The organism is Neptuniibacter halophilus (assembly GCF_030295765.1).
Taxonomy (GTDB): domain Bacteria; phylum Pseudomonadota; class Gammaproteobacteria; order Pseudomonadales; family Balneatricaceae; genus Neptuniibacter; species Neptuniibacter halophilus.
Genome location: NZ_AP027292.1, coordinates 1,038,089 through 1,499,461 on the forward strand (window position 1 = coordinate 1,038,089; position 461,373 = coordinate 1,499,461).

At 53.8% G+C, this 461,373-nt stretch carries 399 protein-coding genes, 17 tRNA genes, 6 rRNA genes and 1 other RNA gene (1 of these 423 running past the window's edge); 160 read left to right on the forward strand and 263 right to left on the reverse strand.

Features of this window, described 5'->3' with window-relative positions; genetic code table 11:
* The 11 genes from QUD59_RS04870 to QUD59_RS04920 form a co-directional block, all read right to left on the reverse strand.
* Positions 1 to 1,458 carry the 5' portion of a flagellar hook-length control protein FliK gene (locus tag QUD59_RS04870; RefSeq protein WP_286239962.1) on the reverse strand. The gene continues 342 nt to the left of window position 1, outside the view, so the window shows 1,458 of its 1,800 coding nt (coding positions 1–1,458); the start codon lies at positions 1,456 to 1,458; its stop codon lies beyond the left edge, outside the window.
* Positions 1,459 to 1,509: 51 nt separating this feature from the next.
* Positions 1,510 to 1,953 carry a flagellar export protein FliJ gene (gene fliJ / locus QUD59_RS04875; RefSeq protein ID WP_286239964.1) on the reverse strand — a complete coding sequence of 148 codons (444 nt, stop codon included), beginning with the start codon at positions 1,951 to 1,953 and terminating at the stop codon, positions 1,510 to 1,512.
* The gene (gene fliI, locus QUD59_RS04880; protein ID WP_286239965.1) at positions 1,950 to 3,347 is read right to left on the reverse strand and encodes a flagellar protein export ATPase FliI; all 1,398 of its coding nucleotides are present in this window, start codon (positions 3,345 to 3,347) and stop codon (positions 1,950 to 1,952) included. The genes fliJ and fliI overlap by 4 nt, the downstream gene beginning before the upstream one ends.
* A complete protein-coding gene (locus tag QUD59_RS04885) occupies positions 3,340 to 4,104 on the reverse strand; it encodes a FliH/SctL family protein (protein ID WP_286239966.1) in 765 nt (254 codons plus the stop codon). The genes fliI and QUD59_RS04885 overlap by 8 nt, the downstream gene beginning before the upstream one ends.
* A gap of 11 nt (positions 4,105 to 4,115) precedes the next feature.
* On the reverse strand, positions 4,116 to 5,129 hold the full coding sequence (gene fliG / locus QUD59_RS04890; RefSeq protein WP_286239967.1) for a flagellar motor switch protein FliG: 1,014 nt from the start codon (positions 5,127 to 5,129) through the stop codon (positions 4,116 to 4,118).
* Positions 5,126 to 6,793, reverse strand: coding sequence for a flagellar basal-body MS-ring/collar protein FliF (gene fliF / locus QUD59_RS04895; protein WP_434025542.1), 1,668 nt, complete (start codon positions 6,791 to 6,793; stop codon positions 5,126 to 5,128). The genes fliG and fliF overlap by 4 nt, the downstream gene beginning before the upstream one ends.
* A gap of 21 nt (positions 6,794 to 6,814) precedes the next feature.
* Positions 6,815 to 7,168, reverse strand: a complete 354-nt coding sequence (gene fliE, locus QUD59_RS04900) for a flagellar hook-basal body complex protein FliE (RefSeq protein ID WP_286239969.1) — start codon at positions 7,166 to 7,168, stop codon at positions 6,815 to 6,817.
* 175 nt (positions 7,169 to 7,343) lie between these two features.
* Positions 7,344 to 7,973 (reverse strand): 3'-5' exonuclease, encoded by a 630-nt coding sequence (locus tag QUD59_RS04905; RefSeq protein ID WP_286239970.1) that lies wholly within the window; start codon positions 7,971 to 7,973, stop codon positions 7,344 to 7,346.
* 5 nt (positions 7,974 to 7,978) lie between these two features.
* Positions 7,979 to 9,808: a putative nucleotidyltransferase substrate binding domain-containing protein gene (locus QUD59_RS04910; protein ID WP_286239971.1), complete on the reverse strand. Its 1,830-nt coding sequence runs from the start codon at positions 9,806 to 9,808 to the stop codon at positions 7,979 to 7,981.
* Positions 9,809 to 9,887: 79 nt separating this feature from the next.
* Positions 9,888 to 11,693 carry a sodium:solute symporter family protein gene (locus QUD59_RS04915; protein WP_286239972.1) on the reverse strand — a complete coding sequence of 602 codons (1,806 nt, stop codon included), beginning with the start codon at positions 11,691 to 11,693 and terminating at the stop codon, positions 9,888 to 9,890.
* Between the two features lie 31 nt (positions 11,694 to 11,724).
* Positions 11,725 to 11,985 carry a DUF4212 domain-containing protein gene (locus tag QUD59_RS04920; RefSeq protein WP_286239974.1) on the reverse strand — a complete coding sequence of 87 codons (261 nt, stop codon included), beginning with the start codon at positions 11,983 to 11,985 and terminating at the stop codon, positions 11,725 to 11,727.
* 320 nt (positions 11,986 to 12,305) lie between these two features.
* Here QUD59_RS04920 and QUD59_RS04925 point away from each other — a divergent pair, with 320 nt between their 5' ends.
* Positions 12,306 to 16,259 (forward strand): hybrid sensor histidine kinase/response regulator, encoded by a 3,954-nt coding sequence (locus QUD59_RS04925; RefSeq protein WP_434025543.1) that lies wholly within the window; start codon positions 12,306 to 12,308, stop codon positions 16,257 to 16,259.
* A 178-nt stretch (positions 16,260 to 16,437) separates the two neighbouring features.
* Here the strand turns inward: QUD59_RS04925 and QUD59_RS04930 are convergent, their stop codons facing one another.
* The 5 genes from QUD59_RS04930 to QUD59_RS04950 form a co-directional block, all read right to left on the reverse strand.
* Positions 16,438 to 17,103, reverse strand: a complete 666-nt coding sequence (locus QUD59_RS04930; protein ID WP_286239975.1) for a response regulator transcription factor — start codon at positions 17,101 to 17,103, stop codon at positions 16,438 to 16,440.
* A 163-nt stretch (positions 17,104 to 17,266) separates the two neighbouring features.
* A complete protein-coding gene (gene acs, locus QUD59_RS04935; RefSeq protein ID WP_286239976.1) occupies positions 17,267 to 19,216 on the reverse strand; it encodes an acetate--CoA ligase in 1,950 nt (649 codons plus the stop codon).
* 216 nt (positions 19,217 to 19,432) lie between these two features.
* Positions 19,433 to 20,800, reverse strand: coding sequence for a sigma-54-dependent transcriptional regulator (locus tag QUD59_RS04940; RefSeq protein ID WP_286239977.1), 1,368 nt, complete (start codon positions 20,798 to 20,800; stop codon positions 19,433 to 19,435).
* 12 nt (positions 20,801 to 20,812) lie between these two features.
* A complete protein-coding gene (locus QUD59_RS04945) occupies positions 20,813 to 21,904 on the reverse strand; it encodes a sensor histidine kinase (RefSeq protein WP_286239978.1) in 1,092 nt (363 codons plus the stop codon).
* Complete coding sequence (locus tag QUD59_RS04950; protein ID WP_286239980.1) at positions 21,905 to 23,323, reverse strand: sigma-54 dependent transcriptional regulator; 1,419 nt, start codon at positions 23,321 to 23,323, stop codon at positions 21,905 to 21,907.
* Positions 23,324 to 23,573: 250 nt separating this feature from the next.
* On the opposite strand from QUD59_RS04950, the gene rfbF reads away from it, so the two are divergent.
* The 12 genes from rfbF (at position 23,574) to QUD59_RS05010 (ending at position 37,417) form a co-directional block, all read left to right on the forward strand.
* Complete coding sequence (gene rfbF / locus QUD59_RS04955; RefSeq protein ID WP_286239982.1) at positions 23,574 to 24,344, forward strand: glucose-1-phosphate cytidylyltransferase; 771 nt, start codon at positions 23,574 to 23,576, stop codon at positions 24,342 to 24,344.
* On the forward strand, positions 24,341 to 25,399 hold the full coding sequence (gene rfbG / locus QUD59_RS04960) for a CDP-glucose 4,6-dehydratase (protein ID WP_286239983.1): 1,059 nt from the start codon (positions 24,341 to 24,343) through the stop codon (positions 25,397 to 25,399). Before rfbF ends, rfbG begins: the two co-directional genes overlap by 4 nt.
* Positions 25,400 to 26,734 (forward strand): lipopolysaccharide biosynthesis protein RfbH, encoded by a 1,335-nt coding sequence (gene rfbH / locus QUD59_RS04965; protein ID WP_286239984.1) that lies wholly within the window; start codon positions 25,400 to 25,402, stop codon positions 26,732 to 26,734.
* A gap of 76 nt (positions 26,735 to 26,810) precedes the next feature.
* Complete coding sequence (locus tag QUD59_RS04970) at positions 26,811 to 27,923, forward strand: radical SAM/SPASM domain-containing protein (RefSeq protein ID WP_286239985.1); 1,113 nt, start codon at positions 26,811 to 26,813, stop codon at positions 27,921 to 27,923.
* Between the two features lie 31 nt (positions 27,924 to 27,954).
* Positions 27,955 to 28,722, forward strand: coding sequence for a hypothetical protein (locus QUD59_RS04975; RefSeq protein WP_286239986.1), 768 nt, complete (start codon positions 27,955 to 27,957; stop codon positions 28,720 to 28,722).
* Positions 28,723 to 28,748: 26 nt separating this feature from the next.
* A complete protein-coding gene (locus tag QUD59_RS04980) occupies positions 28,749 to 30,263 on the forward strand; it encodes an N-acetylneuraminate synthase family protein (RefSeq protein WP_286239988.1) in 1,515 nt (504 codons plus the stop codon).
* A 42-nt stretch (positions 30,264 to 30,305) separates the two neighbouring features.
* Positions 30,306 to 32,141: a thiamine pyrophosphate-binding protein gene (locus tag QUD59_RS04985; RefSeq protein WP_286239989.1), complete on the forward strand. Its 1,836-nt coding sequence runs from the start codon at positions 30,306 to 30,308 to the stop codon at positions 32,139 to 32,141.
* Positions 32,138 to 33,517 (forward strand): NAD-dependent epimerase/dehydratase family protein, encoded by a 1,380-nt coding sequence (locus tag QUD59_RS04990; RefSeq protein WP_286239990.1) that lies wholly within the window; start codon positions 32,138 to 32,140, stop codon positions 33,515 to 33,517. Before QUD59_RS04985 ends, QUD59_RS04990 begins: the two co-directional genes overlap by 4 nt.
* Before the next feature lie 90 nt (positions 33,518 to 33,607).
* Complete coding sequence (locus tag QUD59_RS04995; RefSeq protein ID WP_286239991.1) at positions 33,608 to 34,651, forward strand: class I SAM-dependent methyltransferase; 1,044 nt, start codon at positions 33,608 to 33,610, stop codon at positions 34,649 to 34,651.
* A complete protein-coding gene (locus QUD59_RS05000) occupies positions 34,651 to 35,157 on the forward strand; it encodes an NUDIX domain-containing protein (RefSeq protein ID WP_286239992.1) in 507 nt (168 codons plus the stop codon). The genes QUD59_RS04995 and QUD59_RS05000 overlap by 1 nt, the downstream gene beginning before the upstream one ends.
* A gap of 3 nt (positions 35,158 to 35,160) precedes the next feature.
* Positions 35,161 to 36,204 carry a glycosyltransferase family 2 protein gene (locus QUD59_RS05005; RefSeq protein ID WP_286239993.1) on the forward strand — a complete coding sequence of 348 codons (1,044 nt, stop codon included), beginning with the start codon at positions 35,161 to 35,163 and terminating at the stop codon, positions 36,202 to 36,204.
* A 13-nt stretch (positions 36,205 to 36,217) separates the two neighbouring features.
* Positions 36,218 to 37,417 carry a radical SAM protein gene (locus QUD59_RS05010; protein ID WP_286239994.1) on the forward strand — a complete coding sequence of 400 codons (1,200 nt, stop codon included), beginning with the start codon at positions 36,218 to 36,220 and terminating at the stop codon, positions 37,415 to 37,417.
* A 165-nt stretch (positions 37,418 to 37,582) separates the two neighbouring features.
* On the opposite strand, the gene QUD59_RS05015 is transcribed toward QUD59_RS05010, so the two are convergent.
* The 5 genes from QUD59_RS05015 to QUD59_RS05035 form a co-directional block, all read right to left on the reverse strand.
* Positions 37,583 to 39,382: a tetratricopeptide repeat protein gene (locus tag QUD59_RS05015; protein ID WP_286239995.1), complete on the reverse strand. Its 1,800-nt coding sequence runs from the start codon at positions 39,380 to 39,382 to the stop codon at positions 37,583 to 37,585.
* Entirely contained in the window at positions 39,382 to 39,792 is a 411-nt protein-coding gene (gene fliS, locus QUD59_RS05020) for a flagellar export chaperone FliS (protein WP_286239996.1), read from the reverse strand. The genes QUD59_RS05015 and fliS overlap by 1 nt, the downstream gene beginning before the upstream one ends.
* 54 nt (positions 39,793 to 39,846) lie before the next feature.
* Positions 39,847 to 41,964 (reverse strand): flagellar filament capping protein FliD, encoded by a 2,118-nt coding sequence (gene fliD, locus QUD59_RS05025; protein ID WP_286239998.1) that lies wholly within the window; start codon positions 41,962 to 41,964, stop codon positions 39,847 to 39,849.
* A gap of 46 nt (positions 41,965 to 42,010) precedes the next feature.
* The gene (locus QUD59_RS05030) at positions 42,011 to 42,388 is read right to left on the reverse strand and encodes a flagellar protein FlaG (protein WP_286239999.1); all 378 of its coding nucleotides are present in this window, start codon (positions 42,386 to 42,388) and stop codon (positions 42,011 to 42,013) included.
* A 92-nt stretch (positions 42,389 to 42,480) separates the two neighbouring features.
* Positions 42,481 to 44,244 carry a flagellin N-terminal helical domain-containing protein gene (locus QUD59_RS05035; RefSeq protein WP_286240000.1) on the reverse strand — a complete coding sequence of 588 codons (1,764 nt, stop codon included), beginning with the start codon at positions 44,242 to 44,244 and terminating at the stop codon, positions 42,481 to 42,483.
* Between the two features lie 243 nt (positions 44,245 to 44,487).
* On the opposite strand from QUD59_RS05035, the gene fliT reads away from it, so the two are divergent.
* Complete coding sequence (fliT, locus tag QUD59_RS05040) at positions 44,488 to 44,799, forward strand: flagellar protein FliT (RefSeq protein ID WP_286240002.1); 312 nt, start codon at positions 44,488 to 44,490, stop codon at positions 44,797 to 44,799.
* A gap of 211 nt (positions 44,800 to 45,010) precedes the next feature.
* On the opposite strand, the gene QUD59_RS05045 is transcribed toward fliT, so the two are convergent.
* Together QUD59_RS05045 and QUD59_RS05050 are read right to left on the reverse strand one after the other, a co-directional pair.
* On the reverse strand, positions 45,011 to 47,371 hold the full coding sequence (locus QUD59_RS05045) for an efflux RND transporter permease subunit (RefSeq protein WP_286240003.1): 2,361 nt from the start codon (positions 47,369 to 47,371) through the stop codon (positions 45,011 to 45,013).
* Positions 47,364 to 48,446, reverse strand: a complete 1,083-nt coding sequence (locus tag QUD59_RS05050; protein ID WP_286240005.1) for a YCF48-related protein — start codon at positions 48,444 to 48,446, stop codon at positions 47,364 to 47,366. Before QUD59_RS05050 ends, QUD59_RS05045 begins: the two co-directional genes overlap by 8 nt.
* A 400-nt stretch (positions 48,447 to 48,846) precedes the next feature.
* Here QUD59_RS05050 and QUD59_RS05055 point away from each other — a divergent pair, with 400 nt between their 5' ends.
* The 6 genes from QUD59_RS05055 to QUD59_RS05080 all read left to right on the forward strand — a co-directional run bounded on the left by QUD59_RS05055 (position 48,847) and on the right by QUD59_RS05080 (position 55,977).
* Positions 48,847 to 50,406: a methyl-accepting chemotaxis protein gene (locus QUD59_RS05055; RefSeq protein WP_286240006.1), complete on the forward strand. Its 1,560-nt coding sequence runs from the start codon at positions 48,847 to 48,849 to the stop codon at positions 50,404 to 50,406.
* Positions 50,407 to 50,604: 198 nt separating this feature from the next.
* Positions 50,605 to 50,814 (forward strand): hypothetical protein, encoded by a 210-nt coding sequence (locus QUD59_RS05060; protein ID WP_286240008.1) that lies wholly within the window; start codon positions 50,605 to 50,607, stop codon positions 50,812 to 50,814.
* Between the two features lie 85 nt (positions 50,815 to 50,899).
* The gene (locus tag QUD59_RS05065; protein ID WP_286240009.1) at positions 50,900 to 52,261 is read left to right on the forward strand and encodes a sigma-54 interaction domain-containing protein; all 1,362 of its coding nucleotides are present in this window, start codon (positions 50,900 to 50,902) and stop codon (positions 52,259 to 52,261) included.
* A gap of 176 nt (positions 52,262 to 52,437) precedes the next feature.
* Positions 52,438 to 54,108 carry an acyl CoA:acetate/3-ketoacid CoA transferase gene (locus QUD59_RS05070; RefSeq protein ID WP_286240010.1) on the forward strand — a complete coding sequence of 557 codons (1,671 nt, stop codon included), beginning with the start codon at positions 52,438 to 52,440 and terminating at the stop codon, positions 54,106 to 54,108.
* 357 nt (positions 54,109 to 54,465) lie between these two features.
* Positions 54,466 to 54,969: a SixA phosphatase family protein gene (locus QUD59_RS05075; RefSeq protein WP_286240011.1), complete on the forward strand. Its 504-nt coding sequence runs from the start codon at positions 54,466 to 54,468 to the stop codon at positions 54,967 to 54,969.
* 51 nt (positions 54,970 to 55,020) lie between these two features.
* Complete coding sequence (locus QUD59_RS05080; protein WP_286240012.1) at positions 55,021 to 55,977, forward strand: AEC family transporter; 957 nt, start codon at positions 55,021 to 55,023, stop codon at positions 55,975 to 55,977.
* Here the strand turns inward: QUD59_RS05080 and QUD59_RS05085 are convergent.
* A complete protein-coding gene (locus tag QUD59_RS05085) occupies positions 55,974 to 56,672 on the reverse strand; it encodes a helix-turn-helix transcriptional regulator (protein ID WP_286240013.1) in 699 nt (232 codons plus the stop codon). The genes QUD59_RS05080 and QUD59_RS05085 overlap by 4 nt on opposite strands.
* Before the next feature lie 9 nt (positions 56,673 to 56,681).
* Entirely contained in the window at positions 56,682 to 57,011 is a 330-nt protein-coding gene (locus QUD59_RS05090; protein ID WP_286240014.1) for an antibiotic biosynthesis monooxygenase family protein, read from the reverse strand.
* Between the two features lie 117 nt (positions 57,012 to 57,128).
* On the opposite strand from QUD59_RS05090, the gene QUD59_RS05095 reads away from it, so the two are divergent.
* Positions 57,129 to 57,722: a hypothetical protein gene (locus QUD59_RS05095; RefSeq protein ID WP_286240015.1), complete on the forward strand. Its 594-nt coding sequence runs from the start codon at positions 57,129 to 57,131 to the stop codon at positions 57,720 to 57,722.
* On the opposite strand, the gene QUD59_RS05100 is transcribed toward QUD59_RS05095, so the two are convergent.
* The 5 genes from QUD59_RS05100 to hemA are packed head-to-tail and all read right to left on the reverse strand — an operon-like array spanning position 57,723 to position 62,192.
* Positions 57,723 to 58,169, reverse strand: a complete 447-nt coding sequence (locus QUD59_RS05100) for a CoA-binding protein (RefSeq protein WP_350227794.1) — start codon at positions 58,167 to 58,169, stop codon at positions 57,723 to 57,725.
* Entirely contained in the window at positions 58,162 to 58,935 is a 774-nt protein-coding gene (locus QUD59_RS05105; protein ID WP_286240993.1) for a molybdopterin-synthase adenylyltransferase MoeB, read from the reverse strand. The genes QUD59_RS05100 and QUD59_RS05105 overlap by 8 nt, the downstream gene beginning before the upstream one ends.
* A 10-nt stretch (positions 58,936 to 58,945) precedes the next feature.
* The gene (gene prmC, locus QUD59_RS05110) at positions 58,946 to 59,788 is read right to left on the reverse strand and encodes a peptide chain release factor N(5)-glutamine methyltransferase (protein WP_286240016.1); all 843 of its coding nucleotides are present in this window, start codon (positions 59,786 to 59,788) and stop codon (positions 58,946 to 58,948) included.
* Between the two features lie 44 nt (positions 59,789 to 59,832).
* Positions 59,833 to 60,921: a peptide chain release factor 1 gene (gene prfA / locus QUD59_RS05115; RefSeq protein ID WP_286240017.1), complete on the reverse strand. Its 1,089-nt coding sequence runs from the start codon at positions 60,919 to 60,921 to the stop codon at positions 59,833 to 59,835.
* Positions 60,921 to 62,192, reverse strand: a complete 1,272-nt coding sequence (gene hemA, locus QUD59_RS05120; protein WP_286240018.1) for a glutamyl-tRNA reductase — start codon at positions 62,190 to 62,192, stop codon at positions 60,921 to 60,923. The genes prfA and hemA overlap by 1 nt, the downstream gene beginning before the upstream one ends.
* Before the next feature lie 255 nt (positions 62,193 to 62,447).
* Between hemA and QUD59_RS05125 the strand changes: the two genes are divergently transcribed.
* The 12 genes from QUD59_RS05125 to QUD59_RS05180 all read left to right on the forward strand — a co-directional run bounded on the left by QUD59_RS05125 (position 62,448) and on the right by QUD59_RS05180 (position 71,487).
* Positions 62,448 to 64,139 (forward strand): tetratricopeptide repeat protein, encoded by a 1,692-nt coding sequence (locus QUD59_RS05125; protein ID WP_286240019.1) that lies wholly within the window; start codon positions 62,448 to 62,450, stop codon positions 64,137 to 64,139.
* 3 nt (positions 64,140 to 64,142) lie between these two features.
* Positions 64,143 to 64,733: a lipoprotein insertase outer membrane protein LolB gene (lolB, locus tag QUD59_RS05130; RefSeq protein WP_286240020.1), complete on the forward strand. Its 591-nt coding sequence runs from the start codon at positions 64,143 to 64,145 to the stop codon at positions 64,731 to 64,733.
* 101 nt (positions 64,734 to 64,834) lie between these two features.
* A tRNA-Gln gene (locus QUD59_RS05135) sits at positions 64,835 to 64,909 on the forward strand.
* 64 nt (positions 64,910 to 64,973) lie between these two features.
* Positions 64,974 to 65,915 carry a ribose-phosphate pyrophosphokinase gene (locus QUD59_RS05140; RefSeq protein ID WP_286240021.1) on the forward strand — a complete coding sequence of 314 codons (942 nt, stop codon included), beginning with the start codon at positions 64,974 to 64,976 and terminating at the stop codon, positions 65,913 to 65,915.
* Between the two features lie 123 nt (positions 65,916 to 66,038).
* Complete coding sequence (locus QUD59_RS05145) at positions 66,039 to 66,635, forward strand: 50S ribosomal protein L25/general stress protein Ctc (RefSeq protein WP_286240022.1); 597 nt, start codon at positions 66,039 to 66,041, stop codon at positions 66,633 to 66,635.
* Between the two features lie 16 nt (positions 66,636 to 66,651).
* Complete coding sequence (gene pth, locus QUD59_RS05150) at positions 66,652 to 67,242, forward strand: aminoacyl-tRNA hydrolase (protein WP_286240023.1); 591 nt, start codon at positions 66,652 to 66,654, stop codon at positions 67,240 to 67,242.
* Positions 67,243 to 67,264: 22 nt separating this feature from the next.
* The gene (ychF, locus tag QUD59_RS05155; RefSeq protein ID WP_286240024.1) at positions 67,265 to 68,356 is read left to right on the forward strand and encodes a redox-regulated ATPase YchF; all 1,092 of its coding nucleotides are present in this window, start codon (positions 67,265 to 67,267) and stop codon (positions 68,354 to 68,356) included.
* Positions 68,357 to 68,486: 130 nt separating this feature from the next.
* Positions 68,487 to 68,563: transfer RNA gene (locus QUD59_RS05160), tRNA-Met, on the forward strand.
* A gap of 15 nt (positions 68,564 to 68,578) precedes the next feature.
* A tRNA-Gln gene (locus tag QUD59_RS05165) sits at positions 68,579 to 68,653 on the forward strand.
* A 34-nt stretch (positions 68,654 to 68,687) separates the two neighbouring features.
* Positions 68,688 to 68,764 (forward strand) — tRNA-Met (locus QUD59_RS05170).
* Between the two features lie 22 nt (positions 68,765 to 68,786).
* Positions 68,787 to 68,861, forward strand: a tRNA-Gln gene (locus QUD59_RS05175).
* A 490-nt stretch (positions 68,862 to 69,351) separates the two neighbouring features.
* Positions 69,352 to 71,487 (forward strand): EAL domain-containing protein, encoded by a 2,136-nt coding sequence (locus QUD59_RS05180; protein WP_286240025.1) that lies wholly within the window; start codon positions 69,352 to 69,354, stop codon positions 71,485 to 71,487.
* 141 nt (positions 71,488 to 71,628) lie between these two features.
* Here the strand turns inward: QUD59_RS05180 and serB are convergent, their stop codons facing one another.
* On the reverse strand, positions 71,629 to 72,846 hold the full coding sequence (serB, locus tag QUD59_RS05185) for a phosphoserine phosphatase SerB (RefSeq protein WP_286240026.1): 1,218 nt from the start codon (positions 72,844 to 72,846) through the stop codon (positions 71,629 to 71,631).
* A 148-nt stretch (positions 72,847 to 72,994) separates the two neighbouring features.
* Here serB and QUD59_RS05190 point away from each other — a divergent pair, with 148 nt between their 5' ends.
* A complete protein-coding gene (locus QUD59_RS05190) occupies positions 72,995 to 74,305 on the forward strand; it encodes a bifunctional DedA family/phosphatase PAP2 family protein (protein WP_286240027.1) in 1,311 nt (436 codons plus the stop codon).
* Here QUD59_RS05190 and rnr read toward each other — a convergent pair.
* The 6 genes from rnr to queA form a co-directional block, all read right to left on the reverse strand.
* Positions 74,286 to 76,934, reverse strand: coding sequence for a ribonuclease R (gene rnr / locus QUD59_RS05195; RefSeq protein ID WP_286240028.1), 2,649 nt, complete (start codon positions 76,932 to 76,934; stop codon positions 74,286 to 74,288). The genes QUD59_RS05190 and rnr overlap by 20 nt on opposite strands.
* 109 nt (positions 76,935 to 77,043) lie before the next feature.
* Complete coding sequence (gene secF / locus QUD59_RS05200) at positions 77,044 to 77,964, reverse strand: protein translocase subunit SecF (RefSeq protein ID WP_286240030.1); 921 nt, start codon at positions 77,962 to 77,964, stop codon at positions 77,044 to 77,046.
* 10 nt (positions 77,965 to 77,974) lie between these two features.
* Positions 77,975 to 79,828 carry a protein translocase subunit SecD gene (gene secD / locus QUD59_RS05205; protein ID WP_286240032.1) on the reverse strand — a complete coding sequence of 618 codons (1,854 nt, stop codon included), beginning with the start codon at positions 79,826 to 79,828 and terminating at the stop codon, positions 77,975 to 77,977.
* Positions 79,829 to 79,888: 60 nt separating this feature from the next.
* Positions 79,889 to 80,224, reverse strand: a complete 336-nt coding sequence (gene yajC, locus QUD59_RS05210; protein ID WP_286240033.1) for a preprotein translocase subunit YajC — start codon at positions 80,222 to 80,224, stop codon at positions 79,889 to 79,891.
* Between the two features lie 40 nt (positions 80,225 to 80,264).
* A complete protein-coding gene (gene tgt, locus QUD59_RS05215; protein ID WP_434025553.1) occupies positions 80,265 to 81,386 on the reverse strand; it encodes a tRNA guanosine(34) transglycosylase Tgt in 1,122 nt (373 codons plus the stop codon).
* Positions 81,387 to 81,414: 28 nt separating this feature from the next.
* Positions 81,415 to 82,467: a tRNA preQ1(34) S-adenosylmethionine ribosyltransferase-isomerase QueA gene (queA, locus tag QUD59_RS05220; RefSeq protein ID WP_286240036.1), complete on the reverse strand. Its 1,053-nt coding sequence runs from the start codon at positions 82,465 to 82,467 to the stop codon at positions 81,415 to 81,417.
* Between the two features lie 136 nt (positions 82,468 to 82,603).
* On the opposite strand from queA, the gene QUD59_RS05225 reads away from it, so the two are divergent.
* Together QUD59_RS05225 and trhO are read left to right on the forward strand one after the other, a co-directional pair.
* A tRNA-Leu gene (locus QUD59_RS05225) sits at positions 82,604 to 82,690 on the forward strand.
* Between the two features lie 850 nt (positions 82,691 to 83,540).
* Positions 83,541 to 84,521: an oxygen-dependent tRNA uridine(34) hydroxylase TrhO gene (gene trhO, locus QUD59_RS05230; protein ID WP_286240037.1), complete on the forward strand. Its 981-nt coding sequence runs from the start codon at positions 83,541 to 83,543 to the stop codon at positions 84,519 to 84,521.
* 303 nt (positions 84,522 to 84,824) lie between these two features.
* Here the strand turns inward: trhO and QUD59_RS05235 are convergent, their stop codons facing one another.
* Positions 84,825 to 86,147 (reverse strand): mechanosensitive ion channel family protein, encoded by a 1,323-nt coding sequence (locus QUD59_RS05235; RefSeq protein WP_286240038.1) that lies wholly within the window; start codon positions 86,145 to 86,147, stop codon positions 84,825 to 84,827.
* 280 nt (positions 86,148 to 86,427) lie between these two features.
* Between QUD59_RS05235 and QUD59_RS05240 the strand changes: the two genes are divergently transcribed.
* Together QUD59_RS05240 and QUD59_RS05245 are read left to right on the forward strand one after the other, a co-directional pair.
* On the forward strand, positions 86,428 to 86,877 hold the full coding sequence (locus QUD59_RS05240) for a phosphate-starvation-inducible PsiE family protein (RefSeq protein ID WP_286240039.1): 450 nt from the start codon (positions 86,428 to 86,430) through the stop codon (positions 86,875 to 86,877).
* Positions 86,870 to 87,478, forward strand: a complete 609-nt coding sequence (locus QUD59_RS05245; RefSeq protein ID WP_286240040.1) for a MarC family protein — start codon at positions 86,870 to 86,872, stop codon at positions 87,476 to 87,478. Before QUD59_RS05240 ends, QUD59_RS05245 begins: the two co-directional genes overlap by 8 nt.
* Here the strand turns inward: QUD59_RS05245 and QUD59_RS05250 are convergent.
* The gene (locus QUD59_RS05250; protein WP_286240041.1) at positions 87,473 to 88,699 is read right to left on the reverse strand and encodes a benzoate/H(+) symporter BenE family transporter; all 1,227 of its coding nucleotides are present in this window, start codon (positions 88,697 to 88,699) and stop codon (positions 87,473 to 87,475) included. The two genes, QUD59_RS05245 and QUD59_RS05250, sit on opposite strands and share 6 nt — an antisense overlap.
* Positions 88,700 to 88,816: 117 nt before the next feature.
* Between QUD59_RS05250 and QUD59_RS05255 the strand changes: the two genes are divergently transcribed.
* From QUD59_RS05255 to QUD59_RS05300, 10 genes are all read left to right on the forward strand, one after another.
* Positions 88,817 to 89,389, forward strand: a complete 573-nt coding sequence (locus QUD59_RS05255) for a helix-turn-helix domain-containing protein (RefSeq protein ID WP_286240042.1) — start codon at positions 88,817 to 88,819, stop codon at positions 89,387 to 89,389.
* Positions 89,390 to 89,588: 199 nt separating this feature from the next.
* Positions 89,589 to 90,194 (forward strand): histidine phosphatase family protein, encoded by a 606-nt coding sequence (locus QUD59_RS05260; protein ID WP_286240044.1) that lies wholly within the window; start codon positions 89,589 to 89,591, stop codon positions 90,192 to 90,194.
* Positions 90,195 to 90,325: 131 nt separating this feature from the next.
* Positions 90,326 to 91,624 (forward strand): ABC transporter substrate-binding protein, encoded by a 1,299-nt coding sequence (locus QUD59_RS05265; RefSeq protein ID WP_286240045.1) that lies wholly within the window; start codon positions 90,326 to 90,328, stop codon positions 91,622 to 91,624.
* Complete coding sequence (locus tag QUD59_RS05270) at positions 91,611 to 93,998, forward strand: ATP-binding protein (RefSeq protein ID WP_286240046.1); 2,388 nt, start codon at positions 91,611 to 91,613, stop codon at positions 93,996 to 93,998. Before QUD59_RS05265 ends, QUD59_RS05270 begins: the two co-directional genes overlap by 14 nt.
* Positions 93,988 to 95,343 (forward strand): sigma-54-dependent transcriptional regulator, encoded by a 1,356-nt coding sequence (locus QUD59_RS05275; protein WP_286240047.1) that lies wholly within the window; start codon positions 93,988 to 93,990, stop codon positions 95,341 to 95,343. The genes QUD59_RS05270 and QUD59_RS05275 overlap by 11 nt, the downstream gene beginning before the upstream one ends.
* Before the next feature lie 199 nt (positions 95,344 to 95,542).
* Positions 95,543 to 96,886 (forward strand): ABC transporter substrate-binding protein, encoded by a 1,344-nt coding sequence (locus QUD59_RS05280; protein WP_286240048.1) that lies wholly within the window; start codon positions 95,543 to 95,545, stop codon positions 96,884 to 96,886.
* 114 nt (positions 96,887 to 97,000) lie between these two features.
* On the forward strand, positions 97,001 to 98,728 hold the full coding sequence (locus QUD59_RS05285; protein ID WP_286240049.1) for an ABC transporter permease: 1,728 nt from the start codon (positions 97,001 to 97,003) through the stop codon (positions 98,726 to 98,728).
* A 19-nt stretch (positions 98,729 to 98,747) separates the two neighbouring features.
* The gene (locus QUD59_RS05290) at positions 98,748 to 99,827 is read left to right on the forward strand and encodes an ABC transporter ATP-binding protein (RefSeq protein WP_286240050.1); all 1,080 of its coding nucleotides are present in this window, start codon (positions 98,748 to 98,750) and stop codon (positions 99,825 to 99,827) included.
* Positions 99,828 to 99,868: 41 nt separating this feature from the next.
* Positions 99,869 to 101,320 carry a pyruvate kinase gene (pyk, locus tag QUD59_RS05295; RefSeq protein WP_286240051.1) on the forward strand — a complete coding sequence of 484 codons (1,452 nt, stop codon included), beginning with the start codon at positions 99,869 to 99,871 and terminating at the stop codon, positions 101,318 to 101,320.
* A 167-nt stretch (positions 101,321 to 101,487) separates the two neighbouring features.
* The gene (locus QUD59_RS05300) at positions 101,488 to 103,401 is read left to right on the forward strand and encodes a response regulator (protein WP_286240052.1); all 1,914 of its coding nucleotides are present in this window, start codon (positions 101,488 to 101,490) and stop codon (positions 103,399 to 103,401) included.
* A 12-nt stretch (positions 103,402 to 103,413) separates the two neighbouring features.
* Here QUD59_RS05300 and QUD59_RS05305 read toward each other — a convergent pair whose 3' ends face one another.
* Both QUD59_RS05305 and QUD59_RS05310 read right to left on the reverse strand, forming a co-directional pair.
* Positions 103,414 to 106,257 carry a bifunctional diguanylate cyclase/phosphodiesterase gene (locus QUD59_RS05305; RefSeq protein WP_286240054.1) on the reverse strand — a complete coding sequence of 948 codons (2,844 nt, stop codon included), beginning with the start codon at positions 106,255 to 106,257 and terminating at the stop codon, positions 103,414 to 103,416.
* Complete coding sequence (locus QUD59_RS05310; protein ID WP_286240056.1) at positions 106,257 to 107,144, reverse strand: substrate-binding domain-containing protein; 888 nt, start codon at positions 107,142 to 107,144, stop codon at positions 106,257 to 106,259. Before QUD59_RS05310 ends, QUD59_RS05305 begins: the two co-directional genes overlap by 1 nt.
* A 588-nt stretch (positions 107,145 to 107,732) precedes the next feature.
* Here QUD59_RS05310 and QUD59_RS05315 point away from each other — a divergent pair.
* Positions 107,733 to 107,942 (forward strand): cold-shock protein, encoded by a 210-nt coding sequence (locus tag QUD59_RS05315; protein WP_286240059.1) that lies wholly within the window; start codon positions 107,733 to 107,735, stop codon positions 107,940 to 107,942.
* A gap of 577 nt (positions 107,943 to 108,519) precedes the next feature.
* Here QUD59_RS05315 and QUD59_RS05320 read toward each other — a convergent pair.
* The 7 genes from QUD59_RS05320 to gshB form a co-directional block, all read right to left on the reverse strand.
* Positions 108,520 to 111,627 carry an efflux RND transporter permease subunit gene (locus QUD59_RS05320; protein ID WP_286240060.1) on the reverse strand — a complete coding sequence of 1,036 codons (3,108 nt, stop codon included), beginning with the start codon at positions 111,625 to 111,627 and terminating at the stop codon, positions 108,520 to 108,522.
* Positions 111,624 to 113,102 (reverse strand): efflux RND transporter periplasmic adaptor subunit, encoded by a 1,479-nt coding sequence (locus QUD59_RS05325; RefSeq protein WP_286240061.1) that lies wholly within the window; start codon positions 113,100 to 113,102, stop codon positions 111,624 to 111,626. The genes QUD59_RS05320 and QUD59_RS05325 overlap by 4 nt, the downstream gene beginning before the upstream one ends.
* Positions 113,103 to 114,386, reverse strand: a complete 1,284-nt coding sequence (locus tag QUD59_RS05330) for a TolC family protein (protein WP_286240062.1) — start codon at positions 114,384 to 114,386, stop codon at positions 113,103 to 113,105.
* Between the two features lie 63 nt (positions 114,387 to 114,449).
* On the reverse strand, positions 114,450 to 114,812 hold the full coding sequence (locus QUD59_RS05335; protein WP_286240063.1) for a hypothetical protein: 363 nt from the start codon (positions 114,810 to 114,812) through the stop codon (positions 114,450 to 114,452).
* Positions 114,813 to 115,002: 190 nt separating this feature from the next.
* On the reverse strand, positions 115,003 to 115,236 hold the full coding sequence (locus tag QUD59_RS05340) for a hypothetical protein (protein WP_286240064.1): 234 nt from the start codon (positions 115,234 to 115,236) through the stop codon (positions 115,003 to 115,005).
* Between the two features lie 60 nt (positions 115,237 to 115,296).
* Entirely contained in the window at positions 115,297 to 117,342 is a 2,046-nt protein-coding gene (locus tag QUD59_RS05345; RefSeq protein ID WP_286240065.1) for a flavohemoglobin expression-modulating QEGLA motif protein, read from the reverse strand.
* Positions 117,326 to 118,345: a glutathione synthase gene (gene gshB, locus QUD59_RS05350; RefSeq protein WP_286240066.1), complete on the reverse strand. Its 1,020-nt coding sequence runs from the start codon at positions 118,343 to 118,345 to the stop codon at positions 117,326 to 117,328. The genes QUD59_RS05345 and gshB overlap by 17 nt, the downstream gene beginning before the upstream one ends.
* A 541-nt stretch (positions 118,346 to 118,886) precedes the next feature.
* Between gshB and QUD59_RS05355 the strand changes: the two genes are divergently transcribed.
* The 3 genes from QUD59_RS05355 to QUD59_RS05365 are packed head-to-tail and all read left to right on the forward strand — an operon-like array spanning position 118,887 to position 126,076.
* Complete coding sequence (locus QUD59_RS05355) at positions 118,887 to 121,085, forward strand: two-component system response regulator (protein ID WP_286240068.1); 2,199 nt, start codon at positions 118,887 to 118,889, stop codon at positions 121,083 to 121,085.
* Between the two features lie 46 nt (positions 121,086 to 121,131).
* Positions 121,132 to 125,169 (forward strand): PAS domain-containing protein, encoded by a 4,038-nt coding sequence (locus QUD59_RS05360; protein ID WP_286240069.1) that lies wholly within the window; start codon positions 121,132 to 121,134, stop codon positions 125,167 to 125,169.
* Positions 125,162 to 126,076: a diguanylate cyclase gene (locus QUD59_RS05365; protein WP_286240070.1), complete on the forward strand. Its 915-nt coding sequence runs from the start codon at positions 125,162 to 125,164 to the stop codon at positions 126,074 to 126,076. Before QUD59_RS05360 ends, QUD59_RS05365 begins: the two co-directional genes overlap by 8 nt.
* 8 nt (positions 126,077 to 126,084) lie before the next feature.
* Here the strand turns inward: QUD59_RS05365 and QUD59_RS05370 are convergent, their stop codons facing one another.
* The 3 genes from QUD59_RS05370 to QUD59_RS05380 all read right to left on the reverse strand — a co-directional run bounded on the left by QUD59_RS05370 (position 126,085) and on the right by QUD59_RS05380 (position 130,369).
* Positions 126,085 to 127,554 (reverse strand): mannose-1-phosphate guanylyltransferase/mannose-6-phosphate isomerase, encoded by a 1,470-nt coding sequence (locus QUD59_RS05370; RefSeq protein ID WP_286240071.1) that lies wholly within the window; start codon positions 127,552 to 127,554, stop codon positions 126,085 to 126,087.
* 233 nt (positions 127,555 to 127,787) lie between these two features.
* Entirely contained in the window at positions 127,788 to 128,909 is a 1,122-nt protein-coding gene (locus QUD59_RS05375) for an extracellular solute-binding protein (RefSeq protein WP_286240072.1), read from the reverse strand.
* Positions 128,910 to 128,992: 83 nt separating this feature from the next.
* Positions 128,993 to 130,369, reverse strand: coding sequence for a glutamine synthetase family protein (locus QUD59_RS05380; protein ID WP_286240074.1), 1,377 nt, complete (start codon positions 130,367 to 130,369; stop codon positions 128,993 to 128,995).
* Positions 130,370 to 130,643: 274 nt separating this feature from the next.
* Here QUD59_RS05380 and QUD59_RS05385 point away from each other — a divergent pair, with 274 nt between their 5' ends.
* Both QUD59_RS05385 and QUD59_RS05390 read left to right on the forward strand, forming a co-directional pair.
* Complete coding sequence (locus tag QUD59_RS05385) at positions 130,644 to 131,936, forward strand: NAD(P)/FAD-dependent oxidoreductase (RefSeq protein WP_286240075.1); 1,293 nt, start codon at positions 130,644 to 130,646, stop codon at positions 131,934 to 131,936.
* An 80-nt stretch (positions 131,937 to 132,016) separates the two neighbouring features.
* A complete protein-coding gene (locus QUD59_RS05390) occupies positions 132,017 to 132,559 on the forward strand; it encodes a cupin domain-containing protein (RefSeq protein ID WP_286240076.1) in 543 nt (180 codons plus the stop codon).
* A gap of 11 nt (positions 132,560 to 132,570) precedes the next feature.
* Here QUD59_RS05390 and QUD59_RS05395 read toward each other — a convergent pair whose 3' ends face one another.
* From QUD59_RS05395 to QUD59_RS05405, 3 genes are all read right to left on the reverse strand, one after another.
* Positions 132,571 to 132,801 (reverse strand): hypothetical protein, encoded by a 231-nt coding sequence (locus QUD59_RS05395; RefSeq protein WP_286240078.1) that lies wholly within the window; start codon positions 132,799 to 132,801, stop codon positions 132,571 to 132,573.
* Positions 132,802 to 132,903: 102 nt separating this feature from the next.
* Positions 132,904 to 135,450 carry an EAL domain-containing protein gene (locus tag QUD59_RS05400; RefSeq protein WP_286240080.1) on the reverse strand — a complete coding sequence of 849 codons (2,547 nt, stop codon included), beginning with the start codon at positions 135,448 to 135,450 and terminating at the stop codon, positions 132,904 to 132,906.
* 66 nt (positions 135,451 to 135,516) lie between these two features.
* Positions 135,517 to 136,995, reverse strand: coding sequence for an ABC transporter substrate-binding protein (locus tag QUD59_RS05405; RefSeq protein WP_286240082.1), 1,479 nt, complete (start codon positions 136,993 to 136,995; stop codon positions 135,517 to 135,519).
* 386 nt (positions 136,996 to 137,381) lie between these two features.
* Here QUD59_RS05405 and QUD59_RS05410 point away from each other — a divergent pair, with 386 nt between their 5' ends.
* Genes QUD59_RS05410 through QUD59_RS05420 form a run of 3 tightly spaced genes read left to right on the forward strand, consistent with a single transcriptional unit; the run spans position 137,382 to position 143,044 of the window.
* Positions 137,382 to 139,433, forward strand: coding sequence for a TonB-dependent receptor plug domain-containing protein (locus tag QUD59_RS05410; RefSeq protein ID WP_286240083.1), 2,052 nt, complete (start codon positions 137,382 to 137,384; stop codon positions 139,431 to 139,433).
* Between the two features lie 30 nt (positions 139,434 to 139,463).
* Positions 139,464 to 140,417, forward strand: a complete 954-nt coding sequence (locus tag QUD59_RS05415; protein WP_286240084.1) for an ABC transporter substrate-binding protein — start codon at positions 139,464 to 139,466, stop codon at positions 140,415 to 140,417.
* On the forward strand, positions 140,414 to 143,044 hold the full coding sequence (locus QUD59_RS05420; protein ID WP_286240085.1) for an ATP-binding protein: 2,631 nt from the start codon (positions 140,414 to 140,416) through the stop codon (positions 143,042 to 143,044). The genes QUD59_RS05415 and QUD59_RS05420 overlap by 4 nt, the downstream gene beginning before the upstream one ends.
* A 1-nt stretch (position 143,045) precedes the next feature.
* Here the strand turns inward: QUD59_RS05420 and QUD59_RS05425 are convergent, their stop codons facing one another.
* From QUD59_RS05425 to tyrS, 8 genes are all read right to left on the reverse strand, one after another.
* The gene (locus tag QUD59_RS05425) at positions 143,046 to 143,420 is read right to left on the reverse strand and encodes a hypothetical protein (protein ID WP_286240086.1); all 375 of its coding nucleotides are present in this window, start codon (positions 143,418 to 143,420) and stop codon (positions 143,046 to 143,048) included.
* 4 nt (positions 143,421 to 143,424) lie between these two features.
* Positions 143,425 to 143,910 carry a DUF2489 domain-containing protein gene (locus tag QUD59_RS05430; RefSeq protein ID WP_286240087.1) on the reverse strand — a complete coding sequence of 162 codons (486 nt, stop codon included), beginning with the start codon at positions 143,908 to 143,910 and terminating at the stop codon, positions 143,425 to 143,427.
* A gap of 616 nt (positions 143,911 to 144,526) precedes the next feature.
* Positions 144,527 to 144,642, reverse strand: a 5S ribosomal RNA gene (gene rrf / locus QUD59_RS05435).
* Between the two features lie 141 nt (positions 144,643 to 144,783).
* Positions 144,784 to 147,668: ribosomal RNA gene (locus QUD59_RS05440) — 23S ribosomal RNA — on the reverse strand.
* 196 nt (positions 147,669 to 147,864) lie between these two features.
* Positions 147,865 to 147,940: transfer RNA gene (locus tag QUD59_RS05445), tRNA-Ala, on the reverse strand.
* An 89-nt stretch (positions 147,941 to 148,029) separates the two neighbouring features.
* Positions 148,030 to 148,106: transfer RNA gene (locus QUD59_RS05450), tRNA-Ile, on the reverse strand.
* Positions 148,107 to 148,326: 220 nt separating this feature from the next.
* Positions 148,327 to 149,867, reverse strand: a 16S ribosomal RNA gene (locus QUD59_RS05455).
* Together the 16S, 23S and 5S rRNA genes with 2 tRNA genes alongside form the textbook arrangement of a ribosomal RNA operon.
* A 669-nt stretch (positions 149,868 to 150,536) precedes the next feature.
* Positions 150,537 to 151,832 carry a tyrosine--tRNA ligase gene (gene tyrS / locus QUD59_RS05460; RefSeq protein ID WP_286240088.1) on the reverse strand — a complete coding sequence of 432 codons (1,296 nt, stop codon included), beginning with the start codon at positions 151,830 to 151,832 and terminating at the stop codon, positions 150,537 to 150,539.
* A gap of 287 nt (positions 151,833 to 152,119) precedes the next feature.
* Between tyrS and QUD59_RS05465 the strand changes: the two genes are divergently transcribed.
* On the forward strand, positions 152,120 to 153,484 hold the full coding sequence (locus QUD59_RS05465) for a peptidoglycan DD-metalloendopeptidase family protein (protein WP_286240089.1): 1,365 nt from the start codon (positions 152,120 to 152,122) through the stop codon (positions 153,482 to 153,484).
* Positions 153,481 to 154,587, forward strand: a complete 1,107-nt coding sequence (locus tag QUD59_RS05470; protein ID WP_286240090.1) for an anhydro-N-acetylmuramic acid kinase — start codon at positions 153,481 to 153,483, stop codon at positions 154,585 to 154,587. The genes QUD59_RS05465 and QUD59_RS05470 overlap by 4 nt, the downstream gene beginning before the upstream one ends.
* A gap of 8 nt (positions 154,588 to 154,595) precedes the next feature.
* On the opposite strand, the gene QUD59_RS05475 is transcribed toward QUD59_RS05470, so the two are convergent.
* The 3 genes from QUD59_RS05475 to argC form a co-directional block, all read right to left on the reverse strand.
* On the reverse strand, positions 154,596 to 155,045 hold the full coding sequence (locus QUD59_RS05475) for a DsrE family protein (protein WP_286240091.1): 450 nt from the start codon (positions 155,043 to 155,045) through the stop codon (positions 154,596 to 154,598).
* A 96-nt stretch (positions 155,046 to 155,141) separates the two neighbouring features.
* The gene (gene erpA / locus QUD59_RS05480; protein WP_350227795.1) at positions 155,142 to 155,498 is read right to left on the reverse strand and encodes an iron-sulfur cluster insertion protein ErpA; all 357 of its coding nucleotides are present in this window, start codon (positions 155,496 to 155,498) and stop codon (positions 155,142 to 155,144) included.
* Between the two features lie 61 nt (positions 155,499 to 155,559).
* Positions 155,560 to 156,594 carry an N-acetyl-gamma-glutamyl-phosphate reductase gene (argC, locus tag QUD59_RS05485; RefSeq protein WP_286240092.1) on the reverse strand — a complete coding sequence of 345 codons (1,035 nt, stop codon included), beginning with the start codon at positions 156,592 to 156,594 and terminating at the stop codon, positions 155,560 to 155,562.
* A gap of 88 nt (positions 156,595 to 156,682) precedes the next feature.
* Here argC and QUD59_RS05490 point away from each other — a divergent pair, with 88 nt between their 5' ends.
* The 4 genes from QUD59_RS05490 to QUD59_RS05505 are packed head-to-tail and all read left to right on the forward strand — an operon-like array spanning position 156,683 to position 160,939.
* On the forward strand, positions 156,683 to 158,407 hold the full coding sequence (locus QUD59_RS05490) for a chloride channel protein (protein WP_286240093.1): 1,725 nt from the start codon (positions 156,683 to 156,685) through the stop codon (positions 158,405 to 158,407).
* Between the two features lie 3 nt (positions 158,408 to 158,410).
* Positions 158,411 to 159,040 carry a thiamine phosphate synthase gene (gene thiE, locus QUD59_RS05495; protein ID WP_286240094.1) on the forward strand — a complete coding sequence of 210 codons (630 nt, stop codon included), beginning with the start codon at positions 158,411 to 158,413 and terminating at the stop codon, positions 159,038 to 159,040.
* A gap of 19 nt (positions 159,041 to 159,059) precedes the next feature.
* Positions 159,060 to 160,343, forward strand: a complete 1,284-nt coding sequence (gene hemL, locus QUD59_RS05500; protein ID WP_286240095.1) for a glutamate-1-semialdehyde 2,1-aminomutase — start codon at positions 159,060 to 159,062, stop codon at positions 160,341 to 160,343.
* On the forward strand, positions 160,340 to 160,939 hold the full coding sequence (locus QUD59_RS05505) for a hypothetical protein (protein ID WP_286240096.1): 600 nt from the start codon (positions 160,340 to 160,342) through the stop codon (positions 160,937 to 160,939). Before hemL ends, QUD59_RS05505 begins: the two co-directional genes overlap by 4 nt.
* 171 nt (positions 160,940 to 161,110) lie before the next feature.
* Here the strand turns inward: QUD59_RS05505 and QUD59_RS05510 are convergent, their stop codons facing one another.
* Entirely contained in the window at positions 161,111 to 161,677 is a 567-nt protein-coding gene (locus QUD59_RS05510; RefSeq protein ID WP_286240097.1) for a hypothetical protein, read from the reverse strand.
* Positions 161,665 to 163,995 carry a penicillin-binding protein 1B gene (gene mrcB / locus QUD59_RS05515; RefSeq protein ID WP_286240099.1) on the reverse strand — a complete coding sequence of 777 codons (2,331 nt, stop codon included), beginning with the start codon at positions 163,993 to 163,995 and terminating at the stop codon, positions 161,665 to 161,667. The genes QUD59_RS05510 and mrcB overlap by 13 nt, the downstream gene beginning before the upstream one ends.
* Before the next feature lie 45 nt (positions 163,996 to 164,040).
* On the opposite strand from mrcB, the gene QUD59_RS05520 reads away from it, so the two are divergent.
* Together QUD59_RS05520 and QUD59_RS05525 are read left to right on the forward strand one after the other, a co-directional pair.
* Entirely contained in the window at positions 164,041 to 165,573 is a 1,533-nt protein-coding gene (locus QUD59_RS05520; protein ID WP_286240100.1) for a bifunctional aminoglycoside phosphotransferase/ATP-binding protein, read from the forward strand.
* Positions 165,573 to 165,884 carry a Rieske (2Fe-2S) protein gene (locus QUD59_RS05525; RefSeq protein ID WP_286240101.1) on the forward strand — a complete coding sequence of 104 codons (312 nt, stop codon included), beginning with the start codon at positions 165,573 to 165,575 and terminating at the stop codon, positions 165,882 to 165,884. The genes QUD59_RS05520 and QUD59_RS05525 overlap by 1 nt, the downstream gene beginning before the upstream one ends.
* On the opposite strand, the gene sfsA is transcribed toward QUD59_RS05525, so the two are convergent.
* Positions 165,885 to 166,586, reverse strand: a complete 702-nt coding sequence (gene sfsA, locus QUD59_RS05530) for a DNA/RNA nuclease SfsA (RefSeq protein WP_286240102.1) — start codon at positions 166,584 to 166,586, stop codon at positions 165,885 to 165,887.
* Positions 166,586 to 167,749: a pyridoxal phosphate-dependent aminotransferase gene (locus QUD59_RS05535; protein ID WP_286240104.1), complete on the reverse strand. Its 1,164-nt coding sequence runs from the start codon at positions 167,747 to 167,749 to the stop codon at positions 166,586 to 166,588. Before QUD59_RS05535 ends, sfsA begins: the two co-directional genes overlap by 1 nt.
* Before the next feature lie 280 nt (positions 167,750 to 168,029).
* Here QUD59_RS05535 and dksA point away from each other — a divergent pair, with 280 nt between their 5' ends.
* The 10 genes from dksA to QUD59_RS05585 all read left to right on the forward strand — a co-directional run bounded on the left by dksA (position 168,030) and on the right by QUD59_RS05585 (position 179,593).
* Complete coding sequence (dksA, locus tag QUD59_RS05540) at positions 168,030 to 168,458, forward strand: RNA polymerase-binding protein DksA (protein ID WP_286240105.1); 429 nt, start codon at positions 168,030 to 168,032, stop codon at positions 168,456 to 168,458.
* Between the two features lie 50 nt (positions 168,459 to 168,508).
* A complete protein-coding gene (gene gluQRS / locus QUD59_RS05545) occupies positions 168,509 to 169,390 on the forward strand; it encodes a tRNA glutamyl-Q(34) synthetase GluQRS (protein WP_286240107.1) in 882 nt (293 codons plus the stop codon).
* Between the two features lie 4 nt (positions 169,391 to 169,394).
* Positions 169,395 to 169,565: a hypothetical protein gene (locus QUD59_RS05550; RefSeq protein ID WP_286240108.1), complete on the forward strand. Its 171-nt coding sequence runs from the start codon at positions 169,395 to 169,397 to the stop codon at positions 169,563 to 169,565.
* The gene (locus QUD59_RS05555; RefSeq protein WP_286240109.1) at positions 169,558 to 172,482 is read left to right on the forward strand and encodes a sensor histidine kinase; all 2,925 of its coding nucleotides are present in this window, start codon (positions 169,558 to 169,560) and stop codon (positions 172,480 to 172,482) included. The genes QUD59_RS05550 and QUD59_RS05555 overlap by 8 nt, the downstream gene beginning before the upstream one ends.
* Positions 172,483 to 172,500: 18 nt before the next feature.
* Positions 172,501 to 173,895 (forward strand): sigma-54-dependent transcriptional regulator, encoded by a 1,395-nt coding sequence (locus QUD59_RS05560; protein WP_286240110.1) that lies wholly within the window; start codon positions 172,501 to 172,503, stop codon positions 173,893 to 173,895.
* A gap of 563 nt (positions 173,896 to 174,458) precedes the next feature.
* Positions 174,459 to 175,868: a polynucleotide adenylyltransferase PcnB gene (gene pcnB, locus QUD59_RS05565; protein ID WP_286240112.1), complete on the forward strand. Its 1,410-nt coding sequence runs from the start codon at positions 174,459 to 174,461 to the stop codon at positions 175,866 to 175,868.
* On the forward strand, positions 175,865 to 176,350 hold the full coding sequence (gene folK, locus QUD59_RS05570) for a 2-amino-4-hydroxy-6-hydroxymethyldihydropteridine diphosphokinase (protein WP_286240113.1): 486 nt from the start codon (positions 175,865 to 175,867) through the stop codon (positions 176,348 to 176,350). The genes pcnB and folK overlap by 4 nt, the downstream gene beginning before the upstream one ends.
* A 40-nt stretch (positions 176,351 to 176,390) precedes the next feature.
* Entirely contained in the window at positions 176,391 to 177,185 is a 795-nt protein-coding gene (gene panB, locus QUD59_RS05575) for a 3-methyl-2-oxobutanoate hydroxymethyltransferase (RefSeq protein WP_286240114.1), read from the forward strand.
* A 2-nt stretch (positions 177,186 to 177,187) separates the two neighbouring features.
* The gene (panC, locus tag QUD59_RS05580; protein ID WP_286240115.1) at positions 177,188 to 178,036 is read left to right on the forward strand and encodes a pantoate--beta-alanine ligase; all 849 of its coding nucleotides are present in this window, start codon (positions 177,188 to 177,190) and stop codon (positions 178,034 to 178,036) included.
* A 375-nt stretch (positions 178,037 to 178,411) separates the two neighbouring features.
* Positions 178,412 to 179,593, forward strand: coding sequence for an acetyl-CoA C-acetyltransferase (locus tag QUD59_RS05585; protein ID WP_286240116.1), 1,182 nt, complete (start codon positions 178,412 to 178,414; stop codon positions 179,591 to 179,593).
* A gap of 94 nt (positions 179,594 to 179,687) precedes the next feature.
* On the opposite strand, the gene QUD59_RS05590 is transcribed toward QUD59_RS05585, so the two are convergent.
* The gene (locus tag QUD59_RS05590; protein ID WP_286240117.1) at positions 179,688 to 180,524 is read right to left on the reverse strand and encodes a 6-carboxytetrahydropterin synthase; all 837 of its coding nucleotides are present in this window, start codon (positions 180,522 to 180,524) and stop codon (positions 179,688 to 179,690) included.
* A 128-nt stretch (positions 180,525 to 180,652) separates the two neighbouring features.
* Here QUD59_RS05590 and QUD59_RS05595 point away from each other — a divergent pair, with 128 nt between their 5' ends.
* Both QUD59_RS05595 and QUD59_RS05600 read left to right on the forward strand, forming a co-directional pair.
* Positions 180,653 to 181,342 (forward strand): pseudouridine synthase, encoded by a 690-nt coding sequence (locus tag QUD59_RS05595; protein WP_286240118.1) that lies wholly within the window; start codon positions 180,653 to 180,655, stop codon positions 181,340 to 181,342.
* The gene (locus tag QUD59_RS05600) at positions 181,342 to 182,382 is read left to right on the forward strand and encodes a class I SAM-dependent methyltransferase (protein ID WP_286240119.1); all 1,041 of its coding nucleotides are present in this window, start codon (positions 181,342 to 181,344) and stop codon (positions 182,380 to 182,382) included. The genes QUD59_RS05595 and QUD59_RS05600 overlap by 1 nt, the downstream gene beginning before the upstream one ends.
* Before the next feature lie 10 nt (positions 182,383 to 182,392).
* Here the strand turns inward: QUD59_RS05600 and QUD59_RS05605 are convergent, their stop codons facing one another.
* Positions 182,393 to 183,277, reverse strand: coding sequence for a DMT family transporter (locus QUD59_RS05605; RefSeq protein ID WP_286240121.1), 885 nt, complete (start codon positions 183,275 to 183,277; stop codon positions 182,393 to 182,395).
* A gap of 485 nt (positions 183,278 to 183,762) precedes the next feature.
* Between QUD59_RS05605 and QUD59_RS05610 the strand changes: the two genes are divergently transcribed.
* On the forward strand, positions 183,763 to 185,442 hold the full coding sequence (locus QUD59_RS05610) for a flagellar assembly protein A (protein ID WP_286240122.1): 1,680 nt from the start codon (positions 183,763 to 183,765) through the stop codon (positions 185,440 to 185,442).
* 66 nt (positions 185,443 to 185,508) lie between these two features.
* Here the strand turns inward: QUD59_RS05610 and pnp are convergent, their stop codons facing one another.
* The 15 genes from pnp to rlmE all read right to left on the reverse strand — a co-directional run bounded on the left by pnp (position 185,509) and on the right by rlmE (position 200,765).
* Complete coding sequence (gene pnp, locus QUD59_RS05615) at positions 185,509 to 187,614, reverse strand: polyribonucleotide nucleotidyltransferase (RefSeq protein ID WP_286240123.1); 2,106 nt, start codon at positions 187,612 to 187,614, stop codon at positions 185,509 to 185,511.
* A gap of 193 nt (positions 187,615 to 187,807) precedes the next feature.
* On the reverse strand, positions 187,808 to 188,077 hold the full coding sequence (gene rpsO / locus QUD59_RS05620) for a 30S ribosomal protein S15 (RefSeq protein ID WP_286240125.1): 270 nt from the start codon (positions 188,075 to 188,077) through the stop codon (positions 187,808 to 187,810).
* Between the two features lie 125 nt (positions 188,078 to 188,202).
* Positions 188,203 to 189,168 carry a tRNA pseudouridine(55) synthase TruB gene (truB, locus tag QUD59_RS05625; protein ID WP_286240126.1) on the reverse strand — a complete coding sequence of 322 codons (966 nt, stop codon included), beginning with the start codon at positions 189,166 to 189,168 and terminating at the stop codon, positions 188,203 to 188,205.
* Between the two features lie 2 nt (positions 189,169 to 189,170).
* Positions 189,171 to 189,572 carry a 30S ribosome-binding factor RbfA gene (rbfA, locus tag QUD59_RS05630; RefSeq protein ID WP_286240127.1) on the reverse strand — a complete coding sequence of 134 codons (402 nt, stop codon included), beginning with the start codon at positions 189,570 to 189,572 and terminating at the stop codon, positions 189,171 to 189,173.
* Positions 189,573 to 189,589: 17 nt separating this feature from the next.
* Positions 189,590 to 192,130, reverse strand: a complete 2,541-nt coding sequence (gene infB, locus QUD59_RS05635; RefSeq protein ID WP_286240128.1) for a translation initiation factor IF-2 — start codon at positions 192,128 to 192,130, stop codon at positions 189,590 to 189,592.
* Positions 192,131 to 192,157: 27 nt separating this feature from the next.
* Positions 192,158 to 193,645 carry a transcription termination factor NusA gene (gene nusA, locus QUD59_RS05640; RefSeq protein ID WP_286240130.1) on the reverse strand — a complete coding sequence of 496 codons (1,488 nt, stop codon included), beginning with the start codon at positions 193,643 to 193,645 and terminating at the stop codon, positions 192,158 to 192,160.
* Positions 193,646 to 193,677: 32 nt separating this feature from the next.
* Complete coding sequence (gene rimP / locus QUD59_RS05645) at positions 193,678 to 194,133, reverse strand: ribosome maturation factor RimP (protein WP_286240132.1); 456 nt, start codon at positions 194,131 to 194,133, stop codon at positions 193,678 to 193,680.
* Positions 194,134 to 194,353: 220 nt separating this feature from the next.
* Positions 194,354 to 194,430: transfer RNA gene (locus tag QUD59_RS05650), tRNA-Met, on the reverse strand.
* Between the two features lie 52 nt (positions 194,431 to 194,482).
* Positions 194,483 to 194,569, reverse strand: a tRNA-Leu gene (locus QUD59_RS05655).
* A gap of 17 nt (positions 194,570 to 194,586) precedes the next feature.
* Positions 194,587 to 194,973, reverse strand: a complete 387-nt coding sequence (gene secG, locus QUD59_RS05660) for a preprotein translocase subunit SecG (RefSeq protein WP_286240133.1) — start codon at positions 194,971 to 194,973, stop codon at positions 194,587 to 194,589.
* Positions 194,974 to 194,988: 15 nt separating this feature from the next.
* Positions 194,989 to 195,744 (reverse strand): triose-phosphate isomerase, encoded by a 756-nt coding sequence (tpiA, locus tag QUD59_RS05665; RefSeq protein WP_286240134.1) that lies wholly within the window; start codon positions 195,742 to 195,744, stop codon positions 194,989 to 194,991.
* A gap of 29 nt (positions 195,745 to 195,773) precedes the next feature.
* Entirely contained in the window at positions 195,774 to 197,135 is a 1,362-nt protein-coding gene (gene glmM / locus QUD59_RS05670) for a phosphoglucosamine mutase (RefSeq protein ID WP_286240135.1), read from the reverse strand.
* On the reverse strand, positions 197,132 to 198,004 hold the full coding sequence (gene folP, locus QUD59_RS05675) for a dihydropteroate synthase (RefSeq protein WP_286240136.1): 873 nt from the start codon (positions 198,002 to 198,004) through the stop codon (positions 197,132 to 197,134). The genes glmM and folP overlap by 4 nt, the downstream gene beginning before the upstream one ends.
* Positions 198,005 to 198,083: 79 nt before the next feature.
* Positions 198,084 to 200,042 (reverse strand): ATP-dependent zinc metalloprotease FtsH, encoded by a 1,959-nt coding sequence (ftsH, locus tag QUD59_RS05680; RefSeq protein WP_286240137.1) that lies wholly within the window; start codon positions 200,040 to 200,042, stop codon positions 198,084 to 198,086.
* Positions 200,043 to 200,144: 102 nt separating this feature from the next.
* Entirely contained in the window at positions 200,145 to 200,765 is a 621-nt protein-coding gene (gene rlmE, locus QUD59_RS05685; protein ID WP_286240139.1) for a 23S rRNA (uridine(2552)-2'-O)-methyltransferase RlmE, read from the reverse strand.
* 135 nt (positions 200,766 to 200,900) lie between these two features.
* On the opposite strand from rlmE, the gene QUD59_RS05690 reads away from it, so the two are divergent.
* Positions 200,901 to 201,203, forward strand: a complete 303-nt coding sequence (locus QUD59_RS05690; RefSeq protein ID WP_286240140.1) for a YhbY family RNA-binding protein — start codon at positions 200,901 to 200,903, stop codon at positions 201,201 to 201,203.
* Between the two features lie 63 nt (positions 201,204 to 201,266).
* Here QUD59_RS05690 and greA read toward each other — a convergent pair whose 3' ends face one another.
* The 3 genes from greA to carA form a co-directional block, all read right to left on the reverse strand.
* Complete coding sequence (gene greA / locus QUD59_RS05695) at positions 201,267 to 201,743, reverse strand: transcription elongation factor GreA (protein ID WP_286240995.1); 477 nt, start codon at positions 201,741 to 201,743, stop codon at positions 201,267 to 201,269.
* A 2-nt stretch (positions 201,744 to 201,745) separates the two neighbouring features.
* Complete coding sequence (gene carB, locus QUD59_RS05700; protein WP_286240141.1) at positions 201,746 to 204,955, reverse strand: carbamoyl-phosphate synthase large subunit; 3,210 nt, start codon at positions 204,953 to 204,955, stop codon at positions 201,746 to 201,748.
* Between the two features lie 96 nt (positions 204,956 to 205,051).
* Positions 205,052 to 206,185 (reverse strand): glutamine-hydrolyzing carbamoyl-phosphate synthase small subunit, encoded by a 1,134-nt coding sequence (carA, locus tag QUD59_RS05705; protein WP_286240142.1) that lies wholly within the window; start codon positions 206,183 to 206,185, stop codon positions 205,052 to 205,054.
* 313 nt (positions 206,186 to 206,498) lie between these two features.
* On the opposite strand from carA, the gene QUD59_RS05710 reads away from it, so the two are divergent.
* The gene (locus tag QUD59_RS05710) at positions 206,499 to 208,472 is read left to right on the forward strand and encodes a methyl-accepting chemotaxis protein (RefSeq protein WP_286240143.1); all 1,974 of its coding nucleotides are present in this window, start codon (positions 206,499 to 206,501) and stop codon (positions 208,470 to 208,472) included.
* 67 nt (positions 208,473 to 208,539) lie between these two features.
* Here QUD59_RS05710 and QUD59_RS05715 read toward each other — a convergent pair whose 3' ends face one another.
* The 11 genes from QUD59_RS05715 to QUD59_RS05765 all read right to left on the reverse strand — a co-directional run bounded on the left by QUD59_RS05715 (position 208,540) and on the right by QUD59_RS05765 (position 219,552).
* A complete protein-coding gene (locus tag QUD59_RS05715) occupies positions 208,540 to 209,349 on the reverse strand; it encodes a substrate-binding periplasmic protein (protein WP_286240144.1) in 810 nt (269 codons plus the stop codon).
* 436 nt (positions 209,350 to 209,785) lie between these two features.
* Positions 209,786 to 209,901, reverse strand: a 5S ribosomal RNA gene (gene rrf / locus QUD59_RS05720).
* Positions 209,902 to 210,042: 141 nt separating this feature from the next.
* Positions 210,043 to 212,927 (reverse strand): 23S ribosomal RNA (locus tag QUD59_RS05725).
* Between the two features lie 196 nt (positions 212,928 to 213,123).
* A tRNA-Ala gene (locus tag QUD59_RS05730) sits at positions 213,124 to 213,199 on the reverse strand.
* Positions 213,200 to 213,288: 89 nt separating this feature from the next.
* A tRNA-Ile gene (locus tag QUD59_RS05735) sits at positions 213,289 to 213,365 on the reverse strand.
* A gap of 220 nt (positions 213,366 to 213,585) precedes the next feature.
* Positions 213,586 to 215,126 (reverse strand): 16S ribosomal RNA (locus QUD59_RS05740).
* 602 nt (positions 215,127 to 215,728) lie between these two features.
* Positions 215,729 to 216,334 (reverse strand): Yip1 family protein, encoded by a 606-nt coding sequence (locus tag QUD59_RS05745; protein WP_286240146.1) that lies wholly within the window; start codon positions 216,332 to 216,334, stop codon positions 215,729 to 215,731.
* A 134-nt stretch (positions 216,335 to 216,468) separates the two neighbouring features.
* Positions 216,469 to 217,377: a heme o synthase gene (gene cyoE / locus QUD59_RS05750; protein ID WP_286240149.1), complete on the reverse strand. Its 909-nt coding sequence runs from the start codon at positions 217,375 to 217,377 to the stop codon at positions 216,469 to 216,471.
* Positions 217,370 to 218,374 (reverse strand): COX15/CtaA family protein, encoded by a 1,005-nt coding sequence (locus QUD59_RS05755; RefSeq protein WP_286240150.1) that lies wholly within the window; start codon positions 218,372 to 218,374, stop codon positions 217,370 to 217,372. Before QUD59_RS05755 ends, cyoE begins: the two co-directional genes overlap by 8 nt.
* Positions 218,375 to 218,384: 10 nt before the next feature.
* Positions 218,385 to 218,843 (reverse strand): redox-active disulfide-containing membrane protein, encoded by a 459-nt coding sequence (locus QUD59_RS05760; RefSeq protein ID WP_286240151.1) that lies wholly within the window; start codon positions 218,841 to 218,843, stop codon positions 218,385 to 218,387.
* Positions 218,830 to 219,552: an SURF1 family protein gene (locus tag QUD59_RS05765; RefSeq protein ID WP_286240153.1), complete on the reverse strand. Its 723-nt coding sequence runs from the start codon at positions 219,550 to 219,552 to the stop codon at positions 218,830 to 218,832. Before QUD59_RS05765 ends, QUD59_RS05760 begins: the two co-directional genes overlap by 14 nt.
* A gap of 30 nt (positions 219,553 to 219,582) precedes the next feature.
* Between QUD59_RS05765 and QUD59_RS05770 the strand changes: the two genes are divergently transcribed.
* Positions 219,583 to 219,786 (forward strand): twin transmembrane helix small protein, encoded by a 204-nt coding sequence (locus QUD59_RS05770; RefSeq protein ID WP_286240155.1) that lies wholly within the window; start codon positions 219,583 to 219,585, stop codon positions 219,784 to 219,786.
* A 3-nt stretch (positions 219,787 to 219,789) separates the two neighbouring features.
* Here QUD59_RS05770 and QUD59_RS05775 read toward each other — a convergent pair whose 3' ends face one another.
* From QUD59_RS05775 to QUD59_RS05810, 8 genes are all read right to left on the reverse strand, one after another.
* Positions 219,790 to 220,674 carry a cytochrome c oxidase subunit 3 gene (locus QUD59_RS05775; protein WP_286240156.1) on the reverse strand — a complete coding sequence of 295 codons (885 nt, stop codon included), beginning with the start codon at positions 220,672 to 220,674 and terminating at the stop codon, positions 219,790 to 219,792.
* Positions 220,675 to 220,676: 2 nt separating this feature from the next.
* Entirely contained in the window at positions 220,677 to 221,234 is a 558-nt protein-coding gene (locus tag QUD59_RS05780; RefSeq protein WP_286240157.1) for a cytochrome c oxidase assembly protein, read from the reverse strand.
* A gap of 18 nt (positions 221,235 to 221,252) precedes the next feature.
* Entirely contained in the window at positions 221,253 to 222,827 is a 1,575-nt protein-coding gene (ctaD, locus tag QUD59_RS05785) for a cytochrome c oxidase subunit I (RefSeq protein ID WP_286240158.1), read from the reverse strand.
* An 8-nt stretch (positions 222,828 to 222,835) separates the two neighbouring features.
* Complete coding sequence (coxB, locus tag QUD59_RS05790) at positions 222,836 to 223,945, reverse strand: cytochrome c oxidase subunit II (RefSeq protein WP_286240159.1); 1,110 nt, start codon at positions 223,943 to 223,945, stop codon at positions 222,836 to 222,838.
* Between the two features lie 306 nt (positions 223,946 to 224,251).
* Entirely contained in the window at positions 224,252 to 224,479 is a 228-nt protein-coding gene (locus tag QUD59_RS05795; protein WP_350227796.1) for a DUF2970 domain-containing protein, read from the reverse strand.
* Positions 224,480 to 224,690: 211 nt separating this feature from the next.
* Positions 224,691 to 225,446 (reverse strand): CDP-diacylglycerol--serine O-phosphatidyltransferase, encoded by a 756-nt coding sequence (gene pssA, locus QUD59_RS05800; RefSeq protein WP_286240161.1) that lies wholly within the window; start codon positions 225,444 to 225,446, stop codon positions 224,691 to 224,693.
* A gap of 91 nt (positions 225,447 to 225,537) precedes the next feature.
* On the reverse strand, positions 225,538 to 226,272 hold the full coding sequence (locus tag QUD59_RS05805) for a type 1 glutamine amidotransferase (protein ID WP_286240162.1): 735 nt from the start codon (positions 226,270 to 226,272) through the stop codon (positions 225,538 to 225,540).
* Between the two features lie 35 nt (positions 226,273 to 226,307).
* A complete protein-coding gene (locus QUD59_RS05810; RefSeq protein WP_286240164.1) occupies positions 226,308 to 227,306 on the reverse strand; it encodes a patatin-like phospholipase family protein in 999 nt (332 codons plus the stop codon).
* 157 nt (positions 227,307 to 227,463) lie between these two features.
* On the opposite strand from QUD59_RS05810, the gene ilvY reads away from it, so the two are divergent.
* Positions 227,464 to 228,342, forward strand: coding sequence for an HTH-type transcriptional activator IlvY (gene ilvY / locus QUD59_RS05815; protein ID WP_286240166.1), 879 nt, complete (start codon positions 227,464 to 227,466; stop codon positions 228,340 to 228,342).
* Positions 228,343 to 228,403: 61 nt separating this feature from the next.
* On the opposite strand, the gene QUD59_RS05820 is transcribed toward ilvY, so the two are convergent.
* Both QUD59_RS05820 and QUD59_RS05825 read right to left on the reverse strand, forming a co-directional pair.
* Entirely contained in the window at positions 228,404 to 229,210 is an 807-nt protein-coding gene (locus QUD59_RS05820; protein ID WP_286240167.1) for a sterol desaturase family protein, read from the reverse strand.
* A 4-nt stretch (positions 229,211 to 229,214) separates the two neighbouring features.
* Entirely contained in the window at positions 229,215 to 229,610 is a 396-nt protein-coding gene (locus QUD59_RS05825) for an acyl-CoA thioesterase (RefSeq protein WP_286240169.1), read from the reverse strand.
* A 269-nt stretch (positions 229,611 to 229,879) separates the two neighbouring features.
* On the opposite strand from QUD59_RS05825, the gene QUD59_RS05830 reads away from it, so the two are divergent.
* Positions 229,880 to 231,439: a methyl-accepting chemotaxis protein gene (locus QUD59_RS05830; RefSeq protein WP_286240171.1), complete on the forward strand. Its 1,560-nt coding sequence runs from the start codon at positions 229,880 to 229,882 to the stop codon at positions 231,437 to 231,439.
* A gap of 13 nt (positions 231,440 to 231,452) precedes the next feature.
* Positions 231,453 to 231,896 carry a GFA family protein gene (locus QUD59_RS05835; RefSeq protein ID WP_286240172.1) on the forward strand — a complete coding sequence of 148 codons (444 nt, stop codon included), beginning with the start codon at positions 231,453 to 231,455 and terminating at the stop codon, positions 231,894 to 231,896.
* Positions 231,897 to 231,994: 98 nt separating this feature from the next.
* Here the strand turns inward: QUD59_RS05835 and QUD59_RS05840 are convergent, their stop codons facing one another.
* Positions 231,995 to 232,666: a Bax inhibitor-1/YccA family protein gene (locus QUD59_RS05840; protein ID WP_350227797.1), complete on the reverse strand. Its 672-nt coding sequence runs from the start codon at positions 232,664 to 232,666 to the stop codon at positions 231,995 to 231,997.
* Positions 232,667 to 232,800: 134 nt separating this feature from the next.
* Between QUD59_RS05840 and nhaR the strand changes: the two genes are divergently transcribed.
* From nhaR to ilvD, 18 genes are all read left to right on the forward strand, one after another.
* Positions 232,801 to 233,700, forward strand: coding sequence for a transcriptional activator NhaR (gene nhaR, locus QUD59_RS05845; RefSeq protein WP_286240173.1), 900 nt, complete (start codon positions 232,801 to 232,803; stop codon positions 233,698 to 233,700).
* A gap of 459 nt (positions 233,701 to 234,159) precedes the next feature.
* Complete coding sequence (locus tag QUD59_RS05850) at positions 234,160 to 235,773, forward strand: DUF1302 domain-containing protein (protein WP_286240174.1); 1,614 nt, start codon at positions 234,160 to 234,162, stop codon at positions 235,771 to 235,773.
* A 47-nt stretch (positions 235,774 to 235,820) separates the two neighbouring features.
* A complete protein-coding gene (locus QUD59_RS05855) occupies positions 235,821 to 237,182 on the forward strand; it encodes a DUF1329 domain-containing protein (protein ID WP_286240176.1) in 1,362 nt (453 codons plus the stop codon).
* 156 nt (positions 237,183 to 237,338) lie between these two features.
* Positions 237,339 to 238,493 (forward strand): WD40/YVTN/BNR-like repeat-containing protein, encoded by a 1,155-nt coding sequence (locus tag QUD59_RS05860; protein WP_286240177.1) that lies wholly within the window; start codon positions 237,339 to 237,341, stop codon positions 238,491 to 238,493.
* Positions 238,493 to 240,931: an efflux RND transporter permease subunit gene (locus tag QUD59_RS05865; protein WP_286240178.1), complete on the forward strand. Its 2,439-nt coding sequence runs from the start codon at positions 238,493 to 238,495 to the stop codon at positions 240,929 to 240,931. The genes QUD59_RS05860 and QUD59_RS05865 overlap by 1 nt, the downstream gene beginning before the upstream one ends.
* A gap of 145 nt (positions 240,932 to 241,076) precedes the next feature.
* Entirely contained in the window at positions 241,077 to 244,586 is a 3,510-nt protein-coding gene (locus tag QUD59_RS05870; protein ID WP_286240180.1) for an indolepyruvate ferredoxin oxidoreductase family protein, read from the forward strand.
* A 156-nt stretch (positions 244,587 to 244,742) separates the two neighbouring features.
* Entirely contained in the window at positions 244,743 to 246,548 is a 1,806-nt protein-coding gene (locus tag QUD59_RS05875; RefSeq protein WP_286240181.1) for a DUF3604 domain-containing protein, read from the forward strand.
* Positions 246,549 to 246,574: 26 nt separating this feature from the next.
* Positions 246,575 to 248,449 carry a DUF3604 domain-containing protein gene (locus QUD59_RS05880; protein WP_286240182.1) on the forward strand — a complete coding sequence of 625 codons (1,875 nt, stop codon included), beginning with the start codon at positions 246,575 to 246,577 and terminating at the stop codon, positions 248,447 to 248,449.
* Complete coding sequence (locus tag QUD59_RS05885) at positions 248,449 to 249,306, forward strand: peptidyl-prolyl cis-trans isomerase (protein WP_286240183.1); 858 nt, start codon at positions 248,449 to 248,451, stop codon at positions 249,304 to 249,306. Before QUD59_RS05880 ends, QUD59_RS05885 begins: the two co-directional genes overlap by 1 nt.
* Positions 249,287 to 250,255 (forward strand): HupE/UreJ family protein, encoded by a 969-nt coding sequence (locus tag QUD59_RS05890; RefSeq protein WP_286240184.1) that lies wholly within the window; start codon positions 249,287 to 249,289, stop codon positions 250,253 to 250,255. The genes QUD59_RS05885 and QUD59_RS05890 overlap by 20 nt, the downstream gene beginning before the upstream one ends.
* Positions 250,256 to 250,308: 53 nt before the next feature.
* A complete protein-coding gene (locus QUD59_RS05895; RefSeq protein ID WP_286240186.1) occupies positions 250,309 to 250,704 on the forward strand; it encodes a VOC family protein in 396 nt (131 codons plus the stop codon).
* 34 nt (positions 250,705 to 250,738) lie between these two features.
* Positions 250,739 to 251,761, forward strand: a complete 1,023-nt coding sequence (locus QUD59_RS05900) for an AraC family transcriptional regulator (RefSeq protein ID WP_286240188.1) — start codon at positions 250,739 to 250,741, stop codon at positions 251,759 to 251,761.
* 196 nt (positions 251,762 to 251,957) lie between these two features.
* Positions 251,958 to 252,980 carry an AraC family transcriptional regulator gene (locus QUD59_RS05905; RefSeq protein WP_286240189.1) on the forward strand — a complete coding sequence of 341 codons (1,023 nt, stop codon included), beginning with the start codon at positions 251,958 to 251,960 and terminating at the stop codon, positions 252,978 to 252,980.
* Positions 252,981 to 253,138: 158 nt separating this feature from the next.
* Positions 253,139 to 254,515, forward strand: a complete 1,377-nt coding sequence (locus QUD59_RS05910; protein WP_286240191.1) for an FAD-binding oxidoreductase — start codon at positions 253,139 to 253,141, stop codon at positions 254,513 to 254,515.
* A 231-nt stretch (positions 254,516 to 254,746) separates the two neighbouring features.
* On the forward strand, positions 254,747 to 255,319 hold the full coding sequence (locus QUD59_RS05915) for a gluconate 2-dehydrogenase subunit 3 family protein (RefSeq protein WP_286240192.1): 573 nt from the start codon (positions 254,747 to 254,749) through the stop codon (positions 255,317 to 255,319).
* Position 255,320: 1 nt separating this feature from the next.
* On the forward strand, positions 255,321 to 256,862 hold the full coding sequence (locus QUD59_RS05920; protein WP_286240193.1) for a GMC family oxidoreductase N-terminal domain-containing protein: 1,542 nt from the start codon (positions 255,321 to 255,323) through the stop codon (positions 256,860 to 256,862).
* A gap of 65 nt (positions 256,863 to 256,927) precedes the next feature.
* Complete coding sequence (locus QUD59_RS05925) at positions 256,928 to 257,725, forward strand: 2-keto-4-pentenoate hydratase (RefSeq protein WP_286240194.1); 798 nt, start codon at positions 256,928 to 256,930, stop codon at positions 257,723 to 257,725.
* Positions 257,726 to 257,727: 2 nt separating this feature from the next.
* Positions 257,728 to 259,578 (forward strand): dihydroxy-acid dehydratase, encoded by a 1,851-nt coding sequence (gene ilvD / locus QUD59_RS05930; protein ID WP_286240195.1) that lies wholly within the window; start codon positions 257,728 to 257,730, stop codon positions 259,576 to 259,578.
* Positions 259,579 to 259,794: 216 nt separating this feature from the next.
* Here the strand turns inward: ilvD and QUD59_RS05935 are convergent, their stop codons facing one another.
* The 4 genes from QUD59_RS05935 to QUD59_RS05950 all read right to left on the reverse strand — a co-directional run bounded on the left by QUD59_RS05935 (position 259,795) and on the right by QUD59_RS05950 (position 263,650).
* Entirely contained in the window at positions 259,795 to 260,574 is a 780-nt protein-coding gene (locus QUD59_RS05935) for an SDR family oxidoreductase (RefSeq protein ID WP_286240197.1), read from the reverse strand.
* The gene (locus QUD59_RS05940; RefSeq protein WP_286240198.1) at positions 260,571 to 260,879 is read right to left on the reverse strand and encodes a DUF1330 domain-containing protein; all 309 of its coding nucleotides are present in this window, start codon (positions 260,877 to 260,879) and stop codon (positions 260,571 to 260,573) included. Before QUD59_RS05940 ends, QUD59_RS05935 begins: the two co-directional genes overlap by 4 nt.
* Before the next feature lie 27 nt (positions 260,880 to 260,906).
* Positions 260,907 to 262,088, reverse strand: coding sequence for a glycerol dehydrogenase (locus QUD59_RS05945; RefSeq protein WP_286240199.1), 1,182 nt, complete (start codon positions 262,086 to 262,088; stop codon positions 260,907 to 260,909).
* Between the two features lie 131 nt (positions 262,089 to 262,219).
* A complete protein-coding gene (locus QUD59_RS05950; RefSeq protein ID WP_286240201.1) occupies positions 262,220 to 263,650 on the reverse strand; it encodes a coniferyl aldehyde dehydrogenase in 1,431 nt (476 codons plus the stop codon).
* A gap of 398 nt (positions 263,651 to 264,048) precedes the next feature.
* On the opposite strand from QUD59_RS05950, the gene QUD59_RS05955 reads away from it, so the two are divergent.
* From QUD59_RS05955 to QUD59_RS06000, 10 genes are all read left to right on the forward strand, one after another.
* Complete coding sequence (locus QUD59_RS05955) at positions 264,049 to 264,840, forward strand: acetoacetate decarboxylase family protein (RefSeq protein ID WP_286240202.1); 792 nt, start codon at positions 264,049 to 264,051, stop codon at positions 264,838 to 264,840.
* A 94-nt stretch (positions 264,841 to 264,934) separates the two neighbouring features.
* Positions 264,935 to 266,572, forward strand: a complete 1,638-nt coding sequence (locus tag QUD59_RS05960) for a fatty acid--CoA ligase (RefSeq protein ID WP_286240203.1) — start codon at positions 264,935 to 264,937, stop codon at positions 266,570 to 266,572.
* 72 nt (positions 266,573 to 266,644) lie between these two features.
* Positions 266,645 to 268,015 (forward strand): GntP family permease, encoded by a 1,371-nt coding sequence (locus QUD59_RS05965; protein ID WP_286240205.1) that lies wholly within the window; start codon positions 266,645 to 266,647, stop codon positions 268,013 to 268,015.
* Between the two features lie 16 nt (positions 268,016 to 268,031).
* Complete coding sequence (locus QUD59_RS05970) at positions 268,032 to 268,964, forward strand: 2-hydroxyacid dehydrogenase (protein WP_286240206.1); 933 nt, start codon at positions 268,032 to 268,034, stop codon at positions 268,962 to 268,964.
* A 16-nt stretch (positions 268,965 to 268,980) separates the two neighbouring features.
* Positions 268,981 to 270,141, forward strand: coding sequence for an L-lactate dehydrogenase (locus QUD59_RS05975; RefSeq protein WP_286240207.1), 1,161 nt, complete (start codon positions 268,981 to 268,983; stop codon positions 270,139 to 270,141).
* A gap of 111 nt (positions 270,142 to 270,252) precedes the next feature.
* A complete protein-coding gene (locus tag QUD59_RS05980; protein WP_286240209.1) occupies positions 270,253 to 271,914 on the forward strand; it encodes a PAS domain-containing sensor histidine kinase in 1,662 nt (553 codons plus the stop codon).
* A gap of 55 nt (positions 271,915 to 271,969) precedes the next feature.
* Positions 271,970 to 272,254, forward strand: coding sequence for a hypothetical protein (locus QUD59_RS05985; protein ID WP_286240210.1), 285 nt, complete (start codon positions 271,970 to 271,972; stop codon positions 272,252 to 272,254).
* Between the two features lie 57 nt (positions 272,255 to 272,311).
* Positions 272,312 to 273,145, forward strand: a complete 834-nt coding sequence (locus QUD59_RS05990) for a polyphosphate kinase 2 family protein (protein ID WP_286240211.1) — start codon at positions 272,312 to 272,314, stop codon at positions 273,143 to 273,145.
* Between the two features lie 71 nt (positions 273,146 to 273,216).
* Complete coding sequence (locus tag QUD59_RS05995) at positions 273,217 to 273,408, forward strand: hypothetical protein (protein ID WP_286240212.1); 192 nt, start codon at positions 273,217 to 273,219, stop codon at positions 273,406 to 273,408.
* Positions 273,409 to 273,593: 185 nt separating this feature from the next.
* Positions 273,594 to 273,887 (forward strand): c-type cytochrome, encoded by a 294-nt coding sequence (locus QUD59_RS06000; protein WP_286240213.1) that lies wholly within the window; start codon positions 273,594 to 273,596, stop codon positions 273,885 to 273,887.
* 62 nt (positions 273,888 to 273,949) lie between these two features.
* On the opposite strand, the gene QUD59_RS06005 is transcribed toward QUD59_RS06000, so the two are convergent.
* The gene (locus tag QUD59_RS06005; protein ID WP_286240215.1) at positions 273,950 to 274,891 is read right to left on the reverse strand and encodes a flagellar motor protein MotB; all 942 of its coding nucleotides are present in this window, start codon (positions 274,889 to 274,891) and stop codon (positions 273,950 to 273,952) included.
* Positions 274,892 to 274,910: 19 nt separating this feature from the next.
* Positions 274,911 to 275,669 (reverse strand): flagellar motor protein PomA, encoded by a 759-nt coding sequence (gene pomA, locus QUD59_RS06010; protein WP_286240217.1) that lies wholly within the window; start codon positions 275,667 to 275,669, stop codon positions 274,911 to 274,913.
* A 176-nt stretch (positions 275,670 to 275,845) separates the two neighbouring features.
* On the opposite strand from pomA, the gene QUD59_RS06015 reads away from it, so the two are divergent.
* Genes QUD59_RS06015 through dxs form a run of 3 tightly spaced genes read left to right on the forward strand, consistent with a single transcriptional unit; the run spans position 275,846 to position 278,760 of the window.
* Entirely contained in the window at positions 275,846 to 276,088 is a 243-nt protein-coding gene (locus QUD59_RS06015) for an exodeoxyribonuclease VII small subunit (protein ID WP_286240218.1), read from the forward strand.
* Between the two features lie 2 nt (positions 276,089 to 276,090).
* Positions 276,091 to 276,972 (forward strand): (2E,6E)-farnesyl diphosphate synthase, encoded by an 882-nt coding sequence (gene ispA, locus QUD59_RS06020; RefSeq protein WP_286240220.1) that lies wholly within the window; start codon positions 276,091 to 276,093, stop codon positions 276,970 to 276,972.
* 9 nt (positions 276,973 to 276,981) lie between these two features.
* Positions 276,982 to 278,760: a 1-deoxy-D-xylulose-5-phosphate synthase gene (dxs, locus tag QUD59_RS06025; RefSeq protein WP_286240222.1), complete on the forward strand. Its 1,779-nt coding sequence runs from the start codon at positions 276,982 to 276,984 to the stop codon at positions 278,758 to 278,760.
* Here dxs and QUD59_RS06030 read toward each other — a convergent pair.
* The 9 genes from QUD59_RS06030 to glyA all read right to left on the reverse strand — a co-directional run bounded on the left by QUD59_RS06030 (position 278,752) and on the right by glyA (position 286,003).
* Complete coding sequence (locus QUD59_RS06030; RefSeq protein WP_286240224.1) at positions 278,752 to 279,228, reverse strand: phosphatidylglycerophosphatase A family protein; 477 nt, start codon at positions 279,226 to 279,228, stop codon at positions 278,752 to 278,754. The genes dxs and QUD59_RS06030 overlap by 9 nt on opposite strands.
* Positions 279,225 to 280,196 (reverse strand): thiamine-phosphate kinase, encoded by a 972-nt coding sequence (thiL, locus tag QUD59_RS06035; RefSeq protein WP_286240225.1) that lies wholly within the window; start codon positions 280,194 to 280,196, stop codon positions 279,225 to 279,227. Before thiL ends, QUD59_RS06030 begins: the two co-directional genes overlap by 4 nt.
* 2 nt (positions 280,197 to 280,198) lie before the next feature.
* Positions 280,199 to 280,684, reverse strand: a complete 486-nt coding sequence (nusB, locus tag QUD59_RS06040) for a transcription antitermination factor NusB (protein ID WP_286240226.1) — start codon at positions 280,682 to 280,684, stop codon at positions 280,199 to 280,201.
* A gap of 6 nt (positions 280,685 to 280,690) precedes the next feature.
* Positions 280,691 to 281,164 (reverse strand): 6,7-dimethyl-8-ribityllumazine synthase, encoded by a 474-nt coding sequence (ribH, locus tag QUD59_RS06045; RefSeq protein WP_286240227.1) that lies wholly within the window; start codon positions 281,162 to 281,164, stop codon positions 280,691 to 280,693.
* Between the two features lie 18 nt (positions 281,165 to 281,182).
* On the reverse strand, positions 281,183 to 282,301 hold the full coding sequence (gene ribBA / locus QUD59_RS06050; RefSeq protein ID WP_286240228.1) for a bifunctional 3,4-dihydroxy-2-butanone-4-phosphate synthase/GTP cyclohydrolase II: 1,119 nt from the start codon (positions 282,299 to 282,301) through the stop codon (positions 281,183 to 281,185).
* 16 nt (positions 282,302 to 282,317) lie between these two features.
* Positions 282,318 to 282,986 carry a riboflavin synthase gene (locus tag QUD59_RS06055; protein ID WP_286240229.1) on the reverse strand — a complete coding sequence of 223 codons (669 nt, stop codon included), beginning with the start codon at positions 282,984 to 282,986 and terminating at the stop codon, positions 282,318 to 282,320.
* A gap of 8 nt (positions 282,987 to 282,994) precedes the next feature.
* Positions 282,995 to 284,119, reverse strand: a complete 1,125-nt coding sequence (ribD, locus tag QUD59_RS06060; RefSeq protein ID WP_286241000.1) for a bifunctional diaminohydroxyphosphoribosylaminopyrimidine deaminase/5-amino-6-(5-phosphoribosylamino)uracil reductase RibD — start codon at positions 284,117 to 284,119, stop codon at positions 282,995 to 282,997.
* A gap of 1 nt (position 284,120) precedes the next feature.
* On the reverse strand, positions 284,121 to 284,594 hold the full coding sequence (nrdR, locus tag QUD59_RS06065; protein ID WP_286240230.1) for a transcriptional regulator NrdR: 474 nt from the start codon (positions 284,592 to 284,594) through the stop codon (positions 284,121 to 284,123).
* 152 nt (positions 284,595 to 284,746) lie between these two features.
* A complete protein-coding gene (glyA, locus tag QUD59_RS06070; RefSeq protein ID WP_286240232.1) occupies positions 284,747 to 286,003 on the reverse strand; it encodes a serine hydroxymethyltransferase in 1,257 nt (418 codons plus the stop codon).
* Between the two features lie 357 nt (positions 286,004 to 286,360).
* Here glyA and ettA point away from each other — a divergent pair, with 357 nt between their 5' ends.
* Positions 286,361 to 288,028, forward strand: coding sequence for an energy-dependent translational throttle protein EttA (ettA, locus tag QUD59_RS06075; RefSeq protein ID WP_286240233.1), 1,668 nt, complete (start codon positions 286,361 to 286,363; stop codon positions 288,026 to 288,028).
* Positions 288,029 to 288,099: 71 nt separating this feature from the next.
* Here the strand turns inward: ettA and QUD59_RS06080 are convergent, their stop codons facing one another.
* Positions 288,100 to 289,194 carry a GGDEF domain-containing protein gene (locus tag QUD59_RS06080; protein WP_286240235.1) on the reverse strand — a complete coding sequence of 365 codons (1,095 nt, stop codon included), beginning with the start codon at positions 289,192 to 289,194 and terminating at the stop codon, positions 288,100 to 288,102.
* Positions 289,195 to 289,405: 211 nt separating this feature from the next.
* Between QUD59_RS06080 and QUD59_RS06085 the strand changes: the two genes are divergently transcribed.
* Positions 289,406 to 289,780, forward strand: coding sequence for a PilZ domain-containing protein (locus tag QUD59_RS06085; RefSeq protein WP_286240236.1), 375 nt, complete (start codon positions 289,406 to 289,408; stop codon positions 289,778 to 289,780).
* 11 nt (positions 289,781 to 289,791) lie between these two features.
* Here the strand turns inward: QUD59_RS06085 and radA are convergent, their stop codons facing one another.
* Positions 289,792 to 291,171, reverse strand: a complete 1,380-nt coding sequence (radA, locus tag QUD59_RS06090) for a DNA repair protein RadA (RefSeq protein ID WP_286240237.1) — start codon at positions 291,169 to 291,171, stop codon at positions 289,792 to 289,794.
* Positions 291,172 to 291,317: 146 nt separating this feature from the next.
* Between radA and QUD59_RS06095 the strand changes: the two genes are divergently transcribed.
* Positions 291,318 to 292,595 (forward strand): O-acetylhomoserine aminocarboxypropyltransferase/cysteine synthase family protein, encoded by a 1,278-nt coding sequence (locus QUD59_RS06095; protein ID WP_286240238.1) that lies wholly within the window; start codon positions 291,318 to 291,320, stop codon positions 292,593 to 292,595.
* Between the two features lie 51 nt (positions 292,596 to 292,646).
* Here QUD59_RS06095 and can read toward each other — a convergent pair whose 3' ends face one another.
* The 12 genes from can to pilM all read right to left on the reverse strand — a co-directional run bounded on the left by can (position 292,647) and on the right by pilM (position 308,972).
* Positions 292,647 to 293,396, reverse strand: coding sequence for a carbonate dehydratase (can, locus tag QUD59_RS06100; protein ID WP_286240239.1), 750 nt, complete (start codon positions 293,394 to 293,396; stop codon positions 292,647 to 292,649).
* Positions 293,397 to 293,447: 51 nt separating this feature from the next.
* Entirely contained in the window at positions 293,448 to 294,512 is a 1,065-nt protein-coding gene (hemE, locus tag QUD59_RS06105) for a uroporphyrinogen decarboxylase (RefSeq protein ID WP_286240240.1), read from the reverse strand.
* Positions 294,513 to 294,705: 193 nt separating this feature from the next.
* Positions 294,706 to 296,127 (reverse strand): FAD-dependent oxidoreductase, encoded by a 1,422-nt coding sequence (locus QUD59_RS06110; RefSeq protein ID WP_286240241.1) that lies wholly within the window; start codon positions 296,125 to 296,127, stop codon positions 294,706 to 294,708.
* A gap of 83 nt (positions 296,128 to 296,210) precedes the next feature.
* Complete coding sequence (gene gltB / locus QUD59_RS06115) at positions 296,211 to 300,662, reverse strand: glutamate synthase large subunit (RefSeq protein ID WP_286240242.1); 4,452 nt, start codon at positions 300,660 to 300,662, stop codon at positions 296,211 to 296,213.
* Positions 300,663 to 300,865: 203 nt separating this feature from the next.
* A complete protein-coding gene (locus QUD59_RS06120) occupies positions 300,866 to 302,398 on the reverse strand; it encodes an SPOR domain-containing protein (protein WP_286240243.1) in 1,533 nt (510 codons plus the stop codon).
* A 31-nt stretch (positions 302,399 to 302,429) separates the two neighbouring features.
* Positions 302,430 to 303,524, reverse strand: coding sequence for a 3-dehydroquinate synthase (gene aroB, locus QUD59_RS06125; protein WP_286240244.1), 1,095 nt, complete (start codon positions 303,522 to 303,524; stop codon positions 302,430 to 302,432).
* 12 nt (positions 303,525 to 303,536) lie between these two features.
* On the reverse strand, positions 303,537 to 304,037 hold the full coding sequence (gene aroK, locus QUD59_RS06130; RefSeq protein WP_286241002.1) for a shikimate kinase AroK: 501 nt from the start codon (positions 304,035 to 304,037) through the stop codon (positions 303,537 to 303,539).
* A 44-nt stretch (positions 304,038 to 304,081) separates the two neighbouring features.
* Positions 304,082 to 306,139, reverse strand: a complete 2,058-nt coding sequence (locus QUD59_RS06135; RefSeq protein ID WP_286240245.1) for a type IV pilus secretin PilQ — start codon at positions 306,137 to 306,139, stop codon at positions 304,082 to 304,084.
* A 56-nt stretch (positions 306,140 to 306,195) separates the two neighbouring features.
* Complete coding sequence (locus QUD59_RS06140; RefSeq protein WP_286240246.1) at positions 306,196 to 306,744, reverse strand: pilus assembly protein PilP; 549 nt, start codon at positions 306,742 to 306,744, stop codon at positions 306,196 to 306,198.
* 10 nt (positions 306,745 to 306,754) lie between these two features.
* Entirely contained in the window at positions 306,755 to 307,351 is a 597-nt protein-coding gene (locus tag QUD59_RS06145; protein ID WP_286240247.1) for a type IV pilus inner membrane component PilO, read from the reverse strand.
* Positions 307,351 to 307,902 (reverse strand): PilN domain-containing protein, encoded by a 552-nt coding sequence (locus QUD59_RS06150; protein WP_286240248.1) that lies wholly within the window; start codon positions 307,900 to 307,902, stop codon positions 307,351 to 307,353. The genes QUD59_RS06145 and QUD59_RS06150 overlap by 1 nt, the downstream gene beginning before the upstream one ends.
* Before the next feature lie 14 nt (positions 307,903 to 307,916).
* Entirely contained in the window at positions 307,917 to 308,972 is a 1,056-nt protein-coding gene (gene pilM / locus QUD59_RS06155; RefSeq protein WP_286240249.1) for a type IV pilus assembly protein PilM, read from the reverse strand.
* A 217-nt stretch (positions 308,973 to 309,189) separates the two neighbouring features.
* On the opposite strand from pilM, the gene QUD59_RS06160 reads away from it, so the two are divergent.
* Positions 309,190 to 311,490, forward strand: coding sequence for a penicillin-binding protein 1A (locus QUD59_RS06160; protein ID WP_286240250.1), 2,301 nt, complete (start codon positions 309,190 to 309,192; stop codon positions 311,488 to 311,490).
* Positions 311,491 to 311,660: 170 nt separating this feature from the next.
* Here the strand turns inward: QUD59_RS06160 and QUD59_RS06165 are convergent, their stop codons facing one another.
* The 3 genes from QUD59_RS06165 to rpmE form a co-directional block, all read right to left on the reverse strand.
* Positions 311,661 to 312,908 (reverse strand): malic enzyme-like NAD(P)-binding protein, encoded by a 1,248-nt coding sequence (locus tag QUD59_RS06165; protein WP_286240251.1) that lies wholly within the window; start codon positions 312,906 to 312,908, stop codon positions 311,661 to 311,663.
* A gap of 155 nt (positions 312,909 to 313,063) precedes the next feature.
* Positions 313,064 to 313,834 (reverse strand): thermonuclease family protein, encoded by a 771-nt coding sequence (locus tag QUD59_RS06170; protein ID WP_286240252.1) that lies wholly within the window; start codon positions 313,832 to 313,834, stop codon positions 313,064 to 313,066.
* 12 nt (positions 313,835 to 313,846) lie between these two features.
* Positions 313,847 to 314,062: a 50S ribosomal protein L31 gene (gene rpmE, locus QUD59_RS06175; protein ID WP_286240253.1), complete on the reverse strand. Its 216-nt coding sequence runs from the start codon at positions 314,060 to 314,062 to the stop codon at positions 313,847 to 313,849.
* A gap of 171 nt (positions 314,063 to 314,233) precedes the next feature.
* Between rpmE and QUD59_RS06180 the strand changes: the two genes are divergently transcribed.
* The 8 genes from QUD59_RS06180 (at position 314,234) to QUD59_RS06215 (ending at position 322,782) form a co-directional block, all read left to right on the forward strand.
* Entirely contained in the window at positions 314,234 to 316,429 is a 2,196-nt protein-coding gene (locus QUD59_RS06180; RefSeq protein ID WP_286240254.1) for a primosomal protein N', read from the forward strand.
* A 135-nt stretch (positions 316,430 to 316,564) separates the two neighbouring features.
* Positions 316,565 to 318,250: an arginine--tRNA ligase gene (gene argS, locus QUD59_RS06185; RefSeq protein WP_286240255.1), complete on the forward strand. Its 1,686-nt coding sequence runs from the start codon at positions 316,565 to 316,567 to the stop codon at positions 318,248 to 318,250.
* Positions 318,251 to 318,254: 4 nt separating this feature from the next.
* Positions 318,255 to 318,875: an SPOR domain-containing protein gene (locus QUD59_RS06190; protein ID WP_286240256.1), complete on the forward strand. Its 621-nt coding sequence runs from the start codon at positions 318,255 to 318,257 to the stop codon at positions 318,873 to 318,875.
* Between the two features lie 161 nt (positions 318,876 to 319,036).
* Positions 319,037 to 319,567 (forward strand): ATP-dependent protease subunit HslV, encoded by a 531-nt coding sequence (hslV, locus tag QUD59_RS06195; RefSeq protein WP_286240257.1) that lies wholly within the window; start codon positions 319,037 to 319,039, stop codon positions 319,565 to 319,567.
* A gap of 19 nt (positions 319,568 to 319,586) precedes the next feature.
* Positions 319,587 to 320,921 carry an ATP-dependent protease ATPase subunit HslU gene (gene hslU, locus QUD59_RS06200; protein ID WP_286240258.1) on the forward strand — a complete coding sequence of 445 codons (1,335 nt, stop codon included), beginning with the start codon at positions 319,587 to 319,589 and terminating at the stop codon, positions 320,919 to 320,921.
* Between the two features lie 12 nt (positions 320,922 to 320,933).
* Positions 320,934 to 321,317 carry a gamma-butyrobetaine hydroxylase family protein gene (locus tag QUD59_RS06205; RefSeq protein WP_286240259.1) on the forward strand — a complete coding sequence of 128 codons (384 nt, stop codon included), beginning with the start codon at positions 320,934 to 320,936 and terminating at the stop codon, positions 321,315 to 321,317.
* An 81-nt stretch (positions 321,318 to 321,398) separates the two neighbouring features.
* On the forward strand, positions 321,399 to 322,157 hold the full coding sequence (gene ubiE / locus QUD59_RS06210; protein WP_286240260.1) for a bifunctional demethylmenaquinone methyltransferase/2-methoxy-6-polyprenyl-1,4-benzoquinol methylase UbiE: 759 nt from the start codon (positions 321,399 to 321,401) through the stop codon (positions 322,155 to 322,157).
* A gap of 13 nt (positions 322,158 to 322,170) precedes the next feature.
* On the forward strand, positions 322,171 to 322,782 hold the full coding sequence (locus QUD59_RS06215; protein WP_286240261.1) for a ubiquinone biosynthesis accessory factor UbiJ: 612 nt from the start codon (positions 322,171 to 322,173) through the stop codon (positions 322,780 to 322,782).
* 4 nt (positions 322,783 to 322,786) lie between these two features.
* Here QUD59_RS06215 and QUD59_RS06220 read toward each other — a convergent pair whose 3' ends face one another.
* The 4 genes from QUD59_RS06220 to QUD59_RS06235 are packed head-to-tail and all read right to left on the reverse strand — an operon-like array spanning position 322,787 to position 325,888.
* Positions 322,787 to 323,200 carry a CopD family protein gene (locus QUD59_RS06220; protein ID WP_286240262.1) on the reverse strand — a complete coding sequence of 138 codons (414 nt, stop codon included), beginning with the start codon at positions 323,198 to 323,200 and terminating at the stop codon, positions 322,787 to 322,789.
* A 12-nt stretch (positions 323,201 to 323,212) separates the two neighbouring features.
* Positions 323,213 to 323,983: a DUF2927 domain-containing protein gene (locus QUD59_RS06225; RefSeq protein ID WP_286240264.1), complete on the reverse strand. Its 771-nt coding sequence runs from the start codon at positions 323,981 to 323,983 to the stop codon at positions 323,213 to 323,215.
* Positions 323,983 to 324,645, reverse strand: coding sequence for a fumarylacetoacetate hydrolase family protein (locus QUD59_RS06230; RefSeq protein ID WP_286240265.1), 663 nt, complete (start codon positions 324,643 to 324,645; stop codon positions 323,983 to 323,985). The genes QUD59_RS06225 and QUD59_RS06230 overlap by 1 nt, the downstream gene beginning before the upstream one ends.
* 34 nt (positions 324,646 to 324,679) lie before the next feature.
* Positions 324,680 to 325,888, reverse strand: coding sequence for an MFS transporter (locus QUD59_RS06235; RefSeq protein WP_286240266.1), 1,209 nt, complete (start codon positions 325,886 to 325,888; stop codon positions 324,680 to 324,682).
* Positions 325,889 to 325,981: 93 nt separating this feature from the next.
* On the opposite strand from QUD59_RS06235, the gene QUD59_RS06240 reads away from it, so the two are divergent.
* The 3 genes from QUD59_RS06240 to serA all read left to right on the forward strand — a co-directional run bounded on the left by QUD59_RS06240 (position 325,982) and on the right by serA (position 328,650).
* On the forward strand, positions 325,982 to 326,866 hold the full coding sequence (locus tag QUD59_RS06240; RefSeq protein WP_286240267.1) for a LysR family transcriptional regulator: 885 nt from the start codon (positions 325,982 to 325,984) through the stop codon (positions 326,864 to 326,866).
* A 56-nt stretch (positions 326,867 to 326,922) separates the two neighbouring features.
* Positions 326,923 to 327,204, forward strand: coding sequence for a pyrimidine/purine nucleoside phosphorylase (gene ppnP / locus QUD59_RS06245; protein WP_286240268.1), 282 nt, complete (start codon positions 326,923 to 326,925; stop codon positions 327,202 to 327,204).
* Between the two features lie 213 nt (positions 327,205 to 327,417).
* On the forward strand, positions 327,418 to 328,650 hold the full coding sequence (gene serA / locus QUD59_RS06250) for a phosphoglycerate dehydrogenase (protein WP_286240269.1): 1,233 nt from the start codon (positions 327,418 to 327,420) through the stop codon (positions 328,648 to 328,650).
* A 30-nt stretch (positions 328,651 to 328,680) separates the two neighbouring features.
* Here the strand turns inward: serA and QUD59_RS06255 are convergent, their stop codons facing one another.
* Positions 328,681 to 329,658 (reverse strand): alpha/beta hydrolase, encoded by a 978-nt coding sequence (locus QUD59_RS06255; protein ID WP_286240271.1) that lies wholly within the window; start codon positions 329,656 to 329,658, stop codon positions 328,681 to 328,683.
* Between the two features lie 261 nt (positions 329,659 to 329,919).
* On the opposite strand from QUD59_RS06255, the gene QUD59_RS06260 reads away from it, so the two are divergent.
* Both QUD59_RS06260 and QUD59_RS06265 read left to right on the forward strand, forming a co-directional pair.
* Positions 329,920 to 332,097, forward strand: a complete 2,178-nt coding sequence (locus QUD59_RS06260; RefSeq protein WP_286240273.1) for a malate synthase G — start codon at positions 329,920 to 329,922, stop codon at positions 332,095 to 332,097.
* A 108-nt stretch (positions 332,098 to 332,205) separates the two neighbouring features.
* Positions 332,206 to 333,033, forward strand: coding sequence for an NAD-dependent protein deacetylase (locus QUD59_RS06265; protein ID WP_286240274.1), 828 nt, complete (start codon positions 332,206 to 332,208; stop codon positions 333,031 to 333,033).
* On the opposite strand, the gene QUD59_RS06270 is transcribed toward QUD59_RS06265, so the two are convergent.
* Positions 333,030 to 333,224, reverse strand: coding sequence for a (2Fe-2S)-binding protein (locus QUD59_RS06270; RefSeq protein WP_286240275.1), 195 nt, complete (start codon positions 333,222 to 333,224; stop codon positions 333,030 to 333,032). The two genes, QUD59_RS06265 and QUD59_RS06270, sit on opposite strands and share 4 nt — an antisense overlap.
* Positions 333,225 to 333,669: 445 nt before the next feature.
* Here QUD59_RS06270 and bfr (QUD59_RS06275) point away from each other — a divergent pair, with 445 nt between their 5' ends.
* The 5 genes from bfr (QUD59_RS06275) to QUD59_RS06295 all read left to right on the forward strand — a co-directional run bounded on the left by bfr (QUD59_RS06275) (position 333,670) and on the right by QUD59_RS06295 (position 336,767).
* A complete protein-coding gene (gene bfr, locus QUD59_RS06275; RefSeq protein WP_286240276.1) occupies positions 333,670 to 334,134 on the forward strand; it encodes a bacterioferritin in 465 nt (154 codons plus the stop codon).
* Positions 334,135 to 334,146: 12 nt separating this feature from the next.
* Complete coding sequence (gene bfr / locus QUD59_RS06280; protein WP_286240277.1) at positions 334,147 to 334,623, forward strand: bacterioferritin; 477 nt, start codon at positions 334,147 to 334,149, stop codon at positions 334,621 to 334,623.
* An 87-nt stretch (positions 334,624 to 334,710) separates the two neighbouring features.
* Positions 334,711 to 334,992 (forward strand): peptidylprolyl isomerase, encoded by a 282-nt coding sequence (locus QUD59_RS06285; RefSeq protein WP_286240278.1) that lies wholly within the window; start codon positions 334,711 to 334,713, stop codon positions 334,990 to 334,992.
* A 102-nt stretch (positions 334,993 to 335,094) separates the two neighbouring features.
* On the forward strand, positions 335,095 to 336,273 hold the full coding sequence (locus QUD59_RS06290; RefSeq protein ID WP_286240279.1) for a cytochrome-c peroxidase: 1,179 nt from the start codon (positions 335,095 to 335,097) through the stop codon (positions 336,271 to 336,273).
* A gap of 86 nt (positions 336,274 to 336,359) precedes the next feature.
* A complete protein-coding gene (locus QUD59_RS06295) occupies positions 336,360 to 336,767 on the forward strand; it encodes an Asp23/Gls24 family envelope stress response protein (protein ID WP_286240281.1) in 408 nt (135 codons plus the stop codon).
* Between the two features lie 60 nt (positions 336,768 to 336,827).
* Here the strand turns inward: QUD59_RS06295 and QUD59_RS06300 are convergent, their stop codons facing one another.
* The 3 genes from QUD59_RS06300 to QUD59_RS06310 all read right to left on the reverse strand — a co-directional run bounded on the left by QUD59_RS06300 (position 336,828) and on the right by QUD59_RS06310 (position 339,740).
* On the reverse strand, positions 336,828 to 337,445 hold the full coding sequence (locus QUD59_RS06300) for a flavin reductase family protein (RefSeq protein ID WP_286240282.1): 618 nt from the start codon (positions 337,443 to 337,445) through the stop codon (positions 336,828 to 336,830).
* A 76-nt stretch (positions 337,446 to 337,521) separates the two neighbouring features.
* Positions 337,522 to 338,016 carry an acetolactate synthase small subunit gene (ilvN, locus tag QUD59_RS06305; protein ID WP_286240283.1) on the reverse strand — a complete coding sequence of 165 codons (495 nt, stop codon included), beginning with the start codon at positions 338,014 to 338,016 and terminating at the stop codon, positions 337,522 to 337,524.
* 2 nt (positions 338,017 to 338,018) lie between these two features.
* A complete protein-coding gene (locus tag QUD59_RS06310; RefSeq protein ID WP_286240284.1) occupies positions 338,019 to 339,740 on the reverse strand; it encodes an acetolactate synthase 3 large subunit in 1,722 nt (573 codons plus the stop codon).
* Between the two features lie 453 nt (positions 339,741 to 340,193).
* On the opposite strand from QUD59_RS06310, the gene QUD59_RS06315 reads away from it, so the two are divergent.
* Positions 340,194 to 340,460 (forward strand): hypothetical protein, encoded by a 267-nt coding sequence (locus QUD59_RS06315; RefSeq protein WP_286240285.1) that lies wholly within the window; start codon positions 340,194 to 340,196, stop codon positions 340,458 to 340,460.
* A 65-nt stretch (positions 340,461 to 340,525) separates the two neighbouring features.
* On the opposite strand, the gene QUD59_RS06320 is transcribed toward QUD59_RS06315, so the two are convergent.
* The 8 genes from QUD59_RS06320 to rluD form a co-directional block, all read right to left on the reverse strand.
* Entirely contained in the window at positions 340,526 to 341,314 is a 789-nt protein-coding gene (locus tag QUD59_RS06320; protein WP_286240286.1) for a response regulator, read from the reverse strand.
* Between the two features lie 134 nt (positions 341,315 to 341,448).
* Positions 341,449 to 342,126, reverse strand: coding sequence for a hypothetical protein (locus QUD59_RS06325; RefSeq protein WP_286240288.1), 678 nt, complete (start codon positions 342,124 to 342,126; stop codon positions 341,449 to 341,451).
* A 167-nt stretch (positions 342,127 to 342,293) separates the two neighbouring features.
* Complete coding sequence (gene clpB / locus QUD59_RS06330) at positions 342,294 to 344,873, reverse strand: ATP-dependent chaperone ClpB (protein WP_286240289.1); 2,580 nt, start codon at positions 344,871 to 344,873, stop codon at positions 342,294 to 342,296.
* Positions 344,874 to 345,072: 199 nt separating this feature from the next.
* Positions 345,073 to 345,423: a hypothetical protein gene (locus QUD59_RS06335; RefSeq protein ID WP_286240290.1), complete on the reverse strand. Its 351-nt coding sequence runs from the start codon at positions 345,421 to 345,423 to the stop codon at positions 345,073 to 345,075.
* Complete coding sequence (locus QUD59_RS06340) at positions 345,420 to 346,382, reverse strand: GTP-binding protein (RefSeq protein ID WP_286240291.1); 963 nt, start codon at positions 346,380 to 346,382, stop codon at positions 345,420 to 345,422. Before QUD59_RS06340 ends, QUD59_RS06335 begins: the two co-directional genes overlap by 4 nt.
* 234 nt (positions 346,383 to 346,616) lie before the next feature.
* Entirely contained in the window at positions 346,617 to 347,255 is a 639-nt protein-coding gene (locus QUD59_RS06345; protein ID WP_286240292.1) for a M15 family metallopeptidase, read from the reverse strand.
* Complete coding sequence (gene pgeF, locus QUD59_RS06350; RefSeq protein ID WP_286240294.1) at positions 347,252 to 347,986, reverse strand: peptidoglycan editing factor PgeF; 735 nt, start codon at positions 347,984 to 347,986, stop codon at positions 347,252 to 347,254. Before pgeF ends, QUD59_RS06345 begins: the two co-directional genes overlap by 4 nt.
* Positions 347,986 to 348,954 carry a 23S rRNA pseudouridine(1911/1915/1917) synthase RluD gene (rluD, locus tag QUD59_RS06355; protein WP_286240295.1) on the reverse strand — a complete coding sequence of 323 codons (969 nt, stop codon included), beginning with the start codon at positions 348,952 to 348,954 and terminating at the stop codon, positions 347,986 to 347,988. The genes pgeF and rluD overlap by 1 nt, the downstream gene beginning before the upstream one ends.
* Before the next feature lie 149 nt (positions 348,955 to 349,103).
* On the opposite strand from rluD, the gene QUD59_RS06360 reads away from it, so the two are divergent.
* Both QUD59_RS06360 and nadE read left to right on the forward strand, forming a co-directional pair.
* Entirely contained in the window at positions 349,104 to 350,045 is a 942-nt protein-coding gene (locus QUD59_RS06360) for an outer membrane protein assembly factor BamD (RefSeq protein WP_286240297.1), read from the forward strand.
* A gap of 100 nt (positions 350,046 to 350,145) precedes the next feature.
* The gene (gene nadE / locus QUD59_RS06365) at positions 350,146 to 350,979 is read left to right on the forward strand and encodes an NAD(+) synthase (RefSeq protein WP_286240298.1); all 834 of its coding nucleotides are present in this window, start codon (positions 350,146 to 350,148) and stop codon (positions 350,977 to 350,979) included.
* A 27-nt stretch (positions 350,980 to 351,006) separates the two neighbouring features.
* Here the strand turns inward: nadE and thiO are convergent, their stop codons facing one another.
* The 17 genes from thiO to murJ all read right to left on the reverse strand — a co-directional run bounded on the left by thiO (position 351,007) and on the right by murJ (position 370,128).
* On the reverse strand, positions 351,007 to 352,092 hold the full coding sequence (gene thiO, locus QUD59_RS06370; RefSeq protein WP_286240301.1) for a glycine oxidase ThiO: 1,086 nt from the start codon (positions 352,090 to 352,092) through the stop codon (positions 351,007 to 351,009).
* Positions 352,093 to 352,179: 87 nt separating this feature from the next.
* Positions 352,180 to 352,695 carry a GspH/FimT family pseudopilin gene (locus QUD59_RS06375; RefSeq protein WP_286240302.1) on the reverse strand — a complete coding sequence of 172 codons (516 nt, stop codon included), beginning with the start codon at positions 352,693 to 352,695 and terminating at the stop codon, positions 352,180 to 352,182.
* Between the two features lies 1 nt (position 352,696).
* A complete protein-coding gene (locus QUD59_RS06380) occupies positions 352,697 to 353,107 on the reverse strand; it encodes a type IV pilin protein (RefSeq protein WP_286240304.1) in 411 nt (136 codons plus the stop codon).
* A gap of 5 nt (positions 353,108 to 353,112) precedes the next feature.
* Positions 353,113 to 356,550: a pilus assembly protein gene (locus QUD59_RS06385; RefSeq protein ID WP_286240305.1), complete on the reverse strand. Its 3,438-nt coding sequence runs from the start codon at positions 356,548 to 356,550 to the stop codon at positions 353,113 to 353,115.
* A 9-nt stretch (positions 356,551 to 356,559) separates the two neighbouring features.
* On the reverse strand, positions 356,560 to 357,057 hold the full coding sequence (locus QUD59_RS06390) for a pilus assembly PilX family protein (RefSeq protein ID WP_286240306.1): 498 nt from the start codon (positions 357,055 to 357,057) through the stop codon (positions 356,560 to 356,562).
* A complete protein-coding gene (locus tag QUD59_RS06395) occupies positions 357,054 to 358,100 on the reverse strand; it encodes a PilW family protein (protein WP_286240307.1) in 1,047 nt (348 codons plus the stop codon). The genes QUD59_RS06390 and QUD59_RS06395 overlap by 4 nt, the downstream gene beginning before the upstream one ends.
* Positions 358,097 to 358,603 carry a type IV pilus modification protein PilV gene (gene pilV / locus QUD59_RS06400; protein ID WP_286240308.1) on the reverse strand — a complete coding sequence of 169 codons (507 nt, stop codon included), beginning with the start codon at positions 358,601 to 358,603 and terminating at the stop codon, positions 358,097 to 358,099. Before pilV ends, QUD59_RS06395 begins: the two co-directional genes overlap by 4 nt.
* Before the next feature lie 407 nt (positions 358,604 to 359,010).
* Positions 359,011 to 360,741, reverse strand: a complete 1,731-nt coding sequence (locus QUD59_RS06405) for a type IV pilus modification PilV family protein (RefSeq protein ID WP_286240309.1) — start codon at positions 360,739 to 360,741, stop codon at positions 359,011 to 359,013.
* 34 nt (positions 360,742 to 360,775) lie between these two features.
* Positions 360,776 to 361,912, reverse strand: coding sequence for a hypothetical protein (locus tag QUD59_RS06410; protein WP_286240310.1), 1,137 nt, complete (start codon positions 361,910 to 361,912; stop codon positions 360,776 to 360,778).
* Between the two features lie 49 nt (positions 361,913 to 361,961).
* Positions 361,962 to 362,636 (reverse strand): PilW family protein, encoded by a 675-nt coding sequence (locus QUD59_RS06415; RefSeq protein WP_286240312.1) that lies wholly within the window; start codon positions 362,634 to 362,636, stop codon positions 361,962 to 361,964.
* On the reverse strand, positions 362,633 to 363,160 hold the full coding sequence (locus tag QUD59_RS06420; protein ID WP_286240313.1) for a GspH/FimT family pseudopilin: 528 nt from the start codon (positions 363,158 to 363,160) through the stop codon (positions 362,633 to 362,635). The genes QUD59_RS06415 and QUD59_RS06420 overlap by 4 nt, the downstream gene beginning before the upstream one ends.
* A 2-nt stretch (positions 363,161 to 363,162) precedes the next feature.
* Positions 363,163 to 363,579, reverse strand: a complete 417-nt coding sequence (locus QUD59_RS06425; RefSeq protein ID WP_286240314.1) for a type IV pilin protein — start codon at positions 363,577 to 363,579, stop codon at positions 363,163 to 363,165.
* Between the two features lie 224 nt (positions 363,580 to 363,803).
* Positions 363,804 to 364,232: an FKBP-type peptidyl-prolyl cis-trans isomerase gene (locus tag QUD59_RS06430; protein WP_286240315.1), complete on the reverse strand. Its 429-nt coding sequence runs from the start codon at positions 364,230 to 364,232 to the stop codon at positions 363,804 to 363,806.
* A complete protein-coding gene (gene lspA, locus QUD59_RS06435; RefSeq protein ID WP_286240316.1) occupies positions 364,229 to 364,762 on the reverse strand; it encodes a signal peptidase II in 534 nt (177 codons plus the stop codon). The genes QUD59_RS06430 and lspA overlap by 4 nt, the downstream gene beginning before the upstream one ends.
* On the reverse strand, positions 364,762 to 367,578 hold the full coding sequence (gene ileS, locus QUD59_RS06440; RefSeq protein ID WP_286240318.1) for an isoleucine--tRNA ligase: 2,817 nt from the start codon (positions 367,576 to 367,578) through the stop codon (positions 364,762 to 364,764). Before ileS ends, lspA begins: the two co-directional genes overlap by 1 nt.
* Positions 367,579 to 367,594: 16 nt before the next feature.
* On the reverse strand, positions 367,595 to 368,527 hold the full coding sequence (gene ribF, locus QUD59_RS06445; protein ID WP_286240319.1) for a bifunctional riboflavin kinase/FAD synthetase: 933 nt from the start codon (positions 368,525 to 368,527) through the stop codon (positions 367,595 to 367,597).
* Positions 368,528 to 368,631: 104 nt separating this feature from the next.
* Positions 368,632 to 370,128 (reverse strand): murein biosynthesis integral membrane protein MurJ, encoded by a 1,497-nt coding sequence (gene murJ / locus QUD59_RS06450; protein ID WP_286240321.1) that lies wholly within the window; start codon positions 370,126 to 370,128, stop codon positions 368,632 to 368,634.
* 244 nt (positions 370,129 to 370,372) lie between these two features.
* On the opposite strand from murJ, the gene rpsT reads away from it, so the two are divergent.
* Positions 370,373 to 370,639 carry a 30S ribosomal protein S20 gene (gene rpsT / locus QUD59_RS06455; RefSeq protein WP_286240323.1) on the forward strand — a complete coding sequence of 89 codons (267 nt, stop codon included), beginning with the start codon at positions 370,373 to 370,375 and terminating at the stop codon, positions 370,637 to 370,639.
* Between the two features lie 72 nt (positions 370,640 to 370,711).
* On the opposite strand, the gene proB is transcribed toward rpsT, so the two are convergent.
* The 4 genes from proB to rplU form a co-directional block, all read right to left on the reverse strand.
* Positions 370,712 to 371,836 carry a glutamate 5-kinase gene (proB, locus tag QUD59_RS06460; RefSeq protein ID WP_286240324.1) on the reverse strand — a complete coding sequence of 375 codons (1,125 nt, stop codon included), beginning with the start codon at positions 371,834 to 371,836 and terminating at the stop codon, positions 370,712 to 370,714.
* 36 nt (positions 371,837 to 371,872) lie between these two features.
* The gene (gene cgtA, locus QUD59_RS06465) at positions 371,873 to 373,072 is read right to left on the reverse strand and encodes an Obg family GTPase CgtA (RefSeq protein WP_286240325.1); all 1,200 of its coding nucleotides are present in this window, start codon (positions 373,070 to 373,072) and stop codon (positions 371,873 to 371,875) included.
* Positions 373,073 to 373,210: 138 nt separating this feature from the next.
* Entirely contained in the window at positions 373,211 to 373,468 is a 258-nt protein-coding gene (rpmA, locus tag QUD59_RS06470) for a 50S ribosomal protein L27 (RefSeq protein ID WP_286240326.1), read from the reverse strand.
* A gap of 26 nt (positions 373,469 to 373,494) precedes the next feature.
* The gene (rplU, locus tag QUD59_RS06475) at positions 373,495 to 373,806 is read right to left on the reverse strand and encodes a 50S ribosomal protein L21 (RefSeq protein WP_286240327.1); all 312 of its coding nucleotides are present in this window, start codon (positions 373,804 to 373,806) and stop codon (positions 373,495 to 373,497) included.
* Between the two features lie 242 nt (positions 373,807 to 374,048).
* Here rplU and ispB point away from each other — a divergent pair, with 242 nt between their 5' ends.
* The 3 genes from ispB to fabB all read left to right on the forward strand — a co-directional run bounded on the left by ispB (position 374,049) and on the right by fabB (position 377,083).
* Positions 374,049 to 375,017: an octaprenyl diphosphate synthase gene (gene ispB, locus QUD59_RS06480; RefSeq protein ID WP_286240328.1), complete on the forward strand. Its 969-nt coding sequence runs from the start codon at positions 374,049 to 374,051 to the stop codon at positions 375,015 to 375,017.
* Positions 375,018 to 375,200: 183 nt separating this feature from the next.
* Positions 375,201 to 375,716: a 3-hydroxyacyl-[acyl-carrier-protein] dehydratase FabA gene (gene fabA, locus QUD59_RS06485; protein WP_286240329.1), complete on the forward strand. Its 516-nt coding sequence runs from the start codon at positions 375,201 to 375,203 to the stop codon at positions 375,714 to 375,716.
* 149 nt (positions 375,717 to 375,865) lie between these two features.
* Entirely contained in the window at positions 375,866 to 377,083 is a 1,218-nt protein-coding gene (gene fabB / locus QUD59_RS06490) for a beta-ketoacyl-ACP synthase I (protein ID WP_286240330.1), read from the forward strand.
* Between the two features lie 60 nt (positions 377,084 to 377,143).
* On the opposite strand, the gene QUD59_RS06495 is transcribed toward fabB, so the two are convergent.
* From QUD59_RS06495 to moaA, 7 genes are all read right to left on the reverse strand, one after another.
* Positions 377,144 to 377,884 (reverse strand): lysophospholipid acyltransferase family protein, encoded by a 741-nt coding sequence (locus QUD59_RS06495; protein ID WP_286240331.1) that lies wholly within the window; start codon positions 377,882 to 377,884, stop codon positions 377,144 to 377,146.
* A gap of 2 nt (positions 377,885 to 377,886) precedes the next feature.
* Complete coding sequence (moaD, locus tag QUD59_RS06500; protein ID WP_286240332.1) at positions 377,887 to 378,138, reverse strand: molybdopterin converting factor subunit 1; 252 nt, start codon at positions 378,136 to 378,138, stop codon at positions 377,887 to 377,889.
* Between the two features lies 1 nt (position 378,139).
* On the reverse strand, positions 378,140 to 378,619 hold the full coding sequence (gene moaC / locus QUD59_RS06505) for a cyclic pyranopterin monophosphate synthase MoaC (protein WP_286240333.1): 480 nt from the start codon (positions 378,617 to 378,619) through the stop codon (positions 378,140 to 378,142).
* A complete protein-coding gene (locus QUD59_RS06510) occupies positions 378,616 to 379,737 on the reverse strand; it encodes a 1-acyl-sn-glycerol-3-phosphate acyltransferase (RefSeq protein ID WP_286240334.1) in 1,122 nt (373 codons plus the stop codon). Before QUD59_RS06510 ends, moaC begins: the two co-directional genes overlap by 4 nt.
* A 79-nt stretch (positions 379,738 to 379,816) precedes the next feature.
* Positions 379,817 to 381,034, reverse strand: coding sequence for a molybdopterin molybdotransferase MoeA (locus tag QUD59_RS06515; RefSeq protein ID WP_286240335.1), 1,218 nt, complete (start codon positions 381,032 to 381,034; stop codon positions 379,817 to 379,819).
* 2 nt (positions 381,035 to 381,036) lie between these two features.
* The gene (moaB, locus tag QUD59_RS06520) at positions 381,037 to 381,579 is read right to left on the reverse strand and encodes a molybdenum cofactor biosynthesis protein B (RefSeq protein WP_286240336.1); all 543 of its coding nucleotides are present in this window, start codon (positions 381,577 to 381,579) and stop codon (positions 381,037 to 381,039) included.
* 61 nt (positions 381,580 to 381,640) lie between these two features.
* Complete coding sequence (gene moaA / locus QUD59_RS06525; RefSeq protein ID WP_286240337.1) at positions 381,641 to 382,645, reverse strand: GTP 3',8-cyclase MoaA; 1,005 nt, start codon at positions 382,643 to 382,645, stop codon at positions 381,641 to 381,643.
* A 117-nt stretch (positions 382,646 to 382,762) separates the two neighbouring features.
* Between moaA and QUD59_RS06530 the strand changes: the two genes are divergently transcribed.
* Positions 382,763 to 383,140 carry a SirB2 family protein gene (locus tag QUD59_RS06530; protein WP_286240338.1) on the forward strand — a complete coding sequence of 126 codons (378 nt, stop codon included), beginning with the start codon at positions 382,763 to 382,765 and terminating at the stop codon, positions 383,138 to 383,140.
* Positions 383,141 to 383,145: 5 nt separating this feature from the next.
* Here the strand turns inward: QUD59_RS06530 and rfbD are convergent, their stop codons facing one another.
* Together rfbD and ssb are read right to left on the reverse strand one after the other, a co-directional pair.
* Positions 383,146 to 384,000 (reverse strand): dTDP-4-dehydrorhamnose reductase, encoded by an 855-nt coding sequence (gene rfbD / locus QUD59_RS06535; protein WP_286240339.1) that lies wholly within the window; start codon positions 383,998 to 384,000, stop codon positions 383,146 to 383,148.
* 277 nt (positions 384,001 to 384,277) lie between these two features.
* Positions 384,278 to 384,817 (reverse strand): single-stranded DNA-binding protein, encoded by a 540-nt coding sequence (gene ssb / locus QUD59_RS06540; protein WP_286240341.1) that lies wholly within the window; start codon positions 384,815 to 384,817, stop codon positions 384,278 to 384,280.
* Positions 384,818 to 385,012: 195 nt separating this feature from the next.
* Between ssb and uvrA the strand changes: the two genes are divergently transcribed.
* Complete coding sequence (uvrA, locus tag QUD59_RS06545) at positions 385,013 to 387,841, forward strand: excinuclease ABC subunit UvrA (protein WP_286240343.1); 2,829 nt, start codon at positions 385,013 to 385,015, stop codon at positions 387,839 to 387,841.
* Positions 387,842 to 387,979: 138 nt separating this feature from the next.
* Here uvrA and rplQ read toward each other — a convergent pair whose 3' ends face one another.
* From rplQ to QUD59_RS06810, 53 genes are all read right to left on the reverse strand, one after another.
* Positions 387,980 to 388,369 (reverse strand): 50S ribosomal protein L17, encoded by a 390-nt coding sequence (gene rplQ / locus QUD59_RS06550; RefSeq protein WP_286240344.1) that lies wholly within the window; start codon positions 388,367 to 388,369, stop codon positions 387,980 to 387,982.
* 39 nt (positions 388,370 to 388,408) lie between these two features.
* The gene (locus QUD59_RS06555; RefSeq protein ID WP_286240346.1) at positions 388,409 to 389,413 is read right to left on the reverse strand and encodes a DNA-directed RNA polymerase subunit alpha; all 1,005 of its coding nucleotides are present in this window, start codon (positions 389,411 to 389,413) and stop codon (positions 388,409 to 388,411) included.
* A gap of 25 nt (positions 389,414 to 389,438) precedes the next feature.
* Positions 389,439 to 390,059 carry a 30S ribosomal protein S4 gene (rpsD, locus tag QUD59_RS06560; RefSeq protein ID WP_286240347.1) on the reverse strand — a complete coding sequence of 207 codons (621 nt, stop codon included), beginning with the start codon at positions 390,057 to 390,059 and terminating at the stop codon, positions 389,439 to 389,441.
* A 15-nt stretch (positions 390,060 to 390,074) separates the two neighbouring features.
* The gene (gene rpsK, locus QUD59_RS06565; protein WP_286240348.1) at positions 390,075 to 390,464 is read right to left on the reverse strand and encodes a 30S ribosomal protein S11; all 390 of its coding nucleotides are present in this window, start codon (positions 390,462 to 390,464) and stop codon (positions 390,075 to 390,077) included.
* Positions 390,465 to 390,489: 25 nt separating this feature from the next.
* A complete protein-coding gene (gene rpsM / locus QUD59_RS06570) occupies positions 390,490 to 390,846 on the reverse strand; it encodes a 30S ribosomal protein S13 (RefSeq protein WP_286240349.1) in 357 nt (118 codons plus the stop codon).
* A 149-nt stretch (positions 390,847 to 390,995) separates the two neighbouring features.
* The gene (rpmJ, locus tag QUD59_RS06575; RefSeq protein ID WP_007021200.1) at positions 390,996 to 391,112 is read right to left on the reverse strand and encodes a 50S ribosomal protein L36; all 117 of its coding nucleotides are present in this window, start codon (positions 391,110 to 391,112) and stop codon (positions 390,996 to 390,998) included.
* Between the two features lie 26 nt (positions 391,113 to 391,138).
* A complete protein-coding gene (gene secY, locus QUD59_RS06580) occupies positions 391,139 to 392,458 on the reverse strand; it encodes a preprotein translocase subunit SecY (RefSeq protein ID WP_286240354.1) in 1,320 nt (439 codons plus the stop codon).
* Positions 392,459 to 392,893 (reverse strand): 50S ribosomal protein L15, encoded by a 435-nt coding sequence (gene rplO, locus QUD59_RS06585; RefSeq protein ID WP_286240355.1) that lies wholly within the window; start codon positions 392,891 to 392,893, stop codon positions 392,459 to 392,461.
* A 17-nt stretch (positions 392,894 to 392,910) separates the two neighbouring features.
* On the reverse strand, positions 392,911 to 393,090 hold the full coding sequence (gene rpmD, locus QUD59_RS06590; RefSeq protein ID WP_067983812.1) for a 50S ribosomal protein L30: 180 nt from the start codon (positions 393,088 to 393,090) through the stop codon (positions 392,911 to 392,913).
* 6 nt (positions 393,091 to 393,096) lie between these two features.
* On the reverse strand, positions 393,097 to 393,597 hold the full coding sequence (gene rpsE / locus QUD59_RS06595; RefSeq protein WP_286240356.1) for a 30S ribosomal protein S5: 501 nt from the start codon (positions 393,595 to 393,597) through the stop codon (positions 393,097 to 393,099).
* A gap of 11 nt (positions 393,598 to 393,608) precedes the next feature.
* A complete protein-coding gene (gene rplR, locus QUD59_RS06600; protein ID WP_286240357.1) occupies positions 393,609 to 393,959 on the reverse strand; it encodes a 50S ribosomal protein L18 in 351 nt (116 codons plus the stop codon).
* Positions 393,960 to 393,972: 13 nt separating this feature from the next.
* The gene (rplF, locus tag QUD59_RS06605) at positions 393,973 to 394,506 is read right to left on the reverse strand and encodes a 50S ribosomal protein L6 (protein ID WP_286240358.1); all 534 of its coding nucleotides are present in this window, start codon (positions 394,504 to 394,506) and stop codon (positions 393,973 to 393,975) included.
* A gap of 11 nt (positions 394,507 to 394,517) precedes the next feature.
* Positions 394,518 to 394,910: a 30S ribosomal protein S8 gene (rpsH, locus tag QUD59_RS06610; RefSeq protein ID WP_286240359.1), complete on the reverse strand. Its 393-nt coding sequence runs from the start codon at positions 394,908 to 394,910 to the stop codon at positions 394,518 to 394,520.
* An 80-nt stretch (positions 394,911 to 394,990) separates the two neighbouring features.
* Entirely contained in the window at positions 394,991 to 395,296 is a 306-nt protein-coding gene (gene rpsN, locus QUD59_RS06615; RefSeq protein WP_286240360.1) for a 30S ribosomal protein S14, read from the reverse strand.
* A gap of 12 nt (positions 395,297 to 395,308) precedes the next feature.
* Positions 395,309 to 395,848 (reverse strand): 50S ribosomal protein L5, encoded by a 540-nt coding sequence (gene rplE / locus QUD59_RS06620; RefSeq protein ID WP_286240361.1) that lies wholly within the window; start codon positions 395,846 to 395,848, stop codon positions 395,309 to 395,311.
* Positions 395,849 to 395,862: 14 nt separating this feature from the next.
* Positions 395,863 to 396,177 carry a 50S ribosomal protein L24 gene (gene rplX, locus QUD59_RS06625; RefSeq protein ID WP_286240363.1) on the reverse strand — a complete coding sequence of 105 codons (315 nt, stop codon included), beginning with the start codon at positions 396,175 to 396,177 and terminating at the stop codon, positions 395,863 to 395,865.
* Positions 396,178 to 396,283: 106 nt separating this feature from the next.
* Positions 396,284 to 396,652, reverse strand: coding sequence for a 50S ribosomal protein L14 (rplN, locus tag QUD59_RS06630; protein ID WP_286240364.1), 369 nt, complete (start codon positions 396,650 to 396,652; stop codon positions 396,284 to 396,286).
* 74 nt (positions 396,653 to 396,726) lie between these two features.
* Positions 396,727 to 396,990 carry a 30S ribosomal protein S17 gene (gene rpsQ, locus QUD59_RS06635; RefSeq protein ID WP_286240365.1) on the reverse strand — a complete coding sequence of 88 codons (264 nt, stop codon included), beginning with the start codon at positions 396,988 to 396,990 and terminating at the stop codon, positions 396,727 to 396,729.
* A 2-nt stretch (positions 396,991 to 396,992) separates the two neighbouring features.
* A complete protein-coding gene (rpmC, locus tag QUD59_RS06640; RefSeq protein WP_286240366.1) occupies positions 396,993 to 397,184 on the reverse strand; it encodes a 50S ribosomal protein L29 in 192 nt (63 codons plus the stop codon).
* A complete protein-coding gene (gene rplP, locus QUD59_RS06645; RefSeq protein WP_067862864.1) occupies positions 397,184 to 397,597 on the reverse strand; it encodes a 50S ribosomal protein L16 in 414 nt (137 codons plus the stop codon). Before rplP ends, rpmC begins: the two co-directional genes overlap by 1 nt.
* Before the next feature lie 11 nt (positions 397,598 to 397,608).
* Positions 397,609 to 398,289, reverse strand: a complete 681-nt coding sequence (rpsC, locus tag QUD59_RS06650) for a 30S ribosomal protein S3 (protein ID WP_007021356.1) — start codon at positions 398,287 to 398,289, stop codon at positions 397,609 to 397,611.
* A gap of 23 nt (positions 398,290 to 398,312) precedes the next feature.
* A complete protein-coding gene (gene rplV, locus QUD59_RS06655) occupies positions 398,313 to 398,645 on the reverse strand; it encodes a 50S ribosomal protein L22 (protein ID WP_434025544.1) in 333 nt (110 codons plus the stop codon).
* A gap of 8 nt (positions 398,646 to 398,653) precedes the next feature.
* Positions 398,654 to 398,929 (reverse strand): 30S ribosomal protein S19, encoded by a 276-nt coding sequence (gene rpsS / locus QUD59_RS06660; RefSeq protein ID WP_286240376.1) that lies wholly within the window; start codon positions 398,927 to 398,929, stop codon positions 398,654 to 398,656.
* Between the two features lie 12 nt (positions 398,930 to 398,941).
* Complete coding sequence (gene rplB / locus QUD59_RS06665) at positions 398,942 to 399,769, reverse strand: 50S ribosomal protein L2 (RefSeq protein WP_286240377.1); 828 nt, start codon at positions 399,767 to 399,769, stop codon at positions 398,942 to 398,944.
* Between the two features lie 15 nt (positions 399,770 to 399,784).
* Positions 399,785 to 400,081, reverse strand: a complete 297-nt coding sequence (rplW, locus tag QUD59_RS06670; protein ID WP_286240379.1) for a 50S ribosomal protein L23 — start codon at positions 400,079 to 400,081, stop codon at positions 399,785 to 399,787.
* Positions 400,078 to 400,683: a 50S ribosomal protein L4 gene (rplD, locus tag QUD59_RS06675; RefSeq protein WP_286240380.1), complete on the reverse strand. Its 606-nt coding sequence runs from the start codon at positions 400,681 to 400,683 to the stop codon at positions 400,078 to 400,080. The genes rplW and rplD overlap by 4 nt, the downstream gene beginning before the upstream one ends.
* 11 nt (positions 400,684 to 400,694) lie before the next feature.
* Complete coding sequence (gene rplC, locus QUD59_RS06680; protein WP_286240382.1) at positions 400,695 to 401,333, reverse strand: 50S ribosomal protein L3; 639 nt, start codon at positions 401,331 to 401,333, stop codon at positions 400,695 to 400,697.
* Positions 401,334 to 401,455: 122 nt separating this feature from the next.
* Positions 401,456 to 401,767, reverse strand: coding sequence for a 30S ribosomal protein S10 (rpsJ, locus tag QUD59_RS06685; RefSeq protein ID WP_075174125.1), 312 nt, complete (start codon positions 401,765 to 401,767; stop codon positions 401,456 to 401,458).
* Positions 401,768 to 402,009: 242 nt separating this feature from the next.
* The gene (gene tuf / locus QUD59_RS06690) at positions 402,010 to 403,233 is read right to left on the reverse strand and encodes an elongation factor Tu (protein WP_286240384.1); all 1,224 of its coding nucleotides are present in this window, start codon (positions 403,231 to 403,233) and stop codon (positions 402,010 to 402,012) included.
* A gap of 35 nt (positions 403,234 to 403,268) precedes the next feature.
* Positions 403,269 to 405,362, reverse strand: a complete 2,094-nt coding sequence (gene fusA / locus QUD59_RS06695) for an elongation factor G (protein ID WP_286240385.1) — start codon at positions 405,360 to 405,362, stop codon at positions 403,269 to 403,271.
* An 18-nt stretch (positions 405,363 to 405,380) separates the two neighbouring features.
* Positions 405,381 to 405,851 (reverse strand): 30S ribosomal protein S7, encoded by a 471-nt coding sequence (gene rpsG, locus QUD59_RS06700; RefSeq protein ID WP_286240386.1) that lies wholly within the window; start codon positions 405,849 to 405,851, stop codon positions 405,381 to 405,383.
* A 124-nt stretch (positions 405,852 to 405,975) separates the two neighbouring features.
* Positions 405,976 to 406,350, reverse strand: a complete 375-nt coding sequence (gene rpsL, locus QUD59_RS06705; protein ID WP_007021369.1) for a 30S ribosomal protein S12 — start codon at positions 406,348 to 406,350, stop codon at positions 405,976 to 405,978.
* Positions 406,351 to 406,484: 134 nt separating this feature from the next.
* On the reverse strand, positions 406,485 to 410,711 hold the full coding sequence (rpoC, locus tag QUD59_RS06710) for a DNA-directed RNA polymerase subunit beta' (protein ID WP_286240388.1): 4,227 nt from the start codon (positions 410,709 to 410,711) through the stop codon (positions 406,485 to 406,487).
* A 75-nt stretch (positions 410,712 to 410,786) separates the two neighbouring features.
* Complete coding sequence (rpoB, locus tag QUD59_RS06715; protein WP_286240389.1) at positions 410,787 to 414,887, reverse strand: DNA-directed RNA polymerase subunit beta; 4,101 nt, start codon at positions 414,885 to 414,887, stop codon at positions 410,787 to 410,789.
* A 169-nt stretch (positions 414,888 to 415,056) separates the two neighbouring features.
* Positions 415,057 to 415,431, reverse strand: coding sequence for a 50S ribosomal protein L7/L12 (gene rplL, locus QUD59_RS06720; protein ID WP_286240390.1), 375 nt, complete (start codon positions 415,429 to 415,431; stop codon positions 415,057 to 415,059).
* A gap of 69 nt (positions 415,432 to 415,500) precedes the next feature.
* Positions 415,501 to 415,995 carry a 50S ribosomal protein L10 gene (gene rplJ / locus QUD59_RS06725; RefSeq protein WP_286240391.1) on the reverse strand — a complete coding sequence of 165 codons (495 nt, stop codon included), beginning with the start codon at positions 415,993 to 415,995 and terminating at the stop codon, positions 415,501 to 415,503.
* Positions 415,996 to 416,210: 215 nt separating this feature from the next.
* A complete protein-coding gene (rplA, locus tag QUD59_RS06730; RefSeq protein WP_286240392.1) occupies positions 416,211 to 416,906 on the reverse strand; it encodes a 50S ribosomal protein L1 in 696 nt (231 codons plus the stop codon).
* Positions 416,906 to 417,340, reverse strand: a complete 435-nt coding sequence (gene rplK / locus QUD59_RS06735; RefSeq protein WP_007021375.1) for a 50S ribosomal protein L11 — start codon at positions 417,338 to 417,340, stop codon at positions 416,906 to 416,908. Before rplK ends, rplA begins: the two co-directional genes overlap by 1 nt.
* 102 nt (positions 417,341 to 417,442) lie before the next feature.
* Entirely contained in the window at positions 417,443 to 417,976 is a 534-nt protein-coding gene (nusG, locus tag QUD59_RS06740; protein WP_286240393.1) for a transcription termination/antitermination protein NusG, read from the reverse strand.
* Positions 417,977 to 417,989: 13 nt separating this feature from the next.
* Positions 417,990 to 418,358 (reverse strand): preprotein translocase subunit SecE, encoded by a 369-nt coding sequence (secE, locus tag QUD59_RS06745; protein WP_286240395.1) that lies wholly within the window; start codon positions 418,356 to 418,358, stop codon positions 417,990 to 417,992.
* 60 nt (positions 418,359 to 418,418) lie between these two features.
* Positions 418,419 to 418,494, reverse strand: a tRNA-Trp gene (locus QUD59_RS06750).
* A 65-nt stretch (positions 418,495 to 418,559) separates the two neighbouring features.
* Positions 418,560 to 419,783, reverse strand: coding sequence for an elongation factor Tu (gene tuf / locus QUD59_RS06755; protein ID WP_286240384.1), 1,224 nt, complete (start codon positions 419,781 to 419,783; stop codon positions 418,560 to 418,562).
* 83 nt (positions 419,784 to 419,866) lie between these two features.
* Positions 419,867 to 419,941 (reverse strand) — tRNA-Thr (locus QUD59_RS06760).
* A 14-nt stretch (positions 419,942 to 419,955) separates the two neighbouring features.
* Positions 419,956 to 420,030 (reverse strand) — tRNA-Gly (locus QUD59_RS06765).
* Positions 420,031 to 420,041: 11 nt separating this feature from the next.
* Positions 420,042 to 420,125, reverse strand: a tRNA-Tyr gene (locus tag QUD59_RS06770).
* Positions 420,126 to 420,155: 30 nt separating this feature from the next.
* Positions 420,156 to 420,231, reverse strand: a tRNA-Thr gene (locus QUD59_RS06775).
* A 37-nt stretch (positions 420,232 to 420,268) separates the two neighbouring features.
* Positions 420,269 to 420,913, reverse strand: a complete 645-nt coding sequence (locus QUD59_RS06780; protein WP_286240396.1) for a hypothetical protein — start codon at positions 420,911 to 420,913, stop codon at positions 420,269 to 420,271.
* Positions 420,913 to 421,617, reverse strand: coding sequence for a type III pantothenate kinase (locus tag QUD59_RS06785; protein ID WP_286240397.1), 705 nt, complete (start codon positions 421,615 to 421,617; stop codon positions 420,913 to 420,915). Before QUD59_RS06785 ends, QUD59_RS06780 begins: the two co-directional genes overlap by 1 nt.
* Positions 421,614 to 422,588: a bifunctional biotin--[acetyl-CoA-carboxylase] ligase/biotin operon repressor BirA gene (gene birA / locus QUD59_RS06790; protein ID WP_286240398.1), complete on the reverse strand. Its 975-nt coding sequence runs from the start codon at positions 422,586 to 422,588 to the stop codon at positions 421,614 to 421,616. Before birA ends, QUD59_RS06785 begins: the two co-directional genes overlap by 4 nt.
* A 15-nt stretch (positions 422,589 to 422,603) precedes the next feature.
* Positions 422,604 to 423,107 carry a type 3 dihydrofolate reductase gene (gene folA / locus QUD59_RS06795; RefSeq protein ID WP_286240399.1) on the reverse strand — a complete coding sequence of 168 codons (504 nt, stop codon included), beginning with the start codon at positions 423,105 to 423,107 and terminating at the stop codon, positions 422,604 to 422,606.
* 9 nt (positions 423,108 to 423,116) lie between these two features.
* On the reverse strand, positions 423,117 to 423,959 hold the full coding sequence (locus QUD59_RS06800) for a thymidylate synthase (protein ID WP_286240400.1): 843 nt from the start codon (positions 423,957 to 423,959) through the stop codon (positions 423,117 to 423,119).
* Positions 423,960 to 424,004: 45 nt separating this feature from the next.
* A complete protein-coding gene (gene lgt, locus QUD59_RS06805) occupies positions 424,005 to 424,808 on the reverse strand; it encodes a prolipoprotein diacylglyceryl transferase (RefSeq protein ID WP_286240401.1) in 804 nt (267 codons plus the stop codon).
* A gap of 10 nt (positions 424,809 to 424,818) precedes the next feature.
* Positions 424,819 to 425,619, reverse strand: coding sequence for a sulfite exporter TauE/SafE family protein (locus QUD59_RS06810; RefSeq protein WP_286240402.1), 801 nt, complete (start codon positions 425,617 to 425,619; stop codon positions 424,819 to 424,821).
* Positions 425,620 to 425,708: 89 nt separating this feature from the next.
* Between QUD59_RS06810 and QUD59_RS06815 the strand changes: the two genes are divergently transcribed.
* Positions 425,709 to 426,497 carry an NRDE family protein gene (locus QUD59_RS06815; protein WP_286240403.1) on the forward strand — a complete coding sequence of 263 codons (789 nt, stop codon included), beginning with the start codon at positions 425,709 to 425,711 and terminating at the stop codon, positions 426,495 to 426,497.
* Here QUD59_RS06815 and ptsP read toward each other — a convergent pair.
* On the reverse strand, positions 426,481 to 428,751 hold the full coding sequence (gene ptsP / locus QUD59_RS06820) for a phosphoenolpyruvate--protein phosphotransferase (RefSeq protein ID WP_286240404.1): 2,271 nt from the start codon (positions 428,749 to 428,751) through the stop codon (positions 426,481 to 426,483). The two genes, QUD59_RS06815 and ptsP, sit on opposite strands and share 17 nt — an antisense overlap.
* Before the next feature lie 14 nt (positions 428,752 to 428,765).
* The gene (locus tag QUD59_RS06825) at positions 428,766 to 429,257 is read right to left on the reverse strand and encodes an RNA pyrophosphohydrolase (protein WP_286240405.1); all 492 of its coding nucleotides are present in this window, start codon (positions 429,255 to 429,257) and stop codon (positions 428,766 to 428,768) included.
* Between the two features lie 132 nt (positions 429,258 to 429,389).
* Here QUD59_RS06825 and QUD59_RS06830 point away from each other — a divergent pair, with 132 nt between their 5' ends.
* Positions 429,390 to 430,043: a histidinol-phosphatase gene (locus QUD59_RS06830; RefSeq protein WP_286240406.1), complete on the forward strand. Its 654-nt coding sequence runs from the start codon at positions 429,390 to 429,392 to the stop codon at positions 430,041 to 430,043.
* Between the two features lie 26 nt (positions 430,044 to 430,069).
* Here QUD59_RS06830 and QUD59_RS06835 read toward each other — a convergent pair whose 3' ends face one another.
* The 9 genes from QUD59_RS06835 to QUD59_RS06875 form a co-directional block, all read right to left on the reverse strand.
* Entirely contained in the window at positions 430,070 to 430,474 is a 405-nt protein-coding gene (locus tag QUD59_RS06835; protein WP_286240407.1) for a CBS domain-containing protein, read from the reverse strand.
* 133 nt (positions 430,475 to 430,607) lie between these two features.
* Entirely contained in the window at positions 430,608 to 431,645 is a 1,038-nt protein-coding gene (locus QUD59_RS06840; RefSeq protein ID WP_286240409.1) for an NADP(H)-dependent aldo-keto reductase, read from the reverse strand.
* A 24-nt stretch (positions 431,646 to 431,669) separates the two neighbouring features.
* Complete coding sequence (locus QUD59_RS06845) at positions 431,670 to 432,866, reverse strand: class I SAM-dependent rRNA methyltransferase (RefSeq protein WP_286240410.1); 1,197 nt, start codon at positions 432,864 to 432,866, stop codon at positions 431,670 to 431,672.
* An 85-nt stretch (positions 432,867 to 432,951) separates the two neighbouring features.
* Positions 432,952 to 433,344 carry a glycine cleavage system protein GcvH gene (gene gcvH / locus QUD59_RS06850; protein WP_286240411.1) on the reverse strand — a complete coding sequence of 131 codons (393 nt, stop codon included), beginning with the start codon at positions 433,342 to 433,344 and terminating at the stop codon, positions 432,952 to 432,954.
* A 40-nt stretch (positions 433,345 to 433,384) separates the two neighbouring features.
* Positions 433,385 to 434,491, reverse strand: a complete 1,107-nt coding sequence (gene gcvT, locus QUD59_RS06855) for a glycine cleavage system aminomethyltransferase GcvT (RefSeq protein ID WP_286240412.1) — start codon at positions 434,489 to 434,491, stop codon at positions 433,385 to 433,387.
* A 229-nt stretch (positions 434,492 to 434,720) separates the two neighbouring features.
* Positions 434,721 to 435,986 carry an FAD-dependent monooxygenase gene (locus tag QUD59_RS06860; protein WP_286240413.1) on the reverse strand — a complete coding sequence of 422 codons (1,266 nt, stop codon included), beginning with the start codon at positions 435,984 to 435,986 and terminating at the stop codon, positions 434,721 to 434,723.
* A gap of 13 nt (positions 435,987 to 435,999) precedes the next feature.
* Positions 436,000 to 437,244, reverse strand: coding sequence for a 2-octaprenyl-6-methoxyphenyl hydroxylase (gene ubiH / locus QUD59_RS06865; protein ID WP_286240414.1), 1,245 nt, complete (start codon positions 437,242 to 437,244; stop codon positions 436,000 to 436,002).
* Positions 437,241 to 438,557 carry a Xaa-Pro aminopeptidase gene (gene pepP, locus QUD59_RS06870; RefSeq protein ID WP_286240415.1) on the reverse strand — a complete coding sequence of 439 codons (1,317 nt, stop codon included), beginning with the start codon at positions 438,555 to 438,557 and terminating at the stop codon, positions 437,241 to 437,243. The genes ubiH and pepP overlap by 4 nt, the downstream gene beginning before the upstream one ends.
* Entirely contained in the window at positions 438,557 to 439,168 is a 612-nt protein-coding gene (locus QUD59_RS06875) for a UPF0149 family protein (protein ID WP_286240416.1), read from the reverse strand. The genes pepP and QUD59_RS06875 overlap by 1 nt, the downstream gene beginning before the upstream one ends.
* 124 nt (positions 439,169 to 439,292) lie before the next feature.
* Between QUD59_RS06875 and QUD59_RS06880 the strand changes: the two genes are divergently transcribed.
* From QUD59_RS06880 to QUD59_RS06895, 4 genes are all read left to right on the forward strand, one after another.
* Positions 439,293 to 439,502 (forward strand): TIGR02449 family protein, encoded by a 210-nt coding sequence (locus QUD59_RS06880; RefSeq protein WP_286240418.1) that lies wholly within the window; start codon positions 439,293 to 439,295, stop codon positions 439,500 to 439,502.
* Positions 439,499 to 439,822, forward strand: a complete 324-nt coding sequence (locus QUD59_RS06885; protein WP_286240419.1) for a cell division protein ZapA — start codon at positions 439,499 to 439,501, stop codon at positions 439,820 to 439,822. The genes QUD59_RS06880 and QUD59_RS06885 overlap by 4 nt, the downstream gene beginning before the upstream one ends.
* 128 nt (positions 439,823 to 439,950) lie before the next feature.
* Positions 439,951 to 440,131: non-coding RNA, 6S RNA (ssrS, locus tag QUD59_RS06890), on the forward strand.
* Between the two features lie 12 nt (positions 440,132 to 440,143).
* Positions 440,144 to 440,728 carry a 5-formyltetrahydrofolate cyclo-ligase gene (locus QUD59_RS06895; RefSeq protein ID WP_286240420.1) on the forward strand — a complete coding sequence of 195 codons (585 nt, stop codon included), beginning with the start codon at positions 440,144 to 440,146 and terminating at the stop codon, positions 440,726 to 440,728.
* A 26-nt stretch (positions 440,729 to 440,754) separates the two neighbouring features.
* Here the strand turns inward: QUD59_RS06895 and QUD59_RS06900 are convergent, their stop codons facing one another.
* Together QUD59_RS06900 and QUD59_RS06905 are read right to left on the reverse strand one after the other, a co-directional pair.
* Positions 440,755 to 440,880 (reverse strand): hypothetical protein, encoded by a 126-nt coding sequence (locus tag QUD59_RS06900; protein ID WP_286240423.1) that lies wholly within the window; start codon positions 440,878 to 440,880, stop codon positions 440,755 to 440,757.
* A gap of 181 nt (positions 440,881 to 441,061) precedes the next feature.
* Positions 441,062 to 441,991, reverse strand: coding sequence for an AEC family transporter (locus QUD59_RS06905; protein ID WP_286240426.1), 930 nt, complete (start codon positions 441,989 to 441,991; stop codon positions 441,062 to 441,064).
* 170 nt (positions 441,992 to 442,161) lie between these two features.
* On the opposite strand from QUD59_RS06905, the gene QUD59_RS06910 reads away from it, so the two are divergent.
* Positions 442,162 to 442,680, forward strand: coding sequence for a glycine cleavage system transcriptional repressor (locus QUD59_RS06910; protein ID WP_286240427.1), 519 nt, complete (start codon positions 442,162 to 442,164; stop codon positions 442,678 to 442,680).
* A gap of 58 nt (positions 442,681 to 442,738) precedes the next feature.
* Here the strand turns inward: QUD59_RS06910 and argH are convergent, their stop codons facing one another.
* Entirely contained in the window at positions 442,739 to 444,133 is a 1,395-nt protein-coding gene (gene argH, locus QUD59_RS06915) for an argininosuccinate lyase (protein ID WP_286240428.1), read from the reverse strand.
* Positions 444,134 to 444,298: 165 nt separating this feature from the next.
* On the opposite strand from argH, the gene hemC reads away from it, so the two are divergent.
* Genes hemC through QUD59_RS06935 form a run of 4 tightly spaced genes read left to right on the forward strand, consistent with a single transcriptional unit; the run spans position 444,299 to position 448,554 of the window.
* The gene (gene hemC, locus QUD59_RS06920) at positions 444,299 to 445,240 is read left to right on the forward strand and encodes a hydroxymethylbilane synthase (RefSeq protein WP_286240429.1); all 942 of its coding nucleotides are present in this window, start codon (positions 444,299 to 444,301) and stop codon (positions 445,238 to 445,240) included.
* Positions 445,233 to 446,012 carry a uroporphyrinogen-III synthase gene (locus tag QUD59_RS06925; protein ID WP_286240431.1) on the forward strand — a complete coding sequence of 260 codons (780 nt, stop codon included), beginning with the start codon at positions 445,233 to 445,235 and terminating at the stop codon, positions 446,010 to 446,012. Before hemC ends, QUD59_RS06925 begins: the two co-directional genes overlap by 8 nt.
* A gap of 23 nt (positions 446,013 to 446,035) precedes the next feature.
* Positions 446,036 to 447,295 (forward strand): uroporphyrinogen-III C-methyltransferase, encoded by a 1,260-nt coding sequence (locus QUD59_RS06930; protein ID WP_286240433.1) that lies wholly within the window; start codon positions 446,036 to 446,038, stop codon positions 447,293 to 447,295.
* The gene (locus QUD59_RS06935) at positions 447,295 to 448,554 is read left to right on the forward strand and encodes a heme biosynthesis HemY N-terminal domain-containing protein (protein WP_286240434.1); all 1,260 of its coding nucleotides are present in this window, start codon (positions 447,295 to 447,297) and stop codon (positions 448,552 to 448,554) included. The genes QUD59_RS06930 and QUD59_RS06935 overlap by 1 nt, the downstream gene beginning before the upstream one ends.
* A 43-nt stretch (positions 448,555 to 448,597) precedes the next feature.
* Here the strand turns inward: QUD59_RS06935 and QUD59_RS06940 are convergent, their stop codons facing one another.
* From QUD59_RS06940 to trxA, 5 genes are all read right to left on the reverse strand, one after another.
* Positions 448,598 to 449,830 carry an EAL and HDOD domain-containing protein gene (locus QUD59_RS06940; protein ID WP_286240435.1) on the reverse strand — a complete coding sequence of 411 codons (1,233 nt, stop codon included), beginning with the start codon at positions 449,828 to 449,830 and terminating at the stop codon, positions 448,598 to 448,600.
* A 116-nt stretch (positions 449,831 to 449,946) separates the two neighbouring features.
* A complete protein-coding gene (locus tag QUD59_RS06945) occupies positions 449,947 to 450,987 on the reverse strand; it encodes a 2Fe-2S iron-sulfur cluster-binding protein (protein ID WP_286240436.1) in 1,041 nt (346 codons plus the stop codon).
* A gap of 2 nt (positions 450,988 to 450,989) precedes the next feature.
* Positions 450,990 to 452,468, reverse strand: coding sequence for a 4-hydroxy-3-polyprenylbenzoate decarboxylase (gene ubiD / locus QUD59_RS06950; RefSeq protein ID WP_286240437.1), 1,479 nt, complete (start codon positions 452,466 to 452,468; stop codon positions 450,990 to 450,992).
* A gap of 64 nt (positions 452,469 to 452,532) precedes the next feature.
* Positions 452,533 to 453,792 (reverse strand): transcription termination factor Rho, encoded by a 1,260-nt coding sequence (gene rho, locus QUD59_RS06955; protein WP_286240439.1) that lies wholly within the window; start codon positions 453,790 to 453,792, stop codon positions 452,533 to 452,535.
* 228 nt (positions 453,793 to 454,020) lie between these two features.
* On the reverse strand, positions 454,021 to 454,347 hold the full coding sequence (gene trxA, locus QUD59_RS06960; RefSeq protein WP_286240440.1) for a thioredoxin TrxA: 327 nt from the start codon (positions 454,345 to 454,347) through the stop codon (positions 454,021 to 454,023).
* A 248-nt stretch (positions 454,348 to 454,595) separates the two neighbouring features.
* Here trxA and ppx point away from each other — a divergent pair, with 248 nt between their 5' ends.
* The 3 genes from ppx (at position 454,596) to QUD59_RS06975 (ending at position 460,501) form a co-directional block, all read left to right on the forward strand.
* Entirely contained in the window at positions 454,596 to 456,110 is a 1,515-nt protein-coding gene (gene ppx / locus QUD59_RS06965) for an exopolyphosphatase (RefSeq protein ID WP_286240442.1), read from the forward strand.
* Between the two features lie 209 nt (positions 456,111 to 456,319).
* Positions 456,320 to 457,429 (forward strand): substrate-binding domain-containing protein, encoded by a 1,110-nt coding sequence (locus tag QUD59_RS06970; protein ID WP_286240444.1) that lies wholly within the window; start codon positions 456,320 to 456,322, stop codon positions 457,427 to 457,429.
* A 39-nt stretch (positions 457,430 to 457,468) separates the two neighbouring features.
* On the forward strand, positions 457,469 to 460,501 hold the full coding sequence (locus tag QUD59_RS06975; RefSeq protein ID WP_286240446.1) for an EAL domain-containing protein: 3,033 nt from the start codon (positions 457,469 to 457,471) through the stop codon (positions 460,499 to 460,501).
* 73 nt (positions 460,502 to 460,574) lie between these two features.
* On the opposite strand, the gene QUD59_RS06980 is transcribed toward QUD59_RS06975, so the two are convergent.
* Positions 460,575 to 461,204, reverse strand: coding sequence for an outer membrane beta-barrel protein (locus QUD59_RS06980; protein ID WP_286240447.1), 630 nt, complete (start codon positions 461,202 to 461,204; stop codon positions 460,575 to 460,577).
* Positions 461,205 to 461,373 lie beyond the last annotated feature (169 nt).

Here is a 461,373-nt window from a genome sequence, read left to right on the forward strand (position 1 = left end):
CCGGCTATTCTGCGTCGCGATCATGACTGCGCGCTCTCCCAGCGCATTATTCCAAGCCGGCGTATTCATTCTGACCTGCTGCGGCATCATCAGATTCTGCGCTTCAGTTACCACTTTCTGCGCCTGACTCGGCTGAGCCAGGGACTGACCGGCAGCCGTCACCGCAGCAGCCGGCTTGTCGATAATCGAGCTACTGCTGCTGTCACTTTTCTCTGCAGCAGCCATCTTCTGTAATAACTGTCGGGTCATATCCAGCGCCGCCTCAAATTTCTGTGGCGTTTTCAACTCAACCGGAGAACGCTGAGCCAGTTCCTGATCAACCTCTGCATCGGAAGCCGACTGAGCGGTGCGCACAACGGACTGCTCCGCCAATTGAGTCACTGTCCGGGCGGTCGTGGCATCCTGTTTGGCCACAGCATCTGACTCAGCATCAACAGCCGGCTGGCGGGCAATACTTGCTGGCTGCACAGGTTTTTCATTAACCGACTGACCATTTGATCCCGCAGCCTCAGCCAGAGCGGCCTTACTCTGCCCATCCTGAGGCACCACTGATGCGCCCTGCGTTGAAGAGGCCGCCGCAAACTGCCCGGAAGATGTACGGGCAGCAGCCTCAGCACCATCATCCGTATTGGATGCCCCATGGATCTGTACTGCCGCAGAGTGACCGGCAGCCGGCACCTGCTTCACCGCATCGGCCTGCAAGGGGCCTGGCGCCCGCTCACCCTGTCGTGCCACTTCAGCCGCACGCGCATTCATACGCGCCTGCTCGGCAGCCACACCCGGTGATGCGGAAGCAGCCGCCTGTGCCAGATCCGGTTTTAATGAAGGAGGAGACTGCGCCTCGGAATCAGACGATGCCGAGGCCTGAGCTTCGGGTAACCGGGCGGATTCATCACTCTCGGCAGCTTTACCATCATCAACAGCAGCAGTCATCATCCCGGCCTGCTCCGCATCTGCCGTTGCCTGATCAATCGATGGCTCATTAGTGCCAGCAGACGTCTGATCCGGAGAAACTAACATCGCTTCAGCTTCCGTCTCTGCACCCGCCTCAGCAGCCGCTTCGCCTCCCTCAGGGGTCAGCACCGGCTGCTGCTCGGTGTATTGCCGCAACGCTCTTGCCAGCTCAGCGCTGATCTCTTCCGGAATATCGCCCTGAGCCGCCGACTGCTTTTGCTCAAGCAACTGCGCCATCTGCAACAGACGCTGATTAAACAACTCCTGCTCGGATAACTGCTCGTCGGTCTGCAACGGCAACGCTGCCGTCTGAGGCGGCAAAAACTGGCCGTTGGCAAACTCAGCGGGCTGCCCCGCAGCTCCGCCCTGCTGAGACAGCATGGTACTGAAACCCGTAAATAAACCGGCATTACCCGCAGCAGCAGACTGCGCGCCCTGCGGCAGCATTGACAGATTAAGAGATAACAACCCGCCGGCGGCAGGTAGTGATGCTTGCTCACTCATTTCAGGCCTCCAAATATTTGCCTGTTAATGAATTAGCAAAAAGAGGGCCAACTAGAGAAAGTTGACCTTGTTGCCCTGAGAACGATCATCGATCTGCTTCTGCAACGCTTTTTCTTCAGCGATTCGCTCAGCATCCAGAGCGTTGTCGGTTAACTTCTGCATCCCCTGAACCCGGGCATACGCTTCTTTCCAGTGTTTTTCTACCACTTCCAGCTCACGCCGGTTTTGCTGCATCGCCTGCTGCTGGGTTTGCTGGGCGTCCTGAATTTTCTGCAGAAATGCCTGCTGGGCATGAAGCTGGGCACCGGTATATCCCTGGGCATTGGCACCCAGATAATTTTGCTGGTACTCGGCCATATATTGCTCGAGCTGCTGCATTGTGCGCTGATCCTGCTCTACCCGCTGACGGCTGGCCGCCAGAAACTGATCCGCTTGTTTTTTCTTTCTCTCAGCCAATTCCAGCACTAACTGAAGGCGCTTTGAGCGTTTGTTCATTTCTGCAACCCTTTAGTTACGGCCGGCCTGTGAACCGCTGCCTGAGGCTGTGCCTGCCCCGGGTCTGGCGGCGTGGTCAGGATCATCGCCATCTGCTGCATCGACAACTGCAAAGGGAACGCTTCATCAATTCCCTGACGCAAAAACGCATTCATCGAAGGCAGATTATCGATCACAAAATCCGTATCCGGATCGCTTCCTTTGACATAGGCGCCAACATTGATCAGATCTTCATTTTGCCGGTATTTGGAGTATAGCTGTTTAAAGCGCATCGCCATCTTCAGGTGATCTGATTCGATGATCTGCGGCATCGCACGGCTGATCGACGCCTCTACATCAATCGCAGGATAATGCCCCTGCTCCGCCAGACGTCTGGAGAGCACCACATGCCCATCAAGAATCGCCCTCGCAGAATCAGCCACCGGATCCTGCTGATCATCCCCTTCGGTCAAAACGGTATAGAAAGCGGTAATGGAGCCACCGCCGGCTTCCGCATTACCTGCCCTTTCTACCAGCTTGGGAATCTTGGCAAAGACCGAAGGCGGGTATCCCTTGGTGGCCGGAGGCTCACCCACCGCAAGAGCGATCTCACGCTGAGCCTGTGCATAACGGGTCAGAGAATCCATCAACAGGAGGACATTCTTACCCTGATCACGAAAGTACTCAGCGATCCGGGTCGAAAGCTGCGACGCCCGTAGCCGCATCAGCGGTGAATCATCCGCAGGTGAAGCCACCACCACCGAACGCTTCAGGCCTTCACTGCCCAGACTGTGCTCGATAAATTCTTTAACCTCTCGGCCTCGCTCACCGATCAGGCCTACCACAATTACTTCCGCTTCGGTAAAACGGGTCATCATCCCCAGCAGTACCGACTTACCTACACCACTGCCGGCAAAAAGACCCATACGCTGACCGCGACCAACCGTCAGCAGGCTGTTGATCGTTCGAATCCCTACATCCAGAGTCTGATGAATCGGCTCACGCAGAAGGGGGTTGATAATCTCTCCCGCCAGACCGGTTTCAGCTTCCGGGCGCAAAGGGCCTTTACCATCAATCGGTTTACCCACACCATTGAGCACACGCCCCAGCAGATTCATCCCCACCGGCACTTTACCGCTGGCTGACTGAGCTACCACGCGTGTACCTGCCTGCAATCCCTCAATCGGGTAAAGAGGCATCAGATAGATACGGTCACCGGAAAAGCCCACCACCTCAGCTTCTACACGCTGGGTGGGCGATAACTCGATAAAACAGCATTCACCAACGGCACATTTGATCCCTACCGCCTCAATGGTCAGGCCGATCATCCGGGTAATGCGCCCTTCGACGCGCGGCATAACAGGCTCAAGGCGCAGAGTTTTGTGCCGGGAAATACGCCGCAGCAGCCTACTCATCAGCCTCTGGCCCGGCGCTGTCTACATGACTGAGGAACTGCTCGACAACCTGAGCAAAACGCTCTTCAACCTTATGCTCCACCAGCGTATTACTGGTTTCGAGCTGGTAGCTACCCGGTGTTAACTGAGGATCTTCATCGACTAACAGCGTAACCCCGGACTGAAGAGGGATATTATCCAGACAGGCCCGATCGGCCGGATTGACTCGCACCCGGACTTCGCCCAGCGGCTCCGGCATGTGCTGCAGGGACTGACGAATGGATTCGAGCAATAACTCTTTTCGGGTCTCCAGCTCACGGCCCACAACCGCTTCAGAGAGCATGACCACAAGTTGCAGCAGCTCTTTTTCCATCTGCAGGGTTAACGCACTGACCGGCGCTTCAAATTCAGTTAACAGATTACTCAGGAGCCCCTGCATCCGCCGGATTTCAGCCTCTCCCTGCTGCAACCCCTGCTGCAGCCCCTGTTCAAGGCCTTCAGCCATGCCCGCCGCGTGACCTTCAGCGTGACCTTCACGCCGTCCCTCTTCAAGACCTGCCGCCAGCCCCTCAATCCGGGCGGCTTCACGAATCTCTTCAAGCTCAGCTACGGTAATCTTTTCAGCAGCAATCACCTCTTCGACGACGGTCACTTCCACCGGGTCTTTACGCTGCAGCCCTATGCTGCCACCGGCCCCGCCCATCTGCGGCAGTTCCCAGCCCAGCAGGCCAGCCGCTTCTTCAGCACGAATACGCTTATAGACTTTTTTGTCGGACATGAGCGCTTACCCTAAAGCATCTCTTCGCCGCCGCCACCCAGGATGATTTCACCCTCATCGGCCAGACGACGGGCAACAGAGAGAATCTCTTTCTGCGCTTCTTCAACTTCGGAGACACGAACCGGCCCTTTCGCTTCCAGATCATCACGGAGCAGTTCGGAGGCACGTTTCGACATATTGCGGAATATTTTTTCCTGCAGTGAGACATCCGCCCCCTTGAGGGCAACCACCAGCACATCGGTGGAAACTTCACGCAGAATGGCCTGAATGCCGATATCTTCAACGTCCTGCAGATTCTCGAAGACAAACATCAGGTCAGAAATGGTATTAGCGAGGTTCTCATCAGTCTCTTTGATCGCCTCCATCAGCTCAGCTTCAATGCCGGAGTCGATAAAGTTCATGATATCCGCGGCATTCTTCACCCCACCCAGCGTGGCGGAGCTTGCACCGCTGGCGCCAGCAAATTGACGCTCAAGAATATCATTCAGCTCCTGCAGTGCCTGTGGCTGGATACGATCCAGCGCAGCAACACGCATAAGAATATCCAGGCGCTGCTTATCATCGAAATAACCCAGCACGCCGGCGGCGGCATCCGGTTCGAGGTAGGCCACAACCACGGCCTGAATCTGCGGGTGTTCGTAACGGATAATTTCAGCGATCTGACGCGGTTCCATCCAGCGCAGGGTGTCCAGGCCGGAGGTATTGGTACTCATCAGGATACGATCAAGCAGGGTTTTGGCTTTTTCCTCACCCAACGCCTGATTCAGCATGGCACGAATGTAGATATCGTTATTGATGCCAATACCGGTCTGATCGCTGACCAGCCCCATAAAGTCACCAACAACGGACTCGACACGGGACTGCGGCACATTATTCAACTGCGCCATCGCCTCGCCGATCATCTGGACCTCTTTAGGCCCCATATGCTTGAGTATTTCGGCGGCATCAGCTTCGCCTAAGCTAATCAGCAGGATCGCAGCTTTATCAATTTCGCTGAGATCGCCCTGACCTGCCTCATCACTCATTCTTTACCTACCCACTGTTTCACCGCCTGCGCCACCCGCGCCGGATCCTCAGCAACCATACTACGAATAGCATTTAACTGATAATCAAAGCTTTCATTCGGCGTCGGCAACAGGTCGTTGTCACTGCCAAAGGTTACCGATTCAGACGAAAAATCAGCGCCGTCCAGACCCTCAAGCTCAGCAGTCACTTCACCTGCAGCGCCCAGCCCGGCGACATTACCGGCGGTCCCCGCTGCAGCCAGATTACGCAGAATCGGACGCAGAATACCGAACACCAGCACCAGCACAAAGATCGCAGCCATAATCTGTTTCAGGAGGTCCATCACCCACTCCTGTTTCCAGATCGGCACCTCTTCGGCGACGATAGGCTCTTCAGCAGCAAACGGCGTATTCACGACATTAACACTGTCACCGCGCAGCGCCGAGAAACCCACCGCGTCCTGCACCAGAATTCGCAGACGTTCCAGTTCATTCTGATTCCAGGGTGTACGCTGCACATCACCGCTGTCCGGATTAATACTGGACAGATCATCCACCACTACCGCGACGGTAAGGCGGCGCACCCGTCCCTGCTGATGCTTGGTGTAGCTGATCGTCCGGTCCAACTCAAAGTTTCGTGTTGCCTGCTTACGCGATGAGCCCGGCACACCCACACCCGCGGCGACACCCTCACCGGAAGCCACTTCAGGCACACTGCTCGGGCCCGGAGGCTGGTTAGAAAGAGCGCCCGGCACACCCACTGGCGCAGCCGCGCCAACCCGGGATTCATCCATGGTCTGCTCACTGCGCAGCGCCGGCAGATCAGGGTTATACAGCTCATCGGTCTGCTCTACCGTGGTAAAGTCGATATCGGCGGATACTTCAGCACGAAAACGCCCCATACCTACCACCGGCTGCAGAATACTGTTCACCCGGTTCAGCAAGGTGTCTTCGATGCTACGGGTGTACTCAAGCTGCTTAGCCGCCAGCACAACGTCCACATCCTTATCCCGGATATTCAGCAGACGGCCGCGCTGATCCACCACCGTCACATCATTGACGTCCAGAGAAGGGATACTTGAAGCCACCAGGTTGGCGATAGAAGCGACCTGATCCCGCTCCAGCTTGCGGCCGGAGAACAACTCCAGAAAAACCGATGCTGTAGGCTTGCGGGTATCACGGATAAAAACGGTATCTTTTGGAATGGCCAGATGGACTCGGGCGTTTCGCACAGCCGTCATACTGGAGATAGTACGCGCCAACTCACCTTCCAGCCCCCGGCGGTAGCGGGTTGTTTCCATAAACTGACTGGTTCCCAGACTCTGCTCCTGATCCAGAATCTCAAAACCAACCGTTTTGTCAGCCGTAAAACCTTCTGCGGCCAGTTTCAGCCGTGCCTGATGTACATATTCGTCAGGAACCAGAATCGCCCGGCCATCGGCATCAAAGGTGTAGGGAACATTGTATAAACGCAACTGTTCGATAATCTGGTTCGCATCGGCAAAGTTCAGGTTACTGAAAAGCACCCGCTGATCCGGCTTCTGTGACCAGAGCACAACTGCAAAGCCGATTGCCACACTAGCCGCCAGGCCAACCATCAGACCAATCTGGCGAACTATACTCAGCTTATTGAAGCCCAGCATTGGATTTCCGGTTAAGGTATCTGCGCTATTTGCCACTGCCATCTATCCTGCGTTTTCTGATTATTATATTGGCATCTTCATTATATCTTCATAGGCGGTTACCAGACGGTTACGCACCTGTGTCATCGCCTGAAACGAGACTGAAGCTTTTTCGGCTGCGATCATAACCTGAGGCAGATCCACACCCACCTCACCGCGCTCGTAAGCCACCGCCATTTTTTTGGCTTCTGCCTGGGTTTCGTTAACCCCGTCCACAGCATTCTTAAGAATCTCACCAAAACCGGTACGATCCGAAGGCTTAACATTGCCAATCTCTGTCGGTGCACCCACCATCATTTCAGATGATGCACTCTGCACCTGAGACTTGATCGTTCTCATCTGCATCAGAACACTGTTTATGTCAGCTCTATCAACCATATCCACACCAAACGGCAATTTATTGACATTATAAACAGACAATTACCTTCAGCAAGGAGAAATGCCCAATCTAATGACATTTTTTTGTCTATTTATGTCGTTTTCACAACTCCCTATAGTGCATAAAGCAAAAAACGGGCCATCGGCCCGTTAATCTTTTGACATTTATCCCTAATCAGCAACCCGCTTCCGGTGGATCACCATATTTCAGTCGCACATACATCAACGCAACCGTCAGCGCATCGCCAATCGCGGTATGCCGCTCCATCATCGGAATATCCAGCTTTTTCGAAATGGTATCAAAACGCAGATCAATATTACCGCCCACCGACTTCCACTTGATAATGTCGTGATAAACGTGGGACAGCTCGATCGCCTTATTCGGCAACCCGAAGCCATACTGAGGGCGGATAAACTTATCCAGCATACGAATATCGTAGTTAACGTAATAACCAAGAATCGGACGGTTACCAACAAACGCCAGCACTTGCTCCAAAGCGTCTTCGATATCCATCCCCCCCACCAGATCGCTCTCACGAATCTTGTGAATTTTAATCGACTCACCGGTGAGTGACTTGGGCGGCTTCAGCTTAATATCCAGACGATCGCTGGTAAGCACTTTCTTACCCTTAATCTTTACTGCGCCGATCGAAACGATTTCACCCTGCTTCACGTCCAGACTGGTGGTTTCGCAATCCAGCGAAACCACCTCGTCACCGCGATAGGGCTCAAACAGGTGCGCATGAGGACCCGCTTTATGGTCATACTTCTCTTTTATTCTTCTTACCGCTCTGGGTATGATCATTCAACTTAACCCCCGAGGTGGTACCTCAGTTCCAGGTGCTTTTTGAACCCTTTAACTATATGTAACGCATCCCGCAGCAGATCACGCTCTAACTTATCCAGCGACTGCAGCTCAATAATATTCGGCGTCTGATCATGGCCGTCATCACTGACCTCGATCCGCTTAATCTGCTGCCTCAAGCGTAAGCCGATAAACAGACTCAGCGCTTCGGAGATCTCTTTACCGTGCTTCTCTTTTAATTGTCCGGCCTCAACTAACGCTTCTATCCGGGTAAAGGTATTGGTCGCCTTGATCCGGTACTCCAGCGCGATGGTGCGAATCCCGTGCACAATCGGGAAAATCCCACCTTTCTTGATATCCAGTTGACCTTTATCTTTCAGATTACCAAAGAACGTCAGGGGCGTATCAAACTCCAGTGAAGCCTTGGCGAAGTGCGAAAAGAAAACATCATTGTTGCGCAGATGACGCATAAACCAGTTACGGCTCGCTTTGAATATCGCCGGATTACCGGCAACCGGCTTAGCGTCCACAGCAATGGCCAGATTCATCTGCGAGTCACCATCACACCGGGCCGCCCAGTCACTGAGCATTTGCGTCCAGTCACCCAGCGATTTCACCCAGGCCGGATTCGAAACCATAATATTACCGGGACAGGGCGGGAAGCCAAATTCGATCAAAGTCTCACTGAACCGGTTCAGAGTCTCCTGCATACCCGGCCAGACCAGACCATCGCGATGGATCACCGCATTATCCTGATCGGTCTTCATGATCTGCTCACCGCGCCCTTCCGAGCCCATCACCAGCAAACACACATGGGGCTGCATATCCGCCGGGATAATAATATTGAACAGCTTGGCAATAATCCGACCGTTCATCGCCGCCAGCAGATCCATTGCAAACCGAATTTTAACGCCGTGAGACACGAGTGCCTTGATCAAATCATCCAGCCCCTGCGCTGCGGTTTTCAGATCTTCTACCGTCTGCGCCCGCTCGATCCGCAGGCCGATTACGTGAGAATGACTGGAGAAATAACTCAGCACATCGGTCAGTTCGACAATACCGCTCATCTCATTGTCATCCATGACAACCACACGCTCGATATGCTGCTGGGTCATAATGATCAGGGCATTGAACAGGTAATCATCGGTTTTAACTGAGATCAGACGATAACTGGCTATTTCGGCGATATCCGTCGACATCGGCAGCTCATTCACGACCACCGCATCCAGCAGATCGGTACCGGTCACGATGCCATATCGGTTACCCCGTCGCACCAGCAGGCAGTCCGCCTTTTTCTCCCGCATCAGCAAGGTAGCTTCGCGGATAGAGGTACCCTCGAGAATGACCAGAGGCTCACGTATCAGCCCATCAGAGACCTTGGCCAACATAAATTCGGCCATATCCTGATCTTTGCCGTGCTGCTGGACAATCTCGGTTTTAGCAGACAGGTTCTGCTGAAAGTAATCCGCAAACAAGTTGTTGGTGGACATCAGATCCAGCAACGTCTTGGTCGGCAGGATATGACAGATGGTCTCCTCTTCGGCAATAAAGTTGTGTATCGCCTTACCACGAATCGCCGACCAGCCACCAAAATAGTCTTCATTGGTGTAGTGAACAAACACATGCTCCGGCGCACCATCTGCCTGCTCCGCTACATCATGTTCACCAACGCGCCCTTTAAAGATGATAAACACCCCTTCAGGCTCCTTCCCCGCCGCCATGATCACTTCGCCCTTCTGGTAGTAACCAATATCCAGACTGGAGCGAAGCAGTTCCTGCTCTTTCTTATCCAATAAGCTGAACGGCAGATTGTTCATTTGAAAACCGTCAGACATTCCACATCCCCTGTATAGGAAAGAAAAAGGGCGCACCAACCTTCGCTGGGCGCCCTTTAGCTTGTTTAACTAAGCGATCTTAGTGATCGTGAGCTTCACCAGCACCACGTGGGATACGCAGATCTTCTACGATATCCTGGATCTCCTGTGGTGGTTCCTGAGTCATGTTGGAGACTACGAAGCCAACAACGATGTGCAGGATAGCACCCACTGTACCGAAGCCACCTGGGGAGATACCCATGATGTACTCGGATGGAGAACCGCCACCGAATGCGAAGTAGTACATGTAGCACATAGTAGTTACCAGACCTACCAGCATACCTGCAATCGCACCCTGAGAAGTGTGACGTTTCCAGAAGATACCCATGATGATAGCCGGGAATACGGAGGCACATGCCAGACCGAACGCCAGTGCTACTACCTGAGCTACGAAGCCCGGAGGATTGATACCGAAGTAACCTGCAATACAGATTGCCACGATAGCCGCCAGTCGAGCGTACATCAGCTCCTGCTTATCAGTGATATCAGGATTGATGGTCTTCTTCATCAGGTCGTGAGAGATCGCTGTGGAGATTACCAGCAGCAGACCCGCTGCAGTAGACAGAGCCGCTGCTACTGCACCCGCGGCCACCAGAGCAATTACCCAGTTAGGCAGCTGCGCGATGTCAGGGTTAGCCAGTACCATGATGTCACGGTCAACGTATACTTCGTTAGCGAATGGCTGTTTAGCCGCATCGAAAGAGGTGTCAGTCACAGCATTGCTGGTCATACGCTGACCATACTCACCACGCTCTTCAGTGAACGCTGGCTTGCCTTTACCTTCAAACGCTTTACCTGCAGCGTACTGTACTTTGCCGTCACCGTTACGATCCTGCCATGCCAGCAGACCGGTGTTTTCCCAGTTCTTGAACCACTCTGGCATTTCAGCGTAAGCCGTACCTGTACCTTCAGCACCGTTCAGGGTCTGGATCAGGTTTACACGACCGAAACCAGCAACACCCGGAACCGCAGTGTACAGCAGGGCGATGAAGATCAGTGCGTAACCCGCAGAGATACGTGCGTCTTTTACACGTGGTACGGTGAAGAAACGTACGATTACGTGAGGCAGACCCGCAGTACCACACATCAGCGCTACGGTCAGGAAGAAGATATCGATAGTCGATTTCTTACCATCCGTATACTGGCTGAAGCCCAGATCAACCGACAACTGGTCCAGTGTCGCCAGAACAGACATACCGCTGTCCAGAGTCGCACCCAGACCGATCTGTGGCAGGAAGTGACCGGTTACCTGAGCAGACAGGAAGAATGCCGGTACAGTGAACGCCAGGATCAGTACACAGTACTGAGCAACCTGAGTGTAAGTAATACCCTTCATACCGCCCAGTACAGCGTAGAAGAATACGATCGCCATACCGATGATTACACCAGTATTGATGTCAACGTGCAGGTAACGGGAGAATACGATACCTACACCACGCATCTGACCCGCCACGTAAGTGAAGGAGATAACGATGGTACATACTACAGCGATAGTACGTGCAGTCTGGGAGTAATAACGATCCCCGATGAAGTCAGGTACAGTGAACTTACCGAACTTACGCAGGTAAGGCGCCAGCAGCAGCGCCAGCAGTACGTAACCGCCAGTCCAGCCCATCAGGTAAGCCGCACCATCGCGACCAATGAAGGAAACCAGACCCGCCAGGGAGATAAACGATGCTGCAGACATCCAGTCCGCTGCCGTCGCCATGCCGTTTGCAATTGGTGGTACACCACCGCCTGCTACGTAAAATTCTTTAGTGGAACCTGCACGTGCCCATACCGCGATACCGATATAGAGCAGGAAGGACCCGCCAACAAACAGAAAAGTTAAAGCGTCGAGACTCATAGCAATGCCGTCCTAATGAAAATTATTATTGTTATTCGTGAACGTCATACTTCTCGTCAAGCTTGTTCATGCTGAACACGTAGGTCCAGATCAAGATGACGAATACGAAGATTGACCCCTGCTGGCCGAACCAGAATCCCAACGGGAAGCCGAAGAACGGAATCTCATTGAGCTGATCAACAAACAGGATCGCGCAGCCGTAGGAAACTACGAACCAAATCACGAGGTGAGTCACAATGATGCGCAAGTTCTCGCGCCAATAGGCTTGCGCCTGCTCATTACTGATTGACATAACACCATCCTTATTTTTTTTATTGAGAAAATTGGTGAAAATTTAAGACGAGTACAGACTATCAAACCGCCAGATCAAACAAAGCTCAACTTTAGTCGACTCAACTTTTAGCTAGTCTGGCCCTCGTTCCCCCCCGATCAACCGTATCACGGGCGATCCGCCCTAAAATAAAAAAACCTAATAACTACAACAAGCTATACAAAGGTCTTAGCCCTCATAAGCTTTTCTGTTGACACTGATTCAGGACAAGGCTTTGATTGGGTTCTGCACAAAAAGCGGTAAACTATCAGCCCGCTTTCGTACAAATATTTTTCAAGGACATGACGATGCTTTCTGGCTGGTCGATCATTCTTATCTCTCTGGCCTATCTGGGCCTGCTGTTTGCTATTGCCTACTGGGGTGATAAGAGCGCACAGAATAAGAAAACCATTATCAGCCGACCGATTATCTACTCCCTGTCACTCGCGGTGTACTGCTCCTCATGGACTTTTTATGGCGCTGTTGGCCGCGCAACCACCAGCGGCTGGGAGTTTCTTGCCACCTATCTTGGCCCGGCCATTGTCTTTATCTTTGGCTGGCAGCTTATTGAGAAGATGATTCTGATCAGTAAACAGCAGAACATCACGACGATTTCCGACTTCATCTCCTCACGTTACGGCAAGAGCCAGTCACTGGCGGTACTGGTCACACTGATTGCCGTATCCGGCACCATGCCCTACATCGCCATGCAGCTTAAAGCGGTCGCGATCAGTTATAACGCGCTGACGCCGGGAACCGAGGAGGTCATCAGCAAAGGGAGCGACACCGCCCTGTTTGTCGCTATCGTTATGGCGATCTTTGCCATCCTCTTCGGCACCCGGCATATCGATGCCACCGAACACCATGAAGGGCTGGTACTGGCCGTCGCGTTCGAATCGATCATCAAGCTGGCCGCGTTTATTGCCGTCGGTATCTTTGTCACTCTGGAGGTGTTCGACGGGTTTGACGATCTTGCCTACAACGTTTCAATACAGCTGAGTAACAATCAGAACTTTAATTCCTTCCTTGGCGACAGTTTTTTGACGGAGATCCTGCTGGCCTGTACCGCAGTGATCTGCCTGCCTCGCCAGTTCCATGTCACCATCGTCGAGAACACCCACGCCAACCACCTGAAACTGGCGCGCTGGCTGTTTCCGATCTATCTGATTCTGCTGGCCATGTTTGTCCTGCCCATCTCCACCGCAGGCCTGCTCTATTTTGACAGCACCGGAGTCGATGCCGATACCTATGTACTGATGCTGCCGCTGGCTGCCGACTACAAAGCACTGGCCACCTTCGCCTTTATTGGCGGACTGTCAGCCTCCACCAGTATGGTTATCGTCGCCAGCATCACGCTGGCCACCATGGTCTGTAACGACATTATCATGCCGCTGCTGTTCCGTATCTCATGGTTACGTCTGTCAGATAACAGCGACGTAGGCGCCCTGCTGCTCAGAGTGCGCCGCATCACCATTATGTGCCTGATGATTCTGGCCTATTTCTACTACCGTATCCTCGGCGAGCAATCACCCCTGGCCTCCTTCGGCCTGCTGGCCTTTGTCGCTGCGGCTCAGTTTCTGCCTGCAATCATCGGTGGCATCTACTGGAAGGCCGGTTCCCGGCATGGTGTACTTGCCGGCCTGATCGGTGGCTACCTGCTCTGGCTCTACACGCTGGTACTGCCCTCGTTCAGCGAGGCAGGGCTGCTCGGGCCGGAGTATCTCCACACCGGTATTTTTGGTATCGACTGGCTCAAGCCTACCCATCTGTTTGGCATTCAGGCGATGGATCCACTGACCCACGGGGTCTTCTGGTCTCTGTTGATCAATACCAGCCTCTACTTCCTGATCTCACGCTACACAAATCTGCGACTGGTCGACCGGATTCAGGCCAGCGCTTTTGTCGATGTCTACAACAAAGACCTCACCGAAACCTCACGCCACTACGGTCAGGTTACCGTTGGCGATCTGCAGATGCTGACGGAGCGGTTCCTCGGCCTGAGCCGGACCCAGCATGCCTTTACCGGTTTCGCGCTGCAGCGTGGTGAAGAGCCTCCCCTGTCCGGCGACAAAGCCACGCCGGAGATGGTTCAGTTCACTGAACGCCTGCTGGCGGGTGTGATCGGCGCCTCTTCGGCACGGATTGTCCTTGCTTCTACCCTGCGCGGTAAAGAGATGCAGATAGGCGATATCGTCACCATTGTCGACGAAGCTTCCCAGGCCCTGCGCTTTAACCGCTCTCTGCTGCAGTCCACCATTGAGAATATCAGTCTGGGGATCAGCGTGGTTGATCAGCAGATGCGTCTGGTAGCCTGGAACCGGGTTTACGTGGAGATGTTCGACTATCCCGAGGGTCTGATCTGTATCGGCCGGCCAATTGAAGAGGTATTCCGCTACAACGCGATGAAGGGTGAGTATGGCCCGGGCAATAACGACGAGCAGGTCAAACGCCGGCTGGCGATCCTCAAGTCAGGCAAGCGTCACAGCTATGAGCGTTTCCGCCCTGACGGCACGGTACTCGAGGTGCGCGGCAACCCGATGCCAAACGGTGGTTACGTGAACACCTACATGGACATCACGACCTACAAGCACGTTGAGGAAGCGCTGCGCGAGAGTGAGCAGAATATTCGTATCTACACCGACAACGTCCCCGTACTGATCGCTTATCTGGATCCGGAGCGACGCTACCTGTTTATCAACAAAGCCTATGCCGACACCTTTAATCTGGATCGCAACACCATCTCCGGCCAGCCCTGTTACAAGATCATGTCGGCAGCAGAATATGAGCTGCGCAGCCCCTATATTACCGCTGCACTGGAGGGTAAACGCCAGCAATTTGAGACCACACTGCCAAGCAAGGATGGCAGCACCCGCTTTGCCGAGGTGAAGTACATTCCCCATATCGGCGAGTATGGCGATGTGCTGGGTTACTTTACTCTGTATCTGGATATCACAGAGCGACGCAAAGCGGAGCGCGCCCTGCAGGAAACCAACGAGACCCTTGAACAGCGCGTGCGCGAGCGTACCCATGCTCTGTCGGTTGTAAACAAAGAGCTGCGTAAGGAGAACACCATCCGCTCCCTGATGGAGGACGAGCTGCGTCAGGCCAAATCTGATGCAGAGGATGCCAACCTGGGTAAAACCCGCTTCCTCGCCTCGGCCAGCCACGACCTGCTGCAGCCTCTCAACGCCGCCCGTCTGTTTACCTCAGCGCTGGCACAGCAAAGCCACAGCGAAGAAACCCGTCAGCTTGTCGACAACCTGAACGGCTCACTGACCGCGGCGGAGGAGCTGATCACCGCGATTCTGGATATATCCAAACTGGATGCCGGTGCATTGGCCCCCTCCATTACCGACTTCTCCATCGATGATATGTTTACCGCCCTGAGCACCGAGTTTAATGCGGTTGCCGAGAAGAAAAATCTCAAGTTCCACTTTGTTCAGTGCAAACAGGTGGTGCGCTCCGATCAACAACTGCTGCGACGCATTATTCAGAACTTCCTTTCCAACGCGATTCGTTACACTCAGGAGGGTAAGATTCTGCTCGGCTGCCGCCGACGTAAGAATATGCTGCGGATCGAAGTGTGGGATACCGGCGTCGGCATCGCCGAAAACAAACTCAGCGAAGTCTTTGAAGAGTTTCGCCGCATCGATAACCCGAAACACTCCCAGGTACAGGGACTGGGTCTGGGGCTGGCGATCACTGAACGTATCGCCCGCATGCTGAACCATAAACTCGGGGTACGTTCCTGGCCAACCAAAGGCACCGTGTTCAGTATTGAGATTCCGTTCGGCGATGCCAGCAAAGCGGTCAAACCGAAACCGGAGGCCCGCGGCTGGATACGCAGTAAGGGGCTGAATGGTATCCGGGTGATGGTCATCGACAATGAACCAAAAATTCTCGAAGGCATGTCTGCCCTGCTTCAGGGCTGGGGCTGCGAAGTAACCACCGCCCTTTCCGGACAACGGGCGATGGAACTGGTCAGCGATGACGGCTTCCAGCCGGAGATTATTCTGGCCGATTACCACCTCTCCGAAACCCATACCGGTACGATGGCCCTGCGGGAGCTGCAGCCCTTGCTGGAAAAAGACGTGCCATCCATCGTCATTACCGCTGACCGCACCGATGAGGTGAAAGAGGAGATCAGCAACAGTGGCGCGCAGTTACTCACCAAGCCGATCCGCCCGGCAGCACTAAGAGCGATGATTAATAAAACCATCGCCAACGCCCGGGCCAGCAGCAGCGAGCAGACATAAAAATAAGCTTACCGGCAACAGCCGCGCCTTTAGGAGGCGCGTCTCGCGCAGAGCGGCTCCGAAAATTCGCCACATCTTCGCACCGTGATGGCGCTCCCACAAAAAATCGTGCATCGACCAAGCTGAAACCAATAAAAAAGCACCCTAAGGTGCTTTCCAGAACTCTGACTGAGTAAAGTTATTCCAGATCGGTTTTTGGTGGTTCCACACCCAGACGCTGGGCTGCAATCACCGCCTGAGTGCGGCTGTGCACACCCAGTTTGCGCAAAATCGCCGTTACGTGCGCTTTGATGGTGGCTTCAGAAACACTCAACTCGTAAGCGATCTGCTTGTTCAGCAATCCCTCTGTCAACATAGTCAGCACGCGGAACTGCTGCGGCGTCAGAGCCGCCAGCGCTGCGGCAAACTTCTGATCATCTTCACTGACATCACCGAGGTTGTCAGCCACTTCCTGCGGCAGCCATTCTTCACCTTCCAGCACTGCGACGATCGCATCGCCGATGGTTTCCAGAGGTGCCGATTTGGGGATAAAGCCGGAAGCACCATAATCAATGGCACGACGCATTACATTCGGCTCTTCACTACCGGAAACCACAACCACCGGAATACCGGGGTTCTGACCACGCAGGAAAACCAGACCGGAGAAGCCGTTGGTGCCCGGCATGTGGATATCCAGCAGAACCAGATCAGCATCCGAGTGCTGCTCTACCGCCTCCTGCACTGCGGTCAATGAATCCGCTTCAATGGTTTCCACACCCGGAATCGCCTGATTCACCGCCTGCTTCAACGCAGCACGAAACAGCGGGTGATCATCAGCGATAATAATTTTTTGTGCTAACTGCATGCGTTCTCTTCCCCCTTCAGAAATCCCAATACGAACGCCGACCGTTCAGAAACGGTTAATCCTGTTCTGAGCATACCACTATAAAACAAAAAACTCCCGCCAGCCTCAATACATTGGGCCGGCGGGAGTTTTCAGCGTACTACTTCAGCTTCAGCAATGCTGGTTAGCTGCGGTTCATACGGTTTTCGATCAGATCATCCACAACGGTTGGATCTGCCAGAGTAGAAGTATCACCCAGAGAACCGAAATCGTCCTCGGCAATCTTACGCAGGATACGGCGCATGATCTTACCGGAACGGGTCTTAGGCATACCCGGTGCGAACTGAATCAAATCCGGAGATGCGATCGGGCCGATCTCGGAGCGAACCCAGGTACGCAGCTCTTTCAGCAGCTCATCAGACTGATCGAAGCCAGCCTGCAGAGTCACGTAAACGTAGATGCCCTGACCCTTAACTTCGTGCGGATAACCGACTACCGCAGCTTCAGCTACCGCCTCGTGAGCTACCAGCGCAGATTCGATCTCTGCTGTACCCATACGGTGACCGGATACGTTGATTACGTCATCAACACGACCGGTGATCCAGTAGTAATCATCTGCGTCACGACGAGCACCGTCACCGGTGGTGTAGTAACCCTTGTAAGTAGAGAAGTAAGTCTGAATAAAGCGCTCATGGTCACCCCAGATAGAGCGGCTCTGTCCAGGCCAGGAATCTTTGATAACCAGATTACCTTCGGTCGCACCTTCCAGCTCTTTACCATCGGCATCGAGCAGCGCAGGCTGAACACCGAAGAACGGACGAGAGGCCGCACCCGGTTTAGCCGCCGTCGCACCCGGCAGAGGCAGAATCATCATGCCGCCGGTTTCAGTCTGCCACCAGGTATCAACGATCGGGCAACGGCCCTGACCAATAATGCGGTGGTACCACTCCCATGCTTCAGGGTTAATCGGCTCACCAACAGAACCCAGAATACGCAGGGAAGACAGGTCAGAATCGCCGAGTACATCTTCACCCTGCTGCATCAGTGCACGGATGGCCGTTGGTGCAGTGTAGAACTGGTTAACTTTGTGTTTTTCGATAACACGGCCGAAACGGCTGTTATCCGGGTAGCTTGGCACACCTTCGAACATAACGGATGTAGCACCGTTAGCCAGCGGGCCGTATACGATGTAGCTGTGACCGGTTACCCAACCCACATCCGCAGTACACCAGTAGATGTCGCCATCTTTATAGTCAAATGCGTACTCGTGAGTCATGGCAGCGTAAACCATGTAACCACCGGTAGTGTGCTTCAGACCTTTCGGCGCACCCGTAGAACCGGAGGTGTAGAGAATGAACATCGGCGCTTCTGCTTCCATCTCTTCAGGCGCACAGTCCGCAGAGGCTTCAGCTACGATATCTTCGTACCATACGTCGACATCGCTGTTCCAGGCTACGTCGTCTTCAACACGCTTAACAACGATTACACTCTGAACACAGGCTTTCGCTGCGCCATGTTCCAGCGCCTTATCTACATTGGCTTTCAGCGGTACTGATTTACCTGCGCGCAGAGAGTAGTTAGAGGTTACAACAACCTTGGACTTAGCACCCTCGATACGTGCCGCCAGCGCTTCCGGAGAGAAGCCACCGAAAACGATCGAGTGAACCGCACCGATACGGGTACACGCCAGCATCGCTACAGCAGCTTCCGGAATCATCGGCATGTACAGGGTAACTACATCGCCCTTCTCAACGCCCTGGGCTTTCAGCGCGTTAGCAAATTTACATACGCGCTCATGCAGATCGCGGTAGGTGATGTTTTCAGATTCGCTCGGATCATCACCTTCCCAGATGATGGCAACCTGATCGCCACGGGTTTCCAGGTGGCGGTCCAGGCAGTTGTAAGACGCGTTCAGTGTGCCGTCTTCAAACCAGCGGATATCGACGTTGTGCGGATCAAAAGAGGTGTTTTTAACTTTGGTGTATGGCTTGAACCAATCCAGACGCTTTCCTGCTTCGCCCCAGAATGCATCCGGATCGTTGACGGATTGCTCATACATCGCCAGATATTTTTCGTTATCAATATGCGCGTTTGCCGCAATCTCCGGACTTACTGGATATACCTTTTCACTCATCGTGATGCCCTTAGCTTGGTTATATTATTCTTTACGCCTCTGGATCGCCTTTACTTTCTTGATTGTTATTTTTGAACGCGATCAGGCTTTTATATCAGGACTTAGATTTATACAGAAGGGGCGACACCAGCCTGAATTAGACATTGGTATATCCGGCGTAAGACCTTAGTCTCTAGAGGCCTTTATTACGCGGGAAAGCGGCCGAAAAGGCGGGGCTCATCGCCCCAGCTCTTTATCCAGATCGATCCCCAGTTCACGCATTTTTGCCAGTTTGTAGCGCAGGGTTCGCGGACTGATTCCGAGATTTTCTGCCGCCTCTTTACGGCTGCCGTGGGTGGCTTTCAGGGCATCGACGATCAACTGAAACTCATGCTGGCGCATCCCTTCTCCCAACTGCCCGGCCAGATCTTCATCGGAGATCTCCTCTGAATCCTGCAAGGTACTTTCTGCCAGATCATCGGGGTTCAGCATCAGATCAGCCACGCCGATCTCAACACCCTGCTGCAGAATCAGCGCGCGCTGCACCACGTTATCGAGCTCTCGCACATTACCCGGCCAACTGTAGGCCGCCAGTGCCTGCTTAACCTCATCCGCCAGAGACACCGGTGCCCGGTGCATCTTCTGACAATGCTTGCGAAACAACCGTTCAGCCAGAGGCACAATATCGGCCGGACGTTCACGCAACGGTTTCCACTGCAACGGAAACACATTCAACCGATAGTACAGGTCTTCGCGGAATTTACCTTCAGCCACGTAAGATTCCAGCTTACGGTTGGTGGTTGCCAGCACCCGTACATCCAGCGGAATAACCTTACGTCCGCCGATGCGTTCTACCTCCTGTTCCTGCAGCACACGCAGCAGTTTGGCCTGCAATCCCAGATCCATCTCTGAGATTTCATCCAGCAGCAGCGTGCCGCCATCAGCCTGTTCAAACTTGCCCGGCGAACTGCTGTAAGCCCCGGTAAACGCGCCTTTTTCATGACCAAACAGGGTGGCTTCCAGCATATTCTCTGGAATCGCCGCGCAGTTAATCGCAATAAACGGCTTACCTGCCCGGCCTGAATGACTGTGTATATACTGCGCCAGCACCTCTTTACCGGTACCTGACTCACCGGAGATCAGCACGGTGGAATCCGAGGTAGCCACCCGCCGCGCCAGTTGCAGCAACTGCTTGCTCGCCGCCTCTTCGGCGATTGGCTGCTCAACCTCTTCCGCCGTCGTTTCACCGACCGCGAAACGACGCACAGCAGAGATCAGCGCCGCCGAATCAAACGGTTTCATCAGGTAGTCCACCGCACCGGCTTTAATCGCCTCTACCGCCTTGCTGACCTGACCAAATGCGGTGATCAGCATCACCGGCAGCCCCGGATAATGAAGCCTGATCTGTTCCAGCAGCGCATGACCGTCCATGCCCGGCATGTTCACATCACTGACCACCATATCCACCTGATTGTCAGCCAGCATCTCCAGCGCCTGTTCGGCGTCTTCCGCCGCCAGAAAATCGAACCCGGCCAGCTCCAGCGTGTCACACAGCGCTTCACGCAACTCACTGTCATCTTCCACTATCAAAATACGGTTAGACATAAGATTTTCCGTTCAGTTAGTTTGCGGCGCAGTCGCTGGCAACAGAATACTGGCCACCGTACCTTGTCCCGGTGTTGAATGAAGTAAAAACTGACCATGATGCGCATGGGCAACCACCTGAGCCACCGCCAGCCCAAGCCCGGTACCGTGAGACTTGGTGGTATAGAACGGTTCCATCGCCCGCTTGACTGTCTCAGCGTCCATACCCGGGCCCTGATCGATGATATCGATCCGCAGGTTACCCTCATGAACCGACAACTGCAGAATCAGCTCACAGCCTTTTCCGGTTGCCTGCAGAGCATTCTCAATCAGGTTCATGCAGACGCCGAGCAATGCTTCACGGTTGCATTGAATCAGGTAATCCTGCGCCTGATTGATGCAATCACAATCGGCATCGTAATTCACCAGAGGCAGGTCCAGCATATCCTCCAGCTCAGCCAGAAAGCGCTGCGTGGTCATCTGGTCATCCAGACGCATCTCGCCGCGGGCAAAGATCAGCATATCCCGCACCTGCTGCTCCAGATTTGCCAGACGGGATTTGACCTTACGTGCAAATTTCTGCCGTTGCTCCTGCTGCAGATCAGGGCGCATTAAATGATCCACATACAGCAAGGCTGCAGACAGTGGCGTACGGATCTGATGCGCCAGCGAGGCCATCATACGCCCCATTTCAGAGAGGCGCTGATAGTGAGATAACCGCCCCTGCAACAGCCGGGTTTCGGTCTGGTCGGTCAACAGGACTAACTGCCCCGGCTCATGATCCATCGCCCGGGTCATTAAACTGACGCGCCGGCCATTTTTCAGGGAGACCTCATGACCATCATCACTGCGCGGCGCAAAGCTGCGCTCAATCACCTCGAACCAGCGCTCCCCCTGCAACGGTTCACCGAGAAATGCCACCGCCGCCGGATTGGCTTCGGCGACCACCCCGGAACCGTCGATCAGAACAACCCCGGCCGGCAACACGCCAAGCAGGTGCTGATAGCGATCACTTAAGGTATGCGCAACCGGTGAATGTTCACGGCTGGCCAACTCAGCTTTAAGCGCCTGCAGCTCAGACTCGAGCTCACGGATCCGCTGCTGATCACTGTTTTCTGTATTCATTTACTTACGTTGAATCCCGTACTTACGCATTTTTTCCACCAGAGTGGTTCGCCGGATCTGCAACAGCTCCGCTGCCCGGGCCACCACATTATTAGCGGCATTCAGGGCCTGATCGATCAGACTGCGTTCAATTGATTCAAGATGCGACTTCAAGTCTAGACCGCTCTTCGGCAGGTGATCCAGAAGCGGGGCCTCCGTCACCTGCGGCATCGTGGCAGATTCCATATCATCTGTCCGGTAACGCTCCGGATCAGGCTCTGCAACATGCCGGAATCGCTCCGGCAACTCGCTGACCCCCACCACCCCGTTCGGGTACAGAATAGCTAACCGTTCTATCAGATTGGCCAGCTCACGGACATTCCCCGGCCATGGATGTTGCGCCAGAGACTCAATCGCACTCGGCTGCAGTCTTACCGAATCAAAGCCCTGCTGCTTAACGCGTTCTATCAACTCCTGCAGCAAAACAGGCAGATCTTCCGTGCGCTCGCGCAGAGGCGGCATCTCGATAGGAAATACATTCAGGCGGTAGTAAAGATCTTCGCGGAACTCTCCCGCCTCGATCATCTGCTCCAGATCTTTATGCGTGGCGGCAATCACCCGGATATCCGCCTCCAGCGTTTTAGTCCCACCAATGCGCTCAAACTTCCGTTCCTGCAATACCCGCAGCAGCTTGACCTGCATCGGCAGCGGCATATCACCGATCTCATCCAGAAACAGAGTGCCCCCCTGGGCCAGCTCAAAGCGCCCCGGACGGCTGGAAACAGCACCGGTAAAGGCCCCTTTTTCATGGCCGAAGAGCTCGCTCTCTAAAAGATCCGCCGGAATCGCTCCACAGTTAATCGGAACAAACGGCCCGGCCTTACGCACCGAGTGGTCATGCAGGTTGCGTGCAACTACCTCTTTGCCGGTACCGGACTCACCGGTGATCATGACATTCACATCGCGTCCGGCCACCTGCGCCATCGCCTGACGAACCCTGAGCATTGGCTGACTGCAACCGACCAGACTGGAAAACAACTGATCCGCAGCATCCGGCGCGATACCGGCACTGATCTGCTGTTTCACTAACTGGGCCCGATGCAACATATCCTGCAACTGCTGGTAATTGAACGGAATGGGCAACTCACCGAGCAGCAGTGATTTAAGCTCTGCGGGCAACTCTTCCACTTCCGCCCACTCGCCCAGCGTCACCACCGCCGCAGCCGGCACCTTCTGCTGCAACTCACGGATCAGTTTTTCCAGCGAGATTGGCAACTGACTCTGCCCCAGCAGCACCAGATCAGCAGGTACAGGCTCGCTGGCAGATTGCAGCCAATCCACAAAACCAAAGAATTCGCAGGATTGATCGAGAAACGTCAGCGCGGACTGAATCAACTCCCGCCGACTTAAATCATCATCAATGACCAGAACAGAGGACATAAGCGTAAACCGGATATTTTCTATTGCCGGTAATAGTTACGTGCATCGACAGGAATGTCAATAAACCGTCATCAGATAAGACTCAACAATTTTGACGGCATTTTTTTGACTTGCAGGAATATATCTCTATTATGAGCTGACAACAGGAAAGGCTAAACCGATAAAGCAAATAAATACTTTAGAGCTAAGTACAGGCGCCGAAAAACTAACTATGGCGATTATTTTCTTTGCAGCCCAGGACGATAGATAAATGAAAGCAGTCATCCTCGCAGGCGGACTTGGCACCCGAATATCTGAAGAAACACATCTGAAGCCTAAACCGATGATTCAGATCGGCGGAAAGCCCATCCTGTGGCATATAATGAAGATCTACTCAGCTCACGGCATCAATGACTTCATCATCTGCTGCGGCTATAAGGGCTATATCATCAAAGAGTATTTTGCCAACTACTTCCTTCATATGTCCGATGTCACCTTTGATATGCGCTCTAATGAGATGGAAGTACATCATCGCTTTGCCGAACCCTGGAAAGTCACGCTTGTCGACACTGGCGCCAATACCATGACCGGCGGACGACTTAAACGGGTTTCAGAGTATCTGAAGGACGAAGAAGCCTTCTGCTTCACCTACGGTGATGGTGTCAGCGATGTAAATATCTCCGACCTGATCAAATTCCATAAACAGAAAGGTGTAAAAGCTACGCTGACAGCAGCTATTCCTCCAGGCCGTTTCGGCGCCCTGAATCTGCACGGAGACATGGTCAATCGTTTCCAGGAAAAGCCCAAAGGCGATGGTTCCATGATCAATGGAGGCTTCTTCGTGCTCTCTCCCGATGTTCTGGACTACATCGAAGGCGACCACACCACCTGGGAAGACGAACCTGTCGGTCGACTCGCAGAAGAGGGGCAACTGGCAGCATTCAAACACGATGGCTTCTGGCAACCGATGGATACGTTGCGTGATCACACCGTTCTGCAAAACCTCTGGGAGAAAGGAAACGCTCCGTGGAAGATCTGGTGATAGACCAAAACTTCTGGCACCAGCGCAAGGTATTCATAACCGGGCATACAGGCTTCAAAGGCGGCTGGCTGGGGCTATGGCTGAAAAAATTGGGGGCACAGGTAACAGGTTATGCACTTCAGCCTGATACCACACCGAACCTTTTCAGCCTGCTGGGCTGCCAGCAGGTGTGTGACCGGTCCATCATTGCTGACATTCGTGATCTGTCTGCTCTCAAACAAGCCCTCATCCAGTCTGAAGCCGAGATTGTCTTTCATCTGGCCGCGCAGCCCCTGGTCCGAAGAAGCTACGCCGACCCCATAGAAACGTTCTCGACTAATATAATAGGCACCGCCAATCTGCTAGAAGCAGTACGTCAGGCCCCCACGGTCCTATCGGTTATCAATGTTACCTCTGATAAATGCTATGAAAACCAAGGCTTCAGCCGAGGTTATATTGAAACCGATCCGATGGGGGGCCATGACCCTTACAGCGCCAGTAAAGGTTGCTCAGAACTGATTACCAGCGCCTATCAGCGCTCCTACCTGCAGGATCAAGGCATTTCGGTCGCCAGTGCCAGAGCCGGCAATGTAATGGGTGGTGGCGACTGGTCCGGTGACCGGCTTCTCCCGGATGCGATACGGGCTTTTTCAGAGGGGCACCCCTTACACCTTCGCGCGCCTGGCTCCATTCGCCCCTGGCAGCATGTGCTCGAGCCTCTCGCCGGCTATCTCCTTCTGGGACAGAAAATTGATGCGACCTCCACAGCGCAAACTGGCTGGAACTTCGGCCCGGATGAGTCCGGTGCCGCATCGGTAGAATCAGTGATTGAACTGGCAGCCGAGGCATGGGGAAACGGCGCCGCTTATACCGTTGCAGATCGGGCCCCTGATCTGCATGAAGCAGCCGTTCTGGTACTGGACAGCAGCGCAGCTAAACTACATCTCGGATGGCAACCGAAACTGACACTGCGTGAAAGCATCCGGTACACTATCGACTGGTATAAAGCTTTCTTTTCAGAAAAAGACCTGCTCCAACTCAGCCATCAACAGATAGATGAATATTCATCCCGATAAATGCATAAACTAGACGAAATACGAAATAACATTTCAGCGTTGGTAACTGAGTATGCCGAGCACGCGTTTGCTGACAAGGAATTTATCCCCGGCATTACTCCGATTCCCCCTTCAGGTAAACTACTGGGTGAAGCAGAGCTTCAGAACCTGGTGTCAGCATCACTCGATGGCTGGCTCACCACAGGTCGTTTCAATGAACAGTTTGAGACCCAGCTCGCCGACTACCTTCAGGTGAAACATGTCCTGACCACAAACTCGGGTTCATCAGCCAACCTGCTGGCCTTCTCAGCATTGACCTCACCACGACTGGGTGAAAGAGCACTGCAACCAGGGGATGAAGTCATCACCGTAGCTGCCGGATTTCCGACAACGGTAAATCCCATTCTGCAGTACGGCATGATCCCGGTATTCGTAGATATCGATATCCCTACCTACAACATCAATCCAGACCGGATTGAAGCAGCCATCAGCAACAAGACCCGGGCGATAGTTCTGGCACATACGCTGGGAAATACATTCAATATTGACCGTGTCAGGCAACTGGCAGATCGTTATAACCTCTGGCTGATAGAAGATAGCTGTGATGCGCTCGGCTCCGAGTACAACAGCTCAGATCCCGATCTTGGCCAACGCAAAGCCGGCACCTTCGGTGATATCGGTACTCTGAGTTTTTACCCTGCACACCATATCACAATGGGGGAAGGTGGGGCGGTATTCACCAATAACGGTAAGCTGAAGGCCATTATAGAGTCGTTTCGTGACTGGGGACGTGATTGCTTCTGCGCCCCGGGTCAGGATAACACCTGCGGCAAACGCTTTTGTCGCCAGCAAGGCAATCTTCCCCACGGTTATGACCACAAATATGTATACAGCCACCTGGGATACAATCTGAAAATTACCGATATGCAAGCCGCATGCGGATTGGCGCAACTAAACCGAATCGAAGAGTTCACTCGCCGCCGAAAAGAGAACTTTGCGTTTCTCCATGCCGCCCTGAAACCGAGTGAAACCAGCCTGATACTGCCGGAAGCGACCCCGGGAGCAACGCCATCATGGTTTGGCTTCCCGATCACGCTGAGGCAGAACGCTCCCATCAACCGGCTGGAGCTATTACAGACGCTGGATCAGAGAAACATCGGCACACGTTTACTGTTTGCAGGAAACCTGACCTGCCAGCCCTATATGCAGGGAAGATCATTTCGGGTTTCAGATTCACTGAAGAATACCGATATAGTAATGAAAGACACCTTCTGGATAGGCGTGCAGCCCGCCCTCAGCGAAGAGATGTTGAGTTACGTCGCAGCAACGATCAATGACCTGGTCAAACCCGACTGAATCATTGCCCGTTTATAAAATAACCTCCGGGATGCAGCCCCAGAATAACAAAACAGATAATTCAGGAGATGGTGTGATGTCTTCACTACCAGCTACTTCAGATCCTGCCCTGACCGCAGGAGAACAAGCCAAACGCAACGATCTCGCAGCACGTAAGCCCTACGTGGCAGAGAAACTGGCAAAAATCAGCGACATGGAAGCTCGCGGAGAGATCAGCCCGATCATCCGCCTTGAAAAAAGCTATCTCTGCAACTTCCGCTGTACGCACTGTTCCGCCGAATATTACATGGACCGGCATCTTAATAAGATTCATCATATCCAGGACGACCGTCGTAAGATCGACCTTGAGGCTGTGAGAAAACTTTCCGATGAAGCAGACCAACTGGGTCTGGCCCGCTTTGTAATCACAGGCGGCGAACCGCTGGTTATGAAAGATTTCGATGAAGTCGTTGCGGCAATCGATCCGGACAAGCACTACATCATTACTGATACCAACGGCTGGTTTCTGGATGATGAACGAGCCCGCCACCTGAAAGAGATTGGCGTGGAAAAAGTACAGCTCTCTCTGGATAGCATGATCGAGGAAGAGCACGACAACTTCCGCAACAAACCCGGCTCATATAAACGGGTGATGCGTGCGATAGATGCTTCAGTTAAAGCCGGCCTGAATCTGATTCTCTCCACCGTACTGGTTAAGGGGCGGGCTAAAACGGCTGAATTCCGGGAAATGTGCCAGTTTGCGACCGACAAAGGTATTGGCCTGTATGTTTCCTACGCTAAACCTACCGGTTCCTGTACAGAGCACCCGGAATTTGTCATCGAAAAAGAAGATGCAGATATCCTCCGGGAGCTGGAAAAAGAGTACAACGTCTTTTCTCATATGACACCCTCTTATGGCTCCTTTAAAGGCTGCATTACAGTCAAAGGCATTATAACAGTGACCTCAACCGGAGAGATCACGCCCTGTCCATACATCGACATGTCCCTCGGCAATATCTTTCAGACACCGCTGAAAGAAATCCTCGACCGGGGTATGCGTAACCCATGGTTAGGACCACACCGTCCTGACTGTCTGATAGGCGAAGATCCGGCGTTCATTAAAAAACATACGGAAATCACCTCGCGCTATAAAACCTTACCCGTTCCCTGGGGCGAAGGCTTTTCTGATTCAGACAGCCTGACGGACTAGCTCCACGTACATCGATTTTTCAGGAACCGTTATGACTGTATTATTCGATCCAAACGGGCGCTGTATTCCAGGCCCGGTAAAAGCCAAAGTTCAGCCAAAAGTGAGAAGGTATTTTCGCTGCGAACAACCCGAGTATTCGCTTCAGGACATCTATGAGCGCAGCGCCCGGTTCATTGGAGAGCTAACCCTGACCGAAGCCGAATTTGAACAACAGGTTACCCGGTTGATGAGCGACCTCAAGGGAGACCCGCAACTGGTTGACCTGCTTTCCGGTCCGGTTATCCCCTTCATACTCCCCAAACATGCCCGCGAAGATATCGGCACACTGCTACAACAGAAATACCTGCCCGCGGTCGCCAGCGCTTTTGGGCATGCCTATCCGGATTATGAGTTTGTTGACCACAATAAAACACCGCTCGCCGGGCGCTTGCGACCGGCCGCGAACACCGGTCACCAGGAACTACTGCAGCGTCAGGCAGATCGGGATCTGGTTGGTCTCTACTGCCCGGCGATGGACGGATATTCTCTCGGGGCAGCACGTGAGCAGATAAGCCTTCTGCCTCAGCACTTCAGTCTGGCCGGTGCTGCAGACACCTGTGCGGCACTGGTAGCTTGCCCCGGCCTGCTGATGCGAGAAGACGGCTACACACCCTTACTCTGGTTCGGCGCACTCGAAACAGATGATCCAAATGAAGGTTTTCACCTTGAAGCCTATGGCTACAACCTGAACTTCAATCGCCGGATGCATCTTGGCAATGCTGATGAATACTGGGCCAATGGCCTGGTGTACTGTAAGTAACTGAATCTGATTATTGAGCGGTAAACATGAAGCAATTACCCCTGGATAAACCCCTTATCGTACTGGAAATGGCTAACAACCATATGGGTGATCTGGCACATGGTCTGAAGATGATTGACACTTTTGCCGAGGTCTGTAAAAAATTCCCGTTCAGGTTCGCAATCAAGCTCCAGTACCGTCAGATGGACAGCTTTATCCACCCTGATTATCAAGACCGGATGGATCTGAAGTATGTTAAGCGCTTTATGGAAACCCGGCTGACCCGTGAACAGTTCGAACAGATCATAGCGCGTATCAAACAAGCCGGTTTTCTGACCATGTGCACTCCGTTTGACAGTGAATCTGTACCTCTGATTGTTGAACAGCAATTTGATATCATCAAAATCGCCAGTTGCTCCTTTACTGACTGGCCACTGCTGGAAACAATCGCGGCCACCGATTTACCGGTGATCGCCTCTGCCGCTGCAGCCAGCGCCGAAGAGCTGGATAACGTGGTTACATTTCTGAGTAATCGGAACAAGTCGTTCGCCCTGAACCACTGCGTCGCGGAATACCCGACACCACCTGAAAAAATACAGCTTAATCAGATCGACTATCTGCGCACCCGTTACCCGGAAGTACCCATTGGCTATTCCACCCACGAACCCCCCTCCTTTACCGGATCAATTGCCATGGCAGTGGCTAAGGGAGCGATGCTGTTTGAACGCCACGTGGCACTACCCAGTGAGCAGTATCAACCAAATGACTATTCAGCTACTCCGGAGCAACTGATCGCATGGCTTAGCACTATAGAGCAGGCTTTTACCCTTTGCGGTCAGCGGGCAGACATACGCGTAACACCTCCACAAGAAGAGATCGACAGCCTCCGAGCGCTGCGACGCGGCGCTTATCTGAAACAGGATATTCCCGCCGGTAAGGCAATCAGCGAAGCGGATATCTACTTCGCCATCCCCTGTCAGGCAGGACAAATTACCGCTAACGACTGGTCTAAGTACGTACATCGACAGAGCACTTCGGCTATAAAGGCCAACGCTCCATTGCTTAACTCTAATTCAGAACAGAGCAATACCCGAGACCGGATTCTGGCCATCGTAGGACAGGTAAAAGCCGTTCTGAATGAAGGCAGTATTACGGTCCCCCCCGAAGCCGCTCTGGAGATTTCACATCATTACGGCGAAGACCGGTTTGATGATTTCGGGGCAGCCATGATCACAGTAATGAATCGCCAGTACTGTAAGAAGCTGATTATTCTGCTTCCGGGACAACAGCACCCGGAGCACTTGCATAAACGTAAAGATGAAACCTTTTATGTCCTCAGCGGTGAAATTACAGTGAACCTGGATGGAAAGGCCCAGCAACTGAAATCGGGTGAAATGATCACCGTACCCGCCCATACCCAACACAGCTTCAGCTCCGAGACAGGGGCGGTATTTGAAGAGATCTCGACCCGTCACTTTCAGGATGATTCGTTCTACAGTGACGACAGCATTTTGCAAAATCCGCAACGTAAGACCTATCTGAAGTATTGGCAGAACCTATAACTACACCCTTTAACGACTGTATTGCAGAGTAAGAACAGCATTATGAACAGGAAAATCCGGCTCGCCGATTATGTGTTTCAATTTTTAGCCGAGAAGAACAGCGAGCATGTATTCCTGCTACCCGGCGGTGGCGCCATGCATCTGGTGGATGCAGCAGGACAAACTGAAGGACTCAGTGTTATTCCCTGCCACCATGAGCAAGCTGCCGGCATTTCCGCAGAAGCTCACGGCCGGATCAAAGGGAGGCCCGGCGTAGCGCTGGTAACCACCGGCCCCGGGGCCACTAACATTGTTACTCCGGTTGCCGGTGCCTGGATTGAGTCTGTGCCCATGATTATCATCTCCGGACAGGCTAAACGCGCTGATCTGATCGGTGACAGCGGGGTACGCCAGAAAGGCGTACAGGAAGTGAACATTGTTGAGATGGTCAAATCTGTCACTAAGTATGCCGTGACAATCACCGAGCCCATGCAGATCAGGCAGCACCTTGAACAAGCCTGGCATCTGGCCACCAGTGGACGACAAGGCCCTGTCTGGCTCGATATCCCGCTGGATGTTCAGGCCAGCATGATAGAGACAGAACAGTTAGAAGGCTGGCAGGCACCACCGGAATTGGTTTCTTATCAAACTGATCTGGCTTGTGACAGCATTATCAATCAGCTCAGCAAAGCTCATCGGCCATTACTGATGATCGGTCACGGCGTCCGCCTCTCCGGTGCCGCTGATATCCTGCAAGCTCTTTATGAGCGCCTGAAAATCCCGGTCGCCACGACCTGGAACGCCATGGACATGATCCCCTACGATCACCCGCTTAACGCCGGGAAACCGGGATCTGTCGCACTGCGTGGCGCTAACTTCGCGGTACAGAACTGCGACCTCCTGATTGCAATAGGCGCAAGACTTGATCCGGTAGTGACTGCTTACTCAGCAGAAAACTTTGCCCGTTCAGCCACGCGTATTGTGGTTGATATCGATCAGGCCGAACTGGACAAACTTCAGGCGCATGATTTCACCGTTTTCAGGGCAGACGCCAGAGAAGTCCTGCTGAAACTATTGGATCAGTCTTCCCGTCAGCCAACACCAGACTGGTCAGAATGGGTCAGTACCTGCAAAAACTGGAAACAAAGATACCCCATTAATGACGGGAAGGCCTTTCCTGATAAGGGAGAGATAAGCAGTTACCACCTTACCGAAGCGCTGTCAGACGCTCTGCCAGAAAACCAACTGATTACCACCGGCAGCTCGGGTCTGGCTGTTGAAGCGTTCTATACTGCATTTCGAAACAAACCCGGCCAGCGAATTATGCTCACGTCGGGACTAGGATCCATGGGTTACGGTTTACCCGCTGCTATTGGCGCCTGTCTGGCAAACGGTCGCAAACCGATGGTGGCCATTGAAAGCGATGGCAGCCTGCAGCTCAATCTGCAGGAACTGAGCACACTGGCTTCTCTGCAACTGCCCGTCTGTATGTTCATCATGAACAACGCAGGCTATGCCTCAATTCGTAACACCCAGCGAAACTACTTTGATAGCCGCTTTGTTGGCACAGGGGCTGAAGCGGGTTTACTGATCCCGGATATACTCGCCGTGGCCGAGGCAATAGGTCTTAAAACCCAGCGCATCACTTGCGTAGAGAAACTCGAGGCAGGCATCAAAGAAGCACTGCAAACTCAGGGCCCGCTGATCTGTGATGTTACCCTGATATCGGATGAAACCCTGTGGCCAAAATCAGCCGCACTGCCACAAAAAGATGGCTCCATGCTATCCATGCCACTTGAAGATATGTCCCCTCTTTTATCACTGGAGGAACTAAAGGAAAACATGTGCGTTCCGCTTCATCCCGCATCACTTTCTGCCCGGCAGGATGGCACAGAATGAGGGAGTACTACTTCAATATTCCCACAGCAGAGCTTGATGAAGTGCTGTCACACACACAGATTTGGTCTGAACTGAAAGATCAACATCTGCTGATCACCGGCGGCACCGGCTTTTTTGGCCGCTGGATTCTGGCTTCCATTCTTCGGGCAAACGATACCCTTAAACTGAATATCCATGCCACAGTTATCACCCGCGCTCCAAAAGGCTTTGTTCAGGCATTTCCTGAAGCACACGATAAATGCTTCAACTTTAAATATGGCGACCTGCGGTATACGCTACTGCCGGTAGCGAATTACTCTCATGTACTGCATCTGGCAACCGACTCGATTGCCAACCAACCCGCGGCACATCTCGGCCTGACCGATTCAGTCATCACCGGAACCCGAAGAGTGCTCGATCATGTTGCCAACTGTTGCCCTCAGGCTAAAGTGCTCTATGTCAGTTCCGGCGCAGTTTATGGCCCTTTACCGGACGGAGAAATACACACACCGGAAACCTATACAGGCGCACCACCTCCGGAGTCTCCCCAGGCCTTTATGTCCTCAGCAAAGAGAATGGCAGAACAGCTCTGCTCTCTGTACAGCAATACGAAGGGACTGGATGTCAAAATCGCCCGCTGCTTCTCCTTCGCCGGACCTCACATGCCCATGCAATCCTACTTTGCATTCGGTAACTTTATTCACGATGCTGTTCAGGATAAACCCATCGCGATTAATGGTGATGGCACTCCCATCCGCGCTTACCTATATGCAGGCGATCTTACCGCCTGGTTATGGACCATTCTGGATAAAGGTGAGCCGTGCCGTCCTTATAATGTTGGCTCAGATCAACAGATTAACCTCAAAGAGTTAGCGACCACCATTTCTTCTCTGATATCAGATGAGGGCTCTGTTAAGGTCACCTCCAAAGTCACCGGCGCAGCTCCGTCACGCTATGTTCCTGATATATCCAGAGCCACGAATGAGCTGGGACTCTCCGCCTGGACAGATCTGCAAAGTACGATCTTACGCACGGCTCACTGGTATCAATCCTTTGGTGAGACGCTGGTTGAGCGTGACCAGAACTCCCCCCGGACTCTGGTCATGGACATCGACGGCGTGATTGCCAACATTGCACCCGACAATGACTATAACCTTTCAACACCAAGGCAACACAATATCGAAAAACTCAATCGCCTTTATGATGCCGGGCACAAGATTATCCTTTTTACCGCACGTGGCTATGTCACTGGCATCGACTGGCGTGAGGTCACCGAGCAACAGATGGAACGTTGGGGTGTGAAATACCATGAACTGCATCTGGGAAAACCCGCAGCGGATATCTATGTGGATGACCGCATGGTCCCGTTGGAAATGTTTCCCTCTTTAGCTGAGTAAACAGCGAGGATCTCTATGCACAAACAGCCACATTGCCGTGTTTGCGATAGCCCGCTCAGCCTCCTGCTAACACTGCAAGAGATGCCCGCAATGGCGCAAAACTTTCCGGATACAGATAGCCTTGCCGATGATAAAGCGGAAGATCTGAAGGTCTGTCAGTGTCTGACTTGCGGGCTGGTTCAACTGGATTGCGAGCCCGTTGCATACTTTCAGGAAGTCATCCGGGCGGCGGCATTTTCTGATGAGATGAAAGCCTTCAGGCTAAAACAGTTCGCCCGGTTTATCGAAGCTTATCAGTTGGCAGGCAAACGGATTCTTGAGGTCGGCGCCGGAGCAGGAGAGTATCTTGATCTGATGCAGGAGCAGGGCGTGGATGCCTGGGGAATCGAAGCGGGAGTCGGCGCAGGGCACCACCCAAGAATCAGCAAATCCTACCTCGATAGTGATAGCAAGCTTTTAGATGGTGCTCCTTATGACGGCTTTTTTTGCCTGAACTTTCTGGAGCATATGCCGGATCTGAAAGGTAGCCTGCGCGCAATCGCATCAAACCTGAAACCCGGTGCGACGGGGCTCATAGAAGTACCCAATTTCGATATGATTCTGGAGAAAAAACTTTTCTCCGAGTTTATCCGCGACCATCTGTTCTATTTCACCGAGACCACCCTTGTCACACTGCTACAGCAAACCGGCTTTGAGGTGCTCAGTTGTAAACCTGTCTGGCATGACTACTCCCTCTCTGCCATCGTGAAAAAAAGATCCACCATCAACCTTACCCCCCTGATCAATGCAAAAAGCCAGATTGAACGGTCTGTTGACAGCTTCACCCGACAGTTCAGACAGAAAGAGATCGTGATATGGGGTGCCGGCCATCAGGCACTTGCGGTGATTAATATGCTGCAGTTGAAGCATAAGGTCGCCTGTGTAGTAGATTCGGCCACCTTTAAACAGAACAAGTACACCCCCGGAAGCCATATCCCAATTTATTCACCACAGAGAATCCATGGTGAAGAGATTAAGGCCGTTATTGTAATGGCGGCCAGCTACTCCGATGAGGTCGCTGCTATTCTTCGTCGTGACTACCGGCCCGAACTACGTGTCGCCGTACTCCGTGACGACGGTCTGGAGGAGGTCTGATGAAACCGCTGGATTCAGCGATCGCCCAAATCGATGCATCGATAGAGAACCCGACTCAGGGAATTGGTGAAGATCTGTTTCACCTTGTCAGCCGCCTGACGCCTATCATCAATGTCGACCTGCTGATCAGAAATCCACAGGGTGAGATTCTCCTGACCTGGCGTCAGGATCAGTTTTACGGACCAGGCTGGCACATACCCGGGGGCGTCATCCGCTTCAAAGAGACTATAGCTGAAAGAATTCATGCGGTTGCTAAAAGCGAGCTGGATGCTCAGGTACGCAGTAATTATCTACCGCTAATGGTTCAGGAGGTGATGAATCACACCCGTGATACACGGGGACACTTCATCTCACTCCTGTATGAGTGCACCTTACTCAGCGAACTGGATGAAAAGATGAGCTTTAACGCAGATAAGCCCGCAAATAACCAATGGCGCTGGCACAAAGAACGCCCAGACAATTTAATTGAAGTGCACCGCAGAATTTATTCTCAGGTTTTTAACTAGTCTATGGCAGCCAATGATCAAGCAGTGAAAGTCTCAGTAATTATCCCGGTCTATAACGCCGCTGTTTATATCTCAGAATGCCTCAATAGCGTTCTTCAGCAGTGCCATCAAGACCTGGAGATTCTTTTAGTAGATGATGGTTCAACCGACCACAGTGTGCGTGTAATTAAAAGCTATCAAGACAAACGAATAAAGCTTATCTGCTCAGCCAATAAAGGCGTATCCAGCGCCCGTAATATTGGAATCAGGGCATCGACCGGAAACTATCTGTTTTTTCTGGATGCTGATGACAGCCTGCCTGAGACCGCTATTTCTGAGCTCGTTGAAGCTCTACGAATCAACAACAGCGATATAAGTATTGGCAGCTACGTCCAGTTCAGTTCAGCCTCCGCAGAGCTGGAGAAAACTATTTATCCTGACAACAGAACCTTAGACCGCAACGCAATTTTCCAGTACATCTGCCAATACCTTGAAGCCCCCAACAAGTCACCTTTATTCGTTTTCTCCTGGGGACGCTTATACAGCGCTGATCTGATAAAAAACAATCAGGTATATTTTAATGAACACCTGTCCACATTCGAAGATGTTCAATTCAATCTTGATTTACTCAAGTTCATAGACAATATCAGCTATACCCCTAAGATAGTCTACCGACATAGACTCCACCCCCTGAACAAGTCTGCTACGACTCAGTGGAAAAAGTCACCAGAGGAGCTTTTTGGTTTTGTGGCACCGGTATTGTCATGTACGGATCTGCTCAAAGATGAACTGGGTAATGTCAAAGCTCTTAGACTTGTTGAGCAGTGTCTATGCTCTTATACGATCATTCAGCTTATTCGGCTTTGCGGAGGCCTGAAGCTTTCAAGCTTTTACCTAATTTACCGATATATTAAACAATTGGTAAATACAGATTGGTTAGTGTCAGCAATCCAAAATTACAAAGCTGCTGCCGGGAATAGCACTCTTATCCCAGCCCAGATCGCGCGGAGGCGTCCATTAATGGTGTTAATCGCCTGCTATCTACACGCTCGCAAACGTTACAGGTAGAAAAACTTTCAATATGAATATATTCAAGCAGATAAAACAGCAGAATCTCCCTGTTGTTATCTTCGGAGCAGGATTCGCAGGTCAGGTCATTTTGAACACCTGCCTGGACAATGGACTTGAAGTTAGCTGTTTCTGCGATAACAAGAAAAACTATTCAGGCAGTTTTCTTCTGGGACATAGGATCATTCATCCTTCAGAATTTGACGATTTATTCCAGGACGCTATTTTCATTATATCCGCCGCTGACATACATGACGTGGCAGTCCAACTGAAGGAACTGGGTTATAGTAACCACATCGCAGGCGGCGACATACTCAAGCACTCTGATCTGAGCAAACATCACTATGATACTGAATTTTCGTTTCTGGATTATGCCGTAGCCACGTGCATTCAGTGCCATGATGCCTACCAGAATCCAAGCAAACTATTCCTGAGAAGCGTAGATATTGTTATCACTGAAAAGTGTTCGATGCGGTGCAAGGACTGTTCGAACCTGATGCAATATTATGAAAGTCCGGAAAACTACTCACTGGAAGAATTAGTCAATTCTTTAGAAACCTTCTTTTCCGCAGTTGACCAGGTAAACGAGTTCAGAGTCATTGGTGGTGAGCCATTTATGAACAAAGAGATAGGCCAGGTCATAGAATGGCTAAGCCAGCAGGAGAAAGTCAACAAGCTGGTGATTTACACTAACGGGACTATTGTCCCCAAAGGCAAAAACCTATCTTCTCTGCAGAACGAAAAAGTGTTGATGATGATTACCGATTATGATGCTTTATCCCGGAATCATGAACGCCTGGTAACAACCCTTCAAGAAAACCATATAGCTTACCATACGGATAAAGCTCAAAACTGGACGGACTGTGCCAGCATCGAGCCACGCCACAGGAACGCGGAACAACAAAAAGAGGTATTTAAAAATTGTTGCGCTAAATGCCTGTTCACCATTATGGACGGGAAATTCTACCGCTGCCCATTCTCTGCCCATGTGGACAAACTAGGCGCTACTCCGCTCTACCCCGACGACTATATTGCGCTACGTCCTTCCCCTGATCAGCAAGGATCACAACTTCGTGAGGCACTCGCGCAATTTATCAACGAAAAGGAATCCCTTCTTTCCTGTAATTATTGCGCGGGACGTTTTTTAAGTGATGAGAAGATAACACCGGGGATTCAGGTAAGTGAACCATTGAACTTTACTAAGCTGAGGTAACCATAAGACAGGCCTCAACCTGCTCCCCGGTAATAATAGCTTGCGTTTAATACAAGCTAGCCGCGGAGCACCTACCCTGAAGCTGTTAAAATAACAACTATCAGAGAAGTACTTGTGCGAAACAGACCCTGAACGCCCCGGACAATTTTTCTGATACTAACCCGATCAACGAGAGCTTGCCCGTTCAACAAAAATGGACCACATTTTAGTGAAGTCGGTAAACAGTTGCTGAGCCATAATTTCAGGATTAAAAAAACCACTCTCAGGAAGACTCTCTCTCAACCGGTTTTTGACACTCATCAGTTTATCCGGATACCGGGCCATATCCACGGCTTTTTGTACATATTCGCCGTGATCTGCGGCAACTAACTCCTGTAGATTAACCCCCTCCAGCATGGCGGCACCAGTCCTGCTTATAACAGAGCTCCCCATCAGAGAGACATAGGGAACCCCCATCCATAAAGCTTCCATATTTACTGTAGAGCCATTGTAGGGGAAGGTATCCAGAACAAGATCGATCTCCCGGAAAGCCGAAAGATATCCGGCGTAAGTACCGTCATGGCTGGCCAGAGTAAATCGGTCAGCCGAAACGCCAAATCCCTCAAGTCGAGTAATAAATTGCTGCTTAAACCCCTCATCGCCGAACAGCCAGGAGTCGATGTAGAAACGTGCGTCGGGTAACTCGTGTAATATCTCCGCCCAAAGACGAATGACTTCATCAGAGACTTTATCTACACGGTTCATACAGCCAAAAGTAAAAAAACCATTCTTCTGGTATGGCGTACAGTCAAATTGCCTCTCAAACTCAATGTCCAGCATAGCCAGACACTGGCTACTCTTAAACTGCCACACCTCTTCAGTGAAATCTGGGTTATTCCGTACTGGACTGGCGACTTTTCCGGCGCCAAAGTAGTCAATTTCCGTTAACCCGGTACTGGCAAAAAAACCCATCCAGCTGAGTTGCACAGGGGATGGCTTATAAGCGAAGACAGGCAATCGATTGTGTGCCGAATGCCCCGACATATCGATTAATATATCGATACGATCTGCATATATTTTTTTTGCCAGCTCTGGATCGTTTATATGAAACACATCATTCCATTCGGAAAAACAGGGTTTCATTCGCTCAGTAACAGCATCGTCAGGCATCCAGTTGTTGTGATACGCAATTAGCTCCACTGGATACTCTGACAACTTCCGGAGAGCACCCTCAAACAGTTTCGCCACCACATGACGACGAAAATCCGCCGCCACAAAGCCAATTCTCAAAACCTTCTTTGCTTTGAGCTCCAAAGCAGGCCAGGCAGTGTATAGCTGACTTCGTTTTCTCGCCAGCCGAGCGTACTCTTTGGCAACCTTAAGGTACTCAGCTCCCGGCACACTTAAGTCAGTCGCAAGGCACATGAGTTCATTACTGAAAATATCTAAACGGCCTGGATCAGCCTGCCGGGCCTTACGGTAACAGGATACAGCCTCTTTCAGCCGGGACTGGGTTTTGTATACATTGCCCAGATTGTTAAGAGCCTTAACAGAAACCGGGTCATAGTTGATGGCTAACTGATAATGCTCTATCGCTGACTGGAGATCCCCCTGACTGGAGTAGATATCGCCCATCCCCCGGTAGGAGGCTGATAGATTCGGTTTCAGAGAGATAGCTTTTTTAAAATGCTCCAGTGCCAGCGGCTTTTTATCGAGTTCAAGCAAAGCAAAACCCATGTGATGATAGGCATCACCACTTTCGGGATTAAGCTTAATCGCTTTCAACAGGTAGGAGACAGCAGGCTCGAATTGCTTTTTGATCAGGCAGATAATACCCATAAAATGATTGGCATCGAAATTATCAGGGGCAATCGTGAGTGCTTTACTAAAAACAGCCTCAGCTTCTGCATAATTTCCCGAGCGATAGCACCTGAGCCCTAGCTCAAGAGCTTTCCCGACCAACTGACTCTGAGTAGCCTGATCCATTATTTGTTGGTTTCTTGAATCTGAACCTCAACAGGCATCGCAGACCAACCAGAACGCACTTCCAGAATTAAATCCATCACTTCCTGAATTTTCTTTTCATCATTCTCCCGGTTAGCAAGCAACACCTGGCGAATCATATAGTTATAAAGTTCATCCAGATTCGCCGCCAGTTCACCGCCTTTATCAAGATCAAGAGACCCCTTCAAACCCACGATAATATCTGTTGCCTTATTAAGATGTTCAGTACGCTCTTCAATCTGGCCACGCTCTGTTGCACCTTTTGCTTTCGCAAGCGCTGTTAACGCACCTTCCAGTAACATGGAGATTAGTTTATGGGGGCTGGCTGTTTCTACGGTTGCCCTCAAATCAACACTTTTATACTGTTTCAGGGCATTCAAATTAACGCTCATATCTATATACCTACCTTAAAAAACGCTACAAGCGCAGTGAGCAAAAAAATTACATTAACCATTCGATGCGGTGAATGGCAGCCGGTCCAGAATACCATCTAACTGGTTACCAGTGCTCTGGAAACTACTGACAATTCGCTCCATCGCTAAAAACTGCGAGTACAACCGAAGCTCCAGCTTTTCCATTTTTCTATCCAACTCTTCACGATCTTCGGTAATTCCCTCAAGAGAGTCACCGATATTATCCTCACGAAGCTGAATACTGCCACTCGAAGACAAGAAGCTATTGATCAGATTTTCAAGCTCACCGGCAAACCCTCGAGAGAAACCAATACTTACCGTGCCTGCAGCAACAGCATTCTCACCAATAGTTAAGTTGAGCCCGTAAGGATCAGTATCAATCTTAGGTAACAGCACATTACCAGATCCGAACCCGGCTTCACCATTGATTGTGCCTGCTACGTTGACCCCTGTGTCGGAGAAATCTGCAAAGCCCAGCTCCGCAATGTCGGCTCCAAAATCTGCAGAATCGAACTGAACAGTCGAAGAAGTACCGTAACTACGTGAAGTGAAAGTAAACTGGTCAGTGGCACTATCATAGGCCACATCAACTGCAATATTCGAAGCACTCAGATTACTATCGCCATTAATCAGCGATTGCAGATCAGCCCTGACCTCATCAATAGTCGAATAGCTGCCTGTCAGGGTAATCGTGTCAGACTTGGTTCCATCTACAGTAATCTTAAACGACAGGTCAAGCGAACTCGCATCAGGAATATTCACACTATCGGCAGCACTGTCGAAGCTGATATTCCCGCCATCGACCATTGCATTAGTTGTCACAGTAGCCTTTTCAGGGTCGGTTGTAACCACAACATCATAGCTCCCCGCCACAGTACCGGAGGCATAGCTACCAATGGAAACACTCACTTCATCGCTGGATGAGGAGGTTCTGGTTGCAAACAGAGATTCCACCAAAGCAAAGTTATCCTGCATTGCCGCACTGAAATCGTCCTCATCAATCGACAGCGAACCATCCAGCTCTGTGCGAATACCGACATTGGTCAATGCGTTATAACCATCATCGACACCAGGCACAAGCGCACTGATTGTGTTACGGATCTGGTTCACAATCGCTTTAGCTGTACCATCTGTCGCCAGATCTCCTCTAACTACCTGGTTACTCTCGTCGCGGCTATAACCCACCAGATTCTGCGCTGTCTCATAAAACAGGTTGTACGCTTCGACAAAATCCCGAATTGCCTGCTCCGCTACAGCAGTATCTTCTGAAACGGTAAAAGTAAAACTGGACCCAGGTTCGGCTTTGTTTACCGAGAAATTAAACCCCTGAATAACATCATCTATTTCATTGGTTTCTCGATAAACCGTCAGGCCGTTTACTTTCAATGTGGCGTCTGCCGCCTGTTGAGTTTCTGTGACCTGAGAGTGCTCTGTTTCATTGAACTCGAATACACTGAGGCCAGTAGTGTCACCCTTAGTAGCATCATCGCTGGAAATACGCATCGCATTATTCGCACCTGATGGCGCGGTTAAAAGCAACTGGTACTGACCATCAACAAGTAATACTGAAGCCTGTACATCCGCATCTTCAGCATTGATTTTATCGGCAATATCCTGAAGAGAATCGGTGGCTTCCACGACGATATTCAATGCCGCTCGCGCATCATTAACAGAAAAGGAGTACGGATCGTCATCAGTATCTACATCTGCACCGGGATCGGCAGCTTCATCGTAGGTCCAGGTACCGAAGCTAATGGTCAGTGTACCTGACTCATTCAGAGCAGAGTCTTTATCCGAATAAGCCCCCGTGACAATCGACTGGGACTGAGCTACAGATTCAACTTCAATATTGTAAGTCCCGGTCTGAGCACCGGCTTCCACCGAGTTTGGCGTAATAACATCAGTATCAGGGAATGCCACCGAGCGGGCATTAAAAGTGTCATTATCAGCCAGAGGCGATAAAGCCCCTTGCAGCTCTGACATACTGCTTTTTAAAGTGCCATAAGCAGATATCTGGGATTCGAGGGTTTCCTGCTTCGAATTAAGACGCTCTTCACGAGGAGCCTTTTCAATTTCGACAAGCTGTGAAACAAGACTGGTGGTGTCGATACCAGAACCGGCACCCAGTGATTTAATGATACTATCACTCATTGCCCATGCCTCTGGTTTTTAGTGAGTGGAAGAAGCCCGTAGTGTCTCAGGCTTCCTCGTTGAAGATCAAGCCCATCATACGATCAAGGGACTCTGCGAAGCGCAGTGCTTCTTCGTTAGGGATCTGACGAATCACTTCATCGGTACTCAGATCACGAACCTGAACTACCACCTCATCAGAAGTTTTATCAACTGAGAAGTTAAGTGAGCGCTGTCCGCTTTTCATCATCTCATTGAGGCGATCAATTGCAGCTTCCAGCTTTTCAACAGACATCTCTTGCGATTCTTTAGCCTGCTCCTGGAAACGCTCGCTTTGTTGAGGCTCCACGGGCTGGCGCTGAACCTGGCCTGCTTGCTGAGGCTGCTGAGAAGGCTGAACAATATTCGCCGCAGCGTTAGCAGCACCCATTGATTCGATAGCCATAACTCATTTCCTCTTCTTTAACTTTTTGAGTAATCCCCCTTCACCGAAGGCTCAGGGGGATCTCAACTCTATCTGTCAGTATAGCTGCTATCTTACTGCAGCAGTGACAGAACCTGCTGAGGTGCAGCGTTAGCCTGTGCCAGCATCGCTGTTCCTGCCTGCTGCAGTACCTGAGCACGACTCAAGTTTGCAGATTCTTTTGCAAAGTCTGCATCTTCGATACGTGAACGGGCAGCCGCTACGTTCTCAGATACGTTAGACAGGTTGTTGATGGTGAAGTCCAGGCGGTTGTTGATTGCACCCAGATCACCACGAGTAGCGTTGATCTGCTCAAGAGCTGCATCAATAGTGTCAATCGCCTTCTGGGCTCCAGCAGCGGTGGAGATATCGATATTAGCGACACTGCTACCAGAACCTACTGCAACGTTAGTTTCATGTAGATTCAGAATACCCTGCATGGTGGTTTCCTGACCATCTTTGTAGTCGATGGAAATATCAGCACCATCCACAGAGGTCAATTTCAGCGCGTTAGTTACACTGGAGCTATCCAGAGAAGCAACCACACCAGTCTGCTCTGTGTAAGTGTTCAGGAATGCTACGGTATCACTTGCTTCACCAGCAGTGTCGTTGCCATCGTAGTCGATAGTATTATCATATTCACCGATGGATACGCCGTTCAGTACCAGATCACCGTCATTGAAGGCAGTGGTTGCCAGTGCAGCATCACCCATGATTTCACCCTGTTTCAGGCGAGTGTCTACACCTGTCAGTGACGCATCGGTAGCAACACCATATTCAATGGTTATTTCATCTACGCCCGCTTCAGCGGTAAAGGTCAGGTGAGAAAATCCAGTATCACCACCGTCAAGGCCAGTACCCAGAGCTGCCGCAGCGTCTACTGTACTTTCAGTGATAGCAATAGATGTTGTATTTTCTGCACTCAGGGTCAGGTAGCCATCGTCATTTACGCTTGCCTGTACCAGCCCACCAGATACCTCGTTGATGGTTGATACCAGATCATCCATATTGCTGGTGTTGCTTACCTGGAAAGTCTGAACAGTATCATCGGCCATAGTTACCGCAAACTGAACATATTCACCGTCCTGAATGATACCGTCACCACCGGTGGTCGCTACCATCTCAGTAGTTGCACCAACAGTTACTCCAGTTACATTGCCATTAATCTCATCCAGAGCATCTTGCAGACTTCCTGATGCGTGAGCACTCAGATCACCCACATCCTGACCGTTGATTTCCATAGTGTTAGTAACACCATTGATCCCATCGATACCTGCCAGCAGGTCAGATCCCAGGTCCGTACCCGTTACGCTTGCACCTGAACCGTTACCCAGTGAGTTGGTATCTGTTGCACCAATGTTAAGAGTAATAGTCTCATTGGAATCCGCACCAGCCTGAAGGTCAACTTCACCCAGCGTACCATCCAGAATCTGCAGGCCGTTGAATTTGGTAGTTTCAGAGATACGGTCAATTTCTGCGATCAGCTGCTGTACTTCTGCGTTCAGAGTAGAACGGTTACCTTCATCGTAGGTACCGTTGGCAGACTGAATAGACAGCTCACGCATACGCTGCAGGATGTTAGTAGTCTCGTCCAGTGCACCTTCTGCTGTCTGGATCAGAGAGATACCATCGTTCGCGTTACGAATCGCCTGATCCAGACCACGAACCTGAGAAGTCATACGGTTAGAGATCGCCAGACCCGCTGCATCATCCGCTGCGGAGTTAATGCGCTTACCGCTGGTCAGACGTTCCATAGCCTGGTTCTGATCACCCTGAGAGAGGGTCAGGTTACGCTGAGCATTCAGCGACATGATGTTTGAGTTAATTACCATTGCCATGAGATTTTCTCCTCACAATCAGCCGAGTCTGACCGGCTGTATTCGAATTTTTGGCTCTTTGAATTTCTCAGTTGAAGGGGGTGAGAAATCCAAGCTTGAAAATGTTATCGACCAGGGAGCTGAACGCTTTAGAAAAAAATTAACTTTTTCTATCTTCTTACTTACAGCGCCATAACGTCCCGTTGATTTTTGTTATCGGCACGCTCAGACTGGGCATGAGAAAAATCTCGCAGGAATATTGAAATGAGCGTTTTAATTAAATTAGCGCAACAAGCTTTGCAGCAGGCCGAACAGATGGAACAGCTTGCTCAGGATGATGATTGGGAAGGTGTGACCAACCTACAAGTAACACACAACCAAACCGTGAGCAGATTAATGACTGCTGAGATTCCAGCCGAAGAGGTAAAGGAAGTTCGCCAGATACTGCTTACCACTAAAGAGACCAACAACCGCACCATGCAATTGGCCGAACAGGTAAAACAAAAATTAGTTAAGGACAAAAAGACACTGGGTCAGGCCGCCAAAATGCAAAAAGCCCTGGACGCCTTCCGGTAGGAGGCGCGTCTCGCGCCGAAGGATATCTCAAATCCTGCCACAACTTCTCGCGCGGGGACCGCGCTCCTACCGCATTACCAGAACCCACCGCAGGAGGCGCGTTCGCGCCGAAGGATATACCAAACCCTGCCACACCCTCGCGCGGGGACCGCGCTCCTACCGCATTACCAGAACCTACCGCAGGCGGCGCGTCTCGCGCCGATAGATTTCATCACGCCTGACTACGCTCCCGATATTCCGGATGCAGCAGGCAAGCGATCGCCGGCAACAGCACCAGCGCACCGAGCATATTCCAGACAAACATAAAGGTCAGCAGGATACCCATATCTGCCTGGAACTTAATCGGTGACAGAGTCCAGAGCACCACGCCAATCGCCAGGGTCAGGCCGGTAAAGGCAACTGACTTACCGGTACTCTGCAGGGTTTCCAGATAAGCCACAGACAGGCTATGACCCTGCTGCAGATAGGTCTGCATTTTCGAGTAGATATAGATACCGTAATCCACACCGATCCCTACGCCCAGAGCGATCACGGGCAGCGTCGCCACTTTAACGCCGATGCCGATCTGCGCCATCAGCGCCTGACACAGCACTGAAGTCAGCGCCAGCGGAGCAATAATACAGATCACGGTACGAACAGAACGGAATGTCAGCAAACAAAGCAAACTCACCACACTGTATACCCAGATCAGCATCTCGTACTGTGCGGTTTCAATCACCTCATTGGTCGCCGCTTCAAAACCGGCTTTACCCGCTGCCATATGGAACTGGATATTCTCTGAGCCATATTCATCAGCAAACGCCTGCACCGAAGCCGTAATATCCTTCAGGGTCTGCGCTTTGTGATCGTCGAGGAAAATAATCACGGGCAACAGCGAACAACTGCTGTTCATCAGGCCTGCCGGCACATAAGACAAGGATGCATTAATCACATACTGATTACGGATGATCGAGCGCCATTTCAGATTGCCCTCATTCAGACCCGCCGTCACCCGTTCCGATACATCCACCAGCGAGATACTCGACTGCACTCCCGGCACATCTCGCAGATAAAACTGGAAGCGATCAACTGTCTCCAGCGTTTTATAGTGGCTGCAATGCTCTTCAGGTGTCGTCACCATCACCACGAACACATCACTGGAAGTGGAATAGTTGGCGGTAATAAAGTCGTTATCCAGGTTATAACGCGAATCTGATCGCAACTCGGGGGCACCTTTATCCAGATCACCGATCTGCAGCCCCTGACTGCCATACAACCCCAGCACCAGCAAACCCAGTGCTGCCGTCACCGCCACGGTCGCGCCGAACGGCGTGGCAAAAAAACTGAACAAGTGCCAGTGGGAGTTTTCTTTGGCGATGCTGCGTTTAGCTTTCTCGATCGCCTTATTGCCGACGCCAGCGTAACTCATCAGCAGCGGCAGCAGCATCAGGTTGGTCAGTACAATCACCGCCACCCCGACTGATGCCGCAACAGCCAGATCCTGAATCACCTGAATCTGGATCACCATCAGGGTAATAAAGCCGATACCATCGGAGATCAACGCGGTCAGACCGGGGATATAGATAGTCTTGAAAGCATGTCGCGCGGCTTCAATTTTACAGGCACCGGTGGTTGCAGCCTCCAGTGTAATCGTATTGACGATCTGCACACCGTGACTGACCGCAATGGCGAACACCAGAAACGGCACCAGCATCGAATAGGGATCAAGACCATACCCCAGCAGATTGAGCAGCCCTAACTGCCAGACAACCGCCGCAAAAGAACAGATCAGCGGAATCAGCGTCCCCGTCAGGCTACCGGAATAAAGGTAGAGCAGAACCATGGTCACAACAAAGGCCACAGCGAAGAACAACGCCACCTCAGCCGCACCGTCGATCAGATCACCGACGATCTTGGCAAAGCCGGTCATGTGAATATCGATCGCAGCAGAGCTGTATTTCTCCCGCACCAGCGTTTCCAGTTGCCGGGAGAATTCCTGATAGTTCAGCTTCTCCCCGGTCTCCGGGTGCTTATCGAATAAAGGTACCTGCACCATGGCGGAACGGAAGTCATTACCCACCAGAATACCAACCTGACCTGAGCGCAGAATATTCGTCCGCACCTGCTCCAGACTCTGTTCTGAGCCATCATATTTAGGCGGTATCACCGGGCCACCGACAAAGCCCTCTTCGGTCACCTCGGTCCAGCGAACGTTAGGGGTCCAGATGGACTTCAGCGCTGACCGGTCAACCCCGGGTATAAAAAACAGCTCATCGGTCACCCGCTTCAGGGTATCCTGAAATTCAGCGCTGAAAATATCACCCTCTTTCGCCGCCACAACAACCCGGATACTGTTACCCAGCCCGGCCAGATCATCCTTGTAGCGGATATAGTTTTCCACATAGGGATGCTCCGCAGGAATCATCTTCACAAAACTGGCATCCGGACGAATCTGAGAGGCCTGCCAGGCAAACAGCAGCGTTACCAGCACAAACAGCGACAGAACCAGAGAGCGGTGCCCAAACAGAAAACGCTCCGCCAGTTTTTCGCTACTGTTAATCGGCCACATCAGCGCCGCAGAAAATTTATTCATGCTCAGTCACCCCATCCAGGCGAATCCGCTTAACACCCTCTTCTCCAACAATCAGCAGATAGCCATTGATGGCGGTCACCGCAGAATAGCTACGCAGACCGCGGGCAGAAAAATTTATGAATTCTGAATTCTGTTGCTGCAGCAGTGCACCACCCTGCCCCACAAGATAGGCCCGGCCATCCACAACAACCGCATCATTAATCGTTGCCGTTACCGGTAACTCAACCTTCTCCCATGAATCATCAGGCAAGCGGCGGTAAGCATTGCCACGCAACCCCATCAGGTAGAGTGCATCCGATTCCACAGCACTGAAAAACGACCCCTGATAAGGCGTTTCAACAACACCCCAGGTAGTGCCGGCATCCAGACTGCTCAACACCAGCCCGGCTTCACCCAGCAGAAACAATTCGCCCCGGGCGGTCTCGAAAATACGATTAAGATGCAAGCCATCCGGGTTCGGTAACTGATGGCCTGCCGAATGCCAGCTTTCGCCGCCATCATCCGTTGTCAACATCAGACCATAGGCACCAATCAAGAAGCCCCGTTCAGGGCTAATAAACAGCACATCCAATAATGGAGAACTCGGCCCCTCTTCCAGCGCCACAGCAGCATCTTCCAGCTTGTACTCCAGCATTTCGATGCGTTCCTGATCCGGCTCTTCTTCACCGTTCAGTTGCGCCAGAGTCTGCTCTATCGCATCGACCCGGAGCTGATTGATCTGATTTCCATCCAGACGCTTCTGCCAATGGGCACCGCCATCCACCGTTTTCAGCAGCAGACCATCATGTCCCACCGCCCAACCGGTTTGATTATCAAAAAAGTGCAGACTGGTCAGCAGAGTACTGCCTGGCACTTCGGCCTGCTGCCAATGCTGCCCCTGATCATCTGAGAAAATAACCACCCCGTGCTCACCAGAGGCCACCAGGCGATCACCGGCTTTTTCCACACTCAGTAGTAATAGATTTTCTTGCTGGGCCTGCTGTAGCGCAGGCATATCTAAACGATCAGCAGCCTGTAGCGGATTAAGCAACAGGGCTGTCACCAGCACAAATAAAGAAAGGATTCGTCTACTCATCTGCGACCTGATTATTATTTTTCTAGTCCGTTTAACTCACCCTGAAGCATCCCGGAATGCCCCGGCCAGCACAATAACATTCCTCCCCAAGATAACTGACAATATACGTCACGGAAACTATCTTTTTGATCGGCCCGCCCCAGAGTCAACATATGCTGAAAAAATACCCACCAATGTTGCATTGCACCACCCGGAACAAAAACGTATAAAGCCTGCCAGGACCCTATGGTCTACACTGAAAAACCAGGTGCAGTGACTATGCTCAGGCCTGTTTATTTCAGCGCGCTCTTCGCTCAGAAGATCAGCCCTGAACAGCCGGACATCAGTACTGCAGGGATGACATGTACCGGTGAAACGAGCATCACCGGCCCGATGTAAAATGGATTTACCGGAGTACGAGATGAACGCAGTCCTGACTACCGATAAGGAGCAGGTGTATCCCGATAATGAGCGCCTGATATCCACCACAGACACCCGCGGTATTATCACCTATGCCAACCCGGAATTCTGCCGGATTGCCGGTTACAGCCAGGAAGAGCTGATCGGCAAACAGCACAGCATTGTCCGCCACCCGGATATGCCTCCTGCCGCCTTTAAAGATATGTGGGATCACCTGAAAAACAATCAGCCATGGATGGGGCTGGTGAAGAACCGCTGCAAGAACGGCGATTACTATTGGGTTCAGGCGTATGTTATGCCCCTTTATGACACACAGGGCCATACCACGGGCTACCAGTCTGTCCGTACCCGCCCCAGCCGCGAACAGATTGACCGAGCCGAAACCATCTACCGCCGCATCCGTGAGCGCCCGCCCCGGGCGGTTAAGCCTTCCAGCCTGATACGCCGGGTCATCCTGATCAGCGCCGGCATGGGCTTACTGATGCTTGGCAGCCAGTTTTTGCCTCTGTCTGAGAATCTGCAACTCGCGCTTATGGCGTTAACACTGATCACCGGTCTCGGCCTGATCCATTTCAGCAGCCAGTCTTTCCAGAAAGTCAGTCAGCTCAGCCAGCAGGTGTACAACAACCCTCTGGCCCAGTGGGTTATGACCGAGAGCATGCAGGAGCCCGGCGCTGTCGAGCTGGCCAACCGGATGATGCAGGCACGCCTGCGAACCGTAATAGGCCGGATGGAAGACAGCATCGACACCCTCAGCGAGGTTATGGCCGAAACCAACTCTGCCATAGCACAGACCAACTCAGGGATAGAGCAGCAAAACCAGGAAAGCGACATGCTCGCCAGTGCCGCCACCCAGATGTCGGCAACAGCTCACGAGATCGCCCAGAACACCGCACAAACCTCGGAAGCCACCCAGCATGCCACCGATCTGGCCGAGCAGGGGCGGGTCAATCTGGACACCATGCTGCGCAGCATCGGCGAACTGGTCAAGGATGTACAGGCGGCCTCCCAATCCTCTATCGAACTGAAACAGCAAACCCAGGCGATCGAGCAGATCCTCAGCATCATCAATGACATTGCTGAGCAAACCAATTTGCTGGCCCTGAATGCAGCGATTGAAGCGGCCCGCGCAGGTGAGCAGGGACGTGGATTTTCCGTGGTCGCCGATGAGGTAAGAACCCTCGCCCAGCGAACCCAGAGCTCCACCAGCGAGATCCGCAACACGGTCGATCAGATACACAAGCAAGTTGAGATCACCGCTGCCACCATGCAGCGCTGTTCCGAACAGGCTGAGCAGGGTATCCGTCTGGCTCAGGATGCCAATCAGTCCTTTGAGCAGGTCTCCGCTGCAATGACCGGGGTATCCGACCGCTGCATTCAGGTTGCCAGTGCATCAGAGCAGCAAAGTTCAGTATCCGAAGAGATCAACAACAATGTGCTGAATATCCGCGATATCGCCAGCCGCAATCTGGCCGCCTCAGAGATCACTCATAACGCCAGCGTCAATCTGGAAAAGCTGGTGACAGAGTTGCGCTCCATGCTGAAAACCTTCTCCGGTTGAAAGGCGGTGCTGGCAGCGTTCTGTGCCAGCACCTCTTCCTATTAAAATCAGACAGTTAATACAAAAACTTCTGACGAACAATAACCACAAGCCAAAATCTGGCTGTTTTTTAAACACTTTTTACTCAAGTTCTCCCTGACGCAACCGATACCCAAACGAAACCCGGTCCTCAGTGGCCTCCCTGTCAGGAGAACAACCGTGAATACCGATTGCGTACACTGCTTTGAGCTTGTTAAAACCGGCAACGACCATCCCCGTCTGGATACGGTCAGCGATCTGGGTCACTCGCAGATCTGTAAATGCGGCCACTGTGGCGCCATGCTGATGAGCACCGGCAACACCTGGGAGATGGTGATCAAAGGTTCTGTCACCCGTCATCACAAAAACCGTAAACGCAACGTCGCCTGACACACCCGCCAGGAAAAAGACTTGGCAGCAACCGGCGTAATGCGTAAGTTTATCCGGACCAGTATCCGGACAGACACCTTCAGCTATGCATTCACTTCGAGAACTGATTGAACAGGACAGCAACCACAACTTGCTGGATCTGCTCTCCAGCCTCTGCCAGGGCTCCATTGCAGTTGACGATCAGGGCTGCGTGCTCTGGCTCAGCGAGGCCTACCGCAAACTGATCGACATACCCGAGCACAGCGACCCCGTCGGCCAGCCGGTGGAAAATATACTCCCGACCACGCAACTGCCACGGGTAGTCAAGAGCGGAAAACCCTCGTTTGTCGACCTGATGCAGATTAACAACCGCTGGTGCGTGGTCACCCGGCTGCCAATCAAAAACCCGGAGAATCAGGTGATCGGTGCTATTGGCTTCGTTTTTTATGATGATCTGGACAGCCTTCAGCCCCTGTTTGATAAATTTGCCCGCCTGCGGCGTAAATTTGAAGATGAAAAAATCATCCGCCCCAGCCGTTACGCTCTCGATGACATGATCGGCAATGCGGTTCCCACCCAACTGCTGAGACGTCAGGCATTACGGGCCGCCCAACTGGATACTACCCTGCTGCTACTGGGGGAAACCGGCACCGGGAAAGAACTGCTGGCTCAGGGGATACACCACGCTTCAACCCGACGCAGCGGCCCTTTCGTCGGGATTAACATGGGCGCCCTGCCCGAATCGCTGGCCGAAGCAGAACTGTTCGGCACCGCCCCCGGCGCCTTTACCGGTGCCGACCGTAAAGGACGCACCGGCAAGGTTCAGCTTGCCGATGGCGGTACCCTGTTTCTGGATGAGATTGCCGAAATGCCGCTGGCCATGCAGGCTAAACTGCTACGGGTATTACAGGAGCGTGAGGTAGAAGCTTTAGGCTCCAACCGTCTGGAAAAAGTCGACGTACGGGTGATTGCCGCTACAGCCAAAGATCTGCGTCAGCAGGTGGAACGAGGCGAATTTCGTGAAGATCTCTACTATCGCCTGAATGTCCTGCCGATCAACCTGCCACCGCTGCGCCAGCGGCTGGACGACATCCCCGCTCTGGCGGAGCATATGCTGGCTCAGATCCAGCGTCAGTCCCAACTGCCTGAACTCACCCTGTCCAAGCGTGCTCTGCAATGGCTGCAGAATTACCACTGGCCGGGGAATATCCGTGAACTGCGTAATCGTCTGGAACGTGGCTGTGTGATGGCCGAAGGCGATCTGATAGAAGCACAAGATCTCGGCGCCAGTGACGAACTCCCGGCGGTACCGGCAAACTCTGGCGACCTGAAAAGCAGCCGGCAGCAACTGGAACGTCAGGCCATAGAGCAAGCGATTCAACGCTGCCATGGCAACAAAACAGCGGCAGCAAAGCTACTTGGAATATCCCGTGCCAGCCTCTATCAGCGCCTTAGCCGATCAGAATAGACAATCCGTACACAAAACAAGACACAAATACACTTATGTCTATAAAAATAGACACTAAAACCTAACCACTTTCCGCGCCAAGACCTATAACCCACTGATAAAAAACAACTTTAATTTTCTGGCCCCACACTTGCTCTGTACCTGATCTCCCAAAAATAAAAATAACGGTACGCGTAATGAGTCAGAGTAAAGTGATTACCGCCGATCAGGCGGCCGCCCTGGTTAAATCCAACGACACCCTGGTGACCGGTGGTTTTATCGGCATTGGTTTCGCTGAGACCCTCGCCAAAGCGATCGAAAAACGCTTTCTGGAACAGGGCCAGCCCAATAACCTGAACCTGCTTTATGCTGCCGGTCAGGGCGATGCTCAATGCCGCGGCCTGAACCATTTTGCCCACGAAGGCATGCTGAAGCGTGTGGTTGGCGGGCACTGGGGACTGGCCCCCAGCCTCGGCAAGATGGCGGTGGCCAATCAGATCGAAGCTTACAACCTGCCACAGGGGGTGATCTGCCATATGTTTCGCGACATCGCCGCCGGCAAACCCGGCACCCTCAGTCGGGTAGGCCTGAACACCTTTGTCGATCCTCGCTACGAGGGGGGCAAGATCAACAGCCGTTCCCAGGAAGATCTGGTCCAACTATTGGAACTGGGTAATCAGGAAGCACTGCTCTACAAGCACTTCCCTCTCAATGTTGCTCTGCTTCGCGGCACGACGGCTGATGCCAAAGGCAACATCTCCATGGAACGTGAGGCACTGCCACTGGACGCACTGGCCATAGCTCAGGCCGTGCATAACAGCGGCGGTATCGTTCTGGCACAAGTTGAACGCCTGACCGAACAACACCAACTAACACCGGACCGGATCCGCATTCCCGGCATTCTGGTGGATCATATTGTTGTTGCAGAAAGCGCAGATCACCCGCAAACCTTTGCCGAGCACTATAATCCGGCCTACACCGGCGAAATTCGCCAGCCCCAGCAAAGCAGTGACCAGATGGAGCTCAACGCCCGTAAGATCATTGCCCGCCGGGCATTGATGGAGCTGCGTAAGGGCGCAGTGGTTAATCTGGGCATCGGCATGCCCGAAGCCGTCTCCACCGTTGCCGCAGAAGAGGGCAAGATCAGTGACTTCACTCTGACAGTTGAACCCGGCGGCATTGGCGGACAGCCTGCCAGTGGACTCAGCTTTGGCGCAGTCAGCAATGCAGAGGCGGTCATCGACCAGCCCGCACAGTTTGATTTCTACGACGGCGGCGGACTTGATCAGGCCTTTCTCGGACTGGCAGAAAGCTGCCCGGAAGGCCATGTAAACGTCAGCAAATTCGGCCCGAAGCTGGCCGGGGCCGGCGGATTTATCAACATCACCCAAAACACCCGTGATCTTTACTTCCTCGGTACTTTTACCTCAGGCAAACAGGCACTCGAGATCACCGATCAGGGGCTCAGAATCATCGAAAACGGCCCGCTGAAAAAGTTTAAGAAACAGGTACAGCAGATCACCTTTAATGGCAGCTACGCCATGCAGTGCCAGCAGCGCGTCACCTTCATCACCGAGCGCGCCGTCTTCCGCCTGACAGCCAAAGGCCTGTTGCTGACCGAGATCGCACCGGGGGTAGATCTGCAAAGAGATATTCTGGATCAGATGGAGTTCACACCGCTGATTGATGATGAACTGAAACCGATGGATCCGCGCCTGTTCCGCAAGGAACCGATGCGCCTGAATCAGCCCGGCAGCCGCCCAATGCAGCAGATGCGAGCACTGATGAAAAAGGTACTGCAGGGTAACGAACGTAGCGAAATTGCAGCAGATCCCGAGTCGAGACTGTGTGCAACTACGGCAAGCTAAGGAGAGCTTGCTTCTTTTCCATCCGTGAAAGCGTTAACCACGTCTGACCGCTATAACCCATGTGCGGTGTTATTGTGCAACCGGTCGGACAACGCTTTCAGGGGAACAGGCTGATGCTGACGGCGGCTCGTTACCAGTTTGACTGGCCACCCGCTTAAGCACATCCCCCGGGCTAACCTGAAACCCTCAGTGCCAGCCTGTTCTCCGGATGGCTTTTTTAGTTTTTTCGAACGATATCGCCAAATCCACTCGCAATTCTGCCAATCCCCCCTAATATTTCAGGAAGCGCTCCGCGCCAGCCCAGATCGGGATATCATCCACAGCCGGGCTCCCCCGCTGCGACAAGGGACAGACACGATGAAAACGCTTAGCTTGGTCCGGCATGCTAAATCCAGTTGGAAAGACCCCGAGCTGAAGGATTTTGACCGCCCCCTGAATAAGCGCGGTAAACGCGACCTTCCTGCTCTGTCAGAACGGACTGAGCAGTCAGGGATCCGACCGGATCTGATTCTCAGCAGTGGCGCCAGACGGGCCATTACCACCGCCAGAGCACTCCACAGCCAGCTCAATCTCTCCCCGGAACAACTATTAATCGTTCCCGAGCTCTATGAAGCCTGCGCCGAAACCCTGCTCTATATCCTGCAGCAGCTCCCCAACCGGGTGACTCACGTTATGCTGGTTGGCCATAATCCCGGACTGGAGATACTGGGTCATCTGCTGACACAGCAGGAACAGGAAAAATTTCCCACCGCTGCCCATATGCACATGCACCTGAGCATAACCCGCTGGGAGGAACTGGCCGCCGGTTGCGCCACCCTGACCCTGTTTGATTATCCGAAAAAGCATCTGCAACCGGCTTAATCGTTCACCGCTGTGGTAAAATAAGCCTCCCTCTTCCGGAGTCACTTGCCCGTGGAACTTTACCTGCAATCCTTCAGCTTTACCGCCAACATTGTTGCGCCCATCTTCTTTATCGTTTTCCTTGGCTACCTGCTGAAACGACTGCGCGTTATCGATGAGGCGTTTATCGGCACAGCCTCGCGCCTGGTGTTTATGATCACCCTGCCCGCGCTGGTCTTTATGTCAATCTCACGCACTGATTTTCATGCGGTGTTTAACCCGCAGCAACTGGGATTTGTTCTATTCGGCACCCTGATCTCTTTTGTCGGCCTCTGGGTAATCGCCAAACGCTGGGTCACCCGGCCGGAAGACCTCGGAGTGTTCATACAAGGCGCGTTCCGCAGTAACTATGGCATTATCGGTCTGGCTGTCAGTTACAACCTGTTTTCTGATTCGGGGCTGGCTCAGGCATCACTGCTGCTGGCACTGGTGATACCTCTGTTCAACGTGCTGTCGATTGTCGCCCTGACCATACCCGCGCAACGCAGCGGCTCGGCAAGCCTCGGCAAAACCGTTCTGGAAGTGCTGAAGAACCCGCTGATTATCGCCGTTTGTCTGGCCCTGCCCTTCTCCTACTTTGGATTTCAGCTACCCGACATCGCGCAGAAAACCGGACGCTACTTCGCCAACCTGACCCTGCCTCTGGCACTGCTGGCCATCGGTGGTTCCCTGAATCTGGACAGCCTGCGCAATACCTCGGCTCAGGCTACCTGGGCCACCCTCTGCAAGCTGGTGATTTTGCCATTTCTGTTGACGCTGGCAGCCTGGGTCTACGGTTTCCGCGGTCAGGACCTGACCATGCTGATGGTGCTGTTCGGCTGCCCGACTGCCGCCGCCAGTTTTGTCATGGCAAAAGCGATGGGCGGCAATCCGGAACTGGCAGCGAATATAATTCTGATGACCACATTAGGCTCGGTACTGACACTGAGTGCAGGCATCTATCTGATGCGCGTTTTTGGGGTGATTTAAGCGCAGGCTTCACGCACCTTTTTCAGGTAGGCCTGCAAATTGATCTGATCAGTGGTTTCGAACTGACGCTCTGCCAGTTCGAGCTGCTGAATCCGGTCCAGCCGGAACATCCGGTAATCATCTCGCAGCTCACACCAGCCAATCAGAGTCCAGACAGAACCCCAGAAAACCAGCCCCAGCGGCCATATCTCCCGTGTTGAGAACTGTTTATCCTCGCGCTGATAGTGCAACCACAACACCTGCTGCTGTTTAATCGCCTGCCTGATCTGATCACCGAAGCGCGTGGTGTAATCCCGATGAAAACCCGGTACCAGCAGCCACTCCTGCTCCTGTTCTTCCGGGTAACAGCGCCGGGCCCCCTCCGGCAAAACCGCCCGGACCTTTTCCAGTACCCGGCTCGCCGAACGCCCCAGCGCCTGATCACTGCACCCCTGCACCAGACGTACACCGACCAGCAGCGCCTCAAGCTCCTCCTCATCAAACATCAGCGGCGGCAGGCTGAACTCCGGGCGCAGCCGGTAGCCGACACCCGCCTCTCCCTCGATCGGCATACCCGACAGGGAAAGCGCCTGTATATCCCGATAGATCGTGCGCTCAGATACCTGCAGCCGCTCCGCCAGATCACGGGCAGTCAGCACCGTGCGGCGTCCTCGCAGCAGGGTCAGAATCTGAAACAGGCGCTCCGCTTTTCGCATTAAATATCCTTAAGAGTCACAGCACATCGATCTGATCAGTGGCATCTTCAGCATTTTACAGCTTTCCATATCCGCCAGATTACACAATTGCTGTCCTGCTTCCGAGGCCAGAAATGCCTCGCCGCCGGCCGTAGCACTCTGCTCATCCTGCCAATAGATAATGTCATACCACAACTGATCGCTGTCACGACTGACCGAGCGATAGAGAAAACCCGGCTGCGCTTTAACCAGACGATTAACCGCATCGTGACTGGCAATCAGATCAGCTTCCGTTGTACCCGATTTCGCCCGATACGTAATCAGCTCAAGCACATGAGTCGTAGTCGTTTGGGTTGTCATTATTCAGCTCCTTGCATGGGTGTATTTGAGTTAAGGCTTATGCCGGAACTGATGCTAAAATAGGCCTCCTGACAGCGTACTGTCAGTAGTGAAAACTTTTTTACAGGGTGACTCTCAGTGCTCAGGCTTTTTAAGAATGACCGGCTGGCCAAAGCCTGCAAGGCGATCGAAAACAACGATCTGGATCGACTGCAGAAACTGCTGCCTAAAATTCCGACCTCCGAGATCGACCAGCCCCTGTCGGATCAAACTCCGCCACTGGCAGAACTCTGTATTCTGCAACAATCCCCCAAAGCACTGAAACAGGTACTGGCCCGGGGCGCAGACCCGGATCTGATCTGCAGCAGCCAGCCGGGAATCAGCCGCCCACAACTGGCCATTCAGCAACAACAAAGCCTGTCGCTGCTCAGCGCACTGTTCAGCGCCGGAGCCAGAACAGAGCCGCAGACCCTGATTGCCGACTGTTTTGAATCGGAGAAAGGAGAAGAGCTGATGCTGCACCTGTCGCTGCTGTTACAGCAGGGAGCCAGGGCAGACGAAGGACTGGTGCACCGGGCGCTGGCATCCGGGCAACTGCCCCTGATCCACTTTGTCATCCATTCCGGTGCTGAGATGCCGGAGAATCTGGATCAGCAGAACTACCCGGCCGAGGTGCTGAATTACGCCCGCCGCTGCTGGGATGACATTAAGATCCGCCAGATGTTTCTCTGATCAGGGAACCACCACCGCAGCCTGATCGGCGGGTGTTGCGATCTCAAGTCGGGGAATTTCAATTTTCGGGCAACGATCCATCACCACCTGTAAACCTGCAGCTTGCGCCCGCGCTTTAGCTTCAGGGTTGATCACGCCCAACTGCAGCCAGACAGCTCCCGCACCGATACGGATCGCCTCATCCACCGTGTCACCGGCCGCCTCGCTCTGACGGAAGATATCCACCAGATCAACCGGCTGGCCGATCTCCTCCAGCGTCGCAACGACCGTCTGCCCATAAATCTCCTGCCCCGCCAGCATCGGGTTCACCGGAATCACCTGATAACCACTCTCAAGCAGAAAACCCAGCACCCGGTAACTGGCGCGTTCAGGTCTGTTGCTGGCCCCGACCAGCGCAATCGTCCGGCAACGCTGCAACAGTTCGATGATCATCGACTCGTCAGACATCGGCTTTCTCCCCGACATGCTGGCCCGAACAAACCGGACAGTGCGGATCCTTTCGCAGCTTCATACTGCGCCACTGCATCGCTTTCGCGTCCAGCAGAAGCAGCCGCCCGGCAAGACTGTCACCCACCGACGCCAGCACCTTGAGTGCTTCCAGCGCCTGCACTGAACCGATAATTCCGACCAACGGCGAGAGCACACCCGATTCAGAACAGGTCAGCGCTTCATCCTCACCCTCTTTATACAGGCACTGATAACAGGGGGAGTCCGCCTGCAGCGGATCATACACCGCCACCTGACCTTCCATGCGGATCGCAGCACCGGAAACCAGCGGCTTCTTATGCGCAAAACAGGCACGGTTAATGGCAAACCGGCTGCTGAAATTATCAGTGCAGTCCACCACCAGATCGACGGTTGCGACCAGACGATTCAGCGCATCTTCTTCAAGGCGCTCATTAATACTTTTCACCCGGGTATCCGGGTTGATTCCGGCAATGGTATTCCGTGCGGAGTCTACTTTGGGGGTGCCGATCCGACGAACGTTATGGGCAATCTGGCGCTGCAGGTTGGACAGGTCTACCTCATCATCATCCACCAGAATAAGCTCACCCACACCCGCTGCCGCCAGATACATCGCCACCGGACTGCCTAGCCCGCCAAGCCCGATAATCAGCACACTGGAGTTCAGCCAGGTTTCCTGACCATGAATATCCACATCAGGCAGCATAATCTGACGACTGTAGCGCAATAACTGCTCGTCACTCAGCATCAACGTCTCCTCACCCATCGGTATCTCCCGGCCACTGCCCCAGAGTCACCCGCTCATTTCCACCATAATCGCGCCGGGTCTCCACATGGATATAGCCCAGCTCCATCAACAGGTTACGACAGATCAGCCCCTGATCATAGCCATGTTCAAACAGGAGCCAGCCCGATGCCAGCAGATAGCTCCGCGCCTGCTCACTGATCAGGCGGATATCCGCCATCCCCTGATCCTCAGCGGTCAGTGCAGAAAGCGGCTCGAAACGGACATCCCCCTGCTGCAGATGGGGATCAGCGGGATCAATATAAGGCGGATTGGAAATAATCATCTGATAGCGCCCCTGATGGGGTTCAAACCAGCTACCGTGCAGCAGTTCCACATTCGTCAGCGCATAACGTGCCCGGTTTCGCTCCGCCAACGCCACCGCTTCAGCCTTAAAATCGGATGCCACCAACTGCCAGCCGGGCTTTTCCGTTGCCAGCGCAAGGGCGATGGCACCGGTTCCGGTTCCCAGATCCGCGACACGTGCACGCGGCTCGCGGCAATACTCAAGTGCCAGCTCCACCAGCAGTTCGGTATCCGGGCGCGGAATCAGCGTATCCGGCGACACTTCCAGCTCCAGACTCCAGAACCCCCGGCTGCCGAGAATATGCGCCACAGGCTCACCCGCCTTACGCCGTTGCAGCCAGTTTTGAAGCTGTTCCTGCTGCGCAGGATCCAGCTCGCGTTCCGGCCAGGTAAAAAGGTAACTACGCGGCTTATCCAGCAACTGACAAAGCATCAGTTCCAGATCCAACTGCGGAGATTCACTGCAGGAGCTCAGCTCCTCACTCAGTTTTAATGCCTGTTCAATCTGCATAACTGCCACAAAAAAGGGCCGCTTCTGGCCCTTTTACTGATTCTTTAATTCTCTTCCGAAAGTGCACCGAGCTGTTCCGCCTGATACTCATTGAGCAGCGGTTCGATCACATGCTGCAGCTCACCGCCAATCACCTCCTGCAACTTGTACAGGGTCAGATTAATACGGTGATCCGTTACCCGCCCCTGCGGGTAGTTGTAGGTGCGGATACGCTCGGAGCGGTCGCCACTGCCCACCAGACTTTTACGGGTGCTGGCCAGCTCAGCCGCCTGACGTTCCTGTTCAGCCGCCTGCAGACGTGAAGCCAGAAGGGACATCGCCTTGGCACGGTTTTTATGCTGCGAACGCTCTTCCTGACACTCCACCACCACACCGGTAGGAATGTGGGTGATACGGATTGCAGAATCGGTTTTGTTAACGTGCTGACCACCGGCACCGGACGCCCGGAAAGTATCGACACGCAGATCCGCCTTGTTGATCTCTATTTCAGCGGATTCATCCATCTCCGCCATGATCGCTACGGTACAGGCCGACGTGTGGATACGTCCCTGAGACTCGGTTTCCGGGACACGCTGTACCCGGTGTGCACCCGACTCAAACTTCAACTGGGAGTAAACACTGGTACCGACGATCCGCGAGATCACCTCTTTATAACCGCCGTGCTCACCCTCGTTGGCACTGATCACCTCTACCTTCCAGCCCTGCATCTCGGCATAGCGGGAATACATCCGGAACAGATCACCAGCAAATATCGCCGCCTCATCGCCACCGGTGCCGGCACGGACCTCCAGGAATACGTTACGCGCATCATTTGGATCTTTCGGCAGCAACAGGATCTGTAACTCACCTTCCAGCGATTCAATGCGCGCCTTGGCCGCCGGATACTCCTCTTTGGCCATTTCGCGCATATCCGGATCGCTGTCCGCCATCATCGCTTCGGCTTCAGCCAGATCATCCCCGGCCTGATTGTAGGCAGCAAACGCTTTTACCACCGGCTCAAGTTCTGAATACTCTACGGAATAGTCACGGAATTTAGTCTGATCAGAGATGACTTCGGCATCAGACAGCAGCGCCGCCAACTCTTCATAGCGGTCACTAAGCTTTTCCAGCTTAGCTAAAATAGACTCTTTCATTATTTCTCGTTCTTGGTATGTTCACCCAACTGGTGAAGCTCCTGCACCAGATCGAGCAGCTCAGTACGCCCTTCGGCACTGGCTTTACGCATCTGAATCGTCGGATGGTGCAGCATTTTATTGGTCAGTCCGCGGGCCAGCATCGTCAATACTTCCTCGGCGGGCTTACCCTTGTTCAGTTGACGCAGCGCTTTATCCAGCTCCTGATCCCGCAGTGTTTCAGCCTGACTACGGAAACTGGTCAGAACATCCACGGCATCGAGCGACCGCAACTGGCGCATAAAGTCATGGGCCCCGGTTTCGATAATCTCTTCGGCCTGACGGGCTGCATCTTCACGACTGCGCTGGTTTTCTTCGATCACCTCTTTCAGATCATCGACGGTGTACAGATAAACGTCATCCAGCTCAGCCACCTGAGCTTCGATATCCCGGGGCACCGCTATATCGACCATAAAGATCGGCCGGTGCTTACGCTTTTTCAGCGCGCTTTCAACCGCACCTTTACCCAGAATCGGTAGCTGACTGGCAGTAGAAGCAATCACAATATCCGCTTCCGCCAGCGCATCAGGAATATCGCCGAGCAGAATCGCCTTGCCGTTAAACTCTTCGGCCAGCGCCAGTGCCCGGTTCAGCGTCCGGTTCGCCACCGTAATTTCCTTAACCCCTGCGTTGACCAGATGCCGGGCAACAAGTTCTATCGTCTCACCGGCACCGATCAGCAGCGCTTTACTGCGCGACATATCGGCAAAGATATGCTGCGCCAGACTCACCGCCGCATAGGCAACAGAGACCGGGTTTTCGCCGATCGCCGTATCAGTACGAACCTGCTTTGCAACCGAGAAGGTCTGCTGAAACAGACGCCCCAGCTCTGCGCCCACATGTCCGCTTTCCTGAGAAAGGCTGTAGGCAGATTTCAACTGCCCCAGAATCTGCGGCTCACCCAGCACCAGAGAATCCAGACCACTGGCGACCCGCATCATATGCCGGGCAGCTTCCTCATCCCAGAAAACATAGGAGCAGCTCTGCAGTTCCTGCGGATCCAGATTATGGTATCGGCCCATCCACTCCAGCAGCGCCCGGGAACCTTCCAGCCCCGAGGAACAGTAGAGTTCGGTACGGTTACAGGTCGACAGGATCGCAATCTCTTTCAGGTCAGCAAATTCGCGGGCAGCCTGCATCGCCTCACACAGCAATTCGGGCGCAAACGCAACCCGCTCACGCACTTCAACTGATGCTGTCTTGTGATTGATGCCTAATGCTAGTAGTGCCATGCTTTCCGCCGTAACCAAACAAAGTCGCCACCCTGCGGTGGCCGCCAATCAGCCAGCGCTGATCGAAACGAGCGCGCTATAATACAACGCTTTGCCACAAAGGTTAAAACACCTCGCGGCAAATAAGGGAACTTCTCGCCGAAAATGGGTCTCAAGCAGGAGAGGAATCAGGGCGGATAGCTGACAAGGGGTTGGCTATTCAACTATAGTGACCAAACTTACTCAGGGATGTCAGAGGCCGCAGCGCTTAATTTCATGAAAAGATCGCTCATACTACTTATCTCCACACTGGTGCTGCTTCAGGGCTGCCAGACGACCCCGACGAGCAAACCGGCTGCAGCAACCGAGCCAACTGCCTACGTGGCCGGAGAGTTTAATCAGGAATCCCTTTACCAACTGTTACTTGCCGAGATCGCCGGTCAACGACGGCTGTTCCCGGTGGCCCTGAGCAATTATCTGGATCAGGCTGAGAAAACCCGGGACCCGGGCGTAGCCGAACGCGCCACCCGGATCGCCCAGTACCTGCGTGACCCGGAGATGACCCTGCGCAGCGCCCGGCTCTGGCGGGAGATCGATTCGCAGAACCCGGAGCCCTACCAGATTGAGGCCAATATCCTGATCCATGAGGGCCGTTACCAGCAGGCCCTGCCACTGCTTGAAAAAGCACTGGAGTCCGATTCACTGCGTACTCTGGCACTGATTCGAAGCCAAATCACACGCATCAGCCCGGAGATGCTCAACAGTTACATTAATATGCTGCAAAGCTTTGCTGCCCAGACAGCCGTCCGCTCCGATCTGGAGCTGACGCTGGCCCTGCTGTATAAAACCGGCGGCCAGATCAACGCGTCCCTGCTGGCCTTCGACCGGGCACTTAAAGCCGACCCGGACAATCTCGAAGCGCAGGTGCAGAAAGCCGACCTGCTACGTGAGAGCGGCAACATTGCCGGCGCACTGGACCTGATCGAATCCGCGCTGGAACAACAACCGGATAATCGCCAGCTACATATTCTCCTGACCCAGCTACTGTTTCAGGCCGACAAAGATCAGGCGGGCGTAGCTCAGGCCGAAAAGCTACTGGAAAGCAACCTGAGTGATTACCAGCTCACCTACTATCTGGCCCTGCTGATGCTGGAGAATGAAGCGCTGAATAATGCTCAGGCAGCGCTGCAGCATCTGCTGACACTGAAACCCGAAGACAGCTCACCCCACTACTATCTGGGCCATATCGCTCAGGCCAACGGGGATGATCAGGCAGCGCTCGGGCATTACATCAAAGTAGAATCTGGCAGCAATGCCCTGCAATCACTCTCCCGTGCGATCAGCCTGCTGCAGGATACGGCCGACAAACCCCGGGTACAGTCGATTCTGGCCGCAGCCCGGCAAAGGCAACCCGAGCAGGCCCCGCCTATCTATACGCTGGAAGCGGAATGGCTCAATCTGCATGACTTTGACGAGGAAGCACTCACCGTACTTGAAGATGCCCTGACCGAGTACAGCGATAACACCACCCTGCTCTACACCCGGGCGATGCTGATCGAATCCGTGGATTTTCCTCAGGCCGAGATCGATCTGCGCCGCATTCTCGAACTTGAGCCGGATAATTCCACTGCGCAGAATGCGCTTGGCTATACGCTGCTTTTGCATACCGAGCGTTATCAGGAAGCCCTCCAACTGATTCAGGCAGCCCTCAATCAGGAACCGGAAGATCCGGCAATTCTGGATTCCATGGGCTGGGTGCTGTTTAAACTGGGCCGCCATCACGAAGCACTGCCCTATCTTGAAAAAGCCCATGCGCTTTATTCTGATCCGGAAGTCGCCAGCCACCTGATTCAGGTTTACTGGGCCACAGATCAGAAAGAGCGGGCGCGCCGGTTACTCAACAGCAGCCGGGAAAACAACCCCGACAACCCCTTTCTGGAAGAAGCCGCTCAGGTCATCGAAGAGTAAGCCATGCTGAAACGTCTCTCTATGGCACTGCTCTGCTTTTATCTGGCAGGTTGCAGTGTGCAACACACCTCTGTTCAACCAGCCGGAGCACAAATAAGCTGGCAGGAACATCAGCGCCAGTTGCAGCAACTGACCCGCTGGGACCTCAGCGGCAAAATTGCTCTGCGCACCGCTGAGGATAACCACACCGCCAGCCTGAGCTGGATACAGCTCGATCAGGATTACCAGATCGACATCCGCGGCCCCTGGGGACAGGGCGGCGCATCGATCACCGGCTCGCCCCGGCAGGTCAGTGTCGATATTGCCGGAGAGGGCACCTTTGTCGGCAGCGACCCGGAATCTATCCTGCAACAGCAGCTTGGCTGGGATCTGCCGGTGAGTGATATCTACTGGTGGGTTCGCGGCCTGCCCGCCCCGGGAACTGCCTACCGGGAGACACTGCAGAATAACCGCCTCAGCCTGTTGCAACAGAACGGCTGGGAGATCGAATATCTGCGCTATAACAGCCTCACTCCGGCCCTGCCAAAGAAAATCCGGATGACCCGGCAGGGGCTTAAAATCACCCTGCTGGTCAGCACCTGGATCAGGCGCTGAAATCGATCCGCCAATCCCCTTCTCAGGTTTGACTTTGCCGGGTCAATCCTAGATAATCTGCGCCTCTTTCAACGGGAGGCCCGTCCTCCAAGAGGAAATGTTGGGGTATCGCCAAGCGGTAAGGCACTGGATTCTGATTCCAGCATGCGGAGGTTCGAATCCTCCTACCCCAGCCAAATGCCTATGAACGGTTCCCGATCTACTGATTCCGAACAAATTAAAATCGAAAAGGTGCACGCCGTGTCCAAGATGATGGTCTTCACCGGCAACGCTAACCCTGATCTGGCGCGAAAAGTTGTTGATCGCCTGGATATTCCAATGGGTAAAGCGAATGTTGGTCGTTTCAGCGATGGCGAAGTAAGCGTAGAGATTCAGGAAAACGTGCGTGGTAAAGACGTTTTCATTATCCAGTCCACTTGCGCGCCAACCAATGACAATCTGATGGAACTGATTGTACTGGCCGATGCACTGCGCCGCGCGTCTGCATCCCGTATCACTGCGGTAGTGCCTTACTTTGGTTATGCTCGACAGGATCGTCGTCCCCGTTCAGCCCGTGTACCGATCACGGCTAAAGTGGTTGCCGACATGATGACCGCGATCGGCATCGACCGCGTCCTGACAGTTGACCTGCACGCCGACCAGATCCAGGGCTTCTTCAGTGTGCCTGTGGACAACGTATACGGCTCACCGGTCCTGCTGGACGATATCGTAGATCAGGAATACGACAACATTATGGTTGTTTCTCCGGACGTAGGCGGCGTAGTCCGTGCACGTGCGGTAGCGAAACAACTGGATTGCGATCTGGCCATCATCGACAAGCGTCGTGAACGTGCCAACGAATCCGACGTGATGAACATCATCGGTGATGTTGATGGCCGCACCTGCGTACTGGTAGACGACATGTGCGATACTGCCGGCACCCTGTGTAAAGCAGCGAAGGCTCTGAAGTCCAAAGGCGCTGCTCGCGTTGTGGCTTACGCTACTCACGCAGTACTCTCCGGCCCGGCCATCAGCAACATCACAAACTCCGATCTGGACGAGTTTGTAGTAACAGACACGATTCCGCTGACCGAATCAGCAGAAGCCTGCCCTAAGATCCGTCAGTTGACGCTGGCGCCTCTGCTGGCCGAAGCGGTTCGCCGTGTCTGCAACGAAGAATCCATCAGCGCGATGTTCCGTTAAGAACAACGCCCTGGATATTGCGCCCAATCCGTCAGGATTGGGCTTTTTAACGCCCACAAGGGCAACCTGCTGCAAAACCTGGTCGCAAGGTTTTGCAGTTTGTTTATTTAAAGGTAAGAAAAAATGACTGATTTTGTAGTTAATGCAGTAGCACGTAGCGATGAAGGGAAAGGTGCGAGCCGCCGCCTGCGTCGCGAAGGTCTGGTTCCAGGTATCGTATACGGTGGCGATAAGCGCAAAAAGCCGACTGCGATCTCTGTAGCTAACAACGAACTGGTTAAGATGATCGAAGACCAGACTTTCTTCTCCTCCATCCTGACTCTGACTCTGGACGGTAAAGAAGAACAGGTTATCATCAAAGACCTGCAGCGCCACCCGGCTAAGCCTGTTGTACTGCACGCTGACTTCCAGCGCATCACTAAATCCAACAAGATCAAAATCACTGTTCCTGTTGAATTTGCTAACTTCGATAAGTCTCCTGCATCTAAAGCGGCTTGCAAGTTCGCTGCTGAGAAGAACACTGTTGAAGTTCTGTGTCTACCTACTAACCTGCCAGAAAGCCTGATTGTAGACCTGTCTGCATGCGATTCTGACCAGGTTCTTCACCTGTCTGACATCTCTATGCCAGAAGGTGTTGAAATCGTTTCTCTGCGTCGCGGCGAAGACCACGACCAGGGTATCGGTTACGTATACGCACCACGTGGTGCAAAAGCTAAGTAATTAGCTAAGCACCGGCATGAAGGACAAAATCCAGCTCATCGTCGGCCTGGGCAACCCGGGCGATAAATATGCGCAGACCCGTCACAATGCCGGTGCTGAGTTTGTCGAGCAGCTTGCTGCTCGGCATCTCGCCCCCCTGAAGCCCGAAAAACGTTTTCACGGGCTCTACTCCAAAGCTCAGATCGGTGGCCAGACAATCCATCTGCTGGTACCCACCACCTTTATGAACCTGAGCGGTCAGGCCGTTGCGGCACTGGCTAATTTTTACAAAATTTCCGCCGAAGAGATTCTGGTCGCTCACGATGAGCTTGACCTGCCTCCCGGTATCGCCCGCTTCAAGCTCGGCGGTGGCCATGGCGGACACAACGGCTTGCGCGACATCATCAGCAAGCTGGGCAACAACAAGAATTTCTACCGCTTACGTCTCGGCATCGGCCACCCCGGCCACAGCAGTCAGGTCAGCGGTTTTGTATTGAAGAAAGCTCCGGCAAAAGAGCGCGACGCCACTCTGGCCGCGCTGGATGAAGCAGAACGCTATCTGGAGCTTGCCATTTCCGGCGACTGGAACAAAGCGATGAACCAGTTGCATAGTTTTTCAGCCAGCTAAGTTTATCTGACAGGAATCGATCATGGGTTTTAAATGCGGTATTGTCGGCCTGCCTAACGTAGGTAAGTCCACACTCTTCAACGCGCTGACAAAAAACGGCATCGCGGCAGAGAACTTCCCGTTTTGTACCATTGAGCCAAATGCCGGCACCGTGGCAATGCCCGACCCGCGTCTGGACAAACTGGCCGAAATCGTCAGCCCTGAGCGGGTTATCCCAACCGCAATGGAGTTCGTCGATATCGCAGGTCTGGTGGCTGGTGCATCCAAAGGCGAAGGTCTGGGCAACAAGTTCCTGGCCAATATCCGCGAAACCGATGCAATCGCCCATGTAGTGCGCTGCTTTGAAGATGACAACGTGATCCACGTTGCCAACAAAATCGACCCGATCGCCGATATCGAAACGATCAATCTGGAACTGGCTCTGGCCGATCTGGAATCCGCTGAGAAACAACTGCAGCGCGTTCAGCGTGGCGCAAAAGGCGGCGACAAAGAAGCGGTTGCGCAGAAAGCGATGCTTGAGCGCCTGATTCCGCATCTGGAAGAAGGTCAGCCGGTACGCGCCATGGAACTCTCAGAAGACGATATGAAAGTCGTTAAAGGCTTCCACCTGCTGACCGTTAAGCCGACCATGTACATCGCCAACGTCGATGAAGATGGCTTCGAAGACAATGCCCATCTCGACAAAGTTCGCGCACTGGCAGAATCTGAAGGCGCCGGTGTAGTGGTCGTCTGCAACAAGCTGGAAGCCGAGATCGCCGAACTGGACGACGAAGAGCGCAACGAATTCCTCGCCGATCTGGGCATGGAAGAGCCGGGTCTGGATCGTGTAATCCGTGCCGGTTACGACCTGCTGGGTCTGCAGACCTACTTCACCGCCGGTGTTAAAGAGGTTCGCGCCTGGACAGTCAAAGTCGGTGCTACTGCACCACAGGCTGCCGGTGTTATCCACACCGACTTCGAGAAAGGTTTTATCCGCGCAGAAGTCGTCAGCTACGATGATTTTGTCCAGTACAACGGCGAAAACGGCGCGAAAGATGCGGGTCGCTGGCGCCTCGAAGGGAAGGAATACATCGTCAAAGATGGCGACGTTGTTCACTTCCGTTTCAACGTCTGACAGCCCATCTGTTTACAAAATAACCGGTCCTTGTGGCCGGTTTTTTTTATTTTAGAATCAAGCCTTTTTTTCCCCTCAAAGCTATTGACAGCTTCGTTTAAAAAGAGAATAATTCGCGCCTCTAAAGCACGGCAATATAGCTCAGTTGGTTAGAGCATCGCATTCATAATGCGAGGGTCGCAGGTTCGAGTCCCGCTATTGCCACCATGTTTTAGACTCTGCTGGGGTATCGCCAAGCGGTAAGGCAACGGGTTTTGATCTCGTCATGCGGAGGTTCGAATCCTCCTACCCCAGCCACTAATGAGCATTAACTCTTCGAGTTAATCTGAGTGGCAATATAGCTCAGTTGGTTAGAGCATCGCATTCATAATGCGAGGGTCGCAGGTTCGAGTCCCGCTATTGCCACCATGCTTATTAGCATTTCCAGGATTGGGGTATCGCCAAGCGGTAAGGCACTGGATTCTGATTCCAGCATGCGGAGGTTCGAATCCTCCTACCCCAGCCATCCTCAAGCACCCATTATTCCTACTGCTAAATTTCCACTACAGTACCCCGGTGAGAACCTCCAGGTTCGACAAATTGCGCAGCAATTTGCAACGAGCTGCGCATGCAGCGAAGCCCGCAGGGGCCAAAGCGCCATCAGGCGGTTTGGATTCATCCTCCTATCCCCTTGTCCCCTCCTTGCCCCCAGCCATACCCGGCCTCTGAAAAATGGTGCAATACGCTTCGCTATTGGCACCCTACATTCTGCGCAATCTTCCACTACCGTATTTAGCTGAGAACCAACGAGCTGCGTATGCAGAGAAGCCATCCTCGCTCCCCTAGCCCCTAGCCTCTAGCCCCTAACCCCCAGCCGATAACAGCCTGCGCTCTATATCAGACGACACTAAATCACCTATACTTAGATTTCTTGACCTGAGCCCTGATACTATGGGGCAAAGCAGATAGAATTTTCCGCTCAGGATGGCATGAAAAGGGAGAGGAGCAGGTTACTTATGCCCGCACATACCGATGTCGACGATCGCGCCTTGCATGCAAAGTATGGCAGCAAGCCCCCATCAAAAAGCAAGCGCCTGCGTAAGGATGTCAATATTCTGTTCTACGGCCTCAGTGCCGATGAAACGGTACCGTTGATTACCCTGCTACGTACCTCAAGGCTCTCTCCAAAAGGCAAACAGATTGCCAGCGAAGCTGAGCTGGCTGCTGCTTTGGTTGAACGCTCCTGGGATATGCTCATCTGTACAGTAGACCGGGATAAACTCACCGCGCGTCAGGCAGTATCCGCAATTAAGCGCCTCGGTAAAGATATTCCCGTTGTACAGATCATCCCCAATAACGACAGCAAACAACTGCTCTACGGATTAAAGAATCATATCCAGGCGGTGGTGCCGATTGACGAGAAAGAACTGGTTTTAATCCACATCCGTCGTGAGCTGGATAATCTGGAGAATCGCCGCAAACTGAGACAGACCGAGGCCCGACTGGCAGAAATAGAAAAACGGAACCGCCAGTTAATGGAGAGCTCCAAAACACCGATTGCCTGTTGCCAGAACACAAAGATTACCTTCGCCAACAGCAGCTTCCTTGAGTTGTTTGGTATACACGAGGCTCAGGGTACGGCTCTGACCGACCTGTTTATTGTTGAAGATCAGGAACAATTGAGCCAGCAGTTAACGGCAGTTTCCAGCGGCGATGAGAGCGAGCTTTCACTGCAGTTAACCGCCATTCGCAGCGACCAGTCACAATTCACTGCGCAGATGGAGCTGAGTCACGATCTGAGCGGCGACAAAGGGATAACCCGAATACAGTTCCGGGTAGAACAACAACGGGTTGGCGAGATCACCAGTGAGCATGTCGATTTTATCTCCGGCCTCTACAACGATATCTATCTGGATAAGCAACTGGACCTCACCGTGCAGAAAGCTCTGCGTGGAGGTCAGGACTGCAGCCTGATCCAAATCGAACTGGACCAGTACGATGAGATCCGCGAGCGTCTGGGCCTTGAAGCCACCGACCAGTTGATCAGGGCAATTGCCAACTATCTTAAACAGACGGTGAATCCGGCCCACCTGCTGGCACAGCCCGAAGATAAAGCCTTCAGCATCATCTTCCGGGATAACAGTCTGGATGCGGCAAAAACCTTTGCCGACCAGCTTTGCGCCTCCATTGCAGAAGTCACTGCGTCAGTATCAGGGATGGAGGTTCAGTCCACCTGCTCTATCGGCATCACGTCTATCAACGATAACACCCCACCCGCCGATGAGCTGACCGGCCGGGTCAAGCAGGCGATTGCCGACCTGCGAACATCACGCCCTCAGGGCAATGGGGTACGGATCTATGCGGCCGAAGAGAGCAAAGCTCAGGTCAGCTCTAATAACCTGGCCGCTCAGATTAAGCAGGCGATTGAAGGAAACGACTTTAAGCTGCTGTTTCAGCCCGTGGTTAATCTGGTATCGGATAACACCGAGGATCATCACTACGAAGTACTCGTCAGACTGATGAACGCACAGGATGAACCCCTTTCACCCAAGGATTTTATGGAAGCGCTGGGCGATTCCAACAATATGCTGAAAATGGATCGCTGGGTGATTGAGAACAGCATCAAAGCGCTTAAAGAGAGCAGTGCCGGAGAACATCGTAATACATTGTTTATCAGCCTCTCCGCGCGCGCTCAGGCCGATGCGGAATTCATCAACTGGCTTGCCGAACTGCTGCGCAAAGAGGAAGCACCGGCAGAACGCCTGGTGTTCCAGATCAGTGAATCCGATATTGCGATCTCCCCGAAGCAGTCCCGCCTGTTCACTCAGCAGTTACAGAAACTGCACTGCAAGGTCTGTATCAAGCAGTTTGGCAGCAGCAGCCGCTATGAGAAGCTGCTGAAAGCGGTCCATGCCGATTATGCCAAACTCAACGGCAAGCTGATGAAAGAGCTTTGTGAAAACGGCGCAGACGCCAGTGAGCTGAACAATGTCATGGACGCACTGAAGAAACAAAACAAGATCACCATTGCGCCACTGGTAGAAAACACCAAAGCGATGGCCGTATTGTGGAAGGCGGGTGTGGACTATGTACAGGGCTACTACCTGCAGCCTCCGCGCGAAAAGATGGATTACGACTTTTTCGCCGAGTAGGAGCGCTGTCCTCAGCGCGAGCGCTTCGAGTATCGCGCGGGGATCACGCTGCCACTACGCTCTTCAAGACGATCCGGCTTCATCTATATAGATAATTTTTAGCAGACAATCAAAAAGGGCCGCTGAATGCGGCCCTTCTCTTTAGCGCAGCGTATCCCGATCGCGGAAGCCGATCAGATAGAGGATACCATCCAGCCCCAGCGTAGAGATCGCCTGCTTGGCACTTTCACGTACCAGCGGCTTGGCGCGGAAGGCAATACCCAGACCCGCGATAGACAGCATCGGCAGGTCATTAGCGCCATCCCCCACAGCGATAGTCTGTTCAAGGCGTACGCCCTCTTTCCCGGCAATCTCGCGCAGCAGCTCGGCTTTGCGCTCACCGTTCACAATCGTGCCTTTAACCTCACCGGTGACACGGCCTTCAGCATCAATATCCAGCTCATTGGCATAGACGTAGTCGAAGCCGAGTTTCTTCTGCAGATGGCTGGCGAAGTAATTAAATCCACCGGAGAGTATCGCCGTTTTAAAGCCCAGCGCACGCAGGTTAGAGACCAGCTCCTCGGCACCCTCAGTCATCGGCAAACGCTCAGCAATCTGATCCAGCACTTTTACATCCAGCCCTTTTAACAGGGCCATACGTCTCCGGAAACTCTCGTTGAAATCGATCTCACCGCGCATCGCCGCTTCGGTAATCTCTGCCACCTGCTCACCGACACCCGCCTCTTTCGCCAGCTCATCAATCACTTCAGCTTCGATCAGCGTTGAATCCATATCAAATACCACCAGACGGCGGTTACGACGGTATATATCATCTTTCTGGAAGGCGATGTCCACATCCAGATCGCTGGCCGCCTTGAGAAACTCTGCACGCAACGCCGCGGCATCAGTGGGCGCACCACGCACCGAAAACTCAACGCAGGCTTTGCTCTGATCGGTACTGTCGTTCAGGCTGATACGGCCTGAAAGTCGACTGATATTGTCGATGTTCAGACCATGACTGGCCGCAATATCGGTAACCCGCGCAATGTGCGCTGAACTCAGCTTCCGTGACAGCAGGGTAATGATATGGCGTGACTTGCCCTGACCATCGACCCACTGCTCATAGTTATCCTCTTCTACCGGCTGGAAGCGGATATTCATATTCAGCTCATGCGCTTTGAACAGTACATCCCGCAGCAGCGGTGAAGACTCAGCCGAGCGCGGCACCTCGATCAGAATCCCCAGAGACAGGGTATTGTGGATAACCGCCTGACCTATATCGAGAATATTAATCTCGTACTGAGCCAGTATGCTGGTAATAGCGGAGGTGACACCCGGCTTATCTTCACCGGAGATATTGAGCAGAATGATCTCTTTCATTGAAAGGGTTCCGTAGGACTCTGTTAATGGCGGCGATTATAACAAAAGGCAGAATAGCAGACCTGTTTATTCCTGCATTCTCACTTTAAAATCAGATCATTAATTCCCCGTTATGGGGCCTGCAGCGCAAAGGACACAAGCAACACGCATGGACTACCTGAGCCAACTGATACAGCCCGGTGCCGACCAGCTTTTATTGCTGATTGCTGCCTGTGCCCTGCTTGAGTCACTCGCTTTTGTCGGCCTGTTGTTGCCCGGTGTCGCCTTGTTGTTTCTGCTGGCCAGCATGGCCGCAGAGCAGGGACTTGGGCTGACGGCGGTGCTTTCTGCTGCCTTTGCCGGCGCCCTGCTGGGTGATGGCCTCAGCTTTCTTCTCGGACGTTATGCAGCCGACAGAATCGCTCAGTTGCCTTTGCTGCAAAAACATCCTGAATGGCTATCCCGCAGTGAAGCGTTTTTCCGGCGCTACGGTATAGCCAGCCTGTTTATCGGTCGCTTTATCGGCCCATTGCGACCACTGATCCCCTTTATCGCAGGCACCCTCGGACTCCGGCCCGGCCGCTATCTGGCCATTAACATCGCCTCTGCGCTCCTCTGGGCTCCCTTTTACCTTTTGCCGGGTTATCTGGCAGGCCTTGCTCTGAGCTCGCTGCAACTCAACCCGGGACTACTGCTGGAACTATTACTGATTTTGGCACTGAGCATCTGGCTCTACACTCTGCTGCATCAGCAACTCAGCCAGATGAGTCTGCGCTATCCGCTGAATGCACTGCTTCTGCTGTTCTGCAGCAGCAGCCTGTTCTCACTACTGTGCTACCTGCAGATCAGCGGCCAGTGGCAGGTGCAGAACGAAGCTCTGTTCCGGCAACTGTATGCAACACCGCAAGCCATACAGCCCCTGCTGTATAACCTCGCAGCCAGCCTGACCCGACTCGGTGACACGATCTATATCCTCGGGGCCAGCCTGGCACTGAGCTTCTGGCTCTGGCGTCAGGGTCAGCGTCTGGCGGGTTTCAGTTTTATTAGCCTGATCGTTGGCGGCAAGCTGTTCAATTCACTGCTCAAGTGGCTGATCGCCGCACCTCGCCCCGAGCCCGGCATGACACTCAGCAGCTACAGTTTTCCCAGCGGCCACAGCAGTGCCGCCAGCACCTTTTTCTGCGCTCTGGCGGTGATTCTCGCCTGTGGTGGCACAGCCGGGGTACGCCGCACCCTTTACCTCTGCGCACTGATTCCGGCGGTACTGGTGGCGCTGTCGCGGCCGGTTCTGGGGGTACACTGGCCACTGGATGTAGCGAGCGGACTGATTGAGGGGATATTTCTGGCATCGCTGCTGCGCTTATGGCTGTTCTTTCGCGACCATGATTTCTGTATTCAGGTACAACAAAAAAGCCAGCTCCTCACGGCGCTGGCTGTTTATACACTGATTTATGTAGCGATCAGCGTTTGGCTTTTTTAACCTTTAAACCCTTCTTCTTTCCCTTAAGCTTGGGTTTGGCGGTCACCTTACGCTTTTTCGACTTATTGCTTTTACCTTTCCCGCCGTTACTGAACTCCATCAGCTCCTGCTCTGCAGCAGACAGGTTATGCCCGCTGGCGGGTTTCGTTTTATCGCCGCTCAGTTTGCGCTTTGGCGCGGTATCAGCACTGCTGTCTTTGACCTTACGGGATTTAGCCAGCGCAGCACGCTGCGAGCCGCGGCGTGGTTTAATCCGGTCGTCATCCTTACCCGGGCGGTTACCCCACTCATGCCGGTGCCCCGGCAGTTTGCCTGAACGCTCAGAGCCCCCGCCTTCGCCCAGCTTACCCTCGGCCAGCAGTTCCCGGGTCGATTTCTTACGGATCGGCGCATCGGCCGCCAGTTCAAAGTCGATCTTGCGCTCGTCCAGATCTACCCGGACCACCTTCACCCGAAGGCGGTCGCCCAACTTGAAGACTTTGCGGGTACGCTCTCCCACCAGACGCTGTTTCGCCTGATCAAAAACATAATAATCACCCGGCAGTGCAGTGATGTGCACCAGCCCTTCAACAAAGAAATCATCCAGTTCAACGAAGACCCCAAATCCGGTTACTGCCGAGATCACGCCCTCATAATCATCACCGACGTGCTCCTGCATATACTCACATTTGAGCCAGGCCACCACATCACGGGTGGCATCGTCGGAACGACGCTCGGTCATGGAGCAGTGCTCACCCAACTGCAGCAGTTGTTCCATGCTGTAGTTGCAAAGGAAGTCCGGGTTGGCCACAAAGGTTTCCGGACGCTGCAGTGAGCGATCCTCCTGACCTTTGTGGATCGCCGCACGGATCAAACGGTGTACCAGCAGATCAGGATATCGCCGGATCGGCGATGTGAAATGGGTATAAGCCTGATACGCCAGACCAAAGTGTCCCTGATTATCAGGGCTGTAAACCGCCTGCTGCATAGAGCGCAACATCATGGTCTGGATCAGGTGCCGGTCAGGACGGGACTCAATCTGCTCGGCCAGCAACTGATAGTGCTTAGGCTCCGGCTTTTCAGCCCCACCCAGATTCAGACCCAGCTCACCCAGATAAGCGCGAAGGTTTTCCAGCTTCTGCTCTTTCGGCCCTTCATGCACACGATAGATCGCCGGAATTTTCAGCTTACCGAGGAAACGCGCAGTCGCCACGTTAGCGCAGAGCATGCACTCTTCGATCAGTTTGTGGGCATCGTTCCGATGCACCGGCACGATCTGCTCAATTTTACGGTCTTCACCGAAAATCATCCGGGTTTCGGTGGTTTCAAAATCGATTGCACCGCGCTCTTCACGGGCGCTGCGCAACGCAAAGTAGAGACTGTACAGATCTTCGAGGTGCGGTACCTGCTGCGCATATTCCGCACGCAGGGCTTTGCCCTCATCGCTCTGTGGCTGCATCAGCATCGCCCCGACCTTGGTGTAGGTCAGACGGGCATGGGACTGAATCACCGCTTCATAGAATTTGTAACCGGACAGGTTACCGGCTGCACTGATCGTCATCTCGCAGACCATCGCCAGCCGATCGACATGAGGGTTCAGTGAGCAGAGTCCGTTGGACAGCAACTCCGGCAGCATCGGCACCACAAATTCGGGGAAGTAGGTCGAGTTGGCGCGCTGGTAAGCTTCTTTATCCAGCTCAGAACCGGGACGCACGTACCAAGAGACATCGGCGATGGCGACCCACAGGCGCCAGCCGCCGCCAGGCTTACGCTCAGCATAAACCGCATCATCAAAGTCTTTGGCATCTTCGCCATCGATGGTGACCAGTGGCAGTGACCGCAGATCGATTCGATTCGCCTTGGCCGACTCTTCCACCTCGGCGGAGAGTTCACCCACCTCCTGACGCACCTCATCGGGCCACTCATGGGGGATATCATAATTATGGATAGCAACGGTGATCTCCATACCCGGCGCCATATGATCGCCCAGTACCTCGGTCACTTTAGCCTGTGGCCGCTGGCGTTTTCCCGGCTGGTTAACCAGCTCCGCCACCACCAACTGACCATCTTTGTACTTCAGCGGGTTTTCCGGATCAGGAACGATCATAATCTCCTGAGTAATCCGCTGGTTTTCAGGGCGCAGGTAACCAAACCCTTCCTGACCATTGAAGCGTCCTACCAGTTTACGGGTATTGCGTTCCAGAACTTCAACAATCTTGCCTTCGCGACGCCCCTTAAAGTCGACACTGACCTCCTGCACCAGCACCCGGTCACCGTCGAATACCTGACGCATCTGACGCGGACTCAGCTTGAGGTCATCGCCCCCCTCTTCGGGTTTCACAAAACCAAAACCATCGCGATGGCCGATCACCCGCCCCCTGATCAGGGACATCCGGTCCATTAACGCAAACTCATTACGCCGGTTACTGATCAACTGGCCATCGCGGCACATGGCCTTCAGGCGGAAGAACAGTGCATCGCGGCTTTCGGCCTCCCAGACCCCCATCTCCTCACAAAGCTGGGCATGCCCCACCGGCTCACCCCAGGCTTCCATAAACTGCAGGATATACTCCCGGCTCGGCACGGGGTTATCGTATTTTTCCGCTTCCGCTGCGGCGGATGGGTCATTCTTAATCCACTCTTTGCTCATAGGTCTCTCTGGGGATCACAAAACGCATGCAATATCTCAACAGCATATCACGCATCAGCGTCATCGGCTGAAAATAAAAGAGCCGGCAAGTGCCGGCTCTTCTTCAGGATTATGGACGATCGTCCACCTCTTCCTCTTTCTCCTCGGGAGGCATCAGATCCTCTTTGGAGATATTCATCATGACCAGCACGTTGGCAGCGACATAGATCGATGAGTAAGTACCCACCAGCACACCGACCAGAAGCGCAATGGCGAAACCGTGGATCATCTCACCACCAAAGGTTGCCAGCGCCATCAGCACCAGCAAGGTGGTTAAAGAGGTCACCATGGTACGTCCCAGCGTCTGGCTCAGGGAGGCGTTCATAATCTCCAGTGCGGTGCCTTTACGCATCTTACGGAAGTTCTCACGAATACGGTCCGAAACAACGATGGTATCGTTGAGCGAGTAACCGATTACCGCCAGAACTGCCGCCAGAACGGTCAGGTCAAAGTCGATCTGGAACAGGGCAAAAAAGCCCAGCACGATCAGCACGTCATGGGCCAGTGCCGCCACCGCACCCAGCGAGAACTTAATCTGGAAACGGAATGCAACGTAAACCATGATCATAAACAGGGCCAGCAGCATGCCCATGCCACCCTGCTCGCGCAACTCTTCACCGACCTGCGCGCCCACATATTCGTTACGGCGCAGGTTCAGTTGCTGGGTTTCGCCCTGCTGCAGCGCAGACAGAACCTTATCACCCAGTTTCGGATCATGGTCTTCACCCAGACGGATCAGGATATCCGTGGGCGAACCAAAGGTCTGAACCACCGCATCCTCATAACCGACGCCTTTCAACTGGTCACGGATCTTGTTCAGATCCGCAGGCTGTTCGTAGCCGATCTCAACCAGACTACCGCCGGTGAAATCGAGGCCGAACTTCAGGCCATTTACCGCCAGTGCACCAATAGACACCAGCAGCAGAACCACCGAGCAGGCTGCCGCCAGTTTGCGGAAGCCCATAAAGTTATAAATTTTCTCTGCAGACATCACCCGCTCCTTAAATCGACAGTTTACTGATCTGACGGCCGCCATAGGTCAGGTTGACCAGTGCGCGGGTGACCAGAATCGCTGTGAACATGGAGGTCAGAATCCCCACCGACAGGGTAATCGCAAAGCCTTTAACCGGCCCGGTACCCATGGCAAAGAGGATCACTGCCGCCAGCAGCGTTGTAATGTTGGCATCAAAGATAGTGGTAAATGCCCGGCCAAAACCGGCATTGATCGCTGATTGCGGCGGCAGACCGTTTTTCAGCTCCTCTTTGATACGCGAGAAGATCAGTACGTTGGCGTCCACCGCCATACCTACCGTCAGTACGATACCGGCAATACCCGGCAGCGTCAGGGTAGCCGACAGCATCGACATCACCGCAATCAGCAGCATCAGGTTGAAGCCCAGTGCGATATTCGCCAGCAGACCAAATACGCGGTAGTAAACCAGCATAAACAGCAGCACCAGTGCCAGACCGATCTGAACCGAGATCATACCGCTCTCAATGTTCTGCGCGCCAAGGCTTGGCCCGACAGTCCGCTCTTCAACAAAGTAGATCGGCGCCGCCAGCGCACCCGCTCGCAGCAGCAGTGCCAGCTCAGAAGATTCACCCGCACCGTCCAGACCGGTAATACGGAACTGGCTGCCCAGCACCGCCTGGATGGTTGCCAGTGAGATGATATTCTTCTCGGTGTAGCGCACCTTCTCTACGACCTGCTCACCATCCACCACTTTCCGCACGGTACGCTCTTTATCTTCAACAAAGAGCACCGCCATACGGCGCTGGATCGCGTTCTTGGTAGCCCGCGCCATCAGCTCACCACCCTTGGAATCCAGAGTGATATTCACCTGCGGCTGACCATTTTCATCGAACGAAGCCTGCGCATTGGAAACGTTATCACCCTTGATGATGACATCTTTTTCCAGTGTCGCGCGGCGGCCCGGTTCGCTACGGAACTCATAGACTTCAGTGCGTGCAGAACTGCTGCCCGGTTTAGCTTCCAGACGGAACTCGAGCGTTGCAGTTTTACCGATAATCTTCTTCGCCGCCGCCGTATCCTGAATACCCGGCAACTGAACTACGATCCGGTTACGGCCCTGACGCTGTACCAGCGGTTCAGCCACACCCAGTTCGTTAACACGGTTACGCAGGGTGGTCAGGTTCTGCTTGATCGCATAGGTTTCGATATCAGCAATGGCCTGCTCAGTCAGGTTAACCACCGCGAAGAAGCCCCCTTCAGCATCGTCAGCAGTCACCAGAAATTCCTGATACTCCTTACGCAACAGGCTGACCGCGGCTTCACGATCTTCCAGCTTGCTGAATTTGATCGCCAGACCACCATCTTCCAGTGTATCCAGCTTGCGGTAGCGCAGCTTCTCTTCACGCAGGCGACCTTTGATCTCAGAAGCGTAATTTTCCAGCTTCTGATTGACCGCTTTTGGCAGATCTACTTCCAGCAGGAAGTGCACACCACCACGCAGGTCGAGGCCCAGCTTCATGGGACCGGCACCCATCGAGGTCAGCCAGTCCGGGGTCGTCGGTGCCAGGTTCAGGGCAACGATGTAATCATCCCCCACCACGCGGTGAACAATATCTTTAGCTTTTAGCTGAGTTTCACCATCAGGGAACCGGATCAGACCCGCGTTTTTGTCCACTTCAGCCGACTTGATTGAGATCCCTTCACGTTCCAGTGATGCCGTTACCCGGTCCAGCAGCGGCTGGTCAACTTCAAACACATCGCGGGTTCCGGTCAACTGAATGGCATAATCATCGGGATAGATGTTTGGCGCGGCATACAGACCACCCAGCACCAACACAAACAGAATAAGGAGATTTTTCCAGAGGGGGTATCGATTGAGCATAGCGCCCTTTTCCCTGATAAAAACAGAAGCGCCACTGATCAAGTGGCGCTTTGGATTAGCTTAGATGCTCTTGATAGTGCCCTTAGGCAGAGCGGCAGAAACGTGAGTTTTCTGGAAGGTCAGTTCGGTACCTTCGCTCACTTCCAGAACCACGTAGTCGTCGTTCAGGTTTACAACTTTGCCCAGAATACCGCCTGCGGTGATCACTTCATCACCTTTGCTCAGGCCAGAGAGCAGCGCTTTGTGATCTTTGGCACGCTTAGCCTGCGGGCGCCACATGAAGAAATAGAAGATCAGACCAAAACCAACCAAAAACAGTATGTTGAACATACCAGATTCCATCTGACCCGCAGCGGCAGCACCTTCAGCATATGCCGGAGAGATAAAGAAGCTCATTAGCTACTCCTGAAAAAATAAAAACGTGTTGTTAACAGTGTTATATGGAGTCAAGCGGCGGCGTTTCAAGGCCTCGCTGACGATAAAATTCATCTACGAAGTCGCTCAATTTACCCTGTTCGATAGCCTGACGCAATCCGGCCATAAGTACCTGATAATAGTGCAGGTTGTGGATCGTATTCAGTTGCGCGCCAAGAATCTCCTTACACTTATCGAGATGGTGCAGGTAAGCACGACTGAAGTTACGGCAGGTATAACATTCGCAGTTTTCATCCAGTGGACGGGTATCGGTTTTATTCGCCGAATTACGGATCTTCACCACACCCGTGGTGGTAAACAGGAAACCGTTACGGGCGTTCCGGGTCGGCATCACGCAATCGAACATATCAACACCGCGACGCACACCCTCAACCAGATCCTCCGGCTTGCCGACACCCATCAGGTAGCGGGGCTTATCTTCCGGCATTTTATGCGCCAGATGATCAAGCACCTTAACCATCTCCTCCTTCGGCTCGCCGACCGACAGACCGCCGATCGCATAGCCGTCAAAGCCGATCTCTTCCAGGCCGGCCATCGACTCATCACGCAGGTGCGGATACATACCGCCCTGAACGATGCCGAACAGCGCAGACGGGTTATCACCATGCGCATCCTTAGAGCGTTTCGCCCAACGCATAGACAGTCGCATCGACTCAGCCGCCTCCGTTTCGGTTGCCGGGTACGGGGTACACTCGTCGAAAATCATCACAATATCAGAGCCCAGTTCACGCTGAACCTGCATCGACTCTTCCGGCCCCATAAACACCTTGCTGCCGTTTACCGGCGACTGGAAAGTCACCCCTTTTTCAGTGATCTTGCGCATAGCACCAAGGCTGAACACCTGAAAACCACCGGAGTCTGTCAGGATCGGGCCTTTCCACTGCATAAAGTCATGCAGATCACCATGCTGCTGAATAATCTCCGTGCCCGGACGCAGCATCAGATGGAACGTATTACCGAGAATAATCTGCGCACCGGTCGCCTCAATATCCTTCGGCGTCATCCCCTTTACCGTGCCGTAAGTACCCACCGGCATAAATGCCGGGGTCTCGACCGTACCACGGGGAAATTTCAGCCGCGCGCGACGCGCCTTGCCATCGGTTGCAATCTTTTCAAACTGCATAAAACATTCTCTGCTCATCACTACCTCTTTACGCTTGCAGCTCGGATTGCACTTCGGTCTGGCGGGTCAGATACATCGCATCGCCATAACTGAAGAACCGGTAACGTTGCTCAACGGCCTCTTTATAGGCCGCCATCATATGTTCATAACCGGAAAACGCGCTGACCAGCATCAGCAGCGTCGATTCCGGCAAATGGAAATTGGTGATCATCGCATCCACAGAGCGGAACTGATAACCGGGAAAAATAAAGATATCGCTGTCGCCGAAGAACGGAGCTATTTCACCCTGCTGGCTGGCGCTCTCCAGACTACGGACACTGGTAGTACCCACCGCGATTACCCGGTTCCCCCGGGCACGGGTTGCCTTCACCCGCTCACAGACCTCTTCACTGACCTCGATATACTCCGAATGCATCACATGCTCGTGGATATTATCCACCTTCACCGGCTGAAAAGTGCCGGCTCCCACATGCAGAGTCACAAACGCCCGCTCCACCCCTTTGGCATCCAGTTCGGCCAGCAGCTCATCATCAAAATGCAGACCGGCTGTGGGTGCCGCTACAGCCCCCGGCTTTTTGTTATAAACCGTCTGGTAGCGTTCCCGGTCGGAAAGCTGATCTTCGCGCTTCATATAAGGCGGCAGCGGCATATGCCCGTGCTGCTCCAGCAGTTCAACCAGATTACCCTCGGTCACAAAGCGCAGCTCAAACAGATTCTCATGCCGGCCCACCATCTCCGCCTCGATACCGCCCTCAAGCAACAACTTAGTCCCGGGCTTGGGTGAACGGCTGGAACGGACATGAGTAAGCGCCCGCTTATCATCCAGCACCCGCTCTACCAGCACCTCGACCTTACCGCCGGATTCCTTCTGACCAAACAGACGCGCCGGAATCACCCGGGTATCGTTAAACACCATCAGATCACCGGGCCGGATCAGCTCCAGCACATCGGTAAACACACCATGATTCAGCGCCCCGCTGTTACCGTCGACCGACAGCAAACGGCTGGCACTGCGTTGCTCCAGCGGATAGCTGGCAATCAGCTCTTCCGGAAGCTCAAAATGAAAATCTTTAACCTGCATTGAAGGGTATCTTCAGCTCAAATGGAAAAATCTACGAAGGGCGCGCATTGTAACGGAAAACAGACTTTTTTTCAGTTTTTCATCGGGATGGATTGACGCAAGCCGCCAGCTTTTTATAATACGCCCCTCTTAATGTGCCAGCGTGATGAAATTGGTAGACATGAGGGATTCAAAATCCCTTGCCTTCACGGGCGTGCCGGTTCGAGTCCGGCCGCTGGTACCATCAGATTCAAAAAGAAAAGGCCCGCTCTCTGAGCGGGCCTTTTCTTTTTGTCTGGTCGCATCGCGACCCGGCTGGAGGAGAACCGGAGGTTCGACCCATTGCGCCCACAGAAGCAATGGGAGACAAGGCGCAAGCCGCAGCCCCGCAGGGGGCGAAATTTCCAACAGGGAAATTACGATCCGTCCGGCCCTCTCACTGAATGACCTTTCTCTTTGCCTCGCCGCATTGCGACCCGGCTGGAAGAGAACCGGAGGTTCGACCCGTTGCGCCCATAGAAGCAATGGGAGACAAGGCGCAAGCCGCAGCCCCGCAGGGGGCGTAATTTCCAACAGGGAAATTACGATCCGTCCGGCCCTATCACTGAATGACCTTTCTCTTTGCCTCGCCACATCGCGACCCGGCTGGAAGAGAACCGGAGGTTCGACCCGTTGCGCCCATAGAAGCAATGGGAGACAAGGCGCAAGCCGCAGCCCCGCAGGGGGCATAATTTCCAACAGGGAAATTACGATCCGTCCGGCCCTATCACTGAATGACCTTTCTGTTTGCCTCGCCGCATCGCGACCCGGCTGAAAGAGAACCGGAGGTTCGACCCGTTGCGCCCACAGAAGCAATGGGAGACAAGGCGTAAGCCGCAGCTCCGCAGGGGGCGTCATTTCCAACAGGGAAATTACGATCCGTCCGGCCCATCCACAGAATCGTCTTTCATTTTAACGGATCAGCCCTGACTCTCAGAATGAGATCAGACTCCCTACAGTTTGTCTGTCTTCCTGAGAACGATATCCAGATACAATACACTTTTTAACAAACCAATAGGCTCCCGACTTACGATCGGGCCGGCTGAGGAAACCAGATGTCCAAGTGTATTGTCTGCGCGATGTATAAGTTTGTCGCGCTTGAAGATTTTGAATCAATCCGTGAGCCCCTGCATCAGGTGATGCTGGAAAATGATATTCGCGGCACGCTGCTGCTGGCCAGAGAAGGCATTAACGGCACGGTTGCCGGCAGCCGCGAAGGTATCGATGCGTTACTGGCGTGGCTGAAGAGTGATCCACGACTGACGGATATTGTTTATAAAGAATCGCTGGACGACAGTAACCCGTTCTATCGCACCAAGGTAAAACTGAAAAAAGAGATCGTCACCATGGGCGTTGAGGGCATTGACCCGAAGCGTATCGTCGGCACTTACGTCAAGCCGGAAGACTGGAACGCGCTGATCTCCGATCCGGAAGTCACCCTGATTGATACCCGCAACGACTATGAGGTGCAGGTCGGTACATTTGAGGGGGCGATAAACCCCAACACCGACACCTTTCGTGAGTTCCCCCAGTACGTCAAAGATAACCTGGCCCCGGAAAAAAACCGCAAGGTCGCGATGTTCTGTACCGGAGGGATTCGTTGTGAGAAATCAACCGCCTACCTGAAAGAGCAGGGTTTTGATGAGGTTTACCATCTGGAAGGCGGCATTCTCAAATATCTGGAACAGGTCCCAGAGGAAGATTCAATGTGGCAGGGCGAATGTTTCGTGTTTGATAACCGCATCACGGTGAATCACCAACTGGAAAAAGGCAGCTACGAACAGTGCCATGCCTGCCGCCTGCCCCTCACTCAAGAGGATATGCAGAGCGAGAAGTACCAGTCTGGGATCAGTTGCCCGCACTGTTACGACAAACTCACTCCAGAGCAGCGTCAGCGCTTCGAACAGCGCCAGAAGCAGATCGAGTTAGCGCAACTGCGTGGTGATGCGCATCTGGGTGCGGATGCAGCCGGTTCAATCATCAAACGCCGGGAATTGAAGCAACAGCGCAGAAAAAACCAGCAACAACAGGGATAAGTCGCTGGTCTCTTGTAGACACAGGCATTCGCTACTGTGCGTGCCTGTGTATCTCATCGGTTCACCGCCTCATGGCTTCAACCCAGCAGGGAGACAGCCGGAATTAGCGTTTAACTGCCGCCGCAGCACGCTCCCGCAATCGGTTCGACGATCTGTTCCTTACCCGACCCGACTCAGTGTGGGTATTCAGCAACACATACAAGTTAGTGCAAACGTCCTCTGAGCTGCCCCATTACGCCCGAAAAAGAATACACCCTCGCTATCCCGTCTTCTTCTGATTGATAATGCCCTCCCGGCAGCCGATCAATCGGTTTTCGCTCCAACTGACTCCGGATTCAGCACCCGTACTTCACGCTGCGGGAACGGAATCTCGATATCGTGCTCACGAAGGGTCTCGAAGATGGTCAGCAGCAGGTCGCCGCCAACGCGGTTTTTACCGTCATCGATGCCGTTCATCCAGAACTCGACAAACATATTCACACCGCTGTCACCGAAACTGTCGATTTCACAATCGGGGCGTTCTTCGATCGGAATATCATCACCACTGATCACCTGGGGGTGCTGTGCAACCACCTCGCGAATGATATCGCACAGGGCGCGGATGTCGGTTTTGTAAGCCACCGAGAAATCAACCCGGAAGCGCTGTTTCAGATCTTTGTGAGACCAGTTGATAAAACTGTTACTGATAAACTTTTCATTCGGCACCATCACAAATTTGCCGTCGAAGGTTTCCAGCGTGGTATAGCGCATCCGGAACTCGCGCACATAGCCCTTGGAACCGTCGTCAAACTCGATGTAGTCGTCGATGGTGATGGAACGATCGAGAAGAATGATAATACCGGAGATAAAGTTGGAGGCGATGGACTGCAGACCAAGCCCCAGCCCCACCCCGAGAGCACCACCAAATACCGCCAGTGCGGTGAGGTTGATCCCCATCACATTCAGCAGCACCAGCACTACGATGGTAAAAAGCGCCACTTCCAGTAGTTTGGCCATTACCTCTTTGGTGGGAATATCCAGATTAGGATGCTTTCGAATTACGTCCTGACCAAAATGGTTGGAGGCGCGTCCAAACCAGAACAGGAAAATACCAAAAATGAACACCCGTGCCAGACCATAAGCGGAGATGCTGAAGTTACCCAGCTCCATCCGAATCTGTTCAAGCACCTGAGTAATGGGAATGAGCCAGCCGATCAGGTGCAAAAACAATAACGGCAGTGCAATCCACTGGAACAGTTTGGCCAGCAACTGATTTAAGACAAAGCGCTGAATCAGTTGGTTGAGGAAGAGCATCATGGCAATGCCCAGAGCGAACTGGAGCAGCCAGTTGGCGTACTGGGTATTGCCATAAATTTCGTAGAAAAACTTCAGTGCAATAATCGCCAGCAGCGGGAACAGCAAACGGTGAATGCCGTACACCAGCTTTCGCATCGGGTGGCTATCCGCGCCTGGCGAGGTGTTCACCCAGATAAATTTCTGTTTCACCTGATTCGCGATCAGATAGGCAAAAATATAAATGGCAATGATATTGCCGAACTGTATATAGGTTTCAGACGCAGAGAGCAGCTCCCCGGTATCCTTAAGAACCTTTAACAGTGAGGTCTGCAGGGTTTCCATTGTTAACATAGTTACGTTCCGATCGAGCCCTATCCGGCACTAAAAACTTCCGCCCAGTAACCTGTCTGACTGAGTTGACCGACAATAAAAAGGTAGTCGTATAACCGCCCAACGGCGAATAATGTTGCGATTGATCGTCGACCGGCACTCAGACAGATGGCGCTTAGCGGCGATCTTACCGCCTCTGCTCCGATTTACCAATCAACCTTAATTATCTATTGCGGGCCGCCTGCAATACCTATATTAAAGTGGAATCTACCGAATAAGGATTTTCAGACGGACCCTCACTATGCTGACCCAGAAACTGATAGAACTTTATGAACGCACCATCGAAGCGGTTTTCGGATTTATGCTCTGCCTGATCCTGATCGGCATCGGCATCGGTGCGGTAAAACTGCTGGCCGATCTCTGGGAGCTACTCAGCAGCGCGGGAATCACCGGACACTATCTGGATCTGATCGCCGATATACTCACCCTGTATGTTCTGGTCGAGCTCTCCCGCTCGCTGTTCGAGTATTTTCACAGCAAGAAAATGCGTCTGACCTTCATTGTTGATGCCGCGATTGTGTTTATCATTCGCGAACTGTTGATTGGTCTGTTCAAGCATAATCTGGACCCCAGCATGATTTATGCCTTATCAGCACTCATCTTCTCGCTCGGCGCTTTACGCATAGGCTCCGCGGTGGTGCATCACAAAACGGCACACCCGAAGAAAGAGCAGGAGCAGCCCCATGGCTGAAATCGTACAAACCTTTGTCCTGCTGTGGGCGGTTATTGACCCTATCGGCACAGTACCGGTATTTCTGGCAGTCACACGCCGTCACAAGCCAGAAGAGTTAAAAAAAATTGCTATTCAGGCCATTCTTTTTGCGGCCTCCGTGCTCATCTTTTTCATTATTGCCGGTCAGTTTCTACTGGAAGCCATGGGCGTTTCGCTGATCGCTTTCCAGATTTCAGGCGGTCTGGTGCTGTTTGTCTTTGCCTTTAATATGATCTTTGGCGAGAGTAAACCCGAAGAAGAGCTGCGTATTGTTAAATCCGGAAGCGACACTGCCATCTTCCCGCTGGCAGTACCGGCGATTGCTGGCCCCGGTGCGATGATGGCGGTTGTACTGCTGACCGACAACCACCGGTTTGACCTGATCCATCAGGTGACAACAACCGGCATTCTGATCGCAATCCTGCTGATTCAGTTGCTACTGCTTCTGCTCGCACCCCGTATTGGAAAACTGATTGGTGAATCAGGTGCCAGTCTGATCAGCCGGGTGATGGGGATCATTCTTGCAGCAGTGGCGATGAACAGCGTTCTGCTGGGGCTTAAGCAATATTTCCAGTTATGAATGCCGCTGAGCCCCCGTCTTATTCGGGGTTTTACCGGCCGCAGGAAAACGTTGCATATAGATCACGGCTACCCCGAAAAGTAATCCCCATAAGGCACTGCCGACACCCAGCAACTCGACTCCGGACGCCGTGACCAAAAACGTGATCAGCGCCGCTTCCCGCTCGCCCGGCTCATTAAGTGCCGCTGCCAGACTGTTACCTATCGTCCCCAGCAGAGCCAGACCGGCAATCGCCATAATCAGTGCTGGCGGGAACGCGGCAAACAGCGCGGCTACGGTCGCGCCGAACAACCCGGTTAACAGATAGAACAGACCTGCCCACACAGAAGCAAAGTAACGCTGCTGCGGATCATGCCCGGCCTCTTTGCCCATACAGATCGCTGCGGTAATCGCAGCCAGATTAAATGAAAAGCCACCAAACGGCGCCAGCAGAACACCGGTCACTCCGGTGCTGGTAATCAGAGGGGACACCGGCGTCTGGTAGCCATTCGCGCGTAACACCGCCACGCCCGGCACATTCTGCGACGCCATGGTCACAATAAACAGCGGTACGCCTACCCCCATCAGGCTGTGCCAGCTAAACGCCGGTGTCGTCCAGACCGGCACCGATGCCTGCCACGCCAGCCCGGCAAAGGACAACAGCCCCTGAGCAAACGCCACCATCATTCCGATCAGCAATACCAGCGGAATGCAGTAGCGCGGTAATACTCGTTTCAGCACAAGGTAGCTGGCCAGCATCGCGCCTACCAGCCAGCCCTGCGTCTGCATTGAGGTAAACAGCGCCATACCGAACGGCAGCAATACGCCAGCCAGCATCGCGCCGGCCAGACTGGCCGGCACATGACGCATCAGCCGATCAAACCAGCCCGCCGCACCACACAAGGCGATAAGCGCAGAACTGAAAATAAAAATCCCGATCGCCTCTGCCAGAGACACACCAGAGAGGCCGGTCACCAATAAAGCCGCACCCGGTGTCGACCAGGCCGTCAGAATCGGCGTCCGGAAATACAGCGACAAACCGGCACTGGTTAACCCCATACCGATCCCCAGCGCCCACAGCCATGAGCTGATCTCTTCAGCGCTGGCACCCGCTGCAGCAGCGGCCTGAAAGATAATCACCGCAGAACTGGTATAACCCACCAGCACAGCCACGAACCCTGCCGACAGGTGAGACAGGTTAAACAGGCCGCTGAATAGCGTACGCAACGTGTTTGCTCTCATGGGTTACACCTCTTAAAATAGCTTGTGCGCTATAACGTCCAGGGCGCCAATTTAGCATTTGTGCGCTATAACGCACAAGCATTAAGTCACTCCTGAAAAACAAAACGGATCGAACCGATGCAAGACCCCAACCAACATCTGGCCGCCCGATTAAAAGAACTGCGCAAAAACAAAGGCTGGAGTCTGGACCGGACCGCCGGTGAAACCGGTGTGAGTAAAGCGATGCTGGGGCAGATTGAACGGGGTGAATCGAGCCCGACAGTGGCCACCCTGTGGAAGATAGCCGGTGGTTTTAACCGCTCCCTGTCCGACTTTATTCAACCCGTTAGCAGCGAACAGACAGAAACCCTGATCCGCTCTGCCGATCAGATCCGCCATCAGCCCGCTACTGATGAGATGCTGATTGCTCCTCTGTTTCCCTACGAGGAGCGGTTTGGCTTTGAGATGTTTGAGCTGACCCTGCAACCGGGCTATGAACGGCTCTCGGAACCCCATGAACCCGGCGTTACTGAACATGTGATTGTTCTCAGTGGCGAGATGGAACTACTGGTCGAAGGAGAATGGCTGGCCCTTACGCAGGGCGCGGCGGTTCGCTTTGCCGCAGACAAACCCCACGGCTACCGCAACCTCAACGCGACGCCCGCAGTTTTTCACAACCTGATTCATTACGCCCGGGGTGAGCCGGTGTAAGGGGTCACGCAAAACGGCCAGCACCATTGCAGTGTCAAAACTGACACATATTTTCGCTCCGCTCTGTCAGGCAGATACCGCCAAAACCCTAACCGCATGAAAAATATACTGTTTTAACAAACGGTCTGATCCTTGCTCTAACGGTGGCAGAACAATAACTCAGCCGACCAAACGCGCTGATCTGGTGACAGGAGCACTCATGAGCAGAACCTTCTATGTTTTACGCCACGGAGAAACCCGGTTTAATGCCGAACAACGCCTGCAGGGACACTGCAACTCAGAGCTGACCCACCGCGGCCAGCAGCAGGCACAACAGGTTGGGCAGACCCTGCGCCAACACCTTGGCAACCGCCCTTATCAGGTTTTCTGCAGTTCACTGGGGCGGGCTGTACAAACCGCAGAGATCGTCTGTGAGCAGATCGGCTATCCACGCATCGCCCTGCATCAGGATCAGCGCCTGATGGAGTTCAATCTCGGTCAGTGGGAGCAGCGCACCATCCCCGGCATCATGGCAGAGCAGCCGGAACTGAAACAACGCAGCGACTGGTACCTGCACGCCCCCGATTCGGAACCCTACGAGCTGGTCAGAAGCCGCCTGCTGCAGTGGCTGGAAGAGCAGGATCAGGATGCAGCCAGCGATCTGGTAATTATCACCCATGGTCTGACCGGGGCGGTACTGCGCGGCATACTGCGTGATCTGAGTTATGCCGAAGTCTGGCAACAGGATATCCCGCAAGATGCCTTCTACCGGATTCGCGATGGGCAGGCAGAGCGTATCGACTGTCTGCTGCCAGCACCGGTCTGAGATTTCTATTCGGGCAGACTATCTGATATAAAATTCTGAGCCGCCACTCAAATCCGCTGTCAGGCTTGCCGACAGCCGGCGCGCTCAGAAATCACCCCGCAACCGGATAATAATTAATAAAAGGCGGTAGGATGTTGCGCAGTTTGTCACTGTTGGTATTACTCTGCGGTAGCCTGATGCAGCCGCGTTTCCTGCTGGCCGCAGAGCCGGTGGTCGTGATCACCTCGTTCTCCTCTGAAGTCTCGCGCTTCGTTCAGCAGCAGCTCGCTCAACACCGGCCGGAGCTGGATCTGCGTTTTATCAACAAAAAAACCGCCGCCGTCCTGACCCATCTGGAGAAGAACCTCTATCCGCGGCCCGATCTGGTCATCATGAGCGCGCCCGATGCCTTTGACTGGCTCAGCCAGCAGGGCCAGTTACGCAAACTCAGTCAGCACGCGCGTCTGGCTTACACCCCGTTCGCCTACTCCGGCTACGGTCTGATGCTGAACCAGACATACCTGCAACAACACCAGTTGAGCCCGCCACAACACTGGGAAGACCTGTTACGCCCCGAGTACCGGGGGCATATTGCCATGAGCACCCCGAGCCGTTCCGGCACCACCCATGTCATGGTGGAAACTCTGTTACAGGAGAAAGGCTGGCACGAGGGCTGGGCCTACCTGCTGACCCTGTCCGGTAACCTGTCCACCATCACTGCACGCAGTTTTGGCGTACGTCAGGGCGTGATCAACCAACGTTTTGGCCTCGGCCTCACTATCGACTTCTTTGCCTTTACCGCCCGCTATCAGCACCCGCAGATCGGCTTCGTTTACCCCTCTCCCTCAGCCTTTCTGCCGGTCAGCGCAGGGCTGGTAAAAGGCGGCGCTCAACCGGAAGCCGCAGAACAACTGATCCGCTATCTGCTCAGCCCGACGGGACAAAAGATGCTGCTGGCCCCCCAACTGAGTCGTTTCCCCGTTGAGGAGCAGGTACTCGCGGGGCAGCCCGACCACCTGCTGAATCAATATCAGAACAACATCGGCCAGACGCTGGACTACGACTCCCGGCTGGCGGTACGCCGTTATCAACTGGTGAATGCACTGTTTGATGAACTGATCACCCTGCGGCTGGATTTTATGCAGCAGAGCTGGGCCAGCCTGCAGCAGATCCGGAAACAACTGCAACAGCAACCGGACCCGGAACTCAGCGCCCTCTATCAGGTGATAGAAGAGGATCTGCTCAGCGTACCCTTTGCCGAAATCCGGCTTGGCGAAACCGAACTGCTGCAGAGCTTTGCTCAGGTTCTGCCGGGAGCACAGCTCGCCGCCGGGCAGCAACGGGAGATGGATGAGTGGCGCCAGTGGTCGCGGGAACAGCAGGACCGGATCAATCACCTGATCGCCTCCCTGCAGCATCAACTTGGCGGAGCGTCGCGTGGTTCTTTTTGAGCATATCACCCCCAACCGCTGGGGCTGGAGTAAACTCGGCACCCGCCTGACGCTGGCACTGGGCACGATTATTCTGCTGACTCTGAGCATCGCCCTCGCCGCCTGGATCGCCATGCGGCATATCAGCGATGAGGTCGATCAGATCAGTCGTCAGCAGGTGCCCCTGATTAATACTTCCGCCCGGCTGGCAAGGCTCAGCGGCAGTATCACCTCCACCGCCCCGCGCCTGCTGTCCGCCCAGTCACGCTGGGAGCAGGAAGAGATCTGGGAGGCCCTGCAAGCCCAACTTGCAGCCTTGCAGGCGCTGCCTGAAGAACAGCCCCAACCGATTCTGCCGGGTCAGTTTATCCAGAAACTGCACGACCTGACCCCGCGTATTGAACAGAATCTGCATCAACTGAACAGCCATGTATCCACCCTGTTCGAACTGCGTCGGCGGATCCGCGAGCTCTCCAGCGCCCTGCGCTGGAGTCATGCCGCCTTTCTCGATGAGATCAGCCCGATTCTGTCCGACAGCCGCTTTAACACCGACAGCCTGCTGGAAAAACGGGTCAACGGCCCCGAGTCAGCCGCACTGATGCAGCAGATCCGCAGTGAACTGAGCAACCGTGAGCGACTGCAGGCGCTGAACGCTGACACCAATCTGGCGGTAGGCCTGATTCTGCGTGCCGCTTCCCAGTCGGAAGCCCACCAGATAGAAACCACCCTGCAGTATCTCGGTGAGATAGAGGACCAGTTGCAACAACAACTGGAAGGCCTGCAATCCGTGGAGAGTACTATTTCGATCCGGCAGGCTTCCAGCGAGATCCTCTCCTACAGCCACGGTAATCGCAGTGTGCCGCAGCTTCGCCTGCAGGAGCTTGCAATCCTCAGCACCAACCAGACACTGCTGGATCAGAATAAGCAACTGCTCAGCGTACTGGAGGACCTCATCCAGCAGCAAACCCAGCGCAGCGAAACCCTCGCGGCAGAAACCAGTGCAAACGCTGAACGGGCAATCAACCGCGCCCGCGCGCTGCTGATTCTGATGGCGATCGTCGGCTTCTCCCTGTCAGCCTTTGTCGGCTGGCACTACGTCGGCCACCTGCTACTGCACCGCCTCAACCGCCTGCGCCTGAGTATGGAAGCGATCGCTAACGGTGATCTGGAAACCCCGGTCGACACCAGCGGTAACGACGAGCTCAGCCAGATGGCCCAAGCCCTGCTGGTGTTCCGCAACACCGCCCGTGAAGTGGAAGATGCCAACGCCGAGGCGATCATCGATAATGCGCTGGTAGGGTTGATCAGTACCGATGAAAGCGGCTGTATCGAGTTTGTAAATCCCAACGCCCGTCTGCTGTTCCAGCAAAGCCAGCAGGCACTGGAGGGGCTCAATATCCACTGCATTCTGGCAGAGGAGGAGCGCTGTAAAACCGATCTGCTGGCACTGGCCCGCAGCCAGAAAAGCATCGAGACGCTGGGCCTGAAAGCCGATTCAGGTGCCTTCCATCTGGACCTTTCTGCGCGTAGTTTTGCCCAGCGTCAGCGTACCAAATACCTGTTCACGCTGGCGGATGCCACCGAACGTCACCATGCCAAAGAGCTGCTCGAAGCCACCATCATCGACCGTACCAAAGACCTGCGTGCCGAGATCAGTGAACGGCGTAAGACCGAAGCGGAGTTGCGCGCAACCCATCAGGAACTGATTCAGGCAGCCAAACTGGCGATGCTTGGTCAGCTCTCCGCCAGCATTGCCCATGAACTGAACCAACCGCTCAGCGCCCTGCGTTACAACACACATAATCTGAGCCGCCTGCTGCCATTAGGGCGGGAGCAGGATTGCCAGACCCTGCTGGATAAAAACGAACAACTCGCCGATAAGATGGCGAAAATCATCAACCACCTGAAAGTGTTTGCCCGGCGCAGCGACAGCACCATCACCGCGGTTGATCTGGCCGCCGTCGTCGACAGCGCACTGGAACTCTATACTGAGCGCCTGCACCGGCTCGGCTGCGAGGTGCAGATCAGCGGTCTGGATACCCTGCCACACGCCGCAGGGGATGCCATCCGGCTGGAACAGGTACTGGTTAACCTGATCGGTAACGCACTGGATGCAATGAATGACCAGCCGGACGCTCACTTGCGAATTCAGGGCAGCGCCAGCCCCGACGGGCTGCAACTGGCGCTTAACGATAATGGCTGTGGCATGAGCGCCGATCAGCTTGAACAGATTTTTGACCCGTTCTTCACCACCAAGGAACCGGGCTCCGGCCTCGGTCTGGGACTCTCGATCAGCCGCAAGATCCTGCAGGAGCTGGGCGGCGAGATCAGCATGCAATCGCGCCCCGGCGAGGGCACCCACGTACAACTGACACTTGCCTACTATGAAGCCTGAAAACAGTATCGATATTATTCTGATTGAAGATGAAGCCGACGTCCGTGAAGCGGCACAACTCACACTGGAGCTGGAAGGCTACCGGGTGAAAAGCTTCAGCCGGGCGGAAGCCGCCCTGCCCCTGCTCGGCCCTGAGTGTGCCGCCATTGTTGTCAGTGATATCCGCATGCCCGGCATGGATGGTATGCAGCTTCTGGAAACCGTGATGCAGCAGGACAGCGAGTTGCCGGTCATTCTGGTCACCGGACACGGTGATATCTCCACCGCCATTCAGGCGGTGCGCAGCGGCGCCTATGACTTTATCGAAAAACCGGTCGCGCCGGAGCGCCTGCTGGAAGAGGTGCAGCGCGCGTTGCAGACCCGGCGTCTGGTACTGGAGAATCGCGCGCTCAGAGCCGCGCTCTCCCGGTCTGCCGATATCGACAGCCTGATCATCGGCAACAGCCCAGCGATGCAGCAGTTAAAGCAGATGGTACGGAATATCGCCGAAGCCGATATTGATATTCTGCTGCATGGCGAGACCGGTACCGGCAAGGAGCTGATCGCCACTACCCTGCACCAGTGCAGCAACCGCCGGCAGGGCCCCTTTGTCGCCCTCAATTGCGGCGCCATGCCGGAAAGCATTATGGAGAGTGAGCTGTTCGGCCATGAAGCGGGCGCCTTTACCGGCGCGCAGAAAAAACGTATCGGCAAGCTGGAGTACGCCCATGGCGGCACCCTGTTTCTCGATGAGCTCGAGAGCATGCCAAATTCATTGCAGATCCGGCTGCTGCGGGTGCTGCAGGAACGCAAACTGGAACGGCTGGGCGGGAATGCCAGTATCGACATCGACATCCGGGTGATCGCCGCCAGTAAGGATGACCTTCTGGCGCTGGCAGATCAGGGGAGTTTCCGCGAAGACCTTTATTACCGGCTGAATGTAGCCGAGGTCCAGATCCCCCCTCTGCGGGCCCGTGGAGACGATATTCCGCTGCTGTTCCAGCACTTCCTGCGGCAGGCTGCCGACCGTCTGCAACGCACCTGTCCGGTGTTAACCCCCGGCATGATCCAGCAGGTTCATCAGCACAACTGGCCGGGTAATGTCCGTGAGCTTCAGCATGAAGCGGAACGGGTCGTTCTGGGGATCTCTCAGCGCTTCAGTGCACCCGCGCCCCTGCCGGAGAGTGAACCGCAGAACCTGCCGGAAAAGCTTGCCCACTACGAACAGCAACTGCTTGAAGAGGCCCTCAGGGAGAGTGGCGGACGAATCCAGGAAGCCGCCGACCGTCTGGGAATTCCGCGTAAGAAGCTCTACCTGCGGATGCAGAAATATCAGATGGATAAAGCCCGCTACCACGAGTCATAACTGACACATGCACACCAGAAACAGGGTGTCAGGATTGACTCAAAGACACCCTAACCCTTCCTCAAAAATAAAATAAACCGCTGTATTTTAACAACTTTTTAATTTCAGGCCCGCTCCTTGCCCTAGCTTAAGCACGCCTCTGTGAGTGCGTCTTGAATCTATAGGCCTCTGCACACAACAAAAAAAAGGAGCAGATAGCATGAAGTCCAAGAAAAACCTGTTCGCGGTCAGCCTTCTCAGCGCCAGTATCGGTCTGGCATCAATGCCGGCTATGGCTAATCAGAGCAAACTGACCATTGTCACTTCCTTTCCTCAGGACCTGACTCAGGTGTTTGAGGATGCTTTTGAAAAAGCCAATCCTGATATCGATCTGGAGGTTCTGAAAAAGAAAACCTCTTCCGGCATCAAGTACATCAAAGAAACCGCCAGCAAAAACCAGACGGATCTGTTCTGGGCTTCCGCACCGGATGCCTTTGAGGTACTGAAAGACAGCAGCCTGTTGCAGCAGTACGAAGTGAAGGCTTCCAGCATTCCGGAAAAAATCGGTTCATTCCCGATCCATGACCCGGAAGGTTTCTACAAGGGCTTCGCAGCAGCCGGTTACGGCATCATGTGGAACACCCGCTACCTCAAAGCCAAGAAACTGCCCGCGCCTACCGGCTGGGATGATCTGAAGAAACCGACCTATTTTGGTCATGTGGGCATGTCGGCGCCCTCCCGTTCGGGCACCACTCACCTGACCGTGGAAACCATTCTTCAGGCGGAGGGCTGGGATAACGGCTGGGCGATGCTAAAACAGATGTCCGGTAATTTTAAATCCGTGACGGAGCGTTCCTTCGGGGTACCGGACGGCGTGAACAGCGGTAACTTCGGTCTGGGTATCGTCATCGATTTCTTCGGTCTCTCCTCTCAGGGTGCCGGCTTCCCGGTCGAATTTATCTATCCACAGGGTACTGCGCTGGTACCGGCCAACATCGGCATTATCAGCAACGCGCCTAACCGCGCCGGTGCTGAGCGTTTTATCGACTTCCTGCTCTCCGATCAGGGTCAGGAGCTGCTGCTGGATCCGAAAATCCGCCGCCTGCCGGTAAACCCGGAGATCTACGCCAAAGCGCCGCAGGGGTTCCCGAATCCGTTCAAGGATGACGCTCTGAAAAGCGCCCTGCACTTTGACCTGAACCTGTCGAAGAATCGTTACAATCTGGTTAACTCCATGTTTGACGTGATGATCACTTACCGTATGGATGATCTGCGTGCCGCCACCGGTGCGATTCACGAAGCAGAAACGGCACTGGCAGAGAAGCCTGATGCTGAAGCTCAGGCGTTGCTGGAGCAGGCCAAAGCACTGGTCGCAAAACTGCCGATCAGCGAAGCCGAAGCCAATGACCCGGACTTTGCTGCCGTCTTCACCCAGAAACGCAAAAAAGCATCCGACAACGTTAATGGCCGTCAGGCTGAAGTCGAAGCCCAGTGGGACAGCTTTGTTGTTGCCAACTACCAGCAGGCCCAGAGCCTGGCAGAAAAAGCCCTGTCGATGCTCTGACCGGGACTCCCGCCAAACGGAGATCTGGCTGATCTCCTGATGTTCTGCTGACGCTGTCTCCGGCCAGGGAAATCGCCGGAGACAGCACACTACTGAATTAACCGAGGTTTTCTTATGGCGAGCACGACTGGTACTCGTAAGGGCACTTTGCGGCTTGATTTTTCCTCCATCCAGTGGGGACCGACCTCCGCAGCCGCGGCCATTGGTATTTTTCTGTTGTTTGTTCTGGTACTGCCGGTGGCAAAGGTTATTTTTGTTGCCTTTCAGGACCCGTCCAGCGGTGCGTTCACCCTGAACAACTTTGTCGACTTTTTTAACGCCTCCCTGTTTCGGGAGTCATTTGTAAACTCTTTTTACGTCTCGGCCATGTCGGTGGTCTTCGCGACCATGATTGCGCTGCCGCTGGCGTACTTTACTACCCGATTTAACTTTGCCGGATCGACCCTGATCCAGACGCTGGGGATGATCCCCCTGATCATGCCGCCGTTTGTCGGTGCCGTGGCGATGCAACTGTTTTTCGGTGATAACGGTTCGATAAACCTGATGCTCGATGAGCATTTCGGCTTCACCATTCCCTTTATGCAAGGGCTGAACGGGGTGATTCTGGTGCAATCGGTACACTTCTTCCCGTTTATCCTGATCAACCTCTCTGCAAGCCTGCAGAATATCGACCGCTCGATGGAAGAAGCCGCGCTGAATCTGGGTTCCAGCGGCATGCGCCTGTTCCGTCGTATCGTGCTGCCTCTGGGGATGCCGGGCTACATCGCAGGTGCCTCACTGGTTTTCCTGAAAGTATTTGATGATCTGGGCACTCCGCTGCTGCTCAACGTTAACAACATGCTGGCGCCTCAGGCCTACCTGCGAATCAGCTCCGTGGGTATCTCTGATCCGGTAGGTTACGTAATCTCAGTGATTCTGGTGCTGTTCTCACTGTTCTCCATGTGGGTCTCTTTCCTCGCCATGAAAGGGAAAGATTACTCCACTGTACAGAAAGGCGGCGGCGGTCTGCTTAAGCGCGATCTGAACACGCTGGAGAAAACCGGCTGCTATCTGGTAATCGGCCTGATTCTGATTTTCGTACTGGCACCGCATCTGGCGCTGTTCCTGCTCTCTATCTCCACGGTCTGGTCGTTCAGCCCGCTGCCGGATGGATACACGCTGGAGCACTACTCCACCGTCTTTACCAACGCACATACCTTTATCACCAACACCCTGCTGTACGCCGGTCTGGCGGGCCTGATCGATGTGGTGCTGGGTACAGCCATCGCCTATATCGTCTGGCGTACCGGCATCTGGGGCCGCAAGGCACTGGACTTTATCGCCATGGGTGCACTGGCCATTCCGGGCGTGGTACTGGGCATCGGCTACCTGCGTATGTTCTATGACATCGAGATGCCGTTCAGTGATGTACCGCTCGCCACCTGGTGGGGAATCATGGTGATCGCGCTGGCGGTACGCCGTCTGCCATACGCCCTGCGTGCCTGCGTAGCCGCACTGCAACAGGTGGCGCTGTCACTTGAAGAAGCGGCGGAAAGCCTCGGTGCCAGCAAGTTCACCACCGTTCGCCGGATTGTCGTGCCGCTGATGATGGGCGGTATTCTGGCCGGTTTCGTGACCAGCTTTGCCACCGCGGCAGTGGAGCTTTCAGCCACCATCATGCTGGTTGCCAAAGAGGATGACGCACCACTGGCCTATGGCATCTATGTATTTATGCAATCCGCTGCCGGACGCGGTCCGGGCGCGGCTCTGGGTATTATCGCCGTACTGATTGTCGGTGCCGGTACCTACCTGTCCCATTTGATTATCGAGCGCACCAAACGCGCTCACGGTCTGAAAAAGTAATTCCGGGAGAACAATAATAATGACTATCCACAGCGAATCAGTTGGTATCAGTATCCAGAATGTTGGCCTCTGCTTTGGCGAAACCGAAGTATTAAAAGGGGTTAATCTGGAGATACAACCCGGCGAGTTCTTCGCATTCCTTGGCCCTTCCGGTTCCGGTAAGTCCACCCTGCTGCGTGCCATTGCGGGCTTCGGCCCGACCCCGAGCGGAAAGATTCTGATCGGCGATCAGGATGTCACCAGCCTGCCGCCCTGGAAGCGCAACGTCGGCATGGTGTTTCAGAGCTACGCCCTCTGGCCACACATGACGGTACGCCAGAACGTCGCCTTCGGTCTGGAGGAGCGTAAAGTGCCCAAGTCCGAAATCGGCAAGCGGGTCGAAGAAGCGCTCTCGCTGGTCGGCCTGCTGCATCTGGCAGAACGCCGCCCGTCCGAACTGTCCGGCGGCCAGCAGCAGCGTATCGCACTCGCCCGTACCGTGGTGGTGGAGCCGAAAGTCCTGTTGCTCGACGAGCCACTGTCGAATCTGGATGCCAATCTGCGGGTGCAGATGCGCCGCGATATCCTGCAACTGCAGCGTAAGCTGGGCCTGACCACCATTTTTGTCACCCACGATCAGGAGGAAGCTAACACCACGTCCGACCGGATGGCGGTGCTGAGTGACGGGGTGATTCAGCAGATCGGCTGCCCGATGGAACTGTACGATGCACCCAGCAACCGTTTTGTGGCGGGCTTCCTCGGCTCTGCCAATATCCTCGACGGCATGTTTGAACAGCACGGCGATCAACTGCAGTTCAGCAGCGACAAGGGGCTGAATATTCCTTTCGCCGGCGATCAAAGCGGCATGGGCAGTATTGTCTTCCGTCCCCAGTGCACCCGGGTCCTTCGCCTCAATGACAGTGCGCAGAATGCGCTGAAACTGGAAGGCCGTGTGGTTTATCGCGAGTTTCTGGGGGGGCAGATACGCTATGGCGTTGATGTGGCCGGTCATCTGCTGGCGGTGGATGAGATGCATGCCATAGGCAAAGAGCCGGTACCTGAAGGCTCCTTAGTCACGCTGGCCATCGACAGCCAGCAGGTCGTAGTCGTTAACCAGTAAACAGCGAGGTCAGGCCGGGCACAACGTCCGGCCGATTTATTATGCAAGCACGCAGAACCAAAATTGTGGCGACCCTCGGGCCTGCTACCGACGATCCCGCCGCGCTGGAACAGCTACTGCTGGCGGGGGTCAACGTGGTCCGTCTGAACTTTTCCCACGGCAGCGTTAAAGAGCACCGCCAGCGCGCTGAACAGGTGCGTACTCTGGCCGAGAAGCATCAACTGAATATCGCTATCCTCGGCGACCTGCAGGGACCGAAAATACGTATCGCCCGCTTTAAGGAGGGTAAAGTCCGGCTGGAAACCGGGCAGGATTTCACGCTGGACAGCCAGCGCGCTAAAGATAGTGGTGACTCTGAAGCAGTGGCTGTGGATTATCCCGACCTGATCCGCGACTGTGCCTGCAGCGACATTTTGCTGCTGGACGATGGCCGGATTCAGATGGAGGTCATCGACACCAGCGCCAGCGCGCTGCACTGTCGTGTGCTCAACGGCGGCGTTTTGTCCGACAACAAAGGGATCAACAAGCTCGGTGGCGGCCTCTCTGCCCCCGCGCTGACGGAAAAAGATAAGCAGGATATCGAAACCGCAGTGGCACTTGATCTGGACTACCTTGCGGTCTCCTTCCCCCGCAGTGAGGAAGATCTGTTAATTGCGCGAAAACTGATCGATCAGGCGGGCGGACGCTGTGAACTGGTCGCCAAGATCGAACGCGCGGAGGTCGTTCGGGACGATGCGGTACTGGATGCGATTATCCTCGCCTCCGATGCGATCATGGTGGCCCGTGGTGATCTCGGTGTCGAGATCGGTGATGCCGCCCTGATCGGCAGCCAGAAAAAGATCATCCGTCGTGCGGTGGAGCTGAACCGGGTGGTAATTACAGCCACCCAGATGATGGAATCGATGATCGATAATCCGATGCCCACCCGGGCAGAGGTGTTCGATGTTGCCAATGCGGTACTGGATGGCACCGACGCGGTGATGCTGTCAGCAGAAACGGCCGCCGGTAAGCACCCGGTAGCCACGGTGCAGGCAATGGCCTGTATCATCGCCGGCGCGGAGGAGGATATCTCCACCCGCACCTCGCATCACCGGCTGAATCTGGCGTTTACGGATATCGACGAAACCATCGCGATGGCCACCATGTACGCCGCTAACCACTCAACGGGGATCAAGGCCGTCATCTGTATGACCGAAACCGGCAAGACCACGCGGCTGCTGTCACGGATCAACTCCGGCCTGCCGATTCTCGCGCTGACCCGACACCCGCGTACTGCCCGCCGGGCCGCACTCTATCGCGGGGTCGAGACGGTGCAGTTCGATACCGAACATATTCCCAACGCTGAGATCAACCAGCGGGCGGTCGATGAGCTGAAACGTCAGGGTATCGTTACCAACGGTGACCGGGTACTGATTACCAAAGGTGACTATATCAATGCTCAGGGGGGAACCAACACGCTGAAAATTGTCACCGTAGGTCAACCGATTCATTAATCCACCGTTTAACCTGTTGCACACTCTGCACTTTGGCCGTGCGGTGTTAAAACCGCGCGGCACTTTTTTCTCCCGCCATAACCACCCGCCACGGGTTCCAGCCCGTTGAAATTAGTCCATAATGAAACCGTTCGCTCTCAACCTCAGGATGACAGACAACAGAACCTATGAACGTACTTATTGTTGACAGCTCCCAGTGGTTCCAGCAGTTGCTGCGCCGCTCTCTCTCCCGGATCCCTCATGTTTCACCACTGTTCTGCAACGATATGGCCACCGCCACCCGGGCGCTTGAACAGCATGAATTTGATCTGGTGTGTATTTCGAAACTGCTGCAGGATGGCGACGGCATCAGCTTTGCCCGCGCAACAAGAGAACATTCAGCGACACGTCACCTGCCGATCCTGCTACTGACCAGCGAAACTCAGGACGAAGTTTATGTTGCCGCACTGGCCGCCGGAGTCACTGAGGTATTCAGCAAAGATGCGGTACATCAGTTAATCAACTTTATCACCCGGTTTGCCCTGCAGGCAGAACCGATTGAGGGCAGAGTCCTTTACATTGAAGACACTCAGTCGCAACGCAAAGCGACCAAAGCGATGATGCAGGCCTACGGCCTTGAGGTGGATGATTACCCGAATGCCGAACAGGCTTTCGCCACCTATCACAGCAACGAATACGACATTATCGTCACCGATATTGTGCTCGATGGCAGTATGCGCGGGATGGAGTTTATCAACCATATTCGCCGTCTGGATGGCGCTAAAGGCGATATTCCGATCGTCGCCCTGACCGGTTTTGATGATATCTCGCGCCGTATCGAACTGTTCAACCTCGGTGTTAACGACTACGTCATCAAGCCGCTGATTGAAGAGGAGCTGATTGCCCGGCTGCGCAATCTGATCCGCAGCCAGAAAAACTTCGAGGAAGCGCAGCAACAGCGGCAACGGGCCGAAGCGGCCAACCGCAGTAAGTCGATTTTTCTGGCGAATATGAGCCATGAGATCCGCACGCCGATGAACGCCATTATCGGCATGACCCAACTGTGCCTGCAGGGTGACCTGAACCCGGAACAGAAATCCGAAATCACCCAGGCGCATAACGCGGCTAAAGATCTGCTTGGCATCATCAACGATATTCTCGATTTCTCTAAAGTCGAATCCGGCGCCCTGGCGCTGGAAGAGACCACTTTCCGCCTGCCGGAGAGTATTCGTACAGTCTTTAACCTGCTGCGGATCAAAGCCGAAGAGAAAGGGGTCAGGATACTCATAAAACTGGATCAGAAGGTACCTGTGGAACTGGCCGGCGACCCGCTGCGCCTGCGTCAGGTGCTGATCAATCTGGGCGCGAATGCGATCAAGTTCAGCGATAAACCCGACAGCGCCGTTACCCTTGAAGTCAGTTGCCTTGAGGAATCTCCGCAGCAGGCAGTGATACGGTTTACCATCAGAGATCAGGGGATCGGCATCTCCGCAGAACAACAAGCGGAACTGTTCACCCCCTACACCCAGGCCGACAACTCCACCTGCCGGAAATATGGGGGTACTGGCCTCGGGCTGACCATCAGTCAGCAACTGGTCAGGCTGATGGGCGGTGAGATCGAAATTCAGAGCAAAGTCGGCGAGGGCTCCTGCTTCAGTTTCAGCCTGCCGATGAAGAAAGCTCAGATCGCCCCGGAACCCGCCATGCGCGAACAGAGCGCTGGCCAGCTCTCCGGGCTTCGGGTACTTCTGGTAGAGGATAACCGGGTCAATCAGGAAGTCGCGCGACTGATGCTCAGCGCTCAGGGTATTCAGGTTGAGATCGCTGCCAACGGACAACTGGCACTGGATAAGCTGCATCAGCAGCCATTTGATCTGGTGCTGATGGATCTGCAGATGCCGGTGATGGATGGTTTAGAGGCCACCCGCCAGATACGCAGCCTGCCTGAGCACCGCGAACTGCCGGTAATCGCCATGACCGCCAACGCCTTTGCCGAAGACCGGCAGGCAGCCATGGATGCCGGGATGAATGACTACATTCTCAAACCGATCGATATTCATCAGATGCTCAGTACCCTGTCACAGTGGGCCAAACCCGACTGAAACAGCGACAGATCAGTCGTTACAGATCTGTTCCGGCGCGGCCCGCTCCCAGCGAACGAGCCAGTCCGGCAGTTCTGCGGCGGGCATCGGCCGGGCGATGCCATAACCCTGCGCCAGCTCACATCCGATACTCAATAGAATATCCGCATGCTGCATATCCTCCAGCCCCTCAGCAATCACCTGCTTCCTGAAAGCCCGGGCCAGACCTATAACCGCGTCCAGAATAAGGCGGTCATCTGTTTCATCCCGCATATTCCGGACAAAACTCCGATCGATCTTGAGCGTTTGCGCTGGCAGATGTTTAAGGTAAGCCAGCGTTGAATAACCGGTACCGAAGTCATCAATCGAAAACCCGATCCCCAACGCCTCACACTGACGGATCACCCGCTGAACCTGTTCCAGGTTATCCAGAGCACTGCTTTCAAGCACTTCAAACTCGATCTGTTGCGGCGCGACGTCAGGATAGCGCGCGAGTATCTGTTGCAGATGACTGACAAAATTATCCTGTTGCAGATGGATCGCCGCCGTATTAATGCTGACCGGCAGGTAAAGCCCCTGTTTCTGCCACACTTGCTGCTGGCGCAACGCTTCCTCAATAGTCCACTCACCGAGTCTGACCAGCAGCCTGTGATCCTGAATCATTGGCAGGAATTCAGCCGGTGGCAAAATACCTTCATCACCACGATTCCAGCGAATCAGCCCCTCAACACCAACCACCTCGCGGGTTCTCAGGTTAACCTTCGGCTGATAATAGAGTTCGAATTCAGCAGCTTCCAGACCCGACTCAATTCGCAGGATAAGTTCGTTGATGCCCCGTAAAGAGCGGTCCTGTTCCGGGTCAAAAAAGTGATAGCAGTTTTTACCCGCCAGCTTGGCGTTATACATCGCCTGATCCGCCTGACGAATCAACTGATCCGCATCCATATCCTCATGATCCGGATAGAGCGCAACGCCGATACTCGCCGAAACGGTGAGCTCAAGCGGCCCCACTTTGATTGGCTGAGTAGTCGAGTCCAGCAGGCGCTGCAAGACCGGAGAAACGCCGCCCTGATCTTCAATATCCGGCAGAATTATAATAAATTCATCGCCCCCCAGTCGGGCCAGAGTATCCTCATCCCGGAGTAACCCGGAGGTGCGTTCGGCGAGTATGATCAGCAGCTCATCCCCGACATCATGACCATAGGAGTCGTTCACCTCTTTAAAACCATCCAGATCCAGAAACAGCAGTGCCAGTGGCCGCTTATGACGCGAAGCCCGGGACATGCTCTGACGCAGCCGATCCCTGAACAACAGCCGGTTGGGCAATCCGGTCAGCGTGTCATAGTGGGCAATCTGCTCCAACTGACGTTCATGCTCTTTAATGGATGTGATATCGGAGAACAACGCGACAAAATGCGTCTCCCCGGCGGTTTCGCTGTTCACCGCACTGATGGTGATCAACTCGGGGTAAACGTCACCATTTTTGCGGCGGTTCCAGAGTTCACCACTCCAGTAACCTTTGCTCTGCAACGCACGCCACAGCGCTGCATAGAATTCGCTATCGTGGTGTCCTGACTTGAGAATATTCGGCGAACGGCCAACGGCTTCCTCCCGGGTATAACCGGTGATTCGGGTAAACGCGTCATTCACATCGACGATCAGACCCCGATCATTAGTGATCAGAATGCCTTCGTGAACCTGTTTGTAGACACTGGCAGAGAGCGCCAGTTGCTCCTCATAGTGCTTTTCCTCCGTGATATCCTGGTGGGTTCCATACATCTCCAGCGGCTCACCTTCATCACTCCAGGTGGCAACTTTGCCACGGTCCAGTACCCAGATCCAGTGCCCGTCGCGGTGACGCATCCGCGCTTCACACTCATAGAAATCGACCTCGCCGGCGAAGTACGCCTGTAACAGTTTTTCCGACTGTTTCAGATCATCTGGGTGAACCAGCCCGGTCCAGGTTTCTATAGAGATAGGCTCCAGTTCCTCCAGACGGTAACCCAGCATCTCTGCCCAGCGGTCGTTAAACACAGTCTCGCCGCTCTGAATATTCCAGTACCAGGTCCCGGCCCGGGTGCCCTTAATAACATTGTCGAGACGATCATGTTCCAGCTTCACCCGTTCCTGAGTCGACCGGATTACCCGCAACATATCGTTGACCATGTCGGAGAGCACCGCGACTTCACGGTAATCCGACGGCGGTATCGGGCTGGTCGGTATACCGTCTTCATCGCGTACCGACATGGTTTTCGCAATAGCCTGCAACGGCGCGATCAGAAACCGCTTCAGCAGCACCACCAGCAGCGTGGTCAGTATGACCAGCAATACCAGCGTGGTAAGAGTGGTTTGCCACAACAGTGACTCCTGCCGATGCTTCAGCAGACCATCATTGACATAAACGGTGATCCGCCCCATCAACTCACCGTTGCTGGCATAAATCTCCGCATAAGTGTCACTGAAGGCATTCGCAATCACGCCAAGGTCTGACGGGTTTTCCGGCTCATACTCGCGGACTTCACCCGCGTCACCACGCAGCCGCCCGGTTACGTAGGCGGTCTCGCCCAGCAGCTCGCCCATTCGGTAATCCTCAATGACCAGCGCCTCAAGGGCGTAGTGATTTTCGGTCTGAATCTCGGTTTGCAGCAGCTTCTCATATTCATTGACTTCGTAGGCTTCCATGTAGGGCGCTACGATACTGGACAGACGCTCGGCGCTCTCCATCGACTGACCACGAATCTCCTGCACCATCTGCTGATGCTGTTCCTGATAGGAAAAAAATGCGTAGCTGATGAATACCCCAGATACGACCATCAGCACGGTAATGGTCAGTTGGGAAACCAGAGATTTGTATTGTTTTGTGTGGGTTAAAGGCATCAGTGATTACTTTCACTCTGCCCGAGCACGTTGCGCCGGATCAGGCTCAGGAGACTATCGATATTGTCCGCGGAGACCGCCAGTACCTCCAGCTTCTGCCGTTGGGGCTGCGGATTCCCCTGCAGATGAAGATGCAGAGATTCCACCGCCTGTTCCCCCATCAGAAAAGGTTGTTGCATCCCGGCACCCACCAACTGGCGCTGCTGTATCATTTCGATAAACTCAGGCTCGGCATCAAAACAGATCAGCAGGATCTGTCCCTCTTTTCCCGCCTCACGGATAGCATCCAGTGCCCCCTGATAGCGATCAGAGCCTTGCAACCATAAGGCGCGCAGATCCGGATTATCGGCGATAAGCTGCCGGGCAAAGCCGCGGGTTTCAGCATAACTGAAATCCTCCTGCTGATAGAGCTCGGCGGTTTTTATCCCCCCCTCCTCCAGAGCCTGAAGGAATCCACTGGTTCGCAGCTTGCCATTCTTGCGTCGCTGCGGGATGGCGATAATCCCGACACGGCCATCACTCCAACCGCGCGCCTGAAGCTCCTCGACCAGAATCTTACCGAGCTGATAAGCCCCGCTCTGGTTATCTGACTCAATCATACTGACATAGTCACCGCCCTGAGTTCCGATATCCGCAATCACCACTGGAATCTGTGCTTTGTGTGCCAGTTTCAGTACCGTCACGGCAGCGGAAGAATTTGTGGGCGACAGCACGATCCCATCTACCTGTTCGCGGATGGCCTGTACGGTATTCTGCAGTTCCTGCTTCGCGATATTTTCTGCGCTGTAAACCTTCACCCCATAGCCCAGTTCAGCAGCTCGCCACTGAACCCCATTCCACATAATGTTCCAGTAGGGAATACGCAGATCAGAAACGATGTAAGCCAACTGCTTTTCCGCCGCAGGGAGGTGCAGAGAAAAGAGAGTAAAAAGAGTCAACAGCAGCACGCGCGTCCGGTACATCATCGGCAAACCTATCCGGTATCAACAAAAATAAGGCTTCAGAATCTTTATATTACTAACTGATCTCTATGAAAATTAAACCTTAATATGAGTAAAGTTTGATGTTTCATAGTCCTGTGTCACAAGAAAGGCAGACAGGCTGCCGGATCAACCGCTTCGTCTCTGAGCCCAGATCAAAACGGGCGATCACCTGCATTTATTGGTTGAACACAGCAGTTATATCTTTGTCCTGATGCAGATGATGACCTATCTGACAGGTTCAGCGCTTCTGAAACAATATTGATAGCTTTAATAAATTAAAAAACCTGACTCTGATTTATTTTATTGACCCATCACGGCGATCTGTGTACTATTTGTACAGCTAGACGCTTTATTCTCTATTTATGCCCCTCATTTCGAAGTCTTTCTTTTAATTCCTCGTCCTGTTTCATAAGTACAAAGTAAAAACGCCTACAGAGTGCGCCCGGAAAAACCGGACGCTTTATTGATATTTTCCAATCAGGATTAAAAGATATGTCTAATACAACTACCGGCACCGTTAAATGGTTTAACGACGAAAAAGGTTTTGGCTTTATTGAACAACAGTCTGGCCCGGATGTTTTCGCTCACTTCAGCGCAATTGCCGGTGATGGTTTCAAAAGCCTTCAGGAAGGCCAGCAGGTTGAATTCTCTGTTACTCAGGGTCAGAAAGGCCCTCAGGCTGAGAATATTCGTCCACTGTAAGCCTCTCCTCCGTTCGGTTAACGTCGCTTAACCGCTCGCCGACAGGGTATGCTCCCCGGCATACTCTGTTCATCAATTACCCACCTCCTCCTCTGATCTCCACCTTGATAGCCGCTAACATGCTATAACTGCACTTCGCCTGTCCGTTTGTTCGCAAAGGAGCCTTATGTGAACAATGGAGACTATTGGATGGCCCGGTAAAAAGGACTTTTTATGTTAATAAATCTGAATAACCACCTGTCTGTCTGTAAATACCCGTCAGACCAAACTGAACTGTGGAGCTGTTTTATACCCGCTCAAACACAGGCAGTGAACAAACGCACCATCTGGCAACCCGTCACCGGACGCTTGTCAGCCCGGTCGATGAAAGCTTATCTGGACACCCATTATCCCGGGCAACAGGCCAGCCACTCCTTCAGTGCCCTCGTTGCTAAGGGGCCTCAACGATCAGCTAACTGAGCGGAAAACAGCTCTTCGCTTGTCGGATTAAGCACCAACTCCCGGACTTTGTGGCTATACCATGCCACTGAAAAAACGGGGCAGCCCACAGGCCACCCCATCAACAGAGTGATGCGGATCAGATCTCCCGCTTCTTACTGAGGAAGTAGACCGCCGGAATCAGCAGCAGGGTCAGCACCACCGCGCTGATCATGCCCCCGACCATCGGTGCGGCGATCCGCTGCATGATTTCAGAACCGGTGCCGGTGCCATACATAATGGGTAACAGGCCGGCGATAATCGCCGCCACAGTCATCATCACCGGGCGCACCCGCATCCCGGCACCTTCGATGACCGCCTCCTTCAGATCCTCCAGTTGCATCTTGCCCTCACACTGACGCTGCTTTTCAGCATAAGCCTGATTCAGGTAGACCAGCATAATCACTCCGATCTCAACCGCCACCCCGGCCAGCGCGATAAAGCCAACCCCAACGGCGACAGAGAAGTTGAACTGATTCAGGTAGAGCATCCAGATACCACCAACAAGCGCCAGCGGCAGCGTCCCCATAATCATCGCCACCTCGGCAAATCGGCGGAAGTTCATGTACAGCAGTACAATGATGATCGCCAGCGTCAGGGGCACGACATAGGTCAGCTTCTCCTTAGCCCGCAGCAGGTACTCATACTGCCCGGACCAGGCGATGGAATACCCCGGCGGCAGGCTGATCTGTTCGGCGACAACCCGCTGGGCATCCGCTACGTATGAGCCCAGATCACGCCCGTCGATATCAACAAAGGTCCAGCCATTGGGCCGGGCATTTTCGCTCTTGATTCCCGGGGGCCCATCCTCGATACGGATATCTGCCACATCCGCCAGGGCGATCCGCATTCCCGCCGGGGTGACCAGCGGCAGCAGACGCAGCTTCTCTACCGAATCCCGGTAAGCCTGTGGATAACGCACGTTAATCGGGTAACGCTCCAGCCCCTCAACGGTTTCAGCCACATTCATACCACCGATGGCACTGGTCACCACCGCCTGCACATCGGCGATATTCAGACCGTAACGGGCTGCCTGTTCACGGCGGATATCCACCTTGATATAGCGCCCACCGGCCACTCGCTCAGAGTACACCGAAGCGGTGCCCTCTACGTCTGCCAGTACGGTTTCCAACTGCTGTCCGATCTGCTGAATCACGCTCAGATCAGGCCCTGCCACCTTGAGGCCAACCGGGGTTTTAATCCCGGTTGCCAGCATGTCGATGCGGGTTTTAATCGGCATGACCCAGGCGTTGGTCAGACCTGGAAATTTCACCAGTTTATCCAGCTCGCGGGTCAGTTTTTCGGTGGTCATCCCTTCACGCCACTGGTCGCGGGGTTTCAGGGTGATGAAGGTTTCGATCATGGTCAGCGGCGCCGGATCGGTCGCGGTTTCAGCACGGCCGATCTTACCAAATACCCGCTCCACTTCCGGCAGTGTGGCGATCAGCTTATCGGTCTGCTGTAACAGTTCACGCGCCTTACCGATAGAGATACCGGGATAGGTGGTGGGCATATACATCAGGTCGCCCTCATCCAGCGGTGGGATAAACTCACTGCCAATTTTGTTCACCGGCCAGAAACCCACAGCGGTAACCAGAAACGCCATGGCCAGCGTCAGTTTCGGCCGGTTGAGTACCACCCGGATCACCGGCAGATAGATAGCCTGTAACAGACGGTTGATCGGGTTTTTATGCTCCGGCAGCACCCGACCACGGATACAGTAGCCCATCAGTACCGGCACCAGCGTTATCGCCAGCGCCGCAGCCGCCGCCATGGCATAGGTTTTGGTGAAAGCCAGCGGTGAAAACATCCGCCCCTCCTGAGCCTCCAGAGCAAACACCGGCAGGAAACTCATGGTAATGATCAGCAGACTGAAGAACAGCGCAGGCCCCACTTCGGCTGATGCCTCGGCGATAACCTGCCAGCGGTTTTCTGGCGTCAGTTCGGTGCGTTCCATATGCTTATGGACGTTCTCGACCATCACGATCGCACCGTCCACCATCGCACCGATCGCAATAGCGATCCCGCCGAGAGACATAATATTGGCGTTGATCCCCTGATAGTACATGATGATAAACGCCACCAGCATACCCACCGGCAGGCTGATGATAACCACCAGCGAAGAGCGGAAGTGGAACAGGAACAGAGCGCAGACCACAATCACCACGATGAACTCTTCCACCAGCTTCTCGAACAGGTTATCCACCGCTCGCTCGATCAGACCGGAGCGGTCATACACCGTGACCACTTCGACGCCTTCCGGCAAACTCCGCTGCAACTCCTGAAGTTTGGCTTTGACCCCTTCGATGGTTTTCTGTGCGTTTTCGCCAAAACGCATCACCACCACACCCCCTACGGTTTCACCTTCACCATTCAGCTCAGCAACACCACGTCGCATCTGAGGCCCCAGCCCGACTTCAGCCAGATCCTGCAACAACACCGGCGTGCCCTGCCGGGTCGCCCCCAATGGGATATTGCGGATCGCTTCGAGGCCATCCAGATAACCGCTGGAGCGGACCATATATTCCGCTTCAGCCATCTCGATCACCGAAGCGCCACTTTCCTGATTAGCGCGACGGATCGCATTGCTGATATGAGACAGCGGCATGTCAAAGGCGCGCAGTTTCTCCGGATCCACTTTGACCTGATACTGCTTGACCATTCCCCCCACGGGCGCAACTTCAGAAACGCCGGACACGGTCTGCAGCTCATACTTCAGGAACCAGTCCTGCAGGCTGCGCAACTGAGCCAGATCGTGCTGCCCGGTGCGATCCACCAGCGCATACAGATAGACCCAGCCGACCCCGGTTGCATCCGGCCCCAACTGTGGTTTGGCATTTTCCGGCAGCCGCGAAGCCACCTGACTCAGGTATTCCAGCACCCGGCTACGCGCCCAGTAGAGGTCGGTATCTTCATCGAAAATCACGTAGACATAGGAGTCACCGAAAAACGAAAAACCACGTACCGTCTGCGCCCCCGGTACCGACAACATCGCGGTAGTCAGGGGATAGGTCACCTGATCCTCGACCACCTGCGGGGCCTGACCGGGATAACTGGTTTTGATGATGACCTGAACATCCGACAGATCCGGGATCGCATCAATCGGCGTGTTCTTTACCGCATAGGCGCCCCAGCCGAGCAGTATCAGGGTGGCCAGCAGGACAAAAAAACGGTTGTGGATTGACCAGTAGATGATCGCTTTAATCATCGGGAACCTCCCGGCAGACTGCCCGGCGCTTTCGGTTGTGGCAACAGATAATCCACCAGTTGCAGATTACTCATATTGCCGCCACGCAACAGCAGTTGCACCTCACCTGCCCCGGTCAGAGGTTCCAGATCCAGACTCGCCTCCACCGGCACATACATCTGCATCGCCCCCTGCTGCCACTGAGGAATAGGCTGATGAGAGACCAGCAGCCTGCGCGCTTCCCGGTCAAGTTCCTCTACGGAAGCGCTCACCCAGACCTCGTCCGGTACAGCAACACCGGGCTCGCTCATCCGCATAAAGTCAGAACTGATAGCCGACTCCGAATCGAGCAGAAATTGCGCTGAAACAACGACCTGATCGGTTGGCAGCAGCCCCTGAAAGACCGGTACCCGGTCATTGATCCGGGCCCCGCTCTCTACAGCGACGGACTTGTAACGCCCCTCACCCAGCGCCACAACCACTCGCTGCTGAGTCCCGGTTTTGATCAACGCGGAGGCAGGTACGCTCAGCACAGGCTCTCCGGCACGGGGCTGAATCCTGATCCGGGCGAACATATCCGGCTTCAGAATCAGATCCGGATTGGCAAAGCGCAGACGCACTTTCAGGGTACGGGTTTTCGCATCCAGTGCCGGATAGATGTAATCCACCTGCCCGCGCCAGACCTTGCCCGGCATAAACGGCAAACGCATCTCAGCCACATCACCCGCCTGCACCTGAACCGCCTGACGTTCAAACAGTTCAGCCGTGACCCATACCTGATCCAGTGGGCCGATCCGCATCAGTTTACTGGCAGGCTGGATATAACCGCCCTGGCGCAGATTCAACTGACTGACATAGCCGCTTTTCGGCGCATAGACCGGCACGTTCGTCAGAGCACTGCGCTGCTGTTTCAGTTGTGCAAAGCTCTTTTCACTGAAACCCAGCGCCTGCAGTTTGCTGACACTGGCCTGACGCAGAAAACCATTCCCGCTCTGCACTGCCGCCAGATACTCCTCCTGAGCATTGACCAGTTCCGGAGAATAGATCTCATACAGCAACTGTCCTTCACGCACCGGTTCCCCTTCAGTATTCACCGCCAGCGTTTCTACCCAACCGGAAACCCGCGAGTGGATATCCTCTAACTGCTCCTGATCAAAGCCGACATAACCCACCGTGTCATGGATCGGCTGCAACGGACTGAACAGAACCGGTTCAGTACGTACCCCCAGATTGTTCACCACTTCCGGGCTGATACTGACCGTACCCGGTGAATCACCGGCCAGATCTTCCGCGTACACCGGGATCAGTTCCATCCCCATGGGTGAAAGCCCCGGCTGATCACGTTTATAGTTAGGATCCATCGGTGCCACCCAGTACAGTGGCTGTGCTTCTGCCGATGCCCCCTCTGTGCTACCGCCCGACTGATAATTGGCCAGCAGATAGCCGATACCTGTGCCTGAAAGCAGTGCCAGGGTCAGCAAAAAGAACCGTTTCATTTATCTCTCCTTTCCTGCTGCAATCTTGAGTTGCGGGTCGAGCGCCGCAAGGTAGTAATTGACCTGCGCCACACTTCGGGCGATACGGTGATCCAGTTCGATCTTCTGTAGCTGAACCTCAAGTTCTGCCAGTGCTGCCATCGCCACTTCGTTAAAGCGCGCATCTCTGGCAGCGTAAGCCTTCAGGGCCGCGCGTCGTTTAGCGGCCTGCTGCTGCAGATAACCACGGTCGTAAATCGTGCGACGCTGCTTAAGCCCATCGAGTTCGGCACGCACCACCTGCAATTCAGAACGCAACTGACGGGCTTTCAGCAGGCGCAGCTCCTTACCCGCCTCCCGTTGCTGGATCGCCGCATTACGTCGCGCATCCTGACGTTTCTCCGGAAACAGCGGCAGATCCATGGTTAATGCCAGTGTGAACAGGTCACTGCGCTCCATGCCATCCGGCCGGTCAGCCCGGTAGCCATAGCCGGCATCCAGACGAAATCCGGGTTTATAGGCTTCTTCTGCCAGCTCAACGCCCTTTTCCCGCACCTCGATATCCTGCTGTAACAATGCCAGTTGCGGGTGCCGGCTCAACGCCTCGTCCAGCGCTTGCGGGTTATCCAGTGCCAGTAATGGCGTCAGGGCGGCCATCTGTTTCGGGATCGCCTCATTCAACGGCTGATCAAACCACTGCTGCAAACGACCACGCTGACGGGCGATCGCCTCTTCCAGCCGGACAATCCTCTCCTGCAGACGGGTCAGTTGCAGCTCGGCCTCAAGTACCTCGAAACGGCGAGCGTTCCCGGTACGAAAATTCGCCCGGCTGATATTGACCAGTTCATCAAAGATATGGCGCTTTTCCAGTAACCGGTCGCGCTGTGCCAGCGCCTGATGCAGTGCCAGCCAGTCCTGAGTCACATTGAGTTTGATCAACGCCCGGCGTTCAAGTCGCTGCGTGGGCTTCTTGTCCGCTTCCATACTGAGCTGCTGTGAACGGATATCGAGTGAATCCCCCCGCGGGAACTGTTGCGACAGCCCCAGTTGCAACTGAGTCATATTTTCCTGATCAAACTTCAGGGTATCGGTGGGCAGATTAGCCAGTGCCAGACGCATTCCCGGATCCGGTAACTGTCCGGCGGCTATTGCATCTGAGCGCAGGGCCTGTTCCTGCAATTGATTGCTGCGCTGCCAGTGGTCGTCCTGCAGCGCCTGGTCGATTGCCACAGGCAGGGTAAATTCGGCCCGGGCAGCGCTGCTGAGCAATACCGCCAGCAGCATAAAACGTGAAGCATTAAACATAATGATCTCCTGTAAACAGACATACCCCGCAACGGGGGAACGAATCCGGATTCAGGAGAGGAATTAATTCAGGAAAACGGCTTTCTGCAGATGCAGTCTGGGATAGGTGCGGAGGAAATATTGCTGCCGGGCAAAGGCATAGCGCCGGCTCCCGGATAAACGCAGCCCCAGCGCACTGAGCAGCAGGCTGATACTGGTAATCAGGTAGGCAAAGAAGAAGCTGGCGTTATGGTCCGGCAGCGTATCGGTGAGCAGCTTACTGCGCCATTCACAGCTTTTTGACTGTTCACAATGCGCGGCATCCGCATTATCGCTCTGGGCGTGATGCTGATGCTCTGTGGCTTGAGTGGCGTTCTGTCCGGCCATTGCCGAGACCAGATTGGTACAGATACCCAGCGTGCAATAGGCGATAAAAAACAGCAGCATAAGGGCTGTGATCGCTTTTTGCAGTTTTGATATCGGGCTCAGCATAATTATCTGAATAGCTCTGTTCTGGACGGCATTATGATAGGTAAAGATGCCGGGAATAGCTATAGAGTCAGGCGGCGGGGAAAAGTTCAGTGCCTGTCATCAGACAGGAAGGAAGGCCGGCGCTCAGCCGCCGGCCCGAAAGCGATCAGAATTCGTATTCGTCGTAGATCTCGCGACGCAGCCGACGTCGTTCCAGACGCTCTTCGATATCACGCATACGGCTTTTGCCGCGCTTCGCGGTCGTGGCTGAGCCGCTCTGACGGCTGTCATCCTGATCGTCGTCATCGTTCTGCTTTTTACGTGGCGAATCGCCACGCACATCCTCATCGTCCCAGTCGTCCAGGTCTTCAGGGATTGTATCCAGTCGAATGTTAGTCATTTACCTTATTTCTCACTTAATGTCATAAACCGGGTGCGTTGACCGCACCCCGGTACATTCCTAGGCAACGGCGCGCTGTCCGTTCGCCAGAGAACCCGCCATCGCCACCGGTACGGTCGGACGAATGGAGGAAACCAGATAACCGAGAATGTCTGATACCGGCTCAGGCTGGCGCAGGGTCTCGGGCACATAACTCGGTTTGTGAATAATTTCCCGGGCGACCAGTTCATCCAGTAAGCCCAGATAGCTGAAACTGGTTTTACCAATATAGAGGTTGCTGATATCGCCCTCCTGATACAGCCTCAGCGCTTCGCTCAGGCCGCGCAGGTAAAGATAATCTTTGGTAAAGCCCCCGGCCCTGTGTACCCGGGCGGTCAGCTTAAACGCGGCCTCGCGGCCCATCTTCATCTCTTCATGCAGATAGAAAAAGGTATGCCGGAAATTGTCGTGAGCCAGCATCTCTTTCACCGCCAGAACCCGCAGCGCCAGCCCCTGTAACCGCTCCAGCGACAGGCTGCCGCTGTGGAATTCATTGAGTATCGCCAGCCCCTCCTGGGTCATGGTGTTTCCGGGCAGCCCGAGAGAGAACACCTTCAACGGCTGTTGCGCGGCATTCAGGGTGGTCGACATATGCACCCCCAGTTCATGGTGCGCCAGTGCCTTTAATTCATTCCGGCTGAAACTGCTGTTGCGGTTGATATAGAGGGTTTTACGGCTATTCGACACCATCGCCGACGCCACGATCTTGCTGCTCACCTCGATACGGCAATCCATCTGCCAGCGGCGGGCATGGCTGTGGAAATAGTCAATCGCCTCATCCAGTCCGACCGTTTCGTTACTGGTATCGCTGTAGGCCGCAGCGTGCAGCAGAAAACGCGCATTCGCTTCATCAACCAGACTCGGCTCGCCGTAGTATTTCAGCGAGTTATAAACAAACTGCGACGAACCGGCGCTGATCAGCAGATCGATCTTGCCAGACAGGGAATCCACCACCTGGCCGTACATTAGCTGGATACCGGGATCGCGAATTTTGTCCACCGGTAAGCGATAAAGCCGTTCTCGAAACAGGTAGGGATCAATCTCCAGCGGCTTGTAGCTGAACTGGGGCGAGTAACTGCCAAGCCTTGCGAAAAACTTGCGTTTCTCCTGCTGCAGGTTCACCGGGTTGATGTAGTACAGGGTTTCCAGCCCCCGTGCTAACCGATACAGCTCGCGATCAACTTTGCTGATCACCGGATCCAGTTGAGAGGACAGCATATCCGGCTGCCGGGTCCGTGAACGTCGGGTGTACTGGCGCGAAAAATAGGCACCGGTATCGGTAAAGCACTCCTTGAGACCCGCTTTCAGATCGTTCAGCAGCAACGGATACACCGTGCCGCTCAGCTCATCCATAAACAGCTTGCGTACTTCACAGGGCAGAACCAGTGTGTTTTCAAACCGGCTGTTGACGTGACCGATCAGGTAACCCCGTCCATGAAAGACCCGATTCAATGCTGCTGTGACCGGCTGACCTTCATGCTGAATCCGGCTGAGCCCTTTGCGGAACCGTTCCACCACACGAGACCAGCGATCCATATCGATCTGTTCGGTGCCGATGTTAAACGCCGGTGCATCACCTTCAATCCGCTGGCCATTATAGGAGTGGATATCAAACACCAGACAGGCGCCAAAGCGCTGTTCCACTTTGCTGATCAGCGCATCCAGAATACGGTAGAACCGACGGTGCCGGGTCAGGCTATCCTGCCGCTGCCGAGACGTCGGCGCTTTCTGCCAGACCTGTTTGCCCCAGGCGCGCTTGTAAATGCAGGTAGCGATCGGCCGGTTCAGATCGTAGAAATAGCGTGAGTCATTACCGATCAGGGTGATCGGCATCGCTTCAATCAGATCGGCGGTGTAAGGGTCCTCTTCATAGAGGCGCTCCTCAGTCGACAGCAGACACTGCTTTTGCAGTGACTCAGGAAAGGCGCTGCCATTATGTACTGCGGTATGAATCGCCGGCGTATAGTCCTGTACCCGCAGCGTGAATGAGCCATCCTCAGCCTCACACTCAAACAGTTCACCGGCGGCAATCGCCTCCAGGATCTTCTCTTCAGACAGCTTCTGCATCTTCAATCGCCTTGCGGAAAGCGTTCTTACGCTCGAGCACGTGCTCCTTAGCCGCAACAATGTTTTCAATAAAATCCACTACCCGGGTCTGGAGTTTGACCCGGTTGAGACGGTTGATACGGGTAATACCGCCCGGCGACAGTACATTCACTTCGATCAGCTTGCCGCTGATCACGTCGAGACCGACAAAGTACAGTCCATCTCGCACCAGTTGCGGCCCGATCGCCCGGCACAGCTCTTTCTCTTCCTTGCTGAGGACGTGCTTCACCTCTTTGCCGCCGGCATGAATATTGGAACGCACGTCATCACCGGAAGGCACCCGCTTCATCGCCCCGATCGGCTCACCATTAAGCATCAGAATACGCACGTCACCTTTATCCGCGCCCTCAACATACTCCTGCAGGATCACGTAGTTACTCTCAGCCCCGGAACCGATATAAAAATCCAGCAGCGAGCGAAAGTTCTGGCGGGCGTTCTTCTCGATCACAATCACACCCTGACCGCCATATCCGTTGAGCGGCTTCATGATCATCTTCTCGGTCGGCGCATCACGCAGTACGTGTTCCAGATACTCGCGGTTTTTCGATACATGGGTCGCCGGCACAAAACGGCTGGCATCACCACTGAATGACGCGGTATAGAGCTTGTTATTGGCAATCCGCAGACCATCGATATCATTCATGATAAAGACGTCATTACGCACCGAATCCAGAAAGTTCAGCGCCACCGTATCCAGTGGCGGGTTCGCGCGCATTACAATCGCGTCAAACCCGGCCAGCGGCAGTTTGCAGCGCTTAAACTCCGCTTTACGGTAAAACGAAGGGATATTGCCGCTGATCTTGCTGCTCTTGCGCAGCACATTACAGAACGCATGGGCGGTGTTATTGCGGACGGTCAGGTTATGGGGAGTGGTTATTGCCACAGTAATTCCGCGGCTGGCCGCTTCATGGATGATCCGCAGGGTGGAATCATTATCGGGATCGATACGTTCCCACGGGTACATAAGAAAACAAATTTTCACGAAGTAATCTGCGCCGAAAGCTAAATACGATAAAGATTATTAATCAAAAAGAGATGCACAACACATGACAGAGGAATCATCAGCACCGTCCGGACGGTCAGCGCTATTACAGGGTCAGTCAGAAGCATATTCTACGCCCCTTATTACCCGGAATTCCCAATATTCACATTTGGGCGGATTATTAAGGGGCTAAAAGCAAGAGTAAAACGAGGCTTTTTGATCATATCGATCAAAAATTTTTATTGTCCTTGAGCCATAACCGCTTTTCCGCTTAAAACCAGCGCTTTACACCTAAAGGTCAGTATCTGCCGCACGGAGGATGGTGTAGAAAAACATCTGCAATCTGTCCGCGAGCGACCGATGAGTCTGACGCTGCGGGAATTGAAGTATAAAAAGAGGGACAGGAAGTCCTCCGAAAGAGCCATGATCACTATAACTGTCATGCTCATGGTCTAAACTTACAAGTCGTAGATAGCCCGATGGCCAAGATCTGCGTACGATCTAAAACACAGGACTGTATTAGATGGTTAGGGACACAAGGCCGGAAACGGCATTGCAACGCTACAGGATTCTGGCGGTAGATGACGACCCCACCCAACTGGAACTGGTTTCTGAATCGCTGAGCCCGGAATACGATGTTATTCTCGCCACCTCCGCAGGTCGGGCGCTGGATCTTCTGCATGCAGGAGAAACCCCGAACCTGATCCTGCTTGATGTGATGATGCCTGACGTCAGCGGCTTTGATTTCTGCCAGCAAGTACGCAATATCACCCGCCTGAATAACGTACCGATCATCTTTCTGACCGCGCTCGCCGATGAACAGTCAGAACTTTGGGGCTTCAATATTGGTGCATCCGATTATCTGCACAAACCGGTGAGCCCGAAACTGCTGAAGGCCCGGGTCAAAGCCCAGATCTCCGTCCGCTCCATGCTGGAAACCCTGATCAATCTGAATCAGGAGCTTTCGCTTCACCTGCAGGACACCCTGACAGCCAGCATTATGGCCGATACCGCCATCGAATCCGGCGAAATACTGCCGGAGATCTACCGTGATATCTTTCTTAAAACCAACGAAGGCATCATGGTAGCCGATGCCGACGCCAATACCATGACGGTTAACCCCGCCTTCAGTCGCATTACCGGCTTTAGCCTGAACGACGTGAAGGGGAAACCCTCCATTATGAAATCCGGGCTGCATGAACGCGCCTTCTACGAGAAGATGTGGAGCGACCTGAATCACAATGACACCTGGTGCGGTGAAATCTATAATCAGCGTAAATCCGGAGAGCGTTATCCGGAGCTGCGTTCCATCACAGTCCTGCGCAACAGCGCAGGCGCAGTGTGTCACTATATTTCGGTGTTCAGTGACATATCCGATCTGAAGAAAAATCAGGAACAACTGGAATACCTGATGTGGCATGAGCCCATGACCGGGCTGCCCAACCGCCTGCTGATCAAGGAAAAGATCGACACCCTGCTGCACAGTTGCCGGGCGATGAACACCAGCACCGCCCTGATTCAGCTCGATATCAACTACTACAAACGCCTGATCGAAGCCAAAAACCTCTCCGATGAGGGCTTTCTCAGCGAACTGATTGGCCGCATCCAGAGTATCGCTCAGGAGGATGATCAGCTAACGCTGGCCAGCCTTGGCCGCGATGAGCTCCTGCTTCTGCTGAACAAACCGAAAGCCAGCGCCGACACCGCGTCTGCTAACGCCTACAACCTGATCGACCGGCTTGAAGAGATTCTTGCCACTCCCTTTATTATCAACGACATCGGTCAGTTACAGATCTCTGCGACCTACGGCATTGTGATTCTGCCGGACAATATCCAGTCGGGTGAAGAAGCGCTGCGTTGCGTAGATGTTGCACATAACTTTGCCAAAGAGTCCGGACAGAAACGCCACTTTTACAAACAGGCCCTGATCGACGGAATCCAGAACAAGCTGAAACTGGAAGCCGCGCTGGCCCGGGCCATCGAGCTAAATGAGCTGCGCTTTTATGTTCAACCCCAGTATTCGGTTTCCGGAGAGCTCTCCGGGCTGGAATCACTGGTACGCTGGCAACACCCGGTGGAAGGCATGATCCCCCCGGACCGGTTTATTCCGGTTGCAGAGGAGCGCCACCTGATCGCCGCCATTGATCGCTGGATGCTGACTCAGGCCTGCCAGTTGCTGACCCAACTGCAACCGCTCGCGCCGGAATGCCGCGTTTCGGTGAATATCAGCGCACTGCACTTTGCCGAAGAGGACTTTGTATTGCAGATCCGGGATATCCTTCTCAACCACACAATCAACGCCGACCGGCTGGTGCTGGAGATTACCGAAAGCCTGATTATTAAAGATATCCCCGATGTTATCAGTAAGATGAAGAGCCTGACCCGCCTCGGGATACAGTTCTCCATTGACGATTTTGGCACCGGTTACTCCTCCCTTGCCTACCTCAAGCGCCTCCCCTTTCAGGAGGTCAAAATCGATAAGCAGTTTATTCTGCATGCACCCCATGAAAAGAACGATGCCGAGATTATCGCCCTGATTTATCAACTCGCCGACTCGCTGGGCGTGCGGGTGATTGCCGAAGGGGTAGAAAGCCTGCAGCACGCCACTATGCTGAGTGAAAGATATCCGAGCATGGAACATCAGGGCTACTATTACAGCCAGCCCCTGCCGGTCGACAGATGGCTGGAGCAACTGATCAGCACGAGACAACAAACCGGATGAGACCCGCTTTAAAGCCACTGCCCCTGTCACGACTAAGGACACCTGAATGATAAACAACGCGTCAAAGCCATATGTTGCACGCGACTACCGAATTCCGGAACTGCTGGCACTGTTCGTCGCCCTCATCTCCGCCGCAGTCTTTATCTGGCTGGACAGGCATCAGACCGAAGCCGCTCTTGGCAATTTCAGTTATGAAGAACACAAGATCATGGAGCAGCAGATCGGACGGCTGGGGCAGCACTTCGAACATGTCAGTAATGCGCTGGACGCTCTGGCAGAGCAGCTCCGCACCGATCCCGGAACCGAGGTACTGGAAGCCAACTGGGTTACCCTGATGCGCGCCAACCCTGAGTTTTATCAGTTGCGCTGGATCAACCCGGAGGGTCAGGAGTTACTCAAGGGCGTTAACCAGCAAAACAAAATCCGGCTGGAACCGGCTGATCAACTTCAGGATAAAAGCCAGCGCGACTATTTCAGGGCGATGCAGGCGCTGCAACCGGGAGCCACCTATATCTCGCCGATGGAGCTGAATAAAGAGTTTGGCAAGATCGAAACGCCCCATCGTCCGGTGGTACGTATCGCCAAGCGCATCAGCCCCCGGCATGGCTACCTGATTATTAATCTGGATCTGGAGAGCCTGATTCTGCAGATCAGCAATCAGTACCGCGACCGGGCAGACAGTTGGCTGATCAACGGTGACGGCGACTGGCTGGTCGCGCCCGAATCACAACTGGAGTGGGGCTTCATGCTGGGGCAGCGCCACACCATCAGTGAGTACTTCCCGCCCCGGATCAGCAGTGCAATTCTGCAACAGGAACCCTACTCCGTGCGGCTGCCAGATGGGCGCCTGCTGCTTTCTCTGCCCCTGAGCCTGAGCCCGGAACAAGCGATCAGCGGCGGACTGATCTACCTGCGCCGCTTTAACGCCGAGTACGTTGAGCGAATACTCAGCAGTGGACGGATCGCACCGCTGTACTCGCTGCTGTTTCTTGCGGCGCTGATCCCGCTGATCTTTCTCATTATCTATCGTCAGGGGCTCTCCTATCAGCAACTGTCGAGCAGACACCATCAGCAGGCCCGGGAACTGGGTCGCCTCGAAAACCTGGCCAATTTCCTGCCCCAACTGACCTGGACCTGCACCCCGGAAGGCGAATGCGATTTCATCAGTGAGTCCTGGGCGAATTACACCGGGGCCCATAAAGATTACCTGCTGGGCAGCGGCTGGCTTGACTATATACACCCGGATGACCGCAAACACCTGATTGACAGCTGGTCGCACAGCATCGCGACCGGCGAGGATTTTTACTGCCGCTTCCGAATTCGCAATGCAGAACAGGAGTACCGAACCTTTGCCAACCGGGCCACCGCCCTGCGCGATGAGCAGGGGCAGATCCAGAAATGGTTCGGTTCCAATACGGATATTCAGGACCGGATCAGCTACGAGCAGGAGCTGGAACAGCATAAACAGGCACTGGAACAGGATCTGGCCCAGACCAACAGTGAATTGCAAAACACCCTGCACCGGCTGCAACTGGCCTCGGAATCGACCGGGCTGGGGATATGGGAATACGATCTGGAACAGGGCAGCCTGATCTGGGACCCACGCATGTTTGAGCTGTATGGCGTTGATCCGGCTAAGGCCAGCAATGACTACCACCAATGGGCTGATGCGCTGCATCCGGAGGATCAGGCCCGGGCAATCGAAGATCTGAACGAAGCCCTGAGTCACTCACGACCGTTCAACTCAGAGTTCAGAATCGTCCACCCGACGCTGGGCGTACGCTGGATCAAGGCGAACGCGCTGCTGGAGATCGAAGACAACAAAATTATTAAAATGGTCGGTGCCAACCGGGATATCACCGCCGAAAAGAACCTGACTCAAAAACTGGAAAAGCTCAATCTGGAACTGGAACAGGAAGCCGAGAATGCCCGGGCGTCAGCCGAATCCAAGGCGCGCTTCCTCGCCAATATGAGCCATGAGATACGCACGCCGATGAACGGCGTTATGGGTATGCTGGCGCTGCTCAAGGATTCCCGGCTCAACAGCCAGCAGAAGGTATACGCCGACAAGGCCTTCTTTGCTGCGGAACGCCTGCTCGGTATTCTCAACGACATCCTTGACCTGTCGCGGATGGACTCTGGCAAGCTCAGTCTGAACATCGGCCCCTGCTCTGTGGATAAACTGATTCAGGACTCCGTCGAGCTGTTCACCATCACCGCCGAGCAGAAGAACATTAAATTGCTGGTCGATATCGACCCGGATACACCGCTGCAATTAATGGCCGATACCCTGCGTCTGAGCCAGATTCTCTCTAATCTGGTAGGTAATGCGGTCAAATTCACCCCGGCCGGCGGGCATGTCTGGGTCTCCTTCCGGGCCAGCCGGCTGGACTCCGAGCATTGCAGCCTGATTGCCGAAGTCCGGGATGACGGTATCGGCCTCTCTGAAGAGATGCAGGCGAAGCTGTTTCAGGAGTTTTCACAGGCCGATGAAACCATGACCCGGGGCCACGGCGGCACGGGGCTGGGTCTGGCCATCTGTAAACGCCTCAGCGACCTGATGCACGGCAGCCTGATCGCTGAGAGCACACCCGGTGAAGGTACGCTGTTCCGCCTGACAGTACCGCTGCGCCTGGCCGAACAGAACAGCGCTCTGCGCCACGGCAACCTCTCAGATATTCATCTGGTATTGCTCTCTGAAGTGCCCAGCACCCGGGCGATGCTGCAGGCCCATGTGCCGCACTGGCGTGTCCGGCTGAGCACGGTGGACAATATCCGCTCCGCGCTGGAGGTGATTCGTGAAAGCCAGCAGGAGCAGCAGCGCGTAATCCTTCTGGTCGAGGAAAAAGCCGAAGAGGTGACCACCCTGCTGGCTCAGCAACCTGATAACACAGCCATTCTGAAGCAAGCCCAGCGTTGTATCTTTATCTCTCCGAGCATCGACTCCTCCATCAAAACCCGGCTCAGCGAAGAAGGCTTTGAACTGCAGGAAAACCCGTTGAATCCGTCCAAGGTATATCAGACACTGAAGAGCCTTGCCGAGCAGGATAAACCTGAGGAGCCCGATCAGACACCGCAAAGCCAGATGATCTTCCCGGGCCTGCGGATTCTCTCCGTGGATGATGTCGCCATGAACCGCGATGTGGTTGAAGGCCTGCTGACACCGCTTCAGGTCGAGCTGACACAGGTGGCCTCCGGCACCGATGCGATCGCCCTCTGCCGTGATCAGGAGTTTGATCTGATCCTGATGGATGTACACATGGAGGATATGACCGGTCTGGATGCCACTCGCCTGATCCGCGCCCTGAAGATCAAACAGCCGGTCATCCTCGGACTATCGGCGTCGGTACTGGACGAGGATCGCCGCGCCGCGCTGCAGGCCGGCATGAACGGGTATCTGACCAAACCATTTATCCTCAGGGAGTTTACGGACGAAATCACCCGGCATGGGATTACAGGTGAGGAATACACTCAGCCAGGCGACACCCCGGAAGCGTTCAGCCCGGAACTTCCGGCGTTTATCGATCAGCGCGATGTCGAAGCCAAAATGGCCGGGGATTTTCAGTTGTTAAACCGCTGTATCCACAGTTATCTGAACAGTTTCGACGCTTTTGCCGATGACTATCGCCAGGCGATTGAAGCCGGTGACCTGCAGCAATGTAAGGCACTGATGCACAAGCTCAGGGGAGCCAGCGCCAATCTGTCGGATATTGAACTGTCCCGGCTGGCCGCTGCTCAGGAGACTGCCCACCACAACGGACAACTGGCTGACAGCGAAGCCGCCCTGCACTGCTTTGAAACCCACTACCAGAGCCTCAGGCAATGGAGCCGGCAACAGCCCACCGGGGAAAAAACAGATCAGGAACAACTCTCTGCTGAGGCTTTCGATGAATTGTTTGAACGTATTGTGCAGCTTTTAAGCCACAGCCAGTATGTTAGTCACGAAGATAGGCAGCTATTATTAGATGAGATAAGAAGGCGGGGTTTATGCTCTGAAACAGAGGAGCTGGAACAGGCCTTCAACACCTTTAACTATGAAGCGGCGGCCACCCTGTTAAATGCTGTCAGGAAATCAGATGGATAATGAGTCAAATGCAATTCTGGTCGTCGAAGATGACCCGGTTTGCCTTAACCTGCTCTGCGAACTGCTTTTCAGCACCGGGTTTGAGCCGGTGGTGGCGACCCATGGTCAATCAGCTATAGAAAGGCTCGACCGTGAGTATGAACTGATCATGCTCGATCTCTCACTGCCCGATATGTCCGGGCTGGAGGTACTGGAACAGATCCGGCAGAACGATCGCTATCAGGACACGCCGGTGATCTGCGTCACCGCATCCGATATGGATGCAGACATCTCCCGCGCCTTCTCTCTGGGGGCGATGGATTATGTGATTAAGCCCTACAACAACCATGTATTGCTCTCCAAAGTCAGCACATTTGTCGACTGGAAGCAGAAAACCCAGCGCCTGAAAGACCTCTCGACCATCGATAAACTCACCGGTGTGGATAACCGCCATCGTTTAGACGAAATTCTCAGCAATGAATGGCGTCGGGCTGCACGCAGCAGCAGCCCGCTCAGTGTGATTATGGTGGATATGGATAACTTTAAGGCGATTAATGATGGCCACGGCCATCAGGCAGGTGACGAATGCCTGCAGGCGGTCGCTAATGTGCTGAAAGCCACTATCCGCCGCGCTGGCGATTACGTGATCCGCTATGGCGGCGACGAGTTCACGCTGGTGCTGGCAAATACCGATAAAAACGCCGCAGTACAACTGGCAGAAAAAATCAGGACTCAGGTCAGCGGCGAAAACCCGGCCTGTCAGCAACTCAACAGTTTTCTGACGCCGCTACAATTGTCCGTGACCCTCGGCGTTGCCACTGAAGAGAAGCCAGCGCCAGAAGCCAGCCCGGACTCACTTATCCACAACGCGGACAGTGTACTGGTTGCCGGCAAAGGCCGCGGCGAGAAAAACGCGGTACACAGCTAATCTGCTGATTACTGCTCATCTTCCGGCCGATCGGCGTCTGCCGGGCGGCCGTAAAGATCATTCAGGCGAACAATATCGTCTTCGCCGAGGTATTCGCCGCTCTGCACTTCAATCATAACCAGATCGATCAGACCGGGATTACTCAGGCGGTGGCGATTACCGGCCGGAATATAGGTCGATTCATTGGTATTGAGGAAGAAACTGCGCTCTCCGTTTTCTACCTTGGCCATTCCACTGACCACCACCCAGTGCTCGCTACGGTGGTGGTGTATCTGTAACGACAGTGACTGCCCCGCCCGTACCAGAATCCGCTTGATCTTAAACCGCTCTCCCGCTTCCAGCACCGTATAGGTACCCCAGGGGCGATGCACCGTCTGATGCAGACGACAGGCATCATGCTGTCGACGGGTCAGCTCAGCCACAACCTTATTTACATCCTGACTGCTGGCGGCATCTGCCACCAGCAATGCATCCGGCGTGTCGACGATAATCAGATCCTGCAGCCCCACCGCGCCGGTCACACGATACGGCGAATCAATAAAGCAGCCGGTTGTGTTGTGGGTAATGACTTCGCCCTGAATCTGATTACCCTGCTCATCCTCAGGGTAATGCTCACGTAAAGACAACCAGGAGCCCACATCGCTCCAGCCCGGATCGCAAGGCACCACCGCTACCTGTTCCGAGCGCTCCATCAGCGCATAATCAATGGAGATATCCGGCGCTTTAGCAAAGCTGACCGGCTCCAGCTCACGCTGACGCAGGCTGGCATTTTCAATACAGTCACTGGCGCTGAAACTCTCTCTGGCAGCCTGCAACACTGCGGGGGCGTGCTCCTGCATCTGTTGCAGTAACAATCTGGCCGGGAAACAGAACATGCCGGAATTCCAGAGAACATTGCCCGCGTCCAGCAACTGCTGCGCCCGCTCTGCATCAGGCTTTTCAATAAACCGCGTAACCGCTGATCCGGCCCCCAGAGTTGCACCGGTTTCGATATAACCAAACCCGGTTTCCGCCCGGCTCGGCTGAATCCCAAACGTCACCAGATATCCCTGTTCGGCCAGAGTACGTGCCTTGCTGACCGCTTCGATAAACGCACCACAATCGCTGATCAGATGATCCGCAGGCAACACCAGAAACAGCGCATCCTCGCTGAAATGCTGCTGCAGATGCAGAGCTGCCACCGTCACCGCCACCGCGGTATTACGCCCTTCAGGTTCCAGCACCAGATCGATTCCCTGCTGACAGTTCAATGCCCGGTATTCATCCAGTGTGCGAAACAACAACTCCCGGTTTGTGACAGTCACGATCCGCTCAACTTCCGGCAGTTGCAGGGCCCGGAGAAACGTCTGCTGCAACAGCGAATGTGCCTCGTTGATACGCATAAAGGGCTTGGGCATATGCTGCCGCGACACCGGCCACAGGCGAGTGCCGGAGCCTCCGGAGATAATGCAGGGAATTAGCGGCGCTGGCCGGCTCATCAATCAGTTTCCTTGGTGGATTATGCGGCTCGAAGGTTCACAACAGCCGGGACTCAAATCTGTGTGGGATTATACATGCAGAGCAGAGGCAGATCCTAAACCCGGCGCCGGTACAATGAACCGGTAAACAGCTCGGGATGATCAGTAAAGAAGGGCGAAAAAAACAGACCAGCCCGATGGCTGGTCTGGTCACAGAAAGCGCGGCAGGCAGAAACCGCGCGGGCGGGTACCTGTCAGGTACGGTTCACCTTAAAGTCGCTCCAGAGGCGGGTCAGGACCCGATCAATTTTCTTCGGCAACACTTTCAGAGAGAACAGGTTCTGTTTCACTTCTTCCGTTGGATAGATGGTTTCATCCTGCTTGATCTCATCATCCACCAGCGGCGTGGAAGCCATATTCGCATTGGCGTATGCCACGTAGTTACTCACATCAGCAATCACATCAGCACGCAGCAGGTAGTCGAGCAACTGGTGAGCCTGTTTCGGGTTCGGTGAATCCGCCGGAATCGCGAGCATATCGAACCAGACCGCAGTCCCCTCTTTCGGGATGGTGTAGGCAATTTTCACTCCGTTACCGTTTTCTTCCGCACGCGTCGCGCTCTGCAGTACGTCACCAGACCAGCCGATGGCTACACAGATATCGCCATTGGCGAGGTCGTTAATGTATTTTGAGGAGTGGAAGTAGGTGATATGCGGACGCATCTGATTGAGCAGTTTAGCGACCTCAGAGTCGCCACGGTAATCCGCCTTGTCGGGGCTGTTCGGGTCTTTACCCAGATAGTTGAGGGCGATGGGCACAATCTCACCCGGTGCATCAAGAATCGCCACCCCGCAGGATGAGAGTTTCTCCAGATACTCCGGCTTAAAGAACAGATCCCAACTGTTCACCGGAGCATCTTCACCCAACGCTTCGCGCACCTGATCGACGTTGTAGCCAATGCCGGTAGTTCCCCAGAGATACGGAATACCGTAACGGTTTTCCGGGTCGACCTCAGAGAGCACCTTCATCAGGCCCGGATCGAGGTTTTTGTAGTGAGGCAGTTGATTACGGTCCAGCTCCTGAAACACCCCCGCCATGATCTGCCGGCCCATAAACTGTGAGCTGGGCACAACCAGGTCGAAACCTGAGCCGCCTGCCATCAGCTTGGCTTCCAGGACTTCATTACTGTCAAACACGTCATAGGTAACGTCGACACCGGATTCCTGCTTAAAGTTATCCAGGGTGTCTGGCGCAATGTAGTCCGACCAGTTAAAAAACTTGACGGAGGTATCTGCCGCCGCTGGCATAGCCAGCATACAGCCCAGTGCCAGGGCAGAGAGTTTCTGGGTAAAGGTAGTATTGCTCTGGAGTTTCATTATCTAGCCTCATTGTTATTGTTGCTAAAACTATCGCCGGCAAAAACTACCCGCGACAACTTATCTCCGGAAACCGGGCCGCATCATACCGTGGTCAGGAACCACTGACTTTCGAGCTCGGTTACGTGTCGTTCAAATTCCGCCAGTTCCGCCTGTTTGCAGGTAATAAACAGATCGACAAACGCTTCAGACAGGTAGCTCTTCAGAACATCGCTGCGTTGTAGCTGGTCCAGCGAGTCCACCAATCGCAGTGGCAGGTTTGCCCCATCCTGATCAAAAGCGTTATCCACAACCCGCGCTTCAGGCTGTAACTGGTGACGGATACCATGGTCGATTGCCGCCAGAATCACCGCCATCACCAGATAGGGGTTGGCGTCGGCGCCGGATACCCGGTGCTCTATGCGTTTGGCCTGCTCATCACCTGCCGGTATACGCACTGAAGCGGTACGGTTATCGATGCCCCAGTTAGCCGCCATAGGCACGTAATACTCAGGGCGCATCCGTCGGTAAGAGTTCACATTCGGGCAGAAAAACGCCATCGACTCAGGCATCAGCTCAACCAGACCGGCAATGGCATGCTCCATCAACTGGCTCATCTCCTTTCCGGCCTCGGCAAACAGGTTGTTGCCCTGCTCATCAACCAGACTGGCGTGAATATGCATGCCATTGCCCGCCTCTCCGGCATAAGGCTTAGCCATAAATGACGCCTCCATGCCGTGTTTTTCTGCCACCGCTTTTATGACCCGCTTCAGCAAAATCGCATTGTCGCAGGCAGCGAGAGGGTCACGCTGGTGCTTCAGGTTGATCTCAAACTGGCCGGGGGCATACTCTGCAACCGCCGTATCTGCCGGTATATTCTGCTGCGCGGTCATCTGCGCAATGTCTTCAAGAAAATCGCTGTACTCATCCAGCACATTGATCGAGTACACCTGCGTATGCTCTTCCCGCTTGCCGGTACGCGGGGAGATCGGCGGCTGGGGACGGCCGTTGGCATCACGCTCCCGATCCACCAGATAGAACTCCAGCTCTACTGCGACAACAGGATAGAGTCCCTGCTGATGCAGACGCTCCACTACAGAAGCCAGTATGTGCCGGGGGTCGGCAAAAAACGGTGTGCCATCTGCCTCATACATATTCATCAATGCCTGAGCGATTGGTCGACGCTGCCAGGGAGCCAGACTCAGACTACCCGGCAACAGTTTGCAGATCCGGTCCGGCTCGCCAATCTGCAAACCCAGTCCGCACTCTTCTACGGTCTTACCAGTAATATCCAGCGAGAAAATGGAAGCGGGCATCGCAGCGCCCGACCGACTGATCTTACTCAGGCTGGCGCGTTCAATGCGCTTACCCCGGGTAATACCATTGAGGTCGCAGATCAGCAGATCAACCGCCTCCACACCCGGATTCTGTTCAAGAAACTGATCAACCTCGCCCTGCTGATGTGAAAAAGCCACTGACATGCTGAACTCCAAAGCCTAATTTTTTATTGTAAATTATTTTATTCACCCGCATTAAACCAAAACAAAAAGCGAGCGATATTTGAATCAATTTAGAACAAATAATTAGCAAATGACGTCTTAATGTCAATTTTAATCTTCAAAAAAAGCCAAAATGCTGGCAAAGTGATCCTTAAAGATGCGCACACTTAAGATTCAGTGTAAAAAATAATGCACACTTATGGAGCGCCTCATCACCAGATGATTGCCACTTACAGAATAAAAAGCAGGTCACCTTATGAGCGCCACGTACTCTGATAACTATTACGCAAACTCCATGAACGCTTCTCCTGAATATCCTCAGCTAAAGGGTAGCCACCGGGTGGATATTGCCATTATTGGCGGGGGATTCACCGGCGTTGCTACCGCCGTCGAACTTGCGGAAAAAGGCTATAAAGTTGCTCTGGTGGAAGAGAATAAGATTGGCTGGGGAGCCACCGGCCGGAACGGCGGTCAGGTGACCGGCTCCCTGTCCGGGGATCAGGCGATTCTCAAACAACTTCGCCCCAAATTAGGGCAACGGGCCGCCGAGGATTTTCTCTGGCATCTGCGCTGGCGCGGCCACGAAATCATTAAAAGCCGGGTAGAGAAATATAACATCCAGTGTGATCTGAAATTTGGCCACCTGCATACCGCCTATAAGCCCTCACATATGAAAGAGCTTGAGGAAAATTATCACGAGGCGATCTCCCGCGGCATGGTCGGGGATGTTGAACTGATTGATGCAGGGCATATCCGCGATTATCTGGAATCAGATCTCTACCATGGAGGTTTGCTGAACCGGAAAAATATGCACCTTCACTCGCTTAACCTCTGTCTGGGAGAAGCGGCGGCCGCCGCGTCACAGGGCGCATTGATCTTCGAAAACTCACGGGTCAGCGAGATTCTTCACGGCACAACACCGACGCTTGTTTCTGACAAAGGGCAGATTACGGCCAACAGCATCATACTGGCAGGTAACGCCTACCACCGACTGGGCGGTAAGAAACTCAAGGGGATGATTATTCCTGCCTGCGGCGGCAATCTGACCACGGCTCCCCTCGGCGAGGAGGTCGCTGACAAAATAAACCCTCATGATCTGGCCGTGTACGACTGCCGGTTTGTGCTGGACTATTATCGTCTGACCGCCGACAAACGCCTCATGTTTGGTGGCGGTGCCAACTATTCAGGCCGCGAATCCCGGGATATTGAAGCTGAGCTGCGCCCGGCAATCGAACGCACATTCCCGCGTCTGAAAGGCGTAGACATTGAGTATACCTGGAGCGGAATGATGGGCATCGCCGTAAATCGCATCCCACAGTTAGGTCGTCTCTCGGATAATGTGTTTTATGCTCAGGCCTATTCCGGGCATGGTATCGGCCTGACCCATATCATCGCCGAGATTATGGCCGATGCGGTTTCCGGGTCTATGCAGAAATATGACCTGTTTGCCGACTTTAAGCATATCCGTCTGCCGTTTGGTGGCTGGGCCAATAATCAGTTGATGGCCGCCGGCATGTGGTATTACGGCTTAATGGAAAAGCTGCGCTGATCGGATTGCTTCCGCAAGCATCAGTGCTACTGATACAATACAGGCTCATCATTATGTAACCATTGAGAAGGAACCGCGTTGTGGAAGTGGGTGACCGTCTGAAAAAAATCCGCGAGATCTACGGCCTCTCACAGCGCGAGCTGGCCAAGCGGGTTGGCCTGACCAACAGCACCATCTCGTCGATTGAACGCAACAGCGTCAGTCCGTCGATCGCATCGCTGAAGAAAATCCTCAGCGGCATTCCGATGACCATTACCGAGTTTTTTACCGTCGATCTGGAAGACAAAAAAAAGGTGGTCTACCGCGCGGATGAATTGATCGATATGGGTTCCGACGGTGTCGAATGGAAACTGGTGGGCCGCCCTGACGGCCCGCGCGCGCTGGCTTTACTGATTGAGACATTTGCCCCGGGAGCCGACACCGGCACCGAACTGATGGAACATGAGGGCGAGGAAGCCGGCACGGTGATTGAGGGTAAAATCGAGATTGTGGTGGGCGGGGAGTCTTATCTGCTGAACGAAGGCGACAGCTATACCTTCCCGACCAATATCCCCCACCGCTTCAGGAACCGGAGCAACAAGCGCTGCCGCATCGTCAGTGCCCATACGCCACCGTCACTCTGAAGCGTCAGCGGCTACTTTTTCAGTTTCAGGATGGGCCTTTTCGGCTTGCTGATAACAGGTGCCGCACCTTTGCTGTTCGCCGCAAAGTCGATCCCCTCCCGGATCATCAACGCGAGCTGCGGGGCCGGCAAGCCCTGCCCGCCCGAGATGGAGAGGTTCATCGGCTGACTGAAATTACCTTCGATGACCTCAATAGCCAACCCCGAACGATGAATCACCTGACGACCCTCTACTGACCACATACCACAGCCCCATCCACACGCTTAATTTTTGCTGCGCAATATACAGGTCAGCCTCCTCAGGAGACAAGGGATTATCGCCAAATCACCCTGAAAGTAGTATGACTATTCGCCACCCGGGTAGCTTTCAGCCCACGCACGGAAGGCTTCTGCAGTTAAAGGTTCGCTGAAAAGGTATCCCTGAACCCGGTCACAGTTCATCTGCTCCAGAATCCTGAGCTGTTCAGGAGTCTCCACGCCTTCGGCTACCACGCGAAGATCAAGTCCTTTACTCATACTGATCGCCGCAGCCACCAACGAGCGATCCTCCGGGTCAGCTTCAATATCACGGACAAAGGTCCGGTCAATTTTCAGCACATCAAACGGATAGTTTTTCAGATTACTGAGGGAGGAGTAGCCGGTACCGAAATCATCCATCGCCAGCGCAATGCCGCGCTGCTTGAACTGCCCCAGAATATCCCGGGCCTCTTTCGGATTGCGGATCAGTAACCCCTCCGTCATCTCAAGTGTCAGGCAATGGGGTGGCAACTCAGATAACTGCAACGCCCGGTTAATAACATCAGGCAATCCCTCCTCCTGAATCTGCCGGGGCGATACATTAATCGCCAGATTCAGATCGGTCAGACCTGACTGCTGCCAGCGTGCAACCTGAGCACAGGCGTGTTCAATCACCCAGTTACCGATAGGGATGATCTGCCCGGTCTGCTCTGCGATACCGATAAACTGGTCTGGCATCACCTGACCCAGAATCTGGCTATTCCAGCGCAGCAGGGTTTCTACCCCCAGCAGGCGGCCACTGCGGGTTTCCACGATCGGTTGATAAAGCAGGTACAACTCGCCCCTTTCAAGAGCGTACTTAAGCTGATGCTCAAGCTCCATGCGTTTACGCAGATTCTCGTGAATCTCCTGATTAAAGAACCGATAGGTATTACGCCCGGCTTCCTTAGCCTGATACATTGCCAGATCGGCATTTCGCAGCAGGATAGGCCCATCCTCACCATCCTCCGGATAAGCCGCCAGCCCGATACTGGGAGTGATCTGCAGGCTGTGCCCGGATAGCTCAAAGGGTTCAGAAAAAGCCTGCTTGATTTTATCCAGCACCGGCTGAGCATCGATCTGACTGCCCACGCCGTGGAGTATAATCAGAAATTCATCGCCTCCCAGACGGGCCACTACATCGGAGTCCCTGACGGATTTTTCAAGCCGCGCAGCGGCCATCACCAGAAGCTGATCACCGATATCATGGCCCAGGGTATCGTTTACGTTTTTGAAACCGTCCAGATCGATAAACATCACCACCAGATGGTCCTGATTGCGGCGCGCGCTGCGCACGCCCTGAGCCAGTCGCTCCATGCCCAGAGCCCGGTTTGGCAGATCCGTCAGCGGATCAAAACGCGCCTGATAGAACAGTTGCTGTGCCTGTTCACGCCGCTCCGAGATATCCTCCATCATCACCAGAAAGTGCGAGACCTCTCCCTGACCGTCACTCACCGGGGAAACATAGGCATGGGCCCAGTAATGCGCTCCGCCTTTACGTAATGAGCAGACCTCACCACGCCACTCACAGGCATCTTGCAACGCCCGGGTAAACCCCTCTAGCGCCTCGCTCTGGGTACTTTCGAGCATAATTAGCTGATCGATGCCACGTCCGTTCAGCTCTGCCGTAAGGAAACCGGTCGCTTCCTCCACGGCTGCGTTGGCGTACTGAATATCTCCGTCTGCTCCCGTGATATAGATCCCCACCGGACTCTGCGATACGGCACGCGAAAACACTTTCAGATCCTGCTCCGCGCGTTTTCGTTCATTCACTTCATCCATCAGATGCTGATTTGAACGATTCAGTTCCGCGGTACGCTCAGCCACACGTTGTTCCAACTGCTCTCGGGCACGATTCAACGCCGCCTGACGCGTGCTGACTTTTTGCTGCATCAGGTTAAAGGAGGCGGCTAACTCTGCCAGCTCCGCGCCCCCCACCAAATCAACCTGCTCGTAGGCCTCACCTTCTGCAATCCGGCTGAAAGCCCGCTGCAGGTATCGGATTCGCTGCCCCAGATAACGGGCAAACATCAACAGCAGCAACGCGCCTAACAAAAGTCCCGCCGCAGAGATCAGCATAAAGTTATGCTGCTGACGCTCCAGCCCCTGCACACTCTTTTCGAAGGCGTCATCAGCCCCTTTACGGATCAGAGACGACAAACGATTCAGGTCTTTGCTCAGGGATTCAAACCGCGGCTGAGACTGATACAGGGAGATAAGCTCAGCCTCACGTTTATCATTTCGACTTTCAGCCCGCGCAATCTGGAGAAGGTTTTCAGCCAGTCGCGACCAGTTTTCACTCACTTTACGTACATAAAGTGCATGCTGTGGCGGCAACCGTTCTGAAAACTGCTGCCATTCCTGAGTAAAACTGACAACCTGCCCCTCAAGCTGAGCAACCGTTGCTGATACGGCAAAGTAATCCGTGAGCTGACGCAGATTGACCTCTGTCATACGCAGACGGTAAAGGCTCGCCTGCAAGTCCCCTACTTCAGCCAGCGGACGCACCGTGGTTTCGCGCATCTCGACCTGCTGCTGCGTGGCTTTCTGAACAATGTCATTACCCAGAAACAGCAGCAGACTGACAAACACCACAATCAGCGCGAAGCCGATCATGAGCTGCCTCTGGATACTTAAACGCGTTCTTTTATTATTATTCTTACTCACTCAAAGTCCGGGTCATTACCGATCGCTGTCTTGATTAAACAATCTCTGTACCTGCTGCCAATAGCTGATCTGCTGTTCACGCCCGTAGCGTTCGGTGATCTGTTCCCAGGCGTGTGCCGTTGCCCGCATGGCCTCAGCAGCCGTAACTTCACCTGACGCCGCCCGATAGAGCTGACGATTCAGTGCCGCTATATACTCCTGGTCTCCGGGTAAACCCGTACCGGCAGGTACAATATAGGGCAATTCCGAGACCGCTGTTTCTAATACTTGAGTCCCATAAGTGGCTGCCAGCGCCTGCGAACGAAAATGCGAATACCGATAAGGATCTGCAAACCCGCCCTGTTCAGCCAAACTGCGTACAGAGATATCAGGATCAGTGATCCACTTAGCAAACAGATACGCCAGTGCTTTGTTTTCTGCCGTGGCCGGGATCACCAGATTGTTGCCATAAATCAGTGTACTGCGATGATTCAGTCCATGACTCAGCTCTACACCCGGCATGGGCACAGCAATAAATCGCTCCTGCACTTTAGAATGAGGCAGGCTGAGTATTTTCGCCGCCGCCAACGTGCTGATAGTCGAATAACCATTACCATTCAGAAAAATAGGCAGGGTAAACGTATAGTTACTGGATTGGTTAAGAATTCCCGGTGGAGAATATTTCACTGTTGCCAGATAACTCTCCGTGGCAGCAATACCCGCCGGAGAGTTGATCAGCGGCTTCATCTGCTCATCAAACAGCATCTGTACCGGCTCAGACCGGGATGCATAGCGGGGCATCCAGAACATCCAGCCAGACGCTTCGTCCCGCTGCTCCACCGCGCCAAAGAAACCGTTATCGGGATCATGGAAAAATGCAACCTGACGCTCATACTCCTGCCATGTCTGCGGCACGGCAAGTGCCTGACCGAACTGTTCGGCATAGCGTTTACGGTTTGCAGCATCCTCCAGCAGATCCTTGCGCAGGTAAAGCAGCGCCATATCCCCATCCGCCGCAATAGCTACCCGGTGACCGGCAAAACGGGTTTGCTGCTCTGCCAGAATCAGATCCTGATCCGCCTCCTGACCGGCAAACCCAAAGCGCTGCCGATAAGGCTCAAGGTCAATGATCAGCCCCTGATGATACAGATCTGCATATTCCCTGTTGCGCGAAATGGTCAGGTCGACCTGACGGGCGTCGCGAATGAACTCCAGCGAGGGCTTCTGCGGCATAACGTTCACATCCAGCAGAATGCCGGTACGCGCTTCCCATTCACTTTTCAGCTCATTATTCCGCCCCAGGAAGTTCACCATATTGCCCTGCTTAGCCACCAGGCGAATCACTGCGCCCGAATCCACCTCGCCAATACTGATCAAACGCTCAACTTCCTTAACAGCTTGTTCAGCCTGCTCACCGGCCAGACTCAAGGGGGCACCGGCCACCGCTACCAAAGACAAACCCAGCGCCAGGCTGCGCCTTAAAATAAGGGCACTGCGCTTTAATAACCGTTCCATAAGCTATGAACTAACCTCTATGTTCAATTACAGCATATATAAAGTTATCATATATGGCATTTAAACGCTGAAGGCGGTGCGAGAAAAACGCGACCCGGTTTTAAACGCAGCCAACTGCCGATGGGCAAAGGCAATGCCCGTAAAACTGTCCACAAAACCCGCCGCTCTGGTACAAAGCCCGGAATACGGGCTTTGTGACACGCACCGGCACCGCCATACGAGCCCCGACAATGACCTGGATTCTGGAAAATAATGGTTTTATTCTTGAAGCTATCGTCATGGCGGCAGTTATTATTTATGTAGGTCGCAAAATCTGACAGGCTGTCACTTGTATTAAACAGTAGCATCAGACAGCCAGGCCGGCATTCTGAAAAAGAGAACACTATATGCGCTGGACCCCACTGAGAACATTAACCTGCTTCTATTCTCTGATTGGAGCTTGCCTGCCTCTATCCGCCAACGCCGCGGACACTGCCGGGATCGAATCCGGCTTTACCGAAGAAGATATTTTTATCGATATTCCTCAGGTTTTCTCCGTTACCCGGCAAACCCAGAAGCTCACCGAAGTACCCGCAGCAACCACCATCCTCTCACAGAGCGAGATTCAGGCGTCCGGCGCAAGGCGCATCCCCGACCTGTTGCGTCTGGTACCCGGCATGCATAGCTACTCCGTCACCACCAACCGGGCGACTGCCAGCTATCACGGCATGTCTGACGACCACCCGGGACGTATGGAGGTGATGCTGAACGGACACTCTGTCTATCTGCCATTGCTTTCAACCGTTGCCTGGGAAACCATCGGTCTGAGCGTCGAAGACATCGATTATATTGAAGTGGTGCGCGGCTCCAATGCCCCGGCCTATGGCTCCAATGCATTTCTCGGGGCGATCAACATCGTCACTAAGAATCCACTGACGGAATCCGGCACCAAACTCATAGCCACCGGCGGCTCACTGCATACACAGGAATATTTTGCCTCTCACAGTGAATCACTGAACAGCCTCTCCTACCGACTCTCTGCCAACTACAATGAAAATGACGGCGCCGATACTTACAATGACAGCGCGCACAACAGCGCCATCAATCTGAGCGGTACCTATACCCCAACCGTCACCGACACAGTGGATTTCAACTTCGGTTTCAGCCGCGGCTCGGTTGAGCTCGGTCAGGCCGATGATCTGGACAATAATTTCACCCCGCGTAAGCACGATGCCAATTATCAGCACATCCGCTGGAACCGGGTTTTAGACAAAAACAACGACCTTAAAGTCAGCTTCACCCACAACTATCTTGATCTGGAAGAGGTGTTTACCAGCGCTGCCGATGCACTGGTATTTTTCGGTGAAAACCCTGCCTTCGCCGGTTTCCTTGCCCCAATACAGCCTCTGGGAACAGAACACGGCACAATGAACCTCTACGATATTGAGGCGGAACACAATCTGCGCATTAACCCAACACTGAGTGCAGTATGGGGCGTAGGCTACCGTTTTGAAGAGGCAGAAAGTGCCACCCTGCTGCAAAATCAGGGAGAGGTCACTGAGGAAAAGTGGCGCCTGTTCGGCAACCTGCAATGGAAGCCTACTGCCGCCACTACTGTGAATGCCGGCGGCCTGTTTGAGAGCACCTCAATCTCTGAAAACCACTTTTCTCCGCGTCTGGCGGTTAACTACAACCTTTCTCAGAGCTCCGCCCTGCGTGCTTCTGCGACTCTGGCGTACCGTACCCCCTCCCTGCTGGCGAAAAACAGCGCCTCCGGCTACCTGGGAAGCGTGGCTTCCGGTTACGAATATTTCGATCTGATCACCACGCCCAATTATGATCTGGATCCGGAGAAGCTGACCTCTTATGAGCTGGGCTTCTTCAAGCAGTGGCCAAAGAGCAACAGCCATCTGGATATTCGTGTATTCACGGAGCACATATCTAACGGCGTTAACAGCTACTACTTTGCCGATAATGGTAATGACTATGACTTGCTCAACGATGGTTTCCGGATCAGCGACAACATCGCAACCTGGCGAAATATGGGCGCGGAGTTCCAGTTCAAATACCAGCCCGTCAGACATTTTTATGTTTTGACCAACTACAGCTATCTCAATCAGAAAGGTCAGCGTGACCGTGGCTCCAGAGGTATAGATACTCTGGATGAGCGAACCCCGCTGCACACCGCATCCATGCTGATGCGCTGGGATGTAAATGAACAACTCTGGATGGGACTTAGCCAATACTATATGACCGATGTAAACTGGCTGGAGGGTGGTCAGCGTGATGAATTCCATCGCACCGATTTCAACATCAGCAAGACTTTCAAATTGAAAGGAGCCAGTGAACTGAGTACGCGTTTAATTGTGGAGAATCTGTTTAACGATGCTTATTCCGAGTTTTATGAACACAACCTCTACGACAGAAGAGCGTACCTGCAGTTTCAGTTAAGCCTCTGATCTGCTGAGTACTACAAGGATTGTAGAGAAGTGCCGGATACACGATCACGACAAATCGAAACTCTGACCAGGCTGTTACGACCGCTGGGGCTTGCCCTCGGGCTGATGTTATGTGCTGCGCAGTCGATGGCAGACAGCCTGATCGTACTCAGCCGGGATCTCGACAGCTACCGGCAGGTCGCCCAAAGCATCACCGCCGAACTGGATACCCCGAGCCGGACCATCACCCTGAGTGAAATGGAACAGGCGCAATTCCGGGCCGGCACTTACCAGCAGGTCATTGCCGTGGGAAGCCTTGCCGGCGAAACCCTGTTGACCCAATTGCCTGATCAACAGGACCTGTTTATCAGCTTTATCCCGCAACAGACCTACAGCAACCTGCTGCAGAAACATGAAAACCACCCCCGGGTCCGTGCGGGCAGAGTCACCGCGGTGTTCCTTGATCAACCCTATTCACGGCAACTGGCACTGGCCCGGCTGATCAAACCTGATGCGACCCAACTGGCTACGGCCTTGGGCCCCCACTCCAGCGAGAACCTGAAAACACTGCAACGCGCGGCGGATGCTGAGAATTTTATCCTCAGTTATGAAACCCTGCAGGAGACGGACAACCCGATTCTTAAGCTGCAGCCTCTGATCAGAAACGCAGACCTGTTTCTGGCATTACCGGATAAATCGGTGTTCAACCGTACTACCGCGAAATGGATACTCTATATCTCATTCCGCCAGCGAATTCCTCTGATCGGTTTTTCCAGAAAGTATGTTGAAGCCGGAGCGCTGGCCAGTGTGTATTCCACACCGGCGCAGATAGGCAAGCAAACCGCAGAAAGCATTCTGGAGAGATCCCGCTCAGGAGATCTCAGCCCGCCACAATACCCTAAGCATTTTTCAGTTGCCGTTAACAAAACCGCAGCACACTCACTGCGGGTCGATATCGCTTCAGAAGAGGAACTGACAGAAAAGCTTCGGGAGCGTGAACGATGAGCCGCCTGACCCTGGGGATTCGCCAGCGCGTCCTGCTCATCACTCTGATTCCGCTGAGCATGATCACCCTGCTACTGGGCAGTTACTTTATCAGCACGCGACTGGATGACGCCCATAGCGCATTGATTGAAAAGGGCCAGAACATGACCCGCATGATGGCTACTTCTGCGGAATTCGGCATGCTGGCGGGCAACCGTGACATACTTCATGGCCTGATCCGCTCAGCCACTAAAAATGATGAGGTCGATGATGTTGTTTTCCTGTCACCCTCCTTTGATGTGATCGTCCGGGGTAACCCGATGGCTCCGAAACTGGACAAAAACGCAGGCTACCCACTGCACGAAAATGATCAGGTTCTGTTCCTTCACCCGGTGATCGCGACCGGTCTGGATATACTCGATATACCCGATCTCAACAGTCAGGAGCAGGAACCGGAATTTATCGGCTGGGTGGTGATCGTACTCTCGGAGAAACCCACAAAGGAGCGGCAGTCAGAAATTCTGACCAAAGGAATATTGCTGGCGTTCATCGGTCTGCTCGGCACTTTTCTTCTGGCCTCACGCTTCGGCCAGCGGATTACCAACCCGATTCTGGGCCTGACCCATGTCGTCGAAATGTTACAGCAGGGACATCTTGAAACCCGTGCCAGCCTCTCCAGCACTGGCGAACTTCGCTCGCTGGCTCAGGGCGTTAACCGACTCGCACAACGGGTACAGGAATCAAACCAGACGCTGGAAAGCCGGGTTGATAAAGCCACAAAACGGTTGCGGGCCACTCTGGTCCATCTGGAAAAACAGAATCAGGCTTTGGTAAAAGCCCGGCGCCGGGCAGATAGCGCCAATCTGGCAAAAGATGAATTCCTTGCCAGAATGAGTCACGAACTTCGCACACCTCTGACCTCAGTCTCAGGCTTTGCCCGACTGCTCGATCAGACCGATCTTCAAGCGGAACAGAAAGAGTACACCCGGATTATCAACCTGACGTCGGGCCTGCTCCTGTCGATCATCGACGATATTCTCGACTACTCCAAACTGGAATCTAATGCGATTGAGCTGGAAGAGATCCCGTTTGAACTGGAAAGCTGCGTGCTCGATGTACTGGAGATGCAGACCGCCACAGCCCACGAGAAAGGCCTGGAACTGATTCCGGTTATAGACCCTGACACCCCCACCTTTATCGTCGGAGACCCGGTTCGGTTACGGCAGATTCTGACCAATCTGGTCAGCAACGCGGTGAAATTCACCAAACAGGGGCATGTTTGTATCCGCGTCAGTTCGAACAATATCGCCGCCTCCGAATGCCGGTTAAGCATTGTGGTTGAAGATACCGGCATCGGCATTCCAGAGGCACAGGCCAACCACCTGTTTAAAGCCTTCAGTCAGGCGGATACAACCATTACCCGCAAATACGGTGGCTCAGGACTGGGGCTGGTCATTGCCAAACGCCTGACCGAACTGATGGCAGGCAGCATAGAACTCGAAAGCGAAGAGGGACGGGGAACCCGCATCATTCTTGAAATCCCGTTTGCCGCCAATCACCGGCAGAAACTGACGACCCGCAGGCCAGTCCCCCGGGTGATTGTGTTTGATAAACACCCTCTCATACGTCTGGGCCTGAGCAAACAACTGCAAAGTCTGAACAGCGATATTATTGAAGCCCATAGCATCGGCGAGATGATCAGCCTGTCCAGCACCCAGCCCGATAGCCCGGTCATCTGGGGGCTGGAAACTCGCAAGACCAGCAAAGAAGATATCAACAGCCTGCAACAACTGCTGCAATACACCCGGAGCACCGTGATTCTGCTCAGTGGCCAGCCGCTGCCGCTCGGCCTCTCAAGTCAGGTGATTCAGTTGCGCAAACCACCCCGCAGCCAGCTACTGCACAATGCATTATCGCCAGGCTCCTACATGCTGCCGGCACTGTCTCAGGATCTGCCACTGGGGATGCAAAACGCGCCTAAAGTGCTGGTCGCCGAAGATAACGACTTCAACCGCCTGCTGATCAGAAAGATTCTCGAACAGGCTGGCGCAGAAGTGATCGAAGCGATCACCGGGGAGGAAGCTGTCCAGTTTGCCCTCAAGCAACACCCCGACATTATTCTGATGGACGTCCATATGCCGGTTATGGATGGCATAGAAGCCACCCGCAGGATCCGCCTGACACAGGCCAGACTGCCGATTATTGCCCTGACCGCCAACGTCATCGAAAGTGAACATCAGGTACTGACGAGGGTCGGGGTAAACCAGATTCTGCTGAAGCCGATCAATGACCGGGAACTCTGTCACAGCATCGACCTCTGCCTGTCTGACACACAAAGCCTGACCCCTTTACAGTCGACTGACGAGGATGGCACCACGAACCTTGAAAGGTATGATATCAGCCGCCATGACCTGACGCTGGAATTAGGGAAACAGCTGGATGGCTTGTTACAGGGGTTCAGAGAACGGGATATCAGCCTGATGCGGCATCACAGCCATCAACTGGCAGGGCTGGCCGGATTGTATGAACTGCCTGAGTTGGAAGCCTGCACCCACGGACTGCACAGTGCGTTAATAGAGCAGGAATACAGAACAATCTGGAAAGCTTTATGGCAACTGCAACGCATTATAGAACACGAGCAGTTCTGAGTCAGAACCAGGTACTGGACGGCTCCTGATCGATTAGTTTTTTCAGTTGCAGCATCACAGGGCGCAGCCTTAACATACCGGCCTGATCAAACAACGCCCCGTTAATCCCCTCTCGTGCTGCAGGCTGATCCCCATCGCCGTAAGCGATCACAAGACACTGACGGCGTATCTGCTCAAGCTCGGGATCGTGACCAATAGGCAGTGAAAGAAACAGCTCCCATCGCTCTGTAGAGGCCTGTTTATTCTCAACATCCAGAAGCAACTGCATAATCTGCTGGCGCTCAGGGCGATATGCAGGAGGCTTACCCAGCGCAAAAGCGACGGCAACACCCGCGAGCACTAAAAAACTGACAACAAAGACAACAACAAATTCCATAGCTTTAATGTAGCAGCCTGTTGAAATCGTACTCTGCAAGCCGGGCAGCCGCAGCACTGACCTCATCCCCCAGTTCAGCATCTACCCGGGCCATCTCTTTTTTATACTTCCACTGCGCCTGTTTAGACAGCGCCTTCCACTCGGCCATAATCGGGATATGCTGTGTGCGATTATAAACCTCCTGAATTACGCTGAATTCAGCCTGCTGCAGTAACTGCGGCGCAAACGACTCCAGCAGAGACGTCAGACGCATGCATGCCTCAGTGTTGCTCAGCTTCTCATCACTCCCCACCGCTTTCGCAATCACCTGAATGCTCTCGATCAGATACGCACGACGTTCTTCGTAACGCTGGCGGGTCGCCTGATCCTGCTCCTCCTGCTGAACCTTAGCCTGACGAATAATCATTAAATGCCGTCGTATATATACCACCGCGACCACACAAGCCGCTAAACCCAAAGCAATCAACAGATAAATTACAGATTGAGACATCACACCACCCGGTTACCTACAAAAAATCAGCAGCAGGAATTATACCTGAATGACAAGACAGGCACCTGCCCTAGCGGAATGAATAAGCGAGACGCTGCCCAATCCACCGGAGCCTGTTCACTATGTAGGCTGGGTTAGCGTAGCGTAACCCGGCGTGTCGTCGGTGGCGTTGGCAGGAATGGGCGTTATCGGTGCAATACGCTTAGCTATTGGCACCCTACGGAAGCTGTTAACCACGTAGGCTGGGTTAGCGCAGCGTAACCCGGTGCTTCGTCGGTGGTGTGGTTATTAATCGGCGTTATCGGTGCAATACGCTTCGCTATTGGCACCCTACGGAAGCTGTTAACCACGTAGGCTGGGTTAGCGTAGCGTAACCCGGCGTTTGGTCGGCGGGGCTGGCAGGAATGGGCGTTATCGGTGCAATATGCTTCGCTATTGGCACCCTACGGAGTCTGTTAACTACCGGTGTTTTGCAGGCGGCTGTCTGTGATGACCTACCATGATCAGAAACACGGTTGCAGCCCCTGCGGGCGCCGTTGCAGTGACCGAAGATCATCCGATCCAATAACGAAAAAACCCCTACCGCGTAAGCGATAGGGGTTCTTCGTAATTAGATGCTTGGCGATGACCTACTCTCACATGGGGAGACCCCACACTACCATCGGCGATGTTGCGTTTCACGTCTGAGTTCGGGATGGAATCAGGTGGTTCCACAACTCTATGGTCGCCAAGCAAAACTGTTACAACTCGGATCTGATTCTTCTTAGTATTTGATTTAGAGTTTTGACTGCTTTCTACATACCGTCAATTCGTTACTCTCTATCGTCGTGCTTTCGCACTTACAAGTCACTTGCCAAACGCCTTGGGCGTTATATGGTCAAGCCTCACGGGCAATTAGTACGGGTTAGCTCAACGCCTCACAGCGCTTCCACACCCCGCCTATCAACGTCTTAGTCTTAAACGGCCCTTTAGGGGACTCAAGGTCCCAGTGAGATCTCATCTTGAAGGAGGCTTCCCGCTTAGATGCTTTCAGCGGTTATCCCGTCCGAACATAGCTACCCGGCAATGCAATTGGCATCACAACCGGAACACCAGAGGTTCGTTCACTCCGGTCCTCTCGTACTAGGAGCAACTCTTCTCAAATCTCAAACGCCCACGGCAGATAGGGACCGAACTGTCTCACGACGTTCTAAACCCAGCTCGCGTACCACTTTAAATGGCGAACAGCCATACCCTTGGGACCGGCTTCAGCCCCAGGATGTGATGAGCCGACATCGAGGTGCCAAACACCGCCGTCGATGTGAACTCTTGGGCGGTATCAGCCTGTTATCCCCGGAGTACCTTTTATCCGTTGAGCGATGGCCCTTCCATACAGAACCACCGGATCACTAGAACCTACTTTCGTACCTGCTCGACGTGTCTGTCTCGCAGTCAAGCACCCTTCTACTCTTGCGCTCATTGCATGATTTCCGACCATGCTGAGGGTACCTTCGTGCTCCTCCGTTACTCTTTGGGAGGAGACCGCCCCAGTCAAACTACCCACCACACAATGTCCCCGATCCCGCTTAGGGACCTGGGTTAGAACCTCAATATTACCAGGCTGGTATTTCAAGATTGGCTCCACCTTATCTGGCGACAAGGTTTCAAAGCCTCCCAGCTATCCTACACAAGTAATATCAAAGTCCACTGTGAAGCTGTAGTAAAGGTTCACGGGGTCTTTCCGTCTAGCCGCGGGTAAACTGCATCTTAACAGCTATTTCAATTTCACTGAGTCTCGGGTGGAGACAGTGTGGCCATCGTTACGCCATTCGTGCAGGTCGGAACTTACCCGACAAGGAATTTCGCTACCTTAGGACCGTTATAGTTACGGCCGCCGTTTACCGGGGCTTCGATCAAGAGCTTCGCTTACGCTAACCCCATCAATTAACCTTCCGGCACCGGGCAGGCGTCACACCCTATACGTCCTCTTTCGAGTTTGCAGAGTGCTATGTTTTTAATAAACAGTCGCAGCCACCTGGTATCTTCGACCGCCAACAGCTTAGAGAGCAAGTCTCATCACCATCAGCGGCGCACCTTCTCCCGAAGTTACGGTGCCATTTTGCCTAGTTCCTTCACCCGAGTTTTCTCATACGCCTTAGTATTCTCTACCTGACCACCTGTGTCGGTTTAGGGTACGGTTAGTCACAACCTGAAGCTTAGAGGCTTTTCCTGGAAGCATGGCATCAACCACTTCAGTCCACATGGGACCTCGTCATCAGTTCTCGGTCTTAAGCGCCCGGATTTACCTAAGCACTCAACCTACTACCTTAAACGCGGACAACCAACGCCGCGCTGGCCTAGCCTTCTCCGTCCCCCCATCGCAGTTGTGAGCAGTACAGGAATATTAACCTGTTTCCCATCGGCTACGCTCTTCAGCCTCGCCTTAGGGGCCGACTCACCCTACCTCGAATAGCGTTGGATAGGAACCCTTGGTCTTCCGGCGGGGAGGGTTTTCACCTCCCTTATCGTTACTCATGTCAGCATTCGCACTTCTGATACCTCCACCCTGCCTTACGGCTTGAGCTTCAACGGCTTACAGAACGCTCCTCTACCATGCCATAAATGGCATCCGCAGCTTCGGTGTCATACTTAGCCCCGTTATATCTTCCGCGCGGGCCGACTCGACTAGTGAGCTATTACGCTTTCTTTAAAGGGTGGCTGCTTCTAAGCCAACCTCCTAGCTGTCTAAGCCTTCCCACATCGTTTCCCACTTAGTATGAACTTTGGGACCTTAGCTGGCGGTCTGGGTTGTTTCCCTTTCCACGACGGACGTTAGCACCCGCCGTGTGTCTCCCATGATTGCACTCATTGGTATTCGGAGTTTGCATCGGGTTGGTAAGTCGGGATGACCCCCTAGCCGAAACAGTGCTCTACCCCCAATGGTGAGACATGAGGCACTACCTAAATAGTTTTCGAGGAGAACCAGCTATCTCCGAGTTTGATTAGCCTTTCACTCCTATCCACAAGTCATCCGCTGGCTTTTCAACGACAGTCGGTTCGGTCCTCCAATGCGTGTTACCGCATCTTCAACCTGCCCATGGATAGATCACTCGGTTTCGGGTCTACTCCTAGCGACTGGACGCCCTATTAAGACTCGGTTTCCCTACGGCTCCGCAAACGCTTAACCTTGCCACTAAAAGTAAGTCGCTGACCCATTATACAAAAGGTACGCAGTCACCGTCCGAAAACGGCTCCCACTGCTTGTACGTACACGGTTTCAGGGTCTATTTCACTCCCCTCACAGGGGTTCTTTTCGCCTTTCCCTCACGGTACTGGTTCACTATCGGTCAGTCAGGAGTATTTAGCCTTGGAGGATGGTCCCCCCATATTCAGACAGCGTTTCACGTGCGCCGTCCTACTCGATTTCACGGTATATAAGTTTTCGCATACGGGGCTATCACCCACTATGGCCACACTTTCCAGAGTGTTCTGCTAACTACAATACCGCTTAAGGGCTGGTCCCCGTTCGCTCGCCGCTACTTAGGGAATCTCGGTTGATTTCTTTTCCTCCGGGTACTTAGATGTTTCAGTTCCCCGGGTTCGCCTCCTATAGCCTATGTATTCAGCTATAAGATACCTGTAAACAGGTGGGTTTCCCCATTCGGAAATGCTAGGATCAAAGCCTGTTTGCCGACTCCCCTAGCCTTATCGCAGGCTACAACGTCCTTCATCGCCTCTGACTGCCAAGGCATCCACCGTGCACGCTTAGTCACTTGACCATATAACCCGAAGGCGTCTGGATCACAGTAACTTGTAAAAGTAACGATAGATTTCGCCGAATTGGCGCATGTAGAAAATCTACATGTCAAATCTAAATCAAATGAATCAAATCCAAATTGTTAAAGAGCGTTTAAAGCAAAAGCTTTAAAAGATAAGGCATCAGTATGCGTTATGTTTTAAAACTCTTAAGAGTAATGGTGGAGCTATGCGGGATCGAACCGCAGACCTCCTGCGTGCAAAGCAGGCGCTCTCCCAGCTGAGCTATAGCCCCATACAGCGTAATTTTCACAAGACAAGGCGTGGGACGGCGAAGCATAGTGTACTATGCGAGTCGTGCCACAACGCAGCATTGTGGAAATTTGGTAGGCCTGAGTGGACTTGAACCACCGACCTCACCCTTATCAGGGGTGCGCTCTAACCAGCTGAGCTACAAGCCTATTTCTTTGCGTGTCTTTTTACGCAGTGCGGCGTTGCTGCCTTCGCTCATTCGGTCATGTACTTATGTACACTCCCTCATTCGCTCAGCCCGCGCCTTGCTCTTCGCAAAAATCCAGGCAAATAAACCACTTAGCCTACAGACTTAGTAGCTACCTTTCCGCTCTCTTCACTTTCTGATCAGATAATTCGTGTGAACGCTTGCCGAGACGCGGCATTCGTTAAGGAGGTGATCCAGCCCCAGGTTCCCCTAGGGCTACCTTGTTACGACTTCACCCCAGTCATGAACCACACCGTGGTAACCGCCCTCCCGAAGGTTAAGCTAGCTACTTCTGGTGCAATCCACTCCCATGGTGTGACGGGCGGTGTGTACAAGGCCCGGGAACGTATTCACCGCGACATTCTGATTCGCGATTACTAGCGATTCCGACTTCATGGAGTCGAGTTGCAGACTCCAATCCGGACTACGACCGGTTTTCTGAGATTAGCTTACCCTCGCAGGTTCGCGGCCCTCTGTACCGGCCATTGTAGCACGTGTGTAGCCCAACTCGTAAGGGCCATGATGACTTGACGTCGTCCCCACCTTCCTCCGGTTTGTCACCGGCAGTCTCCTTAGAGTTCCCACCATTACGTGCTGGCAAATAAGGACAAGGGTTGCGCTCGTTACGGGACTTAACCCAACATTTCACAACACGAGCTGACGACAGCCATGCAGCACCTGTCTCTGCGTTCCCGAAGGCACCAAGCTATCTCTAGCAAGTTCGCAGGATGTCAAGAGTTGGTAAGGTTCTTCGCGTTGCTTCGAATTAAACCACATGCTCCACCGCTTGTGCGGGCCCCCGTCAATTCATTTGAGTTTTAACCTTGCGGCCGTACTCCCCAGGCGGTCTACTTATCGCGTTAGCTGCGCCACTAAAAGATCAAGTCCCCCAACGGCTAGTAGACATCGTTTACGGCGTGGACTACCAGGGTATCTAATCCTGTTTGCTCCCCACGCTTTCGCACCTCAGTGTCAGTATCGGTCCAGGTAGTCGCCTTCGCCACTGGTGTTCCTTCCTATATCTACGCATTTCACCGCTACACAGGAAATTCCACTACCCTCTACCGTACTCTAGACTGGCAGTATCAGGTGCAGTTCCCAGGTTGAGCCCGGGGCTTTCACATCTGACTGACCAATCCACCTACGCGCGCTTTACGCCCAGTAATTCCGATTAACGCTCGCACCCTCCGTATTACCGCGGCTGCTGGCACGGAGTTAGCCGGTGCTTCTTCTGCAGTTAACGTCACAGGATGCAGGTATTAACTACACCCCTTTCCTCACTGCTGAAAGTGCTTTACAACCCTAGGGCCTTCTTCACACACGCGGCATGGCTGCATCAGGCTTGCGCCCATTGTGCAATATTCCCCACTGCTGCCTCCCGTAGGAGTCTGGGCCGTGTCTCAGTCCCAGTGTGGCTGATCATCCTCTCAGACCAGCTAGAGATCGTTGCCTTGGTGAGCCATTACCTCACCAACAAGCTAATCTCACGCAGGCTCATCAAATAGCACAAGGTCCGAAGAGCCCCTGCTTTCTCCCGAAGGACGTATGCGGTATTAGACCAAATTTCTCTGGCTTATCCCCCACTACTTGGTAGATTCCTACGCGTTACTCACCCGTCCGCCACTCGTCAGCAACTAGCAAGCTAGTCCTGTTACCGTTCGACTTGCATGTGTTAGGCCTGCCGCCAGCGTTCAATCTGAGCCATGATCAAACTCTTCAGTTTAAATCATATGTGTTACCAGGAATGTGGTAACGGGCTCTAGTACTAAACAACCGGATAACATTCTTAAGAACGTTAAACCTATTTGTAAATCGCTTAAATGAATTCACTTGGTTGCTTGTCTAGACAAGTAAATGTTGCGTTGTCTCAACAAGCGCCCACACGAATTATCTGATCAAATTGTTAAAGAGCGTTGCTTGATGTTTCGTCTCAAGCGAGGCGCATATTCTACTTTGCGCTCATTCAAAGTCAACCGTTTATTTTGCAATTTTGTAAAATTTTTTACTCAGCAACCGGACTTTGAATCCTGCTCCGTAAGCACCGTCAAAATCCAATGGATTCAAGCACTTACTAAGCACCTTGCTTAGTTCAATCAGCCCCGTTTCGGCGGCCTCCCTAAGCAAGGACGGCGAATTCTACAGCGTTCTGAAAAAGGGTCAACACCCTGTCGTAAAAAAACTGAAAAAAACCGTAAAAAAGTGCCATACCGGCCCTTTTTGATCACTAAACAATCAGCACTGTTTGTTATCTGTACAGAGCGGGTCGTTTTACGGCCGCAAGAAACAGAAAAGGCGTGTTACACACCGATTCTGCTCTGGCAGATTTGGAGTATAGACACGCCTTTCATATTTACCAGCCAGCATATATCAGCCAGCGAGATTCATCCGTCCGTTATGCAACAGAAAACAGGTGATGCTTCTTCTTACCCAGTTTCACCAGGAAGTATTTACCAAACAGCGCATTGTCGCTGGCAAACACTTCTGCCGCTTTCATATTGTCTTCAACGCCGTAAGCCTGACCGTTGACGATTACCGCATTACGCTGCAACGCATCTTTTACCTGCTTACCGCCGGGCGCCATGCCGGCCTCAGACAGTATGGTGGTCAGCGGAATCTCTGCCACTTCGGCTGCATTGATAGTTGAAGACGGCAAACCATCCTGAGCCAACTGTGCATAGTCCTGCTCGTCCAGAGTGCTGGTATCACCCGAGAACAGCGCCTCAGTAATACGCTGTGCCGCAGCCAGCCCCTCTTCACCGTGAACCAGCTTAGTCACCTGCTCAGCCAGCACCCGCTGCGCTTCCGGGCGCCCCTGACGTTCAGCGTCAGCCTGTTCCAGCGCATCAATCTCTGCCACCGGCAGGAAGGTGAAGAATTTCAGGAATCGGTATGCGTCAGCATCCGGGGTCTGCAGCCAGAACTGGTAGAACGCATACTGGGAGGTTTTCTTAGCATCCAGCCATACAGCACCACCTTCAGTTTTACCGAATTTAGTCCCATCAGACTTGGTGATCAGCGGCAGTGTCATACCATGTACGCTGGCACCATTCATACGTCGGGTCAGGTCGATACCGCCGGTGATATTACCCCACTGGTCGGAACCACCGATCTGCAGAGAGCAACCGTACATCTCGTTCAGCTTCTGGTAGTCGAATGACTGCAGAATTTGATAAGTAAACTCGGTGAAGGAGATACCGGAATCTTCACGCTCGATACGCTGACGCACGGATTCCTTGGCGATCATTTTATTGACCGTGAAGTGCTTACCGATATCGCGGAGGAACGAAAGCGTATCGATGCCGGCCGTCCAGTCGTAGTTGTTCGCCAGAATAGCGCCATCATTATCGTTGAATTCGATAAAGCGGCTGATCTGGTTCTTCAGACAGTTACTCCACTCAGCCACAATGTCGGTTGAGTTAAGCTGACGCTCTTTATCCTTAAAGCTCGGATCGCCGATCATACCGGTAGCACCACCCACCAGCGCAATAGGACGATGACCATAATCCTGGAAACGTTTCAGCATCAGCAGCGGTACCAGATGACCAAGATGCAGACTGTCTGCTGTTGGGTCAAAGCCACAATAAAGCGTCACACTGCCTTCCGCGAGATGCTTTTCCAGTTCCTCTTCACTGGTCATCTGCGCAACCAGTCCGCGCGCTTTCAGGTCTTGTAACAGTGTTTCACTCATGGCTTCGATTTGCCCTTAATAAAAGATAGCTGTGATTAAAGAGCGGCTATTTTAGCGGCAGCAGTCGCCGCAAACAAATCAGAAAGTGGTTTAAATTCGTTGATCTGCATTAAGCAGCGCTTAAGATTTGTACAATTGTGCCGACTTTATCCTCAGAGAATGGCATAATGCGGCGTTTATCTGGCAACCCATGAAGGGGCCTGTGGACAAGTCCTGTGCACTCCGGCTTTAAAAGCATGCAGCAGACCTGTTTACCGGCTCCCAAAAATATAACGAAGGGGAATAGGGTGCTTAATCGCTTTAAACATTTCCGGGGACAGTTTCCGACTGTTCATCTGGTAGCTGTCAGCGCGTGTGTATCTATACTTGGCCTGACCTTACTTTTATTACCCAGCCAGCAGGTAGGCGCTACCCGCGGCAACCTTCCTGAGCCGGTTGTTAAAAGCAACCCGCTGCCGACTGAAGCGGCACCTGTCGTTGAGACGGAGATCTCTGCCTCCTCCCCTTCCACACAGGAAGCAGACGCTACCAACCCAGCCCTGATTGATGACTGGGTTGAATATCAGGTTGGCAGCGGCGACAACCTCACCTCTATGTTCAAGAAAGCAGGTCTTGGCGCTCGTGACGTTTATTACGCTGCCAATGCCGACAAAGAAGGTAAGGCCTTCAAGCGCCTGTTTCCCGGCCAGACACTGGCCTTTGTTATTCGCGGTGGTGAACTGCAAAAACTCAGACACATTAAGTCCGAGCTGGCCAGCACTCTGCTGATCAAAACAACCGACGGATACACTGTTGAGGAATTAGAGCGCCAGCCTGAAGTCCGCACACAGTACACCTCCGGCACGATTGAAGATTCACTTTTTCTGGCAGGCGCAGACGCCGGACTGAGTAATCAGAAAATCATGGAGCTGGCCAGCATCTTCGGCTGGGACGTGGATTTCGTTCTGGATATCCGCAAGGGAGACAGCTTCAGCCTGATCTACGAGGAGAAGTTCCTCGACGATAAGAAAATTGGTGAAGGTAATATTATTGCCGCCCAGTTTATTAACCGCGGCAATACTTTTACCGCAATTCGCTACACCGATAGCGCAGGCGACAGCAGTTATTACACACCTGAAGGTTACAGTATGCGTAAAACCTTTTTACGCTCACCTGTAGATTTTGCCCGCATCAGCTCCCGCTTCAATCCAAACCGCAAACACCCGGTACTGAATCGCATCCGGGCACACAAAGGCGTGGACTATGCCGCAGGCACCGGCACCCCGATCAAGGCATCGGGTGATGGAAAAATCATCTTCCGCGGCAAAAAAGGCGGTTTTGGTAATGTTGTCATCCTTCAGCATGGCAGCAATATCACGACACTCTATGCCCATATGAATGCATTTAAACGTGGTCAGCGGGTCGGCAGCAGAGTTAAACAGGGTCAGGTCATCGGCTTTGTTGGCAAAACCGGACTGGCCAGCGGCCCGCACCTGCATTATGAGTTCCGTGTAAACGGTGTTCATAAAAACCCCCTGACGGTTAAACTACCCCAGGCTAAGCCAATAGCCGGCAGCGAACTGAACGCATTCCGTTCAACCGCCAGCTCCATTCTGGCGCAGCTTGAAACGTATCAGGCAACCGTACTGGCAGAGAATACCGTTCTTAAATGAGTGCTTCGCCCCTTTATATTGGTCTGATGTCCGGCACCAGTCTCGACAGTATCGATGCGGTTGCCGTTCGCTTTGAACCCACGTTTGAGTTAGTGGCCAGCCACAGCGAGTCATTTCCGGCTCAGCTCAAACAGGCAATCAGCCAGCTAACCCTGCCCGGCGACAATGAGATTGACCGTATGGGGCGGGTCGATATTGCACTCGGCGACCTGTTCGCGCAGGCCGTTTCACAACTGCTAACACAACACGGGTTAAATCCTGCAGAAATCAGGGCAATCGGCAGCCACGGCCAGACCATCCGGCACCGTCCTGAATTTAGTTACACCCTGCAGATTGGCGATGCCAACCGCATCGCCGAACTGACCGGAATCACCACAGTCACTGATTTCCGCCGCAGGGATATGGCGGCCGGAGGTCAGGGCGCACCGCTGGTACCCGCCTTTCACCGGGCTATGCTGCACAACCCTGAACAGGACCGGGTTTTGCTGAATGTGGGCGGCATGGCTAATCTGACTTTTCTTCCGGCCAACCCCTGCGAGCCTGTCAGAGGTTTTGATACCGGGCCGGGTAACATTCTGATGGATCTGTGGATTCAGCACTGTCTTGGCTCTGACTATGACAAGGACGGCCAATGGGCCAGTAGTGGCAAAGTTAATAACGCATTGTTGCAAGATCTGCTCAGGCTGCCCTACTTTCAACTACCACCACCTAAAAGCACAGGGCGGGAGCAGTTCAACCAGCAGTGGCTGCAAGACAGTGTCAGCCGGCACGACCTGCCTGCAGAAGATATCCAGCGCACCCTGCTGGAACTAACCGCCCGCAGTGTCGCCGATAGTCTGCAACAGCATATCCCGAGTCAGTCCTTTGAATTACTGGTGTGCGGTGGTGGCAGTCGCAACGGTCTGCTGCTGCATCGCCTTGCTGAACTGCTACCCGGTAAGCGCGTCTCACCGACCGATCAGGCCGGAATTGATGCTGACTGGATGGAAGCCGCTGCGTTTGCATGGCTGGCAAAGCGCTGTCTTGATGGTATGAGCGGCAACCTGAGCCCCGTGACAGGGGCGGCAGGTGAAAGAATTCTCGGGGCGATCTATCAGGCTTAAGCTCCGGCTCAGAAGTAAAGATAACCGCGCGTCTTGAGACGTCGCTCTTCCGCCGGCCCCAGCGGGACTGTATCAATAAAATCAGGCAGTTCCGAACGCTCTACATTATTCAGACGCATCCAGGTTTCACAGATTCTGATATCGATCACACCCTGCGATTCTAATTTTTTTGCCAGATTCAGCAACTCAGGATACATCGACTGATTCCGCTGGCGAAATGCATGCGCCTCATCCCCGTGCAGCACAAACACAATCGGGTCATAAGCGCTGAGGTCGGTCCCTTCTTCGAGCAACATACTGGCACGACGAAACAGCATTTCCACTTCGGTCGGGTTATTTTTCTTGATCAACGCCAGATAGCGCTGATTACTTTGCGGATCGATCGGGGATTGCAACGGCTCAGCCTGAGCACCGAGGGCAAAGAGCAACGCGATACAGAATAAAGCAGACTTCAGCATGACACTCATCCACAAGGAACAGAACGACAAGCTTATAAGAGCAGAGAGGAGATGAACAGGCTGTTAACTGAATCGACAGCCTGCTCAGGAGAGGTATCAGATAGAGAAGGAGGAGCCACAACCACAGGTGGTGGTTGCGTTCGGGTTATTGATCACGAACTGTGAACCCTGCAAGCCCTCTTTGAAGTCGACTTCCGCACCCGCGAGATACTGAAAGCTCATAGGATCCACCAGCATAGTTACACCGTCACGCTCAACAACAGTGTCGTCATCGGCTGCGGTTTCATCGAAGGTAAAGCCGTAGGAGAAGCCCGCACATCCACCACCGGTAATGAATACCCGCAGCTTCAGGTTGTCGTTCTCTTCCTCTTCGATTAGGGATTTTACTTTGGCAGCAGCGGCCGGAGTAAAAGCCATCTCCTGCTCTACGCTTGGATCAACTGTTTCTATCATAGGACCTTACTCATATTGACTGGGCGTAATTATCACCTTAACCGAGTAAAGCAGTCAAGTATTAGGGCATTAACCCAACCACATTCAATCCAGCCCGCTCATCCAGATCGAACATAATGTTCATATTCTGAATCGCCTGACCGGCGGCCCCTTTCACCAGATTGTCGATGACCGACAGAACCACCACAGTATCTTCACCCTGCGGGCGGTGCACACTGATACGGCACATGTTGGCACCTTTAACGCTGCGGGTCTGTGGATGACTACCGGCCGGCATGACATCTACAAAAGGCTCATCGGCATAACGCTCTTCAAACAGCGTCTGCAGATCATGATCCACCGGATCCTTCAGCACGCCATAACAGGTTGAGTGAATCCCACGGATCATCGGCGTCAGATGTGGCACAAAGGTCAGATGCACCGGACGCTCAGCAGCCAGCGCCAGACCCTGTTTGATCTCTGGCAGATGACGATGCCCCGGCACGCCGTAAGCCATCATGCTTTCACTGGCTTCACACAGCAGCATTCCCACTTTCGCGCCACGCCCTGCACCGCTGACGCCGGATTTACAGTCAGCAATCAGGCGACGATGATCGATCAGACGATTTTCCAGCAAGGGCAGGAAAGCCAGTTGTGTAGCCGTTGGATAACAGCCCGGGCAGGCAATCAGTTGCGCCTGCTTAATCTGTTCGCGATTAACCTCCGGTAAACCGTATACAGCGAGCTCGGCCATCTCCGGCTGCGTGTGCTCCATACCGTACCATTTAGACCAGAGCTCCAGATCCTTGATACGAAAATCCGCACCCAGATCGATGACACGCACCCCTTTGGCCACCAGCGCAGCAGCCATGTTCATCGCTACGCCATGGGGTGTAGCAAAAAACACCACATCGCAGCCAGCCAGCGTATCCACATCCGGCACGCTGAATCGCAGATCATGGTGTCCTCGCAGATTGGGGTACATATCAGCCACACTGACACCCTCTTCGGAACGGGAAGTAATCACCTCTACACGTGCCTCAGGATGATTCGCCAACAGACGTAGCAACTCTACACCGGTATAACCGGTCCCACCTACAATACCTACCTTGATCACAGGAACCTCTCATCGGGGTTAAAAACTGGTAATCTATAATACTACAAAAGCCAGCAACCCATTGACTACTAATTAGATTAACCTGCCGATGCCCAGACCCGTTTTTTCCCTGGAACATTTCCGCCACCGTTTAGCACACAATGAAGCACTGCCGCAGATGGTGGTGCTGGGCGTTTTATGTGGTCTGGTCTGCGGGCTGGTGCTCGGGCTTTTTCGGCTGCTGCTGGAATATCCGCTGTCACAACTGCTGCCCGGTGGCGACAACGACAATTTTGAAGGGCTCTCACCCTGGCTGCATTTTTTCCTGCCGGTGCTGGGAAGTCTGTTATTAATCGCAATCCTGTCACGGGTGACGCCACTAAACCGGAAAGTGGGTGTCGCTCACCTGCTGGAACGGATGGCCTATCACCAGAGCAAGCTGCCGCTGACCAATGCCCTGATCCAGTTTTTTGCCGCAACCGCCGCACTGCTGTTTGGTCACTCAGTCGGCAAAGAGGGGCCCGCCATCCATCTCGGGGCGGCCTGCGGCAGTCAGCTCGGCCAGCGCCTGAACCTGCCCAACAATACCCTGCGTATTCTGGCGGGCTGCGGTACCGCCGCAGGCATCGCCGCCATGTTCAACACCCCCCTTGCCGGCGTGATTTTCGCCATGGAAGTGGTGTTGCTGGAATACAGCGTCATCGGCTTTATGCCGGTAATTGTCTCCGCCGCCACCGGCGCTCTGGTGGTTCAACTGATGTTTGGCCGCGAGTTAGTGCTTACTGTCCCGGCAATGCATATTGAATCACTGCACGAGATTCCCTACATCGTCTTTCTCGGTGTCATGATCGGCCTTCTCGCAGTGGTCTTTATCAGCCTGATGCGAGCCACCGCCAAATGGGCCGACCATTCGGTGCTGAGTTACCGCTCCAAGCTGATGCTGGCCGGGCTGGCCACCGGCTGCTGTGCTGTATTTTATCCTCAGGTAATGGGCATCGGTTACGATACGGTAGGCGCTGTGCTGGACGGCCAACTGGGTATCCAGTTACTGATTGGCATTCTGATCAGCAAATGTCTGCTGACCCCGGTTGTGCTCGCGCTGGGAGTACCCGCAGGCCTCATCGGCCCGGCGATCTTTATCGGAGCCATTGGCGGTGGCCTGCTCGGTATTCTCGGCGCCCAGGCAGTCGATCTGAACGTCGCCCACTCTGGCTTTTACGCCCTGCTCGGCATGGCCAGTATGATGGGTGCTGTCACCAATGCGCCTATGGCTGCGCTGGTTGCCACACTGGAGCTGACCGGCAATCCGAATATTATCTTCCCGGCCATGATATCAATCGTTATCTCCAACCTGATTGCCCGCTATGTCTTTAACCTGCCATCGGTTTTTATTACGTCCATGCGCTTGCAGGGGCTGGACTACCACTACAATCCACTTAACCAGATTCTCAACCGTGCAGCCGTGCGCAGCCTGATGCTGACCGATTACGTCAAAAGCGCCCCACTGATCTCCGCGCAGGGCGCCAGCAATGCGCTCAGCAACAACCCAAGCTGGATACTGCTCGAGGACGCTGACAAATTCACCCTGCTCTCACCGGGTGATCTGCATCATCAGGTACGCACTGCGGAGTCCGCCGATCAGGATATTGATATGCTCACTATTCCCGGTTTACGGCTGGATACCGCCCGGATCGACAGCCGGTCCACTCTGCAACAGGCACTCGACTGCATGAAAGAGCAGCAGGTTGAAGCCCTCTGCATTACCAATATCCGGGGTCAGGTGATCGGTCTGCTGACCCGGGAACAGATCGAAGACTTTTACCGTAAGAATTAAGCGATGAACGACAACCTGAAAGGACTGTACGGCATCACCGACAGTGAGCTGATGCCAGATACCGAAACCCTGTTGCGCAAAATTGAACAGAGCCTGCAGGGCGGCGCCCGGATAATCCAGTACCGGGACAAATCATCTGACCTGAGGAAACGGGTTGAGCAGGCCTCTGCCCTGAACCGCCTCTGCCAGCAATACAAAGTCCCGCTGCTGATCAACGATGATGCCGGTCTCGCCGCCGGCATTGGTGCAGCAGGTGTTCATCTGGGGCAAAGTGATGGCGCCGTCAGCGAGGCGCGCGAAATGCTGGGCAGCCAGGCGATTATCGGTGTCACCTGCCACGATTCACTGGCGCTGGCGATACAGGCGCAAGCCGAAGGCGCAGATTACGTGGCCTTTGGTGCATTCTTTCCCTCACAAACCAAACCCAACGCCAAACCGGCCCCGCTTGAACTGCTCCAGCAGGTGAAAGCCAAAGTTCAGCTTCCAATAGTGGCGATTGGCGGCATTAGCGTGGATAATGCCGGTCAGCTTGTGACTGCGGGGGCCGACATGATTGCGGTGATTCATGCACTTTATGGGCAGGGCAAAATATCTGCCACCGCCCGCGCCTTTCAGCAGCACTTTACCCACTGAATTCAGAGAGAAGATAGCAATGTCCCGTTCCGAACAACTTTTTCAGGCAGCTCAGGTTCATATTCCAGGCGGAGTAAACTCCCCGGTACGTGCATTTAAAGGTGTAGGCGGCACGCCACTGTTCTTTAAACGCGGCGAAGGGGCCTACCTGTTCGATGAGGACGACAATAAATATATCGACTATGTCGGTTCCTGGGGCCCTATGATCCTTGGTCACTGCAACACGACGGTAATGGATGCGGTGCGCGGCTCTCTGGATAACGGTCTCGGCTTCGGTGCACCTACCGAAATTGAGATCCAGATGGCTGATAAAGTCTGCGAGATCATGCCGGGCATGGACATGGTACGCATGGTCAGCTCCGGTACTGAAGCCACTATGAGTGCCATCCGTCTGGCGCGTGGCTACACCAAACGTGACAAGATCGTAAAATTTGAAGGCTGCTACCACGGGCACTCTGACTCGCTGCTGGTTAAAGCCGGTTCCGGCATGCTGACACTGGGCGAACCCAGCTCTCCGGGTGTACCCGCGTCACTGGCAGAACACACCATCACCCTGACCTACAACGATATCGACAGTGTTCGTCAGGCCTTCGCCGAAGTCGGCGACCAGATTGCCTGCATCATCGTTGAACCGGTCGCCGGTAACATGAACTGCATCCCACCGGTGCCGGGGTTCCTTGAAGGCCTGCGTGAAGTCTGTGACGAGCACGGCAGCGTGCTGATTCTGGATGAAGTTATGACCGGATTCCGCGTCGCTCTGGGCGGTGCACAGTCTGTTTACAACGTGCAGCCAGACCTGACCACGCTGGGCAAGGTGATTGGCGGCGGTCTGCCTGTAGGCGCTTTTGGTGGTAAGAAAGAGATCATGGAACATATCGCCCCACTGGGTGCGGTCTATCAGGCAGGTACCCTGTCCGGTAACCCACTGGCCATGGCTGCAGGTCTGGCCATGCTGAACGAAATCTCCAGACCGGGCTTTTACGAGCAGCTCAGTGCCAAGGTTGAACTGCTGACGGAAGGCCTCGAAGCGGTCGCGATGGCGAATGGGGTTCCGTTCACCACCAGCCGGGTGGGTGGCATGTTCGGCCTGTTCTTTACAGAACAGAAACAGGTAACCAGTTTCACAGAAACCATGGCCTGCGATGCCGATAAGTTCTCCCGATTCTTCCACGGCATGCTGGAACAGGGCGTTTATCTCGCACCTTCTGCGTTTGAAGCCGGCTTTATCTCAGCCGCTCATACTCAGGAAGATATCGAAGCGACGCTGGCAGCAGCCGATCAGGTTTTTGCCAGCCTGAAATGAGCCTGTTCTACGTCAGCAGTCAGATCATCCTGTTCGGTTGCGCCCTGTTCCTTGCCGGGCGCAGCTATCAGGTCGGCGAAAAGTTCGCCCACAGTGCAAGCATGGTCATCAGCCTGGCGGCAGCCTTTATCGCCAGTTCAGCGGCTGCCAACCTGCTGCTTCAACAACCCGGTCAGGATATTCAGACCCTGCGCAGAATCCTCGATAACCTGGCCTACTTTGCCGCTTTACCCCTGATTGCCAGTGCGTTACTCGCGTATGCCTGGCAACAGGACTGGTCAAAGGCCGGCTGGGGGCGTTGGCTTCTGGCCCTGTTCGCCCTGTTTGAGCTCTGTCGCCGTAGCGGTATAGGTGCGGGCTACAGTCAGATACTGGCCCTGCTGTGTGTGACCATTACACTGATCAGCCTTTGCAAATTCCGCTCAGGCCAGACCCGCCTGTTCGGCACCCTGAGTCTGCTCTGTCTGGCGCCTGCGCTGTTGTTGTTCAGCCCGGCCTCGCTGTTGCAGATGAGCAACCCCACGCTCTTCGGGCTAAGTCTGGGCGGCGCTCTGGCACTGCTCAGCCTGGCGTTGGGTAAGACACGAATCAGTTAAGGTCGTCAGCCAGAAAACGCAAAACGCCCGCAGGATGCGGGCGTTTTTATTACTTCGCAAAGCTAACAAATATCAAGGCAGGCAGCGGCGGCCTGCCCTGTCTGTTTGACAACGACCACAGCACTCAGCGCCACCCTCCTGTGTCACTAAGCGCCACTGCCGGCTTTTAGCTTAGTATTCGAGTGCTTTGCTGCGCGCTTTGGCAGCGCCGGCGCTGTTGCCGGCCCCGCTGCGAATATCTGCGATTAACAGCCATAGACGACGCAGCATCACCACGTCGCCTATGGCCATATTGGTGCCTTTCAGCGCCAGTTGTTCGGCCTGTGTCCAGCGCCCTTCAAGACGCCGGATATCCGCCCACTGGTAATAGATCTCCGGATCTCGCGGAGCAATACGTTGCGCCCGCTCGAGATTACTCTCTGCCGCCTGCATCGCGCCATTGCGCTTCTGCCGGTTAGCATTATCGAGCAGAGCAATCACTGCCGGGTTCTGCGGCCGGGACGTCACCGGTGTGGGAACGGGGACGTTCACTGGCTGCTCAGTTCGGGATTCCCGGACTACGCCCGGGGAAATAATCACTGCCGCGGCGGCGGGTTCGGCCTGCTGGATGCCTCCATCCTGTTCGGTTCTATCCTCAACCGGTGGACGATAGCCTCCTGTTCCACTGACACATCCAGTCAGCCCCAGTGCCGTCATTGCCACGAACACCCATTTGTAGCGACCTGTTACCTGAACCATTTTTTGAACCAATCCAGAGAGTTATTTTGCTGATTTTCGGCGCACTCAGCGTATTCCTGCGGAGCTGTACCTTTAATGAATGGTAATTGTCGCACACCCTCACAGTGTTCGGCAGAGATGCGACCGGTTTTTTCCTCCACCCACTGGTACTCAATCCCTTCCGGCTGCACTGCCATGAAGGAGTGCGGGCGTTCCCGTACCATCAGTTCGGTCCAGGCCCGTAAAGCACCACCGGAACCGGTAAACGGCAGCTTGCCGTTATCATCCAGCCCCAGCCAGACAACTGCCATCCGGTCAGCGGCGAACCCGGCAAACCAGCTATCACGCTGATCGTTACTGGTACCGGTCTTACCCGCCAGATTCATCGACGAGGGCAGACGGCTGTAGACATAGCGCGCTGTACCCTCGCGGGTCACAGTCTGCAACGCGTACTGAATCAGGTGCATATTTTCTGCCGATACCACCTGCTTCACCTCAAAAGGATAACGCGACAGTTCAACCCCCTCGGAGTCGGTCACCAGACGGATCGCCCGCAGTGGAGTACGAAAACCGTTGGCAGCCATGGTCTGATAGATCGCCGCTACTTCAAACGGGCTCATCGACTCAGCCCCGAGCAACAGTGACGGGTAAGCCTTCGGCTCCCGCTCCACACCAAGCCGCTGCAGCAGATCGATAACCCGGGACAAGCCGACATCCATCCCCAACTGCGCTGTACTTTGGTTATAAGATTTCGCCAGAGCTCTATAGAGAGGGACTTTCCCGTGGCTCTGATGATCAAAGTTCTGCGGCACCCAGCTTTCACCATTTGGCAGGGGCACACTGATGGGTTGATCATCCAGCACCGAAGCCAGGGTATAGCCTTCTTCCAGAGCAGCCAGATAAACCGCAGGCTTGACCAGTGAACCGATCGGCCGACGTGCGTCCAGCGCCCGGTTAAAGCCCTGATAGCGCGCATTGCGCCCACCGACCATTGCCAGCACTTCGCCGGTCTGCGGATCGGTGACAACCATACCGCCCTGCAGATCCTGCACCGGCTTACCATGGCGCTTCTGCAGATTCGCGATGGTCTTTTCCAGAGCATCGGCACTGTTTGCCTGCACCGCAGGGTCAAGGCTGGTAAACACACGCAGCCCTTCGGAGTTAAGCACCTCTTCCGGATATTCATCCCGCAACTGACGCTTCACCAGATCCAGATAAGCCGGGTAAGCCCCCTTATGCAAACTACGCTGTCTGACCACACCCAGCGGCCGTTTTTCAGCATCAAGACGCTGCTTCATGCTGATTACGCCCTGCTCCTGTAACACCTGCAGCACCAGATTTCGCCGTGCCAGCGCTCGTTCCGGATGACGTCGGGGATCGTAGTAGGAAGGGCCTTTTACCATACCCGCCAGCAGTGCCACCTGATGCAACTGCAGTTCATTTATTGGCTGAGCAAAATAGTACTGGCTGGCCAGACCAAAACCATGCACCGCACGGGAGCCTGATTGTCCCAGATAGACTTCATTCAGATACGCTTCAAGGATCTCATCTTTGCTGTAGTGCAGATCCAGCAGCACAGCCATCGGAATCTCCATCAGCTTACGCGCCAGAGTCCGGTCTGAGGTGAGGTAGAAATTTTTGATCAGTTGCTGGGTCAGGGTGCTTCCCCCCTGCACAAACCGGCCAACCCGGATATTGACCCACATCGCCCGGGCGATCCCGCGCGGAGAGACGCCGAAGTGCTGGTAGTAATCCCGGTCTTCAATCTGAATCAGTGCATCCAGCAGGTGCTGAGGCGCCTGTTCCAGACGAATCAGATCACGGTCTTCATTATCTTTGGGGTAAATACCGCCGATCAGAATCGGTTCCAGACGACTCAACGGTACCGCCCGGCCATTCTGATCCCGGATCGAGGCTAACTGCCCGCCACTGAAGCTGAGCAGCATTTTACGCGGCGGTTCATCCCCATCCGGAAAGCTGAAACCACGGGTATAGACCCGCGCCCGGCTGCTGGCCCATTCCACGCTCCCGGGCTGATCGGCCCGGTTTACAAAGCGATAGCCGAGCCCTTTAAGCTCACGTTTAAGATCTTCCCGCGCCAGCGGCTGACCGGCATACAGTTCCAGCGGGCGAGCGTAAACCTTGGCCGGTAGCGCCCAGCGCTTGCCTTCGAATTTCTGCTTAACCTGGACATCAAGATAGATCAGCCCGATCCCCCCCAGCACAATCCCGACCAGGGATAGTTTAAACAGGAGAATCAATAGCTTTTTCAGGAAGTTGCGCGGCTTTTTAGTACGCTTGCTGCGACTTGACGATTTTGGTGCTCTCTTTTTTGCCATCGGCTCAGTATAATGCCTTCCCTCAGCAAGTAATACAGAATGTTTATGACGCTTATTGACGCTTTAACCCGGCCGGAGTTCTATCCGCATCCGGTCGAACAGATCGAGGTAATCGAAACCCATATCTCCTGGTTATTTTTAACCGGCGATTATGCCTATAAGGTTAAAAAACCGGTGGATTTTGGTTTTCTCGATTTTACCACGCTGGAAAAGCGTCAGCATTTCTGTGAAGAGGAACTGCGTCTCAACCAGCGTCTCGCGCCCGACATCTATCTGCAGGTCATCGCTATCGGCGGAACGCCTGACGCACCGCAGTTTGCCCCTGAGGAAGGGGCTGAAATCATCGAATATGCCGTACAGATGCAGCAGTTTAACCCGCAGATGCGTCTGGACCTGTTACTTGCCAAGCATCGCTTTGAAGCCGGCTGGATCGACACTCTGGCCGAACAGATCGCCGATTTTCACGGCCGTATTCCGATTGTCGCCAAAGACAGCCCCTGGGGAGAACCGGAGACCATCTGGGAGGTGGTCTCGGATAACTTCAGTCATATCATCAGCGCCGCTACCGATATGGACGATCTGGAGAAAGTTCAGCAGCTTTCCAATTTCACCGCACAACAGTTCCGTAAACTGACCCCACTGATTCAGCGACGCAAAGCTGAGGGGCACGTGCGCGAATGTCATGGCGACCTGCATCTGGCCAATATCACCCTCTATCACGAAGAGCTGCGCCTGTTCGACTGCATCGAATTCAATTTGCAGTTCCGCTGGATAGACAGCATCAGTGACCTGGCCTTCCTGCTGATGGATCTTGAAGCCAACGGCGAATTTCGCTGGGCCAACCGCTGCCTGAACCAGTATATGGAGATCAGTGGTGATTATCAGGCCCTGCCGTTGCTGAACTTTTACAAGGCGTATCGTTCAATGGTGCGCGCCAAAGTGGCGGTACTCGGCCCTGAGGAGATGCACGATCTGCCCACCCTGCGCCGCTACCTGCGTCTGACCGATTACTACGCGCGTGAACCAAGACCTGCGCTGTTCCTGATGCACGGTGTCTCCGGCAGCGGTAAGAGCCATCTCAGCCAGCAGTTAGTTGATCAGACCGATACTATCCGCATCCGCTCCGATGTAGAGCGCAAACGTCTGTTCCGCGAACTGAGCCTTAAAGGTGAGAAAGTCGAGCTGTACAGCCCGAAAATGAATGCCCACACCTTTAACCATCTGTTCGATACCAGCGCAGAACTGCTGCGTAATGGCTACTCGGTGGTGGTCGATGCCACGTTTATCCGTCAACGCACCCGGCAGAACTACATCGATCTGGCCGAACAGCTAAATATTCCGATCCGGATTATCAGTTGTGAGTGCGAGCAGAAACTGATCGAAGCCCGACTGAAGCGACGCGCGACAGAAGGCAATGATGCCTCTGATGCCGACGTACAGGTCATGCAGGATCAGTTGCAGCTACAGCAGCCCCTGAGCGAAGCGGAGCAGGAACTGACCATCACCATCAATACCGATGATGATGACGCCATCAGCCGCCTGCTGGAGCAGTTGCGTATTCAGGAGGTGATCTTCTGATGACCCGACTGTGCCTGTTCAGCGAGATTGAAGAGGGCAACGCCAAAGGCTTTGAGCTGGCGGGGCGAAAACTGTTTGCCGTGAAGTTTCGTGGCGAGCTGTATATCTACGAAAATAGCTGTCCGCACCGGAGCATCCCTCTGGAATGGCAGCCGGATCAGTTCCTCGACTACGAAAAAACCTTTATCCAGTGCGCCACCCACGGTGCGCTGTTCAAGATCGAGAGTGGCCAGTGCATCTCCGGCCCCTGTGTCGATGACCACCTGACCGCCGTGCCCTTTAAACTGGATGGCGATCAGGTGCTGATCTGATCAGAAAACGACAGGTAATTTTTTACAGATTCTGACCTGACCCGGATCAATCTCGGCCGCATAAGCCAGCACCTCAACCCCGGCTTCAGCCGCCTGCCGCAGCAAACGCCCGTATTCCGGATCGATCTGATCCGCTGGCCGTACCTGCTGAATACCGGTGTGAGGCACACAGAACAGCATCACCGCCCGATCGCCCTGCGCCACCATCGTCATTAGCTCCTGCAGGTGCTTGGCACCCCGCTGTGTTACCGCGTCCGGGAAGCTGCCCCAGTTTCCCTCTTCCAGCAGCGTTACGTTTTTGATTTCAACCCAGACACAGGGTCGGTCATCCGATTCGAGCAGCAGGTCGATGCGGCTGTTTTCACCGTAACGCACCTCCTGACGGATACTCTGATAGCCTGCCAGTTCACTGATTACTCCCGCCTCAATGGCTTCGCGCATCAGTTTGTTAGCGCGCCCGGTGTTGATACAGGCCAGATAACGCTGTTCTACCTCCACCAGCTCCCAGCCCAGTGGATACTTGCGCTTCGGATTACCACTGTCCTGCAACCAGACCCGGCTTCCCGGATCGGCGCAGTTTTTCATCGAACCGGTGTTCGGGCAGTGCACCGTCACTTCGCGGCCATCTGCCAGTTCGACATCGGCCAGAAAGCGCTTATAACGCTTGATCAGACGCCCTTCGATCAGGTTATCCAGATGCATCAGCCACTGATCCTTTGCTGCAGCCGATCCAGCATCAGTTGAATCCGGTCCAGCCCCGTGGTGTAAGAGAAGCGGATAAACTCATTACAGCGATGACGGCCAAAATCCAGACCCGGTGTCGTGGCAATATGATTTTCTTCCAGCAGGGACCAGCAGAAATCGTAACTGTTATCGGTCAGATGAGAAGCGCCGGCATAAACATAAAAAGCCCCCTCAGGCGTAACCGGCAGATCGAACCCCAGTTCACGCAGGCCGCTGACCAGCAGATCCCGACGCAAACGGAACTCCGCTTTGCGCTGTTCCAGAATGTCCAGCGTTTCCGGCCGGAACGCAGCCAGCGCAGCATACTGGGATACCGTATGGGGTGAGATCATCAGATTCTGCGCCAGCTTTTCCAGCTCAGGCGCCGCTTCGGCGGGCGCCACCAGCCAGCCCAGACGCCAGCCGGTCATACCGAAGTATTTGGAGAAGCTGTTGATCACAAACGCATCCGGATCGACCTCCAGCACGGAAGGCGCATCACAGCCATAGGTTAAACCGTGGTACAGCTCATCTACCACCAGAGAACCACCCAGCGCGCGTACCTGATCGGCCATCGCCTGCATCTCCTGCCGGTGTACTACAGCGCCGGTAGGATTGGCCGGAGATGCCAGTAACACACCGGCAGTATTTTTCTGCCAGTGTTGTTTTATCAATTCAGCATTAAGCTGAAAGTTCTGCTCGGCGTCTACCGCCACCAGTTGCGCCTGGGCTTCGAGAAAGCGCAGAAATTGTCGGTTACAGGGATAACCGGGGTCCGCCATCATAAACGACTGGCCCGCTTCGGCCAGCAGAGAAAACACCATCAGCAGTGCACTGGAGGCACCGGTGGTGACAATAATCCGTTCCGGGCAGATATCCAGCCCGTATTTATCCTGATACCACTGGCTGATCGCCTGACGCAGCTCGGGGATCCCTGCCGCCGGTGTGTACTGAGTCAGCCCCTGATCGATTGCCGCTTTGGCGGCAGCAGCAATCGGTGGCGCCGTGGCAAAATCCGGTTCACCGGCTTCCATATGAACCACATCATAGCCTTCAGCATCCAGTTGTTTGGCCCGCTTCAGCAGATCCATCACTTTAAAGCTTTCGATTTCGGCGACACGTTTACTGGGATGAAATGCCATCTCTGTTCCTGATTCTGTGCAAAATCGCAGTATACCCCAGACCACAATGGAACCTGCGAATAAATCTGACAGAGGCCTTAATTTACAAGCGAGAAGAACTGAGCTAGACCTAATGGGATAGCCGGTTGATGCCTGTTGGACGAATTTAGGGCTAGCGTAACGCTTAGGCATCTGGTAATTTTCCTGCCTTTCATGCTAATTGATGCGTCGTTGCGCATTACAAACACAGGCAAGTGAAGCCATCCTCTGGTGGCTTACGAAAGAGAGTGAGGCAGCGCTTATGCCAAACAAGAGCGAATCTTTCACACATTTTGAGCCTTACCCGATCGTTGAGGGTGAGGAATACATGAATGAGAAGCAGAAGGATCATTTCCGCGCCATTCTTGGTGCTTGGAAGCAGGAACTGATGGAAGAGGTTGACAGTACAATCCATCACCTGCGAGAAGAGCCTTCTAACTTCGCTGATCCCAGCGACCGTGCCAGCCAGGAAGAGGAGTTCAGCCTTGAACTCCGGACTCGTGACCGGGAACGTAAGCTGATCAAAAAGATCAACGAATCTATGGAACTGATCGACGAAGACGAATACGGCTACTGCGATGCCTGCGGCATCGAAATCGGTATCCGCCGCCTCGAAGCCCGTCCGACCGCGTCCCTTTGCATCGACTGCAAAACGCTGGCCGAGATTAAAGAAAAACAGCTTGGCGGCTGACCGAAGATAGAGCCGGCCTCCGGGCTGGCTCACGCCGGATCTCCTGACGCGTGTCCTATATCGGTCGATTTGCTCCATCCCCAACCGGACCATTACATTTTGGTTCACTGCTTGCTGCACTCGCCAGTTTCCTCGACGCCCGGGCCAATCAGGGTCAGTGGCTGTTGCGTATCGAAGACCTTGATCCACCACGGGAACAACCCGGTGTAAAAGAGGAATTCCCCGAAATCCTCGAAGCCTTTGGTCTGTACTGGGATGACGAACTGAGCCTGCAGAGCGAACGTCTGGATCTTTACCAGAACGTACTCGATCAGCTTCAGCAGCAACATCATGCCTATCCTTGCAGTTGCTCCCGCAAACAGATCATGGAGCGCTGTGAAAATATGGTTTATGACCGGCACTGCCTCTACCATCCGCCGGCCGCAGATCAAAACTGTGCAATCCGGATCAAAGCTGAGGACAGCCTGATCAGCTTCCGTGACATCATTCAGGGACCTCATGCTTACAACCTGAAGCAAAGCGGCGACTTTGTTGCATACCGCCGCGATGGCCTGTTCGCTTATCAGTTGGCGGTTGTCGTAGATGACTACCTGCAGGGAATCACCCATGTTGTCCGTGGCTCTGACCTGCTCGATGAAACCGCCCGGCAGATCCATCTGCAACAACTGCTTGGTTACCCGACCCCGGCTTATGCCCATATTCCTGTTGCCACCAATAGCGAAGGCCAGAAACTGAGCAAGCAGACCTATGCACCGGCTCTGGACACCACAGAGCCGGTCAAGCTGTTGTATCAGGCACTGCAGTTTCTCGATCAGCAACCACCGGCCGGGCTGCTTCACGCCAGCCGCGATGAACTGCTGCAATGGGCGATTGCACACTGGAATCTGCGCCAGATCCGGAACACACCCGGCAAACCGCTCAGCGAAGGGTAAAGCGATGTATTTTCACCGCGTACTTCTGCTGCTTATTCCGGCCCTGTATATGGTATTACCGCTGATCATCGATAGCTGGCAAGCCCTGCGTGGCCCCTGGTATCTGCCCTATTTCGCCTGGGCCATGGTCATACTGATCGCTTTTTTAGTGGAGAAAAGACGCCACGATGTTTAGCCTGCCCTCCCTGATTCTGATTGGTGTGGCCTATCTGCTGTTCCTGTTCGGAACCGCTTACATGACCGAACGCGGCATGCTGCCCAACAAGCTGGTCCGCCACCCGCTGACACATGTGCTTTCCATCGGCGTATATGCCAGCGTCTGGACCTTCTACGGCTCTTTCGGCGTTGCTCAGGAATCCGGCTTTAACTACCTGGCTTCGTACTTTGGCGCGGTGCTGACCTTTATCCTCGGACCGGCCCTGCTGATCCCCATTCTCAGGATCACCCGCACCTATCAGCTCAGCTCTCTGCCGGATCTGCTGGCCTTTCGCTTTCGTAGCGGCATGATAGGCAGCTACACCACTCTGCTGATGGTGTTTGCCACCCTGCCGATGCTGTCGATTCAGATTCAGGCGGTCACCGATGCGCTCTATCTGCTGAATGACCAGTTCAGCGCTGACCAGATCGGTCTTGGTTTCTGTTTCGTCATCGCCCTGTTTTCGATCCTGTTCGGTGCCCGCCACGCCTCCCTGCGTACCAGCCATAACGGCCTGATGGTGGCCATGGCCGTAGAGTCCCTGATCAAGCTGATTGCGTTACTGGTGATCGCAGGCTTTGCCCTGTTTTCGGTATTGGGAGGTGTCGAAGGCACCCAGCAGTTCCTGCTCAGCCACCCTGACGCACTGACTCAACTGGAAAAGCCATTCAACGCCGATGCCTGGCGCACGATGCTGTTGGCATTTTTTACCGCCGCTATCGTCATGCCGCATATGTTCCATATGCTGTTCACCGAAAACGCTTCCGATGAAACCCTGTATAAGGCCACCTGGGCCATGCCGCTGTTTCTGTTACTGATGGCGATCGCAGTACCTCCCATTTTATGGGCCGGTGAGGCACTGGGAGTCGGTGGTGAGGATCAATTCATCGTCCTTAATCTGGGGATTCTGCTGAACTCAACCTGGCTTGCGGTGCTGGCCTTTATCGGTGGCCTTTCCGCCGCCAGCGGAATCATGATAGTCGCCACCGTGGCCATGGCTTCAATGCTGCAGAACCATATTATTCTGCCACTGATTCCAAAACCGAAAACACCCCGTTTCTATGCCTGGCTGCTCTGGCTCCGCCGCAGCCTGATTATGACCATGCTGCTGGCCAGCTACCTGTTTTATCGCCAGATCGGTAATCATCATGATCTGCAGCTCATGGGCATTGTCGCCGTCGTTGCAGCCCTGCAGTTCCTCCCCGGCCTGCTGGTGACCTTGTTCTGGCCACGTGCCAACCGCTGGGGGCTGTTATTGGGGCTCACCACCGGTACGGGCATCTGGCTCTACCATATGGTGCTGCCACTGTTTGTGAATGAACCGCAACTGGCCCCCTTCAACCTGAACGGCAGTAACTGGGATCAGATCGCTATTCTCTCTCTGCTGTTCAACACGCTGCTGCTGACCGTGGTTTCTCTGGTCAGCGGTCAGTCGGAGGAGGAGAAAAGCGCCGCGCAAGCCTGCCTGATCAACGCGCTGGAAAAACCCCGTGCGAGCAACCTGCGCGCCTCACGACCAAAAGATTTTGTCGATATGCTCTCCGGGCGCCTCGGTCGTAAAGCGGCCGAACGGGAGGTGCAGAAAGCACTGGAGGACGGCAACCTGCCCCCGGATGCCAGCCGCCCTGTGGACCTGCTGCGACTGCGAATCCTGCTGGAACAGAACCTCTCCGGCCTGCTTGGACCGGTAGAAGCGGCTGCGCTGCTGGAACCGCTGGACCGGCCATCCGACCCTCTGGCTTTCAAAGCCGGAAATGTCCACCTGATCGAAAACCAGTTGGAGAACTATCAGTTACAGCTTACCGGTCTGGCCGCAGAGCTGGATGAGATGCGCCGCTATCACCGCCTGACTCTGCAGAAACTGCCGGTTGGCGTCTGCACGCTGGATACGGAATATCAGGTTCTGTTCTGGAATACCGAGATGGCCCGCCTGACCGGTATCAGTGCCGATCAGATCATCGGTTCGAAACTGGATACCAGCAGTAACATCTGGAGCCAGACGCTGAACGAGTTTGCCCATGCACCGATGGATCATCAGTTGGGTCAGCAACTGGAGATAGATCATCAGACCCACTGGTTCAGTCTGCACAAATCGATCCTCAAGGAGCGGCGCGATATCGGCATGGTCATCCTGCTGGAGGACGAAACCGAAACCAAATCCATGCAGGATAAACTGGCACACAGTGAACGTCTGGCTTCGATCGGCCGGTTTGCTGCCGGGGTTGCCCATGAGATTGGCAACCCGGTGACCGGGATCGCCTGTCTGGCGCAAAACCTGAAGCTTGAAACTGACAACCACTATATCCTTGAAACCGGCGACCAGATTGTCGACCAGACCAAGCGGATCAGCCGGATTGTGCAGTCACTGGTGCGATTCGCCCACGCGGGTAAAGCCGAGGCTAACCGCGAACATCTGCCGGTTTCCCTCTCCCATTGTGCAGAAGAAGCGATCCATCTGCTGACGCTGGACAGTCATGGCAAACGCCTTAACTATATCGATCAGATCCCCGGCGATGTACGAGTCAGTGGCGATCCGCAGCAATTACTGCAGGTGTTCGTCAATCTGCTGCAGAACGCGGGGGATGCCAGTGACGAAGGCGGCCGGATCTGGCTGACCCTGACCCAGCAGGAAGAAACCCTGCAACTGCAGATTACCGACGAAGGCTGCGGCATCAGCGCAGACAGCAGGGACCGCCTGTTCGAACCCTTTTTCACCACCAAAGATCCGGGTCAGGGCACAGGACTGGGGCTATCATTGGTCTACAATATTATCGAGGAACATTATGGTAGTATTGAGATTCTGAGCCCGGCCAACAACAAACAGAATAAAGGCACTCAAGTGGTGATAACGCTCCCGCGACTGAAATGGACGGAAGATCCTGACAGCCTGGGATAGTGGATAAAGGTAGAGCCTATGAGCCGAATTCTGATTGTAGAAGATGAAACAATTATCCGGTCTGCCCTGCGCAGGCTGCTGGAAAAAAACCATTTTCAGGTCGATGATGCCGCGTCTGTCGACGAAGCAAGCGACCGCTTCAACCTGCTTGACTTCAATCTGATCATCAGCGATCTGCGCCTGCCCGGCGCCCCCGGAACGGATCTGATCAGTCTGGCCAAAAACGTGCCGGTACTGATCATGACCAGCTATGCCAGCCTGCGCTCCGCCGTTGATGCCATGAAGCTGGGCGCCGTCGACTATATTGCCAAGCCGTTTGACCATGATGAGATGATCGCTTCGGTACAGAAGATCCTTTCCAGCACGACCCCGGAAACCACAGAGACCACCCGCAGCACCCCGGAAAATACCATGGCAGGGCAGATTTTCGGTTCCTGTCCGGCCATGAAGGAACTGTTCAGGCGAATCAGCAAAGTGGCCCGGACTCCGGCCACCGTTCTGATTCAGGGTGAATCCGGAACCGGTAAAGAACTCGCCGCCCGCGCAATCCATGAACAGAGTGATCGTGCAGGCACCCCGATGATTTCGGTGAACTGTGCAGCGATCCCGGAAAGTCTGATCGAATCCGAGCTGTTTGGCCACGAAAAAGGCGCCTTTACCGGCGCGACAGCCGGACGCAGCGGTCTGCTGGAAGCCGCCGATGGCGGCACCCTGTTCCTCGACGAGATCGGCGAACTGCCACTGGAAGCTCAGGCCCGGCTGCTGCGATTTTTGCAGGAGGGTGAGATCCGTCGGGTGGGCTCGGTACAATCGAAGAAGGTCGATGTACGTCTGATTGCAGCAACCCACCGCAATCTGAAAGAACTGGCTAAACAACAGGCGTTCCGTGAAGACCTGTACTACCGGTTATACGTTATGGAACTGCGCATCCCTCCTCTGCGTGAACGGGGGAATGACATTCTTGAGATCGCTGACCGTATGCTCAGCAAGGTCAGCCAGAAAATGCAGACCGGCCCGCTGACTTTCACCCAGCACGCCCGGCAGATCATGCTTGGCTATCACTGGCCGGGTAACGTCCGCGAACTGGAAAACGCGATAGAACGCGCGGTGATTCTGGCCGATGGTGATCAGATCAGTACCGACCTGCTGGGTCTGGATCTGCCTAAACCAAGCCTCAATGAACTGGAAGATCAGTTTGCCGCCAGAAGCCGCGATTCAGTAGCCGTGCCCATGCAGGAAAAAGAGGAGCAGGCCAATCTCTCACTGGATGATTATTTCCAGCGTTTCGTACTGGAGAATCAGGATCAGCTCAGTGAAACCGAACTGGCGAAAAAGCTCGGGGTCAGCCGTAAATGCCTTTGGGAGCGCCGTCAGAAGCTGGGCATTCCGCGAAAACCCCGAAAGCAGGCCTGAGGTAACAACCGGTAACAAAGGCCGGTAACGTTTCGGGTGTTACCTTAGTACCCAACAAGTAGTACTTAAGCGTAACACTGAGTAACAAAACCTACACCTTAGTAGGTATATAAAAACAACATAAACCATAACTGCATGTTTTGTAAGGAGTTTTAAAAACTGGCACAACGCATGCAATCTATTAACGCGAAAACAAAAAGAAGCACGCTTCGAAACCTGGACCGTCAATAAAAATAAAAACTGGGAAAGAGTTGAGAAGTACCCGCCTCGAATAAAAATAACAATGAGGCTTAGAAAGGCTGATCGTAGCGATGCCGTAACGATCAATAAGCTCTTAGAACAAAAACAACAAACTAAGAAAAGTGTTGTTGCCTGAGATGCGATCAGCTTCCCCCTCCCTCTCAATCTTTCGCTATAAGCTTATACTCCCAATCGACACCCCAACAGTGGTATCATTGCGCACCCGAGTGTATCTGGGACGCTGATCTGCCAGTTGGTCACTACTAACTCAGTCGATACGGTCCCCCTAGATCAGGTCATTAAACTGTTGAGTAGGCACTACCTTGCTTAAAACCATTAGCAAAGCGCTGAGCAAAGTCTTTGGCGGTAACGAAAGCACAGCAGACACGGCAACTACCGCCCACGTCACCGAGATTAACAAACAGGTCATTCCGGAACAGGAACACAATATTCCACGCCGTTACCTGGATGATAACGCCCTCAAGGTTGCTTACCGGCTGCAGGACGCTGGCTATGAAGGCTACCTGGTAGGCGGCTGCATCCGTGACCTGCTCCTGAAGAAAAAACCCAAAGATTTTGATGTGGCGACCGATGCCCATCCGGAAGAGGCCGCAGAGCTGTTTCGCCGCTCCCGTCTGATTGGCCGCCGCTTCAAGCTGGTTCACGTCCGTTTCGGGCGCGACCTGATCGAAGTCGCCACCTTCCGCGCCAACCACGACAGCCAGGCTGAAGACAGTGAAGGCGAAGATGGCAAGCAGTGTGACAGCGGCATGATCCTGCGCGATAACGTTTACGGCACCATTGAAGATGACGCCCTGCGCCGCGATTTCACTGTAAACGCCCTCTACTACTGCCCGAAAGATCATGCCGTCTACGATTTTGCTAACGGCTATTCCGATCTGCAACAGGGTATTCTGCGCATGATCGGCGACCCGGAAGCGCGCTATAAAGAGGACCCGGTACGCATGCTGCGGGCCGCGCGTTTTGCCGCCAAACTGGATTTTCATATCGAACCTAACTCCGAAGCACCGATCAGGCCACTGGCGCCGATGCTGAAACGGATCGCACCTGCGCGCCTGTTTGATGAAGCGCTGAAACTGCTTCAGTCCGGCCATGCGATCAACTCCTACCAGCAACTTCAGCGTCTGGAACTGTTCGAGCCCCTGTTCCCACAGGTTCAGCGCCTGCTTGAATCAGATAACCTGGACGTGCCACTGGAGCCACTGATCGAGAACGCCCTGCGCAATACAGACCGCCGACTGGCTCAGCGCAAGAGCGTAACACCGGCGTTTCTGTTTGCCGCTATCCTCTGGTACCCAACCCAGATCCGGATGCAGCAACTGATCAAAGAGAATAAAATGCCTCCCCTGCCGGCGCTGCATGAAGCCGCCAATCAGATACTCGCTGAGCAGGTGCGTTCTACCGCTATTCCACGCCGTTTCTCCACTCCAATCCGCGAGATATGGGAGCTGCAGCTACGCCTGCCAAGACGTCAGGGTAACCGCGCGCATCGCCTGATGGAGCACCCTCGTTTCCGTGCCGCCTACGATCTGCTGCTGTTACGTGAAACCAGCGGAGAAGAGCTGGGAGGTTTGAGCCAGTGGTGGACCGACTTCCAGAACGCCAACGAGAGCAACAAAGAACAGATGCTGCAGGGCACCGGCAAAAGCGAGAAGCCACGTCGCCCGCGCAGACGCCGTAGCAACCGGACCCGCCAAGAGCCCTCGGTATGAGCACCCCGGTTCGTTGTTTTATCGGTCTGGGCAGTAATCTGGAAAACCCGATCGAACAGGTCAGCTCCGCTATCGAGGAGCTGGCTGCATTGCCGGAAACCCAGTTACTTAACGCCTCATCGCTGTATCGCTCTGCTCCCGTAGGCCCTCAGGACCAGCCCGATTTCATCAATGCGGTAGCCGAGCTGGAAACTCAGCTTGAAGCACACGCACTGCTTGACCAGCTTCAGGCTCTGGAACAAAAACATCAGCGAATCCGCGAGCGTCACTGGGGTCCGCGGACTCTGGATCTCGACCTGCTACTCTATGGCGAGCAGCATATCGACACCGAACGACTCCGGGTTCCACACCCGTTTATGCGGGAACGAAGCTTCGTTCTCCACCCTCTGGCAGAGATCTGTCCCGATCTGCGCCTACCTGATGGCGAACCCCTCGCCAGCCTGATAATGGAAAACCCTATGGGCAGTCTGGCAAAGATATAGGTATAATCCCGCCAACGCGTAACCACAGGAAGCTAATTCCATGAGCAATATTACTCTGCACACGTTGTCCAGCATGAAGGAAAACGGCGAAAAATTCGCAGTCTTAACAGCCTACGACGCCTGTTTCTCCCACCTGGTCAGTTCCGCTGGCACAGAAGTGATTCTGGTAGGTGACTCATTGGGCATGGTGCTTCAGGGCAACGACAGTACACTACCCGTGAGCGTCGAGGAGATGGCCTACCACACCCAGGCCGTTGCCAAAGGTAACCAGGGCAGCCTGATCATGGCTGACCTGCCCTTTATGAGCTACGCAACCCCTGAACAGGCGATGGACAGCGCTGCGGTACTGATGCAGGCCGGCGCGAACATGGTCAAGCTTGAAGGCGGTGCCTGGCTGGCTGAAAGCATCAGCCTGCTGGCGGAGCGTGGGGTTCCGGTTTGCGCCCATCTGGGCCTGACGCCTCAGACCGTCAACAAACTGGGTGGCTACCGGGTTCAGGGCCGCGATCAGGAAACGGCACAGCAGATGATCAACGACGCAATCCTGCTGCAGGATGCAGGAGCCAGCATTATTCTGCTGGAATGCGTCCCGGCGATCCTCGCTAAAGAGATCACGCTGGCACTGAGCGTTCCGGTCATTGGCATTGGTGCCGGTGCAGATACCGATGCTCAGGTACTGGTACTGCACGACATGCTGGGCATCACTCCGGGTCGCCGACCAAAATTCGTCAAAGACTTTATGGCCGACGCCAGCAGCATTGAAGAAGCCGTGAAAAATTACGTGCTTGAGGTTAAAGACGGAACATTTCCGTCAGCAGAACACGGATTCGCCTGATTATGATGACTATCCACACCATTGCCGAACTGCGTTCTGCGCTGCGTGAAGCACGTATGGCAGGTAAGCGCATCGGCTTTGTCCCGACCATGGGCAACCTCCACGAAGGTCACATGCAACTGATCGATCTGGCCAATAGCAAGAGCGATATCGTTGTATCCTCCATCTTCGTCAACCCACTGCAGTTTGGTCTGAATGAAGATCTCGACAGCTATCCACGCACCCTGCGCGAAGATCAAGAAAAGCTCAGTGCCCGTGGCTGTGACATTCTGTTCGCACCAACCAACGATGAGGTCTACCCGCACGGTCAGGACGCACAGACTCAGGTAGAAGTTCCCCTGATCTCTGATCTCTATTGCGGTGCCAGCCGTCCGGGACATTTCCGCGGCGTGGCCACGGTAGTGACCAAACTGTTCGGCATGGTACAACCGGATCTGGCGGTATTTGGTGAGAAAGACTTCCAGCAGTTGATGGTGATTCGGCGCATGACTGAAGACCTGAGTCTGCCGGTAGAGATTATCGGCGCCCCGATTGCCCGTAATGAACAGGGCCTGGCCCTGAGTTCGCGTAATGGCTACCTCTCTGCAGAGGAGCTGGCAACGGCGGTTCATCTCAATGCCAGCCTGCGCCATGTGGCCGCGCGGCTTCAGGAGGGCGAACGGGATTTCAGCGCACTTCAGGAACAGGCACAGCAGACGCTCGAAGAGGTCGGCTTTAAGCGTGACTATTACGTCATCTGCCGCCGTGATGATCTGCAGCCGGCCAGCGCAGAGGATAAACAACTGGTCATTCTGGCCGCCGCCCGCCTTGGCCCTGCTCGCCTGATCGATAATATTCAGATCGATCTGTGACCGTTTCCGGGCAGAGCCCCTGCCCGGAACTTTATGATATATAAAACTTTTCCTGCCCTTCAGCCTTGTTCTTTTTGCGGTGCAATAATACCCCCTTCCAACATAAGTCTTATACACCCCAGTACTTTAGCGCCTTGACAAGCGGGCGTCCGCTCCCGCAGACTGCTATGACGATGAGTTCTTGCACTGCAATATAATAATAAAGAGTTGTATGAGTGCTCAGAAAAACGGACTTTAGTCGGCCGTACAATAAGGAAGAAGCTGACGGCCGCTGCATTAACGCCGCTTTTCACCTGAAATATCCGGGTCATCTCCATGGCCTATGATCATCATCGTGAACGAACATTGTACTAGCTAAGCTAAGAGGCATTTCGAATGCGTGACGTTGTTATTGTTGCTGCCGGTCGCACCGCGGTAGGCACATTTGGTGGTTCCCTTTCTAAAATTACAGCATCTGATCTGGGTGCTACGGTTATCAAAGGTCTGCTCGAAAAGATCGATCTGGACCCTTCCAAAGTAGATGAAGTTATTCTTGGTCAGGTACTGACCGCTGGCTGTGGCCAGAACCCGGCCCGTCAGGCTACCCTGAATGGCGGCCTGCCAATTGAAGTTCCTGCCATCACCATCAACAAAGTGTGTGGTTCCGGCCTGAAAGCCGTACAGATGGCAACTCAGGCGATCCGCTGCGGTGACGCAGATATCATCATCGCCGGTGGTCAGGAGAACATGAGCATGTCTCCGCACGTGGTACCTAACTCCCGTAACGGCGCACGCATGGGCGACTGGAAGATGGTCGACTCTATGATCAAAGATGGCCTGTGGGATGCGTTCAACGACTACCACATGGGTATCACCACGGAAAACATCGTCGAAAAATACGGTTTCACCCGTGAAGAGCAGGATGCATTTGCTGCCGCCTCTCAGAACAAAGCAGAAGCCGCCGTGACTTCCGGCCGTTTCAAAGATGAAATCATCCCGGTGTCTATCCCGCAGCGTAAAGGTGATCCGATTGTATTCGACACCGACGAACAGCCACGCTTCGGTTGCACTGCTGAAGCACTGGGTAAACTGCGTCCTGCATTCAAAAAAGATGGCACCGTAACCGCAGGTAACTCTTCCACCATCAACGATGGTGCGGCTGCAGTGATCGTCTGCTCCGCTGAGAAAGCTGCTGAACTGGGTCTGCCGGTTCTGGCTAAAATCAAAGCCTACGGCAATGCGGGTATTGATCCGTCCATCATGGGTACAGGCCCGATCTGCGCCACTCAGAAAGCACTGGAAAAAGCGGGCTGGAGTGTAGACGATCTGGAACTGGTTGAAGCGAACGAAGCGTTTGCTGCTCAGGCGATGTCCGTGAACAAAGATCTGGGCTGGAATACTGAGATTGTTAACGTCAACGGCGGTGCGATCGCACTGGGTCACCCGATCGGTGCATCCGGCTGCCGCGTATTTGTCAGCCTGATCCACGAAATGATCAAGCGCGACGCCAAGAAAGGCCTGGCTACCCTGTGTATCGGTGGTGGTATGGGTACCGCACTGGCAATCGAACGAGACTAAACTAGACTTAAGTCTAGTTACACCGTCCTACCTATTTAAACCGCAGCTCCGCTGCGGTTTTTTTCTGCCTGTTGCAGGCAGTGCTGAGGCTGAATCAGGCTTCCGCAATCGCGCCTTTACCCACCCCTTCATACGCCCGCACCAGTACGCGGTCCTGTGGATAAGCTTTTTTGATCTGAGCCGCCAGATGAGCCGCAATCAGTTCAACCGTGCTGTCCGTATCAATCAGGTAGCAGACTGACGCAGGCAGGCTGATATCAAAACGTCCCTGAGGGGCCTCATAGGCGTAATCATGGCGCTGCTCACTCTGTGCGCTCAGGTGGTCTTCGGAGCCGATGTAGATATCACGGAAACGCTCCGCCCATTCAGCCTCAAGTGACTCTTCACGCTGATCGTTAAGATAGATCTCGATCCGTGAACGGTGGCCGTGGGCGATTCGCTGACAGTTACCATCATGCTTCTGCAGGCCATGGCTGTAATGGTAGAAAGCACCGTCGATTTTCTCCGGCACAAAACCGATCTTCAGACCTTTCACCTCGCCCGGAAAAAGTTCCAGCAGCTTGTCACGACACCAGTCAGCCAGTGTCTGCTCGTTGATCTCCGGCATCCCCACCAGACAGATCGCCTGCTCCGGTGAGCGACAGAAGAAACGCTCGCCATCGGCGTAGAGCCACTCCACCTCGGTGTAACCATCCGCAATGCGATGACTGAGTCGTGGCATACCGGTTGGAACCACCAGCGCATGGTCAACCCAGCGGTCGAACCAGTTTTTCACCTCTTTCTTCACAATCCCAAAATCGCAGATCATCCCCTGCTCATTCAAACTGCCATCCAGCTCGAGCTGAACCAGCCAGGACTCGCCCAGCAAACCACGCTGTGGGTGCAGGTAGGAAAAATCAACATTGGTCAGGTTATCTACGAAAAGTTTCACAAAGAGGCTCCAAATTTGAAGGCGCTATAGTAACCGAAAAGCGATAATGAAAAAACGCCGCACGCTATAGGGTCTCTGCCGCTTCCGGTATAATACCTGCTCATTCCAGACGATACTGATAAGGTCCAATGCGCCTAGATAAATACCTAGCACAATCCACCGGCTTTTCCCGCAAAGAGGTCCGTCGTTTTATGAAAGCGGGAGATGTGGTGGTCAACGATCAGGAGGTCTCCGACCCGTCTCTGCATATTGACGAGGAGGATGAGGTCTACCTGAGTGGTTTTCCGGTAGAAGCACCCGGCGACAAGTACCTGATGCTGCACAAGCCTCTCGGTTGCGTCTGTTCCAATGACGATGGCACTCATCCTACGGTACTCAGCCTGATCGATCTGCCCCGCGCAGAGGAGCTGGCGATCTGCGGCCGGCTGGATGTCGACACCACCGGACTGGTTCTGATTACCAGTGATGGCAAATGGGCGCACAAGATCACTTCGCCAAAACATAAAACCGGTAAGCGTTATCTGGTGACGACCGCTGACCCTATCCCTGCAGATGCGGTGGATAAGTTTGCCCGGGGACTGATGCTGAACAATGAAAAAGTACGCACCAAGCCTGCAGAATTAACCATTACCGGCGACTATGAAGCAGAGGTCATTCTGACCGAAGGCCGCTACCATCAGGTAAAACGTATGTTTGCTGCAATCGGCAACCGTGTAGAAGCCCTGCACCGGGCCAGCATTGGCAACATTGAACTGGATGAAACCCTGGAACCCGGCGAGTTCCGCTTCCTGACCGACGAAGAGATCAACAGCATCTGATGAGCGATACAGCATTCAATCAACTGGCTCCCCTGATCCGTCAGGCCAGTGGAAAAACCCTGTGGCTGGCCGATGAGAACCTGCTTAGCGCACGCCTCAGCCCTAACCCGGCGGTTACCGTCATCACCAACCGCATCGATCTGTATCAGCAGTTGCAGCAACAGGGCTGGCAGGCACAGTTCTCCGATTATGATCTCAGCGAGATTCCCGATCAGTCATTCGATACTGTGATCTACCGGGTCTCAAAGGAGAAACCGGTGGTCCACCATCTGATCAACGAGGCGTTTCGCTGCCTGAAGCCAGAAGGTCAGATGTTCCTTTCCGGCGATAAGAGCGAAGGGATCAAATCTTACTTCAGCAAGGCCCGTAAACTATTTGGCGGTGGCGAAAGCAGCAAAGCAGAGAAAGACACCTGGCTGGTCAGCCTGGCAAAATACAACACCGGTTCTGATGATTTTCTCGACAGCAAAGCTTATCCACAGCTTCGGGTCTGCTGTCAGGACGAACAGTTCGAATATTGGAGCAAACCGGGTGTCTTTGGCTGGGACAAAGTCGACAAAGGCAGCGCCTACCTGATCGAACATCTGGACAACTTCCTGATGACCCTGCCGGAACCGCCCAGGAACGCCCTTGATCTGGGTTGCGGCTATGGCTATCTCTCCCTGAACATCAGCTCACTGGGGATTCCGGTTACCGCCACCGATAACAATGCCGCCGCGCTGCTGGCCTGTGAGCGTAACTTTGAGCGTTATCCGCTACAGGGTAAAGTGGTTCCTGCCAGTTGTGCCGAAGGGATCAGCGAGAAGTTTGACCTGATACTCTGCAACCCGCCGTTTCATGCCGGGTTTTCGGTAGATGGCGATCTGACTGACCGCTTTCTGAAGGCCGCCCACGACCGCCTGAGCAGCCGCGGTGTCGCCTGTTTTGTAACCAATCTGCACATCCCGCTTGAACGTAAAGCCGCGGCCTGTTTTCATCAGGCCGAGTGCATTGCCGCCAATGGCAATTTCAAACTGGTGCGCCTCACTCACAAAACCTGAGCTGTAATGCTCAGGCTGGCCGTCTGCGGTTGGTAAGGTAGACCCCGCAGACCGCCACCAGCATTCCCAGAACAGCACTGCCGTTCAGCGTCTCGCCAAACAGGAACCACGCCTCCAGCGCCGTCAGCACCGGTACCAGATAAAAATAACTGGCCACCTTGCTGGCTTCACCTTCGCGAATCATCACTAACAGCAGCAAAACAGCCACCAGCGACAGCGCAATCACCATCCAGGCCAGCGCAGCCGCCAGCGTCCAGTTCCACTGCACAACCCCGGAGTCAAATTGCCAGGCGAGCAACGCCATAGTCACAGCGGTGGCCAGATACTGAAAAAAGATTCCCACCACCAGATCGACTCCCGTGCCAAAGCGTTTCTGGTAAAGCGTACCAATGGAGATGGCCAGCAGTGCGATCATACAGGCCGCCCAGGCATCATAGCCTGCAACAGTGCTTCCGGTCTGGCCATTCTGACTGACAACCAATACCACACCTGCCAGCCCTAACAGTAAGCCCAGCCACTGACTCCGGCGCAGGGCTTCACTCAGCCAGAGCCAGCCGATCAGCGCCGTCAGAAGTGGCTGCAGCCCCATAATCAGAGAGGTAACGCCCGCCGGCATCGACCAGTCAATGGCAGCGAATACACCACCCAGGTAACAGGCATGAACCAGAAACCCAACCACCATCTGATGACCCGCCTGCGCAGGCGTACACCACTTGGGCTTACGCCACCATAGCAGAACCGACAGCAGCAACAGGGTTAACAACACGCGCAATAAGAGCACACTGAATGGGTCCATATAGGGCACCGCATACTTAGCACCAATAAAACCGGTGCTCCAGATACCCACAAATGCCCAGGGAACCAGCGCTAACCACTGCTGCTTGTTCATTATCATCGCAATCACTCCATGACGGGGGCTACACTCTAAACCGAAGCGGCCATAGTGGAAAGGTACAGACCCGCGCCGGTTTTCAGACACAGAACCCGGCAACAATCACAAAAGCACAATCAGGCAAAGCCACGTCAGCACCTGACAGGGACACAATATGATCCGCCGCCACAGATCATCCGCAGCCTGTATCAGATAGCCTGTCAGAAATCACTCAACCGGCGCAAAGCCCCATGAGCCGCCACTTTGGGCCGGTCATACTCAGGCTTCTCACGCACTTATCCACAGAATAGCTGGATAACTTAATAAGCCTTTTAAATCACACCAACCCGTTTACTGACAGGACGTTATGCTGAAATGGATTTATTCACCGGCCGTGATAAGTGAATTTACTGCAAGTCTGTTTAAAAATAGTGTGCAATCATCTGATTTATAGCTTTTTTTCAGAAGTAGACCATACTAAACGGATGGACAAACAGGGTTATTAGCGAATGGGATGTTTGAGCTTACGGGAAACCGATGACCATCTCTCCGTTGAGGCGGTACTGGAACAACCGGAAGAAGGGGATGTTGTCGATACCAGCACCATACAGGAGTTGCTGGCGTTCTCCGGTTATGCTGCCTATAAGCCGGAGGATGATGCCATCCACGAACTGCTCGATAGCCTGGGACAGGATGAAGAGCACCCGCCGCAATTCCCCATCACCCTGACCATCGCACGCAAACTTGATGCCCAGCTCTCGCTCACACTCAGCCCCGACAAACTGTTTGCTACCGCCAGAATACAGGCTGCCTATGGTGGCCAGTGCATCAATGCCAAACAGATTAAACAGGCCCTGACGGATGCTCATATCTGTAAAGGCATTCGGGCTCAGGAGATCGGCGCCCTGCTGAAAGCAGCACAACATGCCAAACCGGGAAAAGTTCTGGAAAAAGTTATCGCCTGCGGCAAACAGCCGGAACATGGTCGGGACGGCGAGTGGATTGCTGATGTCCAGTCCCTGCGCGAGCAGTTGAACCAACCCACTCAGCGCGAAGACGGCACCGTTGACCTGCTCGACTTCGGTGAGATTATGACGGTCAAAGAGGGTGAGCTGCTGATGCACCTTGAGCCGCCGACGCCCGGCAAACTGGGTTTCACCGTCACCGGTGAGGTTATCCCCCCCATCCCCGGAAAAGCCGTTCCCTTTACCCCGGCTGAAGGGGTCAAACTGAATGCGGAAAAAGATCAGATTCTGGCTACCCGCAAAGGCCTTCCGGTGCGCCAGCCCCGGGGGATCAGGGTAGATCAGGTTTACACCTGCAGCAAAGTCGATGTAGGTACTGGCCATATCACCTTCGATGGCAGCGTTATTATTAAGGGCGATGTAGAAGACTCGATGAAAATCAGCGCTACCGGAGATGTGACCATTGGTGGCTCTGTGTATTACGCCACAATCGAGGCCGGCGGCGATATCATTGTCAAAAATGGCGTGATCGGCCGCCAGTTACAGGATCAAAACCATCAGTTCAACAGTGATGACATCAACTGTACGCTGCGGGCAGCCGGCCACATACAGATTGGTTTTGCTCAGTACGCCCGCCTGGAAGCGGGTGCAGGCATCAGTGTTGAAAAGCAACTGCTGCATTGCATGAGCCGTACTGCGGGACTGATTGAACTGGGCAAAGGGCAGCGCGATAAAAACAGCAAACTGATCGGTGGTATCAGTTACGCAGGCAGTGGCGTTATCTGTGCAAACTACGGGACAGAAGCGTTTATTCCTACCGAGATACGGCTCTGTTTTGATCAGCAAGGCAAAGCTCAGGAACAGGAACTGCTGGAAAAGCTAAACAGTAACAGTAAGCTGCTGAAAGAGCTGAAGTTATTAATACCCAAGCTGCGAGAGCTACCTAAAACGCCTGAAACAACGGAGAAAACCCAACGTCTGGTCAGTACCATTGAACACACCAGCAAACTGATTGCCACGCTAAAACACAAGATCCGCAAACTTCGGGTATATCTGCTACAACAGCGTCAGGCCTCTACAATGCTCGCCCGCGGGCATATCTACCCTAATGTTAAAGTCTATATCGCCGAGCAGCCATTCAAGTTCAGTGAACCCTGCATCGGTGGCGGGGTGAGCTATCAGGGTGGCGAGGTGGCCTACGATTCTGGCCTGCGCCAGACATAAAAAAACCGCCGTTAAGTAACGGCGGTTTTTCTTCAGCAGGACGCAGACAATGCGCCTGATTGATGCTTAGCTAACGGCATCATCTGCTTCCAGATCTTTCATAGACAGTTTGATACGGCCACGCTGGTCAACGTCCAGCACTTTAACCTTAACCATCTGATCCATCTGGATGTAGTCAGTCACTTTCTCAACACGCTTGTTGTCGATCTGTGAGATGTGAACCAGACCGTCTTTACCCGGCAGGATGTTCACAAACGCACCGAAGTCTTCGATACGTACAACCTTACCTTCGTAAACCTGGCCGATCTCAGCTTCAGCAGTGATCTCCATGATCTTGTCGGTAGCGGCTTTAGCTGCAGCTTTGTTGTCCGCGTATACGCGAACAGTACCGTCATCTTCGATATCGATGGCTGCACCGGTCTCTTCAGTCAGCGCACGGATAGTCGCGCCGCCTTTACCGATAACGTCACGGATCTTCTCAGGGTTGATCTTAAGCTGAGTCAGAGCCGGAGCGTTTTCTGGCAGTTCAGGACGCGCGTAGCCGATAACTTTCGCCATCTCTTTGAGGATGTGAGTACGGGCTTCGTATGCCTGCTCCAGCGCGATATCCATGATCTCTTCGGTGATACCGGTGATCTTGATATCCATCTGCAGTGCAGTCACACCACGCTCAGTACCCGCTACTTTAAAGTCCATATCACCCAGATGATCTTCGTCACCCAGGATATCGGTCAGAACGGCAAACTTGTCACCTTCTTTAACCAGACCCATTGCGATACCGGCAACCGGAGCTTTCAGAGGAACACCTGCATCCATCATGGACAGAGATGCACCACAGACAGACGCCATGGAGCTGGAACCGTTGGATTCAGTAATCTCAGATACGATACGGATGGTGTACGGGAACTCTTCCTGAGTTGGCAGAACCGCAGAAACACCGCGACGTGCCAGACGGCCGTGACCGATCTCACGACGACCAGCACCCATCATACGACCACACTCACCTACAGAGTATGGAGGGAAGTTGTAGTGCAGCATGAACGGATCTTTACGCTCGCCTTCCAGCGCGTCAATGATCTGCTGATCACGTGCAGTACCCAGAGTACAAGTCGCGATGGCCTGAGTTTCACCACGGGTGAACAGTGCAGAACCGTGTGTACCCTGCAGTACGTCGATCTGAACATCGATCCCACGAACAGTCTTGTTGTCACGACCATCAATACGTGGTTCGCCGTTAACGATACGGCCACGTACGATCTCTTTCTCCAGAGAGCTTACGATACCAGAGATATCGCCTGCAGAAGGCTGACCTTCTTCATCACCCGCCAGTGCTTCAACTGCTTTCGCGCGCAGCTCAGACAGGGCATTCTGGCGCTGCATTTTGTCAGCAACCTGATACGCCGCTGCAATACCTTCGCCTACTTCAGCACGTACTTTGGCAATCAGATCTTCATCCTTCGCAGGAGCAGTCCATTCCCACTCAGGCTTGCCAGCTTCAGCTTTCAGTTCGTTGATCGCGTTGATCGCAACCTGCATCTCCTGGTGTGCAAACAGTACCGCACCCAGCATTTCGTCTTCAGACAGTTCCTGTGCTTCGGATTCAACCATCAGTACTGCATCCGTAGTACCGGCAACCACCATGTCCAGCTCAGACGTAGCCAGTTGCTCGTAAGACGGGTTCAGCAGGTAGCCTGCATCTTCAGTGAAGCCAACACGTGCAGCACCGATCGGACCCTGGAAAGGGATACCGGAGATAGCCAGAGCAGCAGAAGTACCGAGCATCGCAGCGATATCCGGATCGTTCTTCTTGTCAGCAGATACGACAGTACAAACCACCTGTACTTCGTTCATGTAACCTTTCGGGAACAGTGGACGAATCGGACGGTCGATCAGACGGGAAGTCAGCGTCTCTTTCTCGGAAGGACGAGCTTCACGCTTGAAGAAGCCACCCGGGATACGGCCAACTGCGTAGTATTTTTCCTGGTAGTGGACAGACAGCGGGAAGAAACCCTGACCTTCTTTTGCTTCCTTCGCACCGACAACGGTACACAGTACTTCGTTGCCACCCATTTTGACCAGAACGGAACCTGTAGCCTGGCGCGCAACGCGGCCAGTCTCGATAGTCACTTCCTGACCACCAAACTGGAATGTTTTTGTTGTTACTTGGAACACACTAATTTCCTTTTCTTAATGGTGGGGCAGCGTGCGGATAACGGTTCATTCTCTATGTCTTGCCAGTACTCTGATGGACTCTTGTGAGCGAAAGCCCATCAGAGTACAGGCGGGATGAAAACGTTAACCGGTTGCCAGACCCCGGATAAAATCAGGGCCATACAATGTATGGCCCTGAGGAATTCACACTAACTTAGCGACGCAGACCCAGACGCTTGATCAGATCCAGGTAACGATCAGCATCTTTACCTTTCAGGTAGTCCAGCAGCTTACGACGCTGGTTTACCATGCGGATCAGACCGCGACGAGAGTGATGGTCGTGCTTGTTTGCTTTGAAGTGAGACTGCAGACCTTCGATGTTAGCAGACAGCAGAGCTACCTGAACTTCCGGGGAACCAGTATCGCCTTCGCCACGTGCAAACTCAGCAACGATAGCCGCTTTTTTCTCAACAGTTAGAGCCATTGTAAATCTCCTAAAAAATATGCACACAGCTCAATCGGAGCTGCCGGATTAATTGAAACGATGCACCGAGCATATTTTCAGTGCAACGCCACAGTTCTGAGTCTCGTATGAGGCTCAAAAATTCTTTATTGATCGTCTTCGGTACAGACCAGACGTTTCGGTTTGAAACGCTGTTCTACGACTTCAGCCACGCCCAGAAAGCGCGGTGTTTCAGCCGCAGTGAATAACCGCACCATTGAACCTTCAGGGTAGCTGTCCTGAACGACAGACTGACCATGCAGAATCAGATCACTCTGCTTCTGATCGAGGCTCGCTGCCGGCAAATCTGCCACAGCGGCCCAGGCCGGCAATAATAGCTTATCCAGCTCGGTTTGTATGCCCTTTTGCTCGGATTCACCGGCATTTTCCGGGACTTTCTCCCGGAGTTCATCCAGGCTCATCATCTGCTCTGATTTAAACTCACCGACATCCAGCCGGTGCAGCATACTCACATGCGCACCGCAGCCCAGCAGATGACCCAGATCCTCGACAATGGAGCGGATATAGGTTCCCTTAGAACAGAAAACCTCAAGATCCAGCTCATCCTCGCGCAGATCGGTCAGCCTGATCTCATGAATCGTAACCTGCCGGGGTTTGACCTCAACCTGAATGCCTTTACGCGCCAGCTTATACAGCGGCTGTCCCTGATGTTTCAGGGCGGAAAACATCGAAGGCACCTGCTCAATCTGGCCACTGAAATGCTCAATTAACAGCGCTTCAATCTGTGCCCGACTGAGATTATCCGGTACCGGCTTCTGCTCAACTATTTCACCATCCGCATCACTGGAATCCGTTCGAATGCCCAGCTTCGCCGTGGTGATGTAGCGCTTATCTGAATCCAGCAGGTGCTGGGAAAACTTGGTCGCCTCACCCAGACAAATGGGCAACATCCCCGTCGCCAATGGATCGAGCGCACCCGTATGACCGGCCTTAGCCGCGCCATAGATACGACGAACCTGCTGCAGAGCTGAATTGGAGGAGATACCAGGCGGTTTATTCAACAGGAATACACCGTCGACCGCCCGGCCCCGGGATTTTCTACGACGCCCCACGCTTACTCCTCGTCGGTGTCGTTATTCGGATTCTGATTTTCCTGGCGGATAGCCGCCTCGATCAGATGGTGCAGATGTCGGCCACGCTCGATGGTTTCATCGAAGTGGAAACGCAACTGCGGCATGATACGAAGTTTGATCTTTCGGGCCAGCTCACCGCGCAGGAAACCTGCAGCGCTGTTCAGCACCTTAAGTGAATCGACGATCGCTTCTGCCTCATCCTTGCCGTTCAACGGCATTACGGTGATGTAGACATCAGAGAACCCCAGATCCTTGCTCACTTTGACATGGCTGACAGTCACCATGCCAAGGCGAGGATCTTTTACTTCAAACTGGATCAACTGAGCCAGCTCACGCTGGAGCTGGTCAGCAATCCGTTCTGTACGACTATAATCGCGTGCCATAAAGGGTATTTATTACCTTAAAGTGTGCGCTGAACTTCAACTGTGTCGTAAACCTCAATCTGGTCGCCGACTTTAACATCATTGTAGTTCTTAACGCCGATACCACATTCCATACCCTGACGGACTTCGTTAACGTTATCTTTGAAGCGGCGCAGGGATTCCAGCTCACCTTCATAGATAACCACGTTTTCACGCAGAACACGGATACGCTTATTACGGAATACGGTACCCTCTGTAACCATACAGCCGGCCACCGCACCAATCTTAGGCGCCTTGAAGACATCACGTACTTCGGCAATACCCACGATCTCTTCACGGTATTCAGGAGAGAGCAGACCGCCCATCGCCTGTTTAACGTCATCGATGATGTCGTAGATAACGCTGTAGTAACGCAGTTCAATACCTTCACGTTCCAGTACCTGACGCGCCTGAGCGTCAGCACGAACATTAAAGCCGACCATCAGTGCCGAAGCGGTCACAGCCAGGTTGGCATCGGTTTCTGCGATACCACCTACACCACCGGAAACGATATTTACCTTCACTTCGTCGGTAGACAGATCTTCCAGTGCGTGAGTCAGTGCTTCCAAAGAACCACGAACGTCGGTTTTAAGTACGATGTTGAATGTCTTCACATCGCCCGCCTGCATGTTCGCAAACAGGTTTTCCAGCTTGGATTTCTGCTGACGCGCCAGTTTCACATCACGGTATTTACCCTGACGGAACAGAGCGACTTCACGGGCTTTCTTCTCATTGGATACCATGGTGAATTCATCACCCGCATCCGGAGTACCGTCCAGACCCTGAATCTCAACAGGGATTGCAGGACCCGCTTCCTCGATTGGCTTACCGTTTTCATCCAGCATCGCACGGATACGACCGTAATGCAGACCAGCCAGAACGATGTCACCTTTACGCAGTGTACCGTTCTGTACCAGAACCGTAGCCACAGGACCGCGACCTTTATCAAGACGGGATTCAACAACCACGCCCTGACCCGGTGCGTTTGGCACTGCTGTCAGTTCAAGAATCTCAGCCTGCAGAAGAACAGCGTCCAGCAGCTCATCGATACCCTGACCGGTTTTCGCAGAAACGTTAACAAACTGGTTCTCACCACCCCACTCTTCAGGGATGACATCGAGGGCAGCCAGCTCATTCTTAACACGATCCGGATCAGCCTGTTCTTTATCAATCTTGTTGACCGCTACCACCAGAGGTACACCCGCCGCTTTGGCGTGTTTTACCGCTTCTTCGGTCTGCGGCATTACGCCGTCATCGGCTGCTACCACCAGAATAACGATATCCGTTACCGAGGCACCACGTGCACGCATCGCGGTGAAGGCTGCGTGGCCCGGTGTATCCAGGAAGGTCACCATGCCGTTATCGGTATCTACGTGGTAAGCACCAATGTGCTGGGTAATACCACCGGACTCGCCGGAAGCAACACGGGATGAACGGATGTAGTCCAGCAGAGACGTCTTACCATGGTCTACGTGACCCATTACGGTAACAACCGGCGCACGGCTGGCAGCCTCACCCTGCTGTGCCTGAATGCTTTCCAGCAGCGCTTCTTCCACTGCGTTTTCCTGCAGCGGCTTCGGCGTGTGGCCCATCTCTTCAACAACCAGAGTGGCAGTATCCTGATCAATTACCTGGTTAATAGTCGCCATGGCGCCCATACCAAACATGATCTTGATCACCTCGGCCGCCTTGACGTTCATCTTCTTCGCCAGATCAGCTACAGTGATGCTCTCAGGAACGCTGACTTCCAGAACCTGCTGAGTGGTTGGCTCCTTGAAGCCATGCTCGTTTGGTTTGTTGGAGATCGGTCTACCGTTCTTACCGCGGTTACGGCTGATCTTGCCACCACGACGGTCATTACGGTTGTCAGGGCCTTTTTTCTTACCTTTAGGGGCACGACGATCATCGCGCGGAGCGGCTTCTTTCTTCTTCGCCTGCTCCTGAGCCTGGAAACGAGCTTCCGCTTCAGCTTCCGCCTTCTGACGACGCGCTTCCTCTTCCTCTTCACGCTTGACCCGTGCAGCTTCTTCCGCTTCGCGCTGTTTACGCTCAGCATCTTCAGCCTGTTTTTCACGGTCCGCTGCTTCTGCAGCTTCACGCTCCGCCTGTTCAGCGGCGTCTTTAACCGCCTGCTCTTCTGCTTCGCGCTGCAGACGCTCCTCTTCGAGACGGCTCTCTTCAGCTTTCTGGGCTTCCAGTGCTGCGGCTTCCGTCTGTTCAGCGCCATCCATTTCGGAGCGCTTCACATAGGTGCGTTTTTTACGTACTTCAACATTGACGGTTTTCTTCTTACCGGATGCACCGGCAACCTTCAGCGTCGAGGTTGTCTTACGCTTCAGGGTGATCTTCTTCGGCTCACCGTCGCTGTTCTCTTCACCGTGGCTCCGCTTGAGGTGGGTGAGCAGTGTCTGCCGCTCACCCTCGGAAACCTCAGCGGTCTCATTCTTACCTGAAATGCCAGCTTCCTGCATTTGCTCCAGCAAACGCTCAACGGAAACACCAACCATTTCGGCAAGTTGCTTAACTGTTACTTCTGCCATAAAGGAGGCTCCTCTTTCCGTTAATCTTTACTCTTCAGCAAACCATGGTGCGCGAGCAGTCATGATTAACTCTGCGGCCCGTTCTTCAGTCAGGCCTTCGATCTCAAGCAGGTCATCAATTGACTGTTCTGCCAGATCTTCCATTGTGATCACGCCCTGAGCGGCCAGTTGGAAAGCGAGGTGCTTGTCCATACCGTCCATCTCCAGCAGATCCTGCGCCGGTTCCGCATTGTCCAGCTTCTCTTCGCTGGCAATCGCCAGGTTCAACAGCGCATCTTTCGCCCGTTTACGCAGCTCTTCAACGATATCTTCATCGAAACCGTCAATCTCAAGCATCTCGTCAACCGGGACATAAGCCACCTCTTCAAGGGTGGTGAAACCTTCTTCAACCAGCACTTCCGCAACGTCTTCATCAACGTCCAGGTGATTGATAAAGGTATCGATAACAGAGCCCACCTCAGACTGATGCTTCTGCTGGGCTTCCTCTTCGGTCATCACGTTCAGTTCCCAGCCGGTCAGCTCAGAGGCCAGACGCACGTTCTGTCCGCTGCGACCAATCGCCATTGCCAGGTTCTCTTCAGCAACCGCCACATCCATGGAGTGGGTCTCTTCATCCATCACGATGGATGCCACATCAGCCGGCGCCATGGCATTGATCACCAACTGCGCAGGATTGTCATCCCACAGCACGATATCAACACGCTCACCGCCCAGCTCGTTAGAAACCGCCTGAACACGGGAACCACGCATACCTACGCAGGCACCCACAGGATCGATACGGCCATCGTTAGTTTTCACCGCGATTTTGGCGCGAGAGCCCGGATCACGGGAAGCCGCACGAATTTCGATCACCTCTTCAGAGATCTCCGGTACTTCGATGCGGAACAGTTCGATCAGCATCTCATTACAGGAGCGGCTCATAATAAGCTGAGGACCACGACCCTCTGAGCGAACCTCAAGCAGAACAGCACGTACACGGTCACCCATGCGGAACGCTTCACGCTGGATCAACTGATCGCGTGGCAGCAGCGCCTCGGCGTTGTTGCCCAGATCTACAATAATGTTATCGCGTGTCACTTTTTTAACACTGCCCGAGATCAACTCGCCCTGACGATCGCGATACTGCTCAACCACTTTTGCGCGCTCAGCTTCACGTACTTTCTGTACGATAACCTGCTTTGCAGTCTGTGCAGCAATACGGCCAAACTTAACCGACTCGACCTGCTCTTCGTGCATATCGCCTGGCTGCAGTGCGCTGTCGATCTCTTCAGCTTCCTGCATTGTCAGCTCAGTACCCAGTGCAGGTACCGCATCGTTGCTCACTACCAGCCAACGACGGAAGGTTTCGTAATCGCCTGTAGCGCGGTCAATAACCACGCGAATATCGGCTTCTTCCTCATAACGCTTCTTAGTGGCTGTAGCCAGCGCCACTTCAATGGCTTCGAAAATAACTTCTTTCGGAACGTCTTTCTCGTTAGAAACTGCTTCCGCAACCAACAGAATCTCTTTATTCATGCCTCTGCCTCGCCTAGACCTCTAATCCACGTTTAGAACTGAGGGATAATGTTTGCCCGATCGATATAATCGATTGGCAGCATATATTCTTCATTGTCGACCACGACCAGTATGTCTTCGCCTTCAACACCATTGAGTACGCCTTTAAACTTACGGCGACCCTCAAACGCAATTCGCAATTTCACCTGCACCTGATGGCCGGCATAATCTGCGAACTGTTCCAGAGTAAAAAGGGGACGGTCCATACCCGGGGAGGACACCTCAAGGGTGTAGTTTCCGGCAATCGGATCTTCTACATCCATAATACCGCTGACCTGATGGCTGACTTTAGCGCAGTCGTCTACGTTAATGCCGTTCTCAGAATCGATATACACCCGCAGGGTGCTGTGTTTTCCCTGTGAGAGAAACTCAATACCCCAGAGCTCAAACCCCAGTGCGGTAACCGAGGGTTCAATCAACTCCTGTAAAAGTTTCATTTTCGCTGACACGAATAGCCCACCTGTACTAACACTACGCAACAAAACCTACTATGTAACAAATAGTTAGATTAAGTTTCGTGAAATTTAAAAACAAAAAATGGGTCTAATGACCCATTCCCTTTTCGCAACGAAACTCATGTTTTCGCCACTTTACAGCTACGAAAAAGCCCCTTAAAAGGGGCCTTACGTATACATACCCGGCCGCAACCGGATACAGACTTAATAAGGTTGGTAGCGGGGGCTGGATTTGAACCAACGACCTTCGGGTTATGAGCCCGACGAGCTACCAAGCTGCTCCACCCCGCATCAAAACGAGTGCAAATTGTATCTGCACCCAACACCTTTATCAAGATGATAATGGTGCCCAAGGCCGGACTTGAACCGGCACGGCCTGACGGCCACTACCCCCTCAAGATAGCGTGTCTACCAATTCCACCACTTGGGCAACAAACTTGTGTGCTGTCAGTCTGCTTTCGGAATATCTGATTCAGCAGGCGCAGCCGCTGGTTCAGAAGATTCCAATGCAGGCAGCTGAGCTTCCTGAGCAGCCGCGGCTTCTGCAGCCTGGCTTTCAATCAACTCGGCAGAAGGGATTCCTGCATCACTGACAGAGTCAGCTTTATTCTTGGCATAAACAGCCAGAATAAAACTGGTTGCAAAGATACCGGCCGCCACAATCGCAGTCATACGCGACAGGAAGTTACCGCTACCCGAACTACCAAAAACGGTCTGAGAAGCACCCGCTCCGAAAGAAGCGCCAGCCTCAGCACCTTTACCCTGCTGAAGCAGAATCAGGCCGATAACAGCCGCTGCTAACAGCACATGTACAATCAGAACTACTGTTTCCATCTCTGAACCGTCTGTTTATGCACCTGCCGCCTGGCAGATGGCAATGAAATCATTTGCTTTGAGAGAGGCACCGCCTACCAGGCCTCCATCAACATCCTCATTCGCAAACAGCTCCGCAGCATTTGCTGCATTGACGCTGCCGCCGTAAAGGATACGCAGTTTATCTGCAATCTCAACACTGTTCTGCGCCAGAATCTGGCGAATCTCAGCATGGACTTCCTGAGCTTGCTCAGGGGTCGCTGTTTTTCCGGTTCCTATTGCCCAAACAGGCTCATAGGCGATGACAGCATCAGCAAACTTATCAATACCGGCTGCTTCAATCACTGCGTTTAGCTGGCGCGCAACCACTTGCATGGTTTCGCCCTGCTCCCGCTCCTCGAGCGTTTCACCAACACAAAGGATTGGCTTCACACCCGCAGCTACGGCTGCAACAAATTTTTCAGCAACCAACTGATCGTTTTCACCGTAAAGGCTACGACGCTCAGAGTGGCCCAGAATCACATATTCACATCCCAGATCCTGGAGCATTGCCAGGGATATCTCACCAGTGAAGGCGCCGTTGGCCTGCTCACTGACATTCTGTGCACCCAGCTGAATCGCGGATTCGGCTGTGAGGCTGCTAACCTGCGCCAGATATACTGCTGGCGGGCACAGAAGCACGTCTGCATTGACCGAAGCGGCGGAACTATTGACCAACGAATTAACCAACTCATTAATAAAGTCAGTATCGCCATTCATCTTCCAGTTTCCGGCTACTAAGGCTTTACGCATTGATACCCCCGTCAAAAGAGGCGCAAATATTAACTGGCTTCCCCGGAAGTTTCAAGCGCCTTCAGTGCTTTTTCCACATCATCAGCCAATTGCTTACAGAGGCTCCCGACCAGCTCCGGATCTTCCCCTTCAATCATCACCCGCACAACCGGCTCCGTTCCGGATGGACGCAGCAAGACCCGGCCGCTATCGGCCAGTTTTGCCTCTACGGCGGCCACGGCGCTATCAATCGCAGCCACGCCCTCAATACTCACTTTTCGCTCCATGCGCACATTGATCATTTTCTGCGGCAATTTTGCCATACCTGCGCGCAGCTCGGTCAGTGAACGGCCGGTTTCGACTATCGCTTTGAGCACCTGCAAAGCGGCTACCGTTCCATCACCGGTGGTCGTAAGGTGACGACAGACAATGTGCCCGGAGCTCTCGCCTCCCAGCAACCAGCCCTGTTCATCAAGCTGCTCCATGACATAGCGGTCACCGACCTTAGCCCGCAGGAACGGAATGTTCTCCCGTGCATAGGCCTGCTCAAGCCCGTAGTTGGTCATCAATGTACCGACCACTCCACCGCTAAAGCTACCTTCACGCCGCATCTGTTCGGCAATGATATAAAGCAACTCATCACCGTCTACCTCTTCACCCTGCTGGTCTACCATGATCACGCGATCACCGTCCCCATCCAGCGCGATCCCCATATCGGCCTGCTCTGCCATCACAACTTTACGCAACCGACCGGTTGCAGTGGCACCGCACTCTTCGTTGATATTCAGCCCGTCGGGAGAGGAAGCGATCTGCACTACTTCGGCACCCAGCTCAGAAAATACAGCTGGCGCCACATGATAGGTAGCGCCATTAGCGCAATCGAGAACAATACGCAGCCCCTTCAGGCTGATACCACCTGCCGTGGCCTTACAGAATTCAATATAACGCCCTGCGGCATCATCAATACGCCGCGCCTTACCCAGCTCTGCTGAATCCACTGTGGTCATGGCGATATCCATCTGCGCTTCAATCGCCTGCTCGATCTCATCCGGCAGCTTGGTACCCGCAGCGGAAAAGAATTTGATGCCGTTATCATAAAACGGGTTATGCGAAGCACTTATCACAATGCCGGCATCCGCACGGAATGTCCGCGCCAGATAAGCCACCGCCGGCGTTGGCATTGGCCCGGTCAGTAACACATCAACGCCCGCGGCAGAGAGCCCCGCTTCGAGCGCAGACTCAAACATATAGCCAGAGATACGCGTATCTTTGCCGATCAGTATTTTGCTGTGACCTTCACGGGAAAAGACTTTCCCCGCAGCCCACCCCAGCTTCAGAACAAAGTCCGGGGTTATGGGGAACTGCCCCACCTTGCCACGAATCCCATCTGTTCCAAAATAACGCTTACTCATAGTTGTTCCTCAACTTGCTCTGGCGACTCAGCCATAATCGCCCGGGTCATTCTTACCACATCAACCGTTTCCGCCACATCATGTACACGGATAATTTCTGCTCCCTGCATCACTGCTGAGGCCACTGTTGCCAGACTGCCGGCCAGGCGATCACCTACCTCACGCCCCAGTGTCTGACCAATCATCGACTTACGTGATGTCCCGATCAGTAGAGGCAGGCCCGGTTTTCTCAGCCGATCCAGGTTATTCATTAAACGAAGATTATGCTCTACCGTCTTGCCAAAACCAAAACCCGGATCAAGAATCAGGCGATCTTTGCTGATACCTGCGGCTGCACAATCCATAATCCGCTGCTGCAGGAACGCCTCTACTTCATCCAGTACATCTGCATACTCAGGCTGATCCTGCATTGTCGCCGGGCTGCCCTGCATATGCATCAGGCAAACAGGCAAGCCGGTATCCGCTGCGGCCTGCAGTGCTCCCTCACGCCCCAGCGCACGGACATCATTAATCAACCCCATGCCACTGGCAGCCGCAGCCGTAATCAGTTCCGGACTACTGGTATCCACGGAGATCACTACATCCAGCTCAGCAGCGATTTTTTCAACCACGGGCAGTACCCGATCCATCTCCTCCTGCAAACTGACAGCGGCAGCACCCGGACGGGTCGATTCCCCGCCAATATCCAGCAGGGTAGCGCCATCAGCAACCATCTGTGCGGCGATCTGCATTGTTTTATCCAGCAGCAGCGCCTTACCGGTGTAAAGGCGGCCACCATCGGAGAAGGAATCCGGGGTTACATTTACAATCCCCATCACGTGGGTTTTAGTCAGATCAAGCGTGCGTTTCCCGCAAACAAGTTGGTGCATGGTTTCAGTCAGCCGTTATCAAAAGCATTAAAAAAGGCCGGCTTTTCCAAGCCAGCCTTTTATCTGTTTCCACTACGGGTTAGTGGATATTGTTATCCGGTGAATCAGGCACATCCGGATCCGTACGATCTGAATCAGCGTTACCTTCCGGCCCCGCTTCGGCTTCCGCTTCTGCTGCCGGTGAAGCACTGCCCTTGCCATTGTCGCCTTTATCTTCGTCTACCCAGCCTTCAGGCGCAGAAACCGGTTCACGATTCATCAGTTGATCAATCTGCTGACTATCGATGGTTTCATACTTCATCAGAGCCTGACACATAGATTCCAGAATATCGCGGTTATCTTTAAGAATCTGTTCTGCTTTCTGGTAACACTCATCGATAATACGACGGGTTTCCGTGTCGATACGACGCTGCGTTTCCTCAGCCAGCGGCTTCGCCCCCTGACCGTAACCACGGTTAAATGGATCGGACTCTTCTTCATCGTAAAGCAGTGGGCCCAACTCATCTGTTAAGCCCCACTTCGCTACCATATTGCGGGCAAACGAGGTCGCACGCTGAATATCGTTGGATGCACCGGTGGTCACGCCCTCTTTACCCAGCGTCATCTCCTCAGCAATACGTCCGCCGTAAAGCGAGCAGATGTTCGACAGAATAGACTGACGACTGTGGCTGTAGCGATCTTCCTCAGGCAGGAACATGGTCACACCCAGCGCACGGCCGCGCGGAATAATCGATACTTTATACACCGGGTCATGCTCCGGCATCATACGACCAACAATCGCATGGCCCGCCTCATGATAAGCCGTGTTCAGACGCTCTTTTTCAGACATCACCATGGATTTGCGCTCGGCACCCATCATGATCTTGTCTTTTGCCTTTTCGAACTGCTCCATGCTGACGGTGCGCTTACTCGCCCGTGCAGCAAACAGTGCTGCTTCGTTCACTAGGTTTGCCAGATCAGCACCGGAAAAGCCCGGTGTCCCCCGCGCAATCAGCTCAGGTTTCACATCTTCGCCCAGCGGCACTTTGCGCATGTGGACTTTAAGAATCTTCTCACGACCACGGATATCCGGCAGGCCAACGTGTACCTGACGGTCAAAACGACCGGGACGCAGCAGTGCAGGGTCCAGCACATCAGGACGGTTAGTCGCGGCGATAACGATAATGCCTTCGTTACCTTCAAAACCATCCATCTCTACCAGCAACTGGTTAAGGGTCTGCTCGCGTTCGTCATTACCGCCGCCCATACCGACACCACGGTGACGGCCTACGGCATCAATCTCATCGATGAAAATAATGCATGGCGCATTCTTTTTCGCCTGATCAAACATGTCACGGACACGTGAGGCACCGACACCCACAAACATCTCAACGAAATCAGAGCCGGAGATACTGAAAAACGGTACTTTGGCTTCACCGGCAATCGCCTTTGCCAGCAGCGTTTTACCGGTACCCGGACTGCCTGCCATCAGAACGCCGCGGGGAATATGTCCGCCCAGACGCTGGAACTTACCGGGATCACGCAGGAAGTCGACCAGTTCGCGTACGTCCTCTTTGGCCTCTTCAACGCCCGCTACATCATCAAAGGTCGTTTTAATCTGATCTTCGCTCATCATACGGGCTTTAGATTTGCCGAATGACATCGGGCCGCCTTTGCCGCCCCCGCCCTGCATCTGGCGCATAAAGAACATGAAAACAGCGATAATCACCAGAATAGGGAAAGAAGCGACCAGCAACTGCGTCCAGATGCTCTGCTGTTCCGGCTGCTTACCTTCAATGATCACATTATGATTGATCAGATCATCAACCAGTTTCGGGTCCTGCAACGCCGGGCGAACGGTCTCGAACATCTCGCCGTTGCTGCGCTGTCCCTGAATAATGTACCCGTCGATGACCACTTTGGTGACCCGGTCATCCTGTACTTCTTTGACAAAATCTGAATAGCTCAGGCGGCGAGACTCGCTGCCCTCATTAAAATTATTAAATACAGTCAGCAATACCGCTGCGATCACCAGCCAAAGAACCAGATTTTTCGCCATATCATTCAATGGAATACCCTCAATTTGCTGATTTAGCTTAGCTTTCCGCCCAAACGCTAAACACTATACTATGCAGCCACAGTTGACTACCTAAAACCCGCTTTAACCCTTAAACCCTTTGCCTAACAGATAAACCTCACGGGAGCGGGAGCGGGATGAGTCAGGTTTACGCGTCACCACCTTCTGAAAACTGGTACGCATATCCTGCATATATTGATCAAAACCTTCGCCCTGAAATACTTTTGCGACAAAATTACCACCGGGCTTTAATACTTCACGCGCCATATCCAGCGCCAGCTCAACCAGATACATCGCCGCTGGCTGGTCAACCGCAGACATACCACTCATATTGGGGGCCATATCTGAAATTACAAGGTCTGCCGGCTCATCTCCCAGAGCATTGAGGATTCTCTGCAACACCTCCTCTTCGGTAAAATCTCCCTGCACAAATTCCACACCCGCCATACTGTCCATCGGCAGAATATCCGAGGCAACGACACGCCCCCTGTCACCAACCCGCTCCGCCGCAATCTGGGACCAGCCACCCGGCGCTGCACCCAGATCCACAACGGTCATCCCCGGACGGAACAACTTATCCTTTTCATCCAGTTCAATCAGTTTGAAACTGGCCCGGGAACGGTAACCGAGCTCCTTTGATTTTTTGACATAATGATCATCAAAATGTTCTTTTAGCCAGCGTTCACTGCTTGTCGATTTTGCCACGGAGAATCTGCTCTTAATGATTGAACCGGTCACCCGCTACTCAGAGCGGTACAACTCAGGTAAAATTGTCCTATTGAATCTGCTGATCCCGACTCATTCCTGAGTCCAGCCAAACTTGAGGCAACGTATTTTAATATGAGCTTGAATCCTGAGCAAAAGAAGCATTACCGCACGCTGGGCCACAAACTGAATCCTATTGTAACTGTAGCAGGAAAAGGCCTGACAGAAGCGATTCAGCTTGAGGTAGACCGTGCTCTGGAAGACCACGAACTGATCAAGGTGAAGTTTGCCGTTGGTGACCGTGAAGTTAAAAAGCAGCTGATTCGTCAGCTATGCGAGATTGTTGAAGCTGAGCTGATCCAGGAGATCGGCCATATCGCTCTGATCTATCGCAAAGCCGAAGAACCAAACCCAAAGCTTTCCAACCTGCTGCGCTGAGTCTTGGTTACTTACTGAATACAAAAAAGGGTGCCGATGGCACCCTTTTTATTCACAGCCTGCTCAGATATGAGCGACCTCTTCGATCTCATATTCAGCAGCACCACCCGGCGTCTGAATATTGACGATATCACCTTCCTCTTTACCCACGAGACCGCGGGCAATCGGAGAGTTTACCGAGATCTTATTGGCTTTAATGTCCGCTTCATCATCGCCTACGATTTGATAAGTTTTCGTCTCATCAGTATCCAGGTTGATAATGGTGACTGTCGTGCCAAAGATCACTTTGCCTGTGTGAGGGATCGAAGTGACATCGATCACCTGACAGTTAGACAACTTTGCTTCCAGCTCCTGAATCCGCCCCTCAATAAAACCCTGTTGTTCACGCGCAGCGTGATACTCAGCATTCTCTTTCAGGTCACCATGCTCACGGGCTTCTGCAATTGCAGCAATCACCCGTGGGCGGTCTTCAGTTTTAAGCTGATCAAGCTCTGTCCGAAGCGCTGCTTCACCCGCAGCGGTCATTGGTACTCGATTCACGCTCACGCTCCCAGATCCTGTACACGACGAACTTCTTTCTCTTCGCCGAACTGAAGCGCCATAACCACCGCTTCGGCGCCCGCCAGCGTTGTGGTGTAGGGCACTTTGTGCTGCAGCGCGCTGCGACGGATGTCGGCAGAGTCTTCAATCGCCTTACGGCCTTCCGTGGTGTTAACAATGTAAACGATTTCGTCGTTTTTAATCATATCGATGATATTAGGACGACCCTCTTTCACCTTGTTCACCAGCTCAACCTCAACACCGTTGTCAGTCAACAACTGCGCAGTGCCTTTGGTAGCCACCAGTTTAAAGCCCAGTTCAACCAACTGTTTAGCCACATTCAGCACATTCGCTTTATCCGCTTCGCGAACAGATACGAACGCCTTACCCGGCTTAGGCAGTTTGTCGCCAGCACCGATATGCGCTTTCATGAACGCTTCACCGAAGGTTGCGCCCACACCCATGACCTCACCGGTAGACTTCATCTCCGGTGACAGAATCGGGTCAACACCCTGGAACTTGTTGAACGGGAACACCGCTTCTTTCACGTTAAACAGTTTTGGCACGATCTCTTCAGTAAAGCCCAGCTCTGCCAGCGTTTTACCTGCCATCACCTGCGCACCGATTTTCGCCAGAGAAACACCTATACACTTGGAAACAAACGGTACAGTACGGGATGCACGCGGGTTAACTTCGATCACGTAGATCTCACCGTCCTGATACGCAAGCTGAGTATTCATCAGACCGACAACGCCCAGTTCCAGCGCCATCTTGCGTACCATTTCACGCATTTCATTCTGCACATCTTCCGCCAGATTGTATGGCGGCAGTGAACACGCAGAGTCACCGGAGTGGACGCCCGCCTGTTCGATATGCTGCATGATGGCACCAATCACAACCGTTTCACCGTCGCAAACTGCGTCGATATCCACTTCGATCGCTGCATTCAGGAAGTGATCCAGCAGAACCGGTGCGTCGTTAGACACCTGTACCGCAGTATTCATGTAGCGGCGCAGCTCTTCCTCTTTGTAAACAATCTCCATCGCACGTCCACCCAGTACATAGGATGGACGAACAACCAGCGGGTAACCCAGCTTTTCAGCTTCGATTACTGCTTCTTCCATAGAACGAACTGTCGCGTTATCCGGCTGTTTCAGACCCAGTCGTTTCAGCATCTGCTGGAACAGTTCACGATCCTCTGCACGGTCAATCGCTTCAGGAGAAGTACCGATAATCGGCACACCCGCCTGCTCAAGCGCAACCGCCAGTTTCAGTGGCGTCTGGCCACCGTACTGTACGATAACGCCTTTTGGCTTCTCGACATTAACGATCTCCAGAACATCTTCCAGCGTAATCGGCTCGAAGAACAGACGATCGGAGGTATCGTAGTCAGTAGATACGGTTTCAGGGTTACAGTTCACCATGATGGTCTCAAAACCATCATCGCGCGCTGCCAGCGCTGCGTGTACGCAGCAGTAATCGAATTCAATACCCTGACCGATACGGTTCGGGCCACCGCCGATAACCATGATTTTTTCACGGTCAGACGGGTTCGCTTCACACTCTTCCTCGTAGGTTGAGTACATGTAAGCAGTATCAGAAGAGAACTCGGCAGCGCAGGTATCCACACGCTTATAGACCGGACGTACATCCAGACCCTGACGGTGTTTACGGAACTGTTTTTCAGACACACCCAGCAGCGTAGCCAGACGCGCGTCAGAGAAGCCTTTGCGCTTGAGACGATAAACCGAATCTTTATCCAGATCAGACATGGCCATCTCAGACACACGCTGCTCGTCTTTGATGATATCTTCAACCTGTACCAGGAACCACGGATCGATACCGCTGATTTCGTACAGCTCTTCAACGCTCATACCCAGACGGAATGCATCACCCAGATACCAGATACGCTCTGCGCCCGGCTCTTTCATTTCACGAACAATGATCGCGCGCGCATCTTCGCTTTCCAGATCCACGATCGGGTCAAAGCCGGTTGCACCCACTTCAAGGCCACGCAGGGCTTTCTGCAGGGATTCCTGCTGAGTACGACCAATCGCCATCACCTCACCCACAGATTTCATCTGTGTGGTCAGGCGGTCATTGGCCTGCGGGAATTTTTCAAAGGTAAAGCGAGGAATCTTGGTAACAACGTAGTCTATAGACGGCTCAAAAGAAGCCGGCGTTGCACCACCGGTAATGTCGTTCTGCAACTCATCCAGGGTATAACCCACCGCCAGTTTCGCAGCGACTTTAGCGATCGGGAAGCCCGTTGCTTTGGACGCCAGCGCAGAAGAACGGGATACACGTGGGTTCATCTCGATAACAACCACACGGCCATCTTCCGGGTTCACACCGAACTGTACGTTGGAACCACCGGTTTCAACACCGATTTCACGCAGTACCGCCAGAGAAGCGTCACGCATCAACTGGTATTCTTTATCGGTCAGAGTCTGAGCAGGCGCCACAGTGATGGAATCACCGGTGTGTACACCCATAGCATCGAAGTTTTCGATAGAGCAGACGATGATGCAGTTGTCGTTTTTGTCACGTACAACCTCCATCTCGTACTCTTTCCAGCCGATCAGGGATTCATCGATCAGCAGCTCGCTGGTTGGAGACAGATCCAGACCACGCTCACAGATTTCGATGAACTCTTCTTTGTTGTAGGCAATACCACCACCGGTACCACCCATCGTAAAGGACGGACGAATAATGCAAGGGAAGCCCAGTTGCGCCTGAACCTGCAGCGCTTCTTCCATGCTGTGTGCGATCGAAGCACGCGGACATTCCAGGCCGATATTCTTCATCGCCTTGTCGAAGCGGTCGCGGTCTTCTGCTTTATCGATGGTATCAGCGTTGGCGCCGATCATCTCAACACCAAACTTCTCGAGCACACCTTCGCGCTCAAGGTCCAGCGCACAGTTCAGTGCGGTCTGACCACCCATGGTAGGCAGCAGAGCATCGGGGCGCTCTTTCTCAATAATCCGTTCAACTGTTTTCCAGTTGATAGGCTCGATATAGGTAGAATCGGCCATAGATGGATCAGTCATGATCGTTGCAGGGTTAGAGTTCACCAGAATAACCCGGTAACCCTCTTCACGCAGCGCTTTACACGCCTGCGCACCCGAATAGTCAAACTCACATGCCTGACCGATAACAATTGGGCCGGCACCCAGAATCAAAATACTTTGTATGTCCGTACGTTTTGGCATCAGTAATAAACCAGTCGTATCAGTTAGTAGCTGAGGCAGGTGGACAATTCACACCTGCCTTGTATCGTTTCTTTAGCCCGTCAGGGCAGAGCGGCCTTAAGCCTTGGCAGCACGCATATCCGCAATAAAGCGGTCAAACAGTGGCGCCACATCATGCGGGCCCGGGCTTGCTTCTGGGTGACCCTGAAAACTGAATGCGGCACGATCGGTACGTTCAATACCCTGCAGTGATCCGTCAAACAGTGATTTATGCGTTGCACGAACAGTGGTTGGCAGTGCATCTTCATCCACCGCAAAGCCGTGGTTCTGGGAGGTAATCATGACCTGCTTACTGTCCAGATCCTGTACCGGATGGTTGGCACCATGATGGCCAAACTTCATCTTCACCGTCTTAGCTCCGGAAGCAAGAGCCAGCAACTGATGACCCAGACAGATACCAAATACGGGAAGATCGGTTTTGCAGATCTCCTGAATCGCTTCGATTGCATAGTCACAAGGCTCCGGGTCGCCCGGTCCGTTGGACAGGAAAACACCATCCGGATTCAGTGCCAGCACTTCGGCTGCAGGCGTTTTCGCCGGTACAACCGTCAGACGGCAACCGCGCTCGACCAGCATCCGCAGAATGTTGCGCTTAACCCCGTAGTCATAAGCCACTACGTGGAACGGCTGTTCAGCAGGGTTCATCTCCGCATGTCCTTCACCCAGTTTCCAGGTAGAGGAGTTCCACTCATAGGAAGACTCTGTGGTAACAACCTGAGCCAGATCCATACCTTTCAGACCCGGGAAAGCTTTAGCTTCAGCCAGCGCTTTCTCTTCATCGATATCGCCGGCCATGATGCAGCCGTTGAGGGAGCCTTTTTCACGAAGAATACGTGTCAGGCGGCGGGTATCAATATCAGCAATGCCGACAATGTTGTTGTCTTTCAGGTAGTCATCGAGATTCTTCTCGTTACGGAAGTTACTCGCTACCAGAGGCAGATCACGAATAACCAGACCGGCAACCCAGGTACGGGAGGATTCTTCATCCTCAGTGTTAGTACCCGTATTACCGATATGAGGGTAAGTCAGGGTAACAATCTGACGACAGTAAGATGGATCCGTCAGAATCTCCTGGTAACCCGTCATAGAGGTGTTAAATACAACCTCGCCGCTAGACAGACCGTCTGCGCCAATGGCTAAGCCCTTGAAAATGCTTCCGTCTTCAAGAGCAAGAATGGCTGGTCTCGCCAATTGAACCTCCCCGCGTAAATGCGCAACAACAAAATCAGAAACGATACGTGCAAAAAAGCGAGGTAAAATCGAAATTCAACCTCGCTTCCTTGTTTGGAAAATCTGTGTAAACGTTTGCTCCAGGCAAACCGGCTGTATTCTAAGCCATAAACCCTCATTATGTCTATTCAAGCCCGCAAAAATCACACCAAACCCTGCATAAAAATAAGTTGGGGCTAAAACCCGATTCATACAACTGTCACAGTTTCGTAGTAAAAAGCACTCACCCCATTTATTCCTGCCATTTCAGTACTTAGAATTTTTAAGGTTGGACATGAAAATTTCTGCCATTACCCGTCTAGCTGGTGCCACACTGGCGCTGATCGTTGTACTCCTCGCTGCGGCGATCGTCTGGTCTCTCGACAAGCTGGATAGCGCCTTCCAGCAAAAAGACCAGTATTACGCCTATAAACAGGAGGTACAGGCGCAACTGGAAAAACCCGTGGCGACCTATCTGATGACCGGCGATGCTACGCTGCTGAGCGCTATCGAGCACAACCTGCAGGCACTGCAGGCCCTGACGGAAGAAAGCCTGCCACCTGAAGTGGCGAGCGACGTCAGCGGCCGGCTGGAAAGCATCGGCAGCGACACCTTACTCGAACTGCGCGCAGCAGGAAAACTGGCACAGCCGGAACAGCTACTTATTCACAATGAGCGTGAACTGAGTGACGCCATCGACCAACTTCAGGACTATGCCTCACAGGCAGCGCCGTATCAGAGCAACCTGCAGCAGCAGTATCTCGATAAGCTGGTCCGGTTGCAGCAGAACCTCCTCCACCTGAGCCACAGCCGCCAGAGTTATTTCCAGACCGCAAGCGATGAGAGCTATCAGCAGATCAGCTTCATTCTGGAGAAACTCAGCCAACGCAGTAATGAGCTGGAAAAGCTACAGCGGTTGGGCATCTATCGGACCAGCGAAGAAGATTCGGATGATCTGTCTACTCTGCTGGGTATCGCCAGCGATGAAGAAAGCACCGCCAGCCAGGCTGAAATCGCCGACGACCCTATTGCGACGGTTCGCAGCCAGATTAACCGCTACCCCAAAGAACTGGAAAATGCCCGCCTTCTGAGCGAGCAGAAAAAACAATCCAATCTGAATGCCGAAACCGCCATCAGCGATCTGAACGCGTCGGTAGCCGTGGTGGCAGAAGCCATTGTCAGCCGCTATGACGAAACCCGCATGTCCGTCTACTATCTTATGGGCATCTGTATTGTCCTGATTATCGTAACCGGCATCTCAATGAACTTCCTGCTTCAGCGCCTTGGCGGTATTCTGATCAGAACCACGGGCTTTATCGACCAGCTATCGCATGGCCATTTCAGCAGTAACCTGTCGATACAATCGAATATCAGTGAAGCCCAGAGCCTGAACGCCTCCATAACCCGGCTACAGACGTTCTTCGCTAATCTGCTGAGCAACATTCGCACTGAAACTGAAAACCTCAAACATCTTCAGCATCAGGCAGTGACACAGGCTGATCAACTGGAAAGCTCAATCAACCAGCAACGTCAGGCCTCAGAGAGCGCGGTGGTTCAGATCACACAACTGAACGCCTCCTTCAGCGAGGTAGCGACCCGCGCGAGCCAGACAAGCTGCACGACCCAGAATACGTCAGAGCAGGCCTCCAATGGCGCCACACAGATCCAGAAGACCCGGGAGTATATTGATCGTCTGAATGACGAAATCGCAGCTACCGCCACATCGCTGAATGAGCTCCAGAATGACTCTATTGCCATTCAGAACGTTCTCGGCGTCATTCAGGGCTTTGCTGAACAGACGAATCTGCTGGCACTTAACGCAGCTATTGAAGCAGCCCGGGCCGGCGAAACCGGTCGCGGCTTTGCAGTCGTAGCCGACGAAGTCCGCAATCTGGCGGCCAACACGGCCAAATCCGCGGATGAGATACAGGCTATTACCAACCGTCTCAGCAATACGACCGAAGAGACGGTCAGTAAGATGCAGATTCAGCAGCAAGCTGCGCTGCAGACCGTCAAACTGGCACAGGAAGCTCAACAGGCGTTTGATGACATCCGACAGTCAATCGATGAAATTAACGATATGAGCGCGCTGATCGCATCCTCTACTGAGGAACAGACCTCCGTCACCAGCGAGATCACAGAGACCGTTGAAACCTCTAACTCTCTGACCAAGTACTCCATCGCTGCAGCCGAGACCAACAAACAGCAGGCAGCCAAACTCGCGCAAGCTAACGAGCAACTCACCCAGCTCGTCAGCCAGTTACACTGACCATTAAAAAGCCCGGTCTGCAGACCGGGCTTTTTTTGCACTCAACTTTACACTCAGCAATAAAGCATCACTTAGCCGAAAACTGACGCCAGTCCGCCAACCCCTGCTGCAGCGCCTGCTGCATAAAGCCATCCGCAATCATCTCCTGCACAGTTTTAGCCAGAGCCCCGCGTAGCACCCCGGTATTACAGGCCGACTGATGGGAGACAGTCAGGTACAGCCCTTCACTGCTGATAGGCGGATCGAGTACGTCAAATGCCTCCGAATACCCCAGCAGCCCGGCATAGGCCAGCCCGGGGTTTTTCTCATACAGCGCATACTCCGCACGACCCCGTTGCACCATGGTAAACGCCTGCTTTAATGACGCCACATACAACAGATCAAGCTCAGCCTTCGCATATTCATCGAAGTCCTGACCAAAACTGTTATTAATCACGGTCACACCCTTATGCTGTTTCAGATCGGGCCACTGCCCGTAAGTCATCGCCGAGCCAGCCTTACGCCAGACCACACTGGTGGTATCAAGAAAAGCCGGATAAACATAGTCCATATACTGGATACGCGGAATCGTATAGAAAGCCCCCGCGATAAGATCAACCTTCCCGGTCCGCATCACCTCCTGAGCCCGGGCCCAGGAACCCACATCTTGCAGGTCGATCTCAATTTCAAGGCGACGGGCGATTTCATCCATAATCAGGCGATTCGCGCCCAACAACGACTTAGTACCATCATCCGCCCGCCAGAGATACGGCGGATATTCAGCGTTTCCGGTGGCCGTCAGTCGCTTACAACCAAGCTCCGCCGCGGACAAATTCGATGCCAGAAGCACCCCTGCCATCCCTAAAAAAAAGACAAAGCGTTTAATATTCAACAACATGAAACACTCACACCTATAAATCTATGCAACATTGCAGATGAATTCAGTATAGGAATCAATCCAAAAACCCCGCAAGTAACTTTAGGTCTATTTTTTTAGGATAGGTACGATCTACTGGACGACTGAGCAATACGCTTCGCTATTCGCACCCTACAGAAGCTGTTAACTACGTGGGCTAGGTTAGCGTAGCGTAACCCGGTGCTTTGTCGGTAGGGTTGGCAAGAATCGGCGTTATCGGTGCAATACGCTTCGCTATTGGCACCCTACGGAGTCTGTTAACTACCGGTGTTTTGCAGGCGGCTGTCTGTGATGACCTACCATGATCAGAAACACGGTTGCAGCCCCTGCGGGCGCCGTTGCAGTGACCGAAGATCATCCGATCCAATAACGAAAAAACCCCTACCGCGTAAGCGATAGGGGTTCTTCGTAATTAGATGCTTGGCGATGACCTACTCTCACATGGGGAGACCCCACACTACCATCGGCGATGTTGCGTTTCACGTCTGAGTTCGGGATGGAATCAGGTGGTTCCACAACTCTATGGTCGCCAAGCAAAACTGTTACAACTCGGATCTGATTCTTCTTAGTATTTGATTTAGAGTTTTGACTGCTTTCTACATACCGTCAATTCGTTACTCTCTATCGTCGTGCTTTCGCACTTACAAGTCACTTGCCAAACGCCTTGGGCGTTATATGGTCAAGCCTCACGGGCAATTAGTACGGGTTAGCTCAACGCCTCACAGCGCTTCCACACCCCGCCTATCAACGTCTTAGTCTTAAACGGCCCTTTAGGGGACTCAAGGTCCCAGTGAGATCTCATCTTGAAGGAGGCTTCCCGCTTAGATGCTTTCAGCGGTTATCCCGTCCGAACATAGCTACCCGGCAATGCAATTGGCATCACAACCGGAACACCAGAGGTTCGTTCACTCCGGTCCTCTCGTACTAGGAGCAACTCTTCTCAAATCTCAAACGCCCACGGCAGATAGGGACCGAACTGTCTCACGACGTTCTAAACCCAGCTCGCGTACCACTTTAAATGGCGAACAGCCATACCCTTGGGACCGGCTTCAGCCCCAGGATGTGATGAGCCGACATCGAGGTGCCAAACACCGCCGTCGATGTGAACTCTTGGGCGGTATCAGCCTGTTATCCCCGGAGTACCTTTTATCCGTTGAGCGATGGCCCTTCCATACAGAACCACCGGATCACTAGAACCTACTTTCGTACCTGCTCGACGTGTCTGTCTCGCAGTCAAGCACCCTTCTACTCTTGCGCTCATTGCATGATTTCCGACCATGCTGAGGGTACCTTCGTGCTCCTCCGTTACTCTTTGGGAGGAGACCGCCCCAGTCAAACTACCCACCACACAATGTCCCCGATCCCGCTTAGGGACCTGGGTTAGAACCTCAATATTACCAGGCTGGTATTTCAAGATTGGCTCCACCTTATCTGGCGACAAGGTTTCAAAGCCTCCCAGCTATCCTACACAAGTAATATCAAAGTCCACTGTGAAGCTGTAGTAAAGGTTCACGGGGTCTTTCCGTCTAGCCGCGGGTAAACTGCATCTTAACAGCTATTTCAATTTCACTGAGTCTCGGGTGGAGACAGTGTGGCCATCGTTACGCCATTCGTGCAGGTCGGAACTTACCCGACAAGGAATTTCGCTACCTTAGGACCGTTATAGTTACGGCCGCCGTTTACCGGGGCTTCGATCAAGAGCTTCGCTTACGCTAACCCCATCAATTAACCTTCCGGCACCGGGCAGGCGTCACACCCTATACGTCCTCTTTCGAGTTTGCAGAGTGCTATGTTTTTAATAAACAGTCGCAGCCACCTGGTATCTTCGACCGCCAACAGCTTAGAGAGCAAGTCTCATCACCATCAGCGGCGCACCTTCTCCCGAAGTTACGGTGCCATTTTGCCTAGTTCCTTCACCCGAGTTTTCTCATACGCCTTAGTATTCTCTACCTGACCACCTGTGTCGGTTTAGGGTACGGTTAGTCACAACCTGAAGCTTAGAGGCTTTTCCTGGAAGCATGGCATCAACCACTTCAGTCCACATGGGACCTCGTCATCAGTTCTCGGTCTTAAGCGCCCGGATTTACCTAAGCACTCAACCTACTACCTTAAACGCGGACAACCAACGCCGCGCTGGCCTAGCCTTCTCCGTCCCCCCATCGCAGTTGTGAGCAGTACAGGAATATTAACCTGTTTCCCATCGGCTACGCTCTTCAGCCTCGCCTTAGGGGCCGACTCACCCTACCTCGAATAGCGTTGGATAGGAACCCTTGGTCTTCCGGCGGGGAGGGTTTTCACCTCCCTTATCGTTACTCATGTCAGCATTCGCACTTCTGATACCTCCACCCTGCCTTACGGCTTGAGCTTCAACGGCTTACAGAACGCTCCTCTACCATGCCATAAATGGCATCCGCAGCTTCGGTGTCATACTTAGCCCCGTTATATCTTCCGCGCGGGCCGACTCGACTAGTGAGCTATTACGCTTTCTTTAAAGGGTGGCTGCTTCTAAGCCAACCTCCTAGCTGTCTAAGCCTTCCCACATCGTTTCCCACTTAGTATGAACTTTGGGACCTTAGCTGGCGGTCTGGGTTGTTTCCCTTTCCACGACGGACGTTAGCACCCGCCGTGTGTCTCCCATGATTGCACTCATTGGTATTCGGAGTTTGCATCGGGTTGGTAAGTCGGGATGACCCCCTAGCCGAAACAGTGCTCTACCCCCAATGGTGAGACATGAGGCACTACCTAAATAGTTTTCGAGGAGAACCAGCTATCTCCGAGTTTGATTAGCCTTTCACTCCTATCCACAAGTCATCCGCTGGCTTTTCAACGACAGTCGGTTCGGTCCTCCAATGCGTGTTACCGCATCTTCAACCTGCCCATGGATAGATCACTCGGTTTCGGGTCTACTCCTAGCGACTGGACGCCCTATTAAGACTCGGTTTCCCTACGGCTCCGCAAACGCTTAACCTTGCCACTAAAAGTAAGTCGCTGACCCATTATACAAAAGGTACGCAGTCACCGTCCGAAAACGGCTCCCACTGCTTGTACGTACACGGTTTCAGGGTCTATTTCACTCCCCTCACAGGGGTTCTTTTCGCCTTTCCCTCACGGTACTGGTTCACTATCGGTCAGTCAGGAGTATTTAGCCTTGGAGGATGGTCCCCCCATATTCAGACAGCGTTTCACGTGCGCCGTCCTACTCGATTTCACGGTATATAAGTTTTCGCATACGGGGCTATCACCCACTATGGCCACACTTTCCAGAGTGTTCTGCTAACTACAATACCGCTTAAGGGCTGGTCCCCGTTCGCTCGCCGCTACTTAGGGAATCTCGGTTGATTTCTTTTCCTCCGGGTACTTAGATGTTTCAGTTCCCCGGGTTCGCCTCCTATAGCCTATGTATTCAGCTATAAGATACCTGTAAACAGGTGGGTTTCCCCATTCGGAAATGCTAGGATCAAAGCCTGTTTGCCGACTCCCCTAGCCTTATCGCAGGCTACAACGTCCTTCATCGCCTCTGACTGCCAAGGCATCCACCGTGCACGCTTAGTCACTTGACCATATAACCCGAAGGCGTCTGGATCACAGTAACTTGTAAAAGTAACGATAGATTTCGCCGAATTGGCGCATGTAGAAAATCTACATGTCAAATCTAAATCAAATGAATCAAATCCAAATTGTTAAAGAGCGTTTAAAGCAAAAGCTTTAAAAGATAAGGCATCAGTATGCGTTATGTTTTAAAACTCTTAAGAGTAATGGTGGAGCTATGCGGGATCGAACCGCAGACCTCCTGCGTGCAAAGCAGGCGCTCTCCCAGCTGAGCTATAGCCCCATACAGCGTAATTTTCACAAGACAAGGCGTGGGACGGCGAAGCATAGTGTACTATGCGAGTCGTGCCACAACGCAGCATTGTGGAAATTTGGTAGGCCTGAGTGGACTTGAACCACCGACCTCACCCTTATCAGGGGTGCGCTCTAACCAGCTGAGCTACAAGCCTATTTCTTTGCGTGTCTTTTTACGCAGTGCGGCGTTGCTGCCTTCGCTCATTCGGTCATGTACTTATGTACACTCCCTCATTCGCTCAGCCCGCGCCTTGCTCTTCGCAAAAATCCAGGCAAATAAACCACTTAGCCTACAGACTTAGTAGCTACCTTTCCGCTCTCTTCACTTTCTGATCAGATAATTCGTGTGAACGCTTGCCGAGACGCGGCATTCGTTAAGGAGGTGATCCAGCCCCAGGTTCCCCTAGGGCTACCTTGTTACGACTTCACCCCAGTCATGAACCACACCGTGGTAACCGCCCTCCCGAAGGTTAAGCTAGCTACTTCTGGTGCAATCCACTCCCATGGTGTGACGGGCGGTGTGTACAAGGCCCGGGAACGTATTCACCGCGACATTCTGATTCGCGATTACTAGCGATTCCGACTTCATGGAGTCGAGTTGCAGACTCCAATCCGGACTACGACCGGTTTTCTGAGATTAGCTTACCCTCGCAGGTTCGCGGCCCTCTGTACCGGCCATTGTAGCACGTGTGTAGCCCAACTCGTAAGGGCCATGATGACTTGACGTCGTCCCCACCTTCCTCCGGTTTGTCACCGGCAGTCTCCTTAGAGTTCCCACCATTACGTGCTGGCAAATAAGGACAAGGGTTGCGCTCGTTACGGGACTTAACCCAACATTTCACAACACGAGCTGACGACAGCCATGCAGCACCTGTCTCTGCGTTCCCGAAGGCACCAAGCTATCTCTAGCAAGTTCGCAGGATGTCAAGAGTTGGTAAGGTTCTTCGCGTTGCTTCGAATTAAACCACATGCTCCACCGCTTGTGCGGGCCCCCGTCAATTCATTTGAGTTTTAACCTTGCGGCCGTACTCCCCAGGCGGTCTACTTATCGCGTTAGCTGCGCCACTAAAAGATCAAGTCCCCCAACGGCTAGTAGACATCGTTTACGGCGTGGACTACCAGGGTATCTAATCCTGTTTGCTCCCCACGCTTTCGCACCTCAGTGTCAGTATCGGTCCAGGTAGTCGCCTTCGCCACTGGTGTTCCTTCCTATATCTACGCATTTCACCGCTACACAGGAAATTCCACTACCCTCTACCGTACTCTAGACTGGCAGTATCAGGTGCAGTTCCCAGGTTGAGCCCGGGGCTTTCACATCTGACTGACCAATCCACCTACGCGCGCTTTACGCCCAGTAATTCCGATTAACGCTCGCACCCTCCGTATTACCGCGGCTGCTGGCACGGAGTTAGCCGGTGCTTCTTCTGCAGTTAACGTCACAGGATGCAGGTATTAACTACACCCCTTTCCTCACTGCTGAAAGTGCTTTACAACCCTAGGGCCTTCTTCACACACGCGGCATGGCTGCATCAGGCTTGCGCCCATTGTGCAATATTCCCCACTGCTGCCTCCCGTAGGAGTCTGGGCCGTGTCTCAGTCCCAGTGTGGCTGATCATCCTCTCAGACCAGCTAGAGATCGTTGCCTTGGTGAGCCATTACCTCACCAACAAGCTAATCTCACGCAGGCTCATCAAATAGCACAAGGTCCGAAGAGCCCCTGCTTTCTCCCGAAGGACGTATGCGGTATTAGACCAAATTTCTCTGGCTTATCCCCCACTACTTGGTAGATTCCTACGCGTTACTCACCCGTCCGCCACTCGTCAGCAACTAGCAAGCTAGTCCTGTTACCGTTCGACTTGCATGTGTTAGGCCTGCCGCCAGCGTTCAATCTGAGCCATGATCAAACTCTTCAGTTTAAATCATATGTGTTACCAGGAATGTGGTAACGGGCTCTAGTACTAAACAACCGGATAACATTCTTAAGAACGTTAAACCTATTTGTAAATCGCTTAAATGAATTCACTTGGTTGCTTGTCTAGACAAGTAAATGTTGCGTTGTCTCAACAAGCGCCCACACGAATTATCTGATCAAATTGTTAAAGAGCGTTGCTTGATGTTTCGTCTCAAGCGAGGCGCATATTCTACTTTGCGCTCATTCAAAGTCAACCGTTTATTTTGCAATTTTGTAAAATTTTTTACTCAGCAACCGGACTTTGAATCCTGCTCCGTAAGCACCGTCAAAATCCAATGGATTCAAGCACTTACTAAGCACCTTGCTTAGTTCAATCAGCCCCGTTTCGGCGGCCTCCCTAAGCAAGGACGGCGAATTCTACAGCGTTCTGAAAAAGGGTCAACACCCTGTCGTAAAAAAACTGAAAAAAACCGTAAAAAAGTGCCATACCGGCCCTTTTTGATCACTAAACAATCAGCACTGTTTGTTATCTGTACAGAGCGGGTCGTTTTACGGCGGGCAGAAACAGAAAAGGCGCCTGACGGCGCCTCTTTCATCTCTTTGCAGCTATCCCGATATGTAGCTTAGAGGAATCACTGTACTCCAGAGGATGACGGAGGTTACCAGTATCCCGACCAGGGTACAGAGCCCTACAGTCAGAATAGAAGTTGAGAACAGGAATGCCCGTTCTTCAGGTATTTTCATAATCACCGGTACACCTGTGTATAGCAGGTATACGGAATAACACACTGCAACCAGGCCAACGGACACGTTAAACCACAGGAGCGGATATAAAGCGGCCAGTCCGGACAGGAACATAGGCGTTGCAGTGTAGGTTGCCAGTGACAGACAGTCATCGAATGAGACATTGCCACCGTAGTTTTTTTCCATCCAGTGGATGGCATAGGTGATAAAGCCAACAGCAACCCACATCGCAAAATAGAATGCGACTGCTGCCGGTAGTGCACTCATGGCATCGAGCTTGACGTATTCCGTTCCCGCAATACTCCAGCCCACCTGAGTTGTCCCGATAAACATTGAGACTGCCGGTATCGCAGCCAGAATACTTATCTGCTGCAAAAAGATATGTGCAGCGCTGTAGTGCTCTTTTCTAATCTGCCCCCACTCTTCTTTAGGGTGGTACAGAATTCCCATCATATGCTGAATAAACATGATGCATCCCCTCGTTAAGTCAGGTGCAGCACCACTCCTTTAGTGCTACATCAGTTTACTGCTGATTTCATTACTGCTTTTTTCTCCGTTTCCACAGTTTTCTGGAAGGTTAATTCTTGATCCGCCGGCTCTGTTCAGCTGCCTAATTGTCCCGTTAGGTAGTGATCAACCAGTAATGCTGCAAATAGCAGCATGATGTAGTTGATGCTGTAGCGAAACAGCGCCATGGGCGCTCCTGCCGGTCGGTTCCACAATCGCCAGTTCCAATACAGGAACCGTATATTGAGCAGCATGACCACACTGAGGTAGAACAGGCCACTCATCCCTGTCATATAGGGAAATAGTGTCGTCGACACCATAAGTAAACTATAGAGCAATATTTGTAATCTTGTGTACTCATCGCCATGGGTCACCGGCAACATCGGGATGCCGGCTTTTTCATAATCCGCTTTGCGGGCAATACACAATGCCCAGAAGTGTGGCGGAGTCCAGGCAAAGATGATTAAGACGAGTAATAAAGCGTCTGGCTCAATGCTGCCGGTAATGGCTGTCCAGCCTAATAAAGGAGGCGCGGCACCGGCAATACCGCCAATTACAATGTTTTGTGGTGTAGCCCGTTTCAGCCAGACCGTGTAAACCACTGCGTAGCCCATCAATGCGGCCACTGTCAGCCAGGCCGTCAGAGGATTAACCAGGTAGACCAGCATCACGATGCCCGCGATACCGATGACTGCCGCAAACAGCATCGCCTGTTGCGGTGTCAGTTTGCCCTGTGGCAATGGTCGTCCTTTGGTGCGTGCCATGTTTTCATCGATCTTGCGATCCATCACGTGGTTAACCGCAGCCGCAGAGCCTGATGCCAGCGCAATACCGATCAATCCAAACAGCACCTTATCCAGCGGCGGTAACCCTGGCAGTGCCAGAAACATCCCTACGGCCGCAGTGATCAGCATGACCAGAACCACCTTAGGTTTACACAACGTTATATAATCACGCCATGTAATCTGCATCGAACGCTGAGCGATAGCACGGGTATCAGGCATCTTGGTTCTCCTTTACAGCAAAGCTCAATCGACTGTATATCCACAGCAGTAACACCAATAAAGCAACGGCCAACCCGTGATGCAGGATTGCCAGATGACTTGGCACCGCATACACCACATTCAATACACCCAGCAGTAACTGAGCTGTCAGTAAACCCGGCAGCAGGATCACCTCCATACGAAACGCTTTATATGGGTATAGTCGGCAGATCAGCAACAGGCAACTGATGACAACAATCAACGCGCCCAGCCGATGACCGATCTGGATGGCAGCTCTCGCTTCAACAGGGAGTAACCCTCCCTGATAATTGGGCCCGATGACAGCAACCGGATTATACCCGGTAACAAAATCAGGCTGAATTTCGCTGTCCGGGTTACAGCTAAGCCAGTGCTGACAGGCAGGGCCTGCATAGTTTGAACTGGTCCAGCCACCCAGAATTATCTGCAGGATCAATACGCCCGTTGCCAGAGGCAGCAACCGGGTTACCTTTGCTCTCTCCTGTGTGGCCGGCTGCTGTAATTTGCGAATGCGGACACGTAAGTACAGAATCAATGTCAGGGTCAGCACACCTCCCAGCAGGTGCAGCGTCACAACGGGCGGATAGAGCTTTAACGTAACCGTCCACATCCCGAACAAAGCCTGCACCATCACCAGCACCAGTAACAGATAACTCTCCTTCACCGGATAACCGGCCAGATTACGCATCCGGTAGGCGATCAGTGCAAGCCCCAGAATCAGTACCCCGAGGCCACCCGCCAGATAACGGTGCCCCATTTCCAGTTGGGTTTTGTGATGCTCAATCGGCGTTTCCGGATAGACCTGCTGCGCCTTGTCCAGAATTTCCGGATGATCAGGCAATACCATGTGCCCGTAGCAGCCTGGCCAGTCAGGGCAGCTCAGGCCCGCATCGCTGATACGGGTCCAGCCGCCAAGCAGTACAACACAGAGCGCCAGAAGCGCCGCCAGATTGATCAGTCGCCATGCCCACTTCTGCATCCGTTACTCCTCAACCGACTCTGGATACTTTCAGCAAACGCCGCAGGTCTCTCAGCACCTGTTTCGGCGGTTCATCCAGCGTATAACGCAGAACCAGATTGCCCATTGGATCCACAACCCAGACCGCGGCGCCCGGGTGTTCTGTCTGCTGATGGACGATTAGCTCCGGCGCCAGCCGCTCGACCACTACCCTATCCCGATCCTTGCCTAACGCGGTGTGCAATTTATCCATCATCGCCCACCAGCGATCACACTGTTGCCGGCAGCTCTCCGGCGCTGTCAGCAGCAGTTGCCAGTGGTGAGTCTCCTCCCCGGGTAACTGCCACGATTTGATATGCTGCCCGACCACCAGCTCACCACCGTGATTCTTTTGCTCCGGCATCATAAAACCGGAATAGTAGATCAGCGCAGCCAGCATGACCGGCACCAGACCAACCGCCCACACAAGCCAGAAGTTAAATCGGCTCATCTGCTTCCTCCTTACGCAACCGGCGCCAGCTCCAGATCAGCAACCCTGCTAACGCAGCCGCCATCGCAAACCATTGAAATGCATAACCAAGATGTTTTTCAGGACGCATCCGTAGCAGCGGCCAGTTCAGATCCAACCCGGCGATGATCGGCTGCTGCAGGCGCAACTCATAAGGTGACAGGGTCGCCCCCAGTAATGCCGATAACTTATCTGCGGCCAGAGACTGAATGACTTTTGGCCAGCCCGCCGCCAGCTCTGTATCAACCAGTACCAGCCCCGGGTCAATTAACTTCAGCCCGCCCTGTAAAGCCTGCTGCCCGTCGGGAATCGCCACTTCGGGTAACACAGCCCGATCTGCAGAGCCTGCCAGCCACCCCATATTGACCAGCAACCTCTCACCACTCTCCAAAGAGGCCAGCGCGATCACCTCATAGCCTACGCCCGCGGGACGCTGCCGGTTGTCCAGCAGGAAGTAGCGCTGCTGATCAAGAGTCGCCTTCAGGACTACCGGGTAAAAACGTGCCTCAAGCTCACGTCTGTCAACAGGTAGCCGGGTGTGGGGATGCAGCTCAGCCCAGCTCTGCAGCAGTATCCGTTTCTGCTCCGCCCGCTCCAGTTGCCACAGCCCCAGAGAGACAAGCCCCGGCAGAAGCAGCACAGCGCCAGCTAACATCCACTTGAAGCGTCGCCTGGACTGGGCTTTACTCATTACACCCCCTCTGCTGTCGGAGTTCGCCGGATGTCACTGAAACTCGTCTTACTCGTTCTGTTTATAGCTGTTGTCGTCAGCCTGTTCTCAGGCTTGTTTTTTCTGATCCGCGATCAGGGCCAGTCGCAACGCAGCGTCAACGCACTGTTTTTTCGGGTAGGCTTCAGCGTTCTGCTGCTGGTCGTACTGATCTATGGATTCTTCAGCGGCCAGTTGGTACCGCATATGCCCTGAAGTTCAGATCACATAGACGAACAGGAACAGCCCAATCCAGACCACATCAACGAAGTGCCAGTACCAGGCCACTGCCTCGAAGCCAAAGTGCTTCTCTGCACTGAAGTGGCCCTTCATTACCCGCAACCAGATAATAATCAGCATCAGTGTGCCCAGTGTTACGTGCAGGCCATGAAACCCGGTGAGAATAAAGAAGGTAGCACCGTAAATGCCGGAGTTCAGGGTTAAACCCAACTCGTTATATGCCAGCGAATACTCATGCGCCTGATAGTAAAGAAAGACACAGCCCAGAATCACGGTAGCGCCCAGCCAGAACACCACCCGGGAGCGGGCATCCCGTTTCAGGGCGTGGTGTGCCAGCGTTACGGTAAAGCTGGAGGAGATCAGCAAAATGGTATTGAGCAACGGGATATGCCAGGGATCGATAATCTCTTTCGGGCCCGGGAACGTTTGCGGATCCGGTGTCGTCATCAGCGGCCACTCAGCCGTAAAACCCTGCCACAGCATGTTAGACACCCCTTTCTCTCCCTCTCCGCCGAGCCAGGGCACAGCCAGATTACGAACATAGAACAGGGTGCCGAAGAACGCGGCGAAGAACATCACTTCAGAGAAGATAAACCAGCTCATTCCCCAGCGGAAGGAACGATCCATCTGCGGGCTGTACAACCCCTCATGGCTCTCATGGATCACATTACCGAACCAGCCCAGCAGGATAAGCCCCATACCCAGTGCGCCGGCCAGCAGCATCAGTAAACCACTGCCGCCCCCGCTTTCCGAGGAGAGGGCATTCATCATCGTCCCTGCTCCCGCTGCCATCAGAAACAGAGAGATTGAGGCCAGAATCGGCCAGCGACTCTGCTCCGGTACGTAGTAGGTCTGACTGCTCATCTTCAACTCCCTCCCCGCTGTGACAGTTGAGGCTCACTTTTCGGGGTGATATCAAACAGTGTGTAGGACAGCGTAATCGTGCGGATATGCTCCGGCAGTTCCGGATCGATCGACAAAACCAGAGGCATCGCTTTTTCCTCCCGGGCCTGCAGAGGCTGCCGGTCAAAGCAGAAACAATTGATCTTCTGCAGGAAGGGCGCTGCTTCAGAAGGCGAGACTGAAGGGATGGCCTGAGCGATCATATACTGTTCAGTCGGATTCCCGGCCAGATAAGCGGTCTGGTACATCTCGCCGGGAGACAGTTCAGTGACCACCTCCCGCGGTCGAAACTTCCAGGGCATGGTCTCATTATTCACCGCCACGAGCTGCAGCTTGACCTTACGGCTGTTATCCACAATCCCACTCGGTTCAACCGCGACCAGATCCACCTTGCCGTTCAACCCGGTGATCCGACAGAACACGTCATACAAGGGCACCAGAGCAAAGCCGAAACCAAACATCAGTGCAGCGCCCAGAAGCAATGTGGTTACCGTTTTTTTATGCTGATTCTGCTTAGCCATCACCGCCTCCCGATCCGTTTACTTCACCTGTGGCGGTTCGCTGAAGCTGTGATAGGGTGCCGGCGAGGCGACGGTCCACTCCAACCCGTGACTACCCTCCCAGACTCGGGCACTGGCCGGCTTACCTTTGCGGATACAACTGATGACGTTGTAGAGGAAAATTAACTGTGAGAAACCAAAAATAAAGGCTCCGACTGACGCCACTGCATTAAAATCGGCAAACTGCAGTGCGTAATCAGGAATCCTTCGTGGCATCCCGGCGAGACCAATAAAGTGCATCGGAAAGAACGTGATATTGACGCCAATAAAGCTGCACCAGAAATGCACCTTGCCCATCGTTTCGTTGTAATAGTTACCACACCACTTCGGCAGCCAGTAATAGGCGCCCGCCATAATCGCAAACACCGCCCCCGGCACCAGTACATAGTGGAAATGCGCCACCACAAAGTAGGTATCGTGATACTGGAAATCCACCGGCGCGATCGCCAGCATCAGCCCGGAAAAACCACCAATGGTAAACAACACCACAAAAGCCAGGGCAAACAACATGGGCGTTTCAAAGGTCATAGAACCCCGGAACATAGTCGCCACCCAGTTGAACACTTTCACCCCGGTAGGTACCGCAATCAGCATGGTGGCGAACATGAAGAACAATTCACCGGCCAGCGGCAGACCCACAGTGAACATGTGGTGCACCCAGACAATAAACGAGAGCAGCGCTATAGAGGCGGTCGCGTAGACCATTGAGGCATAACCAAACAGCTTTTTACGTGCAAAGGTCGGAATGATTTCGCTGACGATACCAAACGCCGGCAGGATCATGATGTAAACCTCCGGATGACCGAAAAACCAGAATACATGCTGAAACAGAACCGGATCACCACCACCCGCAGCGTTAAAGAAGCTGGTGCCAAAATGGATATCCATCAACATCATGGTGACCACCCCGGCCAGTACAGGCATGACCGCAATCAGCAGGAAAGCCGTGATCAGCCAGGTCCAGACAAACAGTGGCAGCTTCATCATAGTCATGCCCGGTGCCCGGAGGTTAAGGATCGTGGCGATGATATTGATCGCGCCCATGATCGAACTGATACCCATCATATGCACCGCAAAAATAAAGTAGGTCACACTGGGCGGGGCATAGGTCGTCGAAAGAGGTGCATAGAAAGTCCAGCCGAAATTGGGCGCGCCGCCCTCCATCAGCAGGGTTGAAAGCATCATGGCGAAAGCAAATGGCAGAATCCAGAAGCTCCAGTTATTCATCCTTGGCAGCGCCATATCCGGCGCTCCCACCATCATCGGAATCATCCAGTTAGCCAGGCCGACAAACGCCGGCATCACGGCACCAAACACCATGATCAGACCGTGCATGGTGGTCATCTGGTTAAAGAACTCAGGCTGTATCAGTTGCAGACCGGGCTGAAACAGTTCCGCCCGGATCATCAGCGCCATACAGCCGCCGGTGAGAAACATTGCAAAACTGAACCAGAGATAAAGGGTACCTATATCTTTGTGGTTGGTGGTAAATAACCAACGGCCGATGCCGGAGGCGGGGCCATGATGATGCGTTGCTGCGACACTCGTATTCATATCCCCTCCTACTGTTTCAGCGCGGCGATCTGCGCGGGTGCGATGATATCGCCGGTTTTATTACCCCAGGCATTACGCTCATAGGTAATGACTGCCGCCAGCTCAACGGCACTGAACTGATCCCGGAATGCCTGCATCGCGGTGCCCGGCTTACCGTTCAGGACTATATCGATATGCGCCGCAGGATCACCCAACGCGACAGGACTGTTCTTCAGCCCCGGGAACGCCCCCGGTATCCCCTCACCATTTGCCTGATGGCACGCCAGGCAAGCCTTGTTATAGACCTCCTCGCCAGTTTCCATCAGCTCGGCCAGACTCCAGGATTTCTCAGCCGCCGCGGCTTTCGCCTGATCAGCCTGTTTAACCTCTGCCAGCCAGGCTTCGAACTCCGCCTGCGGCTTCACTTCCACCACAATCGGCATAAATCCGTGATCCTTACCACAGAGCTCTGCACACTGGCCGCGATACACACCCGGTACATCGGCAATCGCCCAGGCCTCATTGATGAAGCCCGGAATCGCATCCTTTTTCACCGCCAGATCAGGCACCCACCAGGAGTGAATCACATCATTCGCCGTCAGCAGGAAACGCACCTTCTTGCCTGCCGGGATCACCAACGGGTTATCCACCTCCAGCAGGTAGTGCTCACCTTTTTCACTGGTGTTATTAATCTGTTCGCGGGGGGTTGCCAGACTGGAGAAGAAATCCACATCCTGACCGAGGTACTGATAGCGCCACTTCCACTGATAACCGGTTACCTGAATATCCAGCTCAGCTTCCGTGTTGTCATACATTTTGATCAGTGTCGCCGTGGCCGGAACCGCCATGGCAATCAGAATAACGAAGGGAATAAGCGTCCAGGTGATCTCCACCAGTACGTTTTCATGAAAATTGTGCGCTTTGGCACCACGGGACTTACGGTGGTAGATCACCGACCAGAGCATCACCCCGAACACCACTACACCGATCGCCACACAGATCCAGAATATGATCATATGCAGATCATAAACTTCCCGGCTGATCTCGGTGATCCCGCGTGTCAGGTTCACCTCCCAGTCTGCCCGGGCGTGACCGGATATCAACAACAATGCTGCAATTCCCAGCGGCGTTCTCTGCATCTCAGGCCCTCCTTAACTACACACAAAAGAGCCTGCTGAATCCACATTACTAAGGGCGTTGTCATTAAACTAGCAACGTCGGTAGCAACAGGGTTCGAGCAGGCTCTTTTCTTGCCTGGACTCCTTCCCAGCATTTCCGACCAATCCACTTGGTTGTTAACAGCAAGTATAGCAGCGATAAAAATTATGCAAGGCAATCAAGGCACAACGCGTGTTATTGGCGCCGGCGATGACTCAGTAAAACGCGCCTTACACCTCCGGGCTTCAGGGTATACAGCGCATTAACAGGACATATACACCGGTTTTTTAACCGGTCGCATAAACAAGCGCCAGCCGGACCAGCAGATAAACAACCGCCACAAATACCAACGTGAGCAATATTCCGGTCACAACATAAGGCCAGAACCGGCCACCGGCGAAATCACGGGCCTGATTGCGTTGTGACTGAACCCCGAAAAAAGCCGCCAGCACACTGCACAGCACCTGCCACCAGGCAGGTTTCGACGACTGCTGCATTTTACGAGAAGAGTACAAACTCACCCCTCCAGCAAAATAAACGCGGTACTGATCAGCAGAATGACGCTGAGAAGAAACAGCGTGGTATAGAGCACGATGGACAGGCCACGGCATTGGCAGGCTAAGCGTTTCATAATCTCCTCCTCAGGCGATGAACCTACTATCAGGTATAGCAGAAACGAAAACGGCCTCCATCAGGAGGCCGCTTTCTTAACGAGCAAATCGCAGATCAGGACTGCGGTTTCTGCCGGGTTTTACGCATCACCCAGAGCAGCGGGCCGGAGACCGCATACGCCAGGAACAATACCCAGAGGAACACTGACGGGCTGATTGAAATCACGCCCACCGCGAGCACAATACCCGCCAGAATCAGAAAAGGAACTTTCTCTTTCAGGCTGACATCCTTGAAGCTGTAGTAAAGCACATTGCTCACCATCAGCACGCCAACCAGCGCCACATAGAGAGCAATCAGATACGCATAGGGGGCACCGTCAATCTCATACTCGGTCGCCGCCCAGACCAGACCAGCCACGGCTGCCGCTGCGGCCGGACTTGGCAGCCCTATAAAATAACGTTTGTCGGTGGATCCGATCTGGGTATTGAACCGGGCCAGACGCAGCGCAGCGCCCGCCACATAGATAAACGCCGCAAACCAGCCCAGTTTGCCAATATCATCCAGCACCCAGTTAAACACCACCAGCGAAGGTGCAACCCCGAAAGAGACCATATCCGCCAGAGAATCATACTCCGCACCAAACGCACTGGAAGTGTTGGTCAGCCGGGCAACCCGGCCATCGAGACCGTCCAGAACCATGGCCACAAAAATAGCGATGGCAGCGTTTTCGAAGTGGCCATTCATACTTGCAACCACCGCGTAAAAACCGGAGAACAGCGCCCCTGTGGTAAACAGGTTCGGCAGCAGATAGATACCCCGGCTGCGAGGTTTTACCGATTCCTGATTGTCTTGATTTTGCGGCTCAGTCATTTCGCTTCAGATCATCCATACAGGTCAAAAAAACACAATTCTACTTGGTGCCGGGTCAGGAAGCTATTTTATCCCCGACATGTTCAGGCACTCAGAGCAACACCCGGTCAACAAACTTACGCATCAAGGCATTGGAATAAGGCGTTTCCCGGGCCGCCTGTAACACCTGCTCAAGATGATCATCACCCTCAGTGTATTTATCCTTGTAATAGGTCAGCCGCTCAACCAGCACCCGCTTGTCGACTTCAGGATGAAACTGGAACGCCCAGAACGGCTTATCCTGAAAGCGAAATGCATGCACACACTGCTCGGTAGAGGCCAGCAACTGACACCCTGCCGGTAGTGTTTCAGCGTATTGTTTATGCACAGAAACCGCGTAGAACGGGTCCGGTGTATCCCGGAACAGCGGATCATCCGCAGCCTCGGGGTGCAGGGCTATCGGCAGCGTACCCATCTCGTAGTCGAGCTCTTTATGCAGAATTTCCCCGCCCAGCGCGAGCACTGCCAACTGAAAACCAAAGCAGGAAGCAAAGACCGGTTTAGCCTGCCCGGCAGCATGTGCCAGCAATCTCTGACAGGCGTCCACAAAAGGGTACTCCTCCGGTAACAGCACGTTCGCCTCGCTGGCACCGCCCACCAGCAGCGCATCATAAGCGTCTGCTGCATTCACCGAAAACTCCGGCTGATCAAACACATTCAGCACATCAATCTGAGACAGTTCAAGGCCGCAGTATCCGGCAAAACTCTCCAGCTCTTCCTGCCGCACCTGATCTCCGCTGCGGATCTGCAGCAGGAGCAGTTTCAGTTCAGCGCGTGTTTTCGGCATAGGTGGATTCCTGAGCATTAAGAGAGGAGTACTAACTATAAAAACAACGCTTCCAGGTCACAACTGGGCTGCTGCCCCACTTTATCCCAGTTTTCACCAATCCATTGATCTGCCGCATGTCTCCCCTTCTCTTTCAGCTCCTGCAGGAATGCCAGCCGGGTATCGTATTTGGTCGCCTGCTCCAGCGAAGAGAGCACCTCACCTGATTCCAGCAGATGAAAACGTAAAGTTCGAAAACGCCGCTCCAGCCCACTGAAATTAATATACTGCTCCCGGGCCTGCTGAATGGTGTAGCTGATCGCGCGCATTTCACGCATAAACGTACTCTGGAAACCCAGCTCAGTAATCCGCTGATTGATTGCCTGCGTGGTTTTCGGCAACTCCCTGCCCTGAAGCGGTTGCAGCAGGAGCAACAGAATATCCTCCTCCTTACAATCAAAGATCAACGGATATACGGCAGGATTACCGGAGAACCCGCCATCCCAGTAGTGCTTACCTTCAATTTCGATGGCCTGATGCAGGTTGGGCAGACAAGCCGAAGCCAGCACATGTTCAGTGGTCAGTTCATACTCCCGGAACAGACGGATTTTGCCGTTACTGACATCGGTCGCCGCGATAAACAGCTTCATCGGCGAGCCCTCCTGAAGGGCCTGAAAATCAACCATCTCATCCAGCAGATAACGTAATGGATTAATATCCAGAGGGTTCAGGTCATAAGGAGAGATATAGCGCAATACATCCAGTACCCAGCCGGTCAGTGAGCTGACCTGAGTATCAGCGAGCTGACCACCGAGCAATTCACCGGGGGAGTTCAGGGAAACCTGCGTCCAGAATTGATCGAGCAGTGCCTTCGCGCCCGCAGCCTCATTCTGCTGCCAGCCATACGCCAGCAGGACTGCGTTTACCGCACCTGCACTGGTACCGGTCAGAGCGCGTGGCCGGAAATCCTCTTCAAGAAGACGATCCAGAACGCCCCAGGCAAAGGCCCCGTGTGCGCCGCCACCCTGCAGCGCCAGATTCATCGGCTTGCTCATAAACGCACCTCCTTTCGCTATTGTGCACTGCACAATTTAACATCAGTTTATGACAAATCCGGTTAAAAAACAGCCTGACCGGGATGACAAAACAGGTTTAAAATCCCGGAATTTCGCATAAACTAGAGGTTATATTTCATTTGACGCAATACTCTTCATGGATATCAAACAACTCCGACAGTTTGTGCATCTGGCAGAAACCCTGCACTTTGGCCGTGCCAGTGAAGCCAGTTATATCAGCCCCTCCGCGCTCAGCCGCAGTATTAAACAACTGGAAGAAGAGGTGGGTGCTGAACTGTTCGAACGGGATAATCGCAGTGTCGAGCTGACCGCCGCGGGCACTCTCTTTCTTAACTATGCCCGCGATGCCCTGAGTCAGTGGGATATGGTGCGCACCCAACTGATGGAACGCAGCGGGGAGCTGCAGGGCGAAATCAGCATGTACTGCTCCGTGACAGCCAGCTACAGCTTTCTGTTTGAGATTCTCAGCCAGTTCCGAACCAATTACCCGAAAATTGAGATGAAACTGCATACCGGTGACCCGGAACATGCCATCTCCCGGGTGATCGCCGGGGATGAGGACTTCGCTATCTGCGCCAAGCCTGACGTCCTGCCTAACGGTCTGGCCTTCAAACCGATCGCCCTCTCCTCCTTAAAATTTATAGCGCCAAAGCAAGGGCTCGCCGGGCACCCGGAGCATCTGCTCCGGCCCAATAACCAGACACCCATGATCCTTTCAGAAACCGGATTAGCCCGAAAGCGGGTGGATCGCTGGTTCAAAGAGGAGCAGATCAAACCGCTGATCTACGCTCAGGTGGCCGGTAACGAAGCGATTGTCAGCATGGTCAGTCTGGGTTTCGGCATTGGCGTCGTCCCGGAGATCGTGCTGGAAAACAGCCCCTTGGCTAATACTGTAGATATACTGCCGGTAAAACCGGAGCTGAAAGCCTATGAGGTGGGTATTGTTACCCTGGAGAAAAAGCTCAAAAACCCACTGATCAGCGCGTTCTGGTCTCAGTTGAAAGCGACACTCTGAGCAAACCTGACCGTAACAGACGAAGGCCAGCAGAGACCGATGAGTTTTGACTACGCCAGCCTTAACGCCAGGGCATGCTCAATAATCCATCGAGACGACACACCCGTCGCGGATCATCCCGCCCGTTGAGGCCAATCTGCATCCCCTGTTGTCCCGCTTCGGGCTCAGGCGTATAGGTATGGAATAAACGATCCCATAAGGCCAGTGCGAAACCATAATTGCTGTCGGTTTCGCGTGGTATCCGGGAGTGATGTACCCTATGCATATCCGGCGTGACCAATAACCGGCGCAGCCACCGGTCAACGCCAGCGGGCAGGGATACATTGCCATGATTAAACATGGCACTGGCATTGAGCAGCACCTCAAACAGCAATACCACCACCGCCGCAGGCCCCAGAAGGCAGATTGCCAGCATTTTCAGCAGCATCGACAACAGGATCTCCAGCGGATGAAACCGGGCGCCCGTCGTCACATCATAATCCGGGTCTGCATGATGGACCTGATGTAACCGCCAGAGCAGCGGTACCTTATGAAACACAACATGCTGCAGATAGATCAGCAGATCCAGCAAAACCACCGCTAGCACCCCCTCCAGCCACAGCGGCCAGTTCAGCCAGTTGAACAGGCCGAAGCCGGAATCAGCCACTGACTGCGCCAGCCCCACCGCCGCCAGAGGGAACAACCACCGTAACAACAGAGAATTTAACGCCACCAGAGCCAGATTATTGCTCCAGCGCAGCCAGCGTCCGAAGCGTTGCCGGCGGCAGGGGGAATGCCATTCCCAGAGCGCCATCAGCACAAACACGCCGATAAAGCAGCCCAGACGAAGCGGGGCTTCGTAGGCCAGCAGCCAGCCGCTCCAGCTCATCGTTTCAGGCTCCGGCCATCATCGCTTCGATCTCGGGGAGCAGATGGGGCCGGCCACGGGCATTCAGCGCGGTGCCGATCACCAGCGCCTCCGCCGCTACTTTTTCATCCGGCAGACGAATCACCCGCTGGCGGAAGCCAAATTTCACTTTACTCACCCGCTCAACTGCGACTTCGATCGCAAACCGGTCACCGCTGACCAGCGAACTCTTGTAGTCGATCTCGGAACGGACCACAACCAGATGGATCCCGGCGGCGGTCAGGGCCGTAAAATCGATCCCTTTACTGTGCAGAAATTCATGCCGGGCATGTTCCAAATAGTTAAAGTACACCCCGTTGTTCACGATTCCCTGCATATCGCACTCATAATCACGAACTTTGAATTCCAGACGATAGCTCATAACTCTTTTTTACCCCTGTACCAACGCCGGGTAACCACATAAAATACCCGGCTTTTAATTTTGGCATTCTGACTACCCCATACGACACTCATCGCTTTGGATAGTTTGTATGTACGCTCAAAAACACTAGAATGAAAACAACGCCTTGCTTCTGTGCTGCCGCACACCAGCCAAGCATAACAACTATAACAACACCGTATTCAACGAGCCGGCAAACCACGACGGTTACCGGTTCAGATACAGTACTAGCTGTAGATTAAGGTATCAGTATGAAAAAAATGCCTGTCACCAACAGGGAAGTTGTCCTGCCCGAAGGCCAGCGCATCATTTCTACCACGGATCTTAAAGGCCGTATCACATACGTCAATCAGGTTTTCTGCGACATATCCGGATACAGTGAAGAGGAACTGCTGGGTAAAGCCCACAATATTGTCCGTCATCCGGACGTACCTCCGGCGGCCTTTGCCAACCTCTGGGACTCACTGAAAAACGATCAGGCCTGGCGTGGTATTGTAAAAAACCGCTGTAAAAACGGTGACCATTACTGGGTGGATGCTTATGTTACGCCGCTCTTCGAACAGGGCCAGAAAGTAGGCTATCAGTCGGTTCGCTTTAAACCTTCACAGGAACAGGTCAGCAAAGCCGAGGTTATCTACAATGTGGCGAATGCCGGCAAAGCCGGTAAGGCCCTGAAACTGAAATCCACCAACCTGCAAAGCCTGCTGGCGTTTGCCCTGATCGCCCTGATCAGTCTGGCAGCCGCCTGGTTTGCCGGCGCCCCGCTGGCGGTACTGGCAATCATGCTGGTAGCAGCCCTGCTGATGGGCGGCTGCATGTGGCGTCTGATCGGGCCGATTAACGCGCTGGCAGAACGCTCGCGAAAACGCTTCAGTAATCCCCTGATACAACTGATGTACTGCCCACGTCAGGACGAGTTTGGTGAGGTCGATCTGGCCCTGCAGATGAATGAAGCCCGCAACACGACCGTACTCACCCGTCTGAGCGATGTCAGTCATACCATTGAAGAAGCGATCAGTGTCACCGAACGGGCAATCGGTCAGACAAACGAAGGGATCAGCCAGCAGGATAAAGAGAGCGATATGGTCGCAGCGGCGATGCACCAGATGGCCTGTGCCTCGCAGGAGATTGCCGGTAATACCAACGATATGTCCAATGCCAGCGAAGAGGCCCGGCACACGACCAACGATGGCCGCAATGCGCTGGAGAATACGGTCACCCATATCCAGGAACTCTCCTCCGAAGTGGCTGACGCGACCGAAGCAACACTGGCACTGAAAGAGCATACGGATGCGATTGGTAACGTCGTCAACGTCATCAACGAGATCGCCGAACAAACCAACCTGCTGGCCCTGAATGCCGCGATTGAGGCAGCCCGGGCTGGTGAATCCGGTCGTGGTTTTGCCGTTGTCGCCGACGAGGTCCGCACTCTGGCAACCCGCACCCAGAACTCCACTCAGGAAATTGAAAGCTCCATCGCCAGTGTCCAGTCCGCTGTTGAGCAGACCGTCCGGATTATGGAGCTGAGCCGGGATCACGTACAGCAGAGTGTGGATATCGCCCATCAGGCAGATCTGGCGTTCCAGAAAGTGCAGCATTCGATCAACGATATCTCAGACCGCTGCATGCAGATTGCCAGCAGCTCCGAAGAGCAATCCTCCGTGGTTGAAGAGATCCAGAAAAATATTGTCGCTATCCGTGATCTGGCCCGCCGTAACAGCGAAGCCTCAGATGAGACGGCTGAAGCCAGTAAAGCGCTGCACGATCTGGTGAAGCAACTGGACTCTATGGTCACTGCGTTCGACCGCTGACAGGAGCAGAACGATGTCTGAAGCATGCTCAAGCGGTAGTTGTCTCTGCGGAGAAGTTCGCTATGAGATCAGCCCGCCTTACCTGCACTTTCAGTACTGTCACTGCTCACGCTGTCGCAAAGCTACCGGCAGCGCCCATGCCAGCAATATCATCCTGCCGCCGGCGCAGTTTCGCTGGCTGGCAGGCGAAGATCAGGTCGGGCATTTTATACCGGAAGACACCCGGCATTTTGCCAATGGCTTCTGTCGGCGCTGCGGTTCAACCCTGCCCTGGCTGGCTAAGACCGGCAAGGCGATGGTGGTACCCGCAGGCACACTGGATAACGGCCCGGATATGAGCCCGGAATGGAACCTGTTCTGGGAGAGCCGGGCAACATGGTATCGCCTCCCCCATGAGCTGAATGCCTACCCCACTCTGCCCGGCAAAAGCGAACCCTGCCGCCTTAACGAAGGCTGACACCCCTTACCGGAATAAAAAAAGGCGACCTTAACGGTCGCCTGAATACCCCAACGGGTTATCACAAGTGCATAGCTAATAAGATCGATCAAGGGAAATCAGTCGTCTCCACCGAGAAAGCCCAGCAGTTGCAGCAAGCTGGTAAACAGATTGTAGATAGAGACGTACAGGGAAACCGTTGCCATGATGTAGTTGGTTTCACCACCGTGCAGGATGTTGCTGGTTTCATACAGGATAAAACCGGACATCAGCAGGACAAACATTGCAGACACCGCCAGCGAAAGCGCCGGAATCTGGAAGAACACCGCACCCAGACCGGCAACGAATGCCAGCAGGATACCTACCATCAGGAAACCACCCATAAAGCTGAAATTCTTCCGCGTGGTCAGCACGTATGCCGACAGGCCGAGGAAGATAATACCGGTCATACCCATCGCATTCATAACGATGCCACCACCACCCGGCATCGCCAGATAGTGACCAACGATTGGCCCCAGGGTGTACCCCATGAAACCCGTCAGAGCAAAGACCGCAGGCAGGCCCCAGATGCTGTTACGCAGCTTGGTGGTCAGGAAATAAAGACCAAAAAAGCCGACTAAAGAAATGATGATGCCGGGGTGAGGTAACTGAAGGAAAAGAGAACCGGCAGCGGTAATAGCACTGAACAGCAAAGTCATGGATAACAATGCATAGGTATTACGTAGTACCTTATTGGACTCCAGCGCGGATGGCTGCGCCTGAGTAGCTGAAGATCTCATAGATGTATTCATCACACCTCTCCTGGTTAGGGTCTACCAATAGTCCGACTGACTATCCGGCATCAACGGGTCAAAATTTAACCGTCTGGCAAATGCAAAAAAACTCGATTATTCTTAACAAAATAATCGGTTTTATCGAGCTTTGAATGATCAACTACAAACATCTGCACTACTTCTGGATGGTCGCCAAAGAGGGCAGCATCGCGGCAGCGGCCGAACGTCTCAGCGTTACTCCCCATACCATCAGCGCCCAGCTCAGCCTGCTGGATGATTACCTCGGCTGCGCCCTGTTCACCAAAGTCGGCCGCCAGCTTGAGCTTACCGAAACCGGTCATATGGTGCTGAGCTACGCCAGTGATATCTTTTCACTGGGCGGTGAGCTGGAGGAGCGGGTCCGCAATCTGGACAAGATCCGGCCACTGGTATTCAAGGTGGGGATCGTCGATGTAGTGCCCAAATCGATCGCCTACCACCTGCTCTCCCCGGCCCTCGACGATATCACCAATATGCGCATGATCTGCCATGAGGGGGATATCAACGAACTGCTGGCGGAGCTGGCCCTGCACCGGCTGGATCTGGTGATTTCCGAATCCCCGATACCATCCGATGTCAGCGTCAACGGCTTCAGTCACAGCCTTGGTAGCTGCGGCAGCAGCTTTATGGCCCGGCCGGAGGTTGTGGAAAACCTGCAGGGTCAGTTCCCGGCCAACCTGAATGGCGCTCCCATGCTGCTGCCCAGCGAAACGACCATCGTCCGCTCACGCCTGCTGCAGTGGTTTAACAAGAACCGTATCCATCCGCGAGTAGTAGGTGAATTTGACGACAGCGCCCTGATCAAAGCCTTTGCCAACGCAGGTAAAGGGATCATGGTGGTACCGACACCGATTCAGGAAGAGGTCGAACAACAACTGGGATTGGTCAGCCTCGGTCAGACCAGCGAGATAGAAAATCAGTTCTACGCCATCTCCATCGAACGTAAGATCTCCCACACCGCGGTTGAAAAGATCACCACCGCCGCCAGAGACTGGCTCAACAGCAACGGCTGAAACCCGCTGACCCGGGAAGCCCCGGTCAGCTCACCCCCTCTTCATGCCTCTTCACAGACTGCTTTTCAGTGCAAAACCTCACGCTTGAAGCATCGTTGTTTCTGTCAATCGGTGCGTAATATGTCAAGTCGAATGCACAAAATATCAAGATATCGAAGCCTCCCTCCCTTACCTTGAATAAAAAATACGCAAGCGGATAAGCGCTCAGGCGTTCGGTCAGACAGACGTCTGTCCCTCTTGAAGCGTCCGCCGAAAATAAAATAACAACGCGTGAATATGGCCATGTCCCAACTTGTTAAACACCTCTTTACAGCCACTGCAACTATATCCCTGACGCGGGAGCCTGCTGCCTTTCCCCAGGTATACCGGCCCCCTTCTGGTAGTGAAAAAACGGCGCTGTAGCGCCTTATTCAATCTAACCCAACCTGCAATAACAAAAATAAACGAGGTATATAGGCAATGAAGACCCACTTCCCCGGACAAGTGCAATCCAAGCGCACACCGATTGCCACGCTGGTCGGCAAAGCAACGCTTGCCCTGGCCCTGTCTGCGGCCATACCACAGGCCCACGCACTTAATTTTGAGCTGGAAAACGGTGTGACCGTCGATCTGGATACCACCGTTGGTTACAACGTCCAGTGGCGTCGAGAAAGTCAGGACCCCAACGTACTGGCGTTTCCTGCCAGTAATCTGGGCTTTCTGACCGATGACGGTAACCGGAATTTCGACAAGGGCGACATGACCCAGAACCAGGTGAACTTCAGCAGTGATCTGGATATCAACTACGGTGACGGGGGTGTATTTGTCCGTGCGCGTGGCTGGTATGACGAGGTTTATGATGACGACCTGACCGGCACCAACACCTTTACCGGACAGCCGAAACCTTACCAGCAGGACGGTCTGGATGATCATAAATCGAAGATCGAATTGCAGGACCTGTTCTGGTACCACGGTTTCGAAATGGGCGATCAGTACCTCAGCGTCCGCGTGGGTGAGCAGGTAGTAAACTGGGGTGAAAGCCTGTTCATTCAGGGGGGTATCTCCACTGCACAGGGGCCGCTGGATGCCACCAAAGCCAGCTCTCCGGGTACTGCCCTGAAAGATATCTTTATGCCGATCGGCCAGATCTACGGTGAGCTGGCGATCAACGACTCACTGTCCGTTGGCGCTTACTATCAGTATGACTGGGAAGAGACCCGGATCGATGCGCCGGGTTCCTACTTCAATATTCTCGACGGTCTTGGTCAGGGTGCGATCGGGGATCCGATGGAAACCAACTTCCTCGGCCCTGAACTGGCCGTTACCGAAGAGCGGCCGGATAAAGGCCAGTACGGTATCGCGATCCGTTATCTGGCGGAGGAGCTGAACAGCACTGAATTCGGTTTCTATTACATCAACTACAACGATTTCACCCCGGCGCTGGAGTTTCTCTCCTCCCCGCTGGATGGCGGCTCTCTGAACCTGAACCACAACTACTATGAGGACATTGACCTCTACGGTGTCAGCTTCGGTACCGTATTCGGTGATATGAACGTCAGCGGCGAAATCTCTTACCGTGACGGCATCCCGGTACGCCACAACAACACGGCGGGTTTTGCATACGCACCGGGTGAAGCCGTTCAGGCTCAGGTGTCAGGTATCTATATCTTTCCGCAGAATCCGCTGGCCGACAACCTGACCTTTACCGGTGAACTGGGCTGGAACCGCATCCTCGACATGGACTACCCGGGGGGTATCAACAGTCTGGCTAAAGATCGCAGTGCCGCCAGCGCCGTGGTCAGTCTGAAAGCCGACTACCTGAACATCATCGGGGGTATGGATATGTCCCTGACCGGTACTTATCGCAACGACTTTGACGGTCGCTCCTCGGTGGAATTCAGTTTCAACGAAGGCACCGAGCAGTTAGCGTTGAAAGCCGATTTCACTTACCTCAGTCAGCATAAGTTCGGCGCCAGCTACGTCTGGTACCTGACCGATACTGACGAGATCATCGCAGACCGTGGCGGTCTGGCCTTCGGCCACCTCAATGCGGACCGGGATTACTTCGCCGCTTACTATAAATACACCTTCTAAATCATAAAGTTAGAATAAAAAATCAGGTTAGCCTGAGGAGATACGACATGATTTTCAAGCGCACTATACTGGCTGCAGGCATCACTGCAGTCGCCCTCAACGCAGGTTTCGCGCTGGCAGCCGTGAGCGCCGAAGAGGCCGCCCAGCTGGGTAAAAACCTTACCCCTTTCGGTGCTGAACGGGCCGGTAACGGCAGTGACATTCCGGAGTGGAACGGAGGCCTGACAACCCCGCCGGCCGGTTATGAAAAGGGCGGCCATCTGGTCGATCCGTTTGCCGACGAAAAACCTCTCTACACCGTCACCGCCCAGAACTACAAAGAGTACGGCGAGTTATTGTCGGACGGACAGAAGGCACTGTTTGAAAAGCTGCCGACCTTCAAGATGAATATCTACCCGACACATCGCACTGCGCCAATTCCCGACTGGATTGCCAAAAACACTTACAACAACGCGCTGAATGCCGAACTCACCCCTGATGGTAACGGGGTAACCAACGCGTATGGCGGTATTCCTTTCCCGATTCCGAAGAACGGCAAGGAAGCGATCTGGAACCACACGCTGCGCTGGTATGGCGAAGGTAAAGATGCCACTTACGAGAGCACAACCGTGTTTGCCAACGGCTCACGCACCCTGACTGCCGGTCATCTGGTGGAGAGCTATCCGTACTACTACAAAGATGGAAACCTGGAGAGCTTCAACGGCAATATCATCCATCTGATGCTGCAGTATTCACTGCCGGCACGCCGTAAAGGTGAAGTCACGCTGGTACGTGACCCGGTCAATGCCAGTGAAGAACCCCGTCAGGCCTGGCAGTACATTCCCGGCCAGCGCCGTGTTCGCCGCGCTCCCACGATCGCCTTCGACACACCGGATCCGGGTTCAAACGGTCTGACAACCTATGACCAGGCCTTCATGTTTAACGGTTCACCGGAACGCTTCAACTGGGAGATCATCGGCAAGAAAGAGATGCTGGTGCCTTATAACTCCTACAAGTTCCTCACCGCTCATCAGAATGGCAGCAGCATCGAAGAGATTGCTCCGGCCAGTCATACCAATACGGATCTGGAGCGCTGGGAGAAACACCGTGTCTGGGTTGTTGAAGCCAGCCTGCGTGAGGACAGCCGTCATATCTATGGCAAACGCCGCTTCTATATCGATGAGGATAGCTGGTTTGTGCTGATGGCAGACATGTACGACGGTCGTGGTGAGCTCTGGCGTTACGGCCATTCACATCCGGTCACCCTTTACGCCGATGGCAATATCATCGCCCGGGCACTGGTTAACTACGATCTGCAGTCCGGTGATTATTCCATGCAGGAGTACGACACCATTCCTTACTCAACCACGGCGACTAAAGAAGACAGCTTCTATACGCCACAGAACGTACGTCAGATGGCACGCCGTTAAGTGCCGAAAGGGGCCGGTGAAAGCCGGCCCCTCATCACTGCCCTTACGACAGTCCGTGCTGATCGCGCGCACTGTCGTAAGAGTATTGATAAACGAGCACCTGAATCTGTCCACGGCCAGGCTGCGCTTCACATGACCAAGAAAAAGAATAAATCTATGAATAAGCACAATACGCCCCCACCCGGATCGCCATTCCCGCGTTTACGATCAGGCCTTTGCCTGTTGGCAGGTCTCGCTATCACGGCCAGTGCAACAGCCCGTGATGCCTTGCAGGAACCGGCATTGCTGTCACCGCTGGCAACCCAGAGCCTGTTACTCGATATGGAGCGCGCAGGCGAACGCCTGATCGCGGTGGGTGAGCGCGGCCATATCCTGCTCTCTGCTGATGAAGCCGAAAGCTGGCAGCAGGCCCCGGCTCCGGTAAGGGTCACCCTGACCAATGTGTTTTTTATCGACGACCAGTATGGCTGGGCTGTGGGCCATGACGGCGTGATTTTGAAATCAGAAGATGGTGGCAACAACTGGCGCAAGGTGATGGATGGTATCCAGGCCAATCAACTGATGCTGGAGCATGCCGAAACCCGACTGTCTGAATTTGAGGCAGAATTTAATCGTGCCCCCGCCAAACAACAGGCAGCAATGGAAGCAGAGCTACAGGATCGCACCTACATGGCACAGGATGCCGCCGCCTTTGCGGAAGAGGGACCGAGCCGTCCCTTTCTGGATATCTGGTTTAAAAACCGTGATGAGGGAATCGCAGTCGGAGCCTTTGGCCTGATACTGCATACCCGCGATGGCGGCGAGCACTGGTCCGCCTGGTTCGATCATCTGGATAACCCCAGCCTGTTACACCTCAACGCCATCACTCAGATCGGAGAGCATCTGTTTATGGCGGCTGAAGCCGGCAATCTGTTCCGCTCCGACGACTGGGGAGAAAGCTGGGAAACCCTGATGAGCCCCTACGACGGCTCCTTCTTCGGTATCACCGGGACCGATCAGGGTCGCCTGATTGCCTACGGTTTGCGCGGTAACGCCTATCAGTCAACTGACTGGGGGGACAACTGGAAAACCATCGATACCGGTGTTGATTCGACCTTCTTCAGCGGCACGCTACTGGAGGATGACTCGGTGATGCTGGTCGGTGCCGCCGGTACCGCTCTGCAGATCGATTCCCGTGGCCGGGTGATCAATACCCATCAACATCCGGCCCGTCTGCCACAAAGTAAAGTCCTGCCTGGTCAGGGTAACAGTGTTCTGATTGCCGGCGCCCACGGTGTTCGTAAAGCGCCTGTCAGCGGAGGGACTCAGTAATGAACAGTTCAAACAATAACCTGCACTCCGGGGTATCCGGCACAGAAGCCCTGCTCGAACGATTTTTCTTCCACAACCGGCCTCTGGTGATCCTGCTGATGCTGGCAGCGACCCTGTTTTTTGCCTATCAGGCCAGCTCAATCAAGCCCGAGGCCAGTTTCGAGAAGATGATCCCGGCAGAGCATCCCTATATCGCCAACTACCTGCAACATAAGGGCGACCTGTCTGGTCTGGGCAACGCAATACGGATTTCAGTAGAACACACCCGCGGAGATATTTTCGACAAAGCGTTTCAGGAAACCCTGCAGCAAATCCATGATGAAGTGTTCTATATCCCCGGCGTTGACCGCGCGAATCTGCTGTCGATCTGGGCGTCCGGCATCCGCTGGTCCGAAGTCACCGAAGAGGGTCTGACCGGGGGACCGGTGATCGCCGACACCTATGACGGCTCTGCTGCGGAACTGGAAAGACTGAAAACCAATATCCTCAAGTCCGGCCGGATCGGCTCACTGGTCGCTAACGACTTCAGGTCGGCAGTTATCTATGCCCCCCTGATGGATATCAATCCGGAAACGGGTCTGCCGATCGACTATCAGGAGCTCTCGGGTCAACTGGAACAACTGATCCGCGAAAAATATGAAAGCGACAGCGTTAAGATCCATATTACCGGGTTTGCCAAAGTGGTTGGCGATCTGATTGACGGTGCCAGCCAGGTGGCGATCTTCTTTGCCATGGCGCTGGGGATCACACTGGTGCTGCTCTATATCTACTCGCGCTGCCTGCGCAGTTCCATTGTCCCCCTGATGTGCTCCGTGATTGCGGTGATCTGGCAACTGGGTCTGCTGAAAACACTGGGTTACGGCCTCGACCCGTACTCCATGCTGGTACCGTTTCTGGTATTTGCCATCGGCGTCAGCCACGGTGTTCAGATCATCAACGCCATCGCCCATGAAAGTGCTCAGGGTGCCTCTAAACTCATGGCTGCCCGACTTGCCTTTCGCGCCCTCTATGTACCCGGCATCATCGCCCTGATCAGTGACGGCGTCGGCTTCGCTACCCTGATGGTGATTGATATTGAGGTCATTCAGGATCTGGCCGTTGCGGCCAGTGTCGGCGTCGCCGTGATCATCCTGACAAATCTGGTGCTGTTGCCCGTGCTGATGTCCTACGCCGGCGTCAGCCGGGCCTCCGTAAGGAAACAACTGCATATTGAAGAACACGGCAAACACCCGATCTGGAACCTGCTCTCCAGTTTCACCCGCCGCCCTCAGGCAAGCCTGATGCTGTTAATCGCCGTCGGTCTGGCCGGGCTGGGGCTTTATCAGAGCAAGGATCTTAAAGTGGGTGATCTGGATGCGGGCGCGCCTGAGCTGCGGCCCGACTCCCGTTACAATCTGGACAACGCCTTTATCAACCAGAACTACTCCACCAGCACCGATATTTTCGTCATCATGGTGCAGACCGCGCAGGATCAATGCTCCAACTACCATACTTTGGATGTGGTTGATCAACTGCAGTGGCGTCTGCAGCAGTTGCCCGGTGTTCAGTCCGCCAGCTCCATGGCGAATATCGCTAAGCGGGCGATGACCGGTTACAACGAAGGTAATATCAAGTGGCTGGCTCTGAACCGCAACCAGGCACTGCTCAATCAGGCCTCTATCACCGCGCCCCGTGGCAGTTTTAATGCAGACTGCAGCCTGATGCCGGTATTTGTCTACCTGAACGATCATAAAGCCGAGACTCTGGCCAGCGTGGTCAAAACCACCGCCGCCTTTGCTGACGAATTCAACAGTGATGCGCTGACCATCAAGATGGCTGCGGGTAACGCAGGGATTGAAGCTGCCACCAATATCGTTATCGAAAAAGCCCAGTATGAGATGCTGATCTGGGTTTATGCCGTGGTGGCATTCCTCTGTCTGATCACCTTCCGTTCGGTACGTACCGTGGCCTGTATTCTGTTGCCGCTGGCACTCACCTCACTGCTATGTCAGGCCCTGATGGCGCGACTGGGGATCGGCGTTAAAGTCGCCACGTTGCCGGTTATTGCGCTGGGTGTTGGCATCGGCGTGGACTACGGCATCTATATCTACAGCAAACTGGAAACCTATCTGAAAGCCGGACAGAGTCTGCGTCAGGCCTACTTCAACACCCTCAAAACTACCGGTAAGGCGGTTGCCTTCACTGGCCTGACGCTGGGTATCGGCGTCGGCACCTGGTTTATGTCACCCATTAAGTTTCAGGCCGACATGGGCATTCTGCTGACCTTTATGTTCGTCTGGAACATGGTGGGTGCACTGGTCTTCCTGCCGGCACTGGCCAGCTTCCTGATCAAGCCTGATCACGGCCGGCAAAACGAGGCAGCGAAACAGACAGCCGCAAACAAAGCTGACAGTGAAAGCAGCAACCTTCAGTGCGAGAAGCGTGTACAGAATGCTTAATAGCAACGCTTTACTCATCAGGCTTCGTCCGGCTCACCCAGAGCCGGCGCAACATCCCGGTACAGCGACGCCCGGGTAAGACCTCCGGAGCATTCCTGAATAACGCCGCAAATGACAATAACAGGCAACATAGTGAGGATTGGCCATGGCCCTTAAACAGGTTTCACTGGACGATAAATACATAAAACAGACCGGCACACTTTATATGACCGGTAACCAGGCCCTGGTTCGACTGCCCTTACTGCAGAAGCAGAAAGACCAGGCTGCCGGACTCAACACCGCCGGTTATATTTCCGGCTATCGCGGCTCGCCGATCGGCACCTATGATATGGAGTTGTCGAAGAACAAAAAGATGCTGGAAGCCGCCGATATCATCTTTCAGCCGGGCGTCAATGAGGACCTCGCCGCCACTGCGGTATGGGGTACTCAGCAGATCGAATCCGAAGCACAGAAAAAATTCGATGGTGTTTTCTCCATCTGGTATGGCAAAGGCCCGGGCGTATTCCGCTCCGGTGACGCGATCAAGCACGGCAGTTTCTTTGGCGCTTCCAGACATGGCGGCGTCCTGCTGATTGCTGGTGACGATCATGTTGCCAAATCGTCAACCATCGCCCATTTTTCTGAACCGGAGATGATCGCCAACGGCTCACCAATTTTATACCCCTCCAGCGTACAGGAGGTGATCGACTACGGGCTGATCGGCTGGGCGCTGTCCCGATACTCCGGAGCCTGGGTAACCATGAAAGTGGTGAATGAAACCGTCGAGGGTACGGCAACCATTGAGCTCGACCCGAGCCGCGTTGAGTGCCGCGAACCCGAAGGGCTGGAGGTACCGCCAGAAGCGCATTTTGTGCCACCTCAGGGCGGTCTGGGCCCGGCAGCCACCGCTGAACGCATGGCTTACAGCGGCCGAATTCCGCTGGTGAAAGCCTTTGCCCGTCTCAACAAACTGGATCGTATCACCCTTGAAGCGCCACAGCGCAAACTGGGTATTATCAGCAGCGGCAAAGTCTATCAGGATATTCTTCGCGCCCTGCAGTTGATGGGTATCAGTCTGGAACAGGCGCAGCAGATGGGCATCAGCCTGTATAAGATCGCTATGCCCTGGCCACTGGAGGATCAGGGTCTGGCCGAGTTCGCCGAAGGCCATGATGAACTGCTGGTCATTGAGGAGAAACTCCCCCTGATGGAGGGACAGATCGCCGATCAGTTGTTCAACTGGCCGGCAGAGAAGCGCCCCCGCCTTATTGGTAAAAAGGATGAACAGGGCCAACCTGTCCAGAAAACCTATGGCGCGGTTTCACCGGGAGAACTGGTCGCCCTGATCCGTGACCGTCTGGCCGCCAATCAGATGCTGGATGATCAGACCGAGGCCAACTGCGATCGGTACCTTGCCACGATTCGTGGTGGTTGCGGGGCGATTATTCCGCAACTGGTGCGTATTCCCTACTTCTGCTCCGGCTGCCCGCACAACAGCTCAACCAAAGTCCCGGAAGGCTCCAGAGCGATGGCCGGAATTGGCTGTCATGCCATGGCCGGGTTTATGAACCGTAACACCTCCTTCCCGACCCAGATGGGAGGTGAAGGACATAACTGGGTAGGCCTGTCACACTTTGTTGAGGATAAACACCGCTTCCAGAATCTGGGCGATGGCACTTATACCCACTCGGGGCTGCTGGCTATTCATGCTGCGGCCGTACAGAAAACCAACATTACCTACAAAATTCTTTATAACGACGCCGTCGCCATGACCGGCGGTCAGCCGGCTGAAGGCCAGTTAACGCCGCAGCAGATCAGCCAGCAGGTCAGTGCTCTGGGCGCGAAACGGGTCGTGGTCACCAGCGATGATCCGGAGCGTTACAAAAACCAGCCGGCCTTCGCCAGCGGCGTCGAGATATACCATCGCCGTGAGCTGGACCGCCTGCAACGCGAACTTCGCGACACCAAAGGGGTAACCGTCCTGATTCACGACCAGACCTGTGCCGCTGAAAAACGTCGTCGCCGTAAACGCGGGCAATTCCCTGACCCGGACAAGCGGATGTTTATCAACGATCAGGTCTGCGAAGCCTGCGGTGACTGTTCGGCACAGGCCAACTGCGTCAGCCTGCAAACCCGTAAAACCGAACTCGGTAACAAGCGGGTGATCGACCAGTCCTCCTGCAACAAAGATTACCGCTGTGTGGATGGTTTCTGCCCCTCTTTCGTTACCGTAATAGGCGGCAAGCTGCGTAAAACCGAAACCACACAACTGGGCGATATTCTCAGCCGCGAACTGCCAACCCCGGCACTGCCGGAGTTTGATCACAGCTACGCGGTCATGATCAACGGTATCGGCGGTACCGGCGTTGTCACCATCGGCGCCGTTCTGGGAATGGCGGCCCATCTCGAAGACAAAGCGATATCAATCTACGATATGACCGGTTTTGCGCAAAAAGGCGGCGCTGTACAGAGCCATCTGCGCATTGCCAGGCATCAGGAAGATATCACCAGCCTGCCGATCGGCCCCGGCGATGCAGACCTGATTCTGGGGTGTGATCTGGTGGTCACCGCCAGCGAAAGCTCCATGCGTTCAATCCGTGCCGGCCACACCCGGGCAGTCCTCAACACCGATCCGGTCGCGACTGCGGCGCTGCAACTGGTGCGCGATTTCGAACTGCCGACACCGGTGCTGATTCAGGGCATCCAGAAAGTGCTCGGCGACCGGGTGGCCAGCGTCGATGCCAGCAAAATTGCCAATGCCCTGACCGGCAACAGCATTGCCGCCAACATGTTTATGGTCGGCTTCGCCTTCCAGAAAGGCTGGCTGCCTCTGTCGGCAGAAGCCATTCTCAAGGCGATAGAGATCAACGCGGTATCCGTTGAATTTAACCAGCAGGCGTTTCGTCTCGGCCGGCTCGCGGCCCATGATCTCAACAGCCTGACACAGTTGATCGATGCCCAGCTTGCCGCATCCAGACCAGATCTGGCAGCCTCGCCGGAAGAGGCATTACAGCGTCGCATCGATCACCTCACCGCTTATCAGGATGAATCTTACGCACAACGCTATCTGCAACTGGTAGAACAGGTCCGTCAGGTCGAGCAGGAGAAAACTCCGGGCCAGCATCTGCTGTCTGATGCGGTGATACGTAACTACTTCAAACTGATGGCCTACAAAGATGAGTACGAGGTCGCCCGCCTGTATACCGATGGTCAATTCCAGCGCAAACTGGAGCAGCAGTTCAGTGGCGACTACAAACTTCGCTTCAATCTCGCACCGCCACTACTCAACAAGCGCGACCCGCAGACCGGACACCTGCGCAAACAGGAGTTCGGCGGCTGGGTACTGCCGCTGTTCCGCCTGCTGAGCAAAATGAAAAAGCTGCGGGGCGGACGTCTGGATCTGTTTGGCTACACCGCCGAGCGCCGCAAGGAACGCCAGTTGATCATTGACTACCGGAATACCATTGAAGCGCTGCTGACACAGCTCGCCGAAGGTAATCTGGATATCGCGGTAAAGATTGCCAGACTACCGGAAGAGATACGTGGCTATGGTCACGTTAAAGAGAAGGCGATTGCCGAAGCCGAAGCTCAGCAAAAACAGTTGCTGGACGCGTTCAGTAAAGCGGATCAGCGGATCGCCAGCGATCAGCAACCGCAGTTCTACAAAGCCGGCTGATCACCTGCCACCCGGGCCTCGTAAGAGGCCCGCATACCCTGTCGCAAACTATCAAGCGACACACATCTTATGTCAATTCAGATCTCCTGAGCCCCTGTAGGCTGGGAAAAAATAATAATGGGCACACTCCACACGCCCTGATGGAGACGCTACCTGATGAATAAAAAACTTCTGGCCAGCCTGATTGCGCTGGCAGCCAGCTCCGCCACAACGCTCAACGCAGCACCCACTCAGTTGTACTGGGGTGACACCCACCTGCACACATCCTATTCCGGTGATGCTTTTGCCATGGGCAATGAAACCGCAGATCCGGATACCGCTTACCGCTTTGCCAAAGGTGAGCCCGTTATCCATCCCTATAACCGCACCCGGGTGCAGTTAAACCGGCCGCTGGATTTTCTGGTCGTTGCCGACCACGCCGAATATATGGGCATGATGCAACTGATCCGGGAAAACAGCCCCCTGTTGAAAGAAACTGAGAACGGTCCGCGAATGATCGACCTGTGGCACAGCAAAGGCTCCAAATCGGTCTACTACGATGCAGCTGGCGCGCTGGTGAAAGGCAAGCCTTATCAGGACCTGCTCAGCGACACGATGCGCCGGCCGATCTGGGACCGCATCATCAAAGCGGCAGAAGATAATAACGAACCGGGTAAATTTACCGCTTTTATTGGCTGGGAGTGGTCCTCCATGCCCGGAGGTGCCAACCTGCACCGTATCGTATTCACCGATAAAGGCGAAAAAGAAGCCAAAAGCTTCCTGCCCTACTCCTCGGCCGACAGTAACCGGCCTGAAGATTTATGGAACTGGCTGGAACAGACCTCAAAGTCCAGCAACGCTGATTTCGTTGCCATCCCGCATAACTCAAATATCAGTAACGGGCTGATGTTTAACCGGGTCGACAGCTATGGCCATCCGATCAGCGCTGACTATGCGCGTACCCGGATGCGCTGGGAACCGGTGGCCGAGGTCACCCAGATTAAAGGCGACTCAGAAGCCCACCCGAGCCTTTCTCCGGATGATCCATTCGCCGATTTCGAACAGTTCGAACACGTAATGAGTTTCGGCGCAGGGGCCGTGAAACAGGCTGACCAGACTGGCAATTACGCCCGCAGCGCACTCAAACGCGGTCTGGAAATTGAGGCAGAAACCGGCGCCAATCCATTTAAATTCGGCATGATCGGCTCAACCGACTCACACACCGGTTTAACTACCGCCTTTGAACCTAACTTCTGGGGCAAATTCGGTATCGATTCAATCCCGGAAAATCTCGATCAGGAAGCCACCCCGCAGGCTGATGGCTGGAGTATGTCTGCCGCTGGCATGGTGGCGGCCTGGGCCGATCAGAATACCCGCGAGAGTATCTTTGCGGCCTTTAAACGCAAAGAGGTCTATGCCACCAGCGGTCCGCGTATTCAGGTACGCATGTTTGCCGGTTTCGACTTCACCCCTGCCGATGCCGAAACCCATGATCTGGCGGCCACCGGCTACCGCAAAGGCGTTCCTATGGGTGGCGATCTGAGCAAGGCCCCTGCCGGTAAAAGCCCGAACTTTCTGATTCAGGCGGTAAAAGACCCACGCGATGCCAACCTTGACCGGGTACAGGTCGTTAAGGGCTGGCTGGATGATGCAGGCAACAGCCATGAACAGGTCTTTAACGTCGCTCTTTCCGATAATCGGCAAGACCTCGGAGCCGACACCCCGACGGTCGGTAATACCGTCGATCCGAAAACCGGACGTTACAGCAACAATATCGGTGCTGAAGAGCTGGTTACTGTATGGCAAGACCCGACTTTCGATCCCAACCAGCGAGCCTTTTACTACCTCCGCGTTCTGCAAATTCCAACGGCACGTCATACCATGCTGAGTGCTGTAGCACTGGGTAAACGGATCTCTGACATGAAACAACCGTCAACGATTCAGGAACGGGCTTATACCTCTCCCATCTGGTATACACCCTGAACCCGGCCTGAGAAGGATTCGTAGCCATGAAAACCACGCTGTGCTCCGTGCTGCTGGCCAGTTCGCTGCTCTCCTCTGCCCAGGCGGCGGAGGGCTCATACTCACCTCTGGCTGGCACCCATTACCCGCAACAGGTGTACTGGGGCGATACCCACCTGCACACATCCTACTCGTTTGATGCAGCGATGATGGGCAACCGGGGCCTGAGCCCTGAAGAAGCCTATCGTTTCGCCCGGGGTAAGGAGATTACCGCTCATAATGGCATGAGCGCCCGCCTCAATCGCCCGCTGGACTTCCTGATGGTGTCAGACCATGCCGAGTACCTCGGGCTGGTGCCGATGCTCGCTGCAGGTAACAAACAGCTCCTGAGTGATCCGACAGGCAAGCGCTGGGACAGCATGCTCAGAGCTGGCGGAAAGGAGTCCCTCAAAGCATTGCTGGAAATGAACGTCGACATCGGTGAAAACCGCAAAAGCCTGAGTAATATTCAGGTTGAGCGCAGCGCCTGGGATGACATCACCCGCATCGCTGATCATTACAATGATCCGGGCAAGTTTACGGCATTCATCGGTTACGAATGGACTACGATGCCGGGCGGCGACAACCTGCACAGGGTGGTGCTGTTTGCCGATGACGCCAGCCTGGCCGGGCAGATGCTGCCCTTCTCCGCCTTCGACAGTGAAGATCCTGAAAACCTGTGGAATCACCTGCAGACCTATGAGGACACGACCGGAGGGCGGGTACTCGCCATTCCCCATAACGGTAATCTCAGTAATGGCCTGATGTTTGCGCTGACCGACCGGCAGGGCAACAGCCTCAACCGCGCTTACGCCGAAACCCGAAGCCGCTGGGAACCGGTGGTCGAAGTCACCCAGATAAAAGGCGACGGAGAGACCCACCCGACACTCTCACCCGCTGATGAATTCGCCGACTTTGAAACCTGGGATAAAGGCAACCTGAGTGCATTATCTGCCAAGCAACCGGCCATGCTGCCCTATGAATACGCCCGTTCGGCGTTGAAGCTGGGCCTGCAGCAGGAAGCACAACTGGGCGTTAACCCCTTCAAATTCGGCATGATCGGCAGTACCGATGCGCACACCAGCCTGTCCGCTGTTGAAGAGAATAATTTCTGGGGCAAATTCAGTATGTTTGAGCCCAGCGCTAAACGCGGGGAAATTGCAGCCTATACGGCGGGCAAACAGAACAAAGTCTATAGCCTGACCGTAGATGAATCAGTCGCCTCAGGTTACGCCGCTGTCTGGGCGCAGGAAAACACCCGTGAATCCCTCTTTGATGCCATCAAGCGACGGGAAACCTACGCAACTACCGGCCCCCGCATAACCGTGCGATTTTTTGCCGGCTGGGAGTTTGCCGGCAATGAAGCTGACTATCCGGATTATGTTGCCCGCGGTTACGCAAAAGGGGTCCCGATGGGAGGAGATCTGTCTGATGCACCCGCCAACACCGCGCCACGTTTCATGCTCAACGCCAGTCGCGACCCGGAAGGGGCCAACCTCGATCGGATACAGATCATCAAAGGCTGGCACGAAAAAGATGGCACGCTTCACGAGAAAGTTTATGACGTCGTCTGGAGCGGCGACAGACAACCTGACAGCAACGGCAAACTTCCCCCGGTAGGCAATACCGCTGACCCCGAACAGGCAACCTGGCAAAACAGTGTCGGCAGCGCTGAACTGAGTCAGGTCTGGACCGACCCTGACTTTGACCCGTCAGAACGGGCTTTTTACTACGCCCGGGTACTTCAGATCCCGACGCCACGCTGGACTGCTTATGACAAGAAACACTTTAACCACCCTTTACGGAGTGAGATGCCTGATGTGATTCAGGAGCGTGCTTACACCTCACCCATCTGGTACACCCCCACCGCGGAGAGAGAGTGATGTTTGGAAAATTGATTAAAGACCCTTTACTGCATTTCACACTGGCAGGCGCTGTACTCTTTGCGACCTATGAACAGATCGCTGCACCTGAAGAGCAGCTTGCTGAAAATACAATCGTGGTCGACCGTAACGCACTGCTGACTTTCATCCAGTACCGCTCCAAAGCGTTTCAACCCGAGCTGGCCTCAGCAAAGCTGGATCAGATGAGCACCGGAGAGCGGCAGAAACTGATCAGTGATTATGTGCGTGAAGAAGCCCTCTACCGGGAAGCCGAGGCACTGGGAATGAGCGAAAACGATTACATTATCCGCCGCCGCTCGGTACAGAAACTTGAATTTATCACTCAGGGCATGGCTGAGCAGTTAGTCGAAGCGGATGATGCTGCAGTCAGCGAGTATTTCGAACAACACCGTCAGGACTACTACGAAGAACCTTCGTACACCTTTACCCACGTGTTTATCCGTTCCGGTGATAACACTCAGGCAGAGGCATTGCTGCAGCAACTCAACCGTGAAGAGGTCGACTTTTCATCAGCCACAGGCTTTGGTGACCGCTTTCTCTATCACCGTAACTACGTCGAACGTACTGCGGATTTTATCGCCAGCCATTTTGGTGAGCAGTTCCGCAATCAACTCAGTCAGTTGAAAACCAGCCAACACCAATGGCAGGGGCCCTTGCGCTCAGAACACGGCTTACATCTGCTGTTACTCAGTGAATATCGGCCGGGCCGGGTTCCGCAGCTCAGCGAGATATCAGAACGGGTAGAACGTGATTACCTGCGTTGGGAACAAAAACAGACACAGGAACTGGCGATTCAGCAGATCGTGGAGAAATATCATGTTGAAACTCATCTCTAAGCTCACGCTGACCTGCCTGTTACTGTTATCGGCAGCAGCCTCAGCTCATGATGCCCGTCCGCTCTACCTGCAGATTGATGAACTGGAATCGGCAACCCCGGCTCACCACTACCTTTTGAAACTGCAGGTACCCCCTTCAGTAGACAGCAGCAACCGCCCCTACCTGATATTGCCTGATAGCTGTCTGCGTGAAGGGGCCGGCCTGCTGCTGCGAGTCCAGTGCAGTGAATCACTGGCCAGTCAGGTTATCGGCTTTCAATACCCCGACTTCAACCCCTCAATCAGCACCCTGATCCGGATCTCATTTCGCTCCGGCGAGCAATATCAAACCCTGCTCTCGCCCAGCGAAAGCCAATGGCAGGTACCGACCCAGATCGAAACCGGTCAGGTGATCAGTGATTACACCGTGCTTGGCATTGAACATATCCTGATCGGCTGGGATCACCTGCTGTTCCTGCTTTGCCTGCTGCTGATCTCCGGCACGCTGAAACGTACCCTGATAACCGTTTCAGGCTTTACCCTGGCGCACTCGCTGACGCTGGTGCTGACCACACTGGGAATAGTCCGTCTGCCAATCGCGCCGGTAGAAGCGGTGATCGCCCTGAGTATTCTGTTTCTGGCAGCCGAGATCGCCCGTGGCCGCAGCAATAGTCTGGCCTGGCGTTATCCGGTTGCCATTTCACTGTTGTTTGGACTGATTCACGGCTTTGGCTTTGCCGCTGTACTCGGCGAAATAGGCCTGCCGCAAACGGAGATGGTTACCGCCCTGCTGTTCTTTAATATCGGCGTTGAGATTGGTCAGTTACTCTTTATATTCAGTCTGATAGGCCTGTTTTATTTTCTCAGACGCATCCCTATACTGCCCCTTCCCGCTATTCAGCAGGTTATGATCTATAGCTGTGGAGCCCTGGCCGCGTTCTGGACAATTGAACGCATCGCCGGCTTCTGATCTGTCGCGTATGGGCGCCCTGCGCCCTGCGCTTAATCCCGAGGGAACGCCTGATGGCTAAAATGATCCATTCCATGATCCGGGTTTCCGACCTGGATCGTTCAATCCGGTATTATCAGCAAACACTGAACCTGCACCCGGCTGGCCGCTTCGATATGGAAGATTTCAGTCTGGTCTATCTGCGCAATGAAGAGAGCGAGTTCGAACTGGAGCTGACCTTCAATCGGGACGCAGAGGAACCCTACAGCCACGGCAGCGGTTACGGCCATCTTGCGGTTTCGGTCGAAGATGCACGTAGCTTTCATGCCCAAATGCAAGAACAAGGGTTCAACCCCACAGAACTGAAGGAGTTCGGTCAGGGCGAGCAGATCATGGCCCGTTTCTTTTTCCTCACCGACCCGGATGGATATAAGATCGAAGTGCTGGAACGCCTGGGTCGTTTTCAATAAGCTTAACTTTATCTGGATCAGGATTGATATCGCCATGCGCCGCCAAGAACAGGCTCCAACCATACGCAGTAGTGCCCTGTTAGGATTTACTGAACACTGTCGCCAGCACCGGCTGAACCCGGTCAAGATGCTCGAGCACGGCGGAGTTACCCCGGATGCACTGCACTCCAGAGAGCTGCGCATCCCCTACGAGGGGATGGTGCGTGCGCTTAACTATGCGGCCAAAAGTTCGGAAAACCCGCTCTTCTCAATGATGCTGTCCAGCAAAGTCGGCATCGAGGCACTGGGGCCACTGGGATTGATGGCGAGTCACTGCGAAAGCATCGGCGAGAGCCTCCGGGTCATTCAGAAATATTTCGATATACACGCACAGCACGTTACCCTGACGCTGGACGATTTCGGCGAAAACAGCGCCCTGACCTACCTGATCAACCTTGATAACATCGACGACATGAGCCAGATCACTGAGCTCGGTCTCGGTCGTGCCCTGAGTGTGCTGAGGGCGCTGGCACCCTCGATACCCATTACCGGGGTCAGCTTCCGCCATCCGGCCAACACTGCACCCGAGAGCTACATTCCGATCATCGGTATTGAGCCCAATTTCTCAGCACCAGAAAACCGAATACTGTTTCCAACCTCATTCCTGAGCAAAGCCCCGGCGCCTCCCTCAGAACGGGCACAACTCTACTTTGACTCGTTTCTGCAGCAACTGAGTGAAAGCCACGGCCATCAGCTACAGCCTCTGGTTATCAGGCTGATCCGTGAACTGATTCCCGCCGGTGAAGGCAATGCCAACTCGGTCGCCCGATTACTGGGCTTGCACACCCGCAGCCTGCAGCGCCAGTTAAAACTACAGGGTACTGATTTCCGCACCCTGCTCGAACAGGTCCGCTACGAACTGGCACAGGAAGCCCTGCAGGACCCGGAGATTTCCCTGGCTGCCCTTGCCCGGACACTCGGCTATTCCGAACTGAGCGCATTCTCAAGAGCGTTTAAACGCTGGAGTGGCATCGCCCCTCAACGCTGGCGGGAACAGGCCCAATCTGAGAGCATGTAACGGCAAAACAAGACAAAATATGTCAAACGCCTGACATTTTACGACAAGCATTGTTTATTTTTTGCCCACTATTATGCGTCCAGACCGCATGAATTCAGGGTTTTCGCCGTTTTATTGCACCATAACCGCCCATTTGACAAAAAATGGCACCAGATTGATCATTGACGACACTATAAAAATAAAAAAGATGATCACAATGACCTATACAAAGATACCGCCAAAAGTAAAAAGCAGCTCCCTGAGTGGCTACCATCAGGTGTGCACCCGCCACCATGTCAATGCGATGGAACTGCTGGCTCAGGAGGAGCTTTCCAACACCGTTCTCCGGTCTGAAGATATCATGATCTGCTACGACCGATTTGCCAGCCTGCTGAACCGTTCCGCCGATGCCGCCGATCATCCCCTGTTCGGTTTCGAACTGGCAACCCATCAGGGCCTGAAAACCTACGGTCCGCTGGGCCTGCTGGCCTCACAAAGTGCAACCGTGGGGGAAAGCCTGGATGTGATCCAGAAATATTTTCACTTCCATGCACAGGGCGTCAGCATCAGCTTCAGCGAACAGGAAAGGAATATGCATCTGGGGGTGAAAATCCAGATCGATCCGGGCATCTGTCAGATTCAGTTGATGGAGATGAGCCTGCTGCAGGGCTATAACGTCCTCAACCAGCTATCCCCGGATCTGGCCAGTTGCACCCGGATTCATTTCAAACATGAACCACTGGCGCCGCTGGAGGAGTATCAGAAATACACCCGCGCCCGGATCAGTTTCGGCACCGATAAGAACGAATTAATCTTTCCGGCGCATATCCTCAGGCAGAAACCCTCGGCCGCTTCAGAGGAGGTGAAACACTACCTTGAGAACTTCCTGAGCCGGGAATCTGAAGGTAAAGAGCAGCCCCTGAAACTGAAAGTTTCCAAGCTGATCTATGAGCTGATACCTACCGGCGAAGCCAGTCTGACCACCATTGCACCAATGCTGGGAATGAATGTGCGTACACTGCAGCGGGAGCTGCGTCTGGACGGCACCGAGTTTCGTGCTCTGCTGGATGAAGTACGCTTTGAAATTGCCCGAACCTACCTCGACCAGCACTACTCCATTACCGATGTGGCTCTCAATCTCGGCTACTCCGAGCTCAGCGCTTTCTCCCGTGCGTTCAAGCGCTGGTCCGGCATCACGCCTCAACAGTGGCGCAGCCAGACCTTTCGCCTTGCCGGCTGAGATGAAGGGGTAACCGTCCGGAGAACGGTTACCCCTGTCATCAAATGACAAATTGATAGTGTAAATTATCAAGCCCTTAAGCCTTCGGCACACTAACTTAACTGAAACGGTTCAGGCTCCCCGGCCTGAATACAGCCATCAGAATGAAGCGTGCCACTATGAAACAAAATCTACTCACAGCACTGCGAGACATCGTCGGTGATACAGGGCTTCTGACCGGCAGCGATGTCAGCCAGCGTCAGGACGGCTTATTAAATGGCCAGAGCTGTCAGGCTAAAGCGGTTGTCCGTCCCGCTGACAGTGAAGAGCTGAGCGCAGTCCTGAAACTCTGCCACCAGCACCAGCAACCGGTCACCACTCAGGGTGGCCTGACCGGACTGGTGGCCGGTGCGTTCACTAAAGCAGATGAGATTGTTGTCTCGCTGGAGCGGATGCGAAAAGTGATTGAACTGGACAGGGTCAACCGGACCCTGACCGTGGAAGCCGGGGTCACCCTGCAGGCTGTGCAGGAAGCAGCCGAAGCCGCTGACCTGTTCTATCCGGTAGATCTGGGCGCTCGCGGCAGCGCCACCATTGGCGGCACCATCGCCACCAATGCCGGGGGTAACCGGGTATTACGCTACGGCATGACCCGCGCTTCGGTCCTCGGTCTGGAAGCCGTTCTCGCTGACGGTACCTGCATCAGTTCACTCAACAAAGTGATCAAGAACAACACCGGTTATGACCTGCCACAGTTGTTTATCGGCAGTGAAGGCACCCTCGGCGTCGTCAGTAAAGCGGTGCTGCGCCTGCGTCCCAAACCCAGTGCGGAAGCCACTGCGCTGGTCGCGGTGCAAGACTTTTCCCAACTCAGCAAACTGCTTAATCTGGCCGAGTCGGGCCTTGGCGGCGGGCTCAGCTCTTTCGAAGTGATGTGGAACAGTTTCTATCGTCTGGTCACCTCCGGTGATCGGCACACCGCCCCCATGAACGATGAGTATCCGTTTTACGTCATTATCGAAACTCAGGGCAGTAACCATGAACAGGAACAACAGCGACTGGAAAGCCTGCTGGAAGCGGCTCTGGAAGCAGAACTGATCAGCGATGCCATCCTGACCCGGTCAGAAGCTGAACGCGAGAAGATCTGGGCGATTCGCGACGATGTGGAAGCCCTGCTCAATCTGTCGCCCGTTCATGGCTTTGATATCAGCCTGCCAATTCCTGAGATGGAGGCCTACCTGAACCAGCTTCAGCAGGCTCTCAGCCAGCACTGGCCGGATCATCATCAGGTGGTTTTTGGCCACCTCGGTGATGGCAACCTGCACCTGATTATCGGTAAGGTTCCCTACGCGGAAAAGGCCACACTGGACGAGCTGGTTTACGCCCCGCTGGCAGGCATCGGCGGCTCCGTTTCCGCCGAACACTGCATCGGTTATGACAAAAAGCCGTACCTGAAATACAGCCGTTCAGAGGCTGAAATTGAGCTGATGAAAACCCTGAAAAGGGCACTGGATCCGGCCAACATCCTCAACCCCGGCCGGGTTTTTGACCTCTGATCATCGGCTAAAAATACAACCCCAAAGAGCAGCATCGTCTGCTCTTTTTTGTTTGTCCCGGCGCACGCTTTCGCTGACATTTTATGTCAACCCCGAGGCATTAATTGTCAAGATGACAACCCCTTCCAGACCTAGCATGTAAACCAGCAAATTCATCCTTCGCTGCTAACTCTGCATCACCGAGCAGGCGAACCGGACCCTTAGACAATAAATACAACAAGGCTAAGACAGATGGGTACAAATAACCGAATCCCGACAGTTACACGACGGCTGTTCCTGCGCCGCGGACTACTGGCTCTTGGCGCCAGCGCCGTTGCTTCATCGATCAGTTTGCAGGCGATTGCTAACAGCGCTGCGACACTTCCTGAAGAACCGGCACTGCAAACCCTCAGCGCCGAAGAGTACCGCATATTATCCCGGGTCAGTGACACGATTATTCCACGCGGCGGCGCGTTTTCGCTGGGTGCACTGGATATTGATCTGGCATTTCGTATCGACGCCTATCTGGATGCCGGTGACGAGGTTTTGATGCAGGGGATTCGAGGTGCCCTGCTGTTTCTGGAACATAAAGCCCCGTCACTGATCGGGCTCGAAGGCACCTTCTCCGGGCTCCCGGCCGAACAGCGGGAAAGCCTGTTACTGACCCTGCGTGATGCCGGCGGCGATGCCACCGCAGTCTTTGTCGGCCTGCGCAGTCTCTGCATGTTTTATTTCTACACCGCTACAGAGGCATGGCCAGAGATCGGTTATGAGGGGCCACTGGTGAAACGTGACAAACCGGTCTATCCGCAGGTGGAGAGTTGATATGATTATTCAAGGACATGAAATTTTTGCACCCCTGAAGCTGAAAACCCATTCGGTCGTTATCGGCTCCGGTGCCGGTGGCGGGGTTGCCGCTTACCATATGGCCGCCGCAGGGTTTGAAACGGTGGTTCTCGAAGAAGGTGGTTACTTTCAGGCCCGGGACTTTAACCAGCGCGAAGAAGACATGATGCCGGCACTGTACCGCGGTGCCGGACGCCAGACCACCACCGATGGCATGATCTATGTCTGGCAGGGCTCCTGCTTTGGCGGTTCCACGGTGATCAACACCGCCGATGCGACCCCCATTGAGGCCGAAGTACTGCATCACTGGCAACGTCATTTCGGACTCGACCAACTGACCGAGGAGAGCCTCGCAGCCTCTTACGAGCGGGTATATAAAACGCTCAACGTTCACCGCCTTGAAGAGAAAATTCTCAACCGTAACAACAAGGTGCTGCTCGAGACCGCCAACCGACTGGGCTATAAGGCCGGCGTTTTCAATTCCAACCGGAAAAACTGTATCGGCAGTGGCTACTGTTTTCAGGGCTGCGCCTACGATGCCAAGCAGGGTACCAACCTGACCTATCTGCCGATGGCGTCGGAATTGGGTGCCCGCATCTATACCGACATGCGTGTCGACCGTATCGAGCGCCTGTTCGGCAACAAATACCGGATCCACGCCAGCGTCATCGCACGTGGCAGCCGCCAGATGCGCCATCCGGCAGTGATCGATTGTGAACGCATCATCATGGCCGCGGGCAGTGTACATACGCCGGCTATCCTGAAACGTTCCGGGTTTGATAAAGGCTTGCCGCAACTCGGCAAAAATATCTCCCTGCAGCCACAGATTGGTATCTCTGCGATTTTCCCGGACAGTGAAAAGATGACCTCCTGGCGTGGGGCACCGCAATCAGTCTATATGAGCGAATTTGACGACAACCGTGCTGAACATGGCCTCGGCGGATTCCGGATGGAAGGTGTCGGCGGAATGGCCGGAGTGTTCTCTCAATTCGCCAGCAGCATCGGCCACGACCATAAGCGGATGATGCAGCAGTATCCCAACACCCACTTCTCTGCCCTGCTGGTCCCGGATCAGCCCACCGGTACGATGGACTGGGAGTGGGGCCCGGATGGCAAAGTTAAACCCAAAATTCAGTACACCCCTACGCAAGAGTGGAAGCAGCGTTTCAAGCGAGGCTTCAGAACTGCCGCCGATTTTCTGTTTGAAGCCGGAGCCCGTGAGATCAACTGTAACAGCCCGGTATTCGGCCCGATAACCAGCGCCGATCAACTGTCACGGATTGATGATTTCCCGATCGAGCCGGGCATGGTCGCCCTGACCTCCGCCCATGTTCAGGGCAGTTGCCGGATTGGCCTTGATGCCAAACAGGGTGTGGTTGACCAGAACCTGAAGCTGCACAACCTCGACAATATCTATGTTGTGGATGGCTCAGTAATGCCCACCACTGCCTCCACCCACACCATGATTCCGATCATGGTGATGGCGGATCGTGCGATGCACAAACTGGCCCAGGGTGGTTAACCAAGACCTCGCGGCCCGGTTTCAGCACAGGGGCCGGGCCGCGTAACGATGTAAAGGATAAACCAATGCTGGAATTCAATACCCGTCGTGAGATCGCGCAAAAGATCTTCCACTGTTACCGCAACAACGAGCAGCTTCCCCTGCTGACCCGGAGCTATCCGGAGATGGATACTCAGGATGCTTACTACATTCAGGAGCAGGTCCTGAGCCATTTTGTTGCCGAAGGCAGCACAATCAAGGGCTACAAAATCGGCCTGACCTCGAAAGCCATGCAGGAGATGGTGGGCTCAACGGAACCGGACTACAGCACGCTGCTGAACGAGATGTTCGTGGATGAAGACAGTGTGCTTCCTGCAAACACATTTACCGATCCCCTGGTTGAGATTGAACTGGCTTTTGTCATCAAAAGTCCGCTACAGGGGCCGGGCGTCAATGCGGCTGATGTCATTCAGGCCACCGACTTTGTCCTGCCATCGATTGAGATCGTCGATTTCCGCGTAGCCCGCGCCCCCGGTATGGATGTGCGAGACACCATCGCTGATCTGGCAGCCGTTGGCCGGGTCGTGCTCGGCGGTAATCCGGTAAAGCTGGATCAGATCGATATCCGCAATGTTGAGGGAGAGCTGCTGATCAATGGTGAGGTTCTGGAAAAGGGCATCTCCTCAGCAGTGCTTGGCAATCCGGTGACCGCGGTCGTCTGGCTGGTCAATAAGCTGGCGGAGTTCGGCGTCGCCTTCCAGCCCGGTGATGTGATCTTCTCGGGTTCTTTCGTTCGTGCCCTGCCGGTTAAAGCAGGCGATCGGGTCTCAGCCCGTTTCGATAACGGTCTGGGTCAGGTCAATATAAACTTCGGCGAGGAGTAATCATGCCACAGTATCGTTCAAGACAAACCACCCACGGCCGCGAAAACGCCGGGGCCCGTGCTCTATGGCGCGCCACTGGCGTATGTGATCAGGATTTCGGCAAGCCGATTATCGCCGTAGCCAACTCCTTTACCCAGTTTGTACCGGGCCATGTACATCTCAAAGATATAGGTCAGATGGTTGCCCGCGAGATTGAGCAGGCAGGCGGTATCGCCAAAGAGTTCAATACCATCGCGGTCGATGATGGCATTGCTCAGGGCCATGACGGCATGCTCTACAGCCTGCCGTCCCGGGATATTATTGCCGACTCCGTGGAGTATATGGTTAACGCACACTGTGCCGATGCCCTGATCTGTATCTCCAACTGTGACAAGATCACTCCGGGCATGCTGATGGCCGCCATGCGCCTTAACATTCCGACGATCTTTGTCTCCGGTGGCCCGATGGAAGCGGGTCGGGTACAGCTCGCCGAACAGATACTGCGTATCGATCCGGTGGATGCTTATGTCGCCGGTATGCGCAAAGATGTGTCCGATGAAAAAGCGTTAGAGATGGAACAGAACGCCTGCCCGACCTGCGGCTCCTGCTCCGGCATGTTCACCGCCAACTCGATGAACTGTCTGAATGAAGCACTGGGGCTGGCACTGCCGGGTAATGGCAGTATGCTGGCCACGCACACAGACCGCCGTGAGCTGTTTTTGCAGGCCAGCCGACAGATTGTTGATATCACCCGACGCTACTATGAAGAGGATGACGCCAGCGTACTGCCCCGCAACGTTGCCAACGCCCGCGCCTTCCATAATGCGATGACCATGGATATCGCCATGGGCGGTTCCACTAATACGATTCTGCATCTGCTGGCCGCCGCACAGGAGGGAGAGATCGACTTTACCATGGCCGATATCGATCGACTTTCACGGCAGATTCCGCATCTGTGCAAAGTCTCCCCTGCCACCCCGGATTACTATATGGAAGACGTGCATCGCGCCGGTGGTGTATTCGGCATCCTCGGCGAGCTTGACCGGGCCGGCCTGCTCGACACCTCTGTGAGCACCGTGCACAGCGCCACTCTGGCCGATGCCTTGCAACAATGGGATGTTTGCCGCAATCCAGACCCGCAACTGGAACAGTTCTTCCGTGCAGGCCCTGCCGGTATCCGAACCACCGAGGCGTTCAGTCAGGAATGTCGCTGGGACACACTGGATAAGGATCGCCAGCAGGGCTGTATCCGCGATATAAACCACGCTTACTCCCGGGAAGGCGGGCTGGCCGTCCTGTTCGGCAACATCGCCGAGGATGGCTGTATCGTTAAAACCGCCGGTGTGCGCGCAGAGATGTTGCTGTTCGAAGGGATCGCGCGGGTATTTGATGATCAGGATCTGGCCATTGCGGCCCTGAGTGCCGACGAGATTGAACCCGGCACCTGCGTCATTATCCGCCACGAGGGCCCTAAAGGCGGTCCGGGGATGCAGGAGATGCTACTCCCCACCAGCCTGCTCAAAGCCAAGGGGCTGGACAGCAGTTGCGCCCTGCTTACCGATGGCCGTTTCTCAGGCGCAACCTCCGGCCTTTCCATCGGCCACACCTCACCGGAAGCCGCCAATAAAGGCGCACTGGGTCTGGTTGAGGATGGCGATCTGATTAAAATCGATATCCCGGCCCGCTCCATTCAGGTCGCGGTATCTGATGAGACAATGGCGCAGCGGCGTCAGGCGATGGAAGCCCGTGGAGATCAGGCCTGGAAACCGGCTCAGCCACGCAAACGCCGTGTCAGCCTCTCCCTCAAAGCATTCGGCTACCTGGCTACCAGCGCAGACAAAGGCGGCGTTCGTAACCGGGAGATTCTGAAGTAACTCACCTAGCAGCTAGCGCTGTTATTTTTTGCCGGCCCTCTTTGGAGGTGCCGGTTTTTTTGTGCCTCAATCACTGAGCAGATATCTGCCCCGGATAACCTGTCGGTCAAAACAGCAACGGAGCAGAGGCGTTTTCAGATCAGGAGAGGGAAGAGGAGCAGGTAACAATAAGCAAGCAGCGGGGCTCAGAGCACCCGCTGCGGAAGGGAGAGATAGTCAGAAAGTGCCGGGAAAAGCGCCGCCGTCCAGCAGCAGGTTCTGGCCGTTGATGAATCCGGCCCGGGTTCCGCAAAGAAACGCGCAGAGCGCACCAAACTCATCCGGATCGCCGAAGCGTTTCGCCGGGTTAGCCTGCATCTGCTGCTGTCGGAGCTGATCGGCGCTGATCCCCAACTGCTGCGCATGCAGATCCAGCGTAGAGATGAGGCGATCGGTCTCGAACGGTCCCGGCAACAGGTTGTTAATCGTCACATTATCCGCCACGGTCTCCCGCGCCAGCCCGGCAACAAAACCGGTCAGGCCGCTGCGCGCCCCGTTCGACAGCCCCAGAATCGAAATCGGCGCCTTAACCGCAGAGGAGGTGATATTGATAATCCGGCCAAACTGACGTGCCTGCATACCATCCACCACCGCTTTGATCATAAAGATCGGAGTCAGCATATTTGCCTCTAGCGCCGCATGCCACGCCGCCTGATCCCAGTCGCGGAAATCCCCCGGTGGCGGGCCACCCGCATTATTCACCAGAATATCCGGCGCAGGGCAGGCAGAGAGCACCTCCGCCCGGCCTGCCGGCGTAGTTATATCAGCCGCTACGGCCTGTACTTTCACGCCGGTCCGGGCGCGGATCTCCTCTGCAGTCTGTTGCAGGGTATCCGCGCTGCGGGCATTAATCACCAGATCAACCCCCTCTTCGGCCAGCGCCAGTGCGCATGCCCGGCCCAGACCTTTGGAAGCGCCACAGATGATCGCCTTACGCCCTTGCAGATTCAGATTCACGCGGCCCCCTCCTCTGTCGGTAAACCTTCAACCGCAACCACACGGCCGGAGCTGCACTCATCGCGGATCGATTTCAGCCCCTGATAAAGATCACTGTGATAGAACTGCTCCATCTGTTCCATGGAGGGAAACTCCAGCAGAACGATACGCCGCGGTTCCCAGTCACCTTCATAGACTTTGTGTTCACCACCCCGGCTCAGGTAGCGACCGCCGGACGCTTCCAGTACCGGCTTAACCCGGGTCATAAATTCCTGATAACGCTCCAGATCGTAGATATCAACATCAAAAATAGCGTACGCACTCATGGTCAATTCCTCTTTTCGGTTGCTGAATCAGGTATTCGGGTGCAGACGGCGGTAGGGCTGATCACCCAGCTCCTGCAGAACCTCTGCACCCAGTGCCTCAACCGCAGCAAACGCTGCGGTCAGATTATCTGCCGTGACCGTTGTTGCCATGTTGCCGATAAACGGGAACACCAGCGTAGCCGAGATCACGGCAGCCATCGCCGCCTGATCGGTATGACTGAAACCCAGTTGTGCTGAATTCACCGGCAGACCCACCCGGGCAAAGAAACGGGCCGCCCGCTGCGCTTCGTCATGATCCTGCTCCAGCATCAGTTGCACCAGCACGCCCAGTGCCACCATCTCTCCGTGGAGGTAGTTGTGATCCACCTCCTCCAGTACCGTCAACGCCTGTGCCACCGCATGGGCTGCCGCCAGACCGGCACATTCAAACCCAAGTCCGCTGAGCAGCGTATTGGCTTCAATCACATGTTCCAGAGCAGGGCTCAGACAACGGTCACGAACGGCCTCGGTGGCCGCTTCGCCGTGCTGATAGAGTGTTTCCGCACAGACCTGAGACAGAGCGATACCCGCCAGCGTCGGACGGACGCCGTAGGGGGTCAGTGCCTGCGGGTTGTGCTCACAGGCACGGGCTTCATACCAGGTCGACATCGCATCCCCCATACCCGCCACCAGAAAGCGCGGCGGTGCCTGAGCAATAATTTCACTGTCCACCAGCACCAGCGACGGATTCTGCGCAAACACTTCATAACTCTCGGTAACACCGGAGGCAGAGTAGATCACTGATACGGCCGAGCACGGCGCGTCATTCGATGCCAGCGTCGGAAAGATCACAACCGGAACCTCCAGACGGTCAGCAATCGATTTACCTGCATCCAGCGTTTTTCCACCACCCAGCGCGATCAAAGCATCTACCGCCTGCGGCTGAGCCCGCAACTCTGTGCAACGGGCTTCGATTTCAGCAAGAGAACACTCACCGCCGAAGGTTGTCACCACCACTTCGATGCCCGCAGTTTCAAGGGACGTCAGTAACCGTCTGGCTTCATTGTTCTGGCTGCGCTGACTACAAAGCAGCGCGCAGCGGCGCACCTTGAGCTGGCTGACAGGTTCAGCAGCGCCATCGATCAGGCCGGGTGACTGGATATAACGGGGTGTAGAACGGTACAGCCGGGTGCTGGTCACCTCAGCGCGTTCAGTAACAGATTGATTCATATGCAAAGTATCCTAACCGGGGCAAAACAACGCTGTGGTCTGCACTCTGCAGGTACTGCAGGCAATGCCTTGCCTATTCAGGGAGAGCCCGGCCAGGGAAACATCCGCTGGCCGGTGTACATGAGGGGTAATCAGAGTCGGAATTTGATCATCAGATTCATCAGCTTATTGAAGCGATCACCATACGGCGGCGCCAGCATCAGAATGCCGGACTGACGGGCCTGCCTGAACACCGGGCGAATCTTGGAAAATTCCAGGAAACCTTCCTTGCCGTGATAATGCCCCATACCACTGTTACCCACTCCGCCAAATGGCATATCGTGCTGAGCAACATGGAGCAGCGTATCGTTAATTGATACGCCACCGGACAGTGTGTTGTAGACAACTTTATCCTGCAGGGACTTATCATTACTGAACAGGTAAAGTGCCAGCGGGCGCTCACCTGCATTAATGTACTCAATCACCTGATCAATGCTGTCATAAGGCTTGATCGGCAGCAGCGGACCAAAAATCTCATCCTGCATCAGCAGCATCTCTTCGCTCACATTCAGTACAACCTGAGGCGGATACTTACGGCTGACCGGGTCCGGTTTACCCTCGGGTACCAGTTGCACACAACGGGCCCCTTTGTCAGTGGCATCGGCAACCGTACTGCAGATCCGCTGGAACGCTTTATCATCGATCAGAGAGGTGAAATCGCCGGAGTCGGCACTGCCATAACGCTCGCGTAAGACATCTTTGGCATGGCCTACAAATTCGTCCACCGATTCCCGCGGCAGGAACAGATAATCCGGTGCTGTACAGGTCTGTCCGGCATTAACAAATTTACCAAACAGCAGCCGCTCTGCAGCGGTGCGCATATTGAAATCTTTCGCCACAATCGTCGGTGATTTTCCGCCCAGCTCCAGTGTCACGGGCGTCAGGTATTTAGACGCGGTCTCCATCACGACCTTGCCGGTATCCGGTGAACCGGTGAAGACAAAATGATCCCAGGGACGATCCGTAAATTCAGAAGCGGACACACCCGGGATAATGGCAAACTGCTCATCGCTGAACTCGGCTGAGATCAGTTTATCCAGCAGCTTACAGAGGTTCTGTGAGTTAGCCGCCATCTTAACGATCACCCGGTTCCCGGCAGCAATCGCCGCCACCGAAGGCCCGATCGCCAGTCCCAGTGGATAGTTCCAGGGGCTGACAACACCCACCACCCCTTTCGGCTGCGGAATCACCTGGTTTTTAGCCCCCATAAAGGTCAGGCCCACGTGGCGTTTCTGCGGCTTCATCCAGCTTTTCAGGTGCTTTTTATGATAAGCGATGGTGCTGGTCAGTTGGGCAATCTCCAGCAGCCGGGTTTCCTGAGCACAACGGTTGCCATAGTCAGCATTTACGGCGGCACAGATCGCGTCCTGATTTTCCACCAGAATTTTGTCGATTTTATTCAGCGCATCCACTCGCTGCTGCAGGCTTGGGTAGGGCTTGGATCTTGATGCACTGCGCTGCTTATCGAAAACCTGATTAATCCGGCTCACTTTATCAACAATGTTCACTGCTGCATTAGTCATGGCGACCTCTTTTATTTTTCTCTTCTGGCGTAAACACAGCCCTGTCATGCAGCAGAGAGTGTTCCGTTTAATATCACAACTACAGAGCCGGCTCCTGCGGGCAACACCTGCCATTAAGCGCGGTTCTGTGACACTGCCCGACCGTTGTTACCGGTCAAACGATAACCACCAGACTAAAAGAGCAACTGAACACCAGCTTGACACTATGTGATCCGAATTTAACAAAATACGTCACAGTTTCAGCCCCAGCCCTGACCTGCTCTGGCACGGCCTTATCGTCACAATATGTCAAACTCAATACATCTTATGTCAAGCCAATCGATACCCAAATTAGCACTATCAACTGCAAGCCTATTATCAGTATCCATCCAAAATAAGAATTCAGGAGCACAACGATCATGAATGGCTGGAGTTTACCTTTTTCCCCCAAGGGCCTTGCTGCAACGCTGACCCCGCCACCCTGGCACTATTCCGGTGACCTGCTGGCAATTGAATTTGAAACCAGCCCTGAGCTCATTCGCGCCCTGCTTCCTGACGATCTGGAGCCTGCTGACAGCAATCAGTGTATTGCGGTTTTTGCCGACTGGAGTGCGACCGCCGACAGCGATCCGCGACTGGCAGAGGACCCGCGCCGCGGCATGTATAAAGAAGCCTTTATCATTATTCCTACCCGGCATCAGGATAAGACGGCAGGTCGTGTTCCCTATATCTGGGTCGACAATGAGGTCGCGCATGCCCGCGGCAACGTACAGGGCTTTCCGAAGAAGATGGGCGAGATCTTTATGAACCGTCCGGTGACGTTGGGTCAGGGCGGCCCGAAGCGGGAACCGGGTCACAGTTTCGCTGCCACCCTGTCCGCTATGGGCCGTCATCTGATGCGGGCGAAAGTCACTCTGGAAGCTGAGACCGGTCTCGCCGATCTGCCACCGCTGTTGCTGGCGCCGCAGATTCACACCCGCTATCTGGCCAGCCTTGATGCGGAAACGGCGCCCCTGCACGAGCACTCCATCAATACCCTGAGCGATGTCGGAGCCGCTCAGGCGATGGTCGGCACTGCCGAACTGGAATTTTTCCCGTCAGAACATGAAGAGCTGGCAGACCTGCCGCTGGTCTCAGTGGGTCGTGGCTACTTTGTCAGCGTGGCAATGACGGTCACCGGCGCGACCACCCTGCCAGCCAGCTCTGAATAACCACCAGCGTGCACAAAAGCGGCGGGGGGAGCAGCCCTTCCGCTTAAGCTGGCCAGAGTTCTGTCTGATTAAAATAAAAAAGTGAGAGACGCAGATGAAAACTAAAATTCTTCCTCCCAGTGATTCCGCCTACGCCTACCCGCTGCTGATTAAGCAGTTGCTGACATCGAAACAACGTTTCAGCGGTGACAAGCAGATCGTGTCCGGTCATCACCGCTTCAGCTACACCGAGTTCAGGCAGCGGGTCTGCCGTCTTGCCAACACCCTGCGCAGTGCCGGTATCGGGCCGGGTGACACCGTTGCGGTCATGGACTGGGACAGCCATCGCTATCTGGAATGTTTCTTTGCCGTACCGATGATCGGCGCCGTGCTGCATACGGTCAATATCCGTCTCTCCGCCGCACAGATGCTCTACACCATGAACCACGCTCAGGATGATCTGGTGCTGGTACATGACGACTTTATCCCCCTGCTGGCATCGATTGAAGATGAGCTGCAAACCGTGCGCGGGATTATTCAGCTCAGCGATGAAGAGCAACCCGCAGATGCAGGCTTTGCCACACTGGGAGAATACGAAGCGCTGCTGGCCCGGGAATCTGATGAATATGCGTTCCCTGATTTCGATGAAAACTCCATTGCCACCACGTTCTATACCACCGGCACCACCGGCAATCCGAAAGGGGTTTATTTCTCCCACCGGCAGTTGGTGCTGCACACCCTGAACATGGTAAACACCCTTTACTCCTGTAACAGCGGCGAAGCGCTGCTTGATCGGGAAGGGGTCTACATGCCGATCACGCCGATGTTCCACGTTCACGCCTGGGGTATCCCCTATGCCGCGACCATGATGGGTGTACAACAGATCTATCCGGGCCGTTACGAGCCCAACCATCTGGCGCGCCTGATTCAGGAAGAGGGAGTCACCTTCTCCCACTGTGTGCCGACTATCCTGCAGATGCTGCTCCACTCAGAACAGGCCAGCAATACCGATTTCAGTCAATGGCGCGTCATCATCGGCGGCAGCGCGCTGACGCCGGGTCTGGCCCGAGAAGCGCTGGAGCGCGGGGTTCAGCCATTCAGTGCCTACGGCATGTCAGAAACCTGCCCGCTGATGGCCATCACTCATTTCAGCCATGCCCAGCAACAACTGCCGGAAGACGCCCAACTGCAGTTGCGCACCCTCGCCGGCCTGCCCAGCGATCTGGTTGATCTGCAAATATGGGATCCTCAGGGTAACAGCCTGCCCCATGATGGCGAGTGCAGCGGTGAACTGGTTGCACGGGCCCCCTGGCTGACCCAGAGCTATCTCTATGAACAGGAAAAAGGCGATGAACTCTGGCAGGGCGGCTGGCTGCATACCGGTGATATTGCGTCGATTCAGCCCGACGGCACCATCCAGATTCAGGACCGGATCAAAGATGTAATTAAAACCGGTGGCGAATGGATATCCTCGCTGGAAATTGAACGCCTGATCAGTACCCACGCCGATGTGGAAGCGGTCACCGTGGTAGGCATGCCCGATGAGCACTGGGGCGAACGCCCCTGCGCCCTGATCATCTCCCGCACGGAGGCGCTGGATGCGGAACAGATCAGTCAGCATCTGCAGCAGTATGTCAGCGATGGCACCATCAACAAGTGGGCGATCCCGAAACAGGTGCTTCTGGTCGATGACATTCCGAAAACCAGTGTCGGCAAAATCGACAAAAAACTGATCCGCGCCCAGATCAGTTAACCCCCGGTCGGTCAGCCATTCGCGCGGCTGACCGCTCTCCCTTTCAGGCCAGCATTCCGGAGAATAATAATTATGGAATACGCAGGATTAATCGGCAGTGTTGCACTGCTGATCTGGCTCGCGCTGCGCGGGGTGAATATCATCCTTGCTTCACTGATCTGCTCTCTGGTGGTGGTTGTCAGCAACGACCTGCCGGTAGCCGACAGCCTCAGTCAATATTACGCCTTCGGCCCCCTTGGGGCGTTTACCTTTGCCGGGAAATTTTTCCTGTTATTTGCCAGCGGCGCCATTTTCGGCCGCGTTATGGGCGACAGTCACGCCGCCTCCAGCATTGCGATGGCGCTGGTACGTCGCCTCGGCTCCCACCGTGCGCTGTGGATAACCACCCTGGCCTGCGCTCTGCTGACCTATGGCGGGGTCGTCGCGTTTGTCGTGATCTTTGCGATGTACCCACTGGGGCTGAAACTGCTGCAGGAAGCGAATATACCGAAACGCCTGTTCTGTGCAGCACTGGCACTGGGAGCAGGTACCTTTACTCTGACGACCCTGCCCGGTACGCCGTCAGTGCATAATGTGATCTCGGCGGTTAATCTGGGTACTGACCTGTTTGCCGGCTTGTGGATCGGCCTCCTTGGCGGCGCTCTGATGCTGATCTTCGGCATGATCTATCTGGAGCGGGAACGCTGTCTGGCGGCGGCCCGTGGCGAAGGTTTTGAGCCCGGCCCGAACGACCGGATCTCTGCGATTGAAGAGAAAGATTATCCGCACTGGCTGCTCGCCACTCTGCCATTACTGACGGTGCTGTCCTTTATCCTTCTGCCCCGTCTGCTGGCGATGACTCTGGAACTGGAAAGTCCCGGTAGCTCTGCGCTGCATGACCTGATCCTGTTTGCTAACAGCCAGCCCATTATCTGGCCAAGTATTTCATTGCTGGCCGGATCGGTGTTGTCAGCCCTGCTGTTCAGTCATATTCGTCATCAGGCGCTGCATGTGATGGGACACGGCACGCAGGACTCGATCATGCCTTTAATCAACACAGCAGCGGTCATCGGCTTTGGTGGTGTGGTTACCCATACCAGCGGCTTCGGTCACTTTACCGACCTGATGCTGGAATCCAGCCTGCCACCTCTGCTCTCGGCATTTACCTCGGTCAGTCTGGTCGCAGCCATTACCGGCTCGGCCTCCGGCGGCCTGCAGATATTTATGCAGTCGATGGCACCGGCCTATCTGGAAATGGGTATCGAGCCTGAGGTACTGCACCGCATTGCCACCATGGCCAGTGGTGGTTTCGACTCACTGCCCCACTGCGGCGCGATTGTAGCCACCCTGACGATTACCGGCCTGACTCACAAACAGGCATACAAGGATATGGGCGTGATCACGGTCGTCATCCCGGTGCTGGTCACCCTGGGAATGATCGCTCTGATCGCACTCTCAGGATAATGACGGAGAATAACCAATGAATAGCAGCAAAATTATTCTGACCCGTGAGCTTCCGGCAGCCATGTGTCAGGCCCTGAACCAGTTCGGTACGGTCAGTGTCTGGTCAGACCGTACACAACCGCTGAGCGAAGGGGATATTTTAGTCTCCACACCGATGGATCCCTTATCTGAGCAACAGCTTCAGCTTCTGCCGGAATCACTGCGGCTGATCGCCAATATCGGTGTCGGTACCGATCATATTGATCTTGCCGCTGCCAGAGCACGAGGCATCAGTGTCAGTAATACGCCGGTGGTGACCGAGGATACCGCCGACCTGACCCTGACCCTGATGCTGGCCGCAAGCCGACGACTGAGCCGCAGCGAGTGGCACTTGCGCAATAACGACTGGGCCAGCGGCGTCAGCCAGCTAGGCCAGCGAGTTCACGGCAAGCGGTTGGGTATTATCGGCATGGGCGCCATCGGTCAGGCCGTTGCGCGCCGGGCAAAAGGGTTCGACATGGAGATTCTCTATCATGGCCCCCGGCCAAAGCCTGAAGCCGAAAAGCAACTGGGTGCACGCTATTTCAGCGATCTGAAACAGATGCTGGCTCAGGCCGATATCATCTCTCTGAATTGTGATCTGAATGCGCAGACCCGCCACATTATCAACGCGGATACACTGGCCGCCATGAAACCCGGTGCCGTGCTCATCAACACCGGACGCGGCCCTCTGGTGGATGAAGCCGCTCTGATCCTCGCTCTGAAAAACAACCATCTGGGTGCCGTCGGGCTCGACGTGTATGAGTTTGAACCGGACGTTTCTCCCCAACTGCTTGAGTTCGATAATGTCACTCTCAGCCCCCACATTGGCAGTGCAACTCAGGAATGCCGTGGCGATATGGCGCGCCGGGTGTGTATGAATATCGCCCAGTTTATTCAACAGGGCTCTGCCCTGGACAGTTGTAACTGACCTGCCGGAGTCCTCTATGAGTTTATTTAATGTTAACCCTGTCGATGTCAGTGACTACCGTCGTCTGGCACGCAGACGCCTGCCCCGCTTTCTGTTTGATTACATCGACGGCGGCGCGAATCAGGAAAGCACCCTGCAAGCCAATATCAGCGATTTTGACCGTTACCGCCTGAAACAGCGAGTGATGCGCAATGTCGATCAGGTTGATCCTTCAACCCGGCTCGCCGGCTTCTCAGCCAGTATGCCGCTGGCTCTGGCGCCGGTTGGCATGGCCGGTATGTTTGCCCGCCGTGGTGAAGCGCTGGGAGCCCGGATCGCTCAACAACGGGGAGTCCCCTTTACCAGCTCGACACTGGGTATCTGTCCGATTGAGGAGGTGATTGCCGCCACCGGGCAACCTATCTGGTTTCAGTTGTATATGCTGCGTGACCGGGAAGTGGTGAAATCTCTGCTGCAACGGGCGCAGAATGCCGGCTGCCAGACGCTGGTATTCACTGTTGATCTGGCCGTTGCAGGCATGCGGCTGCGGGATTTCCGCAACGGCATGCTGGGTACCAACCTGCGCAGTAAATTGTCAAAAATGGCACAGCTACTGTACAGCCCTCACTGGCTCTACAATGTTGCCATCAAAGGTAAGCCGCATATCATCGGCAACCTGAGCGAAGTGGTACCTGACCCTGACGACCTCAATGCTTATAAAGCCTTTGTCGATGACCAGTTTGATCCCAGTGTCACCTGGGAAGATATCGCCTGGCTGCGTTCCGTCTGGTCCGGCAAGATCATCATCAAGGGGGTACTGGAAGTCGAAGATGCCCGGGCCGCCGTAGCGGCGGGCGCCGATGGCATCGTCGTATCCAACCATGGTGGGCGACAACTGGATTCAGCCGCCTCCAGTATCAGCAAACTTGCAGCGATCAGCCAGGCCATTCCGCCGGAGACCGAAATCTATCTGGATGGCGGCGTGCGCAGTGGTATCGATGTGGTCAAGGCGATCGCCCTTGGCGCCCGCGGGGTTCTGATCGGCCGTCCCTGGATCTATGCCATGGCCGGTGCCGGTGAGCAGGGCCTGAATAACCTCCTGCAGACCTTCCACAATGAGATCCGAACGGCCATGGCACTGATGGGCGTTAACCGGATCGAAGAGATCACTGCGGATCTGATAGAAGAGACTGAGTGATTACTGAGCCACCCACCCCGGCCCTGTCACAGGGGCAGCAGCCGGGGCTTTGTAGTTCTGTCCCGGGTTAACTATTCTGAATAGCGTCAGCAGGACTCCCGGCCCTATCCGATGAATGAACCCGATACAGCACTGCAACAGCGGCTACAGGAACTTGAGGAGCAGAACCGGATGCTTCTCGAATTTACTGAGCTCTCCTCCGAATGGTTCTGGGAACAGGATCAGGAGTTCCGCTTTGTCCGCTTTTTCGGCATGTCCACCGAAAAATTGCATCGCAGTCAGCAGTTGTTTATCGGCAGACGTCGCTGGGAGATGCCCGTAATGGGGGTCTCTGCCGAGGAGATTGAAGCCCACAAAGCCTGTTATCAGCAGCACCAGCCTTTCCATGATTTCGAATATCAGGTGGAGGGCGATAACGGTGTCATCCAACGCTATTCCGTCAGCGGTTACCCTTTCTATGACGCCAACGGGGATTTTGCCGGTTATCGCGGTACCGGGCGCAACCTCACCGAGCTGCGTCAGGCTCAGGCCTCTGCCGCCCACAGCAAAAGTCAGTTACTGCAGATTCTGCAGGGTAATCCGGTGCCTGTTTTCGTACTCGATACGGCACACCGGATCAGTCACTGGAACCGGGCCTGCGAAGCCCTGACCGGGATTAAAGCCATCATGGCGATCGGCAGCACTGAAAGCTGGCGCGGTTTTTATGCTGAACCCCGGCCAAGCATGGCTGATCTGGTGGTAGATCAGGCCAGTGAAGCGGAGATACGCCGGCATTACTCCGGTAAACTTCGCAGCTCTCCGCTCACATCCGGAGCCTACGAGACTGAAGAATTTTTCCCGGAGATGAGTGATCACGGGCTCTGGCTGAATATAAATGTCTCTCCCCTTCACGACAGTGCAGGAAACCTGATCGGTGCCGTAGAAACCCTGCAGGACATCAGCCACCGGGTTGAAGCCGAGCAGGCCGAACAGCAGCGGCATCAGGAGCTATGTCAGGCACATGCCGAACTTCAGGCCACCCTGCAGCAACTGGCTGAGGCGAAGAAACTGGCCAGTCTGGGACGGATGATCGCCGGTGTCGCGCATGAACTGAACACCCCTCTCGGCAATATCCTGCTCGGTCTGAGCAGTCATCAGAGCTCTCTGGAACACCTGCAGAGTGCGTATCAGTCACAGACTCTGAGCAAAGCACAATTGGAGAGTCATATCCTCGACACCGAAAAGTCGCTGGGTCTGATCGAGCAAAACCTCAGCCGCAGCATCAATCTGATCAACCGCCTGCAGGAACTCGCGGGTGACCCTGATCAGGGCCAAAGTCAGCAATTTAACCCGTTTCAGATCGTTGAAGAGGTCATCGCCCTGTCTGACAGGGAGTGCAGCCAGCGCCGGATCAGCATCCACAACCGGGTCCCCCCGGCACTCAATTTCCACAGCTATAAAGCTGCCTTTGAACAGGTGCTTTTCATCCTCATAGAAAATGCCCTGACCCATGCCTTCCCTGAAGAGAGGGGCGGGCAGATCGAGCTGGACGCCCGGATCAGCGAACAGCAGCTCTGCCTGTCAGTGGCTGATAATGGCATAGGCCTCACAGAGCAGACCCGGAACAATGCGTTTGACCCTTTTTTCTCGTCAAATCTGGGACAGGGTAACACCGGACTCGGCCTTTACCGGGCCTACACCCTGATCACTGCTGTCATGGGCGGTACGGTCACGCTGCAGGATAATAACCCCGGCCTGAGCGTACAGATCCGTCTGCCGGCCGGCACTGGCTGAACGCTGCGGGCAACGACTATGCTTATAGTCAGACCCCGTAACAAGGAGTCAGACCATGCCGGATTCCCATAGTAACGGCGCCGTTAAAATCTGTATTCTCGACCTGCAGAGAAGGATGCTGCCGCAAGCCTACGCATTGCAGAAACGTCTGCAGGCCGGGGCCGAGCCTGAAGAGTACGATCTGGAATTTCTCGCCCTGCTGCATAAAGAACTGCAAAATCTGCAATCGATCGCTCTGCAACATCCGGAACACCACCTGACCATCGGCAATATGATTCAGCTCTACAGCAGTCTGGTATCTCTGGCAGTTGCCAACACACCGAAAGCTCCTCAGGGATAGATTGCGCTGGCTGAGGCCTTGGCATATGCTCAGACAGAGTTCATATGGAGCCAAGCTATGCACCAGCCCAGTCCGATTATTCTGCAATCCTCCCCCCCTACCCTCAGCCAGGCTGATTTTGTTAATAGCTGTTTACCCGACAAAGAGACCTATCATCAAAAACTGAAGAAATGGCAGAAGCGCATGCTGAAAGTACAGCAGGCTTACTATCATCAGAATAAGCGGGCGATTCTGGTGTTTGAGGGCTGGGATGCCAGTGGCAAGGGGGGGGCTATACGCCGTATCACTGAAAAGCTCGACCCGCGCGGGGTGAAGGTTCATCCGATCAGTGCTCCCAGTCCCGAAGAGCAGAGCAAACACTACCTGCAACGGTTTCAGGCACGCCTGCCAGAGGCCGGCGCAATAGCGATCTTTGACCGCTCATGGTACGGACGGCTGCTGGTAGAAAGGGTCGAAGGGTTTGCTTCCGAACAGGAGTGGCAACGCGCCTATCAGGAGATCAATGAATTTGAGCGCAGCCTGATCGATGATGGTGCCCGTATCATCAAAATCTTTATGCATATTTCACCCGATGAGCAGTTGAAACGCTTCAGCGAGCGACTCAACAATCCGGTCAAACGCTGGAAGCTGACCACTGAAGATATCCGTAACCGGGAACGCTGGTCAGATTACGCAGAAGCCACGGAAGATATGTTCCGCTATACCTCAACCGAAGCCGCCCCCTGGCACATCGTAACCGGCAATCGAAAGTGGTTTGCCCGGGTCGATGTACTGAAAACGGTGGTTAAGCAACTGGCGCAGGGTGTGGATGTGTCACCACCGCCTCTGGACCCGGAAGTGACCCGGGAGGCCTACCGGGCATTAGGTATTCAGGTAACCGAAACCGGATGAAATAATTCTGCAACAGTTTCTGTGCATGATGAACCTCACCATAAAAGAGGTATACAGAAATGACAGAACATATGTTGAAAGCTCAGCTGAAGCAGTTGCTGAAACGCGGTTACTCAGAGATCGATGTGCGTAACCTGGCCGTAGCCCCGAAACATCTGGTAGATCAGGCGATCGCCGAATACAACGCCGATCAGAAGTTCAACCAGCAGACCCTTCGGGTTCAGCACAATCAAGCCAGCTTTGCGATGCGCCTGGGCGGTTAATCTGACCGCCTTTCTACCCCCTTCCCCTATCCTTTAGCATTAATCGATTCTTCTCCTGAGATTGTTCAGATACAATTCACCTTGATTGGGTTACAACTCGTTACTACTGAGGGTAGCTGGCTTGAGTGTGGGGTGAGCCACTTGGACCCAATGACCAACTTTTGAGCACTTACAGGAAAACTACAATGAAGAAAGTACTGATTGCAGCAATGGCTGCGACCCTGATGGTACCTGCCGCAGTAATGGCCGACGATACTTACAACACTAAATGTGTAGCCTGCCACGCAACTGGCGCTGCCGGCGCTCCTAAACTGGGTGATGCTGCTGCATGGGCACCACGTGCAGAACTGGGTATGGACGCACTGCTGGCTTCCGTGAAAAACGGTAAAGGCGCAATGCCACCTAAAGGTCTGTGCATGGATTGTACTGACGACCAGTTTAAAGGTGCGATTCAGTTCATGCTGGATAACTCCAAGTAAGATCGCCCCGAGCATAAAAAAACCGCCTGAAGGCGGTTTTTTTATGTCTGATTAACGACGTATCAGAAGATATCATCCGGCTGCAGGTTGATCAGCTCCCCATCCGGATCGCCCTCCTGTCGGGCCTGAATCTTCTCCAGTGACTCTTTGTCTTTACCTTTAGTCACAATAATCTCCACCCGCCGGTTTTTCACCCGATTACCCCGGGTATCATTCGGCACCAGAGGTTTGGTATCTGCCAGGCCCAGAACCCTGAAACGTGACTGATCGATACGCGGATCGCCAAACAATTCATGGGCGACAGCCAGGGCCCTTGCTGCAGACAGATCCCAGTTAGATTCAAAATCTTTACCCGCATACGGGATGTTATCGCTGTGGCCTTCAATCGCCACATTTCCCTGAACATTCAGCAGCACATCACGGATTTTCGCCAGCACCGGGATCGATTCAAAACGCAGCTCCGCTGAGCCGGAATCAAACGAGCCTTTCTCTTTTACCCGGATGATGATCTTCTTACCGTCAGTCTCGACTTCGACACTGCCATCACCGATCTCTTCTGCCAGCGCGGCAGCAAATTCGACCGCTTCCTCTTTGGCCTTTTGCTCCTGCTGTTTCTGCAGTAGCTGCTGTTCACCTGTTTCATCGTCCGGGCTGTCGCTGTCCCCCTCTTTTGAGCGGATATCCAGCGTATTCATGTCGTTGTTAACCGTCATCTGACGGACTTCGTTCAACGGTGTCGGCTCCGGACGACCCGGACTGAACTCCTGCGCAATGATCGAGGTACCTTTAGGGATATCCTCAACCTTGATCTGGTTCTGCACACCAAAGGCTTCACGCATCGAGCCCGCCAACTGTTTGAACTTCAGTACATCCATCTCTGAGAAAGAGAGCAGCAGTACAAAGAAACACATCAGCAGCGACATCAGGTCGCCAAAGGTTGCCAGCCAGGCAGGTAAGCCCGCCGGGCAGGGGGGGCATTCATGTTCTTCGGAATCGTCACTCATCGTTCAGTTACTCTCCGAATCAGCCTTCAGCCGCTGCGCGTTTCTTCTCTGGGAGATAGTTACGCAGCATCTGTTCAATCACACGCGGGTTCTGACCTGCCTGAATCGCCAGCAGGCCATCAATAATCAGATCACAGTTCAACGCTTCTTCGTCGCGTCTCACGGTCAGCTTGTCGGCAATGGGCAGACACAGCATGTTCGCCAGCATAGCGCCATAGAGGGTGGTCAGCAGGGCGACCGCCATCGCCGGACCGATCGACTTAGGGTCACTCATGTTGGACAGCATCTGTACCAGACCTACCAGGGTACCGATCATCCCCATCGCCGGGCCCACATCACCCATCGCTGAAAAGATGGTGGCGCCGAATTCATGTCGATCTTTGGTCAGTTTGGCTTCTTTGCGGAGCAGGGTTTTGACCACTTCCGGATCATGGCCGTCTACCAGCAGTTGAATACCACGCTGCATGAAATCACTGCTGACGGTCTTATCTTCCAGCGAGAGCAAGCCACCTTTACGTGCGGCATCAGCCATCTCTACGGTTTCGGCAATGATATCTTCAGGGTTCAGGGACTTGAACATGAAGGCTTTGGCCGCAATTTTACCGGCCGCCAGAAACTGAGGCAGGGTGTACTTCATCAGTACAACGAACAGAGAGCCACCAATAACAATCAACAGCGAGGGCGGGTTTACAAAGATACCAACGTCACCCCCCATAACCATAGCGGCGACAACGATACCAAAACTGCCCAACAACCCGACGAGCGTTGCTATATCCACTCAGTACTCCTTACTCGAGGCCAACCCGGTTCAAGCCTATATACAGACAGACAATAATAGCAAAAAAGCAAGGGGTAAACCCATCATATAATCGTTTAACTTGTTAAATTTTACGGAGATTTGCTTCTACCCTCAGGCTTAGGTAACTTTAGCGCTTTAAACCTAGACCCAGACCCATGCCACGTAAGAAAAACACACCGGACTTCGAACAGTCACTGCAGCAGCTCGAAACCCTTGTCAACCAGATGGAACAGGGTGATCTGACGCTGGAAGAATCACTTCAGGCATTTGAACAGGGCGTCAGCCTGACTCGCGAGTGCCAGAACATTCTGGCCCAGGCAGAACAGAAAGTTCAGTTGCTGACCGAATCAGGTGGCGAGCTGAAAACCGAACCGTTTCAGCCGGATGAGGAAGCCTGAGATTGGAGATTCGCAGCCAGCTTAAACAGTATCAGGCGCGGGTAGATCAGCACCTTCAGCGTTGTATCGACACCCGGGGTATCGACCCCGAACTGCAATCCGCGATGACCTATGCCCTGTTTAACGGCGGCAAGCGGGTACGCCCGGCTCTGGTTTATATGGTTTGCGACATGCTCGGCGGCAACACCGAACAGGCCGACAGTGCCGCGGCTGCCATTGAGTGTATCCACAGTTATTCACTGGTCCACGATGATCTGCCGGCCATGGATGATGATGACCTCCGCCGTGGCAAGCCTACCTGTCACATTGCCTATGATGAAGCCACCGCGATTCTTGCCGGTGATGCCCTTCAGTGTCTGGCATTTGAACTGATCAGTGAAGACCCGCTTCTGAGCGCCGAAACCCGTATCGACCTGATCCGGCAGCTCAGCCACGCCTCGGGTTACCGGGGTATGGTTGCAGGCCAGTCTTTCGATCTGCGGCATGTGGGTAAACCACTGGATCTGGAACAGCTTGAAGCGATGCACCGACACAAGACCGGCGCACTGCTCAGCTGTGCAATCAGTATGGGTGCCCGTTGCAGTGGTGAAATTTCCGCAGTTCAGCAACAGGCATTGAACCAGTATGCCGCGGCCATTGGTCTGGCGTTTCAGGTTCAGGACGACATTCTTGATATTGAGGGCGAAGCCGCTGTCATCGGCAAGCCTCAGGGCTCCGATCTGGAGCAGAACAAACCTACCTACCCCGCTCTGCTGGGTCTGGATGGTGCTAAGCTAAAACTTAAGCAACTGCACCAGCAGGCTATTACTGCGCTGGCGCCTTTCGCTGAAGCCGCCGACGAGCTCAAGGCTCTGGCTGATTTTATCGTCCAGCGAGATCACTAAAGTCCTAACATGTTTCAGACCATCCCGAGTGAACGGCCGCAGACCCCCCTGCTGGACCGGATAGATGACCCCAGCCTGCTGCGCGCGCTGCCGCGGGCACAACTCCCTGCACTGGCGGAGGAGCTGCGCGCCTTTCTGCTCTATAGCGTAGGTCAGAGCGGCGGCCATTTTGGCGCCGGCCTCGGGGTAATCGAACTGACTATTGCCCTGCACTACCTGCTGGATACACCCCATGATCATCTGATCTGGGATGTCGGCCATCAGTGCTACCCGCATAAAATTCTGACCGGGCGCCGGGAACAGATGCCGAACATCCGCCATAAGGATGGCCCTTCGCCTTTCCCTAAGCGGGAAGAGAGCATTTACGATAGTTTTGGGGTCGGTCACTCCAGCACCTCAATCAGTGCCGCACTGGGTATGGCCATTGCCGATAAACTGCAGGGCATTGCGAGCAAAACCGTCGCGGTCATCGGCGACGGTGCAATGACCGCCGGAATGGCCTTTGAAGCCCTGAACCATGCAGCCCACACCGGCAGCGACCTGCTGGTGATCCTCAACGACAATGATATGTCGATCTCACATAACGAGGGCGGGCTTGCCAGCTATCTGGCAAAGAATCTGAAAAGCCCCACCGAGGGTGAAACCACCGCCGCTCTGTTTGAGGCACTGGAATTTGAATACACCGGTCCGGTGGACGGCCACGATCTGGATAAACTGCTACCTGCGCTGGAACTGACTTTGCAGCGGCCCGGCCCGCAGTTTCTGCATCTGATCACGAAAAAGGGGAAAGGTTTCCAGCCGGCTGAAGAGGATCCGGTGGGGTATCACTCCATCACCAAAATCGAGCCGATCAATCAGCTTAAAGTCCCGAAAGTACGTTACTCAAATATCTTCGGCCGCTGGGTCTGCGACATGGCAGAGCAGGATGACAAACTCTGCGCCATCACCCCGGCGATGCGTGAAGGTTCCGACCTGATCCGCTTTTCCCAGCGTTTTCCAGAGCGTTATTTTGACGTTGCGATCGCTGAACAGCACGCTCTGACTCTCGCCGCTGGCATGGCCTGTCAGGGCATAAAACCGGTGGTAGCGATCTATTCCACCTTCCTGCAGCGCGCTTATGACCAACTGGTGCACGATGTTTCAATCCAGAAGCTGGATATGCTGCTGGCGATCGACCGGGCCGGTCTGGTCGGTGAAGATGGTGCCACCCACGCCGGTACTTTCGACATCGCCATGCTGCGCTGCCTGCCGGATTGCCTGATTATGACCCCCGCTGACGCCGAAGAGATGCGGCAGATGCTGTATACCGGGTATGCCTGTCAGGGGCTGGCTGCGGTGCGCTATCCACGTGGCACGGTCGCCGGACATAGTGAAACCGAGATGCAGGCGCTGCCGATCCCCAGCAGTCGCGATCTGCGCCGGGGTAAACGGGTTGCGCTGCTTAACTTTGGGCCACTGCTGGACACCGCCCGTGCGGTGGCCGAAGCCGGTGATTACAGCCTGCAGGATATGCGGTTTGTTAAACCGCTGGATACAGAGGCACTGCGTGAACTGGCCAGCAGTCACGATCTGCTGGTCAGTATTGAAGATCACAGTGTCGTGGGTGGGGCCGGCTCGGCAGTCAGTGAGTTTCTGCAGCAACAGCAGATCAGTACCCCGCTGCTCAGTCTGGGCATTCCGGATCGCTGGATCAGCCACGCCTCACGTCAGGAGCAACTACAACACTGTGCTCTGGATGAAGATGGCATGCAGCGGGCTATCCGCCGGGCCCTGTCTGAATCAGATTAACCAGTACGCCGCCAACTGCAGGCAGAGGGCGGCGTAAATACCTGCCAGCAGATCATCCAGCATAATGCCCAGGCCCCCGGATACCTTCTGGTCGGCCCATTTGATCGGCCAGGGTTTGATAATATCGAAGATCCGGAACAGGACGAAACCCACCAGTATCCAGAGCCACCCGGCCGGTGCCAGCGTCATGGTCAGCCAGAAGCCGACAAACTCATCCCAGACGATCCCGCCATGATCATGCACGCCGATATCTTTTGCCGTACGGCCACAGAGCCAGATTCCGATCAGACTGGTCAGCGCCAGCATCAGCAGATACCAGGGCAGACTCAGATGCTGCAGCCAGAGATAGGGGATAATCGCAGCCAGCGTGCCAAAGGTGCCGGGAGCCCAGGGCGCGGCACCGCTACCCAGACCAAAAGCCAGAAAGTGGATCGGGTTTTTCCAGACGCTGGAAGGCACTTTATTCACTGAGATTCCTGATTATCGCTTTGAAAATGATCATAGCCCCGACTCGGGCTGACATAGGGCTGGCCACAGAGGAACAGTTCAACCTGCGGTTCTGTCGTTACCTGTCCGATTACACAGCTTCCCTCCGGCAAAGAGGCACGCTTGTCAGCCGGCAGGGTAAAACAGAGCTCAAAATCCTCACCACCACTGAGTGCCCACTGCCGGGCCTGAACCTCTCCGTAACGCGTCTGCAGCGCCACTGACAGGGGTAACTGATCAACCTGGATCTGTGCGCCAAGTCCCCCGCTGGCCGTCAGGATATGCCCCAGATCGGCCAGCAGGCCATCGGAGATATCGATACAACTACTCGCCAGCCCGCATAACTGCTGGCCGAGATGAATCCGTGGTTGTGGCGCATAGAAACGCTGACAGAGCCAGGCCTGATGCGGATCGGTCTCTGCCTGCTGCAGCAGGCCTTCAAGCCCGCCGCGGCTATCACCCAGAGTGCCGCTGACGCAGATCAGATCACCCGGCTTCGCACCGCTGCGACAGAGAGCCAGACCGGGCTCAACAAATCCATGAACCTGAGCGCTCAGGGTCAGCGGCCCCCGGGTCGTATCACCGCCCACCAGCGCTATACGGTACTGCAAACAGAGTTCAGCCAGCTTGCGGCTGAACGCTTCTAACCAGTCAGCATCTGATGCGGGCAGGCTCAGCGCCAGCGTCAGCCAGCCGGGTGCCGCGCCCATGGCAGCCAGATCACTGAGCGCAGAACCGAACAGGCGTGAAGCCAGTTTATCGGCAGGCGTCCCCGGCAGAAAGTGTGTGCCTTCCACCAGACTATCAATAGATACAGCGAGTTGCTGACCCGCAGGGGGCTGCAGCAGGGCACAGTCATCACCGGGCCCCAAGATGACAGAAGCATCCGAAGATGCTTCTGCAACCCGGGCAAAATAGGCCCGGATCAGTTCAAACTCGCCGAGAGACATGCTCAGGATTTACTCTGTCGTTTTTCCTGAATTTCGGCCATCCGTACACGCTGCGCCAGTTTATCCAGCACACCGTTAACGTAGCGATGACTGTCGGTTGCACCGAACTTTTTCGCCAGTTCAACACTTTCGTTGATCGCTACGCGGTAAGGGACTTCAAACCGCTTCGACAACTCATAAGCCCCGATACGCAGTACGTTCAGCTCAATCGGATCCAGCTCTTCGATCTGGCGATCAAGAAAATCGGTATACAGGGCATCCAGCTCGCTCTTTTTCGCCGCAATATTCTGCAGCAGTTCAGAGAACAGGCGAACGTCCGTGTCACGCATATCGTTATCGACCCGGAACTGAGCTTCCAGTTCGTTCAGGGGCTGTCCTGCCAGCGTCCACGAGTAAAGCGCCTGCAGAGCGTAGCTGCGGGCATTACGACGCTGTGAAGTCAGGGACGGCTTTTTGCTCTTGGCAGGTTTGTTCTGGTTGTCGCTCATTCGCTGTTAAACCTCTAGCTGCTTCAGCAGGCTAACCATTTCCAGCGCGGACAGGGCCGCTTCTGCACCCTTGTTGCCCATCTTAGTACCGGAACGCTCAACCGCCTGTTCAATGCTGTTAACGGTCAGAATACCGTTGGCAACTGGCAGATCGTAGTCCAGAGAAACCTGAGCTACACCTTTAGAGCTCTCGCCGGAAACGTACTCAAAGTGTGGTGTACCACCGCGGATTACCGCGCCCAGAGCGATGATCGCATCATCCTGTTTCTGCGCAGCGATGCGTTTAACCGCCAGTGGAATTTCAAACGCGCCCGGCACACGGATAACACGAATGTTGTCTTCGCTGACACCGTGACGTTTCAGGGTATCGATTGCACCTTCCAGCAGACTCTCTACAACAAACGCATTAAACCGGCCAACGACAATTGCGTATTTGCCATCTACGTTTACAAAATCACCTTCTATGGTTTTCACAGCCATCTTCAATTTCCAGTTCTGTTAATCTTCACAAGGAATATATTCTTCGATCTCCAGGTCAAAGCCGGAGATCGCATTAAATTTCATCGGTGAGCTGAGCAGGCGCATTTTGCCCACACCCAGATCACGCAGAATCTGTGAGCCGGTACCCACCGTCAGGTAAGCGCCGGAAGCACTGACATTCACCTTCGAGGCCTGACGGCCCTTCATAATCAGGTCAACCGAGTCGCTCATATCGATCCGCTCATTGGTATCCAGCAGCAGGACAACACCCTGACCTTCAGCAGCCACTTTCTGCAGCGCCTTACGCATGGTCCATTTCGGATCTTCACCCGGTACCACCGCACCGACCACATCACGCAGCACTTCGTTGCGGTTATGCACACGAACCATGGTTGGCTGATCAGCACTGATCTCACCCAGCGTCATCGCCAGATGCGTGCAGTTCTGAATTTCGTCGCGGTAGGTGATGTAGTTAAACTCACCGTACTCGGTGCTCATAGTACCCTCTTCTTCACGCTCCACCGTATGTTCGTTGGCAGTACGGTAGTGAATCAGGTCGGCAATGGTACCGATTTTGAGACCGTGCTTTTCAGCAAACTCTTCCAGATCCGGACGACGGGCCATGGTGCCGTCGTCGTTCATGATTTCAACAATCGCAGCGGCCGGAGTAAAACCCGCCAGACGCGCCAGATCACAACCGGCTTCGGTATGACCTGCACGGCTCAGTACACCACCAGGCTGTGCCATCAGCGGAAAGATATGGCCCGGCTGAACAATATCTTCCGGCTGCGCATCCTGCTTCACTGCAACCCGCACGGTGTGTGCACGGTCTGCGGCGGAGATACCGGTGGTAACGCCCTCTGCCGCTTCAATCGACAGGGTAAAGTTGGTCGAAAACTGAGCGCCGTTACTCTGTACCATCAGCGGCAGCTTGAGCTGTTCACAGCGGGCACGGGTCAGGGTCAGGCAGATCAGGCCACGGGCATGAGTCGCCATGAAGTTGATATCGTCGGCGCGGACCATCTCAGCGGCGATCACCAGATCGCCTTCGTTTTCGCGGTCTTCGTCATCCATCAGGATAACCATCTTACCCTGACGAATATCCTCGATCAGTTCTTCGGGTGTATTCAGTTTCATTAATTCTGTACCGTCGTTAGCGGTTAAATCCGTGAGCCATCAGGGTTTCCATCGTCAGCCCCTGTGACTCCTGTTCGTTATTATCCGTTGCCTGAGCCTGCCCCAGCAGACGCTCCAGATAGCGGGCAATAATATCCACTTCCAGATGCACCCGCCGTCCCGGCTGATACTCAGACATTATGGTTTCCTGTGCAGTGTGAGGCACAATATTCAGTTCAAAGCAGTCGCCGTCAAGAGCATTAACCGTCAGGCTGATACCATCTACCGTCACTGAGCCCTTGGCCGCCAGATAACGCTGCAGATTCGCCGGCGCCCGAACGCTGAATCGGATCGAACGGGCATCTTCACGTCGCTCCATAATCTCGCCGAGGCCATCCACATGTCCGGTGACGATATGTCCGCCAAGACGGCTGGAGGGCATCATCGCTTTCTCCAGATTCACCCGCTCACCCAGCGCCAGATCAGGAAAACGGGTATGGGTCAGGGTTTCGCGGGATACATCGGCAACAAAACCATCACCGGGCAGTTCCACTGCCGTCAGGCAAACGCCATTGGTCGCGATGCTGTCACCGAGGCGAACATCCGTCAGATCCAACGCACCGGTGCGTACATACAGACGCATATCTCCGGAGCGCTCTTCGATCCCGGCGATATTGCCCACCGCTTCAATAATTCCGGTAAACATGCTTTAACTTATTCTCCCTTTCCCGGGGTTAGCACTAATTTCATATCCGCCCCGAGCATACGCGAGTCTTGCAACTTAAGCGCAACCTTATCCGACATTTTAGTCAATGGCAGCGCAAATGCGGGACGGGCATCGCTCCCCATCAGCGTCATCGCCATATACAGGTGCAGCTCATCCACCAGTTGCTGTGCCAGAAATGCCCCGGCCAGCGTGGCGCCGGTCTCTACCAGCAAGTCGTTACACTGAGTTTCCCGTGCCAGCCATTGCAGCAGCGGTTGCAGCGCAATTCTGCCCTGCTCGGCCGGCATCTGCAGCACTTCAGCTCCCTGTTTCTGTAACGCCTCGGCGGCCTGCTGATTATCAGTGCAGGTCATAATCAGCGTGCGTCCCGGCTGGCGCAGTATTGCGGCATCCAACGGAGTACGCAGGCTCGAATCCAGCACCACCCGCAGCGGCTGCTGTCTGACAATATCCGCCGCGTTTTCCAGCCCCAACTGTTCTTCACGCACGGTCAGCGCAGAATCATCCTGCAGAATCGAATCAACACCGGTGAGAATGGCGGAGCTTTGCGCGCGCAGTTTCTGTACATCGCTGCGTGCATCCGGACCGGTTATCCACTGGGATTCACCGGATGCCATTGCAGTGCGCCCATCAAGGCTGGTTGCCATCTTCAGCCGGACAAAAGGCAGGCCCTGCTCCATCCGTTTGATAAAGCCCGGATTCAGCGCTTTCGCTTCGGTTTCCAGCAAGCCGGAGGAGGCGTCGATACCCGCCTGCTGCAACATCGCCATTCCCCGTCCGGCTACCTGTGGATTGGGATCCACCATCGCCGCCACTACCCGGCTGACGCCGGCATTGATCAGCCCTTCAGCACAGGGCGGAGTCCGACCATAATGGCTGCAGGGCTCCAGTGTGACATACGCTGTGGCACCCCGGGCTTGTTCCCCGGCCGCCGCCAGTGCATTGACCTCAGCATGCCCTTCACCGGCACGGTAATGAAACCCTTCACCGATGACCTGCTCGTCTTTAACCAGCACACAACCCACCCGCGGGTTCGGCTGGGTAGTGTAAAGCCCCTTCCGGGCCAACTGTATTGCCCGCGCCATGTGGGCACGGTCAGCCAGAGACCACATATCAGTTGCCTTCTCCACGCTGATGCTCTTCGGAGAGGCGCTCGATCTCGGCCTTGAATTCGTTGATATCCTGGAAACTCCGGTAGACAGAGGCAAACCGCACGTAAGCCACTTCATCCAGCTTACGCAGTTCGGCCATGACCTCTTCGCCGACCTGTCGCGATGGCAGCTCACGCTCACCGGTCGCACGCAGACGGTGCTTGATCCGGCTGATACACGCCTCAAACTCTTCAATTGAAACCGGACGTTTTTCCAGTGCCCGGTGGATACCGGCGCGGAGTTTTTCATCATCAAAGGGCTGACGGGTACCATCTGCCTTGATCAGGCGGGGCATCAGCAGCTCGGCTGCTTCGTAGGTAGTGAAACGCTCATTGCAGGTAATACATTCACGCCGGCGCCGTACCTGCTGACCCTCGGCCACCAGCCGGGAATCGACCACTTTGGTTTCATTGGCATTACAGAATGGACAATGCATCAACGGTTCCTGCGTAAAGAGCGAGGGAATAATCCCATAAATAAAGAGCTGATCAGTCTTCCCGCTGCCCGGGAAATAAAAAAGGGCGACCATTCAGGTCGCCCGGGGATTGTACATTTTTCCGACTATCAGGGATAGCCGGTTACCCTGTTTTACTTGTACACAGGGTAACGTGCGCAGATCTCTTTAACCTGAGTCTGAACACGTGCAATAGTCTCTTCGTTGTTGATATCGTCGAGAATATCGCAGATCCAGTTGGTCAGGTCGGTCACTTCTGCTTCTTTGAAGCCACGACGGGTTACCGCCGGAGTACCGATACGCAGACCGGAAGTCACAAACGGAGAACGCGGATCGTTGGGTACGGAGTTTTTGTTCACGGTGATGTTGGCACGACCCAGCGCCGCATCCGCATCTTTACCGGTGTACTCTTTGTCGATCAGATCAACCAGGAACAGGTGATCGTCGGTACCGTCAGAAACGATTTTGATGCCACGGGATTTGAAAGTCTCAGCCATCGCCTGTGCGTTTTTAACCACCTGCGCCTGGTAAGCCTGCCACTCTGGCTGCATCGCTTCTTTGAAGCATACCGCTTTCGCCGCAATCACATGCATCAGAGGGCCACCCTGAGATTCAGGGAATACTGCGAAGTTCAGTTTCTTCTGCAACTCTTCATCAGCACGGGCAGACAGGATCAGACCACCACGCGGGCCACCCAGTGTTTTATGGGTGGTGGTAGTTACAACGTCTGCAATCTCTACCGGAGACGGGTAAACGCCGGCCGCGACCAGACCTGCAACGTGCGCCATATCAACAAACAGGTAAGCACCCACTTTGTCTGCGATATCGCGGAAACGCTGCCAGTCAACCACACGGGAGTAAGCAGAGAATCCGGCTACGATCATTTTTGGCTTATGCTCTTCAGCCAGACGCTCAACTTCCGCGTAATCGATTTCACCGGTTTCAGGGTTCAGTCCGTACTGTACTGCTTTGTAGATACGACCAGAGAAAGAAACCGCTGCACCGTGAGTCAGGTGACCACCGTGTGCCAGGCTCATGCCCAGTACAGTATCGCCCGGCTGACACAGCGCCATGTAAACTGCCGCGTTAGCCTGAGAACCGGAGTGCGGCTGAACGTTGGCGTAAGTCGCACCAAACAGCTCTTTAGCACGGTCGATAGCCAGTTGCTCAACAACATCAACATGCTCACAGCCGCCGTAGTAACGCTTGTTCGGGTAACCTTCAGCGTATTTGTTGGTCAGCTCAGAACCCTGAGCTTCCATAACACGTGGGCTGGTGTAGTTTTCAGACGCGATCAGTTCGATGTGCTCTTCCTGACGAACTGCTTCAGCCTGCATGGCAGACCACAGATCAGCGTCGAAATCAGCGATGGTCATATCTTTGCTAAACATTGGAGTTTCTGTCCCCTGAATACAATGTGGACCCCGTTCTGCTGCAATCACAACGACAAAGCCGCCGGGTAATTCCAGCCGTGAACCCTATGGGAGTTGGGAAAGCGGGCATTATAGCGAAACATTAGCAGCGATACACTTGAATCCTCCGCAAAACTGCTTCAATACGGTTCAATTTGAGCAGTCATGAACAACCGGAAAAACACCCTCCCCGCCACGGATTATGGATAATTATGCCATCCTGCAGAATTTCTCATCGCGCAGAGCCCGATTTGCCCCGCTTGAACATAGCCATCAATGGCCCCTTTCCGCTAAAATTAGCGCCATTAATTCTGAACACAAAAGACAGGTTACTGCATGGCTCAGTACGTTTATACAATGAACCGCGTTGGCAAGGTTGTACCGCCAAAGCGTGAGATTCTTAAAGATATCTCTCTCTCTTTCTTCCCGGGCGCAAAAATTGGTGTTTTGGGTCTGAACGGTGCGGGTAAATCCACCCTGCTGCGCATCATGGCGGGCATTGACACCGAGATTGTCGGTGAAGCACGTCCGATGCCGGGCATCAACGTGGGTTACCTGCCGCAGGAACCTCAGCTCGATGAATCCAAAACCGTGCGCGAAATCGTTGAAGAAGCGGTAGCGGACGTTAAAGACGCGCTGACTGAACTGGATCAGGTTTATGCGGCTTATGCGGATCCGGATGCGGACTTTGACGCACTGTCTGCCAAACAGGCAGAACTGGAAAATCTGATTCAGGCCAAAGATGGCCACAATCTGGAAACTGCGCTGGAACGTGCTGCCGACGCTATGCGCCTGCCAGCCTGGGATGCCAGAATTGAGCACCTTTCCGGTGGTGAGCGTCGCCGTGTTGCGCTGTGCCGTCTGCTGCTGGACAAGCCCGACATGCTGCTGCTCGACGAGCCAACCAACCATCTGGATGCTGAGTCCGTGGCCTGGATTGAGCGCTTCCTGCAGGAATACCCGGGCACCGTCGTGGCGATCACCCACGACCGTTACTTCCTCGATAACGCTGCCGGCTGGATTCTCGAACTGGACCGCGGTCACGGTATTCCGTATGAAGGCAACTACTCCTCCTGGCTGGAGCAGAAAGAGCAACGTCTGGAACAGGAAGCCAAGCAGGAAGCGGCTCACCACAAAGCCGTTGCTTCCGAGCTGGAATGGGTACGTCAGGGACAGAAAGGTCGCCAGTCTAAGTCCAAGGCACGTCTGCGACAGTTCGAAGAGATGAATTCCAAAGAGTTCCAGACCCGCAACGAGACTCAGGAGATCTACATTCCACCTGGGCCACGTCTGGGCGACAAAGTCATCGAAGCGAAAAACATCTCCAAAGCCTTTGGCGATAAAGTGTTGTTTGAAGATCTGAGCTTCTCGATTCCGCAGGGCGCTATCGTCGGCATTATCGGTGGTAACGGTGCCGGTAAATCCACCCTGTTCAAGATGATCACAGGCGAAGAGAAACCCGATAGCGGTGAGATTGAGCTGGGCTCAACGGTTGAGCTGGCTTACGTCAACCAGTCCCGTGAACTGAACGGTGACAAAACCGTCTTCGAAGAGATCTCCGACGGTCAGGACATCATCACCGTGGGTAACTACCAGACGCCTGCCCGCGCATACTGTGGCCGCTTCAACTTCAAAGGCGGCGATCAGCAGAAGTTCGTTAAAGATCTGTCCGGTGGTGAGCGTAACCGTCTGCACATGGCCAAGCTGCTGAAAGAGGGCGGCAACGTGCTGCTGCTCGATGAGCCGACCAACGATCTGGATATCGAAACCCTGCGTGCGCTGGAAGAAGCCCTGCTGGCCTTCCCCGGCTGTGCGGTAGTGATCTCCCATGACCGCTGGTTCCTCGACCGTATCTGTACTCACATGCTGGCTTACGAAGGCGACTCCAAAGTAGAGTTCTTCGAAGGCAACTACACCGAGTACCAGGCCGACTACAAACGCCGCTACGGCAAAGAGCATCAGCCAGAGCGCATCAAGTACAAGCGTATGACCGATCTGGGTTAATCCGGATTCAACCGGGTCAGAACGCAAAAACCGGGGCCATCGCCCCGGTTTTTTTATCTTTCAGATCAGCACTACGCCGCCTGTATTACCTGATCCCGGCCCTGATCTTTGGCGCAATACAGCGCTTCGTCAGCGCGCTGCAACAAAGAATCAAGATTGTCCTGTGGCTGCAACTCAGCCACACCGATACTCACCGTAAAACCAATGGTTTCACCACTCGGGGTTTTGATCTTCTCGCCATGGCAAGCCTGCCGAATCGCCTCAGCCACTGCCGCAGCCTGCTCTGCCGCCAGCCCGGGAAGCACCATCAGGAACTCTTCTCCACCATAACGACAGGCCAGATCCAGACGTTTACGCGCCTGCTTACGCATTACTCTGGCAAAACGTTTCAGTACCATATCTCCGGCGGCATGACCGTAGTTATCGTTAAACTGCTTAAACTTATCGAGATCGAACAACAGCACACTGAGCGGCTTATGCTGCTCGCGACTCAGCGCCATATCACCGGTCAGTTGATCCATGGCCTGACGGCGGTTCGACAATCCGGTCAGCGGGTCTCTGGTTGCCTGACGGTAGAGGCCCAGCAGCATATTCAGTTGATTCACCGCCGCCCAGCCGGCAATCAGCCCCAGCACCGTCAGCAGCCAGAGGTTATTCAGACCCTCAACGCTGCCCACTATGCCCCTGAAACTCTGCGTCAGCAGCTCCACCAGCAGAACAGCCAGCGTAAATCCGCAAGCCTCCACAATCGACAGCGGAAAGATCGCCATCATGGTAATAATCATAAACGGGAAGAAGTGATAACCGGCCAGAGTCGCATCGTAGCCATGACTGAGCAGAAGCGAACTGGAGAGGGTCTGAAACACAGACAGCACCAATACCAGCAGGGCTATCCTGATTTGTGCAAGGCGCAGGTTATAGGGTTTGAAAGCCCAGCCGGCCAGCAACAGGCAAGCCAGTGTGGTGCTGCCGCGGGCCATAATAATCGAGTTCAGCACATCCTCGGGCAACAGCAGGTAGTCAACCAGAATCCAGGCCGGCTGGAGCAACGCCAGCAGCAGCGCAATCACACGCAGACGACGAAACAGGTAATGCCCGCGGGTCTGATTAAAGTACCGGGAGTGCCTCCCGCCACTGGAAAGATCGAGTAGAGTTTCAAGCAACATAAAAAGCCCTGTTCTTATTAATATCGGGATTTTTGAAACAGCGTATACTACATAACTCTGATATTGCGTGGGTTGATGCAGCTCATTAAAACACAACGGAGAAAGCTGTTGAGTAAAACACTGCGATTTAGTCTGCGCTGTTTCAATTTTGCAGCGGTCTATAATAGTATCAGACAGATGTAAGATTTCGCCTCAAGATGGAGCAGCCGTTGTGACCACACCTGATACTGAGCGCCGCCGATTTACCCGTATTAGTTTTGACGCCACTACCGAACTCAGCCGGGGCAGCAAAACCTGGGAGGTCACGCTGGTTGATATATCCTTCAATGGCATTCTGGTCAGGAGTGAGCACCCACTTCCTCTGAGCGATGGTGATGAGGTTGAAGCCGCTATTCACCTGCTTGGCGATGATGTTGTCATCCGCACCCCAGCCACCCTGACCCACCAGCGGGAAAACGACTACGGCTTCCTGATCGAGAACCTCGATCTGGACTCCCTGACACTGCTGCGCCGACTGGTCGAGCTGAACCTCGGCGACGAAACCCTGCTGGAAAGGGAGCTGGATAATCTGTTTGACGATTCCTGAGCAGCCCTGATTTACAGGGCTTCCAGAGCCTCAGTCAGCTTAGTCACCGCCACCACCTCCATACCGGGCAGAGGCTCTTTGGGCACGTTACCTTTTGGCACGATCGCGCGTTTAAAGCCATGCTTGGCAGCCTCACGAATCCGCTCCTGCCCGTTAGGCACGGGACGAATCTCCCCGGAAAGCCCCACTTCCCCGAAGACCATCAGATCATGGGGCAACGACTGATCCCGGAAGCTGGAGACCACCGCCAGCAGCAACGCCAGATCAGCACTGGTTTCCAGCACCTTGACCCCACCCACCACGTTAACAAAGACATCCTGATCACCGGTCATGATGCCCCCGTGACGATGCAATACCGCCAGCAGCATCGCCATCCGGTTCTGTTCCAGACCCACAGCCACCCGGCGCGGGTTATTCATAGGCGAATCATCTACCAGCGCCTGAATCTCCACCAGCAGCGGTCGGGTGCCTTCCCACACCACCATCACTACACTGCCGGGACTTGGCCCCTCTGCACGGCTGAGAAAGATTGAGCTGGGGTTTTTCACCTCTTTCAGTCCGTTCTCCAGCATGGCAAATACCCCCAGCTCATTGACAGCGCCAAAGCGGTTCTTATGCGAACGCAGGGTACGAAAGCGGGAATCGGAAGAGCCTTCCAACTGCAGGGAGCAGTCGATCATATGTTCAAGCACTTTTGGCCCGGCAAGCGAGCCATCTTTGGTCACATGCCCCACCAGAAACAACACGGTTCCGGTCTGCTTGGCATAACGGGTCAGATAAGCCGCCGACTCGCGTACCTGTGAGACCGAACCGGGAGCGGACTGCACATCCGCCATATGCATCACCTGAATCGAGTCGATAACCATCACCCGGGGTTTAAGCTGCTGTGCGGTATTACAGATGGTTTCAACACTGGTTTCAGAGAGCATTTTCAACTGCCCGGTAGGCAGACCGAGCCGACTGGCACGCATGGCAACCTGCTGCAGGGATTCCTCCCCTGTAACGTACAGCGCGGGCATCTGTTCAGCCAGAAAACACATAGTCTGTAACAGCAGGGTACTTTTACCGGCACCGGGATGACCGCCCATCAGCACCGCAGAACCGGGCACCAGACCACCGCCCAATACCCGATCCAGCTCGCCAGCGCCGGCGGAGAAACGTGGCATCTCCTCCAGCGCCACTTCCGACAAACTGACCACTGTCTGCTTTCCTGCCCCACCGGCATAACCATCAAAACGGACATTACGTGCTTCATTGGTTGCGGTTTTTGCGCTGGCCAGGCGCACTTCGGTCAGCGTGTTCCAGGCATGACAGGCGGTACACTGGCCCTGCCATTTGGTGTAATCCGCACCACAGTCATTACACACGTAAGCGGTTTTCTGCTTTGCCATCAGGCTCTCCTGCTGAATCCAAGTGCCGCCAAGTTTACCGAACCGGGAGAATATAACCTATAGCCTCTTTTTTTCTTTACTGATTGCACTACAATCGATGGACTAATAAAAACTTCAGGGTAAACCCGTACATCAAGGAGAGTTATATGAAACTGGAAACCCTAGCCGTACATGGCGGCTACGAGCCAGATCCGACCACCAAAGCCGTAGCGGTACCGATCTATCAGACCACCTCCTACGCCTTTGATGATGCCCAGCATGGTGCCGACCTGTTCGACCTGAAAGTACAGGGCAATATCTACACCCGGATCATGAACCCGACTACTGATGTACTGGAAAAGCGTGTTGCCGAAATGGAAGGCGGTGTCGCTGCTCTGGCGGTGGCCTCAGGCATGGCCGCCATCACCTACGCGCTGCAGACGCTGGCTGAAACCGGTGACAACTTCATCTCCACCAGCGAGCTGTATGGTGGCACTTATAACCTGTTCGCGCACACCCTGCCGCGTCAGGGAATTGAATGCCGTTTTGTGAACAAAGATGATTTTGCCGCGATCGAAGCACAGATCGATGAGCGCACTAAAGCCATCTACTGCGAGTCAGTGGGCAACCCGTCCGGTGGTATTGCGGATGTAGAAAAGCTGGCCGAGATCGCCCACCGTCATGGCGTCCCGCTGATTGTGGATAACACTGTGCCCAGCCCTGCGCTGTGGCGTCCGATCGAACAGGGTGCGGATATCGTTGTACAGGCCGCGACCAAATACATCGGCGGCCACGGTAACTCCATTGGCGGTCTGATTATCGACTCCGGTAACTTCCCCTGGGCAGATAACGCCGAGCGTTTCCCGTTGCTGAACACGCCGGATGTGTCATATCACGGCGTGGTGTACACCGAAGCCTTCGGCCCGGCAGCCTTTATCGGCCGTTGCCGCGTTGTACCGCTACGCAACATGGGCGCCGCGCTGAGCCCGATGAACGCCTTCCTGCTGCTGCAGGGTATCGAAACCCTCGCTCTGCGGATGGAGCGCATTAACGAAAATACCCAGAAGATCGCTCAGTTCCTTGAACAGCATGACGCGGTTAGCTGGGTTAAGTATGCCGGGCTGGAGAGCCATAAAGACTATGCTCTGGCACAGAAATATATGCAGGGTAAAGCCTCCGGCATCCTCAGCTTTGGTGTCAAATCAGGCCGTGAGGGAACACGGAAACTCTACGATGCGCTGAATATCTTCACCCGTCTGGTGAATATCGGCGACTGTAAATCTCTGGCGTCAATTCCGGCAGAAACCACTCACCGTCAGTTGAATGATGCGGAGCTGGCTTCTGCCGGCGTCTCTCCGGAGATGGTTCGTCTCTCAATCGGCATTGAGCATATTGATGATCTGATCGCTGATCTTGATCAGGCACTGCAGGCAGTCAACGCCTGATCCTGCCGCGCTGGAATAAAAAGGCCGCTGTCGCGGCCTTTTTATTAAATTTCAGTCGTTCTCACCGGGGCTGAACACCGAACGCACCTTATCCCACAGAGAGCGGGCATTGTGCCCCTGCTGACTACGCTCAGATGCCTGCGCCAGCTCGCGCAGCTTTTCCATCTTATTCATCGCCAGCCGGTACTGCTCCTCCACCTCTTCAGCACCTGAGGCATTAAACTCCAGATCATTGACCAGACCATCACGCAGACCATAGATCCAACCATGTACGGTCAGCTCCTGTCCGCCTGCCCAGGCCTGCTGCACAATGGTGGTTTCGCAGACATTACACGCCTGCTCAATCACATTCAGCTCGCACAACCGATCCAGTTGCTGATGGGAGTGATCCCAGGTAGAGAGAAAGCCACGGTGCTTCTGATAAACCCGGCGGATATTACGCAGCCAGTTATCGATCAGGCCATGAGGCGCACTCTCGATGGAGGCCTTAACACCACCACAGCCGTAGTGACCCACCACCATGATGTGCTTCACCTTCAGCACCTCAACCGCATACTGAATCACCGACAGGCAGTTCATATCGGTATGCACGACCACGTTGGCCACATTGCGATGAACAAACAGTTCACCCGGTAACATACCCACAATTTCATTCGCCGGAACACGGCTGTCTGAGCAGCCGATCCAGAGGTATTCAGGTGCCTGTTGCCGGGCCAGTGTTTCAAAAAACAGCGGATCTTCCTTGTTGATCTGATCCGCCCATTGACGATTTTTTTCTAACAGTTCTGTCAGACGCTGCATCTGTTCTTCTTATAGCAAAAGCGGGCTTTCGCCCGCTTTGATTAATCTTGATTACTGGTGATATTTGGCACTTAACTCGTGCACAGCATCGACAAAGGCTTTTGGCTGTGCCGGATCGACAAACTGGTGAATACCGTGACCCAGATTGAAGACATGGCCGGAACCTGAACCATACTGACCAAGAATAAACTCCACTTCCTGCTCGATGCGCTTCGCCGGTGCGTACAGCACGCTCGGGTCCATATTACCCTGCAGCGCCACTTTATCGCCGACACGGCTGCGGGCGTTGCCAATATCCGTAGTCCAGTCCAGACCCAGTGCATCAGAACCGGCTTCGGCCATCTTCTCCAGCCACTGACCGCCGTTTTTGGTAAACAGAATCACCGGCACTTTACGGCCATCATGCTCACGAATCAGACCATCGACGATCTGCTTCATATATTTCAGGGAGAACTCTTCGTAGCAAGGGCCGCTCAGGGCGCCGCCCCAGGTATCAAAGATCTGCACTGCCTGAGCACCGCTGCGGATCTGCTCGTTCAGATAGGTGGTCACAGACTGAGCCAGCTTATCCAGCAACGCATGCATAATCTCCGGAGTGGCGTACATCATCTGCTTGATATGACGGAAGTCTTTGCTGGAACCACCTTCAACCATGTAGGTCGCCAGCGTCCACGGGCTACCGGAGAAGCCAATCAGGGGTACACGGCCACCGAGTGCAGAACGAATTTCTTTGACTGCGGCCATCACGTAGTCGAGATCACGCGCAGCATCGGGCACCGGAATCTCTGCCACATCCTGCTCGGTACGGATCACTTTACGGAATTTAGGGCCTTCGCCGGTTTCAAAGTAGAGACCCAGACCCATCGCATCCGGAATCGTCAGAATGTCAGAGAACAGGATCGCAGCATCCAGATCGTAACGCTCCAGTGGCTGAATCGTTACTTCGCAGGCCAGCTCTTTGTTTTTACACAGACTGAGGAAATCACCTGCTTGCGCACGTGTTTCTCGGTACTCCGGAAGATAACGTCCTGCCTGACGCATCATCCAGACGGGCGTTGCATCGACAGGTTCACGCAGCAGCGCACGCAGGAAACGATCATTTTTCAATTCAGCCATGATTTCAGCCATCTACTTATCAATTTAAATTGGCGCCTATTCTAACGATTTATGAGAGGAATTACCTGTACCCGAAGGAACAATTTATAACCCAGATCAAAGCCTTCCCAGTTCGCACTGAATCACAACGCACTATATAACAGGCACAAAAAAGGCCGCTGTTGCGGCCTTTCTCAGGAGTCGTCTGAGCGGATCAGACTTCCAGGTAGTCAAGAATACCTTCAGCGGCTTTACGACCTTCCGCGATGGCAGTCACCACCAGATCGGAACCACGCACCATATCACCACCGGCAAAGACTTTCTCGTTGGTAGTCTGGAACGGGAAGGCATGCTGTTCAGGCGCTTTTACGCGGCCATCTTCGTGCAGCTCGATACCAAAATCCGCAAACCACGGCGCCGGGCTGGGACGGAAACCAAAGGCCACCAGAATCGCATCCGCTTCCAGCACCTCTTCAGAACCCGCTACCACTTCAGCGCGACGACGGCCGTTTTCATCCGGCTCACCCATACGGGTGCTGACCACTTTAATGCCGGTCACTTTACCGCCTTCACCAACCACCTCAACCGGCTGACGGTTGAACTGGAACTGGACACCCTCCTCACGCGCGTTTTCAACTTCGCGTTTGGAACCCGGCATGTTCTCCTCATCACGGCGGTAAGCACAGATCACTGACTCTGCCCCCTGACGAATCGAAGTACGGTTACAGTCCATCGCAGTATCACCACCGCCCAGAACGACAACTTTCTTGCCTTTCATGTCGATGAAACCGTTTTCATCCTGCTCGAAGTCAAGGCAGTTGTTCACGTTGGAGATCAGGAACGGCAGTGCATCATATACGCCGTCCAGCTCTTCACCGGGGAAACCGCCTTTCATGTAAGTGTAGGTACCCATGCCGAGGAAGACTGCATCGTACTGGTCGATCAGTTCCTGCATCTGTACGTCTTTACCCACTTCGGTGTTCAGACGGAACTCGACACCCATGCCAGTAAAGATCTCACGACGACGGGACATCACGTCTTTTTCCAGCTTGAATTCCGGAATACCAAAGGTCAGCAGACCGCCGATCTCAGGGTTACGGTCAAACACCACCGGTTTAACACCGTTGCGTACCAGAATATCCGCCGCAGCCAGACCCGCAGGGCCTGCACCGATCACCGCAACTTTTTTATCTGTCTGCGGGACATTGGACATATCCGGCTTCCAGCCCATGGCAAATGCAGTATCAGTGATGTATTTCTCTACCGAACCGATAGTTACCGCACCGAAACCGTCATTCAGGGTACAGGCGCCTTCACAGAGACGATCCTGTGGACATACCCGACCACAGACTTCCGGCAGGGAGTTGGTCTGATGGCTCAGCTCAACCGCCTCCAGAATGTTGCCTTCAGATACCAGCTTCAGCCAGTTTGGAATATGGTTATGTACCGGACATTTCCATGAACAGTATGGGTTACCACACTCCAGACAGCGATGGGACTGCTCCCCCGCTTCTTCTTTAGCAAACGGCTCGTAAATCTCAGCAAAGCTCTGTTTACGCACCTCAGCCTTAATTTTCTCCGGGCCTGCACGACCCACGTCGAGGAACTGAAAATCGTTGTTCAAACGGTCAGCCATCATCCTCACCTCTTCATGGCAGTTACCTGAAACAGGGTTCAGGCAACTGCGGATTATTCTTCATCTGCTTGTTGTCGTACCGCTTATTCAGGGCGGGTACGGATGCTGGTCAGCAGGTCATTCAGACTCGCCGCTTTTGGCTTAACCAGCCAGAAGCGTCCGATGTAGTCATCAAGATTATCAACAATCTCCTGACCCCACTGACTGCCGGTTTCCTTAGTGAACTCAATGATCACGGAACGCAGATGATTTTTGTACGCTTCCATACTCTCAGTGTGAATACGCTGAATCTCCACCAGCTCGTGGTTGTACTTATCCACAAAGCTGTTGTCAGTATCCAGTACGTAAGCGAAACCGCCGGTCATACCCGCACCGAAGTTGTAACCTGTTGGGCCAAGCACAGTAACCAGACCACCAGTCATATATTCACAGCAGTGATCGCCTGCACCTTCAACCACGGCATGCACACCGGAGTTACGTACAGCGAAACGCTCACCGGCCTGACCCGCTGCAAACAGCTTACCGCCGGTTGCACCGTAGAGACAGGTGTTGCCCATAATGGCGGTTTCGTTGGACTTGAAGGTCACTTCCGCAAACGGACGGATCACGATCTTACCGCCAGCCATGCCTTTACCGACGTAGTCGTTCGCATCGCCTTCCAGGTACAGGTTCTGACCACCGGCGTTCCAGACACCGAAGGACTGACCCGCATGACCTTTGAAGTTAAAGGTGATCGGCTTGTCAGCCATACCCTGATTGCCATGCGCTTTGGCGATAGCACCGGAGGTACGGGCACCCACAGAACGGTCACAGTTGGTAATCACCAACTCGTACTCACCACCGTTTTTATCGGTGATAGCCTGCTGTGCCAGCTCCAGCATTTTGCTGTTCAGCTCAGCCAGATCGTAAGGATGATTTCGCTCTACCTGACAGGTATTCGGGAACTCATCACCGGCAGACCCAAGAATCGGCGTCAGATCCAGATTTTTCTGGCGTGGGGTTTCACCTTCGAGCACTTCCAGCAGATCAACCCGACCTACCAGTTCTTCCATGCTGCGAACACCCAGTTGAGCCATCAACTGACGGGTCTCTTCTGCCACAAAGCGGAAGAAGTTTTTAACCATCTCGACGGTACCGCGGAAGTGATCTTCACGCAGCTTGTCATTCTGAGTGGCCACACCGGTGGCACAGTTGTTCAGATGACAGATTCGCAGGTACTTACAGCCCAGCGCCACCATCGGCATAGTACCGAAGCCAAAGCTCTCAGCACCCAGAATAGCGCCTTTAACCACATCCAGACCGGTTTTCAGACCACCGTCTGTCTGCAGACGCACAGAACCACGTAGCTGGTTACCACGCAGAGACTGATGCGCATCCGCCAGACCCAGCTCCCATGGGGAACCGGCATAGTGGATTGAGGTCAGTGGTGATGCCGCTGTACCCCCGTCATAACCGGAGATGGTAATCAGATCCGCATAGGCCTTGGCAACACCACAGGCGATAGTGCCAACACCCGGACGAGATACCAGCTTAACCGATACCAGACCTTCAGGATTAACCTGCTTCAGGTCGAAGATCAGCTGCGCCAGATCCTCGATTGAGTAGATATCATGGTGCGGTGGTGGCGAGATCAGCGTTACGCCCGGCACAGAGTAACGCAGACGTGCGATCAGGCTGTTTACCTTACCACCCGGCAACTGACCACCTTCACCCGGCTTGGCGCCCTGAGCTACTTTGATCTGCATCACTTCGGCATTCACCAGATACTCCGGGGTTACCCCGAAGCGGCCGGAAGCCACCTGTTTGATCTTGGAGCGCTTCATGGTGCCGTGGCGGGCTTCGTCCTCACCACCTTCACCGGAGTTAGAGCGTCCACCCAGCTCGTTCATCGCCACTGCCAGTGCTTCGTGCGCTTCAGGAGAGAGCGCACCCAGCGACATTGCAGCCGAGTCAAAGCGGGTAAAGATGTTCTCTACCGGCTCCACTTCATCGATGGAGATGGATTTAACGTCTTTACGCAGACCCAGCATATCTCGCAGGGTTGCGTAACCGCGGTTGTTCACCAGTTCAGCATAACGCTGATAAGCGTCCTGACTGCCGGTTTCAACCGCTTCATGGATAGTCCGTACCACATCCGGGTTGTAAGCGTGGTATTCACCATCGTGTTTGTACTTCAACAGACCACCGGCCTGAATCGCCTTACGCGCAGTCCAGGCTTCTTTAGCCAGCAGGCCCTGCTCGAACTGGAAGTCCTCAAAACGCGCACCTTCAATCCGGCTGGTTACGCCCTTGAAGCAGAGATCAACAATCTCAGAGCTGAGACCGATCGCTTCAAAGAGCTGCGCACCACGGTAAGAGGCGATGGTGGAGATACCCATCTTCGACAGGATCTTCATCAGGCCCTTGTTAATACCTTTACGGTAGTTTTCGTGGGACTGCAGCGGTTCGATCTGGATCTCACCGGCAGCACACAAATCATTCAGCACACGGTACGCCAGGTACGGATAAACCGCAGTGGCACCAAAGCCAAACAGCACTGCAAAGTGATGCGGATCGCGAACGGTTCCACTCTCCACAACGATGTTGGCATCGCAGCGCAGACCTTTATCTACCAGACGGTGATGTACAGCACCGGTCGCCAGTGCGGCATGCACAGGCAGGCAGTCACGACCGATGTAGGCGTCACTCAGAACCAGAATAACTTTGCCATCGCGAACGCTCTGTTCAGCCTGATCAGCAATCCCTTCGATCGCCTGTTTCAGGGAGAGCTTTTCCGGGTTGTAGTTCAGATCGATCTGAGCCACTTCGAAGCCCGGCTCTTTATTATCGCGCAGACGGTTAAATTTGCTCGCAGACAGCACCGGCGTGGTCAGAATAACGCGACGTGCATGCTGAGGTGTCTCTTCAAAGACGTTCTGCTCGGCACCGATACAGGTTTCCAGCGACATAACGATCGCTTCACGTAGCGGATCGATTGGCGGGTTGGTGACCTGAGCAAACTGCTGACGGAAGTAGTCATACAGCGAACGGACCCGATGTGACAGCACCGCCATCGGCTTGTCATCACCCATGGAACCGATCGCTTCCATACCACTTTCACCCAGCGGACGCAGAATCTGATCGCGCTCTTCGAAGGTGACCTGGAACATCTTCATGTGAGTCTTAACCTCATCCGCACTCATTGGCGGGAAGGAACGAGACTCCTCATCCAGTTTCATGGTCTGCTCAAGACGCAGCGCATTCTCTTTAAGCCATTTTTTATAAGGCTGCGCTGATTTCAGACGGTTATCCACATCACGGGTATGCAGTACTTCACCGGTCGCCGTGTCGATCGCCAGAATCTGGCCCGGGCCAACACGGCCCTGAGCCACAATATCTTCAGGATTGTAACTGAACACACCGATCTCAGATGCGGTACAGATATATCCCTGCTTGGTCATCACCCAACGGGATGGACGCAGGCCGTTTCGATCCAGCATACAAACCGCGAAACGACCATCGGTCATTACCATACCGGCCGGGCCGTCCCACGGTTCCATGTGCATGGAGTTGAAGTCATAGAACGCACGCAGATCCGGGTCCATGGTTTCAACGTTCTGCCATGCAGGCGGCACAATCATGCGCACGGCACGGTAGATGTCGATACCACCGACCAGCAGGAACTCCAGCATGTTATCCATACTGGACGAGTCAGAACCGGTGGTGTTGACGATCGGCTGCAGCTCATCAATATTCGGCAGCAGCTCGGTAGAAAACTTACTGGCGCGCGCTTTCGCCCAGTTACGGTTACCATCAACCGTGTTGATCTCACCGTTATGCGCCAGGAAGCGGAACGGCTGAGCCAGCGGCCAGCGTGGCGCGGTGTTCGTAGAGAACCGCTGATGATAAGTACATACAGCCGTTTCCAGACGCGGGTCTGCAAGGTCTTTAAAGAACACCGGCAGATCAACCGGCATCGTCAGACCTTTATAGGAGATCACCTTATCGGAGAAACTACAGATGTAGAAATCTTCATCCGCAGCCATTGCGATCTCAGCCTTACGCCGGGCAACAAACAGGCTCACAGCCAGTTCACGCTCAGTTTTACCCGCAGATTTGATGAACACCTGCTCAATCAGCGGCAGGGTATCTTTTGCGATCGGTCCCAGGCAGGCATCATCGGTTGGTACCACGCGCCAGCCGGCGGCGTCCAGACCTTCATTAACAATCGCCTGGTTAACGGCTGCTCGCGCCTGTTCTGCTTTTGCAGGGTCACGTGGCAGGAATACCATACCTACAGCGTAATGTTCGCCCAGTTCCAGACCCAGCTCTTCCTGCGCAACAGTACGCAGGAAACTGTCCGGCTTCTGCATCAACAAACCACAGCCGTCGCCCGTCTTGCCATCTGCTGCGATGCCACCACGATGCGTCATGCACGCCAGCGCTTCGATCGCTTTTTCCAGCAGATCGTGACTCGCCTGGCCCTGCATGTGCGCCATCAGGCCAAAGCCGCAGTTATCTTTAAACTCACCGGGGCGGTAAAGACCTTTGCTCATAAGCCATTCCCACTTTAAAAGTACTTAAAAATCAAAATCTTAAAATTTCCTGTTTGCTGCAAAATATGCGCCAGTCAGCAAAAAGGGAGAGCCATTCTACACGCGAAGGCCGCGCGGGACAAATTTCAGGCAGGTCAGAACAGATGAAAACCCTACAAAGAGATAATCACCCAGTGATAAAGCCTGCAAAAAAACCGTTGACGCTATTTTTTCCGAATATCCACCTGGACCCCTTTCAGGCTTCTGGCCCAGGGCCGGACTTTTTGCAGCGCAGCCGGGAGCTTGCGTATTGAGGCATTGGCCACATCCCGATTCGGGTACTGGCCATAGACCACTACGTGCCACGGCTGACCTTTGTAGATTGTTGAAAAATAGTAAAAAAGACTGGAATCGGGCTGAGAACTAATAAATTCCAATGCACTCTCTTTTGAGCGCGCCCCCAGCATCTGCAGGGTATAGCTTGATTCGGGCCAGCTCAGCAACAAGCTTTCTGACGTCGATAACCCACCGCCAGTCGCTTTGGGTTCAGATGCAGCAACCGGAGCCTGCTTTTTACTATCAGGCTGAACAACCTGAGCAGTACCTCCCGGCCCCTGCTCGGCCACAGTGGGCGGTGTATTTTTCGCAACAACCTCACGCAGCTCCTGCGCCAGATCGGCTTTATCGGCCTCTTTAGCAACCGGTTCAGAGCGTTCAGAGGGCGCTTCTTGCTGCGGCTGCGGAGCCGGTGCAGCAGCCACCTGCTGCTGTTTAAGCTTATCTTCCTGCTGAGCTAAACGCTCAGCCAGATCGCGTTTAATCTGCTCAGAGGCGGCGGTCTCATCAGACGCCACTTCCGTTTCAGGTGCATCAGGTTTGCTAAGCACGACCTCCGTCGCAGCATTACCATCGGCAGCCGGTACCGCCAGCGGCAGACTCACACGCTCATCACTGGAAACAACTGCAGGCTCAGCGGTTTCTTCCGGCATGAATTGCCAAAGCGACGCGGCGATAATAGCAACCAGTACCAGTCCGATGCCTGCCATATGCAACGGCGGTAACGGAAAGGCTGTGGCTTTTTTACTGGCTTGAGCAGAAGACACCTTTCCTCCTGCCAGCAGCGTCTCAATCCGTCCCGGCATCCCTTCTGCCAGACGGATCAGTTCCCGTTTTTTCTTTTCCGGCAGAGAGGAGAGTGCAGGATGACAGAGCTGCAGATATTCTGAGGTTTCCTCTTCGGACATCGGCTCCATAATGACATGGTGTACCCGCCCCTCGAGCTGACGCACCTGTTCACTTGCCAGGAGCACATCGCTGAATGCCGGCTCGGACATTAAGATCAGTTGCGCATCCGCCTGATGCAGATTGAAGAGCAGTGCCAACGCTTCCCGACTCAGGTTTTCTGCATCGTCCACAATTATCAGGCACTTCTGACCTGCCGCCTGCATCGCCTTAAGCTGCAGGTGAAAAACCTTTAGCTGATCCGCGAACCCGGCGCCACCCTGTTCATGCGAAGGCAACTGCTCTATCAGTAGCTGAAGCAAAGATTGCTGATCCAGTTCCCCCCGGGGTTTGATAAAACAACAGCAAAGCGTGCTGTCATCAGGCTCGGGTAACAACTGGGTCAACAGTGTGGTTTTTCCTGCCCCGCGATCTCCCGAGATCAGCAGCAGAAAATCAGAGAAACGCAGCAGGTGCTGGAGCTTTTCCAGCAACTGCAAACGGCTTGGAGGTTCAAAATAGAGCTTCTGTTTCATCAGCAGGCATCTGAGAAATCATTGTTGTGGATTAACAACATACACCTAAAGCTCTGCCTGCGGAAAGGGTTTCATCCAGAAGTGCCGCAGGGAAATCAGATGTTACCGTCGCTTTACCGATCTGCTGTAGCAACACCAGACGGATGCTTCCATCCAGAACCTTTTTATCAACCAGCATATGCGCTTTGAACTGTTCCGCGCTCATATCTTCAGGTGGATAAACCGGCAGGTTGGCCGCCTGCAGGATCGTTTTAACCCGCGTCACATCAGCCGCAGAGATCCAACCCAGACGACATGAGAGGTCCGCTGCCATCAGCGTACCCGCGGCTACCGCTTCGCCGTGCAACCATTTCCCATATCCCTGTTCTGCTTCAATCGCATGGCCAAAGGTATGCCCCAGATTCAGCCAGGCACGAATCCCGGCCTCTTTCTCATCCTGAGCCACTACCTCCGCCTTGATTTCACAAGAGCGGAAAATCGCCTGTTCCAGCAGATCAGGCTGCAATCCCATCAGACCATCGATATGGTCCTCAAGATAACAGAGGAAAGCCTCATCATAGATAAGGCCATATTTGATCACCTCGGCCATGCCGGCTGAAAGCTCTTTCTCAGGCAGGCTGTTGAGCACATCTGTATCGATGACTACGCATTGCGGCTGATGGAAGGCCCCGATCATATTTTTGCCTTTCGGATGATTCACGCCAGTCTTGCCGCCAACCGAAGAATCTACCTGTGACAGCAGCGTGGTAGGAACCTGAATGAAGTCCACCCCGCGCTGGTAGCACGCCGCCGCAAATCCGGTCATATCCCCGACCACCCCACCACCGAGAGCGATCAGCGTTGTCGTGCGGTTATGCTTTTTCTCCAGCAGCGCATCGAAGATGGCATTGATCTGATCGAGATTTTTATACTGTTCGCCATCAGGCAGAACCAGACTATCGACCTGAAACTGCCCCTGAAGGCTTTTCTCCAGACGCCCCAGATAATGCGGTGCTATGGTTTCATTAGTTACAATCAGAACCTGGCGACCACGAATAAAAGGCACCATCAGCCCTTTATCCAGAAGCCCCTGGCCAATATAGATAGGGTAGCTTCGCTCGCCCAGATCAACGTTCAGTTTACGCATAGAGGTTAAGTTTTATTCCTGATCCAGCGGGGAGGTCGATTTCAGTTGCCGGATAATTTCGTTGGCAACCGTCTTCGGGTGTCGCTTATCGGTTTTCACAATAATATCTGCTGATTCAAGATAGAGCGGGTGACGCTGCTCCATCAGATTCTCCAATACTGCGCGGGGGTTTTCTGTTTGCAGCAGAGGCCGGTTTTTATCCCGGGCAGTCCTGTCCAGTTGCTGTTCAACCGAGGTTTGCAGGTAAACCACCGTGCCATTCGCCTGAAGCTGCGCACGGTTATTACCGCGCAGGACTGCACCACCACCGGTTGAGAGCACAATGGAGCGCCGCGCTGAGAGCTCACGGATCACGTTTTCTTCGCGATCCCGAAAACCCTCTTCACCCTCAACATCAAATATCCAGGGGATATCCGCACCTGCTCGCGCCTCTATCTCCCGGTCTGAGTCAACAAATTCAAGTTTTAGTTCTTGAGATAACAAACGGCCTATGGTGCTTTTACCAGCTCCCATAGGCCCAATGAGAAAAATATTCAATTCAAACAACCAGCCTTCTACTACTGCCCTGACAGTGAATTACGTACCAGTTTTGGTGTAATAAAGATCAGCAGCTCGGTTTTCTCGGTCTGATTTTCTTTGTTACGGAACAACGGACCAACCACCGGAAGGTCACCCAGCAGTGGCACCTTGTTGGTTGTCTCACTGTTTTCATTTTTAAATACCCCGCCCAGCACAATCGTTTGCCCGTCAGGCACAACGACCGAAGTCATCAGCTCATTATTATCAATACTGATTTCACCGTTAGGCAGTACCTGACCGATAGAATCCTGCTTGATCACCAGATCCATCGCAATTCGGTCACCCGGATTGATCCGCGGCGTTACATCCAGGCTCAGCACGACATCTTTAAATTCAATGCTGACCTCACCATCTTCAACCGTCTGATAAGGAATTTCCGAACCGGATTCAATTTTGGCCTGTTTACCATTGGTGGTCATCACCTTAGGCTGAGAGACTACTTCGGCCTTACCATCGGTTTCCAGAGCCGAGAGCTCCAGAGCCAGCAGACTGCTTGCCCCGGGTTTAAAACCAATCGCAATACTGCCTGCATTCGCAGCCGTGGCACCCAGATCCACCTGCAAACCGGCATTCGTAGGCGGGGAAGCAAAATCGATACTGCCGATTTCGTTGTTAACGATCCAGCCCTGACCGTTGTCCACGTCGTTATAGCCAAAGCCCCACTTCACCCCCAGATCCTTGGTGACGTTAGTTGTGGCATTAACCAGACGCGCCTCGACCAGCACCTGCTCTACTTCAACATCGAAACGATCCAGAGTTGAGCGAATCTCCCTGATTGCCTGATCGGTCTCCCGCACCATCAACACATTGGTTTCATCATCCGCCATCACAAAACCACGCTCGGACACCAGCTTGGCATTCTGAATCGTAGCCATCATCTCTGAGGCTTTACGATAGTCCACCTGAATAAATTCAGTGCGCAGTGGCGCCAACTCTTTGACCTGCTGCGAACTTTCCAGCTCAGCACGTTCCCGCTCTGCGATCTCTGCCGCCGGTGCTATGAGTAACACGTTACCCACCGTGCGCTGATCAAGGCCGCGGGTTTTCAGAATAATATCCAGCGCCTGATCCCAGGGTACGTTTTTCAGGCGTAGCGTGATGTTACCGCCCACTGTATCACTGACTACCAGATTCAGCTCTGCTACTTCCGCAATAATCTGCAGGACTGAACGCACTTCAACATTCTGGAAGTTCAGATCAATCGGCTCACCGCTGAATGGAAACAGCTCTTTATTGCGTTCCGCTTTTTCCGCCTGAGAAACAGGCTTAAAGTCCAGTACTAACTGATTATCCGTCTGATAGGCCAGATACTCATAGGGCTCGGCGCTCGGTTTAATCAGCACACTGGTATTAGCCCCATTAGCCATGGAGTCGATAAACATAACCGGGGTCACAAAATCCTGCACATCCACCCGCTGCTCAAGGGCTCGCGAAAGCTCTGCCCCGACCAGGTTGACAATAACGTTGTTGCCCTCTTCCTGAATATCCACTCCCGCCTTATCGTCAGACAGGCTAATGGTAACCCGGCCAATACCACCTTCAACACGCTCAAAGTCCATCCCTTCTACTTTGGTGCGATCCGAAGAGACCCGAGTGCCTTTGTCGGCAGATGCAGTCACCATGTTGGCGATCGACGATGGCGGCTTGATCACCTCACCCTTAGACTGCAAAACCACAAACAGACTATTTCCCTCAGTGAAGGTTTTATAACCCGCCGGCTCAAACAGGCTGGTAACTACACGAAGGCGGCCATCGGTCTGAGCAAAACTGACCGCATCCACCTGCCCCGTTTTCACATCCAGTGAACGACTTCCCAGGTCGTTTTCAACCCCCCAGAGGTCCATCACCAGCCGTGATGGCTGATTGATCATATAAGCCTGGGGAGAGGGAGGAGCAGAATCAAAGTCAAACCTGAGTTCGATTTTACCGCCCGGAAGAGCGACAAAGTTTGCTTTCTTCAATAGGATCTCAGCTGCCGCCCACTCCGACATAAACAAACTGAACAGCGCAACCATAACAAGACGCATAGGTTTCATCAGATTTGCACTCCAATCAGTAATCATGGGGACCCGAATTTTCACAATAATATCCCTTATTCCTGCTCTCTCAAGGCAAGGCTACGAGGCCGCTTCATCCAACCTCCTCGCCCGTTTGCAACAATTTCCACCAGCTCAATCTGCCTCTCATCCAGAGAAACAATCTCACCGAAATCCAGACCCATATGGTTACCCAGAGTAACCCGATGAATCTCAGCATTCGCATCCTGAATCAACGCCCACAACTGCTCACCTTCCCGTTGTGTAATAGTGCCAACCATCGTCAGCTTATCCAGCGCGAAAGACTCGAGGTACTCTTTCTCCCTGGACTCATCAGGTACAATCTCACTGACCGCTCCACCCGGTTCTTCTGCATCCGCCTGCACCGGCACCAGCGGCAGGAAAGGCTCCCGCATCGAAGCCCCTTCGTAGACAAAGCTGTGATAGGGCTTGAACTCCGGTAAAGGCTCTATTCTTCCGGGCGGTCGATTCTGTGCTTCTTTAACAAACACCTGAAGATCATCGGTGGACTCAACCCAGTCAACACAGCCCCCCAATATCGATGTCAACAGGGCTACCAGTAGCATTTTTGTATATCTGGTCATCTGCTTCGACCTACTTAGTATCATCATAGCGGTATGTTTTGGCACTGATCGTCATCGCAACGGTTTCACCCTGAGGCTTAATTGCATAATCATGCAGGGTTACAATCCTCGGCAGAGCAGCGATACCGCTGACAAACTGCCCCATCTGATGATAAGAACCTGATACATTAATATTGATAGGCAGTTCTACATAGAACTCACTTTTCTTCTCAGGCTGTAACCGTATCGAGCCGATATCCAGTCCACTGTCAGTGCCCAGATTCGTGATGTCGTCCAGTAGCCCGGGCACCTCTTTCTGAGTAGGCAGTTGTTTCAGCAGCTCAGCAAATTTACCTTCAACATCCTGCATCTGTTTACGCAACGCCTCCAGGTTCGCAACCTGGAAGGCCTTATCTTTATAAATCGAGCGCAGATCCGGCTCCTTGCGAATCTCCGCCTGCAGCGCCGTCTGTTTATCCGTAATATAGAAATGCCAGCCCGCCGCTACAATTGCAGCCAGCAGCAGCAGATAACTGATTACTTTAACCCCGACCGGCCAGTTACCAGCGGTGTTGAAATCCAGATTATTCGGATCAAACCCTTTAAAGGCATTTTTTAACGCATCCATTACTTAGCTGCCTCCGCCTTGGGCTTAGTTACCGGCACGGTCAGATTAAACGAGTTTGCATCTGCGCCCGCTTTGCCTACACCACTCAGATTGGGTTCACCAAACCAGATCGACTGATCGAGATTACGCATCAACGAAGAAACGTCCAGATTTTCCTCAGCCAGACCGGTAATCGCTACCGTATCTCCCCGGCGAGTCAGCGAACGATAATAAACGGCATCCGGTAACACCCTGACCAGCTCATCAAAGTTACGTACAATTAACGGCCGGGTACCCTGCAGTTCCTGAATCGCGTTCAATCGATCCAGCAACCGGGCCCGCTGCTCTTTCAGTTTACGAATTTCCGCGATCTGCTTGTCCAGCTTGGAGGTTTCAGCCCGGAGGAAATTATTCCGGTCCATCTGACGCTGTTTCATGAAGTCGAAATAGTACCCGATACCAAACACAATCAATGCTGCGATAATCGCCGACACTAACAGGTTAGTAAGAAAATCCTTCTGCCGTTTTTGCGCCAGTTCTTCGCGCCAGGGCCTTAAGTTAATCGTCGCCATATCTGTTAATTCCCTTAGCCTTCCAGACCACGCATAGCCAAACCACAGGCTTTAACCAGAGAGGGGGCATCCCGCTCCAGCCTGGGTCGGTTTATTCTTGGATTGACGCTCATCTGCTGAAACGGATTAGCCAGATCGGTATTAATACCCAACTCTTCAGAAAGCTGATCGGCCAGACCTTCCATCGCTGCACATCCCCCCGACAGATAAAGCGCAGAAAGCTCATTGTGGGCTCCGGAGGAATAGTAAAATTGAAGAGAGCGGGACACCTGCTGCGCCACGGTGCTACGGAAAGGCAACACGACCATCTCTTTGATCTCATCGGAAAGGTCATCCAGACGCAGCGCCTGTTCAACCTCTTCCACGCTCATTCCGTACTGTTGATGTATGGTATTCGTGAGGTCGTTACCACCAAACGCCTGCTCTCGACTGTAGATCAGCTCTGCATTTTTAAATACATTCAGCGTGAGGGTTGCAGCGCCTATATCAACCACGCCGACAGTGGTATCCGGCGCAGCTTCATGCAGCAACGGGAAGGTTCGCTCAACCGCATAGGTGTCGACATCGATCACCGTGCAATCCAGCCCGCCACCGCTAATCGCATCCTCCCGGGGTTCCACATCTGACTTTCGGCAGGCAACCAGCAGGACATCATTCAGGTTATCACCGTGATCTGCGGGACCTATGATCTCAAAATCGATGGACACTTCATCGAGGGGGTAGGGTATAAACTGATCGGCCTCCACTTTAATCTGATCTTCCAGTTCAAATTCAGTGAAAACGTTGCTCATCGGAATGCGTTTGGTGATGACCGCAGAGGCGGGAACCGCTGCCACCGCGGTTGACATCTTGCCGCCGGCAACTTTCACTGCCTTTTCAATCGTTGCGGCCACTTCAGCCACATCCTGAATATTCCCATCAATCACGGCAGAAGGCGGTAACGAGACTACAGCGTAGGCATCCAGCTCATATTTGCGTCCACTTTTCGCCAAAGCCACCAGCTTGACGGATGAAGAACCAATATCGAGCCCTACCAGACTACCTGACTTTTTCCCCAGTAAGCCAAACACTCATTCATTCCCTAATTGTATGCTGCGTTATTTTTGTGAGGGTATTAAAACCCGGTCTAACTTTATTCCCGGCCAAGATTTTAATTCATCTCAGCTATAGCATGGGCATATAGTGTCTATATAATAGACCTTTATCAATTAAACTTAATATCAGACTAGCATGCCAGCTACATTTTCGCTCTTCAAACTTTTGTTTAAACTATTTCTCGGGTGCTCTTTGCTGGGTGTACTTGCCCTCGCCGGTGCATATTACCACTTCTCACCCAAGCTACCTGATGTTGAGCAGCTCCGGGACGTCCGTTTCCAGACGCCCCTGAGGATTTACTCTCAGGACCAGAAACTGATTGCCGAGTTTGGCGAAAAGCGCCGCACTCCCATCAGTTTCGAACAAATTCCCAGGCCATTTATTCAGGCCCTGACAGCCGCCGAAGACAGTCGCTTCTTTGAACATTTCGGCATCGACATTAAAGGCCTGTTCCGGGCAGCTTTCCAACTGGCGACAACCGGTCAGATCCAGAGCGGCGGCTCCACCATTACCATGCAGGTGGCAAAAAACTTCTTCCTCACCCGCGAACGCACATTCAGCCGTAAGTTCATGGAGATCCTCCTCGCTCTGCGTATAGAACAGGAGCTGAGCAAAGAGGAGATCTTTGAGCTATATATCAACAAGATCTACCTTGGCCATCGTTCATACGGCATTCAGGCGGCTGCCAATGTATATTACGGCCGGGATATCCAGGACTTGAGCCTGGCGCAGTACGCGATGATTGCAGGACTCCCCAAAGCACCTTCCGCCTTTAACCCGATCACCAACCCGGAGCGGGCGATTGAACGCCGCAACTGGATTCTGGGCCGCATGCACTCGCTGAGTTTTATTGATGATCAGCAACTGGAAGAAGCATCTGCTGCAGAAGTCACAGCAAAATACCACAGCAGCGACATTGAGCTGCGTGCCTTTTATGTAGCGGAAATGGTTCGCCAGTCACTCTATGAAAAATATGGCGAAGATCTTTATACCGATGGCTACAAAGTTTTCACCACCATCGACAGCCGACTACAGACCACGGCTAACACCGCTGTCTCTGACGGATTGATCGCCTACTCAGAACGCCATGGCTACCGAGGCCCTGAAGCCCATATTGATCTCCAGCAAACCAGCCTTGCCGAAGCGGAGAAAACCCTCAACAAGACCATCAGTTACGGCATATTACATCCCGCTCTGGTGCTGGATCTTAATGATAAAAGCGCCGAACTTTTACTGAAAAACGGCGAAAAGAGCACACTGGAATGGGAAGGACTTTCCTGGGCAAAACCTTATAAAACAGTTAACCGGACCGGAAAAGCACCGAAGAAAGCCAGCGATATTCTAAAAACAGGTGACCTGATCCGGGTGCGCGAAAAAGAGGGTAAACTATTCCTCAGCCAGATCCCTAAGGTTCAGGGCTCACTGGTGGCCCTCAACCCAACCGATGGCGCTATCGTTTCTCTGGTGGGAGGATTCAACTTCACCCACAACAAATTTAATCGCAGCACCCAGGCGGTACGCCAGCCGGGCTCCAACTTTAAACCGTTCATCTATGCCGCTGCGCTGAATCAGGGCTATTCCCCTGCCACGCTGATTAATGATGCGCCGATCGTTTTTGATGACAAAGGCCTTGAAGGTAACTGGCGGCCACAAAACTCGAGCCGCAAGTTTTACGGCCCGACCCGCCTGCGCGAAGGGCTCTATAAATCCAGAAATCTGGTCACCATTCGCCTGTTGCGCTCAATCGGCATTGATACCGCACAGAGCTTTCTCGAACTGGCCGGATTTGACCGCAGCAAACTCCCCAACAACCTGACCCTGTCGCTGGGCAGTGCGGATGTTACCCCGCTACAGTTAGTATCCGGCTATGCGGCATTTGCCAACGGTGGATTCAGGATTGAGCCCTATTTCATTCAGAGAATAGAAAGCCCGATGGGAGAAACCCTCTTTGAAGCCTCCCCAAGGGTCGTTTGCCAGACCTGCACACCCGAAACAACTGAGGGCGCAACTCAGGCACCGCGCATTTACGATGAGAAAGTGGCGTTTCTCACCTACAGCCTGATGCAGGACACCATTCGTAAAGGCACCGGACGTAAAGCTCTGGTCCTGAAGCGCAACGACCTCGCAGGTAAAACCGGAACGACTAACGATCAGAAAGACGCCTGGTTCTCAGGCTTCAACCGTGACTACGTGGTAACAACCTGGGTAGGCTTTGATAACCCAACCACGCTGGGCCGTCGCGAATATGGCGGCACTGCGGCACTGCCGATCTGGATCGACTATATGCGCGAAGCCCTGAAAGACAAGCCGGAGAATGCACCCGCACCACCCGAAGGGATCGTCAGTGTCAAAATCGATCCAAAATCCGGCAAACTGGCCTACCCGGGCCAAAGCGACGCCATATTCGAGTTTTTCCGTCAGGAGAACGTACCTACCGGCTACTCTACTCCGGCCAGCATTCGCAGCGGCAGCACCACAGAAGAGCTGTTCTAGCCTGCAGGACAATCCACGAACATAACGCGCCCGGACCCTCGGGCGCTGCCAACTCCGCAGGCTCTCCCACCCATCATTAACATCACGCCGCCAGCGTTCACACCGGACAAGAGCCCAGACACAAAAAAACCGCCAGATGGCGGTTTTTTCTTTACAATTCAGAGCAGCACTTAAGACAGCGGATAGTTATCCGGCAGTGGCAGACGCGCAACGCCTGAATCGATCGCCGCCTGAGCAACTGCAGTAGATACAGCACCCAGCAGACGGGAATCAGTGGCTTTAGGAATAATGTACTCACGCCCAAACTCCAGTGAGTCCAGACCGTAAGCATCCAGCACTTCCTGAGTAACCGGCTCTTTAGCCAGCTCAGCCAGTGCACGCACTGCAGCAGCTTTCATCTCTTCGTTGATCGCAGTTGCACGCACATCCAGCGCACCACGGAAAATGAACGGGAAGCCCAGAACATTGTTCACCTGGTTCGGGAAGTCAGAACGACCTGTCGCCATGATCACATCGTCACGGGTCGCATGAGCCAGCTCAGGACGAATCTCAGGATCAGGATTTGCACAAGCGAATACAACAGGGCTTGGTGCCATTTTAGCCAACTGCTCAGCAGACAGCAGGTTAGGACCAGACAGACCTACAAATACGTCAGCGCCTTCGATCGCATCATCCAGCGTACGCTTGTCCGTTTCAGTCGCAAACGCCGCTTTTTCAGGCGTCAGGTTTTCACGACCGGAATGAATAACACCGGTACGGTCGATCATGTAGATATTCTCGACCTTGGCACCCATGTTCACCAGCAGCTTCATGCAGGCATGTGCAGCAGCACCTGCACCCAGACAGACGATAGAAGCTTCATCCAGTTTCTTACCGGCAATTTCCAGCGCATTGATCATACCTGCAGCGGTTACGATAGCCGTACCGTGCTGGTCATCATGGAATACAGGAATATTGCAACGCTCGATCAGAACGCGTTCGATTTCAAAACACTCAGGTGCTTTGATATCTTCCAGATTGATACCACCAAAAGTATCCGCGATACGGGCAACGGTATCGATGAACGCCTGAGGGCTCTCAGCGTCCACTTCAATATCGATAGAATCCAGACCGGCAAAGCGCTTGAACAGCAGAGCTTTACCTTCCATAACAGGCTTGGATGCCAGTGGCCCCAGATCACCCAGACCCAGAATTGCAGAACCATTGGAGATCACGGCAACCAGGTTACCTTTGGCCGTGTAACGGTATGCGTTCTCAGGGTCCTTAGCAATTTCACGAACCGGCTCTGCTACACCCGGGCTGTAAGCCAGAGACAGGTCGCGCTGAGACTCAGCCGCTGTAGAAAGTTCCACGCTGATTTTACCTGGACGTGGAAACTCGTGGTAATCAAGAGCGGCTTGTTTCATATCATCAGACATAGCTGCTGTTCCAATCTAGTTAAAAAGTCGAACAAAGAACTATATAGAAAAGGGTTATTCCGAACAACTATCAGAACCCGTCAACAGGCTTTTTTTCTGACCGATAACGCTAAAGAACTAAAAAAACCTGCAAAGAAGTCGTATAAACGAAAGATTTAGGGAAAAAGCTGCAAATGCGAGGAATGATTCAGATTGATAAACCAGGGCATGAAATGCTTGGGAGCACGCGGCTGACGGGGCCTTAGCCACCCACGAACCCGGATCCTGCGGCCCGTCAGATACTTCGGGTCTAACATCACCGCCTGTTCCGAGGATAACCTGATCGCGAGGCGATGGTCCAGCTCAACGATCCATCCGGAACGAATCTCCCGGACCCGGCTGACCCGTCCCTGCACCAGCTTAAACCCGGCAGATATCCCCTCCAGCGCGGCAGCCTCATGCCAGATAGTATCTCGCCATAATCCCACACGCTTCCCGACCGCAACCGACTCAGCCTGCTGCAGACATGCACTGTATTTCAGGTTCGGTGGAATCGCGATATAAAAAGCCAGCCCTTCACGCAGCAACTGCTCCGCCACCGACTGCCCTTCAACCCACAGATGCCCCAACCAGCGCCCATAATGATCACGAGGCTGCGTCTCCAGGCTCATCTTCACATCTGCGCTCTGCAACAGCTCCCGGAGCCGCTTAGTGGCCAGCTCCGCGCCGAACTCTGCCGGACGATCCTCACTTCCGGCTTCCGGAGCATTCAGGCCAATCAAGCGGACTTTACGACCATCCTGCAGATGAACCGTATCCCCATCCACCACGCTTTCTATTTGTACCGGCAGCAGCGCCTGATCAGGCAGGCAGCGCGCCTCTGCCGGCAAACTCAGAGCAACAAAAAAGGCGCCCCATAACGGTAGCGCCTTTTTCAGAATTCGCATCAGCGACTTCACTTATTTTTTCAGGCCGCGAGACCCAAAACGCTTGTTGAAGCGATCGATACGACCACCAGAAGTCGCTTCTTTCTGCTTACCAGTGTAGAACGGGTGGCAAGCGGAGCAAACGTCCAAGTGAATGTCTTTACCAAGAGTAGACTTGGTTTTAACTACGTTTCCGCAAGAACAGGTAGCGGAGATTTCAGAGTATTCCGGGTGGATACCAGCTTTCATGACAAACCTCATGTTTTCTTCATGCCGCCACCTGATCTTCTGCCAGGCACCGCATTGATTTAAACTACCGGCTTTAACACCGGCACGTTAAGTAGGCGGCGGATTATACGCATGCATAGAATGCTTAGCAACACAAAATCGCTTAAATAGTGAGCAACTCAATAGAAAACCATGACCATTCTACGTCTTGCAATTCCCAGCCCGCTACGCCGCCTGTTTGACTACCTGCCACCGGCTGGTTGCAACCCGACTCAACTCCAACCGGGGGTCAGGGTTCTGGCCCCGTTCGGCAAGCGGGAAGTGATCGGCATTCTGATGGAAATCACAGATCAGAGCGAGTTTGAACTCAGTCGTCTGAAGCCGGCACGCAGCATTCTCGATACCGAACCGCCACTCCCCCGGCATCTGTTAAAACTCGCTCGCTGGGCGGCCAGCTACTACCAGCACCCGGAGGGGGATGCCCTGCAACAGGCGCTGCCGGTATTGCTGCGTAAAGGACAACCCTGTGAATACCAGCACGAAACCCTGTGGCGCGCAGCCGAAGGAGCCAGCATTGCTCAACTGAAAGCCAATGCTCATCGCCAGATAGCGCTCTTGCAGTTACTGCTGGAACATCCTCAGGGAATCAGCACCGACGCCCTTCGTGCGGAGGGCGGACAGGTCAGCAACCTTAGTACGCTACAGGAAAAAGGGCTGGCAGAATCATTCCAGCGCTGCCATAAAACCCCGACCTCACAAATATTGCATGAAGCCCCGCTGCCACTGAACCCTGAACAGGCGAGTTGCCTGCAACAGATCAATGCAGAACAGGCATTTTCTATCAATCTGCTGGAAGGCATCACCGGCTCAGGTAAAACTGAGGTTTACCTGCAGGCCATCGAGCAACGATTGAATGCAGGCCTGCAGGCACTGGTACTGGTACCGGAGATCGGCCTGACCCCGCAAACCGTCAACCGCTTCAAGCAACGCTTCAGCGTCCCCATTGTCGCCCTGCACTCCAACATGACTGATCGCCAGCGCCTTGACGCCTGGTTGCAGGCTCGCGAAGGGATCGCCCGGATTGTCATCGGTACCCGCTCAGCAATTTTCACTCCGCTTCAGAAGCCCGGCATTATTATTATCGATGAGGAGCACGACCCCTCCTTTAAACAGCAGGACGGCTTTCGCTATTCCGCCCGCGATCTTGCGGCCATGCGCGCCCGGGATGAGCAGATACCGCTGGTTCTCGGCAGCGCCACCCCATCGCTGGAGACGCTGCACAACGCAATTGAAGGGCGCTACCACTGGCTTCGCATAACCCAGCGTGCCGGCAACTCGGCACCACCCCGGTTTGAGTTACTGGATATTCGCCAGATCCCGCTCCAGGAGGGACTGTCACCGGCGTTGGTCAGCGCCATCCGGCAACACCTTGAAAGCGGCACGCAGGTACTGGTTTTTCTCAACCGGCGCGGTTTCTCCCCCACGCTGAGCTGCCATGACTGCGGCTGGATAGCCGATTGCACCCGCTGCGATGCGCACATGACGCTGCATCAGAACCCGCCACACCTGCACTGCCACCACTGCGACAAACAGAGCGGCATCCCCCTGCACTGTCAGGAGTGCGGCAGCGACCAGTTACAGCCCGTCGGCGTCGGCACGGAACGTAGCGAACAGGCCCTGCAGCAGTTGTTCCCGGATTTTCCGGTCATCCGGGTCGACCGCGACAGCACTCAGCGCAAACATGCCATGCAGGAGATCATGCATCAGGTAAACTCCGGCGACCCCTGCATACTGGTCGGCACTCAGATGCTGGCCAAAGGTCATCACTTCCCCAAAGTGACTCTGGTCGCCATTCTGAACGCTGACAGCGGACTGTTCAGCGCCGACTTCCGTGGTATGGAACGCACCGCGCAACTGATTCTGCAGGTTGCCGGGCGAGCCGGACGAGCAGACCATCCCGGAACCGTAATGATGCAGACCTACCATGCCGATCACCCGATCCTGCAAACACTGGTCGAACAGGGCTACAGCGCTTTTGCGCTGGTCGAGCTGAACAACCGCAAAGCAGCTCAGTTGCCACCCTACAGCCATTACGCCCTGCTGCGCGCCGAAACCAGCCAGAAAGGCCGGGCCGAAGCATTTTTAGGAGCAATACGGCAACAACTCGAAGATGATCTGCTGTTGCCACCGGGCGCCCACTGGATCGGCCCTTTTCCCTCCCCCATGGAAAAACGTGCCGGCATGCACCGCGCCCAACTGATGATTTACGGCCAGAACCGCAAAGCGCTGCATCAACTGCTGGCCAGCCTCTGCTGGTATCTGGAACAGAATCCGGAATCACGCAAAGTGCGCTGGTCGATCGATGTGGATCCGGCGGATACTTTTTAGCCGATTCTTAACCAGAGCCCTTAACAAAGAACCCCTTTACGGGGATAATACGCGGTTCTTCAAGGCCCCGGTTACTGAGGCAAAAAATCAGACACGCGGGCCCGCCGACTGAATCCAAACGGTATAAGTACGCTAATGAAACAGATTATTGCAGAGCTGATCGATTCCGCCCTGAAAAACCTGATTGACGACGGCACCCTGCCCGCAGATGTGCAGCCTAAAATCATGGTTGAAAACACCCGTGACAAAAGCCACGGTGACTACGCATCCAATATTGCTATGACACTGGCTAAAGCGGCCAGAAGCAATCCCCGCCAACTGGCGGAGAAGATTGTTGCGGCCCTGCCTGAGTCTGAAAACCTCACGCGTAGCGAAATCGCAGGCCCCGGTTTCATCAACTTCTTTATCAGCGGCGCATCCACCAGCAGTCTGGTAAAAACCATTCTGGAACAGAAACAGAATTACGGCCGCAATGACGACGGCGCTGGTCGCAAGGTGCAGGTTGAGTTTGTCTCTGCCAACCCGACCGGCCCTCTGCATATCGGCCATGGCCGCGGTGCAGCCGTAGGTGACTGCCTCTGTCGCCTGATGGAAGCTACCGGCTGGGACGTGACCCGTGAGTTCTACTACAACGATGCCGGCCAGCAGATTAACAATCTGGCCCTCTCGGTACAGGCCCGCTGCAAAGGCCTGACCCCGGAAGACCCAAGCTGGCCTGCCGACGGCTACCGTGGCGACTACATCGTTGAGCTGGCCGAGAGCTACATGCGTGGCGAAACCGTCAGCTCAGCCGACCAGAGCTTTACCGGCACCAAAGATGCCGATGATCTGGAGGCGATCCGCCACTTTGCCGTGGCCTACCTGCGCCACGAACAGGATCTCGACCTGAAAGCGTTTGCCGTAGATTTTGACGTTTACTTCCTCGAATCCTCACTCTATGAAGATGGAAAAGTAGAAGCGGCTGTTGAAAAACTGATCGCGAACGATTTCACCTACGAAGAGGACGGCGCACTCTGGCTGCGCACCACTGAATTCGGCGATGACAAAGACCGGGTCATGCGTAAGAAAGACGGTGGCTACACCTATTTCGTACCGGACGTTGCCTACCATCTGGACAAATGGCAGCGCGGCTTCGACACCGTAATCAACGAACAGGGTGCCGACCACCACAGCACCATTACCCGCGTACGCGCCGGCTTACAGGCGCTGAAAGCCGATATTCCACAGGGCTGGCCGGACTATGTTCTGCACCAGATGGTGACCGTAATGAAAGGCGGAGAAGAGGTTAAAATCTCGAAACGTGCCGGCAGCTACGTCACCCTGCGCGATCTGATTGAAGAGGTAGGCCGGGACGCCACCCGCTACTTCCTCGCAGCGCGCAAATCAGACAGCCACCTGACCTTCGATATTGATCTGGCCCGTTCAGAATCTGCCGACAACCCGGTTTACTATATTCAGTACGCTCATGCCCGGGTCTGCTCTATCTTCCGCAAGCTGGCTGAAAACAGCCTGAGCTGGGATGAAGAGAGCGGCATCGCTGCACTGGATCGTCTGGAGCTGGAATCCGAGAAGAATCTGGTCATTACGCTGGGCCGCTACCCAGAGGTGGTGCGCAACGCAGCCAATGCGCGCGAACCACACCAGATCGCCAACTACCTGCGTGACCTCGCTGCGGAATTCCACACCTACTACAACTCCGAAAAAACCCTGGTTGATGACAGCGCCCTGCGGGATGCACGTCTGACACTGGCCGTGGCGGTACGTCACGTTCTGGCCAACGGTCTGGAACTGCTGGGTGTCACCGCACCGGAGCTGATGTAAGCCGATGGCTTCGCGCAAGGACTACGCAAAAAACAAACGCGGTAAGGCGGCGGCCAGTCGCTCCCGCCCCGCCCCCAAGCGGGCACCGGCAAAACCGGCACGGCGCTTTCCCAGCGCCCTGCTGGCGGTGACACTGCTGCTTTTTTCCGGGCTGGGCTACGGTCTCTACCAACTGACCAAGGTCGCTCCGGAAAAAGCCACCACGCCACTGGCCAACAGCAATCCGGAACGTCCGAAACCTGCGCCCAGGCCGACGCCTGAACCCGCTCCGGCTCAGCCTCAGACCACTGAAAGCAAACGCTTTGAGTTCTATGAGATGCTGGAAAAGAGCGAGGTCAAAACCCCTCAGGTAGAGGCCTACAAATCGACACCCAAAACCGTCCAGTCGCAGACGAAATACCTGCTGCAGGCCGGCTCATTCCGCAGCAAGTCCGATGCAGAGCGGATGCGTGCGCAACTGATACTGATGGGCCTGCCCAATGTCCACACCAACAGCAGCACCAGCAGTGATGGTTCGATCTGGTATCGGGTCAGGACCGGGCCTTTTGAGAATCGCTCACGCCTGTCAAAAGCCTATGACAAACTGGTACAAAAGAATATTCAGCCTCTGCGCATCAAGCAGTAACGTCTGATCATGAAAGCCGGCAACAACCTTGTCGGCTTTTTATTTCCTCTCTTGAAATTCACCCAAATGCCACCATCTTCCTGTTAACTGAATTGAGCAGTGCCATGCGTCATCCTCCAGTTACCGGCACTGAATTGTTAACTCCCATCAGGAGCAGATAAATGACAACGATTGTCTCTGTCCGCCGTGGCGACCAGGTGGTTGTCGGTGGCGACGGCCAGGTTTCCCTCGGCAACACCGTAATGAAAGGCAGCGCCAAAAAAGTGAACATGCTGCCAAAACATCAGGTGATCACCGGTTTTGCCGGTTCCACCGCCGATGCCATCACCCTGCGCGATCTGTTTGAAGCCCAACTGGAAAAGCATCAGGGCAATATCGTTAATGCGGTTATCCATCTGGCCCGCGAATGGCGAAGTGACCGTGTACTGCGCCGCCTCGAAGCACTGATGCTGGTTGCCAACCGGGAGAAAACCTACCTGATCTCCGGCAGCGGCGATGTCATTGAACCGGAAGACGGCGTCATCGCCATTGGCTCAGGCGGCAACTTTGCCCTCGCCGCAGCCCGTGCACTGACCGAAAACACCGAACTGAACGCCCGTGATATCGTGGAAAAAAGCCTGCATATTGCGGCCGGCATCTGCGTTTTCACCAATGACAACCTGACCATCGAAACCCTCGATTCAGCCACCTGATACCGCCAAGGAGCTATTGATGTCTAATATGACCCCCCGTGAAATCGTATCCGAGCTGGATCGTCACATTGTCGGCCAGGATGAGGCCAAACGTTCCGTGGCTATTGCCCTGCGTAACCGCTGGCGCCGGATGCAACTGGATGAAGAGCTTCGTGCTGAAGTCACCCCCAAGAACATTCTGATGATCGGCCCTACCGGTGTCGGCAAAACCGAGATTGCCCGCCGTCTGGCAAAGCTGGCAAACGCCCCGTTCATCAAGGTTGAGGCCACCAAATTCACTGAAGTGGGCTACGTCGGCCGCGATGTGGAAACCATCATCCGCGATCTGGTGGATATGGCGATCAAAATGATGCGCGAACAGGAGATGGAGAAAGTCCGCTTCCGCGCCGAAGAAGCCGCCGAAGAGCGTATTCTTGATGCCCTGCTGCCACCGGCACGCCCGACCGGCTTTGGCGATAATGAGCCAACCCGTGAAGACAGTGCCACCCGTCAGGTTTTCCGCAAGAAACTGCGTGAAGGCCAGCTCGACGATAAAGAGATCGATATCGACGTAGCACAACCACAGATGGGCGTAGAGATCATGGCACCTCCGGGCATGGAGGAGATGACCAACCAGTTGCAGAGCATGTTCTCCGGCATGGGGGGCGGCAAAAAACAGAGCCGCCGCCTGAAGATTAAAGAAGCCTTCAAAATGCTCACCGATGAAGAAGCCGCTAATCTGGTAAAAGAGGATGAGCTGAAACAGAACGCCGTCGAACTGGTTGAGCAGCACGGTATTGTCTTCCTCGATGAGATCGACAAAGTCTGTAAAGGCGGTTCCAACAGCAGCGGCGATGTTTCCCGCGAAGGGGTTCAGCGTGATCTGCTGCCACTGATCGAAGGCTGCACCGTAAGCACGAAGTACGGTATGGTTAAAACCGACCATATCCTGTTTATCGCTTCCGGGGCATTCCATCTGGCGAAACCGTCTGACCTGATTCCTGAGCTGCAGGGTCGTCTGCCAATCCGTGTAGAACTGAATGCCCTGACGCCGGATGAGTTCCGTCGCATCCTGCGTGAACCCAACGCATCCCTGACCGATCAGTACACCGCCCTGCTGAAAACCGAGGGCGTCAGTGTCGAGTTTACCGACGAAGGGATCAGCCGAATCGCTGAGCTGGCGTTTGAAGTCAACGAACGTACCGAGAACATCGGTGCACGCCGTTTGCACACCATGATGGAGCGCCTGCTGGAAGAACTTTCCTTCAGCGCATCCGACTGCAGCGGCCAGACCATCACTGTGGACAAAGCCTTTGTCGACCAGCAACTGAGTGAGCTGAGTCAGGACGAAGATCTGAGCCACTACATACTCTAAGCGGAGAAAACCATGTCTCAGGCGCCCGTACCCTCGCAGATTAAACTGCACAAAAAATCCCGTACTCTGGAGCTGACCTACGCCGACGGCAGCTTCGAACTGACCGCCGAATACCTGCGCGTTCACTCCCCTTCAGCGGAGGTGCGGGGTCACGGCATCGGTAACGGCGTTCTGCAGACCGGCAAAAAGCTGGTCGGGATCAAAGAACTGATCCCGAGCGGCAACTATGCGCTGAAGATCGTCTTTGATGATGGCCATGACAGCGGCCTCTATACCTGGGATTGCCTCTACGATCTGGCCCATCAGCATGACCGCTACTGGCAGGAATATCTGGATAAACTGGCCGCCGCGGGTGAAAGCCGGGATGGCGGGCTGATCGCAGTCGGTCGTGCCTAAATCGCCCAATAGCCAAGACAAGGCGTAGCCTTAGCGGTACAATCACGCCAATCAAACCGCAACAGCATCAGGATCGAACACATGGCTGACCAGCAGCAGAACGACACCACGCATTTTGGCTATGAAAACGTCAAGACCGAGGAGAAAGTGCAACGGGTTGCCGATGTATTTCACAGTGTTGCGGGCAAATATGACCTGATGAACGATCTGATGTCCGGCGGTGTACACCGTCTCTGGAAGCGGATCACTATTGAACAGAGCGGCGTCCGTGCCGGCCACTCAGTGCTGGATATTGCCGGGGGTACCGGCGATCTGACCATGCGTTTTTCACGTCTGGTCGGGCCAACCGGCAAAGTCGTTCTGGCAGATATCAACGACTCCATGCTCAAGGTCGGTCGCGACAAACTGCTGGATAAAGGCGTTACCGGTAACGTGGAATTTGTTCAGGCCAACGCCGAGTGCCTGCCGTTCCCGGATAACACCTTCGATGTCATCACCATCGCCTTTGGTCTGCGCAACGTGACCGATAAAGATGCAGCACTGCGCTCGATGGCGCGGGTGCTCAAACCCGGCGGCAAGCTGATGGTACTGGAGTTTTCCAAAACCAATAACCCGCTGCTGACCAAGGCCTACGATTTCTACTCTTTCAATATCCTGCCGCAGATGGGCTCTGTGATCGCCGGTGACGCCGAGAGCTATCGCTATCTGGCAGAGTCGATCCGCATGCACCCTGATCAGGAAACCCTGAAGGGGATGATGCAGAACGCCGGTCTGACCCACTGTAAATACCAGAACATGACCGGCGGTATCGTCGCCCTGCATACCGGTATCAAACCTTAAGCGGTACTTCTTCATGATTGAGATGCTACAGGCAACCCTGTTCACCAGTGGCGAGAGCCTGATTAATCAGCTGCTGAAACGTGACCCGGTTACGCTGGGGCATCTGAATCATCTCAGTGGCAAGGTCATTCAGATCGAACTGACCTTGCCCCGCCTGAACCTGTTCCTGATCCCGAATGCAGACGGTATTCAGTTGCAATCGGTGTTCAATGACACCCCGGACGCCACCCTCAGCGGCAGCGCCAGCGATTTCCTGACCCTGCTCAGCAGCCGCGACAAGGCTGACGCTATGTTTGGCAAAACCATTAAGATCAGCGGTGACAGTGCGCTGGCGACGCGGTTTCAGGAGATCATCAGCGATGCCCGGATCGACTGGGAAGCCATGCTGGCAGACATTATTGGCGAACTCCCGGCTCATCAGGTGGCCCTTTATGCCGCGTGGAAAGCCCAGTGGTATAAAAACACAGGTAGCAGCCTGCTGCATAATCTGGACGAGTACGTGCGCGAAGAAGCCCGCCTGATCCCAACACGCCCGGAAGTTGAACGCTTCTACAGCGAAATTGATGAATTACGTGAACGCAGCGATCGGATCAGTGCCCGAGTCGCCGCATTGCAGGCCCGATAGCGCCTTAAAAAGGCTTCACCACCACCAGAATCAGAATCGGGACAAAGATCAGCAACGGCAGTTCGTTGAACAGACGAAAATAGCGCCCGCTCTTGTCTAACTGCCCGGCACGCATCTTTTTCAGATAGGCTTTGCACCAGTGGTGGTAACCGATCAGCAACACCACAAACAGCAGCTTGGCGTGCAACCAGCCACCACTAAAGCCAAAACCAAGCCAGAGCCAGAGCCCCAAACCCAGCGTAAACAGCGCCATTACACTCATAAAGCCGTAAAGCTTGCCTGCCATAATCTCCAGACGGGTCACATCCTGCCCGGCTTCACGGCCCTCAACGTAATGCACAAAGATCCGTGGCAGATAGAAAATTCCCGCCATCCAACTGGTCATCGCCAGAATATGAAATGTTTTAACCCAGAGCATGTTGCATCAACCTCAGTAACCTAACAGGGGATAAAGCTCACCGCGCCTGACCTGCTGCGCCGCGCTGCCGATTGTACCCTCAATCTGCCACTGCCGGAGCAGGTTTTGCACAACCGGGCGTAACTGCTGCTGAGTCATCCCCGGCTTAAGCTCCGGACGGTAGAGCAGTTTCAGTAACAGATAGTCCAGCCCCGTAAGCAGATCTTCCGGAGTTTTATCGTTAAAGATAGAGGGATAGGCCTGCTCCGAATCATTCGGCAACCCAAGCACCTGAGTCAGCTCCTCAACTATGCAGGCCACCAGCTTACCGTGCATCCGTGCCTGATCTACCGGAATCACGACAGCCGCCCAGTCAATTTCAGCACGCCGGTTAAGCCGGAAATTGGCCATACACACAGCGCCGCGGGTATGCCGGGTTGCCGCTTTACCCAACAGCCTCCCAACGTCCTGCTGCCAGCGGGCCTGACGGGTAAACAGCAGAATCAGGTTGGCCTGATCACGTTTGCTGACCAGAGAGACAGAATGACCGGTAATGGCCTGCAGATGCTTCAGGTGCATCTTAACCAGATCGGTATGCAGGGCCTGATCTGCAACCTGATGATCAATCCACACCCTTACCGGCTGCTGCCAGCGCCGCAATACACCGGTACCGGCTTTGTATTCATTGCGCAGCGCGACCTGAAAGAACGCCTGCTGGATAAACCCCGGTTGCTGCCAGCGCGGCGGTTCTGCAGCCCAGGCAGGCACACTCAGCGCGACGAACAGCAACAGGCGCAGCAGCATCAGATAGCCCGCGTCGTCACCGAGAGCAGGCCATCAAGCTCTGCCGTCAACTGATCGCCCGGTTCAACCGGCCCGACACCCGCCGGGGTGCCGGTCAGAATCACATCACCGGGCTCCAGCGTGAAGAACTCACTGCTATGACAGATCAGCGGTAAAACCCGGTTCAGCATCAGCGCACTGTTCCCCTGCTGGCGCAGTTCGCCATTCACCGTCAGCTTCACCCCAACATCCTGCAGATCGGAGACCTGATCAGGCGTAACAAAAGGCGAAAGCGGGCAGGCCCCGTCAAAGGCTTTAGATTTCTCCCAGGGATGCCCTTTCTCCTTGAGACGGGATTGCAACTCACGCAGTGTCAGATCAAGGCCGATACCAATGCCGGCAATAGCCGCTTCGGCTTCGGCTTCCGTTGCCTGCTGTAAACGCCTACCAATCAGGATCGACATCTCTGTTTCAAAATGCACCTCCCCCCATTGCGTCGGCACAGCAAATGGTTCGGTCATATCCACCACGCTGCTGGCCGGTTTGATAAACAGGATCGGTTCAGCAGGGATGGGATTATTCAGTTCAGCGGCATGATCAGCGTAGTTGCGACCGATGCAGATCACTTTACCCGTGGGAAGGTCAGCACGGCGGCCATCCAGAAAACGGTGGTTATAACTCATAACAACTCCATACAGAGAGAGGGATTGCCGCAGTTTACCCGGCCACGGCGGCCACCACCAGCGGCTTGCTACGGGTTTTCAGATGCAGGGTCAGCGCCAGACTCAGGGTCAGGGCCAGCACACACAGAGAGCCGATCACAATCCCCTGCCAGCCGGCCCAGCGCCAGAACGGATCCAGATAGAAGCCACCACTGCTGGCACCCAGATAGTAAAACACCAGATAGATGGAGGAAGCGGTTGCCCGGGCATGGGTCGCACGCTGACTGACCCAGCTACTGGCACTGGAATGGGCAACAAAGAAACCAAATGCATTGACCAGAAAGCCCAGCACAATCGCCCACAATGCCGGAATCAGGGTCAGCAGAGACCCGACCATCAGCACAGCACATCCTGCTGCAATCACCAGCGGCTGCGGCAGCAGTTGCACAAACCGCCCGGAAAGCGCAGACCCCAGCGTGCCGCTCAGATAGGTAAGAAACAACATGCCCAGCAGGCTGGCCGGTAGCTGGTAGGGCTCTCCCGCCAACAAAAAAGTGGCGTAGCTGTACTGATTGATAAAGATAAAAAAGTTAAAACCGCCAATCAGATAGGCCAGCAACAACAAAGGATTCCGCAGATGCGACAGCATATCACGCAACATCCGCCCCGGTTTCACCGGCTGCGCACTGAAGTGCTCTGACGCTGGCAGTAACCAGACAAACAGGCTGAGGCAGATCAGACTGACCAGACTCATCGCTGCAAACGCCTCCTGCCATCCCAGCCAGTCTCCTACAAAACCGCCGATCAGACGCCCACCGATGCCACCCAGCGTGTTACCGCTGATATAAATACCCACCGCCACAGCCAACGCTTTTTTACTGAATTCATCGCCCATATAAGCGATAGCGATGGCCGGCAAACCCGCCAGACAGATTCCCTGCACTGCGCGCAGCAGAATCAACATCGTAAAATCCTCCACCAGCGACAGAGCAAAACTGCACAGCACGACACCACACATACTCAGCACCATCAGCCGGGTACGACCAATGGCGTCCGACAGTGGCCCGAACAGCAGCAGCGAAACACCAAGCGTCAGGGTAGTCACGGTCATACTCCAGCTTGCCTGCAACGGGCTGACCGCAAATTCAGTCGATAGCATTGGCAACAGTGGCTGGGTCACATAGACGTTGGAAAAGATCATAAAGGAACCCAGGCAGAGAGCCAGAGTTGCGCGCCAGAATTGTGCTGTGCCGGTTTCGATCATGGGAGTACCTCATTGGTTGAAACCCAGCCTAGCAGTGGCAACAAAATCATTAAAATATATACTTATTATCAAATTGATAAATAAAGCTGATAGATGGACATTAAACACCTGCGTTACTTCAAAACCGTTGCCGATCTGCGCAGCTTTACCCAGGCCGCAGCGCTGTTGCACATCGCTCAGCCAGCGATCAGCATGGCGATCCGTAAGCTGGAGGAGGAGCTGGAACTCACCCTGTTTCATCGAAAAGACCGAAAAGTCAGCCTGACTGATGAAGGGCACCGCCTGTATGGGCATGCCGCACGTATTCTTCAGGCCACCGAAGATGCACTTCTGGAGATGCAGGAACTCAAGGGTCTGCTGCGGGGAGAGGTTCGGGTGGGAATACCCAGCATGCTCGGCTCCTATCACTTCCCCCCCATTCTGATGGCCTTTCGCCATCGTTATCCACAGCTTAACCTGACGGTCATTGATGGCGGTGCCGGCAAATTACAGCAACTGCTGGAACAGGGTGAACTGGATCTGGCAGTGGTGGTGGATGAATCCACCCCGGAAACCCTGCAGTCTGAAGTATTTCTGCGTGAACAGATGATGGTGATCTGCCCGCGCGAGCACCCTTTTGCCGGCCTCGACAGTGTCGATTATGAACAACTTTTCGCAGAAGAGCTGGTGATGTTCAACAGCGGTTATTTCCATCGCAACGTGGTCGACCGCCTTTCGAAACAGGCGGGCCTGAAGCCGAATATCAGTTTTGAAACCAACCTGATCCCGCTGATCAAATCGATTGTCAGGCAGGGCTTTGCCATCTCAACACTGATGGAAATGGTGATCCGCGATGAACCGGAACTGGTCGCCCGTCCCTTCACTAAGCCGGTCTGGCTTGACCTGTCTATCGCCTGGCGCCGGGATGGTTATCTGTCACAGGCCAACCGGACTTTTGTTGACTTTGTTCTGGAGCAAAGCGGAAGGAACTGTCTATAGATTGCAGCGATCTGCATTTATCTTTATGATTCGCGCAAATTTCAGGAGATCTGATCATGCTTAATGTGAATGAATATTTCGATGGTAAAGTAAAATCCATCGGCTTCGAAAACAGTGAAGGTAATGTAACCTCCGGTGTTATGGCTCCGGGTGAATATGAGTTCGGCACCAGTGAAGATGAGCTGATGAAAGTGGTCAGCGGCGAACTGATCGTCAAACTGCCGGGCAGCGATGAATTTCAGTCGTTCCCTGGTGGCACCGAGTTCAAAGTCGCTGCGAATCAGAAGTTCCAGCTAAAAGTAGAACAGGCAACCGCCTACCTCTGCTTCTACGGTTAATTCCGTTCCGGGAGAGAGCCTCACTCTCTCCCGGCAAACCGCGGTTAAAATTCAATCGCCTCATCTCAAGTTGAATATTTTTCCACCAAACCCGCCGGAACTTTCATCCCTTTCAACTTTGCCTGTGCTAATATTCGCCCTCAGAATTAAGCATTAAACCCGTGGCATCCGTACTGAACGTGCCAGGCCACGCCAAAAAAAGAGCTGCACACCATGACTCAAACAACCTCTCTTGATAAGAGCAAGATCAAGATTTTGTTGCTGGAAGGCGTTCACCAGTCTGCTGTGGATACCTTCAATCAGAATGGTTATACCAACATTGAATTCCTCACCGGCTCCCTGCCGGAGGAAGAGCTGATTGCACGTATCAAAGATGTGCACTTTGTCGGTATCCGTTCCCGTACTCAGCTAACCGAAAAAGTTTTTGAAGCCGCTGAGAAGCTGGTTGCCGTAGGTTGTTTCTGCATCGGCACCAATCAGGTAAATCTGGAAGCAGCGACTATGCGCGGCGTTGCTGTATTCAACGCACCCTACTCCAACACCCGTTCCGTTGCGGAACTGGTTATTGCCGAAGCGATCCTGCTGCTGCGTGGCGTCGCTGAGAAAAACGCCAAGGCACACCGTGGTGAGTGGCAGAAAACTGCGAAAAACTCCTACGAGATCCGTGGCAAGAAACTGGGTATTGTCGGCTACGGCAGCATCGGTTCCCAGTTGAGCGTTATCGCTGAGTCTCTGGGCATGGACGTTTACTTCTACGACGTTGTCACCAAACTGCCACTCGGTAATGCAACTCAGGTTGGCTCTATGAAAGAGCTGCTGAACATGAGCGACATTGTTTCCCTGCACGTTCCGGAAACACCATCGACCAAAAACATGATGGGTGAAGCTCAGTTTGCAGAAATGAAACAGGGTTCCATCTTTATCAACGCGGCGCGCGGCACTGTCGTAGTGATCGATGAGCTGTGCCAGGCACTGGATTCCGGCCGCCTGCTGGGCGCTGCGATCGATGTATTCCCGGTTGAACCACGCACCAACAATGACGAGTTCATCTCGCCACTGCGTGAGTACGACAACGTCATCCTGACGCCACACGTGGGCGGTTCCACTATGGAAGCTCAGGAAAACATCGGTTACGAAGTATCTGAAAAGCTGATCAAGTACAGCGATAACGGCTCTTCCATCACCTCCGTTAACTTCCCTGAGGTGGCTCTGCCGGAACATCCGAATGTACACCGTCTGCTGCACGTTCATAACAACGTGCCGGGCATCATGACAGCGATCAACAGCGTGTTCTCTGAGAACAGCATCAACATCAGCGGTCAGTACCTGCAGACTAACGAGAAAGTGGGTTACGTAGTGATCGACGTTGACGCAGATTACTCCGACGTTGCGCTGGAAAACCTGAAACACATCGATGGCACTATCCGCTGCCGTCGCCTGTTCTGATCAGGTTCTTTACCTTTCAAACGGGCAGCCTCAGGGCTGCCCGTTTTCGTTTTCCCACTGCTGTAAAATCTGCTCTATTCTGTTGAAAACCCGGTCCCGATAGTGAGCCGTTTCATTCACCAGATGGTGCCTTGCTTCCTCAATCAGCAACAAATCCAGCTCGGGGTAAAGCCGCCCCAGTACCGCCATATTATGCCGCCAGTCTACTGTGCCATCGCCAGTTCCCTGAATCATATGTATCCCTCCGGGCACCGGTTTGTGCTGCTCAACCCAATCTCCCCAGGCGAGCATCGCTCCCACCCAACTGACCGGAATGTCCCGGTGCTGCAGCGGGTCCTGCTCGCTGATAAAACGGCAGAACACTTTGTCATGTGAATTCAGACTGTAACGCCGTGGCACCCGCCGCAGAAAGTATTTCAACAGGCGGAATTTACGCCGGATAGAACGCCACAGGGCAGGGCGAACCAGCGGCGCCAACAGAATCCGCTGCCCCAGCGGCACCATCTGTTGCGTGCTGAACAACAACTGATGGGCCATAATCACCGCCGCTCCGGTACTCTGTCCAAGCAGATGCACCGGATGCACCAGCGTTGATTGCAGGCAGGTCAGCAGCTCAGCTAACTGACTCGCATAATGCTGAAAATCATCCACCGCCAGCGCATCGCCATCGGAGAGCCCGTGACCACTGAGATCGTAACAGAGCAGATCATAACCCTGCCGGTGCAGGTCGTGGATCAGGCGCTGGTAGAGCCCGACATGATCCATGTAACCGTGCAGAATCACCACGGTCCCGCGACTGCCCTGCCCCGTTTTCTGACCATAAAATTGCAGCGTTACCCAGGTATCATCCAGACAGATCCGGCCGATCCGGTACTCCGCCCCGGCGACCAGATCCAGCAGGTGGTAGGTCGCCAGATAAGCGCGAACGCTCTCGCTCGGCACACCTGAACCGGCCTCGGTGAAATTTGCCAATCCCCGAATAAGAATATCCCTGTCAAAACGCTGCATCACTGATCAGCTCTCCTCCTCAACGCCTCTGAAACCGGCGGTTTCTCTACCTGCATTCTAGTTCATCCGCTACCCCATTCGTTCAACTTATACCGATTATAAGGCCCGTTTATCATACTTTTGGGTCGAGTTGGGCGACAATAACCCGGCATTGCGCTACTGTTGCAATGCACAATACAAGCTGCCCCGGGCAGCAATAACATCCAGTTCACGGTTGCCTCGCGCCGGGACTGACAGAACATATAACTGAGGCAATTGATTATGAGTCAAAGGGTACAGAGCGGCGGCCTGCAGGTTGCACAGGCTCTTTACGATTTCGTGAATAACGAAGCACTGCCAGGCACTGGCGTAACCAGCGAACAGTTCTGGGCCGGCTTCGATGCCATCGTCCACGACCTGGCACCCAAAAACCGCGCACTGCTGGCAAAACGTGATGCCATTCAGGAGCAGATCGACAGCTGGCACCGTGAACGTCAGGGTCAGGCATTCGATCTCAACGCGTACAAAGAATTCCTCAGTGAGATCGGTTACCTTCTGCCGGAAGGCGAAGATTTCACTGCATCCACCAGCAACGTGGATCCAGAGATGGCCACTATGGCTGGCCCGCAGTTGGTAGTACCAGTGATGAATGCCCGCTTCGCACTGAACGCGGCCAACGCACGCTGGGGCAGCCTGTACGATGCACTGTACGGCACTGACGCGATCTCTGAAGACAACGGCGCGGAGAAATCCGGCGGTTATAACCCGGCCCGTGGCGCTAAGGTCATTGCCGCAGCACGTGATTTCCTCGATCAGTCAGCACCGCTGGCTACCGGTTCGCACAAAGATTCTGCGTCCTACACGATTGCTGACGGTAAACTGGTTGTTGCCATGACTGATGGTACGACCACGACACTGGCCGATGCAGACAAACTGGTCGGCTATAAAGGCGAAACCAGTGCGCCGCAGTCTATCCTGCTGGTCAACAACGGTCTGCATTTTGAGATCCAGATCGACCGCAACAGCCAGATCGGTCAGGAAGACGCCGCCGGTATCAAAGATATCGTCATGGAATCCGCGCTGACCACAATCATGGACTGCGAAGACTCCGTTGCTGCAGTAGACAGTGCCGATAAAGTAGTGGTTTACCGCAACTGGCTGGGCCTGATGAAAGGCGATCTGTCCGAGGACGTTTCCAAAGGTGGTAAAACCTTCACCCGTACTATTAACGGTGATCGTGAATATACCGCGCTGGACGGCTCTACCCTGGCACTGAAAGGCCGCAGCCTGATGTTCGTGCGCAACGTAGGTCACCTGATGACCAACGAAGCGATCCTCGACAAAGAGGGTAACGAAGTACCGGAAGGCATCATGGACGGCATGGTAACGACCCTGATCTCGATCCACGATATCAAAGGTAATGGCAAATTCAGCAACACCGTCACCGGTTCGACCTACATCGTAAAACCGAAGATGCACGGCCCTGAAGAAGTGGCTTTTGCCAACGAACTGTTTGCCCGTATTGAAGATGCACTGGGTCTGGAACGCTACACCATGAAGATGGGTATCATGGATGAAGAGCGTCGCACCACCGTCAACCTGAAAGAGTGTATCCGCGCGGCTAAAGAGCGTGTGGTATTTATCAACACCGGCTTCCTTGATCGTACCGGTGACGAGATCCACACCTCCATGGAAGCAGGTCCGATGATCCGTAAAGGCGACATGAAGCAGGCTTCCTGGATCGCTGCTTATGAAGACTGGAACGTTGATAACGGTCTGCTCTGCGGCCTGCAGGGACGCGCTCAGATCGGTAAAGGTATGTGGCCGATTCCAGATCAGATGGCTAACATGCTGCAGGCAAAGATCGGCCACCCGATGGCCGGTGCCAACACCGCATGGGTGCCTTCACCAACCGCAGCGACCCTGCATGCGATGCACTACCACAAAGTGGATGTATTCGCCCGTCAGGACGAGCTGAAGAGCCGCAGCCGTGCCAATCTGGATGATATCCTGACCATCCCTGTTGAGAGCAACCCGAGCTGGAGTGCAGAAGAGATTCAGCAGGAGCTCGATAACAACGCACAGGGCATCCTTGGCTACGTAGTACGCTGGGTTGATCAGGGTGTGGGGTGCTCCAAAGTGCCGGATATCAATGATGTAGGCCTGATGGAAGACCGTGCGACACTGCGTATCTCCAGCCAGCACATCGCAAACTGGCTGCGTCACGGTATCTGCTCTGAAGCACAGGTGATGGAAACCATGAAGCGTATGGCCGAAGTGGTAGACCGTCAGAATGCTGCGGATCCTGAATACCGTCCGATGGCACCGAACTTCGAAGACAGCGTCGCCTTTGCCGCCGCCTGCGAACTGGTCATCGAGGGCTGCAAGCAGCCAAACGGTTACACCGAGCCGGTACTGCACCGTCGCCGTATCGAAGCCAAAGTTAAATTCGGCGCTTAATCGCTCATCCGAATAAAACGTCAGTCCGTAATAAAAGCCGTGCCCTCAGGGCGCGGCTTTTTTGTTTCAGTTAGACTGAGCAGACTCGAATGAACAGGCGTCCCGGCTATGTCCCATGCAGAACAACTTGCAGATTTTATTCACAATCACCCGGATCTGGTGGTGCTCACCGGTGCCGGAGTCAGTACCGATTCCGGGATTCCCGCCTACCGTGACCGTGACGGCAAATGGCAGCATAGCGCCCCGGTCCAGCATAAAGAATATATGCAGAGCCATTACGCCCGGCAGCGCTACTGGGCGCGCAGTCTGATCGGCTGGCCGTTGATCCGCGATGCAGAGCCGGGCCCCGCTCACAGGGCACTTGCAGAGCTAGAACGCCTTGGTCACATCCGTTTGCTGATTACGCAGAATGTTGATCGCCTGCACCAGCGCAGTGGCAGCCGGAATGTACTGGATCTGCATGGTCGATCTGATCGGGTAAAGTGCATGCAATGTGAAGAAGACTTTGATCGCCGCCGGATTCATCAGCGCAGCGCTGTGGACAACCCCGGATTTGAAGCTATGGCTGCCAGCCCTCGCCCCGACGGCGATGCGGATCTTGAATCAGAGGTATTTAAGCATTTTAACGTGCCCGAGTGTGAATACTGCGGCGGGATACTGAAACCCGATGTGGTGTATTACGGGGATAATGTTCCCAAACAACGGGTATTCAGTGCTTTGGATGAATTGCAACAGGCCGATGCACTTCTGACGATAGGCAGTTCACTGATGGTGTATTCGGGGTATCGTTTCTGTAAAAAGGCCGCCGAGTGGAGCAAACCGATCGCAGCACTCAATCTGGGGATGACCCGGGCTGATCCGCTGCTGAGCCTGAAGCTGGATGCGCCTGTCGCAGCCACGCTGGAAACGGCTGTGGCGCTACTGAAAGGAAATTAAGCCGGAACAGCCAGGTCGTAATCGGACTCGGCCAGATGCTCTTTGATCACCTTACGGGTAGCACAGACACATTTGCCACATTGACTACCGAGATCCATTGAGCGGTTCAGATCACGAACAGAGCGGGCACCGTTATCTACCGCTTCGCGAATTTCACCACAGGTAATGTTTTCACAGATACAAACAAACATAATACTGATAACCAATCTCAACAAGGACTGGTATTGATAATAATTATCACCTCGATCAATTACAACTATAACAACAAGAATGTTTATGAAAATTATTCTCATTTTACTTAATGCAGCCGAAACAGATTCAACTAAGGCCGTTTCCGGAAAACCAAAATTCTGTTGAGGGCCCGGCCTGCACAGGCTTCAGACCCCGCTTATGCATCATCGCGGCGTTCCCGCTGCCCGATAACCGTTTGAATTTACCGCGATACCCCGGTATACCCACACAAAACTGATTAGTATTTATACAGAACAATAATGAGAATCCAACTCATTAGGGTTTTCAACCCATTGTTTTTAAAGGAGTTTTGATTTTAATTCGGTTCTAACCTAGACTGTTGCAACGTTCTGACACCAAACCCGACAATAATGCTGGGTAATGAGCAGATTTTAAGGAGATCCCATGCAAGGTGATAAACAAGTCATCGGCTATCTGAACAAGGTTCTTACCAGCGAACTGACCTCCATCAACCAGTTTTTTCTCCACGCGCGGATGTATAAAAACTGGGGCCTCGATGAGCTGAATGAGAAGGCTTACAAAAAGTCGATTAAAGATATGAAGCAGGCCGATGATCTGATCGAGCGGATCCTGTTTCTGGAAGGTCTGCCGAACCTGCAGCAGTTAGGTCGTTTACGCATCGGTGAACACACCGAAGAGATGCTGGCCTGCGATATGGAGTTCCAACTGGAACAACTGACACTGCTGCGGGAAGCGATCGCCCAGTGTGAAACCTCCGGCGACTACGTCAGCCGGGATATTCTGGAAGATATTCTCGAATATGAAGAGGATCACGTGGACTGGATCGAAACCCAGCAGTATCTGATCGCCAATACCGGCATCGAAAACTATCTGCAGTCACAGATTTAACGGAGAGCAAAGATGAAAGGTAATCAACGTGTAATCGACGCCCTGAACAGCCTGCTGGCGATGGAGCTGGCGGCGATGGATCAGTACTTCATTCACTCCCGTATGTACGATGACTGGGGCCTGCACAAGCTGTACGAACGCATCGACCATGAGTTCGATGACGAGAAGGGCCACGCCGCCGCACTGATCGAACGGATGCTGTTTCTGGAAGGTACACCGGATATGGTCACCCGTGACGGGTTTAAAGTAGGTACCGATGTTCCCTCTATGCTTGAGAGCGATCTGCGAGTCGAGTACGAGGTCGCACAACGCTTGAAAGACACCATCAAACTGTGTGAAGAAGAGCAGGACTACCAGACCCGTGAAATTCTGGAAAAACTTCTTGAAGACACCGAAGAAGATCACGCTTACTGGCTGGAAAAACAACTGGGGCTGATCAAACGCATTGGCCTGCAGAACTACCTGCAGTCACAAATGGGCGACGGTTGAAGCAACGCCGTCAGGGCGCTCTATCTGCGCCCTGATTCCCGTCCGTTTTTCCGCTAGAATAGCGAACCCTTTTCTGGAGATCGTTAAATGGCAAACCGTGCCTGCGCCCGCCACATTCTGGTAAAAACCCGTGATCAGGCTGAGAAGCTTAAAAAACAGATACAACTCGGCGCTGACTTTGGCAAACTGGCCAAGAAGCACTCCCTGTGCCCTTCCGGCCGCCGCTTTGGTGATCTGGGCGAGTTCCGCCGGGGTCAGATGGTCAAGCCTTTCGAAGATGTTGTTTTCAGAAAGCCCCTGCACGTAGTCCACGGCCCGGTCAAAACCCGCTTTGGCTGGCATCTGATCGAAACCATTTACCGCAAATAGTGCCCCATTTCGCGGGTCTTGATCCGCATCAACACTCAAACCCAATCTTTATGTATAATCATTCTCATTACTTAATGCATTTGATTATTAAAAGAATTCGGAATGATTAAATCACCTGTTCTGGTATGCCTGGTCAGCCTCAGTCTGGTCAGTGCTTTAACCGCCTGCTCACAACCACAGCCTCCGGCTCAGCAGATACTGAGTAAGCCTCTGCTGGGTCAGCAGTTGTATTTTGATACCAACCTGTCACAGCAACGCACACAATCCTGTGCCAGTTGCCACGCGCCAGAACAGGGCTTTATTGATCCGCGGGATAACGGTGTTAACGGGGCCTACTCTCTGGGAGATGATGGCCACTCGCTGGGTGACAGAAACGCTCCGACAGCAGCCTATGCCCTGTTCAGCCCGGCCTTCCATCTGAATAAAGAGGGCAGATACGTGGGCGGTCAGTTCCATGATGGCCGCGCCGGCAGTCTGGCCGATCAGGCCGCCGGCCCTCCGACGAATCCTGCGGAGATGGGAATGCCCTCGAAAGCGGCGACCGTAGAACGACTGCTGGAAAACCCGCTGTATGTTGCTGCGTTTAAATCCATCTATGGTGAACAGATTTTTAGCCAGCCTGAACAAGCTTACGCGGCTATGGCTGACAGCATCGCCAGCTTTGAACGTACTGAACTGTTCGCACCATTCGATTCCCGGTATGACCGTTACCTGAAAGGCGAATATAAACTGACGCCTCAGGAAGAGCTGGGCCGAACGCTGTTCTTCTCCCAGCAGTTCACCAACTGTAACCTCTGCCACCAGTTGAACCGCTCCCAGCGCCACCCTCAGGAAACATTCAGCAATTATGAGTACCACAACATCGGCGTGCCCACTAATTTCAAAGGGCGTGCCCTGAATGGCGTAGCGGCCGCAACACAGGATCTGGGGCTACTCAACAATCCACGGGTGGATGATCCGGCTCAGGCTGGAAAGCTCAAGGTACCGACGCTGCGTAATGTGGCGGTGACCGGCCCGTATATGCACAACGGCGTATTTCAGGATCTGCGCACCGTTATCCTATTCTACGACAAGTACAACAGCCGCAGTGCCAGTCGCCAGATCAATCCGGAAACAGGTGAAGCCTGGGGGCCTCCGGAAGTCGCTGAGAACATCTCGTGGCAAGAGCTGGAAACCGGGCCAGCCCTTAAATCGCAGCGAATCGATGCTCTGGTGGCATTTTTAGAAACACTGACAGATCGGCGCTACGAACACCTGCTGGAAAATCGCGTCGCTCAGTAGGCTTTCTGCCCCGGCTGTGCTAATACTAACCTGCCCGTTAACCGGGCAGTTCCATTCAATCTATCTTATCCACAGGGAATGCAGTGATGAGTGACAGTAATATCTATCAGGCTCCGGAAGCCGATCTTGCCCAACCGGGTGACCTTAATAACTCAGGACAGGGTAAAGTGGCCAGTTACCCGGACGGGGTCAGAGGCTGGTCCTGGGGAGGTTTTTTCTTCAACTGGTTGTGGGCGATCTTTAACCGAACCTGGATCGGCCTGCTGGCTCTGGTGCCTTATATCGGGTTTGTTATGGTAATAGTGCTGGGCATCAAGGGCCGTCAGTGGGCCTGGGAGAATAAACGCTGGGATAGCGTCGAGCATTTCCAACGGGTACAACGCCGCTGGTCGATCGCCGCCCTGATCTTTTTCCTGATCGCTCTGGTTGGCATCCTCGCCGCCATCGCCATCCCCGCCTATCAGGATTATGTTATCCGCGCCAGCGGAGGCTGACCCAACTCCCTCTGAGGATTTACCGGGGCTCAGGCCCCGGTCTGCGGTATCACAGGGTCATCAGGCCGGGCGCGGGATCGAGAGCAGCTCACCAAAGGTCTGATACTCGGTACCACCCAGCCTGCCCAGCGGATCTACCGCTGCGGCATCAACCTTCAGACGGCCTTTACTGTCCTCGGTTACGACCTGATCATCCAGCCAGATCTGTTCGATCTTACCAAACACCAGATGCTGCTGACTGTTGCCAATATCCTGCTGCTGGTAAAGGCTGCAACTCATGGCAATTTTGGGCCCCAGCACCCGCGGCAGCCCGGAGCCCGGGAAATCAGTCACTTCAAGACCGCAATGCGCCAGCTCTGAAGTTCCCTGCGGCAGAGAGGCGGAACTCTCGGTTACCTGTCCCGCCATATCGGCACCGGCAATATGCACCACAAAACGCTCATTCCTGAGGATATTCCGATAACTGTCTTTTTCACTGCCATCCGGTTTGCTGGCACCGATCGACAGCATAATCAGGGGCGGATCACTACACACTGCGGCAAAAAATGAGAACGGAGCCAGGTTGTAGTCACCGTCAGCCTCTTCAGTCAGCACCCAGGCGACCGGGCGTGGAATCACGACCTGAGTCAGGGTGTGATAGGCCTGCAGTTTTGCCATTTCTGCCATATTCAGAATCAAAATCCATTCCTCCAGATAAAAAAAACCGCCTGCAGCAAGGGCAGGCGGTTATAGATTGACACAGGCTGATACCGGATTACAGCGTCAGCACTTTCTCACCACGGGCAATACCCGATACACCGGAGCGCACCACTTCCATGATGTTAGCCGTACCCAGTGCCTCAATAAAGGCATCCAGTTTGCTGCTCGCACCGATCAACTGAACGGTGTAAGTGTTTGGCGTTACATCAATGATGGTGCCACGGAAGATATCCGCAGTACGCTTGATCTCTGCACGAACGGTGCCGCTGTTGGCTTTCATCTTGATCATCATCAGCTCGCGCTCCAGATGATCACCTTCCGTCAGATCAACAACCTTCACCACATCAATCAGCTTGTTTAGCTGCTTGGTGATCTGCTCAACCACACGGTCATCACCAACCGTCGTCACGGTCAGGCGGGACAGCGTTTCATCTTCAGTCGGGGCCACGGTCAGTGACTCGATGTTGAAGTTACGCTGAGAGAACAGACCCACTACGCGGGACAATGCGCCCGGCTCGTTTTCCATCAATACCGAAATAATGTGTCGCATGATTAAGTTCTCTCCGTTTTGCTCAGCCACATATCACGCATAGAACCACGTGGAACCTGCATCGGATACACGTGCTCAAACGGATCAACTGCGATATCCATAAATACCATACGGTCCTTCAGAGAGAACGCTTCACGCATAGCACCTTCCAGATCTTCGTAACGCTCAACCTTGATACCCACGTGGCCGTAGGACTCAACCAGCTTCATAAAGTCAGGCAGTGACTTCATGTAGGACTGAGAGTGACGCGACTCGTAGTTCATATCCTGCCACTGACGTACCATGCCCAGCGACTGGTTGTTGAGGCAGATAACCTTGATCGGGATATCGTACTGGCTGATGGTAGACAGTTCCTGAATATTCATCTGGATACTGCCTTCACCGGTTACGCATACCACTTCATCATCCGGGAAGCTGAGCTTAACACCCATCGCCGCCGGCATACCAAAGCCCATGGTGCCGAGGCCACCGGAGTTGATCCAGCGGTTTGGCTTGTTGAACTTGTAGTACTGCGCTGCGAACATCTGGTGCTGACCCACATCGGAACAGACAAATGCATCGCCGTTGGTTACCTTGCTCAGCATCTCGATAACCTGCTGCGGTTTCATCAACTGAGAATCATCGGTACGGTAACGACCACCGTGACGCGCACGCCACTCTTCGATCTGTTCCCACCAGCCCTTAATACTTTCTGCACAAGGCTGTTTTTTCGCCGCCTTAACCTGATCCAGCATCTCTTTCAGAACCGCTTTAGCAGGACCTACGATCGGTACATCCGCTTTGATGGTCTTGGAGATAGAAGCCGGGTCGATATCGATATGGACAATTTTCGCCGTTGGGCAGAACTTGTCAGTACCATTGGTAACACGGTCATCAAAACGCGCACCCACTGCCAGAATCATATCGCTGTGGTGCATCGCCATGTTTGCTTCATAGCTGCCGTGCATACCCAGCATACCGACAAACTGTTTGTCGGTGCCCGGGTAACCACCCAGACCCATCAGGGTATTGGTAACCGGATAACCCAGCTCTTTCGCCAGGTGAGTCAGCTCTTCGCTGGCATCACCCATGATGACACCACCACCGGCATAGATAATCGGACGCTTGGCAGCCAGCAGCATATCCACTGCTTTCTTGATCTGACCGGTATGACCTTTAGAGATCGGATTGTATGAACGCATTTTCACGCTCTTCGGATACTCATACTCAAACCGATCTGTCGGCGTGGTCATATCCTTAGGAATATCCACCACAACCGGACCCGGACGGCCACTTTCAGCAATGTGGAACGCTTTCTTAATGATCGAAGGGATCTCTTCCGGCCGCTGCACGCTGAAACTGTGCTTCACCACGGGACGGGAGATACCGATCATGTCGGTTTCCTGAAATGCGTCTTCACCAATCAGGTGTGACATAACCTGACCTGTGATAACGACCATCGGAATAGAGTCCATGTAGGCGGTCGCAATACCTGTAACAGCATTGGTTGCACCCGGACCAGAAGTTACCAGCGCTACCCCGGCTTTACCGGTAGCACGGGCATACGCATCTGCCATATGCGTGGCAGCCTGTTCGTGGCGGACCAGAATGTGTTCGACGTCATCCTGTGTAAAGATGGCATCATAGATATGCAGCAGTGCACCGCCGGGATATCCGTAAATATATTTAACGCCTTCATCACGAAGCGCGCGAACAACCATTTCTGCGCCTGAAAGTAATTCCACTTTATTCACCCTCTAACGACGCCAGCGTCTCGTTGCTGACGTACTTAACAGTTTTTGTTTCTGTAACGTTGAACGTGCCTGTACCAGACAAAATTGTTGAATCTCTAGCGGTCTCACTCTGAACCATTCCAGGGGTCGAGCTGCAGGTTCACGTTCGGGTGTGCGCCGGAGTTGGGGATCTCCCAACCGACAGACCTTTGTAAGAAACGGCTCTCAGAAAGCTGTCTCCCTGAGTTTCGGGGTTACCTACACACTCAAGGCCTCAAAATTCGAGTCGGCCATTTTCGCAAGCGACGTCTGTTTTTTCAACAAAAACCTACCGCAACTGCGGTATTCCGGGGCTTAAAGCTACCCTCAATGGCAGGATCAGGTTATAGTTTTGCTAACAAAAACTCAGTCAGTGCCAAATTTCATCCAGCCCGGCGCTGAACATACTTGCTTCAGGAGATCCCTATGAGTGTCGCTGAGATTAAGAATAAAGAGCGCGTAATTAACGAACTGATGTCTTTCATCCGCAAGGTTCTGGTTGAGCCGGAGATCTGCGAAAAAGCCCTGCAGATTGCCCGTGAGCATCTGAACGATGAAAATGCAGCCGTCGTGATTGCGGATGAACTCTCCTCCACCACCAACATCAAAATCCCGGTGGAACACAGCGACGCAGACAAGCTGTTTCTTGAAGTACTGATCGATGTAATCAAGGACGAAAAAGCGCTCTACTAAGCACCTGTTCGTTAAATGAAAAAGGCTGCCAATGGCAGCCTTTTTCTGTTCTGAAAAGCGAAAACCTAAGCTTTGGCTTTTTTCCCGAGGCCGGAAATATAAGAGGTCAATACTTCGAGCTTTTCCGGATCGTTATCCACAAACTGAACCTCAGCACTGACGAAGGTTGTATCCACACTGCGCTCGTTAGCACTCAGGCCGCAGACAAAACCGTTCATCTGCGCCACACTGCTGCCGGAGGCCTGTTCAATATCTACAACCACCTGTTCAAGAAGCTGCGGCACCCCCTCTTCCCGTTTAACCACCACCTGCACATTCTGCAGGGTGATCTCTTTAATCGCACAGCGTAACACGCCTGAGGAGATACGCAGATGAGCCAGACCTTTCGGTTTTTTCTGCACTTTTTTTGCCGCAGCCGTTTTTCCCGCTGCCAGCATCTGCGCCGCTTTTCGCCGGGAATCGGCACTGCTCTCGATACGTTTACCGATAAACTTCTTCACTTTATCGATAAGCTGCTGATCTTCAAAGGGCTTACCCATGTAGTCATTCACACCGGCCTGAATCGCCTGCAGCACATAATCCCGTTCACCACGGCTGGTCACCATAATAAAGGGAATATCCACGTATTTAGCCTGCTGGCGGGCCCACTGCAGCAGGTCCAGCCCTGACATGCCAGGCATCTCCCAGTCACACAGGATCATGTCGTACTGTTCCTTACTCATCATATTCCGACCGGCATCCCCATCTTCGGCCGCATCGATCTGATAATCAGGAAAGTGCTCATGGACTATGCGCGATACGTGGTCCCGAATAAACCGCGCATCATCAACGATCAGCACCTTGATTTGACTCATTTTATCCTCGGTAGTTAACTACTGGCGGCGGGCGGTCTGTTACCACCCTTGCCACAACACTCTATCCAGAATAGATGATAAGCGTTAGAAATAAAAAGGAAAATACCCTATAACCATGACCTGATGCAGACGGGTTATGGTTGAATAACCGGGATATTCAGTTCCGGGAACTGATATTTCAACGCCCAGAGCACCTGCTGCAGCTGCCCCAGATTACGGAATACCAGCACGCTGTCTTTTTCACTGAAATAGGGCCCCAGCAACCCCGGCAGACCCGTGCCAACCCGGTAGATATTCTGATTCGTCATTCCGGTACATTCGAAATACCCGGGCCTGGCTGGAAACTGCCACTTACCACCCTGCCAGACCGGTACCCCTGAAGCCTGACTGACCAGACAGAGTTTGACACTTTTCAGAACCAGCGCATAAGCACTGCCCAGACTGCTATTCTGGATCGCAATTACATTAGCCACCGGGCGCATACCGATACCACTGGTAAGATACCCCCAGCTCCCTCCCTGAGAGGCCTTGAACGCATACACTGTTTTCCGCCGGTCAGTTTCTGCAAGCGTATGACTGAACTCATAGCCGGTGAGCAGCAACCGGGGGTTGGTCAGGCTGTAGAAGGGCTCCCGCGCCATGGTGGTCAGCAGCGGCTGCAGATAGTCGGACTGAGGCGAAAAGCTGTGTAATTGAGGCAAACTGACGTTGATCGGCTCAACCCGATCAACAGGCGGAGCGACCTCCGGCAGTTTCTGCCCGGCACAACCCGCCAATAAAATGAAAAATGGTATCGCCAACAACCAACGCATAGATCCCCCGCCTGAGATTCCTAAGTAAGCTTTGGCTCATTATAGGTAGTGGCGCTGCTTCAGGCCATGTCAAGCAGTAAAACGGTGATGCTTTTTGGAATGCCGAAGAGAAAAAACGAAAAAGGCTACCGACCCGGAACTGGGCCGGTAGCCTGACCGGCAGGTGTTTAACGGAAGGTAAACTCTCCCTGCTCCACATCCACCGCGATTTCGGTACCCGGTGGGTATTTACCCGCGAGAATTTCCTGCGCCAGCGGGTTCTCGATCCATTGCTGGATTGCCCGTTTCAGCGGCCGTGCGCCATAAACCGGCTCAAAGCCCACATCCACCAGCTTATCCATGGCGGTGCTGGTCAGCGTCAGGGTCAGGTCACGTTCCGCCAGGCGTTTCTGCAAACGCTGCAACTGAATGGAAGCGATACCCGCCACCTGAGATTTCTGCAGGCTGTGGAATACAACCACCTCATCGATTCGGTTGATTACCTCAGGCCGGAAGTGTGTGCCTACAGCCTCCATCACAGCGTTACGCATCAACTGGTAATCATCATCGTCGCTGAAGTTCTGAATCAGATCAGACCCCAGATTCGAAGTCATCACCACGATGGTATTGCGGAAATCCACAGTGCGACCCTGACCATCGGTCAGGCGACCATCTTCCAGAACCTGCAGCAAGATGTTGAACACATCCGGATGGGCCTTTTCGACCTCATCGAGGAGCAGTACTGAATAGGGTTTACGTCTGACCGCCTCGGTCAGATAGCCACCCTCTTCATATCCCACATACCCCGGAGGCGCACCGATCAGACGAGCCACGGAGTGTTTCTCCATAAACTCTGACATGTCGATCCGCACCATCGCCTCTTCTGTATCGAACAGGAAGCTGGCCAGCGCTTTACACAACTCAGTTTTACCGACACCGGTTGGCCCCAGAAACAGGAATGAGCCATTCGGCCGGTTAGGATCTGCCAGGCCGGCACGGGAACGACGGACTGCGTTGGATACCGCAACCACCGCTTCATCCTGACCGACCACCCGATCATGCAGCGCCGCTTCCATCCGCAGTAGTTTCTCCCGCTCACCTTCGAGCATTTTGCTGACCGGAATACCGGTCCAGCGGGACACCACTTCGGCCACCTCCTCTTCGGAGACTTTGTTACGCAGCAGTTTGGTTTCCTGCTGGCCTGACTCTTCGGCTTCAGCGGCCGAAGCCAGTTGTTTTTCCAGTTCAGGAATACGGCCGTACTGCAGCTCCGACATCTTCTGCAGATCACCGGCACGGGTAAACTGCTCTAGTTCAATACGCGCCTGATCCAGTTCCTCTTTGATCTTCTGTGATCCCTGAAGGGCAACTTTTTCTGCCTTCCAGACCTCTTCCAGATCCGCAAACTCTTTCTCTACCCGACCAATGGTCTCTTCCAGCTCCTGCAGGCGCTGTTTAGCCGCGGCGTCTTTCTCTTTTTTCAGCGCTTCCCGCTCCATCTTGAGCTGAATCAGACGGCGTTCCAGCCGATCCATATCCTCAGGCTTGGAATCCATTTCCATACGAATACGGGAAGCAGCTTCGTCGATCAGGTCGATCGCCTTATCCGGTAATTGCCGGTCAGTGATGTAGCGTTGTGAGAGTTTAGCGGCAGCGATGATCGCCGAATCGGTGATATCGACACCATGATGCACCTCATAGCGCTCTTTCAGACCACGCAGAATAGCAATTGTGGATTCCTCATCCGGCTCATCCACCAGCACTTTCTGGAAGCGACGTTCCAGCGCGGCATCTTTTTCCACATACTGACGATATTCATCCAGCGTGGTAGCGCCAACACAGTGCAGCTCACCCCGGGCCAGAGCCGGCTTGAGCATATTCCCCGCATCCATGGAGCCTTCACCTTTACCCGCGCCCACCATGGTGTGCAGCTCGTCGATAAAGAGAATAATCTGCCCCTCCTGCTTGGAGAGTTCATTCAGAACCGCTTTCAGACGCTCCTCAAATTCACCACGAAACTTGGCACCGGCAATTAATGCACCCATATCCAGTGACAGTACCTGCTTGCGCTTCAGGCCTTCGGGCACCTCGCCATTCACGATACGTTGCGCCAGACCTTCAACGATTGCGGTTTTACCCACGCCCGGCTCACCGATCAGCACCGGGTTATTTTTGGTACGGCGCTGCAGTACCTGAATGGTGCGGCGAATCTCATCATCACGACCGATGACCGGATCCAGCTTGCCCGCCTCAGCTCTTTCAGTCAGGTTGATACAGTACTTATCCAGTGCCTGCCGGTTCTCTTCCGCATTAGGGTCATTCACCGCCTCACCTCCGCGCGCCTGATTGATAACAGCTTCCAGACGTTGCGCTGTTACGCCTGCATCGCGCAGCAGCTTGCCCGCTTCAGATTTGTCATCGAGCAGCGCCAGTAACATCAGCTCACTGGCAATGTACTGATCGCCCCGTTGCTGTGCAATTTTGTCGGCTTTATTAAAGATCCGCGCCACATCCTGAGAGAGTCGGATCTCACCGTCAGGATCTGAAACCTGAGGCAGTTTTTGTAATGCCTGAGCCAGTTGGCTTTTCAGGCCGCTGATATTGGCGCCTGCCTGCATCAGCAACTGAGCGCAACTGCTCTGTTTCTGTTCCAGTAACGCACTGAGCAGATGAACCGGCTCGATGTAGTTGTGATCCATGCCAACAGCCAGAGACTGAGCCTCTGCCAGGGCTTCCTGTAGTTTGGATGTAAATTTATCCGGACGCATATGACCTCCACAGATTGCGCTCACTTACCCGCCCTTAAATTGCCCTGAAGGCGGTCGGCGGGATTCGCTGATTTCGCGATATAACAGAGGTATGGGGGTAACTATCGGCGGCTTCAAGTCCAGCCCGATAAAAATTAGCAAGATCTGATATAAATCAAAAAAGCCGGGATATACCCGGCTGTGCATTAAACGTAGCCCATCAGGCCAGCATCTGGTCGACTTCCTGTTTCCGAAACTCTTTTAACAGTTCATGCACATGGCCACGTACCAGCATGACATTGGCATCTTTTGCTGAGAGGCAGATCAATACGACGCCCGGTTTCAGCACAAAGCCGCTGAGGCGTTTTTCACCAATCTCCAGATGAGCTTCATTATGCTTCGCTTTCAGCTTGGCCACATTGAGAAAAACATAACTGAACGCCTGCTTGGCAATAATTTCATGGTTACGCAGTTCGGCCGGAAAGGAAGTCGCAGCAACCTCTTTCCCTTTCAGAATACAACTGCACTCAATCGTGCCCGGTTTGTCTACTTCAGCCAACAGTTCAATCATTTGCGGCTCCATTGCAGAAGGTCTGAGGCCTGCTCTTTGACCACTTTGATACTCAGATCTTTGTCAGATACCAAACCTAACGCCTGCTCTTTTTCAACGAATACAGACAACGTCTCCTGCTGCGGCCCACAGAGCACCAGATCATCAATGTGCCCGAGGAAACCGGCTTTTTTCTCCAGCGCAGCCACCAGATTAACCATCGACTTCAGCAGGTCACGGCTCTCTTTATGCTGAACATTAGAGCTGATCACCTGACGATCTTCTCCCAGATGCATAGCGCCATTGATACCCCGGGTATTCAGTGCCGCATCCAGCAGAGAGATCTCCTCGCTCTGGGCTTTGGCTGCCCCTTCGGCCTCGGCTTCAGCGCCCGGCATTGTGCTGTTCACTTCCAGACGCTGTTTCAGCTCAGGCCAGTTGATATTTTTCTCGCGTGCGCCGACCAGTTCCTTCACCACTTTCAGCACTGAGGAAGGATCTCGGGCATCAATAAAGATCACCGTGGTAAACAAGCCCATGGTTTTGAGCTCATTCATATAATAATCGTAATCGGGGTTCGCCTGTTCATCAGCATGGGTGACGGCGATAATCAGCCGGCGCCGCACAATGAAGTCACGAAACTCTTCCACGTAGAAACGGATATCCTTGAACGGATCGTTTCGGGTGTTATCCACCAGCAGCACCAATCCCTCGGCATCATGTACCAGATCGCTCATCATCAACTGCCACATGAATTTGAAGCGCTCCTGTCCGGGCGTTCCATACAGGTGCAGGCGGGCACTATCGGAAAGATCGAGTACGCCATAATCCATGGCGATGGTGGTTTTTTGCTTTCGCCGGATCGCTGAGTCGCTGACATTCGCGTCAGTATCCACGGTTTCGATATCGCTTAACGAGCGGATCGCGGTGGTTTTCCCTGAGCAAACTGAGCCTGTGAACAGTACTTTATATTCTGTCATCCTGAATCCCTCACTGCTGCACAGAACCCCCCATGCAGCAATGAACCTTAGAGCACCAAAAGGGCCTGTTACCTGTGTCTCATAAGCGCATCAGCGCTTAACCGGGAATGCGGGGCATCAATGTTGAGGTTAAATAATTTTTAGCCTAATTGGCAAAAGTTTCAACCTGATTATCCTCAGCCCGGCACCACATATAAGGCGATAAGGTCATAGAATTCAAGTAATTGAGGCCTGTCAGGCAATTACAAAATCAAAATATTGATCCGGGCAGGGTTCATCCTGAAGGGTAAAATGCCACCACTCCTGCTGGAAAGGCACAAAACCATGCAACTGCATAACCGACTGCAACAGCATCCGATTGGCCCGTGCCTGTGGGGAGACGGCCTGACTGTCGAACCAGGAAGCTTCGCCAAAGAAATCAAATTCAGTGCCCATAGCCAGCTCTTCAGCGTTCGCCAGATCGACCAGCGTCAGGTCAACCGTACTGCCCCGGGTATGACTGGAATGCCGAATAAGATAGCCCCGCGCAAACAGGTCCGGGCGCTCCAGAGCAGGAAAGAAACGCTTCCGGGTCGGGGTATCTCCCGTTTCCGCGCACCAGGCGATGAAATGATCCACCGCCCGCTGCGGACGGTAGGCATCGAATACTTTCAAACCCAGCCCAAAGCCCTTCAGTTCGTGCTGAACCCGTTGCAGCGCCAGTGCCGCCGGCTTAGTGAGCAGGCAGCGCTCTGCTTCGTATCCGTTGATCCGGCTACCGACAAAGTTATCACCGGTATAGTATTTCAGATCGATCAGAATACCCGGTTCCAACTGCTGCAGGTCGACAAACAGTTCCGGCTGATGGCCCGGACACCCCGAATCCCGCTTCATGGCTTATCAATCCAGATCAGGCTGGCGAGCCGGCCGGTTTGCCCGTCCCGCCGGTACGAATAAAAACGCGCTTTGTCGGTATAGGTACAGAGACCGCAGTGGCTGATCTGTTCCACCCCCGCTGAACGCAGGCGTAGCTCGGCCAGTCGGTAGATATCTGCCAGATATTTGCCACTTTCAGTTGCGGGTTCAAAGGCCGCTTCCGATTCCGGCAAACGGGCCATAAACTGTTGTCTCACCTCTGCGCCTACTTCGAAGGCCTCGGGACCGATAGCCGGCCCCAACCACACAAGCACCTCCTGCGGATCAGCAAACCGGGCCAGGGTACTTTCCAGCACACCCTCAGCCAGACCACGCCAACCAGCATGCGCCAGTGCCACCTGTTTCCCGGCGGTATCGGTAAAGAATACCGGCAGGCAATCTGCCGTCATGATCACACAGGCCAGACCGGGCTGATCCGTCCAGCAGGCATCAGCCTGTCGAATCTGCCCATCCGCCTGCGCCTCAACAACCTCAACGCCATGCACCTGAGTCAACCACTGGGCGGGTTTCTGCAATCCCAGCTCATCCATTAATTGACGACGGTTTTGCGCTACAGCGGCCGGGGAATCCCCCACATGATCGCCCAGATTGAAGCTGTTAAAGGCACCCTCACTGGCGCCTCCCTGCCGAATGGTCGTTACGGCCCGGATATGTGAAGGGGCTTGCCAGTCGGCAGTTATCAGTTCCATCAGTCCCTGAACTCCTGCTGTTCGGCATCCCTTTGCAGCACATCCAACAGATGCTGGAAATCCGCTGGCAAATCAACCTCCCAGGAGACCAGCTCACCGGAATCCGGGTGCCAGAGTTCCAGCTTTTTCGCATGCAATGCCTGGCGTTTGAACTGGCGCAGTGTCTCGATCATCTCATCTGAACACCCTTTAGGCAGACGGAAACGCCCACCGTAGAGCTGATCACCCACCAGCGGGTAATTGATATGCGCCATATGCACACGAATCTGATGGGTTCGGCCAGTCTCCAGCTTTAACCGGATATGGGTATGAGCACGCAGCTTTTTCAACACCCGATAGTGGGTTACCGCTTCCTTACCTACACCCACCACGGCCATCTTCTGGCGGTTTTTGCTGTGCCGGGCCATCGGCTCATCGACACTGCCGCCGCCGGTCATTACGCCATGAACAATCGCTTCGTACTCGCGCCCCATGGAACGTTCCTGCAACTGGGTCACCAGTTCGGTCTGGGCCGCAATGGTTTTTGCCACAACCATCAGGCCGGTGGTATCCATATCGAGCCGGTGAACGATACCTGCCCGCGGAACCTGAGCGATCTCAGGACAGTGGTGCAGCAGGGCATTGAGCAAAGTACCACTGCGATGACCTACCGCCGGATGCACTACCAGCCCGGCCGGTTTGTTAATAACCAGGATATGTTCATCTTCGTAGACAATATCCAGCGGTATGGCTTCTGGCTGATGATCTTCGATCATCTCCAGCTCAGCATCGATAACGACGTTTTCTCCGCCCATCAGTTTATCGCGCGGCCGTTTAACCTCGCCATTCACGGTAAGGGAGCCATCTTTAATCCAGCCCTGCAGCCGGGAACGGGAATAATCAGGGAATAACTGCGCGACAGCCTGATCCAGTCGTTTCCCGACCAGCTCATCTCCTACCCGCGCTTCCAGTTGTATTTGGTCAGACATTGAAACCTGTCAGAACTTCTAAATTGATAGGTCCGGGTCTGTTAACAGGCCCTATCAGTTGTGTTTAAATAGGCCGTTGAATTGCATTTGGCCTCGCTCCGCCCAGTATAACTGTTCGCGGAAGAGACTACACCGGGATTAATATAAAGATGCGTATAACCAAACCCCTTATCATCGCTCTGTTCTGCCTTATGACCACGGCTTGTTCCTGGTTCGAGGACATCCAGGAATATCCGGATGTGCCTGAACAGCAGCTCTATCAGGAAGCGATGACTGCCATGGAAGAAGGCGCCCTAGAGGTTGCGATCGAAAAACTGCAATTACTGGAAGCACGATATCCGTTTGGCCGCTATTCCGAACAGGCCCAGCTGGAGCTGATATACGCCTACTTTAAAAACTATGAGCCTGAAGCGGCCCGTGCCGCTGCTGACCGGTTTATCCGCCTGCACCCAAATCACGAGAATATCGACTACGCCTACTACCTGAAAGGCCTGACTGCGTTCGAACAGGATATCTCCTGGATCACCCAGTACCTGCCGGTAGATGAAACCCAACGCGACCCGGGTGCAGCCCTCGACTCATTCGACAGCTTTGCCACTCTGGTTGAGCGCTACCCGGAAAGCCAGTATGCGCCGGACTCTCAGCAGCGTATGGTTTACCTGAAAAACCGCCTCGCTGCTTACGAAGTCCATGTAGCACGTTACTACATCAAACGTGAGGCCTTCGTCGCGGCTGCTAACCGTGGCCGCTACGTTATAGAAAACATGCAGGAAACACCGGCCGTACCGGATGCGCTGGCAGTGATGATCGAAGCCTATACCCTGCTGGGAATGCAGGATCTGGCAGCCGATACCCGTTCAGTACTGCAGCAGAACTACCCGGACTATGTCTACACCCCGGTTTATCGCGGCGAGAAAACCCTGTTTGATGCAGCGACCTTTGACATGTTCAGCGACAATAAAGAGCCTCCCGTCCTGACACCGGTGCGCATGAGCCAGCATGAACCCGAGCCGGAACGCTCAGTGTTCAGCAAAGTCACCTTCGGCGTATTTGATGACGACGAAGACGCGGAAGCAACAACACAAGAATAAGATAAAGGCACCTGCGGGTGCCTTTTTCAATCGGCCATCATGGCCAGCGAACCAACGACAAACCGGAGCCATCCGGTAAAGCACTACAGAGAGAGAGATAATGCAGGCTGCAGCGATTATTAAAGAGATGCGAGTCCTCCCCGAAATCGAACCGGCAGAAGAGATCCGGCGCCGGGTTAGTTTTATCAAGCAGCAACTCAAAACCTCCGGACTGAAAACTCTGGTTCTGGGCATCAGCGGTGGCGTTGACTCTTCCACCTGCGGCCGTCTTGCACAACTGGCTGTTGACGAGCTGAACGCCGAAACCGCTGGCAATGACTACCGCTTTATCGCCATGCGCCTGCCTTTTGGTATACAGCAGGACGAAGAGGATGCGCAGACGGCTCTGGATTTTATCCGGCCAACGGAGCGCCTTACCGTTAATGTTAAACCCGGCGTCGACGGTATCCACTCTGAAGTTCTCAGCTCACTGCAACAGGCCGGTATCAGTTCAGCAAACGAAGCTGCTGTAGACTTTGCCAAAGGTAATGTAAAAGCCCGGGCACGCATGGTTGCACAGTATGAAGTGGCCGGTATTTTAGGTGCATTAGTACTGGGCACCGACCACTCCGCGGAAAACATCACCGGCTTCTACACGAAATGGGGAGACGGCGCCTGTGACCTTGCGCCACTGTTTGGCCTGAGCAAACGCCAGGTGAGACTGCTGGCGAAAACGCTGGGCGCTCCGGAACTGCTGGTTGGCAAAACCCCGACCGCTGACCTTGAATGCCTGACACCCCAGAAAGCAGACGAACACGCACTGGGGCTGACCTACGATCAGATAGACGATTTTCTGGAAGGGAAGCCGGTCAGCGATGAGGTGCGGGAACGTATCATCGCCATCTATCGGGGAACCGTTCACAAACGTGCTCCGATTCCCACCATATACGACTGAAGCTACCTGAGACGCCGGTAATGACCGCTAGCGATCCATTCGATAGGGGTCAGCCGGAATAATCGGCTCACGTTGCATGAGTATATCTGCCAGCAACCGGGTTGAGGCCGGCGCCAGTACAAGGCCATTGCGGAACTGACCGGCATTGATATACAGGTTTTCAAATCCGCTGACCTGACCGATATAAGGAATACCCTGCGGTGACCCCGGGCGTAAACCGGACCAGTGGTGCTCAACCGGATAATCGGCCAGCGCAGGGGCTATATCCAGCGCTGTCTCGTACAGGGATTTTGCCGCCTCTTCTGTGGTACGCTTTTTAAAGCCGATGCGCTCCAGTGTACTGCCCACCAGAATACGGCCATCGTTCCGGGGGATCAGGTAGCGCCCACCTTTAAGGACAACCCGGTTCACTAATCCCGGCTCCGCCTTAAACAACATCATCTGCCCATGTACCGGCTCGACCGGCAACGCTCTGCCCAGCAAACTCAGTAATTCAGCACTCCAGGCTCCGGCAGCGATTATGACCTGCTCACCCCTGACCAGACCTGATGCGGTTTTTACGGCACTTATCCTGCCATTCTGCTGTTCAAAACCCTGCACCTCCTGATGCTCGAGTAGCGACACGTTCTCCAGCCGCAACAGACTTTCTCGTAATGCCCGGCCAAGGCGAGGGTTACGGATGCTGCAGACCTCGGGCATCCACAGACCTTCTTCAAGACCCGGGGTGAGAGCAGGCTCTTTCTGATAGATAAAATCGGCACTGACCCGACGCAGCGGGCGATGGTAACGCTGTGCCCAGTCAAGGGCATCCGTCTGGTCTTCAACCGCGACCATCAGCATTCCCTTTTGCCGGAGTTCAGGGTCACAGCCCGTCTCTTCCAGCAGATCCTGCGCCAGATGCACGTAGCTGCTCTGCGACCAGGTAGCCAGTTGAGTCACAGCCTCCGGGTAGCGCCATGGGTAGAGGGGGGATACGATACCACCGCCCGCCCAGGAAGATTCCTGCGCACAGGCTTTGCGGTCGATCAGGGTAATGCTTGCCCCCTCCTGAGCCAGCTCCCGCGCCAGCATCATGCCAATTACACCACCACCCACAATCAGAAAATCAGACATCTCACACCCAGTCATCGCTAAAACCAGCAGCTATTGTGCAGGGAGACCGGGCATCTTTCCATTGATATCGATTAGGGCTGATGCGATTCAACGCACCCGGCCGGTCAGAGAGATAACCAATGTCCGAACATCCTCCCCCCGACTCAGTGCAAAGGTTCCGTTAGAACCACCTGAGAGTGAGCCATCGGGCTGATAGACCAATACCTCCCCGCGGTTCCAGCTCACCCGGTTCTCCGCCTCAAATGCCTGAACACGGATCACTCTCTCTTCGGGAGAATTAAGCTGCTTGTCGCCGTTTTCATCGATGAATAACAACGCCCCCTGCCAGGTATACGACCCACTCTGAGCATACCCGCTACAGCCGCTGTTTCGATCCCAACGGCAGACCACCGCAGAAACACCACTGTGCACAGCACCTGAGCGCGCGAGTGAGAGCAAGCTGCGCAATTTTTGCTGGTCTGTTCCAAGCTGATAGTCTGTTATAAAACGGTTATAGGAGGGCACACCCACCAGCAAAAGGATAGCAGCAACGCTCAGGGTAACCAGCAGCTCAATCAACGTAAGCCCGTCACTTCCACGCGCCGAAAAGCCTGGATTGCCCATACTATTCATCCCAGCACCGGGAACCGATACCCGTTGCTGCCCGGCGTCCCAGATGATCATAGATCAGCGAGCCACAGGGATCATCCGCCTGCCCGCCGATTGGCTGTGCCCGTAAAGTAAAAGAGTCAGGCTGAAGGACTGTCAGATCTATAGCATAGAACTTCGGATTTCCCTCCTTAGGCGATTTATCGAAAGGCAAAGCCAGCAACGCGCCGCTGGCAACATACCGCCCCTGAAGGGTGTAACCTCGCTCCAGCCACTGAGCCAGCTCGAGGAGATCACCCTGCGCGGCAGTACGCCTTGCTTCCTGCACATAACGCAGATAAGAGGGGTAAGCAACGGCGCTGATGATCCCGAGCACAGCCACCACAATCATCAGTTCAATCAGAGAAAAGCCACAGAATTTACGCACAGGACTCACCGGATCTGCAGCCAGGACTGTCGGCCTAAGCGGACTCCACCAGCCACATCACGAAGCGGCACATTACCTTCTTCGTCACTGTTATAGCTTTTTCCTGAACCTTCCGTATCAAGGATAACTGGCGAATCCATTAATCCAGCCTGATTTTTGACTGCTGAAGAGGCCTGATCTTTAACTCCATCAGCATCTGTATCCAACCAGTCATTCTTGTCGATCCTGCCATCACCGTTGAGGTCAAAAACACCCCTCTCAATCACCTTTCCGGTCTGCGGCTCAAACGCAAAACTCCAGCTTTTGCCACCAAATTCACAGATGGAGGTATTCGGAACCAGTGTATTCAGGTGAACTACTTCGTCATACAACAGCGCATCGGCGACCACCCTCTCACCGGGGTAGTTCAGACTGTTAAAATCCAGATACCAACCCCGTTTACTGTTGTAATTAACCGGGTAATTACTCAAGGCCCGGGCATCATCCGTATAGCCGGTATCGGAGGCCAGCGCTTCGTAGGTAATTTCCTGATGCTGCAAGTCTGAGCGTTCAACCGGCGTCTTGCCCAGATCCTGAATGCCATAGTAGCTCTGCACCTGCGAGGTGTCGGTATTATCCCCCTCCGCAAAATATTGACCGGTACCAAAAAGCACCATTAAACCGCCGGATTTTGCCCGGATCACCAACGGCTTAGTGGTAATCGGTTGCGGCTTGAGACAAGGGCTCCCGGAACAGGCCTTAAACAGTGGCACAGCCTTGCCGGCCTGTTTAAAGGCCACATCCCACTGCCGGGGATCGTCCGATGAAACATCGAACTTCCACAGATTACCGTTGAGGTCACCCGCGTAGATGATGTCGGCGATACTGTCCCGGTTACTGTCTATGGCAACCGGGGTGGAGAGACCGTTACTGCCTGCGGCTCCAACCTCCTTCTGCCAGATAATTTCGCCGGTTTTCAAACCGATGATATACAGCACCGCTTTACCATGGGTACTGCTATAGCCATTACCGAGAATCACCCCCCAGTCATTGTTGCCGGTGCCACCATCCGATTTAAGCTTAACCACTGCGGGGCGGGCAAAGGTATACCCGAGGTCGGCAAAGCTTTTTCCATTGGGGTCTGTGTCAGCCGCCGTATAGTCCCAGAGAATATCCTCCTCTGCGAATGCTTCCGGGTTGGATACATCCAGCGCAAACACGCCTTTCCCGCCAGCCCCCAGCGTGCCGACCAGCGCGCTCCCCCAGCGGCCACCACTCTCATTGGCAGCGCCCTCAAACGGTATAAATGCATCTCCGATTACCGCGCTGTTATTGACATAAAATCGATGGTTGTAATCAGGATCCGGAAGCTGATGGAGCTGATCGTGCAGGGCACGCGGGATGTAAGAAAACAGCTCTTTCCCTTCGCAGGCCTGAGTATCAGGATTACAATCAGGCCCCATTTCCCCGTCTGCAAGAAAGCCATGCAGCATTCCATCATTCGCCCCAACATAGATCATCGCAGGACGTCCACCCTTCTCTCCTTTATCCGCATCCCCCCCGGCCAGATAGTCATCATAGGTGGACAAACCAGCCTCAGTTTCCAGAGCAAAATACCCTACACTCTCATCTGTGGTATAAACCGGTCTGGAATTAACAATATCGCCTAACCGGCTCCCACGACTGCGATACAAACTGCCTTCAAGGCTTGAATCCCCCCTCAGGTAGTGCACCGCAGCTTCATCCAACCCGGCCGCCGCCAGCGTTGCTGCAGCCTCTTCCCAACTGAATTCAACACCTCCTGCTCGTGGCTGATCCGATGTATAGATCTTTCGAAGGTGGGCAGCAGGTATCAGTTCCGCACTGTTCCACAGGAATCCATCGGGCGCACCCGTCTCGGGATTCAAACGGTAAGCTAACAGCTCACCACTCCAGTCGCTGGTATTAAAGCGGACCTGATATAACTTTGAATGGCTATTCAGCCGGGAAGAATTTGTCGCCACTGAAGCAGAAGAGGAGGTGCGCGCAATAATACTCTTGATCGCCCCGTTCAGAGCGGCCTCCAGCGCATCAGGCGAGCGAGCCGACAGGAATTCGCCCCGGCCATTCCAGGCGGCGTGCCGCATGTCATCGATGGTCGTATCCTGCAGCCTCACAGGGGTAGGCCATGGGAAGCTGTCTTCATCAGGCCCGGGGTTACGATCGAGGGTTCCATTAACCCCAAAGGCAACCGTGTAAGTCACCATATGCTGTTGCTTATTTGTATCTCGCGGCGATATATGGACTTTATCATCGAGACCGGGCATCAAATCCCGCTCATAGTAGTGCATCGCCACATCCGCCAGCGTACCCGATTGCCCCGGTTCTTTATCAGCATAACTGCCGCCATCATAGGCGCTGCTGTTATCACTGTCGGCATTCCCTATTGCAGGTGCCACTGTGCTGGTCCAGGCACCATCAGACATCAGGATCGCAAAATTTTTCTGGCACTCTCCTCCCTTCTCAGCAGGAAGAATCGGCGATACCTGTGGTGTTGAAAATAACCCGGCGGGCTGTTTATTTTCAAAATACTGACCAACCTGATCCAGTTTGTGACGGAGCGCAGTCCCACCGGAGTAATAGTTCTTTAGAATCCCTTCCTTAATTTGCTCCCGATTGCTTTGATCCCGCATATCTGCGACAGGATAGCCCTCAATCCCCCTGAGATTCAGGGTACTGAGCCCCATTCTGGCTCTGGAGTTATCCACAATAGGAAGCATCACTTTTTTAAGAATGTTTCCCCTTTTACGGTAATAGGTGTACCAGTTCGCAAAATTTGTTCGCTCCTCGGGTGTCATTTTATCTACCGTAATGAAATCCCGCTCATAGTCATAGCCGGGTAATGTCGGGTCAGGGCATTCTCCTTTGTCAAACACACCATCGCCATCCTTATCATCCCATTCACTGTAGCCACGCTTTAAATTTACGCTGGGAAGGGAGATACCATCATTGTAATAAGAGCCGATGTAAGCTTGCGTCAGGTCAGTGGTTTCTGTTGGATCATAAGGATTTTCCCGAGCAGCCGTAATCGACTGATCGTCAAAGGCAATCCCCTCTTTATCTTTTCCCAACCAAGGGGTGTAAATAACGTTGTTGTTGAAATACAGATGGTTATAACCAGCGCAGGTTTTCAGAATTGCTCCCTGATTATCAGGCAGGGGATATGGAAAAGCATGCAGCTCATTAGCCCACCACCTGTCCTTTTGACTCTTTGCCAGGGCCGGATATTCCGCTTCAGCCTCATTGGCATGAATCACGCTGTAGCTCATACTTCCGGAATCATCGAGCATAAAAAATATATTCGGCTGCACAGAGACATTCACCGAGAGCGGGTGATCAGCGATAGCCCCCTGGGTTTTATTCGGTATAAGCAGTACGAGTGGCAATACAACATGCGAGAGCCGGGTTATGCTGTCCTTATTCATAATCCCTACCTAGTATTTGAAAATGGTCTGCAGGATCACTTCTGTATTGCGATTCAAACCGGCGGAGCGTGATGTCACGCGGTAAAAGCGACGCGCTCGTTCAGGCTGATTCAGCTCAAGACTCCCTTCAGGAGCAGGACCATAGTCCTCGATGATATAAGCGGGGCTTTGTTCCAGCTCCTGAAACCCAACCCCGGTATAGGCCCTGACCTCGTTGCCGGCCCAATCAACCTCAAGCCAAACAGGCGCCCCTGTCCTGGCGGGCTGGAAAAACCCGTCACTGCCATCAAATGCGGGTAAATTGCCAGCTTTTATCAACGCTTCACCCTCCAGTAATGCGGCCTCTGCGGCCTGAAAGGCAATGTTACGACTGCGGGCATTACCGGCGATTTTTTCCTCCATGCTCACCACCTCCATACCGGCCAGACCTATGACGGTAAGTATCAACAGGAAGATCATACTGATAATCAGGGTCGCGCCATTTTGCGTGTCGGACGGATGCTTCATAGCAGCTTATTCCTCAAAGCAATGGTACTGCTGAACACCTTACGCAGACGGCCATCATCAAAGCGCTGTTGAACCCCGTTGAAGTGCAATATCTGAGGCGCTTTGGCAATATTATTCCGGGTAGTTTGCAGCAACAGGCTGACCCGTACACTGACAATCTCATCCCTGTCTGCGACCCGGTCGAAAGGGATATACCGGTTGGCAGTACCGTCTTTATCGGTGTCTTCACCATAGAGGATCTGCATATCCTCAACCCCTTCGACCAGCTCATTGGATCTGAGAACCGGAATTCCCGATACTCGCTGTATGCTCTGGCGATAGAGGGACGTCCCCTCTCTGTCGTTAGCTGCGATGAAATACCGGGCAAATTTCAGGCGCCGCACCGTCCCTAGATTGAAAGCATATTGCTCCCCCAGAGTTGAGCTGCAATCGACATCGGGCCCCAGCCCTTTAGAGCAATTCCCTATTGAACTCCCATTGCCTGAATTGTGGACAATCGTATTCCCGGGGTTATCCGGCCCGGACATCATAAAAATTGCCGAGTGACTGCAATCCGTTGCAACCAGAACCTCACCCGGGCTGAATGCATGGTTTTCTTCGCAGTGCATGACTGCTGAGGCGGGATTATGGGTGCGTATAACACAACTTTCGCTGCCTGCATAACGAACCTCCAGCAGATCGGAACCGGGAACTGTCGTTCTGCTACCGAAACGCACAGAGCCAAGGTCGTTCTGACCATTGATTCCTGGCTCCAGATCGAGGTAATCAACAGGCTGGGAACCATCTGTGCGTATGATATTTGTTTGGGAGGTATAGGCGCTGCAACCACTGTACCCCGTTAAGCGCAGATCACGGGTAAGTAGCGCCATTGCAATCCGGCCATTATCCTGCAAATTGGCCAGAGCCATATTAACGCTGTAGGTTACGGAGCTACTGCTGAAAATCTGCAGCACGCCCGCCATGAGTAACAGCCCCAGCAACAGAGCAATCATCAGCTCGACTAAACTGAACCCCGCCTGATGACTGATGCGGTATCCCTTCATAGCTGCGCACTCACAGCAAATTGAGTGATAGGTGAAGTGCGGTCGCCCCTGCCATCATGCCACCAGATATAAACAACGACCGGGTTAGCTGAATCATTCGCATCACAATCAGGCTGGCCCGGCTGATCGCCTGCCAGATTGCTGCGACATATTCTGCCTGCACCGTTTGCCAGTTCATCCCCGAGACGAGTCTGCCATTCTGCCAGATCATTTACAGCCATCTCCGCCGCGCTGCAACCACTCACCGGTCCGCTATAACTCATACAGTGGCTATGGGTTACCCCTTGTTCATTAAAATAGCTTCCCCGCGATACCGCTTCCCTGTTCGCCCGCATCCGGTCGATAATGTCATAAGCCAGCAACGTGGCCTGACTGCGCATATATGCGCTCTGGTTCAGCTTCAGCGAATTTAGCTGCATCGCCGCGAGCCCTAGCAAACCCACGCTCAATACCACCAGCGCAATCATGACCTCAAGCAGGTTAAAGCCGGACTGTTTAGTCATCGATACTCCCTATCCTATGAATACAGTTAACCTGAACAGGCTCAGCAAACGACAAACAGCCGGGTTTCTGAACACTGATAACGCCAATGCCGACAACCGGCCACAGATCCCATTCCCGCATTAAACTGACCAGGCCATACACGAATGTTCGCGCGGCAGGGAAACTACAATAAAGTATAGCCTTATGGCGCTCAAAATAAATAGATCACTACCAAAAAAGAAGACATCGTACTCTGATATCTACAGAGCATACGCACTAACGGGTGATAGAAATTCAGAAGCACCTGAAATTCTGGAAGAGCTCAATCGCTGAATATGAAGGAAAATAAATCGCAGAAACGAATCGGCCCCTGCTAAAGCAGAGGCCGATTTAGGTCTAAATAAGCCGATCCTGATCGATCGACTGATTATGGCGTGTCGGTCACTATAATATCGAAAGGAATATCCACATCGCCGGAGATTGGAGGGTATTCGCCTACACCGGCAGGGTCATCAAATACGATGGTATCTGGCGCAAAATCAAGCGATGAGGCAGCACCTGAGGCCATACTGATACTGATCGTACCGGTCCAGTTGTAATCAACGAAGCAGCGATACTGAATCGATTGAGTCGATTCTTCTTCAAGCACACACTCCTGAGCATTATCAGGCAGCGGAGTCAGACCCACTGAAATATCAGGCTTCAACGTGGTTGCATCGTCGCTGGCCCCTGAGACATCCAGGAAACCGTTAATCTCATAGGTCTTATTTACATATCCAAGAATAATCTCTTCATGGGGAATCTCTACCTCTTCACCACCCGAAGCAACATTCAGATATCCAAAGTTATCATTGCTTTGATCCGGGTAGCCTGACAAGTTGTGCAGAGCCGAGCTAAACAGCGGTTCATCGCCTTTACCACCTGTTGCCTGATCACAAACCGAGTACAAACTACCGGACCCTGTAGGCGTATCATCGGTAATAACAAAGTGCTGATTCTCCAGATTACCGGCCGTATTGGTTGGTCCGGGAACCTGAACCGTATTCTTATCGATCTCGCTATAGGTGTAGTAATAACCAAAGCCCGGATTGGCCGTCGAAGAAGCCAGATAAGGACCTGAACCTGCATCCGTAGTAAAACGGACCAGACCTGACTGACCGATAATAGCAGCAGCGTAATTAGTTCCGGCAACAGAGGCCGGATTTACCAGATAATATTTATACTCTCTGGGGGACAAGCATACAGAGTCAGCAGGCTTACCACTGTTTTCCAAGGCCAGAATCAGCGTAATGGTGCCGTACCAGCCTTTACCAAAGAGACAGGTATAGGCCGCCTGAGTACCAACTTGATAAACGGCACAGCCACCACCTTCAGAGGTCAGGACGTTGGGAGCGGCCGCTACATCATCAAAATCATTATCCGGCCCATCATGAAAGTAGATATTACCGGTGATTTTGAAGATGGGACTGGTTGTATCGACCAGTTCGATAACAGAAACCACTTGGTCACAAGTATTACCACCATCTGTACATTCAGCATCGGTGACCTTAATGCCATATTTGTCGTCACCAAGCGAGACCCAGTCACCCACCTCTTTACTGGCATCATGAGCCACATCGGTTGTAACTCGTGCAATTGCAATCGCAGCACCGCTTGGGCGCTCAATATCACCAATGTTAGCCCCGCCCCCGACACCGGCCTGATCATTGTTATCCAGAGACTCATCGGGATCGTTCCAAACAAAGCGGCTACTCAGGGAAACCGATGCTGCATTCCCTCTGGGGTCCTGCCAACTGATAATGGAAGAGAGTTCATAGTGATCTTCAAAGCTGGTAGCCGCCGCGCTGGCCGGGGTCAGGGTTGTAACGTCCAGATCCAATGTATAGGTGGTATTACCAACCGCCAAAGACGCCGGGTAATCCAGCAAAGCCTGAGCCGCCATACTGGCGTAGCCGTTTAACAGAACAATATTGCGCTGTTCTTCCAATTCATTTTCAGCAAGTTTCAGGGCTACAGCACGCGCTTTAGAATCGCCGGATTCTCTGACTAACTCGCTCTGAAACATCGCGGCCCCAAGCAAGCCCACTGCAATAATAACAAAGGCGATCAGTGCTTCAATAAGGGTAAAACCGCTTTGAGGTGCTCGTAAAACTTTCATAACTCAGTACTCTGAAATTAATCGGTGGCGTTGGCTACCAGTCCTTCCAACTACCCCGTATGACCTGCATCGTCTTCAGCTTTGAAGTATTTTCTATTGTCGACTCATCATAATAAACATTCGCGGTACCGGTACCCATATCCAGCTCATTTTCCGATACGATACCACCTACAACCGTCATTGTGCCGGCGACCTTGTCAACCCGACGCGCTACAACCACGCCATAAATGGTTGGACCACCGGTAATCTGAAGATCACCATCTGTGACAAGTACCACCGGATTCTCCCGGGTTCCGATGGTCCCGCCAGAAGGATCACCATTGAGTTTGGCATCGGTTAGATAGATCAGGTTGCCACTGATCTGGGCTGAGGTAGAGGCTTTTAACTCGTTACCGGTCATTTTCAGGGTGGCGGCTTCTGTCAGCTCATCCAGCGTTTTACCGAAAAAGTTTTGAATAAACTCCTCGGGAGTTGAACTGGATAGATTCGTATCCCCGTCAATCACATCCGGGCCTGTGGTGTTTTTGGTGGTACTTGAGATCGAATCGATATCATTCACTATGTCGAATGACAATCCATTGTCGTAGTAGGTTGTCTCGATATAGTCCCCAAGATTGCCAGAAGTCCACCCACCACTATCATTCCAGCTTGGATCCCGAATATAGGTATCAGCCGAGCCCCAGGAGCTGATTGAGTCCCCGGACCAGATATTCAAATTGGTAAACAGGTTGTATACATTGAGGTTACCGGTTGCATCAACATACCCACGGGCCACAATGGGCAGATCGGGCGGGTTCGGTAACAATGGCACTTCACCAATCAGAACCGAGATAGTGCGTGAAATATTACCATCATCACTTTCCCCGATAGACTCAACCTGAATCAGCGACATATCGGCAGCACTACTGATATCGCTCAAAGTGACCGAAAACTCTCCGACGCCAATAGATTCTGTGGCACCGGAAGCGCCGGACAGATCAAGAACACCATCATCATCCTGATCGAGACCAATACGAGCATAAGCGATGCCATAATCGACACCTGCCTGAGCAGCATGGAAGGCCTGCTTGGCACGGTACTCATTACCCACCACTTTTTTCTCCATAATCACCGTTTCAGAGGTGTAGAAGGAGATTCCCAATATCACAACCAGCAGTACCACAGCGGTCAAAAGGGTAGCAGCTCCGCGTTGATGAACAGGGCTACTGACGTGATCTGCTTTATTCGGCAAAAAAGTCATTTCGAATTCTCACTGATTCCTGCACGGTGGCCTGCCAGTCACTGTCATTATTAACCTGTGCAGAGATTTGGATATCAATCTCGCGGACCGATGCAACAGCGCCAGATGCAGCAGCCATTGAAGCCGGACAAGCGGCCGTAATCCCATCCTCTTTACACAAAGAACTATCGGCAAAAGATACGCCGGTTACGGTCATAAAGTTCAGATCCGTGACTGCTTCCCAGGTGCCTACATTACAGGCGGTCATATTACCGCCGGATGCTTTTAACCAGATGGCCCCCCCATCGAGTTTAACCCCTCTGAGTTCATCCGAACCAATCACGTTGGAACCATCTTCATTGGCGTCATAGCTGTATAACAAACATGTAGAACTGACACGGATAATATCTTCCCCTATCTCATCATAAGGGGTTGTATCACTGGCTCCCTGCCGCCAATGACCGGCTCTTCTGATATCACCTACGATAATCGACGTCACCGCCGCCAGCTCCTGGTTCAAACGTGCGCTGTATATTATGTCGCGACTACTTTTAAAGGTCACAATATAGGCATAGCCGATGCCTGAAAGCACAATCAACCCTACAACCAGGCCTATCATCAGCTCGATCAGGGTCACACCCGCCTGAGATTTAAATTTCTTTTGCTCTGTCATCATGGGCAATCCGCATAAACATTGAGCGTACCAGAACAAAGTCGCAACCGACCCAACGTATTTAACTGGACCTCTGCGCTACCGTAGCCGGGGAGACTGATGGTAATGTCGCCGCTCTCCATAGATATAGCCCGGGGGGCGCTAAAACCAGAGTCATCGGCGGCAAAATCTGTGGTCAGTACTGTCTGTGGGTAATCGTTACCCTGCAAGGATCTGGCCTGAACACCATTAATCGTGCAGGCAGCCAGAGAAGCAGCGCAATCACAGGCAGCCCCATCACTGATACCTACACACCAACCCGTTGCGCCGGTGCCTTTAAAGGCCACAAAGATATCTTCTCCGTTGGCAATAGATTCACTGCGGGCATACTGGATATGGCTGAATACCTCCTCTGCCGCGCCCGTAAGCTGAGTTTTCTGATTAAAATCACGGTAGCTGGGTACAGCAATAGCGGCAATCACGGCTATGAGCGCAACACTGATCATCAACTCGATCAGGGTGAAACCACCAGAACTACTACGACTCATATCTAACGCTCCCAGCAATCCGCATCCGCATTGCCACCGGAATAATCGGGACCATTTTCATCTATGCCAAAGGTGCCGCATGCATCGCCTACCTGAACACCCGCCGGGGCTGCAGTCGCCGTAAATCCATTGGCCGCCCCGACAGTCGCCAGTGTATAGAAGCCTTCACGGGAATTATTCGTAAATCCAAGGTCGGCCAACGTTGATGTGTAACTGGGATTATTCGCCCGCCACTTTTCCTGGGCTATACGCAGATCAGCCAGACTCGCCATCGCGTCAGCACGTCGGCTTTTCTGGACATAATCTACATAGGAGGGATAGGCAACAGCAGCAATGATGCCCACAACTGCTACCACAATCATCAGCTCAATCAGTGTGAAACCATGATGCCGCTTCTGAAAACTTACACTCGACGCCACGTACTACTCCTTGTCACTTTCATTGTTGGCCAAAGGGGGCTTTAACTGCTGCAAGGCTGTCTGTACTGAAAACGACTAAACCAGCCAATTATGCAATAAGAAGCCCTCAGCTATAGATTAGCTGGTCGGGAAAGCATACGCCATTACAATGAGGGGTCTGCATAAAGCATAGCCTAAATAATAAAAACCCGAATAGCATTATTCGGGTTTTTATCGACGAAAGGTCAGACTACTTTAAGAATTCTGACCTCAAAATCTAATTTTTTCCCCGCCAGCGGGTGGTTAAAGTCTACCGACACACGCTGATCATCAAACTCGGCAATCACGCCGGGCAGTTCGCCGTTGCCGGGGTCGGAGAAAGAGACCACCAGCCCCTGTTCCAGCTCAATCCCTTCAAACTGACTGCGCGGCAATGTCTGGATATTACTCGGATTAGCCATACCGAAACCATCTTCCGGGAGGATTTTCAGGGTCTGCTCCATCCCCTCTTCGAGGCCAAACAGTGCCTTTTCGAACCCTTCCAGCAGATTACCGTCACCCACAGTAAACGTGGCCGGTTCCGCATCGTAATTGGAATCGACTATCTGACCATCTTCCAGCTTAATGGCAAAATGCAGGGTGACCGTTTTACCCGGTCCGATCAGTTTACTCATGTCCGTGTCCTCAAAGATGTCGGCTTACGTTTGCCTTCCAGAAACAGCATATCCAGTACCAGCAGGATCGCCCCCAGCGTAATCGCACTGTCAGCCAGATTGAAAGCCGGGAAGTAGTAGCCGTTGTAGTGCAGTGAGATAAAGTCGATCACATACCCCTGCACGACCCGGTCATACAGATTTCCTAGCGCTCCGCCCAGAATCAGTGAGAGTGACAAACCAACCCACCACAGGGTCCGCGGCGTACGTTTCAACCAGGCGATCAGCACCAGACTGACAATCACTGCGACGGCCACGAAGAACCAGCGCTGCCAGCCCCCCGCGTCCGACAGGAAGCTGAAGGCGGCACCCCGGTTAAACAGCAGTGTCAGATCAAAGACCGGCAACACCGGATTCGGCTCTGCATACTTGAGCAGCGAAATCGCCAGCTGCTTGCTGCCCAGATCGAGGATGATCACCAGCAGTGTGAGCCACCCCCAGATCAAACAGCTTTTGGGAACCTCCTGTTCCCCTGTCTTCGTCTCAGTCATCAGGCAAACTGTCGGCTTTCGCCTGCACCGTTAACGTTCTCGACACAACGACCACACAGCTCAGGTTCTTCCTGACTCTGGCCAATATCTTCGCGGAAATGCCAGCAACGCGGGCATTTTTCAGCAGCGCTCTTCAGCACTTTAACCTGCAGACCTTCCAGCTCCGTCGTCTGAGCAGCTTCGGCATCTGCCAGTGCAGCCACATCCGCTTTGGAGGTGATCAACACAAAACGCAGCTCATCGCCCAACTGAGACAGGGTTTTCAGCAGGTCATCCGCGCAGTACAGAGTCACTTCTGCTTCCAGACTGCCGCCAATAGCGCCGGCGTTACGCTGCTCTTCCAGCTGCTTGTTAACAGCATTCTTAACCGCCATTACCTGCTCCCAGTAAGCAGCATCCAGCGCACTGCCTTCAGGCAGCTTGTTCAGCCCTTCATACCAGGTATCCAGATGTACGGATGCAGAACGCTCACCCGCCAGCGTTTTCCAGATCTCATCGGCAGTAAAGCTGCAGATCGGCGCAATCCAGCGGACCAGCGCTTCGACGATATGGTAAAGCGCAGTCTGCGCAGAACGACGCGCATGAGAGTCGGTCGCGGCGGTGTACTGACGATCCTTGATGATATCCAGATAGAAACCACCCATATCCTGTGAGCAGAAGTGAGATACCTTCTGGAATACCTGGAGGAACTCGTAACGGTTGTAGTGAGCAACCAGCTCATCCTGCAGACGTGCCGCACGATCCACCGCCCAGGCATCCAGTGCAACCATATCGCTGGCAGCCACCAGATGCTGCGCCGGATCAAAACCACTCAGGTTGGCCAGCAGGAAGCGGGCTGTATTACGGATACGGCGATAGGCGTCTGCCGCCCGTTTGAGGATATCGTCGGAGCAGGTCATCTCACCGCTGTAGTCGGTAGAAGCCACCCACAGACGCAGAATATCCGCCCCGTATTTGTTCATCACTTCCTGTGGTGCGACCACGTTACCCACAGATTTGGACATCTTGCGGCCCTGACCATCCACGGTAAAACCGTGTGTCAGCACCTGCTTGTAAGGGGCACAGCCTTTAATCGCGATACCGGTTTTCAGGGAGGACTGGAACCAGCCACGGTGCTGATCCGAACCTTCCAGATACATATCTGCCGGAAATTCCAGATTATCCCGCTGATCAACCACAGAGTAGTGTGTCACGCCGGAGTCAAACCACACATCCAGCGTATCGGTTACTTTCTCGTACTGATCTGCATCGCCTCCCAGCAGCTCAGCCGAATCCAGATCAAACCAGGCATCCATACCTTCAGCTTCAACACGCTCAGCCACCTGTTCAATCAGGGCAGCCGTTTGTGGGTGAAGCTGCTGTGTCTCTTTGTGGATAAACAGGGCAATCGGCACACCCCAGGTACGCTGACGGGAGATACACCAGTCCGGGCTCTGCTCAACCATCGCCTCGATGCGGTTCTGCCCCCAGCCCGGGAACCACTCCACACCTTTAATCGCTTCCAGCGCGTCTGTTTTCAGCCCTTTAGCATCCATACTGATAAACCACTGCGGCGTCGCGCGGTAGATCAACGGCGTTTTGGTACGCCAGCAATGTGGATAGCTGTGCTGGAATTTATGTTCCAGAACCAGCGCTTTGTTTTCTTCCAGCAGCGCCACGACTTTGGCATCCACTTTATAAACATGCTCACCGGCAAAGACGCCTGCGCCTTCACCCAGAACACCAGACGCATCGACCAGATTCAAGGTGCCAATGCCGTATTTACGGCCGACTTCAAAGTCTTCCACGCCGTGATCAGGTGCCGTGTGTACCGCACCGGTACCGGCATCCAGCGTAACGTGATCACCCAGAATGACAGGAACCTGACGCTCATAAAACGGGTGCTGCAGGGCAACCTGCTCCAGTGCCTGCCCCTGACAACGGCCAACAACACTGTAGTCTTCAATGCCATAACGCTTCATCGCATCTTCAACCAGCCCTTCAGCCAGCAGAATACGCTCAGGGCCCTGCCCCAGATCCAACTGAACCAGTACGTAATCCAGTTCCGCATTCAGCGAAACCGCCTGGTTAGAAGGCAGAGTCCATGGCGTCGTCGTCCAGATAACAACCGCAGCCTGACCTTCGCCGCTGACATCGTCAAAACGCGACAGGAAGTCAGCCTGATCAACCGGCACAAAACGCACATCGATCGCGGTGGAGGTTTTGTCCTGATACTCAACCTCAGCCTCCGCCAGTGCAGAACCACCGACCACACTCCAGTAAACCGGCTTGAAGCCTTTTACCAGATGGCCGTTCTCGGCGATTTTGCCCAGTGCACGGATGATGTTGGCTTCGGTATCGAAGTTCATGGTCAGGTAAGGATTATCCCAGTCACCAAAAACGCCCAAACGGATAAAGTCTTTCTTCTGACCTTCTACCTGCCGGGTCGCATACTCACGACATTTTTTGCGGAAATCCTTATGCGAGACCTTCACACCGGCTTTACCGATCTTGGTTTCAACCTTATGTTCAATCGGCAGGCCATGGCAGTCCCAACCCGGTACATAAGGGGCGTCAAAACCGCTCATGGTTTTAGACTTGATAATGATATCTTTCAGAATCTTGTTAACAGCATGACCAATGTGAATATCGCCGTTCGCGTAAGGGGGGCCGTCATGCAAGGTAAACTTGTCACGACCCGCACTCACCTCGCGAATTTTCTGATACAGATCCATCTTCTGCCAATCCTTCAGCATCTGCGGCTCACGCTGCGCCAGATTGCCTCGCATTGGGAAAGCGGTTTCCGGAAGGTTCAGTGTTGCTTTGTAATCGGTCATGGTTTTCGGTTCCGAATTAACTACGGGTACGGGCGAAGTAAGCCCGCACATCATCAATATCTGTAAAAATCTGTTGTTTCAGTTGTTCCAGCCCATCGAACTTACGTTCGGCGCGGATAAACTGCTTAAACTCCACGGTCATCAACTGACCGTAAATATCCTGATCAAACTCAAACAGGTGCACTTCAAGCACCGGCTGCTGACCACCCACTGTAGGCCGCAAGCCTACATTGCAGACTCCCTGAATGATCTGTCCGCCCAGACGCGCCTCTACGGCATAAACGCCGCGCAACGGGCAGGGGAAACGGTGCATCCGTACATTCGCCGTAGGCACACCTAACTGCCGGCCCAGCTTCTGGCCATGCATCACCCGGCCACTGACGGTATATGGACGGCCGAGTAACTGTTCAGCGGTATCCAGATGGTTCGCCATCAGCTCATTGCGGACCCGGGTACTACTCACCCGCTCCCCTTCACTGAAGAAAGTCGCGGTATTCACCACGGTGAAACCATGTTTTTCGCCGGTCTCTCTGAGCATAGAGTAATCACCACTGCGATCACAGCCGAAACGAAAGTCATCTCCCACAACAAAATGCTGTACCGCAAGGCCGCGCAACAACAGTTCATCCACAAACTGCTCAGCGGACATGGCCCGCAGGCGATCATTAAAAGTCAGACAGAGGTGACGATCGATTCCTTCAGCCTGCAGCAAACGATACTTTTCGCTGAAACGGGTCAGTCGTGGCGGCGCTTTATCGCCGGCAAAAAACTCCTGCGGCTGCGGTTCAAAACTGATCACCACCGACGGCAGACCTAACTCCCGCGCCTTAGCTTTGACCTGCTCAAGAACCTGACGGTGCCCAAGATGGACGCCATCAAAATTACCGATCGTTGCCACGCAACCCCGGTGTTTCTCACGCAGGTTATGTAATCCGCGAATCAGCTCCATCAGTTACTCTTACCAGCCCTGAAAAAATAAACGCGGCATTATAGCTCAGATAGTGTCCAACCTGTAGTTCTGACAGGGACTGAAAGGCCGCAGCAATTGAAAATTCAGCTATGTCGCAGGTGCCCGGGCCTTAATCCGGCCGCAATTATCACCAGCAGATAGGTCACGGCACCGGCCACCACCAGAATCGCCATCTGTAATACCCGCTGCCACAGACTCATCTCCAGCCACAAAGTGGTCTCTTCAGCCAGCAACAGCAGCACTGCCAGCATCGCCAGATTAGCCAGTAACATCCGCAACAGGTGAGCGCCCCAGCCCGGACTCCAGTTCAACACCCCGGCCCTGCGCAGTCCGTAAAGCAACAATCCGGCATTAAGGAACGCCGACATCGCGGTCGCGGCCGCCAGCCCCACATGTGCCAGAGGGCCGATCAGAATCAGGTTAAACACCATATTAGCAATAGCAGCCTGTATGCCGATTTTCACCGGGGTTTTAGTATCCTGACGGGAGAAATACCCGGTCGCCAGCACTTTAATCAGCATAAACGCCAGCAAACCACAGGCATAGGCACGCAGGCTCATCGCCGCCATCATCACATCCCTGTCGGTCAGAGCGCCGTAATGAAACAGCGTAATCAGCATCGGCTCCGCCAGAACAAACAGAGCAACCGCCGCCGGCAGACCGATCAGCAAGACCATCTGCATACCCCAGTTCAGTGTCGAGGAGAAATGTTCTGCCGAGCGGGACGCATGTTTACGCGACAGACTGGGCAGTACCACAGTCGCAATAGCGATACCGAACACGCCCAGCGGCAATTCAACCAGACGATCCGAGTAGTACAACCAGGAGACACTCCCGGTCTGCAGGAACGACGCCAGCACGGTGTCCAGCAACAGATTAATCTGTGCCACTGAGACACCAAACAGCGCAGGCAGCATCAATTTCAGGATCCGCCGCACGCCCTCATCCTGCCAGCCCCAACGTGGCTTGGGCAACAGTTTCAGACGAGCCATAAACGGCAACTGAAACACCAGTTGCAGGACACCGGCAATCATCACCCCCCAGGCCAGTGCGAGCACCGGCGGGTCAAACAGCGGACTGAGAAATACCGCCGATCCGATCAGAGAGATATTAAGCAAGACCGGCGTAAAAGCGGGCACCGCAAAACGTTCGTAGCTATTCAGCACGGCACCGGCAAACGCGGTTAACGAGATCAACAACAGATAGGGGAAGGTGATCTGCAGCATCTGCGCAGCCAGATCGAACTTCGCCTGATCCTGCAGATAAAAACCGGGCGCAAACAGGGCGGTCAGCATCGGCGCCCCGATCACCGCCAGCACCGTCAGTGCAATCAACACACTACCCAGTGTGCCGGCCACATAATTCACCAACTGCTGAACGGCAGCCAGATCACGCTGGGTACGATACTCGGACAACACCGGCACAAACGCCTGGGCGAAAGCCCCCTCTGCAAACAGACGGCGCAGAAAGTTAGGAATTTTAAACGCGACAAAAAAGGCGTCGGCACTGCCACTGGCCCCGAAGTAACCGGCAACAATCACATCCCGGGCGAGCCCCAGCACCCGAGACAGCATCGTCATCAGACCAACCACGACACTGGAACGAAGCAATCCGGCTGATTTTTTTACATTAGAAGGTTCTGCTGCCACAGGCCTGATCCGAAGTTAAATGAACGGGACTCATATAAAGGCGCATATTACTCGCTGAACGAGAAAATTTCTTCAGTTTTATTGACAGCGAAGGCACAAATATGAATAATCTCGCCTCTGATTTTTCGGCGCAAAGGCCGAATTTTATTCTTAACTTATTTAAAGGAGCCGGACTGTGGCAAATTCCGCAGGATCTCGTAAACGTGCTCGCCAGGCAGAGAAGCGTCGCCAGCATAACGCTAGCCTGCGTTCCATGGTACGCACTTACATCAAAAAAATCGTTTCCGCTGTAGAAGCTGGTGATCAGACTGCTGCACAGGAAGCTTTCAAAACTGCACAGCCAATTCTGGACAGCTCTGTTACTAAAGGCATCTTCCACAAGAACAAGATCGCCCGTACTAAGAGCCGCCTGAGCAAGCGCATCGCTGGTCTGGCTGCTTAATCGCATCCAACCAGACATAAAAAAACCGGCGGCTGCCGGTTTTTTTATGTCTCCAATTTGCCCCGGGCCAGATCAGGCAAGCACCAGATTATCCCTGTGCACCAGCTCTTCCTCTCCCATAAAGCCCAGAGTCGACTCGATCTCCCGACTGGCCTTACCGATAATCTTCTGAGCATCTTCACAGCCGTAGTTAACCAGTCCGCGCGCTACAATCCGGGAAGACTCATCCGTCAGAATCACCATCTCACCACGGGAAAAATCACCACTGACCGCTTTAACCCCCGCCGGCAACAAGCTCTTACCCCGCTCTTTCAGGGCACGTACCGCACCCTCATCCAGAACCAGCGTACCTCGCGCCTGCAGATGCCCGGCAATCCACTGTTTTCGCGCCACCATCGGCTCAGCCTCAGGCACCAGCAATGTCCCCAACTGCTCAGCCTGACGCAGCCTCAGCAGCACATCCTCCTCACGCCCACTGGCAATCACAGTGACCGCACCGGAACGCGCCGCCAGTTTAGCCGCACGCACCTTGGTCGCCATGCCACCACGACCCAGCTTGCCGCCATCACCCGCCACCGCTTCCAGCTCAGGATCACCGGCGCGCGCCTCAGAGATCAGGGTCGCATCAGGGTTATGCCGCGGATCTGCCGTAAACAAACCTTTCTGGTCTGTCAGCAGTATCAACGCATCCGCCTGAACCAGGTTCGCTACCAGCGCACCCAGCGTATCGTTGTCACCAAAGCGAATCTCCTTGGTCACCACGGTATCATTCTCATTAACCACCGGTACAACACCAAAATCCAGCAGTGTTCGCAGAGTCGCCTGAGCATTCAGATAACGCTTGCGATTGGAATGATCCTCATGGGTCAGCAGTATCTGCGCCGTATGTGTTTCATGGCGCTTGAAATTAGCCTCATAGGCCTGAACCAGCCCCATCTGGCCGACCGCAGCCGCCGCCTGCAGCTTATAAATCTCATGCGGACGATCAGACCAGCCGAGACGATTCATCCCTTCTGCCACCGAACCCGAAGAGACCAGTACCACCTCAAGCCCCGACGCCTTTAACGCTGCAATCTGGTCAACCCAGCGACTGATCGCCTGCAGGTCCAGCCCCTGTCCATCATTGGTCAGCAAGGCACTGCCAATTTTCACCACCCAACGGCGACTTGCCTTGAGCTTATTCCTACCTAAGGTCACTTAACACCTCTAACCCATGGCTATTGAGCCAGCAATCTACTCACGCACCCACTCAACTTCGACATCATAATCATCGTCATCGAAGTCGTCATCATCCAGATCATCCTGTTCACGACGCGCACGCATCTCAGCACGCATCTGCTCAATCCGCTCACGCGCCTCAGCATCCACCTGCTCACGAATCGCCTGCTCCTGATCAAGAATAGAAGGATCTTCCTCAATCGCTTCAAGACGCTGATCCAGAAACGCCTGAATATCCCGCATCATCTCAGCGGTACCCTGCTGACTCAGCGCAGACACACGGTAAACCGGCCCTTCCCATTCAAGCGCATCAATCACTGCCTGACAGCGCGCTTCGCGCTCCTCCTCAGGCACCATATCCAGCTTATTCAGAACCAGCCAGCGCGGTTGCTCTGCCAGAGTCGGACTGAATTTTTCCAGCTCACCCACCGCTACCTGCGCAGCCTCTTCCGGGGTCACTTCATCCCAGGGCGCCATATCCACCAGATGCAGCAGAATACGGTTACGCGCCAGATGCTTAAGGAAGCGAATACCCAGACCCGCGCCCTCTGCCGCACCTTCAATGATGCCGGGAATATCTGCAATCACAAAGCTGCGATGCTTCTCGATACGCACCACACCCAGATTCGGAACCAGCGTGGTAAACGGGTAGTTAGCCACCTTCGGCTTAGCCGCAGATACCGCACGAATCAGCGTTGATTTACCCGCATTCGGCAATCCCAGCAGACCCACATCCGCCAGCACTTTCAGCTCCAGCTTCAGGTTACGGGTTTCACCTATAGAACCTTTAGTTGTCTGGCGCGGCGCACGGTTCACACTACTCTTAAAACGAGTATTACCCAGACCATGGAAACCACCCTGAGCAATCTTTTCGATCTGCCCGATTTCGGTCAGATCCGCCAGAATTTCGTCCGTATCGGTATCCACCACTGTGGTACCCACAGGGACACGCAGAATCAGATCTTCACCTTTTGCACCCGTGCAGTTACGCCCCATGCCGGATTGACCGTTCTGCGCTTTATAATGACGGGTAAAGCGGTAATCAATCAGCGTATTCAGGTTTTCGTCCGCCTGAAAAAACACCGAACCACCATCACCGCCATCACCACCATCCGGGCCGCCTTTGGGGATATATTTCTCACGCCGGAAGCTCATGCAACCATTGCCACCCTTACCTGCTTCAACCGTGATGACTGCCTCATCGACAAATTTCATCTTATCTCCCCAAAAGTTCGTACCAGGAAATCTACCGATAAGCCCTGCACAGACCAAGACCCACGAGTAGATTCCCGCAATATCATAAACAAAAAAGCTCCGCCGTGGCGGAGCTTTTTAAAGGTTAAAAACCGTCAATTACGCAGATACAACAGAGATGTATTTACGCTTCTGTGGGCCTTTAACTTCAAATTTAACTACGCCGTCTGCTTTCGCAAACAGAGTGTGGTCTTTACCGCAACCAACGTTCTCACCAGCGTGGAACTTAGTTCCGCGCTGACGCATCAGGATGTTGCCAGCAACAACTGCCTGACCGCCGAAACGCTTGACACCTAGTCGTTTCGACTCGGAATCGCGACCGTTTTTAGTAGAACCACCAGCCTTCTTATGAGCCATCTATCTAACTCCCAACCAGGTTAATATTAGGCAGAAATGCCAGTAATTTTTACTTCAGTGAACCACTGACGGTGGCCCTGACGCTTCATGTGATGCTTACGACGCTTGAACTTGATGATCTCAACTTTCTTAGCGCGGCCGTGCTGAACAACTTCAGCAGTTACCTTAGCACCATCAACAACCGGCGCACCGATTTTGATGTCATCGCCATTGCCTACCAGCAGAACACGGTCAAACTCAACGTTTGCACCAGCTTCAGCCTGCAGTTTTTCCAGTTTCAGGGTTTCACCTTCCTGGACGCGGTACTGTTTACCACCGCTTACGATTACTGCGTACATGTTTTTCTCCGTAATTTGCCCACCCAGCTACTAAAAAAGGTACCTACTTCTAATGGCTTCACCATATGGTAGGGAGCGGATATTGGATGGGTCAGGGCGCGCGATTATATAGTAAACAGCCGATCTCTACAACATTTACCCCGCTTTAAATGCTCACTTCCTGTTCATTTCTTGACAGCTCGGAAGCCGCCCCCTAGCATGCGCGCTTATAGTTTTTTATTCGCCTGAGCAGTCGTTATATTATGCAACCACACCAACTCAACCCAGTGATTGAGCCACAGTTTGAAGCCGTAAACGATTACATCATCAACCACCTCGGCTCTAACGTCCCGCTGGTCGAAAAAATCGGTCACTATATAGTTGAGAGTGGCGGCAAGCGTCTGCGCCCGCTACTGGTGCTACTGGCCGCCAATGCAGCAGGCTATCAGGGCCAGCAACATGTTCCTCTGGCAGCGATCATCGAGTTTATCCACACCGCTACCCTGCTGCATGACGACGTGGTGGATAACTCAGAGCTACGCCGGGGCAAAGACACTGCCAACGCCAAATGGGGTAATGCACCCAGCGTATTGGTTGGCGACTTCCTCTACTCCCGCGCATTCCAGATCATGGTTGAGATCGGCTCCATGAAGATCATGCAGGTGATCTCTAACGCCACCAACGTGATCGCCGAAGGCGAAGTCCTGCAACTGCTGAACACGAAAAACCCGGACACCACCGAAGAAGCCTATATGCAGGTCATTCTTGGCAAGACCGCAATGCTGTTCGAAGCAGCCACTCAGGCGGGCGCCATTCTGGCTGATGCAGATGAGCCGGCTGAAGAGGCACTGCGCCTCTACGGGTTACACCTGGGCACTGCCTTCCAGCTGATTGACGACGTGATGGACTACCTCTCCAGCGCTGAAGAGATGGGTAAAAATGTCGGCGATGATCTGGCCGAAGGTAAAGCGACACTGCCACTGATCCACGCCATGCGTGAAGGCAACGAAGAGCAGCGCCAACTGATCCGACAGGCGATCCGTAAAGGTGGACTGGATGACCTGAACCCGATCATGGAGATCGTTCAGCAGACCGGCGCCATTGAGTACACTCAGGAAAAAGCCCGTCAGGAAGCGGACAAAGCTGTCGCCGCTCTGAACGTACTGCCTGAGAGTTCCTTTAAGGCAACGCTGGTGCAACTGGCTGATATCGCGGTTAAGCGAAATCACTAAAACATGGGCGACACGCCCTTTTTTCAAGCCAGATAACCGAGAAAATAGCGTTTGTTCTGAGCAATTAGTCAAAAATGGACAACTTTTTGCCGAATAAACATGACTCAGATCGTGCCTACGACCCCTCATGTCTGTATAATTGCGCGATATTTTGACTTATAAAAACCGGATATACAGAAGCTAATGACAAGACCTTCCTCTTTTAATCGCGATGAACTGCTCTCCTGCGGTCACGGCGAAATGTTTGGACCGGGCAATGCGCGTCTGCCGATCGGTAACATGCTAATGATGGACCGCATCCTGAAAATCACTGAAGACGGTGGTGAATTTGGCAAAGGCGAAATTGTAGCCGAGCTGGATATCAACCCTGATCTCTGGTTCTTCGGCTGCCACTTTGAGGAAGATCCGGTTATGCCTGGTTGTCTGGGCCTTGATGCTATGTGGCAACTGGTTGGCTTCTACCTGGGCTGGAAAGGCAACCCGGGCCGCGGCCGCGCACTGGGCTCCGGCGAAGTAAAATTCTTCGGTCAGGTACTGCCTACCGCCAAGAAAGTGACTTACCACATCCAGTTGAAGCGCGTTATCGAGCGCAAACTGGTTATGGGTATCGCCGATGGCAGCATGTCTGTCGATGGTCGTGAAATCTACACCGCAAAAGACCTGCGTGTAGGACTGTTCACCTCAACGGACAGTTTCTAAACCCGAACAAATATAAGTTCTGTAAACTAAGGCTCTGATTTCAGGGCCTTTCGTATATATGCCGTAGAGTTTTTTCACGATTCAGGTGGCAAAACGCCCCTGATTCACGGAAAATAGGCAGCCTAATTATAGAAAAGAGAGAGAAGCACATGCGTCGCGTTGTTGTTACTGGTATGGGAATTGTTTCTTGTCTGGGTACAGATAAAGAAGCTGTTCTGGAATCACTGCAGCAGGGTCGTTCTGGCATCAAATTCCAGGAAGACTACAAAGAGCGCGGTTTCCGTAGCCAGGTAGCCGGCAGCATCGATATCGATTTCTCTGAGAAGATCGATCGCAAACTGTTACGCTTTATGGGTGATGCTGCGGCATACACCTACATTGCTATGCAGGAAGCTATCGCAGACTCCGGCCTCAGCGATGACCAGGTTTCTAACGAACGCACCGGTCTGATCGTAGGTTCCGGTGGTGCGTCTGCAGACAACATTGTTGAAACCGCTGATATCACTCGTGAGAAGGGCGTTAAGCGTGTAGGTCCATACCGCGTAACCCGCACCATGGGCTCAACCGTTTCTGCTTGTCTGGCTACGCCGTTCAAGATCAAAGGGGTTAACTACTCCATTACTTCCGCCTGTGCGACCAGCGCACACTGCATCGGTAACGCGGCAGAACAGATCCAGCTCGGCAAACAGGACATCGTCTTTGCCGGCGGTGGTGAAGAACTGCACTGGGTTCAGACAGCGATGTTTGATGCCATGGGCGCACTGTCCAGCAAATACAACGAAACCCCGGAAAAAGCTTCCCGTGCCTACGATGCAAACCGCGATGGTTTCGTCATCTCCGGCGGCGCAGGCATTCTGGTGATTGAAGAGCTGGAACACGCTAAAGCACGTGGCGCTAAAATCTACGCAGAGCTGGTTGGCTACGGTGCAACCTCTGACGGTTACGATATGGTGGCACCTTCCGGTGAAGGCGCTGCACGCTGCATGAAACAGGCGATGGCAACCGTCGATGGCGATATCGACTACATCAACGCTCACGGTACCTCCACACCCGCAGGTGATATGCAGGAACTGAAAGCGATGAAAGAAGCCTTTGGCGACAAAATGCCAACCGTTACTTCAACCAAATCTCTGTCCGGTCACTCTCTGGGTGCCGCAGGCGTACAGGAAGCGGTTTACTCCCTGCTGATGCAGGAAAACAACTTTATCGCAGCCTCCGCCAACATCGACGAGCTGGACCCTGAAGCAGCAGGCATGCCGATTGCTGTAACCAAACAGGAAAATGTCGACCTGAAACGGGTCATGTCCAACAGCTTCGGTTTCGGTGGCACCAACTGCACACTGGTATTCGAGAAAATGGACAGCTAATTCGCTGATCCATGCATAAAAAAACCGCCTTCTGGCGGTTTTTTTGTTTCTGTGGCAACCTCAGATAATCTTCAGTTGCTGCATATGCTGCTCAAGCCATTCAACCATATCCTGATGGATCTCATCCACGCTGCGTCCTTCCACAGGAATAGGTTCACCCACGTGCACCTGAACGGTACCGGGCAGCTTGGCAAAACTTTTTCCCGGCCAGTAGAAACCCGCATCATGGATCATCGGCACCAGCGGTACACCCGCACTCAGGGCCAGCATGGCACCACCCTTGTTGAATTTGCCGGTTTTACCTACCGGAACCCGGGTACCCTGCGGAAAGATAATCACCGGAATACCATCTTCAAGCCGCTCTTTACCCTCCGTCAGCAACTGTTTCAGTGCGCCACGGCGCTGACTGCGATCGATCGCTATCGGCTTTAACAGGCCAAGCGCCCAACCGAAAAACGGTATTTTCAGCAGTTCTTTTTTCAGTACCGTGCACTGCGGTCGCACCAATGTCTGCAGAAACAAAGTCTCCCATTCACTCTGATGGTTCGCTATTGCGACATAGGCCCCCTCAGCCGGCAGATTCTCACGCCCGGTCACTTTGACAGCGACACCACAGCAAACCCGCAGCCAGAACATATAGAAGTAATTAATCAGCGTGACAAAGCCAAAACGCTGGCGGAAGTTCATCACCGGTGCCAACAACAGGGACAGCGTGGCATGCACAACGGTTAACGGGTAAAACCCGGCATAAAACAGACAAGCGCGCAGGGCATGAAACAGGTTGGGTTTTGGCTGTGACATGATTATCCCCCGGTCACTGGCGGAAAAAAGGCAACTTCGTCACCGTCCGCAATCGTCTGGTCCGGATCGCACATCTCCTGATTCACGGCACTCAGTACCTGACTCTGTAACAGAACCTCATGCCACAATTCACCATGTGCCTCTGCCAGCGTCTGAAGGAGCTGTCCAACCGTGGTTGAATTGCCCAACTCAACACTCTCTTCAGCCACCCCAAGACGCTCACGCAGGCTGGCAAAGTAGATCACTTTAACCATCTTATTTCTCCACCTTCCAGTGGCCGCTTTTACCACCTTTCTTTTCCAGCAATTTGACGGAACTGATCACCATCCCTTTATCTACTGCTTTACACATATCGTAGATAGTCAGCCCGGCAACCGATGCTGCGGTCAGCGCTTCCATTTCGACGCCCGTCTGGCCGGAGAGCTTACAGGTCGCAGTAATCTCCACACGGTTCAACGCTTCATTCGGCACAAGCTCTACCGCCACTTTACTCAGCATCAACGGATGACACAGCGGGATCAGCTCACTGGTCCGCTTCGCTGCCTGAATGCCCGCAATACGTGCGACGGCCAGCACATCGCCTTTTTTATGGCCACCGCTGGTAATCAGCTTCAGAGTATGCGGCAACATCTGCACCTCAGCGTAAGCTACCGCTTCGCGGAAAGTAACCTGCTTTTCGGATACATCCACCATACTGGCGTTACCTTGCTCATCCAGATGGGTCAGACGGCTCATAACTCTCCCCTCAGCTTCTGCTGATTAATCACCGGATTCGCATACATCTGCCGGAGGATCTCATCAGCACCGGCGGAAACCTGTGCAACACGGCCTTCAAAAGCCTGCTGATGTTCCGGACTGACAGCATCCGAATCACCCTTCCCTGCCGCCAGCAGGTTCGAAGGATGGAGGTGATAATTAAGAATAATCTGTCGATCGATCTCTTCCGCTAAAGCCTCAGGTGTATCAAAGTCCGCTTCAACGGGCTCACCAAAAGCCACATGCACATGGCCTTTTTCCCCGGTTATTCCACGCACAATACTCGAGATATCCTCGTACTGGGACTTTTCATAGGCCCCTTCCGTCGCTTTAGCATGCAGCTCATTCGCCTTTAGCGCATCACAGGGATCATATTCATAGGCGATAGAGACCGGCACGATATTCAGCCGCTTTGCCTGCTCGGCAAAACTGCGTGATTTACGGTGAGCCATGTACAGCATCTTAAGGATCGCCGGGTCGGTAGCATCATTACCATCTTTAGCCCGCCCCTCACGCTGCGCCAGCCAGATGGAGTGCCCGCCCTGAATACTGTGATCAATGTAGGAGGACAGCTCGGTCAGCGCTTTCATCATCTCACGACCGGTCGCCGAGCGATTCACGATAAAACTTTTGTTCAGCCGCATAATGTCGGAAACATAGGGCTTACGCAGCAGGTTATCGCCAATCGCAATCCGCACCGTATCCATACCGTACTGGTGCCGGACCCAGTTAACAAAAGCCGGATCCATTGCGATATCACGATGGTTGGAGACGAACAGATAGGCCTCTTCCGGATCGAGCTGATCAATGCCACTGCAGGTCAGGCGAGTGGTGGTGCGGGCGATCATCTTCTTCATATAGTTCGCCACCAGCATCTGAAACTCATAGACGCTGTCGATTTCGCCCACCTTAGCAGCCAGGGCAATACGCACAAACGGCTTCAGCAACCAGCCCAGGCTGGCGGACATTCGGGGAAACTGGTATCGGGTGACCGCAGAAACAAATTCATCATTATGAAGGATACGGGTCAGCACATCGGCCACTTCATCATCGTGATAGGGCCGGATCTCTTTATACGGGTCCTGCTGATCGGTCATTCGTTCCTCGGGTATGCTTTAAAAATTTGGCGCTATTTTACCGTTTTCCCACTACCTATGCAGGGGAAATCCACACGGATCAGAAAAGCAGCTCAGAAAAGGGAATAAACGCGGTCGGATCACCCTGACGCACTTCGGTCTCAGGCGGAATCACCGCGATACCATCCGCCCAACTGGCGGACATCAGGACACCTGAACTCTGATTGGAAAAAGGCACCAGCGCCCCCTCTTCGACACGAACCCGCAAATACTCCTGACGCTGATTTTTGCGACCACGACTAAAACCAGCGGGCAGTTGCAGTGTCAGCGGTGGTTTAAACCCGGCGCCCTGCAATTTCAGCAGACAGGGACGCGCCAGCAGACAGAACGTAACCAGCGTTGAGGTAGGATTACCCGGCAACCCCAGAAACGGGGTACCCTGCACTTCACCGTAGGCCACCGGCTTACCCGGTTTGATCTTGATTTTCCACATCGACAACGAGCCAAGCTGTTCGACACAGGCTTTGACATGATCCTCTTCACCCACAGATACACCCCCGGTGCTGATAATCACATCAGCACCTGAGGCCGCTCTCTGCAGCGCTTCCAGTGTCGCTTCCCGGGTATCAGCCACACAGCCAATATCAACCGGCTCCATGCCGAGCCCGGCCAGCAGGCCTGTCAGGATATAGCGGTTCGAGTTATAGATCTGCCCTGCCGCCAGTGGACTCCCCGGCTCCACCAGCTCATCGCCTGTGGATAAAATGGCTACACGAAGACGTCGGTATACTTTAACCTGAGCCAGCCCGACCGACGCCAGCATGCCCAGATCGGCAGGTTGCAGACGCTGCCCCGCAGGCAAGACCTCCTGCCCCTGCCGGATATCCTGTCCGGCACAGCGGATGTTTTCACCCACGCTGACCGTCTGAGTTAGCTGAATTCCCCGGTCCAGAGCCCGGGTATTCTCCTGCATCACCACCGCATCCGCTCCGGGCGGGATCTCTGCACCGGTAAAAATACGGGCACAACTGCCCGGCAGCAATGGCTGTGGCGCCGTACCTGCCGGAATCCGCTGACTCACCGGAATAACAGCATTCTGATCAGACAGATCGGCTGTATTCAGTGCATAGCCATCCATACTGCTGTTATCTGCCGGCGGCACTGCCACAGATGCCATGGGCGATTCTGCCAATACCCGCCCTGCTGCCTCATGCAGCGCGACCAGCTCCGTTTCTACTGCACACTGGCTACCTTGCAGCAAACGCTGCAGCGCCTCATCAAAGGGGATCAGGCCCGGCTGAGTATCGCAACTGGCCATACTCAGGACTCCGCCTGATCCTGAAGGTGTTTGAGAATCAGGGTGACAAAGTTACAGGGCTTATGCCGATGATCGAGCTGCTCAGCGATCACTTCATCCCAGCCGGTGCGACAGGCACCGGTGGAACCCGGCAGACAAAAAATCACCGTACCGTTGGCCAGACCACCCAAGGCTCTGGACTGGATCGTAGATGTTCCGATCTGCCCCGCCGAAACCTGACGGAAATACTCACCAAATCCCTCAATGGTTTTATCAAATAACGGTGCCATTGCCTCCGGCGTGGAATCACGACCAGAAAAGCCGGTACCCCCGGTGGAGACAATCACATGGATCTCCGGATCGGCAATCCAGCGCGAGGTGACCGCTCGCATCTGATAGACATCATCTTTCACAATCTCCCGCGCGCCGAGGCAATGACCTGCAGCCTCCAGCCTGTCCACCAGAGCCTGTCCTGATGTATCGTTATCCAGACTCCGGGTATCAGATACCGTCAGTACCGCAATATTCAGTGGGACAAATTCAGCTTTCGCAGGGGTATGGGACATCGCTGTTTCCTTAAACGTAAGTATTCAGGGGATAGTCGGACGCGGCCTGGGGATAACGCAGTCAGCCGCCGGTCATATTCATAAATCGCAGGATCTGCGGTTCGTCATCGAGATCAAACTCATGCTTCTCCGGTTTCAGGTCCATTGCCTGAATAATCACCTGACGAAGGCGCTCCTGATCACCCGGGTAACGCCGCAGGGTTTCGCGCAGATCAACCGAGTGCTCGTTGCCAAGACAGAGCAACAGACGCCCTTCAACCGTAACCCGAACCCGGTTACATTCAGAACAGAAGTTATGACTATGCGGTGAGATAAAACCGACACGGCTGTCACTGTCAGCCATCCGGTAATAGCGGGAGGGGCCTGCGGTTCGTTCCGTGCTTGCCTGCAACGGGTAACGTGGTTCGATAATCGCCCGGACCTCGTCACTGGAGCAATAAACCTCGGAGCGGTCATGCTCAGCGATCTGCCCCAGAGGCATCTCTTCAATAAAACTGACATCAACGCCTTTATTACGGGCGAACTCGACCAGATCGAGCACCTCATCGTCATTCCGGCCTTTCATGACTACCGCATTCAGCTTCACCCGATCGAAGCCCTGAGCTACCGCCGCATCGATGCCAGCCAGCACTTTAGGTAACTTTCCGGTACGGGTCATGTTACGGAAGCGTTCTTCCTGCAAACTGTCGATACTGATGTTCAGGCGATTCACACCGGCCTGCTTCAGCGCAGGGGCCATATCCGTCAGTTGCGAGCCATTCGTAGTGATGGCGAGCTCCGCATCCAGACGCCCGATACCCTGAATCAGCTTGATCACCTCACGACGCACCAGCGGCTCGCCACCGGTCAGACGGATCTTCTTCACCCCCAGAGAGACAAACGCAGCCGCAACCTGCTCGATCTCCTCAAGCGTCAGTACCTGAGCATGGGGCAGAAAGGTCATATCTTCCCCCATGCAGTAGACACAGCGGAAATCGCAACGGTCAGTCACCGACAGGCGTATATAGTCAACGGTACGACCGAAACGGTCGACAAGTTTAGTGGGAGTATTTGTGCGATCAGACATCAATTTCCACGACTGACTGGTAATCATATTAATAGGACAAGTGAACTGTAAAATAGCATAAATCTCGCCCGGCAACAGTTATACTCTGAGCCGACAACAGTCTACTTAGGAAGTCCAATGTATCTGGCTATCAAGCATATCCACCTCACCAGTATCGCCCTCAGCCTCTGCCTGTTTCTGCTGCGGGGCTACTGGTCACTTTTCCTGCCGCAATTACTGAAAATGCGCTGGGTAAAGATACTACCGCATATTATCGATACCGTATTGCTGATCAGCGCCATCACGCTGGCCATCCTGCTACAGCAGTATCCTTTTGTTGATCACTGGCTTACCGCCAAAGTGATCGGCCTGTTACTCTACATAGGGCTGGGCACGGTTGCGATCAAACGAGGAAAAAGCCGCGGAACCAAAGCACTGGCCTTTCTGGGCGCACTGCTCTGCTTCGCCTATATTGCCAGTGTCGCAGTCAGCCACAATCCGCTGCCCTGGAGCTGAACCGGCTAATCTTTGTGTTTGTACATTATCCGCATCAGCCATTGCAGCTCGTGGCGCCAGGGGCGCTGACGGATACCAAACACACTGAGAAGCTTACGACAGGTCAGGACCGAGGTGTTCGGACGTAACGCCTCGGTCAGATAATCCTTGCCGGAGATTGGCACCAGTTTCTCCACCTCAAAGCTTTCATAACTCCCCGCGGCAATCAGAATCTCTTTACAGAAGTCGTAACGATTAATGATCTCAGCGCCGCAGTAATGGTAAGTACCCCAGGCGTCAGCACCGTTGTGAATCTGCTTCAGCATCGCCAGAATCACCCGGGCGACATCTGAGGCTGCAGTTGGGCAACCTCTGCGGTCACTCACCGCTTCCATTACTTTCTGCTTACGGGCAGTTTCCAGCGTACGCAGGACAAAATTATCTCCCTGCTCGCTAAACAGCCAACTGACCCGGAGAATGATATGTCTGGGCAATAACTGTCGCAGGCGCTCTTCACCCTGCCACTTACTATCACCATAGACACCGAGGGGAGCTACTTCATCTTCCTCAGTGTAACCACTGGCATAGTGACCATCGAACACATAATCCGTGGAGAGGTGAAACATGGGGATGGAAAAATCGCCACAAACACGCGCCAGCTTTTCCACAGCATCCGTGTTCACGCCGTAACACAGTGCCTGATTCTGCTCCGCCAGATCAACGTAATCATAAGTCGCGCAGTTAACCACATAATCCGGCAGATGCGCTGCCAGAGCCTGCTGAATCTGATCCTCGTTGGTGATATCCAACTGGGCTTTACCCAAGGCGACAATCTCGAAGAAACCATCTTTAGCGGCCATACGGCTGAGCGCCGTTCCCACCTGGCCATGGGCTCCAGTAATTAATAATTTAACTGGCTTTAAAAGCAGATCCAGGTCCATAACCTCACATATTCCGTGTACAGACGATAACAACGAAGAAAATCAATGCATCGGAGCAGACACCCACTGCGCCGACGGAAAAGGGCTCACGGCAAAAATATACCTTAAAGCGCCCGGCAGTTATATACCTGAGCCAGACACGCCACAACCTTTAAAGTGCACCGTTAAGACATAAAAAAACCCCCTGAGGAGGGGGCTTTCACAGAAACCGTTCAAATCAGAACGGGATATCATCATCGAAATCGTCAAAGCCCGGTGCAGGCTGTGGTGCAGGCGCCTGCTGGGGAGCGGGACGCTGTTGCGGCGCCTGCTGCGGTGCATACTGCTGCTGAGGTGCCTGTTGCGGGGCTGCCTGCTGCTGTGGAGCCTGCTGCGAGTACCCCCCCTGCTGCTGCGGCTGATAACCACCACCATCGCCACCGCGGCTGTCGAGCAGCTGCATTTCACTGGCTACGATCTCGGTTGTGTAGCGATCCTGTCCGCTCTGATCCTGCCACTTACGGGTGCGCAATGAACCTTCGACGTAGACTTTACCGCCTTTACGCATGTATTCACCGGCGATCTCCGCCAGACGATTAAAAAAGACAACCCGGTGCCACTCAGTACGCTCTTGCTGCTGACCGGTCTGCTTATCTTTCCAGGATTCAGAGGTTGCGATGGTAACGTTGGTTACCGCATTGCCATTAGGCATATACCGAACTTCAGGGTCACCACCCAGATTGCCCACAAGAATTACTTTGTTAACACCACGTGCCATTTTTATCTCCAGAATGCTTCTTCACAACCGATCGAACAGGCTGCGTATATAACGCTCAAGCTTAACATGCGACAGCCTTAACTCCCATAGCCAGCCACTCAGTTTTAGTGCCTGAAGCAAAACCCGGTTTAGTCCTACAGGGGACGTAAAAATTCTTTATAATGATGTGTTTTGTTTCTCCGCTCAGGAACCAATATGGATAAGATTCTGGTACGGGGTGCCCGCACCCACAACCTCAAAGACGTGGATCTGGAGATCCCCCGTGACAAGCTCATCGTGATCACGGGTCTGTCCGGTTCCGGCAAGTCCTCTCTGGCATTCGACACACTCTATGCTGAAGGACAACGGCGTTATGTCGAGTCGCTCTCCACATATGCCCGTCAGTTCCTGTCGATGATGGAAAAACCTGATGTGGACCACATTGAAGGTCTTTCACCGGCCATCTCCATTGAACAGAAATCGACTTCGCACAACCCACGTTCCACCGTGGGTACCATCACCGAGATCTATGATTACCTGCGCCTGTTGTTTGCCCGTGCGGGTGAGCCTCGCTGCCCGGATCATGACCTCCCCCTGGCTGCACAAACCATCAGCCAGATGGTAGATCAGGTGCTCGCCCTGGAAGAAGGCAGCAAGATGATGCTTCTGGCTCCTGTGATTCAGGGGCGTAAAGGTGAGCACTTACATACGATCAGTAACTTACGGGCCGAGGGTTTCATCCGTGCCCGGATTGATGGCATTGTGGTGGATCTGGATGCTGCCCCGGAGCTGGATAAAAACAAGAAACATACCATTGAGGTCGTCGTCGACCGCTTCAAAGTGCGCAGCGACCTGCAGACACGATTGGCAGAGTCCTTCGAAACCGCACTCAACCTGACCGACGGCATCGCCAAAGTGGCATACATGGATGGCGAGGCTGACGAGCTGATTTTCTCTGCCCGCTTTGCCTGCCCGGAGTGCGGACACAGCATTCAGGAACTTGAGCCGCGCCTGTTCTCATTTAACAATCCACATGGCGCCTGCCCAAGCTGCGACGGGCTGGGGGTAAAGCAGTACTTTGATCCGGTTAAAGTCGTGCACGACAATAGCCTGACTCTCTCCGAAGGTGCGATCCGCGGATGGGACCGACGCAGTCTCTACTACTTCCAGCAACTGAAAGCCGTCGCCGAGCAGTATGGCTTTGATATGGACACACCGTTCAAGGCCCTGAGCCAGAAGCACCAGAGCCTGATACTGCAGGGCAGCGGCAGTGAAACCGTGACCTTCCGCTACCTCAATGATCGGGGCGATATTATCAATAAAGCTCACCCTTTCGAGGGCGTCCTGAATAATCTCGAAAGACGCTATCGCGAGACTGAGTCAGACACCGTTCGCGAAGATCTGGCTAAATACCTGAATATGCAGCCCTGCCCCTCCTGTCATGGCAGCCGTCTGCGTCGCGATGCCCGGCACGTTTACATTGACCAGCATACCCTGCCCGAGATCGTCACCAAACCGATCGGCGATAGCCTGAACTACTTTGAACAACTGCACCTCAGCGGCAAACAGGGCGAGATTGCGGAAAAGATTCTTAAGGAGATTCGCGAACGCCTCAGCTTCCTCGTTAATGTCGGTCTGGAATACCTTTCACTGGATCGGAATGCTGACACCCTCTCCGGTGGTGAAGCCCAGCGCATTCGTCTGGCCAGCCAGATTGGTGCCGGGCTTGTAGGGGTGATGTATATACTCGACGAGCCCTCTATCGGCCTGCATCAGCGCGATAACGAACGCCTGCTCAATACACTGGTACATCTGCGCGATCTGGGGAACACGGTCATTGTAGTGGAACACGACGAAGATGCGATTCGTCTGGCCGATTATGTAATCGACATAGGCCCCGGTGCCGGAGTCCACGGCGGACAAGTGATTGCTGCCGGCAAGCCGGAAGAGGTGATGAACAATCCGGAGTCGATTACCGGGCAGTACCTCAGCGGCGCAAAAGAGATTGCCGTCCCTTCAGAGCGCCACCCGGCTGATCCTAAGAAGATGCTGGAACTGATCGGCGCTGAAGGAAACAACCTCAATAAAGTCGATCTTAAGATTCCGGTCGGACTGTTTACCTGTGTTACCGGTGTCTCAGGATCCGGTAAGTCCACACTGATCAACAACACTCTTTACCCGGTAGCGGCGACGGAGCTGAATAACGCGACGACACTGGATCCGGCCCCTCACGCTGCAATCAAAGGGCTGGATAACTTCGATAAAGTGATCGATATTGATCAGAGCCCGATCGGCCGGACACCCCGCTCAAACCCGGCCACTTATACCGGCATCTTCACCCCGGTACGCGAGCTGTTTGCCGGCACACAGGAAGCCCGTTCACGCGGCTACAAGCCAGGCAGATTCAGCTTCAACGTAAAAGGCGGACGCTGTGAAGCCTGTCAGGGTGATGGCGTGATCAAGGTAGAGATGCACTTTCTGCCGGACATTTACGTACCCTGCGATGTCTGTAAAGGCAAACGCTATAATCGGGAAACCCTTGAGGTGAAATATAAAGGCAAGAATATTCATGAGGTACTCGACCTGACGGTCGAAGATGCCCGGGAATTCTTTGATGCAATCCCGGCGCTGGCACGACGCTTACAAACCCTGATCGATGTCGGCCTCTCCTATATCCGCTTAGGTCAGGCAGCAACCACGCTCTCCGGTGGTGAGGCGCAACGGGTTAAGCTGGCGAAAGAGCTGTCTAAACGCGATACCGGCAAGACCCTGTATATACTCGACGAACCGACCACAGGGCTGCATTTCTACGATATTCAGCAACTGCTGAACGTCCTCAACCGGCTACGTGATCATGGCAACACCATCGTGGTGATTGAGCACAACCTCGATGTGATCAAGACCGCAGACTGGATCGTCGACCTCGGCCCTGAAGGCGGTGTTAAAGGTGGCTACATCATCGCGGAAGGCACACCAGAGATGGTGGCAGACAATCCTGAATCGCATACCGGACGATTTCTTAAAGGGATGCTTAACCCGCAATAGCGGGTTAAGCAGGCCGGTACGCCGCTCTGCGGCTACCCGCCAGAACCTCTACTTTCGTTAACTCAAAAAGCACGCCCATCCTTTTTTCAGGCAATAAAAAACCCGGCATAAGCCGGGTTTTTTGATGATCAAGAAATCTTAATCTTCGGATTCGTCAGCAGCAATACCTGCAGGACGATCAACCAGTTCAACGTAAGCCATTGGCGCGTTGTCACCTGGGCGGAAGCCGCATTTCAGAATGCGAACATAACCACCCGGACGAGCGTTGTAACGCGGGCCCAGTTCGTTGAACAGTTTACCAACAGCAACTTTGCTGCCAGTACGTGCGAATGCCAGACGGCGGTTCGCTACAGTGTCGTTCTTAGCCAGAGTAATCAGCGGCTCAGCATAGCTACGCAGCTCTTTTGCTTTAGGCAGAGTTGTACGAATCAACTCGTGCTCGAACAAAGAAACTGCCATGTTTTTAAACATAGCTTTGCGGTGCGCACTGGTACGACTAAATTTACGACCAGATTTACGATGACGCATGATAAATCCCTACCAAACCAGTCAGTTATTATCGCCGAATCAGGAAGCGACTTTATCGTCGTTCTTCAGGCTAGCCGGTGGCCAGTTCTCAAGACGCATGCCCAGGGACAGACCCTTAGAAGCAAGTACATCTTTGATCTCTGTCAGCGACTTCTTACCCAAGTTCGGAGTCTTCAGCAGTTCGACCTCTGTACGCTGGATCAGATCACCAATGTAGTAGATCTGTTCTGCTTTCAGACAGTTGGCGGAACGTACAGTCAGCTCCAGATCGTCTACCGGACGCAGAAGGATCGGATCAATTTCCGGCTCTTCTGGTTCGTCTTTCGCCTGATCAGCGCCATCTTCCAGATCAACAAACACAATCAGTTGCTGCTGCAGGATAGTAGCTGCGCGACGGATAGCTTCTTCCGGGTCAATCGTACCGTTAGATTCGATATCGATAACCAGTTTATCCAGGTCAGTACGCTGTTCTACACGAGCACTTTCTACTACGTAGGAAACGCGACGTACCGGACTGAAAGTAGCATCCAGTTGTAGACGACCAATCGCACGAGTCTCTTCTTCATCAGAAACACGCGCATCTGCTGGAACGTAGCCACGGCCACGGCTCACAGTCAGTTGCATGTTCAGACTCGCGCCTTCGTTAAGGTGAGCAATAACGTGGTCCGGGTTAGCGATTTCAACATCCTGATTCAGTTGAATGTCGCCAGCAGTTACAGGACCTGCTTCAGATTTGCTCAGAGTCAGGGTCACTTCATCGCTGTTGTGCAGCAATACAGAAACCCCTTTCAGGTTCAGGAGGATCTCAATGACATCTTCCTGAACACCTTCAATTGTGCTGTACTCATGCAGCACGCCGTCGATCTCAACTTCTGTTACGGCACAACCCGGCATAGAAGAGAGAAGGATACGGCGCAGTGCATTGCCCAGCGTATGGCCAAATCCACGCTCTAGTGGCTCAAGAGTCACTTTTGCGCGTGTTTTGCTGATTTCCTGTACGTCAATATGACGTGGACTTAGAAACTCATTTACCGAACGCTGCATATTTCCACCAAATTAAAGTTAAAAATTACTTCGAGTACAGCTCTACAATCAGCTGTTCGTTGATATCAGCAGACAGATCGGAGCGCTCTGGAGTAGCCTTGAAGGTACCTTCCATTTTGCCCGCATCTACTTCAACCCACTCAACTGGAGCACGCTGACCAGCCAGTTCCAGTGCGTTTTTGATACGCAGCTGAGTCTTAGCTTTTTCGCGAACTGCCACAACGTCACCTGCTTTAACCTGGTATGAAGCGATGTTCACAACCTGGCCGTTCACAGTGATGGAGCGGTGAGATACGATCTGACGTGCTTCAGCGCGAGTAGCACCGAAACCCATGCGATATACAACATTGTCCAAGCGACCTTCCAGAAGCTGCAGCAGGACTTCACCTGTTGCGCCACTGCGGCGAGCCGCTTCTTTGTAGTAACTACGGAACTGTCGTTCCAGTACGCCGTACATACGACGAACTTTCTGTTTTTCACGCAGCTGCAGGCCGTAGTCGGAAAGACGACCACGACGAGCGCCGTGAACACCAGGGACAGTCTCAGCTTTACACTTGCTGTCCAGTGCACGAACACCACTCTTCAGGAAAAGGTCTGTACCTTCCCGGCGAGATAGCTTGCACTTAGGTCCAAGATAACGAGCCATATTACCGTCTCCAGATTAAACGCGACGTTTCTTCGGTGGACGACAACCGTTATGAGGGATTGGCGTCACGTCAGTGATATTTGCAATTTTGTAGCCACAAGCGTTCAGAGCGCGAACAGCAGATTCGCGGCCTGGTCCCGGGCCTTTAACAAATACGTCGAGGTTTTTCAGGCCGTACTCAAGTGCAGCCTGTCCAGCGCGCTCAGCCGCAACCTGAGCAGCGAATGGGGTACTCTTACGGGAACCACGGAAGCCGGAGCCACCTGCAGTTGCCCAGGAAAGAGCATTACCCTGGCGATCAGTAATTGTAATGATCGTGTTGTTAAAAGAAGCGTGGATGTGGGCGAACCCATCCGCAATTTGCTTCTTCACTTTTTTGCGTGTGCGATTACCTGGCTTTGCCATATTCGGAATTCCTATCGCTTACCACTTATTTACGGATCGGCTTACGCGGGCCCTTACGAGTGCGCGCGTTAGTCTTACTACGCTGACCGCGAACCGGAAGGTTACGACGGTGGCGAATTCCGCGGAAACAACCAAGGTCCATCAAACGTTTGATGCTCATGGAAATTTCACGACGCAGATCGCCTTCAACAGTAAACTTAGCAACTTCTCCACGAACGATGTCCAATTGCTCATCGGACAAATCAGCAATCTTGGTAGTCGGTGCAATACCGCAAGATTCCAAGATGCTGGACGCTGTCGTGCGGCCAATACCGTAAATGTAAGTCAGAGAAATTACCGCATGCTTATTGTCAGGAATGTTGACGCCAGCTATACGGGCCATTCTATTACTCCGTTCATAAAAAAGGTGTCTGGAATCAATCCAGCGACACCAATAATAAATTTGTTCTGTTCGCAGAAGGCGCGCAATAATACACGTTGATTAAAATTAAATCAAGTGTTGCGCGCTTCTGCGCCCAAATCAGGATTAAATTAACCCTGACGCTGCTTGTGACGCGGCTCTACTTTACAGATCACACGTACTGAACCGTTACGACGAACGATTTTGCAGTTACGGCAGATCTTTTTAACAGATGCACGTACTTTCATGATCTACTCCATGTAGCCATAGCGCATTAACTTGCGCGGCCACCTTTGAGATTAGATTTCTTCATCAGGGACTCGTACTGATGAGACATCAGATGAGACTGAACCTGCGCCATAAAATCCATCACGACGACAACGACGATCAGGAGTGAGGTGCCACCGAAATAAAACGGTACGTTGGCTGCAACTACCAGGAACTGAGGCATCAGAGACACCGCAGTAATGTAGAGCGCGCCAAACAGAGTCAGTCGTCCAAGCACGGTATCAATGTAACGTGCGGACTGCTCACCCGGACGAATACCCGGAATAAAAGCACCTGATTTTTTCAGGTTATCTGCTACATCTTTTGGATTGAAAACAATCGCAGTGTAGAAGTAGCAGAAAAAGATAATTGCAATCGAAAACAGCAGGATATACAGCGGCTGGCCTGGTCCAAGCGCCAGCGCAACGTCCTGCAGCCAGTCCATGCCTTCACTCTGACCAAACCATTGGCCCATGGAAGCAGGGAACAGCAGAATGCTGGATGCAAAAATTGGCGGAATCACCCCGGCCATATTCACCTTAAGAGGCAGATGGCTGGACTGAGCCGCAAATACACGGTTGCCCTGCTGACGCTTCGCATAGTTAATGGTGATACGGCGTTGGCCGCGCTCCATAAACACAACAAAACCTACAGTAGCAATCGCGAGGAACGCGATAGCCAGCAGTGCCAGGATGTTCAAATCGCCCTGGCGAGCTGCTTCAAAGGCCTGACCGATCGCACTAGGCAGACCAGCCACAATACCGGCGAAGATCAGAATTGAGATACCGTTACCGATACCCCGCTCGGTCACCTGCTCACCCAGCCACATCAGGAACACAGCACCTGCAACCAGTGTTACCACGGCTACAAAGTAGAAGCTGACGTCAGCGCTGAACGCAACGCCCTGATTTGCCAAACCCACGGCCATACCGAAGGATTGGACAGTTGCCAGTAGAACAGTCCCGTAGCGAGTGTACTGGTTAATCTTACGACGCCCAGCCTCACCCTCTTTCTTCAACTGAGCCAGGGTCGGGCTGACTACCGTCATCAACTGCATGATAATCGATGCAGAGATATACGGCATGATACCCAACGCCAGAATACTCATTCGCTCCAGTGCACCACCGGAGAACATGTTAAAGAGACTCAGGATTGTGCCCTGATTCTGATCAAACAGCGCGGCCAGTCGATCCGGGTTGATACCCGGAACAGGGATATGCGCCCCGATCCGGTAAACCACGATCGCCAGCAGAACGAACAGCAGACGAGATTTAAGCTCGCCCAGTCCGCTCTGCACTCCAGCCGGTATTGGTCCTTTTTTAGCCATTTACGCCTCGACTTTACCGCCAGCAGCTTCGATAGCAGCCTGTGCACCTTTGGTCACTTTCAGACCTTTAACGGTGACAGCCTTATTGATCTCTCCAGACAGGATCACTTTCGCAGTTTTGATTTCCTGCTTGATGATGTCTGCAGCTTTCAGTGCTTCCAGATCGATAACTTCCGCTTCGATCTTAGCCAGTTCGTTGAGACGAATCTCAGTAACGTAACGGGCAATACGAGAAGTGAAGCCGAATTTTGGCAGACGACGCTGCAGAGGCATCTGACCGCCTTCAAAACCTGGTTTCACAGAACCGCCAGAGCGGGATTTCTGACCTTTGTGACCACGGCCACATGTCTTACCCAGACCGGAACCGATACCACGACCAACACGTTTGGCGGGTTTACGAGAACCATCAGCTGGACTCAGAGTGTTCAGACGCATGCTATGAACTCCCTTAATTAGTCTTCTACACGAACCATGTAGTTAACTTTATTAATCATGCCACGTACAGATGGAGTGTCTTCGACTTCCACTGTGTGTCCAATACGACGCAGACCCAGACCCTTAACGCACAGCTTGTGGTTAGGCAGAGTACCGATAGGGCTACGTACCAGTGTTACTTTAACAGTCTTAGCCATCGTCGATTACCCCAGAATGTCGTCTACGGACTTACCGCGCTTAGCAGCAACATCTTCCGGTGACTTCATTGACGCCAGACCTTTAACAGTCGCACGTACAACGTTCACAGGGTTAGTTGAGCCGTAGCACTTAGCCAGTACGTTGTGGACACCTGCCAGTTCCAGCACTGCACGCATCGCACCACCTGCGATTACACCAGTACCCTGAGAAGCAGGCTGCATGTAAACTTTAGAAGCACCGTGACGTGCTTTGATTGGGTACTGCAGCGTGTCGCCGTTCAGTTCAACTGAAACCATGTTACGACGAGCCTGTTCCATTGCCTTTTGAATAGCAGCTGGAACTTCACGTGCCTTACCACGGCCGAAACCTACACGACCTTTACCGTCACCAACAACAGTCAGTGCTGTAAAGCCGAAGATACGACCACCTTTAACTACTTTAGCGACGCGGTTAACCTGAACCAGCTTTTCCTGCAGATCGCCGTCTTTCTGTTCGATATTTGACATATTCGATCCCTTTAGAACTTCAGGCCGCCTTCGCGGGCTGCATCAGCCAAAGCTTTAACACGACCGTGATACTGGAAACCAGAACGGTCGAAAGCTACTTCAGTCACACCAGCTTCCACTGCGCGCTGAGCGATCAGGGAGCCAACTTTTTCCGCTGCAGCGATGTTACCGCCAGCAGTAGCACGCAGATCTTTTTCTACAGTGGAGGCAGCCGCCAGGACTTTAGCACCATCAGCAGAGATAACCTGAGCGTAGATGTGACGCGGTGTGCGAGTAACGCACAGACGTGTAGCGCCCAACTCACGCATTTTCAGGCGGGAGCGGCGAGCACGACGAATACGAGATTGTTTCTTAGCGTTCATAACCCTGCCCTATTTACTTTTTCTTCGCTTCTTTACGGCGAACATACTCATCAGCATAACGAACACCCTTGCCTTTATATGGCTCTGGTGGACGGAACGCACGAATCTCAGCAGCAACCTGACCCAGTACCTGCTTGTCTGCACCAGACAGTTCGATAGTGGTTACGTTTGGCGTTGCAACAGAGATGCCTTCTGGCAGTTCATAGTCGATTGGGTGAGAGAAGCCCAGGTTCAGGTTCAGCGTGGTGCCTTTAGCAGCAGCACGGTAACCAACACCCTGCAGAAGCAGAGTTTTCTTGAAGCCTTCAGTAACACCAACAACCATGTTGTTGACCAGAGAGCGAGTAGTACCAGACAGGGCTTTGGACAGCTTGGAGTTCTCACGAGCGGAGAACTTCAGAGTACCCTCTTCCTGTGCAACTTCAACAGAAGGGTGCACATCCAGAGACAGCTGACCGTTAGAACCTTTAACGCTGATGGACTGACCATCAAGCTTAACGTCAACACCTGCAGGTACAACTACGGGGTTTTTCGCAATACGTGACATTGGAATACCTCTTAGAATACCGTGCAGATAACTTCACCACCGATGCCCGCACTACGTGCAGTACGATCGGCCATGACGCCTTTACTGGTGGAGATGATCGCTACACCCAGACCGCCAGATACTTTTGGCAGCTCGTTTGCGTTCTTGTAGATACGCAGACCTGGACGACTTACGCGCTTGATCTCTTCGATTACCGGCTTACCTTCAAAGTATTTCAGCTCGACGTTCAGAACCGGTTTTACGTCGCCTTCTACGGAGTAGTCAACGATGTAACCTTCTTCTTTAAGAACTTTAGCTACAGATACTTTTACTTTGGAAGACGGCATAGATACGGCCTGCTTTTCAGCCATGTGACCGTTACGGATACGTGTGAACATATCCGCGAGTGTATCTTGCATGCTCATTGCATTTACTTCCTCATGTGCAGCGCGACGCGGTACCCAAGGGCCAGACCGCCGCGCTTACCGTTATACCAACTGGTAGATTACCAGCTAGCCTTTTTCAGACCCGGAACATCACCACGCATTGCTGCTTCACGCAGTTTGTTACGGCAGATGCCGAACTTGCGGTATACAGCGTGAGGACGACCAGTCAGCTGACAACGACGCTGCTGACGGGATTTGCTTGAGTCACGTGGCAGCTTCTGCAGTGCCATAGTCGCGTCCCAAACTTCGTCTTCTGATGAGTTAGGGTTATTGATGATTGCTTTAAGCTGAGCACGTTTCTCAGCAAATTTAGCAACTAGTTTTGCACGCTTATCTTCACGTGCCTTCATTGATTCCTTAGCCATGATATACCCCTATCACTTACGGAACGGGAAGTTCAGGGCAGCCAGCAGGGCACGACCCTCTTCGTTAGTCTGAGCAGTCGTAGTGAACGTAATGTCCATACCACGCATTTTATCTACCTTATCGAATTCGATTTCAGGGAAGATAATCTGCTCTTTAACACCCATGCTGTAGTTGCCACGACCGTCGAAAGATTTCGGGTTCAGGCCACGGAAGTCGCGGATACGTGGGATAGAAATATCTACCAGACGATCCAGGAATTCCCACATACGCTCACCGCGCAGTGTTACTTTACAGCCAATTGGCCAGCCTTCACGAACCTTGAAGCCCGCGATGGATTTACGTGCCAGAGTTACCACTGGCTTCTGACCTGCAATTGCAGTCATATCTGCAACCGCATTTTCCAGCTGTTTTTTATCGCCCAGCGCTTCACCAACACCCATGTTCAGGGTAATTTTGGTCAAACGTGGAACAGCCATTACGTTAGGGCAGTTCAGCTCATCTTTCAGCTGCTGCTTAACGGAATCGTTATAAAGCGCTTTAAGTCTAGACATGATATCAGCTCCCCTTATCCGCCAATGATTTCGCCGGTGGACTTGTAGAAGCGTGCTTTAGTGCCGTCTTCAAGAACTTTGAAGCCTACACGATCGCCTTTACCAGTCTGCGGGTTGAAGATCGCTACGTTGGAAACAGCAATCGCTGCTTCTTTCTCAACGATGCCACCTGGCTTACCCAGCATTGGGTTAGGCTTGGTGTGCTTCTTCACCATGTTGATACCAGAAACGACCAGACGGTCGTCCAGAACACGCATGACAGTGCCACGCTTGCCCTTGTCTTTTCCTGCGATGACAATTACTTCATCGTCACGTTTAATCTTGCGCATAATATACCTATATCGCTTCCTGCTACCCTCTCATGCTCAAAAACGCCAACACCTTCCGGTGTTAGCGTTTTTACATAAACCGAACAGTTTTTACGTCGTTCAGTCTTTACAGCACTTCAGGCGCCAGGGAAATGATTTTCATGAACTTCTCAGAGCGAAGTTCACGCGTCACTGGGCCGAAGATACGAGTACCGATCGGGGCGTCACTTGCGTTCAACAGTACCGCAGAGTTTGTATCAAAGCGGATAATTGAACCATCTGGGCGACGAACACCTTTACGGGTACGTACCACTACGGCGTTAAGAACCTGACCTTTCTTCACCTTACCGCGAGGAATCGCTTCTTTAACGGTAACTTTAATAATGTCACCTACAGAAGCGTAACGGCGGTGAGAACCACCCAGGACCTTAATACACTGTACTCGCTTAGCGCCACTGTTATCAGCAACGTCAAGCATAGATTCAGTCTGAATCATGGTCTTACTCCAAAAACATTTTTAGGCCGCCCGCAAGGCGGACGGACCGGCTAATGGAGCAAAGGCGCAATAGTTTACACCTTTGCTGCACGCTCTTCAATACGAACCAGTGCCCAAGATTTACTCTTAGACAGCGGACGAGTTTCCGCGATGGTAACCAGGTCACCTTGCTGACACTCGTTTTTCTCATCGTGAGCATGCAGTTTAGTAGAGCGCTTCATGAATTTTCCGTAAATCGGATGCTTCTCTTTGCGCTCAACCAGAACTGTGATGGTTTTATCCATCTTGTCGCTAACAACGCGACCAGTAACAGTTCGAGTACGTTTTTCGGCGCTCATACTTAGTTACCTGCCTTTTCGTTGAGTACTGTCTTAACACGAGCGATATCGCGACGAACCTGTCCCAGCAGATGAGTCTGAGCCAGCTGACCGGTAGTCTTCTGCATGCGCAGATTAAACTGCTCTTTCAGAAGACCCAGCAGTTCCTGCTGCAGCTCATCAACGGACTTTTCACGTAGTTCAGTTGCTTTCATTACATCACCGTCCGTTTAACAATGGTTGTTGCAACAGGCAATTTAGCAGCAGCCAGGGTGAAGGCTTCAGAAGCAAGCTGCTCTGGTACGCCGCTCATTTCGAACAGAACTTTACCAGGCTTGATCTGAGCAACCCAATACTCAACTGCACCCTTACCTTTACCCATACGTACTTCAAGCGGTTTCTTGGAGATTGGCTTGTCTGGGAACACACGGATCCAGATTTTACCACCACGCTTAACGTGACGTGTCATGGTACGACGTGCCGCTTCGATCTGACGTGCAGTGATTCGACCACGGCCGGTCGCTTTCAGTGCAAACTCACCAAAGCTTACAGTGCTACCGCGCTGTGCCAGACCGCGGTTGCGGCCTTTCATCATTTTGCGGAACTTAAGACGTTTTGGTTGTAGCATCGACGTCTACCTCACTTCCCTTTCTTCTTAGGCGCATTCTTCTCGGCACGCACCTGTTCGATGCCACCCAGAATCTCGCCCTTGAAGATCCAGACTTTAACGCCGATCACACCGTAAGTGGTGTGCGCTTCATAAGTAGCGTAATCGATATCAGCACGCAGGGTGTGCAATGGCACACGACCTTCACGATACCACTCGCTACGAGCAATCTCGGCACCACCCAGACGACCGCCCAGCTGAATCTTGATGCCCTTGGCACCCAGACGCATTGCGTTCTGTACCGCACGCTTCATAGCACGACGGAACATGACACGACGCTCAAGCTGGCTGGCAACACCCTGTGCTACCAGACGCGCGTCCAGTTCTGGTTTACGAATTTCTTCGATGTTGATGTGAACAGGAACACCCATCATTTCAGATACAGTGTTGCGCAGTTTCTCAACATCTTCGCCTTTTTTACCAATCACAATACCTGGACGGGCAGTGTGGATGGTAATTTTTGCATTCTGTGCAGGGCGCTCGATTTCGATGCGGCTGACAGATGCTTTTTCCAGCTGCTTGTCCAGGTACTCACGTACCTGCAGATCATTCTGCAGCTTGCTTGCGTATTCGCTCTTGTCTGCGTACCACACAGAAGTGTGATCTTTAACAATACCGAGACGAATACCGGTCGGATGTACTTTCTGACCCATAACGAACTCTCCTAGCAGTCAGCTCAGTCGGCCACTTTTACAGTGATGTGACAGGAGCGCTTCAAAATACGATCAGCGCGACCTTTCGCACGCGGCTTGATACGCTTCATTGTCATTGCTTCATCAACAAAGACAGTTGAAACGCGCAGCTCGTCAATATCAGCACCTTCGTTATGCTCTGCGTTAGCAATAGCAGACTCCAGTACCTTCTTAACAAGCGCCGCACCTTTTTTAGGACTAAACGCCAGGATGTTCAGAGCTTCACCCACAGACTTACCGCGAATCTGGTCAGCAACCAGACGAGCTTTCTGTGCAGAGATGCGGGCGCCTTTGTGCTTAGCGGCAACTTCCATCATCTTACTCCTTATCGCTTGGCTTTCTTGTCTACAACGTGACCACGGTAGTTACGTGTCACGGCAAACTCGCCCAGTTTATGACCAACCATGTCTTCAGTAATGAATACTGGAACATGCTGACGGCCGTTGTGTACTGCAATTGTCAAACCCACGAAATTCGGGAAAATCGTAGAACGACGAGACCAAGTTTTGATTGGACGACGGTCGTTGGCTTCAATCGCAGCTTCTACCTTTTTCAACAGGTGCAGGTCGATAAATGGACCTTTCTTCAGTGAACGTGGCACAGCTGTATCCTCTTACTTAGCGTTACGACGGCGTACGATCAACTTGTCTGTACGCTTGTTCTTACGAGTTTTATAACCCTTAGTCGGAACACCCCATGGTGTCACTGGGTGACGACCACCGGAAGTACGACCTTCACCACCACCGTGTGGGTGGTCTACTGGGTTCATCGCAACACCACGAACAGTAGGACGAACACCACGCCAGCGTGTTGCACCGGCTTTACCCAGCTGACGCAGGGAGTGTTCACTGTTGCTCACTTCACCCAGGGTTGCACGACACTCAACCAGGACTTTACGCATCTCGCCTGAACGCAGACGCAGAGTAGCGTAAGCACCTTCACGTGCTACCAGCTGTGCAGATGTACCCGCGGAACGAGCAATCTGTGCACCTTTACCAGGCTTCAGCTCAACACAGTGGATTACAGAACCCACAGGGATGTTGCGCAGAGGCATAGTGTTACCCGGCTTGATGTCTACAGAATCACCAGACATGATCTGAGTGCCTGCAGCTACACCTTTTGGTGCAATGATGTAACGACGCTCACCGTCTGCGTACACAACCAGAGCGATGTGTGCGGAACGGTTAGGATCGTATTCCAGGCGCTCAACAGTCGCTGGAATACCGTCCTTATTGCGACGGAAATCGATGATACGGTACTGCTGTTTGTGACCACCGCCAATGTGACGAGTCGTGATGCGACCGTGGTGGTTACGACCACCGCTCTTGCTCTTCTTCTCAACAAGAGCTGCATACGGCTTGCCCTTGTGTAGCTCAGAGTTAGTCACCTTCACTACATGACGGCGTCCAGCAGAGGTCGGCTTAGTTTTAGTCACTGCCATTTTATAAACCCTCTATTACTCGCCACCCAGGAAATCAATCTCAGAGCCTTCAGCCAGTGCAACGTATGCTTTACGCACATCGCTACGCTTACCGAAACCACGCATAGTACGCTTGGTTTTGCCCTTAGCATTGAGAACGTTCACGCCTTTAACTTTAACGTTGAACAGCTCTTCAACTGCCTGTTTGATTTCCGGTTTAGTAGCGTCTTTTGCTACACGAAAAACAACCTGCTGAGAACCATCAGCTACGATAGTAGCTTTCTCGGAGATGTGCGGGCCCAGCAGCACTTGATAAATGCGTTCCTGTTTCATGCCAGCTTCTCCTCGATTTTCTTCAGCGCAGCTACAGTAACCAGTACTTTTTCAAAGCCAACCAGCGAAACTGGGTCCAGGCCTTCAGCATCACGTACGTCAACGTGTGGTACGTTGCGGGATGCCAGGTACAGGTTCTGCTCTACGTCTTCAGTAATCAGCAGTGCATTATCCAGCTCAAGCTCGTTCAGCTTGGCCACAAACTGTTTTGTCTTTGGAGACTCAACAGCAAACTCTTCAACAACAACCAGACGCTCCTGACGTACCAGCTCAGAGAAGATGCAACGCATTGCTGCGCGGTACATTTTCTTGTTTACTTTCTGAGCATAGTCACGTGGCTGAGCAGCAAAGGTCACACCACCAGCACGCCAGATTGGAGAACGGCTAGTTCCCGCACGTGCACGGCCAGTACCTTTCTGACGCCATGGTTTTGCACCGCCACCAGAAACCGCAGAACGGTTTTTCTGAGCTTTAGTACCCTGACGACCGCCAGCCAGGTAAGCAGTAACTACCTGGTGTACCAGCGTCTCGTTGAATTCTTTACCAAAAGCCAGGTCGGAAACTTCAACCGAACCATTAGCTCCAGCTAAATTCAGATTCATTTCAAACCCCCTTAGGCGCCAGCTTTAACAGCTGGTTTAACGATTACGTCACCGCCAGTTGCGCCTGGAACAGCACCTTTGATCAACAGCAGGTTGCGTTCAGCGTCTACGCGAACAACTTCCAGGGTCTGAACGGTTACACGCTCATTACCCATCTGACCTGCCATCTTCTTGCCTTTCCAAACACGACCAGGAGTCTGACACTGACCAATAGAACCCGGAGCACGGTGAGAAAGAGAGTTACCGTGAGTCGCGTCCTGCATGGAGAAGTTCCAGCGCTTGATACCACCCTGGAAACCTTTACCTTTGGACTGACCTGTTACGTCAACTTTCTGACCAGCTTCGAAGCGCGCAACTGTCAGCTCGTCGCCAACGTTGACTTCGTCGCCACCTGACAGGCGGAACTCCCACAAACCACGGCCCGCTTCTACGCCCGCTTTAGCGAAGTTACCGGCTTCTGGCTTAGACAGGCGATTAGCCTTCTTACAACCAGTAGTAACCTGCACAGCAGTGTAGCCGTCGGTTTCTTCTGTTTTCACAGCAGTAACGCGGTTCGGTTCCACTTCGATGACGGTGACTGGCACGGATACGCCGTCTTCAGTGAAGACGCGAGTCATACCCGCTTTACGTCCGATTAGACCTACAGACATTTCTTTTAAAACCTCTTGCCAGTTGTGTACGGGGCTGTTACCCACTACGGCTGCCCTTTCCAGAGCATTCCACACTAAATAAGCGCTTCATTAATAAAAATTAATTCTGCGCAGTTGCCTTATTAGCCGAGGCTGATCTGCACTTCAACACCCGCAGCAAGATCCAGCTTCATCAGTGCGTCAACTGTCTTTTCAGTTGGCTCAACGATGTCCAGAACACGCTTGTGAGTACGGATTTCATACTGATCACGTGCATCTTTGTTCACGTGAGGTGAAATCAGAACTGTGTAGCGTTCTTTGCGAGTAGGAAGCGGGATCGGGCCCCGTACCTGAGCGCCTGTTCTTTTCGCAGTATCAACGATTTCCTGCGCAGAAGAGTCGATCAAGCGATGATCAAAGGCTTTCAGACGAATACGAATTTTCTGATTCTGCATTTCGATCACACATTTCCAAAAAATTATTTAACGGCATAGCCGACCTCCCCCTACAATGAGGGGGACGCAAATTCTACTTAGGTCAGCTAATCAGGTCAACCTAATTGCCGAATATTTTGTACAAATAACAAACAAATCTAAACCAACCCACTTCTATCCACCGATTGGCTCTGATGCTGCTATTTGCGCCAGACACAAAAAAGCCCTCACAAGGAGGGCCTTTTGAAATCAGAGAGTATTAATTACTCAACGATTTTAGATACAACGCCTGCACCTACAGTACGACCGCCTTCACGGATCGCAAAGCGCAGACCTTCTTCCATCGCAACTGGGTTGATCAGGGTAACGTCCATCTGAACGTTATCGCCTGGCATTACCATTTCTACACCCTCTGGCAGCTCACATGCACCAGTGATGTCAGTTGTACGGAAGTAGAACTGTGGACGGTAGCCTTTGAAGAATGGAGTGTGACGACCACCTTCTTCTTTGGACAGTACGTAAACTTCACCCTCGAAACGAGTGTGAGGAGTGATAGAACCTGGAGCAGCCAGTACCTGACCACGCTCAACTTCCTCACGCTTAGTACCACGCAGCAGCGCACCAATGTTCTCACCTGCACGACCTTCGTCCAGCAGCTTACGGAACATCTCAACACCAGTACAAGTAGTAGTCGTAGTTTCTTTGATACCTACGATCTCAACTTCTTCACCAACTTTGATGATACCGCGCTCTACACGACCGGTTACTACAGTACCACGACCCTGGATAGAGAATACGTCCTCGATAGGCATGATGAATGCACCGTCGATTGCACGCTCTGGCTCTGGGATGTAAGAATCCAGAGTTTCCAGCAGTTTCTTAACTGCAGTAGTACCCAGCTCGTTGTCGTCTTCGCCGTTCAGAGCCATCAGTGCAGAACCTGGAACGATTGGAGTGTCGTCGCCCGGGAATTCGTACTGATCCAGCAGCTCACGCAGCTCCATTTCTACCAGTTCCAGCATCTCTGCGTATTCTTCAGAATCTGCACCACCACAGTCTTCTGCCAGCAGGTCTGCTTTGTTCAGGAATACTACGATGTAAGGTACACCTACCTGACGAGACAGCAGGATGTGCTCACGAGTCTGTGGCATTGGACCGTCGGTCGCACCACATACCAGAATCGCACCGTCCATCTGAGCCGCACCAGTGATCATGTTCTTAACATAGTCAGCGTGGCCCGGGCAGTCTACGTGCGCGTAGTGACGCTCAGTCGTATCGTACTCAACGTGAGAAGTCGCGATTGTGATACCACGCTCACGTTCTTCAGGAGCGTTATCGATGTTAGCGAAGTCTACCGCTGCACCACCGAATACTTCAGCCGCTACACGAGTCAGAGCTGCTGTCAGAGTAGTTTTACCGTGGTCAACGTGGCCGATTGTACCAACGTTAACGTGCGGTTTTGTGCGTTCAAATTGTTCTTTAGCCACTTTTCATTACCTCAAGTAATTAGGCGAATAAAATATTAGTTCTGATTGATTACAGCGTCGGCGACATTTTGCGGCGCTTCCGCGTACTCGAGAAACTCCATCGAATAAGTCGCACGACCCTGGGTAGCAGAGCGAAGGTCGGTTGCATAACCGAACATTTCACCCAGCGGCACCTGAGCGTTGATAATCTTACCCGAAGAACTATCTTCCATACCCTGGACTAATCCACGACGACGATTAAGGTCACCCATCACGTCACCCATGTAATCTTCCGGGGTCACAACTTCAACTTTCATCATCGGCTCAAGCAGGCAGGGACTAGCTTCCTGCGCGTACTTTTTCAGCGCCTGAGATGCAGCGATTTTAAACGCCATTTCGTTGGAGTCAACTTCATGGAAGGAACCATCGTACAGGCGGGCTTTCAAGCCGATCAGCGGGTAGCCCGCGATAACACCATTGTGCATCTGCTCTTCGATGCCTTTCTGTACTGCTGGAATATATTCCTTAGGAATAGCACCACCGACGACTTCGTTGATAAATTCCAGACCTTCCTGATCAGAAGGACTGAACTCAACAACAACATGGCCATACTGGCCACGACCACCGGACTGACGCGCAAACTTATGGTTTGCAACAACAGGCTGACGGATTTTCTCGCGGTAGGCTACCTGCGGTTTACCGATATTGGCCTCGACCTTGAACTCACGCTTCATTCGATCCACGATGATATCAAGGTGCAACTCACCCATACCGGAGATGATAGTCTGACCTGTTTCTTTGTCGGTCTCGACCTTGAAGGAGGGATCTTCCTGAGCCAGTTTGCCCAGTGCAATACCCATCTTTTCCTGGTCGGCCTGAGATCGAGGCTCAACTGCAACGGAAATTACCGGATCCGGGAATTCCATGCGCTCAAGGACAATTTTGTTGTCTCCGTCACACAAGGTATCGCCTGTAGTAACATCCTTCATGCCGATCAGTGCAGCGATATCACCCGCACGCACTTCTTTGATCTCTTCCCGGTTATTGGAGTGCATCTGCACCATACGGCCGACACGCTCTTTTTTACTTTTAACCGAGTTGAATACAGCATCACCGGATTTCAGTACGCCGGAGTAAACCCGCACAAAGGTCAGAGTTCCGACAAACGGGTCCGTAGCAATTTTGAAAGCCAGCGCCGCGAACGGTGCATCATCATCTGCTTCACGCTGCGCAACAGTCTCATCAGCGTCGTCCAGTGTACCTTCGATCGCTTTTACCTCGACCGGGGACGGCATGTATTCGATGACTGCATCCAGTACTGCCTGAACACCTTTGTTCTTAAAGGCAGAACCTGCCTGAACCAGAACAATGTCGTTATCCAGCGTACGGGCACGCAGGCCCTGCTTGATCTCTTCTTCGGACAGCTCACCTTCTTCAAGGTATTTGTCCATCAGATCCTCAGACGCTTCAGCAGCCGCTTCAACCAGTTGCTCACGCAACTCTTCCGCCTGATCCTGCAAATTCGCCGGAATATCTTCCAGCTCATAGGTCATGCCCTGATCTTCTGCATTCCACATGATGGCTTTCATGCGCACCAGATCAACCACACCGACGAAATCTTCTTCAGATCCGATAGGGAAGTTAATTGGCACTGCATTCGCGCCAAGACGCTCTTTCAGTTGATCAACAACCATGAAGAAATCCGCGCCAATACGGTCCATCTTATTGACGAACACCATGCGCGGAACTTCATATTTGTTGGCCTGACGCCATACAGTCTCAGTCTGAGGCTGCACACCTGAGGAGGCACAAAGCACAACAACCGCACCATCCAGTACACGCAGGGAACGCTCTACCTCAATGGTAAAATCAACGTGTCCCGGGGTGTCGATGATGTTAATTCGATGATCATCGAACTGTTGGTTCATGCCCTTCCAGAAACAGGTGGTAGCAGCAGAAGTGATGGTAATACCACGCTCCTGCTCCTGCTCCATCCAGTCCATGGTCGCAGCGCCATCATGTACTTCACCGATCTTATGAGAAAGACCGGTGTAGAACAGGATACGCTCCGTGGTAGTCGTTTTACCGGCATCAACATGCGCACAGATACCGATGTTACGGTAACGTGCGATTGGAGTTTTACGAGCCACGACTTAATCCTCAGTATCTTAGAAGCGGTAGTGAGCGAATGCTTTGTTCGCTTCAGCCATACGATGCACGTCTTCACGTTTCTTAACAGCCGCACCGCGGCCTTCAGATGCATCGATCAGCTCACCTGCCAGACGCAGCGCCATGGATTTCTCACCACGCTTACGAGCAGAATCTACAGCCCAACGCATAGCCAGAGCCATACGACGTGCAGGACGAACCTCTACAGGCACCTGATAAGTCGCACCACCAACACGGCGGGACTTAACTTCTACTGCAGGCTGGATCGCTTCCAGAGCTTTTTCAAATAGTTCCAGTGGGTCCTGGTCTGTACGTTCCTGGATCTTGTCCAGTGCGCCGTACACAATCTTCTCAGCAACAGATTTTTTGCCGCTAACCATTACATGGTTGATAAATTTAGCCAGAACTGTGTTGCCGAACTTAGGATCCGGCAGAATTTCGCGCTTTGCAGCGACGCGTCTTCTAGGCATTGATAAGCCCTCAATTCATTAAAAGGTCTTCAGGTATTCCAAGCAATTGATGCAAGGCCTTACTCTTACCGTGTATTCGGTTTAGCTTTTAGCAGTACTAGAAGCTTCGCCGCAGGGACATCGATTAAGATTTAGGACGCTTAGCACCGTACTTAGAACGGCCTTGCTTACGCTCATTAACACCTGAGCAGTCCAGTGCGCCACGCACAGTGTGATAGCGAACACCTGGAAGGTCCTTAACACGACCACCACGAATCAGAACAACGCTGTGCTCCTGCAGGTTGTGACCTTCACCACCAATGTAGGAAGCAACCTCGAAGCCGTTGGTCAGACGAACACGGCATACTTTACGCAGTGCAGAGTTCGGTTTTTTCGGAGTAGTGGTGTAAACACGGGTACAAACGCCACGACGCTGAGGACAAGCCTGCAATGCACGAACATCGCTTGGCTGAACTTTGCGCTTACGTGGTTTACGTACCAGCTGGTTAATCGTTGCCATTAAGCAAACTCCACGTTTTGATTTAACACCATAAAAAATTGGATTTTTTGAAATCCAACCACAAAGGGGCCGGAATTTTAATCAATTCCGGCCCCGATCGTCAAATACTGGATACTATTTATTCAATAAAACAGTTATTCAGCATCTGGCATAGACGCATTCAGCGCTTCGGTCAGTGCCTGTTGCACCTCTTCCGCGCTCACAGTCATGCTTTCACCTTCAGCAGGCAGGGCACGCTTGCGCTTGCGTTCTTCGTGGTAAGCCAGACCAGAACCCGCCGGGATCAGTCGACCTACAACCACGTTTTCTTTCAGGCCACGCAGGAAGTCCTGCTTGCCGGTTACCGCACCTTCGGTCAGGACACGTGTAGTCTCCTGGAAGGATGCTGCAGAGATAAAGGACTCTGTCGCCAGGGAAGCTTTAGTGATACCCAGCAGTACACGGTCGTACTTAGCCGGGATCTTACCTGCTGCTTCCAGCTCCTCGTTCTCAGCCAGAACCGCCTGGTATTCAACCTGATCGCCCGGGATGAAAGTAGAGTCACCGGAAGAGATAATCTCTACCTTACGCAGCATCTGGCGAACGATAACTTCAATGTGCTTATCGTTGATGCCTACACCCTGCAGACGGTATACATCCTGGATTTCACCGGTGATGTATTTAGCCAGCTCTTCCACACCCAGGACACGCAGAATGTCGTGCGGGTTAGAAGGACCATCGGAGATCACCTCACCCTTCTCAACCTGCTCACCTTCGAACACGTTGAGGTTACGCCATTTCTGGATCATGGTTTCATGCGGCTCAGCATCGTTCGGAGAGATCACCAGACGTTTCTTGCCTTTCGTCTCTTTACCGAAGCCAACGATACCGGACACTTCCGCCAGAATTGCAGATTCTTTCGGCTTACGCGCTTCAAACAGGTCAGCCACTCGTGGCAGACCACCGGTGATATCCTTGTTCACGGTACCTTCCTGAGGAATACGTGCCAGAACATCACCTACCTGAACCTCTGCCCCATCGGACAGGTTCATGATCGCTTTAGCCGGCAGCAGATACTGTGCTGCTGAATCGGTACCCGGATGCATTACGTCATTGCCGTTTGCATCCAGCAGTTTGATCATCGGACGGATATCTTTACCCGCAGCCGGACGATCTTTAACGTCCAGAACCTCAGTGGTCGACAGACCTGTCAGCTCGTCTGTCTGGCTCTTAACGGTAATACCGTCTTCCATGCCTGACAGCTCAACGCGACCTGCCACCTCAGAGATGATCGGGTGCGTATGCGGGTCCCAGTTAGCGACGATATCGCCCGCTTCAACGGCGCTGCCGTCTTTCACTTTGATTACAGAACCGTAAGGCAGCTTGTAACGTTCACGCTCACGACCGTGCTCATCGGTCACACCCAGCTCACCGGAACGGGAGGTTGCTACCAGAGCACCATCCGGACGTTCTACAAACTTAAGGTTGTGCAGACGAATTTCACCGCCGTTCTTAACCTGAATACTGTCAACAGCCGCTGCCCGTGACGCCGCACCACCGATGTGGAACGTACGCATGGTCAGCTGTGTACCCGGCTCACCGATAGACTGAGCTGCGATAACACCCACGGCTTCACCCGGGTTAACCAGATGGCCACGACCCAGATCACGACCGTAACAGCTTGCGCAGATACCGTGACGGGTACGACAGGTAATTGCGCTACGTACTTTGATCTCATCGATAGAGGAGTAAGCTTCGTCATTTTCCAGACGGTGCTTCCAGGCTTCATCGATCAGGGTACCGGCTTCAATCAGTACATCAACGCCAGCCGGATCAAGTACATCTTCAGCAACCACACGACCAAGGACACGATCGCCCAGTGCAACCACTACGTCGCCACCTTCGATCAGAGGCACCATGCTCAGACCTTCTGTGGTACCGCAGTCGCTCTCAGTGATAACCACATCCTGCGCCACGTCTACCAGACGACGAGTCAGGTAACCGGAGTTCGCAGTTTTCAGTGCGGTATCCGCCAGACCTTTACGTGCACCGTGGGTCGAGATGAAGTACTGCAGTACGTTCAGACCTTCACGGAAGTTCGCGGTAATTGGCGTCTCGATGATGGAGCCGTCCGGCTTCGCCATCAGACCACGCATACCGGCAAGCTGACGAATCTGTGCAGCACTACCTCGGGCACCGGAGTCCGCCATCATGTAAACCGAGTTGAAGGATTCCTGCTCGGAAGAATCACCGTCTTTGGTTACAACCGGCTCGGTTTTCAGGTTATCCATCATCTTCTTAGCCAGCAGCTCGTTAGCGCGGGACCAGATATCGATAACCTTGTTGTATTTCTCACCCTGCGTTACCAGACCATCAGCAAACTGGCGTTCGATATCCAGCACTTCAGCTTCTGCTTCGTTGATGATGGTCACTTTCTCTTCTGGAATCTCGAAGTCGTTTACACCGATAGATACACCGGACATCGTCGCCTGACGGAAGCCCATATACATCAGCTGGTCAGCAAAGATAACCGTATCTTTCAGACCACAACGACGGTACGCCTCATTCAACAGACGGGAGATCGCCTTTTTCTTCATCGGCTGGTTAACCAGCTCGTAAGGCAGACCCGCAGGAACGATAGCGAACAACAGCGCACGACCGGCTGTGGTTTCTTTCATCTCGGTAACGGTTTCCAGATTACCTTCGATGTCGCGGATGTTCTCAGTGATACGTACTTTGATCTTAGCCTGCAGATCCAGCTGGCCAGCACCCTGTGCACGCGCGATCTCTTCGATGTCGGCAAATACCATGCCTTCACCTTTAGCGTTTACACGCTCACGCGTCATGTAGTACAGACCCAGTACAACGTCCTGTGACGGTACGATGATAGGCTCACCGTTCGCAGGAGACAGTACGTTGTTGGTAGACATCATCAGAGCACGCGCTTCAAGCTGTGCTTCGATTGTCAGCGGTACGTGTACCGCCATCTGGTCACCGTCGAAGTCAGCGTTGTATGCCGCACATACCAGCGGGTGAAGCTGAATCGCTTTACCTTCAATCAGTACAGGTTCAAATGCCTGGATACCCAGACGGTGCAGAGTAGGCGCACGGTTCAGCAGTACCGGATGCTCACGGATAACTTCATCCAGAATATCCCATACCAGTGCTTCTTCACGCTCAACCATCTTCTTAGCGGCTTTAATCGTAGTCGCGTGACCACGCAGCTCAAGCTTGGAGAAGATGAACGGCTTGAACAGTTCCAGCGCCATTTTCTTAGGCAGACCACACTGGTGCAGACGCAGGTATGGACCTACCACGATTACGGAACGGCCAGAGTAATCTACACGTTTACCCAGCAGGTTCTGACGGAAACGACCCTGCTTACCTTTGATCATGTCTGCCAGAGATTTCAGCGGACGCTTGTTGGAGCCGGTGATCGCACGACCGCGACGACCATTATCCAGCAGCGCATCAACTGATTCCTGCAGCATACGTTTTTCGTTACGCACAATGATGTCAGGTGCGTTCAGGTCGAGCAGACGCTTCAGACGGTTGTTACGGTTGATAACACGACGGTACAGATCGTTCAGATCTGAAGTCGCGAAACGACCACCATCCAGCGGTACCAGAGGACGCAGATCTGGCGGCAGAACCGGCAGCACTTCAAGAATCATCCACTCCGGCTTGTTACCGGATTTGTAGAATGCTTCCAGCAATTTCAGACGCTTGGACAGCTTCTTGATCTTGGTTTCAGAGTTAGTCTGCGGCAGTTCTTCACGCAGTTGGTTAACTTCTTCTTCCAGCTCGATAGAAGACAGCAGCTCTTTAACCGCTTCTGCACCCATGCGGGCATCGAAATCATCACCGAACTCTTCCAGCGCTTCGAAGTACTGTTCATCGTTCAGCAGCTGACCGCGCTCCAGCGTGGTCATACCCGGATCGATAACAACAAAAGATTCGAAGTACAGTACGCGTTCGATATCACGCAGCGTCATATCCAGCATCAGACCGATACGGGACGGCAGCGATTTCAGGAACCAGATGTGAGCAACCGGAGAGGCCAGTTCGATGTGCGCCATACGCTCACGACGAACCTTCGCCAGGGTCACTTCAACACCACACTTCTCGCAGATAACACCGCGGTGTTTCATGCGCTTGTACTTACCGCACAGACACTCGTAGTCTTTTACCGGGCCAAAAATCTTGGCACAGAACAGACCTTCGCGCTCTGGCTTGAAGGTACGGTAGTTAATGGTTTCCGGCTTTTTAACTTCGCCGTAAGACCATGAACGGATCATTTCCGGAGAGGCCAGTGAGATCTTGATCGAGTCAAACTCTTCAGATTGGCCCTGTGTTTTAAGCAGATTCAGCAGATCTTTCATTCTTTCAAGCTCCTAACGGAGTTCTTGCTTGAGGCCGCCGCTCGGGCGACCCCCGCCTGGTATACAGTTATGCGCTTATTCGGATTCGAGCTCGATGTCGATACCCAGAGAACGAATCTCTTTAATAAGTACGTTGAAGGATTCCGGCATACCCGGCTCCATACGGTGATCGCCATCCACGATGTTCTTATACATCTTGGTACGGCCATTCACGTCATCGGACTTAACTGTGAGCATCTCCTGCAGAGTATATGCCGCACCGTAAGCTTCCAGTGCCCATACCTCCATCTCACCGAAGCGCTGACCACCGAACTGAGCCTTACCACCCAGCGGCTGCTGAGTAACCAGGCTGTAAGAACCGGTAGAACGCGCGTGCATCTTGTCGTCTACCAGGTGGTTCAGTTTCAGCATGTACATGTAACCTACGGTGACCGGGCGATCGAATTTGTTACCGGTACGACCATCAAACAGGGTAGTCTGACCACTGTCATCCAGCCCCGCCAGACGCAGCAGGCTCTTCAGCTCAACCTCTTTGGCACCGTCGAATGCCGGCGTCGCCAGTGGGACACCGCCACACAGGTTCTTCGCCAGTTCCAGAATCTCTTCATCGGTGAAGTTATCCAGATCTTCTGTACGGCTGTTCATGCCCGCACCCAGGTCAGCATTGTAGATCTGATCCAGGAAACTGCGAATTTCAGAGACAGTCTCAGCGCGCTCACGCTCCTGATCCAGCATCTCGTTGATACGACGACCCAGACCTTTCGCAGCCATACCCATGTGTGTTTCAAGGATCTGACCAACGTTCATTCGGGACGGTACACCCAGCGGGTTCAGTACGATGTCTACCGGCTCACCATTCTGATCGTATGGCATATCTTCAACCGGCATGATAACGGAGATTACACCCTTGTTACCGTGACGACCTGCCATCTTGTCACCCGGCTGTACGCGACGCTTGGTAGCTACGTAAACCTTAACGATCTTCAGCACGCCCGGTGCCAGATCATCGCCGGTCTGGAGCTTGCTCTTCTTATCTTCGAAGCGCTTATCCAGAGACTCTTTACGATCTTCCAGTTGCTTCTGAGCCAGCTCAAGCTGTTCAGCAGCGTTCTCGTCAGCAACACGGATGTTGAACCAGTCAGACTTGCTCAGACCCGACAGGAATTCAGCCGTGATCTCTTCGCCTTTCTTCAGGCCAGCACCGCCGTCAGCTTTCAGACCAACCAGCACTTTCTGCAGACGCTCGAAGGTTGCCTGCTCAACAATGCGCAGCTCTTCGTTGAGGTCTTTGCGGATCGCATCCAGTTCGGATTTCTCGATCGACAGAGCACGCTCATCTTTCTGTACGCCGTCACGTGTGAATACCTGAACGTCGATAACTTTACCGACAGTACCGGTCTTAACACGCAGTGAGGTATCTTTTACGTCAGACGCTTTCTCACCGAAGATTGCACGCAGCAGTTTCTCTTCCGGTGTTAGCTGGCTTTCGCCTTTAGGCGTTACTTTACCAACCAGAATGTCACCCGGGCCCACTTCGGCACCGATGTGAACAATACCGGCCTCATCCAGCTTAGCCAGCGCAGATTCACCCACGTTCGGGATATCCGCAGTAATCTCTTCAGAACCCAGCTTAGTATCACGCGCCACACAGGTCAGTTCCTGAATGTGGATAGTGGTGAAACGATCTTCCTGAACGACACGCTCAGAGATCAGGATGGAGTCCTCGAAGTTGTAACCGTTCCACGGCATGAACGCGATACGCATGTTCTGACCCAGCGCCAGCTCACCCATATCGACAGACGGACCGTCGGCCATAACATCGCCAACCTTAACCACATCACCCGGGTTCACAATGGAACGCTGGTTGATGCAGGTGTTCTGGTTGGAACGGGTGTATTTGGTCAGGTTGTAGATATCTACACCTGCATCGCCCGCTACCACTTCGTCGTCGTTAACACGAACAACGATTCGGCTGGCATCAACCGATTCAATCAGACCACCGCGACGGGCAACCACACATACACCGGAGTCCTGTGCCACGTTACGCTCGATACCGGTACCAACCAGCGGCTTATCAGCACGCAGTGTTGGCACAGCCTGACGCTGCATGTTCGATCCCATCAATGCACGGTTCGCGTCATCGTGTTCCAGGAACGGGATCAGCGATGCCGCAACGGATACAACCTGACGTGGAGAAACGTCCATGTACTGAACTTTCTCGGGTGCCATTACCGTGGTTTCGTTGAGGTGACGAACGGTAACCATGTCATCAACCAGACGACCTTCGTCATCCATGGTTGCAGATGCCTGCGCGATAACGAAGGTGTTCTCTTCGATGGCAGACAGGTAATCCAGCTCATCGGTAACCTTGCTGTCTACCACGCGACGGTATGGTGTTTCCAGGAAACCGTAGTCATTGGTACGGGCAAAGGTTGCCAGCGAGTTAATCAGGCCGATGTTCGGACCTTCAGGTGTCTCGATCGGACATACACGACCGTAGTGAGTCGGGTGTACGTCACGCACCTCAAAGCCGGCACGCTCACGGGTCAGACCACCCGGACCCAGCGCGGATACACGGCGCTTGTGAGTCACTTCAGACAGCGGGTTGTTCTGATCCATAAACTGAGACAGCTGAGAAGAACCGAAGAACTCTTTAATGGCTGCAGCAACCGGCTTGGCGTTGATCAGATCCTGAGGCATCAGGTTATCGGACTCAGCCATGCTCAGACGTTCACGAACGGCGCGCTCAACACGTACCAGACCTACACGGAACTGGTTTTCAGCCATTTCGCCCACGGAGCGGATACGACGGTTACCCAGGTGGTCGATATCATCAACGGTGCCTTTACCGTTACGGATATCGATCAGGGTCTTCATCACTTCCAGAATGTCTTCTTTGTCCAGTACGCCGGAACCGGTCACCGCTTCACGGCCCAGACGACGGTTGAACTTCATGCGACCAACGGCAGACAGGTCGTAACGCTCTTCCGTAAAGAACAGGTTCTCGAACAGTGCTTCTGCAGATTCTTTTGTTGGCGGCTCACCAGGACGCATCATGCGGTAGATCTCAACCAGCGCTTCCAACTGGTTACGGGTCGGATCATTACGCAGCGTGTCGGAGATGAACGGACCGCAGTCCAGATCATTGGTGTACAGCGTTTCAAAATCAGTGATGTTCGCAGCGCGCAGCTTCTCAACCAGATCTTCAGTAATCTCTGCGTTACATCCACAGATCAGTTCACCGGTAGAAGGGTCTGCAATATCACGGGCGATCGCTTTACCAGCCAGGTACTCCATTGGTACTTCAAGCTGTTCCATACCCGCTTTAGCCATCTGGCGGATGTGACGTGGCGTGATACGACGGCCCGGCTCAACAATCACATTACCTTCAGGGTCTTTCACTTCAAAAGACAGCGTTTCGCCACGCAGACGGTCAGCAATCAGCTGCATGTGAATCGCATCGTCGCTCAGCTTCCATGAAGTGTTGTCGAAGAAGATTTCCAGCATCTCTTCAGCTTCATAGCCGAGTGCGCGCAGCAGGATAGTTGCCGGCAGCTTACGACGACGGTCGATACGTACAAACAGACTGTCTTTTGGATCAAATTCGAAATCCAGCCACGAACCACGGTAAGGAATAACGCGTGCAGAATACAGCAGCTTACCGGAGGAGTGAGTTTTACCCTTGTCGTGGTCGAAGAACACACCTGGTGAACGGTGCAACTGAGATACGATAACTCGCTCAGTACCGTTAACAACGAAGGTGCCGTTTTCAGTCATCAGGGGCATTTCGCCCATGTAGACTTCCTGTTCCTTAATATCTTTTACGGCTTTGTTGCTGGATTCACGGTCATAGATAACCAGACGAACTTTAACGCGCAGAGGGGCGGCGTATGTAATACCGCGTATCTGACACTCTTTCACGTCAAATACAGGCTCACCCAGACGATAGCCAACGTATTCCAGAGATGCATTTCCGGAATAGGACACGATTGGGAAGACAGAGTTAAATGCTGCATGCAGACCAGCATCCAGACGATCTGCCGGTTCAACCCCAGTCTGTAAAAACTTCTTATAGGAGTCGAGCTGTATTGCCAGCAAGTAAGGCACATCCATTACTTGCGGCAGTTTACCGAAGTCCTTACGGATGCGTTTCTTTTCAGTGTATGAATAAGCCATCAGTGTTCCCCAGCAAGTGCACCAATTTATAAGCAGGCCGAAACCCCGTTCCGGACTGTGTTACCGCTATTTATTTGCTGTCTATAAATAACGGAAAAAGGCCGGTGGCATTTTGCCACCAGCCGTCAGCACTTCGAACAGTAAACTGTTCGGATTTGCATTGAAGCTATTACTTAACTTCAACAGAAGCGCCAGCTTCTTCCAGTGCTTTCTGAAGTTCTTCAGCTTCTTCTTTGCTAACGCCTTCTTTAACAGCAGCAGGAGCGCCATCAACGATTGCTTTAGCTTCTTTCAGGCCCAGACCTGTTGCGCCACGAACAGCTTTGATAACGTTAACTTTCTTATCGCCTGCGCCAGTCAGGATAACGTCAAATTCAGTTTTCTCTTCAGCAGCACCAGCGTCGCCGCCAGCAGCACCACCGGCAACAACAGCAGCCGCTGCAGTTACACCGAATTTTTCTTCCATTGCTTCGATCAGAGCAACAACGTCTTTAACAGACATTTCAGCAATTGCGTTTAGGATATCTTCGTTAGTCAGAGACATTTTCTAATTCCTGATATTTGTAAGCCCGGAGGCTCATTAAAACTTGTATAAAAAAGGTTGCGTATAAACTTACGCAGCCTGCTCTTCTTTCTGGTCGCGAACCGCTGCAATAGTACGGCACAGTTTGCCGGCAGCAGCTTCTTTCATGCACATCATCAGCTTGGCGATTGCTTCGTCGTATGTTGGCAGGCTTGCCAGTACAGATACGTCTACCACTTCACCTTCAAATGCTGCAGCTTTCAGTTCCAACTTATCATTGCTTTTCGCAAAGTCTCGCAGAATACGAGCGCCAGCGCCCGGATGTTCTGTAGAGAAAGCAATGATACTTGGACCTTTGAAAGAGTCCTGCAAGCATGCATAGTCAGTGCCTTCGACTGCGCGGCGAGCCAGAGTGTTACGTACGACTTTCAGCCATACGCCAGCTTCACGGGCTTCTTTACGCAGTGCGGTCATATCGCCTACTTCAACGCCGCGGGAATCCGCAACAACAGCAGACAGAGCACTTTTAGCAGCTTCCTGGACTTCAGCGACGATCGCTTTTTTATCTTCGAGTCCTAATGCCACGATTTACTCCTGGAGTAGTCTTTCGACTTATTACCAACCGCCCCGTTACCGGGGCTTCCGAGTACGGTGGTCTGATTCAAATATCGAATCTCACCGTCTGCGCAGGCTGGTTTTTCCCATTAAGATAGGGGGTTAGCCCTATCACCTGCGGTCTTTGACGGCCTTCATCTCTGTGTAACAGGTACAGAAGACCCTCAAAAAACCTTTCATATTGATCAGACTTCCAGAGAACTCTGATCAACCAGCAAACCTGGACCCATGGTAGTGGACAGGGTTACTTTCTTCAGATACACGCCTTTAGCAGAAGCTGGCTTCAGCTTCTTCAGGTCAGCAATCAGCGCTTCGATGTTCTGCTTGATAGCAGCCGCGTCGAAGTCTGCTTTACCAACACCCGCGTGGATGATGCCGTTCTTATCAGTACGGAAACGAACCTGACCCGCTTTCGCGTTTTTAACAGCCGTTTCAACGTCTGGAGTTACAGTACCAACCTTAGGGTTAGGCATCAGACCACGTGGGCCCAGAACCTGACCCAGCTGGCCTACAACGCGCATTGCATCCGGAGTTGCAATAACAACGCCGAAGTCCAGGTCGCCGCCTTTGATCTGTTCAGCCAGATCTTCGAAACCAACAACATCAGCACCCGCTGCTTTTGCTTTCTCAGCGTTTTCACCCTGAGCAAACACAGCAACACGTACATCGTTACCAGTACCGTTTGGCAGTACAGTAGAACCACGAACAACCTGATCAGATTTACGTGGATCAACACCCAGATTTACTGCAACATCAACAGTCTCTTTGAACTTAACAGTAGACAGTTCGTTCAGCAGAGACACTGCATCTTCAACAGCGTAAGCTTTGCCCGCTTCAACTTTCTCAGCGATCAGCTTCTGACGTTTAGTTAACTTAGCCATTACTCATCACCCTCCGGAATCAGACCCATGCTACGTGCAGTACCAGCGATAGTACGAACCGCTGCATCCATATCAGCAGCAGTCAGGTCTGGCATTTTAACAGTAGCAATCTCTTCCATCTGAGCGCGGGAGATGTTACCCACTTTCTCAGTGTTTGGACGACCGGAACCGCTCTTCAGGCCCGCTGCTTTTTTCAGCAGAACAGCCGCAGGAGGGGTTTTAGTGATGAATGTAAAGCTGCGATCTGCGTATACAGTGATAACAACAGGAACCGGCAGGCCGTTTTCCATGCTCTGTGTCTGAGCATTGAACGCCTTACAGAATTCCATGATGTTAACACCATGCTGACCCAGTGCCGGACCTACTGGAGGTGACGGATTCGCACCACCGGCTGGAACCTGCAGCTTAATATAAGCTTCAATCTTCTTAGCCATTTTTCAATGTACTCCTAGTGGGTTCAAACGCCTCTCGGCTCCCCATTTTCTCAAGACAGAAAAACCCCAGCTCTCGCTGAGGTTATTCCTTAAAACCGGATATCAGGCCTTTTCGACCTGACCGAAATCCAATTCTACCGGTGTCGAGCGACCAAAAATCAGAACCGCTACCTGCAGCTTGTTCTTCTCGTAGTTGATCTCTTCGACAACACCGTTAAAGTCAGCAAATGGACCATCGATAACACGTACCATCTCGCCCGGCTCAAACACCGTCTTAGGCCGCGGCTTATCAACGCCACTTTCAACCCGACTCAAAATCTCATTAGCTTCCGCTTCAGTAATTGGCGCCGGGTTACCCGCAGTACCACCAATAAAGCCCAGAACGTGCGGCGTATCTTTAACCAGATGCCAGCTCTCATCGTTCATATCCATATTCACCAGAACATAACCAGGATAGAACTTACGCTCAGACTTACGCTTCTTACCGTCGCGAATTTCTACAACCTCTTCGGTAGGCACCAATACCTCACCAAACAGATCCTGCATAGAGTGCAGTTCAATTCGTTCTTTCAGCGTGTTCATTACACGCTTTTCGTACCCGGAGTACGCATGTACCACATACCAACGCTTAGACATGCTTTTCAGCCTCTTAACCTATAGCTCCAGATACCAACCAGCCCAGCAGCGAATCAAGACCCCACAACATCAACCCAACAACCAGCACTACCACAACCACGATCATCGTAGTCTGAGCAGTCTCCTGACGGGTCGGCCATACAACCTTGCGAATTTCCTGCTTAGCTTCTTTAAACAGCGTAAAAAACGCTTTGCCCTTTGCAGTCTGAAGCGAGATAAAGCCCGCTACCAGCGCCAATACAAGCAGCGCCACAACACGATAGAACAAAGACTGATCTGCGTAGATAGAGTTACCTACAACACCTGCACCAACAATAGCCAGCACAACACCCCATTTCAGGAGATCAAACTTTGAACCTTCGGAGTTCACTTTAGCATTCACGCTTAGGCCTCAGGATTACTAATAACGCTTGTATTTTTTGATACCAACTCAGAAGAGAGTTGGCAGGCCAGGAGGGACTCGAACCCCCAACCTGCGGTTTTGGAGACCGCTGCTCTGCCAATTGAGCCACTGGCCTACTGCATAATAGGGAGGCGTATTGTATAAGCCTCCCTATCTCTTGGCAATACCTAAGTGTTGATTTTATTCAACAATCTTAGATACAACGCCTGCACCTACAGTACGACCGCCTTCACGGATCGCAAAGCGCAGACCTTCTTCCATCGCAACTGGGTTGATCAGGGTAACGTCCATCTGAACGTTATCGCCTGGCATTACCATTTCTACACCCTCTGGCAGCTCACATGCACCAGTGATGTCAGTTGTACGGAAGTAGAACTGTGGACGGTAGCCTTTGAAGAATGGAGTGTGACGACCACCTTCTTCTTTGGACAGTACGTAAACTTCACCCTCGAAACGAGTGTGAGGAGTGATAGAACCTGGAGCAGCCAGTACCTGACCACGCTCAACTTCCTCACGCTTAGTACCACGCAGCAGCGCACCAATGTTCTCACCTGCACGACCTTCGTCCAGCAGCTTACGGAACATCTCAACACCAGTACAAGTAGTAGTCGTAGTTTCTTTGATACCTACGATCTCAACTTCTTCACCAACTTTGATGATACCGCGCTCTACACGACCGGTTACTACAGTACCACGACCCTGGATAGAGAATACGTCCTCGATAGGCATGATGAATGCACCGTCGATTGCACGCTCTGGCTCTGGGATGTAAGAATCCAGAGTTTCCAGCAGTTTCTTAACTGCAGTAGTACCCAGCTCGTTGTCGTCTTCGCCGTTCAGAGCCATCAGTGCAGAACCTGGAACGATTGGAGTGTCGTCGCCCGGGAATTCGTACTGATCCAGCAGCTCACGCAGCTCCATTTCTACCAGTTCCAGCATCTCTGCGTATTCTTCAGAATCTGCACCACCACAGTCTTCTGCCAGCAGGTCTGCTTTGTTCAGGAATACTACGATGTAAGGTACACCTACCTGACGAGACAGCAGGATGTGCTCACGAGTCTGTGGCATTGGACCGTCGGTCGCACCACATACCAGAATCGCACCGTCCATCTGAGCCGCACCAGTGATCATGTTCTTAACATAGTCAGCGTGGCCCGGGCAGTCTACGTGCGCGTAGTGACGCTCAGTCGTATCGTACTCAACGTGAGAAGTCGCGATTGTGATACCACGCTCACGTTCTTCAGGAGCGTTATCGATGTTAGCGAAGTCTACCGCTGCACCACCGAATACTTCAGCCGCTACACGAGTCAGAGCTGCTGTCAGAGTAGTTTTACCGTGGTCAACGTGGCCGATTGTACCAACGTTAACGTGCGGTTTTGTGCGTTCAAATTGTTCTTTAGCCATCAGTCTGTCCAGTACAATTGATTTACAAAGCGCCAAATATAACAAAGGGCAGATATATTACTATATCTACCCTATAAAAAATCTGGAGCTCAAGAGCGGATTTGAACCGCCGACCTCACCCTTACCAAGGGTGTGCTCTACCCCTGAGCTACTTGAGCCTCACAATGCACATTGGAGCGGGTAGCGGGAATCGAACCCGCCTCTTCAGCTTGGAAGGCTGAGGTAATAGCCACTATACCATACCCGCCTTACTGCGAATGGTGGTGAGGGGTGGATTCGAACCACCGAAGCTTGCGCGTCAGATTTACAGTCTGATCCCTTTGGCCACTCGGGAACCTCACCAACAATGTATCACTCCGCCGAACCGTTGAGTGGTGCCGGCACCAAGAGTCGAACTCGGGACCTACTGATTACAAGTCAGTTGCTCTACCAACTGAGCTATACCGGCGCCTCAACAACGAAGTGGCGCGTATGTTACCACCGACTCAGAGCTTTGCAACCCCTTTACACAACTTTTTTTCAATTTTTCTCAAAGAATAGCTTTTCTGTACTATTTCTTTGATTTCATTGGATAATTTTCGATCAATTTGATCAATTACCCGTACAGTGTAGGCATTACCCTGTGCCTGACCCAGCCGCACCTCGCTTTCCAGCCCGAGGCTGCGCAACACTTCCTGCCGCTGCTCCGCTTCGCTGCGATCGGCAAACCCGGTCAGCAAATATTCAAATTCCAGTAATTCATCTGTTGCCAGCACGGAGCCCTGGGTTTCGAGGTACTCCACCAGCCTGAGCCGTGCATCCAGCCCTTCTGGTAACAGTATCGCCAGCACAACCTCCTGCACCGGTTCAGCTTCTAACCGCTGCACCACATAACCGCGCTCATGCAGGAACCGGACAACGGCATCTGCCTGCTCAACCCGGGCAAACCCTATAAAGTCGGTACACTCGTAGCGCACATCTCTGACCCTGCGCTGGAGTTGTGCAGGCTCCATCTCTGTAACCAGACGCAAGGTATTCACGCCGTCGTATTGCTTAAGTGCAGGCTTCGACCCCTGCTCCACCTGTAGCGAGAACCACAACAACAGTATGGCATTCGCTAATAAGAGGAACATAAACAGCCAGCGAAACATCAGCCCTGCACTCCGAGCACTAATCCATCCAGCACCAGCTCAGGCACAAATTCTCCACGGCCACACAAATGCTGAAACAGGGCACCATCACCACCGGTCACATACAACCGATCCGTCTCACCTAATTCAGCGACTATTTTTTCTGCCAGCGCCTGAAACGCATAATTAATACCATGCACAACGGCAGCCGACGTATGCTGACCGGGTTCAATCGTAAAAGCCTCCGGGTCCTGATCGACAATAATTTCAGCCGTATTCGCAAGCAATCCGCGCTGCATCAGCCGCAGACCCGGAATAATATAGCCACCCTGATGCCTGCCATCGGCTTCTATATAGTCGACCGTAATCGCACTGCCACAATCCACCACACAACAGCGCCCTCTGGCCTTGCTATAGGCCGCCAGCATCACCAGCCACCTGTCCACTCCCATACGAGCGGGCTCCTGATAGGAGTTGGTAACACCCGCGGCACGCGCCTGCGTTCTGGCAAACACTGGCGCCGGATTAGCGGTTCCGGCAAAGCCATCCACCAGTTGCTGATTTACCGCTTCGCCTGCCACAGAGGCTACCCGAATTATGTTGAAGCAAGCTGACCAGTCATCCGGCCAGCCCTGATTGAGAGACGACGTGAACACGCGCCCCCTGCGCCCATCACTGCGACGCCATTTTACGAAGGTATTACCTGCATCTATATCCAGATTCATACGGATCGCTGAACACTGACCTCACCGCCGTGAAACGCCTCTACGCCGGTCGCAGTCTGTAATAGAATCGCACCACTGCCATCAACACCCTGACAGACCCCTGCTATCTCTTTACCACCCACTTGTAACACGATTGGCTGCCCCTGCATGGCGTGATAGGACTGCCACTCATCTACCAGCCCGGCAAAACCATCCCGCTCGAAGCTGCGCAGGCGCACCACAAGCTCATTCAACACCTCAGCCACCAGCCGGTTACGGCTGACCACTTCACCGCTGATATTTTTCAGATCAATCCATGGCTGATCGATCATGGCGCCCAGTTCATTTGGCATATTCACATTAATACCAACACCGATCACCACCTGACACTCCCCGGAAGCTTCGCCGTTCACTTCCAGCAGAATACCGGCCAGTTTACGCCCCTGACTCAACAGATCGTTCGGCCATTTAAGCTGCACATCTCTGATCGACAGTTTTTCCATGGCTTTCACCAGAGCCAGCCCGACCATCAGGCTTAGCCCCTCAAGCGCAGCCACTCCTTGCTCGAACCTCCACACCAGAGAGAAGTACAGGTTACGCGCAAACGGGCTGACCCAGGGACGCCCACGCCGGCCCCGGCCGGCACTTTGCTGCTCAGCCAGATAGAGCCGACCATGGCAGTTCGCCCCCTGAGTTTCCTGCATCGCCTTCTCATTGGTAGAACCCATACTCAGTTGCAGATCAACATCTGCCAGTTCTGCTTTAACCGATGATTCAAGCCAATCATTAATCTGCGCCAGATCGAGCAACTCAAGACCACCCGGCACACGATAACCACGCCCCTTAACGCTGTATATTTCCAGCCCGTCCTCTTCCAGACGGCGCATATGTTTCCAGATCGCACTTCGGCTGATACCCAATGCTTCACCCAGCTCTCTGCCGGAATGAAACTTGCCATCAGCCAGAATAGACAACAACGAACGGATCGTCATAAAAGCTAGCCTTACTTAAACTCGGTCTAAGACAATAAAACTGTAGTTATAGGGATTCGGCCCTTGCGCCGCAAAATCTTCCCGCCCGATCTCCTGCCACTGTGCCCGGGCAAACTCAGGGAACCAGGCATCCCCTTCTATTTCGGCGTCCACTTCAGTCAGGTACAGGCGGTCAGCCTTCTCCAGCGCCTGAGCATAGATCTGCGCACCGCCGATCACCATGGCTTCATCCGCACCATCGATCAGCGCAACACTTTCAGCCAGCTCCAGTGCAGCCTCAAGGCTCTTCACTACTTTCACACCCTGCGGAGCGTAATCGTCCTGCCGGGTGATCACGATATTCGTGCGGCCCGGCAATGGCCGGCCAATCGAATCATAGGTGTTCCGACCCATGATAATCGGCTTACCCATGGTCACCTGCTTGAAGTAACGCAGATCCTCTGGCAGATGCCATGGCAATTTGTTGTTCACGCCGATCACACGGTTTTTAGCCTGAGCGACTATCATTGCAAGCTTCATCAGCACTCCTCAGATAGATACCGCAGCACGGATAGCCGGGTGCGGATCGTAATCGACAATTTCAAAATCTTCGTATTCGTAATCGAAGATCGACGCTGGCTTGCGCTTGATGACCAGCTTAGCCAGACCACGCGGCTCGCGGGATAACTGCTCCTGAACGATCGCCGGATCGGAAAGATGGTCCTGATACAGATGCAGATCACCAAAACTGTGGACAAAATCCCCCACTTCCAGATCGCACTGCTGGGCCAGCATATGCGTCAGCAGCGAGTAGGATGCGATATTGAACGGCACCCCGAGAAAATAATCCGCACTGCGCTGATACAACTGACAACTGAGCCGGCCGTCTGCCACATAAAACTGGAACAGAGTATGACATGGCGGCAGCGCCGCTTTATTGTTTCGCACATTCTCCTGCGGACTGACGGTTTCATCCGGCAGATCCGCCGGGTTCCAGCCACTGACAATCAAACGTCGCGAATTAGGGTTACGCCTGATCTGCTCTACCAGATCAGAGATCTGATCAATGGTACGTCCATCCGGGCAAGCCCATGAACGCCACTGTTTGCCGTAGATCGGCCCCAGATCACCATCTTCCAGTGCCCATCCATCCCAGATTGAGACACCGCGCTCTTTCAGCCAGTTATTGTTGGTGTTGCCATCCAGAAACCACAACAGCTCATAAATAATAGATTTCAGGTGAAGTTTTTTTGTGGTCAGCAGAGGAAAGCCCTGCTGCAGATCGAACCTCAGCTGACGACCAAAGACAGAACGCGTGCCAGTTCCGGTGCGATCCCCTTTATCGGTGCCGTTGTCTATGATGTCGCGCATCAGATCCAGATACTGTTGCATGTGTAACTCCAGTGATACCGGTCGGCCCGGCCTGTTAAATTCCAGTCAGTGGTGCGCAGATTTTACCGTTTTCCCTGCAGTACCATAAGCCCATAGTATAAGCCCCGCCCCGCCGAGAATCATCGGCAACGACAGTAACTGCCCCATGGTTAGCCAGTCAAAGGCGACAAACTGCAGGTGCGCATCCGGCTCACGAACAAACTCCACCAGCGAGCGAAACAGGCCATATAGCAGCAGAAACAGACCCGACACAGCCATGCGTGGCCTTGGCTTTGAGGAGAACCACCAAAGCAGCGCAAACATAACCACACCCTCCAGCGCAAACTCATACAACTGCGACGGGTGCCGCGGCAACTCTCCCGCCCGCGGGAAAATCACCCCCCACGGCAAGTCCGTAGTACGTCCCCATAATTCACCGCCGATGAAGTTACCGATCCGCCCCGCACCCAGCCCGATCGGAATCAGCGGCGCAACAAAATCGGTCATCTCCATCAGGCTCTTGTTGTGTTTACGACCAAACAGGTACATCACCAGGATCACCCCCAGCAGGCCACCATGGAAGGACATTCCTCCTTCCCACACCGCAAACAACCAGAGCGGGTCATCCAGAAAACGCTGAAAGTTATAAAACAGCACATAACCCATACGGCCACCCAGCACGACACCCATGGCCCCCCAGAAGATCATGTCCGCGATCTGCTCATCACTCCACCCGGAACCGGGCATACGGGCACGCCGGACACCCAGCCACCAGGCTGCAGCAAAACCGATCAGATACATCAGGCCATACCAGTGAATAGCCAGCGGACCGATCGCGACCGCGATCGGATCTATATCATGCACCCACACACTCAGACTCCTAAATCAGATTACTCAACAGAAAACGCAGACCGACCACTAACAAAAACCCGGCAAAGATCCGCTTTAACAGCAAAGGGGGCAGGCTATGCGCCAGCTTCGCCCCGACTTTGGCAAACAGTGTACTGGTGAGCACAATACCCAGTAACGCAGGCAGGTAGATAAACCCGGCACTCCACTCAGGCATCAGCGGATGATCCCACCCCTGCCAGATATTGGTTAATGCCCCCATCAGTGCAATCGGCAGGCCACAGGCTGCTGACGTGGCCACGGCCTGTTGCATCTGAATTCGCCCCCAGCTCAGATAAGGCACGCTGAGGGTACCGCCCCCGATACCGAAAATTGCCGAGAACCAACCAATCACTCCCCCGGCAATCCCATGCCCTGTTGTCGAAATCTCCTGATCACCCGCACCGGGTTTCAGGTTAAACGCCATCTGAATGGAGATCGCAATCGCAAAACAGCCAAGGCTGATCTGTAACCACTCACCGGTCATCTTCCCGGCCGTTACTACGCCCAGAAACGCACCCAACACAATCCCCATACTCAGCGGCCTGAAAATATCCCAACGCACAGCGCCACGTTTATGGTGCGCCATGGTTGAGCTGATCGAGGTCGCAACAATGGTCGCCAGTGAGGTGGCTACCGCTGCATGGGTCAGTACATCGGCAGACATCCCCTGCAACTCAAAGCTGAAAACCAGTACCGGAACAATCAGCAGACCACCACCAATGCCGAACAGACCCGCCACCACGCCGGCCGCCGCTCCCAGCAACAGATAGATCAGAATTGTCAGCAGCATCGATCACCTCCCAAGCGATCTGTCTTTTCCCTGAAAAAGACTTAAAATCCAAAAGAATCACTATCTTACAGAATAAACGGAGCATTACTATGTGCCTGATAAGTTTCGCCTACCAGTGCCATCCGCAGTATTCACTGATTCTGCTGGCCAATCGTGACGAGTTTTATCAGCGCCCGACTCAGCCAATGCACTACTGGGAAGATCTACCCGGGATTCTTGCCGGTCGCGATCTGGAGATGGGCGGCACCTGGCTGGGCGTAAATCGCAACGGTGCCTTCAGCGCTGTGACAAATTTCCGCGATGGTCGCAGGGGTGCGGTCAACCGCCGCTCCCGGGGTGAACTGACCCGCAACTATCTGAGCTCCGGCCTCAGCGCCACCGACTATCTTGACCGGATTGAGGCAGAACAGTTCAGCTACGGTGACTTTAACCTGCTGCTGGGCGACAGTAACGGGCTCTATTATCTGTCGAATCGCTCGAAGCAGTCCTGGCAGCACCTGTCGCCCGGGGTTTATGGCATGAGCAACGCCCTGCTGGATACCCCATGGCCAAAGCTGCAACAGGTCAAGCAGGAACTGCAGGCACAGCTACAGTACCCCGAACCGGCAATGGAACAGTTACTGAACATTATGACCAATCCCCGAACGGCGGCCGATGCGGATCTGCCAGATACAGGCATCAGTCTGGAGTGGGAGCGGATGCTCTCTTCTGCTTTTATTCACGCGGAAAACTACGGTACCCGCGCCATCACCCTGCTGCTACAGAAACCCTGCGGAGAGACCCGGATTGTGGAGCATAATTTTGCCGGGGAAGGCGCCACCGAGCGCTATGAATACAGGCTTCAGATCCCGGCTATCGGCACTACATCGGCAGTTTAGGCTGAGCCGGTAAGGCAATACCGAGCTTCTCAAGGCGTTGATTGATCAGCGCCTGAATCCGGTCGGCATCATCCATTGCCATGACATCCTTGAGCAGCTTGTCAGCATCTGTCTTACTGACCGAACGGATCGCAGATTTCACTTTAGGCAGGTTGGTGGCATTCATCGAGAGCATGTCGTAACCCATTGCCATCAGCAGCAGGGCCCCACCCGGCTCCGATGCCACCTCACCACAGATTGATACGGTGGCATTCTCTTTATGCGTTTCACGGGCAATATACTCCAGCGCTTTCAGCACCGCCGGATGATAACTGACATAGAGCCCCGCCACCCGCGGATTATTACGGTCTACGGCGAGCAGGTATTGCGTCAGGTCGTTGGAACCGACCGAGATAAAGTCGACCCGGCGGGCAAAACGGCGGACCTGATAGACCGCCGCAGGCACTTCCACCATCACCCCGACCAATGGCCGCTCAATGTTGTGCCCCTCTTCCTGCAGTTCTCTTACCGCGCGGTCGATCTGGCGGTTAGCCTCTTCAACCTCACGCACACTGGTTACCATTGGCAACATGATCCGCAGGTTGTCGTAGCCTTCACCGGCCTTGAGCATCGCCCGTACCTGAACCAGAAAGATCTCCGGATGGTCCAGAGTGACACGAATACCACGCCAGCCCAGAAACGGATTCTCCTCCTCAATCGGGAAGTATGGCAACGCCTTATCCCCGCCAATATCCAGCGTTCGCATGGTCACCGGGCGCGGATGAAAAGCCTCAAGCTGCTTACGATAGGTCTGAGCCTGTTCCTGTTCACTGGGGAAGAACTCCCGGATCATAAACGGCACTTCGGTCCGGTATAAGCCGATCCCCTCAGCCCCCCGATCCAGAGAGCGCGCCACATCGGCAATCAACCCGGTATTAACCCACAGCGGGATTCGATAACCGTCAGTTGTCTCGGCCGGCAGCTCTTTCAGCGTTTCCAGCTCTGCCGCCTGCTCCTGTTCACCGCGCACAATATCGCGATAAGCCGAGAGCAGCTCTTCGCCGGGCTGCACGTAGATCCTGCCGGAGTAACCATCCAGAATCAGCTCGCGGCCATCGATCCGGGTCAGAGGCAGATCCACCGCCCCCATGATGGTCGGAATCCCCATGGATCGGGCAAGAATTGCAGCATGGGAGTTACTCGAACCGTGCACAGAGACCAGACCCACCAACTTTTCGCTGGGCACTTCGCCCAGCATGGCCGGGGTCAGCTCATCTGCCACCAGAATGGTTTCATCGGTAAATTCCAGACTCGTCGGAGCCGCTTCCTGAAGATAGGCCAGCACTCGCCGCCCCAGATCTTTGATATCGGTGGCCCGCTCCCGCAGGTAGGGATCATCCATCATCGAAAACTGACGCACATGCTCAGCCACTACCTGCCGCAGTGCACCCTGAGCCCAGTTGCCCTGTTCAATGCGGGCAGTAATTTCACCGGCCAGCGCATTATCGTCCAGCATGCGCAGATAGACATCGAACAGTGCCTGTTCTTCCGTACGGAGACGCTGAGCCAGACTGCGGCCCACCACTTTGATATCCCGTCGCACCAGACGCAACGCTTCTTCAAAACTGGCGATCTCTTTGGGAATGTCTTTCGCTTCTTTATCCGGCACTGAACCGAGATCCGCCGGCGGCGAGATCACCGTGGCATTGCCGATCGCGACCCCTGAGGAACCGGCAACCCCTTCAAAACGCAGATCAATAACCTGTTTCTGCTCACCGACAACGCCCAGTGAACCGGTCGCTTCAGCGTGAGCGATCACCCCTGCCAGCTGGGCAGAAAGCGTAACCAGAAATGCCTCTTCACTCTCATCAAAGCGACGCAGCTCTTTCTGCTGCACGACGAGAACCCCGAGAACATCACGATGGTGGATAATCGGCACCCCCAGAAACGAACTGAAACGTTCCTCACCGGTGGATTCAACATATTTAAAAGAGGGGTGATCGGCGGCATTTTCCAGGTTGATGGGCTCGGCACGTTCTACCACCAGCCCCACCAGACCTTCTGCAGTGGAGAGACGGACGCTACCCACGGCTTCTTTATTCAGACCTTCTGACGCCATCAGCACGTAGCGCTGATCCGCCGGATCAAACAGATAAACCGAGCAGACCTCGGTCGTAATAGAGCGCTGGACGCTACGCACAATCAGGTTCAGCACCGACTCCAGATCCGGAGCGATACTCACCTCCTGTACAATTTTCCTTAATACATCCAGCATCTATTACCCTCCTGTCAGGAGTCAATAATATTGATTCGCGACAGCTTCGGGGACAACTCCCGCATCGCTTTGCGATAAACCTCTCGTTTGAACGATACTACCTGGCCTAAAGGATACCAATAGCTGACCCACCGCCAACCATCAAACTCCGGCGAATCGGTATGATCAATTGTGACCGCGCTGTCTTCACTCAGCATCCGAAGCAGGAACCATTTCTGCTTCTGGCCGACGCATACGGGATGCGAATTGCGCCGGATCATTCGTTTGGGCAATCGATATCTCAACCAGCCGCGGGTAACCGCAACCAGTTCAACATCCGCTGCGCAGAGACCAATCTCCTCTCGCAGCTCACGATACATTGCCTCTTCAGGGGTCTCATCCTCATTGATTCCGCCCTGAGGAAACTGCCAGGCATCCTGGCCGATACGTCTTGCCCAAAGGACCTGACCCAGCGAGTTAGCCAGAATGATACCCACATTCGGCCTAAACCCATCTGAATCAATCACTTCGTATTTCCTAAATATTTTTAAGCTATTGTTCCATCTTATTCCACACGCAGCAAATCCCTTTTTCGCAATTGCATTCCCCCGGCCGGCACCCTATGCTTGCGCTTCGGTTTAATCGGACGGGAGCAACCCTTGAGCTTAGCAATTTTTGATCTGGACAATACCCTGCTGGCAGGCGACAGCGATCATGCCTGGGGAGAGTTTCTCTGCGAGAAAGGGATTGTTGATGTGGAGGAATACCGCCGCGCTAACGATTACTTTTATCAGCAGTATAAAAACGGCGGCCTGGATATTTACGAATTTCTGGACTTTGCCCTGCGCCCTCTGGCAGAGCATTCCCGCGAGGAGCTGGATCAGTTGCATCAACAGTTTATGGCCGAAAAGATCGAAGCGATGATGCTGCCGAAAGCCGCTGAACTGTTGCAGAATCATCGGGACAACGGCGATTACCTGCTGATCATCACTGCCACCAACCACTTTGTCACCGGCCCTATCGCTGAAAAACTGGGCGTGGACGCCATTCTGGCGACCGATCCGGAAGAAAAAGATGGCGAATACACCGGCAAGGTCGCAGGAACGCCCTGTTTCCAGGAGGGCAAAGTGACCCGCCTGAACGCCTGGCTGGAAAGCAGCAACCATTCTCTGGAAGGCAGCTATTTCTACAGCGACTCGCACAACGACCTGCCACTGCTTGAACTGGTCAGTAACCCGGTGGCGGTCAACCCGGATGATATTCTGGCCGCCCACGCCGACAGCCTGCTCTGGCCGGTACTGGATCTGCGCTAGCCCCGACACCCCGGCTTACCCGGGGGTCAGGCCACCTTGCAGTTACGTAGTGACTCGTTCAGCTCTTTCATCAGCATGCTGCGGGTCACAATCCCTACCAGCAATCCCTCTTCTACCACGGCGTATACTTTAGGCCGGTTCAGGCCCATCTGCTGTGCAAGATCAACCACACTCATACCCGGTACAACCGTCAGCGGGTCGGTACGCATGATATCTGCAACTTTCTCGTGACTGTCACAGTGATAACTGTCGGTAACCAGATAGGGCAGACAATCAAACTCTGACAAAAATCCCACCACACGCTTGTTGTTATCCACAACCGGCAGCCCCAGATAGCCCGAATCAAGAATACAACTGACCGCATCCACCAGTGCCATATCCTCTCTCAGCGGTTTATTCACCGGGTACATCACATCTCTGACCTGTAACATTTCGCCACCTCAGGTTTTCTTTTGCGACTGATTATCAGTCTGGCAAAAAACCGGAAAATAACAAAACCTGAAACCGATAAAAGCAAAAAGCAGCGCCGGGGCGCTGCTTTTCAGGTGGTTTGATAACCCTTACTCAGGGGCAAGGGTTCGGCAAACGCTGATGAATCGTATCGATGGCTTGCAACAGCTCATCACTGAGCTTAAGAGAAGCCGAGCCGATATTATCCTGTAACTGCTGCATAGTGCTGGCGCCGATAATATTCGCCGCCACATAGTCCCGGCTGTTCACCCAGGCCAATGCCATAACCGCCGGGTCCAGACCATGCTCCCGGGCCAGATTCACGTAAGCTTCTGTCGCAAGCTGCCCCTGTTCATTCAGGTACCGGGCATAGGTCGGATGGCGAGTGATACGCGCACCCTCCGGACGGGCACCGTTCAGATATTTACCACTCAGCACACCAAACCCTAACGGAGAGTATGGCAGCAGTGACACCTGCTCACGCTGCAGCACTTCCGTCAGCGCGATCTCAGCAGTACGGTTCAGCAGACTAAAAGGGTTCTGAACCGAAACACAGCGCGGCAACTGATGCTGCTCCGCCAACTGCAGAAACTTCATCGTTCCCCAGGCGGTTTCGTTGGAAAGGCCCACGTGGCGAATCAATCCCTCGTCCACCAGCTCCTGAAGCACCTCAAGGGTCTCCAGAATCGGCGTGCCATCTTTTTCCGGCTGATGGGTGTAGTTGAGCTGACCAAAGAAATTTGTCGCCCGATCCGGCCAGTGTAGCTGATACAGATCCACATAGTCCGTCTGCAGGCGACGCAGGCTGTGGGTGATCGCCTCACGGATATTGCGTTTATCGAGGGCCATATTCTCGCGGATATAGCTGACCATCTCCCCGCGACCAGTCACTTTGGTTGCGACAACCACCTTATCCCGGTTGCCCCGTGCGCGCAGCCAGTTACCGATAATCTCCTCATTACGTCCCTGATACTCAGGTGAGGTTGGGATCGGGTACATCTCTGCGCCATCGAGGAAGTTCACGCCCTGCTCCAGCGCATAATCCATTTGCGCAAAAGCCTCTTCCTGACTCAGGTCACTGCCGAAGGTCATCGTTCCGAGACAGATCTGGCTGACCTTGATATCGGTATTACCCAGCCGGTTGTAATCCATACAGCACTCCCATAAACAACGGATTTATGCCGACGGCAGAATCCGGACAAAGAAAGACTTCAGGTAATCGGTTTCCGGAATCGCCGGATGCACCGGATGATCCGCTCCCTGATGTCCCTGATCAAAGATCTGGGCATTGCGATCCAGTTCACGGCTGTTGCTGCGGATAATATCAATCAGACGCTCTGACTGCAGATGCATCGAGCAGGAAGCCGAGACCAGAATGCCATCTTTTTTCAGCAACCGCATCGCGAAGTTATTCATCCGCGAGTATGCACGCTCACCGTTACGGATATCCTTTTTCTTCTGGATAAACGCCGGCGGATCCAGCACCACTACATCGAACTTTTCTTTATCTGCAATCAGGTTTTTACAGATATCGAAGGCATCACCGTGGAAACCTTCAAAACGGTCAGCCGCATTGTTGATACGCGCATTTTCCGCCGCCACTTCCAGCGCAAAATGTGATGCATCCACACAGATCGCCTGCTCTGCACCAGCGGCAAGTGCCTGCGCACCCCAGCCACCCACATAACTGAACAGATCCAGCACCCGTTTACCCTGCACATGCTGCTGCATGCGGGCCCGGTTATTGCGGTGATCATAGAACCAACCGGTTTTCTGGCCTTTTTCCAGAGGGGCCAACAACGGTACCGAATTTTCCATCAGCGGGCAGAGTTCAGGAATATCTCCCTGCACCACCTCGGTGTAGGTTTCCAGCCCTTCCATGTCACGCATTTTGCCGTCATTACGCAACAGAATCGCCTTAGGTTTGAACACCTTGTTCAGCGCTTCCAGAATTTCATCCAGCACCGCTTCCATGCCCGCCGTGGAGATCTGCACCACAAAGACGTCATAAAAACGGTCGATTACCAGACCCGGCAAGGCATCACTGTCGCCAAACACCAGACGGTAACAATCATCGCTGAAGCAGCTTTCACGCAGTGACAGCGCAACCTTCAGCCGATGACTGATCAGCGAACGATCCAGACGGTATTTCAGATCACGGCTGATGATACGACCGCAGATCAAAGTATTGGGGTTTACGTAAGCAATCCCCAGCGGCTTACCTTTATCCGTCTCTACAACCACCTGCTGACCCGGTTCGAAACTCTTCAACGGGGTGGCGCGGTTGTCCACTTCGTTACTGTAGATCCAGAGGTGTCCGCCACGCAGACGGCGTTCAGCTCCGCTATTCAGTTTAAGTGTTGGCAGTGACATGTTTTTCCTGTTTTTACAGACAACTGTCCCGGCATATAGCCGGGACAAGAAATAATTCAGACCGGGAACGGGCCCCGGTTAAGACTTAAGCTTCGGATTCGCAAAGGTCGTTGTACGCTTCAGCATCCAACAGCTCATTCAGCTCATCGCTGTCGCTCAGCTTAAGTTTGAAGAACCAGCCATCACCGTAAGGATCGGAGTTAACCAGTTCAGGTGAGTCTTCCAGCTCTTCGTTGATGGCAACAACCTCACCGCTCAGCGGGGCATATACATCAGAAGCCGCCTTAACGGACTCAACCACACCAGACTCATCGCCTGTGGCTACTTCGGAGCCGACTTCCGGCAGCTCAACAAAAACCACATCACCCAACAAGTCCTGAGCGTGATCAGTGACGCCGATGGTAACGGTACCGTCCCCTTCCACACGAATCCACTCATGACTCGCAACGTATTTCAGTTCAGATGGGATGTTACTCATGTTTTTTTCCTACCCTATGGGTCCTGTTTGAATCTCAATCTTAGTCGAAAACTTTGGCACCGTTGCGCACAAATGACGGTCGGATTACCCGAACCGGTACCTGCTTGCCACGAATATCCACCTCGGCGCTGTCTGCTGTTGCAGCCGGCACCCGGGCCATGGCAATCGCACAGCCCAGTGTGGGTGAAAATGTACCGCTGGTGATTTCACCTTCACCTACACCTTCAACAATAACTTTCTGATGTGCGCGCAGCACACCACGTGACTCCATGACCAGCCCCACCAGCTTTTCGCTGACTCCGGCTTCACGCTGCTTCTGCAACGCTTCACGGCCAATAAAGTTACGGTTTTCCGGCTCCCACGCGATGGTCCAGCCCATGTTGGCCGCCAACGGTGAAACCTTCTCATCCATATCTGCGCCGTACAGATTCATCCCCGCTTCCAGGCGCAGCGTATCACGCGCACCCAGCCCACAAGGGCTGACACCGGCATCAGCCAGTTTTTGCCAGAAATCCGCCGCATCTTCTTCAGGCAGCATGATCTCCAGACCATCTTCACCAGTATAGCCAGTTCTGGCGATAAACCAGCCTTCTGACTCCAGCCCCTGAAACACACTCAGTTGCTCAATCAGATTAGCCCGCGACGGACTAACCGCCTGTTTCGCAAGGCTGATTGCCTGCGGCCCCTGAATCGCAATCATGGCCAGATCCGGTTGTTCAGTCAGCGCCACATCATCAAAACTGGCGGTGCTGTCCGACATCCAGCGCAGATCTTTTTCACGGGTGGCGCAGTTTACCACAATTCGGAACCATTCACCGGAGACGCCCGGCTCGGTCATCAGATAAACGATCAGGTCATCAATCACCCCACCGTCTTCATTCAGCATGCCGCTGTACAGTGCCTTACCTTTCTCCTGCAGCTTGGCAACATCATTGGCCAGCAGGTAACGCAGATACTCTTTGGCATCGGTACCGGTCACGTCTACAACCGTCATATGAGAGACATCAAACATCCCGGCAGCCTGACGCACACGGTGGTGCTCGTCGACCTGAGAACCGTAGTGAATCGGCATATCCCAGCCGCCAAAATCAACCAGTTTGGCACCCATCTCCTGGTGCTTGTCGTACAGTGCGGTTTTGTTACCCATAGTTCTAACTCTTATTCAGGGGTCAGGAGGTGGCGGCTGCAGCGTTACGGTGATTATGGCAACAGGGCCGATGGACAGAGCGCCGCCCTCATCCTAGATTGATCCGGACAAACGGGAAAAACGGCCCGAAAAACAAAAAAGGGAAGACAATTTATAGGGATTTTCGCCACAGTTCAATCTTTGAACGATAAACCGGCCTGCAACTATGGTCGCGAGGCCGGGCCCTCTGTTATTTACGTAGCGGACGCCGTGCAAGCGGCGGCAGATTTTCACGCAGCCCCATCGCCTCCATAACGATGTGATTTTTCACCGGAGCTATCCTGTCCAGCAGGTTCATCCCCATATTTCGCGCCAGAATAGCCAGCGGCTGCTCACTGTTAAAGAGTCGCTTGAACCCCTCCATCGCCGCCGCCATCTGCATATTTTCACCCTGACGCTGGCGCTGAAACCGATGCAGTACCGCAGCAGCACCGAGGGCTTCACCCCGGGCTTTCGCGGTCAGTAACTCTTCAGCCAGTTGCGCTGCGTCGAGCAAACCGAGATTCACCCCCTGCCCCGCCAACGGATGGATGGTATGCGCTGCGTCACCGATCACCGCCAGTGACGGTTCCACATAGTGCTGCGCATGGCGCTGCCGTAACGGGAACAGCGCCCGTTTATCCACCCATTGCACCGCACCCAGACGGGATTCAAAGGCCTGCTCAAGCGCAAGAGCAAAAGCCTCGTCAGCCAACTCCATCAACTCACGGGCGTGTTCCGGCGAGGTGGACCAGACAATCGAGCAGTAATTTTCTCCCTGTTCGCCAGACAGCGGTAACAGAGCAAGGGGGCCGTCATCGGTAAAACGCTGCCAGGCCGTTCGCTGATGCGAACGCTCAGTTCTGATTGTGGTGATGATCGCATGATGACCGTAGTCCCACTCCCACATAGGGATCGCCGCCATACGCCGGGTTTGAGATAAGGCACCATCTGCAGCAACGACCAGTGACGCTTCAACCTGCCGGCCATCATTCAGTTGCAGGGTACGGCCATCTGCATCTGCCGCTGACAATGAAGCCACTTCCACACCACTGAGCAAACGAATATTCGGATGCTGTTGAGAGGCCTGCAGCAAGCCAGCTAACATGACCCGGTTTTCGACAATATGTCCTAACGCAGGTTCATGCAGTTCACGGGCGGAAAAATGAATCTGGCCCGTGCCCTGACCATCCCAGACACTCATCTCCAGATAGGGGCTCAAACGATACGCCTGCATCTGCTCCCAGGCCCCGACCGAGGTCAGTATCTGCTGTGATGCACAGGTCAGCGCACTGACCCGGGGATCATAGCCCTGTGCCTGCTGCCCGGGTAACTGTTCCAGATAGTCATCAATAGCCAGCGGGCGCTGCTCCAGCAGCAGGATATCCAGCCCGGAAGGCGCGAGCGCATTGGCCAGTGTCAGCCCTACCATACCGGCACCGATGATCACTACATCGGCATGGATCGGTTGCGTCATGGTTGTTCCTTTTTTATTTCAGTTCCGGAGCGGGCGTGTCCAGCCCCATGGCACTCCGGGCAAACAGGGTTCTCGCCGGCGGACAGATATCCAGCAGTTGCAGGCCGGCGTTTCGTCCCAGTGCCAGCAGAGGACTGGGATTAGAAAACAGTTTCATAGTCCGGTCGCTGAAACCGATGGTCCGCTGCTGATCGCTTCGCTGCTGCTCATAAAAAGACTGCAACAACGCCAGATCTCCCAGATGGGTACCCGATTTGCGTGCCTGAATCAGTTTTTCCGCCAGTGCGGTGACTCCGCGCAGTGCCAGGTTGTAGCCCTGTCCGGCAATCGGATGCAACGCATGCGCCGCATTACCCAGCACCACCAGCCCCTGACGTACCTGCTCCTCAGCAACGACCAACTGCAGAGGATAGGAGAAGCGCTCCCCGACTTTGATAAAGTTACCGGCGCGATAGCCAAAGCGATCCTGCAGGCGGGCAAGAAATGCCGCATCGTCCAGCGCCATGACCTCATCCACCTGATCATTCGGCAGCGTCCAGACCAGACCGCAGCGGTACTCACCCTGTTGAGTTTCCAGCGGCAACAGTGCCATTGGCCCGGCATCGGTGAAGCGTTCATAGGCTACCGCCTGATGCGCCCGGTCCGGGCTGACATTGGCAACAATCGCATGCTGCTCATAAGTGGTACGGCTGTAGTTTATCCCCATCCGTTCACGCAGTTCCGAGCGACCGCCGTCGGCCATCACCACCAGTTGGCAGTGCAACTGCCGGGACTCACCTGCCTGATTCACCTCCACCGCCATCTGGTCAGCCGCGTATTCAACAGCGGTGACCTCAGCCGGGCAGATAAAATCTACCGCGGCGGCATCATCCTGCTTTAACCGGTCAAGCAGCACTCTTCCCAGCCAGTGATTTTCAACCACGTAACCCAGCGCCGGTACTTTTTCCTGCGCAGCATTCAGCCGGGTCACGCCAAAGTGCCCCCGATCCGAAACATGGATCTGCTCAATCGCGGTCAGGTGCTCACTCAACTGCGGCCAGATTCCCATGCTTTCATAGAGGCTGCGGCTGCCGTAGGCCAACGCTGTAGCCCGGGCATCATAGCTCGGCTGGTAGGTTAACTCACCCTGCGGCAGCGGCTGAGCTTCGATCACGGCGATACTCAGACCCAACGCCTGACTGGCGGGCAACAGGGCGCAGGCCAGACTGGCCCCGACCATGCCGCCACCAATCACCACGATGTCGTAGTTCTGTTTCATGCTGAGGCCATTAACGCTTCGATCTCTTCGATCTCTTTAGGGACTTTTGCGGTGAGGATTTCACAACCCTCCGCGGTGATAAGTACATCATCTTCTATACGAATACCGATACCCCGCCAGCGCGGCTCAACCTCTTCATTGTCCGCCGCAATATAGATACCCGGCTCAACCGTCATGACCATGCCCGGCTGCAGCGGACGCCACTCCTGATCAACCTTGTAGTCACCCACATCATGCACATCCATGCCCAGCCAGTGGCCGATCCGGTGCATGTAGAAGTTGCGATAAGTGCCACTTTCGATCACCTCTTCCACCGATCCGCCAAGCAGACCTAACTCGATCAGTCCGGCGCTGATCAGCTCAATCGACTTCTGATGAATCGCATCCCAGAGTACACCCGGACGGATCATCTCTATGCAGGCTTTCTGCACATCCAGCACCAACTGATAAACCGCGCGCTGCTCATCACTATAGCGCCCGTTGACCGGGAAAGTACGGGTAATATCCCCGGCATAATGTTCAAGCTCGCAACCCGCGTCGATCAGGACCAGATCTCCATCCAGCAGCACATCGCTGTTCTCTATGTAGTGCAGGACACAGGCATTAGCGCCGCCACCCACAATACTGGAGTAAGCAGGGAAGCGGGCACCGTTCATCGCAAAGTGATGCAGTATCTCCGCTTCCAGTTGATATTCCATCACGCCGGGCCGGCAAAGCTGCATCGCCTTTATATGGCCTTCGGCGGAGATCTCACCGGCACGACGCATCAGCGCCTGCTCCGGCTCTGATTTGATCAGGCGCATCTCATTCAGCAGATGATCCAGCATCACCAGTTCCGATGGCGCAACGGCCCCCTGACGCACCTTGTCCCGAATCAGGTTCAGCCACTCACGTACCTGCTGATCAAGCTGATCGTCGCGACCAATCGAGTAGTAAATCCGCGCCATACCATCGAGTAATCCCGGCAGCACCGCATCGATTTCATCAATGCTGTGGGCCTCATCCATAGCGAAATCACGGATCGCACCCTCAGGGCCGGCACGATAGCCGTTCCAGATCTCCATCAGTTTGTCCCGGTCACGGCAGAACAGGATAGATTCACCCTCCTCCCGACCGGGGATCAGCAACAGGACCGCATCCGGCTCATTGAAACCCGTCAGGTAGAAGAAGCTGCTGTCCTGACGGAACGGGTACTCTACATCCTGATTACGCTGCTTCATCTGGGCAGACGGGATAATGGCGACACTGTCCGGCAACATCTGTTGTAACAGCGCCCGGCGACGCGCACTGAACTGCGACTGATCAATCTTCATTAATGCAACCTTTTGCTTTCCGGCTCGGCTTTGGCAAACGCTTTTTCTTTCTCTTCCAGCGCTTTATTACATTCGGTAAACAGCATCAGTACAGCCATACGCACATACTCCTGCACCTCCATCAGATCGGACTCGTTTTCGTCCAGCTCCTCAAGATCAGCAGAGATCTGCGCTATCTGCCCCAGATCATTCAGCGTTTCCTTAGCCTCAGTGGAGAGGGAAGCATCGGTGTGCTTACCATAGAGTCCGAAACCGCTGAGGAAACTCTGGCACCATCGCCCGAGTGACTCGGCCCGCACCGAAATCTCATTTTCGTCATCCGGCAACAGCAGCTCAAACTCCAGATCCATGCTCTCCAGAGCATCACAGGTAGCCGTATACAGATTCAGCAGAGTCGCCTTGCTGCTCTCATGGGTCAGCGCATTTGTATCCATAAGCTCACAGGCAGTCTGTAGCAAAATAGCCGGTTGCAGACGCGCACCGGCAGCCAGATGGCCCGCAATCAGACCGTGCAGTTCAGCAGGTGAAACCACGCGCACACCCTCTTCTACAAAGAGGTTCGCGATCAACTCAAAATCCGGCAGATCGGCGGGAATATTTGATAAAGACATGAAGGGATCCATCGATAATAACTTATTGTTAATCCTAGCATGCTTTGCTGCATCATTGACCCATAGGCAGGGGCTGATTATAGTCCTGCTGAGAACCCCATTGCCTCAGGAGCTCACTTTCTGCATGACCGAGCATTACTTTAACGCACTAGAGCAGAAGATCGATCAGATGCTGCAGCGTTGCGACCAACTGGAACAGGAAAATCGCCAGCTACGCGAGCGCGAACAGCAGCTCAGAGAGGAGCGTGCCCAGTTACTGCAACTGAATGAGCAGACCCAGAGCAAAATTAAGGCGATGATCATGCGGCTGAAAGCGCTGGAGCAAAACAAATGAGTACACAGGATTCCCAGCCCGTTTCCATCAAGCTGCTGGACAAAGAGTTCAACTTTAACTGCCCCGCCGATGCGGAGGCGGAACTGCTGGCCTCGGCAGACTTTCTCAATGAAAAAATGATCGAGATCCGTAAAAACGGCAAGGTCCTCGGGCTGGAACGGATTGCGATCATGGCCGCGCTGAACCTTGCCCATGAACTGCTGCAGTCAAAACAGGTTCTGAACAGTGACGTGGAAGCCCGCCTGAGACATCTGGGGAGTAAAATTGATCTCGCACTGCAGCAATCCAGTGCCGACTCAGAACTGACTGAAAACGACTAAGCCCGGCTGATTGAATTCTTTTCATAAACCCAAAAATCGCTTAAAAAACAAACAAATACAGCCACGCTTAGCATAATTGAATTTAATTTCAAGACCTGACACTTAAAGCAGAAAAGGTATAATGGGCCCATGCCCTGGGGTGTTCGACCGTTGGTTACGTCCCTCGAGCCGATAATCACACTTCTGGAGGTTGCTCGTAGTTTCTGGTGTGCATGTCCGATTAAACGGAAAGCCTAACGTTACTCAGTAACCCCCTCCTTGAACCTTCGGGTTCAGGGCCATTTCCGACACCGGCACCCTGGGGATCCCTTCTGATACGATATGGATAAACGTAAACAACTGCGTCAGCAGATTCGCCGCCTCCGGCGCGCGCTTACTCCTCTGCAACAACAACAGGCCGCTACCCGCCTACTGCGTAACATGCGCTGTCGTGCCGATTTTCGCCGCGCCCGCAGTGTGGCACTGTATCTGCCGAATGATGGCGAAATTAACCCCGAACCGCTGATCCGCCTGTGCTGGAAACTGGGTAAACAGGTCTATCTGCCGGTGTTGCACCCGATACTGCATAATCGCCTGTGGTTTCTGCCTTACACACCCAAAACCCGGATGGTTCGCAATATTTACCGAATCAAAGAACCTGAACTGATTCCTGATCAGCGCCGCGCCGCCTGGTCTCTGGATCTGGTACTGCTGCCGCTTGTGGCATTTGATGCCGAGGGCAATCGGATGGGCATGGGCGGAGGCTATTACGACCGGACGTTCAGCTTTAAAAACAGAAAAAATGGGATGAGAGGGCCGGACCTGATCGGGCTGGCCCATGAAGTTCAGCGGGTCGATCAGTTGCCGATTGAAAGCTGGGATATCTCACTCAGTGCAATCGTGACCGACGCTAAAAGCTATCCCTGAAGGGATAGCTTTTGAAGTGTCTGGTATCAGCTATTGAAAACTTGCTCAAACAAAGACGCAAACTGGAAATCAGCATGGGTAACGCCGGTCATCAATGAGCCCAGCACAAACACCACTACCAATACCATTACCAGATCGGGACCTTTTTTCATTTACGTTGCCTTTTAAAGTTTAGTCCACACTAAACAAACGCCCGTTTATCAATGACTGGCGCGTAGTTTTCCATATTTCAGTTTTTTTGCAAGGGGTTTTCCCCAACTTACAGAGAAAATATCGGCCAGTTACGTCTATATTTTAATCAAAAAATGCAAAAAGTCCTAATTACCCCCTGATTTAAATCAGGTTTTGCAGATAATTAATCGCCGTCAGCATAATGGGGATGGTGATCATCGACAACAACGTCTGTCCGGTGACAATCGCAGCCATCATCGGTGCATCACCACCCAGTTGCCGGGCAAGAATGTAAGAGGAGGTCGCCGTAGGCAAAGCCGCGTAGAGCAATACCACCGCCGTCGTTGCAGCATCCAGTGCCAGCCAGTGGCAGATCAGCATCGCCAGCAATGGCATCAGCAACAGTTTGATCAGCGAAGACCAGCCCAGCGAGCGACCGCTGGTCATCAGTACCCTGAAACTCAATCCGGCGCCTACCGAGAGCAGGCCCAGAGGCAGAGCCATCCGGGACAGCAGCTCGGCAACCGGAGCCAGCAGATCAGGGAATCCCAGCCCTGTCTGATTCAACGTCAGCCCACAGAGGCTACTGATAATCAGCGGATTCTTCACAATGGCCAGAAAAACCGAGCGCAAACCGCCACTTCTATGAGTAAACACCGAGAACACAAGTACACACAACAGATTCAGCAACGGAATCATCAAGGCCATGATCACCGCACCAATGGCTACACCGGTTGCACCATAGAGCGTCGCTGAGGCGGCCAGCCCGACATACACATTGAAGCGCACCGCCCCTTGATAGATCGAGGTAAAGCCTGCCGCATCCGCCAGCGTAAAAGGCCTGATCAGGAAGCAGAGCAGACTGCCACCGAGCACCAGTAAGAGGATCGCCAGCCCCATTGTATCCAGCTCCACCGCAGACATATCAGTGGTCGCCAGACGGGAGATCAGCAACAACGGGAAAAGAATAAAATAGGTCGCCTTTTCCGCCTGAGCCCAGAAGTCTTCACCGGGAAACCGGGTACGCCGGGCCAGATAGCCCAACAGGATCAAAGCAAATACTGGCCAGAGAGCGCTGATAATTTCATTCATATTGTTTTATAGTGATCTGATATAAAGTGACAACTGAGGTGAGACTGTCATCTGCTACCCGTCAGGGATTCCGGCTTTAGAACCAGCGCGCAGGCCAGCCGGATTTCCGATTGTTTAAGGGTTCAGATATTCAGCCACCTTGCACAATGAAGCAATAATGGAGCTTATGTATGATGACATCTCTTGTCCTGACCGTCATCGGTCCTGATAAACCTGGCCTGGTTGAAGTGCTGGCAGAAACCATTACCGGTAAAGGTGGTAACTGGCTGGAATCGGGCATGTCCCGACTGGCGGGAAAGTTTGCCGGTATCCTGATCGTCGAAGTGGCTGAAGAAGACGCCACCGCTCTGATCAATGCGCTGACAAATCTGGAGGGTCAGGGCCTGAAAGTAACCGCAGAGCGTTCCGACACCCCGGAACTCAGCGGCAGCACTCAGGCATTCACCCTGGAACTGGTCGGCCACGATAAGCCGGGGATCGTTCGCGATATCTCCAGCGCGCTGGCCAAACGCCATATCAACGTAGAGCGTCTGAGCACCGAACTGGTCTCCGGCTCCATGTCGGCAGAACTGCTGTTTAAGGCCGAAGCTGAACTGCTGGCCAGCAGCGATCTGGATCTGGATGAGCTGCAGGAAGCGCTGGAAGCGATTGCCAGCGACCTGATGGTGGATATCAGCCTCAACTCCTGAGCAGATCAGGCATAAAAAAACGCGCCTTACAGCGCGTTTTTTTGTGGCCGGGCCCTGCTCAGCCGCGCTGATCCAGACGCGCCTGACCACGCTTCACCGCAGCGCGCACCTGATCCGGCGCAGTACCGCCAATATGATCACGGGCAGCAACAGAACCTTCCAGCGTCAGCACCTCAAACACATCTTCACTGATCGTATCGGAGAACTGAGTCAGCTCCTCAAGGCTCATCTCGCCCAGATCCTTACCCTGCTCAATACCGTAGGCGACTGACTTACCTACCACTTCATGCGCATCACGGAATGGCATACCTTTACGTACCAGATAGTCCGCCAGATCGGTTGCCGTAGAGAAACCGCGCAGAGCCGCTTCACGCATACTCTCTTTATTAGATTCCAGTGCCGGAACCATGTCTGCAAAGGCGCGCAGACAACCTTTTACGGTATCAATCGCATCAAACAGCGGCTCTTTATCTTCCTGGTTATCTTTGTTGTAGGCCAGCGGCTGAGATTTCATCAGAGTCAGCAGGCTCATCAGGTGGCCATAAACACGACCAGACTTACCACGCACCAGCTCCGGCACATCCGGGTTTTTCTTCTGCGGCATGATAGAGGAACCGGTGCAGAAGCGATCCGGCAGGTTGATAAAGTTAAACTGGGCAGAAGTCCACAGCACCAGCTCTTCTGACATACGGGTCAGGTGCATCAGCAGAATACTGGAAGCGGCACAAAACTCGATTGCGAAGTCACGGTCAGACACCGCATCCAGCGAGTTCTCAGCAGGCGCATTAAATTCCAGCAGTTCACAGGTGTAATCACGCTGAATCGGGTAGGTGGTGCCCGCCAGCGCCGCAGCACCCAGTGGCATAATATTGGCGCGCTCACGGCAGTCTTCGAAACGGCCAAAATCGCGGCTCAGCATCTCAAACCACGCCATCAGATGATGACCAAACGTCACCGGCTGTGCTGTCTGCAGGTGCGTAAAGCCCGGCATAATGGTATCGGCTTCACGTTCAGCCAGACCCAGCAGGCCCTGCTGCAGTCGGGTCACTTCCGCCAGCACCAGATCGATCTCATCACGCAGGTAGAGGCGAATATCAGTAGCAACCTGATCATTACGGGAACGGCCAGTGTGCAGCTTCTTACCGGTGATACCAATCTTTTTGGTCAGCGCTGCTTCAATGTTCATATGCACATCTTCGAGCTCAACCGACCACTCAAATTCACCACGCTCGATCTCAACCCGGATCTCACCAAGACCACGGATAATATCGTCACGTTCCTGTTCATTCAGGACACCGGCACGGGTCAGCATTTTCGCATGAGCAATCGAACCACGGATATCCTGCAGGTACATACGCTGGTCAAACTCTACAGAAGCGGTAAAGCGGGCTACAAATGCATCGGTGGGTTCATTGAAACGACCACCCCACTGCTGGTTGGTTTTATCACTCATGGGAAAACCTCTAAGAACTCGGTGACTGTTCAGCCAAAGCCGGCTGATCGAATAATTTTGCGCGACATTATATCACGGCCTTTGATCTATGGTGCCTATATAGTGGCCAGCAATCTGCTACAATCGGCGGCAACTCGTTTTAATGCCCTTTTTGAGACCACTTTTATGAGCCGAATCATCCGTATTGCCACCCGTAAAAGTCCCCTCGCCCTCTGGCAGGCCGAATATGTTAAAGCCGAGCTGGAGCGCCACCATGCAGGTATTCAGGTTGAGCTGCTGGGGATGACCTCCAAAGGCGACAAAATTCTGGATGCGCCCCTGGCGAAAGTCGGCGGTAAAGGCCTGTTCGTTAAAGAACTGGAAGAAGCGATGCTGGCCGGCGAAGCGGATATTGCTGTGCACTCAATGAAAGACGTACCAATGGAGTTCCCGGAAGGACTCGGCCTGGCCGTAATCTGCCCGCGCGAGCAGCCTACCGATGCGTTTGTATCCAACACCTATAACAGCATCGAAGAACTGCCCGAAGGCAGTGTCGTAGGAACCTCCTCCCTGCGCCGTGAAGCTCAGCTACGCGAACGCCGCCCGGACCTTAAGATCAAATGGCTGCGCGGTAATGTTCAGACTCGCCTGCGCAAGCTGGATGAGGGCGAATATGACGCCATCATTCTGGCCACCGCCGGTCTTCTGCGTCTGGAGATGAAACAGCGCATCCGTCAGGAAATTCCGGCAGAGCAGTCCCTGCCTGCTGGCGGTCAGGGCGCTGTAGGCATCGAATGCCGCACCGATGATCAGGAACTGATTGACCTGCTGAAGCCACTGCATCATCAGGAAACCGCCTGGCGCGTAGTGGCCGAACGCGCCATGAACCGCCGCCTTGAAGGCGGCTGTCAGGTACCCATCGCCTGTTACGCCACACTCAATGAAGATCACAGCGAAATCTACCTTCGTGGTCTGGTCGCACGACCGGATGGCAGCCTGATTCTGCGCGATGAAGAGCGCGGCAGCCCGGCTGAAGCCGAACAGATCGGCATTCGTCTGGCTGATCGCCTGCTGGCCGCTGGCGCCAAAGCGATTCTCGATCAGGTTTACAGCGACAGCAATGGCTGATCAGCTCGCCAACCTCCGGGTGCTGGTTACCCGTCCTGCACATCAGGCTGCAGCCCTGCTGCAGCAACTGCAGGCCTTGGGTGCCAGCCCGGTCCCCTGCCCACTGCTGGAGATCTGTCCGGTCAGCGAAGCCGACCCGGATTACCACCCGCTGAAACAGCAGATTATGGATCTGGATCTCTATCAGCATGTGATCTTTATCAGCCCGAATGCCGCGCGCATCGGCTGCGACTGGATCGACCAGTACTGGCCCCAGCTCCCGGTGGGTATCCAGTGGCTGGCCATCGGCCGGCAGAGCGCAGAGCAACTGCTTAACTATGGTATAGCTGCTTACCACAGCCCGCTGGGTTACGATTCAGAAGCCCTCCTTGCGTCACCCGCTTTACAGCAGGTCGCCGGAGAGAGGATACTGATCATGCGCGGACAGGGTGGCCGCGAGAAACTGGCATCGACCCTGCGTGCACGTGGCGCGGAGGTTAGCTATGCTGAACTGTACCGCCGCCAGTGCCCGGACTACAGCGCTGCAGAACTTAAACAATGCCTGTTCAGCCAGCCGCTGGATGTGATTCTGATCAGCAGTGGCGAAGGGTTAAGTAACCTGCTCCGAATCACCGCGACAACCCCTGAGTTAAGCAGAGATTCACTATTTAATTGCCATCTTGTTGTCCCCAGCGAACGTGTGCAACAGGATGCTAAAGAAGCCGGATTCAAACGGGTAACCACAGCATCAGGCCCTGATGACGCGTCCATGATCAGCGCCCTGATGCCCTAAACTGACTTTTGTGGAAATCGACGATGAGCAAGAAAGATAACAAGCCACAGGAAGAGCAAGTAGCGGACGAACAGACGCCAGCCACTCAGGAAACTGAGGGCAAAGAATCGGCGCCCGAAGCCACTACCGAAGAGGCCACCGCCCCGGAAAAGGACACTGCTGCCAGCGACGACTCCGCAACTGAGCAAGCCCCGCCAGTACTCGAAAACACCGTACAGCCACAACCTGCTGCGCAGAAATCTCCGGCCACCTGGCCCGGCAAACTGGCGCTGCCTCTTTCCCTGATCGCACTGGGTGCGGCCGGGTACCTGTACTGGCAATCACTGCAACAGAACAGCATCCAGACTCAGCAGAACAGCGCATTGCAGAGTGAAGTCAGCAGCTCCCTGAATCAGGCGCGCCAGTCCCTGGATAAGACCGTTGCCGATATGAACCAGAAACTGGGCCAACTACAGGCTCAGAGTCAGGCCGATAAGAACAATATTGATGAACTTCAGGATCGGCTGACCCGCAGCATTCAGCAGGTCACTGCAAAACAGCAGACCAACCGCAAAGACTGGCTGCTGGCCGAAGTAGAATACCTGCTGCGTCTGGCTAACCAGCGGGTTCTGATGGAGCAGACCGCCGACGGTGCAATCAAACTGCTGCGTTCCGCGGACAAAATCCTCAAAGAAACCGACGATGTCACCATCTATGAGGTACGTAAGGCACTGGCGGCGGATATCGCAGCGCTGGAAGCCGTACCAACGCTGGATACCGAGGGCGTCTTCCTGACACTGGGTGCCCTCAACAATCAGGTACCAAATCTGCGTATGACGCCGGTATCTGAACAGCGCAAACTGCCGGAACTGCTGGAAGAGGTCACGCCGGAAGTGGTCTCCGAATCCTGGAGCGCCGGGCTGAAAGAGTCCTGGGGCAAAGCGATAGATAAACTGGATCAACTGGTGGTTATACAGCACCGGGATGAACCGGTAGAGCCGCTGCTGTCACCGCAGCAGACCTACTATCTGCAACAGAACCTGCATCTGATGCTGGAACAGGCGCAACTGGCACTGCTGCAACGTAAACAGGCGTCCTATGATGCCAGCCTGAGTAAGGCGCACGACTGGATCGCTACCTACTTTGAACAGAAAGACGGTACTACTCAGAGCCTGTTGCGCGGCATCAGTGAGCTGCAGGACGTGCAGGTCAGCGCAGAACTGCCCGACATCTCCGGCTCGCTGCGCAGCCTGAAGAGCTATCTGGCACAGATGGCAAAACTTAAGGAACAAGGAGCATCCTGATGAAAAAGCTGTTCCTGTTACTCCTCGTTATTCTGGCAGCCGGTGCTTTTATCGGCGAGTTGATGGTCAAGGATCCGGGATATGTGCTGATCGCTTATAACCAGACCACCATCGAAACCAGCCTCTGGGTGCTTCTGGTGGCGCTGATCCTTGGCTTCGCCCTGCTTCACGGCATCCTCAGCCTGATCAGCCGGACTCAGCTACCGACCGCACGCCTGCAAGCCTGGAAAGAGCACCGCAACCAGCGCATCAGCCGACGCAAGACACTGAAAGGTCTGACCTCCCTTTCGGAAGGCAACTGGGCGCAGGCGCAGAAACAACTGGCGCAGGCGGCTGAACGTTCGGACCTGCCACTGGTTAACTATCTGGCTGCAGCCCGTGCCGCCCATGAGCAGAATAACGAAAAAGCCACCGATGAACTGCTGCAGAAAGCCCGCAACAGTACGCCGGAAGCAGAACTGACCGTGGCTATCTCTCAGGCGGAGATCCAGCTCTCACGCGGCCAACTGGAACCCTGTCTGGCAACCCTGCTGCGCCTGCGCAGTATGGCCCCGAAAAACACCTATGTAATGAAATTGCTGAAGGACGTATACCTGCGTCTGAACGACTGGTCAGCGCTGGCTAAACTGATTCCGGTGATGCGCAAACATCAGGCGCTGAAAGAGGACGGTCTGGCTGAGCTGAGCCGCCAGTGCAACAGCCAGTTGCTGCAGGAAAGCATCGATAAACTGCCGGTAGAAACCAGTGCAGAAGATCGTCACAAGGCACTGGGCAGAGCCTGGCACAACCTGCCGGGCGATCCGGGCAGTGACCCTGAACTGGTCCAGCGCTATACCGAACTGCTGGTCTCGCTGGGCGCTGATGATCGTGCCGAGCAACACCTGCGTGATCTGATCAAGCGCAACTGGGATGAGCAACTGGTTAACCTGTACGGCAGGGTCAACGCTGAAAATGCGAAGAAACAGTTAGACACCGCACGTAGCTGGGCCAAATCTCACAGCGAAAGTCCGGCACTGCTGCTGACGCTGGGACGGCTATCTATGCGCAATCAGCACTGGGGGCAGGCGGTTAAGTACTTTGAACAGAGTCTGGAGCTGGAACCGCGCTCTGAAACACTGGCTGAGCTGGCTCGCCTGCTACGCCATCTGGGCGACCAGGATCGCGCTCAGGCTCTGCTGCAACAGAACCTGAATCTGGTTGCCTCCGGGCTGCCAGAGCTGCCGATGCCGGAGGCCGTGGCAGAGAAAACCCCAGCCTGAGCGTAACACCCGACAGAGCTCCCCCGGAGCTCTGTCGCCCTTTTCAGATATTCACCTCGCTGAGCGCTTCCATCGCCTGATCACTCCAGTGCAGGCTGTGCCGGTAGGCCACTTCAAAGAACGCCTTGTCTAACCCGGCCTGTTCTACCGTTTCCCAGTCAGCCTGCTCATAGGCGGTCACCCATCGCAACAACTCTCCGAGAAAACCACTCTGATCCGCAACAGCCGCCTTAATTTCCTCCGTCAGCGGCAACTGACGCAGAATCTCTTCTATCTGAACATCCAGAAGCAGGTCGAGCTGTGACACCATGCCCGTCATAAATGCACTGTCAGCCAAGTCACTTTCTGAGGATTCAGCCAGCAACTCACACATCCGGCCACGAATCAGAATATTCCGGATCACCGCTTCCGGTTTATCGGTGTTGGCACTGAGGGTTATCAGCGTCGCCCACTTTTTGATCTGATCATGCCCCAGATAAACCACCGCCTGCTGCATGGAGTCGATCGGCTGGCTCAGTTGATAAGCGGCCGAATTCACCACCCGCAGCATTTTGAAACTCAGCTTCGGGTCCATCACGATAAATTCCTGAATCTCGGCCGGGGTAATATCCGGCCGCTGCAACTGCTGCAGCAACTGGATCAGCGCTGCGCTGTTGCCGGGCACCTGCTTCCCCAGCACTTTGACCGGGCGGCTGATAAAGCGGCCCTGAAATAATCGGAAACCCGCCTGCTGACAAAACTTCAGGGTTTCAAAATCATCCACATTCTGCGCCAGCGGAATAAGCTTATTGCGTTTCAGGTATTCCACCAGACGCAGGATTTTACTCCGATGCATCAGGCTGAAATCCACCTTTACAATATGCACCAGCTTCAGCAGTGGCTTAAGTTCCGGCTGTAACGAAAACTGATCCAGCGCCAGACGGTAACCCTGCTTACGCAACATCAGCAGATGCTTGAGCAGCGGCTTATTCACCTCAATACCCGGATGGAGTTCGACCACCACCTGCTTATGTGGCAGCGCAAGCGGTTGCGGACTTTGCAGAATGGAATCGGGAAACGGCAAAAACACCGGGGCTTTATGTAACTGACCATCCTGAAACAGGCTGGTAAAGGTATGCATCACCAGCATCGATCCTTCTGTTTCTACATCTGAGAAGGAATCTTCCAGCAGGTCGGAGTAGTGATAACGTAACTGATAGGCGACAATCTTCAGATCCCGATCAAAGATCGGCTGCCTGACCATCAGAAGTTCGTTACCGCCCTGCGCCATCAACATAAGCCTCAGTAAACCATGAGTTATGGCCACAGCTTAATGTGAATCAGAGCGTTTCGCCAACAGCTCTCGGGAAGGAAAAGGTACCGCAGCAGGTGAACCACTGCAGTACCGCAGGATCAGGACTTGTTGCGGGGTGCGTAGGCAAAAACGTCGGAGTGCATTGCAGACTCCTGAAAACCACGCTCTTCACAGGCATCGAGCAGTGCGTAGACCATTGCCGGTGAGCCACTGGTAAAGATTTCCACGCCGTCAAAATCAGTAAAATCTTCAAGAATCGCCGCAGGCAGAAGACCGGTGCGCCCCTGCCAGCCCGGGCTGTTTTCCGGCTCACTGACCACCGGCACGAAATGCACGCTCGGATGTTCCGCCGCCCACTGCAATGGCAGTTCTTCGAGATAGATATCTGCCTCGACCCGGGCACCCCAGTAGATATAGATAGGATTAGCGTACTGGTTCGCCAGCAGGTGTTCGACCACACTCTTAACCTGTGCAAATCCGGTACTGGCAGCCGCCATCACCAGACGGGTATCGGCAGAGAGCGTCTGCGCCCGCAGGTAGCAGTCTCCTTTCGGCAGTTCGACCTCAACGCCGCTCTCATTTTGCAGGTGCCGGAGAATTGCATTCGACATCTCACTCTCAGGCATATGACGTATATGCAGTTCCAGATCACGTCCGGAATCCGGTGCAGAAGCAATGGAAAAAGAAGCCTTACGCCCGTCAGGCAGGCAGATATCCAGATACTGGCCCGCATAATACTCTGCCGACAGGGAAGCGGTCGCCGGCATCAGCAGACGAATACGGTACACATCATGATTCAGCTGTTCGATCGCTGTAATGGAACAAAGCAGTTTTTTCACCAATAACTCTCCGGGACGTCGAAGCCCCTCTATCTTCACCCTAATATCGCTCAGCGGTCGGCAGGTACAGGCCAGCACCATTTCCGGAGGCTGCGCCCGATCTGCGTCGAGCTGCAGGTGTTTTTCCGGATAGTGCTGCCGGATCTCACCCTGCAGCAACTGAACTTCACAAATTTCACACACGCCATTACGGCAACTGACCCGCATCCGGTAACCGTTGCGCCGCAGACTCTGCAGCAGGGTTTCGCCGGGATCAGCTTCCAGGCTCAGGCCCAGATTTTCGATCTCAATCCGCGGCATGCTTAATCCAGAATGCCGAGTTCATCCCAGATATCATCAACCCGTTGCCGGACATCCGCATCCATCACAATCGGAACGCCCCACTCACGGTCAGTTTCACCCTCCCACTTGTTGGTCGCATCCATCCCCATTTTCGATCCGAGGCCCGACACCGGCGAGGCAAAATCCAGATAATCGATCGGCGTATTGTCGATCATCACCGTATCCCGCTGCGGATCCATCCGTGTGGTGATCGCCCAGATCACATCATTCCAGTCCCGGGCATTCACATCATCATCACAGACAATAACAAACTTGGTGTACATAAACTGACGCAGGAACGACCAGACACCGAGCATAATGCGCTTAGCATGGCCCGGGTACTGTTTCTTCATGGTCACTACCGCCATACGGTAGGAGCAACCCTCCGGCGGCAGATAAAAATCGACAATTTCGGGAAACTGTTTCTGCAGGATAGGCACAAACACTTCGTTCAGCGCCACACCGAGAACCGCCGGTTCATCGGGCGGGCGTCCGGTATACGTGCTGTGGTAGATCGGATTGCTGCGATGGGTAATCCGCTCAACGGTAAATACCGGAAAGCGATCCACCTCGTTGTAGTAACCGGTATGATCACCAAACGGCCCCTCGTCAGCCATCTCATCAGGATCAATATAACCTTCGAGGATAAACTCCGCGCTGGCCGGTACCTGAAGATCACTGCCAATACAGCGGGTCACCTCGGTTTTACCACCGCGTAATAAACCTGCAAAAGCATACTCCGAAAGCGTATCCGGCACTGGGGTGACCGCGCCAAGAATCGTCGCAGGGTCTGCACCCAGCGCAACCGCTACCGGGAATTTTTCCCCGGGGTGCTGTTCTTTCCATTCTCGGAAATCCAGCGCGCCACCACGATGCGCCAGCCAACGCATAATCAGCTTATTGCGTCCGATTAACTGCTGACGGTAGATCCCCAGGTTCTGTCGCTCTTTGTTCGGTCCACGGGTAATCACCAGCGGCCAGGTCACCAGCGGGCCCGCATCACCGGGCCAGCAGGTCTGAATCGGCAGTTTATACAGATCAACCTGATCCCCTTCGAGCACATGTTTCTGACAGGCCGCGCCTTTCACGACCTTCGGCCCCATATTCAGCACCTGCTTGAAGATCGGCAGTTTCTCCCAGGCGTCTTTCATGCCCTTTGGCGGCTCAGGTTCCTTCAGTTGCGACAGCAACTTACCCACATCCCGCAGGGCTTCAACCGAGTCCTCGCCCATCCCCATTGCTACGCGTTCCGGGGTACCGAACAGATTCGCCAGTACCGGAAAATCGTACCCCTTCGGGTTCTCAAACAGCAATGCCGGGCCACCGGCTTTCAGGGTGCGGTCACTGATTTCGGTCATTTCGAGATTGGGGTCAATCTCCTGTTTGATCCGTTTCAGTTCCCCCCGCGCTTCCAGCATCTGGATAAAGTCGCGGAGGTCTTTGTATTTTGGTGTCGCCATGATTCCAACCCAGCAAAAATAAAAAAGGGCAAGCAGATGCTCACCCTTTCATACGCAAACAGGTTTACTTCCGTTTCATCGACAGGAAGAATTCGTCGTTGGTTTTGAAGTCTTTCAGTTTGTCGATCACGAATTCAGTCGCGGCCGTATCTTCCATCGGATCCAGCAGCTTGCGCAGAATCCACATCCGCTGCAACTCTTCCTCGGTGGTCAGCAGATCTTCACGACGGGTGCCGGAACGACGAATATTGATCGCCGGGAACACGCGCTTCTCTGCCACTTTACGGTCCAGATGAACCTCAGAGTTACCTGTACCTTTGAATTCCTCGAAGATAACCTCATCCATCTTGGAACCGGTATCTACCAGAGCCGTCGCGATAATGGTCAGGCTGCCGCCCTCTTCAATGTTACGTGCAGCACCGAAGAAACGCTTAGGACGTTCCAGCGCGTGCGCATCGACACCACCGGTCAGTACCTTACCGGAAGAAGGAATAACGGTGTTGTAAGCACGGGCCAGACGGGTGATGGAGTCGAGCAGGATCACCACATCTTTTTTGTGTTCGGTCAGGCGCTTGGCTTTTTCCAGCACCATCTCAGCAACCTGTACGTGACGTGCCGGCGGCTCATCGAAGGTAGATGCCACCACTTCACCGCGCACGGTACGCTGCATCTCGGTCACTTCCTCAGGGCGCTCATCAATCAGCAGAACGATCAGGTAAGTTTCCGGGTTGTTGCGGGTGATGCTGTTCGCAATGTTCTGCAGCATCAGGGTCTTACCGGCTTTAGGCGGCGATACGATCAGCGCGCGCTGACCTTTACCCATCGGACAGACCAGATCGATCACCCGCGCCGTCAGGTCTTCGGTACTACCGTTACCCAGCTCCATGCGCAGACGATCCTGAGCAAACAGGGGCGTCAGGTTTTCAAACAGAATTTTGTTCTTGGCATTGTCCGGCTTGTCGTAGTTAATCTCGTTAACTTTCAACAGGGCGAAGTAACGCTCTCCATCTTTTGGCGGTCGAATCTTACCTGAGATGGTGTCACCGGTGCGCAGGTTAAAACGGCGGATCTGGCTGGGCGATACATAGATGTCATCCGGGCCGGCCAGATAGGAGGAGTCTGCTGAACGCAGGAAGCCAAAGCCATCCTGCAGGATTTCCAGAACACCGTTACCGTAAATATCTTCACCACTTTTAGCGTGGCGCTTAAGGATCGCAAAGATTACATCCTGTTTACGGGAACGAGCCAGGTTGTCCATTCCCATGCCTTTGGCAATCTCAAGCAGCTCGGGAACACTTTTAGTTTTTAATTCGGTAAGATTCATAGTTTGGAGAAAATAAGCGCAAGGCTGATTTTTACAATTTGGATGGAGTTTAGGGAGATAGTCGAACGTTGGCCTTACAGCTCACGCGCTAAATATCAAACAGAAGGAAACGGTTTTAGCGGGAGGGCCAAACAGGCATCACTATAAAAGCTCTCTGGATGCCTGTCTATAGCCCTACCGCAAGAAAGTGCAATGTTTTGTCAACATTACACCTTTTGCTACAAGATCTTACAGATTAGCTTCGATAAACGCAGCCAACTGTGATTTGGAGAGCGCACCAACTTTGGTCGCTTCCACGTTGCCGCCTTTGAACAGCATCAGGGTAGGAATACCGCGAATACCGAACTTCGGTGGTGTTTCGCTGTTTTCGTCGATGTTCAGCTTACAAATTTTAAGCTGGTTGCCGTACTCTTTTGCGATCTCTTCCAGTACAGGAGCGATCATCTTACAAGGACCACACCATTCGGCCCAGTAATCAACCAGCACCGCACCTTCAGCTTTGAGAACCTCTTCCTCAAAGGAAGCATCTGTAACATTTACAATGTTTTCACTCATGGGAACTCTTCTCCGCTGCGCCCATTATTAATCGTCAGACCGCCGATAATACCATCCATAAGCGCGCTTGTGTAACTCAACAGCGGCCAATTTCCGACTAAATCAGTCAATTATTTAGCTATAAGCTTACACTTCGCAGTCACCGACCCGGGTCAATCTGATGCTATATATAAGTATAAAAGCGACTGCAGCCACCGGGTTCTTTTGGTAATCTAGCCTCCGCTTTCATCAGTCACAGGGTTTATCAAATGACAGATCCATCTGTTACCGCAGAGAACAGTGCTGACCAGTTGCTGGCTGCGATTGATCTGGGCTCCAACAGCTTCCATATGGTTGTCGCTCAGCTCAGTCAGGGCGAGCTGCGTACCGTTGACGTCATGTCAGACAAGGTTCAGTTAGCTGCCGGTATCAACGCCAAACGCTACCTGACTGATGAGGCGAAACAGCGCGGACTGGAATGCCTGAGCCGATTTGCCCAGCGGGTTAAAGATCTGCCCCGGGATTCGGTCCGGGTCGTCGGCACCAACGCGCTGCGCGAGGCACGAAACAGCCGTGAATTTATTGAAGAAGCCGAAGCCATTCTCGACACATCGCTCGAGATCATCGCCGGACGCGAGGAAGCCCGTCTGATCTACCTTGGCGTCTCGCATACGCTGGCGGACGATCAGGGCTCGCGGCTGGTCATCGATATCGGCGGCGGCAGTACCGAGTTTATTATTGGCGAGCGTTTTGAGCCGCAACTGACCGAAAGCCTGCATATGGGCTGTGTCAGCTACAGCCAACTGTTTTTCCCCGACGGCTGCATCAGCCACAAACAGTTCCACAGAGCTCAGACCGCTGCACTGCAGGAGCTGCAGAGCATCAGAAGCCAGTACCTGAACGCTGGCTGGCAGAGTTCGGTAGGCTCCTCAGGCACTATCAAGGCGGTACAGAATGCCTGCGCTGCACTCGGCTACAGCCATGACAGCATCACCCGGGATGCCCTGCATCAGTTGCGCGACACCCTCCTCAGTTTTGAACACTGTGACGAGATCGAGATCGATGGTCTGAAGCCGGAACGCAAGCAGGTATTTCCCGCCGGGGTCGCGATTCTCTGCGCTGCCTTCGAGGCGCTGCAGATTAAGGAGATGACCTTCTCGGAAGGCGCGCTGCGTGAAGGCGTGCTTTACGATATGGCAGGCCGGTTGCGCCATGAAGATGTCCGCGACCGCTCCATCAGCGCCATGATGCAACGCTACCATGTTGATCAGGAACAGGCTGAACGGGTTGAGCAGACCGCCCTGCTGGCCTGGGCTCAGCTCAAAGAGAGCTGGCAACTGTCACGTAAACATTACGATATGCTCTGCTGGGCAGCCCGGACCCATGAAATCGGCCTGACCATCGCCCACAGCCAGTTCCACAAACACAGCGCTTACCTCCTGACTCACGCTGACCTGCCGGGCTTCACCACCCGGGAGCAGTTGCAACTGGCAACACTGGTACGCGGGCACCGCCGCAAGTTCCCGAAAGAGGAGTTTAAAGCACTCCCGAAACTGCAGCAGGAGGGGTATCGCCGTCTCTGCATATTGCTTCGTCTGGCCGTTGTCCTGCATCGCAGCCGCAGCAAGGACCGCTTACCTGCCATCACCTTCCGCGCTGAAAATAAGAAGCTCTATCTGGAGTTTCCTGAGGGCTGGCTTGAGCACCATCCACTCACCCAGGCGGATCTGGAGCAGGAAGCCGAATACCTGAACAGCGCAGATCTGAAACTTAAATTCAGCTGATACCCCCGCGCTTCCCCGCACAGGCAGCACTAAGCCGTCCCGGCGCTGCCTCTCGCCCTCACCAAAAAGTCTTAACAAATTAATTGGTTAGCTATTCTTTTACCTGGAATTAATCTGTTAAGCTGCTAAGAAAGCAAATGTCATGGATGAAATTTATAAACGGCAGGGATTAAAGCAGCCAACCTGAAAGATAAGAGCCTAGAGTAGCTATGCCGCGACAATGCCGAATTCTCTGTTGCCTGAGTCTCGTACTTTTTTTTCTGCTGCCCACACGGGCCATCGCAGAAGAGAATCTCGATTATATCCGCGTCAGTGAGTTTATTCAGACTCACCCTGAACAACAGGCCCTGATGGATTCGTTTGCCGCCCGTGTCCGTGAGCCGGCGCAAAGCGCCAGCCTTGCAGGCATCGCCTCAGCCCGTATCGCGATCATCTATCCGGGTGAGCAAAGTTCCGATTACTGGCGACGCAGCATACAGGCATTTACCACCCGACTGCAGAAACTGAATATCCGTTTCGAGCTGAAAACTTTCCTCTCACGCCCCTCGGTCGATAAACAACTGCAGGCCGAACAACTGGTGGAAGCGCTGGAGTGGCAACCGGATTATCTGATTTTCAGCGCTGATGCTCTGCACCATCGCAACGCCATCCAGCGACTGCTGCTGCGCGGCAAACCCAAAGTAATTCTGCAGAATATCACCACCCCCATCAAAAGCTGGCAGCAATACCCCCCTCTCCTCTACTCAGGGTTTGATCACGAACTGGGCACTCAACTGCTGGCCCGGGAGGTACTGGATAAGGCGGATGGCGAATTTGCTCTGCTCTATTTCGCCCCGGGGTATATATCCCGAATGCGCGGCGATACTTTTGTCCGGGCCGCCAGTCAGAATCCTGAACTGACCCAGGTCGCCAGTTTTTATACCGACGGTAACCGTGGCAAGGCCCGCGAAGCGACCGAAAAAATTATGCAGCGCAATCCACAGGTCCGGCTCATCTTCTCCTGCGCCACCGATATCTCTCTGGGTATCCTCGATGCTCTGGAAAAACTGGGTAAGCAAGAGCAGGTGATCGTGAATGGCTGGGGTGGCGGACAATCGGAACTGGAAGCGCTGAAACAGAAAAAACTCGACCTGACCGTGATGCGCATCAATGATGATGCAAGCATCGCCATGGCCGAAGCGATCCGGCTCGACCTTGAGGGTAACACTGAGCAGATCCCGCAAGTATACTCAGGTGATATTGTTTTATTGACACAATCGACCAGCGAAGCAGAGATTGAGGCCTACACTAAACAGGCGTTTCGCTACAGCGACCTTTAACCCGAATCTGTCCAGGGAGCCCGGGAGATCAATTACGGCATGCGACAACTATCCTTTGCATCGGTTATTTTAACCGTCGTCCTGACCGCGCTGATCAGCGCATCGGGCGCGCTGCTGTTTCTCGCGTACCAGGGCTCCCAAAAGGCACTGCAGGCCGAAATCAAACTGATCCATGAGCGCGATGCCCACCTCTTGCAACGCATGGCAGATGAGTATCAATCGGGGATCGGACGGCTGACCGCTGAAATCGCCACCCGAAATGATATCCGCTCCAGCCTGCTTGCCGGCGATATGCTGACCATCGACATGGTGCTCACCGAAAACCTGCACAGCGCCTCCGGTCAGCAGATGGACGCCATGGTTATCGCTTCTGATGATGATCAGAAGGTAGTGGTGAACAACTCCTCTCTGCTGGGGCTGGACCTGCCTCTGCAGGATTACACCAGCCCGGGTTTCAGTGGCCGCAACTGGGATACGCTGGCCCTGCGGCATAAAGGCACAACCTACCACTTCATCCGTTTTCAGGCGCCGGTCATCAGCCCCCGCCTGGGTGAGGTGATCGGTTCGATCTACACCTTTGTCCTGCTCAACGACAATTTCTGGCTGCTTTCAGAATCCCTCAGCATCAGTGGCGCCAGTGCGGCTGCACTGATGACTTCGGAGCAGTTACTCGGCATTGTCGAGTCTGACGAACTGTCCCGGGAGGCGTTACTCAGCCCGCTACGGGAGCAACCGATAGAGACCCTGCCACGGGGCACCAAACAGGCTCATCATCTGCGGCTCGGCAATAAGCAGTTTGATCTGCGTTTATATAAGGCAGATCATTCGCTTGAGACGCTCTCCCGAACCTACAATCATAACCTCTGGGCCGGCGCGGTCATGGTGATTGCCATTGCCATGCTTGTGATGCTGCTTCTTCGCAGCATGACCAACCGTTCGCTGGTGCGCCTGACCCGTTATGCCGAACTGGCGCCAAAAGAGGCCAGTACGCCGGCCTTTCCAACCGATCGTTTTACCGAATTTAATCAGCTTGGCAAACAGATTGAGGCCATGCTGAAAGATATTCGCGCCCAGGAAAACCAACTGGATGCGATCTTCCACCACACCCCCAGCGCCATGTTCCTGAAATCACTGGATCTGCGCTACCTGACCGTTAACCATCAGTTTGAAGAGATTTTCGGCCAGCAGGGAATCAGTGCAATCGGTCAGGATGACTATCATGTATTCCCGACCGATGAGGCCAATCTGGTAAGGGAGTCCGATCGCAAGATCCTCTCCACCCAGCAGACTCAGCAGAATGAGTACAAGTTAACCACGCGCCAGGGCCAGCGCCACTTCCTGAGTACCAAATTCCCCCTGATTGACGATCAGGGCATGATCTATGGCATCGGTGGTATCACCACCGACATCACTGACAAAGTGGCTGCAGAGCAGGAAGCCCAGATCACGCAGATGGTATTCGAGGCCGCGGCTGAGGCGATACTGATCATCAACCCGCAAGGGCCGGTCATCACCAACTCCTCATTCAGTCGGATTACCGGACTGGAAGAGAGCAAAGCCGAAGGCTTTGTCATCGCTATGTTCCGTGATCACCCTGAGATTGAGATGGCCCTTCACGAGAGTGGCCGCTGGCAGGGAGAAAGCATCCGCCGCCGTGCCGATGGCGAGCCCCTCCCGGTCTGGATATCAATCAGTTCGGTCGATAGCAGTGACCAGCATACCCGCTACGTAGCCGTGTTCTCCGATATTTCAGAGCTGAAGGCCGCAGAGCGCAAACTGGAGAAGCTGGCTCACTACGACACCCTGACCAACCTTCCCAACCGCACCCTGTTCTATGACCGAATCGAGTCCTCGCTGGCGCGCTCAATCCGCAATGGTAAAAAGACCGCCCTGCTGTTTCTCAATCTGGACCGGTTCAAACATGTTAATGACAACTACGGGCATCAGGCCGGGGATCAGATGCTGATCGAGTCAGCACAACGGATCAGCCAGCATATACGTCCCGGGGATACGGTTTCCCGACTTGGCGGTGACGAATTTACCGTGATCCTCTCCGATCTGGACAGCACCGACGGCGTACAGGATATCGCCCGCCGCATTCAGCAGAGCCTGAAACTACCCTATCGCCTGCATGGTCGGGATTTGTTTACCTCGGCCAGTATCGGCATTGCGGTGTTCCCGGATGATGGCAAAAGCACCCAGACGCTGTTGAAGCACGCCAACACCGCCATGTTCCATGTGAAGGAGCAGGGGCGCAATGACATCATGTTCTTCGACAAAGAACTGAATGCTCAGGCAGAAGCCCGGATCCAACTGGAAAGCAGCCTGCGCAAGGCGATCAACAGCGATGCGTTGTTCCCGGTATTCCAGCCCCGCTTTCATATCAGCGGCCAGCAGGTGCTCTCTGCTGAAGCCCTGATCCGCTGGCAGCACCCGAGCCGCGGTATGATTCCTCCATCGGAGTTTATCCCGCTGGCAGAGTCTTCCGGACTGATCGTTGAACTCGGCCGGATGATGCTTGAAAAAGCCTGTGCGGCAGCGCAACGCTGGAACCAGCTAAGTAAAAAGCCCGTCTCGGTGTCGGTCAATCTCTCCGCGCGACAACTGCACGACCCGGGCCTGCTGGATGATATTCGCATCGCGCTGGAACAGAGCGGTCTGGATCCTGCCCTGCTCGAACTGGAGATCACCGAAACCATGGTCATTCAGGATATGGATATGGTGATCAACCGCCTCGACTCCATCCGTCAGCTCGGCGTAAACCTCTCTGTGGATGATTTCGGAACCGGTTACTCCTCCCTGATCTACCTGAAACGACTCCCGGTCAGCACCGTTAAAATCGACAAATCCTTTATCGACGACGTGCCCGGTACCGATGACGGTGAGAACCTGATTAAAGCCGTCATTTCCATGTCCCACTCCCTGAACCTTAAAGTGGTCGCCGAAGGGGTTGAACACACCGACCAACTGACCTTCCTGCGGCAGCACCAGTGTGATGAGGTACAGGGCTTCCTGCTGGCAAAACCGGACAGCGCCGAAAGGCTGGAAGCCCTGCTCAGTGAGATGCCCTGAGGGGCTCATCTGCTGAGAGTCAGGCACAAAAAAGCCAGCTCAATGCTGGCTTTCAGTGGAAGCGTCATATCACTCAGAAGCGATAAGAAAGACCTGCGGTGAAGGTATCCACATCCAGATCTTCGCCTTCGAAATCCAGGAAGTAACGGTTGTACTGCAGTTTAGCAGACAGGTTTTCATTGAAGTTATACTCCACACCCAGACCCAGATAAGGATCGGTGCCATCCGCTGCTTCACCGGAGAACGAACCTGTGTAAGCCACACCATCAATAGTCGCAGTACCGGCCAGTGTGAGATCAGATTCCCAGTTCAGCAAACCTGCACGGCCAAACAACGTAAAGGCGTCATTCAGCGCATAATTACCACGCAACCCCAGGAAGAACCCGGTTGCATCCAGATCCAGAGAGCCATCCAGCGTTACGCTGCTTCCACCTACAGTGCCACTGACCGGTGCGTTGGTGCTGAAGGAGGCTTCCCCCAGATCCAGATATCCCAGTTCTACAGCCAGGTACTCGTTGTACTGGAAACCCACACCCAACGAGAATGCAGAATCCGTATCATCAGTATTGATACCCGCCGCAGAAACACCGGTGTCGAAATCGGAACGGCCATAATCACCAAAGACATAATAACCATCAGCCTGTGCTAGAGAAGAAACAGCCAGCGCCAGACCGGCAGAGGAAGCCAGAAGTAGTTTTTTCATCAAACAAAATCCTTGTTGTATATAGAAAAATCACATGAAGAGGAAAACCTGTGATCCGGTGTGGATTCTACGGCGCGGAGCAGCCGGGAGTGAATAGGAAAAATTCCTAAAATCAGCCAGTTAAGCCTAAATACGAAGAGCTGAAGCTACGCTTATTCGAGGCACAAAA

Excerpts from the sequence above, each read along its gene's own strand:
- fliJ (WP_286239964.1), bottom strand. The coding sequence starts at position 1,953 with ATGAACAAACGCTCAAAGCGCCTTCAGTTAGTGCTGGAATTGGCTGAG.
- fliI (WP_286239965.1), bottom strand. The coding sequence starts at position 3,347 with ATGAGTAGGCTGCTGCGGCGTATTTCCCGGCACAAAACTCTGCGCCTT.
- QUD59_RS04885 (WP_286239966.1), bottom strand. The coding sequence starts at position 4,104 with ATGTCCGACAAAAAAGTCTATAAGCGTATTCGTGCTGAAGAAGCGGCT.
- fliG (WP_286239967.1), bottom strand. The coding sequence starts at position 5,129 with ATGAGTGATGAGGCAGGTCAGGGCGATCTCAGCGAAATTGATAAAGCT.
- fliF (WP_434025542.1), bottom strand. The coding sequence starts at position 6,793 with ATGGCAGTGGCAAATAGCGCAGATACCTTAACCGGAAATCCAATGCTG.
- fliE (WP_286239969.1), bottom strand. The coding sequence starts at position 7,168 with ATGGTTGATAGAGCTGACATAAACAGTGTTCTGATGCAGATGAGAACG.
- QUD59_RS04905 (WP_286239970.1), bottom strand. The coding sequence starts at position 7,973 with ATGATCATACCCAGAGCGGTAAGAAGAATAAAAGAGAAGTATGACCAT.
- QUD59_RS04910 (WP_286239971.1), bottom strand. The coding sequence starts at position 9,808 with ATGTCTGACGGTTTTCAAATGAACAATCTGCCGTTCAGCTTATTGGAT.
- QUD59_RS04915 (WP_286239972.1), bottom strand. The coding sequence starts at position 11,693 with ATGAGTCTCGACGCTTTAACTTTTCTGTTTGTTGGCGGGTCCTTCCTG.
- QUD59_RS04920 (WP_286239974.1), bottom strand. The coding sequence starts at position 11,985 with ATGTCAATCAGTAATGAGCAGGCGCAAGCCTATTGGCGCGAGAACTTG.
- QUD59_RS04925 (WP_434025543.1), top strand. The coding sequence starts at position 12,306 with ATGACGATGCTTTCTGGCTGGTCGATCATTCTTATCTCTCTGGCCTAT.
- QUD59_RS04930 (WP_286239975.1), bottom strand. The coding sequence starts at position 17,103 with ATGCAGTTAGCACAAAAAATTATTATCGCTGATGATCACCCGCTGTTT.
- acs (WP_286239976.1), bottom strand. The coding sequence starts at position 19,216 with ATGAGTGAAAAGGTATATCCAGTAAGTCCGGAGATTGCGGCAAACGCG.
- QUD59_RS04940 (WP_286239977.1), bottom strand. The coding sequence starts at position 20,800 with ATGTCTAACCGTATTTTGATAGTGGAAGATGACAGTGAGTTGCGTGAA.
- QUD59_RS04945 (WP_286239978.1), bottom strand. The coding sequence starts at position 21,904 with ATGAATACAGAAAACAGTGATCAGCAGCGGATCCGTGAGCTCGAGTCT.
- QUD59_RS04950 (WP_286239980.1), bottom strand. The coding sequence starts at position 23,323 with ATGTCCTCTGTTCTGGTCATTGATGATGATTTAAGTCGGCGGGAGTTG.
- rfbF (WP_286239982.1), top strand. The coding sequence starts at position 23,574 with ATGAAAGCAGTCATCCTCGCAGGCGGACTTGGCACCCGAATATCTGAA.
- rfbH (WP_286239984.1), top strand. The coding sequence starts at position 25,400 with ATGCATAAACTAGACGAAATACGAAATAACATTTCAGCGTTGGTAACT.
- QUD59_RS04970 (WP_286239985.1), top strand. The coding sequence starts at position 26,811 with ATGTCTTCACTACCAGCTACTTCAGATCCTGCCCTGACCGCAGGAGAA.
- QUD59_RS04975 (WP_286239986.1), top strand. The coding sequence starts at position 27,955 with ATGACTGTATTATTCGATCCAAACGGGCGCTGTATTCCAGGCCCGGTA.
- QUD59_RS04980 (WP_286239988.1), top strand. The coding sequence starts at position 28,749 with ATGAAGCAATTACCCCTGGATAAACCCCTTATCGTACTGGAAATGGCT.
- QUD59_RS04985 (WP_286239989.1), top strand. The coding sequence starts at position 30,306 with ATGAACAGGAAAATCCGGCTCGCCGATTATGTGTTTCAATTTTTAGCC.
- QUD59_RS04990 (WP_286239990.1), top strand. The coding sequence starts at position 32,138 with ATGAGGGAGTACTACTTCAATATTCCCACAGCAGAGCTTGATGAAGTG.
- QUD59_RS04995 (WP_286239991.1), top strand. The coding sequence starts at position 33,608 with ATGGCGCAAAACTTTCCGGATACAGATAGCCTTGCCGATGATAAAGCG.
- QUD59_RS05000 (WP_286239992.1), top strand. The coding sequence starts at position 34,651 with ATGAAACCGCTGGATTCAGCGATCGCCCAAATCGATGCATCGATAGAG.
- QUD59_RS05005 (WP_286239993.1), top strand. The coding sequence starts at position 35,161 with ATGGCAGCCAATGATCAAGCAGTGAAAGTCTCAGTAATTATCCCGGTC.
- QUD59_RS05010 (WP_286239994.1), top strand. The coding sequence starts at position 36,218 with ATGAATATATTCAAGCAGATAAAACAGCAGAATCTCCCTGTTGTTATC.
- QUD59_RS05015 (WP_286239995.1), bottom strand. The coding sequence starts at position 39,382 with ATGGATCAGGCTACTCAGAGTCAGTTGGTCGGGAAAGCTCTTGAGCTA.
- fliS (WP_286239996.1), bottom strand. The coding sequence starts at position 39,792 with ATGAGCGTTAATTTGAATGCCCTGAAACAGTATAAAAGTGTTGATTTG.
- fliD (WP_286239998.1), bottom strand. The coding sequence starts at position 41,964 with ATGAGTGATAGTATCATTAAATCACTGGGTGCCGGTTCTGGTATCGAC.
- QUD59_RS05030 (WP_286239999.1), bottom strand. The coding sequence starts at position 42,388 with ATGGCTATCGAATCAATGGGTGCTGCTAACGCTGCGGCGAATATTGTT.
- QUD59_RS05035 (WP_286240000.1), bottom strand. The coding sequence starts at position 44,244 with ATGGCAATGGTAATTAACTCAAACATCATGTCGCTGAATGCTCAGCGT.
- fliT (WP_286240002.1), top strand. The coding sequence starts at position 44,488 with ATGAGCGTTTTAATTAAATTAGCGCAACAAGCTTTGCAGCAGGCCGAA.
- QUD59_RS05045 (WP_286240003.1), bottom strand. The coding sequence starts at position 47,371 with ATGAATAAATTTTCTGCGGCGCTGATGTGGCCGATTAACAGTAGCGAA.
- QUD59_RS05050 (WP_286240005.1), bottom strand. The coding sequence starts at position 48,446 with ATGAGTAGACGAATCCTTTCTTTATTTGTGCTGGTGACAGCCCTGTTG.
- QUD59_RS05055 (WP_286240006.1), top strand. The coding sequence starts at position 48,847 with ATGAACGCAGTCCTGACTACCGATAAGGAGCAGGTGTATCCCGATAAT.
- QUD59_RS05065 (WP_286240009.1), top strand. The coding sequence starts at position 50,900 with ATGCATTCACTTCGAGAACTGATTGAACAGGACAGCAACCACAACTTG.
- QUD59_RS05070 (WP_286240010.1), top strand. The coding sequence starts at position 52,438 with ATGAGTCAGAGTAAAGTGATTACCGCCGATCAGGCGGCCGCCCTGGTT.
- QUD59_RS05075 (WP_286240011.1), top strand. The coding sequence starts at position 54,466 with ATGAAAACGCTTAGCTTGGTCCGGCATGCTAAATCCAGTTGGAAAGAC.
- QUD59_RS05085 (WP_286240013.1), bottom strand. The coding sequence starts at position 56,672 with ATGCGAAAAGCGGAGCGCCTGTTTCAGATTCTGACCCTGCTGCGAGGA.
- QUD59_RS05090 (WP_286240014.1), bottom strand. The coding sequence starts at position 57,011 with ATGACAACCCAAACGACTACGACTCATGTGCTTGAGCTGATTACGTAT.
- QUD59_RS05100 (WP_350227794.1), bottom strand. The coding sequence starts at position 58,169 with ATGTCTGACGAGTCGATGATCATCGAACTGTTGCAGCGTTGCCGGACG.
- QUD59_RS05105 (WP_286240993.1), bottom strand. The coding sequence starts at position 58,935 with ATGCTGAGTGACGAGCAGTTATTGCGCTACAGTCGTCAGATTATGCTG.
- prmC (WP_286240016.1), bottom strand. The coding sequence starts at position 59,788 with ATGCAGATTGAACAGGCATTAAAACTGAGTGAGGAGCTGAGCTCCTGC.
- prfA (WP_286240017.1), bottom strand. The coding sequence starts at position 60,921 with ATGAAAGAGTCTATTTTAGCTAAGCTGGAAAAGCTTAGTGACCGCTAT.
- hemA (WP_286240018.1), bottom strand. The coding sequence starts at position 62,192 with ATGGCACTACTAGCATTAGGCATCAATCACAAGACAGCATCAGTTGAA.
- QUD59_RS05125 (WP_286240019.1), top strand. The coding sequence starts at position 62,448 with ATGAAAAGATCGCTCATACTACTTATCTCCACACTGGTGCTGCTTCAG.
- lolB (WP_286240020.1), top strand. The coding sequence starts at position 64,143 with ATGCTGAAACGTCTCTCTATGGCACTGCTCTGCTTTTATCTGGCAGGT.
- QUD59_RS05145 (WP_286240022.1), top strand. The coding sequence starts at position 66,039 with ATGACTGATTTTGTAGTTAATGCAGTAGCACGTAGCGATGAAGGGAAA.
- pth (WP_286240023.1), top strand. The coding sequence starts at position 66,652 with ATGAAGGACAAAATCCAGCTCATCGTCGGCCTGGGCAACCCGGGCGAT.
- ychF (WP_286240024.1), top strand. The coding sequence starts at position 67,265 with ATGGGTTTTAAATGCGGTATTGTCGGCCTGCCTAACGTAGGTAAGTCC.
- QUD59_RS05180 (WP_286240025.1), top strand. The coding sequence starts at position 69,352 with ATGCCCGCACATACCGATGTCGACGATCGCGCCTTGCATGCAAAGTAT.
- serB (WP_286240026.1), bottom strand. The coding sequence starts at position 72,846 with ATGAAAGAGATCATTCTGCTCAATATCTCCGGTGAAGATAAGCCGGGT.
- QUD59_RS05190 (WP_286240027.1), top strand. The coding sequence starts at position 72,995 with ATGGACTACCTGAGCCAACTGATACAGCCCGGTGCCGACCAGCTTTTA.
- rnr (WP_286240028.1), bottom strand. The coding sequence starts at position 76,934 with ATGAGCAAAGAGTGGATTAAGAATGACCCATCCGCCGCAGCGGAAGCG.
- secF (WP_286240030.1), bottom strand. The coding sequence starts at position 77,964 with ATGTCTGCAGAGAAAATTTATAACTTTATGGGCTTCCGCAAACTGGCG.
- secD (WP_286240032.1), bottom strand. The coding sequence starts at position 79,828 with ATGCTCAATCGATACCCCCTCTGGAAAAATCTCCTTATTCTGTTTGTG.
- yajC (WP_286240033.1), bottom strand. The coding sequence starts at position 80,224 with ATGAGCTTCTTTATCTCTCCGGCATATGCTGAAGGTGCTGCCGCTGCG.
- tgt (WP_434025553.1), bottom strand. The coding sequence starts at position 81,386 with ATGCAGTTTGAAAAGATTGCAACCGATGGCAAGGCGCGTCGCGCGCGG.
- queA (WP_286240036.1), bottom strand. The coding sequence starts at position 82,467 with ATGCAGGTTAAAGATTTTCATTTTGAGCTTCCGGAAGAGCTGATTGCC.
- trhO (WP_286240037.1), top strand. The coding sequence starts at position 83,541 with ATGTCCAAGTGTATTGTCTGCGCGATGTATAAGTTTGTCGCGCTTGAA.
- QUD59_RS05235 (WP_286240038.1), bottom strand. The coding sequence starts at position 86,147 with ATGTTAACAATGGAAACCCTGCAGACCTCACTGTTAAAGGTTCTTAAG.
- QUD59_RS05240 (WP_286240039.1), top strand. The coding sequence starts at position 86,428 with ATGCTGACCCAGAAACTGATAGAACTTTATGAACGCACCATCGAAGCG.
- QUD59_RS05245 (WP_286240040.1), top strand. The coding sequence starts at position 86,870 with ATGGCTGAAATCGTACAAACCTTTGTCCTGCTGTGGGCGGTTATTGAC.
- QUD59_RS05250 (WP_286240041.1), bottom strand. The coding sequence starts at position 88,699 with ATGAGAGCAAACACGTTGCGTACGCTATTCAGCGGCCTGTTTAACCTG.
- QUD59_RS05255 (WP_286240042.1), top strand. The coding sequence starts at position 88,817 with ATGCAAGACCCCAACCAACATCTGGCCGCCCGATTAAAAGAACTGCGC.
- QUD59_RS05260 (WP_286240044.1), top strand. The coding sequence starts at position 89,589 with ATGAGCAGAACCTTCTATGTTTTACGCCACGGAGAAACCCGGTTTAAT.
- QUD59_RS05265 (WP_286240045.1), top strand. The coding sequence starts at position 90,326 with ATGTTGCGCAGTTTGTCACTGTTGGTATTACTCTGCGGTAGCCTGATG.
- QUD59_RS05275 (WP_286240047.1), top strand. The coding sequence starts at position 93,988 with ATGAAGCCTGAAAACAGTATCGATATTATTCTGATTGAAGATGAAGCC.
- QUD59_RS05280 (WP_286240048.1), top strand. The coding sequence starts at position 95,543 with ATGAAGTCCAAGAAAAACCTGTTCGCGGTCAGCCTTCTCAGCGCCAGT.
- QUD59_RS05285 (WP_286240049.1), top strand. The coding sequence starts at position 97,001 with ATGGCGAGCACGACTGGTACTCGTAAGGGCACTTTGCGGCTTGATTTT.
- QUD59_RS05290 (WP_286240050.1), top strand. The coding sequence starts at position 98,748 with ATGACTATCCACAGCGAATCAGTTGGTATCAGTATCCAGAATGTTGGC.
- pyk (WP_286240051.1), top strand. The coding sequence starts at position 99,869 with ATGCAAGCACGCAGAACCAAAATTGTGGCGACCCTCGGGCCTGCTACC.
- QUD59_RS05300 (WP_286240052.1), top strand. The coding sequence starts at position 101,488 with ATGAACGTACTTATTGTTGACAGCTCCCAGTGGTTCCAGCAGTTGCTG.
- QUD59_RS05305 (WP_286240054.1), bottom strand. The coding sequence starts at position 106,257 with ATGCCTTTAACCCACACAAAACAATACAAATCTCTGGTTTCCCAACTG.
- QUD59_RS05315 (WP_286240059.1), top strand. The coding sequence starts at position 107,733 with ATGTCTAATACAACTACCGGCACCGTTAAATGGTTTAACGACGAAAAA.
- QUD59_RS05320 (WP_286240060.1), bottom strand. The coding sequence starts at position 111,627 with ATGATTAAAGCGATCATCTACTGGTCAATCCACAACCGTTTTTTTGTC.
- QUD59_RS05325 (WP_286240061.1), bottom strand. The coding sequence starts at position 113,102 with ATGAAACGGTTCTTTTTGCTGACCCTGGCACTGCTTTCAGGCACAGGT.
- QUD59_RS05330 (WP_286240062.1), bottom strand. The coding sequence starts at position 114,386 with ATGTTTAATGCTTCACGTTTTATGCTGCTGGCGGTATTGCTCAGCAGC.
- QUD59_RS05335 (WP_286240063.1), bottom strand. The coding sequence starts at position 114,812 with ATGCTGCTGTTTTTTATCGCCTATTGCACGCTGGGTATCTGTACCAAT.
- QUD59_RS05340 (WP_286240064.1), bottom strand. The coding sequence starts at position 115,236 with ATGACTAACATTCGACTGGATACAATCCCTGAAGACCTGGACGACTGG.
- QUD59_RS05345 (WP_286240065.1), bottom strand. The coding sequence starts at position 117,342 with ATGCAGAAGCTGTCTGAAGAGAAGATCCTGGAGGCGATTGCCGCCGGT.
- gshB (WP_286240066.1), bottom strand. The coding sequence starts at position 118,345 with ATGTACCCGTGGGAACGTATCGATCCCGATAATGATTCCACCCTGCGG.
- QUD59_RS05355 (WP_286240068.1), top strand. The coding sequence starts at position 118,887 with ATGGTTAGGGACACAAGGCCGGAAACGGCATTGCAACGCTACAGGATT.
- QUD59_RS05360 (WP_286240069.1), top strand. The coding sequence starts at position 121,132 with ATGATAAACAACGCGTCAAAGCCATATGTTGCACGCGACTACCGAATT.
- QUD59_RS05365 (WP_286240070.1), top strand. The coding sequence starts at position 125,162 with ATGGATAATGAGTCAAATGCAATTCTGGTCGTCGAAGATGACCCGGTT.
- QUD59_RS05370 (WP_286240071.1), bottom strand. The coding sequence starts at position 127,554 with ATGAGCCGGCCAGCGCCGCTAATTCCCTGCATTATCTCCGGAGGCTCC.
- QUD59_RS05375 (WP_286240072.1), bottom strand. The coding sequence starts at position 128,909 with ATGAAACTCCAGAGCAATACTACCTTTACCCAGAAACTCTCTGCCCTG.
- QUD59_RS05380 (WP_286240074.1), bottom strand. The coding sequence starts at position 130,369 with ATGTCAGTGGCTTTTTCACATCAGCAGGGCGAGGTTGATCAGTTTCTT.
- QUD59_RS05385 (WP_286240075.1), top strand. The coding sequence starts at position 130,644 with ATGAGCGCCACGTACTCTGATAACTATTACGCAAACTCCATGAACGCT.
- QUD59_RS05395 (WP_286240078.1), bottom strand. The coding sequence starts at position 132,801 with ATGTGGTCAGTAGAGGGTCGTCAGGTGATTCATCGTTCGGGGTTGGCT.
- QUD59_RS05400 (WP_286240080.1), bottom strand. The coding sequence starts at position 135,450 with ATGATCGGCTTCGCGCTGATTGTGGTGTTTGTCAGTCTGCTGCTGTTT.
- QUD59_RS05405 (WP_286240082.1), bottom strand. The coding sequence starts at position 136,995 with ATGGAACGGTTATTAAAGCGCAGTGCCCTTATTTTAAGGCGCAGCCTG.
- QUD59_RS05410 (WP_286240083.1), top strand. The coding sequence starts at position 137,382 with ATGCGCTGGACCCCACTGAGAACATTAACCTGCTTCTATTCTCTGATT.
- QUD59_RS05420 (WP_286240085.1), top strand. The coding sequence starts at position 140,414 with ATGAGCCGCCTGACCCTGGGGATTCGCCAGCGCGTCCTGCTCATCACT.
- QUD59_RS05425 (WP_286240086.1), bottom strand. The coding sequence starts at position 143,420 with ATGGAATTTGTTGTTGTCTTTGTTGTCAGTTTTTTAGTGCTCGCGGGT.
- QUD59_RS05430 (WP_286240087.1), bottom strand. The coding sequence starts at position 143,910 with ATGTCTCAATCTGTAATTTATCTGTTGATTGCTTTGGGTTTAGCGGCT.
- tyrS (WP_286240088.1), bottom strand. The coding sequence starts at position 151,832 with ATGAGTGAAACACTGTTACAAGACCTGAAAGCGCGCGGACTGGTTGCG.
- QUD59_RS05470 (WP_286240090.1), top strand. The coding sequence starts at position 153,481 with ATGAGTGCTTCGCCCCTTTATATTGGTCTGATGTCCGGCACCAGTCTC.
- QUD59_RS05475 (WP_286240091.1), bottom strand. The coding sequence starts at position 155,045 with ATGCTGAAGTCTGCTTTATTCTGTATCGCGTTGCTCTTTGCCCTCGGT.
- erpA (WP_350227795.1), bottom strand. The coding sequence starts at position 155,498 with ATGATAGAAACAGTTGATCCAAGCGTAGAGCAGGAGATGGCTTTTACT.
- QUD59_RS05490 (WP_286240093.1), top strand. The coding sequence starts at position 156,683 with ATGCCCAGACCCGTTTTTTCCCTGGAACATTTCCGCCACCGTTTAGCA.
- thiE (WP_286240094.1), top strand. The coding sequence starts at position 158,411 with ATGAACGACAACCTGAAAGGACTGTACGGCATCACCGACAGTGAGCTG.
- hemL (WP_286240095.1), top strand. The coding sequence starts at position 159,060 with ATGTCCCGTTCCGAACAACTTTTTCAGGCAGCTCAGGTTCATATTCCA.
- QUD59_RS05505 (WP_286240096.1), top strand. The coding sequence starts at position 160,340 with ATGAGCCTGTTCTACGTCAGCAGTCAGATCATCCTGTTCGGTTGCGCC.
- QUD59_RS05510 (WP_286240097.1), bottom strand. The coding sequence starts at position 161,677 with ATGGTTCAGGTAACAGGTCGCTACAAATGGGTGTTCGTGGCAATGACG.
- mrcB (WP_286240099.1), bottom strand. The coding sequence starts at position 163,995 with ATGGCAAAAAAGAGAGCACCAAAATCGTCAAGTCGCAGCAAGCGTACT.
- QUD59_RS05520 (WP_286240100.1), top strand. The coding sequence starts at position 164,041 with ATGACGCTTATTGACGCTTTAACCCGGCCGGAGTTCTATCCGCATCCG.
- QUD59_RS05525 (WP_286240101.1), top strand. The coding sequence starts at position 165,573 with ATGACCCGACTGTGCCTGTTCAGCGAGATTGAAGAGGGCAACGCCAAA.
- sfsA (WP_286240102.1), bottom strand. The coding sequence starts at position 166,586 with ATGCATCTGGATAACCTGATCGAAGGGCGTCTGATCAAGCGTTATAAG.
- QUD59_RS05535 (WP_286240104.1), bottom strand. The coding sequence starts at position 167,749 with ATGGCATTTCATCCCAGTAAACGTGTCGCCGAAATCGAAAGCTTTAAA.
- dksA (WP_286240105.1), top strand. The coding sequence starts at position 168,030 with ATGCCAAACAAGAGCGAATCTTTCACACATTTTGAGCCTTACCCGATC.
- QUD59_RS05550 (WP_286240108.1), top strand. The coding sequence starts at position 169,395 with ATGTATTTTCACCGCGTACTTCTGCTGCTTATTCCGGCCCTGTATATG.
- QUD59_RS05555 (WP_286240109.1), top strand. The coding sequence starts at position 169,558 with ATGTTTAGCCTGCCCTCCCTGATTCTGATTGGTGTGGCCTATCTGCTG.
- QUD59_RS05560 (WP_286240110.1), top strand. The coding sequence starts at position 172,501 with ATGAGCCGAATTCTGATTGTAGAAGATGAAACAATTATCCGGTCTGCC.
- folK (WP_286240113.1), top strand. The coding sequence starts at position 175,865 with ATGAGCACCCCGGTTCGTTGTTTTATCGGTCTGGGCAGTAATCTGGAA.
- panB (WP_286240114.1), top strand. The coding sequence starts at position 176,391 with ATGAGCAATATTACTCTGCACACGTTGTCCAGCATGAAGGAAAACGGC.
- panC (WP_286240115.1), top strand. The coding sequence starts at position 177,188 with ATGATGACTATCCACACCATTGCCGAACTGCGTTCTGCGCTGCGTGAA.
- QUD59_RS05585 (WP_286240116.1), top strand. The coding sequence starts at position 178,412 with ATGCGTGACGTTGTTATTGTTGCTGCCGGTCGCACCGCGGTAGGCACA.
- QUD59_RS05595 (WP_286240118.1), top strand. The coding sequence starts at position 180,653 with ATGCGCCTAGATAAATACCTAGCACAATCCACCGGCTTTTCCCGCAAA.
- QUD59_RS05600 (WP_286240119.1), top strand. The coding sequence starts at position 181,342 with ATGAGCGATACAGCATTCAATCAACTGGCTCCCCTGATCCGTCAGGCC.
- QUD59_RS05605 (WP_286240121.1), bottom strand. The coding sequence starts at position 183,277 with ATGATAATGAACAAGCAGCAGTGGTTAGCGCTGGTTCCCTGGGCATTT.
- QUD59_RS05610 (WP_286240122.1), top strand. The coding sequence starts at position 183,763 with ATGGGATGTTTGAGCTTACGGGAAACCGATGACCATCTCTCCGTTGAG.
- rpsO (WP_286240125.1), bottom strand. The coding sequence starts at position 188,077 with ATGGCTCTAACTGTTGAGAAAAAAGCGGCTATCGTTGCTGAGTTTGCA.
- rbfA (WP_286240127.1), bottom strand. The coding sequence starts at position 189,572 with ATGGCACGCGATTATAGTCGTACAGAACGGATTGCTGACCAGCTCCAG.
- infB (WP_286240128.1), bottom strand. The coding sequence starts at position 192,130 with ATGGCAGAAGTAACAGTTAAGCAACTTGCCGAAATGGTTGGTGTTTCC.
- nusA (WP_286240130.1), bottom strand. The coding sequence starts at position 193,645 with ATGAATAAAGAGATTCTGTTGGTTGCGGAAGCAGTTTCTAACGAGAAA.
- secG (WP_286240133.1), bottom strand. The coding sequence starts at position 194,973 with ATGGAAACAGTAGTTCTGATTGTACATGTGCTGTTAGCAGCGGCTGTT.
- tpiA (WP_286240134.1), bottom strand. The coding sequence starts at position 195,744 with ATGCGTAAAGCCTTAGTAGCCGGAAACTGGAAGATGAATGGCGATACT.
- glmM (WP_286240135.1), bottom strand. The coding sequence starts at position 197,135 with ATGAGTAAGCGTTATTTTGGAACAGATGGGATTCGTGGCAAGGTGGGG.
- folP (WP_286240136.1), bottom strand. The coding sequence starts at position 198,004 with ATGCACCAACTTGTTTGCGGGAAACGCACGCTTGATCTGACTAAAACC.
- ftsH (WP_286240137.1), bottom strand. The coding sequence starts at position 200,042 with ATGGCGAAAAATCTGGTTCTTTGGCTGGTGATCGCAGCGGTATTGCTG.
- QUD59_RS05690 (WP_286240140.1), top strand. The coding sequence starts at position 200,901 with ATGAGCTTGAATCCTGAGCAAAAGAAGCATTACCGCACGCTGGGCCAC.
- carB (WP_286240141.1), bottom strand. The coding sequence starts at position 204,955 with ATGCCAAAACGTACGGACATACAAAGTATTTTGATTCTGGGTGCCGGC.
- QUD59_RS05710 (WP_286240143.1), top strand. The coding sequence starts at position 206,499 with ATGAAAATTTCTGCCATTACCCGTCTAGCTGGTGCCACACTGGCGCTG.
- QUD59_RS05715 (WP_286240144.1), bottom strand. The coding sequence starts at position 209,349 with ATGTTGTTGAATATTAAACGCTTTGTCTTTTTTTTAGGGATGGCAGGG.
- QUD59_RS05745 (WP_286240146.1), bottom strand. The coding sequence starts at position 216,334 with ATGTTTATTCAGCATATGATGGGAATTCTGTACCACCCTAAAGAAGAG.
- cyoE (WP_286240149.1), bottom strand. The coding sequence starts at position 217,377 with ATGCCTGATACCCGTGCTATCGCTCAGCGTTCGATGCAGATTACATGG.
- QUD59_RS05755 (WP_286240150.1), bottom strand. The coding sequence starts at position 218,374 with ATGCAGAAGTGGGCATGGCGACTGATCAATCTGGCGGCGCTTCTGGCG.
- QUD59_RS05760 (WP_286240151.1), bottom strand. The coding sequence starts at position 218,843 with ATGAGCCGATTTAACTTCTGGCTTGTGTGGGCGGTTGGTCTGGTGCCG.
- QUD59_RS05765 (WP_286240153.1), bottom strand. The coding sequence starts at position 219,552 with ATGAGTAAAGCCCAGTCCAGGCGACGCTTCAAGTGGATGTTAGCTGGC.
- QUD59_RS05770 (WP_286240155.1), top strand. The coding sequence starts at position 219,583 with ATGTCACTGAAACTCGTCTTACTCGTTCTGTTTATAGCTGTTGTCGTC.
- QUD59_RS05775 (WP_286240156.1), bottom strand. The coding sequence starts at position 220,674 with ATGAGCAGTCAGACCTACTACGTACCGGAGCAGAGTCGCTGGCCGATT.
- QUD59_RS05780 (WP_286240157.1), bottom strand. The coding sequence starts at position 221,234 with ATGGCTAAGCAGAATCAGCATAAAAAAACGGTAACCACATTGCTTCTG.
- ctaD (WP_286240158.1), bottom strand. The coding sequence starts at position 222,827 with ATGAATACGAGTGTCGCAGCAACGCATCATCATGGCCCCGCCTCCGGC.
- coxB (WP_286240159.1), bottom strand. The coding sequence starts at position 223,945 with ATGCAGAGAACGCCGCTGGGAATTGCAGCATTGTTGTTGATATCCGGT.
- pssA (WP_286240161.1), bottom strand. The coding sequence starts at position 225,446 with ATGACTGAGCCGCAAAATCAAGACAATCAGGAATCGGTAAAACCTCGC.
- QUD59_RS05805 (WP_286240162.1), bottom strand. The coding sequence starts at position 226,272 with ATGCCGAAAACACGCGCTGAACTGAAACTGCTCCTGCTGCAGATCCGC.
- QUD59_RS05810 (WP_286240164.1), bottom strand. The coding sequence starts at position 227,306 with ATGAGCAAGCCGATGAATCTGGCGCTGCAGGGTGGCGGCGCACACGGG.
- ilvY (WP_286240166.1), top strand. The coding sequence starts at position 227,464 with ATGGATATCAAACAACTCCGACAGTTTGTGCATCTGGCAGAAACCCTG.
- QUD59_RS05820 (WP_286240167.1), bottom strand. The coding sequence starts at position 229,210 with ATGAGCTGGAGCGGCTGGCTGCTGGCCTACGAAGCCCCGCTTCGTCTG.
- QUD59_RS05825 (WP_286240169.1), bottom strand. The coding sequence starts at position 229,610 with ATGAGCTATCGTCTGGAATTCAAAGTTCGTGATTATGAGTGCGATATG.
- QUD59_RS05830 (WP_286240171.1), top strand. The coding sequence starts at position 229,880 with ATGAAAAAAATGCCTGTCACCAACAGGGAAGTTGTCCTGCCCGAAGGC.
- QUD59_RS05835 (WP_286240172.1), top strand. The coding sequence starts at position 231,453 with ATGTCTGAAGCATGCTCAAGCGGTAGTTGTCTCTGCGGAGAAGTTCGC.
- QUD59_RS05840 (WP_350227797.1), bottom strand. The coding sequence starts at position 232,666 with ATGAATACATCTATGAGATCTTCAGCTACTCAGGCGCAGCCATCCGCG.
- nhaR (WP_286240173.1), top strand. The coding sequence starts at position 232,801 with ATGATCAACTACAAACATCTGCACTACTTCTGGATGGTCGCCAAAGAG.
- QUD59_RS05850 (WP_286240174.1), top strand. The coding sequence starts at position 234,160 with ATGAAGACCCACTTCCCCGGACAAGTGCAATCCAAGCGCACACCGATT.
- QUD59_RS05855 (WP_286240176.1), top strand. The coding sequence starts at position 235,821 with ATGATTTTCAAGCGCACTATACTGGCTGCAGGCATCACTGCAGTCGCC.
- QUD59_RS05860 (WP_286240177.1), top strand. The coding sequence starts at position 237,339 with ATGAATAAGCACAATACGCCCCCACCCGGATCGCCATTCCCGCGTTTA.
- QUD59_RS05865 (WP_286240178.1), top strand. The coding sequence starts at position 238,493 with ATGAACAGTTCAAACAATAACCTGCACTCCGGGGTATCCGGCACAGAA.
- QUD59_RS05870 (WP_286240180.1), top strand. The coding sequence starts at position 241,077 with ATGGCCCTTAAACAGGTTTCACTGGACGATAAATACATAAAACAGACC.
- QUD59_RS05875 (WP_286240181.1), top strand. The coding sequence starts at position 244,743 with ATGAATAAAAAACTTCTGGCCAGCCTGATTGCGCTGGCAGCCAGCTCC.
- QUD59_RS05880 (WP_286240182.1), top strand. The coding sequence starts at position 246,575 with ATGAAAACCACGCTGTGCTCCGTGCTGCTGGCCAGTTCGCTGCTCTCC.
- QUD59_RS05885 (WP_286240183.1), top strand. The coding sequence starts at position 248,449 with ATGTTTGGAAAATTGATTAAAGACCCTTTACTGCATTTCACACTGGCA.
- QUD59_RS05890 (WP_286240184.1), top strand. The coding sequence starts at position 249,287 with ATGTTGAAACTCATCTCTAAGCTCACGCTGACCTGCCTGTTACTGTTA.
- QUD59_RS05895 (WP_286240186.1), top strand. The coding sequence starts at position 250,309 with ATGGCTAAAATGATCCATTCCATGATCCGGGTTTCCGACCTGGATCGT.
- QUD59_RS05900 (WP_286240188.1), top strand. The coding sequence starts at position 250,739 with ATGCGCCGCCAAGAACAGGCTCCAACCATACGCAGTAGTGCCCTGTTA.
- QUD59_RS05905 (WP_286240189.1), top strand. The coding sequence starts at position 251,958 with ATGACCTATACAAAGATACCGCCAAAAGTAAAAAGCAGCTCCCTGAGT.
- QUD59_RS05910 (WP_286240191.1), top strand. The coding sequence starts at position 253,139 with ATGAAACAAAATCTACTCACAGCACTGCGAGACATCGTCGGTGATACA.
- QUD59_RS05915 (WP_286240192.1), top strand. The coding sequence starts at position 254,747 with ATGGGTACAAATAACCGAATCCCGACAGTTACACGACGGCTGTTCCTG.
- QUD59_RS05920 (WP_286240193.1), top strand. The coding sequence starts at position 255,321 with ATGATTATTCAAGGACATGAAATTTTTGCACCCCTGAAGCTGAAAACC.
- QUD59_RS05925 (WP_286240194.1), top strand. The coding sequence starts at position 256,928 with ATGCTGGAATTCAATACCCGTCGTGAGATCGCGCAAAAGATCTTCCAC.
- ilvD (WP_286240195.1), top strand. The coding sequence starts at position 257,728 with ATGCCACAGTATCGTTCAAGACAAACCACCCACGGCCGCGAAAACGCC.
- QUD59_RS05940 (WP_286240198.1), bottom strand. The coding sequence starts at position 260,879 with ATGAGTGCGTACGCTATTTTTGATGTTGATATCTACGATCTGGAGCGT.
- QUD59_RS05945 (WP_286240199.1), bottom strand. The coding sequence starts at position 262,088 with ATGAATCAATCTGTTACTGAACGCGCTGAGGTGACCAGCACCCGGCTG.
- QUD59_RS05950 (WP_286240201.1), bottom strand. The coding sequence starts at position 263,650 with ATGACTAATGCAGCAGTGAACATTGTTGATAAAGTGAGCCGGATTAAT.
- QUD59_RS05955 (WP_286240202.1), top strand. The coding sequence starts at position 264,049 with ATGAATGGCTGGAGTTTACCTTTTTCCCCCAAGGGCCTTGCTGCAACG.
- QUD59_RS05960 (WP_286240203.1), top strand. The coding sequence starts at position 264,935 with ATGAAAACTAAAATTCTTCCTCCCAGTGATTCCGCCTACGCCTACCCG.
- QUD59_RS05965 (WP_286240205.1), top strand. The coding sequence starts at position 266,645 with ATGGAATACGCAGGATTAATCGGCAGTGTTGCACTGCTGATCTGGCTC.
- QUD59_RS05970 (WP_286240206.1), top strand. The coding sequence starts at position 268,032 with ATGAATAGCAGCAAAATTATTCTGACCCGTGAGCTTCCGGCAGCCATG.
- QUD59_RS05975 (WP_286240207.1), top strand. The coding sequence starts at position 268,981 with ATGAGTTTATTTAATGTTAACCCTGTCGATGTCAGTGACTACCGTCGT.
- QUD59_RS05980 (WP_286240209.1), top strand. The coding sequence starts at position 270,253 with ATGAATGAACCCGATACAGCACTGCAACAGCGGCTACAGGAACTTGAG.
- QUD59_RS05985 (WP_286240210.1), top strand. The coding sequence starts at position 271,970 with ATGCCGGATTCCCATAGTAACGGCGCCGTTAAAATCTGTATTCTCGAC.
- QUD59_RS05990 (WP_286240211.1), top strand. The coding sequence starts at position 272,312 with ATGCACCAGCCCAGTCCGATTATTCTGCAATCCTCCCCCCCTACCCTC.
- QUD59_RS05995 (WP_286240212.1), top strand. The coding sequence starts at position 273,217 with ATGTTGAAAGCTCAGCTGAAGCAGTTGCTGAAACGCGGTTACTCAGAG.
- QUD59_RS06000 (WP_286240213.1), top strand. The coding sequence starts at position 273,594 with ATGAAGAAAGTACTGATTGCAGCAATGGCTGCGACCCTGATGGTACCT.
- QUD59_RS06005 (WP_286240215.1), bottom strand. The coding sequence starts at position 274,891 with ATGAGTGACGATTCCGAAGAACATGAATGCCCCCCCTGCCCGGCGGGC.
- QUD59_RS06015 (WP_286240218.1), top strand. The coding sequence starts at position 275,846 with ATGCCACGTAAGAAAAACACACCGGACTTCGAACAGTCACTGCAGCAG.
- dxs (WP_286240222.1), top strand. The coding sequence starts at position 276,982 with ATGTTTCAGACCATCCCGAGTGAACGGCCGCAGACCCCCCTGCTGGAC.
- thiL (WP_286240225.1), bottom strand. The coding sequence starts at position 280,196 with ATGTCTCTCGGCGAGTTTGAACTGATCCGGGCCTATTTTGCCCGGGTT.
- nusB (WP_286240226.1), bottom strand. The coding sequence starts at position 280,684 with ATGAGCGACAACCAGAACAAACCTGCCAAGAGCAAAAAGCCGTCCCTG.
- ribH (WP_286240227.1), bottom strand. The coding sequence starts at position 281,164 with ATGGCTGTGAAAACCATAGAAGGTGATTTTGTAAACGTAGATGGCAAA.
- ribBA (WP_286240228.1), bottom strand. The coding sequence starts at position 282,301 with ATGAAACTGAATACACCCGAAGAACTGATCGAGGATATTCGTCAGGGT.
- QUD59_RS06055 (WP_286240229.1), bottom strand. The coding sequence starts at position 282,986 with ATGTTTACCGGAATTATTGAAGCGGTGGGCAATATCGCCGGGATCGAA.
- ribD (WP_286241000.1), bottom strand. The coding sequence starts at position 284,119 with ATGTGGTCTCTGGCTGACCGTGCCCACATGGCGCGGGCAATACAGTTG.
- nrdR (WP_286240230.1), bottom strand. The coding sequence starts at position 284,594 with ATGCATTGTCCATTCTGTAATGCCAATGAAACCAAAGTGGTCGATTCC.
- glyA (WP_286240232.1), bottom strand. The coding sequence starts at position 286,003 with ATGTTTAGCAAAGATATGACCATCGCTGATTTCGACGCTGATCTGTGG.
- ettA (WP_286240233.1), top strand. The coding sequence starts at position 286,361 with ATGGCTCAGTACGTTTATACAATGAACCGCGTTGGCAAGGTTGTACCG.
- QUD59_RS06080 (WP_286240235.1), bottom strand. The coding sequence starts at position 289,194 with ATGTTGCTTGAAACTCTACTCGATCTTTCCAGTGGCGGGAGGCACTCC.
- radA (WP_286240237.1), bottom strand. The coding sequence starts at position 291,171 with ATGGCAAAGCAGAAAACCGCTTACGTGTGTAATGACTGTGGTGCGGAT.
- QUD59_RS06095 (WP_286240238.1), top strand. The coding sequence starts at position 291,318 with ATGAAACTGGAAACCCTAGCCGTACATGGCGGCTACGAGCCAGATCCG.
- can (WP_286240239.1), bottom strand. The coding sequence starts at position 293,396 with ATGCAGCGTCTGACAGAACTGTTAGAAAAAAATCGTCAATGGGCGGAT.
- hemE (WP_286240240.1), bottom strand. The coding sequence starts at position 294,512 with ATGGCTGAATTGAAAAATGATCGTTTCCTGCGTGCGCTGCTGCGTGAA.
- QUD59_RS06110 (WP_286240241.1), bottom strand. The coding sequence starts at position 296,127 with ATGGCTGACCGTTTGAACAACGATTTTCAGTTCCTCGACGTGGGTCGT.
- gltB (WP_286240242.1), bottom strand. The coding sequence starts at position 300,662 with ATGAGCAAAGGTCTTTACCGCCCCGGTGAGTTTAAAGATAACTGCGGC.
- QUD59_RS06120 (WP_286240243.1), bottom strand. The coding sequence starts at position 302,398 with ATGAAACAGAAGCTCTATTTTGAACCTCCAAGCCGTTTGCAGTTGCTG.
- aroB (WP_286240244.1), bottom strand. The coding sequence starts at position 303,524 with ATGCGTAAACTGAACGTTGATCTGGGCGAGCGAAGCTACCCTATCTAT.
- aroK (WP_286241002.1), bottom strand. The coding sequence starts at position 304,037 with ATGGGAGCTGGTAAAAGCACCATAGGCCGTTTGTTATCTCAAGAACTA.
- QUD59_RS06135 (WP_286240245.1), bottom strand. The coding sequence starts at position 306,139 with ATGAAACCTATGCGTCTTGTTATGGTTGCGCTGTTCAGTTTGTTTATG.
- QUD59_RS06140 (WP_286240246.1), bottom strand. The coding sequence starts at position 306,744 with ATGACCAGATATACAAAAATGCTACTGGTAGCCCTGTTGACATCGATA.
- QUD59_RS06145 (WP_286240247.1), bottom strand. The coding sequence starts at position 307,351 with ATGGATGCGTTAAAAAATGCCTTTAAAGGGTTTGATCCGAATAATCTG.
- QUD59_RS06150 (WP_286240248.1), bottom strand. The coding sequence starts at position 307,902 with ATGGCGACGATTAACTTAAGGCCCTGGCGCGAAGAACTGGCGCAAAAA.
- QUD59_RS06165 (WP_286240251.1), bottom strand. The coding sequence starts at position 312,908 with ATGTCTGATGATATGAAACAAGCCGCTCTTGATTACCACGAGTTTCCA.
- QUD59_RS06170 (WP_286240252.1), bottom strand. The coding sequence starts at position 313,834 with ATGCGAATTCTGAAAAAGGCGCTACCGTTATGGGGCGCCTTTTTTGTT.
- rpmE (WP_286240253.1), bottom strand. The coding sequence starts at position 314,062 with ATGAAAGCTGGTATCCACCCGGAATACTCTGAAATCTCCGCTACCTGT.
- QUD59_RS06180 (WP_286240254.1), top strand. The coding sequence starts at position 314,234 with ATGACCATTCTACGTCTTGCAATTCCCAGCCCGCTACGCCGCCTGTTT.
- argS (WP_286240255.1), top strand. The coding sequence starts at position 316,565 with ATGAAACAGATTATTGCAGAGCTGATCGATTCCGCCCTGAAAAACCTG.
- QUD59_RS06190 (WP_286240256.1), top strand. The coding sequence starts at position 318,255 with ATGGCTTCGCGCAAGGACTACGCAAAAAACAAACGCGGTAAGGCGGCG.
- hslV (WP_286240257.1), top strand. The coding sequence starts at position 319,037 with ATGACAACGATTGTCTCTGTCCGCCGTGGCGACCAGGTGGTTGTCGGT.
- hslU (WP_286240258.1), top strand. The coding sequence starts at position 319,587 with ATGTCTAATATGACCCCCCGTGAAATCGTATCCGAGCTGGATCGTCAC.
- QUD59_RS06205 (WP_286240259.1), top strand. The coding sequence starts at position 320,934 with ATGTCTCAGGCGCCCGTACCCTCGCAGATTAAACTGCACAAAAAATCC.
- ubiE (WP_286240260.1), top strand. The coding sequence starts at position 321,399 with ATGGCTGACCAGCAGCAGAACGACACCACGCATTTTGGCTATGAAAAC.
- QUD59_RS06215 (WP_286240261.1), top strand. The coding sequence starts at position 322,171 with ATGATTGAGATGCTACAGGCAACCCTGTTCACCAGTGGCGAGAGCCTG.
- QUD59_RS06220 (WP_286240262.1), bottom strand. The coding sequence starts at position 323,200 with ATGCTCTGGGTTAAAACATTTCATATTCTGGCGATGACCAGTTGGATG.
- QUD59_RS06225 (WP_286240264.1), bottom strand. The coding sequence starts at position 323,983 with ATGCTGCTGCGCCTGTTGCTGTTCGTCGCGCTGAGTGTGCCTGCCTGG.
- QUD59_RS06230 (WP_286240265.1), bottom strand. The coding sequence starts at position 324,645 with ATGAGTTATAACCACCGTTTTCTGGATGGCCGCCGTGCTGACCTTCCC.
- QUD59_RS06235 (WP_286240266.1), bottom strand. The coding sequence starts at position 325,888 with ATGATCGAAACCGGCACAGCACAATTCTGGCGCGCAACTCTGGCTCTC.
- QUD59_RS06240 (WP_286240267.1), top strand. The coding sequence starts at position 325,982 with ATGGACATTAAACACCTGCGTTACTTCAAAACCGTTGCCGATCTGCGC.
- ppnP (WP_286240268.1), top strand. The coding sequence starts at position 326,923 with ATGCTTAATGTGAATGAATATTTCGATGGTAAAGTAAAATCCATCGGC.
- serA (WP_286240269.1), top strand. The coding sequence starts at position 327,418 with ATGACTCAAACAACCTCTCTTGATAAGAGCAAGATCAAGATTTTGTTG.
- QUD59_RS06255 (WP_286240271.1), bottom strand. The coding sequence starts at position 329,658 with ATGCAGCGTTTTGACAGGGATATTCTTATTCGGGGATTGGCAAATTTC.
- QUD59_RS06260 (WP_286240273.1), top strand. The coding sequence starts at position 329,920 with ATGAGTCAAAGGGTACAGAGCGGCGGCCTGCAGGTTGCACAGGCTCTT.
- QUD59_RS06265 (WP_286240274.1), top strand. The coding sequence starts at position 332,206 with ATGTCCCATGCAGAACAACTTGCAGATTTTATTCACAATCACCCGGAT.
- QUD59_RS06270 (WP_286240275.1), bottom strand. The coding sequence starts at position 333,224 with ATGTTTGTTTGTATCTGTGAAAACATTACCTGTGGTGAAATTCGCGAA.
- bfr (WP_286240276.1), top strand. The coding sequence starts at position 333,670 with ATGCAAGGTGATAAACAAGTCATCGGCTATCTGAACAAGGTTCTTACC.
- bfr (WP_286240277.1), top strand. The coding sequence starts at position 334,147 with ATGAAAGGTAATCAACGTGTAATCGACGCCCTGAACAGCCTGCTGGCG.
- QUD59_RS06285 (WP_286240278.1), top strand. The coding sequence starts at position 334,711 with ATGGCAAACCGTGCCTGCGCCCGCCACATTCTGGTAAAAACCCGTGAT.
- QUD59_RS06290 (WP_286240279.1), top strand. The coding sequence starts at position 335,095 with ATGATTAAATCACCTGTTCTGGTATGCCTGGTCAGCCTCAGTCTGGTC.
- QUD59_RS06295 (WP_286240281.1), top strand. The coding sequence starts at position 336,360 with ATGAGTGACAGTAATATCTATCAGGCTCCGGAAGCCGATCTTGCCCAA.
- ilvN (WP_286240283.1), bottom strand. The coding sequence starts at position 338,016 with ATGCGACACATTATTTCGGTATTGATGGAAAACGAGCCGGGCGCATTG.
- QUD59_RS06315 (WP_286240285.1), top strand. The coding sequence starts at position 340,194 with ATGAGTGTCGCTGAGATTAAGAATAAAGAGCGCGTAATTAACGAACTG.
- QUD59_RS06320 (WP_286240286.1), bottom strand. The coding sequence starts at position 341,314 with ATGAGTCAAATCAAGGTGCTGATCGTTGATGATGCGCGGTTTATTCGG.
- QUD59_RS06325 (WP_286240288.1), bottom strand. The coding sequence starts at position 342,126 with ATGCGTTGGTTGTTGGCGATACCATTTTTCATTTTATTGGCGGGTTGT.
- clpB (WP_286240289.1), bottom strand. The coding sequence starts at position 344,873 with ATGCGTCCGGATAAATTTACATCCAAACTACAGGAAGCCCTGGCAGAG.
- QUD59_RS06335 (WP_286240290.1), bottom strand. The coding sequence starts at position 345,423 with ATGATTGAACTGTTGGCTGAAGTAGACAAACCGGGCACGATTGAGTGC.
- QUD59_RS06340 (WP_286240291.1), bottom strand. The coding sequence starts at position 346,382 with ATGACAGAATATAAAGTACTGTTCACAGGCTCAGTTTGCTCAGGGAAA.
- QUD59_RS06345 (WP_286240292.1), bottom strand. The coding sequence starts at position 347,255 with ATGAAGCGGGATTCGGGGTGTCCGGGCCATCAGCCGGAACTGTTTGTC.
- pgeF (WP_286240294.1), bottom strand. The coding sequence starts at position 347,986 with ATGGAACTGATAACTGCCGACTGGCAAGCCCCTTCACATATCCGGGCC.
- rluD (WP_286240295.1), bottom strand. The coding sequence starts at position 348,954 with ATGTCTGACCAAATACAACTGGAAGCGCGGGTAGGAGATGAGCTGGTC.
- QUD59_RS06360 (WP_286240297.1), top strand. The coding sequence starts at position 349,104 with ATGCGTATAACCAAACCCCTTATCATCGCTCTGTTCTGCCTTATGACC.
- nadE (WP_286240298.1), top strand. The coding sequence starts at position 350,146 with ATGCAGGCTGCAGCGATTATTAAAGAGATGCGAGTCCTCCCCGAAATC.
- thiO (WP_286240301.1), bottom strand. The coding sequence starts at position 352,092 with ATGTCTGATTTTCTGATTGTGGGTGGTGGTGTAATTGGCATGATGCTG.
- QUD59_RS06375 (WP_286240302.1), bottom strand. The coding sequence starts at position 352,695 with ATGGGCAATCCAGGCTTTTCGGCGCGTGGAAGTGACGGGCTTACGTTG.
- QUD59_RS06385 (WP_286240305.1), bottom strand. The coding sequence starts at position 356,550 with ATGAATAAGGACAGCATAACCCGGCTCTCGCATGTTGTATTGCCACTC.
- QUD59_RS06390 (WP_286240306.1), bottom strand. The coding sequence starts at position 357,057 with ATGAAGCATCCGTCCGACACGCAAAATGGCGCGACCCTGATTATCAGT.
- QUD59_RS06395 (WP_286240307.1), bottom strand. The coding sequence starts at position 358,100 with ATGAAGGGATACCGCATCAGTCATCAGGCGGGGTTCAGTTTAGTCGAG.
- pilV (WP_286240308.1), bottom strand. The coding sequence starts at position 358,603 with ATGACTAAACAGTCCGGCTTTAACCTGCTTGAGGTCATGATTGCGCTG.
- QUD59_RS06405 (WP_286240309.1), bottom strand. The coding sequence starts at position 360,741 with ATGAAAGTTTTACGAGCACCTCAAAGCGGTTTTACCCTTATTGAAGCA.
- QUD59_RS06415 (WP_286240312.1), bottom strand. The coding sequence starts at position 362,636 with ATGATGACAGAGCAAAAGAAATTTAAATCTCAGGCGGGTGTGACCCTG.
- QUD59_RS06420 (WP_286240313.1), bottom strand. The coding sequence starts at position 363,160 with ATGAGTCGTAGTAGTTCTGGTGGTTTCACCCTGATCGAGTTGATGATC.
- QUD59_RS06430 (WP_286240315.1), bottom strand. The coding sequence starts at position 364,232 with ATGAGTAAACTGATCGGACCGGGTAAAACGGTCACCCTGCATTTTGCC.
- lspA (WP_286240316.1), bottom strand. The coding sequence starts at position 364,762 with ATGACTGAGACGAAGACAGGGGAACAGGAGGTTCCCAAAAGCTGTTTG.
- ileS (WP_286240318.1), bottom strand. The coding sequence starts at position 367,578 with ATGACCGATTACAAAGCAACACTGAACCTTCCGGAAACCGCTTTCCCA.
- ribF (WP_286240319.1), bottom strand. The coding sequence starts at position 368,527 with ATGGAGCTGATTCGCGGATTACATAACCTGCGTGAGAAACACCGGGGT.
- murJ (WP_286240321.1), bottom strand. The coding sequence starts at position 370,128 with ATGACGATGCTGTCTCGGGTGCTGGGGCTCGCCCGGGATGTGATTGTT.
- cgtA (WP_286240325.1), bottom strand. The coding sequence starts at position 373,072 with ATGAAATTTGTCGATGAGGCAGTCATCACGGTTGAAGCAGGTAAGGGT.
- rpmA (WP_286240326.1), bottom strand. The coding sequence starts at position 373,468 with ATGGCTCATAAGAAGGCTGGTGGTTCTACTAAAAACGGTCGCGATTCC.
- rplU (WP_286240327.1), bottom strand. The coding sequence starts at position 373,806 with ATGTACGCAGTAATCGTAAGCGGTGGTAAACAGTACCGCGTCCAGGAA.
- ispB (WP_286240328.1), top strand. The coding sequence starts at position 374,049 with ATGCAACCACACCAACTCAACCCAGTGATTGAGCCACAGTTTGAAGCC.
- fabA (WP_286240329.1), top strand. The coding sequence starts at position 375,201 with ATGACAAGACCTTCCTCTTTTAATCGCGATGAACTGCTCTCCTGCGGT.
- fabB (WP_286240330.1), top strand. The coding sequence starts at position 375,866 with ATGCGTCGCGTTGTTGTTACTGGTATGGGAATTGTTTCTTGTCTGGGT.
- QUD59_RS06495 (WP_286240331.1), bottom strand. The coding sequence starts at position 377,884 with ATGTCACAGCCAAAACCCAACCTGTTTCATGCCCTGCGCGCTTGTCTG.
- moaD (WP_286240332.1), bottom strand. The coding sequence starts at position 378,138 with ATGGTTAAAGTGATCTACTTTGCCAGCCTGCGTGAGCGTCTTGGGGTG.
- moaC (WP_286240333.1), bottom strand. The coding sequence starts at position 378,619 with ATGAGCCGTCTGACCCATCTGGATGAGCAAGGTAACGCCAGTATGGTG.
- QUD59_RS06510 (WP_286240334.1), bottom strand. The coding sequence starts at position 379,737 with ATGACCGATCAGCAGGACCCGTATAAAGAGATCCGGCCCTATCACGAT.
- QUD59_RS06515 (WP_286240335.1), bottom strand. The coding sequence starts at position 381,034 with ATGGCCAGTTGCGATACTCAGCCGGGCCTGATCCCCTTTGATGAGGCG.
- moaB (WP_286240336.1), bottom strand. The coding sequence starts at position 381,579 with ATGTCCCATACCCCTGCGAAAGCTGAATTTGTCCCACTGAATATTGCG.
- moaA (WP_286240337.1), bottom strand. The coding sequence starts at position 382,645 with ATGTCTGATCGCACAAATACTCCCACTAAACTTGTCGACCGTTTCGGT.
- QUD59_RS06530 (WP_286240338.1), top strand. The coding sequence starts at position 382,763 with ATGTATCTGGCTATCAAGCATATCCACCTCACCAGTATCGCCCTCAGC.
- ssb (WP_286240341.1), bottom strand. The coding sequence starts at position 384,817 with ATGGCACGTGGTGTTAACAAAGTAATTCTTGTGGGCAATCTGGGTGGT.
- uvrA (WP_286240343.1), top strand. The coding sequence starts at position 385,013 with ATGGATAAGATTCTGGTACGGGGTGCCCGCACCCACAACCTCAAAGAC.
- rplQ (WP_286240344.1), bottom strand. The coding sequence starts at position 388,369 with ATGCGTCATCGTAAATCTGGTCGTAAATTTAGTCGTACCAGTGCGCAC.
- QUD59_RS06555 (WP_286240346.1), bottom strand. The coding sequence starts at position 389,413 with ATGCAGCGTTCGGTAAATGAGTTTCTAAGTCCACGTCATATTGACGTA.
- rpsD (WP_286240347.1), bottom strand. The coding sequence starts at position 390,059 with ATGGCTCGTTATCTTGGACCTAAGTGCAAGCTATCTCGCCGGGAAGGT.
- rpsK (WP_286240348.1), bottom strand. The coding sequence starts at position 390,464 with ATGGCAAAGCCAGGTAATCGCACACGCAAAAAAGTGAAGAAGCAAATT.
- rpsM (WP_286240349.1), bottom strand. The coding sequence starts at position 390,846 with ATGGCCCGTATAGCTGGCGTCAACATTCCTGACAATAAGCATGCGGTA.
- rpmJ (WP_007021200.1), bottom strand. The coding sequence starts at position 391,112 with ATGAAAGTACGTGCATCTGTTAAAAAGATCTGCCGTAACTGCAAAATC.
- secY (WP_286240354.1), bottom strand. The coding sequence starts at position 392,458 with ATGGCTAAAAAAGGACCAATACCGGCTGGAGTGCAGAGCGGACTGGGC.
- rplO (WP_286240355.1), bottom strand. The coding sequence starts at position 392,893 with ATGCGTCTGAACACTCTGAGTCCAGCTGATGGTTCTCGTAAACCCGCC.
- rpmD (WP_067983812.1), bottom strand. The coding sequence starts at position 393,090 with ATGGCTAAGACTGTTAAAGTAACACTGGTACGTAGCCCTATCGGTACT.
- rpsE (WP_286240356.1), bottom strand. The coding sequence starts at position 393,597 with ATGTCAAATATCGAACAGAAAGACGGCGATCTGCAGGAAAAGCTGGTT.
- rplR (WP_286240357.1), bottom strand. The coding sequence starts at position 393,959 with ATGAACGCTAAGAAACAATCTCGTATTCGTCGTGCTCGCCGCTCCCGC.
- rplF (WP_286240358.1), bottom strand. The coding sequence starts at position 394,506 with ATGTCACGTATTGCGAAAAACCCCGTAGTTGTACCTGCAGGTGTTGAC.
- rpsH (WP_286240359.1), bottom strand. The coding sequence starts at position 394,910 with ATGAGCATGCAAGATACACTCGCGGATATGTTCACACGTATCCGTAAC.
- rpsN (WP_286240360.1), bottom strand. The coding sequence starts at position 395,296 with ATGGCTAAGGAATCAATGAAGGCACGTGAAGATAAGCGTGCAAAACTA.
- rplE (WP_286240361.1), bottom strand. The coding sequence starts at position 395,848 with ATGTCTAGACTTAAAGCGCTTTATAACGATTCCGTTAAGCAGCAGCTG.
- rplX (WP_286240363.1), bottom strand. The coding sequence starts at position 396,177 with ATGCGCAAGATTAAACGTGACGATGAAGTAATTGTCATCGCAGGAAAA.
- rplN (WP_286240364.1), bottom strand. The coding sequence starts at position 396,652 with ATGATTCAGACTGAATCTATGCTTGACGTTGCTGATAACAGTGGCGCT.
- rpsQ (WP_286240365.1), bottom strand. The coding sequence starts at position 396,990 with ATGAGCGCCGAAAAACGTACTCGAACTGTTACTGGTCGCGTTGTTAGC.
- rpmC (WP_286240366.1), bottom strand. The coding sequence starts at position 397,184 with ATGAAAGCAACTGAACTACGTGAAAAGTCCGTTGATGAGCTGCAGCAG.
- rplP (WP_067862864.1), bottom strand. The coding sequence starts at position 397,597 with ATGCTACAACCAAAACGTCTTAAGTTCCGCAAAATGATGAAAGGCCGC.
- rpsC (WP_007021356.1), bottom strand. The coding sequence starts at position 398,289 with ATGGGTCAGAAAGTACATCCGACCGGTATTCGTCTCGGTATTGTTAAA.
- rplV (WP_434025544.1), bottom strand. The coding sequence starts at position 398,645 with ATGATGGAAGTTGCCGCTAAGCACAAAGGCGCCCGCATCTCTGCACAG.
- rplB (WP_286240377.1), bottom strand. The coding sequence starts at position 399,769 with ATGGCAGTGACTAAAACTAAGCCGACCTCTGCTGGACGCCGTCATGTA.
- rplW (WP_286240379.1), bottom strand. The coding sequence starts at position 400,081 with ATGAAACAGGAACGCATTTATCAAGTGCTGCTGGGCCCGCACATCTCC.
- rplD (WP_286240380.1), bottom strand. The coding sequence starts at position 400,683 with ATGAATCTGAATTTAGCTGGAGCTAATGGTTCGGTTGAAGTTTCCGAC.
- rplC (WP_286240382.1), bottom strand. The coding sequence starts at position 401,333 with ATGTCTGTAGGTCTAATCGGACGTAAAGCGGGTATGACTCGCGTCTTC.
- rpsJ (WP_075174125.1), bottom strand. The coding sequence starts at position 401,767 with ATGCAGAATCAGAAAATTCGTATTCGTCTGAAAGCCTTTGATCATCGC.
- rpsG (WP_286240386.1), bottom strand. The coding sequence starts at position 405,851 with ATGCCTAGAAGACGCGTCGCTGCAAAGCGCGAAATTCTGCCGGATCCT.
- rpsL (WP_007021369.1), bottom strand. The coding sequence starts at position 406,350 with ATGGCAACGATTAACCAGCTGGTACGTAAACCACGTAAGCGCAAAGTT.
- rpoC (WP_286240388.1), bottom strand. The coding sequence starts at position 410,711 with ATGAAAGATCTGCTGAATCTGCTTAAAACACAGGGCCAATCTGAAGAG.
- rpoB (WP_286240389.1), bottom strand. The coding sequence starts at position 414,887 with ATGGCTTATTCATACACTGAAAAGAAACGCATCCGTAAGGACTTCGGT.
- rplL (WP_286240390.1), bottom strand. The coding sequence starts at position 415,431 with ATGTCTCTGACTAACGAAGATATCCTAAACGCAATTGCTGAAATGTCT.
- rplA (WP_286240392.1), bottom strand. The coding sequence starts at position 416,906 with ATGGCTAAGTTAACTAAACGTCAGAAGCTGATCGCTGAGAAAGTTGAA.
- rplK (WP_007021375.1), bottom strand. The coding sequence starts at position 417,340 with ATGGCTAAGAAGATTGAAGCTTATATTAAGCTGCAGGTTCCAGCCGGT.
- nusG (WP_286240393.1), bottom strand. The coding sequence starts at position 417,976 with ATGTCTAAGCGTTGGTATGTGGTACATGCGTACTCCGGGTACGAAAAG.
- tuf (WP_286240384.1), bottom strand. The coding sequence starts at position 419,783 with ATGGCTAAAGAACAATTTGAACGCACAAAACCGCACGTTAACGTTGGT.
- QUD59_RS06780 (WP_286240396.1), bottom strand. The coding sequence starts at position 420,913 with ATGTTTCGCTGGCTGTTTATGTTCCTCTTATTAGCGAATGCCATACTG.
- QUD59_RS06785 (WP_286240397.1), bottom strand. The coding sequence starts at position 421,617 with ATGAATCTGGATATAGATGCAGGTAATACCTTCGTAAAATGGCGTCGC.
- birA (WP_286240398.1), bottom strand. The coding sequence starts at position 422,588 with ATGACGATCCGTTCGTTGTTGTCTATTCTGGCTGATGGCAAGTTTCAT.
- folA (WP_286240399.1), bottom strand. The coding sequence starts at position 423,107 with ATGAAGCTTGCAATGATAGTCGCTCAGGCTAAAAACCGTGTGATCGGC.
- QUD59_RS06800 (WP_286240400.1), bottom strand. The coding sequence starts at position 423,959 with ATGCAACAGTATCTGGATCTGATGCGCGACATCATAGACAACGGCACC.
- QUD59_RS06810 (WP_286240402.1), bottom strand. The coding sequence starts at position 425,619 with ATGCTGCTGACAATTCTGATCTATCTGTTGCTGGGAGCGGCGGCCGGC.
- QUD59_RS06815 (WP_286240403.1), top strand. The coding sequence starts at position 425,709 with ATGTGCCTGATAAGTTTCGCCTACCAGTGCCATCCGCAGTATTCACTG.
- ptsP (WP_286240404.1), bottom strand. The coding sequence starts at position 428,751 with ATGCTGGATGTATTAAGGAAAATTGTACAGGAGGTGAGTATCGCTCCG.
- QUD59_RS06835 (WP_286240407.1), bottom strand. The coding sequence starts at position 430,474 with ATGTTACAGGTCAGAGATGTGATGTACCCGGTGAATAAACCGCTGAGA.
- QUD59_RS06840 (WP_286240409.1), bottom strand. The coding sequence starts at position 431,645 with ATGGATTACAACCGGCTGGGTAATACCGATATCAAGGTCAGCCAGATC.
- QUD59_RS06845 (WP_286240410.1), bottom strand. The coding sequence starts at position 432,866 with ATGTCACTGCCAACACTTAAACTGAATAGCGGAGCTGAACGCCGTCTG.
- gcvH (WP_286240411.1), bottom strand. The coding sequence starts at position 433,344 with ATGAGTAACATCCCATCTGAACTGAAATACGTTGCGAGTCATGAGTGG.
- gcvT (WP_286240412.1), bottom strand. The coding sequence starts at position 434,491 with ATGGGTAACAAAACCGCACTGTACGACAAGCACCAGGAGATGGGTGCC.
- QUD59_RS06860 (WP_286240413.1), bottom strand. The coding sequence starts at position 435,986 with ATGACGCAACCGATCCATGCCGATGTAGTGATCATCGGTGCCGGTATG.
- ubiH (WP_286240414.1), bottom strand. The coding sequence starts at position 437,244 with ATGAAACAGAACTACGACATCGTGGTGATTGGTGGCGGCATGGTCGGG.
- pepP (WP_286240415.1), bottom strand. The coding sequence starts at position 438,557 with ATGAAGATTGATCAGTCGCAGTTCAGTGCGCGTCGCCGGGCGCTGTTA.
- QUD59_RS06875 (WP_286240416.1), bottom strand. The coding sequence starts at position 439,168 with ATGTCTTTATCAAATATTCCCGCCGATCTGCCGGATTTTGAGTTGATC.
- QUD59_RS06880 (WP_286240418.1), top strand. The coding sequence starts at position 439,293 with ATGACCGAGCATTACTTTAACGCACTAGAGCAGAAGATCGATCAGATG.
- QUD59_RS06885 (WP_286240419.1), top strand. The coding sequence starts at position 439,499 with ATGAGTACACAGGATTCCCAGCCCGTTTCCATCAAGCTGCTGGACAAA.
- QUD59_RS06895 (WP_286240420.1), top strand. The coding sequence starts at position 440,144 with ATGGATAAACGTAAACAACTGCGTCAGCAGATTCGCCGCCTCCGGCGC.
- QUD59_RS06900 (WP_286240423.1), bottom strand. The coding sequence starts at position 440,880 with ATGAAAAAAGGTCCCGATCTGGTAATGGTATTGGTAGTGGTGTTTGTG.
- QUD59_RS06905 (WP_286240426.1), bottom strand. The coding sequence starts at position 441,991 with ATGAATGAAATTATCAGCGCTCTCTGGCCAGTATTTGCTTTGATCCTG.
- QUD59_RS06910 (WP_286240427.1), top strand. The coding sequence starts at position 442,162 with ATGATGACATCTCTTGTCCTGACCGTCATCGGTCCTGATAAACCTGGC.
- argH (WP_286240428.1), bottom strand. The coding sequence starts at position 444,133 with ATGAGTGATAAAACCAACCAGCAGTGGGGTGGTCGTTTCAATGAACCC.
- hemC (WP_286240429.1), top strand. The coding sequence starts at position 444,299 with ATGAGCCGAATCATCCGTATTGCCACCCGTAAAAGTCCCCTCGCCCTC.
- QUD59_RS06925 (WP_286240431.1), top strand. The coding sequence starts at position 445,233 with ATGGCTGATCAGCTCGCCAACCTCCGGGTGCTGGTTACCCGTCCTGCA.
- QUD59_RS06930 (WP_286240433.1), top strand. The coding sequence starts at position 446,036 with ATGAGCAAGAAAGATAACAAGCCACAGGAAGAGCAAGTAGCGGACGAA.
- QUD59_RS06935 (WP_286240434.1), top strand. The coding sequence starts at position 447,295 with ATGAAAAAGCTGTTCCTGTTACTCCTCGTTATTCTGGCAGCCGGTGCT.
- QUD59_RS06940 (WP_286240435.1), bottom strand. The coding sequence starts at position 449,830 with ATGTTGATGGCGCAGGGCGGTAACGAACTTCTGATGGTCAGGCAGCCG.
- QUD59_RS06945 (WP_286240436.1), bottom strand. The coding sequence starts at position 450,987 with ATGCCGCGGATTGAGATCGAAAATCTGGGCCTGAGCCTGGAAGCTGAT.
- ubiD (WP_286240437.1), bottom strand. The coding sequence starts at position 452,468 with ATGGCGACACCAAAATACAAAGACCTCCGCGACTTTATCCAGATGCTG.
- rho (WP_286240439.1), bottom strand. The coding sequence starts at position 453,792 with ATGAATCTTACCGAATTAAAAACTAAAAGTGTTCCCGAGCTGCTTGAG.
- trxA (WP_286240440.1), bottom strand. The coding sequence starts at position 454,347 with ATGAGTGAAAACATTGTAAATGTTACAGATGCTTCCTTTGAGGAAGAG.
- ppx (WP_286240442.1), top strand. The coding sequence starts at position 454,596 with ATGACAGATCCATCTGTTACCGCAGAGAACAGTGCTGACCAGTTGCTG.
- QUD59_RS06970 (WP_286240444.1), top strand. The coding sequence starts at position 456,320 with ATGCCGCGACAATGCCGAATTCTCTGTTGCCTGAGTCTCGTACTTTTT.
- QUD59_RS06975 (WP_286240446.1), top strand. The coding sequence starts at position 457,469 with ATGCGACAACTATCCTTTGCATCGGTTATTTTAACCGTCGTCCTGACC.
- QUD59_RS06980 (WP_286240447.1), bottom strand. The coding sequence starts at position 461,204 with ATGAAAAAACTACTTCTGGCTTCCTCTGCCGGTCTGGCGCTGGCTGTT.